Genomic DNA, 461,373 nt, shown 5'->3' on the forward strand with positions numbered 1-461,373 from the left:
TCCGAGAAGCTCCGCAAGGAGATGGGCGACGCGGCAGTGCGGGCCACCAAGGCCGCCAACTACGAAGGAGCTGGCACCATCGAATTCCTAGTCGACGACAAGGGCGGTTACTACTTCCTCGAGATGAATACCCGCATCCAGGTGGAGCACCCGGTCACCGAGGAAGTAACCGGTATCGACTTGATAAAGCAGCAGCTGCTGGTCGCCCAGGGCGAAAAGCTTTCCTTCAAGCAAGAGGATATCGTCATCAGCAAACACGCCATCGAGTGTCGCATCAACGCGGAAGACCCGGCCCGAGGCTTCATGCCAAGTCCCGGTTGCATTGATCTCTACTACGCGCCTGGCGGACACGGAGTCCGCGTGGACTCGCATGCCTACGGAGGCTACATCATCCCTCCGTACTACGACAGCATGATCGGCAAGCTCATCACATATGGCGCGAACCGTGAAGTCGCGATCCAACGCATGTACCGAGCGCTCAACGAATACCTCATCCGCGGCATCAAAACCACGATACCTTTGCAAAAAGCCATCATCAGCGATCCCGATTTCAGAGCCGGAAAAGCCACCACCAAGTTCATGGAGGACTTCATGGCCCGCAATCCCAAGTTCGATTAAGCTGCCTCAGCTAGCCAGACACCAAGGCTGGCATTTACAAATCACCGCCAAAAGCCTAGGAACAATAGCAGGCAAGTCGCTACAAAACGCAGCATACCGCTGAGAAACAAATCACACTCTAACACCTCAAACCATGGACCAACAAGAACCCAGCATCGAGATCGGAGAAGATCAGGATGGAACACTCGGCCAAATCAAGGTCAACCACACCGTGGTCGCTACCATCGTCAAGATGGCGGCTACTAGCGTGAAAGGCGTCGTCGGCGTCGGCGGCAGCTTCATCGAAAACGTGTCAGCCCTCTTTTCGAGCAAGGACTACGACAAGGGCGTTCGCGTTTCCGAGGACGAAGGCGGAAATTACCTCATCGAGCTTCGCGTCCACATGGAATACGGAGTTGCCCTCGCTCAGACCGCAGAAAACCTCCAGCTCACCGTCGGCAAGCAAGTCACCAACATGACTGGCAAGACAGTGGCAGCCGTAGACGTTATCATCGAAGGCGTGAAAATGCCCGAGGAAGTTGCGGCATCTCGCAAAGCAGCCGAGGAAGAATCGAAAAACTCCCTCGCTGACTAGCGCGCCCAAAGTCCACTCCTCTCCAAAGCGTGGAAACCTTCCAAGAACTGATGACCCAACTGACGCCGCTCCAAATTGGAGTGGCCGCGGTTGCCTTTATCTTTCTCCTGATCGGACTGCGCTTGGTTTTCAAAAAGCCGCCTGCCCACCTCACCGCGTTCAGTGGCGATGCGGGCAGCGTTCTCGTATCACGCAAAGCGCTTCAGGAGCTCATCCGCTCCGCATGCCTACTCGACGAATGGGTTGAGGCAGCACGGCCCACCATTCGCCTGCGCAACAACAAAGTCACCGCCCGCGTCGAGCTTCGCCTCGCCCGGCCCGAGGACCTGAAAGCCATTTGCGAACGCGTCCAGGAGCATATCACCGCCCTGCTGCAAAAGTCGCTCAGCTTCGAGCAAATCGGGGAGATCGAAATTGTCGTGAAGAGCTTCGGGAAAGAAGCGGCCGAAACCGAACGCCTCCCGCAAAAGAGCCTTCCGCCAGCCGCCCAAAACGTATCCCCAGAGGTCGAAGAACGCGATTCCCCGGCGAAAGAGGCGAGCCCAGGGAAAAAGGACTAACGGAGCCGATAGGCGCTCACCCGCTCCGCCACAGGCCCGAGCAACTCCCAGCGATCGGCGTACCGCCTCAGGATCGAATCCTCTCGCTTAACTTCGAAGTCGTGCAGCACCGCTACAACTGGCACCCCCTCTACAAGAGCGGCATCGCGTAGGAGCTCCCAGTCAGCATCCCAATCGGCGAGGTCCCAGCGGAAAACGGGAAATTCGGTGTAATAATAAAAAGCGCCGCTCGACTGCATGCACACTACGATAGTATCCGCTGCGAGGTTTTCGACAGCCCACTGGCACTCGATCTCGTAGCGTCGCTCGAACGCCTGCTCCCCAAACACGTTGAGCTTGTCCACCCAATAACAACCCACAGCAACCGAAGCCCCCGCTAAGCCCAAAGCCAGCCACGCTTCCCCTCGAGACGACTTCGCCGCACGAGTCGCTACGCCTTCCAGCCAATTCGCCGACAACAAGGCAAGTCCCGGGAAGGCAAGCAAAACGAAGCGCAGGAACCACCAAGTTTGGCTGGTAAAAACGTAAAAGGCGTAGAACCCAAAAAACGGAAGGATCCAAGCCCACAGGAAAAGAACCTTCGGACACCTAAGATTCAAGGAGCCCAGAAACGCAGCCGGCAGCACGAGGCCAAACATGGCGAACAACATCGTCTCGCCATAGTGAAATACCGTTGGAACCAAGTAATCCCAAGAAAAGAAGGCCCAAAGATCCCCATAGCCGCTGCCGAACGCATCGCCATAGAAAGTCCAGTTTCCCCAAAGAAAAGCGACAAAAGCTGGCATTCCTCCAAGAGTCCCCCAGGCCCACCGACGCCAGCCGGCCTTGGCTTGCAGCAAAGCGACCACCAAGGGCACGAAGAGCAGGACGCTCGACGGGCGGGTCAGCACGGCCCATCCGACCAGAAAACCGCAAACACAAGCCCAGCCGCTGGAACGCTTCGCCTGCAATGCCAGCAGCAACACCCAAATCGCCTGGCAACTCGCCAAGGCGTCCGACATCGGAATCAGGGAGCTCCACAGAAAAAGAGGGGAACTCGCGAAAATAGCCACTGCGTAAAACCGCCAAGGCGGAGCCAATCCCAACTCCTTCCCCAATAGCCAAAGGCCCAAGCAAGCCAACAAGGCCACAAGAGCGTAAACCATGCGCATCCCAAACTCCGATTCGCACACACCACCAACCGACAGCAGCAGCGGCAGCCCCATCGGGTAGGTCGGCGATAAGCGACCATCGCTTTCTCGAAAGGTAAAGCCAAGCGGCTGGAAATACCCCTTGGGCAAGGCCCTAAACGCATCCCCCTCAGGCAACCTTAGATTTTCCGTCACGGATCCCTCACTCAACAACCGAGCGAAGTTCATATATCCGCTGGCATCTGCACCGCCCGCGACCGGGACCATCTTCCAGAATATCAAAACCGCCAAAAGAGCCGACAGCAGGACGGAGGCCCCAAACCAATTCCTTTCACGGGAACTCGCTCCTTGCGAACCGATCGCCAGCTGCCTACTTCGAACTTCCGCAATTCGAGATTTTGACAATTCAAACACGGACTGATCCCTTAGCCGCGAAACCCTTGCGAGAAAAGCAGAATGATCTGCTTCCAGCGCTGCTCATGAACCTTTCCCTTCACCAATCAACTTTCTACGGGATCCTAGACACTGGATACGTCAGCCCAGAGAACTGGGTCGCCAAGTACGAAGCCCTCGTATCTGGCGGCGCTAGCATCGTACAAATCCGTGCTAAGGACTCCAACCAGTCCGAACGCTATCAGCTTACTGAACAAATCGTTCGGTACCGAGCTCAAAGCGCCGCGCCCCAGCCACACCTTGTCATCAACGATGACTTGGAACTTGCCCTAGAGCACCCTGACCTCGGGCTTCACGTCGGCCAGGAAGACCTTCCAGCCGTCGAGGCGAGAAAGCGACTCGGCCCCAATCGCCTGCTTGGGCTCTCGACCCATTCCCCCGAACAAGCCCGCGCTGCCATGGCACTACCCGCTGGGACCCTCAACTACTTTGCCGTCGGTCCCGTGTTCGCCACCCAAACCAAACCCACATACACCCCGGTGGGCCTGGAACTGGTCGAATACGTGGCCAAACAAAGGCCGGAGCTGCCGTTCTTCTGCATTGGCGGCATCAATCGACGCAATATCGAACAAGTAATCGCAGCAGGCGCCTCCCGCATCGTTACCGTTTCGGACGTCCTTTGCTCAGCCGACACCGCTGCAGCAGTGCGAGAAAGCATCTCGATTGCCCGGAAGTAGAGCGAGAAACCCTCAGGAAACACCCTCAGCCCAGTGTTTTTGATTGCATCAAATTGCATCTAAACAACACTTAAGCAGCTCCTTATCCTATGGAGTGATCCAAGCTCCTGCAAGCGCCAAACGCACGACCCTGAACCATATGGCCAAACTTAACCAAAAGTACATCGCCGATAAGCTAAACCTTTCCCGCACCACCGTCTCGCGTTGCTTCACCAATCACCCAAAAATCAACCCGGAGACAAGAGCTAAGGTTTTCAGGCTAGCCGCCGAAATGGGGTACTCCTACTCCGCCCAGCGGGGAGGCAACAACATCAAGCTGCAGGGCCGCAAGAAGCTCGCCGTCATCGTGGGCATCAGCGAGGATCAACGCTCGAAGAACGACACCAAGACTGCAGAGGAACTCCTCACCGGAATCACGGAAAAAGCAGCGATCGAGAAACTCGAAGTGGAAGTGTTCTACGTCGATCCCAAAGAATTCCTCCCCCAATCCCGGGCACGCCAAATCATCAGGGGCATCAGCTGTCTCGATTGGAAAGGCACCATCATCATCTACCCCCTCAAAGAGGAAGCGGTAGGAAACATAATGGCCAAGTTCCCCACCGTCTCCGTTCTCGAGGACTACGACGACTGCGACGTCGACTGCATCCACCCGGACCAGATACGCGGCATTTCGCGAGTCATGCAACACCTCGTCCAGCTAGGTCACAAGCGCATCGGCTTCCTCAGCTGGAAATACGCCGTCAACACCCCTTGGGTGGAACGTCGCCTCGGCGCCTACGTGGAGAACCTTTACCGCTTCGGCCTGGAGCTCGATCCAGACATCATTCTCAACCTGCGCCCAGAGGAACAACTCCCCCTCGACGAGCTTGATCGCCTCGCAGCCGAATACACACGCAGCAAAGGCGTCACCGCCTGGGTCTGCGCCGCAGACCACCAAGCCTACCACCTCATGGATTCCTTCGAGAAACTCGGAGTCGCCGTACCGGAGCAATGCTCCATCACCGGATTCGACGGCCTGACTCCCCCCGACGGAAAAAAGCAGCTTACCTCCGTGCGCATCCCCTTCCGTGACATTGGAATCTCCGCCGTAAGCTCGCTAATTCGCAAAATCGATCACCCCAACACCAGCCGCAGAAACGTGCAGGTATCCGGGGAATTCGTTCTCGGCCAGACCTCAGCTCCTCCCCCCCTCTAGAGGCGGAGCATCCAGGCTCCAATTTCGCCTCCCCCCTCCTGTTACTGGAAAGAAGGCATCGACTTGCGTCCGCCCCGAACCCCGCGCCCGCTTCACGAAAAAAGGACTCCCGCTTCAAGCAGGCCGTCCTCTCGTTTAGGTAGTCATCCAGTGGGCGCAGCGCTAGCGGCTGTCGACCCTGAAGGGAATATTGGCGGTAGCGACCCAGCGATCGCCGTAGCGGAGCTCCACAAACAAGCGATAGTTGCCTAAAACCAAGGGAGCAGAAAAACATACGCGACCTTCTCCTAGCGGCTCGAAACGCGTATCCAATACCTCCGACATCTCCTCCCTGTCGCCTCCGACTTTCTTGTCCTCGCTTTCGCGAGCAACCGACCAGATCGCATCAGCGAGCGAATCCTTCCCCCGAGAGGCCTCGCATGCAGCCTCTACCCAGTCTCCGGGTTTCAAAGTCACATCCGCTGAAGCATCTTTCGAGTCGAGCAACAGTCGGGATATCTGCGGGCAAGCGCCCTCTTCACCCTTCACTGACCAAAGGGATGAAATCGCATCCACCGATTCCGTGGCCCGGCCATGCTTGTCGAAAAGGCCATACCATGTCGGCGTCCTTTCTTGCTTGTTTCCCCAAAGAAAAACGTAGCTTCCCAAGCACTGCCCATGCGAACCATCTAGCTTTTGATAACGACGCCGCACCTGGGCAGCCTTTTCCGTAGAAGACGGTTCGATCTCCGCTCCCCAGGACGTTTGACGCACTTCCCAATGCCCGTTGGCGCCCCACTCCGTTACCAGGTACGGACGAGTCCAACCGATGCGGTCCAACTTGCACTGAACCAACTCCAAATCACCGTAGGAATTGAAGCTCACAAAATCGATCGATGGACAATAGGCCTCGATGCACTGAAGCGCCGCTTCGTCCACTGACGCCAGAACAGTCATCACAGGGTGCAGCGAATCCTCCTGCTTGATGAAGGCAGCGACCGCTTCCACTGCCTTCCAGACCTCCGGATCCAACTCCGTTACTCCCAGCTCCAATTCGTTGCCCACTCCCCAAACGAGCAAGGATGGCTCCGCGGCCAAAGCGCGCACCTGTTCCTTCAACGCCTCGAACTGAGACTCGCGCAAAGGCGCATCCGAGTAGTCGAAGCCCTGCCGCGGCGGCACCATCCAAAGCCCCGCGCACAGCGATAGTCCGTAACGACGCACCTCCGGCAACGCTTTTTCCGTTTGGTCCATACCCCAGGTACGAAGCGAGTTTCCTCCCGCATCCGCCAGCTCCCTTATATGCTCGTATCCAGCGGCACCCTTAACGAAAAAAGGTTTCCCGTCTCTAAAAAGTGAATACCCGTTTTCCGTGCCACGTACCTCCACGCGAACCGGACGATTGTTTTCAATCAATGACATTTCAAATCCCTTCCTATTCGACAGCGCCTCTACGAGCGCCAAGCTCCCTCTCGATTTGCGTCAAAGTCGCCGTCCTCAGAGGGTAAAATACCAACGCAACGATCGCCGCAGCAGCTAAGCCCGCGGGAAAGAGCGAAAACAAAACGCGAATGCCCATCATCGCAGCTGGCCCTTGCTCCACGCCGGCTTCAAAGCCGACTAGCCCAAGATACCAGCCTGCCATAGCTCCTCCGATAGCCAGTCCCATCTTTTGGGCGAACAGAGCTGCGGAGAAAACCAAACCAGTCGACCTGCGCCCCCAACGCCACTCCCCATAGTCCGCAACGTCAGCGTACATCGACCAAACTAGCGGCACGGTCGGTCCCGCGAGGAAGCCGCCCATCACGCTAAGGCCAAGCATCAGCCAAAACTGATCAGGCGGAGTGACGAAGAACAGCGCCATGGAAGCTGCATTGGCCAGAGAGAACCAGATCATTATCGAACGCTTCTCGAAGCGAGCCGCCAAAGGCTTAGACAACCACACGCCCGCAATCAACCCAAGCATACCGGAGGTCATTACTATACTGGTCTGGTCGAATATGAGAAACATCGGCGCATCCGATGCTCCCACGTAGTACTTGAAGTAGTACACTGTTGCCGCCCCGCGGGCCGCCACGTTCGCCAAAGTGAATACAGCGACGAAAAACAGGATCAACCAAGGCCGGTTCTTGACCAATGCGCGCAAGTCTTCTCCAAGGTTATTTTTCTGGCTAGCCGGAGGCTGTACCCGCTCCCTCGTTCCCTTGAAGGTGATGAAGAACATCACCACGGAAACCGCGGCGAAGATCGCCATCGTCACTTGAAATCCAAACGCCTCGTTGTCCTCTCCCCCTATCGCATAAACCAAAGGGCGTACGAACATCGAGATGAGAAGACCACCCGCAAAGGCTCCAAAAAAGCGATAGCTGGAGACCAGTGTCCGTTCCGTAGAGGATGGCGATATTACGCCAAGCAAAGCCGAGTACGGGATATTGATAGCCGTGTAGGCCAGCATCATCGCGATGTAGGTGGCATACGCATAGGCGAGCTTTCCCTGTTCGCTGATATCGGGCACCACAAACATCAAGTATCCAATCATCCCATACGGAATGGCCATCCACAACAGGTACGGCCGAAACTTCCCCCAACGGCTGTTGGTGCGATCCGAGATGACGCCCATAATCGGATCGCTGAACATGTCGACCACCCGAGCCGCCAAAAATATACTCCCCGCCGCTGCGGGACCAATACCGAAAACGTCGGTGTAGTAGTACAGCAAGAACAGGTTAAAGGTCTGAAAGAAGAAGTTCGACGCGGTATCTCCCAAGCCGTAACTCAGCTTTTCAGAAACGCTAAGTCGTTCGCCATCTTTCGAGCCGGAATTTAGTAGTTCCGATTTCGATACACCTTTTGTGGCAGTCGTCATATGAAGGAAAAAACGGGAGCAGCGAGCAGAGCTGGCTACTACTACAAGGACGTAATTCAACAGAACGAGACCACTTCAGGCCTCGTAGGAAACAGTTTTCAAAAAAAAGAGCGGCGCCGGATCGCAGTTGACTACGCCAGCGCCGCCCACACTACCATTCGTTTAAAGGTCCATGCCAAACTGGAGGCGGTACTCGGTCGGCTTAGCGTAGATGTATCCGTAGGCAGCTTGATCGTTCATTACGTTGTAAACGTTGAGCTGCACATGAGCATTACGCTCGCCTAGCTTGAAGTCGTACTTCGCCATGGCATCGATGTTGATGCGAGTATCTGTTTCCAATACTACGCGTTGTCCGTTGGTGTCGGTCACGAGCTGCCCCGAACCATCAGTGATTCCAGAGAAGTACTCGCGCTCGCTCTCGTACTGGAAGCCGAGGCCGAAGGAGAAGCCAGCAAGGGCGCCATCGTCGATACGGAAGTTACTCCAACCACTAAGCGAGTGACGTGGCGTGTCGTCCTGCTTTTCGCCCGCTCCATAACCGCGGCCCTGCCAAGTCGAAGTATCGCTTGGATCGAGGAACTGGTCGTCGAGCGAGTATCCAGAAAGTCCCCACGCTCCATCGGGGAAGTACCATACAGCCCACTTATCCACGCCACCGGCTCCCCAAGGATACTCGGGGAAGGCGCCAGCGTTCACCACGGAGCGCTTGGTCTGGGCGTAATTCAGCACGAACTGCATGTTATCGTTCGGCGCGTAGTTGAACTGAGCTTCCCAACCCGAGGACTCTTGGTCGCCGCTGAGGTAGGCATCGTAGCCACCGGCTTCGGCAGACGCGAAGTCGAGAGTCGCGTTGTTCGTGTTGTCATCCTGGATGTACAACCAACCTGGCCAACCTGGGTTCGTGGTCTTGGAGGCGTTGAAGACTGTGTCCATGTAGGCCACCCCTTCCGGTGCAGTCGCATTGAGGTACCATGCGCCGTCAAGCTGGTAAGCTGCTCCCGCGTCGACCGCCGCATCCCACTGTGGCTTGGCAACCGTGAAGGAACCATTGCGCCATTCCGCTTCCACGGTCGGATTGAAGTCTGAAACGTTATAGATGATATCCGCGTCTGGATCGAAGCGACCCTTCGCTGGCGAAGGTGCCCACCAGTAAAAGATCGGCGTACCCGTTTGCTTGATACGGTACGCACTGATGGTACCGCTGAGCTTGCCGTCCAACATGTCGAACTTGACGCCTGCTTCCTCGCTTTCCGCCGTTACAGCATCCATAGCGTTGCCGTAGACGTCGCGGTTACCGTCGAAGTTTGGCATGATGCCTTCTGCCTTGAGGGCATAAACTGAAAGGTTCTTGGTCAACTTGTAAGTGATGCCTGCCTGAGACGTATCCTTCTCCTTGGCGCCTGGATCGTTGCGAGTGACGGTGTCCTGACGGAAGTCTTCAACGCGGCCTCGGAAGTCGTTTCGGTCGCGACGTATGCCTGCCACTGCCGTCAAACGCTCGTTAAGCCAGCTGCCTTGGTAGACAAGGTAGGTACCTTGGTTCCAAGAGAGGTCGTTGACCTGCGCGGCCCTCTCCATTCCAGGAGCTGCCGTACCGTCGCCGTTAACGCCAAAGCGCATGTAGGAAGAATCGGTCGGGTCCCAGTAGAAGTATTGATTCTGGATGGTACCGCGAGTGGAGACCGACTTCTCGGAACTCTCTTCGGAGCGACCGAGCAAGAAGCTGTTCTGCAGTCCGAACAGCTCGCTGTTCTGGAACAGGTCAAAGTTGTAGTTCACTTCCGCGCGGATCTGATCGCGATCGATGACTTCGTTCTTGTCCGACCAGGAGCCTTGGAAGATCGCATCGGTCACTTCGCCAAATATGAACTCCGCATCCCCGTTTTCCACGCTCGCGGGAATCACCGTTATGGTGCTGCGCAGGTTTTCTGGACCTACGTTGTTGGTGATACCACCCGAGACGTCGCGGGAGTCAAACTCGACCTTGGAAGTGTTGTATCCAAGAAGCACATTCAAGTTGTCCGTGAAGCTGTGCGTCGCCTGCAGACGGATGTTGTGGGACTCGGTATTGAGGAAGGTGTCTGGACCGCTCCATCGCATGGTGCGAATTTCCTTGTCGGGGAACTGCAAGAAGCCCGCTCGTTCGAGGCGGTCTTGCTGGTTCGCCACATTCTCGCTGGAAAGGTCGCCACGGGCGCGGACGCTCTGGAAACCGACCGCGTTCTTGTCCTCCTTGCCATATTCCATGTCGATGGTGACTTCCGTCTTGTCCGTCGGGCGGAAAGTGAAGATCGGCGAAATGAACTGGCGGTTGTTTTCAGCGAGCTCGGTGTAGCTGCCGTTTTGCTCGTGCACTGCCGTGACGTAATAACCGAAGTTGATTTCGTTGTCCAAAGTGTTACCGGCCTCGTAAACGGCGCGATAGTGCTTCTGGTTACCGACACTGAGCGTGATGTGCTGCATTTCGTCAGCAGTTGGAAGCTTCGGCAGGTAATTGACGATGCCTCCGAAGTTACCGATCCCGTAGAGCAACGCCGCTGGACCGCGTATAACTTCCACACGGCCGATATTGGCAGCATCGGTAGCGAATTGGCGGCGATAACCGTCCCGTAGCGTCGCGTCGGTGATGAAGCCGCGCACCTTGTAAGAGGTTTGCGTCTTGTTGCTGGTCGCGCCCTCCGGGTTGTGGACGCCGCCGATCGTGCCAAAGCTGTTTCCCTTGCCGGCGTCATTCTGAGAGGACATGATCATCCCCGCGCTGTAGGCCAAGGACTGGCGCAAGTCGGTCGACCCGGTGTCCTTGATAAACGCGTCGGTGATCACCTCGATCGGCATTGGAATGTCCTTGATGGCGGCATTCAAGCGCGTACCGGAAATGGTGTTGGTGGCGCGGTAGCCACTGTCCTCAGAAGCGTCGACCTGAAAAGGCGACAGCTCGAAAACTTCCTCTTCTTCAGCGGAATCCGTTTGGGCGTTCAATGACGCCGCTAAGCCAATCGTGACGAAGCCGAAACGCTTCCACGAAGACCATAGCTTAGATTTATGACTCATTCGTTCGATATCCATTAGTCTAGTCTGGTTTGGGGTGGTAGGTAAAGTTCGGAGCCTAGTGAGAATTCCTCAATCGCTCCACTGTCGGGTCAAAAAAAGGGCAGGAATCCATCGTGCACGTCGGCCGGACAATCGCAGCGGGGTAAAAGCCCTTGGGGGTTATAAGGTGCACTTCAGTACAATTTGTTGCGTTCGTCAATTTATTATTTGCATTATTTTGCACCTTAAAAAATCTTCAAGCTAGCCCCCATGAAATTGTCAAAACAGCTCCTTCGCGCGCTCGCCCCCTGCGGGGCAGCTCTCTTAAGCCTCAGTTTCCCCTCTTCCGCCAGAGCCTCGGAGGGATGGCAACTCGTCTGGTCTGACGAATTCGAAGGCGACGGTTCGCCCAATCTTCAATGGTGGGACTTCGAGGAAGGCTACTTGCGCAACAACGAGCTACAGTACTATACGAAAAAGCGGCTCGAAAATTGCCGCAAGGAGAACGGCATGCTCGTAATCGAAGCCCGCCGCGACCATTTCGATGGGCACGCCGTCACTTCCGCCAGCCTCACCAGCCGACGCTCGGCCAGCTGGACCTACGGACGGTTCGAGGTACGGGCCCAACTGGCAGCCGGTCGCGGCACTTGGCCCGCCATTTGGATGCTCGGCGACAATATCGGCGAAGTCGGTTGGCCGCACTGCGGCGAAATCGATATCATGGAATTCGTAGGCTACGACCCGGACACCGTTCACGGCACCGTTCACACGACTGCCTACAACCACATTCAGAACACAGCTCGCGGCGGATCCACCGTTCGCGACGACCTCACCCAATCCATGCACGTATACGCCGTGGAGTGGGAACCTCATGAAATCCGCTTCTACGTCGACGACGAACTCTACTACACTTTTGAAAACGACCAGCTCGGCAACGATTCCACCTGGCCCTTTCACCGTCCCCAGCACCTGAAGCTAAATCTCGCGATTGGCGGCGACTGGGGCGGCTCGCAAGGCGTCGACCCAGCGATCTACCCCACTCAATTCCTCATCGACTACGTTCGCGTTTACCAACGCCATGAACAAGGTCCCTACACTCTAAAGATCGACAGCACAGGGCCAGGAACGGTCCGCATCGAGCCCGAGAAGGAATCATACGCGCCTGGCGAGACCGTCACCCTGATCGCAGATCCCGACATCGGCATGCGACTCGGCAAATGGAAAAACGTCCAAGTCGACCGTTCATTGAAAACCGAGCTACGGCTCGATCGATCCCTCGAGATTCATGCCGACTTCCTTGATCCCAGCTCCATGCTCCAAAACACAGATTTCAGCAACGGCACGAGCAATTGGTATAGCTATGTAGACGCAAACGCTGCAGCTGACATAGCCGTCAACGCAGAAAAACAAGCAACCGTCACCGTCAGCAACGCTGGATCGGCGGCCTGGCACGTCCAGCTGGGCCAGGGAGGCTTCGCCCTCGAAAACGGCCATCGGTACCGCCTCACTTTTCAGGCAAAATCGGTCAGCGGCTCCCCCAAGCTCGTCGCCGCCATCGCTCAAAACGCTTCTCCCTACGCAACGTATCAATCCTCCTCCATCGACCTTTCCCCCACGCTTCAAGAGCACGCCTTCTCCTTCACCCACACCCAAAGCAGCGAGTCCAACGCTCGCGTAGAATTCCGGCTTGGCAGCAGCGCGGGCCAAGTCGCGATCAACCAGGTTCGTCTCGTCAACCTAGACGAATCTCCCCTCACAGCCTACGAGCAGTGGAAGCAGCAACACGGCATCCGCCCCCTCGCCGACGATCGAGATCCCGACCAGGACCTTCGCCCCAATTTGCTGGAGTATCTCCTAAACACCTCCCCTCACTCCCCTAACCCATTCCAACCGGTAGCGCTCGTATCCAAAATTAACGGACAGTTGATTCTCGCCCCAAACTTTGACGCCAACTCCAAAGACGAATCCATCTCGGTCGCATTGCAACGGAGCGCCAACCTCGTCGACTGGGAAGACGGTGCCTCCTCGACGCTCCCCTTCAGTCGCTTGAAAATTATGGCTCCCCCGCCAATCCAAGACTGAAAGTTTGCGCCACCCGCGAAACGAAAGCGCCGTTCACGGAGCGCAAGTTACGTTTTCCCGAAGGCTTTGTTAAGTATGGGTGAAGGCAATCCCCGCTAGTTGACCAGCGATTCGATTCGGGCAAAGACTCGAACTATCGTATCAGCAATTCCGATACGTGTCATCACGAACAGAGACGCGTTCCTCGGCTTTGCTGCACGCTAATAGTCAAACTAGAAAACGCATGAAACCTGCATCCTACCTGCCAAAGCTTTCAGTGGCTCTGATCGCCGCTGGATCCGGCTCCCTCTTCGCCCAAAGCGTTGACGAGCCGACGACCGATAGAGTCTACGACCTCGAAGGCTTTACCGTAACCCCGCTCGAGCAATTCGCCAACCAAGCGATCTACGGTGAAACTCCGATATCCTTCTCGGAGGTCGGAAAAGAGGATCTAGACAAATACCTAGCGTCCCAGGACATCCCAATGGCGCTCAATTTCACGCCTTCCGTCTACGCAACTAACCAAGGTGGCGGAGCCGGCGATGCCCGTATCAACATCCGCGGCTTCGACCAGCGCAACGTCGCTGTCATGATCAACGGCGTTCCCGTCAACGACATGGAAAACGGCTGGGTCTACTGGTCCAACTGGGACGGCGTCGGCGACATCGCCTCCTCGGTGCAAGTCCAGCGCGGCATTTCCAATCTAGACCTCGCCGTGCCTTCCATCGGCGGTACGCTGAACATCATGACCAGCCCTGCCGGCCAAAACCGAGGCGGCATGCTGAAACAAGAGTTCGGATCAGACGGATTCTCCAAGACCACCCTCATCGGACACACCGGGCTCATCAACGACAAGTTTGCCGCCTCCGCCGCCATCGCTCGCAAAATGGGTGGCAGCTACATCGACGGAGTCTGGACCGACGCATGGAGCTGGTACATGGGAGCATCGCTACAATTAAACGATGCCAACACCATCGAGTTCTATGGGTTCGGCGCCCCTCAGAAACACGGGCAGAATCTCTACCAACGCAACATCGCCACCTATAGCGAAAGCACCGCTCGCAGCTTCGCGAACTTCGACGAGGAAGCCATCGACACCTTCTACGAGCGCGGCTTCGCCTACAACGAGACTTGGAACTACGTAGACGCGTCCTACACGGCCCCGCAAGCCGACCACCACGGCATCGGCCCTCGCCGCTTCGAAGGTTACATCAACGAACGCGAGAACTTCTACGACAAGCCGCAAGTCAGCGCCAACTGGTACTTCCGTCCAGAAGACAGCCAGTGGTCTTGGGACAACGTGCTCTACTACTCCGGCGGCGAAGGCGGCGGCACCGGCACCTACGGATCCGTTTCGCGAGTGTCCGACTTTGGTGGATACTTCCACCGCAACCGCGACTGGGACGCGGAGATCGCCCAGAACCAAGCCAACCTCGACAGCGCCGGACGCGCTGAATCGACCGGCATCCTGCGCAACTCTCGCAATAACCAGTACACCATTGGCTTGATTTCCAAGGCAACCTACGAAGCCTCTGAAAACTGGACCACGTCCTTCGGCCTCGACTGGCGCACCGCCGAAATCCAGCACTTCCGCGAAGTGCGCGACCTGCTTGGCGGCGACTACTACCTAGAGAACGAGCAGCAGAAAACGCTCGGCGGCATCATCGACTACAACAACACCAACACGGTCGACTGGCTCGGCGGATACTGGCAAGCCGCTTACGAAAAAGACGATTTCTCCGGCTTCGGCATGATCGGGCTATCACAGATCTCCTACAGCTTCCAGGACGACTACAACTGGGTGAACGGAGCGCCTCTCATAGTCGATTCCGACACCTTCGACGGGATGCAGCTCAAGCTCGGCGGACGCTACAACCTAAACGAATCCACAAGCGTGTACGCAAATTTAGGATACGTTGAAAAGGTACCAATTTTCGACAACGTCATCGACGACGGCTCAGGCGAAAAGTACCTCAACCCTCCTGACGAAATATTCGTCAACTACGAGATCGGCGTCAACTACACCGGGGCCGAAGGCAAGCTAACGCTCGGAGCCAACTACTATCGCACCAACTGGGACGACCGCGCCTTCTCGCGTCGTCTCGAACTTCGCCAAGGCGAGCAAATCGTATTCGACGAGTACGTGAACATCAGCGGCGTCAACCAGCGCCACCAAGGGCTCGAGTTCGAGGGCAGCTACCGTTTCAATAACCAGTTCAGCCTCAACGCCGCCGTTTCGCTCAATGACTGGGAATACACCAACGACGTAACCGCTCGCGTCCCCGGCCTCGACTCGGACTTGCAACAACTCATCCCTAGCCAGTTCGACCTCTACATCGCCAAGCTGAAGGTGGGCGACGCGCCGCAGACGCAGTTCTCCAGCAGCCTCACTTACACACCGCAAAGCGGCATGTACTTCACGGGCGCGATGCGATACAACGCTGACAACTACTCCAGCTTCGACCCGCTCAGCCGTACCAACGAAGACGACCGCATTCAAAGCTGGAAAGCGCCAGACTTCACAGTGTTCGACTTCCATGCCGGCTGGAAACTCCCCACCGATACCGACATCGAATACGAAATCTTCGCAAGCATCCTCAACGTCTTTGACGAAGAGTACATCCAAGACGCAACCGACTCCGACAGCTTCAGCGGATACCACACCGACTACTACGGCGACGAAGACCTAGGGATCGTAGGAAGCGGAGACTACCGCGACCTGCACGACGCCGACAGCGCCGCCGTCCACTTCGGAGCGCCTCGCCGCTTCAACGCCGGCATCAAGATGAGCTTCTAGGACACCGAAAACTCACCGTTCTGAGTTCAACCCAAAACAAGAGGCTACGCCGAAACGGCGTAGCCTCTCTTGCATTGGAGGCGACTATTCGCCCCCTCGTTTGGGGTTGGTTTAGCTCAATACAGCGAATGGCAACATTTCTGGCTCAACCAGCCATTCGAAATCATCGTAAGCCATCCGTATCAATTCCGTGTGCGTGCCCGCAGAAAAGAAGATATAGTCATCTTCCGCCAACTCCGGAGCAACGTAGACCTTCAGTCCGTAGAGATTTCCAAAAGGCGGGATCGCGCCTAAGTCACAACCGGGAAACCGATCCACGAAGTCTTCTTCATGGGCTAAGCTCACCCTTTTGGAACCAACGATTTCAGCCAAAAAGCCCAGATCGATTTGCTCCGATGCCGGCAGGACCGCCATCACCAGCTCATCGTCCAGCTTGACTACAACAGTCTTCGCCAAATCCCACCCAGAGACGTGGGCTCGCGCCGCCACCTCTTGGGCAGTGTACGCAGGCGAATGACTGATTCTCTGGTACTTGATCCGATGCAGATCCAAGTACTCGGTTATTCGAGCGATAGGCATAACGCTCACCTCCTATAGTTTCTAGTTCAAGGCCCTCGCCTCCAGCGAATGGCCGGCGACAAGAACCACGCCCTTAAGAGCGCACGTGCGGGGTATCTGTTGTCCGATTGTTGCTTGGAAAACGTCGGCGTCTCGACCGGGGGCCAGACCGTCGGCGGCAATGTATCCACTCTAGGAGTTCAAACGCAAAAGTCGAGCCCGCACAATTTGCAGCCTCCGATGAATTCCATAAGGCGCACAACCATAGTAGCTTCGCTACTGCAAAAAGCTTCAGGGTGTATCGAGCCCGCCCCCACCAACCGCTGCACGGAAGCTGAAGCTCAAGCTAGAGGCCCTCTTCGAGAGGCTTTTCCCTTAGGCAAAAGGCGAGTTCGAATACCGCTCCACTATAATCCGTATCCACATACCTGAGACTGCCCCCGATGTGTCTCGCCAGTTGAGAACTTATCGCCAAACCGATTCCCGCGCCCCCACTCTTTCCGCTGTTCATGGGCGCGAAGAGACGATCTCGCAAGCTAGGCTGAACTCCCTTCCCGGAGTCGCTTACGATCAGGCTGGCACTCTCTCCGTCGCTCGCCAATTCCACGAGCACCCAGCCTCCATCGGGCGTCGCTTCCAACGCGTTTTTCACCAGATTCGAAACCACGAGGCTTACGATGCTGCTGACCGAATTATCCATAGCCAAATCGCCCGGGCCCGTTACGGTAAAAGCGATCGATCTCGCCGCAGCCTTGGCCGCGAATCGCGATTCCAAGGCATCGAACAGGTCGCTAGCATGCGTTTCGTAGGACAAACCGCTGCTGGCGTCCTGCAGCACGGCAACGACTTCCTCGACCATGCGCTGCATCCGTTCCGCTGCCTCGCTCGCTCCCCTCCACTCCTCTTCGTCCAGCGTGGTATCGCCCGCCCTGCGAGCGCTCACCACCTGTCGCAAGCCAGCCAACGGGTTCTTGATCCCGTGAATCAAATGGGCCGTAACCGACCCCACTGCCGACGTACGAGCGAGCATCGCCAGCTCCGCGTTTGCCCGCTTCAAGCGAGCGGCATGCCGCAGCACACGAGCATTCGCCTCGCTCAACCTTCGCCAAGCCAGCCAAAACAACACGAAGATGGCCAGACCGCCCAGGCCCACGGCCACCGCAGCCTGACGCATCAGGCGTTGGTCCAGCACCGCGAACTGTCGTGCCAGCGAACTTCCATCCATCAAGTAGCGCGCCGTGCCCAAGGATACCGCTCCATCGGAACTGCGTAGCGGAAGATAGATGTCGGATACCGCCACCAAACGGTCCGCCGCAAAATCTACGTCAACAAAGTCCGACAACCAAACGTCCGGAGAAAATTGGGAACTCAATTCCCCCTCGGCGAGCTCCGCCAAAACCTGTTCAGGAAGGTTACGCTCAATCAAAGAGCCAGAGGAACTCTGCGAAAGCTCGCCATTCGCATCAAACAGCTGCACCGCAAAAACGCCCTCCACGGAAGCCGTTTCCAGCAAGGCTCCCCACAGTTCGATTTCCCCAATCGCCTCAAACTCGAAAACCAAGTTCGCGTCCCTTTCGACTTGGGCAATTTCGTTGCGTACCAACAAATTCAATACATGCGAGTCAACGTCCCGCAGCTGGGATCGAATATCGTCCCTCACCGAAAAGGTAACCAAAGTTACCACCGTCGCAAACACGATGAGGAGCCCGAACAAGACACCAAGACCCAAAGTCATGGGGCGTCCAGATTCACCTAAGCTCTCGTCGTCGTTCCTGCGCATTACCTAGCTAAGTCCAACGGCATCAGCCGTTAAAATCAAGACTCCGCATTGCCCCGTCCCGAGCAGGCATGAGCCCCCTCGACTCAAGCCCAAAGCAAGGACGCGGCCGAACCCACTCCGACCGCGCCCACTCCTATGTGTGACGGCTTCTGATTGAAGCAAAACGTACCCCATTAATTCCTCGATCGACGCGGCTCCGGCTGCCCGGCCCGCATGTCCTCCATGACCTGACGTCGGCGCTGCTTGATCTCGTCGTGCAACTGTCTCAACTCTTCCAGCAACGCTTGACGGTAGGCCTCACGCTCTTCGGCGCTGAGGTTCTGCATTTCCTCGCGGGCCTGGCGCTGTCGAGCTCTCACTTGATCCCGCAGAGACGCCATGTCGCTCCTGAGATCGTCGAGCTCCAACGGCAATTCGTCGCGAGAAGCCATGCGATCGTCGCGACCTTCCCGCATCAAATCCCTTACCTGCTTCGCGAGTCGCTTCTGCTTGGCAATCACGTCCGCGTTGGCGCGATTAAACTGCTCGCGAGCGGCTTTCAACTCCTCTCGCGTTGGATTCTGCCCCAGAGCCGCGCGGGCTTCCTTCCAAGCGGCTCCCAGAGCGACCTGAGACTGCGTGTACTCGGCGTAGATGGCCCGCGCCTGTTCTCCCCAGACCGCGTCTTCGATCGCGCCTCGCACCCCCGAGCGAAGGTCGCGAATCAAGGCAGAACGCAATTCCCGCGAGGCTCTGATTTCTTCAGCGTATTCCTTTTGGAATGCCTCTCGGGCCACTCGAATCTCTTCTGCCGTGGCATCATCTCCCGGCCGGTAATGCTCGATCCAAGCGTTTCGAACCGCCGCCTGAGAGCGACGCAAAGCCAGCACTCGCTCACGAATCGATTCAGGAGCTTCGTCCGGATTCTTGAGCCACTGCGCGATCAGGTGTTCGTCCCGCTGAAAACGGTGCTTGGGCATTTCTCGCTCTTCTCCTCCGCTCGTTTGCGCCTGCGAGACTGCAACGAGCGAAAGCAAAGCGGCGCCGAGCAAAGCTAATATTTTTCCACCACGTTTCATTACCTTTATTCCTAACAAAGTCACCGATGCGACCGAGCTCAAGTCTGCATAGCATGCGCCAAAGCGACCTTGTCTCCTTTTGCCTTTGCCTATCTGTGACTTACGAACTCCCTCGGCGCGAAGTGAAGCCCCTTGCCCCTGGCTACTGGGAAATAGCTCCCAGCGTAAAAGCAAGCCCGAGCGCTTCCGACGGGTAATAATCACCGACAAAGCATACCATCAACAGCCGGCAAATCCCTACTCACAGGGGACCTAGAGGCTGCTACATGGGAATTCCCTCGACTCGACCAATCGCCCGTAGGCGATCAGGCCTAGCTCCCTTACAGAGTTTAAATTTAAATTACTCAGTCACGGTCGCGGGGGTTGAGACGGCTAAAAATTCACCGATTGCCGGATTCGGTCCCGCCTGCGTCGCTAGCGCCAACTCTCGATCGCAGGTGGAACCGCAACAAAAAGACCTAACCACCAACTTACACCGCGAACCCTTATGAGAGTTACCCGACTTTTTAGTAGCCGCATCATTCGTTCCGCCTGCACGTCATTGCTATTCGGATACATATCCAGCCAATCATTCGCCCAAGAGAAGGGGGTGCTGCGCGAAGTTTGGGCTAACCTCGAAGGCTCAGGAATCGAACACCTCATCAACTCGCCCAACTATCCGCAGGCTCCTACCCTGCGAGACATTCAAGCCAGCTTTTCCGCTCCAGCGAACTTCGGCTCCCACTACGGGACTCGCATGAGGGCTTACCTCACCCCAGTCGCAACAGGTGAATACACATTTTGGATACAGGGCGACGACAATTGCGTCCTGTACTTTGGCAACGACGGCTCTGCAAGCTCAGCTCGGCTCATCGCCTCCGTCCCCGGCTATACGAATTCTAGCGAGTGGGAGAAGTACCCCGAACAACGATCTGCATCGATCACGCTGGTTGCTGGCCAAAGCTACTACTTGGAGGCCCTTCACAAGGAAGGCGGAGGCAGCGATTTCGTTAACGTTTACTGGGATCTTGCCGGCAGCTTCGATCGAAGCCCCATTCCTACGGAACGTCTCACGCCATTTGAAAACGCGCCCGCCTACGATCCGGAAATCGATCTCTACGTGGAGGCGGGAGCTCAACAAGACATCTTCCTTCCCGCCAATTCCTACCAGCTTTCCGCCAGCGTCTTCGCAAGGAACGTATCCAACGAAACCCTCGCGATCGCGTGGAACCAAACCTCGGGAAGCGCTGCCCAAATAACGGGAGCCGACACGCTCACGCCAAACGTCGTCGCTTCGTCTGCAGGAGATCGCACGTTCCAAGTATCCATTTCCACACCATCCGAGACAAAAACCGACGAAGTAACAGTCAGGACTCACCGCCCCTTAGTCGAAGGAACGGGACGCTTTATCCAAGAGCTCTGGCTGGGCGTGGATGGCTCTACGATCGAAGGCCTTCTCGCCCATCCGGACTTTCCAAGCAGACCTCACACTCTTCGCGAAACAAACAAGCTAGAGGGACCCCGCAATTGGGCAGATAGGTACGGAGCGCGTACCCGCGGAACCATTACACCTCCTGCCACTGGCCACTACACGTTCTACGTCATGGGAGACGACGACACTGCCCTGTTTCTCAGTAGCGACGAATCTCCCGAGAACAAGGATCTCATCGCCTTCACTCCAGAAAACACCGGAGAGAAAGACTGGACAAAATTTCCCGAGCAAATCTCCGAACCCGTTTTCCTGGAAAAAGGCAAAAACTACTACCTCGAACTGCTCTTCGCGGCCCGCTACGGCAGCGACTTCCACGGCGCTGCATGGAGCATAGAGGGAGGACCGATAAAAACCATCGGCGGCGAATTTTTCGTCGCTCAAACTCCCGCCAACCATGCGCCTGATTTCGACACGTTCTCCACTTTCGCCGTGGAAGCAGGTCCAAATCGTACTCTCTACAGTCCCGACAATACGACCGCCCTCTCCGGCAAAACCTTGAAGATCCAAGAATCCTACACAGTAGAGTCCGTCGCTTGGACCCAGATTTCAGGTCCAGCGACCGCAACGATTTCATCCGCAACTGAACTTTCCACTCCAGTCACGCTTCCCCAAGAAGGCGAGTACCTGTTCGATCTATCCGTTATAGCTAACGGTATTGAAGCATCGGATACAGTTGAGGTAACTAGAAACCCTCGCCTCAGTTCAGACACTGGCGGATTTACACGAGAAGTTTGGCTTGGCATCAAGGGCGAGTCCGTCGAGGACCTGAGTTCCCTGCCCGACTTCCCCGAAAACCCACACATCGTCGACCAGCTCAGCTCCCTTTCCGGCCCCGAAAACTGGGACTACAACTACGGCTCCCGCGCCTCGGGTTACTTGATCCCCACTCGCACCGGACCGCACACTTTCTATATCACAGCAGATGATGCCGCCGTTTTGAATCTGTCCAGCGACAGCTCTCCAGCTGGACTCCAAGAGATCGCACGATCCGGAAGACGCTCCAAAGGCGACTTCCGCGATCCCGAGCAAATTTCCGCTCCGATCGAACTCGTCGCCGGAACCCGATACTTCATGGAAGTGCTGCACAAGCAGTACTACGGGAACGATCATTTCCAAGTGTCATGGAGTTTTGGTGACGAACGTTCTCCAGTCCCAATCGGTGGCGGCAATTTGGAACCCAGCAATCCTGACGCGATCCCGCTCGACTCCAACCTGCCAGAGTACGCATTTGCCGGCCCGGACCGCCACTACTACGCTCCCACCCGAGCCTTCGACCTGACGGGAGAAATTCTCGAAGTCGGACAGGAAGACAACTTTCGTAAAGTCGCTTGGTCCCACCTGGGCAAAGCGGAAGGTGTTCGTATAGATGATCCATTTTCGCTCTCTGCAAGAGCATCCGTCCCGGGCGAAGGAACTTACACCTTCCGACTGAGCTTGGAAAGCTCAGGCAAGAGTCACTACGATGACGTATCCATTCGCATACTACCTCCGCTATCCCCTGATACTGGCGGAGCGAATCGCGCGGTCTGGCTAAACGTGGAGGGTTCGCCCATCGAAAGCTTGCTCTCGATCGACCCGCTTCTCCGCTCTCCCACTTTCGACGACCTAATCCCAAGCCTGGAGACTCCGAGCAATTGGACCGACAACTACGGAACGCACATCATCGGGTACGTCCATCCACCCGCCACAGGGAACTTTCAGTTCTGGCTCGCTGGCAATGATGCAGCTGAACTCTATCTGTCACCGGACGAAGCTCCAGAGAACAGCGTTCTCATCGCGTCCATGGAACGCGCAGTGGGACCGCGCGATTGGGATCGCTACCAAGGCCAGCAATCGGCTGCAGTTCCATTGCAGGCGGGCAAACGATACTTCCTCGAAATCTTGCACAAGGAAGGCAGCCGATCGGACAACCTAGCTGTCGCTTGGAGCGGCCCCGGACTGAATCCCCGCGAAGTGATTTCTGCCGGATACCTTTCGCCGGTCTATCCCGCGCCGAGCGCTCCTCAAGAAATTCTCGTCTTGGCCGGAGCTGACCAAAATATTCGGTGGCCGCTCGATACCGTAGATCTCTTTGCTCGCGTGTACGACCAACAGGACGGCCCGGAGAGCCTTGAATACCAATGGTCCGCCTCGCACCCTGACGTATCCTTCAATCGCCCGGCGGCGGTCTCCACGCAAGCAAGCCTTCCCGGCCCTGGAACCTACCCAATAAGCCTCACCGCATCCGACGGCGAACACTTCGCGACTGATACTTTGACAGTTATCGTAGCTCCCGCTTTCAGCGATTCAGTGGGATCCATCACCCGCGAGGTATGGCTAGATCTTCCTGGCTACCGCTTGGAAGACCTCTTGAATAACGAACGCTTCCCCAGAAGCCCTGACATTGTGGATACGATCGACTCCTTCGATCTTCCCCGTCACTGGGCGGACTACTACGGTACCCGCGTTCGCGGCTACCTGATTCCTCCAACAACTGGAGACTACCAATTCTACATTTCCGCAGATGACTACGCTCGAGTATCCATAAACACAGACAGCCAGTCTTTTGAAGGCCTAAAAGAAATCATCGATAGCCAAGGCTACTCTGAGTACCTCCGCTGGGATCGCCGCGAGGACCAATCATCAGCAATGATTCGACTAAATGCCGGGCATGCTTACCCGATCGAATTGCTACACCGCGAGAAAAACGGGGGAGATCACGCCGTACTTGCTTGGAGAAAGCCGGGCTCTAGCGAAATTGAAGTAATCTCCGGCCACTACCTAGCTCCTGCAGTGGAAGCGGAGCCCGCTTCTAAAAACCTCATCGTTTTCGCCCCAGAAGACATCATCCAACGCTGGCCTCAAAATACATTCGACCTGAGCGGTCGGGCCATCGATCTGGCCTACGGTCCAGAGTCGCTCAAAACCCGCTGGGTGCAGACCTCAGGCCCAGGACAACTCACCCTGAGCTCAACGATCGACCTCGAAACCAACGCCCACGTGTCGGAGCCGGGTGAATACACTCTTCGCCTCTACGCCTCGGACGGTAGCGAGGAAGTCTACGACGAGATGAAAGTCGTCGTCGAGGAGGCCCTGTCATCGTCCACAGGAGCGGCCACCCGATCGAAGTTTCTCGAGATATCTGGCGATCGGGTCGTCAATCTCGTCGCCAACCAAAAGTTCCCGAACGCTCCAGACAGCCAAGTACCCCTTTCGCGATTGGACACCCAAAGCAACAGCGATGGAGACCAGTATGGAACCTTGGTAACAGGATTCATACACCCGCCCGAAAGCGGCAAATACCGTTTCAGCGTCACAGGAGACGATTGGGTAGAGTTGTGGCTCAGCGTAGACTCGAGCCCCGATAATAAAGCGCTCATCTGCTTCACCCCAGCCGCAACGAATCAAAACGAATGGGACAAGTATCCAGAATACCAGACATCGGTTGAGATAGAGCTTCGAGCAGGACAGAAATATTACCTCGAGATCCGCCACAAGGAACACTCATGGCGCGACCACTTCGCAGTCGCATGGCTCCGTCCAGATGCGAGTGAAATGTCCATCATTCAAGGAGCGTACCTGTCGCCCCTTGATAAGGACTCCGTAATCGACACTCCAGAGATCAAAGTTCTAGGTACGCCTAGCGTCACTCTCGAGGTAGGAGAGACCTTCGTTGATCCTGGATTCATAGCCACCAACAGCGCTGGCCAAAACATTGACGACCAAGTTGTAGTGACCAACCACGTCAACACTGAGGTAGCAGGCACCTATTCGGTACGCTACCAAGTAGTCAACCCGAGCACTGGCTTCGCCGAAACTGTAGTACGGACCGTAAACGTCGTACCTGCCCAAAGTCATCCAGCCAACTACCCGGACCCCTCGTGTCGTCCGCCCTTGATGGTTGAATGGGAGGAGCCAGTGCCCGGACAAATCTCCGCCTCTGAAGCGTCACGCTTCCTCGCCCAAGCAACCTTCGGCCCCACCAAACAGGATATCGTACGCGTACAAGAAATTGGATACGAAGCATGGATCGACGAGCAAATGGCTTTGCCGCCGACCCTCCACATGGAGCAGATGCTGGCATTGCGCCCGGCACTCGATGAACTGGACTTTCGCGCCTACTCCGACGAGCGTCTCGTCACTTGGTGGACCACTGCCATCACCGCACCCGACCAACTCCGACAACGAGTGGCCTTCGCTCTTAGCGAAATCCTTGTCCTGTCCGACAAAAACACCTTCGGACGACTCGGCCTGGCAACTGCCAACTACTACGATATTCTCGTCCGAAACGGCCTAGGCAGCTACGAGCAGATCCTGCAAGAGGTCACAGTCAATCCCCTGATGGGCGAATATCTCACCCTATTGCGTAGCGACAAGGCGTCTCCAGACGAAAACTACGCACGCGAAATCATGCAACTGTTCTCTATCGGCCTCATTATGCTGAATCCCGATGGTACGCCCCTCTGCGACGTCAATGGACACGAAATTCCAACTTACGACAACGAGCTAATCATAGAACTGGCGCGAGCTTTCACAGGGTGGACCTATGCCGGCTCCGAGAATTTCAACTACACGCCTTACGGAGGTACCGACTACTTCTCGCCAATGGTTCCCTTCGACGAACACCATGACTTTGGAAAGAAGACGCTCACAGGAGGCTACACGCTTCCGCAAGGCCTCTCCCCCACCGAAGACCTGAAACGCTCCGTCAAGCATTTCGCTGACCATCCAAACGTCGGCCCCTTCATCGGGTATCGATTGATACAACGTCTCACGACTTCGAATCCAAGTCCCGGATACATCTACCGCGTCGCTAAAACATACGACAACGACGGCAACGGGGTCCGGGGCAACCTCGCCGCTGTCGTGAAGGCTATCCTTCTGGACCCCGAGGCCCGCGATCCGGAAACATACGGTCGCGGTCGGTTCGGAAAACTTCGCGAACCCATCCTACGGCTCACTCACCTGCTGCGCAGCTTCGAGGCCGAGTCCTCAAGCAACCCACCCGTTTTTGGACGCTATCCCGTCAGCAACACGACCGACGCATTCGCCCAATCCCCCCTGCAAGCTCCAAGCGTATTCAACTTTTTCTTACCAAACTATGCTCCTCCTGGACCATTGATGGACCGCGGTCTCGTGGCGCCAGAATTCGAGACGACCACCGAGATCACGACTGTGGACACCGCTAATTTCTTGCACGAAACCATCGGCTCAGACGTGCCGATCTGGTGGCGCTACTCCACCTCGATCCGACCAAACCTGTCAGAACTCAACCGTATCGCAGCCGACTCGAACGCTATTCTGGACGAACTAAACGTACTGCTCATGTCCGGCGGCCTCTCAACGGAAACCCGAAACATAGTGAAGCGGGTGCTAGACGAAATCGACCAGCCGGAGGAGCGAGCGCGCACAGCACTAAAGCTCCTCATCACCAGTCCCGAGTTCTCCATCCAAAAATAGGACCGCACACGGCTAGGAATCAGCCGCCTTACTCATAATCCAACTTCAGAGCAATCTCCATGAATTCAGATATCGATCTCAAAACTGTCAATCGCCGCAGCTTCCTTCGCCTCTCCGCCTGCGCAGCGGTCGGTACGTCCAGCTTGTTTTCAACCCTCTTCAATCTTCGCCAACTCAACGCGGCTGCAGCCAACACCACCTCTGGCAGCGACGACGACTACAAGGCGATCGTTTGCATTTTTCTCTACGGCGGGAACGATTCAAACAACCTCCTAATCCCCAGCGACGCAGCCACATACGCCACCTACGCCGCAGGACGCGAGCAGCTCGCTATCCCTCGCGACCAGCTCCTCGCTCTCAATTCCCTCAACTCGGACGGACGCTCCTTCGGTATCCATCCCTCAATGACAGGCTGTCATGAGTTGTTCAACAGCGGCGACCTAGCCCTCGTCGCCAACGTCGGTACTCTCCTCGCTCCCGCAACCCTCTCCGACTACCGGAATCGTACCGCAGCGATTCCCGACCACCTTTTCTCCCACAGCGACCAGCAAGTTCTCTGGCAAACTTCCGTCAACGAGAACGCTTCCGTAGATCCCACTGGTTGGGGCGGACGCATTGCCGACTTGATCCACTCCACCCACAACAACTCCAGCATCTCGATGCTCGTTTCCCTTTCCGGATCGAATTTCTTCCAGGTCGGACGTACCCTCCTTCCCTTTCGTACCAACTCAAACGGTTCATCCACCTACGACATCCTCAACGGCTGGGACAGTCACGCCACCACTCGGGCCGAAGGATTCCGGCAATTGCTAGACAAGGACTACGCCAACCTCATGGAGCAAGCGTTCGCCGATATCTCCAATTCCGCGATCAAGAATGCGGATACCTTCAACGCCGCCATCGCTGCGGCCGACGAATTCGAAATGCTCCCGGACACTAGCCTTGGACGCCAGCTCCGCATGGTCGCCAAGATGATCCAGTCACGCCAAGAGCTCGGGCAGCGGCGACAGGTGTTCTTCGTAGCCACCGGCGGATTCGATACCCACGGCCCGCAGCTTGACTCCCACGCCGGTCTTCTGGGCGGCCTCGACGCCGCGATCAAAGGCTTCCACGAAGCCCTCGGTTCCATCCAGGCCCAAGACTGCGTCACTTCCTTTACCGCCTCCGACTTCGGTCGCACCTTCGACACCAACGGGCGTGGCTCGGACCACGGCTGGGGCGGGCACCACATCGTGATGGGAGGAGCCGTCAACGGACAGCGAATCTACGGCGATTTCCCGGACATCAATTTCGGAAGCGCTCACGACACCGGCCGAGGACGTTGGCTGCCCACGACCTCCGTCGACCAATACGGAGCCACCTTGGCTCGCTGGTTCGGCATCCCAGATTCCGAACTCCCAACTGTTTTCCCCAACATCTCAAACTTCGCCACCTCGAACCTAGGCTTTATGAGCTAAAGAGAACGCAGGAGCACGCTTGCCACGAAAACTCTAAGATGCATCCAAAATTCAACTACGCCATCATCGGAAGCAGCCTCCTCGCTTTCGGCATCTACCTCGGGACAAAATTAAGTCACCGGCCCGAAGAAATAGAACCGTTCTCCAAAAATCCCTCAAAGAGCGCCCAAGAGATCGAGCGCATTCGATCCATCCCCAAGCCCCAAGCTCCGGATCCTTCCGTTCCCGTTCAAACCAAGCCCCCTGCCGTTCGAATCAACGCATTGGCTCAACTGAACGACCCGAGTCACGAGCCGCAGACGGACATCCGCATCATCGAACACCTTTTCGGCCAAGTGCGCACCGTCTTTCACGAGCTCCCCAGCGGCGACCATCAGGAGATCGTAGCGTTCCTAAGAGGGAAAAATCCCCGAGCGATCGAATACCTGCCAGCTGACGATCCCAACCTAAACGACGAGGGAGAAATCGTGGACCGCTGGGGAACGCCCTTCTTCTTTCACGCCCTGAGCCGGCACCGCATCGAAGTGCGCTCCGCAGGCCCCGACCAAATCCACTGGAGCGGCGACGATATCGTATCCGAATCCCAAGACGCACCAGCGACCTAAGCCGCTCCCGGAGATCACTTACCCTTTTTCGTCTTCCTATAGCGGATGTAATCTCTAGCGACGCCAATGCGGCGGGCTGCCTTGGATACGTTTCCCCCGCACTCGTCGATGGCGAGGTCGATCAATCGATCGATTGCCGCTTCCAAAGAGAAGCCTTGCTCCGGCAGAGACCAGGCCGGATTGAGCCAATCTCCCGCAGCGCCAAGCGGCACATTCGGACTTTCCGCAGTTTCGACAGCGTTAGGCATCCCCAGAAATTCCAAGCTCTCCGCATCTCCAAGCACTAAGGCTCGTTCGATTTCGTGCTCGAGCTCACGCACGTTGCCAGGCCATTCGTAATTGCAAATCCACCTGCGGCAGCGTTCCGAAAAAGCCGCCTTCTTGTATCCATATTTGCGCGCAAGCCCCTTCAAGAGGTGCTCCGCCATACGCAGAGCATCCTCTCCTCGCTCCCGGAGCGGAGGGATCGTGAAGCTCAACAAATTCAGCCGGTGGTAAAGGTCCTCGCGAAACTCGCCTCGGGCAGACAGGTCTTTTAACGACCGATTCGAGGCCGCGATCAAACGCAGGTTGATGTCGACTTGCTTGCTGCTGCCCACCCTGCGGATCCGGCCTTCTTCGATGGCGGTCAGCACCTTGGCCTGCAGGCTCGGACTCAAACTCGCGATCTCGTCGAGAAAAAGCGTTCCCCCATCCGCTGCTTCGAACAAGCCAATGCGGGCCTGCTTCGCGTCCGTGAACGCTCCCTTTTCATGACCAAACAACTCCGACTCTGCCAACTGCTCCGGCAAGGCCGCGCAATTCACAACCACCAGCTCCTTGTCGCTGCGCGAACCATTCGCATGCAACCAACGCGCTACGCTCGACTTTCCAGTCCCCGTTTCGCCTTCAATCAATACCGGCGGAAGCTTGTCGCTCAACCTCCGGTCCGCTTCGATCACCTTGCTCAATTGCCCGCGAAAGACTTCCAAGGAATCGCCAAAAAACAAGCCCTCGTCCGCAGTCTCCCCGCGACCGCTTTGGTTGCGATGGCGCTTCAAGCGAGACTCGCGCCGCCCGCTTTGGGCTCTCCCCAAAACCAGCGGGATCTCCTGCGGATCAAAGGGCTTCGCCAAATAGTCGCTGGCCCCGCGACGGATAGCATCTACGGCGGCCGCCACGCCGCCATCAGCCGTCATGATGACGATCGGGATCTCACCCTGATCTTGAGCCACCTCTATCAAGTCCAAACCCAAACCATCCGGCAAATTCACGTCCGCCAAGACATAGTCCAAAGGCAGGTTCTCCAGCGCATTGCGTCCCTCCGCCAAGGTTCCCACCGCAGTACAGGCCGCGCCCTGACTCTCCAAGTAGGCCGCCAAGCGCTTTCTCAGCAAAACTTCATCTTCAACAATCAAGATTTCACGTCCACCCAGCAATGCGCTCATGTATCCAACAAGTCCCGACTTGCCCAAAGAATCAAGCCCAACCTCACGATCGCATTTCACGCTTTCCTAGCGAGACGATTCGCTGCAATCTTCCGGTATGGATATGCAATTCCTCCTCGCCTCGTTCGCCAACTTACTCCTGAGCGTTACCTACACCATAATCTCCCTCTTCTGCGGCGTATACGCGATCAAGATGATCGACCGATTCCTCCTCAAGAAGATCGATATCGAGGAAGAGCTCGGCAAGAACAACATCTCCGTCGCCATTTTCGCCGCCAGCCTCCTCCTTTTCGTCGCCATTATCATTTCCTTCGGCCTGCGAGCCTAGTGAAGCGGACCTCCCCAAAGTTCCTTTGGATATTCCTAACCGTCATTCTCTGGACGGTCGCCACGCTCACCCAAGAGCGGCTGAGCGAACGAGGGTACCAACCACCGCCCGAGCCATTTCGTATCATAGAACCGGATACAATACCGCCGGACGAATTAGAGCTTAGTCTAGCAGCCTACGACTCCGGGGAGATTGAGGACCGTCCATTCCTATTGCCCGCAGACGCCCTCGCCGTCTCCCTCTCTTCCCGCACCCGCATCCGCGAACGCCAAATCAAGAACCGCCCCGCCGACTCGGCGGAGATCAAACACGATAAAGGCTACCTCTTCGTCGATTCGAACAAGCAAACCTTTGCCGCCTCCAAGCTCGGTCTCGACTTCAAGCATCACTTCAAGAACAGCTTCCTCGTCGGGTACAAGCCTTTCGACGTAAGCGAAATCTGGATGCCGCATGAAGTCCTAACCATGCGCCTCAAGTATCAGCTGGATAAGGACAACTTCGCCGGATTCCAGGAGATTTGGCTCAACTCCTACGAAGCTTTCAAGCGCGGTCGCGGAGATTGCGAGGACCATGCCATCGCCCTCGCCGACTGGCTCATAGAAATGGGCGAAGACGCCCGCGTCGTGACCGGCACCCACAACGGCGGCGGACATGCTTGGGTCGTCGTCTTGCGTGAGGCGGGAACCTTCCTGCTGGAATCCACCAGCAAGAAACGGCGACGCCTCTTCAGCTCCTACCCTCTAGCCAAGCTCGCCACCGGCTACGCTCCAGAAGCCATGTTCAATCGTGAGTACTACTGGATAAACAAAGAGCCTGACGAAACAAGCAGCTACACAGGCAAGCATTGGTTCAAGAACGGCCGGATAACCCGTTAGCCATAAAATTTTGCCGCTCCCTCTGGCCAAACCGCCTGAATGCTGATTGAACTTAGCTTTCCCCCAAAAAAATCCCCCCAAAAAAACTATGATGCTACGCATGAAGCGCCTCCTGCTCCTCGTCCTGGCAACGTTCGCATGCCGAGCCTTCGCCGACGACCGCCCCAACATCGTCTGGATCTCCGCCGAGGACCACGGTCCGCACCTCGGCTGTTATGGCGACAGCTATGCAACGACTCCTCATCTGGACGCCTTTGCCGCAAACAGCCTTATCTACACCAAAGCGAGTTCCAACGCCCCCGTTTGCGCGCCCGCCCGCACCACCATCATTTCGGGCATTTATCCACCGAGCCTCGGGGCCCACAACATGCGCAGCCGCGTCCCCTCGCCCAGCTACCTGAAGTTCTTTCCGGTCTACCTGCGCGACGCCGGCTACTACACCACCAACCAGAGCAAAGAGGACTACAACCTCGAAACCGACGACAAAGGCTGGCACGAATCCTCCCGAACGGCCCACTGGAAAAATCGCCCCGATCCACAGCAACCCTTTTTCGCAGTCTTCAACTTCACCGGCACCCACGAGAGCCAGATCCGCAACGACAACGAATCCCCGCATCACGATCCCGCTCTCGCCCCCATTCCTCCATATCACCCCGACACTCCCGAAACACGCAAGGACTGGGCCCAGTACTACGATCGCTTGAGCAAACTCGACGCCTACTTCCAAAAACGTCTCGACGAAATCGAAGCCGCAGGACTGGCCGACGACACCATCGTGATATTCTGGTCCGACCACGGGTCCGGAATGCCGCGCGGCAAACGCTACCCTGGCTGGTCCGGACTCAATGTCGCCATGATCGCCCACGTACCAGAGAAATACCAACACCTCGCCCCCAGTGACTATATGCCCGGCGGAAAAAGCGATCGTCTCGTCAGCTTCGTGGACCTCGCACCCACGACCCTTGCCCTCGCCGGCATAAAAATTCCCGACTACTATCACGGCCAAGCCTTCCTCGGCCCAAACCTCGCCCCCGCTCCCCGATACTCCTTCGGCTTCAAAGGCCGCATGGACGAGCGCATCGACGAATGCCGCACCGTTACCGACGGACGCTACGTCTACATCCGCAACTACTATCCGCACCTGCCACACGGCCAATACCTTTGGTACCAGCAGCAAACGCCTACTACCAGCAAGTGGTATCAACTTTTCAAGGACGGCAAGCTAAACGCCGTGCAATCCGCCTTCTGGCAAGCCCATCCCGCCGAAGAGCTCTTCGACCTCGCCAACGACCCGCATGAAACCGTTAATCTGGCCAAGAACCCAGCCCACCAGCAGACGCTCACGAAACTGAGAGCCGAAATGGCCGCCCATCAAAACCGCACCCGCGACCTCTCCTTCATTCCTGAACCCATGCTTCGCAAACCCACCCTCGCCGGAGTTTCGCCTGCTGAATTTTTCAGCAACTACTTCGAGCCCAATTCCAACCGTTTGGAGCTAGGCAACGACTCCGTATCCAAATACTGGAGATTCGCGAACCTCCTCTCCGCAGCGCCAGAGGCAGTGAAAGCCGCCCTTCCGGAAGCGATCGACGCGACCAACGACGACGAAGCCTGCGTAGCAGTCGTCGCTTCCGAACTGGTCGCACTCCACGCCCGCGATGCGGAGATTCGCAAGCAAGCCCTCGAAACGCTCGTCTCCTACGCCCGCTACCCCGAAAACGAGCTCATCCTCAGCCTGCAGGCCGGCGTCGCCCTCGACCACGCCCACCAAGCCGGAATCGAGCTACCGGAGTCCGCCAAACAACTCGTGGCCGACCACGAGAGCATTCCCGGCTGGGCGAAGTCCTATCGCCCCCGTTTGCTGGAGCGCTTTCAGGAGTAGTACGTCGCGCACCCAACTCGCATAAAATTTGGTAGGGTCGGCGCTTGCGCCGCACCGCAGTGCAAGATCTCGACGACGCGGCAGCCCTACAGACGTTTCACCTAGGCCAAGAGCGTTACGCTAGACCATTCGCCAAGTTCGTGGATTTGGATGTCCTTCCAGCCGCGCAGGGGAGCGAAGGCTGCCTTCACCTTTTCCGCTTCGTGCGTCAGAATTCCGCTGAGGATCAGCGTTCCCCCGTCCGCCACCACCGGAGCGATGGTTTCGCAAAACTCGATCAACACGACCGCCAAGATATTGGCTAAAACCAGATCATAAGGCTGCTTGGAAAAGCCGCTCAACAGATCGTCCACCGAAAAGGGAAGGTCCGGCGTCTCGTTGAGCTCGCCATTTTCGATGGCGATTCGTACCGCATCCGGATCATTGTCGAATCCCGTGACGTCACCAAAGCCAAGACGCTTGGCCGAGATGGCGAGGATTCCCGAGCCACAACCGGCGTCGACCACTTTCAAGCTGCTGATCTTGTCTGTACCAATGCGTTCTCTCGCCTCGATCAAACGCTCCACGCAGAGACGAGTCGTGCCGTGATTGCCAGTGCCGAATGCCATACCCGGGTCCAGCCAAACTGCCTCGTGACCGTCTGGTAGCTCGTATTCACCTTTCAACCACACCGGCACCCAATGCAGCGGCCCGATAGACCATGGCTTGAAGTGTTCCTTGTAGCTGTCCTTCCAGTCTGAATCCTGGATCTCACGTACCTTGGCATCGCCTGATACGTTGGCGATGCCGGAGAGTTCCGTCCAGGCGGCGATGGCTTCCTGTTCCGTATCGTAGATGCCTTGCACGCGGTAACCCTTGGCCTCGAAATCCTCGAAGAGGTTCCAGCGGGTCGCGTCCTCGACTTCGAAAACGGCTTCTTCTAAAACAGCAAACTCCTCTTGGGAGACGAATACAGTAATTTCGTACATGGCTAAAAATGGAATTGTTACTGAGCCTTGGGGCCGCGCTTGAATACGCTAGCTCCGATGATGCCGCCCAGAGCTCCTTGGATGAGGGAAAGAGCGGAACCTGCAGCCAACATGACCCCTACGACGAGCGGACGTACCTGCTCCAAGGTTAAGTTTTCCGCAAATTCTGCCGCCTCGGGCTGTCCGTCTTCATAGAACTTGCGCAAGATCTCTTCGCGAGCCGTTTCGAAATCTGCCTCGGTGAATCCATTGAAGAACACGATCGCGAACACGCCGAAGGCCACCAACATTCCCAAGAAGGACGATACCGCGCCCAGCTTCGCTCCAGTCCCAGCAGAAATGGTGATACTGTGCCGCTTGGCAAAACTTCCGGCCGCCGCGAAACCGCCGATGATGTAGTGGATGCAGAGAAAGATGTAGCTGTAGCCGACAAACCCAAGCACCGCCACGATGGCCGCCGCGATCAGGATCGACTTCTTCTTGGAGCAGGTGTCGAGGTCGACGATCTCGCCCTCTTCGTGTTCGTTCATGTCACTCATGATTCAGGCAGCATTGTCGCCTCGCTTCCAAGGTGGCGAGGCAAAATTCCTAGGCGTGGCCGGTAAAAACCTCCTCGACCTCCGGCTGCCGACCGCCCGTCAGGTCCAGTCGCTTGCCAACATCCGGAAGCTGCCCCCGGAACCACGTTCGCTGCTTCTTGGCAAGGCGACGCGTGTTAGTCGCAATCTTTTCGGCCAAGGTGGCCAGATCGTATTCGCCTCGCAGATACGAGATAGTTTCGCGGTAGCCAATCGCATTACAGGCGCTCGGATTGCGCTCGATCCCCTCTCGCAATAGCGACTCGACCTCCGAGACCAGCCCCGCTTCGAGCATCAAATCGACGCGCTGGGCGATACGCCGGTTCAGCTCCTCCTTGTCTCGTTCGAGAATGCAAAGCGACTTGGGAGCTTCCACCAGGGCATTGGTCTGGCGGGCGAAGTCAGCCTTAAGTTCCTGCAAGGTTCGCCCCGATTCGATACAGCGCTCCAAGGCCTTGGCAACGCGACGGGGATTGTCCACGTCCAATCCATCCAATCCCTGAGGATTGCGCTGCCTCAACGCTTCGACTGCAGACGACAGACCTCCCTCCATCAGTTCCGCCGCCAGAGCTGCGGTTTCTGGCGAAACGCTTACCGCATCCACTACAGGATGGAAGAACGCTTTCAGGTAGAATCCGCTTCCCCCCGTAACCAACACCTTTTTATTGCGGGCTTGGATGCGACGTATCGTCGCGATCGCCATTTCCACATATCGGCCAATATCCATCTGCTGCGACGGCTCCAGGAAGTCGATGAGATGATGCGGCACGCGAGCCATTTCCGCCGCGCTCGGCTTGGCCGTCCCCACGTCCATTCCGCGGTAGAAAAGCAGCGAATCGCAGTTCACGATCTCGGCGCCATTCTCTTCCGCCCAACGTAGTGCGAGCTCCGTCTTCCCCACTGCGGTACAGCCGGTCAGACAATAAATCCGCTGCAATGGCCCCGATTCGACCTCGTTGTTCTGTTTGTTCCCCTGCATTTGTGACTCTTGAGCTACCAAGCAGTTACGAGCGCGTTACATGTCGACGTAGCGAAAACAATTGACTCGCGCCACCCTGATCGAGCGTCATTAACCATAGAGCGTAACCGTACCGAACCTCCTCGGTCAGCTCGCAACTCATGAAGAAGCCTCCGCTCAGATTCAAGACGATCTTCATCTCGGACGTCCATCTCGGCACCTTGAACTGCAAAGCGAAGGAGTGCCTGCACTTCCTGAAAAACACCCGCTGCGACCGACTCGTCCTCAACGGCGACATCATCGACGGCTGGCAACTCGGTCGTGGCAGCAAGTGGGGCAAGATGGACACTAAATTTGTCCGCTACGTCCTAAAGCGAGTGGAAAAGCATCAGCAGGAGGTCATCTACCTGAGAGGCAACCACGACGACATCCTCAGCCGCTTCCTCCCCATGGAGTTCTCGACCGTCAAGATCGTGGAGGACTACATTCACGAGAATCCCAACGGCCGCTACCTTGTCCTGCACGGGGACGTCTTCGACACCATCACCAAGAATTTCACCTTCCTCGCCCACCTCGGCGACTGGGGCTACAAAATGCTGATGAGCCTCAACCGCTGGTACAACAAGTACCGTTCCTGGCGGGGCAAGGAGTACTACTCCCTCTCCAAGGCTATCAAAGCGAAGGTCAAGAAAGCGGTCAGCTTCATCTCCGACTTCGAGGAAAAGCTGGCCAAGCTTGCCGCCTCCCGCGGCTGTAGCGGAGTGATCTGCGGGCATATCCACACCCCGGCCGACAAGCACTTCGAAAACCTGCACTACTTGAATTCCGGCGATTGGGTCGAGTCACTTTCCGCCATCGTCGAACACCAGGACGGCCGTTTCGAGCTGGTCCACTTCAAGGACTTCGTGCTGGAGTACCCAATGAAGGAAGAGGGAACCCTAGCAGAGGCGGAGGAAGAGCTGGAGTCCGCGCTGTCGCCGAAACTCTTCGCAGAGGGGTTTTAGGGCGAAAACGCCGCGACACGAAAGTTTCGTAAGAAATTTGTGACTTTAGAGGTCATGGCATAGTCTAATGCCTCGATTCCAGCTAGCTAAATGGCTCACTACCAACAAAAAAAGTTGGATAGCCGTTTGCGTTAGCATATTTCTTACATTTCCTCTCACCTCCAACCACATCTAGCATATATGGCACAAGAAAATACCGAAGCAGCCACTAGCGCCGCTAAATCAGCAGAGTCTTCAAACGAAGGCCTCATGGCCTTCTTCACCGAAGAGCGAGTAAACAGCATCGTGGAATGGGCCGCCGCAAACGGACTCAAGATCCTCGCGGCTATCCTCATCTTCGTCATCGGCAAGTGGGTCGTCGGCAAGATCCGCAACGGCGTGAAAAAAACCATGGAAAAGAAGCAGGTCGATCCCGCTCTCGTTTCCTTCGGAACCAGCATCCTCTACTACATGCTGATGATCGCTGTGATCCTCGCAGCTATCCAGCAAGTGGGCTTCCAGACCACTTCCCTAGTGGCCATTCTTGGTGCTGCAGGCTTGGCGGTGGGCCTGGCATTGCAGGGCTCCCTCTCCAACTTCGCATCCGGAGTCCTCATCATCATGTTCCGCCCCTTCCGCATCGGCGACGTTATCGATGCAGGAGGACACATCGGCAAGGTGGTGGAAATCGGCGTGCTCGTCACCATCATGCACAGCCCGGACAACAAGAAGATCATCGTACCGAACTCTTCCATCATGTCCGGCAGCATCACCAATATCACCGCTAACGACACCCGTCGCGTCGACATGTCAGTGGGAGTTAGCTACTCGGACGATTTGGATAAGGTGACCAACATCATCAACGACGTGCTCAACGCCGACGAACGCGTGCTCAAGGATCCAGCGCCTCAGGTGGTGGTATCGGCCCTGGCCGACAGCAGCGTCAACTTCCACGTCCGTCCCTGGACCAAGAAGGAAGACTACTGGAACGTTTTCTTCGATTTCCAGAAGACCATCAAACAACGTCTCGACAGCGAAGGCGTCAGCATCCCGTTCCCACAGCGCGACGTTTGGATGCGCAAAGCCGACTAAAAGTCCGCTCGAAAGCCTTTCAAGAACGAGCCGCAGACCTCCGGGTTGCGGCTTTTTTGCGACCGCATTCCTGTTGGGAAAGACCTTTTGATTCGATTTTCAACTCCCCAAACCACGGCACAAGGCAGCCGCCCGAAAAGAGCTCCACTTTCGCAGACCTCGAGCAAACAAAAGGCCACCACTCCCAAACGGAAGGGTGGCCCGAAAAGCTGAAAGGCTGCCATTCAACGCATGCTCACAGGCACGTCCAAAACTTCGCGCAGCACAATTGCTGTCTTAAGCGAATCGCGATCGCTCAAGCTTTTCTTCAGACGCTGACGTATTTGCCCTTCGGATACGGAGGAAACGCTCAAGGGGACCAACGGCTTCCCTTTAGCCATAGATCCGGCTTTTTCCTTCGCCATGCGATGGGCCTTCTTCGCCTCCTCAAGCTTCGCCTCGATCTCGCGGCGACGCTCTTCGAAAGGATCGACGCGGCCATGCGAAACCTCTGCCACCTCCTCTACAACCGGTTCAGGCTTTCGAGGCGGCCTCGCTGGACGTCGAACGATTTCCTCTTCCTCGGGCTCTTCCGCTGGCGGCTGAGGTTCGTCAAAGATCAAAGTTCCCGGACGCTGCCCGGTAGGTTCTGCGCTTTCACGTTGGCGCTCGAGAATCTTGCGGCGTATCTCCTCTTGTATCTTACGAGCTCGCTCAGCTGCAGCCGGATCATTCTCTTCCTCCTCCTCCGGTCCCTTCCCCTTGAGGGAAGAGATCATGTAGAGCAGGAAGATTACGACCGGGGCAAACTTCCCGAGATTGTCAAAAAGCCAGTCCATGGCAGACTAACGGGCTTCCTTCTCGCTGTCTCCCTTTCCGGAAATCGAATCGCGCATGTTAGTGTCGGACTCTACATTCTTCATTTTGTAGTAATCCATGATCCCGAGGTTGCCATTGCGGAAGGCTTCCGCCATCGCCAGAGGCACTTGGGCTTCTGCCTCGACAACCTTAGCTCGCATTTCCTGCACCTTGGCCTGCATTTCCTGCTCGAGGGCAACCGCCGCCGCGCGACGAATTTCCGCCTGCGCTTGAGCCATATTCTTGTTGGCTTCCGCCTGAGCTTCCTGGAGCAAGGCACCCACGTTTTGCCCCACATCGACATCGGCGATGTCGATCGAAAGAATTTCAAAGGCGGTGCCCACATCCAAGCCGCGCTGCAGCACGACCTTGGAAATGCTGTCCGGGCTTTCCAAAACCTTCTTGTAGCTGTCGGCCGAACCGATAGTCGTGACAATACCTTCACCCACACGAGCGATGATGGTCTCTTCCTTGGCCCCCCCTACGAAGCGGTCCAAATTGGTACGCACGGTCACTCGAGCTTTTGCTTTCACTTGTATCCCATCTTTGGCGACGCCATCGATCGACTTCTTGGGACCGTCTTGGCTGGGACAATCGATCACCTTCGGGTCAACCGAAGTGCGAACCGCCTCGACCACCGACTTGCCCGATCCCTTGGTGGCAAGGTCGATGGCGCACGCCTGCACCCACTCCAACTTGATGCCCGCCTTTTTGGCTGCGATGATAGCCTGCACCGTAGGAATCAAGTTACCGCCTGCCAAGTAGTGAGCTTCCAAAGGCCCTTCCTGCAAATCGATCCCAGCTTTGATCGCTGTGATCTTGGCATCGACCACCGTGCTGTAAGGCACGCTACGCAAGCGCATGGCGACCAAGGTGGTGAAGCCCACGCCCGCTCCAGAGAGGATCGCCTTGAGCCAAGTTTGGAAGAAGGACAGCAGGTAAAGAAAAATTACCAGTCCGATGATGCCCGCGACGACGAGGGCAATTGTGATCATTGTGCTATTCATTATACTTTGGATACAGTTACTTTAAATTGATCGAAAGAGTCGACTCTCACCAACTCTCCCTTGTCCAGAAATCCGCTACGCGAGTACGCCTCGAACTTGCGCCCTTCGACGATAACGTAACCCGTTGGCGAAAGCGCCGTAGCCGTGGTGCCCTGCTTTCCCACCCAATCGCTTTCGCAAACGTCCGACTGGCTTTTGCCGGTCACCTGGTCTTGCAAGAAAAACTTCTTTCCCGCAGCAGTCTTGGGCAGAACCTTGAACTCGAACCAGAGGCACGCCACCACCCCAACCAGGCCCACGCCAAATACAATAATAGCCCCTTCCATGGAATAGCTCTCGTAGGCGAATCCTACAGCCGCCAACAAGCTGATGCCGCCAAAGATTCCCACGATACCGCCGGGAATGAAAATTTCCAAGGCGATGAGGGCGAAACCCAAAATCAAAAGTCCGATGATTACGCTCATGAGTCGGCGATCTCCACAATGTATCCAAAATCCGACTTCGACACAACCCGCACCTGCGTACCCCTGTCGGCGGACCCGAAATTGAGCTTGGCGTCGTAACGCCGTCCGTCGATTTCGATTTCGCCGCTTGGCATGAGGTCCGACACGGCAACTGCCACGGCCCCGACAAGGCTCGATTCCGCCGAGGAAGCGCTTACTCCCTCCACGTCACCACCGAGTCCCGCGACCGACTCCTTCAACACCAAGCGGTCCCAGAGAAAGGTTTTCGGCAAAAAGCGAGCAAGGACCAAGACCCCGACCACTCCCATAAGAACGCCTCCCACCAAGTTCTGGACTGGCTTCTCGAACATCTCCCAACTCCAAGTGAAATCCGGAGTTTCCGAGGGCCAAATGTCGGCCATGGCCCAGACCAAACTGACTAGCATCATGATGAATCCGGGAATTGCGAAGAACAGGGTTCCGGGAGCCACGAAAACTTCCAGGAAGAGCAGTGCGACACCTATGATAAATAACAGCAGCGGCTCATGCCCAGACAGACCCGCCACATTGTGGCCAAAGATCGCGATCAAGAAAAAGACTACTCCGACGATGCCAAACACCCCGAAGCCCGGCGTTTGGAATTCCACGTAAACGCTGATCACCGCAACCGCTAGGAGAAACGGCGCCAAGCCAACGATGAATTCCGCCAAACTCAAGGACCAGGTCGCCTCGAATCGAGTGATCACTGGATCCGTATCCACTGCCAAGCTACTAATCAACTTGTCGAGATCGTCAACGATGCCCGATCCAAGCAAGGGCATCGGCGGATCCCCGTACACCTCGTGAGCCCGCTTAGCAGTCAGGTTCAGCAGCTCGCCTTTGGGAGAAATGACCTCTTCACCGATCTTGAACTCGAACTCTGGATCCATCATCGCTCGGATCACCTCGCTGCGGAAGGCGTACTGGTCCGTATAAGCTTCCATCTTCGCGTTCAGATAGGACATCAGTTTTCGTTTCATCGACTCGTTGATGTCCTCTCCCTGCCCCGTAACTGGCTCCGCGCTGCCGATGACCGCCTTGGAGGTGAAGTAAATCTCGTTCGTCACCGCTGCGATAATCGCTCCCGCCGAAATAGCTTCGTCGTTCACATAGGTGATCGTTTTACCGGGAAAACGGTCGAGAACCTCCATGATCTCCAAAGTAGAATCGAGACGCCCTCCCGGAGTGTTCATATCCAGCACCACGGTGCCGTAGCCTTCCGCAATCGCTGTCTTCACGCTCCCGCGAATGGCATACAAGGTCGTCGGCCCGATCGGCCCCTCGACTGGAACCACATAAAATTTGGCCGACTCCTCTCCCCCATCCTTCGCCGGGGCATTGGCAGACTCGACAGCCTCCGGTTCCTCGACTGCCACTTGAGCCGAGACGATCGAATTCGTGATTGATGCCCACAAACCGAGGCAAATCAGGGTACAGCAACGAATTATCATGGGTAGGGAAATAGTGTCGCCTAGAAATACGAAATGCAAGACCCAGCCGTTGCAGTTCTCTTTCCTAAACTTTTGATTTCCAAAATACAGCAAAACGCACTTTGATTCCACAGCACTAACATGGAGGAAATAGAGTACCTAGGAGAAACGATCTATCGCTGGGCTGTCGGAGCCTCGACCTACCTGGCCGCTCCCCGAAGAGGAGCTCGCCTGATGAATTGGAACCTCAGTTACGCCGACGGTACCTTCCGCGACATCATTCACTGGCCAGACATCGACTCCATCGACAAACTGGTAAAAGCGCGCGGCGGCAACCCCATCCTCTTCCCCTTTTCGGCCCGAACCTATTCAAAAGGTGAAATCCAGAAGTGGGTAGCTCCATCCGGCAAGACGCTGCCGATGCCCATGCATGGTTTCGCCCGCCAAAACGCCTTCGAAATCACTCGCGTCGACAAGACCGGATTCGCCGCAAAACTCGTACAGGACAAGGTAGCGAAAGAGGCCTACCCGTTCGACTACGACTTCGAGGTCATCTACCGCTTCCAGGAAAAAGAATTCAGCGTGGAGCTCCGCCTTTCCAACCATGGCAAAGAAAGCATTCCTTGGTCCGCTGGGCACCATTTTTACTTCACAATACCCTGGCTCGACGGCACGACACGCGACGACTACAGCTTGCGCATACCAGCCAAAAAAGCAGTTCGCCACGCCCCCAACGGCAGCCTCGATCCCGTGAAAGGCCACAAGAAAACGGAATCGATCGCAAATCCATCGATCGTGGACCGTATCCATTACCAGCTTACAGACTCGCTTGTGGAATGCATCTGCAAGCAGGACGACTCGCGCCTCAAAATCGAGATCGGAACGCAAGCGACTCCAAATCCAGGATACGCGCTGGTGACTTGGACCGAATCCGACAAGTCCCCCTTCTTCTGCATCGAACCCTGGATGGGACCCCCCAACGCTCCAGAAAACGAAATCGGCCTTCACCAAGTCGGCCCAGGCGAGACGCAAGCCTTCTCGGTGACGGTGTCGGTAGAGTGAGGTAGCGTCCGCTGTCCCAGCGGGCATTCCTATGCCATCGACCCACTGGGACAGTGGGCCCTACCTCTCAAAAACACAAAAAACCGCCCTGCTCGCACAGGACGGTTTTCTAAATTACAGCTAAAATCGGATTCGCTTAGGCGTAGATCTCGCCCTCGGCAAAGAAGCGCTTGAGCTCCGCAGCAGCGGTCTCAGGGCCGTCGGATGCGTGAACGACGTTGCGCATCATATCGGTGCCGAAGTCTCCACGGATCGTACCAGCTGGAGCCTTGGTCGAATCCGTTGGGCCAAGCAGCTCGCGCACCCGTGCGATCACGTTCTCGCCCTGCAAAGCGACGAAGATCACGGGACGGGAGCTCATGAAAGCTTCGATTTCCGGGAAGAAGGGCTTGTCCGCCACATGGGCGTAGTGCTCGCGCAAGATCTCAGAGCCAAGCTTGGACATCTTGCTCGCTACGATCGCAAAACCTTCTTTTTCGAAACGGGAGAGCACTTGGCCAGCGAGGCCCTTTTCCATGCAGTCCGGCTTCAGGATGATGAATGTTTTTTCCATTTTGTATTCAGTTAAAGGGAGGAGGGAAACGTATCTAAGGCTCCACTACACGGAGCGGAAGATAAGGGAGGCGTTTTGCCCGCCGAAGCCCAAGCTGTTGCTCATGGTGATGCTTAGCTTCGCTTCGCGAGCTTCGTTCGGCACGTAGTCGAGATCGCAATCCGGATCCGGCGTCTGCAAGTTCATAGTCGGAGCGACCTTGCCCTCTTGCAGCATCTTCGCGCAAGCCACGGACTCGATTCCCCCTGCCGCGCCGAGCAGGTGCCCAGTCATGGACTTGGTGGAGCTGATCATAAGCTTGTCCGCATGAGCGCCGAAAAGACCGCGAACCGCCGCCGTTTCGAACTTGTCGTTGTAAGGAGTCGAGGTGCCGTGAGCGTTGATGTACTCGACTTGCTCCGCGTTGAGGTTGGCGGACTTGAGAGCCCGCTTCATGGCCGAAATGAGGCCCTTTCCTTCCGGATGCGGGGCAGTGATGTGGTTAGCGTCACAAGATGCACCGTAGCCGGCAACCTCGCATATGATATTCGCGCCCCGCTTCTTGGCGTGCTCCAGAGATTCGATAACGATGATTCCAGCGCCCTCGCCCATTACGAATCCATCACGTCCAGAATCGAACGGACGGCTGGCATGCTCTGGGTCGTCGTTATTGGTCGACATGGCCTTCATCGAGCAGAAGCCCGCGAAGGATAGCGGAGTGATCGTCGCCTCGCTTCCGCCACAGATCATAACGTCCGCTTCGCCAAGTCGGATGGTCTTGAGAGCCTCGCCGATGGCGTGGGCTCCGGTGGCGCAAGCGCTGACGATGGAGAAGTTAGGTCCCATGGCTCCGTACTCGATAGCGAGCACGCCAGATGCCATGTTGGAAATAAGGGCGGGGATCAGGAAAGGCGAAACCTTGCGCGGTCCGCTCTCGAGGAGCTTTTTCGCGTTTTGCTCCATAGTATCCATTCCTCCGATACCGGAACCGACGAATACACCGATACGCTCGGGGTCCTCCTTGTCGAACTCGAGTCCCGATTGGGCGACCGCTTCTTTCGCCGCCGCGAAGGCGAACTGCACGAAGCGGTCGTTGCGACGCGCTTCCTTGGGATCCATAGCGGCAGCGGGATCGAAGTCGCGCACTTGCCCGCCGATCTTGCAGGTAAACTTCTCCGTGTCGAAGGCGTCGACGCGGCTGATACCGTTCTTGCCCGCGATCAGGCCATTGAAGAAGCTATCGACATCCAAGCCGATAGGGGTGATGGCGCCCAGGCCAGTCACTACCACTCTTTGATTATCCGGCAATTCGCTCATAGAATGCTGTGGTTTTTGTACGAAAAAGTCGCTTGAAGCAAAGACTTCCAAGCGACCCTTGTCGAAAATTGAATTTTAAGCTCGGTCGCTTACGCGCCAGCCTTGCCGTTGATGTAGCTGATTACATCGCCAACAGTCTGCAGCTTTTCAGCGTCGGACTCAGGAATCTCACCGTCGATCTCGTCCTTGAACTCTTCTTCGAAGGCCATGATCAGCTCGACTGTATCGAGAGAGTCAGCGCCCAAGTCGTCGAGGAAAGATGCACCCGGAGTGATCTGCTCTTCATTCACGTTGAGCTGGTTTACGATGATCTCGGAGACCCGTTGTTCGATTGTTTTTTCGTCAGCCATTTTCGGTCAAAAAATAAGTTATAAAATCCACGAGGGATCACATCGCCATGCCGCCGTCAACGGTAAAAACTTGGCCCGTGATATAATTAGCTTCTTCCGACGCTAAGTACGTGACCATGTTGGCGATATCCGACGCTTCCCCCATGCGCTTGAGAGGAATTTGAGGGAGGATCATGTCCAAGGCGGAGTCCGCCAGCTTGGAAGTCATGTCCGTCTTGATGAAGCCGGGAGCCACCGCGTTCACCGTGATGCTGCGGGACGCCAGCTCGCGCGCAAGGCTCTTGGTGAAACCGATCATGCCCGCCTTGGCAGCGGAATAGTTGGTTTGCCCCGCGTTGCCCATGATTCCGGAAACGGAGGTGATGTTGATCACGCGACCGAAACGCTTGCGCGTCATCGGGCGAGCGAGGCCCTTAACCCAGTAGAAAACACTGTTCAGATTGGTGGAAACCACGTCTTCCCAGTCTTCTTCGCTCATGCGGAAAAGCAGGTTGTCGCGGGTGATGCCCGCGTTGTTCACGAGGATGTCGATGTTGCCGTACTCCTCGAGCAATTCCTCGCAGGCCTTGGCCACCGCAACCTTGTCGCCCACGTCTACAGCCTTCGCGACCGCCTTGCCTCCGGCCGCATTGATCGCTTCCGCAGCAGCTCCGCAGGAGGACTCGGATTGGGAAACGCAAATCACTGTTACGCCCTCTTTCGCAAGGGATTCGGCGATCGCGCGACCGATACCGCGGCCAGCTCCGGTTACGAGGGCAACTTTGTTGTCAAAAGTGAGGTTCATAGAATGGGAAAGGTTGCGGTTTTCGAGCTCGACCGCCACGGTCTGGCTACCAAAGGACAAAAAGCACTACGCCTCGCCGGGCACTTGGCAACGATAGTTTTAGGTAAAGCAATTCTCCCGCATAAGAAACATTGCCACGGCGGGTTTCCCCTGCACGATCTGCCGTTTTTTCCGATGGACTCGCCACAACCGATACGAACGCAAAAATTCCTCGCCGACGCCGGCCTTTGCTCGCGGCGCGTAGCCGAGGAGTACATCAAGAACGGGGAAGTCACCATCAACGGCAAAACCGCTGAACTCGGCTCCAAGGTCATGCCCGGCTCGGACGACGTCCGACTCAATGGACGCCGCGTCAAGGCGAGCCAAAGCAAGAAGCAGCTGGTCATCGCTCTCAACAAGCCCAAGGGCTTCATCTGCAGCAACGACGATCCTCACAACGAACGCACCGTATTCGACTTGCTGCCAAAAGAATTTGCCGGAGAACGCCTCTTTTGCGCCGGCCGACTCGACAAGGATTCCGAGGGGTTGCTCATACTCACCAACGACGGCGACCTCGCCAACCGCCTCATGCATCCCTCGAACTTGATCACGAAGCGCTACCACGTTTCGCTGAAGCAAGCCTACCCTCGAGCCAAGCTGTTCCGCCTGATGCGGGGTGTAACCGTGGAAGGCGAGAAACTAAAGGTCGAAAAAGCGGTCTTTGCGGGAGATAAGAACAAAGACGAATCAACGGAGCTGGATCTCGCCATGCACCACGGAAAGAAGCGGGAAATTCGCCGCCTCTTCCAAGCGCTGCATTTTGACGTGAAAAAGTTAAAGCGGTATCAGATCGGCCGATACAGCATCAAAGGAATGCCCAAAGGCGCCGGCATCGCTCTGACCTCCCGCGAGATCAGCCTGCTCTTCAAGGCCGACACCGACTTGTAAACCTTTCAATCCCAGTTAACGACCATGAAGCTAATAATCGCATCCCTGGCCCTTGCCCTCGCCTCTATCGCTTCCGCCGCAGACGGCATCCCCGTCTACCTCGATCCCGCGGAAGACTCGCTGCAGGTTGGCGAACTCGAAGCGATCTCCCTCGCCGTCCCCGCCAACTGGCCCCGCGACGTCGCCGCGATCGAAGGCTGGCAACCCATCTACTACCGCGACGTCTTCGAGGTCTACCTCGACAACAACGACATCGCCAAGGACTTGTCCGCAAAACCCGGAAGGCCCTACTTGACCGCTCCGTCCAACGAAGCGCCTACCCTCGCCATCGCCACCGACAAGGACAAGATGGACATCATCAGCGTCGACACCTGGTTCTGCAAAGTGCAGCTCGAAACCATCATCGTAGGCTACATCCCGAGCTCCTCCATCGAGGCGAGCGACATCGTCAACAGCTTGGCCTCCGCCCCCGCTCCCCAAATGTCCGACCTTCCCGAGGCGGCAGCGGTAACCGAATTGGTGGGACGCTTCGAAAAAACCGGCATGATCGGCAAGAACCGCACCGGAGTCGCCTACAAGCTTACCGGCTTGGACGGCAAGACGCTCGCATTCGTGGACACCTCGGAAGTCCCCGAGCGGATACACGTCGAGGACTTCATCAAGCGAGAAGTGCGCGTATCCGGAATCTTGAAACAAACGGAGGAAACCGAAGACGTTATCCTGACTGCCAAATCCATAAAGAATGCGTTCTGATACGCCTTCCCATGTCGCCCTCAATCGTCCTCCTGCAACAAAACTCCTCTTCATGAAACTCATAGACGGAAAAAAGATCTCCCAAGATATCGTATCCGAATTGACCGACTCGGTCGCGAAAATCGAGGGCGCCAAGCCCTGTATCGCCTTCATTCGCGTCGGCGAAGACCCCGCCTCCGTTTCTTACGTTCGCCAAAAGAACCGCACCGCCGAGGCGATTGGCATCAAGCCTCTCCTCTTCGAGCTTCCCGAAACCATCACCCAAGAGGAGCTTTTCGCCAAGGTCGACGAGCTCAACGCGGACAGCTCCGTGCACGGCATCTTGATCCAGTCCCCGCTTCCCAAGGGACTCGACGAGCAAGCAGCCTTCAACCGTATCGATCCCAACAAGGACGTAGACGGCTTCCATGTGCAAAACGCCGGCCGCGTAGTCCAAGAGGATCCTGCCGGTTTCGCCTCCTGTACGCCTGCAGGGATCATCGAGATCTGCCAGCGCGAGGGCATTTCACTCGAGGGCAAGCACGTCGTGGTCATCGGCCGCAGTTTGATCGTGGGCAAGACCTTCGCCCTGCTCGCCATGCAAAAAGGTCCCCACGCCAATGCCACGGTGACCGTTTGCCACTCCCGCACCAAAAACCTCCCCGAGGTGGTGCGTGCCGGAGACGTCGTCGTCGCCGCCATCGGCCGTCCCAACTTCGTCACCGCCGACATGGTGAAGGAGGGGGCAGTCGTGATCGACGTAGGCATCAACCGAGTGGAGGACCCTTCCAAGAAGTCTGGATACAGGCTGGTTGGCGACGTCGATTTCGCAGCCGTCGAACCCAAGGCTTCCCGCATCACTCCCGTGCCAGGAGGCGTAGGTCCCATGACAGTGGCGATGCTGATGAAAAACACTTTCAAAGCCCACCAACTTCAGTCAGGTTCATAGCAATCCATCTCTTAAACGCCTTACCGCTTCCTGAATGAGCGAACTTTCTCCTACTCAAGACCTTCCTAAAACCAAGAGCACAGTCCTCGTAGTCGACGACGAGCCCATCAACATCCAATTGCTGCAACGCAAACTGGAGTGGGACGGAATCACGGTGCTCACTGCGACAAATGGGGAGGCCTGCTTGGAGGTCGCAAAGGAGGAAAGGCCCGATCTCATCCTTCTCGATGTCATGATGCCGGGCATGGATGGATTCGCAGTCTGCGCTAAGCTGCGCGAAGACAAGCGTACCAAGGCCATCCCCGTCATTTTCGTAACCGCCCACAATTCCAAAAAGGGCAAGCTCGAGGGACTGGAAGCAGGAGCTGTCGACTACATCACCAAGCCCATCGACTTGGACGAGACGATCGCCCGTGTTCGCACGCAGTTGAGCTATCTCGCGATCAACAAGGCAAACGTGGAGCTGACGCGTCGTCTCGGCGAATCCCGTCGCTCCGCCGCCATCGGCGCCCTCACCCAAGGTATCGCCCACAACTTGAATAACTTGCTCGGCGTGGTAATGGGCTACCTCGAGCTAGCGAAGGTCAACTACAAGGACCCGGACAAGGTCCTCAAGAATATCGCTCGCGTCGAATCCGCCTCCAACCGCATCGTCGGTATCATCAAGCAGCTCAGCACCGTCGCCTTCACTACGCGGCTTCCCTTGCACGAGATGGGACTCGAGCGCCTCATATCCGGCAGCCTCCGTCGCGCCCAGGAAGACAGCAACCGCGATTACGACGTCGAAGTGCAAAACCAAGTAGGCGAGGTCTTCATCAAGACCAATATCGAAGCCTTCGAAGACGCCCTGTCGAAACTCGTCATCAACGCTTGGGAAAGCTACGGCCCGGACTTCACCGGCGAGCGCCCTATCAACTTAGTCGTCACCCAAGACGAACAAGAAATCGAATTCTCCATCATCGACCAAGGAAGAGGCATCGACCCAGAGGTCGAGGAGAACATGTTCGAGCCTTTCATCAGCACCAAGAACACAGTGGGTGTAGGCATGGGCCTCACCGTGGCCCGCCACGCAATCCGTACCCTCGGCGGCGAGATTAGCATCTTGCCAAACGACGACGGACAAGGCGTAACTGCAAAGTTCACCCACCCTATAAACCGAGAAGAGAGCTAGCCCTATCGTTTGGCCAGCTCCCTTCCCTGACCTCCCAAGGAGGACCCAACTATGAAAATCGGATTCATCGGAGCCGGCAACATGGGCCGTGCCATCGCTAACGGATTGGTCGCAAAGGGAGTCTGCAAAGCAGACGCCCTCCAGTGCATCAGCGCCTCAGGAAAAGGCTCTGCCATCATGGCCGAGCAAACCGGAGCGCGGATTGCCGCCAGCAAGAAGGAGCTTATCGAGCAGTCAGACGTCGTCGTGCTCGCATTCAAGCCCCAGCATCTGGAGACCATTACCGACGAGGAAGCAAAAGCCGCCACCGGGAAGCTTGTGGTATCCGTCCTGGCAGGACGCACGCTCGCCTCCATGAAGGCTGTTTTCCCAGAGGCCTCCAACCTCGTGCGCGTCATGCCAAATACGCCGTCCCAGATCGGCAAGGGCGTATCGACCTATTGCTTCGAGCAAACGCCCAGCGATTCACAGCAAGCGGAGGTCAACGAACTTCTCGCATCTCTCGGGACTGCCTATGAAGTAGCCGAAGACCAATTACACGTCGCGACCGTTATCAACGGCTGCGGCCCAGCTTTCTACTTCCGCATCGGCCAACTCATCAGTGAAGCGGCTGACGCTCGCGGGCTCGACAAAGACCTTGCCCTCAAGCTAGCCGCCGAAACCGGAATCGGCTCCCTCGAGCTTATGAAAGCCAGCAAACGCGACCCCAAGGACCTGATCGACGAAGTGGTTTCGCCAAATGGCGTCACCCACGCCTTGCTCACCAGCTTGGACCGCCAAGGATTTCCCAAGATCATCGACCAATCGATGCAAGATGCGGTGGACCGCTCCATCGAACTCTCCCAGAGCAAGTAAACGAATAGTGCAAACGCTTCGGCAGTCTCGCAAAACGAGCGCGGCTGCCAGCAAAGAAAAAGGCCGCCCATGCTTCATGGACGGCCTTAAAAGTTTCTAAGCTGCGATCGTTTAGAAGTACTCAGCCAGCTCGGCGGCTGTCCATGCGCCCCTCGAACCGATATCAGCACGGATCGTAGCGACCTGCTCTTCGGTGACTTCGCCCGCGCCATTGTCCCAAGATCCGCGGATATGAGAGATGACGGCTGCGATTTCAGCATCGTTGAGCACTGCCCCAAACGCTGGCATCGCCCCGTTGTAGGTGTTGCCCTTGACTTGGATCTCTCCGCCTAGGCCATGGAGCAAAACCTTGATCGAGATCTCCGGAGCTCCGGTAACCCACTCCGAGCCGGCAAGCGGCGGGAAAGCTCCTGGCAAGCCTTGGCCCTGACCTTGGTGGCACGCCACGCATTGCTGGGCGTAAATCTTGGAACCGTCGTAGACGATCGGACCTTCTGGCTCCTTGGGGCGGTTTTTGTAAGCCTCCATCGCGGCGATGTGCTGGCGATCTGCAAGTACGCTCGTTGAGTCGTACTCCGCGAAGTAGCGGCGTTGATAGAACCAAGCGAAAACGAAAACGATGATCAGGGCAGCGGCTGTAAAAAAGGCAACCGGCGACCCTTCGATTCGCTTGCGACGAAGCTGGGCATGCACCCGCAAAACGCTCTCGTCGCTCGCCTTGCTAGCGTCGACTCCTGGCAAATGTGGTTGTTCTTGATCGTCTTGCATCACTTGTAGGCGAGCTTTTCAGGCGTGGGCGCCTCTTCAATTTCGTAGGCTTGGCTGAGCGCAAGCATGTAGGCCACCAGCGCGTCGGCATCGGCCGAGGGCACGATTTCGTAACCTTCCTCCACGCGGAACCCTTCTGGAAGATCGAGAGCTCGGTTGGAAGCTTCTCCAACTATCTTTCGCTTCTCGAAGAGGAACGCGAAAGGCGGCATGTTGCTTCCTGGAGATGTGATTTCCGGATTGTAGAAATGAAGGTAGTGCCAACCTGCCTCCGTGCGACGGGTTCCGACGTTTGCGAGGTCAGGGCCAACGCGATTGTAGCCAGTGAATACGGGGCTTTGGTCGATGTAGTCGAGAGGCATGGATTGGCGATCGCCCCAACCTCTTTCGATGTCCGTACCCGTTACTGCGATTGTTTGCTGTGTATGACAGTTCACGCATCCCTGTTCTTGGTAGACCTCGCGTCCGCGCAAAGCCAACCCCTCGACCAAAGTAGGCACGCGATCCGCGCCCTTGCCGATTGGAGATAGATTGCCGCCCTCTTGAATAGGCTTAACCAGCGTCACCGCCCAAGAGAGCGAGACAATGATCAGCACACCAATGAAAATGAAAGGACCTCTGTTCATGAGTGAGTGTACTCGAGTTCAGGAGCTGGCTCGATCAAGTCAGCTGATTGCTCCTTTTCAGTACGAGGAGAGAGAAGTATCCAAACGAAAGATACAGCGTAAGCGAAGTTGCCAATGGCAAACATCACTGAACCGATCGTCGTGAGGAAGAGGTAAGTGTCGGTGCTCTTGAGAATTGCGATCGTATCCGCGTCGCTTCCGTTGAGCAGCGCTCCATGGGCCCAACCTCCGTAAACGAGGCTGACCGTAACCAGGAAGATACCGAGGCCCTGAACCCAAAATTGAAGGTCCGCCAAAGACGGGTTCGGCAGTTCCTTGTTCAGAAGGCGCGGGAGTATGTAGTAAACCATACCCGTGAAGGCCATGCCCGCAAAACCAACCAAGAACAAGTAGCGAACCCCATCGTTGTATTGGCTGAACTGCGTCATTTCCTGAACTTCACGCAAAGCTCCCAAGATAGTGAGAACCGTTGCGACGATGAAGGCCACGACCGCGTAGAAAACGTAACGTACCGAAAGCGTGTCCCATATTTTCGAGAAACTGGAGAACAAGCTCGAGAGGAACTGCATGGTGAAGACCGAGAGCGGAAGGAACAACCCGAAGCTTGCCACCACCCCAACGGAGGCAATCCACGCTGGGAACGGTCCGTTCACCAGAGAAGCAAGACCTGCGGCACTGGAAAACAGAATCCAGCTCCAAAATGCGATACCCGACTGACGATAGCCTACGATGTGCTGACCGAGAGCCTTCGGGATGAGGTAATAGATCGTCGCGAAGGCGAAAGGCGCGACAACCAAACCGAGGAGGTTGCCACCGAACCAAGCAGCAATGACGCTTTGGAAAACGCCTTGGGCAGGCATGCAAAAGATCATCACCTGGGCGACGGTGTAAATCCAAACGAAGCAGAACACCCCCGCCAAGGCATACCATTGGGAAGCGAAGGATGAACGGTAGGCGCGAGCCTTGAACGCCAACAAAATCCAAATGCCTAGTCCGATGAATGCAGCGAAAAGAAACGGCGCCGCGTAAGTCGGAAATTCCAGCATGCGGTAAGGATTTTGGTCTCCCTTGAAAATTCCGAATAGGCCGATGATAACCGCGAGGTTCCAAGCGCCCGTCGAGATGGCCAGCACCGCGCTGTTGCCGCTGGGACGGCCGCCCAAACGAGCGATGATCCATGCGACGCAAGCGAGGCCTGCGTTGAAAAGCCACCCATATACCAAGGCGTTCCAAAACGCGGGGTAAGCCTTGCCGTAGGTCAGCCAGCCGTATTCCGCCAAGTAAGTCGGAGAGTGCAGCTTGACCGAGACGATCAGTCCGAGCAAGGACGCGACGAGCAGCCAGAAAACTGAGCCCTTGATCAATCCCAGCACCGCGAAGCGCATGGAGGAGTCGATCGTCTGTTCCCTTTCGCGCTGCGATCCATCGCCTTCCAGACTTGGAAAGATCGATGAAAAGAGGTTGCAGATCAAATTCATAGCTAAGTTCGGGATTGCGAAAACACCCTCTTGCGAGCGTCGCCTACTTGGCGTTTTCGGCGATCACGAGTTCCTTTGCTCGTTCGATGGAGAGGCGAACCTTCCCGCTTGTCGGGTCGGTTACCTTTGTCGTTGAAAGAAGGGACTCAGCCGCTCCGTTGTGCTCTGCGAGCGTGGTGTCTGGCACGGTGAACTTCGAAACTTCCGGCGTCTCGGTCGAGTCGACATAAACCTTGCTGGTGAGGAACCAGAAAAGCAGGAACAAGCCGATGATGGCGACGACGACCGGGAACGAGCTACGCGATGGTGTGTGCGCTTGAGCAGTCATTTGCAAAAAACTAGTGGTTGTGGTTCAGGCACTCCCCAATGCGAGGGTCGCGGATTGGGATGATCTTAACCTTGTGGAAGCTGGTCCAGAAAGCCCAAAGCAGGACCCCGGCACCTCCCAGCAGAGCAGCCGCCAACCACAGGAGTCCCAGTGGATGGTGGATGAAGTCTACCGGATGGTGATGATCCTTGAGAGCTGGGAGAACGTTGAAGATAACGTCGAAAAGCTGCATGAAGAGAATCCAGCACGCCATGAATACCATCGCCGGAAATTTCGTCTTCAGCGGGAATTGCAGCATGAACAGGAACGGGAAGAGGAAATGACCGAAGATCAGGAACATGGATACGCCGTACCACATGCCCTCCTCGCGGAAGTTGTACCAAAACGTTTCTTCCGGAATGTTACCGTTCCAGATCAGGAAGTACTGGGAGAAACTGATGTAAGCCCAGAAAACGGTGAACGCGAAGCAGAGAGTGCTCAAGTCGTGCAAGTGCTTCGTGTTAAAGATCCCCTTGAGGGGGCCCTTCGCGACGAGGAAAGCAGCGACCAAGACAAGCACCGCGAGGGCTGCTCGCATGGAATTGGCGAAGAACCAAACGCCGAACATGGTGGAGAACCAGTGGTATTCAAGCGACATGATCCAGTCGAAACCGGCCATCGACCACGTCAGAGCGACCACGACCAAACCTCCCGCTGCATGCTTACGGCTGGAGAAGGTGTGCTCTGCAGAGCCGTCGCTGTCCTGGGAGAAGGAATTGCGACGGAAGGTGCGGGCGAAGTAGATCCAGGCGCCAAAGGAAATGATGGTACGCGCCCAGAAGCCAAACGGCCCGAACTCGTTCAACCACCAGGTCTTCTTCTGGTAGAGCACATCCTCGGCAACCTTGTGGCCGTGAACGACAGCGTCCTCGTTCATCCAGATCCAGATGGTGCCCTGGTCCTTGAGGTAGGTGATTGCGAAGAGCGGGATGAAGAGCACCGCCATCCAAGGAAGGGCGGCGAGGAAGTTCTCAGCCTGGCGACGGATCACCGTAGACCAGTAGGCGTCGAAAATATGGTGAATCATCACCAAGAAAAGCATTCCGATGGTGATCGACGTCGTGAAGATCATACCGATCAGGTAGCAGAAGGAGGCCATCCGCGTGTCGACAAACATGCCGATCAGCGAGACGATCAGGCCCACGGCCCCGATCATTAGCCACTTAGTTGGGTTCGGAAGCGAAGCGTCGCGTTCTGCACTCATAGTCCTAGTTCCTCCTTGCTAGCAGGAGTTAAATCTTTGGCGGAGCCGTTCGCGGCGCGCTGCAGGGCGCGGACGTAGAGAACGACGTTCCAACGGTCTTCGACCGAAAGCTTTTCCTTGTATCCGTACATGCGACCGCTGCGGCTTCCATGACCGATGTAATGGAAGATCTCGCCGTCGGCCATGTCCGTGTAGGGAGCGGCCGTCAAATTCGCGATCGCCGTCATGCCGAAAGCCGCCGTGCGGCCATTGCCGTCACCTGCAGCCCCATGACAAGGGGTGCAGTAGATTTGGTAGCGTTCCTCGCCGCGCTCCATGGCGGCTTGGTTCACCTCGATCGGAAAACCATTGCCGTAAGCCTCACCCTTTTTGCCAGTCGCCTTGTAGGCATCTGGCTCGAAAGTGCCGCGAGCAACCGTACCAGGAACCGGCAAACGGTCAGTACGGCCATCCGCGAAGAAAGCGCTTTCCGCCTGCGGATGGTACTTCGGCATGTGATCCATGTCGTCGAAGATCTCGAGCGGACGCTTTGTTGTCGTTGTGCCTCGGAAACCGAGCACGCTAATCGCCGCGATCACGACGAATGCAAATATCAGGTATACGTAGCGCATCTCGTTATTTCTCCATGTCGGATACTTCGACCGGATGCAGACCTTCGATGAAGGTGCGCGTCTTGGCGTCGTCGAACTGTGGATCTTCGGACTCGATGTAGAGGAAGAACTTGTCGTCGGACATTTCCGCCACCTTGTCGGCCTTGAGCGCCGAATGGTAATGCATCGGCAGCTTGTTGAGGATGAACATGCCAATGATCGAAGCAAAGGCTGAGAAGAGAATGGTAAGCTCGTAGGACACCGGGAAGGCGAAGAACGGGCTGAAGAGCGGCTTGCCGCCGATCAAGATCTTGTAGTCAAACGCGTTGGTATAGAAGATCATGCTCATACCGGTGATGAAACCGGTGGTGCCGCCCACGATCGTAAAGCGTGGTACCCATGAGCGCTTGAGGCCCATGGCTCCATCCATGCCGTGGATCGGGAACGGAGTGATCACGTCCCAACGCTTGAAGCCTGCGTCCCTCACCTTTTCCGCTGCATGCATGATGTCAGCCGGGGTGTCGAACTTAGCGAGTATTCCAAATTTGTCCGCCATTTTTAGAGGAGTCGACGTTTAGAGATTAGTGGTGGTGGGGATCAGCCTGTGGAGTGACTGCCTTGATTTCCGCCATGGCCATGAGCGGCACGAAGCGAAGGAAGAGCAGGAACAGCACAGAGAAGAGGCCGAAGGTTCCAAGGTAAGTGAAGATGTCCACGACCGTCGGGCTGTAGTAGCCCCAGCTGGAAGGCAGGAAGTCGCGGGACAAGGAAGTCACGGTGATAACGAAACGCTCGAACCACATCCCGACGTTGACGAAAAGGGAGATAACCCAAACCAGCGTCGTGTTCTCGCGGATGCTTTTGAACCAGAAAAACTGTGGAGAGATAACGTTACAGGAAATCATGATCCAGTACGCCCAAGCGTAGTTGCCGAAAGCACGGTTCACGAAAGCGAAGATTTCGAACTCATTCGCGCCGTAAGCAGCAATGAAGAACTCCATTCCGTAGGCGTAACCAACCATCGTACCCGTGGCCAAGATGATCTTGGTCATACAGTCGATGTGGTACTGGGTGATGAGGTCCTGCAGGCCGTAGATGGCACGCAGCGGCAACATCAAGGTGATCACCATGCCGAAGCCCGAGAAGATCGCGCCCGCAACGAAGTACGGCGGGAAGATGGTGGTATGCCAGCCAGGAACCAAGGAGATCGCGAAGTCGAAGGATACGATGGTGTGAACCGAGAGTACCAGCGGAGTAGAGAGACCGGCCAGGATGAGGTAGAGCATTTCGTAGTTGCTCCAGTGGCGGTTGGATCCACGCCAGCCCATGGCTACGATGCCGTAGGCGATCTTGCGGAACTTGGTCTTGGCCCGGTCGCGGACAGTCGCGAAGTCAGGGATCAAGCCGATGTACCAGAAGAGCACAGAAACCGTACCGTAAGTGGATACCGCGAATACGTCCCACAAGAGCGCCGAACGGAAGTTTGGCCAGATGGCGTTCGCGTTCGGGAATGGGAAGAGGTAGCCAGGATAGAGGGCGAACCAAACACGACCCACGTGGAAGACAGGGAACAAGCCCGCGCAAACCACAGCGAAGATCGTCATCGCTTCCGCAGCGCGGTTGATCGAGGTACGCCACTTCTGCCTGAGCAGACAGAGGATCGCCGAGATCAGCGTACCCGCGTGGCCGATACCGATCCAGAATACGAAGTTGACGATCGCCCAACCCCAGTTGACTGGATTGGCCAGACCCCAAACACCGACACCGGTCACTGTAAGATACGCCAAACCGATAAAGGTGAAGCTCGCTGTGGCGCAAGCGATGATGAAGCACACCCACCACCAGGTAGGCGTCTTCTCTTCGATGATACCGCAAATCTTCTCGGTGATCCAATTGAAGGAACGGTTATTATCCACGCACGCGGGGCGCGGGATATCGACCGGATTCACCTCGTCGAGAATCGCAGGTCTCACTTCATGAGAATGTGAGCTAGACATTAGTGGTGTCCTCCTTCGCTGTCAGAATGGGAGTCATGGGAATCGTGTGAAACACTCGCCTTCGGCGCCTTCGCCTTGTACTCCTTCTTGGAGAGAGGCATGTCGTGGTAATCCGGCATCTCTGGATTCGGATTGCGGATGCGAGCCATGAACGTGGTGCGTGGTCGCGTGTTCAAGTAACCGAGGAGCGAATACGTACGCTCGTTTTCGCGCAGTTGCGAAACGCGGCTGTTCGCGTCCTTCAAGTCACCAAATACGATGGCATCAGTCGGACAAGCTTGCTCGCAGGCAACCTTGATGGCACCGTCGCGAACGCGGACGTCATCGCTGTCGCCAGCCTTGGCCTGTTGGGCGATCTTAGCTTGGTTGATACGCTGTACGCAGAAAGTACACTTTTCCATCACGCCGCGCATGCGCACGGATACGTCTGGATTCTGCGCCATCTGCACAAGCTCGGGCATTCCCTTAGGAGCGAGCGGCCCCAGGTAAAGCTTGTCCAGCTCGCGCTGCTGGTAATCGAAGAAGTTGAAGCGGCGAACCTTGTAAGGACAGTTGTTCGCGCAGTAGCGGGTACCGATACAGCGGTTGTACGCCATGGCGTTGAGACCTTCTTCGTCGTGAACCGTCGCATTAACTGGGCAAACCGTCTCACAAGGAGCAGTCTCACACTGCATACAGGCGATTGGCTGGAGAGAAACCTGCGGATCCTCTGGGATCTCGGTATTGTCCTTGGCTCCAGAGGAGAAGTAACGGTCGAGGCGGATCCAGTGCATTTCGCGTCCGCGACGCACTTGGTCGCGACCTACGATAGGAATGTTGTTTTCGCTCTGACACGCAATTACGCAGGAGTTACAGCCTGTGCACACGTTCAGATCGATGCTCATCCCCCACTGGTGAATACCGGTGAGATCTGGATGCTCGTACATCGAACCACCGCGAGGAGTGTCGGTGATCTTCTCCTGCGTCGACATATCCTCCGCCCCTGCGTAAATCGCTGGAGAATGGGATTCCATGCCCATCTTGGATACGAAGTTCTTGTCCGCTGCGTAGTCGTCGAGATTGGACTCGCGAACGATCGCGCGGCCTTCCATCGACCAGTGCTCCTGCGTTTCCGCGAGCTGGTACTCTGCACCGGTAAGAGCGAGCGTGGCGTTGGAAACGAAAGCGGCAGCGGAACGGATGGCGTAAGCGCTGAACCCGGAGCCTGTTCCCACGCGGCCGGTCTTTGTACGGCCGTATCCAAGCGGCAATACAACGGTGTAGTTGTCGAGGCCTGGCTGAATGTGAATGGCTCCCGTGATCTCGCGGCCGTCGACCGAGATGGTGGCGACCGAAGCGAACTGGCGACCGTCGCGAACCTTGTTCGGATTCTTGCGAGCGACCTGATTCATGGAATCCGGGGCGATGATGTCGAGATCCTTGGCCAACTTCGGGCTAACGATGATAGCGTTGTCCCAAGTAAGCTTGGTCATGGGGTCTGGACATTCCTGCAACCAACCATTGTTGGCGAAACGACCGTCGTCCACCGAAGCGTCGTTGAGGAAACGGACTTCGAGGCTGTTCTTGTCCTTGGGAGCCTCAGGAGCCGTGAAGCCCTTGAGCAGGTCGGCGAGCTCCAGTCCTGAAACGTTACTGTTAGCAGTTTTGTAACCGCCAGACTTGAACCCTTCATTGAGGAAGGCTTCGAATGCACGCTTGCCAGGGGTCCCGTTAGCGGACTGGAAGGTAGCGTAAACGAGACTGTAGCCGTCGGCATTCGCCTCGCCTACGAGGCGAGCCAGTACTTCGATTTCGGATACACCATCGAAGAGCGGAAGAATCATCGGCTGCTGAGCCACCACGTCGCCGCCGTATGTGCGACCATCGCCCCAAGCTTCTAGGAAATGAGCTTGAGTGATGTGGTAAGTGGACGCTTCGGACGTTTCGTCGGCATAGTAACCGAGGCGAACGACCTCCTCTACCTTGCCCAACAACCCGGCGAAATCGATACCGGCTGGAGCATTGTAGACAGGGTTGCCACCGAGGATAACGAGCGAGTTGACAGAACCGGCTTCGATGCTGGAAGCGAGATCCTGAATGGTAGCGGTCTTGCCGTTATCGACGGAGACCAAAGAAACGGTCTTCTTCAGGTTGCCGAGCTTCTCATTGACCAAAAGTCCCAGAGCGTGAGCTTCCGGAGAGAGGTGCTGCCCAACGAAGACGAGGCTTTCGCCCTTGTGGTTCTTGAGGTCTGCCGCGCACTTGACCGCCCATTCCTTGGTCCCAGCCTCGAGCTTGTCTGCGAGCGGAGAGAGAACGGACTTGAGAGCGTTGCCCTCGACGCCGAGGTCGAGTTCAAGAGCGATCGCCGCAAGGAAAGAAACCATCTGGCTCGACGCAAGTCGCTTGCGGTGGTCGGCCATGGCGCCGGTGAGCGAGAAGTTGCTCTCCACCGAGTAAAGACGATTCATCTCGTCCTTGCTGGAGCGAACGCGACGTCCGTCGGCGAACTGCTTGGAGAACTGCACCGCCCCCTGCTCTTCGTCTAGGAAGTCGGCGTCAACCGCGAGGATGCGGGAAGCCTTGGACAGGTCATACTTTGGCTGAAGAGAGGCGTTGCCGGTGACCTTGGCGGCCGCGATGCCCGCGTTGGTCGCGTCGATCGCGTCGTATTCAGCCCAAGTCGCTTGCGGGAAGGCCTTGAGGAAGGCTTGCTTCAGGCGAAGGCGGGTGGGAGAGGAAGAGCTTTCAGCGAGAACCGCGACACCCTTGCCGTTGGACGATGCGTACTTCTTGTTGAGGGAAGCGAGCAAGTCATTGACGTCCGCGTTGCTGATTTTGGCAGAACCCTTGGTGTGGGCCGTGGCGCGATCAGGATCGTAGAGATCGAGGATGGCTGCTTGAGCCTTGCGAGTCGTGCCTCCCTTGTAGCCGGGATGGTCGTCGTTGCCTTCAACCTTAGTCGGACGGCCGGTGTGCGTCTCGATGAGAAGCGGAAGCGTTTCGCCACGCAGCGGGAAACCGGTCGCATAGTAGAGAGCCTGACCAGGAATCTGGTGCTCGGGCATCTTCGAATGCGGGAGGATGTGCGACTCAGGGCGGCGACAGCCGGCAAAGCCGAGACCGCCGATTGCGAAGGACGCCGCCATGATCTTGAAGAAGTGGCGACGGTCCACCTCGTTCATTTCCGAGGCTTCGGGACCGAACTCGCGCTCGACTTGAGCGAGGAATTCGGGAGATTGCGACAGGTCGTCGAGGCTGCGCCAGTAGCGCGGGCCAGACAATTCCGCTGTTTCAGGATGTGTATAAGGTGCGCGTTTCATCGATGGCAGCCTGTGCAGCTTTGAGGAGGAGTGATGTTGCGTTCTTCAACAAACTTGAGGCCGTCCTTGATCTGGCCCTGCTTGCCGCCGGGATGTACCCAGTCGAGGTTGAATACTTCGTCGACCGGACGGAGGACTTCTTCCGGATTGCGGTGGCAGTCGAGACACCAGCCCATGCTCATTGGCTCGGCATGCGAAACGACTTCCATCTCGTTGACCTGCCCATGACATTCCACGCAGGAAACGCCGCGCGTCACGTGAGCTTGGTGGCTGAAGTAGACATAATCGGGAACCTGATGAACCCGCTTCCAAGCTACCGGCTCGCCCGTGGCATAGCTTTCCCGGATCGGGGCGAGCAACTCGCTGTCCGTCTTGATCATGCTGTGACACTTCATGCAAGTGTCCGCAGCAGGGATGTTGGCAACGTCGGACTTGTCGACCCCATCGTGACAGTAACGGCAGTCGAGACCGAGCTCGCCTACGTGGAAACTGTGGTCGTAAGGGACCGGCTGAGTTGGCTCGTAGCCGACCCGAACGTATTTCGGCGTCACATAATAGGTGATGCCGGCGAGGAGCGTAGTCACGAAGACGAAGACGAAAACAACGATCTTCAGTGGCAACGCGTTCGACCACTTTGGAAACACTTTAGACATAGCGGTAAAAGGTTAGCCGTTCCTGTCAGGGAAGGAGCAGTTAGGCGAATCGCGAATCCTCTCGATTCACCGATCGAGGATCCTGACGCAGCTTGATGGCAGAGGCATTCGAAGGATTACCCTTCTCCTTGCTACGAGCTAGCAGCTTAGGCAATGCGACGACGCCAGCCACGACGGCAGCGATCGCAAGTAGAAACGATTTGCGGGAATTTTCGGAACTCACTGAGCAGAAGGTTAGGCTTTAGAGGAAACGGCAGTGAAAGAGCCGCGAATTGAAAGGCAAATAAAATGTTGGCGACGTTAGAGGCGGTGCAAGGGGTTATTAGCTGACGTATAGGTTATTAATCGTACTTCTAATAGCCATGAGCCCCACACATGCAAATCAATCGACGAAAAGCCCGTCCTCCATGCGCAAAATGCGGTCGCAGCGGGCGGCAAGCTCCGGATTGTGGGTCACGATAAGCACCGCCTGCTGATACTCCCTGGCCAGACGGGTCAACAGATCGAAGACCATCATCGAATTTTTCAGGTCCAAGTTGCCCGTCGGCTCGTCGGCGAGCAACACACTGGGCCGATTTGCAAGCGCCCGGGCAATAGCTACCCGCTGCTGCTCGCCTCCCGAAAGCTGCGACGGACGACGCTGCGTTTTACCCCCCAAGCCGACCTGTTCGAGCAGGCTTCTGGCCTGCGCCCGCATGTCGTCTTCGTTCAGGCGGGCGAGCTTGCGCATCGGCATCATCACGTTTTCCAGCGCGGAAAACTCGGGCAAGAGAAAGTGAAACTGGAAAACGAAGCCAATATGCTCGCAACGGAGTCGGGTATGCGCCCCGTCCCGATCAAGGGGAACATTCTCCCCACAAACTGAAATCTGTCCCTGGTCCTGGCGGTCCAGCAAACCAAGCAGGTATAAGAGAGTGCTCTTGCCGCATCCCGAAGGTCCCACCACCGCAGCGATCTCGCCTCGACGCAGCTCCAAGTCGACCCCCCTCAAGACGTGAACCCGCGTTTCCCCTTCCCCAAGATGCTTGTGCAAGCCCTGGCAGGACATCGCCACTTGGGCATCGATCACACTGGCGCTCATGAAGCAGTCCCCCGAATGACGTCGCCAGGCACCAGTCGGGCCGCTCGCCGCGCCGGAGCCAAACTAGCAAAGAGCACGATGACCACCGCGGTCAACGCAGCCCAGAAATAATGCATCCCCGACCATTCCACCACATAGCTGTCGGTCGAGAAGATCCCCCGTACCCTCAGCGGCAAATGGGACACCCCAAAAGTTACGCCTGCCCCTAGCGCAAAGCCGAGCAGGACCCCAAAAAACAAAACGATGCCTCCCTGCCACAGGAAGATGGCCGAGATGTCGGTGCGGCTGTAGCCCATGGATCGCAAGATCGCGATTTCCCGCGTCTTTTCCATCACGATCATCACCAGAGTGTTAAACATTCCGAGGCCGGAGATGAGAATGATGGTCGACACCGTAATCACTGCCGAGACCTGCAAGGCCTTGAAAACGTCGAGCCACACCTTTTCGCGGTCCTGCCACGGAGCCGCGGAATGCTGGACCAAGCTCTCAATCACCATCGCGTCGTATTCAGCGCGATCCCGATCGAAAACGCTGACCTGGATAAATGACACGCCGTGCGGTCGACGCAACAAGGAGCGGGCTTGATCCAGATGCATGAACACCCGCACCCGGTCGATGTCGGAGACACCGGTCTCGTACACCCCACTCACCCGGTAGCGACTCTGCTCTCCACGGGACTCTATTATAATAGAGTCTCCTACTCTCGCCTGCAGACGATCCGACAACTTGCGTCCGATCAAGATTCCCGTCGGCGAACTGCGAAAGCTCTCGATGTCGCCAAAAACAATCTGATCCTCCAAGTCGGATACTGCCAGATGGTCGTTCAGCTCGATCCCGTAGACTTGGGCCGACTCCATGCGCAACGGACTTTGCACTTCGACGCGGCCCTTCAAGACCGAAGAGGTGGCCGCGACGTTCGGAATCGTGCGCAGCGCGTCGACTATCTTTTCCGGATACTCGACGCCCTCGACGTAGCGACGGTTTCCGCGATCCGCCACGAAAAACTTCGAGTCCGCCCGATTGCTGGAGGCCGCCTCCATCTGAGCCAGCGTCGCCTGAAACTTGTCCTCCACGCGGATAGCCCCGTCCGTGCCCAAAATCGTGCGAATGAAAAACTCCTCGAAACCGCTCAGCTGAGCCTGCGTCACAATGAAGAAGCCAACCCCGAAAGCGATGCCGCAAAGGCTCATCAGCATAGAACGCTTCTTGGCCAACAGAAAACGGGTCGCGATTTGAATATTGGGACTCATCTGGGAAAAAGCCCAGCAAGGCGACTTTATCCCCTGCCTTCAACTACAACTTTGAGCCGAAAAACGCTTTGGCAAAAAGCTACCCCGACAAGCTTCCACTCAATTGGAAAACCGCCGAAATGATGCCCAAAGCCACCAGCCCCACGAAGAGAAAGACAAAGATCAAAACGCCGATCGAAACCACGCCAATAAATGACTTTACCGCCTGGTCCACCCGCTCGCCATACTGACGCGAGAGCTGCTTGAGCCCCGGGACCACATTGCCGGTGTTCTCCCCCACCGTGAATATATCCAGAGCCATGCCGTCAAGATAGCCTGTCCCCTTGAAAGCGCCGGAGAGCGACGAACCTTCGGTTACCTTGCCACGAGCCTCCACGAACCGCTTTCTCATGGCGTGGTTCGTGAGCGAGCGCTCCGACATCTGCAGCGACTGCACCATAGTGATTCCGTTTTCCAACAAGAGCGAGAGCACCTGCACCATGCGCAATATTTGCACATCCCTCAAGAAACGTCCAAGCACCGGCAACCCGAGAATAAACTCGTCGAAACGCAGCCTTCCCGCCTTGGTCTTTCGCCAAGACAATACAGCCGCTACGCCGAATATCACGGCAATCACCACCAGCCACCCATAGCCGAGAGCAAAGTCCGCCATCCCGATGAGCACCTTGGTCGACAAGGGCAAATCGCCGCCCAGCGAAGCCAGCAAGCCCTCGATTTGCGGGAGCAGAACGAACAGGAACAACAGCACCAAGCCGCAGGCCACACACATCAGGAGCGAGGGATAAGCCATCGCCGCGCTCAACTTGCTCTTTATCGCCTTGGTCTCTTCCAGGTTCGCTACGAGGCGCCCAAGCACGTTATTGAGATTGCCCGTCGCCTCACCCGCTTCGATCAAGCTCACCATGCTGTCGTCGAAAACTTCAGGCTGCTTACGGCAGGCCTCCGACAAGGAGCGGCCTTGCCTCACGTCATCCCACAGCACCGTAGCCAAACGCTTCTGCGACGCGTCATTCAAGCGAGCACTCATCAACTGCAAGGCATCGCCCGCCTGCACGCCGCACGCCAGCAGCTCCTTCAACGCCGACAAGAACGGCAGCGTCACCTTATTGTCCAACCTGCCCGAAGCTCCTGAACGCGTCAGGGAAGCCCAGCTGAACCCCTCTCCTTTTCGAGACTTTCCAGCCTTTCCCCCGCTCTCGGTTACCGAGATGGGGCGAAGCTGCTGAGCGCTCAACTTCCGAACCGCGACTTTGCGCGATACAGCCTCAATCTCGCCTCTCGTCGAGGCGCCCGAAGCATCCCTAGCACTGTATTTGAAAATCGGCACGCGACTAAATTAAAAGATCACTCCCCTTCCTTGACGGAAATCGTACGAACCACCTCTTCGAGGGTCGTCAACTTGCGCTCCACCAGATTCCAGCCTGACTTCCCGAGCGAAACCATACCTGCCTGCAGACCTAAATGCCGAATGACAGGGGCCGCCTCCCGACGCACGATCGGGTCGTGCATCTTTTCCGTCACCCGTAAAATTTCATAAATGCCGATGCGTCCCTTGTATCCAATTCCTCGACACGTTTCGCAACCAACGCTTCCAGGGAGCTCCAAAACTCCATCTCCGAGCGAGGGATCCAAGTCCAGGACTCGCAACGCATCTTCGATTTCCTGCGGCTCCGCTGCTCGCATTCCCAAGCAGCTTGGACATGCCCGACGCAACAAGCGTTGAGCGATCACCATCTCCACGCTGGATGCGATCAAGAAGGGCTCCACTCCCATATCGATCAAACGCGTGATCGCGCCCGCCGAGTCGTTGGTGTGCAAGGTCGAAAAGACCAAGTGCCCCGTGAGCGAAGCCTGCACCGCGATGTCCGCCGTTTCGCGATCTCGGATCTCCCCGACCATAATGACGTTCGGGTCCTGACGCAAAACGTGACGCAAGGCTTCCGCGAAGCCAAAGCCGATATCCGGCTTCACCTGTATCTGGTTCACGCCCGCCACTTCGTATTCGATCGGATCCTCTACCGTAATGATGCGGCGATCGTCCGAGTTGATGGAACGAATGAAAGCATTGAGCGAGGTCGACTTGCCGGAACCCGTTGGCCCCGTCACCAGAATGATTCCATGCGGCAAATTCAAAACCCGATTCACCACCGCCGTATCGCGATCCGACATGCCTAATTGAGCGAGGCTCAGCGGCTTGTCCTTCTTGTTTAAGAGGCGTAAACTGATGCTCTCGCCATACATCACCGGCATAGTTGAGAGACGAATATCCAGCGTGGTAGAGCCGATTCTGTGATTGATGCGCCCATCCTGCGGCAACCGACGCTCCGATATGTTGAGCTTGGCCATGATCTTGAGACGCGACACGATAGCATCCTGAAAGCGTCTCAAGTTTTCGGGTACAGGAACCGGCACCAGCAATCCATCGATACGGTAGCGAATCCGCAAATGATCCTCCATCGGCTCGAAATGGATATCCGTCGCTCCGCCAGAAATCGCTTGATTGAAGACTTCGTTCACGAAACGGATGATCGCGGCATCTTCGTCCTCCTCTTCTTCGACCTTCTCGATGGCCATTTCCGCTTCGAGATCGAAGGAATCGTCCAAGCTTTCCGCGCCCACACCCAAATTCTGTGTAATGAAATTCGCGATACGCTCCGGGTGCGAGATTACCCAAACGGGGCGCTCTCCACAAGCTGCATAAACCCAATCATCCATTTCCGCAGTAACCGGCCAACTCGTGGCCAGCGTAAAAGGAGGTTCCTCATCATCCTCGTCCTCAGGACCAATCGGTACGCAATGAAACTCGTGCAAAATGCGCAACGGAACCTTTTGCAAAGCCTGTAAGTCGAATCGACTGGCGTCCACTTGATCGAAGCCGCAGTACGCCGCCATTTCGGAAACCAACTCATTCAGGCTACGGCCAGCGTACCGGGCAATCCGCTCCAAACGCTCCCCTCGCCTCGCTTCCGCGATATCGAGAAGCTGCTCTTCCGTCAGCTCAAACTTGTTTTCAAATCCCGTATCAGCTATCTGCATACTCGATCACGCTCGAAGCTTAATTAGTTCGATTCTCCAATTGCTTGCGTCGTTCCGCTCGGCGACGCCGGATCTCTTCCGCCACTCGCTGGATGCGAGCGCGAGCCTCCTCATCCGACTCTACATTAGCCGCGGGAGAGGGTCGTGAGACATTACCCGTCACCGCAGGCGGCGAAGGGGTTGCCCGCGGAGCGGCGATTTTAAGCGGCTCGATCTTCACCTTGTTGAGCGAGAGCTTCTTGGTGACGCCCCCCTGAGCAATCACCACCGTCTCGTTTTCTTCGTCGAAGCGCTGAAAGCTGACTCCATATTCGCCCAACTGACCTTGTCGCACCCAAAAGCTCTTGTTCTGTTTTGCATCGAACAAACTGATGCGAACTTTTCCGTTCATCACCATCAGCCCATTGAACTGGAACTGGTCCAAGGAGCTCGGCGCAGCATCTTCTACGATCGGACCGTTGATAGCTGGTCGGGCCGGGGCGCCAAACGGATTAACCTCAGCCGCCCCTTCATCAGCAACCTGGCCCACCAAAGCGGTGGCCCCAGCTAACATCACGACGAGTATCAATTTCCCGATCATAACGAATCCCTTTCCTTAGTCTCCTTTCGGAGATGCTGTTCGCGACCCATTGGGCTCTGAGCGCGGTTGCGTGACATCGATATTGCCTGTATCCAAAAAGTCCTGGATCGCCCGAGCTCCCTCCAACTCGCGAAGTTTCTTCATCGCGTCCGTATTCACGTCGTCCGTAGTGCGGATCACCTGCGGCCTTAGAAAAACCATTAGCTCGCTCTTGGTGCTTTCTTTGGTCTTGGTACGAAACAACTTTCCAAGAACGGGAATGTCACCGAGTAAATTCGAGCGCGTACGGTCCGTGTCCAACTTGTTCTTTTGCAGGCCTCCAAGCACAACCATTTCGCCATTGGACACGCTCACGTAGGAAGTGGCTTGACGCTTACTGATGATCGGTTGCTCGTTACCGCCAATCGTTACGTTACCGGAGATATCGTCGATGGTTTGATCGATTTCGAGCTGGATTACATCGTTCGGCCCAATCAACGGCGTCACCACCATTTCAATACCAATGTTTTGATACTGTACCGATTGCCTGAAGGTGTCGGAGATCGAAGAGTTCTGCGAGCTCGTGATAATCGGGTACGAAACGGCCTCGATAATCTTGGCTTCCTTGTTGTGAGTCGTGACCAAGGTCGGAACCGAGAGCAACTGCACGTCAGAGTTGGTGCGGGCTTGGTTGAGGATCGTACTCAAAGTTAGATTCGAAACAACGCCGTCGTCGTAATTGAAGGTACCGCTCATTCCGAGTCCAAGAATGTTAATACCTGGCACCTCTACGTTCCCCGAGCCGTCCGCTTGCTCTTCGTAATTGACAGTGAAGGCATCCATTCCTCGGTTGAGGCCGCGCGACTCGTTTAAGTTCACCTCCGCGATGATGACTTCGATACGTACTTGCGGCAGCAATACGTCAATCTTACCCACCAAGGCACTCATGAGCTCCAAGTCGCTGCGCGTGCCGGAGATGACGAGCGCGTTGCTTCGCTCGTCCGCCAAGATTGTCATGAAGGTACTGAACTGGCTGTCGCGATCCTCGCTAGAATTAGCGCCGCCGGAGTTGTTTGCGTTATTGCGGGCGGCATTCAGCGCTTCCGCATTGCTTGGGGCATTATTGGAAAACGTTGGGTTGCCAGCCGCGGTCCTACGATTGTTTCGCGTATTCGAATTGGCATTACTGTTCGTGCGGTCGTTGCTGTCACTGTTGGTCTTGCCGGAAACGAACTGACTCAAGAGAGAAGCAACTTCTGTCGCATCCGCGTGCTTGAGCGGAATCACCTCCATACGAGTCGATGGGTCGGCCTTGATGTCTAGCTTTTGGATGATGTCCTCAAAGAACTTCAAGTTGCTCGGGGCCGTCATGATGATGATCTGGTTCGTGCGGTCGTCCGCAGAAATTGCCGTGTTGGAACCGAAGAGGATCTGGCTGATCGAGCCCCCCTCGCCAGCAACGAGAGCTGAGGCTCCGTCTCCTTCTGGATTGTCGCGGCGGCGAGCGCTGTTGGGACGACCCGAATTGCTCCCGGTCTCGTCACCAAAACGGCTGCGGGCATCCTCGATCATCTGCTGCACCTGTTGGGCTACCTCGCTGGCCTGGGCGAATTGCAGCGTGTAGAACGCTGGCTCAATGTTCAGACGGGAAGGCTTATCAACTTCACTCACCACGTATTCCAGACGTTGCAGGTTGCTGATCGTGTCCGTCACGATCACCGCATTGGAATTTTGGAAAGGGATGATCGAACTGAATCCGGGACTGAGGAACTGCTGGATCTGCTGCTGAAAAGTTTGCGAATCCAAATGTTGGAGACGGAAGAGCTTGCTCACGACCTTACCGCTGGCAGGACGCTCCGCCAAGCTTTCCACCACCAGCTCGGGAGCCTGCGTGCGAATCTCGCTAAGGGGCACGACCTTCAAAAAGCGCTCCCCCAATGGAGAGATGCCGATTCCGTTCAGGCTCAGCAAACTCTCCAAGGCGAGAGTCAGCTCACCCACCGTGATCTCTCCGCCACTGTCGAACGTGATCTTAGGAGTTGGCAAGGCTTGCGGACGAAGGATAGCGCGGCCCGTCATCTCCGAGAGAATCTCGAGCGTGCCCTCCAGCTCCTGGTCTACCACCTTGTAGCTGGCCACTTTTTCGTCCGGGTTCGGAATGACCCTCGCTAAACTTTCGTCCTGCCCGCGCAGCTGAACCGCTGAGCCTATGGCGCAGGCGATCGCCAAGATCGCAGTCGTTGTCTTGTTCACCCAAATTCTCATTTCGTATATTCGATAGACTTAAAAACGTAGCGCACGTTTACTGGAGGCGATTCCACGTCTTGGTCCGGAGCTTGAATGATGACTTTTTCCAGACTGAGGTAGGGCATCTCTGCCTTGATCGCTTTTGTGAAGTTCTTGATTTTCGCATAGCTCGCCTTCTGCACGACGAGCTGAAAGGTGTGAAAATTCATTTCGGCGCCGATTTCCGTGCGCGGCGGAGGAAAATCGAAACTGGAAAATCCCGCCCGGCGCACTAAAGCGTCGATTTGCCCGCTCACCTCTTCGCGGTTCGGCAAGGCCTCCAAATCGATGGCTGCCTTTTGCGTTTCGTAAAACTCACGGTGCCGCGCTTCCTCGGTCAACCAGTTCTGCTGTCCGCTTTCGACTACGCCCGCGTCCCAGTGCCTTTCCTTGAGCAACGACTGGCGATCAAGCTGCCAAGATCCCCAAACCAAAACCAAGGCGAAAGCGAACAACAAGGCCAAGACCTTCTCCCGCATCGTCATCCTGAAAAAGGCCCGACGCGTCTTTATCAGAAAAGCGGATACACGCACTGAAATGCTTGCTTCCTTGGCCACCATTACTGAGTCCCTCCCGCAAGCTGGTAAAAGGCTCCGAACTTGAAGCGAATGGTGGCGGTGAAGGTTGAGCCAGTCGGCTTGTTCACCTGCTTGGAAAGCTCGACCGAGGAAATCTTGTCGAAACGGTCCAGACGCTTCTTGAACTCCGTCACCTGAGTCTGGTTGTTGGCCCGCGCGTCGATCACGAGCACGTCCGGACCTTCCGTTTCAAACTTGCGATAGATGATATCCGGATGCTGCTGCATGGGCAAAAGAGCCTCGATCATTTCGAATGGCTGCAAGTCCGATTCCAAGAAACCGCGCAGCGTGTTGCTGGTCGACTGCAAGCCTTGGATTTCTTCGACCAAAGGAGTCCGCTCGGCGATTTTTGAATTGCGGTACGAGAGGTACGCGGAACTCGCCCCCCAGTAAACCTCTCCCAGCAAGATGAGCGCAACCAAGGCAGCAAGGGCCCCAAGGCCTTTCCACAGAATGGCGTTCTGCCGCTCTTCCTTTTGGGCGAGCTCGATTTGCTCCGGATCGCGCAAGTCCGCCTTCCAAAGTTGCGAGCGACTGAAATCTGCCCGAGCCACCGGCGATTCGCTGGAGTCCACCGCTCCGAACCAAGCCGTCTGACCGATCCACTTTGCTTCCGTATTCGCGTACCAAATACGAAGTCTCGAGATGCCGAGACGGCTTTTGGCGATCGATTCGAAGCGGTTGAGCTGGCTCTTGAGGGAAGGAACCTCTTCCCCCTCCTCAGCGTCCAACTGTCTCGCCTCAGCGTAAAAAGACGCCGGGAGCTCGGAACTGTCGTCGAAGGAGAACGCCGCAAAAGACTTTTCCGTTACGAGAACCAGACCCTCCTCGCTCCGGGCGGCAGCGTGCAGGGCCAGCAAAAAATCCGGCAGCACCGCGTCTCCCCGCTTCCAGGCGGCTTGGTCCACCTTTTCGAAGCGCCGCTTGTAGGCTGCAAAGACGAAGGCGAAACGCCCCGCCTTGTCCAAACGATAGCCATAGTGCAGGTGGTCCAGAGGAAACGGAGACAAGGCTTCCAGCTCTAGGAGCGCAAAGCCTTCCTCCTCGCCCTTGTCCAAATCCGAGGGGATCTCGATACGGCGACAGAAGAACCAGTGAGCGGGCGCCATAAAGGCGTCTAGCTCATATGCTTGGGCTTGAGGTTTGAACTTTGAGGGGAAAGACACCACTGGCGAAAATCTCTAGGCAAATGTTATATGGGTCGAGCATTAATAGAGCCCGGCTGTTCCCTTAGATCGAGGAAAAGAAAAGGATAGCGAAGGTTCCCTCCGCTTTGTTGCAAAGCTGGCGCTTCCGCGTCGACACTCAGGGTACCGATCAAGGTGTAGCTGTAGCCACCCTCGCTTACCGTAACCTTCAAGGTGAGCACCGAAATCTGGTGCCCGAGCGGAGCCCCCTCCGGAATGTCCACCAATACGGCCGCCACATCGTCCGCGGTTGCAAAATAGTTGTCGTCGCTGGTGCCCAGCAGCCCATCGAAGCCTTTGAGAAACTCGTCGATCGCCTGCTTGTCGAACTCGTCCAGATCCGCGATCGCCCGCAGCGCCAGAGAGGACGCGGCATTCACGTTGAGCGAATTCACTTCGTAGACGCTGACCGCTTGCTCGAGCTGGGCGAAAACCGGTAAGGGCAAGCCGTTCTCGTCGAAGAAAAGCTCCTGAAACCCGAACAGGTAACGTAGCTCGTCGAGCGACTTGAGAACTTGGTTCGCTGGGCGAACATCCAACTCCAAAGTGCTGTACTCCCTAGACTCCGCGCCTTCGATACGGGTCTCGTCATCCGCATCGATCCAATCCAAAAGCACGTCGCTGAGCCGCGAGGAGATATCCAGCTCGAAACCGAGTTCGTCGAAGAGCAGTACCAAGGAGTCACGGTCCAAGGTATTGATGTTTACCTTGCCACTCTCGTCGATGAACTCGAACCGCACATCCAATCCTTCGCGCGGCGCAATCCCCGCGTAGTCCAGGGGGTTGCCCCAACCTTGGGAGGGAGCGTAAAGCGCGTTGTCAATCGCCTTCACGTCCGCCAGCACCGCCACGGCCACCTCCATCATCGACCACGCTTCCTTGCGCAGCTCAGCCCGCTTCACGTAGTAGCCCTCCCCCTTGATTTCCACATGAGCCTTTTCGATGAAAAGCGTCAGGGCAAAGGAGACGACCACGATCAGCACGAGCACCAGCAAAAGGACAGATCCCCTGCAGCGGTTGGAAACGGCGGCTCTCATAAGATCGGCGTCCCCTCCAAGACTTTGGGCAAGATCAGCTGCCGCGCAATCTCCTCGCCCTTGAAGCGGAACTTCAAAACGATCCTTTCCGGCATCAGATAGCTGTCGTCCGCCTCCTGCAGCGGCGAAGTTTCAACCTCCCATTCCGGATTCTCCTCCTCGTAGTTGATATAGTGATACTCGATCTCCTTAACGAACGGGGAGATCAAGGTACGCCGCGGCGGATCTTCGTCGAAGGCTTCCTCCAACCGCGAGCGCCAAAGCAAAAACAGGCCTTCGTCCTCGTCGAATTCCAAGGAACACACCACGTGCGGCAATGGATGCTCCGGCCAAATCAAGGCTCCCGGGCTCTCCTTCAGCTCGAAGCTGAGGAAAGACTCGCGCGTCGTTTCGTCTCCCTCCCAATTGAACCAGAAGAGCGACTCGTTAGCGTCAGCGGAAGCGTCGTAGCGCTGGCTCGCCTTCTGAAAACTGCTCTCGATGAAGCGTGACACCCCGCGAGCATGCTTCTCGAACAGTCGCTCGTTCGAGCCGACGCCCCAGAGCTCCGCCATGCTGAACAGAAAGCTGGTCATCGAAATCACCACCATGGCGCCCAACGCCACCGCAAGCAGCACCTCCAGCAAGGTGAAGCCAGACTGTCTCGCCCTTCGCTTCATTGCCTGATGTTCAGCTGCCGATCCAGCAGCCGCTCCTTCGTTTCCGCACGCAACTCGTCCCGTTCGGTCGGCTCCGACCAACTGGGGCGCGTCAGGTAAAACTGCTCCGTCGCCTCGGTCGCCCCCTTCTCCTTGTCGTCCGGATCCAGCTCCACCGAGAGCGTTACCAAGAACAGGTCCGCCACTTGGGTGGGTTCGTACTCCACCCGCCAGCGAGCCAGGCCATGTTCGCCCGTCACGACCTCGCCGCCCTCCTCCAGTTCCTCCACGTCCGCGATCAAAAGCGCCTGACGCCGGATCGCTGCCATATCCTGCTCCAGCCCTTGGTTCAGGCGCGTGCCCTCGATCGCCATCAGAGTGTTGAGGTAGGTCATGGAGAAAAAGGTCACCGCCATGAAAAAAAGGGCCAAGGCCACCAGAACCTCCAACAAAGTGAAGCCACCTGAGCCAGGGCGGCTCTTACCAAGGCGCATTCTAGATCCCCGCTGCATTTTCATTCGGGTTCACCAGCTGCACTCCCGTCCACGGGTCCATCTGAAAACGCGTCTCGAAATCCGCGATCCTCATCGACACTTCGTAAGGGGAGCAGGTCCCGTCGGGAAAAAAGCCGACCTTAACGATTTCCCGCTTCTGCACCAATTGCCCCGCGATCAAAACGTAGCTGTTCTCAGGAGCGATCTCCTCGAACAGTACCTCTATCTCCAGCTCCACCGGAGACTCGATCTCCACCGGAAAAGCTTCCGTAGCTCCCCCCGAGACGACGAGAAACTGTCGCCCCTCCGGATCCCACTCCAAGTAGTGGGCCTGCTGCTTGAAGACCGCGTTGGTGCGAGCGGACTCCACTGCCCGCCAATACTCTCGTTCCAAGGTCTCCATCTCCCCGTCCTTCATGAGCGAGTCGATATTGAGCACGAAGACTGTGGAAAACAGGCCGATGAGAGCCAGCACCAGCAGCAGCTCGAACAAAGTGAAGCCTCTGCGGCTGACTCCTGAAAATCGCGTCATGCAAGCCTTCTCGGCAAGGCCTCCTCCAACGGGGGCCTACTGCTTCCAGTTACCAATGTCGTCGCCCGACTCCACGCCATCTTCGCCCAGCGAGTAGAGATCGTAGCTGCCTTGGTTTTTGGTCCCCGGGTACTGGTACTTGAAATCGCGTTGCCAAGCGTCGACCAAGGCTTCCTCGTCCTTCACATAGGGCCCGCGCCAGCGCCCACGGTCGTTGCCCGGCTTCGTCCAGAGCGCCTGCAAGCCCTGCTCCGTGGTCGGGTAGCTGCCGGTGTCGGTCATGTACTTGAAAAGCGGCACGCTCAAGGAATCCTTGATCTTCATCTTGGTCATCTTGACCTTCTGGTCTCCGAAGATACCGCCCGCATTGACAACCACGACCGATACCAGAAGTCCGATCAATCCCAGAACCAACAAGATTTCCATCAAGGTGAAACCGGACTTCTTACGGCGAGAGCTATTTCTACTTTTCATACAACAAATATAGATTCTAGGGGGTTGGGATTGTCTCGGAACGTTCCAAACGGAAGCGAATCCCGTGTAAAGTGTTAACAGACCGACCGCTTTGCAACAATGTTGCGCGCCACTCGAGAACACGCCACTTTCTCACACATCCTTTAAGAACTCAGACAAACAACCTTATTCCAGAAAAGCGCCAGCGCCTACTCCCATGAGCGACGAAAATCCACTCCCCCACGATCCTCTCTCCCTTGTCGAAACCCGCATCCTCGGCTGCCTCATCGAGAAAGAGGCCACCACGCCCGACATCTATCCCCTTACTCTCAATAGCCTCGTCAACGCCTGCAACCAGAAGAGCAACCGCGCTCCCGTGCTCGAGCTCGACGACGAAGCCGTCTCCGCCGGCCTGGAGTCCCTCCGCCACAAGCGACTCGCCCTGCTCGTCACCCAGACCGCCTCCCGCGTCGCCAAGTTCAAGCACAGCCTAGACAACCACTACCCCTTGCCCAATCCCCAGGCAGCCATCCTCGCAGAGCTGCTCCTGCGCGGCCCGCAAACCGCCGGCGAGCTTCGCACCCGTTGCGAGCGCATGAGCCACTTCGAAGACCTGGATGCCATGCGCGACGAGATCGAGCAACTCATGGCTCGAGCGACACCATTGGTGGTGGAGCTCCCTCGCCAACCCGGCAAAAAGGACGCCCGCTACGCCCAGCTCCTTTCCGGCCCCATCGACCTTGAAGCCCTCGCCACTCCAGCGACCTCGTCCAGCGCACCCGTCAAGGTCGACGTCTCCATGACCCTTCCAGCGGAGGCCGAGGCTCGCATCGCCGCCCTTGAAACAACCGTCGCCGAGCAAGCGTCCGCCATCGCAGCCCTCCGCGAAGAGCTCGCCGCCTTCCGTTCCCAGTTCGAGTAGCCGGCAACTTCCCCGTTTCCCTCGACTCGCTCCCGCTCCTCTAAGAGCGCCTAGCTGCCGGACCCTAGGCAAAAACGGTCCGCTTTGCGGAAAAAGCGGAACCTTTCTGCCGATTTCCCACAGGGACATTTTTTCCGTTCGCAGTATTTCCGTTGCTATTCAGCGACTTACATAAGTTGGCACGGCCGTAGCTAAGTTTGGCGCCGTAATCCTTATGATCGCATCGATGAAAGTGACAGAAAGAGCGCAGGAGCGCTGGGACGCCATAGTGACGCGTTTCCGCCACGCCTGTATCCTCCACCGTGACGGCAAGGAGTGGGAATCGCGTCGCATCATCAAAGAGGAGCTCCCTCCCCTCATCAAGCAGTGGATGCAGATGCTGCCCTCCGGCCTCAAAGAGGACGCCAAGGCCGACCTGCGGGACATGTTCACCCGCGAACAAAGCATCGTCGACCAAGGCCAGAAACTGCAAAGACTTTTCAAGGAAACCCTCGTCAAGCGCATCATCCCGCAGGTCGAGGAACGCATCGCTGCCAAGTACCGCTCCCTCTACGTCACCAAGATGGAGCAGCAAAAGGCCAAGCGGCAAGAAGAGCTCTCCGGCTCCTGGGTACGCCCCAGCTACAGCGACGCGAAAAAGCCCACCACCTTCGGCTTCCAGAACGGCGACCGCCGCGTGAAGCTCGGAGACGTCAGCGAAATGATCGACGCCCTGCAAGGCGCCGACAACGAAATCCTCGCCGACTCTATCCTCTCACTCGACGACATCGTGCAAGAAATGAACAACGCCCAGATCGATCCTATTCTCAAAGGCTAGTTCCTGCCGCGAGGTCCCCTGCATCAACAACACGAAATCTAACCGACCACAAAAATGAGTATCACAACATCCAAAACCGCACCCAAGAAGACCAAAGCGAAGGAGACCGAACAGGAACTCCTTCTTGTCGGGCTCGACCTCGGCACCAATACCACCTGCGTTCAAGTAGCCAAGCCCACCACCGGAAAAGTCGTAGCCTCCGAGCTCATCCCTTCCATCGTCGGCTACACCACCGAAGGCATTCTCCCAGGCATCATCCCTGGCGACGCGACCGCCCTCTACGGACAGCTCGCGCTCAAGTACAAGCTTCACCTCAACCTCATCCAGCCCCTGCGCGACGGCATCATCGCCGACATGGACGCAGCCCGCGACTTCCTCGTACACCTTAAGGAAACCGCCGGAATCTCCCCCGACGCAGAAGTCCGCGCCGTGATCGGCATGCCGGCAAACGCCGATTCAGAGGCGCTTGAAAACACACGCCTCGCCGTCACCGGCATCTTCGACAAGGTCATCCTCATCCCCGAGCCCTTCCTCGCCGCTCTTGGCAGCCGCGACGATTCCCAGCTCGTGAAGGCCGACTACGTCGACCCCGTCTGCAACTCTCTCTTCGTGGACATCGGCGCCGGCTCCACCGACGTCTGCCTCATCCAAGGCTACTATCCGTCCGCAGAGGACCAAATCTCCTTCGCCTTCGCAGGCGACGCCGTCGACGAAGCCATCCAAGCATCGCTTCTCAACAAGTATCCAGACAGCCAGATCTCCATAGCCAAGTGCCGCGAGATCAAGGAAAAGCACTCTTTCGTACAGGGAGCCACCCAGCACGCGACCCACCCCGTCATGATCAGCGGCAAGATCAAGCAGCTCGAAGTGTCCGACGCCGTCGGCACAGCCTGCGACACCTTGCTCAAGAAGATTTACGATGCGGTCCGCAACCTCATCATCAAGGCCGATCCCGACAGCATCCCCGACCTCCTGCAAAACATCATCATCACCGGTGGCGGCAGCATGATCAAGGGACTCGACGCAGCCCTCCAGAAACTTCTCACCGAGGAAGGCTTCGAAGGTTGCAAGGTCACCAGCGTAGGCGAGGACTACAAGGTCCGCGTCGCGACCGGCGCCATCACTGCGGCCTTCCAGGCCAAGGAACGCCAGTGGCAAACACTGCTCCGCTGAGACACTTTTTAGGTAGTAAGAAGAAAAGGTAGCAATACCGCCCCTCACATTTTGTGGTGCAGGAATAGGATGGCGGGCTCTGGGAAACTGGGGCCCGCCTTTTTTCGCGTCCGCGGCTCCCTTCTCGCTTTCAAAAAACAGAGGCTAGGCCATGAGAAATAGCCCCTACTTCAATGCCGGCCGCCCTTTACCAAGAAATTTACGACCGCTTCGCTCCGCTGAGGAATCCCCCTTAAACTCCCGTAATTAGACGGGCTATCCACTATCAGGCTCAGCCGGGACTCCGCAAAATCCCATCCCCGTAGAGCCATAGACTCCAAGGATCCTGCGCATTGGCGCTTAAGAAAAAGTTCCTCAGTCCGTAACACAAAGGAGCAAAAGGAAAACTCTCATAATGAAAAGCGTCGTAATAATTGAAGATCAAACCGCAATCCGAGAAATGGTCTCTGAGTTCATCTCCATGCTTCCGGGCTACGAGATAGTGGGCTCTTTCGGGACCGGAGAAGAAGGATTGCAAGGGTGTATTAAGCTAAAGCCCGAGACCGTTATCCTCGACGTCGGCCTTCCTGAGCTCAGCGGAACAGAAGTTCTGCGTGGCCTGACCCTGCATGTCCCCGGTGTTAAAGTCCTCGTATTCTCCGGAAGAGCGAGTTCCGCGAACATCCGCGAACTGCTGTCGGCCGGAGCCCAAGGATACGTCGACAAGATGGACGGATTCGACGAGTTCAAGAAGGCTCTCGATATCATCTCCGGCGGAGGCACTTTCATCGGTCCGAAGATGGCCAGCGTCATGCGCTCGCTCATCCTCAACCCCGATGCCGCCTCCAGCGAAATCCCCCTTTCCGATCGCGAAAAGCAAATCTTGCAGCTCGTGGCCGAGTCGTTCTCCACCAAGGAGATCGCATCCCGCTTGAACATCTCCGTTCGCACCGTGGACAACCACCGCACGAACATCATGCGCAAGCTCAACCTGCACGACGTAGCCGCCCTCACCCGCTACGCCATCAAGCACGAGCTCATCTCGCTCACTTGACCGCAGGCCGAACACAAAAACCTATTCCACTCAAAGCACCGCCGACGCGGTAGGCCATGACGGCCACCTGTCGATGGACTTTTTCAACAGCCGCGACCGGGTCCCTATCCCCGATCGCGGCGCTGAGCTAAAAGGACTTAGCTCATTTTCCCACCAAGCACTACCCACGGACGGACAGAATGCTTCGCGAAAGCAACAGCAACCCAACTCAGCGCCAAGCCGGACCACGTCAGCCAGACTCATCCCGCATTGCAGGCCACAGCTCACTTTCTGAGGATCGACCATCCGAACAAAGACGGGATGCCCCTACCCTCGATTGGAATTTCTTCGCAAGGCTCAGCACCCCGGGCGAAAACGCCGCCTACTCGCTGCACAACGGCCATCTTGCCTTCGTCGACTGCGACTTGAACGCCGACCGCGTTTGGGGCCTCGCCCCCGGTCAAGCCAAGGCCACCACCCTCGCATTGCTCGTCGCGGACGTAGCCGCCCTCAAGGACTGGCTCTTCAACCTCGACCCCGCCACCTCCTCTCACGAGTTTCGCACGACCCTCGCCGCTCCCGGCTCAACCGGACACAGCCTGGCCCTGAAAGCCTTCCCCCTCTTCATCTCCCCGGATCCCGAAAAGACCCGCATCGCCATCAAGGCAGTGCAAACCAACCAGTCCCCCGACAGCGCCAAAGCCTTTCCCGTCAACCTGAACTTGTCCTCGACACACGACTTCGACGGACAATTCAAGACCGCCTCCCTCTCCTGGGCAGACCTGTTAGGGACCGATATCGAGCAGGTTCGGGAACTCAACCTCAAGCACATCGTCGTTCCCTCCGACGCCCAACGACTCTCCGACTACCTCGCCGAAGCAAAGGAATGCGATTCTGTCCGTTCCTGCATCGTCCGCCTGCAAGCCGGTCCCGGTCGCGTCAAATCCGTCCTCCTTTCCGCTCGCCGCAACGCACAGCACAGCAAGCTGCTCATCGAAGCAAAGAACATGACCGTGGAGGGAAACAACCCGGCCATGGACCTGCTCAAAACCTCCGTCGAACTCGTGAAGGAATCCGTCCTCCTTCTCATGCGCGCCGGCCCAAGCTTCCGCATCTGTTACGCTAACCGAGCTTTCGAGCACATGACCGGCTACCGCTACTCCCGCGTCGCCGGCTCCTCCCTCGCCTGCCTGCACGGCCCCAAGACCAACGCCCGGGCTATCCTCGACATCGAGGAAAGCCTCCAAGACCAAAGCGAGCACAACGGAAACATCCTCCTGTATCGAAAAAGTGGAGACGCCTTTTGGGCAAACGCCTACCTCACTCCTCTCCGCGACGAATCCGGCATCGCCAACTACTTTGCCGTGATCCTCGAGGATGCCACCGAAGTGCGGAACGTCTCCGACGAGCTGGCCAAGAAAAACGTCGAGCTCAAAACGGCCCTCGCCGACCTGAAGGAAACGCAGAAAAACCTCATCCAACAGGAAAGCCTCAGAGCCCTCGGCCAAATGGCCTCGGGCATCGCCCACGACTTCAACAACCTGCTCGCCCCCATCCTCGGCTTCTCCGAGCTACTGCTCACCGTCCCCAAGACCATGCAGGACAAGGGCAAGCTCACCTCCTATCTCAAAAAGATCCAAGTCGCCGCCCAAGACGGAGCCGCCGTGGTCAGCCGCTTGCGCGAATTCTACCGCTCCCAAAACAGCCCCGAGGAATTCATCCAAATCCTGCCCGACGAATTGCTATGGCAGGTCAAGGAGCTCACTCGCCACCGCTGGAAAAACCAAGCGGAAGCCAAGGGTATCAATATCGACTTTCAAATGAGCATGTCCTCCGGCCGCCCCATCATGGGCAACGAACCGGAGCTTCGCCAGGTCTTCACCAACCTCATCATCAACGCCGTAGACGCCATGACCCACGACGGAGGCATCACCGTCAGCGTTTCCGACGCCGCCGAGAAAGTCCGCATCGTCATCGAGGACAGCGGCTGCGGCATGAACGAGGAAACCCGCCAAAAGTGCCTCGAGCCATTCTACACCACGAAAGGCAAACTCGGCACCGGCCTAGGACTCTCCATCGTTTTCGGGGTCGTGCAACGCCACCACGGCACCTTCAACATTGAATCCGAAGAAGGCGTCGGAACGAAAATAATCATGGAATTTCCCGCCGTAAAACGGGAGATCCGCGAAGAGCTCGACCTGCGCGAGAATACTGAAATGAAATCCCTCCGCATCATGCTCGTGGACGACGAGGAAGTCCTGCTCGAAGTCATCTCCGAACTTCTCGCAAGCGGAGGTCACACCGTCGACGTCTATGGCGACCCCAACAGCGCCATCAAAGCTTTCGAGCACAAGGAGTACGACCTGGTAATCACCGACAGGGCCATGCCCCTCATGAGCGGAGACCAGCTCGCCGCCGCCATCAAGCACGCCGCTCCGCAGACTCCCATCTACATGATCACCGGCTTCGGCGACATGATCAAAGACACTGGCGAAAAGCCCGAGTACATCGACGAAGTGCTGGCCAAGCCCGTCCCCCTCGACGTGCTCAACCGCAAGCTCGCCGAGATCGCCTCCCGGAAATAGGCCCCTCCCGCGAAGCCCAAACAGTCTAAAAAGAGACTGTTCCCCACTCGCGATCCCCTCCAGATCCGCAAGACTTGCAGCGCCGCATGCGCTAGAATTCCGCCTTTGCACCTCCTCACGAGCGAGGGCGCCTCACCGAAATTCTACCGCATGAAACACGCGACCCTACCCCTGCTTCTCGCATTAACCTGCTTCGGGCAAACCCACGCCCAAGACATCAGCCACCGCAAGGCTGAGCTGACCGTACAGATACAGTCTCCGTCAGGCGCGCCGCTGGAGGGCGCGACCGTCGAGATCGAGATGCTCAACCATGCGTTCCGCTTCGGCTGCGCCGTCGAGCACCACATCATCAACCCAAGCTCCAATAGCTACGACGCCTTCACGGTCGAGGCGCTGCAAAAGTACTTCAATTCCACCACCTACGGAAACATCATGAAGTGGACCTACTACGAGGCCCGCAGCGAGGAGCAAAACCAAGCCATCGCCGCGCTCCCCCAGTCCTTCAAGGCCTTCGATGGTCCAGACTCTTTGAGGCTCCGCGGACACGTCACCGTCTGGGGATCGAGCTACCAAGTCCCAACCCGAGTCAGAAACTCGAACGACGGGACCTACATCCAACAACAAATCCTCGACCACGTCCAAGCCTACCACAGCACCTTCAAAGATTCCGGCATCGACTCCTACGATCTGTACAACGAGCACTTCGCGGTCCCAGAGCTCTTGGTCGACAAAATCGCCGACCCTAGCGACATGTCAGCCCAGGCGACAATCGTCGCAAGCTGGTTCAACAAGGCCAAGGAAACCGATCCCAACGCCGTCCTCTACATCAACGACTTCAATATCCTCAACGACTGGAACGGCAACGACAGCCGCGTTCACGCCTACAAAGCGTTCGTCGACGCGGTGCGCGACGCCGGAGGCCAAATCGACGGCATCGGCCTGCAAGCCCACATGGACCGGCCCACGACCAGCAAAGCCGACGTCACCCGTCGCCTCGACATCCTCGCCGCCCCCATGCCCCCAACCGCGAACTACCCCGACGGACTGCCTGGACTGCGTCTCGAGATAACCGAGCTCGACATGTCCATCCGCAACCGGTTTTTCAACAACACTTGGGGCTGGCCAAACCCCACCACGGAAGACGAAGTCGCGGTCACTCGCGCCGTTCTCGAGGGAGCCTTCGAACACCCATCGGTAGACGGCATCACCATCTGGGGACTCGACGACTTTTCGCACTGGCGGGGAAACGCGATCCTTTACGACAACCTCCAAGACGAAGAATCCGGCACTAGCCGCACCAAGGCAGATCCCGTCCTCAAGGAGACTGGCCAGCTTTGGATCGATAAAGTCAAAGGCGAGTGGTGGGAAGACCACAGCGGAACCTCGTCCCCAAACGGCGAATACGTAGCCAATACCTTCAAAGGGACCCACCGCGTCACCGTCACCTTCAACGGCGAGAGCAAACAGCAAATCGTTTCCCTCTCCAGCCCTGAAGACATCACTTTCAACTTCGCCGCCACTGCCGACGACGCCACGAGCTACGAGCAATGGGCAGGCTTCATCGACTGGCAAGGAGCCGACTCCGCCCGCGACGCAGACCCCGACGGCGACGGAAACTCGAATCTCAAGGAGTACTTTTTCGGACAAGACCCTCTCGTGCTGCAAACGACAGATCCCCGCTCCTACCTCTCTTCGGACCAGTCCAACGGGCAATCACTCGACTTCTTCGCAAGAGCGGCGATCCAAAGCATAGGCGTGGAAGTCCTCTACTCCACCGACCTTGCGTCATGGACTCGGATACAAGACCTAGCATGGTTCGGCGATCCTCCCGAGCTGGAGACGGTTACCATAGGCGGCACCACCGTCTACAGGCTCAACATAGGGAAGAACACAGGTTTCTTCAGACTCGAGTTTTCCGAAAAGTAAGGAGGCCAACGATTGTCAAAGGCGGCGTTCCCCTCCTCCAACGCGGCGACGGCCTACAAGAAGTAACCTTGTTGCTTTTCGCTGATCGGAAGGCCGGCCTTGTCCATGACCTTCAACCAGTCCTCCCACGCGCTGCGCTTGTCCCGTTTCGTGTCGTTGCGAAGCAAATACGAGGGATGGTAAGTCGGCATCACCGGCACACCTTCGAAGCTCTGCCACTGCCCCTTCAGCTCGCGCAAGGAACGAAACGAGTTAGCTCCCAGCAGCCCCTTGGCCGCCGTCGCCCCTAGAGCCACGATCAGCTTCGGTTTGACGACTTCCAGCTGGGCCTTCAGGTAAGGCAGGCAAAAGTTCATTTCCTCGACCGTCGGCGGACGGTTCCCGGTCGGAGTGGGCATCTCTGGGCGCCAGTTCATGATGTTGCCGATATACACCTCCTCGCGCTTGAGCCCCATGGCCGCGATCATCTTGTCGAGGAGTTGGCCCGCCTTGCCCACAAAGGGCTCGCCCTGGATTTCCTCGTCCGCCCCCGGGGCCTCGCCACAGAAGAAGATCTCCGCGTCTAGGTTCCCGACGCCAAAAACAACCTTCTTCCCAGGCTTCACACGCTGGTTGCACGTCGGGCAATTCAGTACCTTGTCGCGCAAAAACTCCCAGCGCTCCCGCTTATCGCCATTGGGCAAAAGGATACGCGGCGGACGCGGCAGCTTCGCCCCGTAGGTTTGCTTGGCAGCCGCCTTCTTCGTTTCCGACTTGGTTTCGAGCAGCACTTTGTCGAAGTCCTTCACGCTGGCAGAGCGGACCCGGTCCGGAATGGAATCCAAGACCGCAGCTCGCGTGTTCGCGTCAACCGAAGCCACCTTGGAGAATTTCTTGAGCGACTGTATCGCTGCTTCGGACACGCTGACTCGCGTCACGCCCGCTTTGCGCAGGCGCTTCAATTCATCTACCAATGCTTCGACTTCCGCTTTCATCCGTCTCTCTGCGACACGATCTTTTCCGTGTACTTGGCAATCAAATCAAATTCCAGGTTCACCGCGTCTCCCTCAGCTCTTTCGCCAATAGTGGTCACCTCCAAGGTGTGCGGAATCAGCCAAATCGTCACCACCCGGCCTTCTACCTTGGCCACGGTCAAAGACATGCCATCGATCGCGATGCAGCCCTTGTAAACGAGGTACTTCTCGAATCCAGCCGGCGCCTCTATCTCTAGAATGACATCCTTGCCCTCCGGACGAAGCGTCTTGATTACGCCCGTTCCATCCACATGGCCCGTCACGAAATGACCGCCTACCCGGCCGTCAAAACGCAGACTGCGCTCCAAATTCACGGACGAGCCTACCGCGATGTCGCGCAGGTTCGTCAAACGACGCGTCTCTTCTAGCACATCGAAGCTCAAAACGCCCTCGCCAATTTCCACCACCGTGAGACAACACCCGTTCACCGCAATGCTGTCGCCAAGCGAAACACCTGAGGCAACCACCTCGACCGCAATGCGATAACGCCATGAGCCCGCTTGCTCCTCGCAAGCCAAAACCTTGCCCTTTTCCTCTACGATTCCGGTAAACATAAAAACCTCGCCACCATGCCAATCCCTACTGCTCTGTCCAAGCTCAATCAGAGCAAATCGTCTCCCTGTTCCCTAAGGCCAAATATAAACCTAAATAAGTTTACATCTCAACTATAAACCTTTTTAGGTTTACTTTTCTTAAATAAACCTTTTTAGGTTTATCCATGATTTCCGTCCTTACAGGCGACATCGTCGGATCCCGCGAGCTTTCTTCCGAAAAGCGGACCGATCTAGACGGCAAGCTGAAAGGAGCGGCCCAGCACTCAGGTCTCGGCGACAGCCTCGAGGTATTTAGGGGAGACAGCTGGCAATGCCTCTGCACGCCGCACCACTCCGCCATCGAGCGAGCCCTCCACTTCCGAGCCTTCCTTTTGGGCAAATACGAGATCGACACCCGAATCAGCATCGGGATCGGAGCCGTAGAGAGCCTGCACCGAGAAAAGGTCTCCCTCTCCCAGGGCGAAGCCTTCGAGCTATCCGGCCTCGGCTTGTCCAGCCTCCCCGATCACCGCCGCCTAGAAATCAGCCTCAGCGAGACGCTCGAGCCCTCCAGTCTCCCCTTCCTGAACGCAGCTTGCGCTTTGCTCGACGGAATCACCAGCGAATGGACCGCTCGCCAATCGCTCGCCGTGGCCCTCGCCTTAACGGACGACAACCAATACGAGCTGGCCAAGCGCTTCGATCCCCCCATTTCCGCCCAAGCCTTCGGCAAGCACCTTGCCAAGGCTCAATGGAAACTTTTAAAACATGCCCTCGAATCCATCCAACGCGGCCTTAGCCTGATCCTTCCACCCGAATCCGAAAAGTGAGCTTCCAGCCGCTTTTCAATCTCCGCCCTACTCATGCCCTCCTTCGACCTCGCCCTCTTCGTCCCCCTGCTCGCCGCCCACCTGATCTCCGACTTCGCCCTGCAGACCAACTCCATGGTCCGCAGCAAAGACCGCCCGCTCCCTTTTCTGCTCCACATTCTCATCACCGGCGCCTGTGCCTACCTGCTGCTCGGCGACTTCTCCGAATGGCGCATTCCACTGCTCGTGGTCGCCACCCACGGACTTATCGACCTCGTAAAGATACGTCTCACCGGTCGACTCATCGACGACTTGCCAGCCTTCATCGCCGACCAAAGCGCCCACCTCGCCGTCATCTTCGCCATCAGCGCCATCGACTGGTCCCGCATCGGACTCTTCGAACCTTGGTGGCTGGAGCAAAACCCGGTCTCCTACCTGCAAACGCTGGCCGTCCTTTCCGGACTTATCGCCAATACGCTCGCAGCCGGACACTTCATCGCCAAAGCCCTGCCAAGAATGCTCTCAACCGATCCGCAGCAACTCCACCAGGACAGCGGGCTCAACGGAGCAGGTCGCTACATTGGCCACCTTGAGCGCATCCTCCTCCTTATCTTCGTCTACAGCGGCCAACTCTCAGCCGCGGGACTGCTCATCGCAGCGAAATCCGTTCTCCGCTTCCAAAAGGCCAACGAAAGCCGCCGCGAAACCGAATACATCCTCGTTGGCACCCTGCTCAGCTTTACCGTCGGAATCGTGCTCGCCTTCGCCACCAAGCAACTGATGCAGTGAGGTCGCATCCCTAGGCGGGACGGCCACTTTGCGGGCGTCATTCTCCGCATCGCCCTAGCGTTCCAGAAACAAGCGGAACAACGCCTGGGTGCCCTCATCTCCCGAGCCAGACGCGACCAACTGCTCGTACAAGCGCTTCGCCATCGCCAAGCCCGGCAATTCGAGCTGCATCTCTTCCGCCGACTCGAGAGCGATTTTCATGTCCTTGACGAAATGCTTCACGTAAAACCCGGGGGCATAGTCGCCCTTCAGTGCGCGCGGAACGAGATTGCTCATGCTCCAACTGCCCGCCGCGCCCGCCGCGATGCTTTGCAAAACCGTTTCCGCGTCGAGCCCGGCCTTCTGGGCATAGGCCAGCGACTCGCCGATAGCCACCATTCCACCCGCGATCGCAATCTGGTTGCACATCTTCGTATGCTGCCCCGCGCCTGCCTCGCCTTGGTAAACGATATTCTTGCCCATCGCCTCCAACAGCGGCAAAGCCCGCTCGAAATCGACGCGAGCGCCGCCCACCATGATAGACAGACGCGCTTCGCGAGCTCCTAAATCTCCGCCCGACACCGGCGCATCCAAAACGCCAATACCACGACGCGATGCCACTTCTTCAATGCTTCGGGCAAGCGAGGGACTTGAGGTTGTCATGTCAATCGCCAGCCCTCCTGGACGCAATGCAGATAGGATACCACGCTCGCCAAGGTAAACCGATTCCACATCGCTCGGATAACCAAGGATCGTAACTACCACGTCCGCCTCCTCAGCCGCCTCGTAGGGAGAATCCTTCCAAACGGCCCCCGCTTCCACCAGCCCATCCGCCTTGGAGCGTGTTCGGTTGTATACACTAACTGGATACCCTTTATCGAGCAAATGCCCAGCCATGCTCGCTCCCATCACTCCCGTACCGATAAACGCGATCTTTTGCATACACCTAGCTCTAGTAGCTCTGTCGATATCCGCAAGAACAGGATTCGCAACGTCGCGCCGCGCTTGAGCCGGCGTCCGCAATGCAAGATCCATCCTCTTCGGGCTAGCGAAAACTTTCGCAAATCCAAGCAACAAAAAAGCCGGCTCCCTCTCAGGAACCGGCTCTCAAAATGGTATCTAAACAGTAACTACAACTTAGACGGTGCCGAAGATGGTCTTGCCTTCGGAAAGAAGGTCAGCCGCTGCTTCCTGCAAACGCTTCGCCATGCTGGCTTCTGCCTTCTTGAGGTAACCGCGCGGGTCGTAGGTCTTCTTGTTGCCCACTTCGCCGTCGATCTTGAGCACGCCTTCGATGTTCTGGCAGATGTGAGTGACGACTGGACGGGTGAACGCGTACTGAGTGTCAGTGTCGATGTTCATCTTGACCACACCGTAGTCGAGCGTCTCGCGGATGTCGGAAAGCTCGGAACCGGAACCGCCGTGGAAGACGAGATCCATCTCGGCGCCCGCGCCGTGCTTGTCCATGACCGCCTTCTGACCGTCGCGGAGGATGGTTGGCTTGAGCTTGACGGAGCCTGGCTTGTAAGCGCCGTGCACGTTACCGAAAGTCGCAGCGAAGAGGAAGCGGCCGATTGGCTGCAGGGCTTCGTAAACTTCGAGCATGTCCTCCGGAGTCGTGTAAAGCTTTTCAGCTGGGAGGCCGGAAGTGTCGTGACCGTCTTCTTCGCCACCAACGCAACCTGCTTCCACTTCGAGGATGATGCCCAGATCGGCGCACTCCTTGAGGAGCTCCTTGGAAATCTTGAGGTTTTCGTCGAGAGGAACAACGGAACCGTCGAACATGTGGGATTGGAACAATGGTCCCTTGCCTTCCGCAACGCGCTTGCGGGATGCCTCGAGAAGCGGCTTGAGGAAGCTGTCAACCTTCTCTGGGTGACAGTGGTCCGTGTGGAGAGCTACGAGTACGTCGTACTTTTCAGCGAGCAAGTGCGTTGCTTCCGCCAAAACGATCGCGCCGAAGGCTGCATCCGCTACGTTGAGCCCGGATGCGAACTGACCGCCGCCGGTAGAGACCTGGATGATACCGTCTGTCTTCGAGTCAGCGAAAGCCTTGAGGGCTGCGTTGATCGTCGTAAGGGACGTGATATTAACGGCTGGGTATGCGTAGCCTCCCTTTTGGGCGGCATCCAACATCGCTTCGTACTGTTTAGGTGTTGCGACTGGCATTGATTCTCTAGATTAGATGTTCTAATTTAATTTCCTCCCTATCAGTAGAGAGGCTGATCACTCTACTAAGAAAATGTTCTCCTTCAACCAAAATCGCCCGCCAGTCGCGCATTGGTCCGGATATACGCTGAAACTCGCCCATCCAACAGGTATTGGGGCGAAAAACGCGGCGCATTTTACAAAATTCCTGCCGCGAACTGTAGAACTTGCCATCGATTTCCAGCCATTGTAGTCACAGGAGAATTGCCCGTCGCCCTCGCAACCCAAGCGCCCTCCAGAATCATATGTCCACCTGCCGCCTCATTTACCGAAGCACCGCCCGAGAAGAAACGCTCACCAACGACGCCCTCGCCCGGCTCCAGTACACCAGCATCTCCAACAACAACAGCCTCGGGATCACTGGCATACTCGTGCTCTCGGGCGACCAGTTTCTTCAGGTCCTCGAGGGCGATAGCGAACGCGTCAACGAACTCTACCACAAGATCGCCCAAGACCCGCGCCACCACAAGGTGCGCCTCATTTCCTTCGAGAGCATCAACGAACGCTACTTCAGCGACTGGGGCATGCGGCTGATCGACCTCTACGACCTCCCCATGCAGCCCCGAAAGTTTCTCATGCAAAAGTACCAAAGCGTGGAGGACACCATCTGCATCCCGACCCAGCTCAACCTCGTCTACGCCCTCCTGCTCGACGCTAAACTGTTCTGCCTCTCGGAGCCTTGGGACAATTCTCCGGTCGACGTCTGAGAAAACGGCCTCGCTCGGCTCAATCCTGCCGGTAGCAGAAGTCGTATTCGGAATTCCAATCCGGGCGCCCCTCCACCCTCAGGATCAGCTTGAAGGTCTGCTCATGCATTTCCGGAACCACAAACCGGAGCACCGGCCCCACTCGATTTTCTCCATCTTCGAGGGCGTCGAAATACCAGCCAAGCACGAAACTCTCGTCGTCTCCAAACCTTAGATACGCTTCGACCCGATCCCCCTTCACTGCATTCGGCCCGTCGTGCAGCATCCAGAGCTCCGCTTCGAACAATTCGCCTGCCTTCCAAGAAAAGCGCTTCACTCGCGCCGAGGCCAATGTAGGACGACAGCTCTGTCGCACCGCACGCAGCGCCGGCTTGGCTTCGCAAGGCCAGGAGACCAAGCTGTTGTTCGCCGCCGCCGGCCACGGCTCGTTGAAGCACCAATTGATCGCCATCGAACAATAAGGCTTCTGCCGACGAGCTTCCTCGTAAATGCCCTTCAAGCCCTCGGCCTGCAAAAGCTGTCCCCATTCCACCAGCTCCTCGATCGACTCGGGACGCCCGAAATAGTGCTCCACCGTCGGCATGCAGAGCCATGATTCCTTATCCATCTCCCAAGCCCGAAAGCCATGACGCAACTCCCAAACGCCCCCCGGCTTCGGCGGGAAAAGGTCGCTCTCCGGAATCAAGTTGCGCAGTTTTTCCGCGGACGCGGGAGCTGGGATCCCAAACTCCACATAGGCCGAATTCCGAGCGTTCTGAAAAACCTCGTAGCACTCCTTCCCCCGCGAATCCCTGAACAAGTACCCGCCGTGCCCCGCTCCCATAATCGGCGAGGTCGGAAGAAACGGCGTGTCCGGATCCAACTCCAAGCAAACCTTGTTCAGCAGCCGAATGGCCTTCGATTGGTCGGTCATGCCAGACCAAGAATTATACAATTCGTTGCCGCCGCACCATATCATAACGGAAGGATGCGGCTTCAACTGCTTGACGATCGCGGTCGCCTCCTGCCCTAGCGTATCCAAAAACTCGGGACTCTCAGCATACTTGTTGCAGGCTAAAGGAAAGTCCTGCCAAACCATTAGTCCCAATCGATCGCAAAGCTCGAAAAACGAAGGCTTTCCGATCGCCGCTCCGCCCCAACAGCGCAGCAGGTTGAAATGGCAGCTAGCCGCCTTTTCCAACAAGGGCCGGTAGGCGTCCTCACCCGCGACCCCCGGAAACACATCGGGAGCCACCCAGTTCGATCCCTTGACGAAAATGCGACGTCCATTCACCTCCAAGGCCATAGGAGCAACGCTGCGGGTCTTTGGCATTTCCGGCGTCTCGTCCCATGCCCCTTCGTTCATCACCAGCTTGGAAGTACGAAAGCCAATGGCTTCGGATCGAGAGTCGAGCATGAGCCCCTCATCGTCATGCAAGGAGACCGACAATCGATAAAGCGACTGTTCCCCGTATCCACGAGGCCACCACAACTCCGGCTCATGCACTTCGCAAAACCCGTCGACCAAGGACTGGCCTTGCAAGTTAATGGCTTCTCCATCGACGACTTCCCCGTCCGGACCGACCAAGCTCCACTCGAAGACGCCCACGGACGCTTGGCTCAGCTCGATAGAGAGATCCAGCTTCACCAAGGCAAGGTCCTCCTCCACCACGTAATCGAAATACAGCTCGCGAATGTGAGTCGGCTTCCTCAACTCTAGGTAAGTCAAACGCCAAATCCCGGAAGGAACCAAGCGCGGGTGGAAGTCCCAACCATAGCTCACAGCCGGCTTGACGGAACTACTCGCTTCCACTCGCCCCTCTCCTAAGCCGGAGTCCGGTATCGGAAATATAACTACTTCAATCTTTTCTCCGGGCTGGGCGATCTCCGTGAGGTCTATTTCAACCGGACTGAACATCCCCTCCTGAGCAAACAGGGTACGCTCCCCCACGCGAACGAGGAAGCGATAGTCGATCCCTCCTGAGACGAAAAACAGACGCTCTCCTTCTAAGCCCTCCAGGCGAGGCAAGGCGGCCTCGTACACCCAATAAACCTTCTCCATCCAAGCATAGCGCCCGAAGTCGCCGTCCTGCCAAAAATGCGGCCAACCCTCCGCCCTCGCCCAATCCAACTGCACCGCTCCCGGCACCGAGGCCGAAACCATTTTCTCCGGGCGGATGCTCGGATCGGAAGTGTATCCGACTTTCCAATCTAGGTTGTAGCGATTTTGGGGCATAGCGGGAAAACGGCAGATAAGCCAGCGTCCTCACCCCTAGGTTCCAAAATCAGTTCTCGCAACCTTTTGCTGAAAAAGAGAAAAACTCTCGAAGACCTAGGATAGCCATGAGCCAAACCGATCCCTCCCATCCCAAGTTCCAGTCCATAGCGAGGGCGTCCATCCTCGCCAGTATCGAAAATAAACATACCCAGTACGTTTCCATGGCGGATCGACGGGCCCAAGGGCTCCTTACCATGGCAGCCGTGCTCGCGCCTGTCGCCATCTCCCGCATCAACGACGCAGCGTTTTTCCCTTCGGTCGCCGTTTTCCTCGTCGGAGCGGCCACCACGATCATCGCCGCCACCCTCTGCCTTTTCCCCAAACGATTCCGCCGTATCCAGCCCAACGACCGCTTTCCCCTACACTTCTCGTACATCAGCCGCCAAAAGAGGGACGACTACCTCGCCCAGATGAGCGACATCATCGACGATACGACACAACTATCCAAGGAAGTCGCCAAAGACCTCTACCACCTCAGCCACGACGTGCTGATTCCCAAATTTCGATGGCTCAGAATTGCCTACGCCTCCTTTGTCGGTAGCTTGTGCCTGTCCCTCATCCTCTTGGTCTACAACGTCCTTCGAACCTCCAACTAACCGCCCGATCCCCGCCCCGCCCCATGTCCACCAAGCTTGCCATCAACCTCCACAAGCTCGCCCGCTTCACCAACACCATCATCCCCATCGCCGCCCTTATGCTCTTCCTCGCGGGCTGGCAAATCTCCTTCTACTTCCATTTCCTGACGGTTCCGCTGCTCGGATTGACCCTCGTCAACCTCTACTACCTCTTCGTCCAGCGAAACCACTCCTTGCTGCGAAACTTCGGCATACTCGGCCAAGGCCGCTACATGCTGGAAAGCCTGGGGCCGGAGCTGCGCCAGTACCTCTATTCGAGCGACACCGAGGAACGCCCCTTCAACCGCACCGAACGAGCCGAGGTCTACCGCAAGGCCAACAACATCGACTCCGCATCTTCCTTCGGTTCGCAAAACGACTTCGACGCAAGGGAGATCAAGCTGCGCCATTCGCTCTTTCCCATCTCCAAGGAAGGCTTGCTCCCCTATCGACTGACCTTCGGCGAAGAGAGGGGTATCCAAAACACCTATACGCTCACCGTTCCTTTCATCGTTAGCGGCATGAGCTACGGAGCGCTGGGCCAACGCGCGGTACGCTCCCTCGCTCGCGGCATCGCCCAAACGGGCGGCCTCATGAATACCGGCGAAGGCGGCTACCCAAAGTACCACCTCATGGAAAACTGCGATCTCGCCTTCCAGATCGGCACCGCCAAGTTCGGGGTAAGGCACGAGGACGGAACCCTCCACGAGCAAAAGCTCGCTGAGCTCTCCGCTCTCGAACAGATCAAGCTTATCGAGCTGAAGCTCAGCCAGGGGGCCAAACCTGGAAAAGGGGGAATGCTGCCGAAGGAGAAGATCACCGCAGAGATATCCGAACTGCGCGGAGTCCCCATGGGCAAAGACGTCGTTTCCCCCACCCATCACCCCGAATGCGAGGACTACCACAGCGCCGTCGCCTTCATTCGGCGCATACAAGACGTTTCGCAGCTGCCCGTCGGCATCAAGCTCTGCATCGGCGATCCCCACCAATTCGCCGAGCTCGTAGCTGAAATGAAACGCCAAGACAGCTTCCCCGACTGGATCACCATCGACGGCGCCGAGGGCGGCACCGGCGCCGCCCCCAAGGCCTTCATCGACCGCGTCGGCATGCCCCTCTTCCCCGCCCTCAAGTCTGCCCAGGACATCCTCGTAACCGCAGGCGTTAGGCAACGCCTCAAGCTCGTCGCCTCCGGCAAACTCATCAATCCAGGTTCTCAGATCATAGCCTTCTGCCTAGGAGCCGACGCCATCGCCACCGCCCGCGGCTTCATGTTGTCCATCGGCTGCATCCAAGCCATGCAATGCGGGAGCAACACCTGCCCCGTCGGCATCACCACCCACAATCCGCGCCTGGAGCGCGGAATAGATATCGCCGACAAAGCTCTAAGAGTTGCCAACTATATACACAGCTTGGAACACGACCTCGAGGAACTGCTCTGCGCCACCGGAGTTCGCTGCGTTCGCGAGCTCTCATTCGACAATCTCTACGTTCCCATCGAATCCAGCCTCTACCCGTTCGCCCGCCACCCATAAATCCTACCTGCCATGACCTCTCCAAAGCTCAAATTGACCTCCTGGGCCGCCCAAATCGTCGCCGCCGTGATTATGGGACAAACGCTTTACTTCAAGTTCACCGCCCATCCCGACTCCGTCCAGCTCTTCAGCGAACTCGGCATGGAGCCTCAAGGGCGCCTGATCATCGGAGCCCTCGAACTGGTCGCCTGCATCCTGCTTCTCATTCCCTCGAGCATCGTCTACGGAGCCTTGCTTGGCTCCTGCCTGATGGCCGGCGCCATCATCGGGCACATGACCGAGCTCGGCTGGGAAGGTCCCCGACTCCAACTCGGGGCGCTCGCCATCGTCGTGCTGGTTTGCTGCATCTCCACCCTGCTTATCCGCCACCGCGAGCTCCCGCTTCTCAAGGCCATCCAAACCGAGAAGCCCACCAAGCGTCCTCGCCCGAAGAAGTAGCTCGCCTTCAATTCTCCAGCACCTTCCGTACAAAGCTCGTAAAAAGCGAATCCCGCCCCTTGCCGCAGGGCAAAATCCGCGGTTAAGTGCGCCCATCCAATTTCTTGACGATGAGCCACTCACTCATGCTTCCCCAAGCAGTGCTCGCGTTGGCGGGACTCTATGGCGCGACCTGGTTTTTCCTGAAAGCGAAAAAAGGCCAGCAAACGCCCAAGCTCGTCCTCGCCGGCGCTACCAATCTACTCGTCGCGGCTTACCTGCTCTGCGACATAGGCATGCTGCAGGCCGACAGCGCCACTCAACTAGTCGCCTTCGAAAAAGCGTCCACCAGCCTCACGATCGCGATATTCGCGCTCGTTCCGTGGATTACCGCAGCCTGCAGACAAAGCAGCTCGCTCGTTTTCCTGTCCGGACACACCGCCCTCGCAACCTCCCTTTCCATAGCCAACTTGCTGTCCCCCGTGTCTCTCCGCTTCGAGTCCCTGCAATTTTCCTCGCTCTCCCCAGCAACCGTGCAGTCAAGACCCTCGCTCTGGGAAATGCCCTTCCTGCTGCTCGCTCTTCTCGCAGCCACCGCGCTCCTAGGACACGCCATGCGCGGTTCCGCCGCAGGCCGCTCCAAACTCCCCAAGCTGCTCGCCTTGACAGCATTCGCCACTGTCGCCTCGCCTATCGTCGAATCCCAGCAAGGCAACGGGAGCCATCCCGCCGGAAACTTAGTCTGGATCGCTCTCTCACTGGTCGCAATTTCCGCCTGCGCCCTGCAGCAGGCCTCGCTGCCACCCGTAGCGAAAAAAGGCCACCCTTCGTCGCCCCCAAAAACCGACCCCAGCGGGCCCAGCCAGAGTGACAACGACGATTTCGCGCCCTGCCTCCAAAAACACGCGCTGCTGTTGGGCTTGAATTCCAACGACGAGGACCTCGCCTCCAAGCTCCTCGCCAATTGCGGCTACCAAGTGATGAGAGAGAGCAAATCCTCAAAAATCCCCTTAGACTACCTGAGCCGGGCCAACACCCACACGACGGTGCTGTTCGAGCGGGACGCCGAGGACTCTCCCCCTCCAGCCATCCTCGAGCTTGCCCGAGCCTCCTTGCCGCAACTCGACGTCGTAGCCCTGACCTACTTTCCCAAATCCCCCAGAATCCTCCGCGAAATCAGAAACGGTACCTATCACCACGCAATCGGAACTCCGCTAAAAGCCGCGGAACTTTTCCAAGCGACCCGAAGTCAGACCTTAGACAGTTCTCTCTGGATCCAACCGCATCACACCAAATTATCCTAGCCACACAAGAGGCTAATACCTAGGAGCTTTAGCTCATTCTGAAAAAAACTTCAAAAAAGTTGAATGCTTCCCTAAAACGTGCGTCTACCCACAGCGATGCCTGATAGCAGAGGTAAATATACTCTAGAAGAGCTCATGAGAGCCAAACGCAAGGAGCAGCCAGGGCCCGAGTTCTGGGTTCGCTTCGATCGCGAATTCAAGCAGAAGCAAAAGCTTCTCATCCAGCGGCAACTCGTCAGCGAGACGGGGCTGAAATCCCTTTTCTCGACGCGCATCTACAAGGTCGGCGCATTTACTGCCACCTTTGGCGTCGCAGCAGTTGCGGTCTACCTCGGCTTCCAAGCCCCCGTCAACGAAACGACAGTCGCCCAATCGCAAGCTCCCGCGGCTCAACCCGCTCCAAGCTTCGCCGTGGCCACAAATGCGGAGCCGGCCCGTGCCGAGACTCCCGCCAAAACGAGCGGCGGCCTGCAGGAGTTCGCGACCTTGGCCCAGCCTAGCGCCCCGCGCGTCGTCATACAATCTCCCGCCACCAGCATCGCCAAGAAGCCTTCCCCTTCGCAAATCAACGTGCTGAAGACGCTTGCTTCCTTGGAGGACACGATCCGGGCCAAGCGCGCGAGCGACCCAGCCCCCACCCCTTCCTACCAATTCGTCAGCTCGAACGGGCTCTTCGAAACAGAACTCTCCGAGCTGGAAGAAGCTTCCGTCGACGGAGTTTGGGATTTCGAAGACGCCTACCTTCTCGGCAAGTATGCCGATCCGCTGACCGGAACCTTGAACACGAACCGTTCGCTCTCCATCGACGAGATTCAGCACGTCAGCTTTTCGCAACTCGACGAGGCGCTCTCCAGCCAAGGCAGCCGCCGCAGTCGCTCGATCGACGCGCTCACCGTAAAGTTCTAGCGTACCGATCCACCCTTTCACAAAAAAAGCCGCAGCTTGAAAGCTGCGGCTTTTTTGTGGGCTAACCAACTGCCATTCGAAACTGATCAGATTTCAAATGGCAGGCAATAGCACCCTTGAACGCGAACCATCGCCTTAACTTTTTTCAGCTTCGATTTTGTTTTATTTCTAGCGTTTATGGTGCTTGTAGCGTTTACTCACTAAAAAAAATCGAGAAAGGAGGCGATTAATAAACCATGATAACTTCACAACCAAACAGACTCGACCCTTCCACAATTGATCGGGAAGAGCTCGACAAGGTCTTCGCAGCGTTCTCCCAGCCAGGGCATGTTGCGTTCGTAGACAAAGAGGGAAACAGGACTGAAATCCCCGAACCAATCTACCATCACCTCATGCGAATCGCTCGCATGATGCAACAAGGACAAGCAATCGTGATGCTTCCAGAGAATGAGACCTTCACAACAAAAGCGGCTGCGAACTACCTTGGAATGTCTCGCCAGTTTCTCGTGAACCTGCTCGAAAATGGAGACCTCCCGTTCCACAAAGTTGGCTCCCATCGACGAGTTACCTTTAAAGACCTACTCGCCTATGAAAAGGAGCGAGATTCCAAACGACGTGGTAGGCTCGATGCTCTATCCGAAAAAATCGACGAAGCAGGCCTATACGACGCAAGCTACCGAGGCGACCAATGAAAGCAGATTTCAAGGTCACAATCGATGCCTGCGTGTTGGCGAACTACGCCGTTTGCGACCTGCTGCTTCGCCTCGCAGAAAGGCCGAGACAGTACCTGCCTGTATGGTCGGACAAAATCCTCGATGAAGTCTACCGCACCCAGATCAAAAAGCTGAATTGGCCAAAGCACTTGGCCGAACATTTTAGATCTGAGGTCACCGGTACCTTTCCAGAGGCATCTATATCCGATTTCGAACATATCATCCCTTCATTGAACAACCACGAAAAGGATCGGCATGTCCTTGCAGCTGCGATTCATTCAGACAGCTCGCTTATTCTGACGTTCAACCTCAGAGACTTCCCCAAAGACGCCTTGGAACCATGGAAGGTTGAAGTGTCTCATCCCCAGGATTACCTCATTGTACTTCACGAGATGGAACCTGTCCAAATGGCGAGCAGAATAGCAGCCATCGCAGCTCAGAGGAAAATGGATCAACTCGATCTCCTTCTGTTGCTCGGGAAGTCACTGCCCAACTTCGCCAGTCGCTTGATCGACGACCTAGGATTAGGCTAGAGATCTGTACAAAAAAGCTCCCACGAGGGGAGCCATCTTTCGCCAACTACTAGAAGTCTTGTACCAGACCCTTAGTAGTGGCAGCCCGGCAGGGATTCGAACCCCGACTGACTGGACCAAAACCAGCTGTGCTACCGTTACACCACCAGGCTAACCTTTGAAGGAGCGATAAGTTGGTAATAACCTTACCGTTCGTCAAGCGCCTAAATGACGATATTTTCGGAAGTCCGCTTCGCGCCAATTGACGCATAAGCAAAGCCTAGCATTGACGAGTCCAACTCACTTTGGCTTAACGAGTTTTTAATGTCATCAGCGTCTAATTCGGCCGAAAAACCTAAATACAAACGCGTCGTCCTCAAACTAAGTGGAGAGGTCTTACGCTGTTCCGAGACGGGAGATCCCATCGCATGGAACACACTACGCAAAATCTGCCAGCAGATTAAGGACATACGGGAGCTTGGGGTCCAAGTTTGTATCGTGATCGGGGGAGGCAATATCTTCCGCGGCTTGTCCGGCTCGACCGATCAAGGCGTAGACCGAACCACCGGCGACTACATGGGGATGCTCTCCACCGTCATCAACGGTCTCGCGTTCATGGAATGCCTCGAGAAGATGGGTGTGCAAACCCGAGTGCAAACCTCGATCCCCATGAACCAGGTCGCAGAGCCCTTCATCCTTCGCCGCGCAATCCGGCACTTAGAGAAAGGACGCGTCGTGATCTTCGTCGCGGGAACCGGCAACCCATACTTCTCCACCGATACCACAGCCGCCCTGCGAGCCAGCGAAATCGAGGCCGAGGTGATAATGAAAGCCACCAAGGTCGACGGCATCTACGACAAGGATCCGATGAAGCACGACGACGCCGTTCGCTACGACTCCCTTTCCTACATAGACGCGCTCCAGCAACGCCTCAACATTCTCGACTCCACCGCATTCTCGCTTTGCATGGACAACGAGGTCCCCATCCTGGTTTTCAGCTTAAACGACTCCGACTCGATCCGTCGCGCCATCATCGGCGAAAACGTCGGCACTCTAGTTTCCTAACTTTCACCCCTTTCCGCAAATGGACGAAGAAACAGTATTCCTGACAATGGACGAAAAGGCCGAAAAGGCCGTCGAACATACCGCAAACGAATTCGCTGCCGTTAATACCGGCAAAGCAAACCCCGGCATGGTCGAGGGAATTCAGGTCGAAGCCTACGGCAGCCAAATGGCCCTCAAGGAAATGGCCGCCATCACTACTCCCGACGCTCGTACCATCGCGGTGCAACCATGGGACAAGTCGACCCTCAAGGCCATCGAGAAAGCGATCCTCGCGTCCAACATCGGCATCACGCCCGCAATAATGGGCGACGTTATCCGTCTCCCCCTCCCCGAGCTCACCGGCGACCGCCGTCAAGAGCTTGTGAAGCTGGTGAGCAAGCAAGCAGAAGACGGACGCGTTGCGGTTCGCAACGCTCGCCGCGACGCCATGGACGCCCTCAAGAAACTCCAGAAAGCGGGCGAAATCACCGAGGACGAGCTCAAGACTGACGAGAAGGAAATCCAAGAGACCACCGACAACTCGATCAAGAAGATCAACGACCTCCTCGCCGCCAAGGAAAAGGAACTTACCACCGTTTAAGCAGCAAAGCGGCTTCCCTCAATAGTCTGTAGCCATTTAGTCCGTAGCCCCGACGGCTATAGACTAAACCGCTACAGACTATTTTGCATCCACATGAAACGCGTCGTCATAAAACTAGGCACCGGAATCCTGACCCACGGTATCGGGAAGGTGGATACCGTTCGGGTAAACGCAATCTGTAGCCAGGTCGCTGAGCTCAGAAAACGCGGGATCGAAACTCTGATCGTTAGCTCCGGAGCCGTTGGCATGGGCATGGGGGCCCTCTCCCTCCAAGAACGCCCCAAGACGCTCGCCAAACAGCAAGCGTGCGCCGCGATCGGCCAGAGTCGCCTCATCCAATGCTGGCAAGACGGGCTCCAGCCTCATGGCCTCATCGCCGGGCAGATCCTGCTCACCCACGAAGGCCTGCGTATACGCAACCGCTACGTCAACGCCAAGGCAACCATCGAGCAACTGCTCAACTACGGCGTCGTCCCTATCATCAACGAAAACGATTCCGTATCCGCGATCGAGATACGGTTTGGCAACAACGACCTGCTGGGAGCCATGGTCGCGAGCCTCAGCGATGCCGACCAGTACCAAATCCTATCAACCGCTCCAGGGCTGATCGACATGGATGGCGACGGGCAGATCATACCCGTCGTCGAGAAGATCACTCCCGAGATCGAATCGCTCGCCAAAGGCACCAGCTCCCCCACCGCCGTCGGCGGCATGGTTTCAAAACTCGAAGCCGCCAAGCTATCCACCGAATCTGGCTGCGAAACCTTTATCGCGGACGGTTCGGCCGAAAACATCATAATCCGCATCATCGACGGAGAAGTCGTGGGCACCCGCTTCAAGGCCTCACCGCAACCCATGGGCTCAAAAAAACGCTGGCTCGCCTATTTTCAACGCGCCAGCGGCTCTATCACGATCGACGACGGAGCGAGCGACGCGATCGTTCGCCGCGGCCGTAGCCTCCTTCCCGCTGGCGTCACCCGATTCGACGGCCACTTCAAGCCCGGCGACGTCGTCGATATCCTCAACTCGAAAGGTGAAGCCGTCGCCCGCGGCGAAATAGCCTACTCCGGCGCCGAGATCGCAAACATCGCCGGCAAGCACGTAGAGGAACTGCAAGACCTGTACCCGGACCGCACTCGCCTGGAGGTCGTGCATCGCGACGCCCTCGTGCTGCTCTGAGCCTTGGGAGCTCGCTCGTCGCGAGATTCGCTCACCCGCAGATCGCCTTCCAATGGGCAACTTCACCCTTCACACTTGTCGATTCACCACTCTTACTGCCCACGAATGGACTTCGATCTCAGCCCGACGCCAAACCCTTTCGAAATTCCCGAGATAGACTTTCGGGCGCAGCTCAACGACGAGCAGTATGCCGCCGTCACCGCCCAACCAGGCCCACTCCTTATCCTAGCCGGAGCCGGTTCCGGCAAAACACGTACCCTCACCTATCGCGTCGCCTACCTCCTCAGCAAAGGCGTCCGAGCGGGCGAAATCCTCTTGCTGACCTTCACCAACAAGGCAGCCAAAGAGATGCTCGACCGAGTGGAAGAGCTTACCGGCGTAGAAGGACGCAGCTTTTGGGGCGGCACTTTCCACAGCATCGGACATCGGCTCCTACGCATGCATGGCGAAGCCATCGGCGTCCCCAAGAACTTCACGATCCTCGACGCCGGCGAAGCCGAAACCGTCCTCAAGCATGCGGTCGAATCCGTTGAGTCCTCCTTCTTCAAGAACAAGACTCACCCCAAACCCGGTCCGCTCTCGTCCATCATCAGCATGGCCCGCAACACCTGCGAGTCCATCGAGCGGACCATCATCGATTTCTTTCCCCAACACCACGACTTCATCGAGCGCATCGAAGGCTTCGCCGAGGCTTACGCAAAAAAGAAGAAGGAGCAAAACGTGGTCGACTACGACGACCTGCTCGTCTTCTGGCTCAAACTCCTCGAAGAAGCGCCAGAAGTCGCCGAATACTACCAAAAGCGTTTTCAGCACTGCCTCGTCGACGAGTACCAAGACACCAACGTCCTGCAAGCCGCCATCATCGACAAAATGGCTCCCCACCATCGCATCATGGCAGTCGGCGACGACGCCCAGTGCATCTACTCCTGGAGAGGAGCCAACTTCGACAACATCCTTACCTTCCCTGACCGCCACCCGGGAACTGAAATCCTGCGAATCGAAACCAACTACCGCAGTACGCCCGAGATCCTCACCATGGCCAACGCCATCATCTCAAACCGTACGACCGCTGGCTTCGACAAGGAACTCCGCGCCCACAAGCCATCCGCTCAGCGGCCCTACGTGGTGCAAGCGATGGATACCCGGGAACAGGCCCAATTCGTCATCACCCGGATCCGAGGCCTCATCGACGAAGGACAGGATCCGCGCGAGATCGCCGTCCTTTATCGCTCCCACTTCGTCGCCCTCGACATGCAGATGGAGCTGTCCCGCGCCGGCGTCCCCTACCAAATCACCAGCGGCGTTCGCTTCTTCGAGCAAGCTCACATCAAGGACCTCGTCGCCCACCTGCGCCTTGTCTACAATCCCGCGGACGTAACCGCATTCCTGCGACTTTTTCTGCTCCTCCCCAAAGTCGGCGAAAAGACTGCCCAGAAGCTCTACGACCACACCTTGGCAATCGCCAAGAAACACGAGCTCGACTTCATCGACGCGCTCCGCCACGAGGCGACGGTCAAGAAGGCTCCCGCCGCCTCGCGAGCCGATTGGGAAGCCGTTGCCCTCACGCTGCGCGACATGAAGCAAATAGCCGACACGGGCACCCCCGACGAAGTCGTGCAAATCGCTATCGACGGTTGGTACTCGTCCTACCTGCAAGGCGCCTACGCCAACTACAGCAATCGCTTGGAAGACCTGAACTCCCTTGTCGGCTTCGCAGCTCGCTTCGAGGAAATGCAGGAACTTATCGCTCAGATCACGCTCCTAAACTCCGAGACCTCTGGCCGCATGGAAGAGTCCGACGAGGCAATCCGCCTCACCACCGTCCACCAAGCCAAAGGCCTCGAGTTCAACGTCGTTTTCGTCATCGGCGCCGCAGACGGATTCTTTCCGACTCGCCGTTCCATCGACGTGGGCGACACCGAGGAAGAGCGCCGCCTCTTCTACGTCGCCGTCACCCGAGCTCGGGACGAACTCTATGTCCTGTATCCAAAAATGAATACTAAAGGCGGGCCAAGCATGTTCCTGAACCCCAGCCGCTTTCTACAAGAAATCTCCACCGACCTTTTCGAACCCATCCGCATCCGCCGCAACTACGGCTGGTAGGAGCGACCTCGGTCGCGATCACACAACCACGCTTTCCCAATGAGACACCTCATAACCGTTTTCACCCTGCTCGCGCTTGCCGCCACAGCCCGAGCCGAACTCACAGTCGTTTCCGCCGAGCACCGAGACGCCGACTCCTTCAAGCGCGTCAGCGAATACCTGACCGGCAAGCACAGCGACGGTCGCTACGCCGTCTTTCGCAGCGACGACAACAGCCGCGATGGTTTCTACATCTCGCTTCTCGCCGATGATAGAACTACCCTTGCTCGAGCGGAAAAACTACGCGTTCAGTTCGTCCGCAAGGGTACGCAAGAGATCGACAGCTTCCAACTGCCTGCCAAGGACCTCAAAAAGAAGCGCATCCTCGTCGGCTTTACCGGCAGCGAATGGGAAGAATCCAGCAACCATCCCGTCGCCTGGAAAATCGAGCTGCTGGACGCATCAGGCATACCGCTCGAAACTGCTCAAAGCTTTCTCTGGTCCGAATAACCCAACTACCTTGCGAAAAGCGGACCCCTTGCCGCGATTGAGCACATGCCGACCTGGACTCCTTGGAAGACTATCCCACTGGCAACGCCCTTCACCGAGCAAACGCTTGCGGAAACCCTGAATGGCGGCCAAGCCTTCCGGTGGAACTACCTCGAGACCAAATCGTGCTGGCAAGGAATCTGGGGACAACACGTAGCACGTATCCGTTTTTCGGATAAAGGTGGGATCGAAGTGTCCACTCCCTCCAGCCACCCCGAGACGGAACCCTCTCTTGCATCCTACCTGCGCGCTGACTTTGACTGGGCAGCCGCCATGGACAAGCTTCCTTGGCGAAGCGATTCCCACCTCCAAAAGGCACTCCAAGCCTATCCTGGTCTCCGCATCCTCAAGCAACCCTTCCCCGAGGCCGTCCTCTGTTTCCTCTGTTCGGCCACCAAGCAGATTCCGCAGATCAAAGTCATGTGCGAACGCATGGCAGAAAACCTAGGAACTGAGATCCTACCCGGGATCCATGCTCTCCCGACCTGGGAACAGCTCGCCGCCGCGAGCGAAGAGCAGCTTCGATCGCTCGGCCTCGGCTTTCGGGCCAAGAACATCAAAAAGACTGCCGACTTGCTCGCCTCCCACCCCGAGCTTCTTTCCCAGATAGAAGCCTCGCCCTATTCCGAGGCCAAGCCCATGCTCGTTTCCCTTCCCGGAGTGGGGGAGAAGATTGCAGACTGCGCCTTGCTCTTCGGAGCCGCCAAGCTCGAAGCCTTCCCCGTCGACACCTGGATCATCAAAGTCCTCGAGAAACGATATGCTCTTTTCGGATGGTCGCCTTCCCAGCTTTCCCAGTTCGGTCGCGTCCACTACGGTCCCTTAGCGGGCTTCGCCCAGCAATTCATCTTTTCCTACGAACGCCAACATCCTGCATGAATCGAATCTTCGCCTGTTTCTTCCTTTTCTCGACGACAATTCTCCCAGCGGAGGAGGCGAACATCGAAATCGACCAACACGCCCGAGAGCTTGTCGAAGCAAGCGGCTACCGCGGGTGCATTTTGGTATTCGACCCGGAGAACAGCTCCTATCGAGCCAGCCACCCAGAGATAGCGAGAGAAGGCTTCATCCCGGCCTCGACTTTCAAAATCCTCAGCACCCAGGCCGCCCTGCAGTCCGGTATCGTCTCAAGCCCTGCAAGCACCCTCAAGTGGGACGGGGTAACGCGCAGTCGCGCCGAAACTAACCGCGACCTAGACTTCACCACAGCGTTCCGCATTTCCTCCGTTCCGCACTACCAAGCGATCGTGAGAGAGATTGGAGCACAGAAGATGCAAGCGTTCATCGATTCCATTCCCTACGGAAACAGAAACATAGACGGTGGGGTAGACAGCTTTTGGCTAACGGGAGGACTTCGTATTTCGCCCCTCGAACAAATCGACTTTCTCCGTCGACTTCACCGCGACGAGCTTCCCTTCGATCCGCGCGTGATGGATAGCGTCAGGACCATGATGCTCAATCCTTCCGAAAGCTCCATCGCTTACTCCGCCAAAACGGGCTGGGCCGTCCTACCCGAAAACCGCAACATCGGCTGGTGGGTCGGCTGGGCCCAACAAGACGAGCGTATCCTCTTTTTCGCTACCGTCCTCGATTCCCATACACCAAGAGACGACTTCGGTAAGCAGCGAATCGAGCTGACGAAAGAGATAGTCAACAGCCGCTTTGGCCAGAACTAGTCATGAAACATAAATCTGATCTAAAGGCGACCCTGCAACGAATCGATGGCAGGCCGTATCCAGCCTACAAAGACATTCGCGGACAATACGACTACGAGTTCTTTACGCTCAGCATAGACAAAGTCCAAGGAGACCCTTTCGCCTCTCCATCTCGCTTGTCCGTCACCCTTCCCCATGTGGAGTCAGAGCTGCCTCATCAGCTTTTTTCCAATACTTCACGCCGTACCGGAACTGAGAACTTCCTCGCTCTCTCGTTCGCAAAAGCTTGCAATCAAGCTTCCAGCCGCAGCGGCTCCGGAAAGTCAGGCCTCATCGCAATCGACATTCCTGGCCAGGAAATGCTGCAACGCACCTGTTTGGAAATCGGACCGGACACCACGATCGCTCGTTTCTCGGTAGGCCTGCCGGCCAACGGCCGCCGCATTCGCGGTCGTTCCGCTATCGAACTGCTAATCGATCAACTACCTGAAATCGTCGAAGACGCGCTCTGTTACGATCAAATCGACAAAGATGCCATCCGCTCGTTCGCAGACACTGCAGAGGACGCCGCTACGCTACGAGCCACTCTCTCGGAAAACAAGCTGATCGGATTCGTGGCAGATGGATCCATTCTGCCGCGTGCTTCTGGCATCGACGAACGCCCGATGCGGGAGGCAGTACCTTTTCGCTCCCCTCCTTCGCTGCGAAAGACTTTTGAGCTGCCCCACGCTGGAAAGGTATCCGGTATGGCAATACCGGAGGGCGTAACCCTCATTGTGGGAGGTGGTTATCATGGAAAATCGACCTTGCTCTCGGCTCTCGAACGCGGAGTCTACAACCACCGCCCTCAGGACGGTCGAGAGCTTGTCGTTACACGTTCAGATGCGACCAAAGTCAGAGCCGAAGATGGCCGTTCCGTGGCCAAGGTCGACCTAACCCCATTCATTGGCCAGCTACCGGGAGGCAAGGACTCTTCCTCCTTTTCCACCGAAAACGCATCCGGATCCTCCTCTCAAGCTGCAGCCATAATCGAGGCCTTAGAAACCGGAGCCAAAGCCCTCCTTATCGACGAGGACATATCGGCGACCAACCTTCTCATCCGCGACAGCCGCATGCAGCAGCTCATCGCGAAAGACAAGGAGCCCATCACCCCATTCGTTCAACGCGTTCGTTCCTTGCATCGGGATTGCGGTGTATCCACTGTCATCGTACTCGGAGGCTCGGGAGACTACTTTGAACCCGCCGATCATGTTATCGCACTCGACAACTACCTTCCCCAAGACCTGACCAAAGAGGCGAAGGCCCTTTGCTCCGAAGCGTTCCAGCAAGAGGCTCTCGTCCCCAGCCTCGTCGCAACAAACCCATCGCAATCGAAACGATTCGCAGACCCCGTATCCATAAACCCTTACATATCTGGCAGAGGTCGCCCCGGACGTAGCCGCGTAAAAACCCGCGACGGGCGGGCCCTCACCTTCGGAGAGGACGAAATCGATCTATCCCTAATTCCCCAGATCGTCGACAGCTCGCAAGCCAGAGCGATTGGAGCCGCCCTGCTCTACGCCGCCGAAAATCGTTTGTTCGCGGAGCTAAGCCTCCCCGCAGCCCTCGAGCAGGTCCTTGCCTTCGCTGATAAGGGTCGCCTTTCCACGATCGGCAAGGGCGACCTAGCAGAAATTCGCCTCCAGGAGTTAGCTGCAGCGCTCAATCGACTCCGCTCCCTAGAAATCCTGTAACTCACATGTCCACAACCTGCCTCGTCGTTTTGACCGATAGCTTATACCTAAACGGCACGATCCGCACCCTAAGGTCTTGGCAGGCCCACAACCCAAACTTTCCTGTTATCGCGCTCAGTCGCGACCCAATCGCCCTGCAATCAAACGAGCTTGCTTCGCTATGCCAGGAGCGAGTCTTGATCGACGCCCAAGATTATTCCGACATTTCCCCATACAAGAAGAGCCGTTCCAAACGGCACGCCCAAACCTTCTTCAAGTTCGAGGCCTTTCGGGACTTCGGCTACGAACGGAATATATTTCTCGACAGCGACGTGCTCTCCCTGCGTGAAGCCCCCGCCCTCTACGCGAACAACCCGTCCTATTTGCTGGCAGCCCGCGACACCGGCTTCCGGAAAACGCGCGGCTACAAAGGCCACCCCAATGAGATAAACAGCGGCGTGCTCTCCATTGGAAGGAGCCTTCTCGGACAAACGACAGTCGAACAACTGAAGGCTATCGCCCGCGAAAATCCAGGACGAAGCGGATACAATTCCGGAGACCAAGGCATCCTAAATAAGTGGATACACAGCTACGGAATCCCCTTGGAAGCCCTTCCACCGGAGTACAATTTGATAAAGAAGGACTATACGGATACCAGCGGCCTGGAGAGCTGCCGCCTTCTCCACTACTGCGATCGCAAGCCCTGGTTTCCCTACGCCGGAGAACGAGGCGAACTCGAAGCGCTCTGGCACAATTTCACAGACGAGCAAAGGTGAGCATCGCGCATTGAGTCTTGCGGCCCTCCCCCGCTGCACTATCCTCCAGGACGAACCTCAACCAGAGCAAAGTGTCAGCAAGCGAAGACCCAAAGGACTTTCTAGAACCACCGAATGCCAAAGGGCGAAGACGGGTAACGAAAACGATTCGAAAGCCGTCCATCCCCATTAGCGAATCGCTTCGCTACTATTTGACGAGCTTCAATCGAGAGCACTCGCTCCCCGTCAAATACAACCAATTGGAACGCTTCCAGATGGGAGCTCCCCTCTATGACTCGAAAGGTGAGGACACGCTTTGGGAAACGCTCATCTACGAGCCTTTCATCATGAGGAAACTCAACGAGGGCCTCAAACGCGTTTACGCCATCCTGAAAGCGGGAGGCGACGAGTCGGTCATGGAACACCTGTACGTCGACCGTATCGACTACTGCGTTTTCGGCAACTCGAAGCCTTTCCGCATCCGAATCGTCAACTCACGCAACGACAATCAAGACTACTTCTACGTCAAAAAGGCAGACGCCTCCCGCGCCTACGGACTCGAACTCGAGCACCTTCTCTCGCCCAACCGAATGTTCTTCCTCACCGACGGCGACACTTTGGTAGAAGAGCACGTCGTCGGCCTTCCAGGCGACATCTTCATCGACGACTGGATGGAAAGCCCTCGCCTCAAAGCGATTCGCATCGCCAAGGAACTCATCAAGTTCAACGAACGCTGCTTCGTACGCCTTTTAGGAGACATGCGGCCCTACAATTTCGTAGTCGGCATCACTCCCGACTTCGAAGAGACTCAGATCCGTATCCGCTCCATGGATTTCGACCAGCAGACCTACGACGGACGCAAGAACTTCTACCTTCCTCAGTTCTTCAAGGAAAACAATCCGCTCGTCGAATTCTGTACCAGCCACATCGATACAAAGACTGCTAAGCAGTATCAGCGCGAGGAACACGCTCTGATCTCTCGACGCATGGACGCGATCAAACTGCGGCTACGCGCCCTGCTCGACAGCATGTCCGACGACAAGCTCGCCCCCAAGGAAAACGTCTACCAGCTGCGCGAGGAGCTTGCCGACCACTACAAGAGCAACACCTTTCTCGGTTGCGAATCAATGGGGTCGCTCGTTCGCCAAAGCCTCGACCTCATGAGAGAGAGAGCGACTCGGTAATTTGGCCCATGGCCATCGATAGCCACATCCACCTTTATCCTCCGAGCGTCTCTGCCGATCCTCTTGCATGGGCGGTCACTCAAAATGAACCCTACTGGCTCTCTTGCGTAAAGCCTTCGCATGGGAAAAGCCTACAGGCTTGGAAATCTCCCAGCGAGCTGCTCCAAGACATGGATGACGCAGGAGTCGAGAAAGTGGTCATTCTTTCTTGGTATTGGGAAAACCACGACAGCTGCCTGCATACCCTGAATTGGCAAACCGAATGGCTCGCAAAGTCTCCCCATCGCTTCATCTGCTTCGCCCCCTTTAACGCCAAAGGAGGGAACGCTGCCCTCGAGCTGCTGAAGAACGCTTTCCAGCGCGGCTGCAAGGGAATCGGAGAACTCAATCCACCCGCTCAAGGGTACGCCTACGAGGATCCGGTGCTCGCCCAAGCGCTCGAGCTCGCTGCCGCATACCGGGCTCCCGTAAACTTTCACGTCACCGACCCCACGACACACGACTACCCTGGCAAGATCGACACTCCCTACGCGTCACTCTTAAACCTAGCCAACGAGCACCCCAACACCTCCTTCATCTTTTCTCATCTCGGAGGCTGTGAACCCTTGCGAAACCGAGAACCGCCCCCGAACAACGTCGTATTCGATACGTCGGCTTGCCCCTTGCTCTACAAAACTCCGGTGTATCGGGAATTCTGCGACAAGGTGGGAGTGGACAAAATCCTCTTCGGTTCGGACTACCCTCTACGCGTCTTTCCCAAAGACAAACGTTCACCGAACTTTATCCTGCCTCTCGCTGAACTGCAAAATGGCGACCTGAGTCCCGCCGAAATCGAGGCCATCACCCTTCAAAACGCAAAACGGCTCTTCCACTTATCATGACACTCGAAGAACAATTCGAAACCTTCCTCGCCAAGGACCCGCAAGTCCCAGAGAGCGCCTACGTAGCAAACGAGGCGACTGTCATCGGCGACGTTCGACTCGGCGAAAACGCTAGCGTCTGGCCGGCTTGCGTTCTGCGGGGCGACATCAACTACATCGAAGTCGGCGACCGTTCGAACGTGCAAGACGGCACCATCGTGCACCTCGCCGACGACTACCCGGTCAAGATAGGCCAAGACGTGACCATCGGACACGGAGCAATCATTCATGCCTGCACCATCGAGGACGAATGCTTGATCGGCATGGGAGCGACCGTGCTCGACGGCTCGGTCATCGGGCGAAACTCTATCGTCGGAGCCGGTGCCCTCGTCACGCCCCGCACCATCATTCCTCCCGGAAGCATGGTCATGGGCGCTCCCGCAAGAGTAAAGCGAGCCCTCACCGATGAGGAACAAGCGAATATCAAAAACTGGGCTGCCAAGTACGTAAAAGTCTCCGCCGCTCACAAAGCTCGCTACCAGTAGCGAGCCAAGTCGCTAGCCAACTGGTAGCTCTACCGTGAATACACTTCCCTTGCCTTTTTCGCTACGCAGGGAAACGTTTCCGCCTACTCCGTCGACAAGACGTTTAACGATGGCAAGCCCTAGCCCTGTACCCCCAAACTCTCGCGTCGTGCTGTCGTCTTCTTGCACGAAATCTTCGAACACCGCTTTCTGGCGCGACTTGTCGATCCCAACGCCTGTATCCGTTACGACCATACGAAGAAACTCCGACTTGCGGTCTCCCCCTTGCACGCACTCCAGCTCGAGTCGCACTTCACCCTCCTTAGTGAACTTGACCGCATTGCTCATCAAGTTCCACAAGACCTGACGCAGCACCAAAGGATCCACGACCAAAGTGCTGCATTCCGGAGGAATCTCCGTCCAGTTCAAGGCAATGCCTTTCCGCTCCGCCTCCACTTTCAGCAATCCGTGAACCGGTTCGAACACCTCTTGCAAGACGACTTGCTCCGGCCGAGCTACGAAAGTCCCATGCTCCAGCTTGCTCAAGTTTAGGATATCGGACAGCAATCCGTTCAACGCCTCGGCCGAACTGATGATCGTGGATGTCAAATCTCTCTGCTCTTCGTCTAGCTCCTCCATTTCCAGCAAGTGCGCCACTCCCACAATGCCGTTTAAAGGCGTACGAATCTCGTGGCTCATCGTCGCAAGGAAGCGTGACTTCGCCCGACTCACGCTCGCCTCCACCTCTCGGCTCTTGTGCAAACGGAGCACGTAGATATTGAGCAAGACCGAAATCAAAACCACGAGACAGCCCGCGAAGATGACGAAAAAGTCGATCAAGGAAGCGTTCGGCCCCTCCGTCACCCAGCCTTGCTTGGGGCGCACTCCAATTTGCCAGCTTCCCGAAAACAGCTGAACTGGAATTAGAAGCGAATGCCCGGAAAACAGCTCCGGGTCCCCAAAGAACACGTCCCCTTCAGCCCCCTTCCCATCCTTTCCCCTCAAGGCCATTTCGATTGAGAGCTGCTCGTCCAACAAACCTGAATCCTTCAAGAGCTGGTTCAAATAGATCGGTGTCGAAACGATTCCCCAAAAACCAGATTCGTCGTAAACCGGGAAGCGACCGATGACCGCAACCCCTCCTTGAACGAGATTCAACGGCCCCGCGATCACGGGCTGCCCGCTGTCCCTGACAGCCAGCGCTGCCAACTTTTGCGTCGGGTGCTTCATGTAGTCGAGGCCTAGGGCAGCCTCGTTGCCTTTCATCGGGTAGACGTAACGGATCACCAAGTCGGGCGCTGCGGCGATATTCACCAAGCCTGGCTTCGCTTCAAAGATCGTGGAGGCGAAGCGAGAGAATTCCTCCTGCGACAAATCGGGATTCACCGAAATGTAAGCGCCTAAGCTGGTAATCAGGTAAAACGAGGACAAGGTCTCCGCCTCCAGGCGATAGCGAATGGCATTCGCCTCCAGCAATACTGCCTCCTCCTGCAACTTCACCGCTTTCTCTAGGTCAGCCGACCGAAGGATGCCCCGCAAAGTGTTGGCCGCGAAGATCACGATTACAGCCAATACGAGCACCGCCCCCCACTGCACGAAGCTGCGGGTCAGGAGTTTCGACTTCGACTGACTTGGATTGTAGTCCATGGCATTGGTTTTCAGCAAGAAGCGGGCCTTAGCCGCGTTATTGCTGAGCTAGAACTCGACGTCAGCAGGAGATACTAAAACGAAAAAAACGCCAAACCCTCGCGGAGGATCTGGCGTTTCGAAATAAGTGTTAATAAACGGCCCGAAGCGTCTTAGGCGCGGCCTTGGTAGCTCTTGTCTTCGGGGCGGATCTTGATGATCTCGCCTTCCTTGATGAAGATCGGCGTGCGCACCTCGATGCCAGTCTCCAGCACCACCGTCTTTTGCACGTTTCCAGACGTGTCGCCACGGACCGCTTCGGGAGCCTCGATCACCTTCATCTCGATGGATGAAGGAAGCTCAACGCCTAGCGGGCTGCCGTCTACGAAGAAAATCTGGTAGCTCTTTCCTTCGATCAGGAAGTCTTTCGCATCTCCCACAACCTCCTCGGAAATCTCGATGGTCTCGTAAGTGTCGAGGTCCATGAAGGCGTACATGTCGCCGTTCGGGTAGGAGTATTCCAAGTCTTTGATTTCCTTGTGCAGTACCTCGTAGGAGTCGCCCACGTTGGTGCGGTTATGGATGACCTTGCCCGTCTTGAGGTTCTTGAGCTGCATCTGGCAGAGAGCTGACATGTTAGGCGGAGCAACGATTTTACATTCGATCACCAAGCAGGGTTGCTTCTCGTATTCGATGACGTTGCCGCGGGAGATTTTGTTTACCTTCGTAGCCATAAGGAGCCGAAATTGGAGAGTGAATGATGAAAAGTGAAGAGTGAAATACGTCCCTACCAGACGATCGACCAAATCGCCTTTAAGTAGCGGCTTTCAGGGCAATTCGACATCACCGGATGGTCGCTGCCTGCCCCAGTTCGGTCCAAGATCTGCAGACGCCGGCCCGCCCGGTGGGCCGAGCGAATCGCCATATTCTCGAATTCCTCCGCCGACAGTTGCCCGGAGCAAGAGTACGTCGCCATCACTCCGCCAGGTTTCACCAGCGTACAGGCAAGCTGGTTCAAATCCTCGTACTTCTTCATCCCCTCCGCTTGCTGGTCCTTGCTGAAGATAAGCTTCGGCGGGTCAAGGTTCACCAAGTCCCACTGCCGTCCGTTGCGCTGCATCTGCCGCATGAAGGAAAATGCGTCACAGTGCGTCCAGCTTACGCGGGCTTGCCCGTTGAGGTTGGCATTGCGTTTGGCTTGAGCGATCGCCTTCTCGTCGAGGTCGACCGCAGTCACTTCCGAAGCTTCTCCAGAAACGGCTGCATTCAGCGCAAAACCTCCCGTGTAGCAACAAACGTCGAGAACGTCTTTCCCTTTGGCGAATTCGCCAAATCGTTTTCGGTTGTCACGTTGGTCGCAGAAAAAACCAGTCTTGTGCCCGTCCCGAAAATCCGCCTCGTAACGGATCCCGTGCTCCTCGAACTTGGCGAATCGGATATCGTCCGATAGACTCTGGTCGATACGGATTCCCTCCAAATCAGCGATCTTGGGATCGACCTCCACGATCGCCTCCGTGGCATCAAGCTTCTCCTTCAAGTATGGGATCCACTCAGCCAATCTCTGATAGACGCCGTAGGAATGTACTTGCAGGCTCAATACAACGCCCAACTTGTCTACCACCAACCCGCTCAAGCCATCGCCGTCAGAATGTATAACGCGGTAAGCGTCCGTCACCGCATCCAGGCCCATCGTTTCACGTCGCGCCGCAATCGCACGATCGATCAACTGCAAAAAGTCAGCTTCGCCAAAGGCCTCTTCCCCATGGCGATACATCCGCAAGGGCACCCGAGCCTTACCATTGTACAAACCTGAGCCGAATATCTCTCCCTTGCGGTCATAAACGGTGACGATGTCTCCTGCCTGGGCGTCGGCAGACACCTTTCCCAACATCGACTTGTAGATGGTCGGGTGGAAGGTGAAGGTCTTGATCTCGACCCAAGGCGCGCGCCGCCCAGCAGTCGAAGCCTTCGCCCCGTCTCCTCCCTTTCGCTTCCAAACGTTTTCGTTTTTCATACTCAAAATATCACAACTCGCTTCTTTCGGTTCAGACCTCTCTTAGTCCCCCTTCGTTTCCTGTAGGAATTGCTGGCGAGTGATGTCATGCAAAGTCACGACTCCCACAACACGTCCCTCGTCCAAGCGACTTACAACCGGCAGCGCGATCCACTCCGTATTCACAAACTGCTTCGCAGCCTCCCGTATCCTCGTGTCTGGATACACCTTCGGGAAAGTGTCGGAAATAAAGATGTCCCGTACCTGCTTTTTCGGCGATTGAGCGCTCACGATCTTAACCCCCTTGCGGTGCACCAATCCGACGTAGTGCATCTCGTCGTCCACAACTGGATACACTTTGAAGCCCTCGCCCTTGATTTTCTTCCATGCATCGGCCAAGGACATGTCAGCTCGCAGAGTATGGACCGTATTGGTCATGATCGAACCTACCGGCATGTTCTGCCAACCTTGGCTCGGCCGCAAAATCGGAAATTTGCGCAAGTTGATTCCATCCTGGATCAGGAGAGCTTCATAAATCGGGACGTGGCGCAGCTTGGTAGCGATCGCGTAAGACGTCAGGTTCGCTAGCATAATCGGCAGGATCAGGTTGTAGTCGCGCGTCAGCTCGAAGATGATAAGGATCGAAGTGACGGGAGCCCGGATAACTCCTGCGAACAGCGCCCCCATTCCCACCAAGGCGAGCACGTGCGGCAACAGTCCCGTCTCCGTCGTAAACGTTTCGGAGATTACCCCGATCGCTCCGCCTAGCATGGCGCCAATGAAAAGCGTGGGCGCGAAAATCCCGCCAGATCCCCCGCTTGAGTAGGAAAAGATTGTCGCCGCAAATTTTCCCAGGAACAAAGCCAGCAAGACACCTAGTCCCAAACTCCCAGCCAAGGCCGAGGAAAGATCGAGGTATCCGATTCCGAAAACCCCCATGTGCCCAAGGTTCGAATACACCAAAGCTCCCACGCAGCCCGTAAGCAAGCCTCCCAAGCCCGGCATCATCCAGCTGTAGCGTCCTCGTACCAGCTTCACGCGTTCCCGCGCCCGCAACAAGCACTCAACGAAGGCATGCGACACGAAGCCGGCCAATACCCCTAGCACCAGACTCATCACCAAGCTCATGCCAGAAAGGTGGTCGGGATGCAGAGGGACTTGAAACATGGCGTCCGTCCCCAGCAAGGAACGCTCTATCACCGCCGCGATCACCGCGACCATGACGATTCCCGCGAAGGCCTTGTGCTTCATGTCGCCCATGATCTCCTCGATCGCAAAGACGATCGCCGCCAGCGGCGTGTTGAAAGCCGCCGCGATCCCTCCCGCGCAACCCAGCGGAATCAAAGCCATGATCTGGCGAGGAGCCAAGCCGAACCAGCGCCCCACCCACGAGGCGATCGCCGCCGAGAGGTGAACGGTCGGCCCTTCGCGTCCTAGGCTCGCGCCCGTGCCGATCGAAGCGGTCCCCAGCAAAAACTTGCCCACGGCAGCCCGAAAGCGAATGCGGCCAAACTTCAGGAAATAGGCAGCCTTAACTTGCGGAATTCCGCTCCCTGCCGCCTCCGGCGCCCAATGCTTGATCAGGAAACCCACCACCAAGCCGCCCAGAGCCGGCAGCAAAATTAAGGCCGCCACCCCCATCCAGCCCGGAATCTGGCTCACCCGATAGATCCAATTCTCCTCCGCCCAGTGAATCGACTGGTGAAAGGCCACAGCGCTCAAGCCGCTGAGAACCCCGATCAATATCGCCAAAACGTTGAAACGGCTCCTTTGGCTCAAGGCTAGCCGTTCCATCAAATCCGCGATCCAGCGACGGGATACACGATAAAAAGATCTATCGCTACGTGACATGCAGGGCGCAAAGAAACCATACCCACGGCTCAAAACAATCCTTTAGTCGCCAAATCCCCAAGTAGCGCAGCTCAGCTGTCCCGCGGCCAGCAATCGAATTCCACCCTCGCCCCGATTCCCCGCCCGGCGCCTGCCCACATCTTCTGTTGCAAAAATCGCAAGCCCCCTCAAATAATCGCTTCCAATCGAAAGCATCGCGCTGCAAAAGGAACCACTTACCCAAGCGCCAATCCTACATATAGTTATGAAGCAAATAAAACGGATCGCACTTGCCTGCCTAGGCTTCGTCCTCCTCGCGGCCACCGTCAACGCCGCGCCCAAGCGCGAGAAGCTGGTAGATCGCATCGTCGCCGGCGAGTACGTGCTCGAGGAAATCATGGCGGATCCCGCTACCGCCATTCCCGCCGACATCCTGCAAGACGCCCAAGGAATCATCTTCACCCTCAACTACCGAGGCGGCATCATGCTCGGAGGCCACGCGGGCAACGGCATCCTCATCGCCAAGAATCCGCTCAATCAAGAGTGGGGCGTTCCCGCCTTCGTAAAAACGGGCGGAGCCAACATCGGCCTCCAGCTCGGCGTCAAGGAATTCGACGCGGTCTACGTGATCATGGATCTCGACACCATGCGAAAAGCCTACTCGGGCCGCTTCGATTTCGGCGCGGACGCCGCAGCCGTCGCTGGTCCGCTCGAAAGCTCGCGCGAAGCCCGCCAAAGCCAGGATTACAAGAACGCAAAGATACTCGTCTACTCCAACAAGAAGGGCCTCTTCGCAGGCGTAGCAGTGAAGGCCGGCTGGGTTTCCCCCGACAACCGCGCCACCCAAACGTTCTACAACACCGACTACAACATGCCGGAAATCGTGATGAGCGACTGGTTCGACCTTCCCGTCGAAGCCAACGCCCTGCTCCAGCGCCTCAACTACTACACCGGCGGCGGACGCTAAAACGAAGAGCCAAGCATCAGCTTTCCCAGCCCATCCCTCACCGGATGGGCTTTTTGCTGAACGACATTAAGGCGCCAACACCTGTGCTTTCAAAGCATGGCGTGAGAACCGTGCCGACGAGCGCCCAGCTGACAAAACAAGGCCAAGTCTGATTACTTCAGGAATCGACGCGCCACGCCAGCAAGGCCAAGCAAACCGAGTCCAAGAAGAGCAAGAGTAGACCCAGAGTCAGGAACTGCGACATCAATGCTTGCGAGGTAGAAATCTTCGCTCGGGCCTCCGGTAGGGTCGGAGATCCCGCCCGAATGCGCGAAAGTAAAAACGGTACCCGTCAGCAGCCCCAGCGGGTGAACAGTGCCCACCCCTTTGGGAAGGCCATACGAAACGCCATTCAGAAGGAAAGTCCCCCCATCGACCCAATTTAGAATGCCATGCTTGTCTGAGCGGAGTTCTATTTTGGACAGGGTTACCACTTGATCGAAAGTGAGGATCAACGTCTCGCCCACATCAATATTGTCGTCAGAGAGGACAATTGGATTAATGGATTTATACACGCCCAGACCCGCGCCTTTCACGTCTGTCCAACCAGCTTCGCTGTCCTGGATAGCGAACGCTGCATTGCCCCCAAACATCGCCGAAGCAGTAACGGACAAACCGTCTTTGACGTAGGTCAACGTTGGATTCCCCACCCTATCATTACTGTTGGAAAAACCGTCGACCGGCAGGAAATCGCCTGCCCCATTCGGCTTATCGAGTTTGTAAAAATCGAAACGAATAGCACTAACCGATGAAACAGCGCCTAATGCGGCGACTGTGAGCAGAACTAAATGTAATGTTTTCATTTTAAGAAGAACAGAGTTGAGCTTCTAAAAAATGGGGCTCCGACGCCCTTGATCCTTAAAGTCAGCCAATTTTACCCGCACATCTACGGCTTTCCGTTAAGTGCTTAGGTTCTTCATTCTTGGACCTAAAAGATTTCCTCGCCCCCGATGAATCCAACGCAGGTCTCGTAAGCGCACCTTGGAATGAACCACGCAATAGCCGAAATCTCGCTACCAAGCAGCAACTTCGTAAAATGCAAATACGCCCCCCGATAGAATTGTCTGAAGCTTACAACGGCATTGATAATACCGCAACTAGTTCCGAACGAATCTTACCAAGCCCAGCACTAAGCAAAGGGCCACCCCCGGCCAGATCACGAAAGCGGGACTGTGCAGCAACAAGCCCTGCCCCGTGCGCAGCAGCGTCCCCAGCTCCGCCCAATTCGGGTCCCCCGCCAAGCCTAGAAAGGTCAAGGCGCTGAGCTCCAGCAGGGCGAAAGCAAATACCAACTTCCAAAGCCCCAGCAACTGCGGCCAGAGGTTCGGCCAAATCGTGAAGCGAAACCGGTGCCAAACAGAACCGCCGATCGCCCGGCTGGCTTCCACGTAGGCCGTCCCGTTGAGTTCGCCCCAGAGCACCCGCAATTGGCGAAAAGCGAACGGCACTCCCGCAGCCCCAATCGCAATGGTCAGGGCAAGCGGACCTCGCTCCATGAACGTCACCACCAGCAAGCCGATGAAAATAGCGGGCATGGCGATACCAAACGACACGAAGGCTCGCACCAGCTTTCCCACGATCCGGCCGCCTGTCCGTTCCGCGGCCAATAGGATGGCCGACGCCACCAGAGCTGCCACGCTTCCCAGCAAGGCGAACAAGATGGAGTTTCCGGCTCCTCGCCAAATGCGGCTGAAATAATCCTGCCCCAAGCGATCCACTCCCAGCCAGTGACTCGCGCTCGAACCGCTGATTCGCAAGTCGAAGAAGGCCTGTTCATAAGGATCGAAAGGAGTCCACAGGATGCCCGCCGCAAGCGTTCCCAGGACAGCCAAAATCAAAAGGTTGATCCAACGCCCCTCGCTCACCCCCGAACCTCCTTCCGGGGATTCAGCTTGAAAACGATCATGTCCGAGACGAAGGCCACAAAGATCACCAGAAGCACGAGGAAGGTCAGCAGGTTTTGAGCTACGAAGACATCTCGCTCCAATATGGCCGTCACCAGATACCGCCCGATTCCCGGCCAGGAAAACACCGTCTCGGTTAGAAAGGCCCCGCCCAGCAAAGCCCCAAACGAGGTGCCGATCACCGTAACGGTCGGCCCCGCCGACATCCGCAAAAGGTGCCTCCAAAGGATCCGCATCGGTCCGTATCCACGCGAACGCAGAGCCACGATGAAAGCCTGCAGTTCCGGTTCCTGCAGGCGAGCGTAGGTCACCGAGGAGACCCCCGCGGCCGGAAAGACCGATAAGCATAAAGCAGGTAGAACGATATGAGAAAACGCTCCTCCCAAAGCTTGCAAGTTCCCCGCGATCGCCGAATCCAAAATCAGGAAGCCCGTCACGCTATCTGGAGGAATGGCTGCCATGTCGAAGCGCCCTCCCATCGGAAACCAACCCAGCCACAACGATCCCACCACCAGAAGCAAGATACCGATCCAGAAAATCGGAACCACCAGACCGATCGCCCCGACCCAGCCGGCAAGCCGAGCCACCCATGGATGCGTCCCTAAAGCCCCCACCAAGGCCACGCTCAACCCAACCCCTACGCCGACGACCAAGGCGCACAAGCTCAGCTCCAAGGTGGCTGGCATAAAAGCTCGAAAGTCTTCCGTAGTGGCCCTTCCACTACTCAAGCTGCTTCCCCACTCACCCCCCAGGAACTGCTTCTGCGAGATGAAATAGCGTTCCACAAAAGGACGATCCAAGCCCAATCGCTCTCGCTCGAGAGCAACCCGCTCCGCGTCGACCGTCTTGCCGAATCGCAAGGCAACCGGATCGCCCGGAATCGCGTCGATCGCCGCAAAAATCGCCAAACTCGCAAAGAAATAGAGCGCGAAAAAAAAGGGGATTTTCCTGAGCAAAGCCAGTGACACGCCTGAAACTACAACCGCCTTGACCCAACGATGCGACTCGAAAACTGGCAAGCTCCCTACTGCGACTTCACCTGCACCTCGCTCAACCGCAAGTCGCCGATCTTCTGCAGCTTGAATCCCTCGAACCGGGAGCTGAGCACCACGATATTGTCGCCGTGACAAAGCGGCAGGATCGGCAAATCCCGTTTCCAGAGAGCCAATGCCGCTTCGTAGAGGCGGGCACGTTCCGCCGTGTCCGTCGTCTTGCGAGCGGTCAGCAGCAGTTCGTCCATATCCTCATTTCTATAAAAGCTGTAGTTGGTCGCGGTCCCCTTCTCCGCCGCCCAACTCCCGAAAAACACGCTGAGAAAATTGTCCGTGTCGCCGTTGTCTCCAACCCAGCCGATCAATGCCGTCTCGAAGTCTCCATTTCGCAAGCGGTCCAGCTGCGTCTTGAAGTCGAGCGACACCACTTTCGCCGGGACGCCGATCGCCTCGATCTGCCCTTTCATGAAGGTCGCTGCCATTACGGGATCAGGCAAATAAGGACGCGGAGCATTCATGACCAAGATCTCCAAAGGCTTCTCTTTGAATCGAGCCGCATACGGAGCGGCCAACTTGCGTGCCCTTTCGAGGTCATGCAATCGAGCGTCCTCAATTTCCGGATACCCCAAGAAGCCCTTCGGAAGCGGATAAACAGCCGGCCTTCCCGCGCCTTCCAGCGCCACCGTGGCAAACGCCTCCCTGTCCACTCCCAATGAGATCGCCCGACGCAATTCGATGTCGGCGAGCCGTTCGTTTTCGAGGTTGAACGCCATGTAGCCGACGTTCAGACCCGCGTCTTCGTAAACAGTCAGTTCCGGATCGTTCCTCAAGGCTGCAACTTCAGTCGGCTGCAAGCCATCCATGCCATGAATCGCTCCCGACTTCAATTGCAGCAGACGAGTCGTGTTGTCGGGCACCACCTTCAAAACCAGACGTTCAAATGCCGGAGACTCTCCCCAATAGTCAGGATTCCGTTCCAGGATGATCGCTTCATTGCGGCGCCATTCCTTGAATCGGTAAGGTCCAGTCCCCACTGGATTGCGTTGTATTTCGCTTCCATACGTATCCAAGGACCTAGGACTGATCAACCATGCTGGGAACACCGCGAGCGAACGAAGCATCGCCGCATTGGGCTGGGCTAGCCGAATCTCCAAGGTCATTGGCCCAACCGCCTCCACAGCCTCCACATCTTGGTACAAATAGCTCCAATAGGAAAATGCTGCGTCCGCGAGATGGGCCGGGTGCGTCTCATCCAGCTGCCTCTGGAACGAAAAGGCAGCCGCCTCCGCATCCAACTCCGTGCCATCATGGAAGCGGACTCCCTCTCGAATTTCGAAACGATAAGTCAAGCCGTCGGGAGAAATTGAATACGACTTGGCCAGCCAGGGCTCTATCTCCAAGGTTCCACTCTTGAAACGTACCAGACCTTCGCAAATCTGCGTGAGCGTGTTGACGGATTCGCCGTCGTCGATATCCGCTGGGTCCAGCTTCTGGGCATCGCTGCCGCGGGCGAAGATGAAAACTTTCGGAGTCTCTCCTTCCGGCTGCTCCGACCTCGAGCCACAGCCCAGGTGGAAAAGCGACGACAAGGAAAGGCACAGCACAAGCAGTCTCTTTATCATTGCTATCATCCAAGCAACTCAACTGCTCAAAGCAACCACCGAAGGTCTTGCGACCTACCTGCCCTTCGACAAAGTGTCGCAAGAGTCCAAGCCCATCCTACGAGACCCGCCATGAAACTACCGCTCATCACCGTCAACGCCTTCGCCACCCAAGCCTTTTCAGGCAATCCCGCAGCCGTTACCCTGCTTGACGCATGGCTCGAAGACTCCCTGATGCAGGCCATCGCCGCCCAAAACAACATCGCGGAAACTGCATTTTTGCTCAAGTCCGGCCCAGCGAGCTACCACATACGTTGGTTTACCCCCGCCGTCGAAGTTCCCCTCTGCGGACACGCCACCCTCGCCAGCGCTTTCGCCCTGAGAGAATGCTTCGGAGAAAAGGCAGAGAGCATCACCTTCCAGTCGCTTAGCGGACCGCTCTCAGTTACCTGCAAGGGGGAAACCTACACTTTGGACTTTCCTTCGCAGCCCCCATCAGCAGCTCCGACGCCCGACTGGTTCATCAACGCTTTCGGTGCGAACCCCATCGAATTTCACCAGTCCGCCTACTCCCTCGCCATCTTTCCCTCGCAAGAGATCGTAGCCGCCCTCGATCCTGACTTCCCTTTGCTAGCCAAGACCAAGGGATCCAACGTCATCGTCTCCGCTCCGGGGAATGAACACGATTTCGTCTCCCGGTTCTTTGCCCCCGCCGACGGCATCGACGAGGATCCCGTCACGGGGTCCGCCCATTGCATCCTGACCCCCTACTGGGCAAAACGCCTGAAAAAGTCGAAACTGACGGCTCGACAAATTAGTCCGCGCGGTGGCGAACTTCTCTGCGATCTGGTAGGCGACCGGGTACGAATCACCGGCAAAGCTCTGCTCTACAGCGAAGCGACAATTTACGTATAACCGATAAACAAAAACGCCAGGCCCAAGGGCCTGGCGTTTGCTTGAAATAGGGGCCTTTCGCGAATGGCCGCGACTTTATTGATGCAAGCTTGGATCCGCGCCAATGCAGCCGACCAGGTTTTCCCGGTAAGCGGGTGAACGGAAGGTCTCCAGACGACGGGCGATCGCAGACTGGATTTTCTCCGCCTTGATCCGCTCCGCCATACCGACGTTTCTTTCCGAGCTGAGATAGCTCTCGAGATAAGCCGCGTGGCGTTCCCAAAGGGCGATGTCCACCTTTTGCTTGGTGTCGAGACGCTCCTTGTACCAGTCGCTCTCAATCAACGCATCGTAGGTGAAGAGCTTGCGGAACGCTTCGTCTTGGTACCCCATGCCCTCGTACTCGCCGTAGGCCATGATGTGCAAGAGCGCCTTGAGCGGAGGACACGCTGCGTCGATAGAACCGTCAGCGAAGTAATTGAGAGCCACGCTGCGCTGCGTCTCTACAATATTCTTGATACCATCCACATAGGAATCCATCGACCGCAGCTCGGGCTTCAAAACAAACTCCGGGAATACCGAGCGCGGATTGGAGAACACGCGACCACCGATCGACTGTACGAAGTCGCTGGTGATGCGATAGCCCAAGCGGCTCGCCTCAATCTTCTCGCCTTCATGCTCGAAATCTTCGCAGGCCTCCAGGAAGCCCTTCTTGATCAAGTAGCTCGACTTGCGCTCTTCGGGGCGCATGCGGCTCCAGAGCTCCGGCACCAATAGGCTGATGTCGTGGTCCACCCGGAAGTTCGGGCCTACGCAACCCGCCGAGGAGATGAAACACTCATATCCCGTTACGATGAAGGACACCAAGGCATTGTTGAGATCCACGATCGGCAGGAGCGCGTTGAAAGGCCCCTTCGTGAGGGCGCCTTCCGAACCAGCTCCCGTCGTCGAAGGGGACTTGCCAGTGAGGCTGGCCACGAAGTCCATGAACGCTTCAGGAAGCTCCTGGAAGTGAACAGGGCCAAACGGAGCCAAGGCACGGATCCCTTCCGAAGGAGGATTGTTGCGGCGGCCCGGCAATACGCAATTGACCGGGAAGTGGACTGTTTCCGTTTGCTCGAGACGACGATACAAACGCGCTCCGACCTCCGCAACGTACACGCTTTGCTCGTCCTCAAGATCGAGACGATTCTGCAAGTAACGCGGATTCTTGGTGAACACACCATCCACCAAACGCGGATGAGACGAATCGATCGCGTAATCAGGACTGTCCCCCTTGTTGAAATCGGACAGCACCTTCTGCATCGGCTCGGTGAACTGTCCGAAACGAATGGCGTCCTTCGCAAGCTCGCGAGTGGTAGCGCGATCCAGCGGCTCGTAGTTCGAGAAGAACATATTGTCCCGAGAGAAATCCTTCTCCGTGGTCTTGTCGTAGCCACGGTGAATCGCTTCGTCTGGACGTTGGAATAGGCGGTACTCGCAGTTCACGATGAACTTCAAGGAGGAGTAGCCGACAGCCCCCTTATCCAATCCCTTTAGATGCGTGGCCGGTACCACGACAGAGGAGGAAATGTCGTCTTCCGTTTGGATCTTGGACGCTGGGTAAAAATCCTTGCGCAGGCTAAATACCCGCCAAGAACCATCTTCTTCGAAGCCGACGCGCAAGTATTGGGAAATCAACTTCTGGTCGCGATACTTAAGCTCGTTGCCGGGAGCTCCGTTCACGACGTCGACACTGAAGCGATCGCGCCAGCCCGCACCCCAGTCTTCTTTGTAGAAGCGCTTGACCACGAGCACGATGTCGATGACGTAGCCCGGAATCTCCTTCAACCATGCGTTGTATTCATCTGTGAATACAGAGGAAGGAGACAGGAGCTGGATCACCGATCCCAAGGAACGCTTCATGCTCAGTAGAGGGCGATCGTCCGACTTGTCAGGACTCTTGAAACGCTTGCTGTAGTCTTTGCTCACGATCGCTTCGACCTGGTCGAAATCCTTCTTGAGGTCAGCGGTGAATACAGGCCCCGCTACAATCGCGTCCGTGAGGAGCTTGGAAATCTCCGACTTGCCGCCGCCCGATACCGTACAGGGCTTGTGGCAGTAAGTGCCAACCGCGCTGGTACCAAGCAAACGCCAGCGGCGACCTGCCATCGGTTGCTTCATCTGCACCTTGTAGCCGCCTGGCAAGATGTAAGTGCAGTCCGGCTGCAACTGTAGCTGGCGAGCCTCTCCGCCAACTTCCCAACTGATGCGTTGGTCCTGCAAACGGAAAACGGCGCGCTGCGGTATGTAATAGATATTAGGATACTTCTTATCGATCGCGTAACCTTCAGGCTTCACGTCGATCTTATCCCCCAAACGTGCAACCACTTCGTCAAAGGTGTGCTCCTCGTAATTCTTAGACTTCTGCAGCTGGAACTCCTCGCCCAAGTCGTAGCTGGCAAAGGCGAGCGCCCCGCCGGCGTGCTCCTCCTCAACGTTGCCGAGGAGGTTGGAAGCGTAAGAGATCTGAGTCTTTACCTCCTTCTTGCAGTAGCCAAAGTAGTTGTCCGCGATGAGCGTCACCACGACACCGCGACTGTCGCGCGAGGTGATCTTGAAAGCGCCTCCGTCGTTGTAGAGTTCGTCTTCCGACTCGTAGCACATGCCGTCGCGCTTTTGGCGTTCCGTAGCTCCGGAAACGTGCGGCAACCCGAGGTCCTTCTTCTTGCAGCGAATCAGATGAGGAGCCAAGATGACGCAGCCCGTGTGACCGGACCAATGCTTTACGTCCAAGCCTGAATCGTTTTCCGCGAGGAATGGGTCCCCCGCATTCCCGAAGATCGATTCCACGAAATCGAGGTTGCTCGTCATGTTGCCGGGCGCGAAGAAACGAACTTCCATCCGCTTTTCCTCGGTGACACCGGGAACCTCCGGCTGAACGATGGGGCGCAACATGATGGAAACGAAGGTCCGCGCCTTCTCTTCCTGATTCGCGGTGAAGGGAAGCTCGAGCAAACTATCCGGCGGCTGAAGCGCGACTTCGAGCAACTTGGCGAAAGTCTTGAGCGGAACTTGCTTCTTGTCGAATGGCACCGGCAGGCCTCCTTCGGAAACGTGGAAGACGCCCTTCGTAGTGCGACGGTCACTACGAGGATTGTGGCAAACGCCCTGCTTGACGCGGAAGCTGCTTATAATGTCAGACTCGAACTTGTCAGAATCCGGCGGGATAGACAAGGCTCGCGCCATTCCATGGCGCTCCAGGACGAGGTTGTTCGAAGGCAGCCAGACTCGGTCTTCCAGTCCGAGCGGCTCAAAAAGGGACTCCAAGTAATCTTGGACACGCTGATCGACAGGGCAGAGATGATCCTTCAGCAAGCGATTCTTCTCTTCTACGCTCTTCAACAATGACTCTCCAAGCTTCAGCAGGGGGAAATCCTCAGCATTGCCGAAGATCGGTAAACCACGAGAACGTAGCTTCAAGTTCAAGTACTCAACTTGATTCTTGGCGTCGAAGACGTTTTCGCAGGTGGTCGGATCGAATCCGATTTGTGTTTTTAGGTCGGTACTATGCGTATCCATTTTTGTTTCTCTTTCGGGTTAGCCAGCAAATTTTAGACGGCTGGCAATTTCGTATTCGATATCAAATTCTAACTTGCAATACTGGGCATCGCCGGAACGGCCGCCAACAGCTTCTTCGTGTATTCAGATTGTGGATTATTGTAAATGCTTTCGGACGTTCCTTGCTCAACTATCTTTCCATTTTGCATGACCACCACTTCATGGCTCATGTGCTCTACCACCGCGAGATCATGGGCGATAAAAAGGTAGGTGATCGCGAATTCGTCTTGCAGGTCTTGCAGCAAGTTTACGATCTGCGCTTGCACGCTCACGTCCAAGGCGCTCACGCATTCGTCGCAGATGATGAACTCCGGACGGCTGCTCAACGCTCGCGCGATGCAAATCCGCTGGCGTTGGCCTCCACTGAATTGATGCGGATAGCGCCGCATGGCGTCGGAAGGAAGTCCCACCTTCTCCAGCAACTCCACAACGCGAGCCTCTCGATCGGAGCGACTCAGTTGCGACTCATGCACGATAAGAGGTTCCGCGATAATGGCCCCTACCGTCAGCCGAGGATTCAAGGATGCGTACGGATCCTGAAAGATCGTTTGGATGCGTTTTCTGAACGGAAGGAAAGCAGACTCCGAAAGCGGAGCAATATCAACGCCGTCGTATTCGATTTTTCCCGACTCGGATGGGATCAATTTCAGGATCGCCTTCCCTATCGTGCTCTTTCCGCTGCCACTCTCTCCAACGAGTCCTACCGTTTGCCCTCTGCGAACAGAAAAACTAGCGTTCGAAACCGCGCGAAACGAATCCGCTTTTCCAAAGAGTCCACCTGAGGAAGTCTGATAACTAACGTTTAAGTCCCTTACCCTTAAGAGAGGATGGCCATCGCTTGGGTCAGACATGGGATGCCTCCTTTTCCGCGATCGCAGCGTAGTCTACTACCGGTAAGCGCCCTTGACGAACGCCCAGTCGCGGAATGCAGCGAATCAAGGCCTTGGTGTATTCATGTTTCGGCGACGCAAGCACTTGCGTGGTCTCGCCTTGTTCCACGATTTTGCCTTGGTACATGACCGCAACCTCATCCGCGAAACCATCTACAATTCCGAAATTGTGCGTGATGAGTATGATCGCCATGTCCTCCTTGTCTCGAAGCTCGCGGAGCAAATCCATGATCTGAGCTTCGATTGTGACATCCAAGGCGGTAGTGGGTTCGTCCGCAACAAGAATGTCCGGCTGACAAGCCAGCGCCATGGCGATGACAACACGCTGCTTCATGCCACCGCTCATCTGGTGGGGATAATTGCCATACCGCGAACTGGCATCGCGAATACCCACCTTCTCCAGAAGCCCGATACTCTCTTGCTTGAAATCCTGCACGTCGCTCCGGTGGAATTTGAGAGCTTCCTCTATCTGCGCTCCCACTGTGAAATAAGGATTCAAAGAGGTGGACGGCTCCTGGAAGACGTAAGCGATTCGCTTGCCACGTACCGAACGCAAGCGCCTCTCCGACATTTCCAATAGATTCTCTCCATCCAGCAAGGCTTCCCCGGCAACCTCGCATTTGGGAGGAGGTGGTAGCAAGCGAGATAGCGACATCGAAGTAACGCTCTTGCCGCTGCCACTTTCTCCGACGATGGCTAGGGTTTTACCTCGATCTAGGGAAAACGAAATTCCCTTCACCGCTTCGATATTCGAGTGGCGGCTGTTGAAACGGATTTTCAGATCTCGTACCTCAAGCAGCATGATCGCCGCCCATCCTGCAAAGCCCACCGCAGACAACAAGTGGAAAAGGTCGGAAATCCATACTTTTTTGTATTTAATATCTTGAATAGGGATAACGCCCTAGCAGCGAGAAGCCTCTGAGTCTGAAGAACCCTAGCGCAAAGCTCTCGAGCTTTCCGGAAAAATGAATCCCGCGCCCTTCCCTGGCCCCGACCACAGAGGCTGGCGCTTACAAATGAGCGCCTAGCCTGTGGACGTAGCCACGCCCCACAAAAAACGCCGCAGATCGATCTCTCTGCAAATCAATGCCTTAGCTCCAAGAGACAACACCTTCCTTGAGAACTCCCAAACGCTGGCGCGACTGAAGCTAACGCCAAATCTACAAACCGATATTCTAATTCTAATAAACACGGTCGACCGAAGCTTCCCCGACCTCGCCGCAAAGCGGAGTCCGGCTCGGTCTCAAGCCGGGACGTTTTCCTTGTTGCTCTCCTCCGAGAAATCGAAACATGAGCAATCCACATAAAATCCTCCTCTTCAGCGTGACGTTAATCGCCGCGTTGCTCTCAAACCGGGCCGCCTTGATCGCCGGTCCCGCCGATTCCCACGCCAGCCAAGGCATCGGGATCGAGATGACACAAGCTCCTGAGATGCCGGAGTTCCTCTTGAAAGCTGGAGTCACAAGCGCCTTGGCGACCCTTGTTATCAGCGTTGACGAGAACGGCTCCCTCGACGACTGGCTCCTCGTCGAAGCAAGCGACCAATCGCTCGACAAAGCCGTGGCCGAGGTGATCGAGACTTGGACTTTCCGCCCTGCCCGCCGAAACGGACAAGCCATCGCGGCTCGCCAAACGTTTCCTCTCCAGCTTGATGCGGCGGCTCCAACTCAACGGTATTCCCGCGTCACGAAAAGCGATACCCTTGCCTATCGCTATTTCGATCCAGCCGATCGCAGCGAGATCAAACACAAGTATACACAGCGTATCCAATTAGTGGATCCGCCCAACCTGGACCAGCTCCCTACCTTGATCGAATACGTCAAGCCCAGCGTCGCTCCCGAAGTCTACGCAGCCAACAAAGGAGCAAGCCTGCGCTTCACTTTCTATTTGGATGGAGAAGGTCGCGTGAGAATGCCGAGCTTGTCCCATATTGACGGCCCCGCATCTCCTGCCGCCATCTTCGCGGTCCAAACCGCCCTCGAGCAATGGAAGTTCGAGCCCGTGACGCAAGGCGGCAAGCCAGTCCTCACCCTGCTCGCTCAGACCATCCATTTCAGTCACCTATACGATTAGAAGCAGCCCAATCCCTCTTTGCCTGACATCCTAAACCAAGCAGCCCTCCGTGGTCCCGGCCCGCGGAGGGTTCTTCGTTTTGCTGCACGCGAGCAGGCGACACCTCATGCGCTAGCTTGTCCTGCCAAGCGACGTCGGCTGCCTGACAAAACGTTCTCCACCTCACCTCTGATGGGGAGAGACGGGATCGCGCCTCTGCCCGTAACCGTTATGGAAGCGGCAGCGCAGGCGAAACGACATGCCTCTTCCAGCTTTGCAACATCTTCAAATAGCGTCCCCAGTTCCACAAATCGCTGCAAGAAGGCTGCAATAAAACTATCTCCAGCCCCGGTCGCATCCACGCACTCGACCCTGAAAGCGGGGACCTGAAAACGAACCAAGCCGTTCATACAAAGGCAACCGTCAGCATCCAGACTTACGAGCACCAGCTTCGGTCCTAATTCCTTCAAACGCTTCGCCGCGGAAGCGAGATCGTCCAAGCCCGTCAGCATGCGTGCCTCCTCTTGGCTCACCTTGAGGATATCGACAGAAGGTAAAAGCGACTCTACGCAGCGAATCGCCTCGCTTTCGTCAATCCAAACACTCGCCCGGTAGTTCACGTCCAAGGAAACCAAGCCGCCATGGCTCTTCACCCGGCGAACCGCCTCCAAGCTTGCCGAACGGGATGGCTCGGAGCTGAAGCTAAAAGTGCCAATATGCAGTACCGAGCAAGCATCCAATGTCCCCTCGTCCAATCGAGAATCACTTAGCATCGTATCCGCACCTGGACTACGTATAAAGGAAAAATCCCGTTCCCCCTTTTCGTCCACCGAAACGAATGCTTGAGTCGTGGAGCTCGCAGCCGTTCGCTGCACTCCTCTAACATCCACGCCCTCTCGCTTCAGCGCTTCGAAGAGAAAATCGCCCCAAACGTCCTGTCCGAGACACGAGATCAAACTCGCCTGTCCTCCCAAGCGGCCGATCCCCACCGCCACGTTCGCCGGAGCTCCTCCCGCGCAAGGCTTGAACGCCTCTGCGTCAATCAATCGACGATGATTACTGATCGATACGAAATCGACCAACGCTTCGCCCAAGCAACAAATACTTCCATTCATAACTTATCTGCTTTTTGGATACATTATTCCCTATTCCAAGGATCTAAGCCTCGTAGTTTCGAGTTCGCCGTTCAGCGAGTTCCCCTTCAATCTTCGCGAGCGTATCACGGTCGATCTTGTAGAAGATCATCAGCAAGCCACCCGACAGGAAGAACAAGGCGGGCAAAGCGTTCGACATGAGCCGAATCCCCAATACCGCCGATTCCGTTTGCTCCTGGTTCGCGACAAAACCGAACCAAGCGAGAATGAACCCGGGCAAGGCGCCGCCGACTGCTGAACCAAACTTCAAGGAAAACATGGAAGCCGACACCGTCAGCCCCGCGCAATTTTTCCCCGTCTTCCACTCGCCGTACTCAGCGCAATCGGTGTACATCGCAAACAGCAAGGTAATAACCACCCCAAAGGTGAATATACCCAAGCTGTGCAAAACCACCGTCGTGACGTAAGCGGCAGGCGGAACAAAGTAGCACGCCACCAGCAAAACGGAGTGCAGCAGGTTCGCCCAGATCATCAACACGCGCTTATCCCCCATCTTCACCAGGCTGGGCGTGACCAAAGCCCCCAGCAACTGGCCGACCAGACCGCAGGAAACGATAAAAGAGGTGCGATCCATCCAAAGGAAAAAGGTCCCCTCGTCCTGTCCCAAATAATACTTGGTGTAAAAGGCCAAAGAAGCGAAGCGGGCCACTAGACCAACCACGATCAAGATACCAGAAAACATCAGTACGATCCAGGATCCGTTCTTCAGCAAGGCCACCGTATCTTCCTTCACGCTCGACTTGTGAGCCTTGGGCTGGATCCGCTCCCGCGTCGTGGCAAAAGTGATCCAAAATATCAATACAGACAAAACCGCAAACAAAACGATCGTCAGCCTAAATCCTAGCAGCTCGTCCTCTCCTCCAAAGAAATTGACCAAGGGCTTCGCCATCGCCCCCACCGAAAGCGTTCCCAAGGAAGCGAAAATGAAGCGGAATTGCGTCGCCTTGGTCCGTTCCTCGGCAACCGGAGAGATTACCGCCAGCAAGGCGGAATACGGCACATTGATCGCCGTATAAGCCAGCATCACTAGAGTGTAGGAAACGTAAGCGAAAGCTAGCTTGCCGAAGTCCGAGAGCTCAGGCCCCAGGAACAACAAGTATCCGAGAAGAGCATACGGGATAGCCATCCAAAGCAAGTAAGGCCGATACTTGCCCCAGCGGCTCTGGGTACGGTCCGCGATCAAGCCCATAGCAGGATCGCTGATGGCGTCCACTATCTTGGTGACCAGCAACATTGTCGCCGCAGCGGCGGGCGAAATGCCCCACACGTCCGTGTAGTAGTACAGCAGGAACAGGCCGAAGAACCCCATGTAGAAGTTCGAGGCCATGTCGCCTAGGCCGTAGCCGATTTTTTCCTTGAACGACAAGCGCTCGGTTGCGGGGTTTTGCTTCATAGCAATGGGGTTAGAAAGCGGGAGTTGGGAAAATTGAGATACAGAAGGGATAATTAAAAAAGCTTGCTAAGCAAAGTCGCGAGCCGGAAAGCCGCTACCCGAATCCTAGCCCGGGCAGCGGCCAATCTCCTTGTTCTTAGCCTATTGGATCATACGAACTAAAAATCGTAGCGGAAGGTCAGGCTGGAGGTCGTTCCCGCAATCCCGCGGGCCCGAATGATTCCGCTGTCTGGAATGGCCCCTTCCTCCGATTCGCTCAGTCCGAATTCGTCGAAGGCATTATTCACAGTCAACAGCACGCTGAAGGTGTCGCTGAAACGGTAGCTCCCGAAAAGGTTCACGTACTCGTAGCCTGGCATGACCATCACGTTGTCATCCTGAGCGTAGGAGTCGGTCGTTCCGATCACGCTGCCTCCGATCGACCACTTCTCAGTGTTGTAGCTCGGGCTGATCTGGTACATGAGGTCCGCTTGGCGACGGGGAGTGTTGCCAACAACTCCGGGATTCAGGGCATCCGAAGTGATCTCGGCGTCCGTCCAAGTCATGCCGACCTTCAAGTCGAAGTTGCCCCTGCGGTAGCTGCTTTCGAGCTCCAAGCCTTTCGCTTCGTACACACGGTCCAAGAAGACTTGAGTGGTAGCTTCGTAGTTCTGCTCCTCCGTCTCGGCGAAGAACGCGGTGGCGAAGACTCCAAGTACGCCGCCTGCAAAGTCGTCGTTAGCGTACTTGATACCCGCTTCGAACTGCTCGACGATGTCTACCGCTGCGTCATCGTCGCGGAGGGATCCGTTGGCCAAGATGTTCGGCCCAAAGAGCAGTCGGTCCGCATTGGCGCGTCCTCCCCGGCTGAAGCGGGCGAAGGCTGCATAGTCTTCCGTGAAAGCGTAGTTACCGCCCACGGACAACGAGTAGTAGTCCCAATCGTAGTCAACTGGGCTGCGGTTAGCAGTATCGACCACCTCCACGCTTTGCTCGGGAATCGAGATGCTGCCGTCCTGGTTCAAATCCATGTTCGTCTCGTAACGAGTCCCGGCGTAGGAACCGGTCGCATCGCCGAAGTCGAAGCGCACGCTCGCGTCCATGTTAAACTTCCCCTTCTCCATCGCCAAGGCGAGGTAAGGGGCGTTGATGCTGTACTCGGTATCGTAATTGCGGTGCAGACCACCCCAAAACGGAGTTCCATACGCGGTCAGGCCACGATCGGAGTAAGAAGTCCCGCTGGCGTCGAACACGTCCACCAACTGGGCATCAGTCCCCTTCACCTCAAGCAGATAGGAATTCCAGAGCCAGTCCATGTTGATGTTTTGTGTCGAGTGATAGAAGCCGAGCGTCAGGTCGTAAGTAGTCGACTCCTCACCTCCGAAATGGCGAGTCAGCTTCAAGTCGTTCACTAGATTGTTGAAATCGTTAAGCTCCGTATCGAACATATGGACACGCATGAGCAATCCGTTTCCGTTCAGAGTCGCTGGATTGATCTCAGAGCCCGCGTTCGTTCCAGTGGCATAGCGCAGCGTGGCTCCTGCCCCTGCGATCGAATCCGCAATCTCCTGAGCGGGGGCGACCTGAGCAGGGAACGGCGCCACAAATCGGCCGCTATTGTCGGAGTAGCGGAAGCGGTCAACCAGCTTCCAGTCGCTGTTCAAGTCAAAGGAAAACTCAGCTCCCAACGCAGTCGACAGCGAGCGCAAGCCTTCCTGCGGATCGCTCACCCGGCGGTTCCCTTGTCCGTCGGTCCCGATGTTTTCGATGAAAGCGGGAGTGTGCGGGGTGTCGGTGAGCGGATCGAAGCTCGGCAAGGCGCCAAGGCTCGGGTTCGCATTCGTGCCTGACACCATCACCGGCATCGGCATGTAAGTAACCGCCCGGTCATCCAAGTGCTTGAAGTAGAAACGCGCATAGCCCTTGTCCGTAAACTTGGTGAAGTTTGCCTTGATCTGGCCACCCTCGTTTCCGTCGTATCCAGCATCTCGGACACCTTCCCCTACTCGATAGTATCCACCGACATGATACTGCATGTCATCTCCCAAGGGCTTTCCGTAGTTGAAATCCAAGCGCAGCGAATCGTAGTCAAGACCCGTGGTTAAACCAACGCTGCCTCCTTCAATGCCCCCGGTGCGGCTGATGAAGTTGACGATGCCTCCTGGCGAGTTGCTGGCAAAGGTAGAAGCGGAACCGCCTCGGATCGCTTCCACGCGTTCCGTGGTGTAGTCTGGACGAAGAAAACCGTCTGCGGTGCCGAAGGCGATATCGCCAAACTCAAGGATGGGAAGTCCGTCCTCTTGTAGCTGGAGGAACTTCGCTCCACCCGCCGCAACCGGCAAACCGCGCACTGCGATATTCGCATTGCCGTCGCCTGAAGTCGCTTCGGAACGGATACCGGGGATGCTGCGGAAAATCTCCGCAGTGGAACGGGGAGCGGAAGGAGCGAGCTCGCCCGCGTCGACCGTGCTGATCGCCACGCTGGACTTCACTTTCGTCGTTTCGGCGGCCACACCAGTGACCACAACGCCTTCGAGGAGAAATACTTCCGCATCGGCAAATTCATCGTCCTCGTCGGCGGCGAAACCGCTAGAGGCGAGAACGCCGCAAGCGAGCAAGGAGTTAAACAGTGGGCAGATACGCGATGCGCCACGCGCACGTCCCTGCCGGTTCGAGGTAGTTAGATTAGGTTTCATTTCACTAAACGGGGTTGAGTCTTTTTGGGTAAATCGCTTTTCCAGGCTACCTACGGCAGCTGCAGCGAAGAGCGTCAAAACGCGCTCTCGGGTATGCTTCATAACTTCCCACCAAATGCCTCTTTCCGCAACCGGACAGGACAGGACAAATCTACGAAGAACGGGAGAAACATGCGAATTTTCTGCAAAAGCAAAGACATTACCTCCCTCGCTCGAACGAAGGCCCTCAGCTTACTTCCAATTTCCAACAAGCGACGGACGCAGCACTATATAAAATGCCACTCACACAGCTCTGCAGGCGGTACGTATGCTCAGGCGGATACAAAGACGCCGTTACCCAGCGGCCTTTTCTCCTCCCTAGGCAGCGCTCGCCTTGCCTACTTCAGGTTGCCTCGGATCGGCCGATTTTCCTCGTCGAATCCATAGTGGTACTCCTCGTGCTCGCCTCGAACCAACTTGGGTTCCGATTCAGGACGCCCACTTTCGTTGACCAGTGTCTGCCGGTAATCCTTTGGCGTCATGTCGTAGTGCTGTCGAAATACGCGACTGAAGTAATTCGGATCGCGAAAGCCGCATGCCAAGGCGATTTCCTTTACGCTGAGCGTGGTGTCGCGCAGGGCGAAGAGCGCATTGTCCAAGCGAATACGCATGATGTAGTGGGTTACTTTCTCTCCCAATTCGTCGTGGAAAAGCTTGGACAAGTAGTTCGAGCTGCAGCCCAAGGAATCCGAGAGCCATTGCACCGAGAGTTCCGGATCCTGCAGGTGGTTGCGTATCAGCCATTGACAGCGGTACACCCGTTGAGATTCCACGCTGGCCGCCCCATCCTCCGTGGCGATCATGTTCAGCAAAAGCGAAAAGACCCCCATCATCACCCCATGCAACCCTGCCTTCGAGTCAGGCAGCGTGCTGTGCCGCAAGCCCACGCACAGGTTCAGCATCGAGACCAGGTCCGAAAAGTAGGGCGTCTGGTAAAAGAAGATATCCGTGGCCCGCGGCGTCATGCTCTCGTCCGCCCGCGCCAAATGCACCGTCACCGTCTTGCTGTAAAAGCACACCACTACGTTCTCGAAAGGCGTATCCAGATTTTCCACCGTCTCGTGATGCGGCACGCCCATCGGCATGATGCAAATCTCCGAATCACGCACCAGCAATTCCTCTTCCGGACAACGAAACAAAGTCGCTCCGCCAGTCTGCACGAATAGCTCCGGCTTGAAATGGTAGGCCATGTCCTTTTGCCGCTCATACAAGCGCTTGGCTTGCGGGACCTTGATGGTAGCCATGCCTCGCTTCAAGGCCTCTTGGCGACCGCGAAAGGTTTCGCGGAAAATTTCAATCAACTTGGCGCTTTGGGATGCGGGCCGTTCTGGGTAGTGGAGCACTGTCGAGTGGGGTCTATGCTAGGATTCTTGGTTTTATCTAGGTCAAGAACCTTTCCCAAGCAAGCCCCCTGACCCATCTTTGAACCCAAGGTCGAAAAAACGCCCCGCTCGCCCGACGTTCCAACAGAAGGAAAATTCCAGCGAGCTCCACCCAACTGTTCACCCCTTTGCATCGATATGAAAAACGGCATTCAGCTCATCACCTACGCCAACTCCCTCGGCGGAGACCTTTCCCAACTCGACCGCTTCCTCAGCACCCACGGCCAGGAAACCCTATCTGGAGTTCACATCCTCCCCTTCTTCCCCTCCAGCGCCGACCGTGGCTTCGCTCCCATCTCCTACGAAGAAGTGGATCCCGTCTTCGGCAGCTGGAAAGACGTCGAATCGATCGCCCAGAAAGCAGATCTCGCCGTCGACTTCATGGCCAACCACCTCAGCCAGCAATCCCCCCAGTTTCAGGACTTCCTGCAAAACAAGGACCAGTCCGAGTGGAAAGACTTCTTCCTGCGCTACAAGAACCTCTGGCCCAACGGGGAAGCCCCCGCCGAAGACCTCTCCAAGATCTACACCCGCAAGCCGCGCCCGCCCTACTTCGAAGCCACCTTCGCCGACGGCAGCACCGAAAAGATCTGGTGCACCTTTGACTACGAGCAAATCGACCTCGACCTCCGCCAAAAGGTAACCAAGGACTTCTTCCGCCAAACCATCGGCGGCCTCGTGCAGCGCGGAGCCAAGATCATCCGCCTCGACGCCTTCGCCTACACCACCAAGCGCCCCGGCACCAATTGCTTCTTCCTCGAGCCCGACGTCTGGGAAGTCCTCGAATTCTGCGACCAAATCGCCTCCGAAGGCGGAGCCATCCTGCTGCCCGAAATCCACGAGCACTACAGCATCCAGCTCAAGCTAGCCGAAAAAGGCTACTGGGTCTACGACTTCGCCCTGCCCATGCTCGTGCTGCACACCCTCTACAGCGGAAGCTCCAAGCGGCTGAAAGACTGGTTCGAGATCTGCCCACGCAATCAATTCACCACCCTCGACACCCACGACGGCATCGGCGTGGTCGACGTCGCCGACCTGCTCTCGCCCGAGGAAATCGAAGCCACCAAGGACGCCCTCTTCAAGCAAGGCGCCAACGTCAAGGCCATCTACAACTCCGCCTCCTTCGGCAACCTCGACATCTACCAGCTCAACTGCACCTACTACTCCGCCCTCGGCAACGACGACGCCCGCTACCTCATAGCCCGCCTCCTGCAGTTTTTCGCTCCCGGCATCCCCCAAGTCTACTACGTCGGCATGCTCGCCGGCAAAAACGACATCAAGCTGGTGGAATCCACCCGCAACGGCCGCGACATCAACCGCCACGACTACACCTACGAGGAAATCGAAGCCGAAACCCAACGCCCCGTGGTGCAGCAACTCTTCCAGCTCATGAAGCTGCGCAACAACCACCCCGCCTTCGAGGCCGAGCTCTGCATCCTCCCCAGCGAAGACCACCAGCTACGCCTCCGCTACGCCAAAGGCCAGCACTACTGCGAAGCCAACATCGACCTCCAAGCCTTGCAAGCCACCGTCAAAGCCTCCCACCAAGACGGTTCCGAAGGCTTTGACGAGATCCCCATCGGTCACCCCATCTCCGCCAACTCGAAAGCCTAACTCAAAACAGGAAGCCAAGGCCCAGAGGCCCATCGAGGCCAACGGGAAAGACACCAAGTCGTAGACCTAAGCCTCGTTCCCGAGGAGCGACTTTAGGTGCACCCTAGCATGGCTAGGGAGAGAGCTTCCCCTTCATAATCCTGACAGCCTAGGGTCGTTAGGCGTAGGAGAATGGCGTCGCTGCCGAGAGAAGTCGCAGTCTGGCAAGACCCGCCTCTGCGCGAAACGAACAAAACAGACAGCCCGTAGCATGTGGGGCATTAACGAGTTTACGAAGGAAGGACTGGCAGAACGGGTAAGATTTTTTTCAAAAATCTTCGCCTTTAACAGCCCACAAGAAACCCGAAATGCACCTGAAAGCTACCATAACGTTACTCTCCGCGCTCGCGGTCGACCAAAGTTCAATCAAAGCGGATACTCCACCTCCCCTTGAAACTGACATCGTCATCTACGGAGCGACTTCCGCAGGAATCGCTGCCGGCATCCAAGCCAAAAGAATGGGCCACTCAGTTGTCGTTCTTGAACCCTACGAACACGTGGGAGGACTGACAACTGGGGGACTAGGCCAGACCGACATAGGCAACAAACAAGTCATCGGAGGCATCGCCCGGGAGTTTTATAGGGGAATTCGCGACTACTACCGCGAGCCGGAGGCCTGGGTTTGGCAAAAGCCTGAAGAGTATCGCGATGGGGGACAGACGCGTACTGAAAAACACGAGGACACCATGTGGACCTTCGAACCCAGCGCTGCACAAAGCGTCATGGACCAGATGATACAAGATGCCGACTTGGAGGTTCTCACAAACCACCGTCTTCACCGAAACGGTGGCGGCGTGACCAAGGTTGGTGCCGAAATACGATCCATCAAAATGGAGAACGGACAGGTGGTTCGCGGCCAGATCTTCATCGACGCCACCTACGAGGGCGACCTTTTGGCTGAAGCTGGCGTGAGCTACACCGTTGGTCGCGAATCGAATGCTCAATACGGTGAAACGCTCAACGGAGTCGTCGCCGATCGCATCTCCCCGACCTTGAAGTACAAGATCTCGAAGAACGCTGCCAACCACCAGATCGCTGACGGCGTCTCCGCTTACATCGTACCTGACGACCCCAGCAGCGGGACGCTTCCCTTTATCCGTAACGCTGGCCCCGGCATCGAAGGCAGCGGAGACAAGATGGTACAAGCTTATTGCTTCCGAGCTACCCTTACCAGCCATCCAGAAAACAGAATCCCCTTCGAAAAACCCGAGAATTACAACGAACTGGACTACGAGTTGCTCTTTCGTCACCTCGAGAATGGTGCCAAATTCCTCTGGATCAACGCAGCGATGCCCAACTGGAAAACGGATACCAACAACGGGGGCGGATTCTCGGGCGACTTCATTGGCATGAACCATGACTACCCAGAAGCGAGCTACGGCGAAAGAGAACGCATCGTAAAAGCACATCGAGACTACCAACTGGGCCTCTACTGGACCTTGGCCTACCACCCTCGTACTCCAGCTTGGGCTCGGGAATACGTATCCAAATGGGGATTGCCAAAAGATGAATACCCAGAAAACGGAAACTGGTCGCCTCAACTCTACGTGCGCGAGGCTCGCCGCATGGTGGGGCAAATCGTAATGACGCAGCATCACTGTGAGGGTCTTGAGACCGTCTCCGATTCAGTCGGCATGGCTGCCTACGGAATGGATTCGCATCACGTACAACGCTACGTGGACGCCAACGGACACGCTCGCAACGAGGGCAATATGCAAGCCGACGCTCCCGCCCCATACCCGATCAGCTACCGCTCCCTGCTCCCTAAAGCCGAAGAGGCAAACAACTTAATCGTACCTGTTTGTCTGTCCTCTACCCACGTAGCATTTGGCTCCATCCGAATGGAACCCGTATTCATGATCCTCGGACAATCCGCTGCTACAGCAGCTGCTCAAGCTCTAGAGCAAGACCAATCACTTTCCGAGCTTGATATCGAACGATTACAAAAACGATTGCTGCAAGATCAACAGATCCTTGAGAATTAACTGAATTAACAAACGAAAAAAAAGGGGGACGATAGATATCGTCCCCCCTTTTTTTCTAAAAACGACAAGGGACTGCAAATAAACAGCTCCCTTTCATATTCGCAGCCTAGGCGATCTTACGTCTGAAAGCTGCCATCCCAATCAAGATCATTGGTAACGCCGCATAGACAGACGAATCAGGAACTGCGTTAACCGTTACTTCAAAATTTGATTCGATATCAAAGAACTCTGAGGTATCTGAATCGAAATCATATAGCTCAAGTCCTTGACCTATCGCTGCGGGGCCCACAACCGCTACCGATTCGGTCCCCGCGCTTAGAGCCGTGAAGCTCAAAGTCGCGAGCAGGATGTCTGTTCCACCAAAAAGCGGATCAAACGGGTCACCCAGAGCTCCCACTTCGGACGGCCCGAAAGAGAACTTTGAGAGCGGCAACGGCACGCTCCAATCATTAAGCTGAATGATGCCGTTGGCCGGCAAAAAGCCTAGCGGATCAAGATCGAATGCGAAGGTTGCCACTTCCAAAACCGAGTCGAAGGTTGCCACAAAGGCGACGTCGAAACTCTCTCCGACTCGAATCGAAGAATCCAAGACTTCGAAGTTATAGGAGACTGCCTTGCTCGAGGAAGCGCAAGCCAGAGCAGCGACACCTACCATTACGAGCGATCCCATTCTGGTTATATCTTTAATATTCATTTTCTTTACATTGTTGTGTTTCTTACTGGGGCAGATTGCTGCCTCACATACTTCTCCGAGCAATTCTATACCATATCGAATAATCCGAGCGAGTTATCGTTCCATCGTTGTCGTAATCCATGGATTCGATAAATCTTGGGCTTCCGATGGTGGTGCCAACGGCGCCCCTCGCCAATACGGCATCCTGCGAGTCTATGACACCGTCGCCTGACAAATCCCCAGGTACCGCTTCGATTTCCTCTGCAAGCAAGAGTCCAGTTCCGAAGTAGGATGGGTCTGACCAAGACTGATTCACATCGGTCCACCATGCAATCTTGCCCTCGCTGGCCTCCGTATCCGGAATGTCATTATCGGCAATCATCAGATCAAATCCGATGTAGTCGCCTGCGCTTGGGTTAACTCCATAGTTACTCCAAGGAACAAAGAACTCCACGTTGTATCCACCTTCTACTTCTACACCTGCTGCCAAGACTCCCTCAAGCGTAGGATTGCCGGCACTCGCGCCCACACCAGTCACGATGTTATAAACATACTGACCATCGTTTTGGTAGCTGGAGGTCTTTGCATTATCGGGATCTAAGTAGAACTCAACTGAATCAAAGTCGTGAGCGCTCTTCGTCGTCCCTTCAGTATGATAGACAAGAATGTCGTCCTGAACCTCGACGTAAAAATAGAGACCTGCAGCATCCCACAGAACGCGGTAGCTTCCATCAAGATCAGCAGCGCCATCCACAGTTCCACGGTTGACGCGAGAGATGGGGTATTCATTCGCGTCAGACCAGGCGGAGTCCATCAAACCGTCGACCGCAATACTCTCCGCAGCGAACTTGATTTCCGCCTTGTTCGACAACGCGGTCACGCTGAGTGTAGCGATATCACTGATAACCGGTCCCAGAGAATTGGATACGACAACATAGTACTCATCTCCGTCGTTCTCGATGGAGAGGTTGCTTAACTGCAAAGCAGGACTTTCCGCACCTGAAACCACCTCGCCATTGCGATACCACGTATAGGTGAATGGCGCCTTTCCGATAGCTACCACTTCGAACGAAGCGCCCGCACCTTCTCCTACAATGGCATCATCAGGTTGGCTGACGATGATTGGCGCCTCGGCTTCCGGCAATGAAGCGTTCAACAGCCACCAGTCCTTTAATGCTCGGTACTTGAAGGCGAGCAGCTCCGACTGACCCACGTACTCCTTGGAGCCCCAGGCCATGCCGCGACCGTAGCCACCGTGATGCACGAAGTGAGTGAACTCCTGATAGAATGGAGCCAACGCGTCGAGATACGCCATGTAGGCATTGTACATGAGCGGATTACGGCTCGCCGCCTCACCTGCGGTGGTTATGTGCTGACCTCCTTCGTAAGTGATCATCGGAATATCCTCCGCAGACCAAACTTCATAGTGATCGCGAGCGGTCGCCTTGACGCCTTCCAAACGGGCGTAGAAGTCAGCCAACATCGCTTCGTCGTCCCCACTCGAAGTGAAGTTGAAATACGGAGCCAAGGCATAGCCATCGATCTCCCGACCGTTCGGATTAATCAACGGATCGCTTAAGGCATCGCGGTGCACCCTTGAAAGGTCCGGGAAGTTGGACCAGCCAGAAAGCACTTTGTAAACACGATGGCTTTCCTCGCCGAAGCTTGCATCGAAGATCTCGTGCAGCTCTAGCGAACGCATCACATAGAAGCGGAAGCGTGCGTACTCGTTGTCTCCGAACCATCCGTAGCGCGGGAAGTCACCTTGCTCCAAACCAAGGGCATAGCCTTGCTCCTGAGTATAGATTTCCGAGCCGAAACCAGCCCAAGCCTCGTTCGAGTACTCGACCATCACCTGAAGATTCGGATCTAGATTGTCCCTGATGAGATTGGCCAGCTGGGCAACGTAGTCGTTGCTCGCAGCGTGCGGCACATTGATCCACATATCGACTTCAAGCAAGTTGCAGAGCTTGATCATCCATTCGAAGGCGACGCCTTGCAGGACACGGACATTTTCCTTCGTAAAGTTTTGGATCACTCGCTGTTCCAAATCGTCGGGCTGTCTGCGGTCTTCCCAGTTCACGATCCAATTATTATTGGTGGGATTCAGGTCCATAAAGCGAATCACCTCATAGTGAGCGATTTCGTCGAGGAAAACGGGATTGAACGGATTGCTGGTCTCGTAGTTTGCCCATTCGTCGGCGAAGTTAACCCCAGACTTCCAAACTCCGTTCAAATCACTTCCCACACCAATTCCCAATACCATCGGATCCAGGGCCTGAGCGCGCTCCGAGGTAGTGACGCTAAAGGCAGCGCTTGGTACAGACTCGTTCCCATACACATCCAATGCGGAGATCGTAACGTCGTAGGTAGTATTTGGGGACAATCCGAGTAAACGCAGTTCTGGCTCAGTGGTGGCATTCCAGAATTCGCCTTCAACGAATACACGGTAGCTGCTAACGCCTACCCCGGCGTCAACGGAAGGCTCCCAGGTGAGGCTGGCTTCAATGTCTTGAACCTCTACCGCAGCCAATTCTTCGGGAACGGACGGCGGCGATTGATCGACCGTATCCGGTATAGTAAAGCCAAAATCGAAATCGCCAGACCTCACGCTACCCCAACTATCCGGATAGTCAGTACCAGTGAGTTCCGTTGCCTCATAAAGCTCTGTCCACGTTTCTCCGTCGTTGGAAGCTTCGCAACGGAAAGCCGCGACCCGCGACCAGCTAGGCGAAGCGATACGAACCCCGGTCGGGATCACCGCTGTATCCTTGAAGTCGAGGGTCACCTCGTTTCCAGACTCCACGTACCAATGGGAGTTTGTATCACCGTCGAACATCTTCCACGGACCGTCGAACGCGTAGACATTGCCCGTGCTTGTGGATATCTCCACAGAATCGTCGCCAACGGAACTTGTGATCAAGGAAAATGGCATTTCCTTGTCTCCAAACAGCCAACGAAGCTCGCGCAGCTGCATCGGGTTGGGGTCCGAGCTGCTCGCATCGACCCAAAAACGGAGGTAGCGATAGCTCTGTGCAATTTCCCCGGCCGCTTCGGACGTCATGAACACGAGGGCCGAGCTTTCATCAGATTCGTTGCCTTCAACATCGACCGCTGAAACGCTTACTGAGTATTCTGTTTCTGGAGACAGTCCTGATAGCGTCGCTTCTGGGCTATTGACCATTTCTAGATACTCACCGTCAAGGTACACGCGATAGTGTGCAACGCCTGAACCTGCATCCGTAGATGGATCCCAAACGATCGTTGCTTCGTCCCCTGATACCTCCGTCGCAGATAGGTTTTCAGGAACACTCGGTGCTACCGTATCCAGATCGTCCGGTAGCGTTACGCCAAAATCGAACTCCCCGTACTTGATTCCATCCGCAGAGATCGGAAAATCGTCGCTGGTGAGGCCACTCGTTTCATAGAGCAGCGTCCAGGTTTCTCCGTCGACAGACCCCTCGCAATGGAAGGCGGTCGCACGCGACCAACCCGGCGATCCGATTCGAATGCCCGTCGGGTAAACAGGAGCATTCTTGAAGCGCAAGGTGAACTCATTGCCACTTCGATAGTAGTTCGAAGTGCTACCATCTTCGTCTAGGGCAGCCATGAGCAAGCTCAAGCTGTTTCCCGTCGTGGTCAGAACCTCGACATTGGGATCCCCCGTCAGACTAGAGAGAGCATTTGCGGGAAGCAAGTTGTCACCCGACAACCACTTCAGCTCGCGCAAATGCATAGCCCCATCGTCGCCTGAAGTGCCGTCTAGCCAGAAGCGTAGATAGTTGTAGGCCTTCGCCTGATTGGAATTCGCTTCGACCAGACTTCCAAACACCGCGATGTCATCTCCGTCATTGAAGCCAATCCCCTTGCTTGTATAGGCAACTCCATCGTAGCCGAATATTCTGAAGGTGACTGTACCCTCCACAGACTGCAGGGCAGCTTCAGTCGTAGTGGAAACTGAGAAAGGATTTCCTAGCATTCCTCCCAGAGTTTGCGGAGTCACACCGGAATTTCCTCCCAGCGAAATTCCTGCTGTTTCGAAGCCATCAAGGCTATACTGGATCTCAATCGAAAAATTCTCTGGATCAGTGCCGTTATTTTGAGCGTAAGCTGAGTAGAATACTTGATCGATCTTCAACGCGTATCCGTTCTCTGGCGACACTGAGAACTCGTAGTACTCTCCGTTCGCGATAGCTACCTCCAAAGTCGGATCATCGAATCGAGTACCGGTCGTGTTGAAACCGCCCGTCTCGCCACCGTATGTATTACCTCCACTCGCTCCCGGACCGCGGGTGAGATAGCTCACAGTTACGTTGAGATTCTCCGTGGTAGCTGCAGCGCTGGCCTCGCCACCACTATACCCCACAAAGTCAAACGCTGCAATCACAGCCGAATCGCCAGGAACGGCGGGTGTTTCGATTGCGACTGGACCCGCGAAGGAGGATGCATCCGATCCTGCTACTGCACGAACGCGAACCGCGTACTCAGTACTGGCAGAGAGGCCAGTGATTAATATTTCGCTGGAGTCTGCGGCCAAAGTTTCGACCTGCGGATAGGTGGCTCCGCCATCCGTAGATACTTGAACTTCGTAAGCCGTCTCGCCGTCAGCATTATCCTGCCAAGTTGCAGCGATCCGATCAAAAGCAGGTGCGGAAATTGCTAGATCGCTGGGAGCCGCCAAAGTGACACCTCCACCGCCAGACCCTCCAGCTGAGCGAACCGTTCCAAAGACAAACAAATCTTCGCCCGCGTCGAAACCAATACCCTTGGCCGTGTAGCCAGCACCCTTGTACCCGTAGAGTCGGAAGGTTACCGTCTCAGATACCCCTTGCAAGGCCGCTTCGCTCTCGGTCGAGAGGGTAAACGGATTGCCGAGCATACCTCCGATCGTTTGAGCGGTCACGCCGTTATTACCGCCCAGCGACACGCCGTCGGTCGCGAAACCATCAAGACTGTACTGAACTTCTATGGAGAAATTCTCAGGACTCGTCCCATTGTTTTGGGCGTAGGCCGAATAGAACACTTCCTCTATATCGAACACGTATCCACTATCTGGTGTAACCGAAAACTCGAAGTAATCATCGATCGCAATCGCCCCTGCTATATCCGCAGCATCGAATCGAGGGCCAGAGGTATTGAAGCCTCCAAGCTCTCCCTGATAGGTCGAACCACTGCCGGCCGTACCCGCACCGCGAACCAAATCGCTCACTTCAGAATTATCAGCGATCGTTGACGCGCTCGCTGTGGCCTCATTTCCCGAATAGGTAGCGAAATCGAATCCTGCTATCACCTCAGGCACCGCAGGGTTCAACTCCGTGATCGTACCACGAATCGCCAAGTCATCTCCAGCGTCAAAACCGATCCCCTTGGAAGTGTAGCCTGCTCCCTTGTATCCATAGATTCGGAACGTCACTGGGGCCGTCAATCCCTGCAGAGCAGCTTCCCCTGCCGTTTGTAGTGAAAAGGGATTTCCGAGCAGCCCTCCAATAGTCTGAGCAACCACACCCGAATTACCGCCTAGCGAAGTGCCAGCCGTGGCGAACCCGTCGAGGCTGTACTCTACCTCAATCGAAAAGTCGCCTGGGTTTGTACCATTAGCCTGGGCAAAAGCTGAGTAGAAAAACTCTTCAATATCCAACGTGTATCCGTCTAATGGCGACACCGTAAACTCAAAGTAATTGTCGGCAGAAATCGCTTCCTGCAAGGTCGCCTTAGTGAAGCTCGTTGCGGCGGTATTAAATCCTCCCAATTCGTTTCCGTAATTGGTTCTCCCAGCAGCACCAGCTCCGCGTGTCAGATCCGTAACAGTAGCGCCGCTGTTAACCGTCGTCGCCGTCGCTGTATCTTCAGTGCCTGCGTAGGTCGCAAAATCAAACCCAGCAATTACGTCGAGCTCAGGAAGTGGAGGTAGCGTGGTCGTTCCGGCTGCGCCTGAAAATCCGGATACAAAGCTACCGTTCACCGCGCGGACACGGTAGTAGTAGATCGTCTCTGGCGTCAGTCCGGTATGCGAATAGCTCGTCACGTTCGGTCCAACGTCGATGCTCTGCAAATAGTTCTGTCCGCCATCACCGGAAATTTGGATTTCGTACCCGGTTTCGTTGTCCGCATTGTCCGTCCATGATAGGTCAATTACCGTCGCAGAAACAGCGTTGACTGCGAGATCGGTGGGAGATGCCGGGATGTCAGGGTTTTCGTCAATGACCACGGAGAATGTCGCCCTTGCTTCGTCCCCTGCTCCAGAATTGGTGTCGGAATCCGTCACCACGACTTCGAAACTGTAGTTACCAGCCACTTGAGGAGTTCCGGAGAAGAGGCCGTTATTGAAGCTTAAGCCTGAAGGCAGATCACCGGGATTGGTGACACTCCAATTCAACGCTCCATTTCCACCTGTCACTATAAAGTTGTCTTGGTAAGGGCTTCCCTCCTGACCATCTGCTAGTGTAGTGGAAGTTTGGAACACAGGAGCCGAATCATTAAAGGCGAGAATCTCAAACGGGAATAGAGCTTCATCATATTCGCCTCCTTCATCCGTCGCGCGAATCGTCGGAGAATAGACTCCTTCCGATCCTGGAGCAGGCGTACCTGAAATCAACCCAGTCACGGCATTAAGCGTGAGGCCGTCTGGCAGACTGCCACTTTCCACAGTCCAATCGATCGGAGGTACACCGCCAAAGGTCTGCAGCTGGGACGCGTATTCAGTATTCACTGCCCCATCGGGGATGCTTGCGGAGATAAGCTGGATACTAACGTCCCCTGCTATCTCAAGCAGAGCTTGGTACTTGGGAGCGGTCGGATCCGCCACGTCTTCAGTAGCCCCCCATGACCCATGACGGCTGGCGCCACCAGCGACGACGAAGTAAGCGAACTCTTTTCCTCCGAGCTCAAACCAGTTGTCGATCATATCGCGCTTCACCGCGTCTTTCATGCCCGGCAAGCGGTTCATCAGGATACGGTTTTGCACATTGGTCGTCGAACCACCGCCCGTATCCGGTCCGCCCTCGTAAACCATGGGAGCAACGCCCCAATCATTGAGGCACTTGTCGATAAACGTCGAACGCATTCCCGCAGCGCTGGAATCGCTGTTGCCGACCAACACTGCCAAAAGTTCCTCCGGCGTAGCCGTATCGGAGGCACCGCTGTCGTTCATGTAGGGAGCGATCGCAAAGGCATAAAAATAGTCGCTAACGGGACCGTAGGTTGCCTCCATCCAGTTAACGGCTGATTGCCATTGGTTCGGCAAATCGAAATTAATAGCACTCGCCCAGTGAGCATGAATCGGGCGTACCTTGTCCAACAAGACGTCCGTACCATACTTTTCAGACAATACCTCGGAGAATATTTGCCCAAAATCGTAAGCCCGCTTGATATGGCGACGACGCGCCATGTGCTCTTCATTGGTCGTTCCCCAATCAAAACCATTATTAGCCGCTTCGACCGCAGCGAGTTTGTTATATACGTATTGGCTGAAGCCAAAGTTCCAAACCTCGTTCGAATGCTCGAGGTAAACGTTGAGGCTTGGGTCTAGCGGTTCTGTCGTCTGCACACCTTGAGCTAGCATAGCCTCGCTAAACGGCCCGCTAACGTCTGCATCCCCCATATCCACGCCGTATGCGACCAAGATCGCCAACTTCTTCACGTAGTCGAGTTCTGCATGCACGGGGATATTCAACCAAAGGTCCGCCCCTACTTCGTTAGCGATTTCGATATCATACTCCCAGGCGACTACCGGCTGCTTGAGACCACGGTTCTCAAGCACTTGCGAAGGGCTATCCTTCGTTACGCGATCTTGCCACAAGGTAACGTTATTTGGATACGGATCACCCTGAAACGGATTCGAATTATTCGTGTGCTGCACATCCATAAAACGAAGAGCAGCAAATGGTTTCAAAGCATTGAGAAACTCATCGGTAAAGGTTTGATCCGGGCGATCATGGTAGCCAGGACGAATTACCTTCAAGTCTGTTATCCCGGCACCGGATGAGCTCTCTGGATTAACCGTATTCGTAAACTGAATCGCAGCTAGACCGGAGTTGTCATTCGGGTCGTTTGCAATCACTTCACCCTGGCTAAATATATACAAATCCAGAGTCGTGGTGTTGCTCTCTGCGTCATAGGTTTGATTCGTAATTGAAAAGTACGAATCGCCCGCAAACGAAGAAACGGTCGCATCACCCTTAAATGAAACCTTATAAATTCCGCTCACGTCTATCTGCTTCCGTTCGGGATCGTCGTATGGCGGATTGAACCACCCGCCCCAGAGACGCCAATCGAATAGGATCATGCGAAAATCGGTCGTCGGCCAGCCACGTTCATCGCGCATTGTGTCCCAATCGAGCGGGTCTCCGTTCGGCTGAGCCCAGCGATTCGACGTTTTTACGACATCGACGAATGCCCTCATTGGACCGCTGCCGATCCCGCCGATATTCGCTGTTGTCAGTTCGGGATAAGTATCCTCTTGAGCAAATATTACACTCGGAATCAAGCTTCCAAGCATCATAAAGATTATTGAAAAAATCAGGCCTCTCCCCTTGGGGTGTAGACATGCGGGTGCGCTCGTAGACATAGCTTTTCTCATAGCAATTTCAGATAGAGGGGCCTAGAGACGGCGGAACAATTCTCCACTCGCCACTTAATCAGGGTTCTATAAATACTTGCTAAAAGTGATTAGCCAAAGCGGGCGAACACACTATTTGTTATAGCATAAATCCGTTTATAACTTTAATTATATACCCAGTGAAAAGCTTGGAAATTTTTGCCCTAGCAAAATAGTCCAGATACGACTAGGGCAAAGCTCGAATCTCAACAAAAACTCAAGGCAAAGTCCGCCTCACGCGAACTCCATCGGGCGCTTCAATCTCGACCTTGAGACTGCGATCAGCTTCACGAGTCCACGCTACTATGATAAGTCCCAGGCGATGTGGCAAAGAACCCTCAGCCTGATCAATTCCCTCGATTCGTTGCGGATCAAGAATCCAATGATCTGGATCACCCGCAAACTCCTGCCTTAAACCGAGCACCCACTTGGTGTACCAAACTGCTGGATACCCGCTCCATCCGTGACAGCGACTCCCCATTCCATCCTTAAATCGATAGAAACATTCCGGAAGGGTTCCAAATCCATCCTCAACCAGTGGCCCCCAATGCTGTCGGATTAAACTAAGGGCACGCTCACCATAGCCGCGCTCGGCCATCTCTGAAAGCAGATAACGGAAAAAGTACAACTCGATGTGCCCAGCAAATCTGCCCTCATTCAGCCCTAGCTCCAAGTTCCCCTCCAGAAATTCGAAAAGGTAACCTTGAACGCTCTCAACCTGACTTGCCGATCCTATCTTCAAGGACCATGCCAGCAGATTCGCATGGGCTGCAGGACTGTTCGAAAAGGTACTCTTTTTTTCGATACAAGCCGCAAAACGTCCTTCCGCGGCAATCCAAAGGGCGTCTGCAAACGCTTCCCTCACCTTCAAAGCCTCACCCTGAAAAGCTTCCGCTTCGTCGGTGCGACCGAGCTCGAGAGCTAGAGCAGCCGACTTTTCGAGGGCGAGAATCCGTAATGCGTTCAAAACCGCATTCGCATCTCCCTGCCGATCTTCGAGTCGCACCCCCCAATCTATAAACAGCTTCATTCCCTCGGCTCCCCAAAGTCCCGTAGAACCTGGCTGCCAAACCGAGCTGTCCCACAAACGCTGCAAGTTCGGCCACAGTTCCTCAACGATAGATTTATCGCCTGACATGGCCCAATGTTCCCAAAGGCCGAGCACCCAGATTAGCGAAAAGTCTTCGTGAGGCGTTCGATGATGGGCTGGCGCTACGCACGTAAACTGACCGTTCTCCAATTGCGATTGAGCAAAGAGCTGCAGGCAACGACGGGCGATGCGCAGGTCCGCGTCGATGAGACCTTGCAGTAGCTGATTGACCGTGAAGTCGCCGATGTAAGCTCCCCTCTCTCGCCATGGAGAATCTGAATACACGTCTTCCGCGCTACCAATTACCGTTGCTAGCGACGCTTTCCATATCGCCTCGTCAACCGCACTACCATCGGCAAAAGTACCCTTAGCGGCTTTGAGAGTCCGCGTCTCTACGACGTTAAGCGAATTCAATGTAGGTTTTTTCCCTGCACCAGCAGATGGATACATCACCACTTGCAGAAAATGCCCGCCCCGAGGATTAAGACCGGTAATTTTCTGCAAACCGCCTCGCAACACATAGCGATCGACGGTATGGACAAAGGGGTTCGTACGATAGAGATCAATCATACCGTTGGGCTGCTGCCATTCGTCGTAGCCCACGTCGATTATCTGCCCCGGCTCGGCGTCCACTTCGAGCTCCACATGGCTAAGGACCTCCCTTCCAAAATCGAAGACCCAAACCGTTCCCCCATCCATTTTTGAATCGCCCCCAAACTCAAACTTGAGTTTTTGCCACGCCATAAGGCGGGCCGGAGTGAGTTTCCACGGGTCTCCGTCAGCGGTCATCCAATCCGCGTTCTCCACCGGCTGCCCCGCCACGATCCACTCCTTTTGCGATTGCTCATCCAGCAAAGGCGATACGCGTAGTCGATCTTGACAATCCGCGGTCGGAAATGCGGAAGCCCGCAATCCTCGCGGCAAGCGAAACATACAGTCCCAATAAACCGTATTGGGCAGATACTTCACAAACCCGCAAATACAGTTCCACCCCCTCTTGAGAGACACAGCGCTGACCATACGGAGTCCCGAACTCTCTTCGGTGTCACTTCCAAAAACGTCACCACTAATCCAATACACTCCCCAGTGGTGCCAGAGATCGATGGTTTGCGACCGATCCGACTCTACCCAAAACTGAATCGCCAAACACTTGTCTCCTTCGATGATCCGCGGAGGACCAAGATACGTATCAGGAAAATGGATCCCAAAGATTTCGCCTATGTCCGCTAGCGATTCCTGCAAAACAAGCGAATGCGGCTCCGCTCTCTCGAACGAGGGCCCAGGCACATTCCTCGGAGCAGGCTCGCCCCAAGCCACCTCTGCTTCTGGGAGCAAACGCGCCGGCTCCCATCCATCGCCCAGGATTCCTGGCAGGTACCAGGCGTCCTCCGTGCAACGCGTGTCGCGAACCTCGACCGCATTGAGGGCGAAGGTGTAGAGAGCGGTGTCCTTCGCCCACCCGTCGAGGGCCCTCACTTTCCAGGAGCCCGGAGTGCTGAAGTCGATACTGCCACGCCCTCCCCATGCGATGAATCCATCGCGACCTTCAGGCATCGTTTGGAACGAAGAACAGCCGTAATGATGAACCTCTACCGCGATACAGTTCGGGCCAGAACCAAGAAACGGAGCCAAGTCTATGCTATCGAACAGGGGCGCCGATTGCACGAAGCGAGCGGGACCCGAGGACACAAAAGCCCCATTCACCCAAAGCCGGTAGCGAGTCTCCGCGAACAGGTGCAAACAAAGCTCTCCATCTTGCGAGCCATCGTATCCATCTAAATCTAAACGATAGAGCAGCACCTGGCTGCGGTGGGCTTCATCGACGGGCAAACCAACAAATCTGGCTCGTGGCGAAAACATTCTGAACTAGCTGCTTGGGATAAGAGGGGGAACGAGCACTCCAAGTTTGGGCGACTCATACGTGAGACGAACAAAACGGTATAAGTGCGTCACTTACATCCCCTATCAAACCGTTAACCCTGACTACCCTAATCCGAGATTTGTCCTTAACGAATTAACCTCGAAACGTCGTGACAGCCGCCTTCCCTTCGCGAGCTTACGTATTCTTTCAGCCAATCTCCTATTCCCATTTTTTCACGGCCAACTCCTGAAGATGACTCCCGCCTCGCTATCGCCAGAACAACTCGATGCCATCCTTGATCTGCAAGGACACGAACCTTGCCCCGGCGTGGAGATCGAATTCAAACGCATATTAGGAGATCTCCCTGATGGCCACTCAGTTTACGCTACAATCTACCGACCGAGCCAACCCTCAAGCCAGCCCGCACCCGGACTACTCGCCTTCCACGGAGGAGGATTTATCGTTGGCAACCCAAACGGCTGCGGCGAAATCGCAAAGATGCTAGCGCTTTCGCTAGGCATCACCACTGTATCCGCTTCCTACCGACTGGCAAGCGACGGCGAGCCAAGCTACCCAGGTATCTTCGAAGAAGCCTCGATATCTTGGCGTTGGATTTTGGATCACGCGGTCGAGCTCAATATCGACCCTTCACGGATAGCCGTAGCGGGGGAATCCGCCGGCGTCCTGCAAGCCGCCCATCTCGCAGTAGAAAGTCCCTTGCTCTCCCTCGACCCTCAGACTCCCAGGCCCGCTGCCCTCATCTCGCTTTGGGGATGCTTCGACTACGTGGTGCGCTGGTTCGACCGAGGCCAGTCCCCCGGTGCCGAAGCCGAACTGCTGGGCACCACTTACTTGCAAAACCCGCGGCTCTACCACATCGTGAGTCCCGTCAATTACGCCACAGCACCCCTCCCTCCCGCATTCCTAGTTTATGGAAGCCAAGACCGCGTCGTTCACCTGCGGCAAGGCGAGATCGCCCATGCCGCATGGCAAGCCGCCGGAGCTCGTAGCGAACTTAAAATCTTGGACAACATCGGGCACGACACGATCGGCGACACCCGAAAACCCCGTGAACAAGCCTTGCATGCAGCCGTCAAATTCCTCGCCGCCCACCTCTAGGTGGCGTCCTGCGAACTGACGATCTACTTTGTATCCAACCTTCTATGACACTCCCAACCTGATCCATGACGCCCCCTCCCCTATTCACCCGCGAGCCCGCCAACCCTATCGTCACTCCGGGCGGCCCTTCCTGGCGAAGGGCGGTCAGCTTCAACCCCGCCGTCTTTCACGACGGCCAGCAGTATTGGATGCTTGAACGCTGCGCCGGCAGTCTCCGCCCCTTCATCTGTCACCTCGGACTCCTAAGGAGCGGCGACGGCGTGAACTGGGAGCTCGCTTGCGACGAACCTGTATTCACCCCTGCCATGTGCGGCAGCCCCATCGGCAGCGTGCAAGATCCCCGCGTGACAAGACTGGAGGGGCGCTGGTGGCTCACGTTCGCCTACCGCCCCTACGCTTGGTCATCGCATCCCACAGGCGTCGGAGTACCTGAATCGCACGAGACCGACTTCCCAAACTTGCCACCCCTGCCGGACGCCGACGCGGCTGGCTCATCCAATGTCGCGAACGGTCGCTCGGACAACCTTACTCGATCCGGCCTCGCCGTATCCGACGATGGGCAAAACTGGAGCTTCCACTCCTGGATCACCCCTGCGGATATCGACGACCGTAATGTCATACTCTTCCCAGAAAAGATCGACGGACGCTACGCCGTGCTTCGCCGTCCCTTGGAAGCCACGAGCTCCTCTATTTGGCTAAGCTACTCGGATGATCTCGAAACCTGGACTGCCCCCGAACTCCTCGCCAAGGCTGCGTATCCATGGGAGAACAACCGCATCGGCGGTTCTTGCCCGCCTATCTGTACCGACGCCGGTTGGCTACTCTTCTATCACGGAGTGGAAACCACCGATCCATCCGTCAAGGCCGTCACTTATCGCATGGGCGCCATGCTTCTCGACTTAGCAGATCCCCAAAAAATCATCGCTCGCTGCCCGCTGCCGCTTTTCGAACCAGAAGCCTACTACGAACGCGTTGGCCTCTACATTCCCAATGTCGTCTTCCCCACCAGTTGCCTGGTGGAAGGCGACACGCTGCTGCTCTACTACGGAGCCTGTGACACCTCCATTGGCCTCGCCCGAGCCAGCCTCAGCGAGCTTCTATCTTTGCTACTCCGCCACCCGTTCTAGGACTCCCCGTAGTTAACGGATTCATGAGACCGTCCGCGTATCGCGCTCGCCTTGAATTCTTCATGATCCCTATAAACTAACTCTCCCGCCCCGCTCCATGATCATTACCCGAAAGAAAAAGGTCCCCGTTCACTGGCTCTTCTACGCCCAGTTGCCGCTCCTTCTCACGATATACGGCGAATCCGTTATTCACGCGCCCTTCCTCCTGCTCATGAAGAAATTCATGGACAACCCCGCGGCCATCATGGGGCTGATCAGTATGGAGATCTATATCAACCTGTTTGGAGCTCCTTTCATTTCGTGGCTGAGCGACCGCGTATGGACTCGCTGGGGACGCCGCAAATTCTTCGTCGTAATCGCTGACACGGGACGCGCCCTCTGCCTGCTCGCCATGCCCTTCGCGCCAAACGTCATAGTCCTGATCATCCTGCGTTGGGCGTTCAGTCTCGCCGGCAGCTTTGGCAGCATGACTCAAGCCTTGATCTACGAAGTCGTTCCACCTCCCCAACGCGGGCGGCTTTCCGGCTTCTTCCAAGCCTCCGTCCAATTTGGCAACATCATCTTTTTCTTCCTGCTGCTCGGTCGATTCGACGACTATTATTTCATGGGGCCGTTTCGCTATGTGACCGAACTCAGCGGCGGCGCCATCATGTTTTGGCTTTGCGCCTTCGTCCTGCTCGGCATCTCCGCTTTCGAAGCATTGGGCTTTCGCGAAATTAAGCCACCCGATGGCGGCAGCATAAACGACGGTAGAAAGCCCGGACAATCGATCTTCATCCACTTCTTCAAATCGTTCTACCAGGACGTATTCGCAAAAGACCTACTACCGATCTATCTCTTTGTATTCGTCACGATCATGTTCGCGGTAAACTTGGGGATTTTCCAGCCACTGCTCTACACCGAGCAATGGGGCTACTCGCTGCAGGACATGGGTAACACGATGGCAGTAGGAGCCATCTTCTCCATTACCTTCGCCCTCATAGCAGGTTGGTTCGCAGACCGCTATGGAAAGATCCAAACCTTCGTTCTCGCATCGGCAGGGTCGCTGATCATGAACATCTTCTATACAGTATGGGTAGCCTTCCAGCCAGACAACCGGCCCACACTAATCCAAATCATAGTCATCGGAAACATCACCCAAGCCTTCATGATGGTGAAATCAGTCGTCACTTACCCGCTGATGATGGAGTACGTGAAACGAAGCCGTATGGGCTCGGCAAGCGCAGGCATCTACCTCTTCCAAAACCTGTTTCGCAGCCTCGTTCTTCTGTTTGTGGGCGTCTGGCTGGTCTGGTGGTCGGTCTGGTTCTTCCCGCAAGCCGGCTACCAAACCGCGACCACTTTCCCCGACGAAATTGACGCGGATCAACTACGCTCAAAGATCGAATCGACCGGACTCGACCCCGACGACTACCTGCTGCGCCCAATTCATCAATACGGAGTCGACAAGGAAACGTCCATGCGTTGGTGGATACATCGCAACGATGAAGAAACGGCAGATATCTTAGCTGAGCTAAAAGATCTCAAGAACGAGCTATCCAGCCTCGAAGCAGAAGTCACTTCGCCCTTCTTAACGGAGCCAGAACGCGACGCTATCAGCGAGAAAATCGACACCGCGAAATCGCGCACCACTGAAATCAACGAAACACTTGAGCGCGGCAAATCCGAGCTACACCAAAAGCTTTACGCGGTGCTTGGCGAGACGCTCTTTGAACCAGGCGCCCAATTGAGCGACGCTCAATTCGAGGACGACACCTTGTTTCTCGCCCTAACGACGATTGAGGAACTCCCTCAGGAACAAGTCGAGTTGTTCGAGCAAAACCTCAACGGTCCGCAATACCAAGTCACTGCTAGCAAGAATGACCTATCCAGCTCTCGTTGGCGATCGGAGGTACGCGTCGAAGTCGTGGACGGAGAAACGCCGGGCTTGCAAGTTTTTGCGAAGTTCGATCCGAACTTCACCGGCATCTACCGGATTTTGAATACAGGAGATAATCTGATCCCAGCCTCCTTTGAGCTAGCAAATTCGATCAACAGCATCTTCCAAAGCGGGCTCGGCCGTGGTAACCAGCAATTCACGATCACTTCGGTTGAAAAAGAAACACGCGATGGTCAAGCAACGCTCAGCTTCGAGCTAAGCATCTCACAAAACGCTCTCACCTCGGACGCTTCCCTCTTGGCAGAAGCTCTTACCCAAGAACAAGCGATCGCAGACGCCAGCAGTCAGCAAATCGTGGACAACCGATACCGCTTCGAACTCCAACTCGCTAGCGAGGCAATGACAGCCAAAAATGCCGACTGGCTATCCCGCTCTCGAGCAGACGAAATCCGAAGCCGACTCGATTCCCTGATGCAGGGCGAGGCGTTCGCCCAAGGCTTAGCCACTGAAACCTACCTCCGCTTGGCAGACGTGCTCGCCTCGCAACCCTTCTACGTAAGCATCCCCGAAAACACGCCTCGTAGCAGACATACGGAGCGGGAGTATGAATACTTCTTTTCCAGCAAAACGCTGGAAATCGCGAGCGATCTGATAGGTTTCGCTATCATCTTCTTCATAATCTACATCGAGAAAAAAGGTGTCATTCGCCGCTACGGAGCAGAGGAGGATCTAAAACGATGAGCCCAGAAGAATTATACAAAGACGAAGCTAATATCGCGAAAGCGAGTGACGGACGTTGGTATTACACGCCCGACAAGTTCGCAGCCAAGCTTGCGTTCCTAATCGGAAGCCTAGCGATCACTGCTTTAGGCGTCATCCTCATTTGGGATCCCGCGGTCAGGTATCTATTCGGCGAACAGGAAATGGCTCGCATCACCCGCATCGAGAGAAACGATCCGGACACGGAGCCTCAACTGATCCGCTATCGCAAAGAGATCCCAGAAGGCGACTACTTTACGCGCTTCACTTACATCGCCACTGTCGACCAAGAAGATGGAAGCTCAAGGGACTTCACCCTCGCGATTGGTAGCCGCAGAAACGCGTTCGTGAACGTGAACGATGACGTCGAGATCATCTACTTCGCTGAAGACAGTCACGCGTATCAACTTTATGAACACCGCACCTGGTCCTTCGGAATCGGCTTCTTATTTGTCGGAGGCCTCCTTACATCCTGTGCGGTGCCAACTCTTTTGGCGGTCGGCAAACCAATCCTCATCGACGAGGAAGCCGCCGAAGACTTATCCGAGGATCCAACGCACGCTTAAAGCAGGAAGGCCAGTCGCCATAGACCGGCCTTCCCGCATAAGCTACCAAACCAAATTCTTTCGGATGTATTCAAAACTTTGGGATAGCGAATCGAAGGGATCCCCAGGACAAGTGTCCTGCTCCACAATGTAGTGCTCGCATCCCGCTGCTTCCGCTTCCCTGACAATTTCCACGAAATCCATATTTCCATTGCCGATCTCCGCATAGTCAGCGTCCAGAGAATCAGACTTGAGGCGATAGTCCTTCATGTGCAAAAGCGGTGATCGACCCTTCAGGCCACGCAACCAACCAGCTGGCGAACCGCCGCCCCTCTGCACCCAAAAAGTGTCAATCTCAGCCTGAAGGCAGCGGGCATCCGTCTCCTCGTAGATTCGCTCTAGGATGACCTTACCTCGGCTGTGCTGGAACTCGTGATGATGGTTGTGGTAGCACAATACCAAGCCCGCATCCGCCATCTTTCGACCGGCGTCGTTTAGTCCTTTGATCAGTGCATCCACTTCCTCGTCGTTAGAAAAGTCTACCCCCGCAGGGTAAGGATAAGCCGTGTAGCGTACGCCTAGTTTTTGCAGGCGGGCAATCACCTTATCAGTTTCGTTGAGGATCTGTTCCCCAGACTCGTGCGTAGCGCAAATCGTCAAACCCCGCTCGCCCAAGACTTCCACAAGCTCCTGCTCAGAAAACAAGTCTGCCGACAGTCCGCTGACCTGCACCGACTTGTATCCCATTTTCGATACTTTTTCGAATGTCGCCAAGGCGTCCTCGCGGGTTTTCACAAAATCCCTTAACGTATAAAGGATCACTCCAAACTGTTCTATTTTCGGCATTATCTATTCCTATTTATCTTTTCACCTTGCTTAGAAGGACTTCGCAAATTCGTCGCTATCTACCGACCCTCGCACTTCCACTCGAGCTTTGGGCTTCGAGGCAGCAATACGAGATTTGAGAAGAGCTTCATAACGCGAGCTATCCATCGGCAAGCTCACCTCTCCCCCTTCCGCAGCTGAAAGCAGCATCGCATTAGCAAGCTCGACCGAGTTCATCCCCTCCGCTGCAGGAGCTATCAAGAGCTCACCATCGAGTATCGCCTTGGCGAAGTTTTTCAGCACTCCAAGATGCTGTTCTCCTGTATTGGGGAAAGGGATCTCAACCTTCCAGGTGTCTGGCTTGCCGAACAGGTTTTTCGTTGTTTTCAGAAACTCGCGGTTCTCGACTTCGTTGCGCAGCCATTCGACTTTTCCATTTTCCAAGATGACCCGTCCTCTGGCGCAAGCGACCTCTAGGCGATTCGTTCCCGGAGCCTCGCCGGTCGTAGTGATCAGCACGCCCCGCTTACCATCCGCATATTTCATAACCGCAGTAACGCTATCCTCGACTTCGATGTCATGGAAACGACCGATCTGGCAATCCGCCCAAATCGTTTCTGGCATACCAAAGAGCCACTGCCAAAGGTCGAGCTGATGCGGACATTGGTTCATCAAAACGCCCCCACCTTCACCCGACCATGTGGCCCGCCAGCCGCCCGAGGCATAGTAGGCGTCGGGTCGATACCAGTCCGTGATGGTCCATTGCACTCTTTCGATTTCACCCAGCTCGCCGCTCTCGATCAAATGCTTCAACTTGAGGTAAGCCGGATCTGTGCGTTGGTTAAACATAGCCGCAAAGACGACGTCCTTACCCTTGCTCGCCTCGATCAAACGTTCGCAATCTGCTTTGTGAACTGATATCGGCTTCTCCACCAACAAGTGCAAACCTGCATCCAAAGTTTCGATACCGTATGTCGTATGGCTGTAATGAGGCGTACAAACAATCACAGCCTCCACCTCTCCAGACTTTATCAAATAGCTTCCAGACTCGAAGAAACGGATATCAGGGAAAGCTTTGGAAACGTCACTTCGCTCGTCCGCAATAGCTGCTAACTCCAAGCCCGGCACCTTCCCTTCCTTGATCATTCGTGCATGAGCGCTCCCCATGTTTCCTAATCCGATGATACCGACGCGAACTGATTTATCCATGTCGCAATAATAGCAAAACGACCCCTTCTTTGGAATGGACTCAAAGGAGCTTCTTTTGCACTTTCCTGTCATCTCATGAAACAAGAAACATTCAGAGGTTTAAAACTTTCCCTCTGCGACCGCTTGATTCTCCACAACAATCCACCGGGCTGGAACTGGCGTTCCAATATTCCGGATTACTACAATCTTTGGATTGCACTCTCAGGACCGGGAAAAATGTGGATCAACGACGAACTCATCCCCTTCTCGGCAGGTACAGCCATTCTGCTGTATCCGAACGATAGCGTTTATGCGGAACGGCTCGACTCGGCGGGAATGCGAAACATTGGCTTGCACTTTAGGTGCATCAACGAGCCTACCAACAAAAGAGGACTTGAGGCATTCAAACTCCGTCCCATCCAACTGAGAAGATTAAGCCTGATTCACGAAATGGCACGTTACCTCTCTGAAGTTCCCCTATCGCAACAGGAAGAGGCGAACGATTGGGCGACTAAGATATTTCATGTGTTCGCCCGTGATTGGCTGCTCGGTCCGGAGGACCCTCGCGACCAGATTATTCGAGCCCAAGTTGAGCGAATTAAAGAACGGCCCTATCAATCTTTTCCCACCGAGGAGCTCGCCAAGGAAGCTGGCTTATCGCTCTCGCAATACCGTCGACGTTTCGCGAAACTGACTCAAACCCAACCGAGAACTTTTTCGATCTTGCAACGTCTCGAAACAGCCAAACGCTTACTTCTCGAGAGTACTCTCAATATCGACCAGATCGCTCAAGCCCTCGGCTTCAACGACACTCCTTTTTTCTCCCGTCAATTTAGGAAGAAGACCGGAATGAGTCCTTCCGAATTCAGAGCTCAAAATCGCGAGGACTCCGTTTAACGAATTAATTGCAAGGCAGCTTCCCAAGCCGCCTTGCAGCAAACAAAAGCTCCAGCCCATAGATATGACTGATACAATCAAGCTAACCATCTGGAACGAATTTCGACACGAGAAGAGCAACCCAGCTGTGCAAAAGATCTATCCAAAAGGGATCCATTCGACCCTAGCCGAGTCCCTCGAGAAAGATGCCAAGATCGAGGTGAGCACCGCCACCCTAGACGAAGATCAGCACGGACTAAACGAGGAAGTGTTGAACAATACCGATGTATTGATCTGGTGGGGACACTGCGCCCACGGCGAGGTTTCCGACGAGATCGTCGAGAAAGTTCAGCAAAGAGTACTCTCGGGCATGGGCCTGATCGTCCTGCACTCCGGCCATTACTCGAAGATCTTCAAGCGCCTCATGGGCTCCAACTGCTCGCTTCGCTGGCGGGAAGCAGCAGAAAAAGAACGACTCTGGAATATCGCACCCGGACACCCCATCACCCAAGGGATTGGAGAATACGTCGAGCTTCTCAACGAGGAAATGTACGGCGAACGATTCGACATTCCAGAACCGGATCAGCTGATTTTCATCTCTTGGTTCGAAGGAGGAGAAGTCTTTCGCAGCGGAGCGACCTGGACTCGCGGCAATGGAAAAGTCTTTTACTTTCGCCCCGGTCACGAGACGTATCCAACCTACCACAACAAAGACGTTCAACAAGTGATCCGCAACGCGGTTCACTGGGCAAAGCCAATGGTAAACATCCCCACCAATCTCGCTCCCAACACCGAACCGCTCGAGTCCCTTTCCGAGAAAAGTGCCACATTTGGCGAAGCTGGCATCAAAGGCCAGTAGTCACAGGCTCGAAAGATGAAGCAACTTAAGTGCGCCGTCGTCGGCCTCGGCATGGGCAGGCACCACGTGAAAGCCTTCCACGAACACCCGGATTCCACTGTGGTCGCCCTTGTGGACCTCGACGAAAAACGGCTGAAGGATATCGGAGACCAGCACCAGATTCCTAATCGTTACCAATCGGTTGACGAACTATTCGCCAACGAGCAGCTGGACATCGTCAGCATCGCCACGCCAAACAGCCTGCACAAGCCCGTAGCCCTGCAAGCCTTCCAGCACGGAGCCCACGTCTTCTGCGAAAAGCCGGTCGCGCTCAACGCTCGGGAAGCGGAAGAGATGATCGCGGCATCCCAAAACGCCGACCGCCGGCTGATGATCAATTTTTCCTTTCGCTTCACACCGACCTCCTGGGCCCTCAAACGACAAGTTGACTCGGGAGCGATCGGCGACGTTTACGCAGGCCGAACCCGCTGGCTGCGCCGCGACGGGATGCCGGGCTTCGGCGGCTGGTTCGGCAAGAAGAGCTTAGCCGGCGGCGGGCCGTTGATCGATCTCGGCGTGCACCGACTCGACCTCGCTCTCTGGCTCATGGGATATCCAAAACCTAAATACGTATTGGCCACGACCGCCAATACGCTTGGTAAACAGAAAGCCGACGCAGCCGGAAAGGAATTCGACGTCGAAGATTTCGCTTCCGCCCAGATCACATTCGAAAAGGGCGTTAGCCTGCAAGTCGAGGCCTCGTGGATGGGACACATCAAGGAGGAAACCATGGAGACATCGCTGCTTGGCACGAGAGGCGGCTTGTCGCAAAACAACATCGATGGCAGCTACGACTTCCGAAGCTTCCTCTACACCGAATCGCAAGGCAGCAAACTCGATATCGAAATCAAAGGCGGCACCCAAGGCCCCCCTAGCGGCATGTACCACTTCGTCGATTGCATAAGCGCAGGACGTCCACACACCGCCACCGCCGAGGAGGGCCTACTCGTCATGAAAATCCTCGATGCCATCTACCTCAGCGCCGCATCGGGCCAGCCGGTCAGCCTCGCCTAGCTCCTTGATATGACAGCGGAAATCCAGCTTCTCGTTCGAGCCGACGACATTGGATCCAGCCACGCCGCGAACCTCGCCTGCGTCAAAGCCTTGCGCGACGGCATTGCCCGATCGGTCGAAATAATGGCCCCTTGCTCCTGGTTTCCCGAAGCAGTCTCCCTGCTTAAAGACCTTCCTGCCGGCCGCGATGTCGGCGTACACCTTACCCTTACGTCCGAATGGCCGAACGTGAAGTGGCGTCCACTTACGCACTGCCCAAGCTTAACCGACGAGCTAGGCTACTTCCTCCCCAGAATCTGGCCGCGCTTCGATGGCGATCTCTGCCTACGCAACAGGCCTTGGAAACGCGACGAAGTCGAAGCGGAATTTCGCGCTCAGATCGAACTCTGCCAAGCCCAACTCCCCGAGCTCAACCATCTCAGCTACCACATGGGCTGCAACGACGCAGATCCTCGAATCGGGACCCTCTGCCGCGAACTTGCCGTCGAGTACGAACTAGCGGCTGATCCCTTCGCCGCCGGATTTAAAAGCATTCCACTCGCGCCAAAATCCGAAATCGCCAATACGACGGAACGCCTCCACCAGGCCCTTTCCTGTCTCCAGCCTGGCAAGTGGATTTTGATCGACCATCCCTCTCTCGACAATGAGGAGATGCAAGGTATCTGTAATGTAAACGGCCGAAAAATAGCGCGAGAGCGACAACACTTTACTGATGCTTGCTGCAGTCCTTCTTTGCTAGAGCTCATTCGCCACCGAAACATCCAACTGGTCAGCTACGCCGCGAGGGGCTAGCCACGAATACAAGCAGTACCACCGACTGTATCCGTAAGAACAGTACCCGCCATGCCAGAGACGTCCCAAGCTAAGTCCGACAATTGGTGGCTGATCAAACGCCTTCTTAGGCTGATCTGGCGCTACCGCGGCAATAGCCTGAAGGTCATCAGCCTGCAAGGCGCCCTGCTCTGCCTGGGACTTGCGGGGCTCACCCTTACCGGACTTGGCATCGACTACATCCACTACTCCATCAGCGAATCGGGTATCACCGAGCAAAGCGTCGCCTATCCTGCCGGCAAGTTCGGGTTCACCGTACCCCGCCATTGGAAACCTATGGTCGCCATCGCAACCATCGCGGCAGCCATCCTCGCTTTCGCGATCCTACGTGGTCTCCTAAACTACGCCTACACGATTTCCCTCAACCAACTAGTACAAGGCAAACTTGTGGTCGACCTGAGAGGAGAAGTCTATGAACGCCTGCAACGCTTGAGCTTTCGCTTCTTCGACGCCAATACCACGGGATCCATCATCACTCGAGTCACTAGCGACGTACAATCCGTGCGTTTGTTCATGGATCAGGTCGTTATCCAGGTATTCATAATGAGCGTTTCCCTGACCATCTACACTCTCTACATGGTCAGCCTCAGTCCCAGCCTCACCCTAGCCTGCCTCGCCACCACTCCTATCCTTTGGCTGTTCACCACTGTATTCTCGCGACGGATACAACCTCTCTACGGTAAGAACCAAAAACTCGTCGACCGCCTTGTCCAGAGGTTCGCCGAAAACCTTCAAGGCATGCAGGTCATCAAAGCCTTCAACTTCGGAAACGACCAAAGGGCCGCCTTCGAAAAGGCCAACGAGAACGTATTCCAGCAGCAACGCAGCATCTTTTGGCGGGTGAGCCTTTTCTCCCCGACCGTCGGTTTCCTGACACGCGTCAACATCGCCGTGCTGCTCGGCTTCGGCGGTTGGCAGGTGATCAATGGACAACTGGCACTTGGATCCGGACTGGTCGTCTTCGCCGGCCTGCTCGAGCAGTTCTCCAACCAAGTCAATCAAGTCGCCAACGTCGCCAACAGCATGCAGCAGTCGCTTATCGGCGCCCGACGGGTCTTCGAAATTCTCGATGCACCCATCGAAGTCAAAGACGTTCCCCACCCGATTCATCGCCCAGCGATCAGTGGAAAGGTCTCCCTGCGAAACGTCAGCTTCGCCTACAACGGGACTCAGTCCGTAGTGGACGAAATAGACCTCGAGGTGCCGCCCGGCCAATGCGTCGCCATCCTCGGCGCTACTGGTTCCGGAAAATCTGCGCTCATGAGCCTGATCCCGCGCTTCTTCGACCCGCAGAGCGGACAGGTGATGATCGACGACATAGACGTGCGCCAACTCAAGCTCGAAGACCTCCGGCGCAGCATCGGCATCGTCTTCCAGGAGAGCTTCCTCTTTTCAAACACCGTCGCCGCCAATATCGCCTTCGGCCACCCCGAAGCAACTCGGGAACAAATCGAAAAAGCGGCCCGAATAGCCGCCGCCCACGACTTCATAAGCGCCCTCCCGCACGGCTACGAAACCATTCTCGGCGAAAACGGAAACACCTTGTCCGGCGGCCAAAAACAACGTCTCGCCATCGCCCGCGCGATCTTGCTCGAGCCACCAATCCTCCTTCTCGACGATCCTACCGCCGCCATCGACAGTGAAACGGAACAGGAAATTTTCACTGCCCTAGATCAAGCCATCGCAGGGCGAACCACCTTTCTCGTCGCCCACCGCCTCAACACCCTGAAAAGGGCCGACACCATAATCGTCATGGAGCGGGGGCGCATCGCCCAACGCGGCAGCCACCAAGAGCTCCTCCAACAAAGAGGCCCCTATCGTCGAGTCGCTCACCTGCAATTGGCAGACACGGGGGACTTGGAGAGTTTTTACAGAAAAGGAGACTTCGAATGAACGATCTAAAATCGCCTCGCGGCATCGACCGAACCCCACGAGAAATCGGCCTGCTGCAACGCCAACGAGACTCCGAGGAGGAAGCATTCACCCGTCCGCTGGAGTGGAGCTTGATCACCCGACTCATCAGCTACACCAAGCCCATCGCTTTCAAGCGAAACCTCCTCATAGCGCTCACCCTCGTCCGCGCTATCCAGCTCCCGCTTCTTGCTTGGATGGTCGGCAGCATCATCGCCGGTCCGATCGCCCAATTCGATACAGATCTCCTATTTTGGTCCGTCGCAGGCTACCTGCTCCTCGCTTTCAGCACCGATTTCCTCTTCCACTTCCGCCAGCGATTCGCCCAGGAAATCGGAGAAACCGTAGTGAAAACCTTGCGCAGCGAAATCTTCGAAGCCGTCCAGCGACAGCCGATGGCATTCTTTCAGCGCGTAAAGCTGGGGTCTATCATTGGTCGCATGACCTCGGACGTCCAGACCCTGCGTACTGCTATCCAAGACGTCTTCTTCGTTTCCATTGTACAAGTGGGAATTCTCGTTTTCGCCGCAAGCCTCATGGCGTATACCGATCTCGTCATGTTCGCCATCGTGGCCGCCCTCGCTCCGATCCTATGGGCAATCAATCGCCACTTCCGCTCGCGCCTCAGCCAATCGTCGCGACAAACGCAAGAGAGCTTCAGCCGGGTTACCGCAAACCTCGCCGAATCCGTCAACGGCATCCGCATCACCCAAGGCTTCGCTCGCGAATCACGCAACGCGGATCTTTTCCGCGCCCTCATCGTGGACCATGCTCGCTTCAATATGATGCTAGCCCGCACCTCCGCGCTGCTCATCCCTTTACTCGAGCTCAACAGCCAGTTCTTCATCGCCCTGCTGCTCTTCGTAGGCGGGTGGAGGACCCTCGACGGAGCCATGGAAATAGCAGACCTCATCCGTTTCTTCTTCCTCGCTAACCTCTGCTTCGGCCCCATCCAAACACTCGGCTCCCAATTCAACCAAGCCCTCATCGCCATGGCCGGAGCAGAACGCGTTTTCAAGCTGATCGACCAGGAGCCCGACTGGACCGACGCCCCTTCCGCCCAAGCCCTTCCTGCCAAAGACGCCTCCGGCATCGAAGTCGAATTTCGCGATGTCACCTTCTCCTACGTCGCCGGCAAACCCGTTCTCCACGACATCAACTTCAAGGCGGAAGCCGGGCAAAGCATCGCCCTCGTCGGGCACACCGGAAGCGGCAAGAGCTCCATCCTCAACCTTGTATCTAAATTTTACCTACCGGATAAGGGGCAAATCAAGCTGGACGGCCAAGACCTCCTAAACCTCACCTCCGATTCCATCCACGACCAGATGGGAATCGTGACTCAACAAAACTTTCTTTTCAGCGGCACCGTGCTCGACAATATCCGCATGCCCCGTCCCGAGGCGAGTGAAGCAGAGGTCCAAAAGATCCTTCTCGAACTGGACTGCGACGACCTCGTCGAAGACCTCTCCCATGGCCTCCACACCGACGTAGGCGAACGCGGAGCCTCGCTCTCGCTGGGCCAGCGACAACTCGTCTGCTTCGCCCGAGCCATGCTGGCAAACCCTCGCCTGCTTATTCTCGACGAAGCGACCAGCGCCATCGACTCCCTCACCGAAGCAAAGCTGCAAACCGCCCTCGAACGCCTCCTGCTCGGTCGCACCAGCTTCATCGTCGCCCACCGCTTAAGCACCATACGCAAGGCTGATTTGGTTCTCGTGCTCGACAAAGGACGCATCGTCGAACGCGGCACCCACGACAAACTGCTGCAAGCTGGAGGACCATACGCGACCCTCTGTCAAAATTTCTCAAGCTAGAGCTAGGAGCTCTGCAGCAGAGATTTCCTTCACTGAACGAAGCTTCTCGCCACTGCGCTCAACACTGTCCCAAGACGTCAGAAAATAAATCAGCCAGTCGTCTTCAAAGCCGACTAACCCTCAAACGACTTCAACAACGACTGCAAATTACTCAGGCTACGCTCCACGCTCTCCCAAGGAGAAAGATCCGCAGGGCGATCCTGCTCCACCACCAGCCATTCAACGCCAACCTTCACCGCAAACCGAGCCATCTCCGAGCAGGGCACAATCCCGTCTCCAACCTCTATAAACCGAGCTTTATCCCTTTCTCCACACGCCTCCTCGCAACCAGATTCTAGGCCCTGCAGATCCTTCATGTGCAACACCGCGATTCGGTCCGAGAAAAGTTCAGCGTAGGCCAACGGATCGACTCCAGCAAAAGTGGCCCACGCAATATCAAGATGCAAACGGAGCAATTGAGGATCGGTCTGCCGCATGAGCGCCTCTAAATAGCGCTCTCGCGAATCCGGTATCCTTGCGAACTCGTGGTCATGGTTGTGGTAGGTCAAAACGAGGCCCAACTCCCGACAACGCCTCCCCATCTTGTTGTAGAGCTCCGCGTCAGCGGCGATTTGTTCCGCCGACTCCGTAGGGCCCCAAGCGATACAAAGATGACGAGCGTCCATCTCGCTCGCTTGGCGAATCAAATCGTCTCCAAAATCAAGATACGAGTACTTCGTACAATGAGCGGCAACGAGCTCGATATCGATCCCTGACAGGCGCTCGGCAAACGCCTTGGGCGAAAGTCCGAGCCGCTCAAACACTCTGGCGTCCACTTCAACCCCAGCAAACCCGAGATTCGAGATACGACCGAGCGTAGCCCAAAAGTCCGCCTCTAGATCGTCCTTAACGATCCCAATCAACCCAATATTCGGTCTGTCCAAAATAGCTCCTTTCTACGTTCCGAGTATGGACTTCAGTTCGCTATCCTGCAAAGGCCGAAACGGTTCCGCTCGACTTTCAATCGTCATACTCACCCCTGATTTCGAGGACTCATATACAGCAAGCATCGCCTCCAGAACGTGGTACATCAAGGCTCCGCTTGCCCGAGGCGACCTTCCGTCCTTCAAGGCCAAGGCCATTTCGGCAACGCCGAGCCCCCGCCCCTTCGAAATGTATCCGTCGTTTGATGACGGATTAATAGATCGTTTCTCTTGATTTGTCTCTACCGATACCTTCTCGCCGTACATGTTCGCATCACTCAACTTCATCCGGCCCGTCCTCCCGAAGACTTCAACGCTCGGAAAGTAGTTGTGCACATCTTCCGTAGCGATCACCGTGGCAACCACACCGCTTTCAAACGACAGGCTCGCTACCGCCGTACTTGCTCTATCCAGAGAAAAACGCTCACCGGACTGGCCATCGACCTTTTCAGGAAAGCGAACGTCTGCGATGCCCGATACACGTTTTACCGAGCCAAAGAGCATTATCATCGCGGTGATATAATACGGGCCAAGGTCGAGCAATGACCCGGAAAAAACCTTGTGGTAACGCATCGAGTCGAAAGTTCCGACCGTGATCAATGCGTGCGCAACTACCGGGAAACCAATAGCACCCTCTTGAACAAGCTTCGAGCATGAGTGGAACGAACCACCGAGAAAGGTATCTGCTGCCCCGCCGATTTGTACGTTATTACGTTCAGCCGTATCCAAAAGTTCGCGACCTTCTTCAAGGGTTAGGCAAAGCGGCTTTTCAGTGAACAAATGCTTGCCTGCCTGCAATACTTGCAAGCTTGTTTTAAAATGCGCCGGCGCCGGAGTTAGATTGACTACAAGATCGATTCCCGCATCGGACAGCATTTCCTCCGCAGTCACCACATTGTCCACTCGAAACTCCTCTGCCCGCTTGCGAGCCAAATCGAGATCGAGATCCGCGCATGCGGCGATTTCCACCAAGGCGGAAAGATCACCGGTCAGATTTTTGAGATAAGCCGGAGCGATCGCTCCGCAACCTAGTATTCCGACTCGTAGTCGTTGGGTCATAGGAAAAATGGGTGTCAATGTTGAGCAGGCAAAAGACCGAAAAGCTCGAATGCCCTCGATTTTGCATTTGGTAAATCCGTTGAAAGCTTTTGACGCCCCCCGAAACTCAACTCTCGATGGGCAGCACAACGCCCACCCCCAACTTACGTTTCATGAACACCGTCCTTTCCGTTGCCATGCTCATCACTGGATTCTCGAACGCCCTTCACTGGGAAAACATCGCCCACGACGGCAATCAACACTGGATCCTCACCCATCCGATTCACGAGCAAAGAGACTTCGACCTCGGCGCCCTGGACTTTCCGAATGCAAAGCAATTCTACCTTGCGAAGCGTAGTGGCGTGTTCTGGATGATACCGACCTGGAGCGACGACCTCGATTCCCACGGAGATACCAACCCCGGAGAGGACCTCGGTTTTATCATGGCCCAACAAACCGACGGAAGCTGCGTCCTCCTCCTACCACTACCGACGCCCAACCAAAGAGGCCGGCTCTACTTCGACAACGGACTTCGCGCAGGACTGCGTTCCGATCAAACAACCAGCGCGGAAGCAGCTCCCGCCTTCATTCTCTCCCATGGGAAAGACCCTGTGGAGCTGATCGCCTCCTCAATCAAAGTCGCACGCCAGCACCTCAACACTTTCAAACTCCGCGAAGAAAAAGAAGACCCCACCTTTATCGATTCGCTCGGATGGTGCACCTGGGACGCCTTCTATCGAGAGGTGACCGCGGAGAAGATCGAAACCGGCTTCGTCCAGTTTAAAAAAGACGGCCACACCCCTGGCTTCCTCATCATAGACGACGGCTGGCAAGACGTATCCGCAAACTGGGGATTGCGATCTTTCGCCACGAATACCGAGCGTTTTCCCGACGGACTGGGCGAACTGACTAAAACGCTAAGAGACCGTCATCAGCTGCGGTGGATCGGAGTCTGGCATACCTTGCAAGGATACTGGGGAGGAATCGACCCAGAAGGTCCCCTCGCCGATCGTTACGAGCTTGAGACGACCCGTGGAAAGATGGAGGTCTTTGCAGGGTGGCCCGACCAATACTCCATCGAAAAGCGGGTCCACGTAGCTCACGAGAGCGTCGACGCATTCTTCCACGACTACTACCAGAAACTCTCAGAGCAAGGCATCAACCTAGTAAAGGTCGACAACCAAGCCCAACTCGAGCTGTTCAGCCGCCGAGAAGACTTGCCCGAGAACGGCATTCGTGACTCCTACCAAAATGGCCTGCAATCCGCCGCCATAGAAAAGCTGAGCGGAAACCTCCTGCACTGCATGAGCCAAAGCAGCGAGGTCTACTTTCAACTCCTATCAGGCAACCTCGTACGCAACTCCGGTGACTTTTATCCAAAGAAAGACGAGGCCGCCCAGATCCACCATATCGTGCAAAACGTGTTCAACGCTGCCTTCACAAGCAACTTCTGTGTACCGGATTGGGACATGTTCCAAACCTACCACCGAAACGCCAAAATGCACGCCATCGGCCGCGTCATTTCAGGAGGTCCCGTCTACATCAGCGATAAGCCAGAACTGACAGACCACACCTTACTCGACAAACTCGTCGTCGGTGAAAACCGGATACTTCGCTTTTCCCAGGCCGGAAAACCGCTCGCCCGCCAGTTCTTCCAAGACCCACAGAGTAGCCCAGAGCTGCTTGCAGTTGTTAATCAACATCAAGGCGGATTTGGTGCGGTAGCCTTTTTCAATTGCGACACTGAAAACGAACAATCTGGACGTGTCTCCCTGCAAGAACTGACAAAGGATATTGATTCAGAGTATTCAATATATGACTACCAAAATCATTCCATCCGTCGCTTAAGCACGGGGGAAGAGCTGAGCTGTAACCTTTCACCCGCGAATGCCGGACTCTTTGCCTACGCGCCCGTACTTGGCGGAACTGCCTGTTTCGGAATTAACGGAAAACTCAACGGTATCGCGGCGGTCGATTCGGCGACTCAGACCAGCGATAACACCGTAGTCTATCAGCTGACTGGATCTGGAGAGATCCTCTTCAGTTCAACTAGGATGCCTAAATCAGTCACCGTGAATGGAGCCAAGGCCGAGGCCACAAGTGCTTTAGACAACAACGGCTTTACCGTATCCGTAGATTCATTCGGACCGATCGAAATCGTTATCGAAATGGGTGAGTGATACCCACAGAGAACCGTCCCTAGACCGCCCTCTGAGAGGCAGTAAGACAACCTCTCGCAGGGGCCGTTTCGGCACCCTGGCTTTGGCTAAGCAAAACCTTGGATCGATCCCAGGAAATCGTAATCCCTGCTGGAGCACTAACGACTGCTTCGATCAGGCCCTCTTCGTTTCGCTTCCAATCCACTTCGATGAGCTGCTTGGTACCAGGAATTGGATACGCACCCTTGGCCCAATCGAGCTCTGACTGGATATCGATTTTAACGTGGCTAAAGTCAGGGGCTGCCGGAAAGCTCACACCCAAGGCATTCTTCGAAAGAAAACACAACGGGTTGGCAGACCAAGCATGGCAATGACTCGCAGTCGTGCGAAAAAACTCAAAGGTCGTCACTGCTCCACTCGCCAGCATCCAGCCCCAACCTTCGCGCATGAGAGACTCAGCCAACTTCGTGAGACCGAGCTCATACAGGCCTTGAAAGATGAAGAAAGAATACGCGGGGCTAAAGTAAGCTCCTGCATCCGGAGAGTATCCATTCAGAAAAACATTCTTAAACTCAGTCTCAAGCCACCTTCGAATCGAGCGTTTCTGCAAAGGGGTCGCAACCTCTGCAAGAACTGCGAGGATACTCGCATGGAAGGATTGGGTGCGACCTTCAATATTGTCGTTAAAACAACCTTTCTGCTCGTTCCAGAGCAGCTTCCTGGCGTTTTCAGCGATCATAGCACGCCGCGTTTCAAATGCTTCAGCCTGTACGGATTCTCCAAGTAAGCGGGCTATTTTAGCCGCGCTACCGAGCATCTGTAGATAAGGGAAAGTCAAATTCGCATTCGGTCCCGTCTTATCCATCAACGCATCCGAGACACCGTTGTCCCCGTGCAGACCTCCGTAATGTGCCTTGATTCCCTTCAACTTAGGCCAGTCAGCATCCAGCAATCCGTCCTCACGCTCGTCAGAAAGATTGTTGAACCAGTCGATGCTACCAAGCATGGCAGGCCAGTCCGTTCGTAATCTATCGACATCTCCTGTATTCAGATAGTACTGCCAATAGCCCTCGATCGCTTCTATGGCAAAGTCGGAAATCGTGTAGTCGCCCTTGTTGGGATAGACCGCTCTAAACTTCCCGGTTTCATCAGGGGACTGACCGAACAATTCCATACATCGCCCCATTAACATCGTGTCTCCGTAGGCGGCTAAGGTATTGTGGTATTGAATGATTGTATCGCGGAGGTACATACCGCGCTCTCGACCCGAACAGTCGACGAACACATCCTCCATGTTCGCATGCTGAGTGCGCTCGCACATCACCCACACTTCGTTTAACAGCGAATCCGAACACTCGAAACGCCCCAACTTGTCGACTGGGTAACGGCAGGACAGGAAAACCAACGAGTCTAACCTGACATCCGCAGCTGCTCCCCTGACCGTGATCCTCATGTAACGAGTCCCTCTCGGCTGACTCGTCATGTATTCAACCTTGTCCTCGGCTGCGAGGATACGATCGCCCGCTTGGTAAACAATAGTATGCTCAAGGTGGCTGCTATCCGCGCTCAAGTGCTCGCCATAAGCGAGGTCGACTGTCGCTCCCGCAACACCAGACAGAGCGACTCGTGGCAAGACAAGTTGCATGCAATCAAACTCTAGGAACAGAGAGAACCCCACAGGGTAGTCTGATATTTTGAATACATGAGATTCGAGTTCGTCGGCACCTACTTCTTCAAAAGGCGGAGCATACAAGTCCCACATGGAGCGCCGGGCAGGATTTGAATCCATCTCCTCTGCATAAACTTCTATCCAGCCGCCATCTACATCGAAGCTATCATCCCAGGGAATTGGGACCTTGCCCTCAAAAGGTTCATCCCTGAAAGTGGATCCCAGAATCGGGGTACGCAACCAAGCCAAATCATCGTCGTATTTCCTATTTGGAGACAGCTTCAGATCTGCGGAGCGAGGTAGAGCCATCATGAAGCTATGACAGTCATCGATAAAGGTTTCGACGGCGAAGAATGAGTTCCAACCTTCTTTTAGACTCAAGCAAACGTTCTTTCGCAGTCCATCAACTCCGATCCCGATATCGCAAAGTTCTCCGTTCAAATAGTAGCTCCCCCAAAAAAGCCCTGCTACCACATTTTGATTCTTGGACGAGTGTATCCACGTCGCCACTCCAAGAGCCATATTATCTCTTCCCTCGAAGATGTGCTCTTCCCCGTGAAAATGGGGGCCGGCCACCGAAAACCCGTGCACGATTTCTTGATCAGACAAAGGATTCACAGGACGCGAAACTCGGAAAGGAACCTCTCCGAGATCCATAAACGGAATAGTGCGCTGTTTCAACGGACCCCATCCATCCTGCTTTTGCAGCTCCATTACTGGGCTCCAATCGCTGTCGTCAAAGTTTGGAGTTTCCCAGCCCGACAAGGCTTGGCTCTGATCAAAAATATCGATCGCATCGAGGGCAAAGCTCATCTTCAAAGCTTCAGCGTAAAACGCATCACACTTACGAACCTTCCACGACGAGTCCTGAGACGTGGAAAAGTCTACCGCTTCTCCGTTTCCATCGCTAAGCTGACCCCATGCGATAAAACCACCTCGTACGGAGTTATCTTTGAAGGTTTTGCACCCGAAAGACTTGACCAAAACGGCAACGACGTTTCGTCCCTTTTTGAGTTTCGATGCGATATCCACCTCGTCGAAGAGAGGGTGGCGTATATCGAAGCGGGCCGGTCCGAACTGAACAAACTCGCCATTGACGAAAAGCTGGTAGGCGGTGTCCGCAAAGAGACAGAGCCCAAAATGGGATGGTACCTCGGAAAGTTCAAAGCACCTCCGAAAATGGGCGAAACGATTTCTCCCCTCTCCGTGGGAGTTGTACCAAACAAATTTCGATGGAGGGGGTTTAATCATGCAAAAATGGGTAGTAAAACGAGGGTTTTCGCGTGCTCGTTCGCACGTCCGCCGTCGAAACAGCTTCTCTAAAAAAAGACGATGCCCACTCGATTCAACCGAACGAAAACTTAAAAAATTAATTCGTTTACTTCCGAAATCGCTTGGTAAAAAAGCGAATCCCTTCATCCTCACTTACATACCCTGAGCCCTCGAAAAATTGGAGGCTCCTTATCGATTTAAGTCCATGGAAAGACCCTCTCAGAAGCTGATCGCCAAAACTCTCGGGATTTCGACCGCAGCCGTGTCACTCGCCCTCAGAGACACGGGAACTATCTCCAAAGAGCTTTCCGAAAAAGTGAAGGAAACAGCCCGCGCCTTGGGCTATCGCCCTAATCCGATGCTCTCATCGCTCGCTTCCAAGCGTTTCCGAGAATCGGATACGCCGCTGAGCATCCCTCTCGTACTCCTCGACTTCGTGGAAAAAGATTCATCGTATCGAAGGGAACTGAAAACGAGAGCCGAAGAGCTCGGCTACACCCTAAGTCCGATCGAGGCAAAGAGCCTCGAGAAGTACGCCAACCCATCGCTCACACTCTATAATAGGGGTGTTCAAGGCATAATCCTGTTGGGCCCCATACCGCAAGGCTCCTTCCGCGAGGATTTTAACTGGGACGACTTCTCCGTTGTTCAATGCGGACGCTTCCTCGAGCCACTACCATTCGATACGGTTAGGCCCAACATTTTCCAGGCGATGAAGCTCATCTTCACAAAAGTCTTGGAGCGTGGATACCGGCGTATCGGTTTCGCCCTCGGGCGACATGATCCGCTGTTAGAGGATGATGAATCACGTATCTCCGCAGCTCTCGGCTTACGAGAAGTTTACTGCGAAGCCAAAGACCACATTCCACCCTATTTCGGATCCTTCACCGACACCAATGCACTCGTCAAATGGGCAAAGGACAACAAACCCGACTGCATCATCGGCTTTCACATCGGCCAATGCGCAACCCTTGTGGAAGCAGGTATAAAGGTACCCGAAGATACCGCCTTCGCCTGCTTGCACCTTAACGGAGCCCCTTACTTAGGAGACGCCCGAAACCTTAGAATTGCTGGCATGGAGCAGCAGCTCCAAGAAATAGCTTACCAAAGCGTAAACTTGATGGACCAGAGCATTCGCCACCACGTCCGCGGAAAACCAGCTCTTCCCCGCCAAGTACTCGTTCCCTCTTATTGGGTCGACGGCGACTCGCTGCCAGATCGGTCCTAGTATCCATTTTCTAACGACCCTCTCAATGGGGGTCTAAAGCGACTCATTCGACCTCAACCCTGCGACGCACGAAGGCAGTATCGACGTCGTGGCTTAGCTGAACGACCAGGTTGCGTGTTTCGACTGAGCCATCCGCCTCTAAGTCTACTCGATCATCAGAGGACTCTTCAGTCACCGCGACACGCGTCCAAACTTTAAGGTTTTCAGAGTATTCAAAACTGTCGTCCACACCGACCATGACCGCATTGCGGCGGAAAGATATGGTCAAAGCTCGTTCGCCATCTATCTCCTTCAATAAAGCGTCGCTCCAACTTGTTCGGTCATGTCGCAACGGATCCCCCGCACTCGCAAACTCCATCAGATTCGGAGCTCCATCGCCATCCGGATCCGCCGACACCAAAGCATCAGCAGATTCCGTCTCCCAAGGAAACCGAGACTTCCAAAGCTCATAGCTCAACCCACTCGCGCCTTCTAGAACAACATACAGCGTGCCCTCCGGAAAATCGAATGATACGACACCCTCTTCAACTTGCAGAGACACTTCCGCGATCGGCATCCCATTCGCATCCAAAGCGTGAGCAGATTGTATCCCAAGATTCTTAATCCGAACCTTCAGACCCGCCGTCTCCAATCTCCAAGGAGCTTCGCCGTAGCTTAAGATTTTTCGTGCCTGTACTAGTTCGCCGGATACCTCTACCGTCGCCTCTTCATCCTCCCAGCCTGTGGGACGAGCTCGCGTGCCAACCTGTACAAGTAATTTTCCCGAGGCAACAATCGGATAACCATCCAGACTCACTACGGTAGCGGAAACGGATGGTCCCGTACTCTCAAAAGTAACCGAACTCAATTCTTGGACTGTAGGCCGGTACGAGATCATCGATTGCACCTGAGGTGCATCGAGTCTGAACAAATTCTCGTCCGTATCCAAAATGATCTGACCAGTTTCGCTCGTCACTCTTTCACCGGCTTCAGTTCGCTCAATGTAAGAGTCCAAATCTTCCATAACCACATTTTCGCTCTCACTCCCTCCAAAAGCTATCGTCACAGGGCCGACCAAGAATGCGAGCGGGTCGACGCCACCCGCCATTGTTGAATCGGGAGCTTGATCGCCACTATCGCGATTTGGGTCGAAACTGGCGCTCTCTGCGATGATAGGCGACTTCCTTTGCCAAAGCGCACCAAGTGAACGCTGCTCCTGCACTACCGGCTTCCCTCGTCGAATATAGCCTTTGCGAAACGCTAGAGCCGCCGCGGGCCACTGCCCTGCCATGTCTGGGGTTTGGCACAACCATTTACCCTGAGATGCATTGTAGCCATTCGCGGAGCGGGGCGGAGTAAAGCCCTCCGTTTGGGCCACAAACCAAAAGTAAGCGTCAAATCCTGTGAGTGAGGAATAGGCGGACAACAGCATGGAACTCTCGAAACCCGTATCTGTCGGCATAACCCAAGTGCTCTCCGTCACCATCATGGGCTTGCCCTCCACTTGCTTAACACTGATGGGAAACGACCTCGCTGCGTCCTTTAGCATAGAGGGGTTCGTATAAAAATCTCCGTTTTCGATCGCCCAGCCGTTGTTGTCGCCCTTGTGCAAGCCGCCAAAGTAACGGTTCACAGCGATCACATCGCCACTGGTCTGGCTATAACGCTCGCTATCTTCCATCAAAATAACATCAGCTGTCTTCCAATTCCCTGGGTTGACCAAGACAGGACAATTCAAGTCCTCCTTTACGAAGCGTGCGATCTCCGCGTTGAAATCATACATCGTCTCAACCCAGAACTGCATTTGGTCGTCCAGGCGCGCAGTCGTACCGTGAGCCGCTTTTCCATCTCCAGTGAGATCCCAAATATTGACTATCCCTAGAACGCCATTTCCGATGTCGTCATTTCCTGAATACGCCGTTCCCCACGCATCAAAAGCCGCATCAATGGACTGATATTTGTCCAAAGCCCAAGCGTGAAACAGTTCGCCCAGTCTCCTTTTAGGCCCGGCTCTCAGGTTATTTATAGTCCAAAAGAGCAAGCTGTCCTCGTTCTGAATTTGAAACATGGCAAGGGCGGGTTCCTCAGCCAAGGTTTTGCCATCCAAATGTTCGCTGGGGGTAGTGAATAGCTTACGAAGCCATTCCTTGTACGCCTCTTGAATCTTTGTATCGAAAAAGAGGAGACCGTGATGCCCACCCTCCCAATCAGTACCCCATCGGCTATCATCACTCTCCATCGTGTTCGCCCAATAGGGAGAGACAATGGTGTAGACGCCGGCCTGCTTCATGGAACCAACCGAGCGAAAAATCCAATCCAGCTCGCTTTCGTTCGCGTCGTTTAGCTCTTGGCTGTCAGCGTGAGGATTGATGTGGCTGTGCAAGCGGATTAGGTTGACTCCGCGCTTGGCTAGCCAACGGGCATGACGATCTAAATCGGGAGCATTCTCCCATCCGGGTCGTGGGCGAGGCTGATAGGGGATGTTTCGCGCGACGGCAGTATTGACCGCCCAAAAGCGAAGCGGCTCGCCATCTCCTCTAACAAAATCCCCCTTTTCGTCAGTGCCCACCCAACCATTTTGTCCCGCTAAATCCTCGTTGAGATAGCGCAGGTCGAAAAGTGCAGATGGATCGAAATCGTCCGGCTCCGGATCGAAGGCCCATGTGTCTTGAGAAAAAGCTGAGCTTACAAGTTGAGAAGCCACAAGACCTGCAGCCAACAGTTTCCATCTAGTAATTTTTGTATTCAATTTTTATCTACGTTCGTATTTTAGTCTGCATCTCGAACCAAGGCACGCAGGAAACGCCGTCCTTCCGGCAACACTCCTGTTTTGGCTGAGATAGAAATTCGTACTAGCTGATCTCCTATCTTTTCACGCTCCAGAATGCACTCATCTAGGCCTAGCACAGTCCAGTCCACGAGGTCTTGGGAAACACACAGCCGCAGCTCAGGCTCCAGCAACGCGTCGCTCATTAGAAAGGAAAGCCCCTCCACCTTGCCATCGGTTGTCCTGAGCACCTTCACATCGTTCGCGCCTGAGGAGGTCGCCAAAGGATCTGCTCCAAAATAGAGGGCCGCAGCCGACTCGATCGGATCATCCAACAGGTCAGCTGTATCCACAGGACCATTCGGTTCTCCCACCCTGGCATTAGCCCAAAGTTCTGCGGCTTCACTCCAATCAACAGTGGCCGCCGTCCCGTCGAAATATCCTTTTGCTTTTGCGTAAGCGGACTTCCCAATATTCGAGCCCATCACTCGTCCACGCAAGTCATCCGGCCAGACGTGAATGCCTCCGTAAAGTCGCGAGATACCCGCTTCATCAGCAGCATCGAAGTAAGTCGCCCACGTTAAAGTGACGTCTTCAGTCGGACCGCGCTCAAACTCCAAAAACTCGTTCGCTCCAGCAGTAAACGAACTGATCCCTCCCGGGAAGTAAGCGGACCCCGTTATCGCCGTAATCACTTCCGCCGCTGCTCGACTGAAAGTGCTATGCCCAGAAGTGTAGGCCCCAAAAGGAGGCGTCACAAAAGTATCTCTCTGATAAGGCATCCACTCCACTGCAAGTATCCAACCGACTCCACCATAGTCCAAATTAGAATTATCGGGAATACCTTTCCAGCTGCGTATTGCGATTTCTCCTACATAATCTGCGAGATGTGAATGCCGCTGACCAGGAGCTGAGGTCTCATCAGTTATGACTTCCACCAAGTTCTCCTTTAGAGGCAATCCTTCCGGCGAATAAGAGGGACCATCGGGGTCCGAACTTTGCCCTCGGCCACCCATGTACCGAATCATGGTGATAGGCCTCACATAATTGTATTTCCGCTTTGCATCCCAACAAGCGATCGCGGCATCAGACACGGCTGCATCCAAGGCAAAGTACAATTTCACATCCCATTCCAGCTCATCCACGATCTCGCCTTCCCCTTCGAAGCGCCGCTCGAAAAGCGGGTGGTCCGTTACGTGATTCGCGACCGAATTCCAATGCCCGGGGGGCGTTTCTGAATCCGGGCCATCCGCCCAAAACTCCGCCAAGATGCGACCGTAGTCCGCCCGAAGCACCAGGTTCGGTTCGTATGCCTCGCCAGTTTCGGGATTGATTGCGTAACCTATTCCATCGTTGGTTCCGAGCGTGTTGTTGTGTCGCGCTCCTGGCGAAACATCGATTTCCACGGCATCAGACGGATCCAGCCAGCTGCTAAACTCTATCAACTCGAGAGCTGCATCTTTGTAATCCTGATCTCCTTCGCCTCCCAAGTACGGCGGTGGCCCCGGGTCGCTATAAACATCTTGGTGCGTTGGGCGCTCGAGAGCAAAAGGCCGCACTTCTCCCCAATTTGCCCCAAGAAATTCCTGTGTTGATTTTCCCACTACAATTCCATTTTGCAGGATGAGGTAGTCGAAGGACAGCGGCTGCCACTGGTTGGGATCTTTAACCTCAGTTCCTGGCAAAGTGAAAATGAGCGGGTCATTCACCGGCTCGTATCCAGTTTGGTCGACGTAGCTGTAAAGCTCATTACCTCCATCCGTCCAAGTGTAGGCAAGCAAACGCGCCGCAATTCGATTTCCCACCGCTGCCGGCGAATCCCCAACTACACTTTTGTCATCAGGATCATACCCGAGTAATGCCATGCGGTCCCGTAAAGCTGGCAAAGTGACTTCCGCGCTCGGAGAGAGGCGGAAGCGGCTGCGCAAAAGGCGATACGCAGCGTAGCTGATCGCTTCGGACCGTGCCTGCAGGATATCGGCTGGTACGGGAGGAGATTCCACTGACAGGTATGGTACAGAAATTCCCTCGAAATCGTAAGCAACCCAAGCATCCCACATCACGCAGGCCAAACCAAAAAGGTTGCGCGAATGAACAGTGGGAGCCGGGTAATCGAGCCGAATCGCATTCAGCAGCTCCTCCATCCATTGACGCGCGACTGACTTGTCCAAGTGCAGCGAATACACACCCACTCGAGCATGCTCGCTGTAAGCCACGCCTGCTGCGTTCGTCGCTGTGGCGTAATATTTTCCAGCATCTCCATGCTGGACGTCTTCTAGCAAAAGAGTTTCCCCGACTGCTCCGAGCAATGGCTGGCCATTGCGGTACCAGCGGACCAAAGGCAATGGATCACCTTCCACTTCCACTTCGAGGAGCAAGTCGTCGCCCGGACGAAGGCTTTGCTTTTCCGGTTCGCGGGTAAAACGAGGCGGAGTAAAGTCGGAGCTACCTCCCTGGCTCTCGACGACATTGAAAATACGTCTGGTCGGTATGTCGTAGTATTCTTCCTCAACTCCACTTGGCCAACGTATCCGAATTTCTGCGACGGAATCTAGACCCGATCCGAGACCGAAGTGCAGCAGTGGCTGCTTTTGAGCTAAATAAGTATTGCCGGGGTTGAATTCCTGGGTCTGAAACGGACCGTTGGCAGTCGAGCGAACGCTGACCAAAGTTCCAAATGCGGCACGGTTAGAGTCAGTGCCTTGCAAGGCGACATCAAGCCAAGCGTTTTCTGCCGTACGATCATTACGCAGTAGTACAGGAGACGAGTTCTGGTGCATGACCAAGATGTCTAAGTCGCCGTCGTTGTCGTAGTCGAAAGTGACCAGTCCGGCCCCGTCAGCCACATGATTCACCATTTCCGAATCGGACACCTTGGAGAATCGGTTGCCGCCTTCGTTTCGCCAGAGGATCATGGGAGCCAAAACCTCCTCGCCTTGTCCGTCCAAATCGTTCCCATTGGTCATCACCACATCTAGGTCGCCGTCGTTGTCGTAATCGAAAAGATCACACCCCCAGCCCCAGCCACCCGTGGCAATGCCCGATTCCTCAGACACGCTTTTGAAAACGCGATTACCCTGATTTAGGTAAAGCTGATTGCCTCGGTATCCTGGGGCATCGGTGAAACGGATGGAAGTCACAAACCAATCGAGCAGACCGTCGCCGTTCAGATCGGCGATTGCCGTACCCATTCCGTTCTCCTCTTTGCTTACGTCCGCAACGCTCGTACCATCCGAGAAAGTGCCGTCGGCGTTGTTCCAAAAGAGCCGGCTGCGTTCGAAGTCCGCCACGATGGGCAGGTCCGGCCAGCCATCGCCATCTAGGTCGCTGATCTGAGGAGAATAGACCGTGAGCCGCGGTGGTGGTAAGGAAACGCCGGAGGCGATCGTAACGTTGTCGAAATAGCCGGGTTGGGCCGCTCCACGATTGAGGAAGACGGCAAAGTGTTCGCCTACAGTTTGCTCGGTCACACCAGCGCCCCACTCCCCGACCACTAGGTCCAGAAACCCGTCGCGATTGAGGTCGCCCGCGGCGACTCCGACGCCCATGTGTACGGTAGCGGAAGGCATCGCCACTCCTCTAGAACTAGCTGCCTCAATAAATCTCCCGTTTCCTTCATTGATGTAGAAGCGATGTTCCTTCTCATCTGCTGTCGCGACAAAGAGATCCTGATCCCCGTCGTTGTCGAAATCCGCCCATAGCGGGGCATTGCCTCCATCGGCGGTATAAAGGCCGAGTGGATTGTCAATGCGCTCAAAGGCCCCACCAGTATTGCGCATGAGCACATCCGGCAGGCGGAAGCGCACTACGTAGACATCGAGCCAGCCATCGCCATCGAAGTCGATAACCGCAGGGGCACCGCCTCGCACGACGAAGGCCAAATCTTCGGTAAGTTCGTCTGCAGCAAGCTGCTCCAAAGAGGCGAACGGCGTGTTCGCAGTGACATCGGTGAAGGCGGCATCCGCGAGTGGCCACGGCAAAGTCACGACGGCGGCGACTCCAAAGAGCCCCCAAAGTGATCGCAAGTAGTGGACCGGACGGGTCATGAGCACGACATGAAAGGAGATAGCTGTATTTACCGCGGAACTGAGCTTGGGAATACTGCAACTCAGTGGTCCAGAACCGATGCAAGCTCGCTGAAATGTATTAGAAACGCCAAAACGACGCTCAGGCATATCGTTGCCTAAGCGCCGTCGAGAATTTCGAGATCAATTGGCTAGGCTGAAGTCAAATCCCAGCGGATCAGGATCCGAGGAACGAACTAGAATTCGAAGGTGTTCGAAATCTTCCAGCTCATCCCTTGGCGGATGCGCCATCGGTTCGGATTGCCAAATGGATCGGTGGAGAGGGCCACCAATTCGTCATCGCCACCGACGTTGTAGAGATTCAATTGGATCCTCCAATCGATCTTTTCGTTCAGCTTCTTGCGATAGCTGCCCCACAAGTCGAAGGTCTCGTAACCGTCATCCATCACTGGGGAGGTGATATCAGGAACCTCAGCGTTATCTTCGGACGGTAGGTAATCTATCGCCGCACTATCTTCCCACTTGAGAGCTCCTCCAATACCAAACCCCTTAAGGCGACCATCGCGGAAATTGTAGTTGGTGATCAAGTTGGCACGCCATTCACGCACTTCCGGCTGCAGCTGGCCGTTGAGGGCCAAAAGCTTCAAATAGTCTCCTCGGAAAGTCGGGTAGCGATTGATTCGGACACCCGGGCTGGCAGACCAGAAGATCGGCATTTCACCAGCGGGAGTGTTCATGATCTTGTCGTCAACGAACGCGGAGAGAGCAAGAAATGACTCACCAGGAACCTTGTCGCGAGTCGCTTTGGTCTGGGATGCGTTGAGAGCGATTCGCCAATTCTTATTCGGGTTCGCTGTGAATTCGAACTCCTTGCCTTCGGAAACAGCATCTTCCGTGAAACGGTGCCCGCTAGGACGGGTGACCCGTATGCCAACCTGTGGGTCTCTCCAATCTCCATTGGAAACCCACGCATCCTCGAAGAGAGGAAACTCGGTTGATAAATCCTCCACAAACTGTTCCCAGGCAGGAATGATCGTGTTCCTAAGGTAGTCGGGATCCGGATGGACGTCAGTATTCCAAGCCCCTGAATTGAAGCGAGCCAATGATTCCGTCGGAGCGTAGAGGGACTGCTGCAGTGCCCACATGGCACCGATGTCACCGGTCGTATTCTGATTGCTGACGACTGTTTTGTACTCGGTCGCTCGCAATGAGTACTTACCATCCTTTGTCTCGAGGAGAACGCTGTATTCCTCGGTGTTTCCTGCTGGTGGCGGCAACGGACGCTCAAAAGCATCCAACCGCCCAGCAGCAGGCTGGAAGTTCTCTCCTTCGTTGTAGTACATGCTGAACTTGAAGGGAAGATAGTCGGGATCGCCCAGCAGGCGGTTTAGGTGCACGGAGACGCTCCAGTTGGTGGTGTCCGTATCCAAATCGTAGGTCGATGCATCCGGATTGTTCAGATTGAAAACAGATGGACTCACATCATCACGGTTCGGCTGCTGATCGGGGACGTCAGCGGCTGGCGCATCCAGCAAGGTGCTGGTCGATTTGTCCGTACGGTAACCGTAGAGGCCAATCACTGAATCGTTGAAGAACTTGCCCTGCCAGACGAAGACCTCGGACTTCACTCCGAAATCCGACATTCTCGCATTGCTGGTAAGGTAGTCGCGGTCTGGGCCCGGTCCGATCATGTTGCCGTCGCTGTCCACCAAAGAAATCAAATTTACAGTCTTGTCGGTCCAACCCACGTAATTGGCCGGATTTTGCCTTTGCTGCGGGAGAGTGCCATCGTCATTGCGATTACGTGGCTCATTCCACTCGCTGAGGGGGTCGACTCCCGTGGCCGCCCACGTGCTATCGAACATCCGCACCGTGATTGGTCCACTGCTCGGAAGAACATACTCGTCTACACCGCTGAGGTTAATGCCGGCAGCCGAGCTTCGGCCGCGCAGGTCGTCGCTGAGGTAGTAACGGAAGCTAGGGTCACCCAAGGAGCCATAGCGATCGTGATCTGCGGCCGAGATCTGGGCCAAGTTCAGGCTTCTGCTCTCCCGGTAGTTCGACTCGTCCGCATACAGTCCAGTGAAAGTGTGACTCCCAAGAATGCGGGCGAAAATATTGTCGTTCTTGTCCTCAAAGTCGTAGTTTGCGAAGACTTGGCCGCGGAACGCGTTGCGATTGGAATCGTTCACGTTGTTTCCAGTGGAGTGTAGTACTTCCTGGACGTATGCGCGTCCGATGTTTGGATTTACCGTCTCCGGATCGTTCGGATCGACAGGGCTGCCCCACTCCAACTGCTCGTTTATGTCGATCCCAATACGGCTTTCCCAACCGAAAATCCCATATTGTCCACGCGAGAGCTTTTGATCGAAAAAGGAGAGGTTGTAGCCGAGCTTGCCGTCTAGGAAAGTGTGGGAAACAGATGCTTCCACCACATCCCAATCGGTCATCTCGCGCTTGTTCGGTCCATCGAGCAACTTGTTGTAGAAATCGAAGATGGTTGGATCAGAGATCGCTTGATTTTCCCAGAAGCCTCCTGACGCGCCGTATTGGCCCGTGTAGTTAGCCCAATTCGAGGTGGAATCGATTCCCTTTCGGCGGGAGTTGTCTCCCCAAATTTCGGCGGTCACCCCAGTGGGGAGGGGACCGTGGCCCACGATGTTGCCAGCGGAGTCATAGGCTCCATACTTGTTGCCGATGGTCCCAGTGTTGACGGCCGGACCCGCCAACGAGTTGAACTGGAACTGCGGGCCGTTCATAAACTGGCCGACTGCCGCACCCGAGAAGGTATTGCCATCGCTCAGACCGTCGAAAAACGGGTCTTCGGTGAAATGGTTAACAGTGCGTTTACCAATGCCGCCTGGATAGCCAGGATAAGTTTCCGCGGTATAGACTGTATTATTATCTTCGGACGTACGCGAAGCAGGAGTCCAGAACGGAGTAATTAAGTCAGCTGGCGTCAAAATACGTGGCCGATTCGAAGTGATCGAGCCATTCTCGAAGCTAAGGTTAACATCGAACGAAGTGCCGTCGCCATTGAAAGCCTTCGGAGCGTACTTCGTCGCGATGAACATACGGTTATCCTCTTCGTAAGCTGGCTTCTGCTGGAACTTCCTATCCTCACGAAGGGCAGCTACGTAGAAGGCGAGTTCGTTCTCGATCAACACCTTGTTGTAGTCTACCGAGGCTCGGATACTTCCAAAGTCGTCGAGAGAAAGACCAACTGAACCTTCGTTTCCAGAAATACTTGCTGAGGTGGTGGTCGCATTCACAACTCCAGATGGACTGCCTAACCCGAAGAGAATTGAGTTAGGACCACGCAGCAAATCTACACGCTTCACAGTATAGCCGTCCCATGGCACGTCGGTCGAAAAGTAATTGCGGGTGTTGTCTGCGCTGTTGAGGCCGCGAACACGGGTATTTCCATTCGGATTACCAAATAGATCTTGTTCACGAGCCACGCTGCCACCCGACACACCGCCCGAGTAATTGCCACGGGCTCCTCCAACCTCGGTGTTCGTTGCGTAAGCGAGTACCGTCTCGTTATCCGTTCCGCCGACGTCTTGAAGGAACTCTTCGGTTAAAACCGAGATGGACGACCCGATATCCGAAAGGTCGGTACGGAAACGTGTACCAGCCAGCGTGCTTGTGGCACGATAGCCTTGATCTGAATCACCTTCGACAGTGAACGGAGAGAGCTCGTAAAGCTCCTCCTCCTCGTCAGACTCCTGGGCAGACGAAGAACCGCTTACCAAGATAGAGGCGGCAAGCAAGGCGGCGGAAAAAGGGCCAACTTTGCTGGGATAGTTTTTGTGAGTTAGCATGATAGTTCGATTTAAGTAACAAGCTGACCTTAGACCCAAAGTTCACATGAATACAGAGCGAGAAAGCCATTGAGCAGCTTTCCACTTCGCTCACTAAATATGACAATGAACCATCAGCATCGAGATGCTGAGATCTTTGGGGTACGGACAACTTAATTAGGGTTGGGTAGTGTAAAACAGAGACAGAAAACAAGCACTTCTGGCACCTCTGGATTAAGTCTATGACCAGCAAGAGAAAGCCCCTGCCGATGGGTCGAGTTTGTACGCTTTCTGACCAAAGCGCGAAAGCGAGTCCTGCATAAATCCGTTTACTAAAATATAGTAAATTTAACGAGCAGCATTTCCTCGGCCTCCGTCTCTCAGATCCCTAAAAAACGAGGGGAATATTCGCCGACTTCCTTCACCGCTCAGGATCATGCGAAAACGCCAAGAACACGCGCCCCACCCGCAGGCATCATCCGGCAACGCTTACAACGAAGTATCCTATAATCGAATACACAAGCACCGATTGCGGCGGGTCAACGTCAGTTGCCCCTGCCCCAGCTTGGCAAGACGTCGAGTCGCAAATCGAAGACGTAAGGGCCTAGCAACCAAACCAAGACGATTACGATAGGCACTAGGCTTACGTTCAGCAAAAAGCCGGACTTCGCCATTTGCGGCAAAGTCAGGGAGCCGCTACCGAAGACGATAGCGTTTGGCGGCGTACCGACGGGCATCATATAGGAGCAATTCGCGGCCAGGGCTGTTGGAACCAGAAACAAGAGCGGGTTCTGCCCGAGACTGATCGCCACCGCTCCCACGATCGGCAGAAAGGTGGCCGCCGTTGCCGTATTGCTCGTGAGCTCTGTAAGCATCAAAATCCCGAAGCAAATGACTGCCATGGTCAACAGTAGCGGCCACTCGTCGAGCGACTGGCATAGCGTACCCAAATATTCTGACAAGCCATGAGACTGTATCATGCTCGCCAAACTAAGCCCGCCTCCGAAAAGCAAAAGCACGTCCCAAGGCAATGCCTTGGTCGCCGCCCAATCCATAACGAACTCGCCTTTCCGAACGTCGATCGGCAACAGAAACAACGCGATCGCTCCCATGATCGCAATCGTCGTGTCCGACAGCATCGGCACCAAGTCGGAAAGCACGGGGCGAGAAATCCACGAAAGCGCCGTTGAAACGAACACTAACGCCACCCAACGCTCCCCTTTCGAAAAAGGCCCCATGCGCGAACGCTCCGCCAACAGCAACTCTTCCATCCCCTCGACCGGCTTGTCAGGCAGGCGAAAGACAACCCGGGTCAGCACGAGGTAAACGATCGGCAGTGCGACCAAGGCCATCGGCACGCCCACCATCATCCATTGGCCAAACCCTATCTCGTATCCATAAACTCGATTCAAGTAACCAGCTAACAACGCATTCGGAGGGGTCCCAATCAAAGTCGCCATACCGCCCGTAGTCGCGCCGTAAGCGACCGCTAGCATTAAGGCCGGACCAAAGTCCCTTCCCGGCCCCTTCCCAACCGGCCCGTCCTTGGCCAAAGCAACCACGGAGCTCGCGATCGGCAGCATCATGAGCGCTGTGGCCGTATTGCTCACCCACATACTCACCAACGCCCCAGCAAGAAGAAATCCCGCCACGATCCGGTTCGGCCGCGTTCCCAAAGCACCCACCAGTCCGATCGCAACCCGCCGATGCAGCCCCCACTTCTGCATCGCCAGATGCAATTACGAATCCACCAAGAAAAAGGAAAACCAAAGGGTTCGCGTAAGGAGCCGCCACCTCCTTGATCGGGCCGAGGCGGAGCATGGGAAACAGAGCCAGCGGCACCAAAGCCGTGACCGGGATCGGCACCGACTCGCAGATCCACCAGATGGCCATCAAGGCAGCCGCTCCCGCGGTCCGCCAACCCTCGACCGAAAGCCCACTGGGTGGCTCGACGAGCAAGGTCAACAAAAGGGCACCCGGCCCCAACAGCCAACCCGACCACTGCCTGGCGCCATAGCTTCCAGGCTTTTCCAGGGCATCCTGCAAGCCCGACAATCTCGCGCTCATACGCCTGAGTAGGAACCTAAAGCGTCGTGCGCCACCGCTTCCGATCTATACGCCATCTCACTGAGCCTCGAACTTGCTCTCGGCAGGAACGATCTTCAAGCTCACTGCCGCAGCCCACAAGTGGTAGCCGACGTTGTTTAGATGCAGGCCGTCATCCAAAAAGATGCCTGCGCGCGGCTTACCCGAATCGTCCAAAAGAAATTCGGCCACATCAATGAACGTAAGCTTCGGATCCTTTTTGCAGGCAGTTTCAATCAAGTGGTTTGTCACCGCAATCTCACCCCGTAGATTCCAACGCACGAGGCTCGGCTTGACCCCGATGACATAGATACGAATTTCCGGATCCAGCTCCTCGACCCGCTTGCGAAATTCCATGAAGTCCCCAAATACGGCCTCTGGCGACATGCCGCTTCCCACGTCATTGTCGCCCTCGTACACGAGGATCGCCCGCGGTTTGTAGACTGCCACCAACTCATCGAAAAAATGAAGCACGTCGCTAAACTTGCTCCCGCCAAATCCCCGAGCGACCACCGTCAGCGGAGCCAAATCCCGCTCGATGCGATTCCCCCACATGCGCATGGAAGAGCTCCCCACGCACAAAACCGCTCCTTCAGGAATATTGTTCTCAACACGATCCGCTTCGAACGCGTCGATATCCTTCTGGAAGCGACGCTCTTCCTCCTGAGCAATAACCGATCCTATTCCTACGACCAAGGTGAAGATTGAACAAAGCAACATTCGAGAAAGGCGACTCGGCATGGCACGAGAGTCGGATAGGATTGGGCGATCAGTTGCGATCGATGGGCGATAGGATGACACACGCATTCTTTTTGGAGCGATTGGTAAGGCGTAATGAAAAAGGTTCAGGGCACCCCAAGCTGGTATTGGGAATACGAGCACCGAGTAAAAACACGACCCCGTAAAGCTCCATCAGCTTCAGGCAATCTGACTCAAGCGCCCATGCGAGCCCTCAGTAAACGGACTAAATCATAAAGCCGTTTAGGAAAGCCGCTCCAGCCCAAGCGGTTCGGCTCCGATTGATCCATGCCGCGGCACCGAACAAGCGACAAGGCGAGTCGTCCCTCCTTCACGCCAACTTCAGGAGGACCGGTTCCACCCGGTCCGTCCAGCAGGATCCCAATTCCCACAGCAACGATCGTTACACTCCTAGACACTGAACAAGCGAGGTGTCGCCCTCTACCCTCGAAATCGAGGTGAGTCCCCAAAGCCTTCCCTACTCGATTCGGGCCGAAACGTAATGTTCCGCCATGAAGGCCACGAGGTCTTCGCCCACCAAGCGATAGGTTTCGCCCAAATCATGACCCAGCCCCGGAAAGACTTGGGCCCGCACCTTGATATCCCTCTTGTGCAAATGGAGGAGGAAGGGCGGAAGACCAGCAAAGAAACGCTCACTATCCCCCATGGTCACATACAAAGGCATTGCTCCACCGCTCAGCCGGGTGCGATTGGCCTCCGCCCAATAAAGGGCGTCCTCACCATCGTCCAAATCCGCGCCCGACAAATGGCTTGGCCATTGCAATGCGGCGGAACAGCTGACAATCGCGCAAAAGAGATCCGGATACTTGAAACCTAAGCGAATCGCCCCCTCTCCTCCCATCGAAAATCCAGCAACCGCCCTGCCTTCACCCCTGGCGATCGTTCGATAGCGTTCGTCGATGGCTGGAATCAACTCTCGGATAATCCAAGTCTCCGCTTTTACGTTCTCATCCGGCCAGTCCCGATACTGGCTAAACTGGCCTGAGTTCGGCACGACGTAAATGACCTCGCCGATCTCGCCTGCATCCACCAGCCGTTTCGCCACCATTGCGAGCCCGATATCGTTCTCTTTTCCGTAGGCCCCGTGCAGCCAAAAGACCACCGGGTAACGCATATTCGGCGAAGCGGCGTAAGACGGCGGCAAGTAAATGCTGTACCCCATCTTCCGCTGCATAGATTCGCTCCAAACCACCCCGTGCTTCACACCAACGATCTCAGACGGATCGTTCCAAATCCACGTCGAGGGATCGCTAGGCACCGGCTTCGCATCGCCACTCCCCAACGCCACTAGAGCCGCCAAAAGACCCAACGTTCGTTTTACATAAGTCTTGCACATCCTCGCGAAACCACCGACAGGACGCCCCTGTTCATATTCTATTTTTCGTAAACCCGATAACTTGCCGCAAAAAGCTCCGCAAAGTGAATACACTCCAGGATCCTAGACAGGATCATAATTCCCTAGGGCGCAGTGCAATCTGCATAAGCAAATACCAATACGAGTGAATCCCGCAGCCTACACTGCCGCCTACACATAGTTTGCATGGACAACGAGTCCGGATACACCTGACTCTTTTCGATTTGAATGTAATTGAAGCTGCGAAAACGCTCCCTCCCTCCGTGATTCAATTGGACGTAAACGCGTAAGAGGCTCGCGAGGGGGCAGGTATCCATGATCGAGCTTAAAACACTCGCTCCACCCCGACATTATCAAAATTGGCACCCTTGAAAGGGGGAAGAATCCACCAAGAATTCGCCTTACAGTCCCTCGGAGCGCTCGCACCCCCTTCCACGGAAGCTTTGGAAAACACGGACAGAAACCGGACAGAAACCATTTTCCTTGAAATCCGCACCGCGGCGAAAGACGCGTAAGTAATTGACTGACAGTGGTGCCCAGGGTGGGACTCGAACCCACACGTCCTTGCGGACAGCGGATTTTAAGTCCGCTGCGTCTACCGATTCCGCCACCAGGGCATTGGTGTGAAAGTCGGGAATGCAGCAGACTTGCGGGCGGAAAACAAGCCTGCGATTACGAATATGGCACTTGCCTAGCTAACAAAGTGCGAACTTGCCTCCTCGCTGATCTCGCGCGAGGATTCAAGACCGTCCAACCGCCTTCGCAACATGCCTGAAATCCAAGAGAGCTGCACCCAGTATCGCACGAGCTCCCCCGCAGACCAGCAGGTCGCGCGGTTCCGCGGCAGCCTCGACTGGATCCTAGCACATCCGAAATGGGAAGACGCACTGGTTTGCTCGCTTCTCATGCTCGGGTTCAAAGGGAAAAGGCAAGGCATCAAGCAACACTCCGCGCTTCGGTCGCTCCCGCTCGAGCAAAAACAGGAGCTCGTGCGCCACGCCTTGGCTCAAGGCCTGCCCATTCCAAGCTTTGCCGAAGCGAAGCGGCTTGCCCAGCTGTGGGGAGTCACCTCCTACCGGGCTCGCAGCGATTTCGGAAGACCCAGCCAATGCGAATGGGAGACCCTCAGCCAACGGCTGCTGATTCGGATTTCAGCTCGCTACGAGCTATACAAGTCCGCCCAAAGCGAGCTCTTCGCCGCTTACCACGGCTTGGCAGTCGCCGGGGCTGTCGAGAGCTGCAGCGCGCCATCGCAACGGGAGGATGCCTGCCAAGAAGCGCGCCTGGCTCTGCTGGAGGCGATCGACCACATCGATCCCAGCCAGAATTTCGAGGCATATGCCCGCCGCTGGATAAAACGTCGCGTCCTGAATTTCGTCATGACGGAACGACTCCCCGTAAAAGCTCCTATTAACGTGATATCTAAAAGCTTCCGCGGCGTGGCGGGAGCGAATCCGCTCCTGCTGAAAGCCATTCGGGAAGGAACCCTCCAGCTAGACCAGCCCGACTGCCCTGAAATCTCCAGCGACCCCAATCTGACGAGCGAGCCCGCAAACTCTCCCCAACGCACCGCCATGCAAGTGGAAGAACTCGCTTGCCTGCGCCAAGCCCTCTCGCAACTGACGGAGAAACAGCGCGAGGTCATCAGCTGCCGCTTCGGACTCGGCGAGCACGGGGAAAGCCTTTCGCTCTCCCAAGTCGCCGATCGAGTCGGGATATCTAGGCAGCAGATTTTTCAGAGAGAAAAGCGAGCCCTGCAAAGCCTGAAAACCGCGCTCGTCGGTCTGCAGCGAGAACGCCAGTTTCAAGTTCCTGCTGCCAGCGGATATTGACAGCTCACCGGTTTCGGGAAGAGCTAGCTTCCGTGAGTGAACGAATTGGAATCATCGGCGGCAGCTTCGACCCGATACACAACGGGCATCTGATCATCGCCCTCGACGCCTCGGAGCAATTCGAGTTGGACAAAATTCTATTCGTGCCAGCCTTCCAAGCTCCACTGAAGAGCAAAGCCCCGTCCAGCTCACCCGCCCAACGGATGGCCATGACCCAACTCGCGACCGCGGGAGAACCTCGCTTCGAATGTTCCGACGTGGACTTTCGCTCCGAATCGACCAGCTACTCCGTGCGCACGGCCCGTACCCTTGGCGCAGAACATCCAGACGCAGAACTGTTTTGGATCCTCGGAGCAGACCAGATCGCCCAACTCCATCACTGGAGGAACATCGACGAACTCGCAGCCCTCGTCAGTTTCATCGCCTTCGAGCGCCCCGGCTCGGAGTGCCTCCTCCACCCGGAGCTGCCCGAGCATATTCGCATTCTCCGCGGAAAATCGCGGCCGCTGGAGATCAGTTCGACAGAAATCCGCGAACGCCTTAAATCGGGCCGCTCCGCCAAGTACTTCTTGCCAGAGAAAGTCTTTGATTACATCAAGGCCGAAAACCTCTATAGATAGAGGACAAAGCAACATGAGCACCGAATCGAAAGTAGAACTGAAAGGCGAAGAGCTGCTAACCCTTTGCTGCCAAACTTTGGCCAACGCCAAGGCAGAAAACATCGTAGCCCTCGACGTACGCGAGACTTCCTCGATCACGAACTATCTGGTGCTCGCTTCCGGCTTGGCCGAACCTCACCTCAAGGCCCTTCGCCGCGAGCTCGACAAGGCCCTCAAGGACCACAAGGTCAAGATCCTCGGCGTCGACGAGGGCGATTTCAGCGGCTGGGCAGTCGTGGATGCCTTCGATATCATGGTTCACCTTTTTTCGGAAGAAACCCGCGAGACCTACAAGCTGGAAGCGCTCTGGAAGGACGCGATTCCTGTCGACGTCGAAAAGCTCCTCGAGGGCAAATAAGCGGAGCCCAAGCTCCCACAGGGGAAGTTCCTCTCGCTAAGGACGCCAGAAAGAAGCGCCCCCTCTTACGACTTAGAAGGCGTAACCAAGCGAACTGATGAATCGACGGTCTTCGCGACGGTCTTCGGCCAGCGAGTTGTCAAAACCCAGCTCGTAACGCAAGGAGAGCTTTACCGACTTCGATACAGCAGAGGTGACCGCAGTGGAAAAATTGATTTCGTAGCCATCGGTATCCTCGAGGGGCATGGCGAAGTTGAAGTCCTGGCGAACGCGAATCTTTTCCGACATGCGGTAATCCCAATCTTGGAACACGCTCACGAGATAGTCCACTTCCGCTTCCTTCTCCGGAAACGTACGCCACCGTCCGCTTGCCCCCAATCCTGCAGAAAGGGTGGAGTCCTTCTGGTCGAGAAAACGGGTACCCAAGCCAATCTTCTGCTCTAGGTTGGAGTCGATCAGCTTGATTTCGTCACTGTAGTAGTCCGATTCGGACTCGTAGAACACGCCTGGGCCGATATCTTTCCGCCAACGATAGTTGGAACTCAGGCGATCGCGAGTCTTGGAACCGTTTGCCTCACCGTAAGCGTATTCAGCCTTTATCTTGATCCGGCTCGACTCGAACTTCCTGTCCATGTCCAAGCGGTAGTTCTGCGTCGACTGGTCCTTACGCCCCGAACTGGAATTCAAGCCGATCTGCAGGCTCTTGTCCCACTCGGGCAAGATCCCGAGGTCGCCCTCGAGGTTGCCCAAGGCTGCGAAAAACCGGTCCACCACGCTCCGCTTCTGTTCAGGCTCCTCTTCCTCTTCGCTGGCAGCGGCGACTGCCTTCGGAGGAGCAGGGACGTCCTTTACCACTCGAGGCTTTTCAGGAACCGGAGCGATCTTGGTTTCCGCGATCGCCTCTTCCGCCTGCTCCTCAGCCTCCTCCTCGGCTTTTCCCTTTCCCACCACTTCGGCCACCCGGCTTCGCGGCAGCGAAATTTCGCCAAGGTAATCGACTGACAGCCTTATCTCCTCGTCGCTCTCGCTCAGCAGGTTGCCGGAAAGGCTGTCGCCATTGTCCAAAACGACCTGCACCTCCCGCGAATCCGCCCGGCTCAGGGCAGCAGCAAGGAGACTCAAGAAGACTGTTAGGAAAAACTTACTCATATGGACTAGGTTACCAGCTCTATTCGGAGCGTGAGATACACGAAAACTCAATCGGTTAATGCTAAAAAAAACGTAAACGAAGCAAAGGTTCCCAAATTTCTCCGTAAAGCAGATCATAGGGTTAAAGAGCCCTTTCTGACCTGCCGTATTCCTAAGTGTTCGTATCCAAATTCATCAACCGAACATTCAAACTTAGGAAAATATCATTATGCATAAGAACACATCCAAAAAAGGTTTCACACTCGTAGAAATTATGATCGTGGTTGTCATCATCGGCCTCTTGGCTGCGATGGCTATCCCTGCGTTCCAGAAGGTTCGCCAAGACTCCCGTGAGTCTGCCGTTACTAACGATGCTCGCCAGCTCGCCTCCGCAGCTCAGCAGTACATGCTCGAAAACAACGCAACTACGGTAGCGGTTACCTACAACTCCACCACTGGTACGATCGCAGCCCCGCTCGACGTGTACGTTCGTAAGATCGGCACTGGCTACGCTCTCTCCTCCAGCCTCGGCATCGACTCCACCTTCACCATCGGTCACCCTCAGATGGACACCGACGGAAACGGCTCGACCGTTCTTACCTTCACTGCTGAAGGTCAAGTCGAGTAATCGCGAGTCCGATACACTAAAAACTTTCAAGGCTACGCCCGCAGACGGCGTAGCCTTTTTGTTGCAACCCCTCGCCTTTTCCGTCGAATAGCAGGTCATTGCGGCGAGTAAGCTCCTCGTGAATCCCGAGGATTTGCATATCCACAACCCACTATGTCCCAGTATTTACGCCTCGGTTCCTTCCTAGTAGTCAGCGTCGTGTCCCTCCTTTTCGGGTTCGTATTGCTCGACCCACTACAGATGGAAAACGCATTTGTCCTAAGTGGCTATGCGAACATGGTGATCCTGAGCGGGTTGCTGGTCGCCGCCTTCTTCCCCAGCCTTTCCCTGAACGCGCTGCGAAAACGCCTAAACCGATCCACCCTGATCCTGCTGACAGTGTGTCTGGCCGCAGCCTTATTCATGTTCACGCGCGAGGGAGGTGGGTTTAAAATCACCTTCGACGAGTACGTCATTACCAACGTATCCAAAAACCTAAACCAACAACACATTCCTTTCACTCGGATTTCCGTGACGGAGAACGTCGCCGGCATTGAATCGATAGATAAGCGGCCCCTCGCCTTTCCATTCGTGCTTTCACTTGTGCACGGGGCCCTAGGATACAGCTACAAAAACGTCTTTTTCCTCAATTTCTTCGTCACCGCTGCCCTGCTCTTCCTTGTCGCCAAGATCGCCGAACGACTCTTGGACAGGAAAGCTAGCTACTTGGCGATCCTTCTCGCCTGCGCATCCCCCTTGCTTACCCAGAATTCCAGCGGAGGCGGATTCGAGCTTTTCAACGCCCTATGGCTTTTCCTGGTAGCATGGCTATCCATGAATTACTGGGAAGCGCCCAGTCATCGACGAATGTTTCAGCTCGTCGTGTCCGCCGCATTCGCATCGCACATACGCTACGAATCTGCTCTTATCGTGATTCCGGTCGCTGGAATTCTTCTGGCAAAGTGGATTCAGCAGCGAAAAGTTGAGCTCCCTTGGCTGACCTTGGCAATACCGCCCCTCTTCATGACGCTCGCTTGGCAACAGCTCGCGATTGCTTCCAATCCCGGAAAATTCCAGTACGAGACCGAAGGCAGCGGCAACTTCAGCCTAAGCTACTTGATGCCCAACCTCGAAAAAGCCTTCGAATATTTCTTCATCCCCAGCGCCGTCTACCCGAGTTCCCCTTGGGTCAGTTTCCTTGGCTTTGCCACGCTGCTGAGCATCCTCGCATTTTCCCTAACCCGAGGCAAAACGCTCTATGGAGGCCGACCTGAGCGCGGAGTCATGCTCTGCTACGCTGCTTACATCACAGCGCTTCTGCTCCTGATCCTTTGCTTCTTCATGGGAGACCTCGCTCAACCGATCAGCTCGCGCCTCGCCCTGCCTTTCGTCGTTCTATTGACCCTCCTGGGTGGCATCGGTCTTTCTGTCCTCTACTCCCACAATCACTTCGGCAAAACATGCGTTTGCGGGCTCACCGCGCTCAGCATGCTATTCGCGACCAAAGTGTACTCAAACCCCGAATACACCACCGCTAACCGTATCAACAAAAAGATCGACTGGGTCCGCTCCTTCGCCGAGGAACTGCCACAGGGCAACTACCTCTTCGTCACCTCCATGCCCCACGCCATGGAGGTATTCGGATACAACAGCATCTACACGTTTAGAGCGAGACAACGACTCGCAACGCTGAAGGTTCACATGGACCTAAAAACCTACAACGAAATCTACTTCGTCCAGAACCTGAGCTTCAAAACCGAAGATGAGATCGTAAAGCTGAAGCCTCTCCCGAACAATACGCTCGGTCCCGCAGTGAGTCTCGAACAGGTGCAAGAGGTGTCCCTTATCCCCTTCAACCTGACCCGCATCAGCCGCATAACGGACATCGACATCGAGAAGGACTTTATGCCCACTGAACCGGAACCATACGAGCCAGGCGAAACCGTGCAGTTCCGCTACGTATCCGACAAAGATTTCGAGAGCTGGCGCAAGAGTCTCCCTTAGGCCTAGGCATCGATAAAGAGTTAGGCGCAAATTAGTTGGCGTTGTTCGCCGCGGTCACGACAAGCGCGAAACGCAAGGAGCCTTGGCGGGACCGGTTCCACCCGGACCGCATTGCAGGAGGGGATCGCCCAAATCAACGAAGCTCGACCGGCCTTGGGCGCTTCCGCCTCTTCAGTTAGGCCAAGCCTTGCGCCCTACCATCAAGAGATTCTTGCCCAACGGCATCGGAACGAACTTCTCGATCATGCGCGTCACTGGTACGCCCACACGGTCATACAAACCGACACTTCCCTTAGAAAGCTTGGCGCGGAACACCTTCATGCAGAGGAACCATGGAAGAACGCCTAACACGTCGGCGTACTTCACCGTCTCGACAGCAAATCCCGTCTTCAGGAGCAACTCAGCTCCACTCGCCTTCTCGTAGCGACGATAATGCCCTAAGCTGCGGTCAAAGTCGCTGTACAGCCACTGCAGGGCCGGTACGTAAATGAGAACGCAGCCCCCAGGCTTGAGCATGCGGTAAACCGCTTTCAACTCCGCTTCGTCATCCGCGACATGCTCCATCACGTTATTGTAGACCACAGCGTCGAACTTGGCTTCAAACTCGCCTGCAAGGTCCGTAACGTAGCCGTTAACCGCTTCCAATCGAGACTCTTGTTCGTAGCGCTTGGAAAGGAGCCCGTGCATGCGGGAGCAAGGCTCGAAGGCATGGATCGACTCCACATCAGCATTCAGAAGATATTTCGAAAAGTTGCCGCTCCCGGCCCCCACGTCAGCGATCTTGCCTCTGAGATAGGGAGAAAACTCCTCAACAATCCACTTAGGATAGTTCTCCGCTACCCCCATCGCCTCAAGGTCCGCTCCTTCATACTCGAAGGAACCGAAACGGGAGTCTGCTGAAAATCCTAAGGGAGGGTCGGCTAGTTCTGGCGTATTCATTTATGGAAAGCGGAGCTACGTTCGAAAATCGAAGAGCTACTTTCCTAAATCGCCTGAACAGTCCCACTCTTAAGCCCTCGAGGAAGGTTTTATGGAGCCGTCCCCTCCTCTAGACTCGAGCCAAGAACACCACCGACTCGCTATCCGCCTCGGGGGGCTCGAATTCGAAATCCCCATAGACTGACACGTCGGAAAACCCCGCTTCGGCGAGCCGCATCATCATCTCGTGCGGCAAATGCCAGCGAATGCTCATCTCCTTATCCTCTGCCTCCAACAGCCTTCCCTTCTCATCTAGCCGCTCGATTCGATTCTTCAGATCGAGACGCTGCTGCAGCGGGTCGATCTCCCAACCTTGATAGGCTACCAGCAACTCACGAGCTTCCTCCAGCTTCACTCTCTTTCGCTCCTCCAGAGGACTCCGTTTCCGACCATCCCATATCATCTCCCACGGCATGTGAGTCGGAAGGATCAGCTGCCCCTCTTCCTTCAGATGCCTGCGACAACATGCCAGGCAGGCATCAAGCTCTTCGTCGCCCAAAAGCATCTGAATGCTAAAGCCCGGCACCAATATCGAGCCGAAGCGCCCCTGCCCTAAATCGAAGTCCCGCATGTCGCCCTCTACCAAAGTTACCCTTTCCCGAACACCGGAATCGCAATCCTCCAAGCGCTGGGCGCACACCTCCAACATCGCCGGAGACCCGTCGAGTCCCACCACTTCCTTTCCCGCCTTCGCCAAGGGCAATAAAATGCGACCCGTCCCGCACCCCAAATCCAGAACAGGTCCCTCGACCGCGTCCACAAACCACTGGAAGAAAGCGAGATCCTCGAAATCGCTCAGCTCGTCCAAGCAGTCGTAGCGCTCAGCCTCCATCCCGCGGTAGTTGTACATTTTCGCCATCGCGACACCCTGCCTCCCCGCCCCAAGTCCGCCAACCCTAATCCGAATGGGTAGTAGCGCCGCAAGGGGGAAGCCCCTCGATAAGCACATCCCTTCACCGTGGCAAAGAAGCGGACGGATCTCTCAAGCCACTGCCTGCCAGGCCGTTGCCACTGCGGGCTCTCGCGGCAAAACCACAGCCCTCCTCAACTCTAGCCACAACAAGCAAACGACACTATGACCACGCGGATCCTCATTATCGACGAAGACCCTCACGCTCTCCAAAGCTATCGCGAAGCGCTCGCGCCCAAGGCGGGACAATGGCAAATCGAATACGCTGCCAGCAGCGAAGAGGCCCTCAAATCCGCCCACTCGCAAAAGCCGAACATCGTCATTGCCTCGCTCTCCATCGCGGACGGACACGGAGCCGAGCTGCTGGCCCAGTTCGAAAAGGTGGCTCCCGACGCCCAACGTTTCATCACCGCGACCCAGTCCGAAAAGCCAAAACTCGAAGAAACGTTCGGCTCTTCTTTCCAATACCTTCCCAGCCCCTGCCCAGCTCCCCGCCTCATCACCGAGATCCAACGCTGCTTCGCCATCGACAACTGGCTCGGCAACCCCCGCGTAAAGCAGCTCGTCGCCAAGATGGGCGAATTCCCCAGCCTGCCTCCCATCTACCTGAAGGTAGTGAACGCCCTCAATTCGCGCCACGCCGACACTAGCACCATCGCCCAAGCCATTTCCGGCGACCTCGCGATCTCCGCCAAGGTCCTGCAAACCGTAAATTCCTCCTTCTACGGGTTCGACGAGAAGATCGCCAACATCTCCGAGGCCATAAACATCCTTGGCACCGACTGCGTAAAAAATCTGGTCCTCGCCATTCAGGTCTTCAACAGCATCGGCCATTCGAAGGAACACAAGGCCATCACCGACGAACTCTGGCATCACAGCATGTCCGTCGCAGTGGCCGCCCGCCGCCTCGCCGCCTACGAAACCAAGAACGACAAGATCGCAGAGGAGGCCTACACCGCCGGTCTGATGCACGACATCGGCAAGCTCATCCTTCTCAACGCCGACCCCGCAGGCACAGCCGAGGCTCGCAAGCTCGCCAGCGAAAAGTCCATCCCGCTCGCCGAAGCGGAAGACCAGGTCATAGGCTGCAACCACGCCGAGACAGGAGCCTACGTGCTCGCCCGCTGGGGCATGCCAGCGAATTTGACCGAGGCCGTTGCCCTCCACCACGAACCCGTCAACTCCTTCGGAAAGTCGTTCTCTGCCCTAGCCGCTGTGCACGTCGCAAATGCCATTGTGCATCATCGCCAAAAGCCCGACCACCCGAGCGCAACCCTCAGCGAGGCCTTTCTCGTGGAAATCGGCAAGTCCGACTCTTGGGAGACATGGCTCGCTGTCACCTCCGGCAAAACGCCCCCTGCCGCGCAAAAAGGCGGGCTCGCGCTCAAAAAGCCCGACTCCGCCACGGCGCCGTCAAGCCCGTCTGAACCACAGCAGGCAAGCTCCGGCGCTCCCGCAGCTTCCTCCTCGAAATCACATACCGCTAACTCCAGCGATACGCCTCAGGCCCAAGACAGCAGCGCCCCATTGGAGAGCCGGAAAAGCAAGGTTCCCCTCATCGCTATCGCTGCCTGCGCCCTATTTTCCGCAGCCGGTATCTACACTTTGAATACTATCGACACTGTAGATTCCGCTACGGAACCGGAGCTGGCCAACGAAGAGACCGGCGCAACAACTTCCCTCGTTTCCAACATGGAGAGAGCCAAGGAACTTTCAGGGCTCGCCCAAACCGAGGAAGCCTTGCAAGAGATCTTCGACGCGGAAACAGAGGAAGTCGCACCTATCGCAGCAGAGGAAACTCCCGTTCCCGAGGAGACATCGGAAATCGCCTCCCGCGAGGCCCAAGAAGCCCCCCAGCCATCGCTGGCCCCCGAGCAGCTCCCCAAACCGCAGCTTCCAGACGTCAAGGACAGCTTCCCCAACATCGAACTCGCCGGTATCTTCTACAATGCCGAGCGCCCTCTCGCCAGCGTGAACGGCAAAATCCGTCGCGTAGGCGACTCCGTCAGCGGTGCCCAAATCGTCCGCATCGACAAGCACCAAGTCGTTCTCAAATACGAAAACACCTTGCGAGCCTTCAAGCTCAACTAGACTCAAGGAGGGACGGCCGCTCCGCCTGGCGTCTTCCCTCGAGTCTGTTTCCAAAAAAGTCCCGAGCCTCCCCAGAGGCTCGGGACTTTTCCTGTGAAATGCAGTCTCGACTCGTCCTTCTAAAACGCGCTCGAGTCGACGCTCTCGATCCACTCCACGTAACTGGAAGCGTTGCCGTCGTCGATAAATTCAGTGGTCCCTTCCACCGTTCCCTCCTCCGAGTAGAACACTAAGAAAGGGATACCCGTGATTCCAAAACGCTCGCGAATCCCCTCCTCGTCTTCCGCCTTGCGCGGGATCAAAATCTTCGCGCCGAGGATTCCTTCGCTCTCCAAATACTTCTCCAAGGCATCGCTCTCCTTCAGGACTTCATCCAAGGCGTTGCACCACTTGCACCAGTCGCCATTACCCTTGAAAATCATCAGGAGACGCTTCCCTTCAGCCGCACGTTTCGCCAAAGCCTCTTCAATATCGGAGATCCAATTCATAAGCCGCCCATCCAAAGCGCCGCGAGAAAACAATCAATCCCCGATTCCCAAGATTTCACTCAAGCTCCGCCCCTGAGCGCTACACTCGCCACTTGGCGAGAAACACCGAAGCCGCCGCCGCCGCGTTGAGCGACTCGCCCCGGCCGAAACGCGGAGCGAACAGCTTTCCATCAGCCGCCGCCGATACCTCCGCCGAAACGCCGCGGGCCTCGTTGCCAACCACGATCGCGCAACGATCCGGAAACGCAAAATCCGAGAGCGAAACCGCAGTCTCATCCAACTCTGTCGTGAAAACCTGGATACCCCTTTTCCTCAGGACAGAGACCGCCTCCACCAAGTCCACTCCGACAGCCACCGGCAAGTGAAACAAGCCACCCATCGTCGAGCGAACCGTCTTGCCGTTCTCCAACTCCGCGCAGCCCCTTCCCAAGACAACCCCGTCCATCCCGAACCAGTCGCAACTCCGCACAATGGCGCCGCAATTCCCGGGATCCCCCAAAGCGTCCAAAACCACCAAGCGGGCCGGGCCGCTCTGCGGCAACTCCGCCAGCAACTCCGCAAAACCGCATCCCACCCGGTCCACCAAAGCGAGTACACCCTGCGAAGCCTTGGTATCGGAGAGCTGGGCAAGCTGGCTCGCCATGCCCTCGTAGGCCTCCTCCGCCTCTTCCAGAGCCGTCCCCAAGACCGCGTCCTCCGAAGCCTCGCGCCTCGCCTCCGGATCGAAGATCACCGCATGCAGTCGACAGCCCGCCTTCATCGCTTCGTCTAGCAAATGCCAACCTTCCACGAAAAAACGACCTTCCTGTTCACGCGTTTTCTTCTGCAAGAACTTCCGGAAAAATGAGAGTTTCGTCTTGGATAAAGCCATTGGCATCCTCGCAGTAAGAGCGACAATCCCAGATATCAGAAGCAGAAAAACCAAGCAACAGCGACCTTGCTCGCGAACCCTCGGCCCTTTTCACAATCCCACTTTACCATAAGCCCCCGGAGACAGATTATCCACATCGACATGGACTGCTTCTACGCAGCCATCGAGGTCCGCGACCGCCCCGAACTGCGCCGCGAGCCCGTCGCCGTGGGCGGACACAGCAACCGGCGTGGAGTGCTCACAACCTGCAACTACGAAGCCCGCGCCTTCGGCTGCCACTCCGCCATGCCCACCTTCCAAGCCCTCCAGCGCTGCCCCCACCTCGTGGTCCTGCCCGTGCGCTTCGACGTCTACCGCAACGAGAGCCGACGCATCCGACGAATCTTCCGCGACTACACCGAGCTCATAGAGCCCCTCTCCCTCGACGAGGCCTACCTCGACGTTTCCCACCACACCCGTCCCGCGGCCTCCATCGCCCAAGAGATCCGAAGCCGCATCCGCCAGACCACAGGGCTCAACGCCTCCGCTGGCATCGCTCCCAACAAGATGCTCGCCAAGATCGCCAGCGACTGGCGCAAGCCAAACGGCCAGTACGAAGTAAAGTCCTCAGATATAGGATCTTTCATGCAAAGTCTTCCCGTATCCAAGATCTGGGGAGTCGGGAAAAAAGCAGTCGCGCGGCTCGCTGAACACGATCTTCACACTTGCGGAGACCTGCAAAAGCAGAGCCGCCTCGAACTCCAGCAACTGTTCGGGAAATTCGGATCCGAACTCTACGAACTCTGTCGTGGCATCGATCACCGAGAAGTAGTCTCCAATCGAATACGCAAGTCGATGAGCTGCGAACGCACCTATTCAAAAGACCTCGACTCCCTCGAAGACAGACAGCAGCACGCAGCCGACATTTTCCAAGAACTCTCCCACGACCTAGCCCGCTTCAAGAGCGACCGCCCCATCTCCAAGCTCTTCGTCAAATGCAAGTATTCCGACTTTACCCGTAGCTCCATCGAGCGCAGCGGCCTTCCCTTCCAGCTCTCCAGCTTCCAGGACCTTCTCGACGAATCCTATGAGCGCCGCTCAGACCCCATCCGCCTGCTCGGCCTCGGCGTACGCTTTCTCGACCCCGAAGCACAGATGCGCGCCACCCAACAACTCGAATTCGACTTGGGGTAGGAGCGACCTCGGTCGCGATTCCAAATTGCCAAACGCCCTAGCCCAAAAAATCGCTTCCAATTCCCCCTTCACTCTTCACCATTCAACATTCCATGTCCTCCCTCACCGGAAAACGAATCACTCTCATCATCACTGGCAGCATCGCCGCCTACAAGGCGCTCGAGCTTATCCGTTTGCTCACCAAAGCCGGAGCCAGCGTAGAAGGCGTACTCACCGAAGGAGGAGCCGCCTTCATCACTCCCCTTTCCGTCGAAGCCCTCACCGGCAAGAAAGCCCATACCGCCATGTGGGACGAGCGCTCCTACGAGATGAACCACATCGAGCTCTCCCGCAGAGCCGACCTCATCGTAATTGCGCCCGCCACCGCCGGGATCATCGCCAAGATGGCCAACGGCATAGGAGACGACCTCGCCTCCTCCGTATTGCTCGCGAAAAACAAGCCGGTCCTGCTGGCTCCCAGCATGAATACCGAAATGTGGGAAAACGCCGCATTCCGACGCAACCTTGCCCAAGTTCAAGCCGACGGAGCCACCCTCGTGTCGCCACAAACCGACACCTTGGCCTGCGGCGAGACTGGCATCGGAAAGATGTCCGAGCCGGACACCATTCTTGCCGCCATCGAAACGCACTTCCGAGCAGCTCAAACACTCAGCGGCAAAACCGCCATCGTCACCACCGGCGGCACGATCGAACGTATCGACTCCGTTCGCTACATCAGCAACTTCTCCTCCGGAAAACAGGGCAACGCCATCGCCCTATCGCTCGCCCAATCCGGGGCCCAAGTTTCGCTCGTAAGCGGAAACACCAAAGATCCAGCCCCCAAGCATCCGAATATAAAAATCGTCCCTGTCGAATCCGCCGAGGAGATGAAAGAAGCCGTCGAGGCCAACCTCCCTGCTGACTTCTTTATCGGCTGCGCGGCCGTTTGCGATTTCCGCGTATCCAATAAATCTGACAAGAAGATAAAGAAAGAGGGCGGATTGGATCTGCGATTCGAAGAAAACCCCGATATAGCCAGAAGCGTCGGGACACTTCCCTCCGGCAAGCGACCAAAACTAGTTGTTGGCTTCGCTGCAGAAACCGAGGAATTGATCCCCTACGCAAAGAAGAAGCTGAAAAGCAAAGGCTGCGATCTGATCGTGGCAAACGACGTCAGCCAAGGAGCCGTTTTCGGCCAAGACCAAAACACGGTCCACTTCGTAACCAAAGATTCAGTACAAAAGCTCGAGACCCTCCCCAAACCCAAGGTAGCCAAGGCCATCGTCGACTGGATCAGAGAGCGAGCCTAGCACCAGAGGAGCAGCTGTTCCACCCGACCTAACTAGGTGGGACGGCCGCTCCGCGGGCGTATAACACAGCCTATACCCATACACCTCCGTCCCACACCCAAGGCCAATCCTCCGGGGTATCGCACAGTCCCAACACAACCGGATTCCTACGTATATAGTGGGCCTTTTCATCCAAGCTATCGTCATTACGAATCCGGTGATCAAAATATCCCTCTTGCCACTGAATGGAACTATGAGTGACATGGAAATGTTTCCATGCTCCCACAACTTTGCTCGTTTCCTTACTTGGATTGAATGAAATCAGGGCATGCAGGTGATCCGGCATCAGGAGCAACAGGCGACAGTTCCATACCAATCGCCTTTGGTAAAAGGCAACAGAATCAAAAATCGCTTTCCCAAGAGCCTCATTCACCAGAGAGCGAGCCCACCTTTTGTCAGTTCGTATCCGGATGTGAAAAACAGCTCCTTGACTCACCCAAGAGGGAACTACATGCGAAGGGCGTCGCAAGCGGGATTCCATGGAATAACTCCACAACGCGATCTGCTTCGCGTCAACGAACAATAGCACCCGCGGAGCGGCTGCTCCACCCAATCGTTCAAGGTGGGACGGCCGCTCCGCGGGCGTCTGTAACACCTACAAAAAGTCAGCGATATCCGGAAGCTCCCTCGCTCGCTTGCCGCCGGATGCCGTCTTCAAGAAGGGATCTTTGGATACATCACCCGCTATATCTTCCTCCCACTCATCCTCTTCGTCATCGTCTTCGAAGATTTCAGGCTTGTCGAATATGCGGCTGATGCGACGGGGTTGCGTATCCAAGACGAGGGAAGGATTCCCGACACGCCCTTTTTTGACGTATTCCCAAAGGCAGGGGAAACACTCCTCTTCATAGTGGTCGAGAAAGACTTTCATCTCCTTATTGCCAACGGTTTCGCGTCGCGCTAGCAGCACGACATCCGAAAAATGGATACAGCATTCGAACCAAGGAAACGCCTCTTTGTTTCCAATCGCGAGTTCGCTGTGCAACACGGTGATCACCCGTCCCAGCTCGCAACCGCTTTCAGGAAGCCAAGCGTGGAAGGCTTCCACGAAATCCGCAGGATCGGTCACCCCGTCCGCCACTAGAAAAACGAGATCCGTCCCCTCTTCCACGGTGCAACCGAGCTGCCCGTTTTCATAGACATAGGGAGCACTCGCCGCTTCGCGATGCTTCACCAGAAAGTCCGACGACGCAGCCTCCGCATCCTGGGAGCTGTGAAACAAGACCGACTTTTCTCCCTCTAACGAGCCGAACTCGACCAAGTCAGCGACAACGCGAAACTGGTCAGAACCTCTGCAACCGAGTACGAGATATACGATAGGCTTTGCCATGGCAGAGCGGTTGTTAGTCTTCGAAGGAGAACAATCGGTTCTGGGCGTGCTGGCGCATCATGTGGTCTACGATTACCAGATTCGCCATCGCTTCCACGATTGGAATAGCGCGTGGCACGACACACGGGTCGTGGCGACCGCGCCCCATCAAGGTCGTCTCTTCGCCTTGCAAGTCGACTGTGGCCTGCTCCTGCAAGATCGTAGCAGTAGGCTTGAAGGCGATGCGGAAGACGACGTCTTCCCCGTTGGTGATGCCTCCCTGAACGCCACCGGAAAGATTCGTCTTGGTGCGAACCTGGCCGTCACGGTTTTCGAAAAGGTCGTTGTGCTCGGATCCTTTCAGCAAAGTGCCTTCAAATCCGCTGCCCACCTCGAAGCCTTTCGTGGCAGGAAGCGAGAGCATGGCTTTAGCAAGATCGGCTTCGAAACGGTCGAAAACCGGCTCCCCCAATCCCACTGGTAGATTGCGTATCCGACATTCAACGACGCCTCCCACGGAATCTCCCTTGGAACGAGCTTCCTTGATACGCTCGACCATGCTTTCCGCAGTTGCCGCATCCGGGCAACGAACGATGTTCGCCTCGATCGCTGCCTCTGAAATCTCAACGCCCTCGGGCATGCTGATGTCGTGGATCCGCGACACGTAGGCCAAGGTCTCAACCTGGGAGGTCAGCTTCAAAATTTTCTTTGCGATAGCGCCGGCAGCCACGCGTCCGATCGTCTCGCGGGCCGAGGACCGCCCCCCGCCTTCAGGGTTTCGGTGACCGTATTTTGTCTGGTAGGTGTAGTCCGCGTGCGAGGGGCGAAATTTCTCCTTCATCTCGGAGTAGGCGCCTGGGCGGGCATCCTTGTTGAAGACGAGCATGGAAATGGGGGTTCCCGTCGTCTTGCCTTCGTAGACACCCGAAAGGATTTGCACCTGGTCGGCCTCCTTGCGCGGAGTCGTAATCTCGCTCTGTCCAGGACGGCGGCGGTCGAGCTCGGGCTGGATGTCAGCTTCGCTGAGCGGCAGGTTCGGAGGGCACCCGTCGATCACAACGCCGACGCCGCCCCCGTGGCTCTCGCCCCAGGTACTGATCGTGAATAGCTTGCCGAAAGTGTTAGGCATGGGCGGGACTGTACGAAGGTGCCCCTACGAATCAAGCCGCGATACGCCGCAATTATCGGGCGGGAAACGCTCACGGATCAAGTTGAGCCCAAGCCTGAAAACGGCCATTGGCGCGGCAAATGCGAAAAGCGGAGCCACAATATTCAAATCAACCGCTCATCGCAGCCTCAGGGCCAAGGCAGGATCGCAGGGCATTGCAAAACGCACGACAAAGCCATCGACCACCTCCGCAAGCTGCACGAAACAGAACCGCAAAACCAAACTCGCTATGCTCCAGATGTCATTCGCCTTTCTCGTGGTAGCTCTCCTCGCCGCCTTACTCGGCTTTTCCGGTATCGCGGGCACGGCCGCTGGCTTCGCTAAGATTCTGTTCGGAGTCTTTCTAGTGCTCTTCCTTATCTCACTGGTAGTCAGAACCTTGAACCGGACCTAGCTCCATTCTCCGCTCAACCGTCGCCCTCGCGACCTTCACTCACATCCCACGAAGATGAACGACGAAGCCGCGTCCTTTGAAGACGCCTACCACATCCTTATCGAGAAGCTGGTCCGCTGGTACGAGCTGCTAGTGAGCCACCTTCCGAACGCGGTCGCCGCCCTCGCCATTTTCGGGGTTTTCTTCCTCATGGCTTCCATCGCCCGCCGCGTGGGCGAGCGCCTGTTCGCTCGGGCCTTCGACACGGGAGCCATCGCACAGCTTGTCTCGACCATCTTGAAGATCGCCATCCTTCTGCTTGGCCTCTTCATCGGACTCGGGGTGCTTGGCCTGCAAAAAACAGTGCTTAGCCTCCTCGCCGGCGCGGGGATCGTCGGCATCGCCCTCGGTTTCGCGTTTCAGGACCTCGCGGAAAACCTGATCGCCGGCATCACCATGGGAATCCGAAAACCCTTCAAGACAGGGGACCTGATCGAGACGCACGGAGAGCTTGGCCACGTGCAAAGCCTCAACCTGCGCAACTCGATTCTCATCAACTTCAGCGGTCAGCGAATCATCATTCCCAACAAGGAGGTTTTCCAAAACAAGCTCGTCAACTACTCCCAAACCGGAGAGCGACGCGTAGAAATCTCCGTCGGAATCTCCTTCGACTCCGACATCGAAAACGCCGCCAAGGTCGCCAAAGAAGCCATCGAGGCCGACTGCGGCGACTGGCTCCACCCAGATAAGGAAGTCGAAGCCTACGCTCTCAGCTTTGACGCCTCCAGCATCGGACTGAAGGTTCGCTACTGGATCAAGTATCCGGGCGAAAAGACCTACTACGCGGCCATCCACGACGGAGTCGCGTCCATCAGGGAAGCGTTCCGCGAACATGAAATCGAGATCCCCTTTCCCGTCCGCACGCTGCAAACCAGCGAAAGACTCGCCCTGGAGATTCAGGAGAAGGAGTACGCCCATTCCTGAACAAAGCAAAATTTCGTCACAACAACATCCAACCAAAAATACTATGAAAAATAAGATCAAAACACTACTCGCCGCTCTCTTCGCCTCCGCTTCGCTCCTAGCCTTCGCCGGCTGCAGCAGCGACAGCGACGTCGGAGACAGCCTGGAAGAAGCCGCAGACGAGGCGAAGGACGCCACCAAGGATGCAGCCGAAGAAGTGAAGGAAGCCGGCGAAGAGATAGCCGACGGCGTGAAGGACGCCACCAACTAACTCGAAATTCCATAACGAAACACAAAAAGGCAGCGACCTCGGTCGCTGCCTTTTCCATATCCAAAATCCTATTACATGTAGGAAGGTCGGCCGCTTCGCCGACGCCATTTGCTACCTGTCTAAACTTGGTAATCCAGAGGTTCTTCGCTCATGGACTCGCCGCTTTCGATTTGCTGGTTCATCCCCAGAGCCGGCGAGCTCTCTCCGCAGGTGCCAACCGTCTTCGCCGGAACGCCCACCACCGTGCAGTGCGGCTTCACCGAACGCAGCACAACGCTGCCAGCGCCGATCTTGGCCCCCTCGCCGATCGTTATGTTGCCCAGCACCTTGGCACCGGCCGCTATCAGCACTCCGTTGCCCACCTTCGGGTGACGATCTCCCCGCTCCTTGCCGGTACCCCCCAGGGTAACGTTGTGCAGCAAGGAAACGTTGTCTCCCACCACCGCCGTTTCCCCAATGACGACCCCAGTCGCATGGTCGATCAAGATCCCCTTGCCGATCGTAGCGGCGGGGTGGATATCCACTCCGAACGTACGCGAAATCAACGACTGGAGATAAAGCGCCAAAGGACGGCGATCATCGTACCAGAGGTGGTTTGCGAACCGGTACGCCGAAAGGGCGCTGAAGCCCTTGAAAAACAAAAAAGGAGAAAGGTACCCGTTGGCTGCCGGGTCGCGATCCCGGACCGCTTGCAAATCGATGCGGATCGCCTCCCGCAACTTCTCGTCTTCCTCGAAAATTTCTAGGAACAGGTCGCGCAGGGTGATGCTCGGCAAAATCTCGTCCTTCAACTTGGAAGCCAAGGTGTAGCTCAAAGCCGATTCCAAGGACTTCTGTCCGAGGATGGTTTCCTGGAGATAGGCCACCAGCAAGCGTTCCGAGTCCGCCGCCGCTTCCGCCTCCTCGCGCAGAGATTTCCAGATTGCTTCAAGTTGTTCTGTCATAGGGCCCTTTTCCAGTTGGAACGCGGACAGTAGGAGTCGGACTGCGCCGCGCCAAACGAAATCTCCGAGCCAATTTCCCTGCGATTCCCCGAAGTTTAAAAACTTGTCGCATATTTCTGTGACAATTAGCCGACCGCATAGCGTCCATACTCGCGTCCTGCAAAGCTAGGAAACATTAATCTATTACTGGACTTTTACGCCTTTGCCCATTGTTTCACATCAAACTTCACGAAACCAACTAGAATCATGATAAGACTATCATCTCTCAGCCTCGCCGCGGCACTACTTGTGAGCTTCGCGTCAGCAGACACCATCGTCACAAAAGACGGATCGACCATCAACGGTAAGGTCCTCGGCATCGACGGAGGCAAGATCTCGCTCAAGACCGACTTCGCTGGAAAAATCACCATCGACCAAAAGTTGGTCGAATCCATCAGCACCGACGAAGACGTCGCCCTTTCCCTGGAAGACGGCACCGTCGTGCAAGGTCCTGTTAGCGGTCAAGGCGGTTCGCTCGTCGTGAAAGGCGCCAACGGTACCGTCACCAGCACCGTCGCCTCCATCGACGAAACCTGGATGCCTGGCCAAAAGAGCCCCAGCCAAATCGCAGCCGAACGCAAGTGGGCCTACGAGGCCGCCTTCGACCTCACCGGCAAGAGCGGCAACAAGGACTCGACCGGCATGGGCACTCAGTTCCGCGCCACCTTGGCTGGAGAGCAAGATACCCTCGCCTTCTTCGCCCGCGCCAACTTCCAGGAAGTAGACGGAGACAAGAGCGCTGACGAAGCCCGCGGCGGCGTCGACTACGCCAACAACTTCGGCAAGAACTACAACTGGTACGTCCGTACCGAGTTCGGCTACGACGCCATCAAGGACATCGACCAGTTCTTCACCGTCGCAGCCGGTTTCGGCTACGGCTTCTTCAATACCGACACCCGCAAGCTCAACGTCCGCGCCGGTCTCGGTTACCTCTCCGAAAACTACGGCGTCAAGCCAGACCTCAGCGCTGCGAGCTTCGACCTCGGACTCACTCACAGAGAAAAGCTGAAGTGGGGTACATGGACCAACCGCGCCACTTACACTCCGACCCTCGAAGACTTCGGCAACTTCCGCCTCGTGTACGACACGAGCCTTGAGCTTCCGCTCAAGTCCGAGGGATGGAGCGTGCGTACCGGTCTCAACTTCGACTACAACAGCGAAGTCATCGGCACCGAGAAGGAACTCGATACCACCTACTACATTCGCATGGTCTTGAAGTGGCTCTAAGCTCTTCCACCAGAAACAAATTTCAATCCGAAGCCGCGTTCCCTCAGGGACGCGGCTTTTTCTTTTGCCCAAGGTGGAACAGCCGCTCCGCGGGTGTCCCTCAGGCTCCAGCGCTTCACTCTGCCGTCCCTGAAACGCCTCGTCTCCGCAGGCGTGAACACCTCAAATTCCAGCCTCCCAAGCTCCACTTTCCAGCCCCAAAAAGAGAGCCATCGCCTCGACCTCAGCTTCCGCCAAACTTCGAAACGCTTTCCCGCGAGGACGCTTGCCCACGTATCCAAAATCTACTTTCAAGCGCCCACTTTCCACCTTGGCATTCGCCCAACCAATCACTCGGTCCACCCAGAGCAACGGCATCGCATAGTAGCCACGCTCCCGCTTAGCGGCAGGCACATAAGCTTCAAAGCGATAGCTCCAACCCCAAAGCTGCTCGAAGCGTTCCCGATTCCGCACCAAAGGGTCGAAAGGCGCCAAGATTCGCACTCGCTCCGGCACCTCCTCGTTCTGCCATTCCTCGCGTATCCAAACATAGGGAACCCCTTCGACCTCAAGAGCGTGAAGCGCCCCCTCCTCCAGCAAGCGGTTCACTAAATCCAAGCGTTCTTTCCGCGTATCCAAAAGTTGCCGATGGTAGCCCAACTCTTGGAGAAGGAAACGCGCCGATGTGGGTCCAAAAACATGCGCCGTCGTCAAGAGGAGATTTCGATATCGCTCGACCGGAGAAAGCGGAGCGTCTACTCCCTTGGGTGGCACTTGGTAAACGCGCACTCCATTATCCCGACGACACACCCTCAAAAATCCGTCGTCGTGCAAGTCTTCAAGAATGCGCTTGGTCGCCTTTGAACGACCACCCCAATAATTCCGCACCGACTCCTTTCCGAACCGCTCGTCCAAATCCCGAGGGTGAACGTCGCCGCGTTCAGCGACCGCAGCCAATACTTCGCGTTCACGTTCTCCCAGCTCCGCAGTCGATCGCCTGCTCGCGCTTCGCCAAACATCCGGGCGCATGAACCCATAAGCAAAAAGGTATCCTTCCTCCGCCTCCATCTTGGGAAACTGACGCTCAAACTCACCCGCCGCATACCCCGCAACCCGCTGCCGCAAGATCAAGTCCTGAGCTCTGGCTGGACAGCGAATGGGATCCGCCTGCACAAACGCCAGCTCCGCCAAAGCTGTATCCAGATCCGGATACATCGAAAAAGAGCCAGCAACCACACGTCGCCTGAATTCCGCGAGCCCCAGTTTTTCAACGTAGGGCGGCGCTTTGACTCGCGAACGCGCTGCAAGATCCCCGCGACCCTTCGTCACAACAAACTACCAAGCTGGTAGACCAACACCGCGGCGACCCATGCCAAAGTCGTCATGAAAACGAAAGAGAACACGCCATACTTCCAGCTCGTCTCTTGCGAAATGATAGCGACGGTAGCGCCGCACTGCTGGCAGAGCGCGAAGAACACCATGATAGCCGAAACCACAGGGATCGTAAAGATCGGCTGCCCTGCCCTCTCGCCCTCCTGCCACTTCTGGTTCGCCATTACGTCACGCAGGTCGCCGCTCTCCTCGTCGACATCGCCGCCTAGGCTGTAGATGATTCCCAAGGTCGAAATAATGACCTCACGCGCCGGGAAGCTGGCAATCACCCCAACCGTGATCTTCCAGTCGAAGCCAGCCCAAGCGAAAACGGGCTGTACCGTTTTCCCTATCCTTCCCAAGTAACTCTGCTCGATGTAGGCGGAATCAATCTTACGTTCGAGGGCGGCCGCAGATTCTTCGTCCGCCTCGAGCAAGGCCTCCACTTCAGCCGTAGTCATTCCCTTCTCCGCCGCCGCGTTGGCGACGTATTCAAGCCTTACTTGCTCTGCAAGCTCCTCGCTGCGCGGGAAGTACAGCAAGGCCCAGATGACGATGGTGATTGCAAAGATGACGGTGCCCGCGTTCTTGACGAACTCCTTCCCCTGGGTGTACATGCGCATCAAAACGTCGCGAACCTTCGGCACTTGGTAAGACGGCATTTCGAGAACAAAAGGCTGAGGCGGAATCTTGAGGATGTATTTGTTCGCAACATACACGAACGGCATGGCTACCAAGAGCCCGACAAAGTGCATGGCAAACAAGCTGGCACCAGCGACGGCCGCTCCGTAGCGCGGTTCGATAAAAGCTCCGATCATCAGCACGTAAACCGGCAAACGAGCCGAGCAGCTCATGAACGGCGCGAGCAAGATCGTGATGACCCGGGCCTTGGGATCCTGAATGGTGCGCGTCGCCATCACGCCTGGAATGGCGCAAGCATAGCTGGAGAGCAGCGGCACGAAACTTTTGCCAGACAGGCCGCACCAACTGAAAAGCTTGTCCATCAGAAAAGCCGCTCGAGCCATGTATCCAGTATCTTCCAACAAGGTTATGAAGAAGAAAAGGATCAGGATTTGCGGGAGAAAGATGACAACCGCTCCCACGCCTTCCACGATACCATCCGTGGCCAAGCTCTGCAGCATGGGCCATTGGGTAAGAAAGCTTCCCACTTGATCCTGCACCAGCCCCTTCCCCGCGTCGATCAAGTCCATAAACGGCCCTGCCCAACTGTAGACCGATTGGAAGACCACGTACATCAATCCAAGAAAAGCGAGCAAGCCCCAGACCTTGTGCGTCAGGATAGAGTCGATCGACTCGCTTCCGCTCCCCGTCCGGGTCGTATCCAATTCGATGCAAGGGGCGATTCTCTCCTTAATCTGCCGGTACAGCAAAACCGTTTCCGCATTGCCCGGATTCAAGCCTCCTTTGAAAAGCTTCTGCCGCCCCGCCTCGATCGCATTCCCAGCTTCTTCCGAGCTGGCGCCCTGCCGCACGAAAAAACTGCGATCCTCGTCGAAGACGCTACGGTGCAAGACCGCTCGCGTCGCCTTGGGCTGCACCGATTCCGGCAAAGCGGAGCGGGCTGCCTCCAAGGCAGCCTCCACCGACTTGGGCCACTCGGCCTCGACCATGTGCGGCTTCGAGACCAACGCCCCCGCCACGACTTCCTTGAGCTCGGTGATGCCCTCGGCTCGAGCAGCGGAAATAGGCACTACCGGGACGCCCAATGCCTGGCCCAGGGCCTTCATGTCGATGCGGATGTTTCGCTTGCGAGCCGAATCCCAATGATTGACCGCGACCACCATGGGGATACCCAATTGGGCAGTCTGGTAGGCGAGAAACAAATTCCGTTGCAGGTTGGTGGCATCGGCGATGAAGAGCACCAGGTCCGGACGTTCCACCGTCTCCATCTCCCCCAACAAAGCATCTACAACCACCCGTTCGTCCGGCGAGTCCGCCGCCAGGCTGTAGGTCCCCGGCAGGTCTATGATTTCGGCAATGTTCTTGCCGTACACCATGCGACCCACCTTGCGCTGGACCGTCACGCCCGGATAGTTGCCCACCTTCTGGCGCAGCCCCGTGAGGCAATTGAAAAGAGTGCTCTTGCCCGTGTTTGGGTTTCCTAGAAGAGCAATTCGTACCATTCCGCCCTCGGACGGGATTTTTTCATCTGCCACAATCTGAATGCGTCGAAACTCGAAGCTAAATCGCCTGCACCGTGATCTGGGCCGCGTCCACCCGACGCAAGCTGAGATGGCGCCCATCCACTTCCAATGCGATAGGATCGCCCAGAGGAGCCGCCTTCACGAATCTCACCGTCGTCCCCGGCATCAGTCCCAGCTCCATCAAGCGCCTCGCCGCAGCGAAACGCGGCATGTAGCAACTAATGCGAGCGGACTGTCCCTGAGTAAGATCGTTAAGCGTTTTCAATTTTTGTGCTCCCCTGAAAGATTTGATGCTTGTTGAGAACGAGTTTCAGTATAGATTAGCGGAAGTCAACTTGGATTTTGCAGGCATATGAACATCACAGCTGAAACCCTTGTCGTGGCCGCCATCGTGCTGCTCGCCGGAACCTATCTGGTCCGGCGCTACCTCCGCAACCGACGGGCAAAGGCCGAAAGCCCTTGCGGCGGCGGCACCTGCGGTTGCTCCGCAGCTAAGCCCCCAGCCCGCTCCCGCTGAAGGTCCTGCGGGCAGCCGCTAGCAGCTAAGACGCGAAACGCTAAGGCGTACCGGCGAGACGCCCCAGGAACGCATTTCGGATCCCGCTAAAAAGCGCTTGCGCGCCGCCACCAATTCATATTTCGTTTCGCCCTTCTCAACACCTGCCCAGGTGGTGGAATTGGTAGACACGCATGATTCAGGTTCATGTGCCGCGAGGCGTGGAGGTTCGAGTCCTCTTCTGGGCACCAAAAAATAGGCCGCGTTTAGCGGCCTTTTTTTTGTGTACAGAAACTGAGGACGAGAACCTCCACGAGGTTCGACGCAGCGAAGCGGAGGTGGGCAATGCGAAGCATTGGGGCAAAGCCCTGAGCAGAGCGAATCAATCCTCTTCTGGGCACCAGTCTTCGTTCGGAGCGAAGCGCAGATCGAAGACTGTCGCGGCGTAGCTCTCAGGCGAAGCCGGACCCCGATCCCCAACCACTCCCCAGCTCCGAACTACGCCTCGGCAAGCCAAATGGAATTCCACTACGTTTACATCCTGGAGAGTTTGTCCAAGCCCGAAACCTACTACGTCGGACTAACCTAAAATCTCAAAGTCCGCCTCTCAAAACACAACCGCGGCGAAGTCAGCCACACCGCGACGAATACAGCTTGGAAAATCAAAAACGCATTCGCTTTCGAGAATCGCGAGAAAGCTGCAGCGTTCGAACGCTACCTGAAAACCCATTCGGGTAGGGCTTTCGCCAAAAAACACTTTTAACGAAAAAAGGCCGCCTCACGCGGCCTTTCTCTCACTCAAGCTCGAACCGCTATCTCAGCCGCAGGATCGTCAACGAGTTCGCCGGGAAAGATCGATCGAAGCGGCTCCCCACACTGCCACTCTCCTCCTCGGGAACCGCGACCGGAGCTTCCCCGTCCCGATTGACCGCGCTCGCAACCTCGTGGGCAAAGATGATAGCTCGCATTCGGAACTGCCTCTGTGCAGCCGAGCTCAAGTCAATCGTCGCTGAGATAGCCTCCGACTCGCCGTTGACCACTTTCACGATAGTGTCGGCCGACTCGGAATCGTGAACCACGGAGGCCGCCAGCTTTTTGCCTTCAGCCAATCCGGATACACGAAACGGCAAAGCGAAATCTCCGGCGTTAACGCTGAACAAGCGCTGCACCTCGTAGTTTAAAGACGGATACACCTCCGTCGCGTCAAAGTAAATCAGGTCCGGGCGCCACTGCGTATGTCCACGACGCGAGAGAAGCGGTGCGTACGAGGCGAAGCGTACGATGTCCGCATTACGCTCGAAGCTCACCAAGCCCGCCGCCTCGGCGATCGCGGAACGCATCGTGTTGGCACGGTCTGGTTCGTGGGCTGCGTACTCGCCGATGTAAACTTCCGCGCTCTCCCGGTCGTAAGCATCGTATCGCTGTTGGTTTTCCCAGAACCAATTCGGCTCCACGTAGTAATGCTCGTCGATGATGTCCAAATCGAGTTCCCGCGAAAATTCCCAACCGTTGTCGTAGTCCTCCCCGCTCGCGAAAGGTCCCACCGTTCCGACGACCACGATTTCAGGATGACGTTTCGCGATCGCATCTCGAATCATCTTGAAGCGTACCTTGAAGATCGAGGTGATTGCGTCCTCGTTCCCCACTCCCAGATACTTCAGTCCAAAGGGTTCCGGATGTCCGGCCGCTGCTCGCACCGCACCCCATTCTGAATCAGCGGGACCATTCGCCCACTCGATCAAATCCAAGACGTCATCGATGTAATCGGGCATTTCGTCCAGCGGCAGCCCCTCCTGCCCACGGTTCGGGCTGTCGCCGGCGTGCTGGCAGCACACCCCAGCCGAGACCACGGGAATCGGGATCGCGCCCATGTCCTCGCAAAACTGGAAGTACTCGAAGTAGCCTAACCCAAGCGTCTGGTGGTAGCCCCAGGAATTGCGGAAGGCTTTGCGCTGCTCCACCGGCCCCACGCTGTCCTTCCAGTCATAGTACTGATGGATTCCCTGCCCATGCACCAGACACCCTCCCGGGAAACGCATAAACTTGGGCTCCAGGTCGGCGATCGACTGGGCCAAGTCCTTGCGCAAGCCATTCTTGCGACCCGAGAAGGTGTCATGGGGAAACAACGACACCATATCGATGGCGACCCCTCCCGCCTTCTGGGCAAGCAAAACGAAACGCGCCTTGTCGGTCGACTTGATCGGCACCAAGGTCGCGCTGTGTTGAGTCCATTCTCGCCCCGCGATTAAAAACTCCGCCTCCGCGATCACTTCGCCCGCTTCGTTTTCGAGGCGCGCCAGCATCGGCATCGGCTGCTCTTCCTCTTCCTGAGCACCACCCCACTTCCTTCCCATGTAGGCCTGGTAAGCCCAAAACGAAGCTTCATAGGCCTCGCCCGCCTCGACCGGAATCTGGTCAAATCCCTCGTTCGCAATCCCCACACCCACACCAGCCGCCTCGACATTGAGCAGCAGATAGTGCGGATTGTTAACGTGCACCGGGCGGGCGTTGCCGAGCCCCAATCGTCCTTTGCCGCCCTCGGATTCGACCAGGTCCCAAAAGGAGAACGGCCCCCAGCTCGCTTGCTCGGTCGCGCTGTATTCAAAAGATCGATTCTGGATCAGCTCCGCATAGAGCCCGCCATCCGCCGCATAGTTGAGGTCCTCATAGAAAATCCCCACCAAGTCCGTGCTAATCGCTTTCTTCTCCGCTTTGAGATCAACCTTAAGTTCGACAGCGGCAGCTGCTATTTGCGAGGAAGTCAAAAGAGCGGCGGCCAAGGACGGCCGAAAAAGCGAACGAATCCGAGAAAAGAAACGGGGGCGGAGGGCGGGGTAAGTCATAGGAAGCTTCTCTCAGTTGGGGTTAACAATCGAAATGATAGACTCCTATTAAACAGAAGGTAGCGTGCACGCTTCGAGCCCTATCTCCTTCTGACCGTGCGAGTCCACTCCACCTATAGAGCGTCGGGCATCGCCTCGTCGGAAGGTTCCCGCCTCGCGCGCGGAGACCGGTCTAGCGCATCACCGAGCCAACGAAATGCTTGGGCGAAACGCCGAAGGTCTTCTTGAACACCCTCGAGAAGTGCGCCGGATCGTGAAAGCCGATCGCCCAGCCGACCTCTTTCACGGAGAGCGACTCGTGCATCAACAAGCGGGCGGCTTCGTTCATCTTTGTCCGGGTCAAGTACGCATATGGACCTTCGTGGTCGAAACGCTGGAAAAGGCGCGAGATATAGGCTTGGTCGTAGCCTACGCGAGAAGCCAATTCCGCCACCGTATCCACTTCCCGAAAATTCGACTGGATCTCCGAGCGGCACTTCAGATAACTGCTGTAAGAATTCGAGAGCCGATTCCGATTCAGCTCCCCTTCGTCGCTGGCATGCAACAGGAGCCCCTCCGCCGTGAGCTCGCAAAACTGGATCGCCTGCGCTCCTCCATCCTTCGCCCGGGCCACAATCTGACGAAAGTTGTGCTCCATCCAGCTCGTTCCCGCATACTGGATAGGCTGCCCTTCCGCCATCGCAGTTCGCGAAAAAAGCGCTTCCACCCGCGAACCGTAAAGGTCGATGAAGCCCTTGACCAAAGGAGCGTCCCCCAAGGACTCGATGAGCAAGCTCTCGTTCGGCCGGTATCCAAAAAGCGTGCCACGCCTCGCCACAAACTCCCTGCCAGCCACCACCACGCGAGCCGAGCCAGAAATAACGTACTCGATTCCGATAAATCGAAACTCGCTTCGGCTCAGACGATAGCTCGAGGCGCACCGCTCCACCCCTCCGCAGGCCAGCGAAAACCCAGCCTGCTTGGAGTCGCTTACGTTGAGGAAAAAATAGTCCCCGTCCTCAACCTGCTCCGAGATGAAGCTCGGCAACTCCCCTTGAGCAACGCCACTGCCGGAGCCTCCCTCCAGCCCGAGCTTCGATACAGTCTTCGGCTTCATTGAGAAAACAAAACCACCCCTATCCCTTCGGTCAAATATATCCAAGCATCCAAGCAAATCCCACGACTAAGCCGCAAGCTGCCACCGCGAGCGTGACGAAGCCCTACCACTTCGGATCACGCTCGCCCACCGCCCATAGCATTCCCCCGAAAATGTGCTGCTGGAAATCGTGATCCGCGTAGCTCTCCTCTATGTGCCCGAGAGCCGAGTAGAAAACGCGCCCGCCAAAAGCCTCGTGGTACCAAGCGATCGGATGCGATTCGCCCATCACGTGCTTCTCTTGCGGATAGTAGCTTTTCTCGTCCACCTCCAGGAGCACGTTCAAGTTCTCCGGAAAGGGAGTGGCAAAAGTATACCACTCGTCCGTCCAAATCCACTTCTGGTCAAGGTGCAGGCAAGCTGGAAACTCCCTATCCACCACCTCGATCAATCCAGTCTGCCGCGGCGGGTGCGACAAGAAAACTCTCCCAACGAGCTCTTCCCACCACATCCAACGCTTCTCCTCCTTGGCCGTGGCCGAAGCGGAATGGATCCCCACGATTCCGCCCCCTGATGCGACGTACTTCTGAAACTCCACACGCTTCTCCTCGCTCAACTCGCAGGGGTTGGCGCTCACGAAGACGATCACGTCAAAATCGGCGAAGGTCTGCTTTCCAAACTCTGCATCCCGCTCCACCCAGGTCAGATCGAAAAAATGCTTCTTGGACAAGAACTCGAACGCCTCCCGCACTGCCGGCACGTTGCGATGATGGTACTGGTCGTAGGCGTCGGAAAAAACCAAGGCCGAGAACTGCTTGGCGTGTAACACCGATGCGGATACAGAAAGCGAAAAGGCAACAAAAACAATCGAGGCAAACTTCATAGTCGTTCGGGGCAAGCAGGTCCGATCAGGCGTCACGTTTCGAGCTCGAAACGGATCAAAAGCGTCCAGACAGCGATGATCGATAAGACTGACTTCCTCCGACGGGAGGTCCATCCCATAATTCCTAATGTCCGAACAGTTCCAACCACTCAGCAACAAGCCCGCCCAGCATAGAACGCGTATCCAAGATTCAATATCAATATCGTTCCTAAAGGGCTCTTGCAGAGCCAGCAGCTCCTCTGCCCCCATCAATGACGGGGCGAAGCGAGACCTGCCAAGCGCCACGCCCGGCCCCGGTACCACTTAGGTCGACGGAAAGGCCACCCGCGGCGGGGTCGGTCTCCCTGATCAAGAAACCCGAGCGGCTCGGTTCGAGAAAAAGCCATAAGCCGCGATCGCGACGAAACAGAGCAAGGGCAGAGCGAAGGACGCTCGCACGCCCATCAATCCCAGCACTTGCTCTTGGTCGATAATCATCGCCTGCAGCGGCGGCATCAGACAACCGCCCCCGATCGCGAGGATAAGTCCCGCGGACGCTAGCTTCGCGTCGTCTCCCAAGCCATCCAAGGCCAAGCCATAGATCGTGGGAAACATCAGCGACATACAGGCGGAGACTCCCACCAAGCACCAGAGCCCAACCATGCCGGGCAAGAAGATAACGCCCAAGGTCAAAGCGCCTCCGCCGACCGCCAAGAAACAAAGCAACTGCCCCGGACGGAAATACTTCAGGACAAAGGTACAGATGAAACGGCTGGATACGAAAATCACCATCGCGACGATGTTATAGCCTTGGGCATCGGCTTTGCTCATTCCCAGCGTCGCTCCCGCGTATTGTATGATGAAGGTCCAACACATGATTTGGGCTCCTACGTAAAAGGCTTGGGCCACTACGCCCCAAACGTAAACAGGCCGCTTCATCAAACGGCCGAACGTCCCACCCAAGTCCAAGGGCTGGCGGCCAGGACTCGTCGTGTGGGGAAACTTCGTAAAGGCGAATACCAGAAACACCACCGCAACCACGATTCCCAGAACGATGTAAGGCCCCGTAATCACCGCCAAGTCGCTCTTCGCAATCGCATCAAACTGAGCAACATCCGTATCCACCAAAGCGCGACGCTCTTCCTCGGATGCCGTATCTAGCCGGGCCAAAATGAATTCCTTGGCCACGAACATGCCGGCGATGGATCCCATGGGATTGAACGCCTGAGCCAAATTCAAACGTCTCGTGGCGGTCGCTTCCGTCCCCATCGAAAGCACGTACGGATTCGCTGTCGTTTCCAAGAACGACAAGCCACAGGTCATAATGAAGTAGGCCAAAAGAAAGGGAGCGAACTGCTGCATGCCGCTGGCCGGCACGAAAAGGAAGCACCCCGAAACATACAGAGCCAAGCCCATCAGGATGCCCGACTTGTAGCTGAAACGCTTGATGAAGATGGCCGCCGGGATCGCCATGAAACAATAGCCACCATAGAAAGCCGATTGGACCAGCGAACTTTCCGTATTGCTCAGCAGCAGCACGTTCTTGAAGGCCGCTACCATGGGATTAGTGATATCGTTCGCAAATCCCCAGAGCGCAAAAAGGCTCGTCACGAGGATGAAGGGATAAAGGTAACGGGGCTGGATCACGCGATCCGACAGAGACGACGCGCCAAGTTCAGGGGAATCTTGTTTCATAGGGGCAGGGTTTCAAGGCAGTGCCAGACGATGCGGCAACAGTGTTTCTCAAGCGAGAGTGACAGACTAGATCAAGCAGTCGAGGGAGGTCTATCTCCCATTTGCATAAAAAGCTCCCGGGACCGTTCATCCCGGAAGCCAGCGTATTCGTTATAAAGAGGAAGGGCTCCTAACGGTAAAGCGGTCCATACGTTTGGCAGGCCCGAAAGTCCGCGCTCTCCAAGCCCGCAGTGCCGAAGGCCTTCCAGGAACTCGGACGGAATATCCGTTCCTCGGATACATTATGCATGTAAACCGGAATTCGCAGCATGGAGGCCAATGTGATATAGAGATGGCCCACATGTCCGCAGGTCAACACGCAGTGGTTGGCGCCCCAGCTGTTCATCACTTCATAGGCGCTGCGAAACGCCCCTTCACCCGTCAGGGTCGGCGCAAACCAAGTGGTCGGCCAAGTCGGATTGGTGCGATCGTCCAAGGCATCGTGAATCGTTTCGGGCAACTCGATGGAGTAACCTTCCGCAATCTGCAAGGCCGGTCCCAGACCATCGACCAAATTCAGACGAATCATGGTGGACGCCATGCCGCCGCGCGTCTTGAAGCGAGTGCTCCAACCACCACCCGGAAAGTACTCCGTCACAGAAGGATGCCAAGTCGTCGCCTGCAAGCAGGCATCCACTTCGCTGTCCTCAATTTCCCAATACGGCTTCATCGTCGGATTCCCATCCGAATCGCCTTGCTGCCCCGTACCGTCTAGGGCGGCCGGACCGGAATTGATGAGATGCAGGATTCCGTCTCCTACCAATTCATGCGAAAACCTCTCTCCGCTGGCCTGAGCGATCGCGTCCATGCTCCAGTAGGTCCGCAAGTCCGCGAAGACTTGGGCCGAGTTAGTCAAGAGATGTCCCAGCAGCATGCCCGCACCGTTCATGGCGTCGTTTTCCGTGGCGACGATGTAGGGAGGACGCTTGCCGTTCCAGTCGAAGGACGTGTTGAGGATCGCTTCCAAAAAGTCGCCATTAGGAAAGTGATCCGTCCACTGGCGTTGACCTTGGAATCCTGCCGCGATCGCGCTGTGCCCATGGGCCTGCTCGCCCAATCCCATCTCCGCCAGCTTGGGGTTGCCGACCATCAGGTCGCGAGCGATCAGTGCCATCTTTATGGATACATCCCATTCGCTGTCGAGCGACTCGCGCGAACGCTTGGTTTCATCCGAGTTATAATCCTTCCCCTCCGGGCAGTTCTCGGCGACCCAAGCCTTGGCCTTCTTGAATTCCTCTTGGTCGAACTGGTCCTTCTGCAGTCGCCCCACAAATTCTGTCAGGTCGATCGCCTCCACTCGCATGCCGAAGTACTTTTCCCACATGGAGCTGTCCACCATGGAGCCCGCGATCCCCATCGAAGTCCCTCCCATAGAGAGATACGAGCGGCCCTTCATCAAACCTACTGCCAGTCCGCAACGAGCGAAGTTGAGCAACTTTTCGGCCACGTCAGCTGGGATCTCCTTGGTCCCCGCCGGTTGCACGTCTTTTCCGTAAATGCCAAAGGCCGGCAGCCCCTTCTGCGTATGAGCCGCCAAGACGGCTGCCAGATAGACCGCTCCGGGACGTTCCGTGCCGTTGAATCCCCAAATCGCTTTTACGGTGTGTGGATCCATGTCCATCGTCTCCGAGCCATAGCACCAGCACGGCGTCACCGTGATGGTAACCGCAACGCCTTCCTTGCGAAACTTCTCAGCCGCCGCGGATGCTTCCGCAACGCCACCGATACAAGTGTCTGCCACCACGCACTCCACTGGCTTGCCGTTCGGGTAGCGAAGCACCTTAGTCAGGAGTTCGACCACCGAACGAGCTTGCTCCATGGTTTGCTCCTCCAGCGACTCGCGTACACCGCCAAGGCGCCCGTCAATCGTCGGCCGAATTCCAATTCTAGGTAGCTCGCCCTTCCAGGGGCTGAGCGCAGCATTTGCTTCAGTCATAGGTCAATATCAACAAGGTTATAGGTCAGTTCCCGCTTCGCCTTCGGGCAAAATGCGCTTACGTATCCAAGCTTGCATACAAATTGCGATGGCAACGGTCGGGGTGTCTAAATTCAAAATGGGAATACAAACGAGGCCCAGGAGGGCTACGTGACCGAGCACTATCTCATATCGCCGCAGCGCTGGGAATAGCTATAACTTGCACACCAAACAATTTTTGATCTTAGTTTCGGAATGCCCACCCCTCAGTTTCCCCTCGGCAAAGTAGAAATAGCCCCCCATGTGCACAACGCACGCTACGTCTGCCCCACAAATGCGAGACAAAGCGCTGCATTTCAGTTCATTGCAGGCTACGAGGAGTGTGACGGCCGCTATCGGATCGCCCGTCACTCCTATCCATACTTGATACTTGAAATGGTGGTTGGTGGAGAAGGATCCTTGAGAATCGATGGAGCCACCCACGCTGTGGAAGCCGGCTTCTGCTTCTGCGGGGGACCGGACATTCCCTACGAATTTTCATCCAGCTCGCGAAATCCCCTCCGCAAGTACTTCCTCGTTTTCGGTAGCCTGCAGTCAGGGAATCTGGCCCCGCAACGGCGCCTCTACCCAGGGTTCACCACCCCTCACGCCCCAGCCGACGAACTGAGAAAATGGGGCGAACTCATTCTCGCAGAGGGCGCTTCCCAGTCTCCCGACGCCCTGGAAAACGTGTCTGCCCTCGCCAGCGTACTGGTCCGAAAAATCGCCCCAGACGCCAGCGGCAGGGGAGCCGAGCATAGCACCGACGCCCTCGTGGTTCGGGCCCTCCGGGAGATCGAGCGCAATTTCAAGAGCCTCACTTCGCTGGAAAGCCTCGCCACTAGCCTATCGGTGAGCAGCGAGCACCTTTGCCGCGTCTTCAAGGCCAACCGCAAGGCAAGCCCCTACCGCATCCTCATGCGGCGCAAGATGGAACACGCCTACGCGCAATTGAAGATGACCCAAACGCCCATCCAAGAGATCGCTCACTCCTTGGGCTTCAGCGACAGCTTCCACTTCTCACGAGCCTTCAAAAAACGCTACGGAATTCCGCCCTCCCGCACCCGCTAGGGTCCGAGCCGAGCACTCCCGTTACAATCCACTCAGCGGCTTCCGCTTTCCGAGCCCCGCTTCATTGGTGTAGCGGGCCCGGGCTTCCTCCAGGAAGGCGACCATCTGCTCTCGCTTCGAATCGAGGGCCGGATCGCTGATCAGGTTCCGCCACTCTCCGGGGTCCGATTCCAAGTGGTACAGCTCCTCGAACATTAGGTTTTCCAATGTCGGCTCCGCGTAAGTCGCGACGTATTTCCAATCCTTGGTGCGCACCGATATGAGCGGCATGGTCCCGTGCTGGGGATGCGGAGCTTCGTAATAGATATACTCGCGCCAGTCCTCTACCGATTCCCCTTTGAGGAGAGGAACCAAGCTTCTGCCGTGCAATTTGTCGTCCTCTGGCAAGCCCGCCAACTCGAGCACGGTCGGCATGATATCAAGATTGAGGGCCAAGGCTTCGCTGACACCGGCTTCCACCCCTGGACCGCTCACGATAAGGGGTACGCGAATCGACTCCTCGTAGGGAAGCACCTTGCTCGTCAGACCATGCTCTGCATTGAACCAGCCGTTGTCGCCCATGAGGATAATGTAGGTCTCGTCTTCGAGCTGCTCGCGTCGCAAGTAGTCCAGCAGCTCGCCCACTGCCGCGTCCATATCGGTAACCGAAGCGTAGTAGCCCTGGATATGGTCGAGGACATTGTTCAAGTCAGCGTATCCATATTCAAGCGCCCGCTGCCGTGGACGGTTACGTTTCAGGTAAGGCGGCTTCCCAGGCAATTCCCCTTCCCAAGTACTGGGATAAGGCAACTTGGATTTTGGATACAATTCGAGGGAAGACTCGCGGGCTGGCCAAGCGAAACTGTTGTCCATGTGCGGGGCAAAGGAGTTGTAGCATACGAAAAACGGCTTGTTCCGCTTTCTCACGGTATCCAAATAGAGCATCGTTTCCCGCGTGGTTGCATCGTCTACAAACCCTTCTAACACAAGTTCCTCGCCCTGCCGCATGAAGGTAACATCCCAGTACGGCACCAAGCCGTAGAAGTAAGACGAATACGCGAACCCGAGCCTTTCCGGCGTGCTGGAGAGATGCCATTTTCCAAACAGGGAGGTCTCGTATCCTGATTCCGCAAGTCGTTCGGCAAGCGTATCGTCTTCCACAATCAACGCGGATTCCATGTCCATGACCCCATTGGTACTGCCATAGTAGCCCGTCAGCAGCGAGGCCCGGCTCGGAGCGCAAATCGAAAGACTCACGAAGGAATTTGGAAAATAGCGGCCGCTTTCCGACAAACGATCGATATTCGGAGTTTGGATACTGCTGGCACGGGAAGCTCCTACCGCATCCCAACGATGGTCATCCGTGTAGATGATCACGAAGTTCGGACGACTTTCCGCCACGACCCGAGTCGCAGGATAGAGCGCTAGGAATACCAAAAGGGCTTTCAAAAGGCGGGGAATTCGGGAGCAATCTAGTTTTTTCATAACGGGCATTAAAGACGGGCCATATTAAGGTTCTATCGAGTGACTTACAGGGAAAGACTATTTAAACAACGCACCCGACTGGGTGACTCAAAATGCGAGGGTCGCGGAAACGGAGCTGCCGGCGTCGTGCGGACCGTGCGGCAAATTGACCTTAGCCGAACGACGCTCGCCGTCCGAGATTCTCTCGATGCTTAGGTTTATCTCTCCGCTTTCCCGAGTTGGGCTGGCGACCGTGAGCGTAAACTCTCCGGCAGCTCCTTCCAAAACCAGCAGCGCGCCGCGACGGTCCGACTCCAACGCAAAGCCGTTTCCCAGCTCAACTCGCCCCTCTTCATAAAACACCAGACCAGCAATCCCCGCGGCCTCGTCCAGCACTGCTTGCTGCTGAGCCGAATTCGCCAGAACCGTGAACTTTGCATGACGGGCAAAGTCCGGAGCCGACTCGATCAGTCCCTCGTCCACAACCGCATAGGCATAAGCCCCCTTTCCGGCCGGAGCATGCTCCACTGCGATCGTGAATACGTCCTCGCTCAAAGGAGCGTCCGATTCCCTCCGACTCAGCTCCCGCCAACTGCCATGTTGCGTCTCCGCTCTCAGCAAAACGGACTGAACTCCCGGGAAATAATAGAGCAAGCCATGGTGGCTCGCCCAAGAATCGCCACCCGAAAGCCGCAACTCCCCTCGCTCCATTCGATCCGGCTGACCTCCTTCTCCGCTAAGCGTGACGTCCTGCTTCAACAGCGTCTGGTTAACGGTGGTCCGCAGCGGCCTTCCCCTAGCCGACTCAATTTGCGCCCCCAAGCAAACCAGCCCCCAATCAAAGGCGAAATAAGCCTTTTTCGCCCTAACGTCGTCCTTCTCGTAATCGTATCCAACACAGCCATACCAGCCATCGCTCACTCCTCCCGCAAAGTCAGTAGTACCCTTCGATCCAGACGTTCCCGATCCCACACGCGGTATCGGGCCCTCGCCCAGAGGTGTGGTTGTACCCGGAATCCCCCGCCAATCCCATACCGGCAAGATCCCCTCATACTCGTTTCCGCTCCTGAGAAAGAGGGTCGCCCCGTCTGGCAAATAGTAGCTCTTAAGCCCTTCCCCGTTGAGGTATTCCGTGCCGGACATGCGACGGGAGTAAACATTTACGGACGCATAAAACTCGGGCCGGCGATGTACCATGAATTCGGAGCGATGGAAATAGCGGTTCCCCGCAAGCACGTCCTGGCCACCACCGCTCGCGGAAGCGACCAGAGCCTGCAGCTCTTCCCGTCGCTCCGCCCCTGCCTCCAGCAACGTAGCTGCCACGCGGGCCAAGTAACGTCCACTGCTTTCGGGACGAGCCACGTTGCGCCCCAGTGCCGCGTAGTCGGCGAATTGCCCCCGAGCCATCCAGCGATTTCCCTCGAGCAACATATTCTCCAACAAGTCCCGGGTCTTTCCAGCCATCTCAAACTGGCCCCCTTGCGACCAATAAAAGCACTGGGTCGCATCGATTAAAAACTCGGCTCCGTATCCGTGCGAGTACAACAAGGCCCCGTGCTGGTGAAAGCTGTAGTCCGCCTGCAAGCCCTCGCCCGCAGAGATGCGAACCTCGTCCTCGATGCGTTCAAAAGCTCGATCCACCAAAGCTGGCTTCCCCTCGAGCACGCCCCGCATGACCGTGACCTTGTTTATCCAAACCAAATTCTGCCCGGTCATCGGACGCTTCGCCCGCTTCATAATTTCGACGATCCGCTTCACCCTTGCGTGCGAAAGCTGATCATCGAGCAAAGCGATTCGTCCCATCTGCAATGGCACTCCGATTTCGTTTCTCCACCAATTCGTGAATATGAAGTCGTGATCGAACCAGTAGTCTAAACCTCGATACAGAGCCTCTCTTGCATCCTCCCCCAATCCTGCGAATCGAATCCCTACCGCAATCGCCAAGAGACGGTTCATGTGTTCCCAGCCTCCCGCCATATCGGGAAGACCAGAATCGTAATAACGGATGTCCTTCCAAGATCCATCGGCCTGCTGCGAACGAAGGTATCCCGCCAAATCCGCCGGATCCACCTCCTCTCGCTGAGCCGCCACAATCCGCTGGCGAACCCTTGCGAGGTCTCGCCTTGCAGCTTCGCTCAGCTCTCCCGAGTCCAAAGGATCCGCCTGATGCTCTTCGAAACGAAGCTGCTGCAAGGCTTGATGGTCTTGCATCCGTTTGAGCTCCTGCGGGGAGACTTTTCCTACGGCATTCCCCAAAAGCAGATCGCCCCAATGGATCGGCATTGGATTGGGCCCGGGCTCCTGTTTCAATTCAAGCTTCATACCGAGGTCACCGCCGAGCTCGATTGGCAGATCGCTCAAGTCGTCAAGGTCGACCGCAATGTCGAGCAGCCACTCTTCGCCCGCTTTCCTGCCTCGCCCGCTGATCACCTCGCTGGGTACCAGCGTCTCGCCTCCCGCCCTCACCAGGGAGGAAGAAACGGTTACCTCCTCGCTCGGCAGGGATAGCGAAAAATTGTAGTCATCTTCCTGATACGAGAAATCGCTGTCATTCTCGATATCCAAGCAGAAGTGAAAGTACTTCCCGGCTTCCATCGCTTCCGGGCTCAGTTTTATGCCGATCCGCAGCTCACGCTCGAACCAGCCAAATTTAAACCAATAATCAACCGGCTCCCCCGAAACCTTTACCCAAGCAAGCTCGCCCATAGCCTCCTGCGGGTCGCCCTCCAAGTGATGAGCGACATAGAGAGGCCGCGCCTCGGCGAGGCAATCCGCAACAAAGGCTAAAGCAACGAGGGCTAGGCAGGGAAGCAATCTCATCGCTGCAACTCCTCGGGCGCCGGGAATTCGCGCATCGGGCTGTACCGCAAATAGGAATCGAAAACCTCCTTGTCCGCTCCGACGACACGCGGGTCATTCGTTTCTCGCAGCTCTGCGAACAAGGCCTTCTTCAGTTTCGCCTCCAATCCGGCATAATCGCTGGTCCCAGCCAAATTAGAGAGGCAATAGGGATCCGCGCTCACGTCGTAGAGCTCGAATTCAGGTCGCTTTCCTACTGCATGCCAAAAGTAAGCTCCGTCCTCCTCGTCATCGTAGTTTTCGACCAAATACGACTTGCTCGGGCTTGCATCGATATCGGTGAATGCCCACTCGCTGACATGCTTGCCAGCAGCGTCCAGTCCATAAAGCGGCAATAGCGAATTCGCTTGTTCCGGATCGATACGCTGCGGAGCGCCCGCTGGCCAACGCTCCGGCTTGGCATTCCAGATCAGCAAGTGTTTCTCGCTGCGAATCGCCCGCTGAGGATAGCCCCAATTCTTGTAGCGCGACGACGAGTGCCGCTCACGCCCAGAGAAGGCGTATTCGTTTTCCAATACACCGCTTCCGCTCTTGTTCGATCTCAATGCCTCGGCAAAACTATGCCCCGTCATCGGGAGCATCTCTAAAGGTTGCGTTCCGGTCAGTTCCAGAATCGTCGGAGCAAAATCGACAAAGCTCGCCGGATCGTCGATGATCCGCCCGCCGGGAAACGCTTTCGGATAGCGGATCGCCAGCGGCACCCTAATACCGTAGTCGAAGCCGTTCGCCTTGGCTCTGGGAAAAGGCATGCCGTTGTCGGAGGTTACGATGACGATGGTGCGATCCAACTCCCCCGCTTCCTCCAAGTAACGCAGCATTCGCATGAGGTGTTGGTCAAACCACTCGATCTCTATCGCGTAGTCGAGCAGGTCGCCCCGGATGACCTCGTTGTCAGGCAAGAAGTCCGGTACGTCCACGTCGGCCAACTTCTTTCCCAAGCGGCGCCAAGCGCCCTCCTCGTAGCGGCGGTGCGGTTCGCTGCCCCCGTACCAAAAGAAGAAGGGAACTCCAGAGGGCCGCTTGCTCATGAACGATTCGAAGTTGGCAAAATAGTCGGTTGGGCTGAGCCGTGTCGTCCGGCGCGTGTCCTCCCTCCCCTCATCGTCAAAGCGGATTTCGCTCAACTCCGGTCCAGCGGCATCCTCTTCGCGCCAAAGGTCGTCGCTTGCACCGCGAGCGTACTGGAAGGGCCCCACCCCCTTTCCGGTCCGGCCCACGAAATAGCCATTGCGGCGAATCTCATCTACGAAGGGAACGTACTGCTTCAACCACGCTGACGCGTGCTGGCCAGACTGCTCGTTCTGCCAGTGGTGGCGACCTGTCACGAGGGCGCTTCGGGACGGAGCGCAGCCTGGCGATCCAGCGATGCAATGCGAAAAGTAGACTCCCTCTTCTGCGATTCGGTCAAAAGCAGGCGTATTCACAAATCGGCTACCAGCAAAACTGGTGTGGGCGTACGACTGGTCGTCGCTGATCGCGAAGAGAATATTGGGTCTCAACGCATCACCGCCGGAGGAGCCGCTGCTCGCGTATGCGAGCGCTTGAGCAAACAATAGAACGAGGAGCAGCAGATTCGGTCCGCATTTCCTCAGCAGAGAGTTGCCGGAAACGATAGGTTCAAAGCGATGGGGTCTGGTTCGGGTCATGATATCGATGGGGTATGCGAGCGGGAAACCGCGCTGGGCTCAGCGATTCAGCTTCCCGCAGGTCTCGGGAAAAGTAAACGCCGTCCCGGGCGGGGGCCAGAGCGGAAACGGCAAATCCCTGTCCACACTGCTGCATTGACCCTGAACCAAAGCTTGGACGCAACGGACCCAATTTATTTACCGTAAACACGTTTGAATCTCCAGCCATTACACCCCTTCTTTCTCCCCTTCCTCGTGGCTAGCGGAGACTACGCACCGTCGGTCCGGCCCGCCAGCTTCCCTCTATCTTAACCGTTTGGGGAGCGGAGGGCAGTCCGAGCATGCGACTGTGCAGCTGACCGACGAGTAGTTCGACGGCGGCGCTGCCGAGAAGATCGAAGTGAGTCCTCATCCCGGCAACCGCGGCCTTTTCGTCAAGCAGTTCAAGCTGGGCAAATCCCGCTTCTCGCGGTATCTCCACCCCCATTCGTCCCAAGGCCTCCAGAGCCGCGGGACGATTCGAGACCACCACCTCCGGCCGGTGGGCCTGATACCAGGAAGCGAAGGTGTCGTCCTCCCAACGCTTGTATTCAAATATCGGCACCTGACATTCCGGCAGGGTTTCCGACAAATGGCAAAGCGCAGCTGCCTTGTGTCGCCGGGCGTGCATCTTCTGTACTTCCTCGTTGAATACGAAACCGATTTTCCGGTAGCCTAGGTCCTTCAACTCCTGCAAGAGGGTGAGGGCATTGTTGTAATGATATTCCATCACTCGATTGAGCCTCGGCACAACGATGGTATCCCCCAGGGCCACAAGGGAAAACGCGGAACAGTCGAAGTCGAGGCAGGTGTCGGCCTTGCCCGAAGAGGATAAGATGATCCCCTCGATTCCACGCGACTTGAGGATGCCCGCGAGTCGCGTGGGACTGGTGCGCGGCTGGTGATACCAAAAGAGCTCCACCTTGTAGCCGAGCTCCTCCGCTCGCGCTGCAGCCGACCTGAGGAAGGCGGCCAGCGGAGCTTCCCGTTCCACGAATTCGCGATCTTCGCTGGTGTTGATCAAGGCTAGGGTATTCTGAAACACACGCGTGCCCTTGCGCCCGGCAAGGTAGGACATCATGCGAGACACCGCCGGATCGGGAACGTAGCCCATCTCCTCCGCGATCGCGAGAATCCGCCGACGCTTCTCCTCCGAAACGTTCGGAGCGCCGCGCAAGGCGTAGGAAACCGCCATCGGGGTAACGCCCGCTCGTTCAGCTATGTCCTTCAACCGTATCCGTTTCTCTCCCACCCTCCCTTTCCAACAGGTCGAAGGACCCAACTCAATCATTTACGGTAAACAAGCGGGAATCCTTGCTGGCAGGGGCCTCAATTGGCGACAAGCTAAGCCTAGGCAACAGCCCCGCGCCGCCCCTGCTCTACCCTTTTTCAATCGAGACACTCCATGGATAGCTCCCCCTTCACCGCAATTGACTGGACCCTGCTGATCGCATTCCTGCTCGGAACCACCTGGTTCGGCCATGCCCTGCGCGGCAAGGGGCAGGACGTGGAGTCCTTCTTCGCCGGCGGACGCGATTTGCCTTGGTGGGCCGTCTCCGGATCTCTCATCGCGACCAGCACCAGCGCCCTGACCTTCGTAGCAGTCCCCTCCGTGGTCTTCAAGCCGGGCGGCGACCTGACATTTTTCCAGATCTCGATCGGTTTCATCCTGGGCAACATCCTACTCGCCCACACCCTCCTCAAAGCGATCTACAACGCCAAGTACTACAGCCCCTACGACTTCGTGGAGGATCGGCTCGGCCGCAAGGTCGCCAACTACACCCGACTGCTTTTCACTATAGGTGCAGTTCTCTCCCAAAGCGTCCGCCTCCTCTCGACCGCTCTAATCCTAAGTGTCGTAACTGGACTTTCACTACAGCAATCCATCCTCGTCATCGGCCTATTCGCCGTGATCTGGACCTGGATGGGCGGCATCACCACCGTCATCTGGACCGACTTTCTGCAGCTGATGATCTTCGTCTGCGGCAGCCTCTTCATCCTCGCCAACCTGCTGTTCGCGCTGCCGGGAGGACTGACCCAGATCCTCGAAATCGCCGACGACAAGGGAAAACTCGTCATCCTCAACCTGACCGCCAACCCGACCGTAACCTACACGCTTTGGGTCGGCATCTTCGGTACCACCATCTTCGAGTTCGCCCAAAAGAGCGTCGACCAAGTCGTCACCCAGCGCCTCTACTGCTGCCGCAACCTGCGCGACGCCCAGAAAGCGCTCTACGGTGCCTGCTTCGCGAATGTCACCGTCTGGATCATGCTGGCCGTCGGAATCGGCCTAGTCGCCTTCTTCGAAGTCAATCCACTGCCCACCGACGCAGCCGCCCAGATCGCCTCCGAACCGGATCGCATCGTCCCTTACTACATCATCAACCACCTGCCGGTCGGCGTTTCAGGCCTGCTGGTAGCGTCCCTCTTCGCAGCCGGCATCTCCACGCTCGACTCCGCCCTCTCCGCCCTTTCCCAAACGACCACAACCAATCTGCTACGCACCTACATCTTTCGCGACCGCCCAGATCGCTTCTACCTGAAACTCTCCAAAGGCTGCGTCCTTTTCTGGGGCATCGCCCTCAGCGCCATCGCCTTGCTTTTCAACTCGACCAAGGAACTCGGCCTGCTCGATATGGGCCTCTCAGTGCCGGGCTACGTCTACGGCTCCATCCTAGGCATCGCCCTGCTCGCATGGATGCGGGTAGGCGACCTGCGGGCAATCCTTGTCGGCAGCATCGCGGCGACCGTATCGATTCTTCTATTACAGGAATATGGGGTCAGCTTCTTCTGGTGGTATCCGGTCGGCGCGGCGGTACTGATCGCTTTCGCCTTGGCCACCCTGCGACTAATTCCGAGTAAGAGCGTTCCGAAGGCATAACCTCGTAACCAACTTTTAATGACATCTACAAAAAACCTTCCTGAATCCTACGATGTAATCGTCGCCGGTGGCGGACCCTCCGGTTCGATGGCCGCCCTCGCCGCAGCACGCGAAGGCTGCCGCGTCCTGCTTGTCGAACAATTCGGCTTCCTGGGCGGCAGCCTCACTGCCATGGGAGTGGGTCCCATGATGACCTTCCACAACAATTCCGGGGAACAGGTCATTCAGGGCTACCCTCAAGAATTGATCGACCGTCTCATGGCTAAAGGCGGCAGCCCTGGACATGTCGAAGACATCATCACCTACGTCTCTACCGTCACTCCCTTCGACAGCGAAATGCTCAAGATCGAGCTGGAAGAAATGCTGACCGAAGCCGGAGTCGATATCCTTTACCACACCATGCTGCTCGATGCCGAAGTCGATTCGGGCAAGCTGAAAGCGATCACCATCGCTAACAAGGCGGGTGTTTCTCGCATCGAAGGAAAAGTCTTCATCGACTCCACGGGCGACGCGGACCTGGCTTCGCGAGCGGGCGTGCCCTTCGAGTTCGGTCGCGATGCCGACAGCCTGACCCAGCCCATGACCATGAATCTCAAGCTGGGCAACGTGGATCGCGACAAGCTGATCGACTACGTGAAGAACAACGTGGACGATTGCGAATTCGACTACGGGGCGGAGCTCGGCCTCAAGAGACTGGAAACCGCCCCTCGCCTCTCACTCAAGACTTTCATCAAAGCCCTCGAGCAGGCCCGCAAAAGCGGAGAGATCACCTTCAACCGCGAATTCATCCTCCTTTTCGAAACCAGCGAAAAAGGGACTTTCATCATCAACGTATCCAGAATTCAAGGACTGAATGCGACCAACCCGCTAGACCTCAGCAAAGCGGAAATGATCGGCCGCAAACAGTGCTTGGAGATCTTCAATTTCCTGAAAAAGCATGGGGCGGGCTTCGAGAACGCCATCCGCCTCGACTCTTCCAGCAAAGTGGGCGTGCGCGAGTCGAAGCGCGTCGTCGGCCGCTACACGCTAACCGCCGAAGACTTGCTGAGCGCCCGTGAATTCGAGGACACCATCGCCCTCGGCGGCTACCCAATCGACATTCACTCGCCCGACGAAAACGGCACCAATACTCAATTCTTCAAGCCCGGCACGACCTACTGCATCCCGCTGCGCTCGCTGCAGACCAATGAGGTTTCAAACCTGCTGGTCAATGGCCGTTGCCTCAGCGCCAGCCACGAAGCCTTCGCCGCCATCCGCACCACACCGACCATGATGGCGATCGGTCAGGGAGCCGGCACGGCCGCAGCTTTAATGAAAGACTCAAGCGGTCAGGCTCTTGATCTGGGGCAGTTGCGAAACGCCCTAGAGAAAAACGGAGCCTTGCTGGTTCCGCCCCCTGCTCCTGCCGAAGCGTAACCCCGCCATTGCCCCCAATTACCACCCGTCATGCGATTCTCACTACTTGCCCTAGCCCTCAGCCTCCCTTGCTCGGACGCCCTCGCGGAGTTGCGTCTGCCTGCTCTGGTAAGCGACGGGATGGTGTTGCAACAGGAGTCCGACGCGCGGATTTGGGGCTGGGCAAACGCAGGCGAAACGGTGGAAGTCAGCGCCTCCTGGGGTGAGTCGGCCGTGCCACTTTCCGCAACCGCGAACAGCGACGGTCGCTGGAGCATCGAACTCGACACGCCTACCGCCAGCGGTCCTCACACCGTCACGATCTCGACTACCGAGGAATCAATCTCTGTATCCAATATCCTGATCGGCGAAGTCTGGCTCTGCTCCGGGCAGTCCAACATGGCGATGCCGGTGGAGGGATTTAAGAGCCAGCCAGTGGAAGGCAGCCAGGAAGCGATTATCAATAGCCGCGACGATTCGCTCCGCCTCTTCCCCATGAAAGTGCAACTCGCCGCAGAACCGGCCGAGGACGTGACGGGAACCTGGCAAAGCGCGACGCCTGAAAGCGTGAGCCGCTTCAGCGCTGTGGGCTACTTCTTCGGCGAGAAACTTCGCGGCACGCTCGATGTACCCGTCGGACTGATACTCGCTGCCCGTTCCAGTTCCGCAATAGAGTCCTGGCTGCCGAGCGCGGCCATCAAGGAGTTCCCCCCCGAAGACCTGATCGAACAGGACCCAAAAATTCCGCACCGGGCCCACTCCTCGCTCTACAACGGTATGATCGCGCCAATTAGCGACTACGCCATCCGCGGCGTGCTTTGGTACCAAGGCGAAGGCAATCGCCACCACCCGCTTCCCTACGCCAAACTGCTGCCCAGCTTGATTGAAAACTGGCGCCAGTCCTTCCAAAGCCCGGAGCTACCCTTCTACTTCGCCCAAATCGCTCCCAACGTGGAACGCTTCAACGAGCTCACCGAGCAACAGGACCGTGCCGCCTTCCTGCGCGAAACGCAGTTCCAAACCGCCAAGAACCTTCCCCACACCGGAATGGTCGTCACGCTCGACATCGGCTCGCCCCATACCATCCATCCTCCCAAGAAACGGGAAGTCGCAGACCGCTTCGCCTACTTCGCTTTGCGCGAACTTTATGGATACACGTCCATCGGAGCGAGTGGCCCTGTCTTTGAACGCGTCACTTTCGAGGATGACACCGCGATCCTCCATTTCACCGGAATGGCCAAAGGCTTCCTCAACTACGAGGTGCCTCTCGAGCAGTTCACGATCGCGGGCTCAGATCGCGTTTTTCATCCGGCCACTGCGGTATGCAAGCGCGATGGCACGGTTCACGTATCCAGCGATCAGGTACAAGATCCCGTAGCCGTCCGCTACGCTTGGAAAAACTGGACCGAAGCCAGCCTATTCGATTCCGCAGGCCTGCCGGCCTCGTCTTTCAGGACCGACCAATGGTCCTGGTAACTATTAAGGAACCAAAAACACAAACCAACCCCGCCAGTCAACGCGGGGGCTAAAACACCAAATCACCCTATGAAAAAAATACCCCTCTTAATATTGGGAGCTCCCCTATTCGCGACGCTTCCAACCTATGCCCAGTCTGACGACGAGGACGACACCTTCGAACTCTCTCCTTTCGTCGTGTCTGCCAACGAGGATACTGGATACATGGCTACCAGTACTCTCGCCGGCTCACGTCTGCGTTCCTCCCTGCAGGACGTAAGCGCGTCCATCTCGGTGGTAACCGAGGAGTTCATGGACGACACTGGATCCACCGACGCCAAGAGCCTACTCGTCTACACCGTCGGGACGGAAATCGGAGGCTCAGGCGGCAACTTCTCCGCTACCGGCGCTTCGAGCGGATTTGCCGACGAGCGAACCAGTCGAGCCAGCGCCACCGGCCGCAACCGCGTGCGCGGCCTCGCTTCCGCGGACCTGACCCGAAACTACTTCGCCACTGACATTCCCTTCGACTCCTACAATACCAGCCGCGTCGAGGTGAATCGCGGCGCGAACTCCATCCTCTTCGGCCTGGGAAGCCCCGCAGGTATCATCAACAATTCTACGGAAACCGCGCTCTACGAGGACAGCACCACCGTCGAGGCTAAAGTCGGATCCTACGGCTCCATTCGAGGCGTGCTCGACATCAACCGCGTGGTGATCGAAGACCAGTTGGCCATCCGCATCATCGGCCTGGAAGACCGCCAAAAGTTCCAGCAAAAGCCAGCTTTCGAGAACGACTCCCGCCTATTCGTTTCCCTCGACAGCAAGCCCTTCGCCAACTCAGACGGAGCCCTTGCGAAGCTGTCCTTACGCGGCAACTACGAGAAGGGCGAGATCGAGGCCAACCGCCCCCGCATCACGCCACCCTCGGACAACATCACGTCTTGGTTCGATCCGTGGGATCCGGCCTCCGAACCGAAGTTCACCTTCGATCCGGGCAACACCCCCTACGGCAACCGAAATCGCTCCGAGGCCGAGCCGATGGGAGGCGCCCTGCGCAACCCAGTGGTCATCTACCCGGACGAAACGTCACCCATTCCCGCTGACCCAGCAGCTACCGCCGGCCAAAACATCATCGGACGCCAGTTCGTGCTCTCCAACTGGACCTTCCCCAGCGGCACCCGCACCACCGCCGTACACACCGGCATCACACGGGTAAGCAACGCTCTCCGTCAAGCCGGCGACCCGGATTGGGGCTTCTACCAGCAGCCCAGCCTGACCGACACCAGCATCTTCGACTTCCGCAACAACCTCATCGACGGTCCCAACAAGTACGAGGACTCCGAGTTCGAAGCGTGGAACCTCACCCTCGAGCAGCTCTTCCTCGACAACAAGGCGGGCATCGAGCTCACCTTCGACCAGCAGGAGATGAGCAACGCAAACGGCTCGCTGCTAGGCGACGAGCGTAACGCCACCATCGCAATCGACAACGCTCTGACCATGATCGACGGCACGCCCAATGCCAACTTCGGCCGTCCCTACGTCGTCAATGTACCCAAAATGTACTACGACGAAGCGGAACGCAGCGCCTGGCGGGCCACCGCATTCTACGATCTGGACCTGCGCGAGAAAACCAACAACGACCTGCTTGGCCGTCTGCTCGGCCGTCACGTCCTCACCGGGGTGCTCAGCGAGCAGACCCGCGAAGCTCAGTCTCGCTACGGAGCCACCACCTACGCCGGTTCAGAGTTCACGCACGGAGCCAGCTCCAGCATCAGCAATGGCCAAGGCCCCCGCTTCGGAGCGATCCACTATCTGGGCGGCAGCCTAGCCGACATGGATTCCCCAGCCGGCGCCAACATCCCGCGCCTCTACACCGAACGCAGCCTATCGGCCTTTAACCTGACCGGCAACGACGCCGTCTTTTTCCTCAAGGAACAAGGCGCCAGCGCTGAGGCGGAAGTCATCCCGCTGAACGTTTTCAACAACGACCGCCAGCTGACCATCGCTCCGGAAGACGCCGACTTCGGCCGCTCGGAAGTCGAATCGATCGCCCTCGTCTCCCAAAGCTACTTCTGGGACGACCTGCTGGTGGCCACCCTCGGCTGGAGAGAAGACGAGCTGACCACATACGACGCCGGTCCAGCCCCGCTGCACCCGCAAGGTTCGCGCATCGTCGATCCGGACGTCTACACCCTGCCAACAGAATCGACCTTCAATGACAAGAGCGACACCTTCTCCTGGGGCGTGGCCTTCCACCTCCCGGACAGCGTAACCGAGAAGGTAAGCTGGATCGATCGCATCAGCCTGTACTACAACGATTCGTCCAACTTCCAGCCGACCACCTCCCGCTTCAACGTCTATGGTGAGCGCATCTCCTCCCCACAGGGCAAGAACACGGACAAGAGCATCGGTCTCTCGATGTTCGAAAACAAGCTCCACATCCGGGCCACATGGTACGAGACCGATCAGGTCAACGTGAGCGAAGGCACCATCTCCACCCAGATCCGCGAGATCGTGAACCGCCAGTACGTGCGCCTCATCGAGACCACTCGCTTCGGCCTCAATCCAGATCCGAACGGCGACGGCATCCCCTTCGAGTCGGGCTACATCGCGCCGCCGCAGTTCTTGTTGGACACCTTCAACGTGATTCGCCTCCCAGACGGCACCGCGACCTTCAGCGACCCGGGCAACGTCGTCGGCGTCACCGAGTCTAGCTCCTCCGGCTTCGAGCTCGAGACGGTCTACAACCCGAACCAACGCCTGAGCCTCGTCCTCAACGTCGCCAAACAGGAAGCCATCCGCGACAACAGCGGCGCCGCCCTGCGCAAGTTCTTCTTCGAAGACGCAGTCGGATCCAACGGCGAAAGCCTCTACGACAACTGGACCGGTCCTGTCGGCCAGGGACTCGTCATCACACAAGGCGGAGTCACCCTCGCCCAGCAAGCAGAGTCTATCGCCAACGAGATTCGCTCAGTGGTCGCCCAAGACGGAGCGATCCGCCAGGAGCTGCGCGAGTGGCGGGCCAATGCGGTGGCCAACTACCGTCTCAACGACACGTGGAACGTCGGCGGAGCCTACCGCTGGCAGTCCGAGTCAGCGATCGGCTACCCGATCACCGAAGCTCCCAACGGCGATCGCATTATCGACGTTGCCAACCCGTTCTTCGGACCGAACGAGTCAAACCTCGACGTCTGGGTTGGTTACCAACGCCCGATCATGAACGACAAGGTCAACTGGAAGATCCAGTTCAACATCCGCAATCTGCTGGACGAGGACGACCTCGTACCGACCATTGCCCAACCGGATGGAACCCACGCCATCTATCGCATTCCTGAAGAGCGTCGCTGGGAACTCTCCTCCAGCTTTACCTTCTAAACGAAGCTAAGCCTGGAAGGCCGCTTCACAAGCGAGGCCCTTAAAAATCAACGCCACTTGCGCTCGAAAGCGCAAGTGGCGTTTTTGTATCCGAACGAAGAGAGATTTCTAGAGCGTTTTCCGTTTATCCTGTCGCACTACTCATCACCACAAGTTCCTGTGGAAGCGTGCTTGTCACGCGATTTACCGCGTCAAATCATACGAAAAACGCTCTAGGCTATTCGGGGCAATCCACAGCCTGAGCGTTGCGCACTTCATTCGCCTCTCGGGCGGACTCGTATTTGATGCCAGACATCCGTACATCAGCGACGGGCAAACGTTCGTCGCCAAGGATCCGATACACGTATCCCACCTCTCCGACCCGAATATTCTCAACCCGCACAGACTCGATGCGAGTCATACGCTTTTCATAGGTAGGCACCAGATCGCGCCACTGGAAGAGCACATCCGTATCGATTCCTAGGATACCCTTTCTAAGATCTCCAGCTTCGATATCCCGCATCCACACGTTGCGCACCCACCCGCCACGACGCTCGTTGGTCTTGATATAAAGGAGATGCCCGACCTCGCCGATCGACTTGTCGAGACGGCAATTCTCCACCAGCACATTCTCCACTCCCGCCGACAGCTCCGTGCCCACCGCCAAGAGCTGATGGGCATTCTTCACCTCGCAATTGCGGATCACCACATTGCGAGTCGGCACCCCGATCCGCCAAGCGTCCCGATTTCGCCCTGACTTGATGGCAATCGCGTCATCACCCTGGTCGAACACGCAATCCTCGATCAATAGGTTCTGGCACATCTCCGGATCAACGCCGTCGTTGTTGTGCCCGTGGGCTTTCACGGAAACCCTGCGGATCACCACGTCTTCGCAAAGAAACGGATGCAGCACCCAAAACGGGCTGTTCACGATGGATACGCCTTCGATCAGTACATGCCGACAGCGGTTAAACTGCACGAACTGCGGACGGAGATTGGCATCGCCCTCCGTCATGTCGCGCATATCAAGCGGCCAGTCTTTCGAGCCCATCTCGTAAAGCCGCTTCAAGCCCTCCATGTGAGCTGGCGGCCGGGCGAACCACTCTTCCCAAACCTCCATCTCCGCCACCAGAGTCCCCTCGCCACTGATCGCAACGTTCTCGCACTCGTATCCATAAATCAACGGCGCATAGTTGAGACACTCGAAACCTTCCCAGCTCGAAGAAACCGCCGGCAGGTAGTCCTCTGGGGCTCCCGAAAACGAAAGCCGTGCCCCACGCTCCAGGTGCAAATTGACGTTGCTCTTGAATCGAATGCCCGAGCAAAGCCATTTGCCCTCGGGAACGACCACCACGCCACCTCCAGCGGCACTGGCGTTCGCAATGGCAAGCGCCAAAGCGTGTGTCGTTGCGGCACGATCCTCCGGCAAAGCGCCAAATTCCACGATCGATCGCCTCGGGCACTTCTTGAAATCCGCAATCCGGATACACGGCATTTCAAAAGGAGCCTCCACCTCTACCCTCTCGTAACCAAGACTATTCTCTTTTTCGTTCAGCATATTAAATTGTGGAAAGTGGCTTCGTGCCACGATTTTTCGTATCCTTGTATCTACAAAAAAGTGGCCACGCCGTCTTTCGGCGCAGCCACTGATGAATCAATTGCCTAAATTCTTAGGACCCTAGAAGATGAACGAGTTAGTGAGCGACCAAGTGAGGCCGTCTGTTGGACGCCACTTGTAGTCTTGCCACTCGAATGTCGATGGGTCCGTACCAATGCTGCGCTTTTCGATGACGTAAGGATCGTCGTCGTCGAAGACGTTCTTCACGTTGAACTGTACGCGCCAATCAACTTTGTCGTTGATCGGACGTCCGTAAGTCGCGAAGAAGTCGACGGTGGTACGCTCTTCTCCCTTGGCAGCACGGGAGACGTCGAAGTTGCCATCAGCATCCTCGAAGTAACCGATGATGGGAGCGCTTGCCCAGCTGAAGCTGGAGCCGACAGATGCGCCCTTCAAGGCAGAGTCGCCCTGGAAGCTGTACTTAACCACACCGTTCATACGATACTCGGAGGACGGGAAGTTCTGGTTGCCCTGCAAGGCAACAATCTTTGCAGCCTCGTAGTCAGCTGTGTTCAGGTAGCTTCCCAAAGTCGTCGAACCGCTTTCAGTCGTCAGGTTCGCGTAGTCTGGATTTGCATACACGGAGCGACGTCCTGCGAAGTAGTCTAGCATGTCTGTACCTGCTTCGTTGATAATCGTCTCGTTTTGGCGACCGGAAAGGCGGAAAGTCCAACCATTGCCGAAGCGACCATTAACGATGAGTTCGACACCTTCCGCCACCTCGTCGGAGCGAGAGTGAGAGCCTCCCCCTTCGAGCAGGTCTTCGGTCGAGCCAGTCACATCTGGATTGCTGTAGAGGATCGTTTCGATCGCCTTCAGGTCCTGAATGAAGGCAGAGAACTGACGCGTCTGTTGTGCCACTGTCTCGTATGCATTGAGCGAGATATTCAAGCGATCTTCCCAAAGGTTGAAGCGCACTCCGTACTCATCAGTTACCCCGTCGGTCGCGCCGAGAAGCTCACCGTAGATGTCTTCACTCTCCGAAGGCAAACCAATGCTATTGGCCTTGCTGTAGGAGAAGCTGATCCAATCGGTAGCGTGGAAGACGACGCCATGGTTGCGAGAGATACCAGAGTTGAAACCGGTGCTCTGCTCTGGAAGCGCGGCATTGCGGAAAGAGATGTCACCAGCGGGCGTTCCTTCTACATAACCGAACTCAGGAACAACGATGGTGTAGGGATTGCTACGATCTCCCGTCACTGCCTGGGCCAGCCACTCTTCACGGGACTCGTCACGATAGCCGATAGAGGTTACGATGCGATCGTTCCAGAAACGGCTCTGCAAGACGTACAGCTTTGTATCCAACTTGTAAGTCTGGTTCTTGTTGGCCCATCCGTCAGTCTTGGTCCACTCGAAAGTGTAACCGTCGATGTTCATCGTCTCCTTATCCCAGTAGCTGTCTCTCCAATCCGAGGAGTAGTACTCGCCAGCGCTCGGGTCGAAGTATTCCTTGAAGAGCGGACGCAAGCTGCTAGCTGCGAAGTTCGAAGTCGTGATCGGACCATCAGGAGTGCCGGTGGTCACCATACGCCATTGGTCCCAAACTTCGTTCTTTTCATTTTCTTCGACCATCGCCGCCAAACGGTGCGTGCCGAAAATGTCACTACGCTCACCGAAGTCGAAGTCATAGGATAGCGACAGACGATAGTCTTCGATATCCCAGTAGCGACGCAGTTGCATTGGACGCGAAGTCGCAGTGTAGTACTCGCCGAAGTGCTCACCGGCTTCCGGCTCGATGCGGAGAGCGGTGTTTACGGAGTGAGTTGAGAGCTTTTGCTGCTCAGCCTTACCGTAAGAGAAGTCCAAATACAGATCCTCAGTCAGCTTCTGCTGAAGATTAAACTCCGTCACATTGAAGCGAGTATCGGACAGCGTATTCGTACCTGCAGGCTGGTAGTTAAGTGGGTAACCAGCATCGATCAGGTTCTGCGGATTGTCGACAGACAGACCGTTTTCCGTGGCTCGCTCGGCCAGCAGCCAGCGAGAACGAGTGGCCGACTCGCGGTCACTCACGATGTAGGCAGTACCGATGATTCTCAAATCGTAGTCCCGTCGATCAACCGCTGTATCCGAACCTGCAAGCAAAATTGCGTTGCCTTGCGATATACCATTCGGGTTACGGGGATCGTCTTCTGCAATATAGAAGTCGACGACCTCTGGACTTCCCGCATCGAGGAAAGTAGAGTATTGGTCAGCGCTGAACACCTTCCTTGGATACGCACGGTCTACATTATTATACTCGTGGCTCAAAGTGAGCGTGGTCTTTTCCGTCGGCTTCCAACGCAAGGAAGCATGCAAGGCATCCGACACCGTGTAGCCTGGCTTGTGGAAGTACTCCCAATCCTGGCTCAATGCGTTTACGCGAAGGGCAAGCTTGTCTTCGATGAGAACCTTGTTGATGTCAGCGGTCGCGCGCTGTCCACCTTCGCTGCCGATTTTATAAGAAACCTTATTTTCGTCCGTGAAGAAAGGTACTTTGGTGGAGTAGTTGTAGGATCCACCTGGATCGCCGAGACCGAAGAGAACCGCGTTCGGACCCTTGGAAAAGTCTACGCTCTGTGCGTTGTAGGCTTCTACCGAAGTCTCCAAGTTCATGAAGTTGCGAGTCGCCGTGCCTACCTTGAATCCGCGGATCGTCAGGTAGTTGAAATTCCATGCTTCGCGCTCTTCACCGTTACCGTTCGCGAAACCAACTTCCGCCGGCTCCACATTGTTGGCGATGGCTGCCATGTCCTGCACGTCGGTAATCGCCAAGTCCTCCATGAGATCCTTAGTGATAACATCGACCGAGTTGGCGATGTCCTTCATGCCGGTAGACGTACGACCACCCAGCAAAGAGCTGGTGGCACGGTAACCTTGTTCTTCGCCGGCTGAAACTTCGAAAGGACTGAGCTCAAAGACCTCGTCGTCCATTTCTTCCATGGATTGAGCAAGTCCACCGCTTGCGCCCACCATGGCCAGGCAAGCCGCAACGCCAAAGGTCGGCCGCCAATTCGGTTTTGTATCTATTTTTCTCATAGGGATAGAAGGGTATTCAGTTTTGTAGGTTTGAAAGGGGGCTCCCCCATTAGATTTTGAGCCACCTTGGTATGATCGACTACTAAGCAAGAGACGGTTCCAACCAGCAACCGCCCTAGCTATGACTAAACAACCATCGTAAACATATTCATAAACAGCTTGGCCGCTTTGATAAAGCCGGCCAAGCGGAGTTCCCAAACCCTATTACTGAGACGTCTCCCAGAGCTTCTTCCAAGCTTCGAAATCCGCTAGCTCGACTTCCCCGGTCCAGCCGAAGCCACTGCGAAAACGAAACTCTCCGTTCTCGTCCGTCTTGCCGACTATTAGCTCTTGTCCCGCGTCCGCCGAGGCAAACGCGGTGAAACTCTCTTTGTCCACGAGCTGTACCGCCGTGCCAAGCGCCCCCCCATGGAACGCATCCCAAATACCGACAGACGCATTTTCCTCATCCGTCCAAATCTCCGGCTTTTCCGACTGGGCAACCAAACCGACCGCCACCGGCAAGTCCTTTACGAGGTTCCAGGTTCCCGTATAATAGAACCGCGAAACCGCTTCGTAGTAACGATCGCCCAAGTGCAACGTGATCGTCTTCTTTTCCGTAACCTTACCGTACTCGGTTTCCGGATACTCGTACTCAACCGTGATAGATGCCGTATCCCTCGCGCTCCAATTGACGAAGCCCCGATCGTAGACGTTGGCTTGCAACAGCGATCCGTTCACCCAGAGCCCGGTGCCGCCCGCGCCGACCGTGGGGCCGACCTTGTATCCATCGAATCCCTCTCCCGTATCCTGATGATAGCTCTTTCCATGCTTGAGATCGCCTTCGTACCACTTGTTGATAATCGGGTAGTCCACCTTCTTCGTCCAAGCATCCACACCGCTCCGCTCCTGGGAATCGCGCAAGGCAGGCCCATAGACGCGGAAAGCGACCACGTCGTTCTCAAACGCAATATCGTCCTTGCGCTCGGGCACCAAGCGGGCAAACCCACGTGGCTTGCCTTCATCCTTGGCGAGCAGCGCCTCCGCCTTGCCCAGTAGTTCTCCGCTCAAGGCTTGCTCGGACTCGCCGAGCACGCGCAGGTATTCAGCCCCGGCCAACAAAACCGCGCCCACGCCATAGTCTTCCGTTTCCTTAGCCGTCAGAGTATCGGGAGCGGAACCGATCCGTTGCACGTATCCCACGCGACCGCTTTCCTCCACGCGAGTGAGCAAGCCCTCCCAAGCTGCCTCCAAGCGAGGCAAGTAGGTCTCGCGATCAAGATATCCGTTGTTGATGCCCCAAGCCAAACCGAAGGCAAAAAAGCCGGAGCCGCTGGTTTCGCCCACTGCGATCTGCTCGGGATCACGCAAGGACGGACGCCAGAGTCCGTCCTCTTGCTGCGCCTGCAAAACGCCTTCGGTCATTTCCACAAAGAGCTCTTCCAAGAACGTTCGGTAAGCGTAGGACTCAGGCAAATACTCCAGAGTCAGAGCCAAGCCGCCGTAAACCCAACCGTTGCCCCGACTCCAAAAAATCTTCTTCCCATTTTCCGTGCGACGATCGAGGAAACGCGTGTCGCGGAAAAAGAGTTTCTCCTCTTCGTCGTACAATTCCTCGTAGGTGAAAGTGAACTCTCGCTCCAAAAACTCGAGGTAGCGCTCGTCGCCTGTCGCCGCATGCAAGCGGGCCAGCGTCGGCGGGGCCATGTAGAGGGCGTCGCACCATGTCCAGCGATCACTGACGTCGACATCTGGATACTTCTTCTTGTCGCGGTAGTCGAGTTCCTCCAAGCGAGGTTCCGCAAAGATCTCCTCAAAGCGTTCCACGAACGGATTCAATCGCTCCTTGCGTTCAGAATCCATAAAATAGATATCCAGCCATGCGTGCCCCACTGCGTGGTCATCGGCATGGTAGCGACGCGGGCCCGGCAACCAAACCGATTGCTCTCCGAGTTCCACGACAGTCGCCAAATAGCGCTCGTCGCCCGTCGCATGAGCCGCTCGCAAAAGCCCATCGTAGAGCGGAGCGATCACCCAGTGACGCGTGTCCCGCCCGCTCGGATTGTCCAGTATCCAATCCGCCACGCGACGCACTTCCGCCTCCACAGCTGCCGCCTCATTCTCTTCCGAGCTGGGGCTGCACCCCACTGCAAACAGTGCCGCGACTGCCATAGCCGCCGCTCCTCCAATCGAACGCTTCGCTAGTTTCTCTATCTTCATAATCTTAAACTTTTCTCTTTTCTTACTCTTCGACTTTAATTCTCAAACTCGCGGAATCGCCTCCTCGCATCGACGAGCGAGGCAAATGAAAGACCGCCTCAGCCTGCCTTCCTTCGGCATCTCCAAGGCTCACCACAAGCTCTCCACCGCGTCGCGAAGGATCCGCAGCGGTCAGCACAAACTCGCCTTCGCCATCCTGCGAGACAAGCAGCACGCAGCGCTCGCTCGCCGCAACCCAAGCACCGTCAGCCAGCTCGCAACGCCCCGCTTGGTGAAAAACGAACTGGCGATGCCGGCCTTCCGTATCGGCGACCGCTTGCACTTGCTTCGTATTAGCCAGAACGCGATAGGGAACCGTTTCCACCAACTGCTCTCCCTGCTCTCTCTTCGCCGCGCTAAGCACCGCGTATTCATAATTCCCTGACTGTGGCTTCACCCCATGGGCAAGCGTAAGCGAAAAGACATTACCCTCGACTTCCATTGGGCTTCCGGTCTGACGCAGCTCTCGCCACGATCCTTTTTGAACTTGGCTCCCCGCAGAGAAACGCTGCCCCTCCGGCAAATAATACAGGGCTCCGTCATGCCATACGCCCAGCGGCTCCGACGCCTTGCCCAGCTCGCGTATCCCCTCCAGAACTTCCACTCGAGACGCGCCTTTCCGCAAAAGATAAGCGCTTCCCTCCGCGAAGCGCTGCTCCACGGACGTTTGCAGCGGCTCTTCGCGGTCCGACTCGATTCCCGCGCCGAGCATCACCATGCCCCAGTCGAAAGCGAAATAGCTTTTCAAAGCCTTCACCCCTTCGCGCTGGTAGTCGTACACCGCCGCTCCTCGCCAACCGTCACTAGCGCCACCCACGAAGTCCGTATTCCCTTTGGTCCGTACCACCCTGTGATTGAGTTCCGGTATTGGCTCCTCCGATACAACTCCGGTTACGCCGGGTATACGTCTCCAATCCCAAATGGCTTGAATGTTCTTATACTCCTCGCCGTCCTGTACGAAAAATGTGGAACCATCGGGAAGGTAATAGCTTTTCAGCCCTTGACGGTTTATTGACTCCGTTCCTGTCAGGAATTTCGAATACGCCTTTACCGATGCATAAAACGCTTTCCGCCGATGTACCATAAATTCGGAGCGATAAAAGTAGCGGTTGCCCTCCAAAAGATCAGGCCCCTTTCCTTGCGTAGAAGCAATAAGTCGCTCCAGCTCCCGCTCGCGTCCATCTTCCATCTCCAGCCAAAGCTGGGCCACCGGCGCCAAATAGCCGGAGTCCTTGTCCTCCACCGAAACCATGCGCCCGAGCGCTCCGAAGTCGGCAAAGGTGCCTCGCACCATCCAGCGGTTGCCATCCAAGAGCATTCCGAGAACCAACTCCCGCTTCTCCTCCGAGAACTGGAAGCGACCGCCATGTGCCATGTACATCACCTCCGTCAGATCGGCCACGAATTTGGCTCCGTAACCGTGCGAGTAAAGCTGAGCTCCGTGCTGGTGAAAACTGAAGTCCGCCTGCAAGCCTTCCCCTTCCTCCACTTGCACCGTTTCCGCAATCCGCTGGATCGCTCTCTCCACCAAGGCCGGATTCTCCTCTAACAAGCCGCGGATCATGGTGATCTTGTTGATCCAGATCAGGTTCTGCCCCGTCATGGGACGCTTGGCTCGCCGCATGACATTCAGAACCGATTCCCGGCGTTCACCTTCAAGATCGTCTCTCAGATAGAGCCCAATACGAGCGAACTCCAAAGGATAGCCAATTTCATTGTAGTACCAATTCCGATGCCAAAGATCCTCCGCTATGGTGTAGTCTATACCTCGATACACAGCCTTGAGAATCTTTCTTCGCTTGCCCGCGGACAGACCCATTTTCTCGCGTGCGTAAGCTAGCTTCCGTAAGCGATAGAGATGATACATGCGACTGGTTGCGCTCACCGAGTCGGTATGGCCGTACTCGAACTCTGGCCACCGTCCGTCAGGCAACTGCCTCGCAATCCATTCGTCGATTTCTGACTCGCTGACCTCTTCCTCCTGCAATTCGATGAAGCGGTTCGCCAATCGCTGCAAGTCCTGCCGCGTCTTCTCGTCGATACGCTCCGGCTTGGCTGGATCGGCTTGGTGATTCCGATAACGCTCCGCCATCTCCGCTTGCTGGTCGAGTACTCGGCGCCTGGCTTCAGAGCTGAGCTGGCCGTCCTCTCCCACCATCGCCAAATCACCCCAAAGAATCGGCATCAAGAACGGTCCCGGACCCGAGTCCGCCAGGCGTCGCTCGATGCGAAATCCGATAGACTGCCCATTTCTCAAGCGCCCTCCTCCAAGCTGCTCGAGCGACACGGACAGCTCCCATTGGTAGCTCGTAGCGGTCCGCTTGCCCGCCACATCAATCACCTCTATCGTTTCAACCGATGCCGCTCCAGTTCGTATCAATGAAACAGATACTTGTTCGTCTTCATCCGGAGCCCCTACCAAAAAGTGGAAGTCGTCAGCCTCGTAGCTAAAGTCGCTGTCGTTGCCCAGGTCGATGCCGAAATTGAAAAAGTCATTGGCATGGGCCTGCCAAAAATCGACGCCGCCCTCCGCTCGGGCCCTCAGGTAAAGCTCCGCCCCTTGCCAGGCAGCTTGGAAGTGAAAACCGCCTTCTTCCGTCGGCGATCCTGCAAGCTGTTCCCAATCGGAAAAGTCTCCATCGATCGCGATGGCACTCTCCGCAGCCACCCACAACTCCCTCGTATTCTCAGCTGCTGCAAGCGTTCCCGCCAAAGCCGAGCCGACCGCGACAAGCATCCCTCTTTGCAAAATCCCCATATCCCTATCGCTCTATCGGAAAGTATCCCGGCAAGGGCTTTCCCGACTCGATGGCGCCCATGTCCGGGCCATTCCCAAAGTAATCGTCGTTAAAGTTCGGCAGCCGAGCTCCTGCATCGTAGCCGGGGCTTTCTTCCGCCAGCGGCATTGCCCAGATGGCTCCTTCACGTAATGACGCGGCAAATACAGGAACTCCATGGATCCCCTCGCTCTCGCTCGACGGATGGGCCTGTACCCGCCCGTTGTAGAGGTCGTAGTTGAAGTCGTTCAACTCGGTGGATTGCCCGTCGTAAACTGCGTGGCCATTGTCGTGCCGCAACCACAAGATGTTGTTCCGGCTCTGAACGTTGACCTGCACCTTTCGCTGCGTGCTGAACTTCAAACCGGCCTGAGCCCCGGAAGTCTCGTCCGTTCCCTCCCACGGTGCGGGCTGCAAAATCGTGTTATGAAAAACGTAGATTCGGCCCTTGGTGTAAGCCTCGCTCCTCGGCTCCCCTCCGAGCTTGAGGAAAAACTGCCCGCGATAGGCATCGGGGCCCTTGCGCGAACGCAGGTAGATGTTGCGAAAAACATAGCAGGGTCCCACCGAGGTGCCAGCCGTCGCAATCGCTCCGAAGGTGCTGTCGATCACGTTGCCCCAAACCCGCACGTTCTGGTTCGCGCCCTCGATCTCCAGCCCATCGTCCCAACAGTGGGAAATCCAATTCCCGTAAATATCGGAATCACGCACCGGAAACCCTCCGTATCCAAAATTATGCCACTCGCCCATGGCATCGTTGAACATATGCTCCCAATCGGAGTAGATGCGATTGTGACGCACCACGATTTCGCCTTCCGCATTGATAAACGAGATGCCTTGCGGGCCGATCGGGTGGCGGCTACCGTTGCGGCTCTCGCGCGCCTGCGTCCAGGAGTTCGAGTTGGCCCGCGGGTGATGCATTGAGTTGTTCTGGATCACGATTCGCTTCAGGGTCTTTTCTTCTCCCTCCGCCGTTTCATGAAAGACAGCCGAGTCGAAGTTGCGTCCCCAACCGTCGTCCAAGTCCTGTCCCCAACCTGAAATATCGCAGTCCTCGATCACCACGTCCTGGACCTTGCCCAACTCGATGCCATGCTGCGACGCGTTCACGAGCGTAAGCCCGCGAATGATCACGAAATCCGCTTCTACCAAAACGTTCACCCGGTCGCTGTTGCGACCATCGACGACCGTTCCCTTCTCGCCTGCTTGATACAGCACGTATCCATCCTTCGGATTTCCACCTTCGCTGATCGCAATCGTCTCTTCAATACGCTCCGGCAAGGTAACGACTCGAGCGATCTTGAAGTCGGAACTTCTGGTTTCCACCGTCACCGTTTGGCTCGCAAGCCCTCCCGCCAAACTCAGCTCGACCTCGTAGCGAACGCCTTCCCGCAAGCCGACAATGCTGCCGCGATACTCGTTGCTAAACTGCGGAGCTTCTTCGTGCGCATAATCGTCAAACCACAGCGGCAGAGCCTCTTTCCATTCGCCTTCGCCTTGCGCGCGATAGCGTACCGAGCACTCGATCTCGCTCGCCCCCTGTTCGGGAGCCCAACGTAAACCGATGCATTCGAAGGTCGCCACGGCCTGCACGGCAGAAGTCCTCGCGCAGGAGCTGCTACCAAAACAAGCAGCGGCGAGACATAGGATAAGGGCATAAAGTCTCATAATAAAAACCTCCATTTAGCAACGCTTCGCATTCGCAAACAATCCCTCCTTGAATGACTAAACAGAACCGGCCTTCCCTGCCAATTTCGCGATCATGGCCGCCAAGCGTTGCGCTTCCTCCCAATCGCCGCTCGCGCTCGCCTTCGCCCGCGCCTGCCGCAAGCAGCCAATTCCCTCTTCGATGCGACCGAGCTGCAACAGAGCAGCTCCTTCCATCTTGTACACGTGAAGGCTCTCGCTCAGATGCGCTCTGGCGTCGCTGGCCAGTTGACTCAACTCCAGCCACTCCCCGTTTCCTGCCAAACGAGAGGCCACCTGCCGAAACAATGGCTCGCTCGCGGCATCGCTCTCATAGGCCGACCGCAACGCCGACAGCCACGCCTCCCGCTCTTCCGATTCCTCGAACTCGAGGGCCCGGGCCAACCAGTATTGAGATTTCAAGCGCCGCAGCGACCCCTCCTGCGGCATCCGGGCAGCCAGCAGCTGCAAACTTCGCTCCGCAGCCAGCCAAGCCCTCTCCGCAATCGCCGTCGCCAGCAGCTTCGCATAGAGCGCCGCCGCCATCGGCCGCATTTGCAGGGCCGACTCGTAATGCCGCAAAGCCAGCTCAGCTCGCCCTTCTTCTCGGGCCAAGTCCCCGCTCGCTTCCAATAAATCCGAATCGTAGCGAAAATCTGCCAAGCCGCGATCCAAGGCGTCTCGCGTCGCCTCCAAGTCTCCCAACTCCCGCCAGCACCGCGCTTCGAGCAACGCCGTTCGAGCGGTAAGCAATCCCGCCCCTCTCGCCGCGTCACAAATCTCCAAGGCACCTTGCCTGTCACCGTCCCGATAGCGTTCGTCGGCGAAAATAAAGTACGCCTGTCCCGTGGCATCCGGACTGGAAACGGCCCGCTGCAAAGCCGCGAAAGCCTCCCTTCGGCGATCCGAGGCGAACTCTAGCTTCGCCAATCCCAGCCACAGGTCACCGCTTTTCGGATACAGTTTCAATCCCCGCTCAAAAACAGCCCTCGCCTCCTCGAACCGCAAAGCCGTGAAAAGCTCGTCCGCATCGCAAGCCAGTCGGTATTCGCCAAATCGATACTCTTGCAAGGCCTCCAACCATGGATCCCGGTCCGCGGTATGACGCGGATTGGCTTGCCCGATCTCTAAAAAACGTTCCGCTAGGGCTTGCTCTCCGTCCGCTGCGTAAATATTCGCCAAGAGCAAAGCCGCGTCCCCGCACTCCGGCTCTCGGCGCAGGCACTCCCGCAAGCGCCGCTTCGCAGCCTCCATGTCTCCGCCCCGCATCGCCCTTTTGGCCAAGGCAATCGAGGCCCCCGCAAAGCTCGCCTCTCGCGACAAGCATGCCTCGTACAACGCTTCCGCATCGCCACCGTTCGCCGCCCGCAGATCCGCCAAACGTAGGAGCCCCATCGGAGTCTCTACTCCCTCCTCCCGCAGCCGCTGTAAAATATCCTCCGCTTCCGCGAAATTTCCCCGAGCCTCTTCTACGACAGACAAGAGGTAGCGAGCCCGTGCCCCCAACTGGCCGCCTGCCGCGCCTGCGACCTGCCGATAGCAAGTCGCCGCCTCCTCCAGAAAAGCGTTGGCCTGATAGAATTGCCCCAGCCGAAAAACCTCCTCCAGCGAATCGAGCCCCGCCTCCCGCAGCTCCCTGTAGGCCTTCGCAAACGCAGCGTCCTCCAGCAGCTCGGCTTCACCCATTTCGGGAGCCACCCATTCCGCCGCATCCCCCCGAGCCGCGGCCTGACCCATGCCCGCCGCTAGCAGCCAAATTCCCAGCCGCAAGGAGGGACGGCTTCTCCGAAGACGTCCAAGTCCCCTTCCGAGGAAGCTATCCAACAACTCCCGCTTCAGGTACGCCCTCAGCCTTCCTTCAATAAGGAAGGAAGCGAAAAAACGCAGTCGGGATAACACGAAACTCATCTAAATCGGGGGTGAATGGGACGCAAAACCGACTCTCTCACCTTTACACCGCACAGGCCTAGCGGAAAATCCGTCTCCCACGCTGATTCGCCATGACTAAATATTCATCGCTTTAAAAATCTCCGTAGTCCCAGCAGGCTGGCCGCACTCCTACGCACCCCGCGATGCCCCGAATACCAAGCAAACTTCGACCTATTCCCTTCCTTGCCGCGGCTCTGGCATCCCAGCTGACACTTCCTGCCGCCCCATCCGCCGACAGCCCAACGCCCACCCGCACCTACACCCCACAGCCCATCGGCGAGCTAGCCCAAAGCGAGGCCTGGATCACCGACCTCTGCATTGCCGACCTCGACGGGGACGGCCATCTCGACGTCATTTTCGCCGACGGCCGCCTGCACCGCATCTCCGCCCTCTTTGGCGACGGCGCCCTCGGCTTCACCGAGCGCTCCCTCAACGAGCAAACCGCCGGCCCCGCCCACGTGGAAGCCAGCGACTTCGACCAAGACGGCGACCTCGACATCCTTGTCGCCTGCATGGGCGTCATCTTTCCCAGCAATCAAAAAATCGGCTCCATCGAAATTCTCGAGCAGACCGACCCGCTCGTCTTCGAGCGACGCGTCATCGGCAGCCAGCTCGCCCGCGTCACCGATCTGCAAGCGGGAGACCTCGACGGCGACGGTGACCTCGACCTCGCCGTAGGGCAATTTGGATACGAGCAAGGCGAAGTGCGTTGGTTGGAAAACAAGGGCAACTGGCAATTCGCCAGCCACCCGCTGCTCGCGCTGCCCGGAGCCATCCACACCCCCATCGCCGACCTCGACGGCGACGGCCATCTCGACATCGTCGCCCTTATTTCCCAACAGTGGGAAGAAGTCCACTTCTTCAAGGGCAACGGAAAAGGCGACTTCCGAAACCAAGTCATCTTCGCCTCCAGCAACCAAGACTTCGGCAGCAGTGGACTCTCCCTCGCTGACATCGACGCCGACGGCGATCTCGACGTTCTCTACACCAACGGCGACGGCTTCGACTACGCCCGCCCCGGCCCCCGCCCGCACCACGGCCTGCAAATCCTCTTCAACGAAAGCGGCCGCTTCCGCACCCGACGCATCGCCGACTTCCCCGGCGCTTTCAGCCCGCATGCCGCCGACCTCAACGACGACGGACGCCTCGACATTCTCCTTACCAGTTGCTTCAACCATTGGGAAAACAAGCCCACCTCGCTCGCCGCCTACTTCGCCCAGCCGGACGGCAGCTACCAGCTTCATCCCCTCGCTCGGGAGCCCACCCACCTCGTCGTAGTCGATTCCGCCGACTTTGACCATGACGGCACCCTCGAGCTCGTCACCGGCGCCTTCCAAGCCTACCCACCCTTCGAGAATCTCAGCCGCATCACCCTTTGGACCCGCGATGACCACAACAAGATCAACTCAAATTCCCCCTGAGAACTTCGATCTGATTTCTTAAACAAGCTGTAGGGCTGGCGCTCGTCATGGATCTTGAGCGAAGCCGAAAGGCGCCACGCCGCGTCCGTTCGATCCTAATTCTGCAGTGCTGCGATGAACGCCGCCCCTTCAACTTTAACCGACCCAATCATCAAATAAAGTAGAGTTAACCAACTGCACAAATATGAAACACGCCCTGAACACACTCCTCTTCGCGTGCCTGAGCCTTGCATTCATTGCCAAAGCCCAAGCCGAGAACCCAACCTTCCTGCAAATTCCCGAGCTGACGGTCGCTCCCGACCGAGCCGACTGGACCTACGCCGTAGGCGACCCCATCTCATTCACCGTCTCCCTCAACGCCCACGGCAACCCGCTCAACGACGTCGAGCTCAGCTACCGCGTCGGACCAGAGTTCTACGAGGGCAACAGCCAAACCGCCACCTTGAGCGACGGGCGCTTCACTTTCCAAGCCGATCCCCTCGACCAGCCTGGCTTCCTCCGCTGCATCGCCACCGTGACGATCGACGGAAAAAGCTACTCCGCCAAGGCCACCGCGGCTTTCAGTCCCGAGAAGATCCGTCCCACTCAAACCGAACCCGCCGACTTCGATTCCTTCTGGAACGGTCAACTAGAGTCCCTCAAAAAGATAGACCTGCGCCCCCTCAAAACCCCGTATTCGGAACTCAATACACCGGGAGCAAACGTCTACAAGGTCCGCTACCAATCATGGGGTAAGCTCAACGGTGAAGCTCCTTTCTACGGCGTGCTCACCGAACCGAACAAGGAAGGAAAATTCCCCGCCGTGCTGCAAGTCCCAGGAGCCGGCGTACGCTCCTACTCGGGAAATGTCGAACTCGCCGAAGCCGGCTTCATCGCCTTCCAAATCGGCATCCACAGCATCCCCATCGACCTTGAAGGTGACGTGTATCCCAATCTCAGATACGCTGGTCTGCACAACTACTGGGCCTACAATCTCAACGACCGCGAGGAGTACTACTTCCGCCGCGTTTTCCTCGGCTGCGTCAAGGCCCTCGACGTGCTTACCTCGCATCCGAATTGGGACGGCGAAACCCTCATCGTCTACGGCGGTAGCCAAGGCGGATTCCTCAGTATCGTAACTGCTGCTCTCGACAAGCGGGTCACCGGACTCGTCGCCAACTACCCGGCCTACTGCGACGTCACTGGCACCCTGCACGACCGTGCCGGAGGCTGGCCCAAGATGTTCAACTACGAGCGCTACCGCCACGAGGACATGATCGCCACCACCGCCTACTACGACGGCGTAAATTTCGCCAAACGCCTCACCGTGCCCGGCAGCTTCGCCTTCGGCTACAACGACACCGTCTGCCCACCCACCAGCATGTATTCAGCTTACAACGTCATCACCGCGCCCAAGGACCTCACCATCCAAGTCGACATGGGCCACGGCCCCTCCGACGCATTCCGCGATGAGACATTCCAGCGCATCCTGCGGATCGCCGGACAAAAGTAGCGGCTCGTAGGAAGCGGCCTTGCGCCGCCCCCTGTCAATCGCGACAGAAGATCGCTTCCCACGGATACCTATTTCCGCAGCGGCAGTGGCTTGCCTGCATCCCAGCGAACGCCGACTTCGCTGAACAGGGCGCCGCGCTCAAAGGCATTGACCGCAGCCTCTTCCAAGCCTTTCACAACTCGAAAGCGCCCCTCAGCGGTCTCAATCTCTTCGATAAACTCTTCGGCTACCGTTTGCGTTTCCACCTCGCGGTACAGCGTTTCCACCACTTCCGTGTGCGGAATGGCTTGCTCGGGCTCGCAGAGGTCGGCAGCCGTTCCCTCTATCCGACAAACGATCGCCTCGATCATAGCGCGAACCTCTTCCTCGTCGCCGCTCAGAGCGACCGTTCGCTCCGCTTCGCCATCGACGCGGTAGTAGGCTGCTTCGTCCTTGATCCACTCGATCTCGCCCTTGCTCCCCACAATGCGGATCGTCGGGTTTACCGTCTGCCGGCACGCATGCGAGGCGACAAAGGTCACCGGTACGCCTTCCTTGGTGGTTCCGCGCAAACAGGCTGTATCGAAATTTTCAATATCGTTGGCCCGGAAGGTCTCGGCGCGCAGGGTTTCGGCGATGGAGGCGACTTCATTCAAATCCGCCCCCGCCCAATAGAGCATCAAATGCAAGAAATGGGCGGCCGCATTGCTCACTGGAGAATCGAGCACAAGCGAGTCGCCCGCCCGAAGGCGTCCTGCCCAAGCGTTGCGGGAGAAATAGTCCAAGCCGCGAGGCCAGAGCGTAATACCGCGAATCTCCCGCAACTCGCCCAAGACGCCTGATAGAAGGTCTCGCTTGATGCGGCGAGTCGCCGGGCAATGCATCTTCTGGAAGCCGACCGCAACGAAACGCCCCCGTTTCTCCGCCCGCTCAGCGATCCTTCGGCAAGCGCTTAGCTCCGGAGCAAGCGGCTTCTCGATCAAAACGTTCGCGCCTGCGTCCAAAGCGTCCAGCGTCATATCCTCGTGCAAAAAGATCGGAGTCGGAATCATGCACAGGTCCAGACGCCCGTTCCACGCCGCCAGCATCTCCTTGTAATCCCGAAACAGCTGGCAACCGCCCGCCTCCAGCTTTGCGCAAAGTTCAGCCTCCTCCTCTTGGTTGATTACCGTAGCCGCTACCAGCTCGAGCCTTCCCTTCGCCACCATGTGGTCGATCATTCTCAAGTGCACGCGACCGTAACTCGAGACGCCGATCAAAGCTGCTTTTATCATGTAACTAGGACTCTTGTTGGTAGTTAAAGAAATTCGGGGTACCCTTGGCGAGGGCACGGAGCCAAGCGCGAGCGGCCTGTACCGGGTGAGAATCGCACGCAAAGCGACGACCGCTAACCAAAAGCCCATTTTGCCCCCCTTACTTCAACGCTCCCCCTGTGACTAAATAACCATAAAGCCAACGCTTGCTCCGCCAACCAGCCTCCCCAAGCTCGTACATCACCCTCCCGAAGGGACTTCGCCGCTCGCTGCCCCTTTGACCCCGACGCCCACTCGCGCATACTAGAACAAACGCCCAACCTCTCCAACAGCCATCACTCCCCCCTTCGCTTCGTCTCCCTTCCGTGCAAAATCTCCCCCCAATCGATCGATGAACCAGAACTTCCGCGTCACCCAAGCCGATATCGCCCGCAAAGTCGGCTGCAGCCAAGTCACCGTTTCCAGAGCCTTGAACGACGACCACCGCGTGGCCGAGGACCTGAAAAACACCATCAAGCAGACGGCTGACCAGTTGGGCTACCGCCCCGACCCCATGCTCCGCGCCTTGGTCACTTCCCGACGTTACCTCAACGCCAAAAGCGCCAACGCCAGCATCGCCTTCGTCTACGTCGGCAACAAGCCCGACCCCAACACCCCCTTCAGCAACTTCGAGTACTACAAGGGCGTGAAGGACAAGTCCGAGGCCCTCGGCTTCAATCTCGAAGCCCTCAAGTTCGACTCTGGCGAGATCTCCTCCGAACGCTTTGCCAGCATCCTGCGCCATCGCGGCGTCAAGGGCGTCGTCTTCGCCCTAGCCAGCGGACACTGGATATTCACCCAACCCATCTTCGAACTGCCCGAATTCGCCTACGTATCACTCGGCTACAATTTCGCCCACACGCCGGTCAACTGCATCATGCCGGACAACTACCACTCCATCACTGTCGCCTTCCGTACCGCCCTCGATCGCGGCCACAAGCGAATCGGCCTCGCCGTCTCCAAAACGCAAAACGAACGCATCGACTACGCCTTCACCGACAGCTTCCGCCGTATCGCTTTGGAAAACGGAATCGATCCGGACGCAATGATCCACCTCTTCCGCCACGAAACCGAAGAAGAGCGTGCCTGTATCGACGAGAAAATGACCGCATGGATGCAGCAAGCCCAACCCGACGTCGTTATCGGCGAACTCGGAACCCGCCCGCACCTGCAAAAGATACTGGATCGCGAAGGCAAGACCATCGGCAAAGACCTCCCCTTCATCTGCCTCGACATCCGGGCCCGCCTCAACGGCGACGACAGCGGACTCATCGGCAACCGCGAACTCATGGGCCAACGGGCCGTGGAGAACATCGCTTCCCAAATCACACGCAACCACGCCGGCCTCCCCCGCACCTACGAACGCCTGCTCGTGCAGTCCACCTGGCACGACGGAGAAACCTTCTAGTTGTAGGAAGCGACCTCGTGTCGCGATTGCAGAGAGGCTGATCGCGACGCATGCTCGCTCCCCCAAAACAATTGCGGCCTAGAATTCTCCGGAGAACTTAGCTTACGGTAAACGAGAGCCGACGCCTCGATGCTTATGCATAATTAAGCATCCTTCCAACCGTTGCGAAACACCGCCCTTCCCGACTGTGCTGGGATCCTCCCAAAACCATGAAGCCAGAAAACCCCGAGACACCCAGCGCCAACGCACCCGCGTCCTCAAGCGACGCCCAAACGCCCGCCAACGAGGGCGAGTACCGCACCTCCCTCAAGGAAAAGCTCTCCTACGCCATCGGGACCATCCCCTTCATGCTCGGCTCCAGCGGGGTCATGCAAATCGCCAACCCGCTCTACAACCTAACCCTCGGTCTCAGCCCCTCCTTCGTCGGAACCGTCATGGCCATCGTACGCCTATGGGACGGCTTCACCGACCCCCTCATGGGCTCCCTCAGCGACAACACCCGCACCCGCTGGGGACGCCGCCGCCCCTTCATCGCCCTCGGAGCCATCCTCTGCGCCATCACCTTTCCCGTGATGTGGCTCGTACCCGTCGACTGGGGACAAACCGCCACCTTCATCTACTTCCTCGTCACCTGCCTGATGTTCTTCACCGCGTTCACGGTCTACGGCGTACCGTACTTGACGCTCGGATACGAACTCAGCTCCGACACCAACGAGCGCCTGCGGATCCAAACCTACCGGGCCATGTGTACGAAGATCATAAACTTCATCGCCCCCTGGATCTTCGTCATCGCCCAACTCGACTTCTTCGAAAGCACCATCTCCGGCTTCCGCGCTGTAGGCCTCATCATCGGCGGACTCTTCATCCTACTCGCCATCCCCGCCGTGTTCAACACTCGCGAACGCTTCGAGAAACGAGCCGCCAAACAGCAAAAGGTAAAGCTCGTCAAAGCAGTCAAACTTACGCTCGTCAACCGCCCTTTCCGCTGCCTCGTCTCCATCGTGGTCGGCATGCTCATAGGCACCAGCATGGTCAACATTCTGGGCATCTACGTGAACAGCTACTACGTCTTCCCCGGAGACACCGAACAGGGCGCCAAGTACCACGCCCTCGCCATGACCCTCTACGGCGTGGCCGGCCTCGTCGCCGTTCCCATCGTCAGCAAGATCGCCAACCGCGTGGGCAAGCTCAAGGTCCTGCAATGGTGCCTCTTCATCGGTATCATCGCCTCCGCCTCCAAGTTCTTCAGCTACACGCCCCACGCCCCTTGGCTGCAATTCGTGACCATGCTGGCCCTCTCGCCCGCATTCTCCGGCTTCTGGGTCCTGATCGATCCCATGAAGGCCGACACCGCCGACTACGACGAGCTCAGCACCGGCATGCGCCGCGAAGGCATGTACGCAGCCGTGGCCAACTGGATCGAAAAGGTCGCCCTCACCGGCACCCTGCTCGTCTCCAACTCCATGCTCGATATCACCGGTTTCGACGTCTCCAAAGGCGCCGACCAAGGCGACGGAGCCATCCTCTCCATCCGCCTCTGCTACTCGCTCATTCCCGCCGCCCTGCTCACAGTCGCCTACATCATTGCCCGCAAGTATCCACTTACCGACGACGGCGTCATAAAGCTCAAGAGCGACCTGGAAGACCGCCGCGGCAAAGTCGTCTAAGCGAAGAGTGGGAAGCGTGCTCTCGGCGAGGCGTAGCTCGATTGCCGAGCAAAGACTGTTGTCACGCGATTTCCAGCAACGCAATCGCGACACAAGGTCGCTTCCCACAAAGAGCACCTAACAAGCTGGCACCAACCAGGCCAAGCCAAGCACCTCTGCACAGAGCTAGCCTAAACAAGGAGCAAGACAGGACCTCACTGCAGTACCAGCCACTCCCTCAAATCCAACCGTATCCAACATCTGTGACGATCCGCGGCATTTGTGGTTGTCTAAAGGCACACCCAATTATCCCATCCCCATTCCTGCTCATTGCTTCGCCATCTCCGCGTCGCTCCGTCGTGGGCAAAAGAACACAAGCCACCTATTCGGGCCTAACGCTTCGCCTCCCCTTTCACCCAAGCACGAAAAAGCCCACGCTCCCCCGAGCGTGGGCTTACTCATCTAACTTAGAACTACACTACAAACAAATGAAGAAACGCTAGGCCTTAACCGACACCACGCTTTCCTCGAAGTATTCCATCGCCATCAGCTCTTCCTCGATACTTGCGATCTGCGTACGAATCAGTTCCGGGCTATAAAGCGATTTCAGCTCCACGAGACCAACCGTTACGATAACATTCTCGAGAACCGTGTTCGCCTCCTTGAGATCGGCGATCGACTCCTTCACGTTAAAGCGGCCAGGGGTTGTCGGAAGCGGCGGCCAGCGGCTATCGGAAACCCACGCGTTCGTCAGCAAACGGCGAGCCTCTTGCAAGTCGTCACGCATGGTGCCGAAGTCCGTGCCCAAGCGCTGGCTCACGCGGCGCAAGCCGTCATGGATGTCGCGGCAAACCGGATCCATGATTCGGGAATAAACCGTATTGGCCCAAGCCTTGGCAGTTCCCCCGTGCCAGGCGATCCCGTTGTCGACCTTGTACACTTGGTCAGACTTGATGATCTCTTGACTGGACTCGATGACCTCCGCGGGTGTTCCCAGCTCGTATCCAAGGTCCAGTGACACATCGAGAAGCTCCTTGAATCGGTCCACGCTCTCGGGCATCGGCTCGAAGAAGCGGGCTTCATTGAACTGCTTGACGTAAAAGTAAGCGCTGGTGCCGATGTATTCAGCATCCTCCGCGTAGGGCATGATAAAGCTGCCGGTCTCTTCGACACGTTGGGACCAACGCTCGAGGCTTTCGCGAATTTCCTCTAGCTGAACTGGCGTCTCGCGATTGCCTTCCGTCGCTCCCATCAGGTACCAAAGCATTGGATTCGCCATCATGTCGGAACGGAAGATCAAGCGCAGTCCATTGGAAAGCTCCGTGGGGTTCGTCAACAGTCGCAGGAAGTCTGGCTTGTCCTTGATGTAGTCTTCGATGCGGAAGAGCTTGTTCTTGTTGCTGTGGCTGCGCACGTCGTAGCTCAGGCCCGTCGCCTCGCGGATCTCGTCGAAGGACAAGAAAAGGCTGTCCGCGTCGCCAATCAAATTCTTGAACCCCGCCTCGCGGTAGATCGACGGCAGGTACTCCGCCCAACTGCACTCGGGATTCCAACCCGTTTCCGGACGCACTCCCACATAGCGCTCCCAGGAATCCAGGCCATCGAGCAAGCTATGGAAACCGATCTCCGGATCGATATTGGACAGCATGATATGGGTGTGCGGCGAAGCGACACCCTCGATACGGCCTTCTTTTACAAGGGCCTTCAGCTTGTCGAGAGACTTTGGATACTGTTCGGCCATGATCTCGAGCGTCTTTCCGCTCGCCTCGAATCCTATCCGATAGCGGTCGTCGGATGCCACGAGATCGAACAGCGGTTCGTACGACTGCTGAGCGACCCAACCACGCTTCTCGGGGTCGAGCTGGGAATATTGCAAGTTGCCGTGAGGCAAAAAGAGGATCTTACGTTTTTTCATAGGTTAAAATAGAGATTGGGGAGGCTAGCACTCTCGCTCGAATGCGGACTCGACGAAAGCCAAGCGACTATGACTAACTATTCACCCCCGTAGACTTAGTCACAGGTCCATGCCTCTCGCGCCATCAAGCTAAAGCCACGTGCCTCAAGTGCCTCGATCCGAGCGAATAAGCAGCTTATTTATACATGAAGAGCGGGGTTGGCAGCCCCTATCACCGTAGGCAACACAAAGGGGTTCGACCGTGCCACATCTGGCTGTACCGAAAGTGTTTCGCTAGATGAAACGGTCACGCTACCTCGCAATGCGTCCTTTTCGGGCGCCCTAGCAAACCTACCTGTGCTGCAAGCACCCAACCCCCTGACACCCAAAACTATGAAAAGGTCGTCCCCGACGTTTCTACTAAAACTGCTGGCTGCGCTGTCGTTGCTGGCACTCCCGGCGCTTTTGCACGCCGTCGACTACTATGTCACTCCCTCCGGCGCCGGAACCCAAGACGGTTCCGACTGGGCCAATGCCTACGATCAAAACCAAATCGACTCCCTGGTCGATTCCACCCTTCCCGGAGACCGAGTGCTCCTCGGCAGCGGCACCTACACTATCCCCTCTTTAAGCATCAACTCTAGCGGAACCGCCGGCAGCCCGAAAGGACTGATCGGGGTCGATACCGGAGGCGGGCTTCCGCTCTTCCAGGGAACCTTCGACGTCAACAACAACGCAAGCTCCCACTTTATAAGGATCCCCGGCGCCGCACACTACTGGGAGATCAAGAACCTGCGTTTCAAGGACCAGCCCTTCGTCATCACTTTGACTCGTAATGGAACTACCGATACGCTGCGCACAAATCTCGTTTTCGAAAACCTCCACTTCGACACAATCGAGGACGCCATCCGGCTCTACAACGCTAGCGACATCCTCGTCAAGGATTGCACCGTAATCCGCCACACCAAGAAAGCTTTCCGTATCGGCGACCACTCCAGCTTCGTCACCTTCGATTCCTGCTTCACCGACTGTAACGGCGGCGACCTATCCTTCCCTTCTCGCTCCATTCCCAACGGATTCGCGGCAGACGACACAGACGGCGAGCCCATCATCCACGACATCACTTTCCGCGACTGCGTCGCCATCAACAACGGATACAGCCAATCCAGCGGTAGCTACTGGAACGGTGACGGCTTCAGCACCGAACGCGGAGCCTACAACATTTTCTACATCCGCTGTAAAGCTTACGGCAACAACGACGCCGGCTTCGACAACAAGGCATCCTATATCACTTACCAAGACTGCGTATCCGCTGGCAACTCGCGCGGCTACCGCCACTGGGCCGACAACGGACAAATGTTCAACTGCGTGGCATCTTTCAACAGTAAGAAAGGTGGTACCGGCTCTTCCTACGGCCTCTGGGTGAGCGGCAACGGAGGAGAAATCACCGTCGACTTCTCCACCATGCACGGAGCCGGTCACGGCGTCACAGTGGAAAACGGTGGCACCGCTACAATCTCCGATTCGATCCTCTCTACCACCAGTTCAAGCTCGGTCTTCGCATCTTCCATCGCCAACTTGATCGACACCGCCACCTACCGCCCGGGCGAAGGAACCGATCCTCAATACATTGCCGCCGACCCCGCATGGCAGGGCGTCCCTCTCGACGCCATGGACAGCCTAACTTACGGCTTGACCAAGGGCTACAGCAGCGAACGAGTGGACGAAACGCCCAACGTCGCTCCTACCCTATCCATCACCTCTTCAAGCACAGGGGGAGTCTCACCGACCACAATCGACTTCACCTCGACTGCAGCCGACTCGGATGGAAACATCATAAGCACCCTTTGGGACTTCGGCGACGGAAACGTGACGAACGAGCCGAACCCCTCGCACACCTACAACGTACCCGGAAGCTACGAGGCCGAATGCACCGTTACCGACAACCGTGGAGCAAAGGCCTCGCAAAGTATCAACATTGTCATTACGTTTCCCACCACACCGGTAGCTTCTCGTATCGAATCTGGCGGTACTGACGACTTCACCGATTCCAACGGAAACGTCTGGGCAGCCGACCACAGCAGCGACACCGGCGGCGGACTCGCCGATCGCGGCGCCATCGAAATCGCCGGCACCGTCGACGACCGCATCTACCAAACCGAGCGCTGGGGCATCTCCGACTACCGCATCATCCTGGCCAACGGCCTCTACGAAGTGAAACTCCACTTCGCCGAAACCTACTCCGGCATCACCGCATCTGGCCAACGCGTATTCACTGTCTCCGGTGAAGACAGCTACCCCGCTGGATGGGTCGACATCGACGTCTTTGCCGAAGCGGGCGGATCCAACGCTGCCCTCGTCAAAACCGGCTTCGTCGAAGTTGAAGACAATATCCTCGATCTCGTCTTCACTGCTTCCGCCGACAATCCTATGATCAGCGGCATCGAAATTTTGCCAGCCACTTCCGGCGATCTTCCGCCCGAACCATCGTCCAACTTCTACGCATCCAACATCCAGACCGAGGGCTTCACCGTCTCATGGGACGCGGCCACGGACGAAACAGGAGTAGCAAGCTACGACGTGTACTTAAACGGTCAATACGAAGGTACCACCAGCGCCACCTCCTACACCTTCACCGGCTTGGCCCCCTATACCTCCTACTTCGTCAGCCTCCGCGCTCGCGACGTAAGCGGAAACCTCTCCGCCCTCAGCGAGGAAGCTATCGTTAAAACGCTCGACGACGGTACAGTCGGCAACGAAATCATCCTCGACAACGACGCCCCGCTCGGCGTGAGCTTCGTAGGAGAATGGCCCACCAGCAGCGCCACTTCCGGGTATTGGGGTGACAACTACCAGCACAACAACGATTCCGACCAAGGCAACAAGTCCGTCACCTATACGCCAGACCTGCCAGCCGCTCGGACCTACGATATCTACCTTCGCTGGACCAGCGCCAGCAATCGAGCCAGCAACCTACCGATCGACATTGTTCACGCCAACGGCACCGACACCCTCAGCGTCAACCAACGCAGCGACGGCGGCCAATGGAACCTGCTCGGCACCTACGAGCTCGCAGCTGGCAGCGCCAACAGCGTAACGCTCCGCACCGACAGCGTAAACGGATACGTTATCGCCGACGCCGTGCGCTTCCTCGCCAACGACGGTCCCGCACCCGACACGGAAGCCCCCAGCACACCTGCCAATCTCCAAAGCAACGCCATCGGTGAAAATAGTTTCTCCTTCTCTTGGGACGCTTCCACCGACAATGAAGGGGTCACAGGCTACGAAGTCTACCTCAATGGCTCACTCTACAACACAGCCACCGAGACTTCACAGACAATCACCGGACTCTCTCCAGAAACCGCCTACGACGTGCACGTGATCGCTTTCGATGCGGCAGGCAATAGCTCCGCAGCAAGCGATACCCTCACCGTTACGACTCTCACGGAGACCACCGGAGGCGGAGGCGGAACCTCAAGCGACGGCATCATCAGCTTCAACGTCACCAACCCAGGCCTCGAGCTCGCGGCTACGGACAGTCTCGGCGCCGTAGCGGCAACCAACTGGCACAACTCCACCGTGAACAACGAGTCCTTCACCGACGTTAGCGATAGCGAGGGCATCGCCACCACGCTCGACTTCCGTTTCTCGAACACGCCGTTCTTTTACCCGAACGACACTCCGGAGTACCCAGCCCCGCTCGCCGACGATGCATCTATGATGCGTACCCAGCGAGCCAACAGCAGTTCAACCAGAACCGCCGCCTACGCAGAACAAATCCCCTACGATAACTTCGACGTCTACATCTACTGGGGCGGTATTCGCTCTGCCGATACTCCTCCCGAGACGATGATGGTCGAGTACCAAGTCTTCGACGGCTCCAACTGGGTGACTCAAGAAACCAAATACATTCGCGACGACGATCGCATGTGGGACGGAAGCTACAACGAATCCTCCGCTCTTACGGCAGCCGACGCCACCGACGGAAACGAATACGTCGTCTTCCGCGGACGCTCGGATGTGGAATTCAAGATCCTCACGACCTCGGGGCGCCGCGTCGGCATGAGCGGCCTGCAGATCGTCTCTCGCGACATCACTCCACCAAGCGTACCCACGAACCTGCAAAGCAGCAACATCGTGACAGATAGCTTCACGCTCTCTTGGGATGCCTCGACCGACAATGTAGCCGTCACCGCCTACGAAGTCTATCTCGACGGCACCCTCTACGGAACAGTCACCGACACGACCGCAGATATCACTGGCTTGTCGCCAGAATCCACCTACAGCGTTACGGTCCTCGCCCTCGACGAAGCAGGCAACGCCTCGCTTGAGAGCGATGTTCTCTCCGTCACCACTGCCTCCGCCGGAGGAGGAACGTCGAGCAACGGGATCGTAAGCTTCAACGTCACCAACCCCGGGCTCGAGCTCGCGGCAACGGACAGTCTCGGAGCCGTACCGGCAAGCAACTGGCACAACTCCACCGCGAACAACGAGTCCTTCACCGACGCGACCGATAGCGAGGGAGTCGCCACCACACTAGATCTCCGTTTCTCGAATACTCCCTTCTTCTACCCGAACGACACGCCAGAGTACCCTGCTCCGCTCGCCGATGACGCATCCATGATGCGTACCCAGCGAGCCAACAGCAGCTCCAGCAAGGTCGCCGTTTACGCAGAGGAAGTCCCCTACAACACCTACGACGTCTACATCTACTGGGGCGGGGTCCGGACTTCCGATTCCACGCCAAAGACCATGAGCGTCGAATTCCAGCAATGGGACGGTTCCGCCTGGGTAACGCAGGAAACGAAGTACATCCGCGACGACGATCGGGCTTGGGACGGCACCTACGACGAGTCCACCGCCCTCACCGCCGCGGACGCCGTTGACGGAAACGAGTACATTGTCTTCCGCTCCCGTTCGGACCTTGAGTTCAAGATCCTCGCCGACGCTGGCCGCCGCATCGGAATTAGCGGCATCCAAATCGTATCTCGCGATACGAACGGCAACTCCAACGGCTCAGGGGGAACCGGAGAGCCTGCCGGCTCCAGTCCGGAAATTACCAGCGATTCAACAACGGCTGGCACCTATGGCGACACCTTCAGCTACAGCATCCTCGCTTCGGATACGCCAAGCAGCTACGCCGCTACAGGCCTGCCAGCAGACTTGACGATCGACACTGCCACCGGAGAGATCACCGGTACGCTCATCGAAACAGGAAGCTTCAGCATCGAACTGACCGCGACCAACCAGTACGGCAGCGGTTCCGCTACGCTCGTTCTCGACGTTGCTCCCGCGAGCCAAGCGATCACCCTCGAAGCTATCGCCAACAAAACATTCGGCGACGCGGCCTTCCCTGTGAACGCGACCGCAAGCTCCGGCCTGCCAGTCGCCCTTGCGGTGATCAGCGGTCCCGCCGAAATCTCTGGCAACACCGTCACCCTCACCGGAGCCGGCACCGTAACCGTGGAGGCCACCCAATCCGGCAACGCCAACTACACTGCAGCCCCCGCCCAGCAAGCAAGCTTCGAGGTCGCTCGCGCAACAGCCAACATCAGCCTCGACGGCCTCTGGCAAGTCTACGACGGAGCCCCCGCGGACCTATCAGCTGCAGCGGATCCCGACTCGCTAGAGGTAAGCCTGCTCTTCGACGGATCCCCAGTCGCTCCCACGTATCCAGGATCCTACGACGTCACCGCCATTATCGACGATGCGAACTACCAAGGCGAGACCAATGGCACGCTCACCATCGTCGCAACCGCGCTCGTCCGCTACGCCCCCACTCTCAACGGCGGGGTTATCGGTTCCGTACAGGTGGCTGAGGCTGGATCCTTCAAACTAAATGGAGGGACCTCCCTCTCTGGGGACTTACTCCTTCCCGGTACTCCCCAAATTCGAGTGAACGGGCAACCGAGATTCTCCGGTGAAGTCACGGCCGACGGGGACGCCTCTCCGGAGGGCTACCGAATAACCCTAAATGGAGGTGCCTCGCTCCGCAACATCGTACGCAGAGTAAACGCTCCAGCATTCCCAGAGGCAGTATCAGAAGCCACTCCATCCGGAATCCGAAGCCTAAGCCTCAATCTTCCCACCGATAGCATAGGAGATCCAACGACGCTTCTAGACCTGACGCTTAACAGCGAAGCCGGAGCTCATGCCTTGCCCGCTGGCACTTACGGCAAACTGACCGCCAACGGTAGCAGCGGCTTTATCCTGGGAACTGCCGGAGCCACCGAGCCTGAAGTGTACAACCTGCAAGGCATCACCTTGAACGGCGCTGCAACCAGTATCCAAATATTGGGGCCAGTCGTAATCAACATCGCAGGCGAGGTCGTTCTCAATGACGCGACCATCGGCGACGAAACGACTCCCGAGTCCCTCTGGCTCCGTTTCGCCGACGGTGACCTAACCCTCAACGGCTCCGCAAGCTTGCACGGCTTCGTGGAAGCTCCCCACAGCAAGATCACCCTCAACGGCTCCTCTACGCTGCAAGGCTGCATCGCTAGCGAACAGCTCGTCATCAACGGAAACGCCCTGCTCAGCTGGGACGACGCTCCGTAAGAAAATCCAAGCACGGCGAACGTGGACTCTCGATCGTTCGCCGTATTTTCCAACTAACTTTGGCGTGGCTCGCACTTTCGAGCCACGCCTTTTCTCTTTGCAATACCAACCATACGACAATGCCAACTCTTAGCCGCTGTCTCACGTCAGCCATCCTTGTATCCGCAGCATACCTACAAGCTGAAACACCTCCCGACCTTTCAACCGATTTCGAGGAATGGCAGCTCGCCGAAAAGGGAATAATCGAAAGCATGCCGGACGACTATCAGCTCGTCGGACGACTCACTCCCCGCGACGCCACGCAAATAAGCAGTTCCCTGCTCGGCATCGGTGGCGAAACAATGGACCGCGACTTCACTCGCTTCGAAGCCTGGTCCCCCTACCTCGAGCCCCTCGGAGCCAAACGCATTCGCTTGCAAAGCGGCTGGGCCAAAACCGAAACCCAAAAGGGCAAATACGACTTCGCTTGGCTCGACCGCATCGTCAACGGCTGCCTCGCAGCCGGAGTCCAACCCTGGCTGAGCCTCAGCTACGGAAACCCCATTTACGAAGGCGCCGGCGGCACCGGCCTCGGTGGCGGACTACCTCATTCTGCGGAAGCCTTGCAAGCCTGGGAAAACTACGTTCGCGCCTCCATCCAACACTTCGGCGACCGCGTCGAAACCTACGAAATCTGGAACGAGGCCGACCTGAAGCACAACCAGAGCCAAGCCGGCGCCTACCCACGCCTCTACGAACGCACCGCCCGAATCATCCGCGAGGAACAACCCGACGCGACCATCCTTGCCCTCGCCCTCGCCTACGTACACGCCCGCCCCGATTCCGGACTCGTCGACTTCGTTGAAACACTCGCTGCCCACGACACGCTTCACCTCGTCGACGGCATCACGGTGCACGGTTATCCCGCCAACCCCGACCACGGCTTCGAGCGCCACGCCGAGGTCCAAGCCTACCTTTCCCAACACCTTCCCCACGCCGTCATCTGGCAAGGCGAAACCGGAGCCCCCTCCGAACGCGCCCCAAAGTTCGCCCTCAAAAATCTCGATTGGACCGAACTCAGCCAGGCCAAGTGGGACCTCCGCCGCGCCCTTGCCCATTGGTCCCGCGAGATTCCCTTCTCCCTCTTTTCCATCTCCGAAATGAACTACGATCAGCAGCACTTCGACATTTTGAATACAAAAGGAAAACTCAAAATCCGCCCGAACGACCTCTCCATCGAACGACCCAAAATCTCCTACTTCTCCTACCGCAACGCCTGCAGCCTATTCGCCGACCAGCGCGTCCCCCAAAAACGCGACACCGCCATCGCCAACCACAGCAGCCTCTACAGCTTCAAAATCCACGACCGAGCAAACGGCAAGCAAGGCTTCGTCTTCTGGGACGCCGCCAGCCAACCCGGCGACCGCTTCGAGGCCCAACGCACCGATATCGTCGCCACCGACCTAAGCCTGCAAAACCCCGTCCTGCTTGACCTCCTAAGCGGACTCGTCTGGTCCCTCCCTGAGGCAACGCTCGCCCAGTTTGGTCCCAGCCTCAGCCTCTACGACATGCCCGTCTGGGACAGCCCCCGCGTCATCGCCGACGCCCAACTCTTCGACTGGACCCCACTAAACCAACCGTAGGGCGCGGGCTTTACTGCCCGTCCCGCACTGCCCAACATCCCCCTCTCAGACCCTTTGACTATTTATAAACAGCGCCCACGCTTCTTCCCGCCACCCAGCGGTGTCTACACTTTACGCCCTCATGCAATCGCGTCCTCCCAACATCCTGTACCTGCACTGCCACGACGCTGGCCGCTATATCCAGCCCTACGGCTACCCCGTAGTGACGCCAAACCTACAGCGACTCGCCGAGGAAGGCATCCTCTACCGCAACGCCCACTGCGCCAACCCGACCTGCTCGCCCAGCCGCGCCTGCCTGCTCACCGGACAATACGCCCACAACAACGGCATGCTCGGCCTCGCCCATCGCGGCTTCCGGCTCAACGACTACCAGCACCACCTGGCCAACCAACTGCGAGCCGCCGGCTACACTTCCGCCCTCGCCGGCACCCAGCACATCGCCGCCGCTCCCCTTTCCCGCATCGAAGACATCGGCTACGACCAGATCCTCACTACCGAGGAAGACTTCGAGACACCCACCGCCGCCGCCGAAAACTACTTCGCCAAGCCTCCGGAAAAACCTTTCTTCCTCTCCCTCGGCTACTTCGCGCCGCATCGCACCGACGACGGGGCCTTCCCTCGCCAAGTCGATCCGCCCAACCCCGATTACCTGCGCCCCCCCGCTCCCATTCCAGACAGCCCGGAAACGCGAGCCGACTTCGCCAACTACGCCGCCAGTATCCAAAGCTTGGATATCAGCATCGGACGCGTCCTCGACGCCCTCGACCGCAGCGGTCTAGCGGACAACACGCTCGTCATCGCCACCACCGACCACGGTATCGCCTTCCCCGCCATGAAGTGCAACCTCACCGACCACGGCACCGGCGTCATGCTCATCCTGCGCGGCCCCGGAGGCTTCAGAGGCGGACAAGTCGTGGAATCGCTCGTCTCCCAAATCGACCTCGCCCCCACCGTGCTCGAATTGGCAGGCCTCCCCCTTCCCGAGCGCCTGCAAGGCCAGAGTCTCCTACCGAACGCCGAAGGCAAGGTAACCCAACGCGACTGCGTCTTCGCCGAGATCAACTACCACGCCACCGAGGAACCCTCCCGCTCCGTCCGCACCCAGCGCTGGAAATACATCCGCCGCTTCAAGGACTACGGCTACCAGCCGCTGCCCAACTGCGACGACGGCCCCAGCAAGGATTATTGGATACAAAACGGTTGGCTCGAGAACGGCTACGAGCAAGAGCTGCTCTTCGACCTCACCTTTGACCCCAACGAGTCTCGCAACCTCGCCCCATCGCCCGCCCACGCGGAAGCCCTCCACGAAATGCGGGCCCGTCTCGACCAGTGGATGCGCGAAACGGACGACCCCCTCCTCAAAGGCCCTCTGCCCCGCAACGAGCACACCGTCATCACCGCCCCCACCGAACGCTCCCCCAAAGGCAAGCGACTCGGCTGAAGCTCTCCACTAGGGCGAAGCCTAGCCCTTTTGCATCGACTTTCTCGGCAAGCGTGAAAATCTGCCTCCCCCGCGTGGGAAACCCGTCGGCTCGCCGACGCAGCTTCCCCACGCCCTAACTGCATATTTCACAACGAGAAAGAACCATGCCACAGTACCGATCAAAGACCTCCACCGCAGGCCGCAATATGGCGGGCGCTCGTGCCTTGTGGCGAGCGACCGGCATGAAGGACGAGGACTTCCGCAAGCCGATCATCGCCATCGCCAACTCCTTCACCCAATTCGTGCCCGGACACGTGCACCTCAAGGACCTCGGCCAACTGGTCGCTCGCGAAATCGAAAAGTCCGGCGGCGTGGCCAAGGAATTCAACACCATCGCCGTCGACGACGGCATCGCCATGGGACACGACGGCATGCTCTACAGCCTCCCCTCCCGCGACATCATCGCCGACTCCGTCGAGTACATGGTCAACGCCCACTGCGCCGACGCCCTCGTCTGCATTTCCAATTGCGACAAGATCACTCCCGGCATGCTCATGGCGGCCCTCCGCCTCAACATCCCCGTTGTCTTCGTCTCCGGCGGCCCCATGGAAGCAGGCAAGACCAAGCTCATCGACCACGGACTCGACCTCGTTGACGCCATGGTCATGGCAGCCGACGACAGCGTGGACGACGCCACCGTCGCCGAAGTCGAACGCAACGCGTGCCCGACCTGCGGCTCCTGCTCCGGCATGTTCACGGCCAACTCCATGAACTGCCTCACCGAAGCCCTCGGCCTTTCCCTGCCCGGCAACGGCACCGTACTCGCCACCCACGAGGACCGCAAGGAGCTCTTCCTGCAAGCCGGCCGCACCATCGTGGAAATCACCAAACGCTACTACGAGCAAGACGACGACAGCGTCCTGCCCCTCAGCATCGCCAGCTTCAAGGCCTTCGAAAACGCCATGACGCTCGACATCGCCATGGGCGGTTCCACCAACACCATTCTTCACCTCCTGGCCGCCGCCCAGGAAGGCAAGGTCGACTTCACCATGGAAGACATCGACCGCCTCTCCCGCAAGGTTCCGCAGCTCTGCAAAGTCGCGCCCAATACCCAGAAGTACCACATGGAAGACGTGCACCGGGCCGGCGGCATCATGAGCATCCTCGCCGAGCTCAACCGCGGCGGCCTGCTCCACAACGACATCCCCACCGTACACAGCAAGACCATGCAGGAAGCGCTGGACAAGTGGGATATCGCCACCAGCAACGACGAAGCGGTGCACACCTTCTACAAAGCTGGCCCGGGCGGCATCCCCACCCAAGTCGCCTTCAGCCAGGGAGCCCGCTGGCCAAGCCTCGACATCGACCGCGAAGACGGTTGTATCCGCAGCGTGGAACATGCGTTCACCGTCGAAGGCGGCCTCGCCGTCCTCACTGGCAACATCGCTCCGCAAGGCTGTGTCGTCAAAACCTCAGGCGTCGACGAAAGCATTTGGGTCTTCGAAGGTCCTGCTCACGTCGTAGAGAGCCAAGAAGAAGCCGTATCCAATGTTCTGGGTGGCAAGGTCAAAGCCGGCGACGTCGTCATCGTCCGCTACGAAGGCCCACGCGGCGGCCCCGGCATGCAGGAGATGCTCTACCCGACCAGCTACATCAAGTCCAAGGGACTGGGCAAGGTCTGCGCCCTCGCCACAGACGGACGCTTCTCCGGCGGTACCTCCGGCCTCTCCATCGGTCACGTTTCTCCCGAAGCGGCAGCCGGCGGCCCCATCGGCCTCATCGAAAACGGCGACATCATCCGCATCGACATTCCCAACCGCAGCATCGACGTAAAGCTCAGCGACGAAGAGCTCGCCGCCCGTAGGGAAAAGATGGATGCGCTGGGCGACGCCGCCTGGAAGCCCAAGGAGCCGCGCCCCCGCAAGGTCAGCGCCGCCCTCAAGGCCTACGCCCTGCTCGCCACCAGCGCCGACCAAGGAGCAGTCCGCGACCTCTCCAAGCTCGGCTAACAAGCAAACACAGCTTTCAAAAACCCAAAAGACCATTGCCCAACGGCAATGGTCTTTTTGTTTTCCGTAGCGCTGAGCTTTAGCCAGCGTCAACTTTGCAAGATCAATCCATAGAAAAACGCTGGCTAAAGCTCAGACCTACCTCCCTACACCAGCGCTCGATACCGGAAATCGCTCAATCGCACCGTCCCCGTACCCAAAGAACAAATACCGATCCGCAAACTCAAGAATCCGCCAAACACGTTGTGGTGCATGCCCGAAACTTCCATACGCGTCGGATGCAGCCTCCATGTTTTCCCGCCATCGATCGAGTAATGGTAGGTGATCACGTTTCGATCGTTCGTTAGCCGCGCCCGGACCTTGCGCCCTCCAGCGGCGCGCTCGCCCAGTCGTGGGATTCGGCGTACTGGTAGGTCCTCACCTTTTCCCCTGTGAATCCAAGTCCCACGTAAGCCTTCGGGTTGTAGAACAAGAAAATCCCGCCCTCCGCGTCGCCTTCCATCTCCAGGCTGAGCTCCACCTCGTACGCCTGATCGACCACGATGCAGGTCAAGGGCGAGCTGTTCGCCGGAGAGCTGCCCGAGCCTGCCAACTCCAAGAACGCCTTTCCATAGCGCACCCGTTCCATCTCCTTGGGCCCCGGGTTGTCGAAGGACCACTGCACGCCAAACTTGTTGCTTGTGAAATCGTCGGACAACGGAAATCCATGCGGCACCGCTTCTCCGCCCCTAGGCATCGGCAAAGGCTTTCTCAGCTCTCCGCCTTTGGCCACAAACCAGCCGTCGTCCGTCCACTCGATCGGTTCCAGCAAGGTCTGCCGCCCGAGCGTGCGGAACCCGTTTTCGTAACCATGGTAAATCATCCGCCAGTCTCCGCTGGGGCCTTCCACCAGCGTGGCATGCCCTTTCGCCCACCACGTGGCCGGGGTCGATGCAACCGTCGATCTTTAGATCGATCGGGTCACTCCAGGGTCCCTCGATATTGTCCGCCCAGATCACGTAGGTGCCGAACGGCTTGCCCGGAGCAAAAGCCGGAATGTAGACATAGTAGCGGTCCCCGTGCTTGCAGAGGTCGAGCGCCCATACGGTGCCGATGCTCTTGCGCAAGGCCGGCCCCACCGGTCTCCAGTTCACCAAATCCCGCGAGTGCCAAATCACGATGCCGGGATAGGAATTGAAGGACGAAAAGGTCATGTAGTAGTCCTCTCCATCCTTCAGCACCGTCGGGTCCGGGTGGTCTCCCGACAGGATGGGATTCAAGAAAGTCCCGTTGCCCAAATCCGCCTTGCGCTGTCCCTCGATCCCTCGCGCCCAAGGCGAAGCAGCACGGGCCGGCCCCTGTCCTCCCTGGGCCAAGCTGCTAGCCATCGGAGCGAGCATCGCGCCGGCGAGGCAGCCTTTGATTAGATTGCGGCGAGACTGGCTTGTGGGACCATCGGATTCTGAACAAGGACGGGGCAACTGTGAATCATCCAAAAGTAATCGAGAACCTACCCTAAAATCGAAAAGCGTCACTGGCAATCCGCTCAGCCAAGTGGGTGAAAGCTTTTATTCCAAATAAGAACCGCGAAGCGTAGTATTCTCCCATTTTCCGATGCCTGAAAATAGTAATTGCAGGCCAACTACAGGCGACAAGCCGTAAGATTACGACATCAGGAGGCTGCAGCCGCGACTCTCCATACGTATCGATCAATTATCCGAATGGGTTCCACGATCGCCTCCGCCCCCGCCCACTGCAGTGGTCGCACTCCACCGGCAATGCACGCCCCGACGGAAACAGGCATTCGGGAAAACGGAAAGCCGAATCCGACGCCCGAACATAGCTCGCCCCAATGCTTTACTGTCAACAATTCAACCCGGCGCCATCTGCGAATTGCCGTTGAGTTCTCTCGCAAGAGCGCTTCTTTGTCTAACGCGACGGATAACTCCGTCTTATACAACGCCTAACCCCTACCTTGGAACCTCCCCCTTCCGCTCGTGAAAAAAATACTTGTTGCTAATCGTAGCGAGATTGCCGTGCGCATCTTCCGCTCCGCCACCGAACTTGGACTCCGTACCGTAGCCATCTACTCCCATGACGACCGCTTCGGCGTACACCGCTTCAAGGCGGACGAGGCTTACCTCGTGGGAGAGGGCAAAGGCCCCGTCGCCGCTTACCTCGACATCGACTCCATTATCAAGGTCGCCAAGGAAGCGGGAGCCGACGCCATCCACCCCGGATACGGTTTCCTCTCCGAAAACCCAACTTTCGCTCGGGCCTGCCGCGACGCTGGCATCACCTTCATCGGCCCCGACGCCGAGCTCATCGACAAGATGGGCGATAAGGTCGCCGCCCGCGCCGCTGCGGAGGCCGCTAAGGTCCCCACCCTGCCCGGCACCCAAGACGCCATCTCCAATCCCAAGGAAGCCGCCCGCCTCGCCAAGAAGATCGGCTTCCCTCTCATCATAAAAGCTGCCTTCGGCGGCGGCGGCCGCGGCATGCGCGTCGTCAAGAAGGAGAAAGACCTCCTGCCCTTGCTCGAAGAAGCCCAGAACGAAGCCCAGATCGCCTTCGGCAACAACGCCGTCTTCCTCGAGCGCTACATCGAACGCGCCAAGCACATCGAAGTGCAAGTGCTCGGCGACCGCCACGGCAACGTAGTCCACCTCTACGAACGCGATTGTTCCGTGCAACGCCGCCATCAAAAGGTGGTTGAGATCGCCCCCTCCATCGGCCTCGACCCAAAGATGCGCCAAGCTCTCTGCGACGCCGCCGTACGCCTTGCCACCGAGATCGGCTACCAAAACGCGGGCACCGTGGAGTACCTCTACGATTGCGATACTGACGACTGGTTCTTCATCGAGATGAACCCGCGTATCCAAGTTGAACATACGGTCACCGAAATCGTCACCAGTGTCGATATCGTGCGCTCCCAAATCCTCGTCGCCCAAGGCAAGAAACTGCACGGGCCGGAGATCCACATTCCCGAGCAAGACAAGATTCCTTGCCACGGCTTCGCCATCCAAAGCCGCATCACCACCGAGGACCCAGCAAACGGCTTTACTCCTGACTATGGGCGTATCGTCAACTACCGTTCCGCGGCCGGCTTCGGCGTGCGTCTCGACGGCGCCATGGGCGACACCGGAGCCGTCATCACGCCTTTCTTCGACTCGCTCCTCGTCAAAGTGACCGCCTTCGCGTCCACCTTCGAGAACGCGATCGCCCGTATGGACCGGGCCCTGCGCGAATTCCGTATCCGCGGAGTAAAGACGAACATTCCGTTTATCGAGAACGTCATCCACCACCAGCAGTTCAAGTCGGGGCAAGCCACCACGACCATGATCGACACCTCGCCCGAGCTGTTCGAGTTCAAGCCGCGCAAGGACCGGGCCACCAAGCTGCTCAACTTCCTGGGCGACACCATCGTCAACGGAAACGAACAGGTCAAAGGTCGCCCCGTTCCCGCGATGCAGCTGCCCTTGCTCCGTCCCGCTTACGATCCCAGCAAGCCCAAGCCGAAAGGCACTCGCGACCGCTTGCTGGAGCTCGGAGCCGACGGATTCTCCCAATGGCTGCTCAAGCAAAAGCGACTCATGGTCACGGATACCACTTTCCGCGACGCCCATCAGTCGCTCTTCGCCGCCCGCATGCGCACCGCCGACATGCTCAACTGCGCCGATGCGGTTTCGCAAAACCTCTCCAACCTCTTCTCCTTGGAAATGTGGGGCGGCGCCACCTACGACACCTCCATGCGCTTCCTCAAGGAGTGCCCCTACGAGCGCCTCCGCGCCTTCCGAGAAAAGACGCCTAACATCCTTTTCCAGATGCTTCTGCGCGGAGCCAACGCCGTCGGGTATTCAAATTACCCTGACAACGTCGTCAGCTCCTTCGTCAAGCACGCCGCCGAGGCAGGCATGGACGTATTTCGCGTCTTCGACTCGCTCAACTACCTGCCCAACCTCAAGGTTGCCATGCAGGCGGTGCGCAAGACCCACGCGCTCTGCGAGGGCACCCTTTGCTACACCGGCGACATCGACGACCCCAAGCGCGACAAGTATTCACTCAAATACTACGTCGAGCTCGCCAAGGAACTCGAGAAAATGGGAGCTCATATGCTCGCGATCAAGGACATGGCTGGGCTCTGCAAGCCCTTCGCCATTCCCAAACTGGTCAAGGCCCTCAAGCAGGAAGTCGGCATCCCTATCCACTTCCACACGCACGATTCCTCAGGCATCGCCTCCGCCTCCGTCATCAAGGCCGCCGAAGCAGGCGTGGACGTAGTCGACCTCGCCGTCTCTTCCATGTCGGGGCTCACCTCCCAACCCAACCTCAACTCTATCGTGGCCGCCCTTGCAGGCCACCCACGTGACACCAAGCTGGACCAAAGCGTGCTCAACGAGCTTTCCCTCTATTGGGAAGCCGTTCGCCAGTACTACGAACCCTTCGACACCGGTCCTAAGTTCGGTTCCGCCGAAGTCTACGAACACGAGATGCCGGGCGGACAATACACCAACCTACGCGAGCAAGCCTTCTCGCTGGGCCTCGGCAAACGCTGGCCGGAAGTCGTACACGCCTACGAGGAAGTCAACCAACTCCTAGGAGACATCGTGAAAGTGACGCCGTCCAGCAAGTGCGTGGGCGACCTCGCCATCTTCCTCGTCACCCGCGGCATCAAGGTTTCCGACGTGGTTAACCTCGAGCCCGGCTCCAGCTTCCCCGCCTCTATCGTCGACATGCTTTCCGGCGGACTGGGCCAACCGAAAGGCGGCTGGCCCAAGGCGGTACAAAAAGTGGTGCTCGGCGACGTCAAGCCACGCAAGGGGCGACCCGGAAGCTACGCGAAGAAGATCGACCTCACCCAGGAACAAGCCGCTCTCGGCAAAAAGCTCGGACGGAAGGCGACAGAGGACGACCTCTTCCGCCACCTCATGTATCCCGACGTCTTCGCGCAATTCTGCGAATTCGAAAAGAGCTACGGCGACGTATCCGTCCTGCCTACCCCCGCCTACTTCTACGGCCTCAAACCAAACGAGGAAATCGAAGTCGAAATCGAGAAAGGCAAGGTCCTCTACATAAAGTTGATCAACGTGGGCGACGCCAACGACGAAGGCTACCGTCACATTACCTTCGAGCTCAACGGCCGGGCCCGCGACATCTCTGTACTGGACAAGTCGATACAGTCTACCGCTCAACCCAAAGAACAGGCCGACCCCAACAACGAGAAACAAGTGGGCGCCCCGATTCCGGGAATGATCTGCAACATCTCGACCAGCGTCGGCACTAAGGTGAAGAAGGGAGACAAGCTCCTCGCCATCGAAGCCATGAAGATGCAAACCACCGTCTACGCTCCCGCGAACGGCACCGTGGATCGCATCACAGTGGACGTCGGCGAAAGCATCGAGGCGAAGGACTTGCTCGTCGTCCTCCGCTAACAATGGCCGCCAAGCTCTGAGCTCTCATTCTGCTGAGCCCGTGACTCATAGCGGGCTCAGCAAGGCATCGGAAAACGAATCGTATGATATCTTCTTTCCGTTGGCGCGAATCTGCCCATCCATCACCGGAAAGACCAAGCGCCCTACCGAGAAATATTCCATGAAGAGCAGTTTCTCGGGGCGCATTTTGCTGGACCTAAGACGCTCGACCATCGCGTCGATCGCTGCGTCGTGCTCCACCAAAACCTCCCCGTCCGGCAAAGCCTTTTTGGGGCTGTAACGCTTGCGAAATCGGACCGGTTCCTCGCTCTCCCAATCGAGCTCGACTACCGTGGCGAATCGCGAACGGCGAAACAGCGTCTTCATGTCCATCACCGTACTAGCTCTCGCAACCAGTGACTGGTCCCGCAAGTGAGACTCGTAGGAATCATGGTTGTAGACCCTTAAGTTGTAGGCATTCCCCAAGGCCTTGAGGTCAGGATCGCTACCGCTTCGCTCCACATCGCTCACCTCGATCCATATCCGCGGGATGTCGACAAGCGAGCCGACGATCACGCAGAGAAAAGGCTTTTCGTAGCGGACATCCTTTACCCCTTCTAACGCGCGCAGTCGCGGGAAGTCCTCCGCCTTTCCAATGGGGCAGAAAATCGTTAAAAGAAGCAGGAAGACAAGAGCGGGGCGGAACATAACCTGAAATCAAAATGCGAACGAGTTCTAGAGGCGAACACTCTTTTTCTCACACAATTGACAAGCGCTCTTGCCCCTCCCGTTCTGGCTAGGTTTCCTGACCCACTCTGCCGCGACGTCGCTCCAGCTCCCTGCGAACTTCCAACGCTCGAGCCTCTGTAAGACGATAGCTGGCCATGATCCAAATCGCGATCCCCGAGGTAAGCATCGGTACCAGAATATCGAATACACGCAGCAGAAACAAGGTCCGCTCCGCCTGCCCGCCCCCCAGCTCCGCGTCGAAGCCAGTCACGTTCAACAGGAAGCCCGAAAGGGCCAAAGCCAAAGCCATGCCGAGCTTGACCACCCACCAGAAGATGGAGCCAAACATCCCCTCTCTCCTCTCCCCAGTCTCCAGCTCGTCCAAATCGCAAACGTCCGCTACCATAGACCCCATCAAGGTAAACAAGGCGCCTAGGCCAAATGCGATCAAGGGAGCAGGCAGGAGCAACAACTGAGGCTGCTGCGGATCGTAGCAAAACCACTTCAGGCCGTAGCCGACGATCGAAATCCCCGTCGCGACAAAAAAAGTACGCCGCTTGCCCAGCCTCGCCGAAACCCAAGTCACGAGGAGGATGACGCAGAAAGTGCTCACCGACGATACGGTGCCGAACCAGCCGATGTAGCGCGCGCCGCCATCCTGATCCCCTCCGAAAACGTAGTAAATGATCACGAAGGACGAAAAGGAGGACACCAGCATGAAGCCGTTGAAGACCAGGAACGTCGCCCCACACAATTTAAGGAACGGGAGAAAACGAATCGTCGCCCAGAACCCTTTGGCGAAACCGACCGCGTTGCGCTTCAAGCCTTCGAGGAAAGAAGAAGCCCCTTCGTATCCAGCCTCTGGCGACAAGTCGCTCTCCGAGAACCGTTCCCGACAAAAAACAGCTGGAACGATTCCGACCAAGGCAACGAATATGCCGATCGCGATCGCCAATCCACGAGCTCCCGCCACCGAATCCTCGAACAAAGCGTCGTTTTCCATGATCGCGTAAAACCAGGGGACTGCCACCCAAGCGAATTGCCCGATGAAATTCGCCACCCCCATCAGCCGCGTCCGCTCGTTGTAGTCAGGCGTCAGCTCGTAGCCCATCGCCACCCAAGGGGTGGCAAACACCGTGTAAGCAAGATAGAACACGATCGACCCCAGCAAGAAATACCAAAAATAGAAGCTATCGCTGTATCCAGCCGGCAATTGCCAAAGAAAGGCGAAAACCACTCCCGCAACCAGTGCTCCCACAAAGATGTAGGGCCGACGGCGGCCCCATCTCGATCGCGTGTGATCCGAAACATATCCCATCATCGGATCCGTCAACGCGTCCGTAAGTCGCGGTATCGCCATCAACAATCCAACCACCGCCGGATTCAGCTTCAGCCCCGTCACCAGCACGATCGACATCATCCCGATCGCCGCTCCCAGCAAGTTGTTGGCTAGAGCGCCCGCCCCGTAAGCGAGCTTGCGCGGGAACGGAATACGCTCTTGGGAAGCAGTTGAATACTCGGGCATGGGGTGGATAGCAAAAAGCGGAAGGCGCGAAAGTCCAACGAAAGCTCAACTTGGCAAGAACCTCGTTTCGGGACGACGTGACAGGTCGCCACCTCACTGCTACCTGCCAAAAGGCCGCGGAAAAGACAAGCCGCGATACCAGTTCAAGCGATCGTTCGCAAGCTTCAGCTCATTCTTTCTGCACCGCTCGTTTGGGCTCCCTGTCGATTGTATAGAGCCCCCAGTGCTTCTCGGCCCCCAACGGATCGGCATTGCCCTTCCAATCTTCGTCGAAGGCTTCGAACCAAAAGATCGTGATATTGTTGGCCCTGCCAAACTCCATCAATTCTCGATAGTGGCGGGCTTGCGATTCCTCGCTTGCCCGATCGCCGAACTCAGACGCCACGCTAGCCCAGCCAGCTTCCGACACCACTATCGGCATATCCGGCAAAACCGCCCGAATTTCCTGCAAGTTCTCGATCGTGTAAGGCAGCGCTTCATCTATCGTCTTTTCCTCCCAAGCTGGGTAAGTATGCACGGCCAGAAAATCGAGATGGTCCGCCAATTCCGCTCCATACTGGGAAAAAACCTTGTAATTGTCAGCTGTTGTAACCGGCTGCTGGATACGGCTTCGAACGGATTTCAGGTGGCGGATCATCGACTCGAGAGAGACAAGATGGTCATTCCAAGTGACCAACGACTCGTTTCCCACGTTCACAGCGACAACGATATCTGAATACTCGTTCGCCAAGCGTACACCGGCTTCAATTTCCCGCAAATTTTTGGCAGCCTTTCGCTCTAGTTCCGCTTCCGGCACCGGTTCCAAAACCCACGCGCAGCCTTCGTGATTACTCAATTCTCCATCCAGCCAGATTCCCAACATGACTTTGAGAGGAATACCGTGCTCACGGATGATACGCAGCACATCCTCCGAATTCCGCTGGCTGTCATAAAGCCGGATCAGCTCAAACCCTTCTTCGAAAGCGATAATCTTCAGGTCCTCCAAAATCTGCTCATCGGTCGGAAGCACCGCTCCCTCCCCTCGATCCGGATGCTGGCCGTGGCGAAATCCCGAATAGGCGACGCCCCGTTGCATGCCTGCCAGCAAAGATTCCTGCGGCTGCCGCAAATCCTCGCCAGACACGTGTCCGCCACAGGCGAGTGACAGGACCGATAGAACAAATGTGATCGCTCGGGGTAAGTGATTCATACTGCAGTGCATGAATCATTAAGATGCACTTTAATGCAATGCTTTATTTGTTTCGCGACGGTTTTTCCGCGATTCCGGGCCATCAGCACCCGAGACCGCTCTTGACCCTTACAACGGGCCACAAATAGTCCCTCCAAAAGAGAAATGCGACTTCCCCAGCACACAAAGCTCCTTTTCATCGGCGACTCGATCACCGACGCCGGACGCGACCCCTCCGGCGAGCCCACGCCTTGGACCAACGACATCGGTCTCGGCCGCGGCTACGTGAATCTCGTCAACGCCCTGCTGCATATAAGCACTCCCGAATCCAAAATCCGGATACTCAACCAAGGGATCAGCGGCAATACCATCCGAGACCTATCCCAACGATGGCAGGAGGACGTCTTGGACCATAAGCCCGATTGGCTCTCGATCAAAATCGGCATCAACGACGTCTGGAGACAATTCGACCAACCTCACCGCAAGGAGACCCATGTCAGTCCGGAGGAATTCGCGGCGACCTACCGCCAACTCCTCGACCAAACCCGCCCCCAACTGCAGGGGCTGGTGCTTATCTCCCCGTACTTCATCGAACCCAATCGTGACGATCCCATGCGAGCGCTCATGGATCGCTACGGAGCCATCGCCCATAAAATCGCTCAGGAGTACGACGCGGTCTTCGTGGACGCCCAGGCCGCCATGGACCGCCTCACCCAACACACCCACCCCGCCGAAATCGCATGGGACCGCATCCACCCCTCGTCCGTGGGGCACATGGCCATCGCCCAAGCCTTCGTCGATGCCATCTCATAATTCGGCTTACCCTAATTCCTATGAAAATCGAACACTTCGCAATCAACGTCAGCGACCCCAACGCCTTCGCTGACTGGTACGTCAAAAACTGCGGCATGAGCGTCGCCCGTAAATTGGAGAAAGCTCCCTTCACCCACTTCCTCGCCGACTCCAGCGGATCCGTCATGGTTGAGGTCTACAACAATCCCGTCGACCAGGTTCCAGACTACGCCAGCATGAATCCGCTCATCCTGCACCTCGCCTTCGTCTCTAAGGATCCGGATGCTGACCGCTCCCGCCTCGAAGCAGCAGGAGCCAGCTTCGTGGTCGACGAGACCACGCCTTTGGGCGACCGCTTGGTCATGCTGCGCGACCCCTGGGGCTTCGCCATCCAACTCTGCCAGCGCGGCACCCCGATGCTCTAGCGCGTCAAGGCATCCAAGATCGTGTCTGGCCGATTGGTGGTAATCGAATCAACCCCGCGGCCGACAAGGGCCAAGGCGAACTCAGGATCGTCGACGGTCCAGACATGATAGCCCCAGCCTTTCTCCTTGAAGCGGGCCACGAATGACGAATCGACCACTTCGTTGGCTCGCGTGCTGATGCCGTCGGCCTTACTTTTCCGCAAGACGCGCATCAGCTTTCCCGTGTGCGGCCGCAATCGCCCCTTTTCGTCCTGCTTGACGGAGACGAGCCAGTTCGCCCGATAACGAGGCGCCTCCCGCTTCAATCGGCGAACCACCTTTTCGTTGAAGGAGATGAAAGTCAGCTGTTCATCCTTCAACTCCGAGGCCTCGACCTGCTTCAACAGTTCAGGAACGATCTCCGGCCCGCACTTGATCTCCACGAACATGGTCTTGCCCTCTGGGACCGTCCCCAAGACCTCACGCAAAGTCGGAATCGCAGTTCCCACCCACTGTTCGCCAACCCAACGCCCAAAGTCATAAGCGCGCAATTCCTCTAGCGTCAGATCCTCAACTCTCTTGTCTACCCCCGTGTATTTCTGGATCGAGAAGTCGTGCACGCAGACAATCTCACCATCAGCTGTGAGGTGAAAATCGCCTTCGATCGCGTCGGCATCGAGCTCCCAAGCAAGTTCGAACGCGGGCAGCGTATTTTCGGGGGCGTAAGCCGATGCCCCACGATGCGCGATCACAAAGCTTTCGCGGGCGCTCGCGTTCGCCGCGAACAGCAGTAACAAAAAAATTCCATATTTCATAAGCAAAAAGTGTTTAGGCCCTCGCCATAGGCATCTCGCCTCAGGAGCAGGAACCACAATGCCGGTCCCCCGCCTCGACCGGCGCTCTCCAATCGGGGACGATATGGTGCAGTTCCATCCTGCTTTCCGAACCGGGCAGTTTTTCCAATCTTAGAAGCTGTATCGCCCTTTCAATGACAAGGCGGTCTCCGCAACAGAAACCCACGATTTCATCGCATTGCGATTCGTCGTCCGATTTCAAAGTTAAAAAGCTGCTTCGGTCGGCGACTCGTCCCTCCAGCGTCTGGAAAACGCTGTAACTGTCGCTCACTATAGACTCAGGCTCGTATTCGTCATACCAAGACAAGAGCACATTATCATCCGTCCCTAAGTTACCCGAGAAAACAGGCAACACTTGATACTTGAACGAGAAAAGCTCCTCGAAACGATCCTTCAGAATTCGAGATTCCCGATTTTCGGAAGCAGTAAGCACCAGCCCTATCTTGCGTATGCCGCGTCGTTGAAAGTGGTCCACTCCCAGTCCGAGCATGCGCCTCCAGTCCAAGTCGACCGAGCAAACAGATTGCTCAAGGATAGAGCAACAGTTGACGATCTGGAAACGCTTGAGCAAGAGCGGATCCAAGCGATCACCCTCCAGCAAGCCAAGGGATAGGATCTTCTCGGCCCCTCTGAACTCGAGGCTACGGCGCAACGATTCCGCGCTCACGAAATCAGACGCGTAGACAATGTCGGCATCGTATCCATACTTCTCGCACAACTGACGACTCAATGCGACGAGACGCAGTACCCGCTTTGTTCGCCGCCACAAAAGAAGCGTTAGGACTTCGCGACTTCGTCCACCTCCACTTCGCCACCGTTGGGCCGCCAAGCGGGAAATGGTCGGGTCCGGGCGGTAGCCGAGCGCCTCTGCTGCCTTCAACACTTTGGCACGAGTGGCGTGGCCCACGTGCGAGCAATCCCTCAGAGCCCGCGAAACGGTTGACTTGTTGACTCCCGCTAGCTGAGCCACATCTGCCAATGTCACGATTCTCCGATTCGTCTTTTCCATTTACGCTTCAGCGTCGAAACTGAAGGAGCCCTTCCGGCATATCCAGAAGAAGAAGAGCCCGTAAACAGAACGTAACAGGGCCATCGGTAGGCCCTGCTACGCCGCTTAAAATCTTCCCCTAGAACTGGGGCGATGCTCCTAGCCAGGTCAAAGCTTTGCCCTAAAAATACGGGGCAAGCGAAGCGAGGTCGCTGCTCACTCCCGTTCGACGCGATAAAAACTGCCTGCGCCGGGAACCGCGTCGTCCCGATTCCAGCTTGGCTTCCAGAAAATTCTGGCAACCGCGTCTTTCTCCAAGTCCTTGTCGTTCAATGTAACATTCAAACGGATACCGTCCCAATCGCCGCCTCCCTGCTCGTCCAGATAAGCGAAGGGCACCGAGATTTCGAGCGCATACCCGAGAGCGGTCTTGCGAGCGACGTAAGTCGATCCCTCCGGATAGGATCCAGCTCCTCGAGCGCGGGTGTCACCGTTCGGACCGGGCGCGATATTGAAAAAGAGAGGACGGCGATCCGCCTTGTTGGAGCCACGCACCCGTTGCGGTCTGGCGTCGATCAGAACTCCTACACTGTCCTGCGCCCAAAGGGCGTCTTCCTCGGACAGGGCAAGGCTGTCGTCGAAAACCTTTACCGCCACGAGCAAGTTCTCCCCGTCCTCAGCGACGTCGAATTCGAAACGGCTGTCTTTCTCGCCCTCCCATCGACGATGGTAGTGCCAGTCCGCGACCTCGGGGGATCGATAGGACAAGGATCCCCACTCCTTCAGATCTCCATCCACGAGAAAGTCTGCTTCGGTTCTGATCGGAAGTTCGCGCACCACGGACAGCGATTCCGAATCCTCGAACCGGATTGCCTCCCCATCGCGATCAAAGGCAAGTTTCCACTGCATCTCCGCAGCGATTCCCTCGCTGAAATCGTCGCTGGCGTTGGCGACGTCGAAATCAAGCGTCAACACCTCGTTGGGCGGCAATCTCCAGCTGCCCGAGCGTTTCCCCTTGATGACGACGTTTTCCAGTTGCTTGAACTGCATCTCGAAGTCTACCGGATAATCGGAATCGTTGGTAAACCTGAATGCCAGCTGACCGCGATCGAAACGTCCTTCTCGAAACAGGATCGGCTGCAGGGCGAGCGATCCGTCATCGATCAACGCGCTTTGCACCTGGCGAACCTCTTCATCCCTCACGTTCTCGTCCCAGATTCCTTCAAGAATGAGGTTGGCGAGAATCGGCCCCTCGTCCGTCATCGTCACCCAAACGACATGGTCGAATTCGCCGAATCGCGGACCGCGCAAACCGCTATTCCCCCCGGTAGTCGCCAAGGTGAAGAATTCCTTCCCCTTGCGGCTATGCTTGACGTAACGATGATGATGCCCCGCGAAGACAGTGAAATCCCGCCCCTGCAAGGCCTCCTCGATTTGCGGCCACTTCCCCGTCGGGTCATTGCGATCCCAAAGCGGCGTGTGGATAAATACCATGGTCCAGCGCGGGTCGGGATGCTTCTCGATTTCCGCCACGGCCCAATCCACTTGCTCCTGCGTCATCGCATGCGGGCGCGCTTCGTCATTGGAATTCAAGACCAGGCAAAACACGTCGTGATAAACGAACGAGTAGTAGCTGGCTCCGTAACGCTCCTTCCACACCTCGGCCATCACTGGATTCGTGTAGTCGTGATTCCCCGCCACGTAGAAGAACGGCATCTCCAGCTTCTCCACGAAGCCCTCAAATTCGTCCCATTCATATTCCAGCTGCTTGCGGTCCGTCGTGTAGCCTTGGATGAGGTCACCCACCGACATTACGAATTCAGGCTGCAGCCAATTCAACTTGCAGAAGGCGTCCTCCAGCACTCCCTCCCGACCTCCCGTCGTGTTGTCGGTAATAATGGCAAACTGGAAATTGCTGGGATCATTGTTTAGATCCAAGCCGGTCCAAGGATTTACCGTATCCGATTCTTGGATAACTACACGGGGCAAGTCCTTCACGTTGCTCGCGGAAGAATGGTCGTGACCCGAATGAGCGCTAACGCTGCTCGCCATGGAGAAAGCTCCTATAGCGAAGGCGAAAATTGGTTTCGATAACTTCATTATTCTCGTAATTGATATTCTTATACAAGGCAACCGGCGGATATCCCCGCCGGTTGCCCCCTTTTTAATTCATCCAGCGAAAGGCTTAGTTCGCCGATTCCGGATCGCTCTCCAAGAACTGGTTAAGATCGAAGAGTTCGAGCAATACGCTGCCGCCAGCATCTCCCTCGGCTTCGGCTGTGAACGCGCCCTCTGCCGCATCGACGAAAAGCGCCGCATCCAAACTGCCTGCTGAGAGAGCACCACTGCCAACCATGGCAGAATACGCAGCAGCATCGCCGCTTTGCCAATCGTCGTTGCGAGCGATCTCCTTGTCAGACTCGTCGTAAACGACGAGCTGCGGATCAGCGGCGACCGGATTGACGCGCCAAGCCGCGAGGCCTGGACCAATCGCCCTCACAAGGGAGCGGCTGCGGTTTCCGTCTGCAGCTACGAATCCGAGCTTAGCGGTTTCTCCATTCGGACCGATACGGGTCAAGCTGGATACGTTCGCAAGCGCTGCAAGCTGGTCCGCCGACGCGGAGAGATAGACTTCGCCGACAACCTGACCAGCGCCCGATTGGGAAGCGACGACCGCCGTGTAAACGCCGGGCTCTAGGGTGACGATCAACGCTGCGTCCAATCCTGACTCAGCGTTCACCTCAGCACCAAAAGCCTCAATCGCCTGAGCCGAATCGAGATCCCAATTGTCGTTCGACCCGACGCTCTCGTAGGTTCCGTACTCAGTCTGTCGATACAGGTCAATCTTCGCATCGCGTTCGCTGGAAGCCCTCAGCAGCGTCGTTACGCCCTGCTCGCCGAGCAACTCGAAACCGAGTACGAGCGAGCTGGCTATCGACTCCGATACATAGCCCTCCGCCGCAGCATAGACGAGACGCGTTGGCAATGGAGCCCCTACCTCGCTCGGCGTGCTTTGAGCCTGAGCTTCGCTGGCCTTGGCCGCTTCCGTGACAGCTTCCGTGGGCAGTTCCGCATCCCCGTTGCCCGCATAGGCTTCGCCCAAGAAGGTCAATCCCGGAGAGTAAACGATGAACTCCCCTTGAGTCGCCTCGAGGTGCAAGGTAAGCTCACCGCTCAATTCAGGAGCGCGGGTGATCGCCATTGCCTGGTTCGCGATGTCGGACTCGTACACGGCTACCGCCACTTGGAAGCCTTCGGCGTTAAGAAGCTCAATCGTCGTGTCCTGATTTCTCTGGATAGACAATCCGTTGGCTCGGTTCGAACCATCAGGATTCAAGGCGCCTTGGATGACAGCGTTTCCAAACGCAGTTTCCCGAGCTGCCAAGGTTTCTTCGGTCACACGTCCGAAAACAACCAAAGCGCCTTGGTCGTTTAGATGAGTGTCGGCCGGGAAGGTATGAACGATTTCCGGAGCAGAGGCTCCACCGGTTTCAGACACGCGGATCTGCCACCCCGACATGTCCGTTACGAACCCGGACAGGTTTACGAATTCGATGAACTTGTCTCCAACGGCCTCTTCCAGAACTCCATTGCGGTTAATGTCCGCTCCGGTTCCCAAGATCATAGGCATAACCTCGCTGATAACGATATTGTACGGATTCGGCTCGATATCCTCTACCTTCAAAATCGCCAGCGCGGGCAAGATGTCGGGACCGGACCGGACCACGATCCGCACGTCTCTGGTTCCATCCAGCAGTTCGTCGTCGTATCCACTTATTGGAAACGTGACTTGAGTTTGCCCTTCGGGAATCGTAACCGTCGTGGACTCGAGCGTGATTTCGTCAGGCTCGATCGCCCCTTCGCTGTCGAGCGTGTAACCGTTGCTTTCGATCGTCACCTCCAGGCCACCGGCAGGAGCTGGCGACTCAAGCCCGACCGTCGCGATCGTAGCGGCCCCTGATTCGTCTTCCCGAATCGAGCTTTTGCTCAAGGAGAGAGACAGCACGTTCTCAGGAGTGAAGTATGGTTGGCCATTCGGCAAAGTACCTGGCGAATAAAGCGAGCCGCCAGAGCCGTTGATCTGAGAGTGGATCGTGAAGTCCGCACCCGCAACGCCTTGGCTACGGTGGATGGAGCCTCCGTTTGGCTCCACCGGATAGATGTCGCCGTCGATCAGAAGATCTACCGTTTCGACCAAGCCACCCAGTCGAGCCACCAAGCTCGCGATTTCAGGACGGTTCGAGTTGAAGGCCAAAAGTCCAGATGACGACTTCTGGATGGTCGCCCCGCCGAATACACCAGTTGGATTTCCTCCGCCGAATACCACGATCGCTCGGCCTGCCCCGATGACGGAGCCTTCTTCAAATTCGTGGCGAATGCCCAAATCGTCCGAAATCGTCCAACCGCTGATGTCGACCGGGAAATCCTCGAAGTTCACGATTTCCACGAAATCGTCCGCGCTTCCATTGCGAATTCCGTCGCCGTTCGAATCTCCAATCAAGTCGAGTTCCGTAACGCCGGGATTCACGTTCAGCAGTTCCATCATGACGACGCGTGGTTGAGGCGTCGAATTCTCCACCCGAAAGCGAAGGCGCTCCGTAGAATAGCCCTCCGCCTCGAAATCGATCTCGATCACCTTGACGCCGGTGAACTGTCCATCTTGGCGGATCTCGAAGGGGACCTCCAATCGTGTCTGCCCCGCGGGCACTTGCAGCGTTGCAGGCAGGTTTACGGTGTTGAGGGCAATGTCCGTCAAGCCGAGAGCGACGTCCAATCCTCCAACAGGCGCGGGAGTGGACAAATCGATCACCAAGCTCGTGCCCAAGGCCGCGTCAGCTGGCTCCTGGAAGACCTCTTGCTCCAGGTTCAATCCGAAGAAGGACACCGCATCGTCACCCGTTACCCGAACGTTATCGAGGTAGTAGTCTTCGGCCGAGGCGTTGGAGTTGAAGGTGACCCGCAGGTCCAAGCTCGATCCCGACATGTTGATCGGCCAATCGAAGTCCACGAACTCGGGTACCAGTCGTGGGCTGTCGACCCCCGTCAAGGTAGAGGCGCCGCCCACGAAGTAGCGAGCCGGCGCGTTCGTTCCACGGCTGCGGAAACCGCCGATGTTTATCCACTCGCCCGAATCAACGCGCACTTCGATCAAGAGCGTGTTGTTCGGCTCGAACCCTTCGCCGCCTTCGGCGACCGCCATGGTAAGCTGCAAATTCCCCAAGCCGGAGATATCGATTCCACTCCAAGTCAGGCGTCCTTCCTGGGCCAACAGGTCTTCCGTGCTGGAGGTGAAATTGGTCGCGTTATCGATGTCGCGAGCTCCAAACAACCAGTCGCCGTCGATGGTACCCCCGGCCGCCACCGTTCCGTTGGAAAATTCCTGACGGCGAGCAAAGAAGTCCGCCTCCCCGTCGTCGGCACCGTTCTCCACTAGGTAACGAGTGCCCGCTCCATCTGTTTCAAAACTTTCCTGCAAGGCCGACACGGTAGCGCCGCACGCCGCACTCGCGGCAGCGAGAATCGCCGCGCCCATGAAACAGCGGCGAAAATATGAAGATTGTATTCTATTTTTCATGACAAATATTTTCAAAACTCAGGTTAGTAGTTCAGCTTGAGGCCAAGCGTATAGATCGGGTTCGAGTAGCGAACCGAGGTGGCCCGCGTCTCGTCGCCTTGGTACTGAACAAGCGGCTCGTTGGTCAGGTTGGTCCCCTCGAAGAAGAGGTTCAGCCCATCCCGCAGCTTGTAGCGGGCGATCAAGTCAACCCGCTCGCTCTCGCCCACGTAGGTGTCCAGGGCATTGGCCGGCTCATCGAGCAGGGCAAGCTCGTCGATCACTCCCCCGCCGCGAACGCTGTTCAGGTAAGCTCCACGCAAGTTGTAACTGGCGCGAACGAACAGGCGGTCGTCTTCGTAGGAGAGCGAGAAGTTGGCAGTCTCGTCAGGCTGGCGGAACAGGGGAACCTCTTCCCCCAATCGTTCGTAAGTCACAAGCTCGACGCTGGAATCGAAGGTAGCGTAGTTCGCGTCGATCGCCATCTTCTCGAAGAAGCCCGGAAGCATGTTCAAGCTGCGGTTGAAGGAAAACTCGATTCCACTCAACTCCCCTTCGCCTCCGTTCACGCGGCGCGTGAAGGTGTAGGGAGAAACGTTGCGGCCGGTGCTGTTGTAGATTTCCGCGTAGTAGGCAGTCTCCTCGTTCGGCCCCACATCGTCGCGGCGCTCAACGTAGATCGGACCGTCCAGCTCTTTCTCGAAGATACCGATCGATGCCGTTCCCAAGGGCTCAAAGTAGTACTCGACCGAAAGGTCGTAGTTGCGCGATTCCCAGGGACGCAGCTCGAAATTCGGCAGCTCCATCACGTTCGTAAAGAGCGCCCCGCTGATCCCTGGAACCTCGCGGGGGACAAGGTCCGTAAACGTAGGCCGGGAAATCGTCTCCGTTACCGACGCCCTGAGCACTAAGGAATCGTTGACATCGTAGCGGGCGTGCACAGCTGGCAGCCAGTAATCGTATTCCCGCTCGGTCCGGACCAAGCTCGAGTAGACGCCCTCGTCGAGGAAGCGCCAGTAGGCGGGGGAGATGAATTGCCCATCGCCGGTACGCGTCGTAATGGACAAGTTCTCGAAGCTGTTCTCCGTGTTTTCATAGCGAACTCCAGCGATCACCTGCAAGTTTCCGCGCCGAGCGGTTTGCATGAAGTATCCGCCCAGAATGTCTTCGGTGGCGACGTAGTCAGTGGTCACAGACGCGGTGAAGTTCGCGTTGATCTCACTTGGGAGCTGTCCAAATTCCGCTCCGTAGGAGCTGGGGTCCCTCAGGAAGGCGAGCGTGCTGTCTACGTTAAAAGTAGGACCATAGAGAAAGTCCGACCCGAAGTTTTCCACGAAACTGTCGCTGTCTCCTCCATAGAATACGTCGTCCGAGAGACGTATCCGGTTCAGTGGATACAAGGTGTCGTCGAAGGCGCCTAGCGGACTGCTGTAGTTGTTGTTGTTAACCTTGAACGTCTTGTCTCGGAAATCGAAAGAACCTCCGACTTCCGTTTCCATCCGGAACCCGAACAAGTCGTAGTTTTTGGTCGCTTTCAGCTCAAATCCGTCGCGCTTGTCCTCGCTGTCCGCTAGGTTGTGGTAAGGACCCGCAGCAGTGTCTTCCGAAATTTGGAAAAGCGTGGGATCGTAAAACGCCCCCACGGAAAGCGATTCGATGATCGGCCGGTTTGGGTCGCCACCAGAAAGGGATTCGACCTGCACCCCCGAGCCCGCCAGAACCATTCCCCGCGAAACTCGATTCTGCTCCGCGTCCGATTGGTAGTACTTCCACTCCAAATCGACATCGTCAAAGAAGCGATGGTCCCCACCGAACTGGAAGGTGAAGATCTTGTCTTCCGTAATGATGTTTCGAAACTCGTTCGAAACGGTGCCGCCCCAGCGCGAGTAAGTGTACTGCTTCAAATCCGCATCATAGACCAAGTCGCCGAGCTGTATCGCTTCCGCATAAGTCAACGAACCTTGCGTGGGGTCGATGGTGTTGATTCTGTCGATGTTGAAGGGATCGCTCAGGTCCAAGCCCAACTGCCCGGCAATTTCGGGAGTCAATCGACGGGCTCCCGCATAGGTGTTGCTGTCTCCGGTGCGGGCTCCTCGTCCCGACTCGCGATTCGTTTCCTCGTCGTCAAACTCGTTATGGGAAAACGAGAGAAACACTTCTTGATCCTCGGCCAGCTCCAGCTCCAAGCGACCGCTGAAGCCCTTACGTTCGCGTACAATCTTGAAGTCGCGAAAGTTCGTCTCGTTCAGCACGTATCCAAGAATCGGATCGCCCTGCAAAAGAGGCGCCGGCGACGGGTCCCAACCCGCGGTCAAAGTTTCAGTCGCTCGCTGGTCTTCAGACATGTTAACCGAAAACTGCACCCCTAAGCGCTTGTTTCCGAGAAAGGACAACTCCTTGTCAGTCAGTACGTCGCCAAAAGTCAGGTTGAGACGATGGCTTGAATCGTCAGCGAGATCGTACTGGGTAAACGCCGCCTCCACTGAGCCAAACATCCTGCCGCGGTCCAAGGCGCTACGCGTAATCAGGTTAACCGTACCACCGATAACGCCGCCCTTCTGATTGGGTAGCCAGGTTTTGGATACCTCCAATCTTTCAAGTTGGTCAACCGTCACGATATTCAATCCGGTTTGGCGACCGTTTTCCTCGGGCGTAGCGACCTCGATGCCATCCAGCATGATGTTACTGAGCTGAGGATCAGCCCCTCGGATAATCACGAACTTACCTTCCCCCTGGCTGTCCTGCACCGTGACCCCCGGAACTCGCTGCAGAGCTTCCGCGGCATTCCTGTCCACAAATTGGCCGAGAGCGTCCGACGATACCGCGTTCACCAGATTCTGAGCGGACTTCTGGATATTTTGCGCCTTCGCTTCTCCAATCAGCGAACCTTTGACCGTAAAGCCCTCAAGCTCCACCACGTCGGTGCTTAAGATAAAGTTCGCCGTGGCTACGTCCGCTGCCGAATCCACCGAGACGCTCAACGCCTGCACCGGATACCCCTGGGCCTTCATTACCAGCGTGTAGTTTCCTTCGGCAATATCGTTAAGGACATAGCGCCCACCGCGTTCGGTGTAGACGGACGCGCCTGTCTCCTGCACGACCACGCTCGCTCCTTCGATAAAAAGGGATTGATCGTCATCCCGCACGTGACCTTCAATCGTCGCTGCATGGACCTGTCCCCCGAGTAGGGAGAGCATCCCGGCTCCTGCAAACGACGCGAATAGATTCTGTAAGTTCATAGTTGTTTAGGCTCCTTCTCAAAAAAATTGAAGGCCGCAAAGTTCGCGATCCGGTCGGATCTGACGAGAGGCGATGTCCACAACACGTTGCAGTAACGAACTTGTCACAAAAGGCGCAAACCTGTATCCTTCTAACAACTACATTATCGTTGAAATCAGATCCAGACGCCAAAAGCCTGCAAGGTTCATGCGTATCGATTTTCTAACTTCACTGAGAGGACTCACCGTCATAGCGGCTGTCATTTTTCAAAGCGCCCTATTCGCCGCATCAAACAATGAGCACTGGTACCGGCTCCCTTCTTCAGCCGAGCTTCCCCTCTCAGCAGGAAACCTATCCCCGGAGGCATCTGGATACTCGCTTTCAGGATTAAGTGCTTTCAAGACCTCGGAGAGTAACCTCGTCGAAACGCAAAGCTACGGACGCGTCGATCCATCCGGTTCTCTGCAGTGGGCCTTTTCCACCGAGGATGCCACCTTTCAGCTCCACTCCGACCCTTCCAGCCAAGATCACGCCTTCGCATACCGAATCGGCGAGGCCTACCTGGACGTCCTCCGCATCAACGGAAACAATCGCTCAAAAACCTTTTCCTTCCGCTATCCCCTCGCGCCCTCGAACATCGGCTCCGATCTGAGCTTCCTAGCAAACTCGCGCATCGGCTTCCTACAAAACGTGGGGACGTCCCAGCGGCTCGCCGTTTTTGACGCGAACGGGTCCCCAGTCTTCGAAAACAGTTATTCCTCGGCCGGCTTCATGCCAACTAGCCCAACCGAAGATGTCACCCAATCGACTAGGATTCACCGAATCAGCGGAAGTCCAGAAATCTACCTGACAGTCCTCAAATCGATACGCAACCAAAGCAAGTCCACCTTCAACAACACCTTCTTCGTTCTCCGCATCAACGCCAACGGGCAACTGCAATGGTCGAGATCCTTTGCGATCGAAACCGTTAGCCGCACTAGCGACCAGGCAGGCGTCGTCGACGGCAAGCTCCTCATCGCGCTTCCGGATACCACCGTGGGAATCCCCGGACAGCCTTTCAGCAGCGTTCCCTCCACCCATCTGGCGCTCGTCGACAGCAACGGCGCCCTAAACTTCGCCAGAACTCTGGAGAATTTCACCTATAACGGCACCTCCGCGCTGACGGACGAGAACGCCTACTACATCGCCGGCTCAACCCCCAATCCAAACACCCTCTTCGCTACCAATCCTGCTTTGCTCAGCATATCGTCCACGAGCGGAACCATCGAATTCCAAACAAGCTTCGCTTCAGATAAAACCGCGACCCTCCAGCTGGCAGGAATAGCAGGGGCCAATATCTTCGCCTCAATTCCCCAAGACTCCCAGAATCTGTTGCTGAGTCTCAACAAGCGCCTGCAAGTCATCGCCTCAAAGCGATCATCAAATACGAACCTGCGGGTCGATTCCCAATCGACTCCCTACTTCAGTTCCTACCTGCCCTCCAAAGCCGCAATAGGATTTCTCGAGACTGATTCCGAACTCACTGTCTCGCTCGATAGCTCGATCAAACTGGTCGAGGAGCAACAGACGGTCGTCGCCCCCCAAGTATCCGCCCCCACCCTTGACTTGAATCTGCTCGGTCTGAGCGTAAGCACTTCCCCCGCGAGCAACGACAAAAGCTCCATCGACATCGACTACGAATTCGTCAGCATCGAGCGCTACAAGGCTTCCTCGCAAAAGATAGCGGACCCGATTCCCGCAAGCCTGTCCGTCAAGAGTAGCGGTATTGCAACCCTGTCTTTCGATTCCGAATACGGATGGGATTACCAGCTCCAAAAAAGCCATCCCACAACAGGCGAGTTCAGCACCATCGACTCCCTCTCCGGAACCGGCCAAACCACAAGCTTCAGTTTGACAGTGTCTCACGGCAGTGCTGCCCTCTTCCGCATCGTAAAAGTCACGGCGGCGACACAAGAGTGAGGGCTCCGTCTAAAATGCGACCAAACAGGGCGCGCGCCCCAGCATGAACGGGTTGCGCCAAGCGGAAGTCCCTGCCACAGTCTAGCTTTACTCGTGAAGGTCGCCCTTTTGGCGACCCACCTCAATTTGACCGACCAGTCCATGCCCCTGAGAACCCTCACGCTTATATCCCTTCTGGCAGCTTCACTTTGCCCGAGTTTGCCCGCAGACGTCACCCTTCCCAGCATCGTCAGCGACGGCATGATTTTGCAACGGGACAGCGACCTGACCGTCTGGGGTTGGGCAGATCCCGACGAAAAGGTCAGCGTCCACTTCCTCGGCAAATCGCTATCCACCACCGCCGACGCAGCGGGCAATTGGCAGGTATCGCTTCCGCCCTCCCCTGCCGGCGGTCCTCATCAGATGCGAATTGCGGGCAAAAACGAGATCACCCTGCGAAACATCCTCATGGGAGACGTCTGGCTCTGCTCCGGCCAGTCGAACATGACCCATGCCTTCGACCGCTGGCAGGAAGAGTACGCCGCCGAAATCGCCGCGTCCAAAAACGCCCAAATCCGCCAATTTCGCGTACCCACAAATCCGATACTCACCGGACCGCAAAAAGACTTCCCAGGCCTCAGCTGGCAAGAGGCCGATCCTCAGTCCCTGCTCGAGTTCACCGTCGTCGGCTACTTCCACGCAAAGAAACTCTTCGACAAGTACCAAGTGCCTCAGGGCATTATCATGTCTTGCGTCGGCGGCACCCGCATCGAAGCCTGGACCAGCGAAGCAGGATTCAAAAACTTTCCTGACATTCTGGATACAATCGAACGCAACAAAGACACCGAATACGTCAACCGCATCAACGCGGAAGCCAAAGCCGACCGCGAATCCGATACGCCGCCTCCTAGCGAGGATCGCGGCCTCGCCAGCGCTCCCAAGTGGTACGACCCCGCCCACCAGCCCCTCAATTGGAAATCCATCAACATTCCCGGCTACTGGGAAGACCAAGGCCTACGCAATCTCGACGGCGTCGTCTGGTACCGACGCGAGATCGAAATCCCCGCCGCCCTCGCCGGACAGGAAATAAAGGTCAAGCTCGGCCGCATCCGCAACGCCGACGAACTCTACGTGAACGGACAAAAAGTAGGGAACACCACCTATGAGTACCCACAACGTCGATACACGATCCCCACAGACCTGACCAAGCCCGGCAAGAACCTCTTCGTTATCCGCGTGACCAACTACGCCGGCAGCGGCGGCTTCATCCACGACAAGCCCTACCAACTCGAAGTCGCCGGCCAGACCATCGACCTCAAGGGCACCTGGCACTACAAGGTAGGCGAAGTCTACCGCCCAACTCGCTCCTACAAGCAAGGGATCTCCGCCCAATCACAGCCCAGCGGCTTGTACAACGGCATGATCGCGCCCTTCACCCGCTACGGCCTACGCGGGATGCTCTGGTACCAAGGCGAAAGCAACGCCGGCAACCCAGCGAGCTACCGGGAGTTCCTACCAAACCTCATCGCCGATTGGCGCCAGCAATGGAACGCCCCCAACGCCACATTCCTCATCGCCCAATTGCCAAACTTCATGGACATCGACTTCCTACCGCCGTCCCATAGCAACTGGGCAGAGATGCGCGAAGTCCAACTTCAGACCGCTCTCGAGACACCCAATACCGGTCTCGGTATCGCCATCGATCTGGGCGAATGGAACGACATCCACCCCGGCAACAAGAAGCAGGTCGGCGAACGTCTCGCCCTGCAAGCCATGCAGCACGCCTACGGCGAAACCGACCTCGTCACCTCCGGGCCCCTTTTCCGCTCCCAGGAAATCGTCGACGATACGATCGTGCTCCACTTCGACCATACCGGCAGCGGCCTCGTATCCAGCAACGGCGAACAACTCGCCCACTTCGCCATAGCGGGGGAGGACAAAAAATTCGTCTGGGGCGACGCCGTCATCAAAGGCGACGCCGTCGTTGTATCCAGCGACGAAGTCCCGGCGCCCCGCTATGTCCGCTACGCTTGGGCCGACAACCCCGACTTCGCCAACCTCGGCAACGCCGAAGGCCTCCCCGCAAGCCCCTTCCGCACCGATCGGTAAAACGCGAAAGCCAGCTTTCTGGCCGCGCCCCATCAGCCGCACCAGCACTTCAGCAATACCACTTAATAAATCTTGCGTGTGCCTCCCTGCGAAGCAAACTCACGGCCGCACCTCCGACGCTGGAGGCAATCAATCCAAATTCGGAACCCTAAACGCTCTCTCTCGCAAGGCACTCAACGCAACCCGATTCCGGAACAAGCTAGGCTGCTCTTGTGAATCCCTCGATCAATCCATGAACTTAAGATCCTTCTCGATCCTCACCTCACTCGCAGCAATCGTCTTCCTATCGGGTTGCGCAACCCCGAGCCGCGTAAGCCAAATGACTATTCTGGCAACCGATGCGATCGGCTACACCGGCGAAACGCCCCTAAAGGAAAACGTCTCCGTGGACGAGTCGACTGGAGGACACAATACCAATCCGCTCTGGACCTCCCAAGTGAGCAGCGACGACTTCAAGCAAGCGCTGGAGGACTCGCTCGCTTCCGCGCAACTGCTACATCCACAAAAAAGCGGCAAGTACCGCCTCTCCCTCGAGCTCCAAAAGCTGAAGCAACCCTTCGTCGGTATCAACATGACGGTTACAGCTAGCGTGAACTACAAGCTAACGCATTCCGAGACCAACCAAGTCCTCTTCGAGGAAACGATTGAGACGCCCTTCACCGCAACCGTATCCGATGCCTTCATTGGCGTCGAAAGACTGAAAATCGCCAACGAAGGAGCCGTGAGGGAAAACATCAAGATGCTCATCGGCAAGCTCTACGAACTGGAGGTTTCAGAGTCCCAAGTTACGGTAGAGTAAGTCCCCGCCTCGCCTTGCACACGCTCCCTCGCCTTCAGGAGCGCGCGCCCAGCAACCTCAAGGCGACTTCGTCCTACCAATCCGCGGTTGAAATCCGTCAGCGCTGTTCCATGCTGCCGGACTTTCACCGCCTATGAAGTTTCTCCACACCGCTGACTGGCACCTCGGCCGCATCTTCCACCAACTCCATCTCACCGAGGAACAATCGTTCGTTCTCGATCAGATAGTGGAGATCGCCGCCAAAGAGGAGGTGGACGCAGTGGTGGTCGCCGGAGATCTATACGACCGTGCGGTGCCTCCACCGGAAGCAGTCGCTCTGCTAGATCGCACCTGGCAACGAATCATCGAAGAACTCAGCGTACCCATAATCACCATACCGGGTAACCACGACAGCGCCACACGTATCGGTTACGGCTCCCACCTCCTGGAAAAGGCTGGACTGCACATCGTAGCAAACTTCGATCGAGCCCTCCGCCCCATCCCCGTCGGCGGCGTCGACTTTTTTGCCCTCCCTTTCGCCGAACCGGCCGAAGTACGAGCGTGGTCGGGCGATCCTAAAGTGCGAGATCATGACACAGCCATGATTCGCTGCATCGAGCGCATGCGAGAAAACTTCACTCCCGATCGCCCGAGGGTACTTGTCGCCCACGCCTTCGTAGCAGGGGCCCGCACCGAGTCCGATTCCGAGCGCCCGCTTTCCGTGGGTGGAGCGGGCACCGTACCAGTGGATACCTTTGACGACTTCCATTACACGGCTCTCGGCCATCTTCACGCCGCCCAAAGCGTTTCCGACCGCTGCCTCTATTCTGGATCCCCCATGAAATACTCTTTCTCGGAAGCGAAACACCAAAAGTCAGTTACTATCGTAGAGGTCGAAGATTCGGGTTCCGTATCGACATTCCAGATACCGATCGCCGCCCGACGCGATGTGCGAAATGTAGAGGGCAAACTAGCTGAGCTGGTGGCCGCCGCTCCTGTCGACCCCAAGCGGGACGACTACCTGAGAGTTGTCCTGACCGACGAAGGGGCGCTCTTGAACGCGATCGGGCGTCTACGCGAGGTTTACCCAAATGTGCTGCAACTGGAGCGACGTTTCCTGACCTCCGGTTCAAACAAACAAGCCTCCCAAGTCGCCCAGCGCCAGCAAGCCACCGAGACTGAACTCTTCGCCAGCTTTTTCGGCGAAGTTCTGGAGAGCGATCCCAGCCTCGCTGAGACAAGCCTTTTCCAAGAGACGCTGGAGGAACTTCGCCGCTTTGAATCCGAAAAAGAGGCGGCTTCCCAATGAGACCGCTACGCCTCACCCTCGAAGCATTTGGCCCCTACGCCCAAGGCCAAACCCTCGACTTCACGGAACTCGGGCAGCACGAGTTCTTCCTCATCCATGGCACCACCGGTTCGGGCAAGACAACCTTGCTCGACGCCATCACTTACGCGCTCTACGGGGAAACCTCCGGAGCCGGCCGTACCGCCGCCCAAATGCGTAGCCAACAAGCAAGCCCCGAGTCTGACACGCGGGTCCGCTTCGATTTCCGCATCGGATCTGCTTGCTACCGCGTAGAGCGCCTACCCGAGCAAGAGGTCGCCAAAAAGCGAGGCACCGGCACCACCAAGCGTCCTGCCGAAGCTAGGCTGTGGCGTTCCCAAATTACGGATACAGATGCCGGACCAAGCGAGGACGGATGGACTCCCATCGCCACCAAGGCTGGACAAGTCAACAGCGAGGTATCTCGCCTGCTCGGCTTCTCCGCAGAGCAATTCCGCCAAGTCATCCTCATCCCTCAAGGCCGCTTTCGCGAGGTGCTGGAAGCCGACTCCAAGAAGCGCGAGGAGATTCTCGAAACCTTATTCGGAACAGGCCTCTACTCCCAACTCGCCGAACGCCTAAAAAGTAAGGCCAGGGGGATCGAGGAAGCAGCAAAAGAAGGAGAGCGCAAAAAGGAAGCGCTGCTGCAGGCCCAGCAGGTCGAGTCGACCGAGGCGCTGCACGAAAGGCGTGAGGACTTAAACAAACGATGCTCCGACCTAGCCTCAGCCCTCAAGCCCCTCCAAGAGCAAAGGGATAAGGCTGCTGAAGGACTTGCAACAGCGAGACGCTTGAACGAACAGTTCCAAGAAGCGGATGCGGCAAGCAAAGAACTCAAATCGCTTGTCGCTCGAAAGAACGAGATCGATCAGTCTAGGCAGCAACTCACCTCCGCACGAAAAGCGTCTTCAATTCGTTCTGAAAGGGAAATTTGGATACGTTCTCAAAAGCAGGTTTCGGATATAAAATCTGATCTAGCGAGGGAGCAGAAACGAGTTCCTGAACTGGAGAAATCCCTAAACCAGGCTAAGGCGCAACGGGAAGAACAAGACCAACGTGCCAAGCGAAAGGAAACGCTGCAACGCGAGCAGTCGCAACTCCAACCGCTCGTTGCAAAACTTGCCACCTGGACAAAAACGAAAAGCGAGCTCGAAGCAAAATCCAAGGAACTGAGAGAGCAAACCTCCGAAGCGGAACGACTCAAAAACGCAGCAAACGAGAGTTCAAAACAGTTACCTGAGGTTGAAAAACACCGCGACGAAGCCATGCAGGCAAAAGCGGCCCTACCTGCACTTGAGGCAACCCAGAAGACCGTCCAAGAGCAGCTTGAAACCCTAGGGAGGAAAAAGACGCTCGAAAAGCAGCTGCAACCCAAGCAAACCGATCTCGCCAAGAAGGAAGCAACTGGCCGACAGCTCGCTGAGGAGCTAAAAGCGAAACAAAAGAGACTGCAAGAGGAGCAGGCCCTCTGGGACTCGGGGCAAGCCGCCCTACTTGCCAGTCAACTTACTGAGGACACTCCGTGCCCGGTCTGCGGCTCTCTCCACCACCCCGCTCCTCACCAAAGCCTGAAGGACACGCTTCCTTCGCAAGAAAAGCTCAAGGCCGCTCGCGAGGCTGTCGCAAACATCGAGAAGAAACTCGAAACCGCTCGCGAAGAGTGGCAGGCCGCCAAAGCGGAGGTCGTAGAGCTCAACTCCCAACTCAAAGCCCTGGACAAAGTCGAAACCACAACGGAAGCTCTCGCGAAACAAGCCAGTACGCTTGCCGAGAAAATCGAAGCAACCAGGAAGCTCGTCGCCGCCTATCCAGAAACCGCACTCGAAAAAGCCAAGAGGCGAAACGAAGAAACACGAAAGGCTTTCGAAACAGCAGACGCTAAACGCATAGCCACCCAGAACCAGCTGACCCAAATTCAGACATCTCTCGAGCACCTCGCCCGCGACATTCCAGATGCCTTGCGAGCACCGCAAGCCCTTCCCAATCGACTCGATCAGCTCGAAAAAGAAATCGAAAAGATCGACCACGAGATGAAGCGTATCGAAGCATCGTATCAGAAATCCCTGACAGACTACCAAAACGCGCAAACTCGCATCGAGTCGCTCAACAAACAACTCCTTCAATCCGAGAAGAACCTGCAAGAATCCACCCAAACATGGCAGTCCGCGCTTCAACGAGAGGCTTTCCGAGACGACTCAGCCTGGCAAGCGGCCCAACTCCCGCCCGAGGAACTGCAAAGCCTCCTGACACAAATCGAAGCGTACGATAAGCAGCTAGCCGCCGCCACCGACCGGCACGAGCGAGCGCGCGAGACGCTCGCCAAATCGAAAGCCGACAAACCACCCGAGCTCGAGACCTACGCCACCAAAGCCCGCGCAGCAGACGAGGCACTCCAAGAGAAGCGAGACGAGCGAACCGGAATCGCCAAGGAACTGGAGGGCGTCGAAACCGCCCTGAGAAATTTAGCGAAGCTCGAGAAGGAGTTCGGGGTCCTGCAACAAACCTACGCCGTCGCCGGTCGGGTTGCCGACGCCGTCAACGGCAAGAATCCGCTCGGCATGACCCTGCAACGCTTCGTGCTCACCGCCTTCCTCGACGACACCCTCATCGCCGCCACCGCCCGCCTCGAACGCATGAGCCGGGGGCGTTACCGCCTCGAGCGACGTCGCGAACGCGACGACATGCGGCGCGCCTCCGGACTGGACCTAGACGTCTTCGACGAATTCACCGGCCAAGCTCGCAGCGTCAATACGCTCTCCGGCGGCGAGTCCTTCCTCGCCTCCCTCTCGCTCGCCCTTGGCCTGGCGGACGTGGTGCAAAGCTACGCCGGCGGCATTCGCATGGAAGCGCTTTTCATCGACGAAGGATTTGGCACGCTCGACCAAGAAGCCCTCGACGAAGCCCTAAAAGCCCTCATGGACCTGCGCGAAAAAGGCCGCCTCGTAGGAATCATTTCTCATGTTCCCGAGCTGAAAGAGCGTATCGACGTCCGCCTCGAGGTAACCGCAACAAGAGAAGGTTCCCGGGCAAAGTTCCATATAGTCGGCGAATAGAGCGAGGCGCACCCAGCGAACAAAAAGCGCTCCCCCCTTAACAAGGAGAGCGCCAAACTCAGATATGAAACAAACGACTAAAATGTGCCTTTGACTCCGAGCTTCCAAATGGTACCGGTTTTAAGGATACGCACAAAATTAGATTCGTGCCCGCGGTAGGTGTATTGCGAATCTTCGTTGGTCAAATTGCGGGCATCGAGGAAGAGGCGAAGCTTGTCGGACAACTTGTAGTCTAGGTTCAAGTCGAAGAACATGCGTTCCTTCTGGAACTCGTCGGGCTGAGCCGAATCGGACCAAACACCAGTTGACTCGTTGTAGGATGAAGAAGTGCCCGTGAGGATGGTTCCGATGTAGTTCATATTCAAACGAGCGCTGAAACGATCGATACTAGCGTTCACTCCAGCATTCGCCGTACGCTTCGGGGAACCACGGAAGAATCGATCGTCCTCGTAGTCGAGCATCGTGTAGTTGCCAAACACTCCAAGTCCCGTCAAAGGTTTCGGCAAGTTCTTGAATTGCTTGGAGAAGTCAATTTCAAGACCGCTGAGATCTACATCACGCGTTGCGTTTGTGCGAGTGAGCAGCGTGTATCCAGCGAAAGAGGAGTCTCCACCATATCCATCCGGACCGAGTACCGTTTCGCCACCTGTAATCTGGCGATCCGACCAAATACGATGAAACGCCGAAACCGACAGCAAGCCCACCGGCTCGAAGTACTTTTCCAAAGTGAAGTAATAGGTTTTGGCATTCTCCTCGCTTAGGTTCGGGTTATTCGCGCTCATCTCGCGATCAGTTTCATTTATACTGGAGATTCCTGGAACCAAGTTGGCAATGTCAGCACGCGTGATCGACTCGTGGTACGAAAAACGACCGACGAGATCGTAAGCAAACTCGTAGTTGGCGTGTAGATACGGCAACAAGACTTCAGTCCAATCGCCTTCTGCGGTAACGGGGCGACCGTTCACCGAATCCCACCCGGTGCCCTGAGGCTTGGAGCGTTCGTATCTTAAACCGGGAGCAATGTCTAACTTCCCGATCTTGATCTGGTCGGTCACGTAGGCCGACATGATCTCCTCTTCGAAGTACCAATTGTTGCGGCGACGCTGATCACCGTTGCGATCTGTGTTCTCTACAAACTCGCCGGGATTCTCGAGATAATAATCCCAAATTTTCCACGGGCTGTACGGCCGAATTCCGTTGAGGTTGCTCCCGCTGTCGTAGTCCATCACGAAATTGCTGTCCACGAAGTCGCCGGGATTTGGATCGTCATCAGTCCCCAGTACTCCATCCGGTCCCGTAAACGTAGTCCACATCGAACCATAACGGTGCACTTCCAGGTCTCGAGTGTTGAACATAACACCAAACTTCAGGAGGTGAGTCTGGTCCTTCTGCTTCAGGTCTCGGGTGAAGTCCACACGAAGCGTCGTTTGCTCGTCTCGAGAATTTCTCTCGTACCACTTCATCGCATTATCCACAAAGCTGTAATTGCTCGGGTTTCTCCAATCAGGCCCGGACAGCTGGGTGAACTGCAAATCCGTAGATCCTTCAGATGGGCGTGTCCAATTCCAGGATACATCACTGATATCAGCCCGATAATCGGCGAAGTGGTTATTTTCCAGGTTCTCGTACCAATTTCGAGCGACACCACGGTTTAAACGAGTGGAAATAGTCAAGTCACCCATTTGATAATCGCTTCCCATCGTGTAGATAGTAGTATCTCCGAGCTTCTCCATGAACTGGTTAGATTCATTGGACACCGTACCGCTCGCCACGGTCTGGTTGGTCTTAGAAACTTCCTTAGTCAGGTCCAAGCTACTTGGACGCAGGCTCATGGTTCTATTGTAGAACTTTGCTTTGTAGGTACTATGGTCCACACGAGCAAAGAGCTTGAGATTGTCATTCGCCAAGAAATCCACCCGAGCGAAGTAGTTTTCGCGGGTAGTCGGCTTGGGGCCATCCTGAAACCACATCCACCAGTAAGTCGGCACTTCCGTGTCGTTGTTGTCAGGATTATCATCGTAGCCGTTGTGCCACAGCCATGTGTGCTTCTGAGCTGCGATCGTCTCGTGGTGCGACAAGCCAAAGATAACGCCTACCTTCCCTTCATTGAAGACATTCGAGTACTTGAAGGTATAATTCGGATACAGTTTTCTGCCTTCCTGGTCATCCCACCCGGGTGACTTGTGAAGTCCCGCATAGTAAGAATTCGTCGCCAAACCGAAAGAATAGTCGATGTTCTGACCATCGTGATCGAGGGCGCTTTCCGTCACCAAGTCCACGGTTCCGGACAAGGCCGAAGGTTGGTCCGGAGTTGGGGTTTTCGTCAATTGGACTAGTTCGACGCTGTCCATAGACAACTGCTCGAACTCAAAAGTTCTCCCCGTACCGATGTTGGAAGACCCTGCGCTAGGAACGAAGAGCCCTTCCAGCAGCACGTTACCGTACTGAGGTGCCAATCCGCTGATACGCACTGAACGGGCATCCGCTTCTACGTAATCTAGAGATACGCCAGGCATCAGCTTAAGAAATTCGCCCGCGTTTCCTTCTGAAACGTTTCCAAGCGAGTCAGCAGCAACGACCTTTACAGGATTTATGGCGACCTTCTGCTCATTAACCGCGCGCGAAGCTGCGTTATAAGACTCAGCCTGAACTTCAAAGGCACCCAAGGTATATACATTACCTTCGTCCATGAAGGAGCTACGTAGCTTGATCGTAGGGCGAACAGTCCCGTCTTCCGGTACGGTAACGGTCTGTTCGATAGTGTCGTAACCACTAAAACTCACGCGTAAGGTCACTTCGCCCGCGGATACATCCGGAAAATAAAAGCTCCCCCCTTGTTCGGTCAGCACGCGGTTGCTAGATCCGGCTATCGTTACCTGGGCGTTTCGCAGGTTATTGCCTAAATCAGAGTCAACGACTCGCCCTCGAATCTCGCCTGCCCAGGATTGCGTGGCAACGCTCAGCGCTAAAACGGGAAGAGCTAGGCCCAAGAGCCCCCTCCCCAATGAGTTGCATCGTATCTTATTTGTTTTTTTCATATTTAGCTTTGGAGTTTTGACAAAAAGTCTTCCTGCATTCGTTTTACGGATACATTCCATATTGACCTGAAACGCCGCTTCCCAATCGCAGGCACGCAAGCTCCGCCAAACGGCTCTCAAGCCGTTCAAATAATGGAGCACGAAGGCCTCATAAAGACCCTCTCAGCATATGGGTTTCTCAGAAACGAACCGCTGGCAAACAAGGCTCAGCCGGACCGTCTTCGATAAAGTGTCGTCTCAATCATTGTGGGGTAATTCAGAAGCATTATATAATTCTCCCATGCAAGAAACGGGAAACAGGTGCATTCAACGCCAAGACACCTATCACCATATTTCTGTCTAAAAGAATTTCGTTCTTTTTCTAAAAGACTGCCCAATGAAACATACTAGCCCCTACTGCATTGGGTTACAGTTGGCTGCAGACCGCAGTGCAATTCCGTTTCACAGCACGACAAGGTCTGGCCCTCGGTCCAGACCCACAAAAAATCGATTTATTGGACAGGATCTGAGAGGATCCTGAAGCGATTCACTCGTACGAGCAGCAGCACTAAAAAGAAAGAGTAGTCGTAAAGTAGAACTGTCGTGGATCGATGATGCGGAATGCAGACTCTTCACCATCAGGATTAACAGCAATCGCCTCCAAGCCTCCGCTTTCAAAAGCGTCTCGAATGTTAAGCTGAAACTTGAGCTCTAACTTGTCCTTAAATGCCGGCATCGTGTAGCTGGCCCAAAAATCGACGTGAAAGTCTTCACTGTTGTACACTGGCTTGTCCGCATCCAGCTTGCGTACAATCCCATCTTCATCAGGTAAACCAGCGAGATAGCCGATGATCGCTGAATCCTCCCACCGTACACTGCCCCCTATTCCGAGGCCCTTCAGGGCGCCGTCCGTAATGAGATAATTTGAGATAGCATTCCAACGCCACTCCCGCTGCCCTGAGGTTTTCTTTCCCGACAAGGTTTGCTGCAGCCCCATGTTCGCATCGATATTTATTTCGAACCACTTTTCAGGTGTATTCAAAGTTCCATGCAAAACGTTGCGCTTGGCTCCAATGTCGAAAGGGGCCTTATCGTTGTCGTAGTCCCAAAAACGCTGAAACCCTTCCGGCAAAGCCTCTGAATACGCCGCTTGCCAGACGGGAAGACGCACCGCTTTCCACGCCGTGTACTCAGGGGCAATCTCACTAAAAACAGTCTTTTGTTGGGCTAGGTTAAATTTGAAGTTCCAGTTCCTCGACGGATTGAAGACCATCTGAAATTCGATTCCTTCCCCCTTTAAGGTACTGGTTCCGAGGACTGAATTATTGTAGGTGGCGAAGTTCTCCGGAAATTGCGTAATTTCCGCGACTCGGGCTTCGGCTGCTGCCCCTGTCAAGCCTTCGGCGCTTGCAGCATATCTGGCCCAATCACCAAAGAAATCCTCATCGAAGTAACCCATCCGCCAAATAGAAGTTCCGGTGCCACCCACCCGAGAATTCAACTGAGCTACATCGAAGAAATTCAATTTCGCATAAAGTTTCCCGTCAAACAGATGAAGGCCCATCCCCCAATCTCTACCTTCGCCGGTGGGCAATGGCAACGGCTCACCTGTTCCAATATCATAGACGACTCCTGCTGGCGTGAAATTGTCAGATTCGTTGTAGTGGAAATTCAACCACTCCATCGGCTTCAGGACAATGCCAGCAGTGCTGGTCATTCCTGAAACCCGTTGCCAATCCTCAAACTCTTTCGCTACGTCCGATGGATCAGCGATGCCCGTCTCCGGATCGATCTCCGGATTGAGACCTTGACGCCCCAGGTTACGATCCTCCCGCAAGCCAAGAGTCGTCACGACCTTCTCCTTTAAGAAGCTGCTCTGCAGCACAAAGGCTAGCGAATCCGTCTCCTGTTGCTCGCCTGAAGAAACGATATGCAGCGTACGCCCCAGGTCGACCGTTTCTTCCTCCCAGGCAAACGAATCCAAACTCGCATCAGACGCTACCACGCTCGTTGGATACCCCACGGACATTGTCACCGATTCCGCTCCGTTGAAGACATACCCGGGATCGTTAACCACGAGGCCATCTTGGCCGCCGAGATAAATCCTTTTGTATACCGCCCCGCCAACACCGCCAATCCGCCGCCTTTGGTTCACCCAAGCATTATCGGAAAGCACAACCTGCCTCCACCGATAAAACGCGCTGTCATATTCTCGCGAACTCACCAAGGCCATCGCCCGATGCCTTCCGAGCGACCGCATCCAGCCATCGCTATTATCGAAATCCAGTTCATAGGCTAGAGTCGCGCGAAAACTGGAATTGTTCTCAAACTGATCAAAATCGTCTGGCTCCCTGATCTCAATAAAAGGGCGTCCAAAATACGGATTGGGACTGCCATCTAGCAGATGCGTATTCGGATCGATCTCGATGGTAGCCCCAGTCTGCTGGCCAATGAAGTAACTGTTTTCCGCCTCGTAACTCTCATCTATGTATCCTATATTAAGATACAGGTTCGAGAGAATTCTCTGATCCCACTCAAACGTTTCGATTTTGGCGGCGGAGCTCCCAACGTTACTGGACAAGATATTCAGATGTTCCCAGTCGTACGAATCGGAGTCGGAGACCCCTGGGTAAATAAAAAGCGGATCCAGATTCTCGCCGTTAGTCTTCATCATGCGATAAACGGTTCCGCCCGCAACAAGCCCCGGAGCATTGCCCAAACTCCTCTGGGTCCCACCGAGAAACTCGCCCTGATCGAAATGAAACACCGGTCCAAACGCTCGGGCGGCCAAGCCAGAAGGCAGGTCGCTGTCGGAATCTACGGGACCAAAGACCTGGCCATTTAAGGCATACCTTCTAGTCGATGGATTCCATGTAGGGCTCCCAGCAGCTTTCCAGGGGGTGATCAGATCTCGAGGAGTCACATTGTTGGGGCGACGATTTTTGTTTTCGTAGTTTTCAAAGGTCCCTCTAAACGTTGTGTTATCCGAAGGCTTGTAGGTGAGAGCCAAATACTGCCGCTTGGTTTCATCATAGGAGGGTTTTCGGCGGAACCCCTTCTCCTCTCTTAGCACCGAGACGTTCACCGCAAGCACATCTTCAACCAATGTTCTATTGAAGCTTCCACTCGCGCGAAAATCGTCCCAACTGCCCCACCGTACCTTAACCTCTCCGGACTCTGCTCCAACCACCGCCTTTTCCAAACTTTGGTTTACGATTCCCGCGGCGCTTCCAAGTCCAAACAAGATCGAATTCGGCCCCCTATTGATCTCGACCGAGCGAGTATTATAAGTGTCAAACGGAATACGGGCAATACTCGGGAAATAATCCCTCGCCGTATCCGCTGGAGCAATACCGCGAACCCGGTTCACAGTGGAAGGACCATTGGCAACCAATCCATTGCTCCAACCTGCAGGATTGTCGCGAACGGCTCCATCCTTATCGATTTCGTAGGAAGTGTAGTTGCCCAAGCCTTCAGTGTTAGCCTCGTAAAGAAAGACATCGTTGATGTCGACCGCAGCCGTATCTTCCAGTTGTCGGCTCGTGACAACCGTAATGGAAGAAGCAAGGTCTGAAATGTTACTATTCAAACGACTCCCCGCCAAAGTGTTTTCCGCGTAGTAGCCAATGTCGTTATCGGAACTCGACACCTCGAAAGGAGAAAGTTCGTAGATGTCGGCATCCTCGATACGACTCGCCGACGAGGCAGGAGTCCGCGCATCGGGGACCGCAATCGCCAACACTCCCCTTAAAAACCGATTGAGCTTCCGCCTGTCCCCCGGTTCTTCATTCTGCGGTTTCGATTCCGTCGCGATACCAGCCCCTCCAGGTTCGGAAGTAGCTCCGTCGCCGCCCCTCTTTAAGATGCCAAAAGCTCTACCGTCACTGACGGAGACCGCCGTGAGAGGCGTGCCATCCAACATTTTCGCAAGGGCTTGAGCGACTTGGAAGCGCCCTCGTATCGGGTTTGTAACCACTTCCGAAGAAGACCCAACAGAAATCAAGATCTCTACATTGGCTTGAAGGGCCGCAACTTTAAGCGTTTCGCCCGCTGGACCTGCTTCTACATCAAAGAAGAACTCGTTTGAATTAGCCCGCAGAATACAAGTCCACGTAAGCGCAAGCGTTACGCAGATCAACCAAGCGTTGCGATGGCAACGATAGAAAATCATGCAGACAAAAACGAGGTAATTGGGACGAAGGCATACTAGTCAGTATTTACACCTTCTTAGACACACGATGCAGTTATATTAACTAAAAATAAAGTTAGAGACAGGCAATATATCGCTCCTTTCACTTTTCTTTATGGAGAATGATCTTCGAACCATCCACACGCTCCACTCGTACGTTATTAGTCAAAGCAAGGAGCTCCACAAACTCACCCAGGCGGTTCGGGCGAAACGCAGCGGTTATGGGCAAAGCGTTAAGTTCCGCGTCGGCGATGACCAGCTGCGTGTGATTGCGACGATTGAATTCGAGGATCACTTCAGAAAGCGGTGCATTCGTGAAGTCTAAGGTTTCGTTTTTCCAAGCCAAACGACTTTCGATCACCTCGGGAGTCACTAACTCGACCACGGGGAGCGCCAAAGCAGCGTTGAGGTTTACCACGGTTCGTTGTCCTGCGATCAACTTCTGCACGAGCGGCTCCAACTCTTCGACGACACTGTCGCGCGTGGTCGCGATGGAAGGATTCATGAGGACCTTTCCTTCAGTCACCAAAACCTCTACCTCGTCGGGATTCAAAGACACATTGAACGCAGTGCCAACCGCCTGAACCACGGTGCCTCGAGCCCGAACGACAAAAGGCCTATCGGGATCTTTGGATACCGTGAAATAGGCTTCGCCAGAGAGAAGGTCGATCAAGCGCTTGTCCTGAGAAAAACGAACCGAAACCTGCGCCCCTCGGTTGAGCTCCACCACCGAGCCATCTTGCAAGACATGGTGCTCGTAGAAACGCGCCGACTCGCCCGAGGCAAGCAAAGTGACAGACGCCCCCTCCTCTTTCCCCAGAAGTATCCACAGCGCCAATCCCAAGACCAACAAAGCAGCCAAGCTAGAGTAGCGTTTCACCCACCCAATCCATGAGTGGCCGGCGGAAACAGCCAGCAAGTCGGGGTTGGGCTCCACACTGTGCTCAGGCCTCCACTCCGCGAGTAGATCCATAGAACGCCAGACCCGTTCCCGCGTCGCGTAAGACTCGGAGTGCTCAGGATCTTTGGCCAACCAATCGAAAAAAGCATCCTGCTCCTCCGCGGTAAGACCTCGATCATGCCTTGCCAGCCAATCAGAAGCTTCTCTGCTTATACGCTCTTCCCGCGAAGAATCACTTGGTTCCATATGCTCGCTCATGACTCACCGGTCTCACAAAATCGTCCCACAAACTCAGCGCACTTGTTAACGCCAATTGATATCTGGGCGTTCACCGTACTAGAGGAAATATTCAGCTTTTTGGCAATTTCCCGCTGCGGCATCCCATAGACCTTGCGCAGAGTAAATATCTGGCGGCACCGGTCTGGCAGGGATTGGATCGCCTTGGTTAAAATTTCCAGCTCCTGATTCCGAGCCACCGTCTCGTGGACCCCCTCGCTTTCGTCCAAATAGTCCACGTCATCGGAAACGAACTCGAGATTCTCTCCACGAACCTTGGCATGGCGCACTGCGTTGAGCGCCAGGTTCCGGGCCGTGGCAAAAAGAAAAGCTTTCGGCGCATGCACTGGCTTCTCGGAATGCGCTCGCATAACCTTGAGGTAAGACTCCTGGACCACGTCGTCCACGTCGATGCCAGAGGAGAACCTGCTCTTCAGCCAAGCTCGCAACATGCCTTCGTGCGGCAGCAAGCGTTCTTTGAACCAACGACTCTCGTCTTTTTCGTCTCGGGGCATCAAGGGGTAGCTTTTCGTTTACGGAATTACGAGGCAGAGACACGTGAGCGGAGCTAATTAACTAAGAGAAAAGCCGATTTAGCTTCAAGTCGGTCACCACGCCTCAAGCCACCAGAGTGCCTCTCGCAGCGAACCTCGCCAAAACCGCATCCATCGGACAGTAAGACGCCGTGACTGAAAGTGCCCCGGAGGCACCGTGTTCCTTGGCCAAGCCGACATGCGGGCAAAGCGAAGCATCAATACCAATCGATGGCAGGGTCGAGCGGGAAACAGGCAAGCTGACCCGCCCAGCAAATCGAAACACCTCCCCGAATCCATCCACTAGGGCCACCGGGAATCGAACCCAGATCTAAGGTTTAGGAAACCCTTGTTCTATCCGTTGAACTATGACCCCAGGAATGCCAGCCGTCAAAATGGCTGGAGAGGCAAATTTCTGCAGGAAGCCCCTCTCGCTGTAAAGAAATAGCTGCCTAGAAATTCTCGCTTTCCGTTGTTGACAAGGGGTACCGAAGGCCTAGTTTCCGCCGTTCCTTATGAGCACAGAGAAAAAATCACAAAGCCTCACGCCACAAGAGCTGGACCACAACCATGCTCACATCCTTGCACGCTACGTAACAGAAACTGGCAAGATCATCCCAGGCAAGATGAACCGCATCAACTCGAAGCAGCAGCGTAAGATCACCAAGGCAATCAAGCGCGCTCGCAACTTGCGCTTGATGAAGTAGTCGACGCCTCGAGCGTTTATACTGCCACACACACGCGGGACCTGGTTGGCCCGCTCGCTCCACACGCACATGGCGAACATACTCCAACCTACCGAGGAAAACTTACGCGATCTGCGTAAGTTTTTGCTTTTTGGGGGACTGGTCGGCGTCCCCACCGAGACTGTCTACGGACTGGCCGCCAACGCCTTTGACGCTCAAGCCTGCGCCAAGATCTTCGAAGCGAAGCAACGTCCGGCCAACGACCCCTTGATCTGCCACATCTCCGGCGTCGAGGCGCTCGAACAAATTTGCTACGCCAACCCGCTGGCAATCCGCCTTGCGGAACGCTTCTGGCCCGGCCCCCTCACCTTCGTCCTGCCCAAGAAGGACAAGATACCCGGCATCGTCACAGCAGGACTTGACTCAGTGGGCGTGCGCTGCTCCGCCCACCCGGAATTCCAGAGACTAGTCGCCCAGTGCGACTTTCCTCTCGCCGCCCCCAGCGCCAACCCCTTCGCCTACATCAGCCCCACCACCGCCCAGCACGTGGAAGCAGGTCTCGGCTCGAAAATCCAATTCATCCTCGACGGCGGCCCCTGCGCCTTCGGCGTGGAGTCGACCATCCTCGACCTGCGCGACGAGTCCCAGCCGCGCATCCTGCGCTACGGAGCCCTGCCCGCCGAGGAAATCGAGGCGGAGCTGGGCCGCTCCATCGAAAAGCCGGCCGCCACTTCCGCCGACGAATCCGTGCAGCACCTCGCCCCCGGCTCCCTGCCCAAGCACTACAGCCCCCGCACGCCGCTCGACCTGCGAGGCGGAATCGCAACGAGCGAGCTTGAAACGCTGCCACCCAAAACCGCCGCACTGCTGCTGGCCAAGCCGCAGCAAGATCGCGGCAAAAACGTGCATTGGCTCTCCGAAGACGGAAAACTCTCCGAAATCGCGGCCAACCTCTTCGCCAAGCTGCGAGAGCTCGACGAAGCCGGCTACTCGCGAATCATCGCCGAAGAAGCCCCCGAACTGGGACTCGGACTGGCCATCAACGACCGCCTGCGCCGCGCTTCGTTTCGGTAGGAAAGAGGTAGGAGCGAGCTTGCTCGCGATCATCCAAGAGGCCACGCCAGATTGAACTGGCGCAATTTCAAATCGTGCCACAAGGGCACTTCCCACGCAGGATTTGGAACTACTTCTCCAGCTCCACGTTCCAGTAGGCGATATCGAGGAAGTGCTTCCAGGCCTCCTGCTTCTTTCCGCGGGCCACGAGATTGATGACCGGGCGCCACTTGGGAGCGGACGGCTTGCGGATCAGGCGCATCTTCGCCTCGTGCGGCAAACGGTTGGCCTTCCGCGAATTACAGTCGATGCAGGAGCAAACGATATTCTGCCAGGTCGTCTTGCCGCCGTAGTGACGCGGGATCACATGATCCAGATTCAGGTCCTCCGACGGCAGCTTCTTCGAGCAGTACTGGCAAGTGTACTTGTCGCGCTCGAAAACATTGTGACGCGTGAGCTTCACTTCCTTGCGCGGCATGCGATCGAAGACCGAAAGCAGGATCACTCGAGGGACGCGGATCGGATACTTCACGGTATGCACGAGCTCCAGCTCGCCTGCAGGTGGATTGTGCCGAGAAAAATCGACCCAATCCATCATGTTGAAGACTTCAAAACTTTCGTCTTCCGCATGGACAATCTGAGCGTGTCCGCTCGCGAGGAGCGAAAAGGCACGCTTGGCGGCGATTACATTCACCGCCTGCCATAACCGGTTCAATACCAAGACCGGCTCCATAAGGGCAGCTTCCATGGAGAAGTACTTTCTACCCACTAGGGTGAAACTGTCAAGGTACGATGAAACGCTCCGGCAGGATGTCACCGGAGCGTCACGTATTCAAAAAACGGATCGCGCGTAGCGCGAAGCCTTAGCCAGCGTCCACGAACGGATCCGCGCTACGGTCCCCCTACTCGCCGTCGAACACGCGAACCTGAGCGAAGAACTGCTTCTGGTTCGCGATGAAGGCATGATGAGTGGGGTGATCCTGATAGATATCGTGGTCTGCCACGTTCTCGACGATCACCGTCAGCATGTAGTCCCAATCCGTCTGCACCACCGGGCGCTTAGCCGTGTCGGCAACCTTGCCGATGTAGCAAGCCTTCGCCACGTCAATGGTAGCGAGGGAATTCAAATCCTTCTCAAATGCAGCGACCTGTTCGTCGCTCATGCCGGGAGTGAGGTTAAAGAGAACTGTGTGAACGAGCATAATAAAATGGGTTACGTGAACGACTATTGTTCGCCAATGCTGGTGAATCGGTCAAGCGCCGCCTCGATCCGGGCTTGGTTTTCCTGGTAGAACTGAAAGGATCCCGCTTCTCGGTTAACCGCAATTACGCCGATGATCATGCGCAGCGAGTCCGCCGTCTCAAAGAGCGCAGCATCCGCCCCCTCGCCCTCAAGACGCTGCTCCAACCAAGCCAAGTTTTCCCTCATGTCCCGCTCCATGCCCTCCTCCGCGGAAGCAAACTCGCTGAGAAAGGTGAGCTTCAAATTCACCGCGATCACATCTCGGCCCAGCAGCCCCGCATCGCTCCATACCCGACTTTGAGCAGCAACTACCGACGGATCCTCTTCGTAGGCAATTTCAGACCAGATAGCCGGATGCTTTCGGGCAGCCTGCTCCAGCAAAGGCAAAGCGTCCTCGAAATAAGCGAGTTCGTCCTCAGTTAACGGATACGCGAGCACATCATACATGTTACCGCCCTGGGCGGCATCCAACCATTTGGCTCCAGAAACCTGGCTCTCCGGCTCTGGTTCGGGTTGCGACGAGCAGGCTCCAATAAGGAGAGAAGCGAGAACGAAAACAGGAAGTAGCAATTTATTCATATTGGAGGCTCCTATCCTGTCCGCCGGGACAGAGGACGCTACCCTAATCTAGAAGAATCGCAGAGCTGGCGCCGCATTGCAGAAGCAAAAACAAGGCAGATCGAGCGGCGGCCGTACCTACTGCCCAAATAAAAGCCGCAGCCCTTTCGAGCTACGGCTTTGAAAGCTTTTTTCGGCAGGGCTAGAGCTACTTCTTGAGTTGAACCTTACCGGTCCCCTTGGTCGCTTGGCCAATCTTCACGGCCTTGCAACCGTTGGCATGACAGAACTCGAGAATCGCATCCGCCTGCTTGCCATCGACCATAAGCGTCATGCCGATACCCATGTTGAACACTTCGTACATCTCGTCGAAGTCGATACCGCCTTTTTCTTCGATAAGCTTGAAGATAGGCAGCGGCTCCCAAGTGGACGTTTCGATTTCCACGTCAACCTTCTCGGGCAGAATACGAGGAATGTTTCCGGTGAAGCCTCCGCCCGTGATGTGAGCGATGCCGAAGACTGCGTTGCCCTTGCGGACCTTGGAAGAGGTGCCTTGGTTAAACTTCGCAAGCAATGGCTGCAGCAACGGCGCATAGTTAGTATGCGGAGCCATCAAGGCCTTTTCGATACTTTGACGCGTGCCAGGCACCTTATCTTTCAAAGTCAGCTTGGCCTTGTCGAAGATCACCTTGCGAGCGAGCGTGTACCCGTTGGTGTGCAATCCGCTGGAAGGCAGGCCGATGACCACGTCGCCGGGACGAATGGTAGAGCCGGAGAGCATCTTCTTCTTTTCGGCAATGCCCACGATCACTCCGGCGATATCGTATTCTCCCTTTGAATACATATCCGGCAACTGAGCGGTTTCACCGCCAATTAACGCGCAGTTTGCTCCTGCGCACGCTTCGGAAATACCAGCGAGGATTTGCTTGAAAACCTTTGGTTCGAGCTTCCCGAGACCGAGGTAGTCGAGGAAGAAAAGCGGCTCCGCTCCGATGACTGAAATGTCGTCGATGCAGTGATTCACGATGTCGAGACCAACACTCTTATGCTTGCCTGACTCAAAGGCGATCTTGAGCTTCGTACCCACTCCGTCGATACTGCTAACGAGGACCGGCTCCTTGTACTTGGATTTGGAGAGGTCGAACAACCCACCGAAGCCACCTACCGCCCCGAGAACTTCCGGACGGGACGCGCTTTTGAGCGATTGCTTGAGGCCGCCCTTCATGCGGTCGGCCAAATCGATGTTAACGCCTACTTCAGCGTACGCTTTTGTTTTTTTCTTAGCAGCCATCTTTGAGTGAGGGATTAGAGACAGAGTTTGTTAGAGCGGGTCTAGTAGGCACGCCCCTTGGCCTTTTCGTAGTAGTTGATGAAAGCGCGGTTCACGACTTGGAAACCGCCAAGGGTCGGGTAGTTGCCCGTGAAGTACCAGTCGCCATCGTGACCATCGAGGGCCTTGTGAAGATTTTCGACCGTTTGATAAATAACCTGCAATTCCCCCTTCCAGTCAGTATCGTATGGATACACGAGCTGAGCAATCTTGGCGGAAATCTCGTCGTCGGAGAAAGGCTTGTAGATCTCCTGCACGTAATTGACCGTGCTGGGAGCTTCCCCGTTTTCCGCGTCGAGACACTTGCGGTAGACTTCGGAAATGACATCCTTCTTGCCGCGTTCCTTGAGCAATTCGATGGCTGCCTCGAAGGCGATGAACTTGCCTAGCTCCGACATGTCGATGCCGTAGCAATCCGGGTAGCGGATTTGCGGAGCGGTGGAGGCGATGATGATCTTCTTCGGCTCCAAGCTACTGAGAATCTTGAGAACCGACTTACGCAAAGTCGTGCCGCGAACGATAGAGTCGTCGACGCAGACCAGATTGTCGTTGGGAGTGACGATTCCGTAGGTCACGTCGTAAACGTGAGATGCCATTTCGTTGCGCGAATCCTCGGAGGAAATGAAGGTTCGCAGCTTCTGGTCCTTGTGGGCGATTTTCTCGCCACGCGGCCAGTTGCGCATCACCAGATCATCCAACTTATCAGCGTCGAGCTCGCCCTTTTCGGCCGCCTCCAAGATCTGGGCCTTCACCTCGCGGCGACGGATGAGACGCAGCTCCTCAAGCACGCCAAAGTAGGCAACTTCAGAAGTGTTAGGCACGAAACTGATGACGGTATTCTCCAAGTCACGGTCGATGCCGTCCATGATCTGCTCGCAAAGTCCTCCGCCAAGCGCCTTACGCTCCTTGTAGATGTCGGCGTCGTTGCCGCGGGAGAAATAGATGCGCTCGAAAGAACATTGCTTGGGCTCGGGATCCGGCTCCCTGAAAACTTCGCGGGTTACCTCACCTGCCTTGTTGATGACGATGATGTTGCCCGGCGGCACCTCGTGGATGTCTTCCAACTTCTTGTCGAAAATAGTCATGAGCGGTGCCCGCTCGGATGCCGCCGCAAAGACCTCGTCGTCCTCGAAATAGTGGGCCGGACGTATGCCCAGCGGATCGCGCAGGATGAAGCTGTCGCCATTTCCAATGCCACCGATCAAAGCGTAGCCACCGTCCCAAGATTCGGCCGACTTCCGGAAAATCTTGGGGATGTCGATGCCAGTAAGGATCTTTTCGGCGATTTCGTCGTTGGTATGCCCTTCGTCCCGCAGGTAGCGGTAGAGGTTGTCATGCGCCTCGTCGAGATGGAAGCCCACTTTCTCCAGCAAGGCCTGAGTATCGGTGGCGAAAATGGGATGCTGACCGATAGCGATGAGGCTGTCGTTGAGCTCCTTCGTGTTGGTCATGTTGAAGTTGCCCGCCAGGATAAGGTTCTTGGTTGGCCAACTGCTGCGACGGAAGAAGGGATGGCAAACGCTGAGCGAATAGCCGCCGGAAGTGCCGTAACGGAGGTGCCCCATGTAGAGTTCCGCCGCGAAGTCGAAATTCTTCTTGATGGAGGGAACGTAGTCCGGAAGGACCTCCCCATTGCGAATCAGCTTTTGGTAGCCCTTAAGCGTGCCCTTGAAGATGCGGTCCAAGGCGTTCGACTTGACGCTACGTTCGCGAAACATGTAAGGCTCGCCCGCCGGCATATCGAACTTTACCGCTGCAACCCCTGCCCCATCTTGGCCCCGGTTGCGCTGCTTCTCCATGAGAAGGAAGAGCTTATAGAATCCCCAGAGCGGGGTGCCATACTTTTCCTGATAGTACTCAAGCGGCTTCTTGAGACGCACTTGGGCGATACCGCACTCGTGTTTAATCGGGTCGCTCATCGATTAGGCAAAGGGTTTTAGGTCAGTCCAGTCGGGAGACTGGAAGAAATCCGGAACGGTCTTCGTCGGCATGGCAAAGATGAATTTGTCTGGGAGCGTGTGATGTTTTCTGTCGACGTGGTTGTCAGTCCTTCGGACCGAGGCTTGATTGAAAAGCCACCACCTACGGCGATATTTCTAACCCTTGCAACAAATCATTGCTTCTTTTCGCCAGAGATTGTCGTTTCAGCGATAACCCTAGTCCGAAACACTCCCGTGACCGCGAGTTTGCACCATTGACACAGGAGGAATAATCCCAGCTATGGCCCGGCCAGAACCAATCCCCAGCATCCCCAGCCTCCCCGCTCCCGAAGCAGGTATGAATTGGCGTTCGCTCAATCGCTTTCGGGGCGACGAACGCAGCGCCGCCTTCTACCTGACCTGCCTCAAGTACGCGCAACACCTTTGGCTGCAGCGCCTTCCAGCTCGCGCGATCCTCTGCCTAGACCGTGCATGGGGAGCCGACCTGAAAGGAAGCGAACCGATCCTCGCAGACTGGCCCTTACCATACGAGGCCCTCGTCTTTCTCCTGCAACACGCTCCCGAGGGAGCCTTTCTGGGCAATCCACGCGTTCACTTCCAGCACTACGCCGACCGTCTGGGCGAACCGCGGCGCGAGCAACGCAAGTGGCGATCTTGGGCCTGCTGGGCACTGACGCGAGCCGCGAGGCCCGAGCTTCCAGGCGATTCCAAACATTCGGTGGAAGAGCCCAACATCCGACGGATCGATCAAGAGCTTCGCCTGCACGGGCATCCAGGCGAAGTCGATCTCTGGAGGGCCGCCTTCCCCCTATAACAAAGCGATTTCGCAGGTCACATCTCCCGGAGCGATCCATTGAAGCGCCTCGCCAAACGTTCCAAGCCTTCCCTCTCGACCTCACCGAGCTCGAAGCCCACTACGTGAAGCCGCGGCTTCACCCCCCTTTGCATCACCTGCCGATCAGCGAAGTCCATCAACTCCGCAAAACTGATCTTGGGATAGGAGTAGCCTCCCCCTGGTTTCGCTGTCCGGCGATTCAAGGACCCATCCGTCACCAGAAAAATCAAATCAGGCTGCAACGCCATGGCGGCCGCCACGGCTGCCTCGTGGCCCACCAGGGAGCCAGGCAAGACCTTGGGATTTCCTTTCAATTCGGACCTCACCCACTCTGCAGCAGCCACCTTGTTCTTCACCAAGGCCGGCGCCATAAATTCAGAGAACGATTTCGTGCCTTGGCTGAATTGGACGATTCCAAAAAGCGTTCCCGATCCCAGTCCTTCCACCAATGCGATCGCCTCTTGCTGCAAGCGCTCGATACTCACGCCTCGAGCCGATGCCTTGCGTACGACCGAGGCAGATGTATTCACCACGATCACAATCCGCCGACCGCTATCCCTCACTCCGAAAAATTCCGCCGCCGACTCCTTGCCCGCCAGGGAACTCGCCAGATCCATCAGACCAGAACCCGACAGAGAGGCGTGCGCGTCCGCCAGCATAGAATCCTCCACACTGTTCAAATCCAAGGCATCCTGCGGCAATGCCGGCATCGAGGGCAGCTCGTTCTGAAACGCTTGCTCCACCGCCAATCGCTGAAAGCTACGCGGCTTCGAAATACGTCGGCTCATCTCCCGCACCCGATCGAGACGCTTCTCCTCCGGCCTCGCCACGCTGACCACTCGCTCGCCAGAAAACGCGGGCGGCTCCACCAAGGCATCTTCCCGCACCATTATGAATACAGACACCAAGACGACCGCAACCTGCACCGCCAAGGCGATGAACAAGGTACTGCGGCTGCGCGACCGTGGATTCAATGGGGCAGCAGAACGGGTGGGTAACAAAACGGAACGAGACTGAGTCCAGGCCACCAACCTCGCAACTTCAAAAATGGCATCCGCTCCCCTGCCAATCGGCCAAGGTAGGGCTGTCTGGCCCAGACAGCCGCAGCGCCTAAATCATGCAACGCAGCGGACGGGGCCCGTCCGCCCTACCCGGACCTGCAGTCAATTGCCCCCATCACGCGAATTTCTCGTTTGCGGGAAGCGGCCTTGTGCCGCGACTAGACAGCGCACTCACAATGAGTATCACCTCCCACAGTGGATCCCTCTGCTGGCGATCTTAAGCGCATCACCAGGCGAGCTACCCTCCCAAAGCCGCGCCTGTCTCCGAGCGTTCGCAGTTCGCCATCCCGTCCACAAAACCTGAATACACGATTTCACCACCGCGGCTTCCGCCACCGGGCCCGAGATCGATCGCCCAATCGGCAAGCTTGATGAAGTCCAGCTGATGCTCGATCACCACCACCGTGTTCCCCTGGTCACGCAATCGAAAAAGCAAATCGCTCAATCGCTGAATGTCCGCCCAATGCAGGCCGGTGGTCGGCTCGTCGAGAATGTATAGGTTTTTACCGCTGTTACGCTTGGAGAGTTCTAGCGAAAGCTTCAATCGTTGAGCCTCGCCACCGCTCAAGGTATTCGCCGCCTGACCTAGCTTGAGGTAGCCTAGCCCCACCTGCTCCAGCGTATTCAACTTCTCGATAATGCGAGGCACGTTCTTGAACTTCTCGCAAGCCTCGTCGACGGAAAGGTCCAGCGCTTCCGCTATGTTAATTCCCCCGTAACGAGCCTCCAAGGTTTCACGATTATAGCGCTGGCCGTTGCAGCTGGGACACTCGACGTATGCGTCGCTCATGAAAAGCATGTCCAGCTTGATCGCTCCTTGCCCTTGGCAACGTTCGCAACGGCCTCCTCGTGCGTTGAAGCTAAAGCGACCGGCCTTGTATCCACGGGTCCGCGACAACGGAACCTTCGTATACAAATCTCGCAATGCATCGAAAAGCTTCGTGTAAGTCGCAGGATTGGAACGCGGACTTTGGCCGATAGGCTCTTGGCTGACCCGCACAACTCGCTCGAAATGCTCCAAGCCGTCGATGCCCTTGTGTCCCCCCGGGATATCCTTGGACCGGTTCAACTTGCGAGCTGCGGCCTTCGCCAGAATCTGATTCACCAAGGTCGACTTTCCCGACCCTGAAACGCCTGTCACGCAAGTGAGCAAACCCACCGGAATTTCCGCAGTCACCCCCTTTAAGTTATGGTGCGAAGCCTCCTTTATCACAATCCAACGATCGTTCGGCTTCAAACGCTCCGCGGAGCGCGTCAACGACTGCTCGCCCGACAAGTACGCTCCTGTCGAGCGACCGGAGTCTCCGGTCGGCTTGCAGTCTTGCGGCGCCCCTTCGTAAAGCACCTCTCCTCCATACAGGCCAGCCCCCGGACCAATTTCGATCAGATGGTCCGCCGCACGCATCATTTCCTCGTCGTGCTCGACTACCACCACAGAGTTCCCCACGTCCCGCAATTCCTTGAGCGTCTCTACCAGCTTCTTGTTGTCCTTGGCATGCAAACCGATACTCGGCTCATCCAAAACGTAGATAACCCCCATCAAGCTCATGCCGAGCTGCGTGGCCAACCGCACGCGCTGAGACTCTCCACCGGAGAGCGTTCCGTATCCACGATTCAACGTCAGGTAATCGAGCCCGACTTCCTTAAGGAAACGCAGTCGAAACTCAATGCCTTCGATTACCTCCCCATAGGTCGAAACATCACTCCCCGCCCGGTCTAGGCCAGAGACAAAGTCATAGGCCTTCTCGATATCCATGGCCAAAAACTCCGGCATGCTCACGCCGTCCACGAATACGTTGGCGCTGCGCGGGCTGAACCGATGCCCCCCGCAACACGGACAATCTTGCTCAGTCTGGTAGGTCATCAACCGCGCCCGATACCCGTCGCTCTTGGTCTCGCGAGCCGCTTTCGTGAGGAGCGGAACGATCCCCTCGAAGGGCGCAGGCGGCACCTTCGTCTTGCGGCGCGTCAGCTTGAACGAGAACTCCCGATCCGGCACGCCATGCAGCAACTGCTGCTGCGTTTGTTCGGGCAAATCCTTCCACGGCACCGTCGGATCGAAGGGCAACTGCTCCGCCAACTGCCGCAACAAGGCGTTGTGCCGAATGATCAATTGCTTACCGCCAATTCGCAGCGGCTTCAACGCCCCGCCTTTTACGCTCTTGCTGGGATCTGGAACGATCAGTTCGTCAAGGAAACGTCGCGTTTCACCCAAGCCACCGCACTCCGGGCATGATCCCTCTGCTGTATTGAAAGAAAAATGACGCGGCGTCACCGGCTCGTAGACTGTGCCGCATTCGCCGCAAGAAAAGTTGCGACTTAAAGAAAGCTCGTCCCAATCCCCGTCACGACTTTCCTGATACAGAACGAGAGCCCGATCCTTTCCCTCGCTGAAAGCGAGCTCCAGCGAGTCCGCCAAACGGCTTCGCTGATCAGGGCCAATCACCAAGCGGTCCACCACGATGTCCATCTGCACCGCGCTACGCCCCTTGGCCGCCGCATCCGGGCTGTCCACATCCACGATCTCGCCATCGATGCGCACCCGCTGAAAGCCCTTCTGTCGCAAGCGAGGCAACTCCTCGCGCAACACCGCAGGCTTGGCATTCATGTAGGGAGCCAGGATCATCGCCCGAGCGCGATCCGGGAGCCTCAAAGCCTGGTCCACCGCACCGTCCAAGGTCTGCCGTTGAATGATTCCGCCGTCCTTGGGACAACGCTGTTCCCCGCGAATCACCCACAAGAGCCGGGCGTAGTCCGCAATCTCCGTGACGGTGGCCACCGTGCTGCGAGGCGAGGCGTTCGAGGCGCGTTGCTCGATCGCCAGCACCGGCGAGAGCCCGTGGATAAAATCTACGTCCGGACGTTTCAGCTGGTCCATCGCCTGGCGAGCTTGCGTGGAAAGCGACTCCACATACTTGCGATGTCCCTCCGCATACAAGGTATCGAAAGCCAAAGACGACTTTCCCGAACCGGACACGCCTGTGATGACCACCAGCTTGTTGCGGGGAATCTTAAGCTCGATGTTTTTGAGGTTATGCTCCCGCGCCCCCTTGATGTGTATGTATTCGCTCTGACTCAAACCGGCGAAAGTGAAAGGGACCCAACGAAAATAGCAATCCCAGTTGTAGGAGCGAGCTTGCTCGCAAATCCACGTCCAATCGCGAGCAAGCTCGCTCCTACCTTTTGAACTTCAACTATAAATCGAACTCCGCGATTCCCGGCATGGCAGCGCTGCGGGAGGCGTATTCGCTGGCGAGCTTCGCTGCCTCAAGCAGGGCGTAGTTGGATTTGTTATACAGGCAATCGATCAAGGTCGCGAAAACGATGTCGCCACAACCGACCGGCGAGACACATTTCACCTTTCGCGGTTCGAAGCTCACCGCCTCGCCCTCCCCGTCCAAAACCCAAATCGCTTCCGCGCCGTTGGTAACAACCCAACGGTCGCAGGAAAACCGTAAGCGGGCCTTCCGCAACAATTCCGGCGTTTCCTGCTTTCGTTCCTCACCCTCGAACAGCAACTCCAGTTCGTCGCGGTTGAACTTAACCAAATCCGGCTTCTGGCGGGCGAACCAAGGCAAACTTGGGCCGTAGTTGTCCACGACAAAAGTCACTTCCTCCCCTCGCTTTTCCACCCAATTTCGCAAGCAGTCCCAAATCGGATCCTCCCAGCCCTGCACCGAGCCGCAAACGGCGAAAACGAAAGGCCCTTCAATCGCGTCCAATTCCGCCACCGCCTCCCGAATCGCGTCTTCCGAGACCACCGAGTCCACCCCCAAAAACGTCGTCTCGTCCTGGCCGCCGGAGCGGACTACGCTGCCGGAACGCGTCACGCAACCTTCGTGGAAGGCCAAAGTCTCGATCCCTTGCTCCGCCAGCCAACGCTCGCAGGCCGGCCCGAAGTCGCCACCTGGAAAACAGAGCGCTTGGTTGTCCGCCCCCAGCTTGTTGAGCATCTTGCTGACGTTGATTCCCTTGCCTCCCACTTGGAACGACTCGGCCTTCGCTCGCTGTGTCTTCCCTTCGTTCCAGCGGGAAAATTCATAGGTTGTTTCGGCCAACAAGTTAGCGGTGAAAGTCACGGTTTTGAGCATGGGCGGAAGCTTGAGCGCTCCCCAAGGGCCAAGCAACGATTGCCTTTGCCCACCGCTCACATTTTTCTGGCAGCCCAATGAGCCGCGTCCTACGCCCCGAAACCTTCAACTCGCGCCAAACCGTGCGCCTCGCCCGCGAACTTTTGGGCAAGACCCTCGCGGTGGAGCAAGAAAACGGGAAAGTGTCTCGCGTTAGGATCACCGAGACGGAAGCATACGACGGACCGGACGACTTGGCTTGCCACGCCAGCAAGGGACGCACCGCCCGCACTGAAGTGATGTTCGGCCCGGCCGGGCGTTGGTACGTCTACCTCATCTACGGCATGCATGAGATGCTGAATCTCGTGACCGGCCCGCAAGACTATCCGGCGGCCATTCTGATACGAGCCGTGGAGGGAATTTCCGGCCCGGGGCGCTTGACCAAACGCCTCGGCGTGGACCGCCGCTTCAACACTCTCCCCGCTGTCCCGGAGAACGCCCTTTGGCTGGAATCCGGCCCCAGCCTCCCGGACGCGCACGTGGAGGCGACGCCGAGAGTCGGAGTGGGCTACGCCGGTCCCGATTGGTCACAGCGGCCGTATCGATTCGTAGTTAAAAAGTGAGGACAAAGGCCCTAGCGAGCGTACTTGATGCCGCAGCCATAAGGTTTGGCCTTGGTCTTTTCCACCGGCTTGCCGGCCAATACGGCGTCCAAAGCCGCGACAACGTAATTCTCGGCTCGCTCGATATCGCTCACACGCCCCGATGGAATGCTGTCAATGGCACCGTCGTAAACTAGCGTTCCCTCGGCGTTGATAACGTACATGTGAGGAGTGACCTTGGCGCCGTAAAGACGCCCCACCTCCCCGGACTCGTCGATCAACACGGCCGACGACTTGACGCCTTTTTCAGCGATGGCCGCTTGCCACTCCGAGGCGGTCATGTGCCCTTGGGTGCCGGGAGCGGAGGAGCAGATCGAAAGCCAAACCACTTCCTTGCCCTTAGCCATGTCCTGCAGGGACTGCATGTTGCCGGAACCGTAATGCTTCTTGACGAAGGGGCAGCCGTAGTTGGTCCATTCGAGCACAACCACTTTGCCCGCGTAGTCGGACAGCGACCGCGTCTGACCGTTAATGTCTACAAGAGAAAACTGAGGAGCTGCCTCCCCGATGTTGGCCGCGGTGGTCGCAGCAATGAAAACGCAAGCAGCCAGAGCTGCGCCGAGATTTCTAAGTTTCGCAATCATGGTATCTGTCAGGGCTAGGTTGAACAAGGAGAGCGCGTCGCAAAGGCGCGACGACCCGTCTCACGAAAAACGGGCCACCATTCGCTTAGATTTCGTCGAGCGATTCCAAAAAAGCATCTGGGCTCAGGACTTGGGGTAAGACCTTCGGTTCAGACCCTGGCTTCCCGTCGTACAACAAGTAGAGCGGCACGCTGGAGCGACCGTACTTAGCCAAGGCTTCGGTGATCACTGCGTCCTTCTTGGTCCAATCTCCCTGAACCAGCTGGACGCCTCGCTTCTCGATCTCCTCCAACACCTTGTCCGAACCGAAGAGGCGCACCTCGTTCGCCTTGCAAGTCAGGCACCAGTCAGCGGTAAAATCGACGAAGACCGGCTTGCCCGACGCGCTCAATTCTTCCACCAGAGCGGGCGAATACGCCTGCCAGGCAATCTTCTCCTCGCTGGCATCCATGTGCTTGGGCATCATCATCCAGATGCCGCCTGCAACCGTTAAGAGAGCAAGGCCCGAGGCCAACCGTCGGGTCGCCTTCTTGCGGGCCGGCGTGGACCAGCGTCCGTAGATCCAAGCCCCTATCGAGACGACCAGAAGCCCCCCTAGAACAAAGAGCAAGCCGTCGTTGCCCATGTGGGCCCCCAGCAACCAAATCAGCCAAATGCATGTCGCGAACATGGGAAAGGACATCACTTGCTTGAACGTCTCCATCCAAGCTCCCGGACGAGGCAACTTGTTGATCAATGCCGGATTCGCCGACAAGACCAGATAGGGGGTCGCCATTCCCAGTGCCAGAAATGTGAATACAGTGAGGGACTGAAAGGCGGAAAGCGTCAACGCATAGCCGAGAGCTTGCCCCATGAAAGGTCCGGTACAGGGAGTCGCAACCGCTGTTGCGATCACTCCCGAGAAAAACGACCCTCCAAAACCTTCGCCCTTAACCTTGCCCTGCAAGCTAATCGCCGAAGTCCCCATCTCGAAAACGCCCGCCATGCTCAGGCCGAAGAGGAACATAACCACCAGCATCACGACCACGAACTCCGGTTGCTGCAACTGGAAGCCCCAGCCTAAACTTTCGCCTGCCGATCGAAGGGCAATCAAAGTTCCCGCGAGAACCCAGAAGGAAACCAGCACCCCCACTGTGAACGCGAGTCCGTGCTGCAGAACCTTGCCCTTGTCTTCGCCGGACTGCTGCACGAATCCCAGAACCTTTATCGAGAGCACCGGAAAAACGCAGGGCATCAGGTTAAGGATCATACCACCCAGGAAGGCGTACAGCAAAGCTTGGCCAAACCCGATCTCGAACCCGGCCCCCTCGCTCAACTTCGCGGGCGTAGCTCCCAAAGCCGCAAGGTCGCTTTGAACCGAAAACCGAACCGCCTGCACGCCACCCGCCGAATCGAATCCATTTTTCGAATACAACAGTCCTGTGTATCCAGATTCCACCTGTTCGAAGTAATCTGCCTTCGGAACCGCCACGCGCAGCAGATTGCCCACCAAGTCGAAGCTTTGGGCCTTGGCCGAATTCGAAACCGACTCCTGCTCGACGTAAAAGTAAGGCTCTTCGAGCTCCGCCCCCTGCAAGCCGTCCCACTGCAGGTTGAAGACCAGCGTGTCGCCCAAGTCCTCAACCGCGACTTTTCCGCCCTCGGCCTCCACCGGCAAGGCCTCCCGCGTCTGGGCGATTTCGTCCGCGTACTCCGCCGGAGCCAGCGTCTCTCCCGAATCCGTCACCGGCAACTCGATAGCCAAATTGGCATTCCCCGGGATGCAGGCTTCCTCGCAAACCAGCCAGTTAGCAGCCGCGTTGATCCGGACCTCCCGGCCCGCTTGCAAGGACTCCGGAGCCTTGGCCTTGGCGATTAGAAAGATCTCGCCTTCGTAGCCGTACGACACCAACGGCTCGAAAGGAATGCGTTCCGGCACCGGAAACTCCAACGGCCCCACCTCGAAGCCTTCCGGCAATTCCCATTCCACTTCCGGCCTAAAGCCAACGTCGCCAGGATTGATCCAATAGACGTGCCAGTGCGGGTCCATCTTCAGGCGCAAAGCCAGCTGGAACTCCTGTCCTGGGCGGATCGCCGCCACGTCTGCGACGAGTTCAGCTTCGACCTCGCCAGTGTCGACCGGTCCCACGCTGTAGGAGAGTTGAGCATTCAGGGTCGCGCTCAGTAAAAAGGCGCAGGCCAGTAAGAGCTTTACTCGAAAAAATAGGTTCATAGTCACAATATACTGAGCGATAAAGATTTAAGAATATTCCAACAATCCGAAAAACAATGCTCCTCAAAACGACCAAACAGGAACGACGCGTACTCTGCATTATCGCAGCGCTGATCCTGATCGGGATTGCCGGCGCTATCCTTCTGTAGCGCTTCAAACAGCTAGAACGCCCTGTCCACTACCCCGATTGCGTAACAAGTAGGCCTCACGCAGGCCTAGCCTTCATCCCTCTTCCCTGAAAAACAATCTGGCCTTGCCCACCAAACTCCGGCAAACACAGCCCTTTTCCCTCGAGCGGAACCGCGTAACCCAATTCACTTCTTCCATGATTGTACAACCGAGAATCAAAGGCTTCATCTGCATCACAGCCCACCCGACCGGCTGCGCCGCTAACGTCAAAGAGCAAATCGACTACGTCAAAAGCCAGCCCGCCGTCGAGAACGGCCCCAAGAACGTGCTGGTGGTCGGCGCCTCCCAAGGCTACGGCCTCGCCTCCCGCATCTCCGCCGCCTTCGGTTCCGGCGCCAACACCCTCGGCGTCTTCTTCGAGCGCCCCTCCGAGCGCGGCCGCTGCGCCTCCGCCGGTTGGTACAACTCCGTCGCCTTCGAGAAGGAAGCCAAAGCAGCCGGCCTCTACGCCAAGTCCCTCAACGGCGACGCCTTCTCCGACGAGCTCAAGGCCCAAGCCATCGAGCGCATCAAGGAAGACATGGGCGGCAAGATCGACCTGCTCGTCTACTCCATCGGCGCCCCTCGCCGTACCGACCCCAAGACCGGCGAGGTCTACAAGTCAGCCATCAAGCCCATCGGCAAGCCCTTCTCCAACAAGTACCTCGATACCGACAAGAAGACCATCCAAGTCGCCACCCTCGAACCCGGCACCGAAGAGGAAATCCAAGGCACCGTGAAGGTAATGGGCGGCGAAGACTGGGAGCTCTGGATCGACGCCCTCACCGAAGCCGGCGTACTTGCCGAGGGCTTCAAGACAGTCGCCTACGACTACATCGGACCCAAATTCACCTGGCCGATCTACAAGGACGGCGCCCTCGGGCAAGCCAAGCTCGACGTGCGCCGCGCCAAGGCTGCCATCAACGAGAAGGTAGCCTCCATCGGCGGCAAAGCCTACGTCTCGGTCAACAAGGCCCTCGTCACCCAATCCTCCTCCGCCATCCCCGGCGTCAACCTCTACATTACGGCCCTCTACAAGGTCATGAAGGAAAAGGGCAACCACGAGGGCTGCATCGAGCAAATGTACCGCCTCTTCTCCGACCGCCTCTACAACGGCGGCGAGGTTCCCACCGACGATCTCGATCTCATCCGCCTCGACGATTGGGAAATGCAGCCAGAGATCCAAGACGAGATCGCGGAAAACTGGCCCAAGATCGAAACCGATACCATCGACCAGTACACCGATTTCGAAGGCTACCAGGACGAGTTCCTCAAGCTCTTCGGCTTCGGAGTCAAGGGCGTCGACTACGACGCCGACGTCGAAATCGACATCAACTTCGAATAGGCAACCCGTAGGAGCGACCTTGGTCGCGATTTTCAAGCAAGGCGAGTCACCCGACTCGCCTTTTTCACACCCATTCAAATCCATCCGCGTCTATCCGCGTCCATCCGTGGTTTCAAGCCATGCACCCATGAAAGCCGTCATCCAACGCGTCACTCGGGCCTCCGTCACCATCGGCGGAAAACTGCACTCGTCCATCGGTCCCGGTTCCCTCGTCCTTCTCGGTATCCACAAGGACGATACCGCTGAGGACGTCGAATGGATCGCACGCAAGATCGCCAACCTACGCATCTTCGAGGACCCCGAAGGCCGCATGAACCAATCCCTCGCCGACATCGACGGCGAGCTGCTCGTCATCAGCCAATTCACCCTCATCGCCTCCAACAAGAAAGGCAACCGCCCCAGCTTCAACGACGCCGCTCCGCCCGAGAAAGGAAAGGCCGACTACGAAGCCGTTTGCCAAGCCCTGAATCAAATCACCGGCAAAAACGTACAAACAGGAGTCTTCGCCGCCGACATGAAAGTAGACCTCCTCAACGACGGCCCCGTCACCATCCTCTTCGACACCCGAAACAAAGAATAATCTCCGTGGGAAGCGGCCTTGCGCCGCGATAACCAACGAACCGCACTCTTTATGAAACTCCGACTCCCTACCGAAAAACTCGCCGACGTCTACCACCTCGCCCGCTTCATCGACAAAGTCCGCCTGCAACAGGCCGAGAAGCTGCCCGAGGACTACCAATCTTCCTACTGCAATCCAGCGGGACTCGACGGGCTCTTCTTCAAGGCTTTCCAGATGGAAGCCAAAACACTTGTGCAAAAGATCGCTTCCTCCCGGGACGATCAGGAAATCGCGGAATGGTTCAGGTCCCAAACCTCCTCGGAGCAACGCGAAAAATGGAATGCATTCGCCGTCGACCTCGGACGACCGGGCACCGCCCTCGGCGAACGTTTCAAGCAAGTCCGAGCCGTCAAGTATCCAGATCTGCCCGACGACTGGGAAGGCACCGTTTTCGAAGCCATCGCCCACGACGAAAGGGCCTAGACAGGAGGGGCGACTGCCACGTCGCCCGAGCTGCAGGATCAAACCGTAGCGCTATCCTCTGTGAGGCTCCGCACTGCTTGGTAGGGTCGGCGCTTGCGCCGCACCGCAGTGCAAGGGAATGAGGATCCCGTAGCGGCACGTCGCAAGCGACGGCCCTACCAGACTAGTAAAAACTACCCGTGAAACAAGGCCTCCGCGAGCGCGGTTTCCGGATCCAGCAGACGCACGCCCGTGGTGAGCGACTGCTTCCCATTTCCAAGGTCACCTTCCACGTGAGCCTCGCTTTTCGCTAGGTCGATCGTAAAGGTTACGTAGTTGTCGTTGGAATACACGAAGCTCATTATCGGCATCGCATCGTCGTCGCCTGCTTCCTGCTGCTCGAAGCGTAAAGCCTTCTTGGCCTCCTCGGGAGACGGGTAGCACTTGGTCAAGGCACTCGCCACCCAGCTCATCAAAGCGCGGCCTTCGCACTTGAAGCTCGGGCTGGAGCTCAAGCTCACCTCCGCCAGTCCGTCAACGATAGCTTCCTTCGGGAAGGCGCTGAGGAACTGACCCACGCTCTGACGAATCGGCAGCAGACGCGAATACGCCAAGTCATGCACTTTTTCCGGCTGAGGAACATCCACTTGATCAATGAGGAAACACTCCCGCGATGAATCGAAAATGACGCGCTCTGCCTGCTTGAAGAAAAACTTGTAGTCCGACAGCAACTCTGCCGAGCCGAAACGCGTCGGCCAATAATAAGTCGGCAAATCCGCCTCCAGGAAAACCGAAGTTTGGTTTTCCAAGTACTGGCGATCGCTGAGCGTGTATCCAAGAATCAGTACCTCGCAGCAGCTCATGCCGCCTGCTCCTTCTCCAAAAACGCACTCGGAGAATATCTTGCATCCCATGTCCTTCTCCGACTCCCAGGAGTCAGGCTGCGGACAAAGCACGATCATGCGGCATGGATACTTGTGCGAAAAGCTGATCACGGTCTGGAAAAGCTCCTTCGCCTCATCGAGGCTCGCTTCGAAACCGATGTGCACGATCAGGTTCATGCGCGAGGCGCGATACTCGTTGTCCTTGCGCTTGCCGGACTCGTCCACCGGCGACCACATCGCGGTGAGCTCCTTGAGAGCGCTACCGAGAGGCACGCTCAAGCCTGGCAGCGCCTCGTAAACTGTACTCGTTTTGCTCATAGCTCGTACGGTAATTCGCGTATCCAGAGATTAAGGACGACGCCACTCATGGTTCTTTTCCCAGAGCATGCGGTCCGCAGCGTTCGGTCCCCAGGAACCGGAAGCGTAGGTCTCCATTCCGCGCTGTCCTTCGGCTTTCCAGAATTCGTGCAAGGGAGTGATCAGGTTCCACGAGGCTTCCGTTTCGTCGCCGCGGATAAAGAGCGTTCCGTCCCCGATCATCGCGTCGAGCACCAGGCGCTCGTATGCTTCCGGAGTGTTCGAACCGAAGGTCGTGGAATAGCGGAAGTGCATCTTGACCGGCTGGGTGCGCGTCTGCAGGCCGGGAATCTTTCCATTCAGCAAAATGGTCGAACCTTCGTCCGGCTGGATCTGGAAAACGAGAGAGTTGTTAGCCAGATTTATCATCTCGTTCTCGCTGAAGAGCGAGGACGGCGGGCGCTTGAACTGGATCGCGATTTCCGTGACGCGGCGCGCCATGCGCTTGCCGGAACGGAGGTAGAACGGTACGCCTTCCCAACGCCAATTGTTGATCGCGAGCTTCAGCGCCGCATACGTTTCCGTCTCGGACTGTGGCGAAACGCCTTCTTCGTCGCGGTAGCCCTTCACCTTTTGTCCGTCGATGAGGCCTTCGGCATATTGAGCGCGGACCACTTCCGGATTTTCGTATCCAAGTTTCAATGGCTTGATTGCCTTGAGCAGCTTCACCTTCTCGTCGCGAATCGCCTCCGCGTCGAGCGAAGCCGGAGCCTCCATCGCCATGAGCGCCAAGAGCTGCATGGTATGGTTCTGGATCATGTCGCGGGTGGCCCCGCTCTGCTCGTAGTAGCCGCCACGCGTTCCCACTCCGAGGCTTTCCGCCACCGTGATCTGCACGTTGTCCACGTAGTTGCGATTCCAGAGCGGCTCGAAAATGGTGTTCGCAAAACGCTGCACGAGCAAGTCCTGCACCGTCTCTTTGCCCAAGTAGTGGTCGATACGATACACTTGGCGCTCTTGGAAGACGCCTTGGATGGCTCGGTTGAGGGCTTGGGCCGACTCCAGATCCTTGCCGAAGGGCTTTTCGATCACCACCTTGGTGTGCTTGTCCGAATCCTGGTACTTGGTCGCCAAACCAACTTCCCCTAGGTTCTTGACGATCGGGTCGAAGACCGACGGCGGCGTGGACACGTAAAATACGCTTTGCATCTCGCGCCCGGCATCCTTCTCGATGGAGCTGATCTTGTCGTTGAGCTTCTGGAAGCCCTCCAGCTCGTCGTAGCCGCCGGAGCAGTAATAGGTATTTTTCTCGATCCGATTCCAAATCTCCTTGTTGAGCGGACGGCGGGAGAACTTGGAAATCGATTCCGCCGCGATCTCGCGGAACTCGGCGTCCGGAATCGGCTTCCGCCCGAATCCGATCAGGTAAAAGTCAGCCGGCAACAGGTTGTCCACGGCAAGGTTGTAGATCGCTGGCACGAGCTTGCGGGCGCAGAGGTCTCCCGACGCTCCGAAGATCGTGATGATCGTGGGCTGCACCCCACGGTGCTTGCTGAGACCTTGAAGGAATGGGTGTCTTTTATCCTGTGACATGATACGTGTAAGCCGTTGGTAGGAAACGAAGAAATTGACGGCCTCCAGACCTATGTAAAGGGCGGAACCGGACTAATTTGGTCAACGAACGGCGACCTATGAATCCTGCTGGACCAATACTGAAACGGATTTTATGGAAAGCCCCTACTCGTGGGGCAAAAGGTCTCAGCGCCCGCGATTGGCCGCTTTTGAGAAAAGCGGCACGTCCGCGAAGTGACGGGCTTGAGTGACCGTGCCTTCCTCGTGCTCGACTTCCACCACGTCGAAACGCAGGGTCAGCGGCTTGGGCTTCATGATGCTGAAGTAGGAGCGGCACACTCGCTTCAAGGCCTCCCGCTTCCGTCGGTTGATCGAGTCGTAGCCGCTCACCAGCGCCCCGGCCGCGCGAGTGCGAACCTCCACGAAAATCACCGTCTTGCCTTGCAGGCAAATGAGGTCGATCTCGTCGCGACCGCTGCGAAAGTTCCGAGCCAGAACTTGGTAGCCCTTCTTCTTCAGCAGCTTCTCCGCCTCACGCTCACCGCGGCGCCCGATGGCCGCGGACTCCGGCTCGTCGCGGCCGAACATGCGTTTGAGGAAAGAAAACATGCCACGTTACAAGCGAGTTACAGGAAGCGGTCAAGGGGGGAAAGCAATGGCGGGCGATCGCCAGCAGGAGAGACTTGCCTACAGGAACTACTTAAGCTCAGATTTGCCGGTAACCACGAATTCCAACCCTTTTGATTAAAGCAAGAATCGCTCCCCTCCTGGCCGGTCTGGCCTTGGGTCAAATCGCCTCAGCGGACCCCATCCGCCCGTCCATTGTCGGAGGCGATGACGTAGCCGCGGGAGACTTTCCTTGGATGGCAGCCTTCTTGCGACCTGATCCCGACGCCAGCGCCGACGAACGGCAATTTTGCGGCGGAGCCCTCATCGCCCCAAACTGGATTATCACCGCAGCCCACTGCGTGGAGGACCAAACGAGGGATTTCGAAATCATGGTGGGCAACATCGACCTCGATGAGCACTACGTTCCCATCTTTCCCGTTTCCATCCATACCCATCCTTCCTTCCTGGGGAGGCGGCTCTCGCGCGGAGCGGATCTAGCCCTCATACAAATCGACCCACCGCTGGAGGACTACCCCACCGTATCCATTAACCGGGCCCTGAACCGTCTCGTTCCCGGACGTAAAGTCACAGCCCTGGGCTGGGGACTTACCGACTACGAGACCAACGACGACAGCCCTATCCTGAAAAAGGTTGAGCTTAATCTGCGAGAGATCGACGAATACGAGGACAACCACCCCGCCTACGACTACTTCTTGTCCACGGAAAGCAACGTCATCGACAAGGGCATCTACTCCGGTGACAGCGGTGGGCCGCTCCTGCTGCGGGACGAAGACGGCCATAGCTGGAGCATCGCAGGAGTCACCAGCAACTCGGTTCGCAATCTCGAGCACAACCTCAACGTCCCCTTCTTCACGAGCATCGCCGCAGAGAAAGACTGGATCGACACTGTTTTGTCTTCAACGGACACCGTCGCGGAAGCGCTTCCAAACCACCGCAGGGTCAAGCTCTTCACCGACGCAGAGGGCCGCACCTACGCAGGCTACAAGTTTTGGCCCTTCGCCGGACAGAGGACCGAGACCCTCCGGATCCACTGGCGGAATCCGCTTTCCCACTACTACAAAGAATATCCCTATATCGAAGAGGGTAACTTCTACGACGACACGGATGGCTCCTTCTACTTCATCGACTCCGACTACCAAATAGCGCCCCAGACTGCATCCACCCAAGCATCCCTCGCGACTCTTTCGATCGAGAATACGCCAAACTTCAAGAACCCCCTCTTCGACGTACGGCCATTCGAAACGGTCTTTTTCAAGGAAAACGCGTACGGGACCGGCATCAGATTTACGGGCCTAGAGGAAGACAAAGACTACCGGGTGCCCAATAGCTACGGAGCTGCGATCATGCATCAAAATGCGAACAGCGGCAAGATCGAGAGCCGAAGCTATACCAGGTTCCAATCGTCACCAGATTACAACTACTGGATGGTTGATACGGTTGGTCACCGGGGCCAATCAGTCACCATCCTACCTGTAGCTGACGAATCATTCCCATTCTCCGAGGACAAGAGCTTCGAGCTGAGCAACAGCGACACTCCCTATGTTCGCGAGCAGACCTACATCAAGCTCTTGAGGCTCGACTCCGGATACCTATCGGGAGAGGCAAAGATCACAGTGCTTCCGGAATTCGACGCCGAACTCATAGTGTTCAATACTCATGACGGCTCAACCTTCGCCTACGCGGACCAAGGAGCCGAAAACGAGGTCGACGAATTGATATTGGACGGGTCTAGCCTGAGCGGGAAAATGATCGGCGTCTACAACTTCGACAAAGGAGTGACAGGGCGTTTCGAAATCAAAGTGGAATCGTACAGCTCCGAGAACCTTGGTTTCGACAACGAGCAGACTCGGGCCATCACCCGCTCGGATCGCCAGTTCACCTCATCAAATGGTGACCAAATCAACTACGAACGCCTCTCCATCCGAAACAACAGGAACTACCGCTCTTTCACTTTCAAAGTACGAGGACGCTTCTTCAGGCCGGGGGTGGCTATCTTCGACGGCGAGGGCGAAATACTGGAGTTCCTCACCAATCGTCAGAGCTACGAAATTACAGTGCCCGTTTCCATCGGGGAGAACATCACCATCGACGTGATAAACTACGAAAAGACCGAGGTCGAAAACTACGAAATATCGGTCTCCGGATCAAGCTCCCACCCCTAGAATCGCCTGAGCGAATCCAGCTAGCGAATACAAATCCTTAAGCCGAAACCGCGGCCGGCTTATCAAGGTCGAGCTTCACCATGTCGGGGTCCTCGTGCTCGCTGTGGAACTTCATGCTCACCACCTTGGATACGCCCTTCTCTTCCATGGTCACGCCGTAGATGGCCTGAGCCGCCGCGATGGTGCGCTTGTTGTGGGTGATGATGATGAACTGTGACTGCTTCGTGAACTGCTTGAGCAAGGTCGTGAAACGGCCGATGTTCGATTCGTCGAGAGGAGCGTCGAGCTCGTCGAGCAAACAGAAGGGGGACGGCTTCACCATGTAGATCGCGAAGAGCAAACCGACCGCCGTCATGGTCTTCTGACCACCGGACAGCAGGCTGACGCCCTTGAGCTTAGTGCCTGGCGGTTGGGCGACGATTTCGATCCCGCTCTCCAAAACGTCATCCGTTTCGATGAGCTGCAAGTCGGCCTTGCCGCCGTGGAAAAGCGTGGAGAACGTGTGCTTAAAGTTCTCCCGGATCTTCACGAAAGTATCCGTAAATTGCTCACGCGACTTGGTGTTGATCTCGTCGATAGCCTCCTCGAGCTTTTCCTTGGAGGAAACGAGGTCGTCGTATTGCCCCTTCAGGAATCCATGACGCTCGCGCAACTCGCCGTATTCAGCGATCGCGTCCGTATTAACGGTCCCCATGCTCTGGATACGTTTACGTAGATTTTCGACCTCCCGCTTTACAGCGTTCCAGTTCGTCTTCTCCAGCTCTTCGCGCTCCTCTTCCGTAGGAGCCCGCTGCTTGGAGAGAGGCTCTACGGCTTCCGGCTCCTCTTCGTCGGACGCTTCTTCCGCCGCTTCCGGCTCCTCGGATTCAGCATCATCCTGAGCTTCCGATTCGTTTGCCTCCGCACTTTCAGCTTCGGTTTCCGCTTCCGCATCGGGATCCGGGAGAGCTACAACGGACGGAGTGTCCTCCTCCTCGTCTTCATCATCCAGCACGGGCAAGTCTTCCACCGGCTGGCGAGCCTTCCAAAGCTGCCACTTCCAATCCGTCTTGGTCAGGTCCTGTCCGTATTCCCGAGTAATTTCTTCTTGAATGAACTCCAGGCGCGAACGCTTTTCGGCGATCTGCACCTGCTGGCTACCGAGGCTGTTGCGAAGCTCGTCCACACGGAGACGCAATCCGTTTTGATCCTTCTCCAGCACGCCAATTTTCTCCTCGATCGCCACCAGCGACTCGCGGGTGGTATTCACCAAAATCTTGGCTTCCTCGAGTTCCGCATCCACAGAACCACTACGCTCTTCCGCTTGGGCTATTTCGCTCTTAAGCGATTCGGATTGCTCCTCCCAATTCTCGATGTCACGCGTCTTGGTTTCGATCAAGCGAGTCAGTTCGTTGCGACGCTGCTCCATCTCCACCATGCCGCGAGTGATCACGTCGAGTTTGGCCTTCTTCTCCTGCAGATCGTACTTCGCTTGGCTCAAGCTCTCGCGCTTTTCGTCCCGCTCGGCTCGAATATCGCCGATGCCCTCTTCGGTCTCTTCCAATTGGCGGCGGCTGCTCTCGAGCCGTTCCAACTCCTTGGCTAAAGTGGCCTTTGCAGCTTCCAGACGTTCGGTGGAAGCGGCTTGCACTTCCTCTAAGCCGATGCGCTCCCGCTCCAAGCGTTCCGCGCGCATTTTCTGCTCCTGCACCAGCTTCTGGGCGTTGCGCTCTTCCGCTTGCAAGGAAGACAACTCGTGGTTCGTTTCCGCGATCTCGTGACGTTTGCTCTCAACCGCTTCTTCCGCGGCTTCGAGTTCCTTGTTCACTTTATCCGCTTCAGCGCGAGCCGCTTCAAGAGCTTCTTGCTCTTCGACGAGTTCCTTCTGCGTCTGCTTGAGCTCTACTTCCCGCTGCAAGATACTGCTGTTCTTGACCTTGCCCTTGAAGCCACCGGTGACAAGGCCCCGGGCGTCCAAGGTCTCGCCTTTTTTGGATACGATTTGCAAGAAACGAAAAGCGCTCTGCCCTTCTCGCCACTTCAAGAAAGCTCCCATGTCTTCCACGATGTAGCTGGAGGCTAGCACCGCACGCAGGGAGTCATGACTTGCATCATCCTTGAGGGATACGAAATCCGTAGCCGGCTTGATCCAATCCGGCAAGTCGCTCGCCGGGGCGTCGGCAATCGCCGCGCTATTTTGCAACTGGATGCACGCCCGGCCAATCTTCCCGTCCTCGAGCTGCTGAAAAATCTCGATAGCAGTGTCAGCGTCGTCGACCGCAACCGCTTCCATCGCGGCCCCGAGCAAAGCCTCGACCGCAGGGCCGTATCCATCCTTCACTGACAGATCGCTTGTGAGTGGAGCAAAGGACTTTCCTTCCAAGGAACCTCGGAGCTTGCCCTTGAGCAGAGCCTTGGCGCCCTCTCCGTAGCCTTCCAGCTTTTCCTGAAGCTGCTGCAGCAGCTTCACCCGAGCAGACTTCTGGGCAACGTTGCGATCGATTTCCTGGATACGGATTTGAGCCGCCTTGAAAGCGTCGCGTTTTTCGGAAACCCCATCACGGGCCGCTTCCAAATCGACTTGTAATTGCTCCTGCATGCTGCGGGTCGCGAGCAAGCGCTCTTGAAACTCGCTAAGGGCCTGGCTGGCTTCGGCTTGCCCTTCGCTTTGCTCCGCCAACTCCTCTTCAAGGCGCATCAGGCGATTTCGGCTCGTGCCCGCCTCCACTTCGATCGCGGACAGCGCTTCACGACAGCGGGAGCTCGCTCGCTCCGCGTCTTGAGCTGCTACACGTAGCTGCTGTATTTGCGTTTCCGATACGCGGAGCCGTTCCTCGATTTCCTCAAGATCTCGATTACGCTCCTGGAAGATTTCGTCGGAGTTTCCGAGCACGTCCAGATGCATCTGCTTGTCGGAGTTGTGCTCGTCGACCTTGCTGGCGATCTCGCCGAGCTGGGCCTGGAAGGAGGCGATCTCCTGATTTGCCTGTTCCATGCGTTCGGCGAGAGAGGCGATCTTGATCTGAGCCATGTCGGCCGCGTTGCTGGCCTGCTCCTTCATGCTGCGCAGGTCGAAAACGGACTGCTGGGAATCTTGCACCTTTTGGATGAGCGTCTGCCGCTCTTCCTTGTAAACGATGAGGCTGCCTTCCTTGTTCTCCAAGTCCTTGGCCAGACCATCGAGCTCAGTCTGCAGCTCGGTGGAGGACTGGTCCACCGTGTCGAGCGAGGCGCTCATGGTCTGGTACTGGTAGGCGCTGTAGCCGATGTCGAGGTGCCGCAGCTTGTGGCTGATCTTCTTGTAGCGGATCGCCTTGGTGGCTTGACGTTTGAGGCTGCCGATCTGGCGGCTGATTTCGGAAACGACGTCCGTCACGCGAGCGAGGTTGGCCTCGACGTGGGCAAGCTTGTTGAGGGTCTCCTTGCGCTGGGCCTTGTAGCGGGAGATTCCGGCCGCTTCCTCGAACACCGCGCGACGCTCTTCCGGCTTGGAGGAGAGGATCTGGTCGATCTGGCCCTGGGCCATGATCGAGTAAGACGTCCGGCCGATACCGGTGTCCATGAAAAGACGCTGGATGTCCTTCAGGCGACAGGCCTTGCCGTTGATGTAATAGTTGCTGCCGCCGTCGCGATGCACCTTGCGGGCAATTTCGACTTCGTTGAAGTCGCTGCCGAGCTCGTTTTCGCAATCGGTAAGGGTGATCGACACTTCGCAGATGTTCAGCGGCTTGCGCTTGTCAGACCCCTCGAAAATGACGTCCTGCATCTTGCCGCCGCGCAAGGCCTTGGCGCTCTGCTCTCCCAATACCCAACGAATGGAGTCGGCAATGTTGCTCTTGCCGCAGCCATTGGGCCCAACAACCGCGGTGACGCCTCTGTTGAATTTCAGATGGGTGTGGTCGGCAAAGCTTTTGAAGCCGTTAACTTTGAGGGCACTGAGATACATAAAAGCCGGAAATTCAAAGGCGACCCCACCGGCTGACAACTCCAAACCCCGAATGTGAATAAGTCGAAGAACAAGAAGTGAACAACTTTGGGAATAAGTGGAGCCCCCTGCTGGCCTCGCATCCCGCAGCGGCGAACCCTCTAATAGTAGTAGGGATCGTAACCTCCCTCCAAAGCGCCCAGGAAGGCCAGGCATCCTACGAGGAGGAACCAGAGAGCGAAAGAGGCGCAACTCACCCAAACCCAGCGCTTGCCCGCCTTTTTCTTAGACCCTTCGGACTGGACCATGAAATAGATGCCCGCGATCAAGCCCACCAAGGGCATGAAAAGGGCCAGCAACACCATGACCAAGTTGAGTTGGGCGCTCACCCCCTCGTCCTTGGGCCGGGGAGACGCCGGGCGTTGGGGAGCGGGCCGCGCGTTTTGCGAGGCCGGAGGAACCGCAGCTTTGGAGGGTGTCGCCACCGCCTGTCGCGGAGCCGCTTGCACGCCTTGGGAGTCGCAGTGCTTCACAAAGGTATCGACCGAGACGTGCCCGGCAATCATGGCATTCATCAGCTCGATGGTGGCTCTCTCGTCTGGGCTCAGCTGCTCGCTTGGCTTCTCGATCAGGAGATTTGCCCGGTTGTGTGCGCGAGCCGGTATGGAATTCTCCTTCTCGAAATTGTAGAGACGTTCGCGGGCCTCCTGGATGCGCTTTCGCTCCGCTTCCGCCTTTTCCTCCGCTTCCCGGGCGAGTCCGGCGATGCGCTCCGGATTGATGGTGAGCACAATATCTTCCGACATGTCCGCCTTGAACACCGGCGTCTGCTCAGCTCCGCCGAGCTTCCGGGCGCTTTCCGGAACCTTGCGCTTCAGGTAGTCGAACACCTCGGTCATGGTGATCCGGCCATCGCCATCCGCATCCGCTTCGCCACGCAAGGCTTCCAGCAAGTGATGCGTGAAAATGCCGTGCCCCAGCGACTTGTCCTCCCATGATAGTTGATTCGGAGCCGCGGCAGCGATAACGGTGCTGCCCGCTCCTTCGGCGAGGGAGCTGTACATGTCCTTGCTGTAACCCACGCTCATCTTGCGGCTCCCCGCGGTAGCCACTCCGCCGGAATGGCACGCGTCCATCAATATTACGCTGCGCTTGCAACGCACCGTACGCACCAATCCCTGAAACTCCTCCTTGGAGAGGGCGGACGCGTAGAGGTTCGCGGAACTCGTGTCGTAGGGCAGCAGGTAGTTGGCGATCGCGTCTTGCGACTGCTGCGTGCGGTCCGGCTCCACGTCTCCGTGGCCGGCGTAAAAGATGATAGCGGTCGAATCTGCTCCCGCATTGCGCGAAAGCCAGCCGCTGATCGAGTCCTTGATGGCGAACAGAGTCGCCTCCTCGTCGACCAACAAGCGCACATTTTCCTTGGGAATACCGCAAATCGACTCGTCCGTCAGCAAATCGGCGAAGGCTCGCGCATCCGCATTGGTGAAGTTCAAAGGCGTGATGGCTTCGTCGCGATAACGACCGATCCCGATGACAAGGGCGTATGCATTCTGTCGTGACATATTCGATACAGCTTAAATTTTCTTTACCTCAAACTGGGTCGATGCCGCTGCCCAATCTCGGTCTTGGCGCTTTTCTACGCTGGCAGCGACTACACGCATCGCTCGCGGCGTAGCGGAGGACGGCACGGAATGGAAGAACTCCCCATCCGGGTCGAATTGAGTTTCCAACAGGGGCTTCGGATCCAGAGTCGCAATCGCCTTCAGTCGATCCACCCCTACCGGTTCCTCCAACACGATATTGAAGCCATAGCCATCCGATGGAATTTCGTGCGTAATTCCACCTTGGATACGGTTGTTCTGATTGTGTCGATTCGGAAAGAGGATGGTCAGCTCCCCATCGCTCGCCAGATTCAGCAGTGTCAGGTAACAGTCCCGACTGGCCCGCACGCAAACCCGCACCTGATCCCCAATCCGATAAACATGCTCAGGCTTGGAAGGATCCACATGCTTCATCCAAACCTGAAGCTCCAGCTCCTCTCCCTTTGAGTCGGGGACTGCGTCCAGAGAGCGAGCGACCGGTCCCTGGTCTTTCTCCACGAAAGAATAAACGATAGCTCCTACGAAAAAGACGATAAGAATTGCTCCGATCGGCAGGGCCGCGTCCACGCCAGCGGTCTGTATCACCGTTACAATGACAAGGGCGATAGCGATACAGAAGAGCAGGAACTGACTGCGGATCTTCTTCGCGATCAGCTGCAGCGTGCTATCGCTGGAGGCAGCACCAGAATCGGAGGACATGACGAGGAGTGGTTACAAGGAAGAGAAGGACCCCACCACTCTAGGGCAAGCGCTCCAGCCCGCAAGTTTCAAGCCGCCCGAAACAGCTAGGGCTTACACTGAAACGCCCCGCCTAAATGCCCTCAAAAAGACGAGCTAGCTCGTCACTACCCGGCTTGGAAGCATCGCGGCATCTTCCATACCGTGGATGATCTTCTTGTCCGGCGGGCAAAAAGTCGCCAAGGCGCCAGCGAGCTTCACCGTTTCGCCATCCATGAAGTAGTAGGGATTCAATCGCAGGCGACCACTCGCCTCGTAGGCAGTCCCGTCCTCCGCGTAGAGCGGATGCTTGAGCTGGACCGACTTGCTGAACTCCTGCAAGACATGCGGATGCGTCGCAGCCATATCGACCGCTTCCTGCAACGCCTCCTTCCAATCCTCCTTGGATACGTCATTGCCGATCACCACGCTGCGCGAGCCCCACGCCGTCTCGTGGAAACCTGAAATCTTGAGAACGAGGTTTCGCTCCTTCTGGCTCGCCTCCGCCAAATCCATCCACGAATGCAAGGGCTTGCCTTGAGCAACAGGCCCGTCGATCACCGCTCCAGGCGGCAAGGGAGCTGGATCCACGATCCAAGACATCGGTATCAATTGCTTCAATACCTTCAGAGATTTCTTTCCGATGTTCTCCTTCCAGAAATCTCGGAGCAAATGATGATGAAAGAGCGCCATGCCCATCTTTTCCTCGAGAAAAGGCTTAGCGGGCGGCGTCATGGCGACTTCTCCATTCTCGACCGCTTCGAGGATAAACTCCGCCTCAGGCAGATTCGGCAAGTCAAACAGTTCAAAAAAGCGGTACACGACGTCGATCTTCTCCGGAGAGCCGTCCATATCAAAGTACACGGCGCCTCCGAGAGGAAAGACCTGCTGTACCCACAAGCTGTATACACGATAGCCGCGACGTTGCAGTCGCTCCGCCAGCCAGTCCATTTCCGGCTTATAGGTGCCCGCCTCCTCGCTCACCGCCAGCACGATGACCGGATGATCCTCGTCCGGAGCCAGAGCGGCAATCGAACGGTAGAACGCCTCTTCCATCGCCCCACCCGCTCCCAGGATGCCATCGGCCCCGGAAGCTTCGTATAAGCTATTCAAATACGCCGTCAGCCCGATACCACCTGGAACCGAGTCGAGCTCGGAAAGCGAGAAGCCTTCCCGCGTCACCAGCAAGTCCGGACGGATCACTGGAGGCAGCGCTCCTTTGTTGGCCACGCTACGACAAGCCTCCACCAGGCTCTTGGCCTTGCCTCGATCCAAGTACTCCGCCACCCAAGGGGCATACAGCTCCCTGTTGCGAAGCAACTTTTTGCCCTCGTAAGAGCGACGATAGAGCAGCTCCAATGCTTGGTAGAACTCAAGGCTCGCCTGCCCGATCTCCTCGAGCTTCGCCACGATCTCGGGCGTCAATCGCCAAGGTTCCGGCGACATGCGCCAGGACTTCCCCTCGAAGAGCTCCTGTTCCGAAAATGCTGACTGTAGTGCGGCGAGTTCCATTGCTTGTAGCGATTTCCTATACGAACGAGGTCCCACTCTGATTGTTTAAGAGGGGAAAGCGCCCAACCAAGCTCGGCCCGAACTCATCCGTATCCGAAAGCCCATTCAATCCTCGATTTGAATCTCCTTGTTGCGGGAGCGAGGCGAGCCTGCCCGTAGCCAACCCGAAACGAAACGGTCGATATCGCCATCCATCACCGCTTGGATATTTCCAGTCTCCACGCCCGTGCGGAGGTCCTTCACCATCTGGTACGGCTGGAATACGTAGCTGCGGATCTGGTTGCCCCAGCCGATTTCACCCTTTTCACCGTACATCTTTTCCATAGCGCTGCGCTTCTCGTCCTCCTGTCGTTCGTAGAGGCGAGCTTTCAACATCTTCATGGCGGTGGAGCGGTTCTTGTGCTGCGAACGGTCGTTTTGGCACTGCACCACGATGCCGGTCGGCAAGTGGGTAAGGCGAATGGCAGAGTCCGTCTTGTTGACGTGCTGGCCCCCCTTGCCGCTGGCTCGGTAAGTGTCCTCGCGGATGTCCTTGGCCTCGACCTCTATCTCGATGTCGTCCTCGATTTCGGCCACCACGTCCACCGCGCAAAAGGAGGTGTGGCGCCGCTTTTGCGAATCGAAGGGGCTGATACGCACAAGTCGGTGCACCCCGCGTTCCGCGTTGGCATAGCCAAAAGCGTTTTCGCCCACGATCCGCAGGGTAACCTTGTCCAAGCCTGCCTCTTCGCCCGGCAACATGTCGATGACCTCGACCTTGAAGCCCCGGCGCTCCGCCCAGCGTGTGTACATGCGGTAGAGCAAGTCCGCCCAATCGCAACTCTCCGTACCGCCCGCTCCCGCATTGATGCTGAGCAATGCGTTGCAGCGGTCGTGCGGCTTGTTGAGGTAGCACTGGATCTCCAGCTCGTCGAGCTCTTCCTTGAGGGCTTCGGCCGCCTTGTGCAGTTCCTCCGCCTCGTCCGAAAGCTCGTCCACGCCCTCTTCCTCGAGCAACTCTTCCATGGCCCGAGCGTCTTCCAGCTTGGACATGAATTCGCTCATCCCATTGACCACGCCCTTCGCCAAGTTGGCTTGGGCAATCACCTTTTGAGCCGCCTTCTGGTCGTTCCAGAACGACTCCGCGCTCATCTGCTCCTCGAGCTCCTTGATTTCGATCTTCTTCTTATCGACGTCAAAGATACCTCCAGAGGTATCCGGCTCTCTTTTCAATCTGGTCGTGAAGGTCCTTGGTCTCGGGCTTGATCATAAGGCCGGAACATTACCCATCCCCCATTTCCCAAATCAAGCACCAACAATCCCAATCTGGAGGGACCGCATCCCCCCGTCCGCCTCAATCTCCTCCCCCGCCACGTGCCCCACCCATGACATTTTCCTGACAATTCTTTTGCTACCCCCTGACAAAACCAAAGCGCGAACCTGCTTATATAGGCGGCAGTCCGAATTCCGTCTCCGGCGGCAATTCCTCCGAAAAAACCAAAACCAAAGCTCTCGCATGAAAAATCGACACCTACTCGCCTTCCTGCTCGGACTCGCTCCGATCCTGGCCCATCTTCTCACACCCTCCGCCACTGCGGCCACCCCTAGCGACCCCACCGTCACTCTCACCGCCGAGCTCGACTACGCCCAGCTGTCAGCCGAGGGCAACGACACCGCCATCCTCAAGGTCAGCCTCCTGCCAGCCCACCTCCGCTACAACAACGATCGCCCGCCCCTCAATCTCGCCATCGTGCTGGATCGTTCCGGCTCCATGGGCGGCGAGAAGATCGAGATGGCGAAACGGGCCGTGCGCCGCGCCTTCCAGACCCTTCAACCCAACGACTACGTATCCATCGTGGCATACAACAACACCGCTAGGACGCTGCTTCCTCTCACTCAAGTCCGCCATATCCACAACCCGCGAGCCTACATCGATCGCCTGCACGCCGACGGCGGCACCGCCATCTACGCCGGCGTGAACCTCGGAGCCGCCCAACTGCGACCCGCCCTCGACGACAGCTCCGGCATCAATCGCATCTTGCTCCTCTCCGATGGGCTCGCCAACGAAGGCCCCTCCGACGTAAGGGATTTCCAACTACTCGGCAAGTCCCTCTCTCGCGAAGGCATCACCGTATCAACCATCGGTCTCGGCCTCGGATACAACGAAGACCTCATGGCCGGCCTCTCCGCAGCAGGACAAGGAAACGTCTACTTCGTAGAAACCGCCAACGACCTGCCACGCATCTTCGACTCCGAGCTCGGCGACGCCTCCAGCATCGTGGCCCAAAACGCCGTCATCGAAATCGAGTGCCTCCATGGCTTCGAGCCAATCCGCATCATCGGCCGCGACGGTCAAGTGCGAGGCAACCGCGTCACGCTAGACATCAAGCATCTCTACGCCGGCCAGGAAAAGTTCGCCCTCATCGAAGTCCGCAATCCAGGCGGAGCCGCCCACAGCACCCAGGACATCGCCACCATCACCACCCGCTACCAGGACATAGACTCCGACAAGACCTACGCCGTCAACAAAACCGCTACCACCACCTTCGCCCCCAATCGCGAACAGAAGGAAAAGTCCGTCAACATCGAGGTGCAGCGCCAAGTGGTCTATAACTTCATCGCCGAAGCGCAGGACGAAGCCGTCGCCCTCGCCGACCAGGGTAAACTCCCCGCCGCCACCGCAGCTCTCAGCGAGCTCGACGACTGGATCGCCACCCACAATACCGTCTGGCAAGACGCCGAAATCGAGCGCAAACGCAGCGAACTCGAGTCCACCACCAGCACGCTCGAGAAACAAGGCCTCGACAACAAGTCCCGCAAGGAGATGAGATCCTCCTCCTACCAAACCCGCTCCCAACAAAAGTCGTACTAAACCTGGAGGGACGAGTTCCACCTCGTCCGCAACCTCCAGATCCAACAAAACGAAGTAGGGCGAGCGCCATGCAGCATTGCAGGATCTAGGAAATGCGCTCCAAAACAGCGAGCGACAGCCCAACGCTCCCTCCCACAAAAAACGCTCTTCACACAGAGTGCCTCTCCCGCCAGCCTTGCACCATGCCGAAGAAGCCCCGCGTCGTCCTACCCTTGCTCCTGCTGGCGAGCACCACGCTCGCCATCGGAGCAATCGTCTACGGACTGCTCTGGCGCGAAGCCAATCGCTTGCATGAGGCCAATCTCCTAGCCGCCAACAACCAAGCCGCTACCGTCGTCGAAAACGTGGCCCTGACCGTGGGAGAAATAAAGACCGCCGTCATGGAGTCCCTGCTCTCCTTCGAGGGCCCGAACTTCTCTCCCCAGCTCTCCGCTTGGCAGCAGCGCGATCCCTTCGTGACCTTTGCCTTCTCCTGGAGTAACGCCAACCCCGAAAACGTAAGCCTCCTTCCTCAGGACAAACAGCTCGAACCTCACTTCGGCAGCCTCATCCGTCCCGAAGCCAAAAGCTGGATTTGGGAGGCCCCTGTTCCCAGCAGATTCGCCGACGCAGAAACAGCCAGCGATGAAGCCGACGACCCATTGGCCCCAGCGCCAAGCTCCTATAATTTCTCCTCCAACAGCACCCTGCGCCAAGAAATCCGTTCCCAATCCCAGCGAACCGCCCAAGTCGCCAAAAGCTCATTTGGCAAAGCGAAAGAAGTTTGGATATCCGACTCCACGCAATGGATACACAGCAGCAAGGACGGCGAAAGCTACTGGATCGGCATCGCGAGCTGGAACAAGCAGCAAGCAATCACCGGCGCCGCCATCCGAATGGGAGACCTCGCATCCGTCCTGCAAAGGTCCTTTCCTAACGAGCTCGCCCCCAACATCGAAAGCTTCGTTCTCCGCGATCCGTCCGGCAAGACGGTTGCCTCCACCCCCAACCGCAAGTCCTCCTACCTAAGATCTGAATACATCGGACGCGGTTCTAGCAACGCGTTCTCCCTAGGCTCCGAGCTCCCCGGTTGGACGCTCCACCTCTACACCCAGCTCGACGGCAGCCTAACCAGAGTGATCACCAGCGCCGCAGGCATCGGCACCAGCGCCATCTTGCTTACTCTCGCATGCACCGGCCTTTGGCTCGTCTGGCAATCTCGGGCCAGCCAACTCGACGCAGCCCGCAAGGTGTCCTTCGTATCCAACGTTTCCCACGAGCTCAAGACTCCCTTAACCACCATACGCATGTACTCCGAGCTCCTCCAGAGCGGACGCGTCAAGGAAGACGAGAAACGTATCAGATACCTCGATACAATATCCGGGGAGAGCCAGCGCCTTACACGTCTCGTCAACAACGTGCTCGACTTCTCACGTCTCGATCGGAGAAAAGCCAAGCTCAACCTCGCCGCCCAAGCCATCGACCCCGTGCTTCAATCCTACCTTGACCTCCGCCAAGGCGACCTTTCCCGAGCAGGCTTCGCCCTCGAAACCGAATTGCAGCTCGGAGAGACGCCGCTCGTGTTCGATCGCGACGCCCTCTGCCAAATCGTGGGCAACCTCGTCGATAACTCGCTAAAGTACGCCAAGCAAGGAGCTTGGATCCGCATTCGCTCGCATCGAAACGCGAGCCACGCCTTCATCGAATTTTCAGACCAAGGCCCCGGACTGCCAAAGCACCTGCGAAAGAAAACCTTCCAAGCCTTCAAGCGCGGCGACGACTCCCTTACCGCGGAGAGCTCCGGCTTCGGTCTCGGCCTCAGCATCGCCCAAACCTTGGCCAATGAAATGGGCGCCAAACTCACATACCAACACCCAAAGACGAATCGCCTTCACCCCACCTTCGTCTTGGAGTTCCCTATCTCAGATTTCGAAAAATGAGCCAAAAACGAATCTTAGTCGCAGAGGACGATCCGCATATCCGTACCGGACTCGTGGATACACTCGAGAGCGAAGGCTATAAAGTCACGAGCGCTCACGACGGCAAGCAAGCCAGCAGCCTCCTCTCACAAGAGACATTCGACCTCGCCCTGCTTGACATCATGATGCCCGGCAAAGACGGCTACGCCCTCTGCCAAGAAGTTCGCGCCAAGTCCCCGCAAACCGCCATCGTTCTGCTCACTGCCAAAAGCCAAGAGATCGACAAAGTGCTCGGACTCAAGCTCGGGGCCGACGACTACATCACCAAACCCTTTGGCGTACAGGAACTGCTCGCCCGCCTCGAAGCCATTTTTCGACGCCTCGCAGCGCGCATCCCCGCCGATGACAAGACCTCCCTTCCAACTCAGCTAACCATCGGCCAAGCCGCCGCAAACCGTTCGACCTATAAACTTGAATACGAAGGCCGCGAAGCGCCCCTCACCGAGCGAGAGCTCAAGCTGCTCGAGCAATTCTACCTCCACCCCGGCGAAGTCCTCAACCGTAACACCCTACTCGATCGCGTATGGGGAATTGAATACTACGGCACTACCCGCACCCTCGACCAACACATTGCCCAGCTGCGGAAAAAGTTCGCCAAACTCGGCGCCGACGATCCCATCGAAACCGTGCACGGAGTCGGCTACCGCTCCAAGCGCTAGCCAACCTTCACTCTTCATCCTCGTAAAATGCTCATCCTCATAGCCGCCCAGTCCCTCGACGGTTTCATCGCTCGCCCTGATCGGGCTGGCACCGACTTCTGCAGCGAAGCGGATGCGAGCTTCCTGCGCGACACGCTCAAAAAATTCGATTCGCTCATCATGGGTCGCAAGACTTTCGAGACCCTTCGCGAACGCATCCTGAATTCGGATACTAAACGCTACCTTCGCAAAATCATAACGCGATCTCCCGCCGCCTACGCGGCCGACACCCGGCCGGACTTGGTCGAGTTCACCGACCAGCCCCCGATCGAAACGCTCTCAGAACTCGCTGGCCGCGGACGCAAAAAAACCGCCCTACTCGGCGGCGGCGAGATCTATACCCAATACCTGGAGGCCGGCGTGGTCGACGAGCTTTGGATCACCATCGAGCCCCTGCTTTTCGGAGGCGGTACCCCACTTCTCGGCAAAGCAAACGAGCGCCCTCTCAAGCTCCTCTCCCACCATCGGCTAAGCGACGAGACCCTGCTGCTTAAATACAAGCCCCTGTAGTCCACGGCGCTCGTTGTAAACCTTGAGCCAAGCCGAAAGGCGCCGTCCCGCGTCAATCGGATCAAAGAAAGTAACGGATTGTCTCGTCAGCAAGTTCCTCGAAACGCCGGGGCCTCGGAGATCCGATTTTCCGCGGACCTACTCGTCCATGTTATGCGTGTGAAACTCGTCGGAAAACATGCGCAGCAAGCTATCGAGCTCCTCGGTGATCTTCTCTGGACGATTCGCGACGCCCATCATTTTGCGCTCCCAAGTCGCCAGCGACATGGAAACCGTACGGTCCTTGGGACGTTCCAGCTGAGCCATCTCGCGCAACTCCAGCTTCACCATGTACAAATGGCTCGGCCCCTGCACATGGGCCACGTCGATCGCAACTTCCAGATAGGGCTGCCCCGGCATCACGTCCAACTCCATGGAGGAGAGCAGCCGCACGTCGAAATCCTCCAAAGACTTGAGGGCCTGCTTCTCAACGTCGTCGTAAGTCAGCTCAAAAACGTCCGACTGGATGTTCAGCTGGCGAATCTCCAATCCCACTCCCTGAAGGTTCGTGAGAACGCTGTCCATGTAGTCAGACGCTGCGCAAAAAAACGGGCTCGCTACGGCCACTGCCAAGATTTGGAAAATTCTCATAACACGTACCTTAATCGACGAGACAGCACGCTAGCTGAAATTCTCCCCAGCGCAGCAAAAAACAACACAAACCCTCGGGTATTCCCTAGGGCGCAATCAAGCGCCATCCTTGCATTCAGGCCATCGGATACGGCTTTACCCGCACCTTCGGCGGCAAATTCGCTTCCAATCCAGCCACCTTCCCCTTCTCTCACAGTTCGCATCCATGCAAATCGACGCCCGCAACCGCCAAGCTACCCTCAGCGTAGGAGAATTCTCCGCTTTCACGCCCTACGCGACTCCGGGCTTCGGCGGCGTTTCGGCCGCCTGGCGAGCCCAGCTCGGAACTGAATGGCATCAACGTATCCAAAGAGAATCCGCTGACGCCGGCGAAGGGATGCAAGACGAAGTCTCCCTTTCCGGAGCCCTCGCTTGGAGAAACTGGACCCTGCACCTCAGCGGCCGCATCGACCAGTTCAAGGCCTCCCCGACCGCGCCGCACCTTCGCGAAATCAAGACCCTTTCCGAGCCCGTTCCCCTCGACCGCGAGGCCATCCTCGAACGCTACCCCGCCTACCCGCTCCAGCTCCTCACCTACCGAGAGCTTCTCATCCAAGCAGGTAGGAGCGACCTGGGTCGCGACCCCGCTGCCGAGACTTTCCGACTTGAGCTCCTCTTCGTAGAAATCGGATCCGGCCTCACCCAATCCCTCGTTCTCGACAAAACCTACGACGGGCTCTTCGTCGACCATCTCGACACCCTTGTCGACTACCTCGAGGCCAAACAAGAACGTCTCGCCCGACTCCGCTCCCTCTCAGTGCGCCCCGCCTACGACACTCCACGTCCCGGCCAAGAGCACATCCAAACAGAGCTGGCCGAGGCCTTTTCCCAATCCCAGATCACTTTGCTGGAAGCTCCCACCGGTTACGGAAAAACGGGGGTTGCCTGGGAATACGCCGCTCGCCGCCTCGCCGCCGGCCAATGCGATCGCGTGCTCTACCTCACCTCCAAAAGCACCGGCCAAACCGAGGCCCTCACCCGCCTCAAAGCCCTTCTTTCCAAAGCCACCCTTTCAAAAAGCCCGGAAAGCGACTCCCGCAGTTCCGCCTCCCCCCCGGCCACTTTCTGGCACATTCGCAACAAGCAGGAACACTGCATCCACCACGAATTCCGCTGCTCCCGGCAAACCTGCCCCTACCTCGCCGAGCTGCACGAAAAATGGAAGCGCTCAGGCCTGCAGCGCCTCTACCTGCTCTCCCAAGACGAGCTCGACCTCGAGACCCTGCGGGCCGAAGGACGCGTCACCGGCATCTGCCCCTACGAGATCATGAGAGCCGGCCTCGGCCAGCGCGACATCTGGGTCGGCGACTACAATTACCTTTTCTCGCCCTCCTCCGCCCGTTTGCTCGCCGACCAAGCCGACTTCGACCCCGCCCGCACCTTCCTGATTGTCGACGAAGCCCACAACCTGCCGTCCCGAGTCGCCTCCGCCTACACCCACGAGTTCTCCGTCCACCCCGTCTACGCCGCCCTCGACGACCTCAACGCCAACAAGGCTCCCGCCGCCCTGCGCAACCACTTCAAAATCCTCGCCAACCTGCTCACCGCTGGAGGGAACAGCCCGACCCGGTCCGCAACAAGCGATTCAGAAGTCGATCCGGCCACCGAAGCCGATTTCCGCCACTCCATCGGCAAGGTCAGCGAATTGCTCAACAGCGAACCGCTTGCCTACGAGGAGTTGCAACCCGATACCCTCGAACTGCTTTTCCAAATCAGCTCCGCCCACGCCGGCCAGCTGCGAGGCGAACTCAAGCATCAACTTTGGTCACCCCATCCCGGGACCTTCCGCCTCGAGTGCATCGACGCCTCCAAGCTCATCCAGTCCCAGCTTTCCCAATACAACGGAGCCCTCTTCCTTTCCGCCACCCTCACCCCCCTAGAGTCCTACCTCGACGAAATCGGCCTAGAGCCGGGAGGTGGGACGGCCGCTCCGCGGGCGTCAACTCACCCCCAAATCAGCCACCTCACTCCGCCCGCTCCCTGGCGCAGCGAAGCCTACGACGTCGCCATCGACCTCCGCGTCGACACCCGCTTCAAATCGCGCCGTAACCACTTGCCCACTACCGCTGCTACAATCGCCCAAGCCGCAGAGTTCGCCGGCCCCACTATCGCCTTCTTCCCCAGCTACGCTTACGCCAAACAAGCTTACGAGCACCTGCAACTGAAGCACTCCGAGCTACGCGTCGCCCTGCAACCGAGAGCAGGCGGTAGCCTCGCCGACCGCAATGCGTACCTAGAGGAGACACTCGCCTTCCACGACGTGCTCATCCTCATCCTCGGCTCCTCCTACGCCGAAGGGGTCGACACCCTTGGCGGAAAAGCCGGAACTGCCATCGTAGTAAGCCCTGCCTTGCCCGAGATGAACTTCATCCAAGAAGCGAAACGCGAGCACCACGACAACCTGGGCCACAGCGGTTTCGAACGAGCCTACCTGCACCCCGGTATCCAAAAAGTGAATCAAGCCCTCGGCCGCCTCGTCCGCTCGCCCGAGCACAAGGTCAAAGCCCTCCTCCATTGCCAACGCTTCGCCGATCCCAAAACCAAGAGATTACTCGATCCCCTGTACCAGTCGAAAAGCTACATCCACGAAGAGAGCGACTTGAGGGAGTGGCTAAACAAGTAGGGCTGGCGCTCGCGCCACGCCGCGAAGCCTGAATCGGCACGTTGCGGCGCGGAGCAAGCGCCGACCCTACGATCCTTACAGACCTCGCTCTTCCACTTCCTCCTCGTCCCAGCCGAAATGGTGGCCGAGCTCGTGCAGGTAAGTCTTGCGGATTTCGTCCTCGTAATCGAGGCCCTCGTCTTCGCAATACCAGGCGATGGCGCCCATGTAGATAGCGATTACTCCGCTTTCATCCACGCTCCCGGAGTCGTCGCCGTAAGCGATGTATTCGCCTAACATATACATCGCTTCCGGATCGATATGCGGGGCGTTCGGATGGTAGCGCTTGAAGAGGCAAGGAACCTTCTCTGCCGCGGGACGGATTTCGTCCGGCAGCTCCGACATACACTCCGTCACCACGTCACGGGCGACGCGCTCTAGTTCTGGCCAATCGTATCGAGGAAGTTTCATGGAAAGGAAAGCAGGTAGGAGCGAGTTTACTCGCGATTCAATCGCTTTTTTCGCGACCAAGGTCGCTCCTACGAAACCAAAGCCTTAGTCCACGAAAATATCGCTGATCTGAACCTGGCGCAGCTCGCCATGCTGCTTGAGCGCTTCCATGTCGATGGCCGTCGAAGGGCCGAGAATGGAAATCATCTTGGGCTGCCCCTGAATCTCAGCATCGTAGAACTCGAAGAGGTCCTCCAATTCGCCCGCCATGATTCGTTCGTAGCGCGTTTCACGCGGGTCACCTTCGAGCCCCACCCGCTCCCAAGCCTTGACGGCGCCGAGAACGTCGCGGAAGCCGATCTTGGAAACGCGGAACTGGTTATCGAGCGACTCCTTCACCACACCAAAGCGGTCCTCGGATCGTGGCATATTATTCCAAAGATCGAGGTAGGCAGCCAGCGAATCGACCGTCTTGTCAGCCTGAGTACCGATAAAGCCCATCACCAGATTTTCTCCACCCTCGAAGCTGGAAACCAAGAAATGAGCCCAAACGGAGTAAGCCAAGGCCCGCGCTTCGCGCATTTCCTGGAAGACGATTCCGCCCATTCCGCCATAGAAATACTCGTTGAAGGTCTCGATCATGGGTCGCTCCGACTCGTCGTAAATGCCACCCGGAAACTCGATGCGAATCTGCGACTGGGCCGTCTCCCAGTCGACGTAAACGATCTCGTTCGACTTCGGCTCATGAAGCTTCGGCAAGACCGGAGCCGGGGCCGGCTTCAGGGCTCGCTTGGTCTTGGAAAGCTTCTTCAACTTTTTGGCAACGTCCTTGATCGGCATCTTTCCGACGTACAAATAATCGTGTTGGTATCCAGAAAGTAGATGCAACTGACTCATCAAATCTTCCACGCTTAGGGCCTTGATTTCCGTGGAGGAGAGCCCTGTCAAAAAGGGCGATTCTTCGCCGTAGCGCGTGTAGTTGCGCAACGCGTTGAAGATCATGCTCGGCTCCTTCATGGCATCTTGCTTCTGCTTCAGCTGGATTGCGACCAACTCTTTCAAAACATCTGCATTCCCTTGGGAATCCAGTAGCACTTCCTGGAACAGCGAAAGCGACTCGTCGAAATTTTGCTCCAAACCGCTCACGCTCAAAGTCGTGTTGTGGTCGCCAACCGAGAAACCGAAGTCCGCCCCTAAGGCATACCACGCTTTTTTAAGTTCCGGCGGGGAGAGCCTCGACGTACCGGACTTGTCCAACAAGGCGGCCGTCATTGGCAGCTCACGCATTTCTCGACTGCCCAGTTCGTAGACCTTGGACAATGCAAACAGATCGTTGGCTGGGTTCTCAACGTAGAAGAGACGCACTCCGTTGCCCAGCTTCATCACCTGATAGTCGTCGCCCTTCTTCAGAAACTCCGGCTCGATCGGGTCCGACTCCATTGCAAGCAACTCAGCCGCGAATTCCGAGCGCTTGCTGCGGTCGATGTCGATGGGATCGAATTCTGGCTTCGGCACCGTCGGCGGCGTGTAGTCTCCATCTTTTCGATACGCGGCTACATAGGGCTTGGAGAAATACTTGTTGGCCACGCGAACCAGGTCTTCCTTCGTCAACGCCGCCATGCGGTCGATCTCGTTGACCACATCCGCCCACTCTTTCTTCTCGCCGAAGGCGGTGCTGATGAGCCTCAACCTTCCCGCGTTAGTCTCCATGGCCAGCTTTTCGTTCTTCTCGAAATCCGTCACGATGGCCGAAAGGATCCATTCCTCGAATTCCCCATTCTTGAGGATTTCCAGCTGCTCCAGCAAAAGCGCTTCCACTTCCTCCAAGCTCTGCCCTTCCTTGGGAGCGCCGTAGAGGAACTGGCTGCCTGCGTCGTTGCGAATGTAAGGGAACGAGCCCGCTTGAGCCACGCGTTGCTGCTGGTTGAGGTTCAAATTGATCAAGCCCGCGTTCGCGTTGTCCAAGATCATATCGACCAGCTTAAGGGCCGGCTCGTCTTCATGGCCGGTGGGAGCTGTGTCGAATCCGATGATCACATTCTCCTGCCCGGGATAGGTAACGGTGACGGTCTTCTTTTCGGTGATGGGGGCAGGCATCGGACGGGTAAACTCTGGGATGTCTCCAGATTTCCACGACGAGAAATACTTATCGACTACCTCAATCGCCTCTTCCGCTTGGAAATCGCCGGAAAGCGCCACTGCCATGTTGTTGGCCACGTAGTGAGCATTGAAAAACTCATGGATCTTCTTGAGCGACGGCTTCTTGAGGTGCTCAACAGAGCCGAGAGCGGTTTGCGAACCGTAGGGATGTTCGCCATAGAGCAGCGAAAAGAGAGCTTCCTGGATCAAACGGTCCTTATTGTCCATGGAACGGTTCTTTTCCTCGTAAACGATTTCGAGCTCCGGCTGGAAGAGGCGGAAGACCGGATCCTTGAAACGATTCGACTCGAGCTTCGCCCATTGCTCGAGGCGGTTGGACGGCAATTCTTCGAGGTAGACTGTGCGGTCGGGAGCGGTGTAGGCGTTAATGCCCTGCCCGCCCAAGCTGGAGATCAACGTATCGAACTCGCTGGGGATCGCGTACTGGGCAGCCAGCTGCGACTCCTTGTTGATTTCCTGGTAAATGCGAGCCCTCTCTTCCGGGTCTTCTTCATGGAAGTGCTCCTCGTACAGCTCGGTGATACGTTCGATGTGCGGCTTCTCCTTCTCCCAGTCCGAGGTGCCGTATTCGGTGTTGCCCTTGAAAAGCAAATGTTCGAGGTAGTGGGCCAAGCCTGTCGCGTCCGCCGGATCGTCCTTGGAGCCCGCTCGCACCGTGATTTCGGAGCGGAAGGTCGGAGTTTCGTGATTCTCGGTCAGGTAAACCGTTAGCCCATTGTCCAACTCGTAGATGTGAACCTGCATGAGGTCGTCTTCGAGCGGCGCCTGCACCAGCTTGTAGCCGGCATGCAAGGAAAAGAGGGGAAGGAAGAGAAGAAGGGATAGGTAGGCGCTAAGGTGCTTTGATTTCATTCCTCGTTGGGTTGGCGTTTCAGTTTTTAAAATTAGCCTTTTCGGATTGAGAGTCGACTGTCCTCACTGCCAGGGACAGGTACGGCTGCGAGCAGTTTCTGAGAATACTCACTTTGCGGGTTGCCGATCACGTCTTTGGTCAATCCGTATTCGACGATCTTGCCACGACGCATGACAGCAGTTCGTTCCGCGATACGCTTTACCACGCTGAGATCATGCGAGATAAAGAGGTATGACAAGTTATGGCGTTCCTGAAGCTCCATCAACAGGTCAATGACCTGCGCCTGGATCGTTACGTCCAGAGCGCTGACTGCCTCATCCAGGATGATCAGCTGCGGGCGCAAAGACATGGCTCGAGCGATACAGATCCGTTGTCGCTGCCCTCCGCTGAACTCATGTGGATAGCGATAGATTTGGTCCGCGGAAAGTCCGACTTCTTCCATCAGGCGCACTGCGACATCCGCCTTCGACTTCCCCTCCAGCAATCGATGCTCCTCCATCCCCTCCGTTAGGATATCCAAAATCGTCATACGCGGATTCAAGGAGGAGAAAGGATCTTGAAACACGATCTGCATATCGCGGCGCAGGGTCTTGAGCTCCGCCATCTTCATGCCCACCAATTGCTGCCCTCGAAACGTCACCTTGCCGGAGAGAGCCTTTTCCAGCCCTAGGATCGTTCGCCCCAAAGTGCTTTTGCCGCTGCCCGATTCTCCTACCACAGCGAGAGTCTCCCCTTCCATGATCTCTAGGCTAACGTCATCGACCGCCTTGATGTGCCCCACCGTCCTAGAAAAGATCCCTTTCTTGATAGGGAACCAAGTCTTCAGATTTTCTACAGTCAAAATCGGTAGACTCAGGCCTTCACGGGCGATTGGCTCATCGGTAAGCCGCGGAACAGAGGAAAGCAACTTACGCGTGTATCCTTCTTTTGGCGACGCAAAAAGGTCTCTCAGCTTCCCTTCTTCGACCTTGCGAGATCTCTCCATGACCATCACCCGGTCACAGAGCTGCCAGATTACCCCCATGTCGTGAGTAATAAAGATGATCGAGCTGTCTTCGCTTTTGACCTGTAAAATCAATTCGAAGATTTGGCGCTGAGTCGTCACGTCAAGGGCCGTCGTCGGCTCGTCGGCGATGATGATCTTGGGATCCAGCATGAGGACGGAGGCAATCATCACGCGTTGCCTCATGCCCCCCGAAAACTCGAACGGGTAGGCTCCCATTCGCTCCTCTGGAGATGGAATTCCAACCTTTGCTAGCCACTCAATCGCTCTCTCTCGAGCTTCCTTCTTCGTGATGTCGAAATGCAGTTGCAGGGTCTCGACGAATTGATCCCCTATCGTCATCAAGGGCGAGAGAGCCGTCATCGGTTCCTGGAAAATGATGCCAATCTCCCGACCACGAATCTTGATTAGCTCGCTTATCGGCATCGACATCAAGTCACGTCCGTCGTAAACGGCAGAACCTCTGACTATTTTACCGACTGGAGCAGGGACCAAGCGCAGCAAGCTGAGGCCCGTAACCGATTTTCCACTACCAGACTCCCCAACAATCCCAAGTATCTCGTTCTTGTGCAGATCGAACGAGAGATCGTCGACAGCTCTCACCGTCGATTCATCTGTCTGGAATTCGATGGTCAAGTTTCTGACCGCGAGCATGACTTCTTGGCTAGCACTCATGACTCGTAATGCGTGTTGGCTCTTGGGTCGAAGGCGGAGCGAACGCCTTCTCCAATGAAGACACCCAGCAAACCGACTAGGAACAATGCAAGGAAAGGAAATAGCACAAGCCACCAAGCGTAGCTAAACTCTTGGGCTTGCGCGAACATCTCTCCCCAACTCGGCGTCGGAGCCGGCAAACCGAACCCCAAGTAATCCAAGGCGGAAAGGGCTCCGATCGCTGACACCAAGGAGAAGGGGAAAAAGGTAATCACGGGAACCATCGAATTCGGCAAAATGTGCCGCAGAATAATCTTTCTCGAGGGGAGTCCTAAACAAGTCGCTGCTTCGACGAAGGGTTGTTTGCGGAGCTTCAGGAATTCGCCGCGGATGTAGTAGGATATTCCGATCCAGCTGAAGAGGGCATAAACGACCAGCAGGAGCCCAAAGCTCTGCCCAAACACAGAGCCGAGTAAAATCATAACGTAAAGGAACGGCAGCGCCTCCCATATCTCGATCGAACGCTGGCCAAGCAAATCGACCTTGCCGCCATAGTATCCTTGAACGGCTCCCGCGGCGATCCCGAGGAGCATCGAAGCCGCCACCAGCAAAATACCAAAATTCATGGAGATGCGCATCGCATGTATCAAACGAGAGAATACATCCCTTCCAGAGCTATCGAGACCCATCCAATGATTCTCGGTCGGGCGAAACGGGAAGAAGACATCCTCCTTTTCGAAATCGACCTCGTAGCTCTTCCCTTCGATATCCAGCGATATCGGTTGAATGCGACGCGTCATCCGCTCGTTGGCCTTCTCCTCGATAAGGTTGCGCGTCTCGTCATTCAGTTTGCTCCATAGCGTACTCGATCTCTCGATACGCCCCTCACCCTCGTGATCGACGTAACGCAGCACCTCTCGCTTCGACACGTTCACTTCCTCTCTCAAAGTTACCCTGACCGTTCGCGGGGGTCGCGAGCGCGGTTCGTAGGGCGAAAGCGCAAGCTCAACTACAATGCCGGATGCGAGCTCAACCTTCTCGCTAAATGCCGGTAGAACACTTTCGTTGGCAAGCCGCCCTTTGACAGCAGACTCGAACCCGGGCGAGACCGCGAACTGCTCGCTCGCTTCGACGCCGCGCAAATCTCGATCGGACTCCACCCCAAACATGGCAGCGCTGGCGACCGACCTCCGAATCGATAGCGACTCATCCAGTTCTAGGTTTCCGACTAACTGCTGGCGGCGGATCACGATGTCCACCGTTTCATCCACATCGATTTGGGCTGCAGTGATGCTCTCGTTCGGGCCGTAAGGGTACGGGGCGAAGACCATGAAATTTCCACTTCCCTCCGCAAAGCGTTCCGACGCGTTTATCGCCTTGTAGTCCGGACGCGTGACCAAGCCGCTATCGGTAAACACGTCATCAGGATAATAGAAGAAAAGCGGCAGGTAAGACTCCCCTTCGTAGCGAACGTACAAGGGCTTTTCGTTGAACAGAACATCGGCCAGCAAGCTGAAAGCATACAGGCCGATCAAAAGCCAAAATGAGCAATAGGAACGCTTCAAAGCCTTGAACCGTTTCCATCGCTTCTGCGTGATCGGATTGAATTTCGGTCGCCTGATCTTCATCCCTTGTTGAAGCTGATACGCGGATCAATCAGCACGTAGCAGAAGTCTGACAGCACACGCCCCAGCAGGGCTACGATAGACGTCAAGGCCAATGTCCCCATGAAGACCATGTAGTCTCGGCCAACGATCGCCTCCAAACTCAAGAGCCCCATGCCCGGGATGTTGAATACACGCTCGATCAAGACCGAGCCCGCAAACATGATCGAAAGCACCCCTCCAAAACCGGTTGCGATCGGGATCAAAGCGTTGCGAAGGGCATGTTTCCAAACCGCGCGTTTCATGCTACCGCCTTTCGCGACGACGGTACGGACGTAGTCCTGGCTGATCTGCTCGAGCAAGGAGTTTTTCATGAGCAGAGTGAGCACCGCAAAGTTTCCGATCACATAGCACATAACGGGGAGAAACATGTGCATGAACTGGTCTTTCACCTTCTCCCAAAAACTCATTTCCTCGAAGAACTCGGAGCGAAAGCCTCCGATGGGAAAGATATCGAAGAAATGCTCCGAAGTACCGCTGAAAACGGTTTTCAACAACATGCCGAATGCGAATGCCGGAATCGCGTATCCCGTGAAAACCGCCACGCTGCTAGCGAGGTCAAAAGCCGAACCATTGCGGAGGGCCTTGGCAATCCCCAACGGTATGCATATCAGGTAAGTCAATACAAAGCCAGCGATTCCAAAAGTCAGAGAAACCGGAAAACGCTCTGATATGAGCTGCCAAACGGTCTTGTTCGAATACTTGTACGAGTCCACCGTCATACCCATCTTGTTGACGACCAGCCAATCGTAGTAGCGAATGAGAAAGGGCTTATCGAAACCGAAGTGAGCTCGAATCGCTTCGCGTTGCTCCTCCGAGATGCTTTCGCTCCGCGTGGCCACTCCGGATCCATCGAAACCGCGCATCTGCATCATTGCCTGTTCAACCGGTCCCCCGGGAACGAATTGAGTGAGCAAATACGTCAGGAAGGTGATACCGATAAAAGTCGGAAAGATCAGCAGAATACGCCGAAGAAAATAGGCAGCTCTATCGCTCATGTAATGGGTCAGCTCGAAGGGAAGCGTCCCCTATCCGTCGAACTCTTCGTCGAAGGAGATATCGTACGGCAGAGGAGCAAGGGCCTTGCCCTCCTCCATCGCCTGCTCGAGATCCGCCTTCGCGTCAGGATCAATCCACCAGTAGTTCCAAGCTGAACGCTCGTTTTCAAACTTAGACAGGACAGTGTAAGGCGTGCCGAACTTGTTCCAGTAGAGCATGCGAGTGTAGTCGATATGCCACAACAAAATGTATGGGACCTCCTGATAAACAAGCTGGTCGATCTCGCGCAGGATGTCGTTTCGCTCGGCAATGTCGTAAATGCTCCGCTGCTTCTCAATCAGGGCATCGACCTTCTCGGACTTGAATCCAGTGATGTTCTGTCCCGCCGGGCGATCCGCTTCCTTGGAGTACCACATCGATTCGGGATCCTTGAACAAGCTGGCGCCCCAAGCCGCCCAAGTCATGTCGTAGTTGAATTCGTCCATGTCCTTCATCCACGCAGCCCAATCTTTTCTGACGATCTCCAGATCGATCCCCAAGTCAGCGAGGTCCTCCTTGTACACGACGAGGAACTTGTCCGAGCTCGCCGAACGGGTGAGGAAACGGATCAAAAACTGCTTTCCATCCTTTTCCAGCTTGCCGGTCTGGGGATTCGCTTTCCAGCCCGCTTCCGCCAAGAGGGCTCTCGCCTTCTCCTTGTTGTATTCGTAAAGTGGATTCGGATTTGGATGTTCCTCGTCCCAAAGGTCGGAGGAGAACGAGTTGGAAAGCGTATACTGCTTGAACATCAACTCGTTGTTCATTCGCTCTCGATTGAGCAGGTGAGCCAACGCAAGGCGCACTCGACGATCGCTGAACAGATCGCGACGCGTATTCATGGCAAATCCCTGCCAGCTCGGGGGCTCGTGGTTCGTGATCGCCTGTTTCACGATCCAGTTCTTGTCGAAGGCCTCCCCTTCGGTGTTGTTCACCCAGATGTGAGAGGTGTAGACCGCATGGATGTCGAACTCCCCTTTCTTGAAAGCTTCATAGGCCATCTCGCGCTCGGGATAGAAGCGGAACTCCAGAGTTTGGAAATTCCCAACCCCCTGGAAGCGCTTGGCGTCCTTGAGCCACCAGTCAGCCCTGCGTTCAATGGTAGCGGAGACTCCCTCCTTGACCGTTCCGAAACGGTAGAGGCCGGATACGACAGGAAACTCGAAGTTCGACTTGTTGAAGTCTTTTCCTTCGTAGAAGTGCTTGGGCAATATTTGCAGAGTGGCAATCGTGAGGACATTCCTCCAGTGCGCGACCTTGGCTGTGAATCGGATAGTGAGGTCGTCAACGACCTCCGGGGCTTCGAACTCCTGCAACCCCACCTTGTGCGGGCCGGTGAGGTTTTCCGGCTTCATGATCGTCTCGTAGGTGAAGGCTACGTCCTGGGCCGTGATTGGCTTTCCGTCGCTCCATCTTGCCCGATCATCGATCTTGACCAAAAAACTCAGCTTGTCGTCCGAGACCGTGATGCTTTCGGCGATCAGAGGTTCGAAGGAGGCATCCACAGGATGAATACCCATCAGCGTGTCGAACATCATTCCGTAAATCGTCGCGTTGTAGGCAGTCGTATCCAAATAGTAATTGAACGACTTAGGATACTGGGCGGCGTAAATCCTTACCTTACCGCCGACGAGAGCGTCGGGACTGGCAATCGGATTGTAGTCGTCTTCCCAATCCTCACTTGGAATCACTTGCTCCGCTCGCAGCGACAAACAGCCGAGAAAGAGGGTCGCGCAGGACATGAAGCGGCACAGGAACGAGAAGGTGCGATTTCTTAGGGACATAATTTCTTACCTTGGTTGGAACGAATAGAACGACGGAAACTGTCTAAACCTAACCGGGAAACGAGTCAGACGAAAATCCAAATTCGCAAGCACTAGGAAAAGAGGCTAAACTCGACATGTCCAGACGCTTAGGCACAAAATCTGTTCCATGTACGACCGTTCCGCTGCCTACTACGACTTGATCTATCGGGACCTGAAAGACTATCGGGACGAGGCGGCCAAAATCGACGCGTTGCTGCAGCGCCTCTCCCCAATCCCGCATCGCTTGCTGGACGCGGGTTGCGGCACGGGCGAACACGCAAGGCGGCTCTGCCGCGACCATGGCTATGCCGTCGACGGGCTCGACATCGAGCCGGAATTCGCGTCCATCGCCCAAACCAAGAACCCGAGCGGCTCTTTCCGCGTCGGCGACATGCGGGACTTCGACTTGAAACGCTCCTACGACGCGATCCTCTGCCTCTTCAGCTCCATCGGCTACACGGAGACTTTGCAAGGATTGGCCAACGCCTTCACCTGCTTCGCTCGACACCTGCCTCCCGGAGGCTGGCTCGTCTGCGAACCCTGGATCACCCCTGACGCCTGGAGGGACGGACAAGTAGACTCCGTCACAGCCCTCGACCCTAAATCCGGAGAGACCATCACCCGCACCCGCATGGGGGAAACGGACGGTCTCGTTTCGGTGCTGAAAATCGACTACGACATCGAAGACGACGCCTCCTTTCGCCAATTCAGCGAGATTCATCGACTCGGCCTCTTTACCAGAGAGCAAATGCGCAGCGCCCTCGAGGCCGCAGGCTTCCAGGTTACCTGGCTACCAATGGGCTTGCAGTCGGATTCGCTGATCGTCGCCCAAAAGATGGGCTGAGAGTTGGCTCCCGCACCACGGACTGGATGGAACCGGTCCCTCCCAAACAACGGTCAGGCCTGACGCCTTTCGAGAAATCGCGAGCAAGCTCGCTCCTACCCGACAAAAATAAAGCCCGGCCCCCGAAGAGGCCGGACTTCTCCCAAACAACATAAAGAAATTCGTCGGACGCAGCTCAAGCCCGCGGGAGGCTAGGCAATATCCTTTGGATAGATTCAACCAATAGCCATATCGGGGATTGGAGCAAACGGTTTTGATTTCGGCTTGTAAAAAATTTGATATTTCACAATTTATTTACGCTTTTTAAGCCTCCCTTAAGGGTTAATTTTTTATCGATTAAAAGGTACCCCTATCAGGTTTAGCCGTCGGGTTCGACGGGGCCGTTGCAAAGCCCTATTTTTCCGCCGAAAACGGCAGCGAACCGCCTTCGATATGCACCGTGCGGGTGGGAAACGCGATGGAGGAACCGCGGGCGGCCACCGCCTTCATGATCTTGAGATTGATGCGCTGACGAATGTCCATGTGGGCCAGCCAAGCGGTGGTGGAGGTGAAGTAGTAGACGAGTATCTGCAAAGCGCTGTCCCCAAAGTCCGTGAAGTTAACCAAAATGAAATCCTGGTTCACGCCCTCGTCCTCGTGCAGCAGCTTTCGTATGTCCTCCACCAAGCCTTCCATGTTCTCCGGAGAAGTGCTATAGGTCACTCCCACGTACTGCTTCACGCGACGCTTGGGCATGCGGCTCCAGTTCTCGATGATCTCGTTGGCCAGAACCTTGTTGGGAATCGTCATCAGCGACTTCGACCAAGTGCGGACCTTGGTCGAGCGCAGGCCAATCTCCTCCACGTCGCCGTCGACTTGGCTGCCTACCTGGATCCAGTCCCCTACCTTAAAGGGACGATCCGCCACGATGCTCACCGAACCGAAAAAGTTGGCCAACGACTCCTGAGCCGCCAGAGCGAGGGCCAGGCCACCGATCCCCATGCCCGCCAACAGAGACCCGACCGAGTAGCCTAGGTTTTGCACCACCAGCACCACCGCTACCACGATGAGAAAAATGCGGGCCGTCTTCTTGATCAGCGGGATGAAGTGGTAGACGCCCATGTCCTTCTCCTTGGCCACGTCCACCATGACCTCCGCCATGACGTCGACCGCACGCAGCAGCCCCCAGAACAGCACCGTCATGGTCGATGCCTGGAAGATGCGCAGGATCACGATGTCCATCCCCGGCGACAGGCTCAGCACCGATATGGAAAGGAAGAAACCGATCACATAGGTCATGGCGCCTATCGGGCCGGTCATGGCAGGGATCAACTTGTCGTCGAAGGTCCAAGCCGTCTTTTCGGCAGCCCTGTGAAACCAGCGCGTGTAGATGCCGACAACGATTTTGCGAATGATGAAGGTCGCCAGCAACAAGACGAAAAACACCGCGAAGCGGGCGCCCGAGTTCCCGCCAAAGTCGAGATCCGTCAACTGGCTCAGCTCGTCGATGACTTGGTCTCGGGCCGTCGAGAACTCGCTCGCGCCCGGAACCGCTTCGGCCTCGGGCTCCGGCTCGGCCTCCCCAGCAGATTGCCCCCAGGCGAAAGGGGCAAAACAAAAGGCGAGAGACAAAAACGTCGAAGCTGCGAATTTCCGGATCATTTGCACCAAGCACAAATAGCCCCCCACTCCGGAGACAAGCACGAAAAAGCCGGCCCCGCATAAGCGAGACCGGCTTCCCTCCTTAGTCCATTTGCCTCTTGCGAAACGCTAGCTGATAGCGATCCGCCGAGGCTTCTTTTCCTCTGCTTTTGCAAATGTAAGCTTCAACACGCCGTCTTGCAGCTCCGCGGAGATCTTCTCCGGGTCGATTTCATCGCTCAGCTCAAGCCGCAGCTTGTAGTTCAAGCCATCCTCCACCACTCCAGCCAACGGGCTCCAGTTTTCCCTGTCCGACCAGCTACGCGCTGCCGACAGCTCCAATACTCCGTCCGCAACCGAAAGCTCGACCGCGCCTTTTTGCACGCCCGGCAAATCCACCTCGGCCACATAGCTCGTATCCAATTGTCGGACACGGTACTGAGGGCGAGCGTAACGGATCTGTTGTCCCTGCTTCGCTTCGCAAGACTGGGTCTCGCATTCCGGTTGCTGAGTTTTGGTGATGTTGAGTGAAGTCATTTTAAATCCTAGCTAAATTGATCGTATTGTTTCCTTGGTTACGTTTTCTCAGCCGACGGAGATCTGGCGCGGCTGGACCTTTTCGCTCTTCGGAAGCGTCAAGCTAAGCACCCCGCTTTCGAAGCCAGCTGAGATCTTGCCGGCCTGTACGCCTTCGGGAACGCGGAATGCCTTCGAGTAGGTAAGCTCCTTCGCTTCCTCCCCCTCGCCTTCCGCCTCGAACTTGCGCACCGCAGTCACGGTGACCACTCCGTCTTCCAGCTCGATCTTCAGGTCCTCCTTCTTCACGCCCGGCAGGTCAACCCGTACCAAGTAAGCGTCCGCTTTCTCGTACCAGCGAAGCTTGGCGTCTGCAGCGCGGTCGCGGGGCGATCCGCCCTCTTGGACATCGAAGAATCCGGGCAATCCGGCGAACAGCGTATCGAGCTGCTTTTCAAGGTCCCCCAAGCCAAGCGGCCAAGTGAGAGCGTTAGGACGAATGCGGTTTGTTCTAAGGTATGTCATTGTTTTTTCCTCCTTGTTAAATTCAGGTGAGTTAAGAATGTGCCGCCTATTCTGCACATCTGATACCAAACCGCCAATAACCATAATATCATTATCAATCAACGCTTTACATAATCTGACCCGAAACCTAAGCGTCATCTTGTCACACCTAATCAACCCTTGAGGTGGGACAACAGCGTCCCCGTCTCGCTTGTGCGGGTGAGTTTAGAAGTATGGCCCATGGCATGGAGGGACGACTTCCACGTCGTCCGCAGTGGTTTTGATCCCGCATCGCGTGCAACGTGGAAATCGTCCCTCCAAACAAGTCCTGCCTTGACCCAGAAATTATCAGAAGGTCAGGCGACACTTTAAATCTCCCCCGCACTTGCTGCGACAAGACTTTCCCATTTACAAGCCCACGCCAATCCTCCTCTTTGGCTCACAACTATGAGCAGCGAGCCATCCATCTTCGACACCGTCTACGACCGCACCGAAACCGACAGCCAGAAATGGCAGAAGTACGAAGGCAAGGACATCCTGCCCATGTGGGTAGCCGACATGGACTTCCACGCCCCCGAGGTCGTGCTCGACGCCCTGCACGAGCGCATCGACCACGGGATCTTCGGCTACGCTCGCCCGGAGCCCTCTTGCACGGAAGCGACCGTTGAGATGCTCGAGCGCGAATACGGCTGGAAGATCGACCCCAGCTGGCTGGTTTGGCTGCCCGGTCTCGTGGTCGGAATTAACGTCGCCAGCCGGGCTTTCTGCGAGGAGCAGCACAGCGTGCTGACCACTACCCCCATCTACCCGCCCTTCATCTTCGGGCCGAAGTTCCAGAAGCGCCCTGTCGTGAAAGCCCAAATGGCCCTCGACGGCGACCGCTACGTCATGGACTGGGACGCCCTGGAAGCGGCCGTCACGCCCGATACCAAGCTCTTCCTCTTCTGCAACCCGCACAACCCTTGCGCCCGCGTCTTCGAACGCGAGGAGCTGCTCAAGGTCATCGACTTCTGCGAGCGTCACGATCTGATCTGCTGCTCCGACGAGATCCACTGCGAGCTGGTGCTCGACGGCCGCAAGCACATCCCGCTGGCCTCCGTATCGGAAAAGGCCAAGGAACGCGTCTTCACCTTTATCGCCCCCAGCAAAACCTACAACCTCGCCGGGCTCGGCTGCTCCATCGCCATCATCCCTGACGAAAAACTGCGGGCCCAATTCGTGACCGCCACCCGCGGCATCATGGCAGAGGTCAACAACCTCGGCTACACCGCCTGCGAAGCCGCCTATCGCTACGCCCAGGACTGGCGCGACGAGCTGCAACGCTACCTCGCCGGCAACCGCGATTTCATCCACGACTTCGTCAAACGCGAGATTCCGGAAATCGGACTCTACCAACACGAGGCGACCTACCTCAGCTGGATGGACATTTCCAAGCTCGAGCTGAAGGACCCGGTCGGCCACTTCGAGAACCATGGCATCGGCCTGAGCGACGGCGTTCCCTTCGACAGCAAGCAACACGTACGACTCAACTTCGGATGTCCGCGCTCCACTCTCGAGGAAGGCCTACGTCGCCTAAAGGCCGGCGTGGACGCCCTGCGCTAGCCGCCTATTTCCTGTATCCTCAGAATCGATACTGGATATTCAATTCGTAGGATCGAGGCGCGTCCAAGGAGACTTGGTTCGGATAATTGATGTCGCTCCAGCGGGCGTAGATCTCGTCCGTGAGGTTTCGCACGTGGAAAGACACCCGATAGTTGCTTCCGATCGAGTACGAGGCGAAGAGCTTGACAGTCGTATACTCGCTGAGCGTCACCGTATTCGCAGCGTCCGCAAAACGATCAGCGGCATAAGAAATCCCTCCGCCTAACTCCAAGGGAATGCCAGCCACTCCGTCATAGCTGGCCCACAGGCTTCCCAGCAACTCAGGGGCGTTTGTCGAACGCTTGCCGTTCACGTCCACGCCAAAGATCGGATCGACATAGTCGCCGAACTCCGAACGCGTGTAGGAAAGGTCGCCTCCGATCGTAAAGTGGTCGCTCAATTGAGCCCACGTCGCCAGCTCCACCCCACGGGACCAGCGTTCGTTCAATCCGATCGCCGCCTCAGGTCCGATTTGGCCGCCCACCGTCTTCTCGATATCGAAGTAGGCAAAGGTCAATTCGGTGCGGTCCCCATTGAACAAGGCTTTGAAGCCCAACTCCCACTGCTCGAGGTCGGAGGGAGAAAAGCTGTCCGCGTCGTAGAAGAAGCTGAGGTCGTCTCGCACCGGGTCGTGACGAAAAGCGTAGTGGCCGTAACCGCTAAAACGCTCGCTCAGTCGATAGGCGAAACCTGCCCGATAGCTGCTCTGGTCGAAGCTCCGATCGAGAAAAGCCCGCTCGCGCGGAGCTCCCGAGAACTCGAAACGGCGGTTGGCAAAATCGAGACGTTCCTGCCGCCAGGCCAAATCGATCGAAAGCGCATCCGAAAGATCGATCCTGTCGCTGAGCACGAGGGCCAGCATTTCAATGTCATGCGAGTCCATCCGCTGCGGCACGGAACCAAAGTCACCTCCCATCGGAGCGAGCAGATCCACTCGGTCCACGTATCCAAACGGCCCGTCGATATCGAATCCGACCCAGCGATCGAAATCGCTGCTGCTGTAATCTATCTTCAAGGCCAAAGCGTTTTCCAAATCGCCGACGTAGCCACGGTGCGAGAACTGATACTGAGCGCCCCGAATTCCCCTGTCGTGATCCACCGCAAGCCGATCTCGTTCGACCAAGGCCGCTTCCGGGTCGTAGCTGTAGAACTCCGCATTTCGCCACCTCCGATCCGCTCCGAAACGATAGATCGAAAACGTCATCGCCGTCGCGGAGCCTAACGACCAATTCGCGTCCAGTTTCGTCCAAAGGCTTTCGGAGGAAATCTCCCGATCGTCCACGTTGTAGTTGTTGAAACGAGTGGCGAGGTCCACCACGCGCTCGCCCTCAAGCTCTCCGATGCCCGCAAACGGTTCGAGCGCATCCTCGCGCGGGACCAGCGGCGTTCCCCAGTAGGCGGGCAAGGAGTCATCCAAGTACTTGACCGAAAGCAACAGCTCGAGCGCCACAGCAGGCTTCCACAGCACGCTGCCGTTGAGGCTTAGGGAGTGAGAATCCGTGTCGTCGACCCAACCATCCGAAGCGTTGCGGCTCACATCGATCCGGTAAGCGGCCTTGTCGGCTAGCGGCGCGTTGTATCCTAAGTTCAACGACGACGAATCAAAGCTTCCGTAGGAAACGATTGCCTGACCAAAGGGACGCGAATTGATTTTGGGTCGCTTGCTCACGATGTTCACAGTGCCAGCCGCCGCTCCTTCGCCATGCTGCAATTGAACCGGCCCCTTTACGATCTCCAAACGCTCCAGGTTGTTGGTGGACATCGGCCTCATGTCCAAAATGGAGCTGCCGATCGATACCCCGTCGTAGAGCACCGCAACGCTTCCTCGAGAAAAGCCGCGCATGCTGAAGCTGTAGGGCTCGCCTGGCGACTCGCCCGAAAGCACACCCACCATGCTGGAAACCGTTTCCGCCACGTCCTTTAAGCCTCGCATTTCGATCGTTTCGCGACCGATTACCTCCACCGAGTAAGGCGTCTCGAAGATAGACCGCTCGTGAGGGTTTTCGGCTAGGGACACCCCCTCTAGATCCAGCCCTCGAACCGCTGAATTCGAGACGCTTAGCTGCAGTAGCTCCTCCAAGGAAAGATCCTGAAGATCCAGCGACTCCTCTCCTTCCTCCTTCGACGCTCCGTCAGAAGCGCTACCGAGACAGCAAAGTGCAGCGAAGCAGGCCAGCGAACGAAACAGGCTCCAACTGGCGCCTGGTCGCTGAAAGCAATTTGTGATAGGAACAGACATCTTAGCTGGCCTCTTAAACGTTTTGAGCGCGAACTCAACACGAGTGTGCCCCAACAATCCCCCAAAATGACCGCTTCGCAAGCTCGCGGTCCCGGGATCACTCAGCCTTCCCTCACGGCCGGGAGCGGACTCCGTCAAACCGGTCTGCCTGCGAACCGCTCGATCTCCCGCTGCAAGACGTTGATTTCTACCGGCTTGATCAAGAGCCCGTCCATTTCTTGCGCCACCCGGCGCTCCAGTTGCGGAGTCGAAAGGTTCGAGGTCAGCGCGACAATCGGGGTGGAGCGCCCCAGCGACAGCTGCCGCTCGCGAATCGCCCGGGCCGTCTCCCAACCATCGAGCTCGGGCATCTGCAGATCCATGAAAATCACGTCGAAGCGAGTCTCCGCCACAGCATTGATCGCGCTCGCTCCATCTCCCACGCAGGTCACCTCATGCTTCATTTTTCTCAAGGCGGCCTCGATTGTTTGGAGGTTCAGGGAATTGTCGTCGACTACCAAGATTTTACGGGCCAGCGACATTTCTTCGGAAACACTTGCTTCGGGTACGGGTTCGGATGCGGTCCCTTCATTTTTAACTCTCAGCAACGGTAAGAAAACACTGAATACAGACCCGCGCCCCTCGATGCTTTCAACATGAACCTCGCCTCCCAAGAGATTTGCCAAGTGACGAGAAATCGTCAACCCAACACCTGCACCACCATAAAAACGCGTCTTCGACGTATCCACTTGATCGAAGGCTTCGAAGATCTCGGCCAACTTAGCTTCTGGAATACCGATACCGGTATCCGAAACGTCAAAGAGCAAGCACTCGCCTCCGTCAGTCTGTACCACATCGATGGATACACGGACACGCCCTTTAGCGGTAAACTTGACCGCGTTTCCTACGAGGTTGAAAAGAATCTGTCGCAATCGGGCAATGTCGCTACGAATTGACTTCGGACAACGAGGACTGAGGTAGGTCTCGAAGGTGATTCCCTTCTGGGCGGCGATTACCTTGAAGAGAGAAGTCGAGGTCCGCAGGACATCCTCCAACTCCAAGTTTTCGAGCTCCACGCTCAGACGCCCAGATTCCATTTTGGAAAGCTCGAGGATGTCATTCACCAAAGTCAGCATCGCCTCCCCCGAACGCAGTACAATATCCAGCAGTTCCTCCCGTTCTTCTTGCGAGGCGCTCATCTGAGCCAATTGGGTCATGCCCATGATACCATTCAGCGGGGTGCGAAACTCGTGACTCATGTTCGCCAGAAACTCGTTCTTCGCCTTGTTAGCAGCGAAGGCCTTTTCGCGAGACCTGCGCAGCACGAAAGCCATCACCGCCAGAATCAAAATGAAGGCGAGCAGGACGAAAGCGGCGACCGTAAGCGTGGTCGCCTTCCTTTCCAGATCATCCAACCAAAAGAAGGAACTGATCTCGTTCTCCGGATCGAGGTAGTAGCGGAAGTAAACGGTTTGCACGTACCCTTCGCTCACGAGCTTGCCTATTTCATCGCGCATCCGATCCGCAGCCTCAACCGCGCGAGCGTTGCTCCGATCCGCAGCTATACCGCAGGACAGCTTCGCGTCGGGAAATACGTAAAAGTAGATCGGCACTTCCGGATACCGATCAACCGCCGCCTTGAACATCAGCGAATTCGCCTTCGTGCTCCACAAAAAGGCTCCCTCATTTTCCCCTCTCAAAACCGATTCGATAGCGTCGACATGATTCGGCAAGGGAACGGGAATGGCTCGCGGCAGCAACTCGGGCACCAAGGTGTAGCTCGGCTCCCGGTCGTAGTAGGCGATCCGTCGGTTCGCCGTTTCCTTGGGATCGCGGATCGGATTCTCTGCTCTCGAGAGAATACCGATCGAATTCTGGTAAATCGGCTTGCTTATATGAAACCGCTGACGACGTTCAGGAAGATCGGTGACGATCGGCCACAAGTCGACTTCACCCTCGGCAAAATGATGATCCGGCGACTCCGGCGAGAACACCCACTCCAACTCGATATCGAGCCGCCGCGCCGCAGTCCGCACAAGGTCTATGGCAATTCCGCCCACGCTGCCGTCCTCGCCAACGATCTGGTACGGCGGCGAGCTTTGATAGCCGATTCGCAAGGCCGTAGCCTCCTCGCTGGCGCGGCAAAATAGTGCGTGACCAGCTAGCAACAGGACCGAGAAAACGACGCGATAAATCCTCGCGAAGCCGAAAGTGCGGAAATGGGAACAGATTTCGATCACGAACCGTTGGGGTAGAACTTCAAGGATCAAACCTTGGTCGCAGCACAGCTATTTTCAAAGCCCTTTTCGAAAATAATGGTCGGACATAAGACGGAAACGAGAATGCAATCAGCACTGCTTAGGGGAAAAATCGAAAAGCCAATCGCTAGAAAGCCGGCGTTCTGGAGCTACTGGGCGACAAGAACTCGCCTATCGCTCATGTAAAGCGAAAGCGCATCGCATAAACTGGCCAACAAGAGAATGGCTTCCTGGAAACGTAGGCGCTGAGCCTCCTCTTCCATCTGCCCGACTTCGCGATACTCGAGGAACCCCTTCGAGAGACGTATCGCCCCACAACGCTTCTGCTGGGACAGGTACTTGAAACGTTTTGCCACTGACGCATCATTGCAAACACGTCCGAGGTCTTCAGAGGCGGAAACACGAACCTCGTCTACCTGCCAAGAAAATCCCAAACCATCGAACGCATCAAACCTAGCCTCCCCATCCGTACCCTCAAATTCGATACAGAATTCCAAATCTTCCGTAAAGAGGGCTTCGAAGACCAACGACGTCCATTCCTGTCGCAGCTTACCTCGTTGCACAAAGTGACTGTATAAGGATAGCGGATACCCTCGACTCTCCCCATGCAGCGAAAACCGTTCGCCAATTCCCTTGCCCCAACGACTTTGCGAAACCCGCCGCGTCAAGCCAAAGCGCTTTTCCAACACATCGTACTGCCCAAGCATGCGTTCCTGGCGTCGCCCCAGAAAACGGGGCAGCAAGATGAGCGAGACGGCTGCCACAAGGCCTGCAATTAGTATAAGCATCTAATAGTTCTCGAAAGCCTCGGGACCTCCGCTTCTTTCGGATAGCGAATCTCGCCAAGGATCCAACCGACGGCATTCCCTCGCGTCTCAGCGACAGTTTGCCACGAACATACGGCTGTTGGTGCCTCCTGCCCCGACGCGCACCGCGAAGGACGTGTAGCACTTCGGGCAGCGGCCAACGTAAGCTCCACCGTCGTCGTTTAGATAGAGCCGTCCGTAGCAGTTGCAGCTCGCAAAGCGAACCCCGAGGAACTTCTTGTGCTTTTGTGTCGTTTTGAAGGATGGTTGCATTGTTAAGTTCTTCCTTATTGAATCGCGTATTCGTACTGGCTGGAGAGCACCTGCATCGCCCCAATAACGGTAGACCAGGAGTAGTCTTCGCGCGAATACGGTTCGTAGCACTCTACAACTCCCGTCTCACCATCCCGTTGCCAAAGCATGAGGTAGTAATCCAAGCCTGCTCGGCCGTCGCTGTAGTTGTCGCATGACTTCAGCGTATCTGGAAGCAGGTAGTCGAGAGCTGGATGATCAGCAGCCACCTGAGCCTGCAAGGCATCCAATTCCGGCTTGCTCGCGCCTTCCTTGCCAAAGGTTTCCACCACTTCCCAAACCGCGCTTTTGTAGGCGGCAACGGTCAGGATGGGCTGAACTTTGTCCAAAACGAGCGAATACACCTTTTCTGGACCGACAGCGGGCACATGTATGAGCGCGATGTAGTCTCGAGTGAAGCGATTCGCCGCGTTGCGGGGCACAAAGGTGAGAAGTGTCTGAAGGTACTGGTCGACTGCAGATATCATAATGCTGTGGGGATTTAAGCTACGAGTTTCGGTCGACGTTTTAGTTCAACAGACGAAGAACGGTTTCAGGGAGCGAGTTTGCTTGCGTCAGCATGGAAGTGCCGGACTGAACCAAGATTTGGTACTTGGCCAAACGGGTAGACTCTTCCGCGACATCCACGTCTCGAATACGGGAGTTCGCAGACTCAAGGTTTTGGCTTTGCGTTACCAGCTGCGTATCCACGAACTCGAGACGAGACTGCAAGGAACCGATTTCCGATCGGTTCTCAGCGATCTCCTGAATCGTGGCTGTCAGGTGGGCGATGGTCGAGGAACCGGCGACAGACAATCCGTTTCCGTCTGTAAGCAACTGGGCGAAGTAGGAAGCGCTGTCCTTGAGGTTCATCTCCGGAATGTTCATGAACTGGTCGCCAGTGGCGCCCACCACCGTCGGCAGATCGCCGCGATCGCCAAAGAGACTGATGCCGTTGAAAGTGCCGATGGGCTCGCCATCGATAGTCCAGTCTGGTTCGTTAGCCCCAACAACGCTACGAAGCTGGTCCTTGAGCTGCTCAAACTCTTGCTTGTAGAGCGCTTTGTCGCTGTCGTTCTTGGTAACGTCTCGAGTCATCATCGAGAGCTCACTCATACGGTTCAAGGTCTGCATCATCCCCTGCAGAAAGCCATCGGTGGTATGCAGCATGGACATGGCGTTTTGCGTGTTTGTCCTTGCCGCCAAGACTCGCGCGTTTTGCGCTTCGAGCTTTTCGGATACCGCTAGTCCGGCAGCATCGTCGGACGGGTTGATGATTTTGGATCCAGAGCTGAGACGAGCTAGGCTCTTGCTGAGCATTGCAGAACTTCTTTGAAGACTGCTAGCTGCCTCAACTGCATTCGAGTTAGTATTGATAACCATATTACGACCTCTTCCATTAGGTTAGTTGGGTTGACTGAGTGTAGCGGAACGTCTCGCGAACGCATCATGCGTCCTGGTTGTGCGAGAGGCCTGCCGTTTGTTTTGATTGCTTCTTCGAAGCGAGGCTCTTGGCCAGACCGGAAAGCTTTGGCTTGGCAGGCGTTTCGCCCGCTGCCGCAGCGACCGTCTTGGCGATCGCTTCCTGGTTGGCCTTTTGCATCTCTTCGAAAAGCTCCTTGCGAACGATCGGTACGGAACGCGGGGCGTCTATGCCGATCTTCACGGTATCCCCGTCGATGCGGGTAATCTTGATTTCGATGTTCTCGGCGATAACGATCGCCTCGTTCACTTTGCGGGAAAGTATTAGCATGTCGGTCCTTCCTTGGGTGCTGCAGTTTCGGTTAGGATGCCAAGGCGCTCTCTGACAGCAGCGGATGGCGGGCAGAGAACTTCGTGTAGTTGGCGGCGATCAACTGCTTCCCTTGAAGGGTCCGGCGATTGAGCACGATGGGCCCAACGAGATTTACGGTAGCTGACTCGATGTTGTCATCCTTGAGAGTGACAATGTTCAGTATGAGCGCGTCTTCGGCACAGTGGATGTCCAGCTTGTCCGCGTCGTCATCTGCGATCTCGACATCGTAGTCGCTGAGGATCTGGGCGGGTTCGATGACCACGAAGGCGAGCTCGTGCTGGTCGACCGCACGTATCCACATAAAGGGCTCTTCTTCTTCGTTGATCAGGAGTTCGAAACGCTTGGCATCTTCTAGGCCGATCAAACCGCCAGGGAGGTCGAACTCCATGGGTTTGGTCCAAACCTGTTTTTCCGTCTGTGATTCGGGTGCGACTTTCATGATTCTTGTGGTATCGGTGAGGGTTAGGCGCCTTGGCTATCAGAGATAGTCGAGCAGCGATCTGTTGAGTACCTGGCCCGCGCTCTTGAGCGAGGCTTGGTAGGCGTTCTGCACTTGGGTCAGCCTAACCACAGTTTGTGCAATGTCCACGTCCGCCTCGGCAGAGATGTTCTCCTCGAGGTCCGTGTAGCGTTGTTGGTTGAGAGTGAGATCGAATTCGATGCGCATCTGCACGGAGCCTTGGCGACTGAGGGCGAAGATCAGATCGTCTTCCGACGATTCGAGATTCTTGCGCATCGCCGGCGTCACCGCATCGACCGCACCCGTCTCGAGGGCGTCGCGCAGCTCGATCATCTTGCCGATGAATTCGGAGAATTGCTCGTTGGTGGCTCCATCGGTGTAAGGACGAATCTTACCTGTTTCGGAAAGGTGGAACTCCGCGCCTTCGGCTGCGCCTTCATAGGATACCGCAGTGATCTTGCCATCGACTACAGTGGAGGCGAAAGGCTCGGATCCGGTGTTGATTCCACCGAAGATGTACTCGCCATTAAACTTCGCGTTGGCGCTCTGCATGGCGTGCTCGATGAGTTCGTCCACTTCCTCGGCGTAGGCTTTCATCCCATCCGGCCCCTTCAAGCCGTCCGCCAAGGTAGCCAGCTCGGTGATGCGGTCGGAAATTTGGATGAAGTTCTGCAGCTGGGAAATGGTGGTATTGTTGATGTTTTGAGCGCGAGCTGCGTTCTTGGAGAACTGTGTGATGCGCCCCTTTTCCTCCTGCATGTCCAGGATACGGTTAGCGGAAGCCGAGTCTTCCGAAACCTTAGAGATGCGCTGTCCAGTCGACACCTGCTCGTTGAGCATGTTCATGTCCTTGGTCGTGCGCTGCAGGTGACCGAGAAGGGTGTCGGGATAGGTGTTAGAGGTGACTCTCATCTTTGTGGGAAAACTGAGATTACTGCGTATTCAAAATTTGGTTTAAACGAGCCGGTTCACGATAACGTCGAGCATCTCGTCAATGGCCCGGATCAGCTTGCCTGTCGCTTCGAACGCTCGCTGGTACTTCATCATATCCGTCATTTCCTCGTCGAGGGAAACGCCTGAAACAGCGTCTTGCTGCTGCTTGAGCATCTCGAAGACAATGGTCTCGTCCTCGAGCCGCGCATCGACCTTGGCCACGCCTTCACCGAGGTCTGTGACGATGGAGCGATAGAAGGTTGCGAAATCCCGGTTGCCCAATCCGGCGAGCCGGTCGTCGTCGAGCTCGGCAATAGCGAGCGTGAGAGAGTTGTCGCCGAGATTCTGGTCAGCGTGGTTGGTGGTGCGGAGCGTGCCGGAGTTAAGGTCGGCCGCCAACTTGATACCTGCAGCCGTGAATTCGGCTGCGTCTCCGGTGTCCGCAAAAAAGTTGGTATTGCTGACCGCGGTGCCTTCGTTGTAGAGGCCGTTGATCTGAGTGACCAATTCCTTAGCCAGGCCGTCAAGGCCGCGGCGATACTCTGCGATCACTCCATCGCGAGCTGTAAGGGCGCCTTCGACGCTGCCGCTCTTGATATCGATCTGTACTTGGTTGTCACCTACAACGAATTTGTAGTTGGGATTCGACGCGGTAGAATCGATGAAAGCGATGCTCTGGAAACGGCCGCGCTCCACCAAATCGAGCTGAGGAGAGTCTCCCCCAACCGTAGGAACGTACACGCGAACCTGCCCCGAGCTGTCTGGAATTTCTTCCACCTTGACCTGCATGATCTCGGAAAGGTCTTCCAGAACTCCCTGGCGCTGGTCGCGCAAGCTGAGGGCCTGCCCTGCCCGATTGGACTCGGCGCGAGCGATCTCGGAATTGAGGCGGGCGATTTCCTCGATCATCTGGTTAGCTGATCCGAGATCCGTGCGAACTTGCAAACCGATGTCTTCGTGCAAGTCGCTGAAGCGTTCCGCAGTAACGTTGAGCTTTTCGGTCAGGATATCTGCCTTCTGCAGCAGCGACTCCTTTTCCGCGTCCGAACCAGGATTGGCGGAAAGGGAGTGGAATGCGTTGAAGAAATTGTTGAGCGTCTCGGCGATACCGCCACTGCCGCCACCGTTAGCAGTGGCGCCGTCGATGAAAGGGGAATCCCCCGAGCGGGTGATCTCTTGGCCCAGGCTGGACTCCGCCTTGGCGAGAGCCGACTGCTGAGCGGTCAGCGAAGCGTTGAGGCTCGTTTCGCGGAGGACTTCGCGGTCGAGCACGGCGTCGCGCATGTGCTCGAAGCCCTGCACCTCGACTCCTAGGCCGCGTGGACCGCCAACCGTTTGCACAAAACCATCTTCCCCGATCACCACGCGCTGGCGAGCGTAGTCTGGGTTGTTGACGTTCGCCATATTGTTGCCAGCAGTGGTGACGCCGAACCGGTGAGCGGTGAGCGCTTTGCTAGCGTTGGCGAGTTCGCCTATGATGTTTCCGGCCATGTGGTGTGGGTATCCAGATTTTGGTTTCGAGTCGCTGAAACAGTCTTACACGAAAGCTTGGTAGCGAGTCGGCAGCTTGGTCTTCACTCCGACCCGTCCTTTCTTGGTGTAGGTACGGTTGTAGTTTTCCGGCTGCAGCTTCTGCATGGTCTCATGGTTGATCTCCATGGTACGGGAGAGCAGCATGAAGTTCTGGCGAGCCTTCTGACGGGTGCGGCGGATCATGTGGTTGATCTCGTCCACCAGCGCCTGCAGCATCGGTTGCATGAAATCGGGAAAGTGGACGATCAGCTTGGAAAGCGGTTCTTCCTCGTCCGCCCCGCATCCGCGAGCCATGTCGCGCACGACCGCCTCGCGCTGCTCGCGGAGGCCGCCCATCTCGGACATGTAGCTTTCGATCTCGGAATTCGTCTTGAGCACGAGCTCTGGGTCGCGGCTGAAGATTTCATCTTGCTGGCGTTCCAGTAGGTTGTACAAGCCGCCGTATTCCTGCACCTCGTTGCGGAGCAGCTCTACCAGTGGGTTCCAGTCCTTTTCTTCAAAGTTGTTACTCATGGGAATTCGTTCCCTTTCCATCGTTCAATTCTTGAGGAAACAGTTGAGCCTGCAGAACCGAAGAGAATCCGAGAGATCCGCTCTTGGTGATGCTAGAGGCCAAGGAGTCCTTGATTAAGTGTTCGTACATGGGGGTCGATCCTGATCCAAAGTATCCATTTTCTGGATCCATTGGCTTAAGAGCTTCGTCGAGAAATTGACGTAAAAGTATCCCTTCGAACTCGCCGCCGAGCTGTTGCATCTGCTCCGCTCGCGAAGTATCCCCGGTGAGCATCTGCTCTTTCCAGGAACTGCCAGTGAGGCCTGACATCGCTGTACTTGTTACGTCCATATTCGTTTGTTTCGTTTATTTAAAAGGTTTGGCGTGAAGGGGCTTACTTGATGATCAGCTCCGCTTGCAGCGCTCCCGCGCTTTTCATGGCTTGCAGGATAGACATCATTTCCCGGGTCGAGACTCCCATCGCGTTCAAGGCGTTCGTCACCTGCTGGATGGTCGGATAGTCGGGAATCATGTGGAAGGCGCCCAACTCTTCGGTCACCTCGACCTCGGTGCCTTCCGCTACAGCGGTCTGGCCGGCCTGGGCGAAGGGGCCTGGCTGGGAGATGTTTTGCGATCGAGCAATCGTGAGGCTCAGGGAACCGTGGCTGACTGCGACAGTGGAAACGCGTACCCCAGCAGTCGCTACGATGGTACCGGTGCGTTCGTTAATGATAATGCGGGCGGGAGTGTCGGGCTCGATCGAGATGCCACCAATCGATGAAATGAAGTCGACTTCGCGGCCCAAGTACATTTCCGGAATCGTCACCTGAACAGCTGCCGCATCCACCGCGATGGTACTGGACGGGAAGATGACGTTGATGCCTTCCGCCAACTTGGAAGCCGTGTTGTAGTCTGGATTGCGCAGCAAGAGCTTCACGCGTCCACCCTTGCCGATCTCCATTTCGATCTCGCGCTCCACGATAGCGCCATTGGCGATTTGGCCGACTGTTGGATGGTTCTTTTGCACGGTCGCGCCCCCTGCTCCACCGTTTCCACCCAAGTAACCGCCGACTGCGATCTGGCCTTGGGCAACTGCGTACACCGTATCGTCCGCACCGAGCAGCGGTGTCTGCAAGAGAACCCCGCCTTGCAAGCTTTCCGCGTCGCCGATGGAGGAAACAGTCACATCAATACGAGTACCCTCGCGAGCGAAAGGAGGAATATCGGCCGTGATCATGACCGCTGCCACGTTCTCCGACTTCAGCTCTTCCGCGTCTACCGTGAGACCGAAGCGACGCAAGGAATTGGCCACTGCATTGATCGTCATGGGCGAGTCGCTGTCGCCGTCGCCCGCGAGACCGATGACCAAGCCGTATCCAACCAGCTGGTTGTCTCGTCCGCCGTCAACGGTAACGAGATCCTTGACCCGAGCAGCCTGTACCGAAACTGCGGATACAGCGAGAAATAGAAGTGTGCGTGCTAGGAATTTCACGGTGCGAATGAGAGTAGGAATGGAGTAGGGATTTGGGTGAGGCTAACGAACGTTAGCTACGTTGATCAGCTTATGCACCCATCCCTTGGTTTGGGCGTCCTTGAGGTCTCCCTCGTTGAAGAGCTCGACGTTTGCGTTGAGCACGTGGGTGGAAAGTACAGTGTTGTTGGCGAGGACGTCGTCTCCCCGAACAACTCCGCGAACTACGAGGTATTGCGCTTCACCCGAGGCCTTGACCTTGCGGGCGCCTTCGACAACCAAGTTTCCGTTGGGCTGAACGTCCACAATGATGACCGCGATCTTGGATTGAAGGAGATTCGATTCAGTAACGGATCCACCACCTGTGTAGGAGTCCAGCGAGCCGGGGAGGCTTACTGAAGGTAGCGTCTTTCCTGTTGTGTCGATCAAGCCAGGGATAACGACGTTTCCGAGGGCCTGACTCAGCGATCCATTCGCAGATGAAGTCTTGGAGGAGCTGCGATTTACAACCGTCTCTTCGTCGACTTGGATCATGAGAATATCTCCTACGCCTGCCGCCGTGCGATCCGCGAACATGCCACGCTCGCTGTTGCGAGGAGATTCCCAAAGGGATTTTCCGAACGCAGAAGCGACTAGGAGTAGAGCAGCTGTAGTGAATAGTTGTATACGCATTTTTGTATCAGAAAAAGTTTACTAGAAGATAACCTCGACACGGCTCTCGCCGATGACGCGGGCGGAGAATTCCTTGGACGAATCGATGTTCCGCAGAACAATCAGGTCGCCATCGCTGCCATCTTCGCGAGCGACCGCACGCATCGTAATGGCTAGCAATCCGGTGACCGCAGAGACCTCGACAACGTCACCCTTGCGAACAAGAGCTCGCTCGGCCAAGTCGCTCCATACAAGGGCTTTGCCTGGTCGAATATCCCGTGCGTACTCGTGACGCAGGAGACTTTCTAATTGGGCTGGAACCGCGTTGGGCTCCGCCAGCAAATCGACGGCGCGGCTTTCGAAGTCCGAAGGGGAGGCCAGCTCGCCACGTCGTAGCTGCGCTCGCGGATACCATACTTCGCTGAACAGGTGCGCTCGAAATGGAACCGTCCACTCGCCGAGCACACCTTTTTCGTTTTCCACTTGGAAACGCAGCAGCAGGTTGCCGCGGGAAAGGCTCGTGGGGGCGTTGTTGAGCTGCACGAGGAAAGGCTGAGAGTATCCCGAAAGATCGGGCAAGTCACGCAAGGCAACCAATGTAAGGTCTCCTGCAATACGCAGGTGAGAGGCCAATTCGTTGGTGATCGCTTGCTGCACGTCGGAAGCGAGAATCGCATCGGCACGATAAGCTTCTTCTTCCGCTGGAGGCGCGCTTTCGAGAAGGCTTTGCATGGTGGACACCGAGCGCAAGGACTTCACCGGCTGAACCGATTGTATCTTTCTGTTGGATACCGAGGCGACTTCCGCCACCGGCAAGGGTGCGAGAATTTCGTCGAGGGAAGCCCGGAGCGCGGAAGCGAAGATGAAGATCGCGATACCGAGTCCGAAAGTGAGGCGTAGGAACAGGGAGATTTTCATGACTAGCGCTTGAGCTGGCTGACTTGCTGCATCATGGAGTCCGAGGTCTGGATGGACTTGGAGTTGATTTCGTAGGCCCGCTGGGCGAGGATCATGTTCACCATCTCTTCAACGATGTTCACGTTCGAGGTTTCCAGATAGCCTTGCTGGAGCGTACCCGTTCCGTTTTCGCCGGGAGCGCCTACCGTTGGAGTGCCGCTAGCTTCCGTTTCGCGGAAAAGATTTCCGCCTAGGCCAAGCAAGCCGGCAGGATTGGCGAAGCGAGTGAGATTGATCTCGCCAGTTCCAAGGATGTCCCCGTTGTCGGATGTGAAGGTCACTCCGCCTGTCGAGTTGATGGAAACGTTATTGAAGCCGGCGGGAGGGGTCGGGAATCCGATAACCGCCATGCCTTGGGAGTTGGTGACCTGCCCGTCGGGCCCCAGCTTGAAGGCTCCATCGCGAGAGTACAGCGTCTCCCCGTCTGGCCCGGTGACCTGGAAGAATCCATCGCCCACGATCGCCACGTCCATGTCCTCGCCGGTCTGCGAAACTTGGCCTTGCGTAAAAACCTTGGAGGTAGAGACCACTTGGGTTCCGGTACCGACTTGGATGCCGGTGGGAACGATGCTGCCGCCTGCGTCGGCGCCAACCGACTTCGGCACTTGGTAGAACATGTCCTGAAACTCGACCTTGCTCTTCTTGAAGCCGGTCGTGCTCACATTCGCTATGTTATTGGAGATGACATTGAGGTTGGTTTGCTGGGCCTCCATGCCGCTCGCTGCGGAGTATAGTGAAATGCTCATGTTCTTGTTTGCTTAGTGTTGGTTTGAAATTAGCTGGTTGGATTAGTGTCCGCCGAGAGATTGGATGGCCTTGCCGAGCACTTCGTCGTGCTGCTGGATCACCTTCTGGTTCACTTGGAAAGCGCGGGAGACGTTGATGAGGTTGATCATCTCGGTGGTGGCGGAGACGTTGCTCTGCTCGAGCGCTCCATGGCGGATGAGGGGTTCGTCGATGTCGCGGTTGTAGCCCGCGTCGTTGGGCCCGATAACGAAACCACCGTGGGAACGGATCATCTGGTCGGGATATTGAATGTCGCGAACGCTCAACTTGGCGAGCGGGGCGCCGCCTTGGCTTATGGTTCCATCGTTGGCCGCCGAAAATTCACCCAAGCCACGGCGCAGCTTGATCGTGTTGCGGGTGTCGTCCATCACGTGGAAGCCCTGCTTGCTGACCAGCTCCCCATCGTCGTTCAACTTGAATTGTCCGTCCCGGGTGTAGACAAGCTGCCCGTCGGGAGCCCTCAGCTCGAAGAACCCCTTGCCTTCAAGAGCGAAGTCGAAATCCGCGTTGGTGGTCACGATCGAGCCTGTGGAAAAATCTACCGCGCCCACTCCCTTGGTCTGGATGGTCGCGTGCTGCAGGATGTTGCCGAAGTCGTTCTTGAGGCCGACCTTGCCCGCTTCCACGCCCTCGAAGGAGAGAACCGCCTTCTTGTAGCCGGGGGTCGACGACTGAGAAATATTCTGGGCAATCGAATTGTTCCAGCTCTCAAGGCCCGTCATGGCCGCTGCGTTTTGGTAGACTCCGTTCAACATTTGGGTGCAACTAAGCAACCCATATGCCAACATCACAAAACGCTACCGTACAACAACTTGCACAACTAACAAACGCTAGGGGAAATTTTTACCCCTCCCCATGGGGAAGTATCTGCAGCGACTACTCGTCGTACTGGCAGTCGATCTCGGTCACTTGTCCGCAATTGCAGGTGACGACGATCTTGGTCACGCGACCGTCTTCGGTAACGTAAGCGACCTTGCTGCCGCCGTCTCCGCAAACCTCGTTTTCCTCGCGACTCTCCGGTTCCGGAGCTGCGAGCTGCCCGAAGCTCTGGGGAGCCGCGGGTAGTTTCATGGAGTCCTTGGACTTTTTATTCCCTCCAAGTTGTTCTCTGCCTGAAAGATAGCTATCCATTTCTAGTCTGGAAACGACGGGGGAGCCCCCTGTGCCTCACGCTCGTCGAGAATGTTGTAGAGCTCCGACAAGACAAGGCTTATCGAGACGCGATCGTTGGACTCCGCGGTTGGATGCATGAAGGGAAGCGGCTCTCGCGTTCCGTGAGCCGTAACCGACTCGAACTGTCCGGCCCTGACTCCGTAGCGCTCCAACAAGCGACGCGTGGAATTGGCCCGATCGCTCGAGAGTTCCCAAGCGGTGTAGTCCCAGCCGTCACCCTCGAAGCCTTCGGAAACGTAGCCGTCTACTCTCACCATGAAGCTGTGCCGTTGCACCAGCCAAGCGAGCGTCTCAATCACGAAGGAGCCCCAAGGCGTGTAGTCGGCGGTATTTTCGACGAAGAATGGATGGGCGTCTCGGTCGTAGAGCGTCACTCGCAGGCCGTCGCTGGTGACATCCAAGTCGACCGGCTTCTGGTCCGGATTCGCGCTCTCGATGTTGAGCAGGCGCATGAACTCCTGGGCCATGTCGTAGAGTACCTTGAAGTCGGAAATCTCCGCCTTGCCCTTGGCCTGCCCTTCCCGATTGGAGACCTGGCCTTCGCTCTTGCTCTCGATCACGCCCATGGAGTTGTCCATGGGAGTATTGTAGGGATCCTGAAAATACTTGGCGAGGTCGCGCTTGAGGTTCTCGTCCTGGGAAGTCAGCCAGAGAACCATGAAAAGCGCCATCATCGCGGTCACGAAGTCCGCGTAGGCAACCTTCCAAGCGCCGCCGTGGTGTGTTCCCATCTGCTTCATAGCCTCAGCGTTTAGCCTCCGGTGGAGGACTTTAGGATGTTCTCCAGATCGTCAGCGCTGGGCACCATGCTGGCCTCGAGGCTGCGGCGGGCGAGCTCGACCGCCATGATGGGAGCAAGGCCGCGAGCAAAGGCGCCGATGGAGCGGGACATACAGATATAGTAGGTCTCCTCCGCCTCGTTGCCGAACTCGATCACGTTGCAAAGCGGATTGATGAAACCGTAGGCCACGAAGATACCGAGGAAGGTACCGGACAGGGCCGCGGAGATCTTGCCGCCGATCACCATTACGCCTTGGTCCAAGACGCTCATGGTCAAAATAATACCCATAACCGCCGCCACGATGCCGATACCGGGGAGCGAGTCTCCGAGGAGGTGCAGCACGTTGATGGGGCCGTGGGCTGCGTGCTTCTTGGCGTCGATCTCAGCCTTGAGCAGGGGCTCGAGCTGGTCGGGCTTGATCTTGCCGTCGATGATAGGACGGAGAGCGGAGCAGAGGAACGTCACCTTTTCCTTGTCCGCGAGAAAGCTGGGATAGTTGGAGAAGATCGAGCTCGATTCGGGGGAGCTGACGTGTTCGTCGAGGGCGAGCAGACCATTGCGACGGCCGAGCATGAAGAGCTCGTACATCACCTTCATGAGGTCGAGGTAATCATCCTTGTTGGGACCGGACCCCTTCAAGGCGCCGATGATGGCCTTGATGGTGTGGACCAGTACGTCCTTGGGAGCGCAAATGGTCGCCACCCCGGCCGTGATGCCGAAGATCGCAAGGAATTCCGGCGGGTGCCAGAGCAACACGAGGCTACCTCCAGACCAGAGGAATGCTCCGACTGTCGCGCCTAGTACGATTAATGCTCCGATGATTACAAACATGACTTGTGGACTCTCCTATCGGTTGCCCGGCGGAGAACTTTACTCACGCAGTGAACAAAACTACTTATGCATCACAGTCGTGATGTAGCTTCTCAAACTGATGATCGCCTGGGAGTGGATCTGGCAGATGCGAGACTCCGTCAGCCCGAAGACTTCCGCGATTTCCGCGAGGCGCATGTCCTGGAAATAGTACATGGCTAGCACCTTGCGCGGCGTTTCGGGGAGCTGGTTGATCCGCTCCGCAACGAGACGCGTGACTTCGTCCTTTTCCATCTTGGAGGTGACGGGCACGACATTGTCGTCGGGGATCACTTCGTAGAGGTCCGCTCCCTCGCCGTCGTCGCCGCCGGCGGCCGCGTTGTCGAGAGGCAAAAAGCTGACCGGGCGGGTTTCCGCCATCAACTGGTCGTATTCCTTGCGGCTGATGCCGAGCTCGGCACGGATTTCCTCTTCCGTCGCGGGACGTCCGAGGCGCTGCTCCACTTCTTCGATCGTGGCGCGCAGCTTCTTGAAATTGGTTCTGGCGTTGCGAGGCATCCAGTCCATGCGACGGAGCTCGTCGAGGATGGAACCGCGAATACGCATCGCCGCATAGGAGCCGAAGGACTTCTTCTGGGCGGGGTCGTACTTCTTGAGGGCCGCGATCAAGCCCGTGATGCCCACGCTGTGCAGGTCTTGCTCGTCGATGTGGGGTGGCAGGTTGATCTTGATACGAGCTACGATGGAGCGCACCAGCGGCATGTACGTCTCGAATAGCTCGGCATTCTGGACAGGAGGTTTCGAGGAATCCCCCACGCCATAGGCCTTTGCCGCCTGCGCCTTCCTCCCCTTTGAACTGTCTTTCCTCTCCTTCACGTTAATGTCATTCATAGTTGGTTGAGTAGTTATACGGGTTTTGAACCGCGCTCTTTAGCGTCTCGCTGTTTTCTTTCATCAGCCTCCGCCATCGCAGCGACGGCGGCTTGACGCTTCTCCATGAGCATTTGCCGGACATTCTTTATCCAAATTTGACCGACCCACAGGAACAGCAGGCCGCACAGGAAGCTGCCGACGCTTGCTTGGCCGAGGGCGCTGAGCGGGTCCTTCCCCACTCCGAGGGCGACGAGGAAGATCGAAACGAAGCCGAGCATTCCTCCCATAAGCATAGTGTACATCATGAGCTATACCTCTCCTCTCCAGATTGCGTGGCGCCTACTGGCTTGCCCCGCTTGGCGGCGGCGGCGAGTTGGCGGCCGTTCGGGAAGGAACGTTCCAACAAGTAGCTGTAGGTTTCCATGGTGTATTCCCCAGCCGGATTCGGGCCTTCGCTGAAAAAGAGCGGCTCCATCCGACGATTTAACAAAAACTTCCAAAGCTTCCCCGCCCGGCGGGTCTCCTCCAAGTGGGTAAAAATTACTTTCGTGGCTCCGATCGACTCGCCGGTGGCCAGCATGTCGGCGATCAGCTCCGCCTCGTAGGCCGCGTTGACCACCACGATGCGCTCGTCGATGCCCAAGGAGTCCAAGGTCTCGCGGCAGGCCTGCACGGACTTCCCGTCCGACAAGGAATAGCCGGGCATGTCCACCAGCAAGGGACGGCTCTGGTCCGTCTCGCCCACCTCCTCCGCAGAGCGGGCCAGTCCGACTCCCATGATTTCGCAAAAGACCTCCAAGCTGTCGCTCGGATTTGGCAGCTCCGAATCGACCTTCAATACGGTAGGGGCCAAGCCGTTTACGAACACGTCCGCCGAGAGCATCTTGCAGAGGGCGGAAGTCTTGCCCACTCCGCTACAGCCGATGAATGCCCGGCGGGGGCCGAGTTCAGGCTTGGACGTATGGGGAAAACGACTACGCAACCAATCGCAAATCTTGGCGTAGAGATCCATGGTCGGCAACGAGCCGATGTCGCGGAAATCCACTTCCGAACGGATGCGCTCGATGAGAGAGCGGTCGAAGCCTACGGACTCGAGCATGGAGATGGCCCGCTGCACCGCTTCCAACGTTCCTCGCTTGACCGGGTTCGCGGCGGAACCGAGGGGCGCTTCCTGTTCTTCCGAATCGACGGCAGGGACCTTCGTCTTGGCAGGAGCGTCGTCCTCGAACTGGGAAAAGTAGCTCCCCGCGTCGTCATCCTCGGAATTGCTTTTTGAATACAGATCCCCGATAGGAGTCTTGTTCAGAGGGGCTTGCTTCTGTTCGCTGGCGGAGGCCGCGGCCTTGGGAGACGGCGTATCCTCTTTTTGAATATTCGGCTTGGGGGTCGCCGCAGCCGCTTGCGCGGGAGGGTTCGCCGCAGGCGCCTTGGCCTTCGATTGCGGCCCCGGGCCCAGAATCTCCACGATCACTTCCAAACGCGGCTTGCTCACCAAACGCTTGAGCCCCCCCGCTTCCACTTGCTTGACGGAGAGGACGCGAGCTTGCTCGCCATACTTTTCGCGTATGACGTTTACCGCCTCGCTCGCGGTGTTCACGAGAAGCTTGATCTGGGTGCCTGCAGGGGTGGAGTCTTGGCTCATGGAAATAGGTTACCTAACTATGGGCGTTTATCAATTAGGCTGGAAGCTCGCAGCCATCGGGCCGTTGGCAGCTGCTTCGGTGGCGCCGTTCGCCTGAGCCCTCGCCTGCATGTCCTGCTGAGCAAAATCCGGGAACAGTATGATGGCGTGGTTCATAATCTCGGTGCTCGACGGAAGCTCCTGGTAACTCAGGATGTTGAGCTTGGGCAGCGAAGGTTCGAAGAATCTCTTGAAGGGCAAGCGTATTTCAGCCGCCGTTACCAGAATAGGTAGCAGACCGTTTTCGATCTGGTCATTAGCCTTTATGGCCAGCTCTCGCAGTAGGTACTGCGCGAGCTTGGGATCTAGGGAAAGCGTGTAGTCGGTATTTGTGCGTTGCACCTTAGAGGCCAGTACCTGCTCGAGGCGCGGATCCATGGTGATCGCCTTCAATACGCCCTTCTCCGACTCATACTCGGCCACGAAGAATTCTCCAGTGCGACGGCGAACGTACTCGGACAGATCGTCTGGATTCTTGGAAATGGGAGCGAAATCCCCTATTCCTTCGAGGATCAAAGTTAGGTTCCGAATGGCCACGCCTTCCTTGAGTAGATTTTGGAAAACGCGATGTATCGTTCCGATGGATACGAGATCCGGCATAAGCTCCTGTACGAGCGCCGGATGAGTCTCCTCGACATGGTCCACCAACTTTTGGGTATCCTGACGGCTGAGCAAATGGTGGGCGTTGTTCTTGAGGCATTCGGAAAGATGCGTGATGAGCACGGATGCCGCATCCACTACGGAGAAGCCGTTGATCTCGGCGCTCTTCTTTTCGTCCTCGTCGACCCAAACCGCCTCGATGCCGAACACCGGTTCCTTGGTCGGAATGCCTGCCAACTCCACGTCGCTGCCGGTCACGTTCATAGCCATCCAGCGGTTTGGCATCACCTCGCCTCGAGCCACTTCCTTGTCGTGCAAGAGGAAACGGTACTCCTGCCCTTCCAGCTCCATGTTGTCGCGCACTGCGATCGGCGGCACCACGATGCCAAGCTCGCGAGCCAAGGTTTTGCGAACTCCCGTCACGCGCTCCAAAAGGTCGCCGCCTTGGGCCTTGTCGGCGAGGGAGAGAAGATTAAATCCAATTTCTAGGGCAAACACATCTACTTCGATTAACTTTTCAAACTCGGCTGGCAGGTGCTTGGAAGCGTTGGGATCCACCGCTTCCCCACCCTGGCCACCGCCGCCTTGGCGAGCCTGAGCCTTTTCTTCGACTTCCTTCCGCTTCTCCTCTTCCTTCTTCTTGCCTTGGACGCGGTTCAGGGCTACTGCCCCAGCTCCGACACCCGCCGCCATGATGAAGAAAGGAATAAACGGCATTCCCGGTATGATTCCGAACAGTCCCAACATGCCTGCTAGCACGCCGAGGGCCTTCGGATAAGCGGCCACCTGACCGCCGATTTGCGAACCAAGGTCTTCGTCTTCACCCGAGTTGCGAGTGACCAAAAGACCGGCCGCGAGAGAGATGACTAGAGCTGGAATCTGCGAAACCAATCCGTCACCAATCGAGAGAAGCGTGAAGCGTTGCAGCGCTTCCTGAAAGCTCATGTCCTGCTGCCACATGCCGATGGCGATACCGCCCAGCACGTTGATAGCTGTGATCAGAATACCTGCGGTCGCGTCACCGCGAACGAACTTGCTGGCACCGTCCATGGAACCGTAGAAGTCCGCCTCCTTCTGCACCTTCTCGCGGCGCTTGGTGGCCTTGACCTCGTCGATGATGCCCGCGTTGAGCTCCGCGTCGATCGCCATCTGCTTACCTGGCATCGCGTCCAAGGTGAAGCGGGCCGCAACTTCCGCGATACGCCCCGCGCCCTTGGTGATAACGATGAAGTTGATCGCGACCAGGATGAGGAAGATAACCGTTCCCACGAGATAGTTGTTTCTCACTACAAAGGAACCGAAAGAGTCGATCACGCTACCGGCATAGCCATCGAGGAGAATCAAGCGAGTCGAGGCCACGTTCAGCCCCAATCGGAACAAAGTTACGCCCAGCAGCACCGTGGGGAAGCCCGAGAACTCGGAAGGTTCCTTCACGTAGACGATGATGAGCAAGATCAGCAAGGACGCTCCCACGCTGGCCGCCAGCAAGACGTCCAGCATCATGGGCGGAAGCGGCAATACCAGCAAGAGGACCGTGCCGAACAAACAGGCCACCAGAGCGGTGTCGCCACGCTTGAGGAAGTCGAGGAGCTTTGCGGGAGAAAAGGACTGTGCTGCGGAATCGCTCATTATTTGGTCTTCTTGAGGGCGGCGCGACGGGCCTTGAGCTTGTGGAAGTAGTAGCGGTGCGTCTTGTAGACGAAGGCGAGAATTTCAGCCACCGACTGAAACATCTCCATCGGGATCGGAGAGCCGACCTGGGAAACCTTGTAGAGCATGCGGGCGACCATCTTGTTTTCCACCACGGGTACGCCATGCTCGGCCGCAACGGCCTTGATGCGCTGGGCAAAGGCGTTTTCGCCCTTGGCCAAAACCATCGGAGCGGAATCGATGCCTCGCTCGTACTTCAAAGCGACCGCATAGTGTGTCGGATTTGTCACTACGACATCCGCCGTGGCCACGTCGTCGAGCATCTGCCCCTGCATCAGGCGCATCGCCATCTGCATGCGAGCCTTGCGCACCTCCGGGCTCATGTCCTGGTCCTTGCGCTCCTGCTTGACCTCTTCCTTGGTCATCTTGAGCCCGTCCATCGTCTTCTTGTGCTGCCAGAGGTAGGATATGATGGCGATGATGCCGACTGCCACCGTCAAGCGAATGAAGACGTAGACCAAGGTATCAGTGATGAAGAGGCCGACGTGCTTGATGTCGATTTCAGCGTAGAAGATCGGGTCCTTGATGATCTTGCGCATCGCTACCCACAGGATCAGTCCCATGGCCGCCATCTTCAACAGGTCGATCCCGAAGCGTACCAGCACGTCCTTGGACATGATGTTCTTGGCGCCGTTGATGGGGTTGAGCTTGTTGAACTTGATGCCCAAGGCCTTGGGAGTCAGGCGGAACTTGGTTTGCAAGCCTCCTGCTATGATACCAGCCACCATGGCGGTGACCAGGAAGGGAGCCGACATCTTGCCCAGCATTACGATGATCTCGTTGAAAAAGTAGCTGATGTTGTCGACCGAGAGATCAACAGAGGAAAGGTTTCCGAACAAGGTGGACGAGACATCGAACACTTGAGTGACCAAGGAACGCCCCATGAACATCACCACCAACAAGCCCGCTAACAAGGTGAAGGTAACGCCCACCTCCTGAGCTTGCGGCATGTTACCCTCGCTGCGCGCTTCGTTCAGCTTCTTGTCTGTGGGCTTCTCTGTCTTTGAATCCTTATCCGTATCAGCCATCTGGTTACGCCTCCGGTCTAAATAGGATGAAGCGGAGCATCATCTCTGGAGTTTCGGATATGTAGTTGACCGCGTAGTGAGCGATCAGGCCTACGGTGAGAGCCAGCACCGTAGTGCCGAGGAAGATGCGAGCAGAGAAGCTCAGGATGAAGACGTTCAACTTTGGAACGACCTTTCCAAGAACGGCGAACACCAGGTTCACCAAAAAGTTTACCGCGATGATGGGAGCTCCCATCAAGATGCCGATTTTGAAGATGTCCGCGGTAGCAAGAATAATGTAGTCTCCCGCGAAAGAATTGAGTCCGAAGAAGCCCAGCGGGGCGACCTCGAAGCTCCGCATGAAAGCGAGGAGGATGTCGTACTCGCTACCCGAGAGCAATATCGCCAAGCCTAGAAAATAGATGATCGTTCCCAACGGATTGCCTTGGGAGGACGCATCCGGATCGAAGGCCTGCCCCGGCTGGAGGCCGATTTCCACCGTGATGACGTGGGACGCGAAATCGAGCACGAAGAAGATCATGCGAATGCCGATCCCCATGAGCGCTCCCACCACCAGCTCCTTGGCGAACCAAAGCGCTAAACTCCACACTTCCGTCGGCATGGCAATGTCCACATCGACCATCGGCAAAGCCATGACGGCAAACGCAGCCGCCAGCGTCACCTTGCCTACGATGGGAATCGACTTGTGTGAGAAGACAGGCGCAGCCATGAAGAGCCCGAGCACCCGCGTCAGGATCAACAAAAAGATAGCGATGTCTTCGATTGTCATCATCTAGTGAATACGTTTCCAGATTGGCCTGTTGCTCAGAAAGGAACCTCCGGAATCTTTTGGTAGATCTCGATGGTGAAGCCCATCAGCGTTTTAAGCAGCCAAGAGGAGCCAATGATCAGAATTCCTCCAACCGCGAAGAGCTTAGGAGCGAAAGACAGGGTCTGTTCCTGAATACTGGTGACGGACTGGATAAGGCTAATCACCAAGCCCACGACGATCGTCGTGATAAGGATCGGGCTAACCAGCATGAGCGCGTTGGTCACGGCCTGACGGAACAGTTCGATTGCGGTTTCGAGGTTCATATATTGAAGCTTTGTACCAGAGATTTAATTACGAGCGTCCAGCCATCGACGAGGACGAAGAGGAGCAGCTTGAAAGGGAGAGAAATGACCACAGGCGGCATCATCATCATACCCATGGCCATCAGCGTTGTGCCGACGAGGAAGTCGACCATGATGAAGGGCAGGAAGATCAGGAAGCCCATCTTGAAAGCCGTACGGATTTCGCTCATTACGAACGCGGGAACCACCACGCGCATCGGCAGCTCGGACGCAGGCGTCGGGCCGTAGTCGGCAAGGTCCAAGAAAAACTCGATATCGGTCACTTGCGTCTGGTTCAGCATGAAGTCGCGCAATGGCCCGGAGCCCGCTTCGAATGCCTCCATGGTCGTAATCTCCTTCGCCATGAGCGGCTGCAGCGCATTGTCGTTCACGTTGCTGAGAACCGGCTGCATGATAAAGAAAGTGATGATCAGGGAAAGGCCCACGATGATCTGGTTGGATGGCGCTTGGTGAACGCCAATGGCGGTGCGCACGAACCCGAGCACGATAATGATACGCGTAAAGCTGGTCATGAGCACGATCATGGAAGGGCCCAAGGTCAGCAAAGTCATGAGCAGGAGCACCTGAATCGCCGCTCCCACATCTTGCGTGCCGCCGTCACCTCCCATGTTGACGCTCAACTGCACCCCCGTTCCTCCGATGCTTCCCGCATCTTGGGCATCCTGCGCAGAGACGCCGTTCGCAAAAACGAAGGCGACCAACAGTATCCAAAAGATGGATAGACGAAGCTTCACGCCTGCCCTCCTAACTTCGCATCGACCTCAGGTGCTTCCACCTCTGGAAACTCGCCTGCGCTGTTCTGCAGCGTGGTGAGGTAATCAATTTTGCCTGGCCCGACCCCTATCAAAATCTTTTGGCTGCCGTACTCCACGACAGAGAGAAACTGGCGGTTCCCCAGCATGCGAGTTTCGGCGATCTTCAGCTTTCCCTCCGACTTGGAGAAGTTCTTGCGGATGATGCCGCTGCGGAAAAGGAACCACACGACCACCGCGAGGGCACCAATGATGACCGCGTAGCCGAGCAAGGTGATGAGAGCGCCGGAGGAAGCGGAATCGCCGGAAAACAGTCCCTGCATGGCCTGCGACGACTGTTCGTTGCCTGCGTCTCCCTCAGGACGGGGACCGCCGATCACCTGGTCTCCGTCGATAGCGGCGGAGACAAGCTGGCAAAGCGTGAGCGCCGCTGTGGTGGAGAACGCGGCAAAGGTGGTGCGGAAGGACATAGGAAATAGGTGGTTGGTGCGACCGTGTCTAAGCAACGCAGGTGCCAACCGCTCCACACCGAACATAAACCATTAGAAACCAAAGAGATAAAAACCAAAAAAAGATTTAAGTTCTCCCGAAAGATGTCGTCTAGGCAGTTTTTTCCTAGCCCGAAAAACGGGTACTACGTGGAGTCCCGAGCGCGTTGTTTGCCCCCCTCGTAGCGCAGCAAACGTAGGGCTGCGCGCTCGCGCCACGCCGCACTGCAAACAGTTGAACGAGCGAGACGCGGCGTGCCGCAAGCGGCAGCCCCACGACGGTAAAACCCATTCGCAGCGCGACAGCGCCAAACACAAAGAAGCCGCGCCCTTCTTCACAAGGGAGCGGCTTCTTAAACATATCAGTTATACAATCAAAAATCGGGGCGTTCCGGGTGGAGTCCCGCGGAGCGGATTTCTTGCAGGATCCGCTAAAAAGTGGCGTTCGCCTTAGCCGTTGGCCATTTCGGTGATCTTGATGCCGAAGTTGTCTTCCACCACGACCACTTCGCCGTAAGCGATCAACTTGTCGTTGATGTAGAGCCCGACGGGGTCCTTGGCCTCTTGGTTGAGCTGGATGACCGACCCCGGCACTAGCTCCATGACTTCGCGCATCGGCATGCGGCAAGATCCGAGCTGGACCGTGAGCTTGACGCGCACGTCCATCAGGAGGCCTAGGTCTTTGGTTTCTTCGAGCATGTTCATTCTTCGGGTAATTCCTCTTCTACTTTTTTGTTAAGCTTCACGCCGACTCGGTTGTTCTCCAAGCCGATCTCTCCGGTAAATTTGATGGTGTTGGAAAGCCGCACCCGCGTGTTCTTCAGCACGCTCTTGGGGAAGCGAATGACGTCGCCGGGGCGCAGGTTGAGCACTTCCTTGGTGGTGAGACTGTCGCCGTCCCACTCGGCTTGCACGGGGATGTCGATCTGGTTGAAGCTCGCTTGCCAGGCGCTTTCCGACTGGGCGAGGTCCAGCCCGAGGTCCTTTTCCTTGGCCTCGTGCATGCGCTTGATGATGGGCTCCAAAGTGTAATACGGCAGGCCGATCTGGATGGTCTCGGAGCAGTCCCCTACTCCCGCCTCCATGGAAAGCACCAGCATGATAGCGTCCGCCGGAGAGGTCTCCAGGAAGCGACCGTTGCTTTCGTGGCCGATGATGGTGGTGTCGAGCTCCTGCTCGGACTTCCACTGGCGGCACCATTCCTCAAGCACGATGCTGACCACGTCGTCCACGAGGTTCGTCTCGATCTCGGTGAGGTAGCGCTCGCCTTGCACGGAGTGGCCCTTGCCCCCGAGCATGCGGTCCACCATGGTGAGGGCCAGGCGCGGGTTGATGTCGATGACCCCTACTCCGAAAAGCTGCTCGATCTTGAAGAGCACCACGTGGGCTGGATTGGGAATGGTTTCGGTAAACTTGCTGTAGGTCAGCGTCGAGAGACGCGACATCTTGAGCGAGTACTCGAGACGCAGGAAAATCGAGAGTCGGGCCGCCAGGTAGCGGATGAACTCTTCGTGGCGAATACGAACGCGGCGCAGCTCCACTTCCGTGAGGAAGATCGGGTTGCGAAAGTCGTAAGGCTCGATGCGCGTCCCCTTCGGGGTCTTAACCTTATTGCCTTCGGGATCGTAGATGATCTCCTCCGGCTCCTCCATCGCCTCTTGAATAAGAGCGTCGATGTCGGTTTGGTTCAGCAGTTCGCCTTCGTTCTGGTCGTCGTCAGCCATTTTCAGTCTCGATCTCGGGCAGGACTATTGGGTTACGAAAGAGTCGAAGTAGATCTCCTCTACGAGCGGCTTGCCAAGGTGGTGGTTGAAGCCTTCGCGCAGCTGGTTGCGCACGATGTTCTTGATCTCGCGCTTCTCCAGGTCGGCCAAAGTCAGCCCGCCGAGCACGCTGTCCGCATGGTCGCGAAGACGCACCTTCTTAGCCTCGATCAGGGCATTGAAGTCAGGGTGCTTGCCGTAGACGGTAAAAACTGCCTGCACGAAACGCGTCTGGCTGGTGCCGAGAACGTTGGCGATGACGGGCTCGAACGAGTATGCGATCTGTTCCGCCGACTCCTGGTAGCTGATGTTGAGGTCTTCCGCCGTAATGGGCGCAGCCTCGCCCTGCTCGGGCAGCTCGGCCTTGATCATTGGGATGATCATGAACTTGAACATCGCGAAGGAGATTATCGGCATGAGCACGATAACGAGGAGGGCGGGAATCATCCCGCTACCTCCTCCACCTTTCGCGGACTGTTGTGGGGCTTCTGAAGCTTGTTCTTCTGCCATGTTATTCAGTCTTCGAGGGTTATTACTACTATTTTAGGTTAGGTTACCTAGTTGTTGGTTATCGCTTCAGGTTTACGACTTCCTGAAGAATGTCATCGGATACCGTAATGATACGGGATCCTGCCTGGAAACCACGCTGGGTGGTGATCATGTTGGCAAATTCGTTGGTGAGATCCACGTTGGAGAGCTCGAGAGCGCCCTGCTTGATGACGCCGAGGCCGTTGGTGCCAGCCACTTGCAATCCGTCAGGGTTTCCGTTCTGAGCTTCCTTCACGCCCGCCGCTCCGAAGCTGGAGTAGAGGTTCTGGCCTTCGCGAATGAGGGCTGTCTTGTCGTTGAAGTCTACGAGCTGGATTTGGCCACGCTTGAAGCTGTCACCATTGTTGAGGAAGTAGACGATCGAGCCTTGGTCATCGATGGAAAAACGGCTGAGTTCGGGCGTCTTTTCGGCGCGGACCGAGCTCATGAGCGTTTGAGCTTCCGTCAAGCCGGCCGGGAACGTCTCCATAATGGCGGAAACGGTGTCCTGCTCCTTGATGGTCGCGTCCCAAGTCAAATCGCCGTTGTCGATCATGAGGCGCTGCACCGCCTGTCCGTCGATCTTGATAGGGCCGTCGAACATGTTGGAAAGCGTCGCTGGGCTGCTCGGATTTGCGGTGTCCCACGCGGAGATTGCAGCCTGGCCGACAGCGGTACCGTTTCTTAGATCAGCCGCGGTCGCGAGCGTAGCAGGAGCTGGCGTGGTGTTGTTGTAAGCGTCGAGAACTTCCTGCCCCTTGGTGCTGATACCGTAGAGAGTCGGGTTGTTCTGGATGAGGGTCTCGTTCTGAGCGCTCAGATCCGCCCCGAACATCTTGTAGAAAAAGTCGCTACTGACCGCTTGCTCGATTTCAGCGTCCGTCACGACACCGGTGAGGTTGCCTTCGTTACTGACGTTGCGCAGGGTCTTGAGGTTGGTGACGGCATCTTCCATGAAAGCATGCCAACCGGTTACGCCCTCGATCGAGGTAGCTTCCCCGCCGGCATTCAATCCAAAGGTGAAGGCGCCCACGCGGTGGGGAGTCCCTACAGCGTCGCCACCGTAGTTAACGGCCGACATGTCAAAAACTCCGGTGGTCCCGTTAGGCGTAGGCATGCTTCCCCAAACCACATTGCCGCTGGCGTCCTCGCCGAGGAGATCGTTGGTGTACATCACCGAGTTGCGGTTCAAAGTGCCGTTCAAGTGCTGTGCGTTGACCACTTCGGCCGAGCCCTTGTCGTAGTCGAGGCGGATGTCCCCGTAGTTCGCTGGGCTGATCGTACCAGTCTGCGTGTCTTCGTTCGGCACGAAGCTCCAGTTTCCGTCTTCGCCGATATCGACTTCAAATCCCAAAGAGCCTCCGGTCAAACCTTGTACGCGCATGCCACCGCTGGTGACGAGGAAGCCTCGGTCGTCGATACGGAAGTCGCCGCCACGAGTGGCGAACTGCGAGGTCTCATTCTTCGGGTCCTGCACGAGGAAGAAACCTTCTCCTGAAATAGCGAGGTCCGTCAGCTGGTTGGTGGAGGAGAGCCCGCCTTGGTGGAACTGGCCCACGATGCCTTCCACCTGCACGCCCAAGCCGACCTGGGAAGCCTGCACGTTAGAGCGGTCTCCGCTCGATGGCGATGGCGCGGATTGCTTGAGAACTTGGTTAAACGTCTCCGAGTACTTGATACGCGAAGACTTGAACGAGACGGTGTTAACATTCGCGATGTTGTTACCGATGACCTCCATCCCTTTCGAGAAACTGTTGAGGGCGCTGATTCCGCTGCTGAGTGCTCCAAATGCCATGATTAATTAGTGAGTGTTAAAGTGTTACTGGTTGGAAAAGTGATTTGAGAGAAAGTATTGATTAACCGGATACTCCACGATCGGGAGCATCGACTCCGTCCGCATTGCTGCTGCCCGACTTAGATTGCCCGGTCCCGACGAAGGGATCGGTGATGGTCTTGGCGGCCTGGGTGATGGCGTTGGCAATCGTTTCCGAGAGGTCGTTGGAAACTTGCTTGGAGGAACTGACCGTTGCCCCTTCACCTGATCCCGGCGCCACTCGGTAGATGTTATCTACGCTACGGCCGTTGGTGTTGCTGCCATCGAGAAATACGATGGTCTCGCCGTTCTGGCGTTCAACGGAAGTGACGACCCCTTCTTCCCCCGTCGAGAGACTCACCGTCTTGCCGATGTAGCCGTGGGCCGAAGCGAATTGCTGAGTGTCGCTAAGCTTGTCGAAAGCCTTGGTCATTTCAGATGTCATCTCGAGCTGGCTGAAGCTCGCCATCTGGGCGATGAAAGCGGTGTCTTCCATCGGCTCGAGCGGGTCTTGCGATGCGAGCTGGGTCGTGAGCAACTTGAAGAATTCGTCCTGGCCGAGGGCCTTCTGCTCAACACGCTCCTGTCCCGATCCCCCGGAGCGCGTTGTCGATACTCCGTCAAGGGTCTGTGTTGTACTGCCTACTGCGTCTACTGGCATGGGGGTGTGTTCAATATGGAGGTTCTAGTTGTTCGCGTACATTTTTGACTACCCCTCTCTAAGCAACGGCGATGCCAACTCTCGCACAAACCACACAAACCACTGTCAGTAAACGACTTAAAATATAAATTTTATTCTCCCCGTCGCTCGTTTCCTCCTCCGGCAAGAACTGCCCATCCCTCGGGAAAAGCGTGCCGCTAAAACGCAGAAACGGGGACCCCAAATGGGATCCCCGTTCCAGTCTCGAACAATGTACGCGTGTTCGAAAAGTTAGCGTCGAAATCTGTTTCTAAGCGTAGGCCTTCAGCTCCTTGTCGGAAACGACCTGCTGGCGCGGCTCGCTTCCTTGGCCGCGAGCTTCCCCTTGATCAGCGGAGCCATCGGCGAATCCCCTTGGGTTGGAAGCTTGCTTGGCGCCGCGACCGCGGCCGTCGCCCATTCTTCCCTCAGCTTGGCGATCCTGCTTGGAAGCGAAGTCGCTGTGGTTTTCGAATGAGGAGGAAGAATCCTTGCCCATCTCGGAATTTTGGAAATGCGGCGTGGAGAGCTTAACGCCCTTCTGGTTCCAATCGTTGGCCAACTCGCCCCAGTTCGCCTTGATCGCCGCTTCGAGTCCGACCACGTCGGTCTGCATGGATGTCGCAACCTTTCCGCCCTCCATCGAGATGCTCAGCTTGAGGCTGCCTCCCCCTTCGAAAGTGAGCTTCAGGTTCATCGCACCCGACTTGTCGGTAACCAGACGATCGATGCTCTTGGTCAAAGTCGCCACCACTTCCTTCACTTCCGCAGCCGTCTTGCTCACGTAGGATGTTTGACGGGCCTTGCTGGCGGCTTCGGTACGGCGATTGGCCGCCGCTTCTACCTTCGCGTCAAAAGACTGTCCTCCATCGAGCGGCTTGTCGCTGCTCTTGGAAGCGGAAGCTTGTTTCAGCGAGGCTGCAAAATCTTGCTTGGCGGCGGGATCGCCATCCGAGTTTTGCGAACTACCCTGCTGGGCGCCCTGAGCGTTCAAGCTGTTAGCCATGGTCTGGGCTCCGCCTGACACGCCACCAACTGCCGTTGTCGCAGGTGAATTCGTAGGGGCGGCGGCACTGCGAGCTTGCCCGCTAGCGGGCTGAGCACGGGTTGCAGCGGCGGCAACTGACTCGCGAGCGAATTGGTTCGCAGTCACTTTGGCGGAAGTTGTCGCCTGGCCCGTTCTGCCATCCACCACCACGCCCTCTTGAGCGTTGGACTTGCCTTGAGACGAGGCTTCAACTGCAGCCTTGCTGTTGCCAGCCCCACGCTGTTGGGCGCTCGCCAAGCCGTCTCGTTTGCTCATGTCAGCGTTGGAAAATTCCTTGGTTTCGGCCTTTGCGATTTCGCCCAGTCGGGGAGTCGCAGCCACTTCGCTGGCGGGAGCTTTGCTCGCCGCCTCAAGCGGAACGGCTACTCCCTGAGGAGCGGATTGGCTCGACCCGGCAGGCGACTGGGCTGCAGGAGCGCTTGGCTTGGCGGCAGCTGTCTTGGCAAACGCCTCGCTCACCGCTTCCTTGGCCTTCGCCACGTCAAATCCCAATCCTTCCTTCGCCGCAGGCGTGTCCTTGCTCAGACCAAGCGTTTCCTTGGCAGGAACGTGAGTTTCCGAAACAGGCTTGTTCGCTGGAGCCTCAGGCTTGCTGGATCCTACCGAACTCATCTCGGGCTTGGAGGTTTTATCGGCTGCAGGAGTCGCAACCGCTTCGCCTTCCGGTTTCGCTACCGCGAGCGGCTTGGCGGAGGGCACCGGAGTCGCAGGCGCTTCCGCTTTGGCTTCAGCAGGCTTGCTCGCTGCTGGATTCGTCGTCACTGCGGCCTGAGCTTGAGTAGCAGCTTGTGATGGTAGTTGCGTCTTACCGCCTTCCGTAGGAACTTGAGTATTCGGATTTCCATTACCCGATTTCGGTTGAGCAACTGCCGAAGGAACTGCGGCCTGCTGAGGAGCTTGGGCCTTTTCAACAGGCCCCGAAGGATTCGCAGGAGACTGGGTCGTCGCCGGGACTGCTGCAGACTGGGCAACTGTTGCCTGGGCTTCCTGCTGGAGTCCTGGAGCCTGGGCTGGCTGAGCCGCGGCGCCCTGCACAGGCGGGGGCGATACCAGAGCTTGGGCAGGAGTTGACTTCGGAGCGGGCTTGCTGGGCACAGCCTCCATCCGCTTTTCCTTTCCGGTCGACTCGTCCTCGGCGAGGTCTTCCGAAACCGCCTTCCCTTGAGAGGAGGATTCAGAGCTCGGTGCAGGCCCCTTCTCCGCTGCGGGTCGTTCGCTCTGGGAGAACTCGTTTCCTCCCTTCGCCTTGGGCGTATCAAAGCTGGAACCGGCTTGGAATTCGTTCACGCTCGCTTCGGGCGCGGCGCGTGAGGTGGCTACGCTGCCGAAAGTGTTTCCGCCGAAGGCAGCGCCTCCGAAGCTGCCGAAACGGCGGCCGGAAAAGCTCGGGGTGGACTGCACGCCCAATTCGCTGCCGACATTGCGGCCTGTGTTGGAATCTTGGCTTTCTTCCTTTTCTCCCTTTTCTTCAAGAGCTGCGGATCCGGACTTGTCGGAACCAAAAAGCTTCTGGGCGCCGTTGATGGCTTTTTCCCAAAGACTGTTGAGGGGGCGATCCTTGCCTCCGGTAGAGCTTCCTTGCATTGACGTCCAAGACCCAAAGCTGGCGGACGACGATTCGACTTCACGTACCGCTGGCTTGGATACGCTGGTAGGCTCTATTGGCATAATTAATTTTGGGCTAAGTTGTCCTTTGTATTGTCCGAAAAGAGTCGGAGCATATCGGAAATCTTGGCCGCCCGGCGCACCTGTTCCGCTATACCGCCATTCGCAGTCGCCATCTCTTGGAGAACAGCGCCCACAGTGTCGGATTTCATGAAAAACAGGATCTTCACGACTGTGGAGTCGTCGAGGTCCCGGAAAATGTTAACCGTCGCATCGGGAGTGAGCGTGGCATAGACCTTGGCCAGGCGCTTGAGGTTCTCCACTTCGTCGGACTCGAGCTTAACAACGCCTTCCAAGAGATGCTCTCGCATCCGCTCGACCTGGGTTTTGATTTCCTCAATCTCTGCACGATCCGCTCCGAGACGGGCTTCATAAGCGTTCAACTCTTCCTCACGCGCATCCAACATCATGATACGTTCGTGCAGCTCGCGTTCGAGCTGGGTGATGTACTCCGACGCGAATCCCCACTCGAAGGGTTTCGGCTCCTCGCGCTTAATCACCACAGCCGACGCTTCCGGCTCGGGAAAAAGTTCCGACCAATACATCTTCAAAGCGACAAACTGCGTCCCGACCATGAGGACGAGAGCGATCAATGCGATGACCAGGGGTTTAGATAGCATTTGCATAACGACTAGCGAGCGCTCCTCCGCGCGTTGTAGATGTCTTCAATTTCGTTCGCTTCCTGCTTCAGCGCTTCAGCGGTGTACTCTTGAAAGCGTTTTTCCTTGAGGTTCGTGACGACCTTGCGATTGCGGGACGCTTCCTGCAGGGCTTGCATCGCCTTGGCTCGGCGTTCTTGAGCCTTTTTCATAAGCTCGCGGGCTTCTTCCGTCTGGCGTTTCAGTTCCGCCACCTGATTGGCCAAGCCCATCCGATCCATGGGAGAAAAGCGTCGTCCGCTCTCGCCATCCCACGATGCGTAGGTGCCTGACACGGAATCCTCCAACTGGGCGATGTGCTGGTTGATGCGCTCGACTTGGGCATTCACCTCGGACAAGGCCATGCGAGCGTTCTGCTCGTCGCGCTCCCGCAGGACCAGCAAGGGATCTAGAATAAAAGTAAACTTCTTCATCGGATCAGAGCAGCAAGTTTCTGGTAGCTTTCATTCCGAGGAACGCTCTCGGTGTAGCCTTGTTTCAGATAGTTCATCACGCGCTCGTTGGCGATGATAGCAGCGTCGATCCGCTGGTTCGCTCCACGCACGTAAGCGCCCAGATTGACGATGTCCTCATTCTTTCGATACAAGGCAAGGTAGTCGCGAGCGAGACCCGCCGTCGCGAGCTCCTCCTCGCTGGAAATGTCATTACGCAAGCGGCTTATGCTCTCCAGCACGTCAATCGCTGGAAAATGGTTAGCCGTAGCCAGCTGACGAGAAAGCACGATGTGCCCGTCGAGAATACCGCGAACCGCGTCCGCGATGGGCTCGTTCAAGTCGTCCCCTTCTACCAGCACGGTATAGAACGCGGTGATGGACCCCTTGTCCGAATTGCCCGTACGCTCCAACAAGCGCGGCAGCGTCGAAAACACCGACGGGGTATAACCGCGGCTGGCAGGCGGTTCGCCCACAGCCAAGCCCACCTCGCGCTGAGCCATGGCGTAACGCGTGACGGAATCCATCAGGAATAGGACTTTTTTGCCGGCATCCCGGAAATTCTCGGCAATGCTGGTCGCCATGTTGGCGGCTCGCAAACGCATCGGAGCCGACTGGTCGGAAGTAGCCACCACCACCACCGTACGAGCCATGCCCTCAGGACCGAGGTCCTTCTCGATGAACTCGCGCAACTCGCGACCACGCTCACCGACCAGAGCGATTACGTTGACGTCTGCCTTGGAACCGCGGGCAAGCATGCCGAGCAAAGTCGATTTACCCACACCCGATCCGGCAAAAACTCCCATACGCTGCCCTTCCCCCACCGGAGAAAAGAGATCGATGGCCTTCACGCCGGTATTGAAGGGCTCCGAAATACGTTGACGCAAAAGCGGGTTCGGCACCTTGCCGGTCGACGCGCTCGGCTTCTGGTAGTGCATGGGGCCGATCCCATCGATGGGTCGACCGAGGCCATCGACCACGCGACCGAGTACCTCGTTGCCCGCAGGCACCTTGTTGAAACCGCTGCTCAACTTCACGTCGCAGCCGGGATGCACGCCCGCTACGTCGCCAAGCGGCATGAGCAAAATCCGTTGTTCGCGGAAGCCAACAACTTCCGCGTAAACCTTCACCGCAGTGCCTGGGGACGTGATCTCGCAAACCTCGCCCAAGCTCGCTTGAGGCCCTTCTGACTCCACAATCAAACCGGTTACTTGGGCAACCTTACCCAAGTGGCTAAGCGTATCCAAGGCGCCAACACGCGCTCCGATATCGGAAGCCCAATCTGGAAGCAAACGGTTCATGAGGGACGCAAGCTCTCCCCTAGCTTGTGAAGCTTGTTCGCGATCGTTCCGTCGATCTTGCCAAAACGGCTGGAAAGGATGCAGTCGCCGCGACGCAACATGTCGTCGGCCACGAACTCAAGGCCCGGATGCTTCGCTTTCAAATTCGAATCGAGCTCGGTCAGCAAAGCGATATCGGCGGAATGCAGGCGCACTTCCATGCGCTCGTCCTCCAGCCCTGCTTCCTTCACCACGCCTTCGACAACGGCTTCGATCGCCTCTGCAGGCATTTCGAAACCGCCGAGCGTTTGCTTAACGCACTCGTAGGTCAGCGTCATGAGCGCTTCGCGAGCTTCGCCTACGATCGTGGTAAACTTGTTTTCCAACTCCGAGAAAGTCCCTTCTCGCAAAGCGTTGATCTCGGAACGAAAATCGAGGATCTGTTGGTTGTACTGGGAGCTCGCGTCTTCGTATCCAGTCTTGTAGGACGCGTCCACTTCTTGCTTGTGGGCAAGACTGTCCACGCGCGGTTGACCGTCGTAAGCGACTGCCAACGACACCAGCTTGTCCTCCAGAACGAGGCGGTGCTTCTTAGACTGTTTGGCCGCCACCATCGAGTGAGATCTCCTCTTGTTCTTCCAGTCTGCGTACCACTTGGATAACGCGTTCCTGGGCTGCTTCCACTTCGGTCAGCTTGACCGGCCCCATCATTTCGAGCTCTTCCTTCAACGTTTCCGCCGCCCGCTTGGATACCGCGTCCATGACGGCCTCCTTGAGCGAATCGGTCGCCGACTTGAGGGCGATAATGAGGTCGCCCGAATCCACCTCGCGCATGATGCGCTGCAGATCTGGGAGCTCGAGACGGGAAAGGTCTTCGAAGCTGAACATCTTCTTGCGAATCTCCGCCCCGAGGGCTGGGTTGCGCTCTTCGATGTTGGTGAGGATCGACTTGCTGTCCTCCTTTTCCAGAGTGTTGAGCAAGTCTGCCACCATGCGAATGCCGCCGCTCTTGTTGAGCGTGGTCTTCTGCTTCGTATCCAAATTCTTAGAGAGCGCATTAGCGACCTTGTTGATCAGCTCCAGCGAAGTCGGCTCCATGATACCGAGGCGTTCGATAACTTCCTCGCGCACCTCGTGGTTGAACATGCCGAGGATCGGGCCAGCCTTGTCGCGCTCGAGATATGAGAGCACGAAAGCGATGGTCTGAGCCTGTTCGGTCTTGATCATGTTGAAGATCTGACGCGGCTCCATCTGCTCGATTTCCTTGATGACCTCGGCAGAGTTGCTCGTCGGCGCGATGCGTTCCAAGATGCTGGTCGCCTTGAAGTCGCCCTTGGCGATCTCCAATGCGCGACGGGTGTAGAGCGGACCGCCTAACAAGGATCCGTAGCTGGAAAGGATGAAACTGGAGAACTCTTCCACCGCAGCTTTCTGCAGGTCGGTCTCGATGGCGGAGATGTTGGTCATCTCCTTACAGATGATCTCGATGGATTCGTCGTCGAATTCCTTGAGAACGTGGGCCGCGGCTTCAGGACCGATCACCACCAAGAAGGTGGCGAGGCGCTGCACGCGAGAAAGGCTTTTGTAATCGGCAGGCATAGGAACTACTTCTTATTGACTTCCTCTCCAATCCATTCGCGCAGCGAGACGCCTATGTTGGCGGGCTTTTGGCGAATGAGTTCGTTAAGCATTTCGGGAGTGACCTGGCTGGTGTCTTCCATCTTGCGGGTCTCTAGCATCTGCTCTGGCTGGAGCACCTCGATGGAGATCTTCTCAGGCTTGTAGCGCTTGAGCATCTGCATGAAGAAGATGATCACGCCGAGGCCGAGCACCGCGCCGACCGCGTTTTTTCCGATCTCGATGTAGCGCTGGAAGTTCGCCTCCTCCTTGAGCAGGTCGCCATGGTCTTCAAAAGGATCCGCCGCAAAGGCCATTTCCTTAACGGTCACGAAGTCGGCCGCTTGCTGGCCCGGGGCGAGTTGGATGCCGAGGGCAGTCAAAACGATGTCCTCCAGCTCCTGCAGCTCTTCGGTCGTGCGGTTGGCGAGTTCCATGTTCCCGCCTACGTTCTTCATTTGCTTGGCCACTACCAGCGATGCGGTGAGGCGCTTGATCGCCCCTGGATTCTGCACGCTGCTAACCACCCGCTCGTTGATCTCGAAATTTTCCGTGCGGGTCTTGTTCTTGTCCTCACGCTCCTTGATGGTGGAGAAAGAACCGCCCGCTGCCGACCCCGCGCCAGGAGTATTGGCCGAGATTCCAGCGGCCGTGGAAGAGGCATCGCCAGTGGTCTCGCGCTCGATCTGCGAGTCGTCGTCGGTAATAGTGGAGCGCGCCACTTGGCTTTCTGGATCGTAGATCTTTTCGGTGGTCTGAACCGACGAGGTGTCGATATCCACTGCTACGCGAACTTCTGATTGATTGGGGCCGAGAACGCGGTCGAGCATGGACTGTACCTTGTTGGTGAAGTAGCTTTCCATCGACTTGCGGTACTTCATGACGTCGCTGGTCATTCCGCCGCCCAGTCCGTCGCTGCGTAGTTCCTCGCTCAATACAGTTCCCATGCTGTCAACGACTACCACGTCGTTGACGTTGAGACGCTGGATGGCGTTGGCCACCAAGTGGCGGATGGAATTGACGGTGCTGGAAGTCAGTCCGCCGCCGTCGACAAAGACCGATGCGGTGGGGCGGTCTTGGCCTTCGCTGCGAGAGAGCAGACGATTTTCGGGCATGACCACCATGACGCGAGCGGACTCGATCCCGTCAAACTGCGAGATGGTGCGGGAGAGTTCGCCCTGAACCGCACGCAAGAAATTCGTGCGTTGCACGAAATCGCTGATGCCGAAGCTGCCTTCGTCGAAGAGCTCGAAGCCTGGGCCGCTGCCACCCGCTGGGATGCCTTCCGTAGCGAGCTCCATGCGCAGGCGATGCACCTGAGAAGCTTCCACGTAGATGGAGTTTCCGCCAGAACCGGTCTCGAACTTGATTCCCTTCTGCTCCAGCTTGGCCACGATCTTACCCGCTTCTTCTGGAGAAAGCTTTCCGTAGAGCAGCTGCAGATCCGGCTGAGCCGCCCAGATCATCATGCCAATCATGGCGAGGAGAACGAGGCCGGAAGCGAGGATGAGCGAGATGCGTTGGTTTGCTCCCAACGACTGCCAGATTTCTTTAAATTGATTAGCCATAGTAGTTATTTCCTATCGTATCAGTGGCTTAACTACACTGGCATCTTCATCAGTTCCTGATAGGACTGAACGAGCTTGTTGCGAATTTCGACCATCATGTTGAAGGCGACTCCTGCCTCCTGGCTGGCGATCATCGCCTGGTGAACGTTGTCTGCCTCCCCGAGCAAAACCTTGTTGGACTCGGCAGCGGCGACCTTGTGCTTGGCGTCGACTTCATGGATGAACTTGCCGATCACTCCGTCGAAGGCCTTGGCTTCGGAAGCTCTATTGAGCGAGTCGGTCGGGTTCTGGAACTCGACGCTTTGAAGCTTCTTTTGGTGCTCGAGCTGGTTGGTCTTGAAGAGCTGCTGCGCTGCGAGATTGGATACAGAGTCTATCATGGGGAAGTGGCGCTAACGGTGTAGGAAAGTGGTATTCAAGAGTTGGGCCGGCGATTAGTGCTTACCGATCTTCAAGGCTTGCTGAGCCATTTGCTTGGAGGTGCGGACGACTTGCAGGTTCGCTTCGTAAGAGCGGGAGGCGGAAATGAGGTCCACCATCTCATGGGTGAGGTTGACGTTGGGCAGTCGAACCATGCCCTTCTCGTCAGCATCGGGATGCCCTGGGTTGAAGACCAGCGGCCCCGCTGTCTCGTCCGTCACGATGTTGCGAACGTTCACGCCTTGGGCGGTTTGCATCTGGCCGTTCTGGTCGCGGCCAAGCTCGAGGAGCTTCGCCTCGAACTGGACGGTCTGGCGCTGGTAAGGCTTGCCGTCCGGACCCCGCGTGGTGTGGGCGTTGGCGATGTTCTGCCCGATGATGTCCATGCGGAGCTTCTCTGCCTGCAGTGCAGAGGAGGTGGAGTCGATGCCTGGCATTAAGTTCATAGCGGGTGTCTATCTAATAGAGGTGATCCTTTAAACGCGGCCGGAAATGGCAGTCTTCAGGCGGTTGAGCGAAGTAGAGGTGTAGTTCGCCAAAAATTCGTACTGGATCGCGTTCTTCTGCATCGCGAGCATCTCCTGGTCGATCTGGACGTTGTTCCCGTCCGCTCGTTGGTTGGGAGATTCGAGATCGCGTACGGTCCGGAATTCGAGGTTGCGGATCTCGTTGACGTCGTTGGTGGCAGCAGCGCGCTTCAGCTGGGCGTCGAAGCTCGTCTCGATGTCCATGCGCTTGTAGCCAGGGGTCTCCACATTCGCCAAGTTCGAGGCGATCGCGTTCTGCTTGGCGTGGGACACGTCCAACAGCTTTTTGGCCAAGACGTAATTTTCGCGCTGCATGAGATCATCTATCATGCCTCGCACTAAGCAAAGCCTATGCCCGCAAGCTCAACAATGCCTTTTAACTACTACCCATCAATGACTTAAAAATCTAAAAAAGTTCTAAAGCTGAACAAAAAATCGTCGACGGAAGAATTTGCCTAGGCCTCAAATTCCGCCTTTGAGTAATGCTCGATAGCAAAGCTCGGACCGGATTCCGGGAAGACTTCCGTGCGGCCAGCGACCCGATTAGCGGTCCAAACATAGGGGCACTGCTTGGCAAAAGGCGGCACGCTCGGCATCGACAATTCTTGCTGGGCTGGACCCGATTCACCGCCTCGAAGGCATCCGGAAAGGTCCATTCCGTCCACGCCCAATTCACCCTTTCCAACCGCAAGGCCCAGAAGGGTCGGCCCTAGATCGGTCAAACTGACCAGCAGGTCGTCATTCACGCCCCGCAGGCCAACTCCAGCCAGAAGCAATGGCACCCGCACCGCTTCCTCGTGCGGCCAGCCTTTGCGGAATTTTCCGTCGACCCCATGCATGTCGCCATGGACCGAGGAAAACGCGAACAAGCCACCTGTGGGATTCCAAGCCTCCCATAAGCGCCCTATCGCGCGATCCGTGGCCTCGACGTGGGCGTAGTAGCCGGCAAGCTCGCGACGGGCGATGGATCTTTCCTCCCCATTCCGAGTCGTCCCTTTGAGGAGTCGAATGCTCTCCGGATCTTTGGCCTGAATTCTCGAAGCCTCCGCAGCGTAGGGCGGATGCGGCGCATCCAAACTCAAAACAGCGAAAAGCGGCCGCGAGGAAGTTCGCCGTTCGCGAAACCGCAAAAATCGCTCCACCAGAACATCGCTTTGATAGCCTTGAAATCGAGTCGGCTGCGGCAGCTCGCTGCCATGCAACAAGGGATCGTTGAGCAAGAATCCCGATTCGAATCCCTCCCAGTGCCCGAATCCGCCGCGACGCCGCTCCGGCACCACCACCCGCGCGTGCTCCTCCCCGACCACCGGCGCCTTGGGATCCCGCTCGAAAAGCTGCCATTTCCCAAAGAATGCCGTGTCGTAACCGGAATCCGCGAAAGCGTGAGCCAGCGTTCGCGAGTCCGCGGGCAAGGTATCGTAGTAGTCCCGCAACCCGTTGCCAGGACTTCGCGTGCCCGTAAGAAAAGCCGCACGGGCGAAGACCCCAAAGGGATGCGGCGTCACTGCCTGTCTCAACCAGAGCGATCCATCGGCAATCCGGTCCAAACAAGGCGTGCGGGCGTTCGGGTCCCCCGCGAAACCGAAAGCCGATGCCCGCCACTGGGTGGTCAATACGACCAGCACATCGGGGAGCTTCGATAAGGCATCCGTTTTCACAAAGGGCATGGACACCTTCCTGATCCGCCCTTCTCCATTTGCCAAACGCAAAAGCGAAAAAGCCAATTTCGCGCGGCAAGCCGGAACGACCTCGCCTGCCCCCGGCAAATCCCTTTCATCAACCGGCATCCATGCTGGCACGACTCAAATGGCTCACTTTCCTTTCGCTCGACGCACCCCTCGTCGCCACGACTTGGCAAGCCCTCTTCGCTAAGGAACATGCCGTAAACCTGCGTTGGTACCACTCCCTCATCGTATTCCTGTCAGTTTGGCTTGGATACGCTGCCGATCGCTGGTGCGACAACCTCAAGGGCGGACGCCCCGCTAGCGAGCAACACCAGTTCTACGCCAAACACAGGACTTCGGTGCTTGCCATCTGGCTTCTCGCGCTCGCGGTCGCGGTCACCCTCGCCTTCAACTACCTGAGCAAATCAGAATTGGCTCACGGCTTCGCCTTGATGGGGCTCGCCCTCGCCTACACTTTGTTCGCCCAAAAAGGGAGACGCATCAGATACTACGCTTTCCTAAAATCCGTCTTCACCGCCCTGCTCGTTCTCGCCAGCTCCCTGCTCTTCCTCCCAATCGAGTCCAGTCCCTACCTTTCGGCAATCTGCGTTTGGATGCTTTTCGCCAGCAACTGCTTGTTTATCCGATCCTGGACTCACGAGGGGGAAGAAAAGTCCGCCTTGCAGGCCACTGGACTGGCAGCGGCAGTGATCCTCGTTTCGGTATCCGCCCTTTGGGCACGCGATTCGCAGACGGCCATCGCGACCTTGATTGCCCAGTGCGCCATCCTTGCCCTGCATATCGCACGCGGGCGAATCGGATCAATGACACTACGTACCGCAGCGGACATCTGCCTGCTGAGCCCTTGGATCATCCTGCTTTTCCCATGAGAGGATTCGATCGACTCGCCAAGGCCTACCAGCCTCTGGAGCGTCTCAGCTTCGCCAACCGCCTGCAAACGCTGCGCTGCTTTTGCATTCCCTACCTGACGGGTTGCAGAAATGGACTGCTCATCGGCAACGGAGACGGACGTTTTTCAGCGAAACTCCTGCAGGCCAACTCGAGCATCCGAGTCGACAGCATCGACATCAGCCGCCGCATGCTGGAGGTCGCCCAAGCAAATGCGTCAGGCCACTCGGACCGGCTCAATCCTGTCCATGGTGACGCCCTGAAATACACGTATCCGGAAACAGCCTACGACTTCATTGGCCTCCACTTTTGCCTAGACTGCTTTTCCCAAAAGCAAATCGACAGTTTGCTTCCAAAACTAACTGCCTGCCTGCGTCCCGGAGGTGTCATCGCCTACAGCGACTTCCAAGCAAGCAGCTTTTGGCAACGCGCCGTGGTGCGAAGCCTGTACCTATGCTTTCGCGCGGCCACCGGATTGGAAGTCCAGAGGCTCCCCAACGCGGAATGGCCCGGCGCCTTGCGACAAGTCGCTGAGGCGGAGGTGCTGGCAGGACTCGCGTTCAGCCGCGTGCTGCGCAAGTCGTAGAGCAGTCGCTAGCGGAAAGCCCTACCACGAGCGAATTTACTGCAAGGCGTTGGGAAAGCCGTTCAAGGTGCCGTTTAGCAAACGCAGCGTCTTCTGCAGTTCGCCTGTATCGAGCCTGCCGCTGAGATCCAAGGTGGAGACGGGGACGAAGTTGTTGACCAAGGCACAGTAGCGACGGTTTACCATCACCCCCAGCAGCTCACCGGTTTTCGACAAAACCAAGTCCCCAGTCGATGGAGAGAATTCGCCGAAGATCTTGCTGAAGATCTTGTTCTGCATCTTCACGAAACCAGGCGTGTCCGCATCCAGCTTAAACTCCACCTCGCCATAGTAGTCGCCTTGCCGGTTCACGAGTACCGCCTCAGCAAACTTGAACGGCTCGATCGCCGTCAAGTAGGGTTTGCCTCCAAGGTTCTTCGCTTGCTCTGCAGTGAGCGGCACCACCGCGATGCGGGGATCGAGCATGAGAAACTGCATGCGGTCCACAGCCAATTTTTCGCCCTTCCGAGAGAGCGAAAGCTCCATCTGGCGAACCGTGTCGGGAACCGTGCGGAGACCGAAAGGAAGACTGTCGAGATGGGCGATCGCAAAGACGTTTTTCCCATCGCTCACGAGAACGGTCATAGTCGTCTCCTTCGTATTCACGAAGCGGTTACGCATGAGTTCTATCGCAGCGAAGTCCGCTCTAATTTGGTTATTCTTAAAGTCGGCGAAGAGCTGGTTGGCGTTGATCTCGAAGCTGGAACGCAATTCCTGGCGCAGGTCTTGCGAGCTGGCCGCAAGCTCACTCACACCCTGGGCCAGCACCGTGGACTGTTCTTGCAGACGCAAGCGCTCTTCCCTTTCGGCGACCACTTCGCCCTTCAAGGTACTCACCGAATTTTGCAAAAAGGAGTTTTCCTGCTCCTTCATCCGCACCTGCACATCAAGCTCCTGCACCTTTTGCTGGGTGGCGGCGAGGGCTCGATCCTTCTCCGCCAAGGCAGCTTCCTTGGCTGCGATATCGGAAAGCTTTTTCTCGAGCTCTTCCTGAAGCAAGCGCGACTGGGCCTGGTTTTCCAAGGCTTGCTTCTGCGTCTCCGCCAGCTGCTGGCTAACGCTGCTGTACTCGTTGCGGACAGCCGTGACTTGGCTTTCCAGCTCCTGCGTTTCGCGTTGCAGCCTCTCTCGAGCGGCAGCGAGCTCCCGTTCCCGCTTCTCCGCCTCGGTCAGCGTGCTCTCCAGATTTTGGATACGTTGCTGGCGCTGGGCGAGCTCTTCCTCCCGTTTGGCCAGTTCAGCAGCTTTCGCCTCCAGGTCTTCGTTCAGCTCGTTTCGCTCGGCCTGCTCTTCCTCGAGGGAATACTTAAGCGTGTCGAGGAGGTCCTGCTCCATCATCGCCATTGCCGAAACGTTTACGTCCTGCGACTCCGAGCTCGGAGCATCAGAGGGAGGCGGAGCCTCTTCTTCCGTCTTCCACATCGAAAGAATAGTGAGCAACAAGAAGTCGCAGAGTATGAGTAGTAAGGTCTTGTTCATCGCGTTCGCGGTTGGGCGCGTTTACGACTTTTCCGACAGGCTGACGATCTGCCGCTCGCCAGCCATGATGAGCTTGGTCTTGTACGGGCGCACGAGGCGGATCTTCACGATCGCCACGCAAAGGATGCCGAAGAGGTTGGACGAGTACGCCGCCAGCAGGTTGTGGTCGACGAGGTTGATAACCTGCATGACCAACGCAATACACGTCCCGGCAATGCCCACGTAGAGACCGCTGTCGAAAAGGTTTTCCTCGTTCTCCATGAGCTTGAGCTTCACGAGCGGGTCGAGCTCGCGCTTTTCGATCTCTCGCACCTTAAGCATACAGATGAGAAAGACCAATGCCTGAAGCAGGAAGAAGAAGGCGATGGTGAGTAGGGTTGCTGGTTGCATAGATGTTGTGGACGTTGTTTCGACAATTTGAATTTCGCCATCGACCTGAGTCAGGACCGGCATGACAAAGCTGAAGTCGTAGCCGTCGAAGGCTCCAGAAGCGGAAAGGTAAGGTTCGCTCAAGACCGCGAAAATCAGCACGGAAGCGGTCGCTCCGAAAAAGCGCTGGGTAAAAGCCAAGACCGGAGAAATCGTTTCCCGGTAAAAGCGGCCAAACATGCTCACCCCCCAGAGGGCCAGGAACGAGCCGACAAAGAACGAGCTGTACTTGATCGCCAAAGAAAGGCGAGGGTTCTTGAGGCTGAAGGGCGACATGGCCACCTGCAGCTTGGAAACCAAGGAGCCGGAATCCTCCAAAGCCTCGTCCTCGATGGGAAGCTGCTCCCGCAAAGCGAGCAAGTATCCATCAATGCCGGTGGCCAAGGCCGACTCCAGGCGTTCGAAGCCGAGATCTCCAAATGCTTCCAGATAGGAAAACAAGTCGCTCGCGTCCCGAGCGTTCAGCCCCATGGCAAAAACGAGGGGTTGTTGCTCGCTTTTACGGTGAAGCAGGAAACGCATTCGCTTCAAGTGGTCCGCCGATTCTAGCTTGGCGAAGACTTCCTTGAGCTGCCCCCAATCGAAAACCCGCATCAAGGAGAGCGTGTCGAGATAGAAGTCCTCCAGCGTACCGATACTGCCGGTTGCCTTCGCATCCAAGATAAGCCCCCGCAGCTCGCCGCGCAGCGTGTCGCTGAAATGGTCGCCTTGGGCGAGAAGCCCGAGTCCGAGCAAGGTCACCTCCAGAGGCCGCCCGGAGGTGCTGGAAACAGGAAAGAGGCGGCGGTAGGTCGTGAACTCGCCGGTCGCCAGCAAGTCCTGCACAAGCGGATTGCGAGAGTTTTCCAGCAAACCTGAAACCGCAGCGCGGCAAGGCTTGCCAAGCAAGATCCCCAACGCTCCGGGCTCCGAGGAATAGGCGTCCAAGGGAACGTCCTTCAAGGCCGCGTCCAAAAAAGGATCCCAGGCGCCCCAACGGGCAAGCTGAGGATTCGCCTCCAGTTCCCTGCTCACCTGGGACAGCAGCAAGGAAGCCTTGGCTTCCTCTAGCTCCCGCGCAGCCTCCGCCATCAAGCGTGCCGCCCCGAAATTTCCGTCGAGCAAAAGCGCTCTTCCTTTGTCCGAAACGCTGGCTCCCGATTGCCCCGCCTCGCGTACAACCTGGAAGGGCACCGACTTGAAGCGCGAGGGCACCACCCAGCCAAAACCAATGATCAACGCCCCCAGCAGCAGCAAAAAGCTGCCAACAAGGGCATGAGAACGAAAGGGTTTTGCGGAATTTGGCATCGGTTACAGGGCGCGAAGAAAGAAATTGATCTAGATTTGGGCTAAGTGTTGGTTAGGTCAAAAACGAAGACCTATGCTACTACAAATAGTTCAATACGGAGAAAAAGTGCTGCACCAAGCCGGCGAACCAATCACGGAGTTCGACGAAGAACTGCGCACCCTCTTCCAGGATATGGTGGACACGATGTACGAAGCAGAGGGAATCGGTCTCGCCGCTCAACAAGTCGGACTGGCCAAGCAATTCTGCGTCGTCGACCTCACCGGTTGCGATCCGGATTTCGAATACACGCTGGACGGGGCAAAGCCGCCCCTCGACCTCTTCATGCCGATGGGCATGTGCAACCCGAAGGTAGAAGTCCTGAAATCCGAGCCTCTTGTCTACGAGGAAGGCTGCCTATCCTTTCCCAACATCCGCGGAGACGTGGAACGCATCGAGAGCATTCGCTGCGAATACCAGGACATCGACGGCAATCCTCACGTCATCGAAGCGGACGGCTTGCTCGGACGCTGCATCCAGCACGAGGTCGACCACCTCAACGGCATCCTCTTCACCGACCGCATGAAGAAAAAGGTCCTCAAGAAGATCCAACTGCCCGTTAACGCCCTCAAAGCAAAAACGCTCCAGCGACTCAAACGTCGCGGAGCGTAGAAAATTGAAACAGGTGGCGCGGCTTCTCCGAAGCCGCACGAAAGCCGCCGCCCCAGCCATAATCGGCATCTTCCGAAAATGGCTGCTTCGAGACAGCTCCGCGCGACGTATCAGCCTACAACAAGTCCGCCGCCAATTCCGCCAGCAAGGAGCGCTCGCCCTTCGTCAACTGCACGTGAGCTGCGATGGCCTGCCCTTTCATTCGGTTGGAACAGTAGACCAGCCCATTGCTTCGCGAATCGACGTAGGGATTGTCGATCTGAGCCGGATCGCCGATAAGCACGATCTTAGAACCTTCCGAAATGCGGGTGATCACCGTCTTTACCTCATGCGGGGTAAGCTGCTGGGCCTCGTCCAAAATGAAGAAGCGATTGGAAATGGAACGCCCGCGGATGAAACAAAGCGCCTCGATTTCGACCAGTCCGCTGTCCAAAAGCTTCTCGTAAGGCTTCTGAGGACCCTTGCCCGGAACCGATGGCTCCTTGTCCTTCATCTTGTTGCGCTGCCGCTTGTTCTCGAATTGCGGCTCCTTCGGCTCCTTGCTCGGAATGAGAACTTCCAAGGCATCGTAGTACGGCTGCAGCCAAGGGTTCATCTTCTCCTCCAGCGTGCCGGGAAGAAAACCGATCTCCTTGCCGACCCCGATCACTGGACGGGAAATGGAAACTCCGTCGTATTTACAATCTGAGGACGAAACCGTTTGCTGGATGGCGCAAACGGTCGAGAGCAAAGTCTTTCCTGTACCCGCTTTTCCATAACAGGTGATCAGCGAAATCGTATCGTCCAAGAGAGCGTCCATGAAAAAGCGCTGCTCCAAGTTTCGAGGGCGAATCGGCACCCCGCCCGGAGCCTTGACATACTCCGGCAGGATCAACTTGCGCAACACTCCGTCGCCGTAGTGACGAGCCGGAATGGTTTTACCTTCTTCCGAAACGAGAAGCAGGTATTCGTTAACGAAGAGTTGCCCTTCTTCATAGTCCTCCAGAGCAAATTCCCCCTCCGAAGCGAAGCGCTGTAGTTCATATTTCGATACTTCTACTTTCTTGTAAGATCGAAACTCCGGCTCTTCCGGCGCCTTGTCGTTGAGGTAATCCTGCGACTCCAGACCGACTGCCCTTGCCTTGAGCTGCACGTTGATGTCCTTGGAAACCAAGATCGTGGGCGGCGGCAAGTTCTCTTGCACGAAAAGGGCAGCGGCAATGATACGGTTGTCTTTCTTGTCGAAGTCCAGCAATGACTTGAATTGCTTGAAACGCTCTGGGACCTGCTTGCCTGAGTCGTGTATGTATTTATTAATTACAACCGACAAAGTCCCGCCCGTATCTAAGGTGACGCCTTCAGCCATCGACCGGGAATCCGGCAGCAGCTCCCTCAGCATCCGATGGACTCGGCGGGCATTCCTGCCCCGCTCAGAGCTTTGCTCCATCTTGATAGAATCCAATTCTTCCAATACTTCTATCGGAATAACGAGATTATTGTCGTCGAATTTGAAGATGCAGTGTGGATCATGAATCAGAACGTTTGTATCCAAAACATACGTCTTTACTCGATTCACGGCTGACTTGCGTGACTTCAATTTGGAAGAACCGGCAGGTGATCCCATGTAACGACAAACCTAATACACATCATCGAATTGTCCACTAAGAAATTCGTTACATTCGTTTTTCAATTGGGCGGACCGTGTCACGCGGACGCACAAAACTCCTTGCTGGCAAAGGGCCGACAAGGAGCTCGTCCATGACTGTTTCCAGTCGTTAAAGCAATTCGCATGCCGACGACCGGCAAGCGATAGACTCTGCTCGATATTGCCGCTAGGCGATCCTCCTAGTGGAGACCGTTCGCAACGTAGGAAGCGTAGTCGACGCCTCCACCGGCGAAGGCATGGCCTTGGATGTCGATGAGCACCACTTGCTCGCGCGGTTCACCTGCCTCCGTGCTGACCACCACAAACTCGTGGAAGCCGGCGCGCAAAGGCACTCCCTCCAAGCTCGCCTCCTTCGCGTTGAAAACCAATCCCCGCGGCAAGGAACTGACCTCGCCGTCCGCGTTTTTTCCCACCACGCACTTCTCCACTGCCTGTCCGCTCGCCGCGGGGAGTTCGTAGCGGAAGCGCTCGCCCACTCGGGCAAACACCATGACACAACTGCTGTCCCCGGAATCGCTTTCGCTCAAGGCAACCGCGGAGCTCGACTCCCCCTGCCCGGTTGCCTGAGCGAAGTTTACAAGAGAGCCGGCGGCCAAGAGGACCGCGACAGAAAGGGAGGAGCGATTTTTGGAGAACAATTTCATCTACGTGACGGGTCAGAGGTTTTCTTTGCGGTGCGATCTTCCGTGCGGCGAAGCTCGACCTGCGAACGAGTTGCCCTTTTCATCGGCCTTTCCCCAGCAGCTTCAGCAGCGCCGAAACGAAACAGCGCCATTCCTCGATTTTCTGGAAATACGTGGTCTTCAGACCCTAGACGGATCCTGAGCCCTCGCCCTTTCGCCCTTATTTTCCACTACCCAGCAGGCCCGATTCCACACCCTTCCTGGCCCTCGAAGCCGTAGTCTTCCAGCATCGCTTCGATGATCTCGGGCAGGGACTGACGATTTTCGGAACTTCCGCCAAACTCCGCGCTGCACTGCACGTAACCCACGACGGAACTCGCGCTCGACACCCTTCCGTTGGCCGCTAAGTGGGATTGCACGCATTCGAAAGCCGCCAACCAAGAGGCTAGGTCGAAAGAGGATTCGTCGACTAGAGCTCGAAGCCGCTGCAAAAATCCGTCGAGGCCGCCGTCCTCTCTCGAAGTGCCCCGCGCGCAAGCGTCCAAGGTACGGGCGTTCTTGAAAGCGGAGAGCAATTGCAGCAAGGTCCCCTCGGAAGCGCCCGCTGCGAGAGCCTCGGCCACCGCGCGTTCCCAGACGATTTTCTGCGACTGGACAGCGCCACACTTTTCCGCAACCGCGGCCCGCAAGGTGGGAGAGATCTCGATCTGACTCATGGAATCCCAACATCTGGGAAGGCCCTCCGCAAAGGCGAGCATCAAAAACCTTGCGGCTGTCCGCTGCAGCGACTTGCCCTAGAGGTTTCTGGTGAGGCGGAACGAAAGGTCGCGCGAGTCCCCTTCCAAGCGGAAACCGTCCGCCCGCAACCTCATGCGCGAAACGTTGTGGGAATCGAAGAACGGGGTTGCCGCTGTCTCAGAGGTCGGCGCGTCGATAGCGACCGTTTTTAGGCTGAGATAACCTTGCTCGCGCCCGCTCATGCTCTTTTCGAATTCGAGCGAGCCTACGAAGTGCTTGGAGAGCACTTGCTTTTCCCCCGTCAATTTGACGACCCCTTTTACGAAACTTCCATCTTCGCGCACCTCGGTGATCACGAGCTGAACGTCGCGCGAAGACGCCGCGTCCTCGCCCACGATGGCCAGCCCGTTGAATAACGCGCCTTCGGCCAGGGCCATTTTTACGCGGTCTCGCTGCCGCTCGTTCTCTCGCTTGAGGGCAAGCACGCTTTCCTCTTCTCGAGACTTGAGGCGGTCGATTCGAGCTACGTAGTTCTGGGCCGCCGCAGCGTAGTCCTCATAGACCTTGGCAAACTCGAGGGAGTGGATGTCGTAGGCGTTTTCGCCAAACGCGTGCTTGGGCTCACCTTCAGGCCACTCGAGGTCGCCCTTGTAGCCACTGACTTTGATGCGGGACAATTCCCAGTCCGCCTCCTTGCTTGCGCGGCTCAGTCCGTAGGTCACCCGCAGAGGCAGCACCTCTTCCTTCTTCGCTGAAATCTCGTACAAGCGATCCCAAGGCCGTTCCGGAAAGTTGCCGATCTCCTCGGGATAGCGGTCGCGAGCGTAGCCCAAGGTTTCGAGCAATACGCTTTCGTCGTACCCCTTTTCCTGCTCCAGTCGCGATTCCAGTACCGGACGATAAAGGTTTTCTCGCAACCGAGCTCCCACGACCGCGTGCAAGCGAATCTCGTTTTCCGACAAGCGACGGACCTCGCTGTCTACCCATTGCATCCGGTATAGTCCCTTCTCGTCGAACTTGCTCAGGGCGTGCGTGCCGATCTCTTGAATTTCCTGCAGGAGAGCCGAACCATCGATATCGCGGCCTTCGTAGTACTCGACTATCTGCTGCTTCCAGATCGCCAAAACGCTCGCGAGGCCAACCAGCACCAAGCCCGCTGCAACTGCCATGGAATGAGTCAACCGCCAAAGCAAACTTGGCTTGGGCATCTCTAAGACTGTTGCAGCGACTTCCTTTTCGGCAGGCTCGCCTTCGGTCGTTTCCTCTCCGCTGATCGCGTCCTCGCTGTCCAGGCCCTCGCCCTCCTCGTCGATGTCCAGTTCAGCAAAACCTTCGGTAAAGTCATCGAGGGAGATTTCGTTGGCGAACGGGTCTTCGATCACCTCGTCGTCAGCCGAGTCGTCTGCCTCTGGCTCCGCTTCCAACACCTCTTCGGGTACCGGAGCCTGCAGATCCTCATCAGGCGGTTCCTCGTCTAGAATTTCAACCGGAGCGGGCGGCGGTGGCGGCAGATCTCCTCCTCGGTCGGCAACATTTCCCGGAGCGGGAACGTCTTCCTCGTCGTCATCGTCGATAACTGCGACCGCTTCCCCGTCCGCAGTCATAAGAGACTCCGGATCGGGCAAAGCCACGACCTCTTCATCTTCGTCGTCCGCTCCATCGGACAATTCCGATTTGGCCGCCTCCTCAGCCATCGCGTCCGCGATGACTTGGTCGGGTGAAGGAAGGGCGACGACTTCTTCGTCGTCCTCTTCTTCAATTGCGTCCAGCAGGTCGCTGGCATCTTCGGCTGGCTTCTTGGAATCGCCATTGAGCAGGTTACCAGCTCGCATCAGAAGCTCCTCGGCAGACGGCGCCGCCTTGACGGGCTTTTCGTCATCCGCCGACTGCTCTTCCGCTGCATGAGCCTCTTCCTCGTCGTCGCCAACTTCTACAAGGCCCGGAACTTCCGGAACTGGAAGCTCCACGATCTCCTCGTCGTCATCGTCGAGAACATCCAAGCTCGGCGCCGCTTCCTCGGATTCAACCAAATCCTCTGAGCCCGGGTCGGCTTCGCCAGCCGACTCGATCAAACTGCTTATATCTTCTTCCTCGAGATCCTCGTCTACTTCGACGAGTCCTGGCGCTTCGGCAGCGGCAGCCACTTCCTCTGTATCTTCCGGAGCGGCGTCGCTGGTGTCATCTCCCATCAGATCCTCTGGCGATGGAAGCTCCACGAGCTCATCTTCCTCTTCCGGCAGCGATTCACTCTCGGCAGCCGCTTCAACCGAGCCCTCCTGATCTTCATCTTCTTCGACAACCGAAGCGATGAGGTCGGAAATATCTTCTTCCTCTAAGTCTTCATCCAAGGTCTCAACCTCTGGGGCGACAGCTTTCTCAACGAGGCCCTCTTCCGTTTGGGCCGGTTCGTCTTCGAGGGCCTGAGAGGCCTCGTCTACGGCTTCCTCTTCCAACTGCCTGTCTTCCGAAACCTCTTCCTCGTCGATAGCATCCAAAAGCGCCGAGAGGTCTTCCTCCTCTTCGATCTCTTCTGGCAAAGCGGCCGTTTCCGCCAAGGGTTCCGCATCCTCTTCTGGCGCAGTTTCCTCCTCCGACTCCGGCTCCTCTAAAGCGCTGGCCAATTCGGGTTCTTCCGCTTCGACCTCAGAGGCTTCCGCACTGGCCTCTGGCAATTCCGTCGGCTCCAAGCTTTCTCGAGATTCTGCCAACGAATCGTCGGCCGTTTCCGTCTCAAGCGATTCTGCAACGGGCTCTTCCAACTCCGATTCGGACGGCTCCGGTTCCGACTCGAGTTCCTCCGCTGCAGGATCAGCTCCTAGGTCGTTCGCGTCAAAAAGCACGTGCTCGTGTCCCTCCACGCCGGAGGGTCCCTCTTCTAGCCCCAAATCTTCAAGAACTTCGGCCTCCTCAGGCAAGGAATCCGCAGTCGCCTCGACTGGAGGCGTTTCCGTCTCGAGCGCTTCGCCACGAGGCTCCTCCGAAGGCGACTCCGGATTCACAATCGGGGCGGCATCGGGAGCAGCAGCAACAGGAGGAGTTGGCGGGCTCTTGGCTACCTCTTTGGGAGCTTCTGCAGTCACAGGCGAAGCGGGAGCGGGAGCATTGGGAGAAACGCTCTGGGACTCCTTCGCAGGGGAAGGGTCAGCCGGGATTTCAAAATCTGGGGGAACGCGAGTGGGGCGCTCAGGCGCTTTTTCGGTTGGGGCAGTCGCGACGCTCGCAGCCGGCTCAGCCGCTGTCGGCTTCACTTCTTGCGGGGCGGGCGACTCGTCGATTTCAGCAACCTGCGGAGCCGGTTCCTCGGAGCGGGACGGCTCCGGATCGTCGGGAATTTCGTAATCGACTGAAGGACTTGGAAAAGCTGGGGACTCGTCGAAAGCTTCTTCCTCTTCCGCGTTTGGATCGACCGAATTGCGGAGCGAGTCATCCGGGTCATCCATTTTGAAGAGGCCATCGGATCCGGAGGAGACCTGACTCTGTCCTTCCTCATCGAGGTCTACGAAACCACCCGCCTCATAGTCCTCCACTTCCTCCATTAGGTCATCGATCACGTCATCGAGCCCCATGCCTCCCAGTTCGGAGTCGATTTCTGCAAATACGTCAGCCCCTAAGTCATCATCGCCAAGGACGCGACTCGGCTTCGGCTCCGGCTTCTTCTCAATCTTCTCAACTGGTCGCACCTTTGCAGCGGCAGCGGATTCTGCGGTCTGAGACGTGGAAGCGCTGCCAGTTTCCTGCGAGGGAATCGGCCCATCCGCACTCGGCAAGTCATCGATTTCAAAGACGTCCAACTCGCGATCCGACTCGTCGAAATCTGCTCTAGGATCAGAGTTAACCGTTTGGTCTTCAGAAACTTGATTCTTCTCAACAGAAGAAGGAGCTGCTTCCCCCTTGGACGCACCAGTCCCTTCCTTGGAAGCAGCGCTTTCTTCGCGCTCCACTTCCAAGTCCGATATGTCGAACTCGAAGTCTGGAGAATCCGATTGAGTCATTTAATTTTTTCCCGGAAAAAGCGGTCAGAAAAGAAGTGGGGACCGCATAATCCCTTATCGGCGGCAAACCGACCTTGTTTAAGGCCAATCTCTCGTGCCTCGACTGGAAACATCCCTTCTTCCCCCTCCACATGAGCGACTTACAGATCCAGGATCTTCAGATAAAACAAACCTTCCTCGAACGGCACGTCGAAGAGCAAGACCGCGTCATCTACGCGATGCAGTCCGAGCTGGCAAAGCTGCGCAAAGAGATCGAGACCCTTAAGGAGCAAGCCTCCGCAAACTCCGACGACAGCGACATGCCCGCCAACGAAAAGCCCCCGCACTACTAGACCCGCAGCCAAATCGCACGCCCTTCACGATGGAAGTCTCCTTCGTCGTTTCCGCACCTTCCGCCAAATCGGACTTGGCTGACTTTCTGTCCTCACTCACTTCTTCCCTTCCTCCGCTGAAGCACGAGATTATACTCTCGGCTCCCGCTGCGGAGGCCAAACAGCTGCTCGAGCTGAAAACCATTCCCTGTCTCCAGCTTGTCGACAGCGGAGCCGAAACAAGCACGGCCGCCCTGAGCAACCGCGGCGCCTTGCAAGCGAGAGGAGCGACGCTCGTCTTCGTAGATTCGCAAACGCGATTCTCGAAGGGCTGGCTCCAACCCCTCCTCGGCGCTCTCGAAGCCGATCCCGAACTCGGCGTCCTTGGATCTCGAAGCCGCAGCCTGCCGGGGGAAACGGAACTGAACACTGGCTTCGCCCCTAGCCTTTCCAGCCAACTCCATCCTAGGCCAGCGAGAGCATCCTCTCGCAAACCCCTGCAACATTTCCCCCTCGTCGACTCACCATGCCTCGCGATTCCGCGGGCGATCTGGCAAGAGCTTGGCAGCTTCGACGAAGCCTACACGCAAGGCCACGAGGCCTTCGACCTCTGCCTCCGCCTGCTTGATGCAGGCAAGCGAAACGGGGTCGCAACCCGCAGCATCGTTCAATCGACCCGTCCGAAAGTCTCCGATTCGCGCTCCGTCGAGCAGGCGCTCGACCGACGCTACTTCCAACGTCGCTGGAAAGCAGCCCTGCAAAGCCTCGCAGCCAAGGAATGGCCGCGCCACTATTTGCTTGGCCTCTTCTCCCAGCGAAGCACCTTCGACTCGAAACTGGCCGTGGAAGCCCTTCTCCGCTGGTCTCGCATCCTTACCAATGAAGCGCCCTCTGCCAAGCGCGCAGCCCAGTCCATTTGCTTCGCCAACGAAATCCGTTGGGCAAAAACCATCGACAACCACATGCCCTCCACCCTCCGCAGAGAGCTTTGCAAGAAACACGGCAATTGGCTCACTGAACGAATCTCCTCGTCCGGCCTCTTCCAATCGCAAGGAAAACGCAGCGGAGTATGGATCAAGGAAGAGGCCAAGCTCTCACTGCCACGCGGACTCGCCGCCGCCCAGCTCACTCTAAGCGGCGAGATCCACCCCGCCGCCGACCGCGAAAGCCGAGGCGAACTGGGCTTGCGAATCCGTATCAACGGAAGCGAGGCTCAAACCTTTTTCCCGCTGACGGAAGGTCCTTTCTCGCTCCGGCTCGATGCTCCCGCCTTCGATCCCGCCCAGCCAAGCCTCATCGAGCTGCAGCTCATGGGAGCCGGCCGAGCCAACGCATACGCCTACCTCGGACGCAAGCTTGAGCACGTCGCCCTCGTACCTCCCGCCTGGCGGAAGCGCCTGCAAGCCTACCGGCCCCAAAAACTCAACCAGCGGCTCTGCATTCACGGACTCCATCTGGACGAAGAGCAACTGCTCGACTTCGCCTCCAATCCGAGTTCTCCGCAATGCTTCGATTTCATCCGCAACAATAGCGACTTGGGCATCAACCTCGTGGGCTGGCACACTGCAGAACTCGGGGTCGGCGAATCCGCCCGCGTCGCGGCCAAAGCCTTGCAAGCCAGCCAGATCGCCCACGCCTTGGTCCCACTCAAAGCAACCTGCCTCGCCCGCAAGGGCGACCAGTCTCTCGCTCCCCTCCTGCAGGACGACAACCCCTACCCCATCAACATTTTCCACATCGACGCGCCCCAGTCCAAGGACATCGATCCCAGCCACGGCAAAGCCTTCCGACAGGGAAAATACAACATCGCCTACTGGGCATGGGAGCTGCCGGAATTTCCCGACGCGTGGATCGAGAACTTCCAATACTTCGACGAGATCTGGACCCCCTCGAACTTCGTCCGCGATGCGATCTCCGCCAAGTCCCCACTCCCCGTAGTGACCATTCCCCACTGCATCGACTTTGAAATTCCCGAAGGCGACCAACGATCCCGCTTCGGCCTTCCCGTCGACAAGTACCTCTTCTGCTTCGCCTACGACCTCAACAGCTACCAAAGCCGAAAAAACCCGCAGGCCATCATCGACGCCTATCGCTCCGCCTTCCTTTCCAGCGACCGGAAAAACGACGTCGGGCTCGTCATCAAAACCCAATCCCGCGAACGCAACCCAGAGGAGTTCGCCAAGCTTCGCGACGCCATCGAAGGACTGCCCGATTGCCACCTCATCGACCAGACCCTTCCTCGAGAAGCCGTCTACGGCTTGATGCAAGCCTGCGACAGCTACGTTTCCTTACACCGTTCCGAGGGCTTCGGCCTGACCGTGGCCGAAAGCATGTTTCTAGGAAAGCCGGTGATTTCCACCAACTGGTCCGCCACCAGCGAGTTCCTAGACGCCCAAAACGGTTGCCCGGTCGACTACCAACTCGTCGAATTGCAGGAGACCTTCGGTCCCTACGCCAAAGGCCAACACTGGGCCGAGGCCTCCGTCGAACACGCCGCCAACTACATGCGGCGATTGGTCAACGACTCCGGCTACGCGCAATCCATCGGCCAAGCTGCTGCCCGCAGCATCCGCGCACGCTTCAGCCCGACACGCGTGGCCAAACTCTACGAAGCCCGCCTCAAAGCCATGTGCACCTGGTAGACGCTCTCTGCTAAATGTAGAGCAAGCCGTACTTCGTGATGACGTACAGCGCCCGAAAGCCATCGATAGGGCCAATCTTCTTGCCCTCGTCAAACTCGCGACGGTTGTAGGCGATGGGAATCTCTTCCACTCGCAGGCCATGGTCGGCAGCCTTCGCGGTGATCTCCGGCTCGATCCCGAAACGGTTCTCCTCCATCTCGATGCTCTTCATGAAAGAGAGCGGAAGCAGCTTGTAGCAGGTCTCCATGTCCGTCAGGCGGAAGCCCGTGAACAAATTCGAAAATTCAGTCAGCCCACGGTTCACCGCCCGGTGCCAGAGCGGACAAATTTCCTTCGTCTTCGGATGCAGGAATCGAGAGCCATAAACCGCATCCGCCTTGCCCGACTGAACGATTTCCAGCATCGCGCCCAACTCGCCCGGATCGTACTCGAGGTCCGCATCCTGGAAGACCACGAACTCGCCCGTAGCCACCCCGATGCCAGAGCGCAGCGCGGCACCCTTTCCCTGATTGACCTCGTGCAGCACAATCTTGTCGATCAATCCAGAAAGCTCCTCCTGCAACACCGTCCGAGTCCCGTCGCTCGAGCAATCGTCCACCACGATCAACTCAGCGCCCGCCGGCCCCCTTTCACGAACGGAACGCACAACGTCGGAAACCGTTGAGAATTCGTTGTATACGGGAATGATAATCGAGAGCGCAGCAGACATTGGGCAAAAGCGAAAGCCGACTATGGAGGGGATACTTTACCGATTGTCCAACTGTTTCAGCCCCGGCGCGCGCGATTGACACCCAGCAAACAAACGGGCTTCTGCCAACCGTTCCAGCAACGCAACGCCCTTCGCGCCAGCCACAGCCGACTTTTTGCTTGTGCACACTGAGGCTTCTCCCTCAATCCCAAGAACTCCATGGCCATCATCGACTCCTACCGCAAAAGCGCCTTCCTGCAAAACGAATCAGGACATCACTTGGACGCGTGGAGAAACCCCAGCTATTGGAAATCGGTCCAATCGCAAAGCGGAGCCAACAGGCCACCCAAAGGCTGGAGCCACTTCGTCTTGGAGCCGCCGGAGCGAGCCCTCGACTATCTCGATTGGCTCAACCATCGCCACCCCAACAAGCCCTACCTCGTTCGAAGACTGCTCCACCCCACTTGGCTGCTGGCTAGTATCCTGGAAGCCGTCGCCTCGCAACAAATCACCCGCATCCTCAACTACAACCAAGTCCAAAGCGTCGACATCTCGGCCTACGCGAAACAGGCAATGGCCTGGAAACGCGACCTGGAATTCCTGCTCGAGAGGAGCGCTTGGAGCCTTTCCCTGATGCGAGCCATGCGCCTCAACAGCGAATGGCTGCGGGCCCGAGAAAAGCTGATCCAGCAGACCATCGAAGCCAAGGCCCGGGAAGCCGGCTCGGTACCGGAACCAGTGGAAGTCAGAGCTCGCCCCTGGGATCGTCCCGGCGTCGGCACCTGGAACGCCCGCAAAACCCTCCGCAAGCTGCTGGACCTGCACGAAAAAGCGGACAACGAGCTGTCGATCGCTCTGACCGACTTCGGCTCCCAATCCGCTCCCATAAAAATTCCCCTCGCCAAACGCCCGCTCCCGAACGCCGATCCACGCATCGACAAGGGACACTACCTCTTCGCCGAAGCCAACCAAGCCATCGCCTACCTGAAGTGGCTGAACCACCGCCACCCGAAGTGGCCCTACCTGCTCCGAAGACTATTCCTTCCCATCCTCGAGCTGACCCGCATGGTGGAGGCCATCGCAAACCACCAGCTCACGCAGCTGGAACAAGTTCCCGCCCTCTCATCCAAGGTCGGCAAAAGCTACACCGCTAAAGCCCAAACCTGGAAAAATTCCATCCAAGACTGCACCCGCAAACCCGCTGCCTCGATTCCCCTGATGCGAGCCATACGCCTCAACTGCGAATGGCTCAAATGTCGACAAGAGCAGATCGACGCATCCGCGAGCGGCGCCGCGCGAGAAGCAGGACCTGTCGAAGTCAGAGCCGTCCCCTGGAAACGGACTGACGGAAAACCGAAGGCAAACGACGCCGTTTTTCGAGAACTGCTTGCCCTGCAGCTCAGCGTTGACAAGCAACTCCAGTCCCTTTCGGCACAAACCCACCCATGAGAATCGCGGTCGTCAACACTCAGGTCCCCTTCACCCATGGCGGAGCGGAGCAGCACGCAAAGAACCTGCTCTCCGCCCTGCAAAGGCATGGGCACGAAGCGGAGCTCGTTAGCATCCCCTTCAATTGGCGAGATCCCTGGAGCGCGCTCGACCACCTCATGGCGACCCGACTGCTCGACCTAGAGGAGGTCAACGGCAAGACGATCGATCAAGTCATCGGACTTCGCTTCCCAGCCTATCACCTGCGCCATCCCCGCAAGGTGCTCTGGATCATACATCAGTACCGTTCCGCCTACGACTTTTGGGACCACCCCCAAGCGGACCTCCCCTTGCAAGAAGGCGGCAAAGCAGTGCGCGACAGCATACGCTTCCTCGAACGCCGGCTGTTCAACGAATGCGCAAACATCTTCGCCAACTCCAAAAACGTATCCAATAGGTTGAGACGCTTCTGCGGCCACGAAGCCCCCGCGCTCTACCATCCGCCCGGCCTCGCCGACCTCCTTTCCCCACAGGAAGCGGAGCCCTATTTTCTCTGCCCCGGGCGAATCGAAACGATGAAGCGACAAGACTTCGTGCTCGAAAGCCTCGCCCTCACCAAGCAATCCGTACGTATCCGTTTTGCGGGCACGAATACCGATCCCAAATTCCAGGAAAAGCTCGATCGACTCGTCGCCCAGCACGGACTCAAGGACCGCGTGAGCTGGGAGGGCTTCGTGAGCGACCAAGAACTCGCCACCCTCTACGGAAAAGCCCAGGCCATCGTCTACGCCCCGATCGACGAGGACTACGGATACGTGTCCCTCGAAGCAGCCCTGTCGCACAAGCCGGTCGTCACCACCCAAGCCTCAGGCGGGGTGCTCGAGTTCGTCAACCAAGACACCGGTTGGGTCGCCTCCGACACGCCGGAAGCCTTCGCCCACTACCTCGACGAGGCCTGGGCCGAAACGAAAAAGTGCCGCGAAAAAGGAGGCGACGCCTTCAGCTCCTACCAGACCAAAAACATCAGTTGGGACCATGTCGTCCAAACGCTGACCCAAGCCTGATGCGCATCCACTGGTTTTCCCCGCTTTCCCCAGAAAGGACCGACATCGGCCATTTCACCCTGCGCGTCTGCGAGGAATTGGCCAAACACTGCGACCTCACCCTCTGGACCCACCCCCAACACTTCTCCGGTCCACAGCAACCTTCATGGCGCAAACGCTACAAGGCATTTCCTTACTCGGAATTCGAGCAACAACTTGAGGCCCTCAACAGAGCCGACGCTATTTTCTACAACATCGGCAACAACGCGGCCTTTCACCGCGAGATCCTCGACGCCATGCGACGCGTCCCCGGAGTCGCCATCATGCACGACCGTTGCCTTTTCGAATGTATCTCCAGCGTATACCGAGAAAAGCCTCATGGGGAACGCCTGTTTTCACAACTCATGGAGGTCACCTACGGACCGGAGGCTAAGAGCGATAACGCAGCTTGGCTCAAGGGCGACCGCTCGTTGGACCAGCTCGCCACCCAGTATCCATTCGATGAACACGCTGCGCTCGGAGCCTGGGGAACCATCCACCATTCCGACCCCGTGGACGACCAGCCCCCAAGCGCTCCCGCTCCTCATTCCTGGACCCTCTCGCTTCCCTATCCCGCGGAACCGCTCCTGAACGCTCCCAAACTCCGCGAGCGCGACGGATGCCTTCATTGCCTGCTCTTCGGCTACCTCGGCGGCCCCAACCGGCGGCTCGCGGAGACCTTGCAAGCCCTGAAAGCCTACCCGCAAAAAGACCGCATCCGGCTTCACCTCGCAGGCGAGGTGCACGAAAACTTCAAGATCGACAGCCTTCTCGCCAAGCTGGGACTCAGCGAGCAGGTGACGCGCGAAGGCTTCCTGCCCGAAAACGAATTGGACCAGCTGCTCAGCGGATCCGACTTGGTAATCAACCTGCGCTTCCCCACTCGCGGGGAAGCTTCAGGCTCGCTGCTACGCGCCTGGAACCAAGCAGCACCCTCCGCAGTGACAAACCGGGGAGCCTATGCTCAATTGCCAGACGACGTCGTTTGGAAAGTCGATCCCGAACAAGAGGCCAGCCAGCTCATGGGAATTTGGGATTCACTCCTCCTCGATCCCCAAGCGGCCGTTGAAAAAGGCCAAGCCGGCCGCCGGCTTCTCCAACGAAAGCACAGCGTGGAGTCCTATGTCGCATCGCTCCTGGAAATCGCCGCCACTCCCGGCATCGAGAGAGGACCGACAATCCTTCCCCTGCTCGAACAACGCTACGCCCTCTTTGCCCAACAGCTCTTTCAACTCTCCCCCGAGGACGTGGTCCCCGTCCTCAGCTCCCTCGACCGCGAGCTAGAAACCTGGTTTCGCTGACCCCTTGGAACCCTGCTTTTCCGGAGGCAAGACAAACGGTTTTGCGCGCTTCAGAAGCCGCTCGCGAAACCGAGCCAAAGTCACCTGAGCAGCCGCCTTGGCCCAACGCGCCGCGACCGGATGCTGCTCGAGCTCCCGCAGCCACAGGTAGCGAACTTGGTCGATCAAAGCCATCTCCTGCACCGGATAGCGCCACTTTTCCCAAAACAGACGCTCGTTGCGCTCGCTCGTTTCAGAGGAGTCGCGAGAAGCGCTCACCGCGTGTTCGATCACGCTCCGATTCGCCACTACCGCCACCCGTCCCGCCTGCAAGGATTGCAGGCAAAAATCGATGTCTTCCATTCCGTTCAGATACCGTTCGTCAAAGCCGCCAAACTCGCTGAAGTGCGACCTCTCCATCAACCAACAGGCCGCCGTGGCCGCCGACCAGGCCGTGAAAGCGCCGCAGGCAGGCAATTCAGCTTCGTCTTGGAAAGCGTGATGCGGGGCCGCGTACAAATTGATGTAAATCCCCCCATGATCGATACGCTTGTCGTCCATACGCCGCTGCACGTTGCCCACGACCCCCGCCCGCCTGCGATGCCCCATCCAAGGATGCGTTCTCCTCGAAGCGCTCACCATCGGCTCCAACCACCCAGGACTCAGCAATATATCGTTGTTGAGAAAAACGAGGTAGTCGCCCGTGGCTTGCCGACACGCTAGGTTGTTGCTTTTCGCAAAGCCGAGATTCCGGTCATTGAGCAATACCTTGACCTTTGTCCGGCCTTCCAGCGACTTCAAATAAGCCCTTGTGCCATCGCTACTTCCGTCGTCGACGAGGATCAGCTCGTAGTCCACGCCCACCAGCGTAGATTCGAGGCTTTCCAGATACTTTTTCGTATAGTCCAGCCCATTGAACAAAGCCGTCACGACCGAGAACCGCATGGCGACGAAAGCAATCGCAAGCCCCCTTGCATGTCAACCGCCACCAAGCCCTTCATAATTTGGAACCCCATACCAAAGAAAACTGGATCTTCTCCAGCGAATCCCAAATGTCTCCCACCTGAAATCGAGAACCCTTTATCACCGCAGACACCTTGAACATCCTCTTCATCAACTACGGCGACCTAAGGTCAAATAGCATGGAGCATATCTGTCCCTATGCGAATGAACTGAGCAAAAGCGGACATTCCTGCAGCATAGCGGTCGAAAAAATAGAAACCCGAGATCTCGAGCCCTCAGGTGAAGCCCTCTATTCCCTCTATAACCACCTGGAACTTGCCGCCGGACATTCCCTTTTTCCAAACGGAAAACCTGCAGACCTCATACACGCCTGGACGCCGCGGGAGAACGTTCGAAAACTAACCCTTGAATACCAAAAGCGTCACCCCAAAACCAAGCTCATCGTTCATCTCGAGGACAACGAAGAGTCCATTCTGGAAAGCTACTACCTCTCCAATATCGAAGAACTGCGCCAAAAAGCCCTCGAGCAAAGGCAAGCCGACTGGCACCCTCGACTCTCCCACCCCATCGAATTCCGCCGCCTCCTCGCGAAGGCTGACGCCGTGACACTCATTACGCCGAGCCTGCAGAAACTGCTACCCATCTGCAAGGAGACCCTCGTGATCAATCCCATCATCGAAGCGGAAGACTCGCCCCAGCAGATCAGCGACTCGGAGCTAAGACAAAAATACGGGCTGCCAGATGACACGATCATAACCGTTTTTCCAGGAGGAATAACTTCGAACAACCGAGAAGATATCCGCAATCTCTACCTCGCGATACACGCGCTACAGAGAGATGGGATCCGTATCAAACTCGTAAAGACAGGACCTAGCTGCGACCTCTTCGAACGAAGCTTTCGCTTCGACATCAAGCAAGTCGCCATCGACCTAGGGTACATCAGCGAGAGAGACCTCAAAGGACTCATAGGACTCTCCAACCTGCTCGTGCAGCCGGGGCAAGACAATGCCTTCAATCGCGACCGGTTTCCCTGCAAGATTCCCGTGTATCTCTCCTCCCACCGCCCCTGCATTATCCCTTCCTTCTACCAACCCTACCACTTGCCCGAAGATCAAATCTGCCTCAGCCTCACAACCAGTAGCCCTGAGGAAATCGCGGAGAAAATCAAACAACTGATCGACGCACCAGAGATCGGCGCCAAGCTCGCGAAAAACGCCCACACCTACGCACTCCAAGCCTATGCTCCCAGACGTAATCGCGAGCGACTAGAAAGGTTCTATAGCCAAGTGATCTCTTCATCAGTGATCACAGACACGGAACCGCCAAAACTTCCTGAGGAGCTACACGCCGAGATCGCTGAGCTTAAGCGCGAAATCGCAGAGCAAGCCGCTGAATCCTCCTCAGCCCTAAAGCAAAAAGAACAGGAGCTTTGCGCGCACAAGGAGTTGTACAATAAGCTGCAGCAAGAGCTCGACCAATGGGTAGAACGCGACCAGCGAAGGCGTAGTACCTTTTCTTGGCAAGTAACAGCCCCCCTCCGCGCGCTTCGCCGCGCCACAATCGATCACCTCAAAAAAAAGCCAAAGCCCGAGCAGCCAACTGCCTCCACCCCAGAGCCACCTCCCGCCCTCGAACCGGTAGCGCTGGAACCCATACAAAGCGAACCGATCGATGCTCAATCGACACCCGACTCCGACGCTCCCCCCGAAGGTCACCGATGCTACATCAAGAACTACCATAAATTCGTCGAACGTGAGGAATGGATACGCTCGATCTACCTCGACAAATACCAACATCCCCCGCAAGGCCCCAACTGCCCCAAAATATCGATTCTGCTCCCGGTCTACAACGTGGAAGAAATATGGCTTAGAAAATGCATGGATTCAGTGATAGCGCAGTGCTACCAGAACTGGGAGCTTTGCATCGCAGACGATGCCTCAACCGAGCTTCACATCGGCCCGACTCTCTACCAATACTCCCAGTCCGACCCACGAATCCGCGTCACAACCCGTAGCGTCAACGGACACATCTCCGCAGCCAGCAACTCCGCCTTCGAGCTTGCCAGCGGAGACTATATCGCGCTGCTCGACCACGACGACGAACTACCGCCACACGCTCTGGCGAAGGTCGTCGATGCCATCAACCAAAACCCGCAAGCAAAGCTCATCTACAGCGACGAAGACAAGATCGACCAACTCGGGATTCGCCACGACCCACACCTCAAGAGCGACTGGAACTACGATCTCCTACTCAGTTGCAACACCATAAGCCATCTAGGCGTGTATCGAAGAGATGTCTACGAGCAAGCCGGCGGATTCCGGGTAGGCTTCGAAGGAGCCCAAGACTGGGACCTTGCACTGCGCACCATCGAGAACTGTGACGACGACGAAATCGTCCACATCCCCGAAATCCTCTACCACTGGCGCACCATCGAGAGCTCGACCGCGAACCACCATTCCGCAAAAAACTACGCCCACGAAGCCCAACGCCGCTCCATATCCGATCACCTCCAACGCCAAAGGAAAACGGCCGAGCTCATCAGCATCGACGGCATCCACTGGCGCGTGCGTTATCCTCTCCCCCCCGAACCGCCCAAGGTCTCCATCGTCATCCCCACCAAAGACTGGCCCGATCTCATTTCGCAATGCGTCGACAGCATACTCGAAAATACCACTTATCCCAATTACGAAGTGCTCGTAGTCGATAACCAGACAAAAGATCCGACCGCCCTCAAATACCTTAAAAGCGTCCAAAAAGATCCCAGAGTAAAAGTCCTACGCTTCGATAGGAGCTTCAACTATTCTGCCATCAACAACTACGCCGTCAGCCAAAGCGACGCCGAGGTCATCTGCCTACTTAACAACGACACCGAGGTCATCACCCCCGACTGGCTCGAAGAGCTCGTCAGCCACGCGATCCGCCCAGAGATTGGCGTAGTAGGAGCCAAACTCCTCTATCCGGATGACCACATCCAACACGCAGGCATCGTCTTGGGAATCGACGGCGTCGCGAAACACGCATTTCGATTCTTACATAAAGACGATTTTGGACACGTGCATCGTGCCAACCTCATATCCCAGTGGTCAGCAGTGACTGGAGCCTGCCTAGCCTTCCGGCGGTGCCTCTGGACGAGGCTCCACGGACTGGACGAAGAGAACCTCTCGATAGCGTATAACGACGTAGACTTTTGCCTTCGGTGTAGAGAAGCAGGCTTCAAGACGATCCTCACTCCCTACGCCCTGCTCTACCACAAAGAATCCACCACAAGAGGTTGGGACCAAACACCCGCACAACTAGCGCTTCACCACACCGAAGCAGCCTACATGTACAAACGCTGGCCCAAAGAAATCCAGCAAGACCCCTACTACAACCCCAATTTCGCAAAAACAAAAAACGACTTCGAATACGTTACGTAGTTAACGCAGCGTCTCGGTCCACTTTCCAAGACACTCCGTACGAGCAAACAATCAATCAATGGGCGGCATTGAGAACAGTATTCTCACACCCCACGCTACACTTGGTCCAGCTCAACCCCGGTCCAATATTACCTATTGGAAAAATCGCTATTCGTCATTCAGAACGGTTATCCCGTCCGGGACGTGAATATCGCTGACGACCGTACCGTCTTCCGCTCTATGATGACTCACGAGGATGACCCCAAAGGGCGTGGGCACCTTCCCCTTGACCCATGACAAACCGCCAAGATTCGGCTCGATTCGAACCTCCTCGAATCCAGGCGAAGCCGCTCGGACACCTAAAACATGCTCGCTCAACCAGGCGGTCGGCCCGCTTGCCCACCCGTGACATAAACTATTGCGGTGGCCTTTGTAGCTATGGTCTCCATAGGTCGCGTGAACATCGACTGTGCCCTCAGCGACAAGCTCATCGATCCGCGATGCGTTTTCCATCCAATTCAAATCGAAATCCTCCCAGAAGGTCGTAGCTCCCAAATCCAGCATCCCCCCCCAGAACTGCCTGATAAATTCAATCCCTGTATTGAACTCCCTCGCTTGCGCCAACGCTTCCAGAACGTAGTAGCCCCCGAATGTGGAAAACCCGTGTGGCCCTCCTTCCTTCAATGTTTCATTGGCCACTTCCTTCGCATCTTTCAGACCCGCTAGGCTTGACAAGGCAGCTGGCACTTTCCTGCCGCTCTGGGAGAAACCCGCACTCTTAAGCTTCTGGGCGGTGGCTAAGCATCTGGAGGCCATCTCCTGGTTGCCCAATTCTGCCATCAGACGCTCGCCACACGACATGGCCAACGTCATCAGTGACTGCAATCCCTCGTGGACCGCGACTGGATTCTCGGATGTTGGCCAGTCAACAAAACGAACCCCATCGAGTATCTCACCTCCCTCTTCATCCACCAGTAGCGTAAGCCTTCCGAGCAGATCCTCAAGGTAGACCTTTTGGGACCGCAAGTATTCATCGTCTCCAGTGCGAAACCATAAATCATGCTGAATTATGATCCACCAGAGCGAATAGGAGCTGATGGTGTTCATCCACTCGCTCGCTGGAGTCACATCGCGAACTAAATCCAAGCTATCCGTAATAACTTCCTGCGGACCGAAGACCGCCAGGATCGTCATGATCTCTGGATGCATGTCGCCCACCCAAACTAGGCGATCTCGCTTTATACCATCCCAGAGAAACTCCTGCATATTGAGATGCACTGTTCTAGCCCCGGTCCTCCAGATTTCATCAAGGCGGTCGTCACTCGAATCAAACGCCCCAAGGTACTCGAGATCCCGCAGCTGCAATGTCGCTCGAACTTCCTCAAGATGCAGGTCTAGCTCAGGATCATGATTGTCGATCCTCAAGAAACGAAACCCACCGGGCCCCACCATAGTCTTCCCGAACCACGCCAATTCGACGACTTGATCCCTCACCGCGCAATCGTTGCTCGCATTCGACGCGCCACCTACGTCCGACATCGCTTCAGACACTGACTCGCCAAAGCGTATGCGTGCTTTTCGGAGATGGTCCTTTTCAGGCATGACGAGAGTGGATACTTCGACATACCCGTTCAATTCTTGGCCGAAATCGACCAGCAACGAGCCCCCTGGTTTCAATACAGTCGGCGAGCTAACAGCCCCTAAGAGTAATTGACCATTTTTTTCCTCTAACAAGCGATCTGCATGCTCAACCCCTCCCTCGCTCTCCCAGACGATCCGAGTAGGATAAACTACGAAGCTGGAAATGGGAGACTTCTTCGGTATCCAAGCTTGGGCTTCGACCGAACCAGCCTCAGAAGCTGCATCGCCTTGCTCCCTGCCTTGGGATAAAAAAGGCAGCAACGCTAGCGACAACAAAGCGAATAGAAATAGATGCTTCATCTAATGGACATGAGAGGACGATCACAGATGCTTTACGCAGGTAATTGAGCAAAATACCCAACGAGGCCAAAAACCAAACGCAAAGAAAGAATGCTCACACTAACAAAAAAGTGCAGCGGGCAAGGTGGAAAAACAACCGGTTGAGGCTTGAAATGACAATAGGGAAATACGACAACAGCCGCCTTGGTTGGCTGGAACAAAGCAGCTCGCCTGCTAGGTGAAAAGGCGAATGCCAATTCGTAAATTTCATCGTTTATCCAACACAGAAACCAATTCGATCCCTGCATACAGTGATAGTGACAATCTACCTATTATCCGCCCTCGCCTTGTTCGTGCCCAATGGTGAGGGAGCAGCAGTGTACGCCTCGCCATCAGGTAGCGAACATGCGTCAGGCACTCAGAGTGACCCCTACTCCCTAAGCCACGCGCTGAACCTCGCTACAAACGAGGAGGTCACCGAGCTAATTCTGCTAGATGGCGAATACGAGCTCGAGGATACGCTGATACTTTCATCCGACCACTCAAGACGTGCCACCCTGACCGTACGCGCACAAACCCCCGGAAAAGCAACACTAAGCGGATCCATAAAACTTCAAAGCAGCGTTCCCTCCGCTGGCAAAATTCAAAGGTATGCTAAACCAGACGACCCAAGGCTCCACGCTTCACGCGACCTGTTCATCGGCAACCAACGAGCAACCCGCGCAAGATCTATCACCTACGAAGCGTGGGACGACAAATTCTCCGCAATTCCCGGACTCACCAAACTTACTCGCGACTCCATCAGCTCAGAGATTCACATCGAACCTGGTACCCTGATACATGATCACACAAGAACACTACCACCTTTTACCCAGTGGGAAAACCCAGAGGACATCGAGTTCGTATTCCGCTGCGCATGGTGGGAAAAGAGATGCGGAGTCGATTCAGTCGGCGAAAACTGGCTTACTTTTAAAGAACCAGGTTGGAGTACCCTTAATACCCTATGGGGTAGCGAGACTTCGAGCCGACTCAACGCCCTGATGCCAAAATCGACTGTAATCGAAGGAGCTATCGAACTCCTCGACAGCCCAGGCGAGTGGCACAACGGCAATGAGTTCCTATCACTCATTCCGTTGGACGAAGCCAAGCCAAACGAACAAGAAATAAGGCTCGCACGACTACAAACACTATTGCGCATCGAAAATGCTGCGAGGGTGAGGTTCGAAGGAATCACCTTTGCCCATACCACATGGCTCGCTCCAATAAAAACAAAGGGATTCAACGAAGGGCAGGCAAACTTCGAACAGATCGGGCAAATTGGACGTCCAAGCGAAGCAATCGGTCTCTACCAGGCTAAAAACGTTACCTTTGAAGGCTGTACGTTCAAAAACCTAGGAGGATGGGGACTCGGAATATTCCAATCCTCCCGAAATATCACAGTGAACAACTGCCAGTTCATTGACATTGCTGGCAACGGGATCGTAGTCGGATCAGTCAGCGACGAGGAAGCATTGGGCACGCTCGAACCGGTAAGAGACGTGACTATTTCCGATTCCTTGGTTCACAAACCCGCTTCCGTCTATCATGGCGGCGTCGGAATTTTCGTCGGCCATGCATCTCGAGTAAGCATTCTGAGAAACGAAGTTTGCCACGCACCTTACACCGGAATTTCGATAGGATGGGGCTGGAACACCTTCGATTCAACTGAAATAGAAACTCACGGAAACCGAGTGATAGGCAACCACGTCCATCACTATTTATATCAAATGTATGATGGAGGAGGCATTTATACGTTAGGACCTCAATCAAACAGTGCACGCGGTATCAATGGCGGTCTTGTAATCGAGCGCAACATTGTCCACAACCAAGGCGGCATTGGAAACATTCTATACAGTGACGGAGGCAGCCGCTGGATTAGAATACAACACAACACTACTTCCAATAACCTCAAAGAGCTCGAGGATTATTACGAACAAAAGGCAATGTATGTCCCAGACTGGGGAGGTTGCGGCCCCTACGGCGACCTTGTTTTCTCTCACAACACACTAGGCAACGTCGCCATGCGTTCGCCCAACTTTAGATGCGCACCTGCGGACCCAGAGCCATGGAGCGAGAGTTTCGAACTCCCCCCCAACACGCTTTACGAAGAGAACAAATTCGAAGCATACCAAAATGTCAAAGAGCAAGCCGACGCATCTCTCAAACATAGAAATTCGTATTTAAAACCCGCACATCTCAACGCAATCAAGAGTTTCACAACACAGGCCAGCGACGTAGAGTTTACACTTTTCACTGATTCCCAGGTCGAAATAACGACCGAGGCAATCGCGACTCCAATATCATTGATATCCCTCGCCACAGGCGAACTTGCACACATCCACCAGACCGAGAAATCAGCCGTTTTCCTAAGGGAAGGCTCCTACAAGTTCGGTCAAACAATCCAAGGAGGATTCCTCAAGCAACCGCAAAGTGCGACAACAGTATCGACCCAACACGGAAATATAACCAGCATCCAAGCCACCGGCGGTAAAATCGAAATAGATACAGGCAAAGCGCTTAAGCGGTCCTACCTCGCCTACAGCGTAGGTACACATCCTGAAGAACTTTTCCTAAGATCTGGATCCCTCTCCCAAATCAAAAAGAGCGGACCTTGGACCGACCAGCCCTTCCATTGGCAAGCTCTCAGAGCGTTTATCGATATAAACGCAGAATTACCCTCAGTCGAGACAAGAGCGATCCTTTACGAACTACCACAAGGAACTTTTACAATCGATGCAGCGGGAGAATCTTCAAAGACAACCCTCGCTGTAAGTGTGCAGACAACTGGGTTCCACTAGAAAATGAACACATCACTGAAAAGTAGACTCAATACGATAAATTCACTTATCGCCCCAGAAGCCAGCCCAACTATAAAACCGACATACATCGACTGTAGTGCAGAAGTATCGCCACATTTCAAGCATGACTCAAGCGTCGAAACGACTTCGGGCCACCAATATCCACCTGAGCTCGTAGGGCTTATCGAGCAAAACGATGGATGGACTCTAGACTGCGGATCGGGATCTCGCGACCGAACATTCGACAACGTCGTAAACTTTGAAATACAACCATATAATGGAGTTGATGTCGTCGGAACGGCTGAGCAACTACCCTTCAAGGACGGCACATTCGATCTAGTCATATCTTTAGCCGTTCTAGAACACGTCAAAGACCCGAAGAAGGTTGCGCTCGAGATGCAGAGAGTCCTCAAGCCCGGCGGTCTGCTTTGGATCGATACCGCCTTTCTGCAGCCTTACCACGGGTTTCCAGCACACTACTACAACATGACACAACAGGGCTTGGAGCTCCTTCTCGAGAAAAACATGAAAGTCATCAAAAATGCAGTCCCTCGTTACGGCACTCCTATTTGGTCAATAACTTGGATCATCTCGCGCTATGCTGCAAGCCTCCCAAACGAACTAAGGGAAAAGTTTCTAGCACTTCCACTTTCTGAATTACTGCAGTCACCCGAGTATCTCTGCGAAGAAGAGTGGTCCAAGGAACTGCCGGAAGAAGCCAGAAAAGAATTGGCCGCTACCGTCTCAGTGCTCGCTCGGAAACAACTATAAACACCAACAGTCAAATGAATTTCGAAGGATATGTAGACCATACAGAAAACGGTGAAATATTCGGTTGGGTAAGAAACAGGGATGAGCCACAACAAAGGGTCGCCGTTACTATTAGACTTTCCAACGGTTGGAGCAAAACGCTTTTAGCCGACCAACCACGCGAGGATCTTAGAGCCTCATCAATCGGTGACGGCAGATATGGTTTCAAAACCTCAGTCCCCTTCAAGATCGCGCATGAGGGACATATAACTGTCTCCGTGTCAGTCAAAAGATCAGACTACATTCTCGAAAACAGCGGGCGCCAGCTACTGATAGAACATCCTATACAACTTATTGCGGGAGACATTAGCAACAACTGTAATTTACGCTGTCCATTCTGCATTACCGATTACTCTTTGACAAAGGGCCTTCGAAACATGCCGGCAGAGGTCTTCGAGAAAGCAATCCCACTCCTTCCACTTGTACCGGATGGCATGTTCTGGCTTTCGTGTATGCACGAGGCCACCGTGCACCCGCAAATAATTGATTTTATCCAAAGCGTACCGTCCCACCTGAGAAAAAAGCTCAGTTTCACTACCAACTTATGCAAGAACCTCACCGATGATACCCTAAGGGCCTTGGCCAACTCGAATATACACAGCATCAGGATTTCGATCGACTCAATTGATCCTGAGAGATTCGCGGAACTAAGAAAAGGGGGACGCCTTGAAAAGTTTTTGGCGAACCTAACCCGCTTGTCTCATTTCATGAAATCCAGTCAAACGGCTCCAAAAATTCGGTATATTACGATGGCGTTCGCAAGCAACGTTCACGAAATTCTCCCAGTGATCATGAAGTGCAAGGAAATCCTCCCAGCGTATGCACACGAGGTTCGTTTTATCTTCTACCAACCTCACATCGCAAAATGGGGCCAAAAGAACATTTTGCCATTAGACCAGTGGAACGAAATGAAACAGGAAGTGGAGTCCCACGCCGGCTCAGAGCATGTCGAGTTCTATGACCCGTTTCCCGATACCCACTCGTCGTTTGAGAAAGCAATTGGAATCGACACCTACAAACCCTCGCCCGCAGTGTTCGGCGGCACTTGCAACCCGAAACAATACACTCCAGCCGACCCTCTAGTGAACAATAGAACAAAAATCCCTAACGAGCCACTTACGTTCAGGCTAAGATGGGATGGTTTGCTGAGCCACGAAAAAATGCCCGAAAGCGACTTCCTAGAATATATACAAAACCTGACACCTAAGTATTTCGTTGATATGCGTATAGCGTCCCAACCCGAGGAACTCGATGGGTGGCAAAAAGGCATCTATGAGTAGAACCGAGAGAATCCTCAGCCTAATCGACCCTCATGGATACGGACTAGAAATCGGACCGAGCCATTCGCCCATCGCACCCAAAAGCGAAGGGTTCAATGTTGAAACCATCGATCACGACACCCGCGAAGGCTTGATACGAAAGTACCGCGACCACCCAGTAGACATAAACAAGATAGAAGAGGTCGATTACGTATGGAGGGGAGAACGCTACCCAGACCTGATCGGCTCACACGAAAAATACGATTGGATCATTGCATCACATGTGATTGAACACACGCCGGACCTCATAGCATTCCTAAGGGACTGTGAAGCGGTGCTAAAACCTTCGGGAACATTAGCCCTAGCAGTTCCTGACAAACGTTATTGCTTCGATCAATTCCGTCCCATTTCAGGCCTTGCTAGCGTCGTAGACGCCCACTTTGCAAAGCGCACAACCCACAGCCCTGGTTCGATGGCAGAGTTCTACCTCAATGCGACGTCCAAAGGCGGAAAGATTGGATGGGACAAAAACGAGGTAGGGAAAATTGAATTTATCCACACCCCCGAGATTGCTGCCCAGAAAATGCGAGAAGCAGCGACCCAAAACACATACAATGACATCCATTCTTGGTGCTTCACCTACAGCTCCTTCCGTCTGATGGTACATGATCTGTTCTCTTTGGATCTTATCCAATTGAGTGAAACAGAATCCTACGACACTACAGGATGCGAATTCTTCATTGGGCTGAGCAAAAACGGTATTGGCTTGCGCCTTTCAAGAGAGGAACTCTTGCACCTAACAGTCCAACACGACTGAACTTTCAGCTTACACAAAAAAGCCCCGAATATGATATTCGGGGCTACGAATAAATTTGGTTAAAGAGAGAGAGGATCCAATTCGACCTCTTGGATTTCTATAAAACCAAGGCCAGATTCTCTCGCCCCACCGGTCATTCCGACCATTTCGACAGTGTAGGTACCAGGATCCAGAGTTACCAACATCACAGAATCCTTAGGATGAGCGTCGAACTTGGTATTTCCTGTAGCAACCAAGGCTGCCCTGATCTTGTCTACATCCGTCTCAACCGTGACCTCGGAGGCAGTGGATGGGGTAGCAGTAGCCCAATCGTCATTTTCCGCGATTACGTCCAAAGTCCCCCCCAACCTCAACTTGAGAATCGGATTGGTGATAGCCAAACCTTCAACGAGAGGTTCATCTGTCTCAAGGTGAGGCCCCTTTCCAAGAATCAGCACTTGCTTGCGCACGCCCGGGCGACCTTCAATATCCAAACCACCGATCATTCCAAAAAAAGTGGAGTCGGAGACATGTCCACGAGCAGCCAACTTGGAAATTCGAATGTTGTCTTGTGTTCCATCGATATCTTCGGCGTCGTAGATCGAAACTACGACTTCTCCATCGACTGGCACTCCAGCGTAGTTAGACTTCGGATCGCCAACCTCCGGCACTTCGTACGGTGACACAATAAAGGAATACCCTTTGTCTCCAGCTATAGCCCCGTCCTTTAGAATGGCGGCGTCTCTGTTGTCTGCCGAAGCATCAAAAACATTACCTCTACCAGATGCACTTAAACTATCCATCTCTGTGGCGACGGCACTTTCGTTGCGCAACCAATCATCATTGAAGTCGGTGAATGCTCCAGCAAACTGGTCGTAAAGGTCCATCGTAGGATCGAGAAGAAAGGCACCATCAAAATTACCATCCGGGTTGTTGGTATCGTTACCGCTAGCTTGCATGTGGAGTTTCTTGGTGGTCGCGGAACTAGCATCGCCACCTGTGAGAATAACCCCTCCATAAGCGTGCCTGGCAAGGTCGGCTACCTCGACGTTCGAGCGGATCGCAACCCCCCTAAACTGAGCTCGCTCCGAGAACAATTTTTCATCGGAAACGCTAGGAAAGGCACTGAGGCCGTTCTCCGCAACGACCCTGTACTCATAAGTGAGACCTGCACCCAAATTTGCATCTACGTACGAGCTAACACCACCACCAACGGCTGCGATGGTATTCCAATTGTCCGTACCCGCTATACGTCGCTCGATTGAGTAACCCTGAGCTGAACTGGCAAGATCCCACGTCACCGTGTTCGAGGTTGCAGTCGTCTTAGAGGGAGACGCCATGACATCCGTCAGATCAGCCAGCGCGACCCCCTCCTCCAACGAGGCTCCAGCAACATACTCGCTGGCAAAAGTCGAAGTGCTTAGAACTGAGCCGTCCGCAAAAAACTGCAGGCTGTAAAGATGTTCATCGTCAGCAGGCATCACCCATGGATCTCCTGTTGATTCGTTTGTCGGGTCCGCAAAAACCCCAAATTTCACACCAGCCCCTGGCTCCGAGGCAGTTTTATCCAAGGTTGGATACCAAAACAAAGCCAAAGCATCGCCCTCGGACCAACCACCGGCATCGTAGTCGGCGATGACTTTGGAGGCCAAAAATTCTCCGTCCAAGCCACCCCCTTCGGAAAAGTTCCAACGGGCGACTTCAACATCTCCAGCGCCTGGCAGGAAATCAGTAGCATTGGGCAATGCGAATCCGTCATCATCCGTGTCAGCCGCCAAAATCACAAGACCATTGTTGATCGCGACACCACTGCTGTCCCGCAAGGTTCCGGCGGCTATGTTAAAAGAAATACTACTGTACCCGACACTGGCCAAAGCCAACGACCCGAGACCGATACCTAATTTTGTTACGTTGCGCATGATTGTAATCCCCTGGGTTTAGCTTTGAGAAGGAAGGCTCCAAGTGTTGGTCCAGTAGACAACCTCGTCTTGCGCAGTTGCTACTTTTCGGACGACCACTGCAGACGCCGCTGGGATGAGAGAATCGTCCAACACATCTCCCGTTGTAACGACTGTGTCATTTTCAACTTTTCGCCAACCGTCGGAGTAAAGGCAGTAAATAGCACTGGCAGCTGGGTTTTTGCCGCCGTCGGCAGGATAGATACGAACCGTGTCTTTCACTGCGTTCGCATCAGTTGTCACAGTCACCACGGTATCCAAGCCCATGTCACCGATAGAAATCGCCAATGGCCGTGGTACGCCCACCAAGTTGTCCGTCGTTCCCGCGCTTTTGGACGAGATCGGAATCTGAACGTGCGAGACCATGACCTCTCCGAAAAGGAAAAACGAAGCGTCCACATTCGTATTGTTCCTGACCACGAACCCTTCACCGACGGGGAGGACAGCGTTATCGTGAGACTCCCAAAGAGGAGCGCCAACCTTTCGCCAACCCGGCTCACTCACAATCTCATCGCTCTCGTTCTTGGCAATGTCGCCGTAGTAGTAGATGTCCTTCGGAGCAAAGCCTTTCACACCCGCAGAATTATCGTTAGAAAACAAAATCAAATCGGGGTTTCCAGGATTCGCTTCGACCTTGCCGCCTAGCCCGTTTGGAAACATATCCCCGAGGGTAAGGGCCGGAATAATTGACGCCACTTGCTCATCGGCAGCCGCCAACTCCGAGCCAGGATCGCTCACAGTCAACTCCGTAGCGGAGTTAGCAGTAATCTCAAACATCCGCCCAGCAAGAGTACCTTCCTCAACGAGAAGGTGATGCCCCCCGGCAAAGGCGTCCGCGTCGAAAGATGCTCCCGAAAAAGTGACGCTTCCCGCCGCTGCCGCGGAAATTTCGCTTCGGAACACAGCCGAATTGCTGAAGCTCGGAGTGACGTAGAGGTCGCTCTCTCCGGGAGCCGTCAGGGAAACCGCACCGATGATGCTCGAGTAGACTTCCTGAGCCGAACTCGACGTCACAGCGAGGCAACAAACTGATCCAACGGCCAGAAGGGACCGGGCTAAATTCTTCTTTTTCATCATATTTGGAGTAATCGAGATAGAGCTTGGGTAAGCGAGGCGCCAAATGCGCAAAGTGAACCGAGATACTGAAAATCGTACGCTACAAGTTAGCAAGCGGATTCTAAGTACTATCGCCAATCATCCAACGCTTCGCCGACATGTATAATACGTCTGTTTCGGAACAGATCCAAATTCTTTTAGCCCTTCGGCCAAATTAAGTCAAAAAACCCACTCCCTTCCGGTCATTGCACCTACGGGATGAAAGGGAAGCTACTCACCACTCAATTCCTCAATTCATCAACCACTGGGATACATCGTTCTCAACACCGACTCTATTTCGATTTCCCAATTCAAGAGATCTTTTCGGTATTCGCCAGTTTTCCTAGCAATCAAAGCAACTCCTTGGTTGGCGGAATACAAGTAGCTTTCTCGGGTGGGCAAATCGTCAACCAAAGAAAACAAAGCACACGGCAAGCCTTCCTCGACCGCCACCAACTCGAACCCGGTAAACGAGTTAAACAGTCCCTCAAAACCGCGTTTCGGGAAGCGCCAGAAATCCCAAGGAACCTCATGCTCCGGCCAGACCGGGTGCGTCGAAAGGTAAAGAAAACCTCCCTCCTTCATAACATGATTTAGCTCCAAAACAACTTTCCATGGAAACAGCAGGTGCTCGAATACCGACATGGAATAGACAAAATCGAATTGAGCCTTGGTAAAAGATCGAGAGAGTGTGTGAGCATCCGCTACAACATCTACCCCTTCACCCTCCAATATGTCGATTCCTGTGTAATCGCAGTCCTCGGGAAACCAACCCTTCACGCTATTTCCGGATACATTCCTAGAGCCTAACTCTAAAACAGAGGGCCTTTCGACACCCTCAACAATAGAAATGAAGTCCCGAAAGACCCGGTGGAAGGGGTCCTCGCTGCCCTTTCTGCGCAATGGCAGCAGCAACATGTCGATTCCTCGCAAGTAGGCCTTCTTAAGTGCATCCTTCATACGCCTCGCTGCCGCCGTGTTGCCAAGCCATCCGCAATCGTCGCCGCCGCTAGCGGCCGCAGCATTGCTTGAACTTCTTCCCGCTTCCGCATGGACAGGGCTCGTTGCGGCCCACCTTGGGCAGGCTCTTCTTGATCGTCACCTTGGGCAGCTGTACCTGGCTTCCTTGAGCCGGCCTTCCTCCGGGACGCGCCGCAACCGCTCCGGAAGTCTCCGCCCCGCCGCCTTGGGCAACCGCCTGACGGGCGAGCATGTTCTTCACGTTTTCGATGGCGACCAGGTTGGTCGCGGTACGGAACAAGCGCGTGCACACCTGAGCCCTCACGTTGCTCATCAATTCCTCGAAGTAGGTGTAAGCTTCGTTCTTGTACTCGTTGAGCGGATCCTTCTGGCCGTAGCTGCGTAGCCCCACGTTGCGACGCAAGTCTTCCATTTCGGTCAAGTGCTCCTGCCAACGGCCGTCGATGGAACTGAGCAGCACGTAGCGCTCGAGATGCTCCAGAGCAGCTTCGTTTTCCGCCGTCTTCTTGATGCGGTACGCATCGCGAATGGCATCGAGCACATGCTTGAGCTGAGCTTCTGCAGACTTTCCTCCGAGAGCCTCCTCGGAAAGGCCGATCGGAAAGTGCGAGTTGGCCCAAGTGACGAACCCAGCAAGGTCACGCTCAGCGTCCGCTAGACGATCCGCCACTTCCTCTTCCACCAACTCCATCACCGTATCGAACGGAGTATCGCTTTGCAGGGCATCATTGCGCAGCGAGTAGATAATTTCGCGCTGCTTGTTCAGCACGTCGTCGTACTGCAGCAAGCGTTTGCGGACGGAGTAGTTACTCCCCTCAACTTTCTTCTGAGCGGTCTCGATAGAGCGGTTCAGCAGCGAGTGCTCGAGCGGTTCCCCCTCCTCCATGGACCCGTGCAGAATCTTCGCCATGAAGCCGGAATTGGCGAATAGACGCATCAAATCGTCTTCGAGGGAAATGTAGAACTTGGAACGGCCTGGGTCTCCTTGGCGCGAGCAACGGCCACGCAGCTGGCGGTCGATACGTCGCGACTCGTGGCGTTCCGTGCCGATGACCAGCAATCCACCCGCTTCCTTGACGCCTTCGCCCAACTTGATGTCGGTGCCGCGGCCCGCCATGTTGGTTGCGATGGTTACAGCCCCTTTGATGCCGGCGCGAGCGACGATTTCCGCTTCCTGCTGGTGGAACTTAGCATTGAGAACGTTGTGCGGGATGTTTTTGCGGCGGAGCATGCGCCCCACGAGCTCGGACGCTTCTACGGAGACGGTGCCCACCAGCACCGGCTGTCCCTTCTTGTGGGCCGCCTCGACCTCGTCCACCACCGCATTGTACTTCTCGCGACGGGATTTGTAGATGACGTCGTTGTCATCGATGCGAATACAGGGCCTATTGGTCGGAATCACCGCGACACCTAGGTTGTAGATGTCGTGAAATTCGGTCGCTTCCGTTTCGGCCGTGCCGGTCATGCCGGCAAGCTTCTCGTACAAGCGGAAGTAGTTTTGAACCGTAACTGTGGCGAACGTACGTGTTTCCCGCTCGATGGTTACGTTTTCCTTCGCCTCAACCGCCTGATGCAAGCCATCGCCCCAACGGCGCCCCGCCATGACGCGGCCCGTGTTTTCGTCAACGATCACCACCTTGCCTTCCTGGACCACGTACTCGACGTCCTTCTCGTAAAGGGCGTAGGCGCGAAGCAGCTGGCTGATCGCGTGAATATCCTCTCCCACAACCTCGAGCGCTTCTTGCTCCTTGAGCTTGATCGCGTCCTTTTCTTCGGAGCTGAGCGAGGCATCCTTGTCTAGTTCGCTGAAACGAGTTGCCAAATCAGGCAAAACGAAAGCGTCGGGATTGTCCGGGCGAAGCGTCTTGCGACCTTTCTCCGTCAAGTCCGCCTGGCGCTGCTTTTCGTCGATCACGAAGTACAACTCTTCCTTCAAGTCGAAGAGCTTGTCCTTGTTCATGTCGCTGTGCATCTCCAGGTCCGTCTTGTCGAGCAGCTTACGATACTCGCCGGTCTCCAGCAGACGTAGCAGCTGCTTGTTCTTGGGCATGCCAAGCTTCACCTGCAACATCTTGAGCCCAAGGTCCCAAGTGTCCCGCTCCTCCTTGCCCAACTCTTCCTTCACTTCAGCGATCAAGGAATTGCATAGCTTGTTTTGGGCATTCACTAGGCTTTCGATCGCCCCCTTGAGCTTGGTGTAAGGCTGCTCGCGCTGGATCGGAGCGGGTCCGGAAATGATTAGCGGGGTACGCGCCTCATCGACCAAGATCGAGTCCACTTCGTCGATGATCACGAAGAAGTGATCACGCTGCACCTGCTCCTCCTTGCTGTGAGCCATGCCGTTGTCGCGCAAGTAGTCAAAACCGAACTCCGACGCGGTACCGTAGGTCACGTCGCACCCGTACATCTCTCGCTTCACTGGCGGAGGCTGCTGATTCTTGATGCAACCCACCGTGAGACCGAGGTACTTGAAGAGGTGCCCCATCCACTCCGAGTCACGCTGAGCCAAATACTCGTTGACCGTGACGAGTTGCACGTTTCGGCTAGCGAGAGCGTTCAAGTAGATAGGCAGCGTAGAGACCAGCGTCTTACCTTCACCGGTCGCCATCTCCGCGATACGCCCCTGGTGCAATGCCATCCCGCCAATCAGCTGCACGTCGTAATGAACCATGTCCCAGTGCTGCTCGCGGCCGCACACCATGGCCGAGGTGCCCACCAAGCGCCGGGCCGCATTCTTTACAGTGGCGAAAGCCTCCGGCAACAAGTCGTCCAAGCTCTCTCCGTTGGCGAAACGCTCGCGAAACTGCGCGGTGTGAGCCTTCAGCTCCTCATCGGAAAGGGATTGGTACGAGGCTTCTAGCTCGTTGATTTTGGCGACGGCAGGCTCGCAGGACTTGAGCCACTTCTTGTTGGAGCGGCCCGCGAATTTCTTGAAAAATGACGATAGCATTGGAGCTTGGGTAAAATAGAGAGTGATCCGGCTAAAGAACTCAGGACAGCCTTGCAACGAAAAGGTGCGAATCTCTGGCTATGAATCGCTTCGCAGGGCTGCCAACGCTTGATCACGCTTTCTCGAGCGCCAACCAAATCGCTGGCCCGTGCGGGTGGGTAGGCTCTTCGCGTTCACCAACTTTCTTGAAACCAAAATACTCAAAGGCTGCAAGCAAGTCAGGTTTCTCCATCCAATTGCTCGACTCACTGCCACCTCCGCAAAATCCCTTCCAATCGAGCGCGTCACCGTATCCGTGGGCGTGCAATCGATGGGAAAACCCCGAGTGAGTCGCATCCCAGCATCCCGCAAAGTATTTTTTCGTCCTCGGGTCCGCACCGACCAGCTCCTCATCGTAAAAGTGCGTCCAGACAAAGAGCTTTTCGACGCGACGCGACAAGAGCTCTATCAACTCCACCGGATTCTTCATATGGTAGAGCACTCCGCTGGCGACACACAGATCGAATACGGTATCATTCTCTTTCAGATAAGATACGAAATTCCCCAGCAAGAACCTAGAGCGGCACAAGCCGAGGAGCTCCTTTACTATCAAACACCGCTGGAAAGCCGCGGCATTGCCTTCAATACTCGTTACGTGAGCCGCACCTGCCCGCTCTAACATGGAGGTGTGCGCCGCCTCCAAAGGGCCGAGTTCTAAAACGGTTTTGCCCTCCACGCCTCCCAGGAGCTGGAGGGCCCAATCAATTCGAACATCCTCATGCAGGCCGGCGACGCCGCCGCTTTCCACTCCCAGATGCGGGGGCATGCGCGAGGACCATTGCCCTTCAAAAAGATCAATCAGGTTTTGGTTGGAAGGACTCTTCTCAAAAAAATTGCGACCGCTCATCAGCCTCGGGATTCAGGATTAGGTCATCGAAGAACTGCGAGGTCACGCCTCCATGTCCTTCCTGAAATAGGCGATAGTTTCCTTCAAGCCTTCCTCCAGAGGCACGCTCGGCTCCCAGGCCAGGTGCTTCTTCGCCAGGGAAATATCGGGCTGGCGCTGCTTGGGATCGTCCGCAGGCAGGTCCAAGTGGACGAGCTTCGATTTGGAACCCACCAATCGCAGCACCGTCTCCGCTAGCTCGATCATCGTGAACTCCCCCGGATTCCCCAAGTTAACGGGCCCCGTCACGGCATCTTGGTTCATCAAACGCACGAAGCCCTCGATCAAATCGCTGTAGAAGCAAAAGGAACGCGTCTGCGAACCGTCGCCGTAGATCGTAATGTCTTCGCCTCGCAAGGCCTGCACGATAAAGTTGGAAACCACCCGTCCGTCGCTAGCCAACATGCGAGGACCGTAGGTATTGAAGATGCGAGCGATGCGGATATCGACTCCGTTCTGACGGTGGTAATCGAAGAACAAGGTCTCCGCGCAACGCTTGCCCTCATCGTAGCAGGACCGAATTCCGATCGGGTTCACGTTCCCCCAGTAAGACTCCTGCTGGGGATGCTGGTGCGGGTCTCCATACACCTCGGAGGTGGAGGCTTGAAAAACCCGCGCCTTCAATCGCTTTGCCAGGCCAAGGCAATTGATGGCCCCCATGACAGATGTCTTGATCGTCTTGATCGCATTGTACTGGTAATGCGGCGGCGATGCCGGACAAGCGAGATTGTAGATCTGGTCCACCTCAAACTTGAAAGGGTCGATCACGTCATGGCGCACGAACTCGAAATACGGGTTGGACAGAAGGTGCACGATATTCGCCTTCCTCCCGGTGAAGAGGTTGTCCAAACAGACGACCTCGTGCCCCTCGCCGAGCAAACGCTCGCAAAGGTGGCTGCCTAAAAATCCGGCTCCTCCGGTGACTAGTACTCTCATGTTCGTGATTGGCTAATACGGTCTGGGAAAACGAAAGCACCGCGCTCCGCACATCCTGTCAAACCACGAGAAGCTCAGTTGCGTTCCCCTTCCTCGGATTGCTCCTCCTCGCCTTTCCTGAAGAAACTGTAGTTCGCCAAGAAGGAGACCCCCATCAAGGTCCCCAGTTGGCGCAGGGGACGCATCGCTCCGATCGCCTGCGTGAGCGTGGCAGCTTTCGGCTCCGCTATTCCCAACAACAGAATCCCGGTCGAGATCACGACCGAGTGATGAACGAGGGAAATGACATGAAAGGCCCCAACCTGGTCTTGGAAGCGAGCCTGCACCCAGGAGAAGAGCAATCCGCCCAAGATCGGCGCCACCGCGGCCGACAGGGAACTCGCCGCCAAGTTGAAACTGATCGCGGCCGTCTTCGCTTCGGCCGGAATCAACTTCAATATCATGCTGAAAGAGCCAAACAAGAATCCGGAGCCAGCGACCCCTCCGATACCCCAAATGAGATAGAGAATGCCCACCTCGTCCGGTCTTGCGAACTGGTGCAGGTAGCCCGTCCCCATCCAAACCGACAAAGCAACCATCAAGCTGATACGGCATCCATACTTGTCGCATACGCGCCCCCAAAACGGCATCATCAAAGCTCCCGTGGTAGTCGCCAGCATTGCCAAGCGAGCCACCTCCTCCACGCTCATTCCCAATACCTTGTAATAGAACACGGGAAAAAACGGCCCCATTACATTTGCCGCAAAGCCAAAGGTCGCTCCAAACACCACGAAGCGAATCAAAGCGGTGTTCTTCAAGATCGACGAAAACTGATCCAATAGCTTCGAGCTACGCTCGTCCGCGACACGTTTGGTAGGCAGTATCCGAAGCTGCAATACAATCGACACAGCACGCATGGCAACCGACACGAAGATGATCATCTGAAAACCAAAGATAGCGTTCTCTTTCCAGTATCCAAGAAACCACGACGAACTCACCAAAAAGGCGACCGTACTGATCTGCAACAGCCGATTTCGGCGGCCCAAATACTTGCCCCGCCCTTTGGTCGGAAGCCATTCCTGCACCCACGAGGTCCAACTCACGTTCACCAAAGCAAACGCCAAAGCCCCCACCGCAAACAAGCCTACAATCAACAAAGGCGAGTGCCACTCGCCTCCCATAGCGATTCGCGGCAACGCATAGCCCACAGCCACCCAGCAGCACAAGTGGATCCATGAAAAAACCAAGCAGATCACCTTTTGAGAAAACCGACGCGTCAGCCACGGCAAGGCAAAGAGCTGCACGACGTTGGCCCAAGCGGGCAAGGAAGCGATCACCCCGTACACCGACTCCTTCAGTCCGATCGCCCCCGTCATCATGCTCGCGAGCAAAAAGTTGCCCGGCATGGCGAAAAACACCAAGGGCATAGCCAGCAAGCCCTCGACTACCGAAAGCCGCATGTTGACCCTCAGCTTCGAGTCCATCCTATCTGATGCGATACTCATGTCACCAATTTCCCACTACGCACAAACCAAACAGCTATCCCTCACCCTTCTCGCCCGCTTCGTAGCGTTCGATCCAACTCGCGCTCCAACGAGAAAAGTCACCCGCTTCGATGCGGGCGCGAGCCTGCTCCATCAGGTTCAAGTAGAAATGCAAGTTGTGCAGGGTCAAAAGCGTGCAGCTCAACATCTCCTTCGCCATGGTGAGATGGCGCAGGTAAGCCCGCGTAAAGTTCCGGCAGGTGTAGTTTTCCATGCCCACCACCAGCGGCTTGAGATCCGTGGCGAAACGCGAGTTGCGAATGTTCTTCATTCCATCAGGCGTGAAAAACGCGCCATTGCGAGCGACCCGACTCGGCAACACGCAGTCAAACATGTCCACTCCGGCCGCGATCATCTTCAACATCTGCGGAGGCGTGCCCAATCCCATGGTATAACGCGGCTTGTCTTCCGGCAAGAAGGGAGCCGTCGCCCGCACCTGCTTGAGCATTTCCGGCTCCGGCTCGCCCACGCTTACACCGCCAATCGCGTAGCCAGGAAAATCGAGCTCCGCCAACTCTTCCGCCGAACGACGCCGCAAGTCCTCGAATTCCGATCCTTGAGCGATCGCAAAAACATGATGCCCCGATCCCAAGAATCCGTTGTCCGTCGCGATCTCCTTGCAAGCCTTCGCCCAACGCGTGGTGCGCTCCACCGCCTTCACGCAATCGTCCTTCTTGCATGGATACGGCGGACACTCGTCGATCACCATAGCGATATCGGACCCCAGGTTCGCCTGGATCGTCATCACTTCCCTCGGCCCCAAGAATACCTTCGATCCATCCAAGTGCGACTGGAAGGCGACCCCCTCCTCCGTCAGCTTGCTCAACTTCGCCAAGCTGAAGGCCTGAAAGCCGCCGCTGTCCGTCAAGATCGGCCCGTCCCAGCTCATAAACTTATGCAAGCCGCCCGCATCGCGAATCAGCTCGGAACCAGGACGCAGGTTCAAGTGATAAGTGTTCCCAAGAATAATCTGAGCCCCCACATCCTCCTTGATCTGGCGAGGGGTCAAACCCTTCACCGTCGCCTGCGTGCCCACCGGCATGAAAATCGGCGTCTCGATCGCGCCGTGCAAGGTCTTCAGACGGCCGCGGCGGGCCCCCGTTTCGGCATCCTTTTTGATCAGCTGGAAATGTTCGCTCATAAATAGAGCCCAAAACCTAGCTCCCCCACCTCCCCGAACAACCCAAATTTTCACTCGTCGCCCAATACCGTAAAACCAAGGCCCGAGCCGACGGCAGGCGACTTATTCACACGCCCCCCGCCAAGCTTGACCCACCTCCCGCCGCCCTATTTAAACCAGCCCTAAAACTGCCCAAAATGCTGCTTGTCATCGACAACTACGATTCCTTCACCTTCAACCTCGTCCAGTACTTCGGTACGCTCGGCGTCGAGCAGCGCGTCTTCCGCAACGACCAAATCACCGTCGAAGAAGCCCTAGCCCTCCAACCCGAGCGGGTTCTCATCTCGCCCGGCCCCTGTTCCCCGTCGGAAGCCGGCGTATCCATCGCCATGATCGAGGCCTTCGCCGGCAAGGTGCCCCTCTTCGGCGTGTGCCTCGGGCACCAGTCCATCGGACAGCACTTCGGAGGAAAAGTCGTCCGGGCCGACCGCCTCATGCACGGCAAGACCTCCCCCATCAGCCACAACGGCAAAGACCTCTTCAAAGGCCTCCCCCAAGGCCTGCAGGCCACCCGCTACCACTCCCTAATCGTCGAGCGAGAAAGCTTCCCAGCTTGCCTCGAGATCACCGCCGAGACCGCCGAAGGCGAAATCATGGGACTGCGACACCGCGAGCTCCCCATCTGGGGCGTTCAATTCCACCCCGAATCCATCGCCACACAAAACGGGATGGAAATCCTCAAGAACTTCCTCACACTCTGATCTACCATGAGATGCCCCAAGTGCGGATCTGAGCTGGACAAAGTCATCGACTCCCGCGCCTCCAAGGACGGCTCCACCATCCGCCGGAGACGCGAATGCCTCGACTGTTCTCACCGCTTCTCAACCACCGAGCAAATCCTCCGCGAAAACCTCTACGTCACCAAGCGAGACGGACGACGCGAAGACTTCGACAAGGCCAAGATCATCTACTCCCTCCGCCGCGCCTGCCAAAAACGCCCCGTCGCCGCCGAGCAGATCAACATGCTCGTGGAAGACATGATCGACTCCCTCGAGTCCGAGTTCGGCATGGAATTCCCCTCCTCCGCCATAGGCGAAAAAGTCCTCTCCAATCTCAAAGCCATCGACCCCATCGCCTACATCCGCTTCGCCTCCGTCTACAAAGACTTCAAAAACCTCGACGAATTCCTCGACGAAATCGGAGACCTCAACACCCCAAAAATCCTGTAGGAGCGAGCTTGCTCGCGAATCTTCCACCCCAGATCCCATCCACCTTGAAACACGGCGCCCACAAAGACTTTTCCAAGCTCCAGATCATCTGCGCCCTCTTCGCCGACGACATCGGCGACGACCTCTACTTCGCCCGCCAAATCAAGGAATCCATCGAAGCGACCCTCACCAAGGAAAACCGCGACCACCCCGCCGCCTTCCTCGCCGCCGCCCAAACGCTTGCCGAGCAAACTGCCCGCCACCCCGAACGAGCCATCGTCGACCTCGTCCCCGCCCCCGAAGCCCAAGGCTTCTCCGAGCTCGCCCTGCGCGCCCGCCTCCTCGAAGCCATCAAACGCACTTGCCGCTTCGAAAAGCCCCTTCTCGTCCTCACCGGACTCAAAGAAGCCATCTGCCCCGCCGGCAAACGCTGGACCGCCCGCCGCGCCGCAGAATACCAAAACGCCATCGCCTACGCCCGCGACTTCTGCCAATCCCGTACCCGCCCCTCCAGCCACCTCAACCTCATCATCTACTAGGCAGGGCGGCCTGGCCCAGACCGCCGCCACAACCCGATCCAACCCCGCCACAACCAACCTAAAAAATCCCTGTTCATCCACGTCCATCCGTGGCTCCAAACAAAACAATGTCCGAAAAGACCATCTTCCAAAAAATAATCGACCGCGAAATCCCCGCCACCATCGAGCACGAAGACGAGCAATGCATCGTCATCCACGACATCTCGCCCCAAGCCCCCACCCACCTCCTGCTCATCCCCAAGAAACGCATCGTCCGCATCGGAGAAGCCACCCCCGAAGACACCCAACTCCTCGGCCACCTCATGGCCCAAATCCCCCTGCTCGCCCAAAAACTCGGCTGGAGCGACGGATTCCGCACCGTCATCAACAACGGTCCCTACGGCGGCGAAGCCGTCCCCCACCTCCACATCCACCTGCTCGCCGGACGCCAAATGGCCTGGCCCCCCGGCTGATCCATGCAGGTACCGAGCACAGCGACACTCGAGGAGTTCAGCGACGAGACACGAGCTCGCTCGCGATTCCCTCTTCAAGCTCGGCCCTCCCGCCGAGCTTTTCCATCTGCCAAATCCAACATCAGCCTGCCCCCTTCAACCTTTCCCTTCCCATGCCCAGCATCGCAATCATCGGTCCCGGCGCCATCGGCGGCACCCTCGCTTCCCTCCTCCTCGAAAACTCGGACAACAAAGTCTCAATTTGCGCCCGCACCCCCTTCGAGCAGCTCCAAGTCACCGCCGCCGGTCAAACAACCACCCGAGACGTCACCGTCCACACCGACTCCACCGCGACGTCCCCTGTGGATTGGATCCTCCTCGCGACCAAAACCTACCAAGTTCCCCAAGCCGCCAACTGGTTCCCCTGCTTGTCCGGTCCCCACACACGCATAGCCGTTGTGCAAAACGGCGTCGAACACCTCGCCAACCTCACCCCCTACTTTCCCTCCGAACGCATCGTCCCCGTCATCATCGATTGTCCCGCCGAACGCAGAAGCCACGGCCAAATCGTGCGCCACGGCGACGTCCGTATCGACATTCCCGATACCGAAAACGCTGTCGCCTTCGCCAAACTCTTCACCGACCCCGCCGTAAAGGCAAACCTCACCACCGACTGGACCTCCGCGGCCTGGCGAAAGCTCTGCATCAACGCCGCCGGAGCCATTTCCGCCCTCGTCAACCAACCCGCCAACGTCGCCGCCACTCCCCAAGCCGCAGCCATCATGGAAGCCCTCATTCGCGAAACCATCGCCGTCGGCCGCGCCGAGGGAGCCACCCTCGACGAATCCATCATCCCCACCATCATAGCCAACGCCGCAGCCGCCCCCGCCGGCTCCATGAACTCACTCCACGCCGACCTCGTCGCCCGACGCCCCATGGAGTGGGACTCCCGCAACGGAGTCATCGCCCGCCTCGGCCAAATCCACGGCATTCCCACCCCCTACAACCAAATGGCCGCCCAAATCCTCTCCCTCCTCGAATCAAATCCGTAGGAGCGACCTTGGTCGCGATTACACAAACCGGTAGCGTCCGCTGTCGCAGCGGACACCCCACAACCGCGCTTGACTCTCGAACCCTAAATTCCATACCAAACTGTCTTTATTTCAAGTTCCGAAGCGAAAGACAGCCATGAGCGCCACCACCACACCCTCCGCGACCACCACCGCCTATCCCGCTGGCGTCGCCTCTCCTCACGTCGAAATCCTCGCTCCCGCCGGCTGCTACCCATCCCTGCAAGCCGCCATCGACTCCGGGGCCGACTCCGTCTACTTCGGCCTCGCCCAGCTCAACATGCGGGCCCGTTCCCGCCGCTCTTTCCACCTCAAGGACCTCGAGGAAATCATGATCCGCTGCCATGCTGCCGGCATTCGCGGCTACCTCACCCTCAATACCCTCCTCTACGACCACGATCTCAAGCTCTGCTACGCCCTGCTCGAAGAAGCCGCCCGCCAGAATGTCGACGCCGTCATCGCCTCCGACATGGCCTGCATCCTCAAAGCCCGCGAACTCGGCCTCGAAGTCCACCTCTCCACCCAACTCTCCGTCTCCAACTACCAGTCCTTCAAGTTCTACGCCCAATTCTGCGACCGCATCGTGCTCGCCCGAGAGCTCAATCTATCCATGATCCGCAAGATCCGTCAGCAAATCCTCGCCGAGGATCTTCGCGGACCTTCCGGGCGCCCCGTCGAAATCGAAGCCTTCGCCCACGGAGCCCTCTGCATCGCCGTCTCCGGACGCTGCGGCATGTCCCTCTACACCGACAACGCATCCGCCAACCGCGGCGCTTGCACCCAAAACTGCCGCAAGGAATACAAAGTGATCGACCAAGAATCCGGCAAGGAACTCCTCGTCGACAACCACTACGTCATGTCGCCCAACGACATCTGCACCATCGACTTCCTCGACCAAGTTCTCGAAGCCGGCGTGCACACCCTCAAGCTCGAGGGCCGCGGCCGCTCCCCCGAGTACGTCTCCACTGTAACCGCCGCCTACCGACGCGGAGTCGACGCCATCCAGTCAGACACCTTCGACCAACCCCTCGTCGCCGAACTCAACGACGACCTCAAAAAAGTCTATCACCGCGGCCATTCCTCCGGCTACTACCTCGGCCGGGAGCAAGGCTGGTCCATGGCCCACGGTACCAAAGCCACCCGCCAAAAAATCCAAGCGGGCCGCGTCACTCACTACTACAGCAAGCTCGGCGTCGCCGAAATCACCGCCAGCGGCCCCATTGCCTCCGGTCAAGAATATCTAATAATTGGAGACACCACCGGCGTCGTAAAAGGCACCCTCGAAACCCTTCGTCTCGACGATTCAACTACAGCAAAACAAGTAAGCAACGGCCAAGTCTTCTCCATCCAAGTCGACGCCAAAGTCCGTCAAAACGACAAATTCTTTTTGCATCTGCCAGCCTAGATAGGAGCGACCTTGGTCGCGAACACACAAAGAGATCAAAGCTCTTTCCCTCCATGCTCACCATCAAACACAAGCGACTCGAATGCATCGGCTGCGCCTTCTGCGCCGAAGTCGCCCCCAACTATTGGCACATGGACGAAGAAGGCCTCGCCCAGCTGCACCAAGTTTTGGATACAGACGAGCCCTTCGAGATCGGCCAAGGCTTCGAGGAAGACCGCGAGTCCCTAAAAGAAGCCGCCTTCCACTGCCCCGTCTCCATCATCAAGCTCGAAGGTTAGCGGCGACCTCGGTCGCGAAAAACGCAACAGGTCGCATCCGCAGTCCCAGCGGGCACCCATTGCTGGAGATGTGAGATGCGGCCTTGTGCCACCATCTCTCTTACACCATAATTGCTTCTCGCTTCCAATTAATGCTAAGCCGCTTCAACACGCTAATCTTCTTCTCCACGCTCGCCTACCTCTCCATGCAAGCCTCCCCCACGTCCCCAGCTCCCCAACTTCCCCTCATCGTCGCCCACCGAGGAGCCTCCGCCGACGCCCCCGAAAACACATTGCCCGCTTTCAGGCTCGCATGGAAGCAAGGAGCCGACGCCATCGAAGGAGACTTCCACCTGACGCGCGACAAGCGTATCATTTGCATCCATAATTCAACTACAGGAAAATACGCCAACAAAAGCCTCACCGTCCGCAAAACCAAACTTGCCGACCTGCAAGCCCTCGTTCCCGCCCCCCATCAATTCCCCACCCTTGCCGAGGTCATCGCCACCGTACCACCGGACAAGAAACTCTACATCGAAATCAAAAGCAGTCGGCAAATCGTCCGCCCCCTCCTCAAAGAGATCGACGCCTCCGGCATCTCCCCTCAGCAAGTCGTCGTCATCGCCTTCAGCGGACGCGTCATCAAGAAGCTGAAGAGCCAGCGTCCCTCCCTCAAGGCCGTCCTGCTCGCCACCCCCCGCTACCGATCCAAAGCCCGCACCCTCGAGCCGGCGCCAGAGCAGCTCCTCGAAGCCATCAAGCGTACCGGCGCCGACGGGGTCAGCCTCTACGCCCACCCCGACATCGATGCGGCCTACACCCAGCCCTTCCTTGACGCCGGACTCGAACTCCACGTCTGGACCGTCGACGCTCCCGAAACCGCCAAAAAATGGACCGACCTCGGAGCCCTCTCCCTCACCACAAACAAACCCGCCACGCTCCGCCAATCTCTCGGACTATAATTACCTCCTCCCCTCGCCCCTCCCCAAAGTCCACCCTTGTCATCAATCCGCTTCGCCGCCATTAGGGACGCCGACAATCTTCAATTATCATGAGCGAAGCGAAAAAACCTGTACTCCTCGTCATCCGTGACGGATGGGGAGCCAACCACAACGCGGACCAAAACGCATACAACGCGGTCAAGCTCGCGGACACCCCCGTCTCCGACATGCTCTCCGCCAAGTGGCCGCGCACCGAACTCGCCGCCTGCGGCCTCGACGTCGGCGTGCCCGACGGCATCATGGGCAACTCCGAAGTCGGCCACCAGAACATCGGAGCCGGACGCATCGTCGACCAGGAGATCGTTCGCATCACCAAAGCCTTCAAGGACGGCGCCGTCACCGGCAACAAGGCCCTCGAGGGCGCCTTCGCCAAGGCCAAGTCCGGCGGCAAGCTCCACTACATGGGCATCGCCTCCGACGCCGGCGTGCACGGCTTGCTCGAACACCTCTACGGTCTCGTGGAAGAAGCCAAGAAGGCGGGCGTCGAACAAGTATACGTCCACCTCTTCATGGACGGTCGCGACACCCCGCCCTCTTCTGGCAAAGGCTTCGCCGAGCAGTGCGAAGCGAAGCTCGCCGAGATCGGCCTCGGAAAAATAGCCTCCGTTTGCGGACGCTTCTGGTGCATGGACCGCGACGAGCGCTGGGACCGCGTGGGACGCGCCTACAACATGCTCACCGGCAAGGAAGGCGACAAAGCCAAGTCCGCCCCCGCCGCCATCCAGAACTACTACGACAACCCCACATCCGACTCGAACATCGGCGACGAGTTCGTCCCCCCAACTTGGATCGTCGACGAAAACGACCAGCCGATTGCCACCATCGGCAACGGCGACGCGGTCGTCTTCTACAACTACCGCGGCGATCGTCCCCGCGAGTTGGCCAAGGCTTTCATCCAGGACGACTTCGACGGTTTCGACCGCGGCGAAAAACTGGATCTCTTCTTCGTGGCCATGACCGAATGGCAAAAGGGCCTCTGCGAAAACGTGGTTTTCTATAAGCCCGAGAAGATGAAGAACGTGCTCGGCGCCTACCTCGCCGACAAGGGCCTCACCCAGTTCCGCTCCGCCGAAACCGAGAAGTTCCCGCACGTCACCTTCTTCTTCAACGACTACCGCGAAGAGCCTTTCCCCGGCGAAGACCGCGGCATGGCCAAGTCTCCCAAGGTCGCGACCTACGACCTGCAGCCAGAGATGTCCGCCGACGAAGTCACCCAGCTCGTCAAGGACGCCATCCTCTCCTGCAAGTACGACTTCGTCCTCGTCAACTACGCCAACCCCGACATGGTCGGCCACACCGGCAACCTCGAAGCCGTCAAGAAGGCTTGCGCCAAGGTCGACGAAGGCATCGGCATCCTGCTCGAGGCCATCGACAAGACCGGCGGCAAGGCCCTCGTCACCGCCGACCACGGCAACGCCGACCAGCTTTGGGATCCCACCGTCGACGGCCCGCACACCGCCCACACTCTCAACAAGGTGGAAGCAGTGGTCTACGGAGCAGGCCTCGAAGGCAAGGAGCTCGTCAACGACGGCGACCGTCGCCTCGCCGACATCGCTCCCACCATCCTCGCCATGATGGGCCTCGAAAAGCCCGCCGAGATGACCGGCATCAACCTCATCAAAGACTAGCGAAATGGTGGCGCGTCTTCTCCGAGGACGCTCTTTAAACCATCAACCTTCCCCAGCGGCGCGGAGCACTCAACTCCCGCCGCTTTTTATTTCTGAACGCAGGGCTGCCGCTTGCGGCACGCCGCGTTGCCCGAATCGCTCCCTAATCCTCCACCGCGGCGTGGCGCGAGCGACAGCCCTGCGGCACTAAACGAGCGTCGAAACCATCCTCTCTCACGAACCGACAAGAGCCAGGTCGGCATGCGTCTCCAATTTCCAACTACAGGGCTGTCAGCTGGTAGCCGCCTCGCGAATCGAATCTCACTTTGAGCAACAAGTCCTTACGGGCGTAAAATCCGTTTTCGCTTCCCGGGTTGAAACGGGACTGCTTCACCAAGTCGAGAGCCAGTTTCGCTGTCGATGGGTTCACTTCCGATAGCAGCGTGTGGTCCACGCTGAAACCACTGTCGTTGACGCCTACTGCGACTAGCACCTCCTCATCCGAAACCATCCTTGCCACGGAGGCTGGCAGCGGTTTCTTGGGCGCGGCCACCAACTCGGGTTCGCGGCTTCCGGAATTTCGCAACGGCAAGGGGCGCTGGCTTTTTTTGCCGAGGACCATCGAAGTCGGAGCAGAGTAAATCTCGTTTCCTCCCGAGAAAAAGTGGTAGTGGTAAATCCCGCGGTTCAGGTCCGTGAACGCGAGCTCCGGAGCGATCCGAACCTGCTGCGTTTTGCCCGCCTGCAAATCGTCGATTTCAAAAGGCAGCAAAAACTCCCGCCCGTCCTGGGCGAAGAGCTGCAGAACCACGAAGCAATCCGTATAGTCGCGGCTCGGCTTCACCTTTGCGTTGAATTCAAAGGTCATCTTGAGCTTCCCGTCTATGATGCGACCAATCGGACGGTTCAGCTCCAAAAACCCGTCGGCGTAACTCGTGGCTTCCTCGAAAAAGTAGGAGCCCGCGGCCACCCGCTCCACGCCCATCCCCAAGTCGACCACGCTCAGCGAGTCGTCAAGGGCAAGCACCTCCAGCTTCGACTGCAAGTCGAAGGGATGGGGGATCATCAGGCGATGTTGGGAAAGTAGAGAGGAAGCGAACGCGGCAGCGAATGCGAGCGACGCAGACAAACGGAAAAGACGACGAAACGACGCCTCATTGGGGTACGAGAGCATGTAAACAATCTCCTGGTTATTGGGGTTTCGGAGAGAGTTTGATAAGTTGTGCGAGTAAGGAAGCGCCCTTTGTCAAATTCATCAAGCGCGGAAATCAAATCGAGCCGCAACCTTGGGGGGAACATTTGCCATCAAAGGCGTGAGGCGGCTCTTATATCGCGGACGACGTTGAAGTCGTCCCTCCTGGAGGGACCGGTTCCACCCGGTCCGCTCTGCAGGATCTCACCTTCTTCGTAACACACAAAAAGGCGGAGAAGCCTGGAGGCCTCTCCGCCTCTATTAGGAGGGCGGGAAAATTCTTTTGCCGACGCTTACTTCTTGGCGACCAAGCCTCCGAGCAAGCTCAGGAACTCGTCCATCTGCGGTTTCGTTCCGATACTCACGCGCGACCAATCAGCGTACTGGCTTTCCGGAGCGCCCGAAACGCGGGAACCGCTGATCAAGATACCGTTCTCGGCCATGGTGTCTCGCAGCACTTGCTGGTCGATGCCGGAGTTGAAGTAGACAAAGGCGCCGTCTGGCTTGGCATACTTGATGCCCAGCTTGTCGAAGGAATCCGTGACGTACTTGCGAACCGTTTGGTAGTTCTTCACGTTCGTCGCGAGGTGCTCCTTGTCCTTGATCGCTTCCGAGGCAGCGATAGCCGCCAAGTAGCTGGGAGCTCCCATGTGGTACACGCTGATCTTCTCGAGGATGTCGGGATGGGCCACCGCATAACCGATGCGGAAGCCAGCCAAACCATAGCTTTTGGAGAAGGTGCGCGTGACGATGACGTTCTTCTTGAGCTTAGCCAACGGAGCGCAGGTCGCGAGAGCGAAGTTCGTGTCCGCAAGCTCGAGGTACGCCTCGTCCACGAAGACAAGAATATCGTTGGGAATGCTCATTACGAACTGCTTCAGCTCCCCCGAGTCGGCGAGCACGCCGGTCGGATTGTTCGGATTGCAGATGTAGACGATCTTGGTGTTCTCGTCGATCTCGGCCTTCAAGGCTGCAAAGTCGTAGCCCATGTCCTCGCTGAGCGGCGCGTACTTCACGTCTCCGCCGCGGGCCTCGAACTTGCGCACCAACTGCGTGTAACCCATCGCCGTAGTCACCACATTGGCTCCCGGCTCCGCGTAGGCCAAGGCCGTCATCATGAGGAGCGGACCCGAACCGGCAGTCGTGAGGATGTAATCGGTCGTCACTCCCTCCTTCTTGGCGCAAAGCGCTTCGAGCTCGTTTACGTCGTTGCGGTTGTAGTAGCTGCCGCTTTCGAGGGCCTTCATCATCGCCATCTTGGCGTTGGGAGTGTAGCCGAAGGCATTTTCGTTACTGCTGAGACGCACAGGGCTGTTCTCAAGCGTCGGAGCAGGCTGGCCTACAAGCGAGCTTGTAAGCAGCGATCCGGCAATAGCAACCGGCATAACCCAGCTGCGGAATCGTCTTTCGACGGGATTAGACATCTTTTTCATAGTGTGGTGGTGGTAGTAAACTCGAGTCGCCAAAAGCTTTGCCAACCGAGATCCGTACCCGTGAATTAACTACATTCTCAGGGCTGCTTGTTCGATACGCAGCAGGTAGTCAGCAACGTAGTCCTTGGGATCGATTTGCTGAGCTTCGCGAAGGTATTTGGCAGCTGCAGCATAGTCGCGTTTGCCGACGTTCAACTGGGCGAGAGCGATATAAGCTTGGTGAGAGTATCCATCGATCTTGGACGCGTTTTCCGCATAGTATTCGGCTTTAGCCAAATCGCCGCGCTTCTTCTCCAACTCGCTGAGGGAGAGCAACGCTCCTCCATTGAGAGGATCCTTCTTTACCAGATCTGCCAAGAACCCGGCAGCTCCATCCGTATCGTCTTCCTGCATTGCGAGGCGAGCCTTCACGTTGAGCACGCTCATCTCTTGAGACTCGCTCAAGCTGGAGGACATGATGGTTTCCAGCTTGGAGAGCAAGGTCTTGGCGCTCCCTAGCTGATCCATGTAGATCAGGGAATTAACCACTTCTATAATACGAGCGGGACGCGCCCCACCCAGCGACATCGCTTCGATGTAACTCTCTACGGCGGGCTCGACCAAACCTTCGTTGACCAGCAAGTCTCCCAACAGCGCGAGGGATGCTCCGTCCGCCTTGCCGAGGTCTTTGACGACCGTGAGGTTGGCAGCGGCCTTGGCGCGCTCGTCGAGAGCGAGGAACTGATTTGCCTGCAGCTTCCACCAGTCGGCCTTGTTGGGTTCGTCCTTGATAAATTCGTACAAGAGGCCAATCGCCTCCTGGGACCGATCCAAGGCAATCAAGCATTGCAACTGCCCCAGCTTCCAGTCCTTGCTGTCCGGAGCGAGC

Annotated in this window: 347 protein-coding genes, 4 tRNA genes and 4 pseudogenes (2 of these 355 cut by a window edge); 140 read left to right on the forward strand and 215 right to left on the reverse strand. The window is 56.6% G+C overall.

Translation table 11 applies throughout. The features are described 5' to 3' along the window. The 3 genes from accC to IEN85_RS02680 all read left to right on the forward strand — a co-directional run. A protein-coding gene (accC, locus tag IEN85_RS02670) for an acetyl-CoA carboxylase biotin carboxylase subunit (RefSeq protein WP_191615524.1) crosses the window boundary here: on the forward strand, positions 1–618 show its 3' end. It extends 738 nt beyond the left edge of the window; the window shows 618 of its 1,356 coding nt (coding positions 739–1,356); its start codon lies beyond the left edge, outside the window; the stop codon is at positions 616–618. A gap of 133 nt (positions 619–751) precedes the next feature. Next, entirely contained in the window at positions 752–1,192 is a 441-nt protein-coding gene (locus IEN85_RS02675; RefSeq protein ID WP_191615525.1) for an Asp23/Gls24 family envelope stress response protein, read from the forward strand. Positions 1,193–1,221: 29 nt separating this feature from the next. Continuing rightward, a complete protein-coding gene (locus IEN85_RS02680; RefSeq protein WP_191615526.1) occupies positions 1,222–1,752 on the forward strand; it encodes an Asp23/Gls24 family envelope stress response protein in 531 nt (176 codons plus the stop codon). On the opposite strand, the gene IEN85_RS02685 is transcribed toward IEN85_RS02680, so the two are convergent. Then, on the reverse strand, positions 1,749–3,110 hold the full coding sequence (locus IEN85_RS02685; RefSeq protein ID WP_191615527.1) for a glycosyltransferase family 39 protein: 1,362 nt from the start codon (positions 3,108–3,110) through the stop codon (positions 1,749–1,751). The genes IEN85_RS02680 and IEN85_RS02685 overlap by 4 nt on opposite strands. 251 nt (positions 3,111–3,361) lie before the next feature. Between IEN85_RS02685 and thiE the strand changes: the two genes are divergently transcribed. Further along, on the forward strand, positions 3,362–4,012 hold the full coding sequence (gene thiE / locus IEN85_RS02690; RefSeq protein ID WP_191615528.1) for a thiamine phosphate synthase: 651 nt from the start codon (positions 3,362–3,364) through the stop codon (positions 4,010–4,012). A gap of 139 nt (positions 4,013–4,151) precedes the next feature. Next, positions 4,152–5,207, forward strand: a complete 1,056-nt coding sequence (locus IEN85_RS02695) for a LacI family DNA-binding transcriptional regulator (RefSeq protein ID WP_191615529.1) — start codon at positions 4,152–4,154, stop codon at positions 5,205–5,207. A gap of 162 nt (positions 5,208–5,369) precedes the next feature. Here the strand turns inward: IEN85_RS02695 and IEN85_RS02700 are convergent, their stop codons facing one another. The 3 genes from IEN85_RS02700 to IEN85_RS02710 form a co-directional block, all read right to left on the reverse strand. Then, positions 5,370–6,608, reverse strand: a complete 1,239-nt coding sequence (locus tag IEN85_RS02700; RefSeq protein WP_191615530.1) for a glycoside hydrolase 5 family protein — start codon at positions 6,606–6,608, stop codon at positions 5,370–5,372. 13 nt (positions 6,609–6,621) lie between these two features. Beyond that, complete coding sequence (locus tag IEN85_RS02705) at positions 6,622–8,052, reverse strand: MFS transporter (RefSeq protein ID WP_191615531.1); 1,431 nt, start codon at positions 8,050–8,052, stop codon at positions 6,622–6,624. Between the two features lie 162 nt (positions 8,053–8,214). Further along, complete coding sequence (locus IEN85_RS02710) at positions 8,215–11,103, reverse strand: TonB-dependent siderophore receptor (protein WP_191615532.1); 2,889 nt, start codon at positions 11,101–11,103, stop codon at positions 8,215–8,217. 249 nt (positions 11,104–11,352) lie between these two features. Between IEN85_RS02710 and IEN85_RS02715 the strand changes: the two genes are divergently transcribed. After that, positions 11,353–13,164, forward strand: a complete 1,812-nt coding sequence (locus tag IEN85_RS02715; protein WP_191615533.1) for a family 16 glycosylhydrolase — start codon at positions 11,353–11,355, stop codon at positions 13,162–13,164. Positions 13,165–13,387: 223 nt separating this feature from the next. After that, positions 13,388–15,940: a TonB-dependent receptor gene (locus tag IEN85_RS02720; protein WP_191615534.1), complete on the forward strand. Its 2,553-nt coding sequence runs from the start codon at positions 13,388–13,390 to the stop codon at positions 15,938–15,940. 111 nt (positions 15,941–16,051) lie between these two features. Here the strand turns inward: IEN85_RS02720 and IEN85_RS02725 are convergent, their stop codons facing one another. The 3 genes from IEN85_RS02725 to IEN85_RS02735 form a co-directional block, all read right to left on the reverse strand. Beyond that, positions 16,052–16,519: an aminoacyl-tRNA deacylase gene (locus tag IEN85_RS02725; RefSeq protein WP_191615535.1), complete on the reverse strand. Its 468-nt coding sequence runs from the start codon at positions 16,517–16,519 to the stop codon at positions 16,052–16,054. A gap of 325 nt (positions 16,520–16,844) precedes the next feature. Then, entirely contained in the window at positions 16,845–18,278 is a 1,434-nt protein-coding gene (locus tag IEN85_RS02730) for a sensor histidine kinase (RefSeq protein ID WP_191615536.1), read from the reverse strand. A gap of 173 nt (positions 18,279–18,451) precedes the next feature. Then, a complete protein-coding gene (locus tag IEN85_RS02735; RefSeq protein ID WP_191615537.1) occupies positions 18,452–19,237 on the reverse strand; it encodes a hypothetical protein in 786 nt (261 codons plus the stop codon). 586 nt (positions 19,238–19,823) lie between these two features. On the opposite strand from IEN85_RS02735, the gene IEN85_RS02740 reads away from it, so the two are divergent. Genes IEN85_RS02740 through IEN85_RS02750 form a run of 3 tightly spaced genes read left to right on the forward strand, consistent with a single transcriptional unit; the run spans position 19,824 to position 28,308 of the window. Beyond that, complete coding sequence (locus IEN85_RS02740; protein WP_191615538.1) at positions 19,824–26,246, forward strand: DUF1800 family protein; 6,423 nt, start codon at positions 19,824–19,826, stop codon at positions 26,244–26,246. A 59-nt stretch (positions 26,247–26,305) separates the two neighbouring features. Next, entirely contained in the window at positions 26,306–27,703 is a 1,398-nt protein-coding gene (locus tag IEN85_RS02745; RefSeq protein WP_191615539.1) for a DUF1501 domain-containing protein, read from the forward strand. Between the two features lie 38 nt (positions 27,704–27,741). Then, positions 27,742–28,308 (forward strand): hypothetical protein, encoded by a 567-nt coding sequence (locus IEN85_RS02750; protein ID WP_191615540.1) that lies wholly within the window; start codon positions 27,742–27,744, stop codon positions 28,306–28,308. Between the two features lie 14 nt (positions 28,309–28,322). On the opposite strand, the gene IEN85_RS02755 is transcribed toward IEN85_RS02750, so the two are convergent. Beyond that, positions 28,323–29,795, reverse strand: coding sequence for a sigma-54-dependent transcriptional regulator (locus IEN85_RS02755; protein WP_191615541.1), 1,473 nt, complete (start codon positions 29,793–29,795; stop codon positions 28,323–28,325). Between the two features lie 37 nt (positions 29,796–29,832). Between IEN85_RS02755 and IEN85_RS02760 the strand changes: the two genes are divergently transcribed. From IEN85_RS02760 to IEN85_RS02770, 3 genes are all read left to right on the forward strand, one after another. Continuing rightward, the gene (locus IEN85_RS02760; RefSeq protein ID WP_191615542.1) at positions 29,833–30,063 is read left to right on the forward strand and encodes a DUF350 domain-containing protein; all 231 of its coding nucleotides are present in this window, start codon (positions 29,833–29,835) and stop codon (positions 30,061–30,063) included. Continuing rightward, positions 30,063–30,938 (forward strand): transglutaminase-like domain-containing protein, encoded by an 876-nt coding sequence (locus IEN85_RS02765; protein ID WP_191615543.1) that lies wholly within the window; start codon positions 30,063–30,065, stop codon positions 30,936–30,938. Before IEN85_RS02760 ends, IEN85_RS02765 begins: the two co-directional genes overlap by 1 nt. Positions 30,939–31,038: 100 nt before the next feature. Continuing rightward, entirely contained in the window at positions 31,039–32,820 is a 1,782-nt protein-coding gene (locus IEN85_RS02770; protein ID WP_191615544.1) for a sulfatase family protein, read from the forward strand. 101 nt (positions 32,821–32,921) lie between these two features. Here the strand turns inward: IEN85_RS02770 and IEN85_RS02775 are convergent, their stop codons facing one another. The 3 genes from IEN85_RS02775 to miaA are packed head-to-tail and all read right to left on the reverse strand — an operon-like array spanning position 32,922 to position 35,345. After that, positions 32,922–33,788, reverse strand: a complete 867-nt coding sequence (locus IEN85_RS02775) for a 50S ribosomal protein L11 methyltransferase (protein ID WP_191615545.1) — start codon at positions 33,786–33,788, stop codon at positions 32,922–32,924. Between the two features lie 17 nt (positions 33,789–33,805). Beyond that, on the reverse strand, positions 33,806–34,327 hold the full coding sequence (locus IEN85_RS02780; protein ID WP_224772421.1) for a hypothetical protein: 522 nt from the start codon (positions 34,325–34,327) through the stop codon (positions 33,806–33,808). A gap of 49 nt (positions 34,328–34,376) precedes the next feature. After that, positions 34,377–35,345 (reverse strand): tRNA (adenosine(37)-N6)-dimethylallyltransferase MiaA, encoded by a 969-nt coding sequence (miaA, locus tag IEN85_RS02785; protein ID WP_191615547.1) that lies wholly within the window; start codon positions 35,343–35,345, stop codon positions 34,377–34,379. A 140-nt stretch (positions 35,346–35,485) separates the two neighbouring features. On the opposite strand from miaA, the gene IEN85_RS02790 reads away from it, so the two are divergent. Further along, complete coding sequence (locus tag IEN85_RS02790) at positions 35,486–36,328, forward strand: UDP-2,3-diacylglucosamine diphosphatase (RefSeq protein ID WP_224772422.1); 843 nt, start codon at positions 35,486–35,488, stop codon at positions 36,326–36,328. 180 nt (positions 36,329–36,508) lie between these two features. Further along, positions 36,509–37,399, forward strand: a complete 891-nt coding sequence (locus IEN85_RS02795; RefSeq protein WP_191615548.1) for a mechanosensitive ion channel family protein — start codon at positions 36,509–36,511, stop codon at positions 37,397–37,399. Between the two features lie 224 nt (positions 37,400–37,623). On the opposite strand, the gene IEN85_RS02800 is transcribed toward IEN85_RS02795, so the two are convergent. Genes IEN85_RS02800 through IEN85_RS02815 form a run of 4 tightly spaced genes read right to left on the reverse strand, consistent with a single transcriptional unit; the run spans position 37,624 to position 41,176 of the window. After that, positions 37,624–38,217, reverse strand: a complete 594-nt coding sequence (locus tag IEN85_RS02800; RefSeq protein ID WP_191615549.1) for a hypothetical protein — start codon at positions 38,215–38,217, stop codon at positions 37,624–37,626. 6 nt (positions 38,218–38,223) lie between these two features. Continuing rightward, on the reverse strand, positions 38,224–39,243 hold the full coding sequence (gene floA / locus IEN85_RS02805) for a flotillin-like protein FloA (protein ID WP_224772423.1): 1,020 nt from the start codon (positions 39,241–39,243) through the stop codon (positions 38,224–38,226). Beyond that, positions 39,243–39,731 carry an NfeD family protein gene (locus IEN85_RS02810; RefSeq protein ID WP_484555976.1) on the reverse strand — a complete coding sequence of 163 codons (489 nt, stop codon included), beginning with the start codon at positions 39,729–39,731 and terminating at the stop codon, positions 39,243–39,245. The genes floA and IEN85_RS02810 overlap by 1 nt, the downstream gene beginning before the upstream one ends. Beyond that, positions 39,704–41,176, reverse strand: coding sequence for an NfeD family protein (locus tag IEN85_RS02815; RefSeq protein ID WP_191615551.1), 1,473 nt, complete (start codon positions 41,174–41,176; stop codon positions 39,704–39,706). Before IEN85_RS02815 ends, IEN85_RS02810 begins: the two co-directional genes overlap by 28 nt. 120 nt (positions 41,177–41,296) lie before the next feature. Here IEN85_RS02815 and IEN85_RS02820 point away from each other — a divergent pair, with 120 nt between their 5' ends. Further along, positions 41,297–42,217, forward strand: a complete 921-nt coding sequence (locus IEN85_RS02820; protein ID WP_191615552.1) for an aldose epimerase family protein — start codon at positions 41,297–41,299, stop codon at positions 42,215–42,217. 136 nt (positions 42,218–42,353) lie between these two features. On the opposite strand, the gene ndk is transcribed toward IEN85_RS02820, so the two are convergent. From ndk to fabG, 4 genes are all read right to left on the reverse strand, one after another. Beyond that, complete coding sequence (gene ndk, locus IEN85_RS02825; RefSeq protein WP_191615553.1) at positions 42,354–42,770, reverse strand: nucleoside-diphosphate kinase; 417 nt, start codon at positions 42,768–42,770, stop codon at positions 42,354–42,356. 45 nt (positions 42,771–42,815) lie between these two features. Further along, positions 42,816–44,066, reverse strand: coding sequence for a beta-ketoacyl-ACP synthase II (gene fabF, locus IEN85_RS02830; protein ID WP_191615554.1), 1,251 nt, complete (start codon positions 44,064–44,066; stop codon positions 42,816–42,818). 89 nt (positions 44,067–44,155) lie between these two features. After that, positions 44,156–44,416, reverse strand: a complete 261-nt coding sequence (gene acpP, locus IEN85_RS02835) for an acyl carrier protein (RefSeq protein WP_191615555.1) — start codon at positions 44,414–44,416, stop codon at positions 44,156–44,158. A gap of 37 nt (positions 44,417–44,453) precedes the next feature. Continuing rightward, a complete protein-coding gene (gene fabG, locus IEN85_RS02840; protein ID WP_191615556.1) occupies positions 44,454–45,200 on the reverse strand; it encodes a 3-oxoacyl-[acyl-carrier-protein] reductase in 747 nt (248 codons plus the stop codon). Between the two features lie 174 nt (positions 45,201–45,374). On the opposite strand from fabG, the gene IEN85_RS02845 reads away from it, so the two are divergent. From IEN85_RS02845 to proC, 5 genes are read left to right on the forward strand one after another with little or no spacing between them, the layout of a single operon-like run. Beyond that, the gene (locus tag IEN85_RS02845) at positions 45,375–46,127 is read left to right on the forward strand and encodes a pseudouridine synthase (RefSeq protein ID WP_191615557.1); all 753 of its coding nucleotides are present in this window, start codon (positions 45,375–45,377) and stop codon (positions 46,125–46,127) included. A 24-nt stretch (positions 46,128–46,151) separates the two neighbouring features. Next, positions 46,152–46,880: a hypothetical protein gene (locus IEN85_RS02850; RefSeq protein ID WP_191615558.1), complete on the forward strand. Its 729-nt coding sequence runs from the start codon at positions 46,152–46,154 to the stop codon at positions 46,878–46,880. A 52-nt stretch (positions 46,881–46,932) separates the two neighbouring features. Then, positions 46,933–47,808 carry a bifunctional methylenetetrahydrofolate dehydrogenase/methenyltetrahydrofolate cyclohydrolase FolD gene (gene folD, locus IEN85_RS02855; RefSeq protein WP_191615559.1) on the forward strand — a complete coding sequence of 292 codons (876 nt, stop codon included), beginning with the start codon at positions 46,933–46,935 and terminating at the stop codon, positions 47,806–47,808. 34 nt (positions 47,809–47,842) lie between these two features. After that, positions 47,843–48,979 (forward strand): hybrid sensor histidine kinase/response regulator, encoded by a 1,137-nt coding sequence (locus IEN85_RS02860; protein WP_191615560.1) that lies wholly within the window; start codon positions 47,843–47,845, stop codon positions 48,977–48,979. A gap of 51 nt (positions 48,980–49,030) precedes the next feature. Next, positions 49,031–49,834 (forward strand): pyrroline-5-carboxylate reductase, encoded by an 804-nt coding sequence (gene proC / locus IEN85_RS02865; protein ID WP_191615561.1) that lies wholly within the window; start codon positions 49,031–49,033, stop codon positions 49,832–49,834. 111 nt (positions 49,835–49,945) lie between these two features. Here the strand turns inward: proC and IEN85_RS24735 are convergent, their stop codons facing one another. From IEN85_RS24735 to gspG, 23 genes are all read right to left on the reverse strand, one after another. Then, on the reverse strand, positions 49,946–50,602 hold the full coding sequence (locus IEN85_RS24735; protein WP_309026279.1) for a c-type cytochrome: 657 nt from the start codon (positions 50,600–50,602) through the stop codon (positions 49,946–49,948). Further along, positions 50,602–51,228: a cbb3-type cytochrome c oxidase subunit II gene (locus IEN85_RS02875; RefSeq protein ID WP_191615562.1), complete on the reverse strand. Its 627-nt coding sequence runs from the start codon at positions 51,226–51,228 to the stop codon at positions 50,602–50,604. The genes IEN85_RS24735 and IEN85_RS02875 overlap by 1 nt, the downstream gene beginning before the upstream one ends. Beyond that, complete coding sequence (locus tag IEN85_RS02880) at positions 51,225–52,706, reverse strand: cbb3-type cytochrome c oxidase subunit I (RefSeq protein ID WP_191615563.1); 1,482 nt, start codon at positions 52,704–52,706, stop codon at positions 51,225–51,227. Before IEN85_RS02880 ends, IEN85_RS02875 begins: the two co-directional genes overlap by 4 nt. Before the next feature lie 43 nt (positions 52,707–52,749). After that, on the reverse strand, positions 52,750–53,034 hold the full coding sequence (locus IEN85_RS02885) for a hypothetical protein (RefSeq protein WP_191615564.1): 285 nt from the start codon (positions 53,032–53,034) through the stop codon (positions 52,750–52,752). Positions 53,035–53,044: 10 nt separating this feature from the next. Further along, positions 53,045–54,277 (reverse strand): hypothetical protein, encoded by a 1,233-nt coding sequence (locus tag IEN85_RS02890; protein WP_191615565.1) that lies wholly within the window; start codon positions 54,275–54,277, stop codon positions 53,045–53,047. Beyond that, positions 54,274–54,888 (reverse strand): c-type cytochrome, encoded by a 615-nt coding sequence (locus tag IEN85_RS02895; RefSeq protein ID WP_191615566.1) that lies wholly within the window; start codon positions 54,886–54,888, stop codon positions 54,274–54,276. Before IEN85_RS02895 ends, IEN85_RS02890 begins: the two co-directional genes overlap by 4 nt. Before the next feature lie 4 nt (positions 54,889–54,892). Continuing rightward, positions 54,893–55,423 carry a DUF3341 domain-containing protein gene (locus IEN85_RS02900; RefSeq protein WP_191615567.1) on the reverse strand — a complete coding sequence of 177 codons (531 nt, stop codon included), beginning with the start codon at positions 55,421–55,423 and terminating at the stop codon, positions 54,893–54,895. Between the two features lie 25 nt (positions 55,424–55,448). Beyond that, complete coding sequence (gene nrfD, locus IEN85_RS02905; protein ID WP_191615568.1) at positions 55,449–56,864, reverse strand: NrfD/PsrC family molybdoenzyme membrane anchor subunit; 1,416 nt, start codon at positions 56,862–56,864, stop codon at positions 55,449–55,451. Further along, complete coding sequence (locus IEN85_RS02910) at positions 56,864–60,166, reverse strand: TAT-variant-translocated molybdopterin oxidoreductase (protein WP_191615569.1); 3,303 nt, start codon at positions 60,164–60,166, stop codon at positions 56,864–56,866. Before IEN85_RS02910 ends, nrfD begins: the two co-directional genes overlap by 1 nt. Next, the gene (locus IEN85_RS02915) at positions 60,163–60,819 is read right to left on the reverse strand and encodes a cytochrome c3 family protein (protein WP_191615570.1); all 657 of its coding nucleotides are present in this window, start codon (positions 60,817–60,819) and stop codon (positions 60,163–60,165) included. The genes IEN85_RS02910 and IEN85_RS02915 overlap by 4 nt, the downstream gene beginning before the upstream one ends. A 382-nt stretch (positions 60,820–61,201) precedes the next feature. Next, entirely contained in the window at positions 61,202–61,888 is a 687-nt protein-coding gene (locus tag IEN85_RS02920; RefSeq protein ID WP_318186573.1) for an ABC transporter ATP-binding protein, read from the reverse strand. 8 nt (positions 61,889–61,896) lie between these two features. Beyond that, positions 61,897–63,150: an ABC transporter permease gene (locus IEN85_RS02925; protein WP_224772424.1), complete on the reverse strand. Its 1,254-nt coding sequence runs from the start codon at positions 63,148–63,150 to the stop codon at positions 61,897–61,899. Positions 63,151–63,229: 79 nt separating this feature from the next. Then, entirely contained in the window at positions 63,230–64,477 is a 1,248-nt protein-coding gene (locus IEN85_RS02930) for a type II secretion system F family protein (protein WP_191615572.1), read from the reverse strand. Between the two features lie 17 nt (positions 64,478–64,494). Next, complete coding sequence (locus IEN85_RS02935; RefSeq protein WP_191615573.1) at positions 64,495–66,186, reverse strand: GspE/PulE family protein; 1,692 nt, start codon at positions 66,184–66,186, stop codon at positions 64,495–64,497. Positions 66,187–66,205: 19 nt separating this feature from the next. Next, a complete protein-coding gene (locus tag IEN85_RS02940; protein ID WP_191615574.1) occupies positions 66,206–66,766 on the reverse strand; it encodes a hypothetical protein in 561 nt (186 codons plus the stop codon). 15 nt (positions 66,767–66,781) lie between these two features. Next, positions 66,782–69,010, reverse strand: a complete 2,229-nt coding sequence (locus tag IEN85_RS02945) for a secretin N-terminal domain-containing protein (RefSeq protein WP_191615575.1) — start codon at positions 69,008–69,010, stop codon at positions 66,782–66,784. Continuing rightward, the gene (locus IEN85_RS02950) at positions 69,007–69,591 is read right to left on the reverse strand and encodes a hypothetical protein (protein WP_191615576.1); all 585 of its coding nucleotides are present in this window, start codon (positions 69,589–69,591) and stop codon (positions 69,007–69,009) included. The genes IEN85_RS02945 and IEN85_RS02950 overlap by 4 nt, the downstream gene beginning before the upstream one ends. Next, positions 69,591–70,775 (reverse strand): hypothetical protein, encoded by a 1,185-nt coding sequence (locus tag IEN85_RS02955; protein WP_191615577.1) that lies wholly within the window; start codon positions 70,773–70,775, stop codon positions 69,591–69,593. Before IEN85_RS02955 ends, IEN85_RS02950 begins: the two co-directional genes overlap by 1 nt. Before the next feature lie 26 nt (positions 70,776–70,801). After that, a complete protein-coding gene (locus IEN85_RS02960; RefSeq protein WP_191615578.1) occupies positions 70,802–71,833 on the reverse strand; it encodes a type II secretion system minor pseudopilin in 1,032 nt (343 codons plus the stop codon). Then, the gene (locus tag IEN85_RS02965) at positions 71,830–72,492 is read right to left on the reverse strand and encodes a prepilin-type N-terminal cleavage/methylation domain-containing protein (RefSeq protein WP_191615579.1); all 663 of its coding nucleotides are present in this window, start codon (positions 72,490–72,492) and stop codon (positions 71,830–71,832) included. The genes IEN85_RS02960 and IEN85_RS02965 overlap by 4 nt, the downstream gene beginning before the upstream one ends. Then, positions 72,489–72,965, reverse strand: coding sequence for a prepilin-type N-terminal cleavage/methylation domain-containing protein (locus IEN85_RS02970; protein WP_191615580.1), 477 nt, complete (start codon positions 72,963–72,965; stop codon positions 72,489–72,491). The genes IEN85_RS02965 and IEN85_RS02970 overlap by 4 nt, the downstream gene beginning before the upstream one ends. Position 72,966: 1 nt before the next feature. Beyond that, positions 72,967–73,497 carry a prepilin-type N-terminal cleavage/methylation domain-containing protein gene (locus IEN85_RS02975; RefSeq protein ID WP_191615581.1) on the reverse strand — a complete coding sequence of 177 codons (531 nt, stop codon included), beginning with the start codon at positions 73,495–73,497 and terminating at the stop codon, positions 72,967–72,969. Positions 73,498–73,533: 36 nt separating this feature from the next. Beyond that, positions 73,534–73,971: a type II secretion system major pseudopilin GspG gene (gspG, locus tag IEN85_RS02980; protein WP_191615582.1), complete on the reverse strand. Its 438-nt coding sequence runs from the start codon at positions 73,969–73,971 to the stop codon at positions 73,534–73,536. Between the two features lie 196 nt (positions 73,972–74,167). Between gspG and IEN85_RS02985 the strand changes: the two genes are divergently transcribed. From IEN85_RS02985 to IEN85_RS03010, 6 genes are all read left to right on the forward strand, one after another. Next, a complete protein-coding gene (locus IEN85_RS02985; RefSeq protein WP_191615583.1) occupies positions 74,168–74,872 on the forward strand; it encodes a YceH family protein in 705 nt (234 codons plus the stop codon). 226 nt (positions 74,873–75,098) lie between these two features. Continuing rightward, positions 75,099–75,689, forward strand: a complete 591-nt coding sequence (locus tag IEN85_RS02990; RefSeq protein ID WP_191615584.1) for a hypothetical protein — start codon at positions 75,099–75,101, stop codon at positions 75,687–75,689. A 54-nt stretch (positions 75,690–75,743) separates the two neighbouring features. Next, positions 75,744–76,862 (forward strand): BeeR family actin-like protein, encoded by a 1,119-nt coding sequence (gene beeR / locus IEN85_RS02995; protein ID WP_191615585.1) that lies wholly within the window; start codon positions 75,744–75,746, stop codon positions 76,860–76,862. Between the two features lie 394 nt (positions 76,863–77,256). Beyond that, the gene (locus tag IEN85_RS03000) at positions 77,257–77,895 is read left to right on the forward strand and encodes a LuxR C-terminal-related transcriptional regulator (RefSeq protein ID WP_191615586.1); all 639 of its coding nucleotides are present in this window, start codon (positions 77,257–77,259) and stop codon (positions 77,893–77,895) included. A 179-nt stretch (positions 77,896–78,074) separates the two neighbouring features. Continuing rightward, entirely contained in the window at positions 78,075–80,459 is a 2,385-nt protein-coding gene (locus tag IEN85_RS03005) for a hybrid sensor histidine kinase/response regulator (protein WP_191615587.1), read from the forward strand. Positions 80,460–80,609: 150 nt separating this feature from the next. Further along, positions 80,610–82,385, forward strand: a complete 1,776-nt coding sequence (locus IEN85_RS03010) for an endo-1,4-beta-xylanase (RefSeq protein ID WP_191615588.1) — start codon at positions 80,610–80,612, stop codon at positions 82,383–82,385. Positions 82,386–82,438: 53 nt separating this feature from the next. Here the strand turns inward: IEN85_RS03010 and IEN85_RS03015 are convergent, their stop codons facing one another. Continuing rightward, complete coding sequence (locus tag IEN85_RS03015; RefSeq protein WP_191615589.1) at positions 82,439–83,359, reverse strand: uracil-DNA glycosylase; 921 nt, start codon at positions 83,357–83,359, stop codon at positions 82,439–82,441. Beyond that, on the reverse strand, positions 83,356–83,952 hold the full coding sequence (locus IEN85_RS03020) for a riboflavin synthase (protein ID WP_191615590.1): 597 nt from the start codon (positions 83,950–83,952) through the stop codon (positions 83,356–83,358). Before IEN85_RS03020 ends, IEN85_RS03015 begins: the two co-directional genes overlap by 4 nt. Before the next feature lie 164 nt (positions 83,953–84,116). Here IEN85_RS03020 and IEN85_RS03025 point away from each other — a divergent pair, with 164 nt between their 5' ends. Beyond that, positions 84,117–84,761, forward strand: coding sequence for a hypothetical protein (locus IEN85_RS03025; protein WP_191615591.1), 645 nt, complete (start codon positions 84,117–84,119; stop codon positions 84,759–84,761). Between the two features lie 33 nt (positions 84,762–84,794). After that, positions 84,795–85,529: a DUF3307 domain-containing protein gene (locus tag IEN85_RS03030; protein WP_191615592.1), complete on the forward strand. Its 735-nt coding sequence runs from the start codon at positions 84,795–84,797 to the stop codon at positions 85,527–85,529. Between the two features lie 54 nt (positions 85,530–85,583). Here IEN85_RS03030 and IEN85_RS03035 read toward each other — a convergent pair whose 3' ends face one another. Together IEN85_RS03035 and fbaA are read right to left on the reverse strand one after the other, a co-directional pair. After that, the gene (locus IEN85_RS03035) at positions 85,584–86,450 is read right to left on the reverse strand and encodes an NAD(P)-dependent oxidoreductase (RefSeq protein WP_191615593.1); all 867 of its coding nucleotides are present in this window, start codon (positions 86,448–86,450) and stop codon (positions 85,584–85,586) included. Positions 86,451–86,645: 195 nt separating this feature from the next. Further along, the gene (gene fbaA / locus IEN85_RS03040) at positions 86,646–87,677 is read right to left on the reverse strand and encodes a class II fructose-bisphosphate aldolase (protein WP_191615594.1); all 1,032 of its coding nucleotides are present in this window, start codon (positions 87,675–87,677) and stop codon (positions 86,646–86,648) included. 73 nt (positions 87,678–87,750) lie between these two features. On the opposite strand from fbaA, the gene IEN85_RS03045 reads away from it, so the two are divergent. Continuing rightward, complete coding sequence (locus IEN85_RS03045; protein ID WP_191615595.1) at positions 87,751–87,909, forward strand: hypothetical protein; 159 nt, start codon at positions 87,751–87,753, stop codon at positions 87,907–87,909. A gap of 52 nt (positions 87,910–87,961) precedes the next feature. Next, positions 87,962–88,423 carry a BLUF domain-containing protein gene (locus tag IEN85_RS03050; protein WP_191615596.1) on the forward strand — a complete coding sequence of 154 codons (462 nt, stop codon included), beginning with the start codon at positions 87,962–87,964 and terminating at the stop codon, positions 88,421–88,423. Positions 88,424–88,442: 19 nt separating this feature from the next. Here IEN85_RS03050 and IEN85_RS03055 read toward each other — a convergent pair whose 3' ends face one another. Then, complete coding sequence (locus IEN85_RS03055) at positions 88,443–90,638, reverse strand: glycoside hydrolase family 2 protein (RefSeq protein ID WP_191615597.1); 2,196 nt, start codon at positions 90,636–90,638, stop codon at positions 88,443–88,445. A 107-nt stretch (positions 90,639–90,745) separates the two neighbouring features. On the opposite strand from IEN85_RS03055, the gene IEN85_RS03060 reads away from it, so the two are divergent. The 7 genes from IEN85_RS03060 to IEN85_RS03090 all read left to right on the forward strand — a co-directional run bounded on the left by IEN85_RS03060 (position 90,746) and on the right by IEN85_RS03090 (position 96,699). After that, a complete protein-coding gene (locus tag IEN85_RS03060) occupies positions 90,746–91,276 on the forward strand; it encodes a Pycsar system effector family protein (RefSeq protein ID WP_191615598.1) in 531 nt (176 codons plus the stop codon). Positions 91,277–91,299: 23 nt separating this feature from the next. Beyond that, positions 91,300–92,826: an FMN-binding glutamate synthase family protein gene (locus tag IEN85_RS03065; protein ID WP_191615599.1), complete on the forward strand. Its 1,527-nt coding sequence runs from the start codon at positions 91,300–91,302 to the stop codon at positions 92,824–92,826. Positions 92,827–92,838: 12 nt separating this feature from the next. Then, complete coding sequence (locus IEN85_RS03070) at positions 92,839–93,264, forward strand: DoxX family protein (RefSeq protein WP_191615600.1); 426 nt, start codon at positions 92,839–92,841, stop codon at positions 93,262–93,264. A 110-nt stretch (positions 93,265–93,374) separates the two neighbouring features. Beyond that, complete coding sequence (locus tag IEN85_RS03075) at positions 93,375–94,547, forward strand: hypothetical protein (RefSeq protein ID WP_191615601.1); 1,173 nt, start codon at positions 93,375–93,377, stop codon at positions 94,545–94,547. A 96-nt stretch (positions 94,548–94,643) separates the two neighbouring features. Continuing rightward, entirely contained in the window at positions 94,644–95,453 is an 810-nt protein-coding gene (locus IEN85_RS03080) for a hypothetical protein (RefSeq protein WP_191615602.1), read from the forward strand. Between the two features lie 236 nt (positions 95,454–95,689). Beyond that, positions 95,690–96,145 (forward strand): helix-turn-helix domain-containing protein, encoded by a 456-nt coding sequence (locus IEN85_RS24310; RefSeq protein ID WP_224772425.1) that lies wholly within the window; start codon positions 95,690–95,692, stop codon positions 96,143–96,145. Next, on the forward strand, positions 96,142–96,699 hold the full coding sequence (locus IEN85_RS03090; protein ID WP_191615603.1) for a PIN domain-containing protein: 558 nt from the start codon (positions 96,142–96,144) through the stop codon (positions 96,697–96,699). Before IEN85_RS24310 ends, IEN85_RS03090 begins: the two co-directional genes overlap by 4 nt. 78 nt (positions 96,700–96,777) lie before the next feature. Here the strand turns inward: IEN85_RS03090 and IEN85_RS03095 are convergent. Further along, positions 96,778–96,851, reverse strand: a tRNA-Gln gene (locus IEN85_RS03095). Between the two features lie 151 nt (positions 96,852–97,002). Between IEN85_RS03095 and pyrH the strand changes: the two genes are divergently transcribed. The 12 genes from pyrH to IEN85_RS03155 all read left to right on the forward strand — a co-directional run bounded on the left by pyrH (position 97,003) and on the right by IEN85_RS03155 (position 108,844). After that, positions 97,003–97,743, forward strand: a complete 741-nt coding sequence (pyrH, locus tag IEN85_RS03100; RefSeq protein ID WP_191615604.1) for a UMP kinase — start codon at positions 97,003–97,005, stop codon at positions 97,741–97,743. Positions 97,744–97,762: 19 nt separating this feature from the next. Next, on the forward strand, positions 97,763–98,323 hold the full coding sequence (gene frr / locus IEN85_RS03105) for a ribosome recycling factor (protein WP_191615605.1): 561 nt from the start codon (positions 97,763–97,765) through the stop codon (positions 98,321–98,323). 93 nt (positions 98,324–98,416) lie between these two features. Next, the gene (gene proB, locus IEN85_RS03110) at positions 98,417–99,502 is read left to right on the forward strand and encodes a glutamate 5-kinase (RefSeq protein ID WP_191615606.1); all 1,086 of its coding nucleotides are present in this window, start codon (positions 98,417–98,419) and stop codon (positions 99,500–99,502) included. Between the two features lie 105 nt (positions 99,503–99,607). Further along, positions 99,608–101,605, forward strand: a complete 1,998-nt coding sequence (locus IEN85_RS03115; RefSeq protein ID WP_191615607.1) for an ATP-dependent helicase — start codon at positions 99,608–99,610, stop codon at positions 101,603–101,605. Positions 101,606–101,644: 39 nt separating this feature from the next. Next, complete coding sequence (locus IEN85_RS03120; RefSeq protein WP_191615608.1) at positions 101,645–102,094, forward strand: hypothetical protein; 450 nt, start codon at positions 101,645–101,647, stop codon at positions 102,092–102,094. Between the two features lie 45 nt (positions 102,095–102,139). Continuing rightward, positions 102,140–103,012, forward strand: a complete 873-nt coding sequence (locus tag IEN85_RS03125) for a DNA glycosylase (RefSeq protein ID WP_191615609.1) — start codon at positions 102,140–102,142, stop codon at positions 103,010–103,012. Continuing rightward, on the forward strand, positions 103,009–103,809 hold the full coding sequence (locus IEN85_RS03130; protein ID WP_191615610.1) for a penicillin-binding transpeptidase domain-containing protein: 801 nt from the start codon (positions 103,009–103,011) through the stop codon (positions 103,807–103,809). Before IEN85_RS03125 ends, IEN85_RS03130 begins: the two co-directional genes overlap by 4 nt. 2 nt (positions 103,810–103,811) lie before the next feature. Continuing rightward, positions 103,812–105,521 (forward strand): ABC-ATPase domain-containing protein, encoded by a 1,710-nt coding sequence (locus IEN85_RS03135; protein ID WP_191615611.1) that lies wholly within the window; start codon positions 103,812–103,814, stop codon positions 105,519–105,521. Positions 105,522–105,526: 5 nt separating this feature from the next. Beyond that, entirely contained in the window at positions 105,527–106,276 is a 750-nt protein-coding gene (locus IEN85_RS03140) for a glycosyltransferase (protein WP_191615612.1), read from the forward strand. A gap of 161 nt (positions 106,277–106,437) precedes the next feature. Further along, entirely contained in the window at positions 106,438–107,439 is a 1,002-nt protein-coding gene (locus tag IEN85_RS03145) for a hypothetical protein (RefSeq protein WP_191616172.1), read from the forward strand. 8 nt (positions 107,440–107,447) lie between these two features. Next, entirely contained in the window at positions 107,448–108,320 is an 873-nt protein-coding gene (locus tag IEN85_RS03150; protein WP_191615613.1) for an amidohydrolase family protein, read from the forward strand. Continuing rightward, positions 108,317–108,844 (forward strand): gamma carbonic anhydrase family protein, encoded by a 528-nt coding sequence (locus IEN85_RS03155; RefSeq protein WP_191615614.1) that lies wholly within the window; start codon positions 108,317–108,319, stop codon positions 108,842–108,844. The genes IEN85_RS03150 and IEN85_RS03155 overlap by 4 nt, the downstream gene beginning before the upstream one ends. A gap of 12 nt (positions 108,845–108,856) precedes the next feature. On the opposite strand, the gene IEN85_RS03160 is transcribed toward IEN85_RS03155, so the two are convergent. From IEN85_RS03160 to IEN85_RS03175, 4 genes are all read right to left on the reverse strand, one after another. Beyond that, positions 108,857–110,470 (reverse strand): sensor histidine kinase, encoded by a 1,614-nt coding sequence (locus IEN85_RS03160; protein ID WP_191615615.1) that lies wholly within the window; start codon positions 110,468–110,470, stop codon positions 108,857–108,859. 152 nt (positions 110,471–110,622) lie between these two features. After that, the gene (gene efp / locus IEN85_RS03165; protein WP_191615616.1) at positions 110,623–111,183 is read right to left on the reverse strand and encodes an elongation factor P; all 561 of its coding nucleotides are present in this window, start codon (positions 111,181–111,183) and stop codon (positions 110,623–110,625) included. A 53-nt stretch (positions 111,184–111,236) separates the two neighbouring features. After that, complete coding sequence (locus tag IEN85_RS03170) at positions 111,237–112,463, reverse strand: class I SAM-dependent rRNA methyltransferase (RefSeq protein ID WP_191615617.1); 1,227 nt, start codon at positions 112,461–112,463, stop codon at positions 111,237–111,239. 42 nt (positions 112,464–112,505) lie between these two features. Next, entirely contained in the window at positions 112,506–114,293 is a 1,788-nt protein-coding gene (locus IEN85_RS03175; protein ID WP_191615618.1) for a chloride channel protein, read from the reverse strand. Between the two features lie 244 nt (positions 114,294–114,537). Between IEN85_RS03175 and IEN85_RS03180 the strand changes: the two genes are divergently transcribed. Then, complete coding sequence (locus IEN85_RS03180) at positions 114,538–115,239, forward strand: lipid-binding SYLF domain-containing protein (protein WP_191615619.1); 702 nt, start codon at positions 114,538–114,540, stop codon at positions 115,237–115,239. 152 nt (positions 115,240–115,391) lie between these two features. On the opposite strand, the gene IEN85_RS03185 is transcribed toward IEN85_RS03180, so the two are convergent. The 4 genes from IEN85_RS03185 to IEN85_RS03200 form a co-directional block, all read right to left on the reverse strand. Next, on the reverse strand, positions 115,392–116,081 hold the full coding sequence (locus IEN85_RS03185; protein WP_191615620.1) for a VPDSG-CTERM sorting domain-containing protein: 690 nt from the start codon (positions 116,079–116,081) through the stop codon (positions 115,392–115,394). Between the two features lie 294 nt (positions 116,082–116,375). After that, the gene (locus IEN85_RS03190) at positions 116,376–117,110 is read right to left on the reverse strand and encodes an ABC transporter permease (protein ID WP_191615621.1); all 735 of its coding nucleotides are present in this window, start codon (positions 117,108–117,110) and stop codon (positions 116,376–116,378) included. A gap of 29 nt (positions 117,111–117,139) precedes the next feature. Continuing rightward, positions 117,140–118,138, reverse strand: coding sequence for an ABC transporter permease (locus IEN85_RS03195; protein WP_191615622.1), 999 nt, complete (start codon positions 118,136–118,138; stop codon positions 117,140–117,142). Between the two features lie 68 nt (positions 118,139–118,206). Then, entirely contained in the window at positions 118,207–119,796 is a 1,590-nt protein-coding gene (locus IEN85_RS03200; RefSeq protein WP_191615623.1) for an ABC transporter substrate-binding protein, read from the reverse strand. A 111-nt stretch (positions 119,797–119,907) separates the two neighbouring features. On the opposite strand from IEN85_RS03200, the gene IEN85_RS03205 reads away from it, so the two are divergent. After that, positions 119,908–120,690 carry a PhzF family phenazine biosynthesis protein gene (locus tag IEN85_RS03205; RefSeq protein WP_191615624.1) on the forward strand — a complete coding sequence of 261 codons (783 nt, stop codon included), beginning with the start codon at positions 119,908–119,910 and terminating at the stop codon, positions 120,688–120,690. 75 nt (positions 120,691–120,765) lie between these two features. Here IEN85_RS03205 and IEN85_RS03210 read toward each other — a convergent pair whose 3' ends face one another. From IEN85_RS03210 to IEN85_RS03220, 3 genes are all read right to left on the reverse strand, one after another. Continuing rightward, complete coding sequence (locus IEN85_RS03210; protein ID WP_191615625.1) at positions 120,766–124,230, reverse strand: PPi-type phosphoenolpyruvate carboxykinase family protein; 3,465 nt, start codon at positions 124,228–124,230, stop codon at positions 120,766–120,768. Positions 124,231–124,298: 68 nt separating this feature from the next. Then, entirely contained in the window at positions 124,299–125,120 is an 822-nt protein-coding gene (locus tag IEN85_RS03215; RefSeq protein WP_191615626.1) for an ATP-binding cassette domain-containing protein, read from the reverse strand. Further along, a complete protein-coding gene (locus IEN85_RS03220; protein WP_191616173.1) occupies positions 125,113–125,961 on the reverse strand; it encodes an ATP-binding cassette domain-containing protein in 849 nt (282 codons plus the stop codon). Before IEN85_RS03220 ends, IEN85_RS03215 begins: the two co-directional genes overlap by 8 nt. Before the next feature lie 488 nt (positions 125,962–126,449). Here IEN85_RS03220 and IEN85_RS03225 point away from each other — a divergent pair, with 488 nt between their 5' ends. Then, positions 126,450–127,232: an energy transducer TonB gene (locus IEN85_RS03225; protein WP_191615627.1), complete on the forward strand. Its 783-nt coding sequence runs from the start codon at positions 126,450–126,452 to the stop codon at positions 127,230–127,232. Positions 127,233–127,336: 104 nt separating this feature from the next. Here IEN85_RS03225 and IEN85_RS03230 read toward each other — a convergent pair whose 3' ends face one another. The 4 genes from IEN85_RS03230 to IEN85_RS24740 form a co-directional block, all read right to left on the reverse strand. Then, positions 127,337–128,326: a carbohydrate kinase family protein gene (locus tag IEN85_RS03230; protein WP_191615628.1), complete on the reverse strand. Its 990-nt coding sequence runs from the start codon at positions 128,324–128,326 to the stop codon at positions 127,337–127,339. 43 nt (positions 128,327–128,369) lie between these two features. Further along, positions 128,370–129,758: an MFS transporter gene (locus tag IEN85_RS03235; RefSeq protein WP_191615629.1), complete on the reverse strand. Its 1,389-nt coding sequence runs from the start codon at positions 129,756–129,758 to the stop codon at positions 128,370–128,372. Between the two features lie 158 nt (positions 129,759–129,916). Further along, positions 129,917–132,433 (reverse strand): TonB-dependent siderophore receptor, encoded by a 2,517-nt coding sequence (locus IEN85_RS03240; protein ID WP_191615630.1) that lies wholly within the window; start codon positions 132,431–132,433, stop codon positions 129,917–129,919. Between the two features lie 377 nt (positions 132,434–132,810). Next, entirely contained in the window at positions 132,811–133,815 is a 1,005-nt protein-coding gene (locus tag IEN85_RS24740; RefSeq protein WP_191615631.1) for a helix-turn-helix transcriptional regulator, read from the reverse strand. A 171-nt stretch (positions 133,816–133,986) separates the two neighbouring features. Here IEN85_RS24740 and gtfA point away from each other — a divergent pair, with 171 nt between their 5' ends. Next, positions 133,987–135,468 (forward strand): sucrose phosphorylase, encoded by a 1,482-nt coding sequence (gene gtfA / locus IEN85_RS03250; protein ID WP_191616174.1) that lies wholly within the window; start codon positions 133,987–133,989, stop codon positions 135,466–135,468. A 347-nt stretch (positions 135,469–135,815) separates the two neighbouring features. Next, positions 135,816–137,492 carry an FAD-dependent oxidoreductase gene (locus IEN85_RS03255; protein ID WP_191615632.1) on the forward strand — a complete coding sequence of 559 codons (1,677 nt, stop codon included), beginning with the start codon at positions 135,816–135,818 and terminating at the stop codon, positions 137,490–137,492. Positions 137,493–137,598: 106 nt separating this feature from the next. Here the strand turns inward: IEN85_RS03255 and IEN85_RS03260 are convergent, their stop codons facing one another. The 3 genes from IEN85_RS03260 to IEN85_RS03270 all read right to left on the reverse strand — a co-directional run bounded on the left by IEN85_RS03260 (position 137,599) and on the right by IEN85_RS03270 (position 149,711). Further along, positions 137,599–138,186 carry a hypothetical protein gene (locus tag IEN85_RS03260; protein WP_191615633.1) on the reverse strand — a complete coding sequence of 196 codons (588 nt, stop codon included), beginning with the start codon at positions 138,184–138,186 and terminating at the stop codon, positions 137,599–137,601. Positions 138,187–138,229: 43 nt separating this feature from the next. Beyond that, on the reverse strand, positions 138,230–146,488 hold the full coding sequence (locus tag IEN85_RS03265) for a fibronectin type III domain-containing protein (RefSeq protein ID WP_191615634.1): 8,259 nt from the start codon (positions 146,486–146,488) through the stop codon (positions 138,230–138,232). A 490-nt stretch (positions 146,489–146,978) separates the two neighbouring features. Then, complete coding sequence (locus IEN85_RS03270) at positions 146,979–149,711, reverse strand: alpha-L-rhamnosidase-related protein (RefSeq protein ID WP_191615635.1); 2,733 nt, start codon at positions 149,709–149,711, stop codon at positions 146,979–146,981. Between the two features lie 253 nt (positions 149,712–149,964). Here IEN85_RS03270 and IEN85_RS03275 point away from each other — a divergent pair, with 253 nt between their 5' ends. From IEN85_RS03275 to IEN85_RS03290, 4 genes are all read left to right on the forward strand, one after another. Beyond that, positions 149,965–150,831: an alpha/beta hydrolase gene (locus IEN85_RS03275; protein WP_191615636.1), complete on the forward strand. Its 867-nt coding sequence runs from the start codon at positions 149,965–149,967 to the stop codon at positions 150,829–150,831. Between the two features lie 65 nt (positions 150,832–150,896). Then, positions 150,897–151,958, forward strand: a complete 1,062-nt coding sequence (locus IEN85_RS03280) for a glycoside hydrolase family 130 protein (protein ID WP_191615637.1) — start codon at positions 150,897–150,899, stop codon at positions 151,956–151,958. A gap of 97 nt (positions 151,959–152,055) precedes the next feature. Further along, positions 152,056–154,578 carry an MFS transporter gene (locus IEN85_RS03285; protein WP_191615638.1) on the forward strand — a complete coding sequence of 841 codons (2,523 nt, stop codon included), beginning with the start codon at positions 152,056–152,058 and terminating at the stop codon, positions 154,576–154,578. Next, positions 154,575–155,162 carry a hypothetical protein gene (locus IEN85_RS03290; protein ID WP_191615639.1) on the forward strand — a complete coding sequence of 196 codons (588 nt, stop codon included), beginning with the start codon at positions 154,575–154,577 and terminating at the stop codon, positions 155,160–155,162. The genes IEN85_RS03285 and IEN85_RS03290 overlap by 4 nt, the downstream gene beginning before the upstream one ends. Positions 155,163–155,204: 42 nt before the next feature. On the opposite strand, the gene IEN85_RS03295 is transcribed toward IEN85_RS03290, so the two are convergent. Further along, positions 155,205–155,987 (reverse strand): sugar phosphate isomerase/epimerase family protein, encoded by a 783-nt coding sequence (locus IEN85_RS03295; protein WP_191615640.1) that lies wholly within the window; start codon positions 155,985–155,987, stop codon positions 155,205–155,207. Positions 155,988–156,017: 30 nt separating this feature from the next. Then, positions 156,018–157,175 (reverse strand): Gfo/Idh/MocA family protein, encoded by a 1,158-nt coding sequence (locus IEN85_RS03300; RefSeq protein ID WP_191615641.1) that lies wholly within the window; start codon positions 157,173–157,175, stop codon positions 156,018–156,020. Between the two features lie 75 nt (positions 157,176–157,250). Here IEN85_RS03300 and IEN85_RS03305 point away from each other — a divergent pair, with 75 nt between their 5' ends. From IEN85_RS03305 to IEN85_RS03330, 6 genes are all read left to right on the forward strand, one after another. Further along, a complete protein-coding gene (locus IEN85_RS03305; RefSeq protein ID WP_191615642.1) occupies positions 157,251–158,051 on the forward strand; it encodes a helix-turn-helix domain-containing protein in 801 nt (266 codons plus the stop codon). 64 nt (positions 158,052–158,115) lie between these two features. Beyond that, positions 158,116–158,889: a ThuA domain-containing protein gene (locus tag IEN85_RS03310; RefSeq protein WP_191615643.1), complete on the forward strand. Its 774-nt coding sequence runs from the start codon at positions 158,116–158,118 to the stop codon at positions 158,887–158,889. 15 nt (positions 158,890–158,904) lie between these two features. Continuing rightward, on the forward strand, positions 158,905–159,942 hold the full coding sequence (locus tag IEN85_RS03315) for a Gfo/Idh/MocA family protein (RefSeq protein ID WP_191615644.1): 1,038 nt from the start codon (positions 158,905–158,907) through the stop codon (positions 159,940–159,942). 9 nt (positions 159,943–159,951) lie between these two features. Next, complete coding sequence (locus IEN85_RS03320; protein ID WP_191615645.1) at positions 159,952–160,734, forward strand: ChbG/HpnK family deacetylase; 783 nt, start codon at positions 159,952–159,954, stop codon at positions 160,732–160,734. A 51-nt stretch (positions 160,735–160,785) separates the two neighbouring features. After that, positions 160,786–162,666, forward strand: a complete 1,881-nt coding sequence (locus tag IEN85_RS03325; RefSeq protein WP_191615646.1) for an ABC transporter ATP-binding protein — start codon at positions 160,786–160,788, stop codon at positions 162,664–162,666. Continuing rightward, positions 162,663–164,498, forward strand: a complete 1,836-nt coding sequence (locus tag IEN85_RS03330) for an ABC transporter ATP-binding protein (RefSeq protein WP_191615647.1) — start codon at positions 162,663–162,665, stop codon at positions 164,496–164,498. Before IEN85_RS03325 ends, IEN85_RS03330 begins: the two co-directional genes overlap by 4 nt. Before the next feature lie 113 nt (positions 164,499–164,611). Here IEN85_RS03330 and IEN85_RS03335 read toward each other — a convergent pair whose 3' ends face one another. Both IEN85_RS03335 and IEN85_RS03340 read right to left on the reverse strand, forming a co-directional pair. Beyond that, positions 164,612–165,421, reverse strand: coding sequence for a sugar phosphate isomerase/epimerase family protein (locus IEN85_RS03335; protein ID WP_191615648.1), 810 nt, complete (start codon positions 165,419–165,421; stop codon positions 164,612–164,614). A 12-nt stretch (positions 165,422–165,433) separates the two neighbouring features. Then, positions 165,434–166,519, reverse strand: a complete 1,086-nt coding sequence (locus IEN85_RS03340) for a Gfo/Idh/MocA family protein (RefSeq protein WP_191615649.1) — start codon at positions 166,517–166,519, stop codon at positions 165,434–165,436. 152 nt (positions 166,520–166,671) lie between these two features. Here IEN85_RS03340 and IEN85_RS03345 point away from each other — a divergent pair, with 152 nt between their 5' ends. After that, positions 166,672–168,678 carry a Sip1-related alpha-galactosidase gene (locus tag IEN85_RS03345; protein WP_191615650.1) on the forward strand — a complete coding sequence of 669 codons (2,007 nt, stop codon included), beginning with the start codon at positions 166,672–166,674 and terminating at the stop codon, positions 168,676–168,678. 19 nt (positions 168,679–168,697) lie between these two features. Here IEN85_RS03345 and IEN85_RS03350 read toward each other — a convergent pair whose 3' ends face one another. Beyond that, positions 168,698–171,745, reverse strand: coding sequence for an alpha-L-rhamnosidase-related protein (locus tag IEN85_RS03350; RefSeq protein ID WP_191615651.1), 3,048 nt, complete (start codon positions 171,743–171,745; stop codon positions 168,698–168,700). Positions 171,746–171,803: 58 nt separating this feature from the next. Here IEN85_RS03350 and IEN85_RS03355 point away from each other — a divergent pair, with 58 nt between their 5' ends. Next, on the forward strand, positions 171,804–172,826 hold the full coding sequence (locus tag IEN85_RS03355; RefSeq protein WP_191615652.1) for a LacI family DNA-binding transcriptional regulator: 1,023 nt from the start codon (positions 171,804–171,806) through the stop codon (positions 172,824–172,826). Between the two features lie 43 nt (positions 172,827–172,869). On the opposite strand, the gene IEN85_RS03360 is transcribed toward IEN85_RS03355, so the two are convergent. The 8 genes and pseudogenes from IEN85_RS03360 to IEN85_RS03390 form a co-directional block, all read right to left on the reverse strand. Further along, positions 172,870–175,554: an alpha-amylase family protein gene (locus IEN85_RS03360; RefSeq protein WP_191615653.1), complete on the reverse strand. Its 2,685-nt coding sequence runs from the start codon at positions 175,552–175,554 to the stop codon at positions 172,870–172,872. A 20-nt stretch (positions 175,555–175,574) separates the two neighbouring features. Beyond that, positions 175,575–179,618: an FG-GAP-like repeat-containing protein gene (locus IEN85_RS03365; RefSeq protein ID WP_191615654.1), complete on the reverse strand. Its 4,044-nt coding sequence runs from the start codon at positions 179,616–179,618 to the stop codon at positions 175,575–175,577. A 215-nt stretch (positions 179,619–179,833) separates the two neighbouring features. Next, complete coding sequence (locus IEN85_RS03370) at positions 179,834–183,421, reverse strand: TonB-dependent receptor plug domain-containing protein (protein WP_191615655.1); 3,588 nt, start codon at positions 183,419–183,421, stop codon at positions 179,834–179,836. A gap of 524 nt (positions 183,422–183,945) precedes the next feature. Continuing rightward, complete coding sequence (locus IEN85_RS03375; protein WP_263597509.1) at positions 183,946–185,127, reverse strand: SLC13 family permease; 1,182 nt, start codon at positions 185,125–185,127, stop codon at positions 183,946–183,948. Positions 185,128–185,185: 58 nt separating this feature from the next. Beyond that, positions 185,186–185,467, reverse strand: a pseudogene (locus IEN85_RS24860) (anion permease); the annotation flags it as partial. 57 nt (positions 185,468–185,524) lie between these two features. Continuing rightward, the gene (locus IEN85_RS03380; RefSeq protein ID WP_191615656.1) at positions 185,525–186,205 is read right to left on the reverse strand and encodes a GDSL-type esterase/lipase family protein; all 681 of its coding nucleotides are present in this window, start codon (positions 186,203–186,205) and stop codon (positions 185,525–185,527) included. A 496-nt stretch (positions 186,206–186,701) separates the two neighbouring features. After that, the gene (locus tag IEN85_RS03385) at positions 186,702–187,502 is read right to left on the reverse strand and encodes an alpha/beta hydrolase (RefSeq protein WP_191615657.1); all 801 of its coding nucleotides are present in this window, start codon (positions 187,500–187,502) and stop codon (positions 186,702–186,704) included. A 626-nt stretch (positions 187,503–188,128) separates the two neighbouring features. Next, positions 188,129–188,215: transfer RNA gene (locus IEN85_RS03390), tRNA-Leu, on the reverse strand. Between the two features lie 150 nt (positions 188,216–188,365). On the opposite strand from IEN85_RS03390, the gene IEN85_RS03395 reads away from it, so the two are divergent. The 3 genes from IEN85_RS03395 to rsfS are packed head-to-tail and all read left to right on the forward strand — an operon-like array spanning position 188,366 to position 190,447. Next, complete coding sequence (locus IEN85_RS03395; RefSeq protein WP_191615658.1) at positions 188,366–189,430, forward strand: sigma-70 family RNA polymerase sigma factor; 1,065 nt, start codon at positions 188,366–188,368, stop codon at positions 189,428–189,430. A gap of 32 nt (positions 189,431–189,462) precedes the next feature. Further along, complete coding sequence (gene nadD, locus IEN85_RS03400; protein ID WP_191615659.1) at positions 189,463–190,050, forward strand: nicotinate-nucleotide adenylyltransferase; 588 nt, start codon at positions 189,463–189,465, stop codon at positions 190,048–190,050. 13 nt (positions 190,051–190,063) lie between these two features. Continuing rightward, a complete protein-coding gene (gene rsfS, locus IEN85_RS03405; protein ID WP_191615660.1) occupies positions 190,064–190,447 on the forward strand; it encodes a ribosome silencing factor in 384 nt (127 codons plus the stop codon). A 72-nt stretch (positions 190,448–190,519) separates the two neighbouring features. On the opposite strand, the gene IEN85_RS03410 is transcribed toward rsfS, so the two are convergent. Next, positions 190,520–191,596, reverse strand: a complete 1,077-nt coding sequence (locus IEN85_RS03410) for a DUF481 domain-containing protein (RefSeq protein WP_191615661.1) — start codon at positions 191,594–191,596, stop codon at positions 190,520–190,522. A 208-nt stretch (positions 191,597–191,804) separates the two neighbouring features. Between IEN85_RS03410 and IEN85_RS24745 the strand changes: the two genes are divergently transcribed. After that, on the forward strand, positions 191,805–192,203 hold the full coding sequence (locus IEN85_RS24745) for a prepilin-type N-terminal cleavage/methylation domain-containing protein (RefSeq protein ID WP_191615662.1): 399 nt from the start codon (positions 191,805–191,807) through the stop codon (positions 192,201–192,203). A gap of 153 nt (positions 192,204–192,356) precedes the next feature. Beyond that, entirely contained in the window at positions 192,357–194,186 is a 1,830-nt protein-coding gene (locus IEN85_RS03420; RefSeq protein WP_191615663.1) for a glycosyltransferase family 39 protein, read from the forward strand. Positions 194,187–194,357: 171 nt separating this feature from the next. Here IEN85_RS03420 and IEN85_RS03425 read toward each other — a convergent pair whose 3' ends face one another. Both IEN85_RS03425 and IEN85_RS03430 read right to left on the reverse strand, forming a co-directional pair. Continuing rightward, a complete protein-coding gene (locus IEN85_RS03425; protein WP_191615664.1) occupies positions 194,358–195,125 on the reverse strand; it encodes a class I SAM-dependent methyltransferase in 768 nt (255 codons plus the stop codon). 109 nt (positions 195,126–195,234) lie between these two features. Further along, a complete protein-coding gene (locus IEN85_RS03430) occupies positions 195,235–196,023 on the reverse strand; it encodes a class I SAM-dependent methyltransferase (RefSeq protein ID WP_224772430.1) in 789 nt (262 codons plus the stop codon). Positions 196,024–196,239: 216 nt separating this feature from the next. Between IEN85_RS03430 and IEN85_RS03435 the strand changes: the two genes are divergently transcribed. Continuing rightward, positions 196,240–198,165 (forward strand): HDOD domain-containing protein, encoded by a 1,926-nt coding sequence (locus tag IEN85_RS03435; protein ID WP_191615666.1) that lies wholly within the window; start codon positions 196,240–196,242, stop codon positions 198,163–198,165. A gap of 119 nt (positions 198,166–198,284) precedes the next feature. On the opposite strand, the gene IEN85_RS03440 is transcribed toward IEN85_RS03435, so the two are convergent. Both IEN85_RS03440 and IEN85_RS03445 read right to left on the reverse strand, forming a co-directional pair. Further along, positions 198,285–198,653 (reverse strand): thioredoxin family protein, encoded by a 369-nt coding sequence (locus tag IEN85_RS03440; RefSeq protein WP_191615667.1) that lies wholly within the window; start codon positions 198,651–198,653, stop codon positions 198,285–198,287. 79 nt (positions 198,654–198,732) lie between these two features. Further along, the gene (locus IEN85_RS03445; protein ID WP_191615668.1) at positions 198,733–199,524 is read right to left on the reverse strand and encodes a TrmH family RNA methyltransferase; all 792 of its coding nucleotides are present in this window, start codon (positions 199,522–199,524) and stop codon (positions 198,733–198,735) included. 66 nt (positions 199,525–199,590) lie between these two features. Here IEN85_RS03445 and dinB point away from each other — a divergent pair, with 66 nt between their 5' ends. Both dinB and coaBC read left to right on the forward strand, forming a co-directional pair. Then, positions 199,591–200,697 (forward strand): DNA polymerase IV, encoded by a 1,107-nt coding sequence (gene dinB, locus IEN85_RS03450; RefSeq protein ID WP_224772431.1) that lies wholly within the window; start codon positions 199,591–199,593, stop codon positions 200,695–200,697. A gap of 92 nt (positions 200,698–200,789) precedes the next feature. Then, complete coding sequence (coaBC, locus tag IEN85_RS03455; RefSeq protein ID WP_191615669.1) at positions 200,790–201,986, forward strand: bifunctional phosphopantothenoylcysteine decarboxylase/phosphopantothenate--cysteine ligase CoaBC; 1,197 nt, start codon at positions 200,790–200,792, stop codon at positions 201,984–201,986. Between the two features lie 634 nt (positions 201,987–202,620). On the opposite strand, the gene IEN85_RS03465 is transcribed toward coaBC, so the two are convergent. Together IEN85_RS03465 and aroC are read right to left on the reverse strand one after the other, a co-directional pair. Further along, on the reverse strand, positions 202,621–203,355 hold the full coding sequence (locus IEN85_RS03465; RefSeq protein ID WP_191615671.1) for a hypothetical protein: 735 nt from the start codon (positions 203,353–203,355) through the stop codon (positions 202,621–202,623). Between the two features lie 13 nt (positions 203,356–203,368). Continuing rightward, the gene (aroC, locus tag IEN85_RS03470; RefSeq protein ID WP_191615672.1) at positions 203,369–204,463 is read right to left on the reverse strand and encodes a chorismate synthase; all 1,095 of its coding nucleotides are present in this window, start codon (positions 204,461–204,463) and stop codon (positions 203,369–203,371) included. Between the two features lie 268 nt (positions 204,464–204,731). Between aroC and IEN85_RS03475 the strand changes: the two genes are divergently transcribed. From IEN85_RS03475 to IEN85_RS03485, 3 genes are read left to right on the forward strand one after another with little or no spacing between them, the layout of a single operon-like run. Beyond that, positions 204,732–204,896, forward strand: a complete 165-nt coding sequence (locus IEN85_RS03475) for a DUF1328 domain-containing protein (RefSeq protein ID WP_191615673.1) — start codon at positions 204,732–204,734, stop codon at positions 204,894–204,896. Between the two features lie 54 nt (positions 204,897–204,950). Beyond that, positions 204,951–205,859 (forward strand): mechanosensitive ion channel family protein, encoded by a 909-nt coding sequence (locus IEN85_RS03480; RefSeq protein ID WP_191615674.1) that lies wholly within the window; start codon positions 204,951–204,953, stop codon positions 205,857–205,859. 43 nt (positions 205,860–205,902) lie between these two features. Next, positions 205,903–206,109, forward strand: a complete 207-nt coding sequence (locus tag IEN85_RS03485; protein ID WP_191615675.1) for a type II toxin-antitoxin system HicB family antitoxin — start codon at positions 205,903–205,905, stop codon at positions 206,107–206,109. 119 nt (positions 206,110–206,228) lie between these two features. Here IEN85_RS03485 and cysE read toward each other — a convergent pair whose 3' ends face one another. Beyond that, a complete protein-coding gene (gene cysE, locus IEN85_RS03490; RefSeq protein WP_191615676.1) occupies positions 206,229–207,053 on the reverse strand; it encodes a serine O-acetyltransferase in 825 nt (274 codons plus the stop codon). Between the two features lie 246 nt (positions 207,054–207,299). Between cysE and IEN85_RS03495 the strand changes: the two genes are divergently transcribed. Beyond that, entirely contained in the window at positions 207,300–208,319 is a 1,020-nt protein-coding gene (locus IEN85_RS03495; protein WP_191615677.1) for a DUF481 domain-containing protein, read from the forward strand. Between the two features lie 162 nt (positions 208,320–208,481). Here IEN85_RS03495 and IEN85_RS03500 read toward each other — a convergent pair whose 3' ends face one another. From IEN85_RS03500 to IEN85_RS03510, 3 genes are all read right to left on the reverse strand, one after another. Then, on the reverse strand, positions 208,482–209,513 hold the full coding sequence (locus tag IEN85_RS03500) for a DNA glycosylase AlkZ-like family protein (RefSeq protein WP_191615678.1): 1,032 nt from the start codon (positions 209,511–209,513) through the stop codon (positions 208,482–208,484). A gap of 110 nt (positions 209,514–209,623) precedes the next feature. Then, positions 209,624–211,846 (reverse strand): ferrous iron transport protein B, encoded by a 2,223-nt coding sequence (gene feoB / locus IEN85_RS03505; protein ID WP_191615679.1) that lies wholly within the window; start codon positions 211,844–211,846, stop codon positions 209,624–209,626. A 25-nt stretch (positions 211,847–211,871) separates the two neighbouring features. Next, entirely contained in the window at positions 211,872–212,099 is a 228-nt protein-coding gene (locus IEN85_RS03510) for a FeoA family protein (protein WP_191615680.1), read from the reverse strand. 87 nt (positions 212,100–212,186) lie between these two features. On the opposite strand from IEN85_RS03510, the gene IEN85_RS03515 reads away from it, so the two are divergent. From IEN85_RS03515 to IEN85_RS24865, 3 genes and pseudogenes are all read left to right on the forward strand, one after another. Further along, positions 212,187–212,351 (forward strand): FeoB-associated Cys-rich membrane protein, encoded by a 165-nt coding sequence (locus IEN85_RS03515; protein WP_191615681.1) that lies wholly within the window; start codon positions 212,187–212,189, stop codon positions 212,349–212,351. Positions 212,352–212,496: 145 nt separating this feature from the next. Then, a tRNA-Leu gene (locus IEN85_RS03520) sits at positions 212,497–212,581 on the forward strand. 350 nt (positions 212,582–212,931) lie between these two features. Next, a pseudogene (locus tag IEN85_RS24865) lies at positions 212,932–213,093 on the forward strand (GIY-YIG nuclease family protein); the annotation flags it as partial. Between the two features lie 49 nt (positions 213,094–213,142). On the opposite strand, the gene IEN85_RS03525 reads toward IEN85_RS24865, so the two are convergent. The 5 genes from IEN85_RS03525 to IEN85_RS03545 form a co-directional block, all read right to left on the reverse strand. After that, on the reverse strand, positions 213,143–215,173 hold the full coding sequence (locus tag IEN85_RS03525) for an alpha-L-arabinofuranosidase C-terminal domain-containing protein (RefSeq protein WP_191615682.1): 2,031 nt from the start codon (positions 215,171–215,173) through the stop codon (positions 213,143–213,145). A 172-nt stretch (positions 215,174–215,345) separates the two neighbouring features. Beyond that, a complete protein-coding gene (locus IEN85_RS03530) occupies positions 215,346–216,269 on the reverse strand; it encodes an AraC family transcriptional regulator (protein WP_191615683.1) in 924 nt (307 codons plus the stop codon). A gap of 103 nt (positions 216,270–216,372) precedes the next feature. Then, positions 216,373–217,131, reverse strand: coding sequence for a ThuA domain-containing protein (locus IEN85_RS03535; protein WP_191615684.1), 759 nt, complete (start codon positions 217,129–217,131; stop codon positions 216,373–216,375). 348 nt (positions 217,132–217,479) lie between these two features. Next, positions 217,480–218,805 (reverse strand): L-fucose:H+ symporter permease, encoded by a 1,326-nt coding sequence (fucP, locus tag IEN85_RS03540; protein WP_191615685.1) that lies wholly within the window; start codon positions 218,803–218,805, stop codon positions 217,480–217,482. Between the two features lie 169 nt (positions 218,806–218,974). Beyond that, positions 218,975–220,780: an L-fucose isomerase gene (locus IEN85_RS03545; protein ID WP_191615686.1), complete on the reverse strand. Its 1,806-nt coding sequence runs from the start codon at positions 220,778–220,780 to the stop codon at positions 218,975–218,977. Between the two features lie 234 nt (positions 220,781–221,014). On the opposite strand from IEN85_RS03545, the gene IEN85_RS03550 reads away from it, so the two are divergent. Continuing rightward, the gene (locus tag IEN85_RS03550) at positions 221,015–221,869 is read left to right on the forward strand and encodes a helix-turn-helix transcriptional regulator (protein WP_191615687.1); all 855 of its coding nucleotides are present in this window, start codon (positions 221,015–221,017) and stop codon (positions 221,867–221,869) included. Positions 221,870–221,890: 21 nt separating this feature from the next. Here the strand turns inward: IEN85_RS03550 and IEN85_RS03555 are convergent, their stop codons facing one another. From IEN85_RS03555 to IEN85_RS03570, 4 genes are all read right to left on the reverse strand, one after another. After that, positions 221,891–223,333: a sulfatase-like hydrolase/transferase gene (locus IEN85_RS03555; protein ID WP_224772432.1), complete on the reverse strand. Its 1,443-nt coding sequence runs from the start codon at positions 223,331–223,333 to the stop codon at positions 221,891–221,893. A gap of 87 nt (positions 223,334–223,420) precedes the next feature. After that, positions 223,421–226,132, reverse strand: a complete 2,712-nt coding sequence (locus tag IEN85_RS03560) for a polysaccharide lyase family 8 super-sandwich domain-containing protein (RefSeq protein ID WP_191615689.1) — start codon at positions 226,130–226,132, stop codon at positions 223,421–223,423. After that, positions 226,129–227,817: a sulfatase family protein gene (locus tag IEN85_RS03565; protein ID WP_191615690.1), complete on the reverse strand. Its 1,689-nt coding sequence runs from the start codon at positions 227,815–227,817 to the stop codon at positions 226,129–226,131. Before IEN85_RS03565 ends, IEN85_RS03560 begins: the two co-directional genes overlap by 4 nt. A 238-nt stretch (positions 227,818–228,055) precedes the next feature. After that, complete coding sequence (locus IEN85_RS03570) at positions 228,056–229,066, reverse strand: LacI family DNA-binding transcriptional regulator (RefSeq protein ID WP_191615691.1); 1,011 nt, start codon at positions 229,064–229,066, stop codon at positions 228,056–228,058. A gap of 174 nt (positions 229,067–229,240) precedes the next feature. On the opposite strand from IEN85_RS03570, the gene IEN85_RS03575 reads away from it, so the two are divergent. The 4 genes from IEN85_RS03575 (at position 229,241) to IEN85_RS03590 (ending at position 236,944) form a co-directional block, all read left to right on the forward strand. After that, positions 229,241–230,716, forward strand: coding sequence for a sodium:solute symporter family transporter (locus IEN85_RS03575; RefSeq protein WP_191615692.1), 1,476 nt, complete (start codon positions 229,241–229,243; stop codon positions 230,714–230,716). An 18-nt stretch (positions 230,717–230,734) separates the two neighbouring features. Further along, positions 230,735–232,132: an FAD-dependent oxidoreductase gene (locus tag IEN85_RS03580; protein ID WP_191615693.1), complete on the forward strand. Its 1,398-nt coding sequence runs from the start codon at positions 230,735–230,737 to the stop codon at positions 232,130–232,132. A 30-nt stretch (positions 232,133–232,162) separates the two neighbouring features. Further along, a complete protein-coding gene (locus IEN85_RS03585) occupies positions 232,163–233,587 on the forward strand; it encodes a sialate O-acetylesterase (RefSeq protein ID WP_191615694.1) in 1,425 nt (474 codons plus the stop codon). A gap of 69 nt (positions 233,588–233,656) precedes the next feature. Next, positions 233,657–236,944, forward strand: a complete 3,288-nt coding sequence (locus IEN85_RS03590) for a TonB-dependent receptor plug domain-containing protein (RefSeq protein WP_191615695.1) — start codon at positions 233,657–233,659, stop codon at positions 236,942–236,944. Positions 236,945–237,161: 217 nt separating this feature from the next. Here the strand turns inward: IEN85_RS03590 and IEN85_RS03595 are convergent, their stop codons facing one another. The 6 genes from IEN85_RS03595 to IEN85_RS03620 all read right to left on the reverse strand — a co-directional run bounded on the left by IEN85_RS03595 (position 237,162) and on the right by IEN85_RS03620 (position 250,168). Beyond that, a complete protein-coding gene (locus IEN85_RS03595; RefSeq protein ID WP_191615696.1) occupies positions 237,162–238,481 on the reverse strand; it encodes a glycoside hydrolase family 28 protein in 1,320 nt (439 codons plus the stop codon). Between the two features lie 120 nt (positions 238,482–238,601). Next, the gene (locus IEN85_RS03600; RefSeq protein ID WP_191615697.1) at positions 238,602–241,559 is read right to left on the reverse strand and encodes a TonB-dependent siderophore receptor; all 2,958 of its coding nucleotides are present in this window, start codon (positions 241,557–241,559) and stop codon (positions 238,602–238,604) included. A 204-nt stretch (positions 241,560–241,763) separates the two neighbouring features. Further along, positions 241,764–243,758 (reverse strand): glycoside hydrolase family 88 protein, encoded by a 1,995-nt coding sequence (locus IEN85_RS03605; protein WP_191615698.1) that lies wholly within the window; start codon positions 243,756–243,758, stop codon positions 241,764–241,766. A 22-nt stretch (positions 243,759–243,780) separates the two neighbouring features. Next, positions 243,781–246,555 carry a polysaccharide lyase family 8 super-sandwich domain-containing protein gene (locus IEN85_RS03610; RefSeq protein WP_191615699.1) on the reverse strand — a complete coding sequence of 925 codons (2,775 nt, stop codon included), beginning with the start codon at positions 246,553–246,555 and terminating at the stop codon, positions 243,781–243,783. A 4-nt stretch (positions 246,556–246,559) separates the two neighbouring features. Further along, positions 246,560–248,167: a right-handed parallel beta-helix repeat-containing protein gene (locus tag IEN85_RS03615; RefSeq protein WP_191615700.1), complete on the reverse strand. Its 1,608-nt coding sequence runs from the start codon at positions 248,165–248,167 to the stop codon at positions 246,560–246,562. 132 nt (positions 248,168–248,299) lie between these two features. Then, positions 248,300–250,168 (reverse strand): tetratricopeptide repeat protein, encoded by a 1,869-nt coding sequence (locus IEN85_RS03620; RefSeq protein WP_191615701.1) that lies wholly within the window; start codon positions 250,166–250,168, stop codon positions 248,300–248,302. Between the two features lie 164 nt (positions 250,169–250,332). Here IEN85_RS03620 and IEN85_RS03625 point away from each other — a divergent pair, with 164 nt between their 5' ends. Both IEN85_RS03625 and IEN85_RS03630 read left to right on the forward strand, forming a co-directional pair. Then, positions 250,333–251,610, forward strand: a complete 1,278-nt coding sequence (locus IEN85_RS03625) for an FG-GAP repeat domain-containing protein (protein WP_191615702.1) — start codon at positions 250,333–250,335, stop codon at positions 251,608–251,610. Positions 251,611–251,794: 184 nt separating this feature from the next. After that, on the forward strand, positions 251,795–253,102 hold the full coding sequence (locus IEN85_RS03630) for an acetylxylan esterase (protein ID WP_191615703.1): 1,308 nt from the start codon (positions 251,795–251,797) through the stop codon (positions 253,100–253,102). A gap of 68 nt (positions 253,103–253,170) precedes the next feature. On the opposite strand, the gene IEN85_RS03635 is transcribed toward IEN85_RS03630, so the two are convergent. Beyond that, entirely contained in the window at positions 253,171–254,355 is a 1,185-nt protein-coding gene (locus tag IEN85_RS03635) for a Gfo/Idh/MocA family protein (RefSeq protein ID WP_191615704.1), read from the reverse strand. 370 nt (positions 254,356–254,725) lie between these two features. Between IEN85_RS03635 and IEN85_RS03640 the strand changes: the two genes are divergently transcribed. Further along, positions 254,726–255,781, forward strand: a complete 1,056-nt coding sequence (locus IEN85_RS03640) for a LacI family DNA-binding transcriptional regulator (RefSeq protein ID WP_191615705.1) — start codon at positions 254,726–254,728, stop codon at positions 255,779–255,781. 209 nt (positions 255,782–255,990) lie between these two features. After that, entirely contained in the window at positions 255,991–257,448 is a 1,458-nt protein-coding gene (locus tag IEN85_RS03645; RefSeq protein ID WP_191615706.1) for an MFS transporter, read from the forward strand. Between the two features lie 478 nt (positions 257,449–257,926). Here IEN85_RS03645 and IEN85_RS03650 read toward each other — a convergent pair whose 3' ends face one another. After that, positions 257,927–259,342 carry a polysaccharide deacetylase family protein gene (locus tag IEN85_RS03650; protein WP_191615707.1) on the reverse strand — a complete coding sequence of 472 codons (1,416 nt, stop codon included), beginning with the start codon at positions 259,340–259,342 and terminating at the stop codon, positions 257,927–257,929. A 372-nt stretch (positions 259,343–259,714) separates the two neighbouring features. Here IEN85_RS03650 and IEN85_RS03655 point away from each other — a divergent pair, with 372 nt between their 5' ends. From IEN85_RS03655 to ilvD, 4 genes are all read left to right on the forward strand, one after another. Continuing rightward, positions 259,715–265,879, forward strand: a complete 6,165-nt coding sequence (locus tag IEN85_RS03655) for a golvesin C-terminal-like domain-containing protein (RefSeq protein WP_191615708.1) — start codon at positions 259,715–259,717, stop codon at positions 265,877–265,879. A gap of 119 nt (positions 265,880–265,998) precedes the next feature. Next, positions 265,999–267,501 carry a hypothetical protein gene (locus tag IEN85_RS03660; protein ID WP_191615709.1) on the forward strand — a complete coding sequence of 501 codons (1,503 nt, stop codon included), beginning with the start codon at positions 265,999–266,001 and terminating at the stop codon, positions 267,499–267,501. A gap of 100 nt (positions 267,502–267,601) precedes the next feature. Next, complete coding sequence (locus tag IEN85_RS03665; RefSeq protein ID WP_318186575.1) at positions 267,602–268,942, forward strand: sulfatase family protein; 1,341 nt, start codon at positions 267,602–267,604, stop codon at positions 268,940–268,942. 146 nt (positions 268,943–269,088) lie between these two features. After that, the gene (gene ilvD / locus IEN85_RS03670; RefSeq protein WP_191615710.1) at positions 269,089–270,933 is read left to right on the forward strand and encodes a dihydroxy-acid dehydratase; all 1,845 of its coding nucleotides are present in this window, start codon (positions 269,089–269,091) and stop codon (positions 270,931–270,933) included. A gap of 146 nt (positions 270,934–271,079) precedes the next feature. On the opposite strand, the pseudogene IEN85_RS24935 reads toward ilvD, so the two are convergent. Further along, positions 271,080–272,312 (reverse strand): annotated as a pseudogene (locus tag IEN85_RS24935) (family 43 glycosylhydrolase). Between the two features lie 597 nt (positions 272,313–272,909). Between IEN85_RS24935 and IEN85_RS03680 the strand changes: the two are divergent. Continuing rightward, positions 272,910–276,344, forward strand: coding sequence for a pyruvate carboxylase (locus IEN85_RS03680; protein WP_191615711.1), 3,435 nt, complete (start codon positions 272,910–272,912; stop codon positions 276,342–276,344). Between the two features lie 45 nt (positions 276,345–276,389). Here IEN85_RS03680 and IEN85_RS03685 read toward each other — a convergent pair whose 3' ends face one another. The 3 genes from IEN85_RS03685 to IEN85_RS03695 all read right to left on the reverse strand — a co-directional run bounded on the left by IEN85_RS03685 (position 276,390) and on the right by IEN85_RS03695 (position 279,766). Continuing rightward, on the reverse strand, positions 276,390–277,031 hold the full coding sequence (locus IEN85_RS03685; protein WP_191615712.1) for a hypothetical protein: 642 nt from the start codon (positions 277,029–277,031) through the stop codon (positions 276,390–276,392). Positions 277,032–277,119: 88 nt separating this feature from the next. Continuing rightward, the gene (locus IEN85_RS03690; protein WP_191615713.1) at positions 277,120–278,577 is read right to left on the reverse strand and encodes an MFS transporter; all 1,458 of its coding nucleotides are present in this window, start codon (positions 278,575–278,577) and stop codon (positions 277,120–277,122) included. Positions 278,578–278,746: 169 nt separating this feature from the next. After that, positions 278,747–279,766: a glycosyl hydrolase family 17 protein gene (locus tag IEN85_RS03695; protein ID WP_191615714.1), complete on the reverse strand. Its 1,020-nt coding sequence runs from the start codon at positions 279,764–279,766 to the stop codon at positions 278,747–278,749. Between the two features lie 144 nt (positions 279,767–279,910). Between IEN85_RS03695 and IEN85_RS03700 the strand changes: the two genes are divergently transcribed. Next, positions 279,911–280,558, forward strand: a complete 648-nt coding sequence (locus IEN85_RS03700; RefSeq protein WP_191615715.1) for an SGNH/GDSL hydrolase family protein — start codon at positions 279,911–279,913, stop codon at positions 280,556–280,558. Between the two features lie 20 nt (positions 280,559–280,578). Next, positions 280,579–280,962, forward strand: coding sequence for a VOC family protein (locus IEN85_RS03705; RefSeq protein ID WP_191615716.1), 384 nt, complete (start codon positions 280,579–280,581; stop codon positions 280,960–280,962). On the opposite strand, the gene IEN85_RS03710 is transcribed toward IEN85_RS03705, so the two are convergent. From IEN85_RS03710 to IEN85_RS03730, 5 genes are all read right to left on the reverse strand, one after another. After that, entirely contained in the window at positions 280,959–281,756 is a 798-nt protein-coding gene (locus IEN85_RS03710; protein WP_191615717.1) for a glycerophosphodiester phosphodiesterase, read from the reverse strand. The two genes, IEN85_RS03705 and IEN85_RS03710, sit on opposite strands and share 4 nt — an antisense overlap. A 40-nt stretch (positions 281,757–281,796) precedes the next feature. Then, complete coding sequence (locus IEN85_RS03715) at positions 281,797–282,804, reverse strand: LacI family DNA-binding transcriptional regulator (RefSeq protein WP_191615718.1); 1,008 nt, start codon at positions 282,802–282,804, stop codon at positions 281,797–281,799. A 195-nt stretch (positions 282,805–282,999) separates the two neighbouring features. Continuing rightward, complete coding sequence (locus IEN85_RS03720) at positions 283,000–284,835, reverse strand: metallophosphoesterase (RefSeq protein WP_191615719.1); 1,836 nt, start codon at positions 284,833–284,835, stop codon at positions 283,000–283,002. A gap of 133 nt (positions 284,836–284,968) precedes the next feature. Then, positions 284,969–288,358, reverse strand: coding sequence for a lamin tail domain-containing protein (locus IEN85_RS03725; RefSeq protein ID WP_191615720.1), 3,390 nt, complete (start codon positions 288,356–288,358; stop codon positions 284,969–284,971). Between the two features lie 23 nt (positions 288,359–288,381). Beyond that, positions 288,382–291,576 carry a TonB-dependent receptor gene (locus IEN85_RS03730; RefSeq protein ID WP_191615721.1) on the reverse strand — a complete coding sequence of 1,065 codons (3,195 nt, stop codon included), beginning with the start codon at positions 291,574–291,576 and terminating at the stop codon, positions 288,382–288,384. Positions 291,577–291,763: 187 nt separating this feature from the next. On the opposite strand from IEN85_RS03730, the gene IEN85_RS03735 reads away from it, so the two are divergent. From IEN85_RS03735 to IEN85_RS03755, 5 genes are all read left to right on the forward strand, one after another. After that, on the forward strand, positions 291,764–293,515 hold the full coding sequence (locus IEN85_RS03735) for a hypothetical protein (RefSeq protein ID WP_191615722.1): 1,752 nt from the start codon (positions 291,764–291,766) through the stop codon (positions 293,513–293,515). Positions 293,516–293,608: 93 nt separating this feature from the next. Continuing rightward, a complete protein-coding gene (locus IEN85_RS03740; protein ID WP_318186576.1) occupies positions 293,609–295,603 on the forward strand; it encodes a sialate O-acetylesterase in 1,995 nt (664 codons plus the stop codon). 232 nt (positions 295,604–295,835) lie between these two features. Further along, positions 295,836–296,402, forward strand: coding sequence for a hypothetical protein (locus IEN85_RS03745; protein WP_224772436.1), 567 nt, complete (start codon positions 295,836–295,838; stop codon positions 296,400–296,402). A 133-nt stretch (positions 296,403–296,535) separates the two neighbouring features. Continuing rightward, the gene (locus IEN85_RS03750) at positions 296,536–297,690 is read left to right on the forward strand and encodes an exonuclease SbcCD subunit D (protein ID WP_191615724.1); all 1,155 of its coding nucleotides are present in this window, start codon (positions 296,536–296,538) and stop codon (positions 297,688–297,690) included. Beyond that, positions 297,687–300,761 (forward strand): SbcC/MukB-like Walker B domain-containing protein, encoded by a 3,075-nt coding sequence (locus IEN85_RS03755; protein ID WP_191615725.1) that lies wholly within the window; start codon positions 297,687–297,689, stop codon positions 300,759–300,761. The genes IEN85_RS03750 and IEN85_RS03755 overlap by 4 nt, the downstream gene beginning before the upstream one ends. A gap of 77 nt (positions 300,762–300,838) precedes the next feature. Here IEN85_RS03755 and IEN85_RS03760 read toward each other — a convergent pair whose 3' ends face one another. The 6 genes and pseudogenes from IEN85_RS03760 to IEN85_RS03780 form a co-directional block, all read right to left on the reverse strand. Beyond that, complete coding sequence (locus IEN85_RS03760; RefSeq protein WP_318186582.1) at positions 300,839–303,859, reverse strand: TonB-dependent receptor; 3,021 nt, start codon at positions 303,857–303,859, stop codon at positions 300,839–300,841. Between the two features lie 487 nt (positions 303,860–304,346). Further along, positions 304,347–307,949, reverse strand: coding sequence for a TonB-dependent receptor (locus tag IEN85_RS03765; RefSeq protein ID WP_191615727.1), 3,603 nt, complete (start codon positions 307,947–307,949; stop codon positions 304,347–304,349). Positions 307,950–308,070: 121 nt separating this feature from the next. After that, complete coding sequence (locus tag IEN85_RS03770) at positions 308,071–308,940, reverse strand: FecR family protein (RefSeq protein WP_224772466.1); 870 nt, start codon at positions 308,938–308,940, stop codon at positions 308,071–308,073. 33 nt (positions 308,941–308,973) lie between these two features. Further along, positions 308,974–309,126, reverse strand: a pseudogene (locus tag IEN85_RS24940) (FecR/PupR family sigma factor regulator); the annotation flags it as partial. Continuing rightward, complete coding sequence (locus IEN85_RS03775) at positions 309,123–309,659, reverse strand: RNA polymerase sigma factor (protein WP_191615729.1); 537 nt, start codon at positions 309,657–309,659, stop codon at positions 309,123–309,125. The gene IEN85_RS03775 and the pseudogene IEN85_RS24940, both read right to left, overlap by 4 nt. 322 nt (positions 309,660–309,981) lie before the next feature. Then, positions 309,982–310,053, reverse strand: a tRNA-Arg gene (locus IEN85_RS03780). A 139-nt stretch (positions 310,054–310,192) separates the two neighbouring features. On the opposite strand from IEN85_RS03780, the gene rpsR reads away from it, so the two are divergent. Together rpsR and IEN85_RS03790 are read left to right on the forward strand one after the other, a co-directional pair. Beyond that, positions 310,193–310,384, forward strand: coding sequence for a 30S ribosomal protein S18 (gene rpsR, locus IEN85_RS03785; protein ID WP_191615730.1), 192 nt, complete (start codon positions 310,193–310,195; stop codon positions 310,382–310,384). Between the two features lie 69 nt (positions 310,385–310,453). Beyond that, entirely contained in the window at positions 310,454–311,437 is a 984-nt protein-coding gene (locus IEN85_RS03790) for an L-threonylcarbamoyladenylate synthase (protein ID WP_191615731.1), read from the forward strand. Between the two features lie 109 nt (positions 311,438–311,546). Here IEN85_RS03790 and IEN85_RS03795 read toward each other — a convergent pair whose 3' ends face one another. From IEN85_RS03795 to IEN85_RS03815, 5 genes are all read right to left on the reverse strand, one after another. After that, on the reverse strand, positions 311,547–312,164 hold the full coding sequence (locus tag IEN85_RS03795) for an HNH endonuclease (RefSeq protein WP_191615732.1): 618 nt from the start codon (positions 312,162–312,164) through the stop codon (positions 311,547–311,549). 154 nt (positions 312,165–312,318) lie between these two features. After that, positions 312,319–312,618, reverse strand: coding sequence for a Dabb family protein (locus IEN85_RS03800; protein WP_191615733.1), 300 nt, complete (start codon positions 312,616–312,618; stop codon positions 312,319–312,321). Between the two features lie 23 nt (positions 312,619–312,641). Beyond that, positions 312,642–313,238 carry a hypothetical protein gene (locus IEN85_RS03805; protein WP_191615734.1) on the reverse strand — a complete coding sequence of 199 codons (597 nt, stop codon included), beginning with the start codon at positions 313,236–313,238 and terminating at the stop codon, positions 312,642–312,644. Between the two features lie 187 nt (positions 313,239–313,425). Further along, positions 313,426–314,508, reverse strand: coding sequence for a phosphoribosylformylglycinamidine cyclo-ligase (gene purM / locus IEN85_RS03810; RefSeq protein ID WP_191615735.1), 1,083 nt, complete (start codon positions 314,506–314,508; stop codon positions 313,426–313,428). 41 nt (positions 314,509–314,549) lie between these two features. Further along, entirely contained in the window at positions 314,550–316,466 is a 1,917-nt protein-coding gene (locus IEN85_RS03815) for an amidophosphoribosyltransferase (RefSeq protein ID WP_191615736.1), read from the reverse strand. A 301-nt stretch (positions 316,467–316,767) separates the two neighbouring features. On the opposite strand from IEN85_RS03815, the gene IEN85_RS03820 reads away from it, so the two are divergent. Next, a complete protein-coding gene (locus tag IEN85_RS03820) occupies positions 316,768–317,301 on the forward strand; it encodes a hypothetical protein (protein ID WP_224772437.1) in 534 nt (177 codons plus the stop codon). 17 nt (positions 317,302–317,318) lie between these two features. Here the strand turns inward: IEN85_RS03820 and IEN85_RS03825 are convergent, their stop codons facing one another. The 3 genes from IEN85_RS03825 to IEN85_RS03835 form a co-directional block, all read right to left on the reverse strand. Continuing rightward, positions 317,319–318,296 (reverse strand): vWA domain-containing protein, encoded by a 978-nt coding sequence (locus tag IEN85_RS03825; protein WP_191615737.1) that lies wholly within the window; start codon positions 318,294–318,296, stop codon positions 317,319–317,321. A 325-nt stretch (positions 318,297–318,621) separates the two neighbouring features. Continuing rightward, a complete protein-coding gene (gene uvrA / locus IEN85_RS03830; protein ID WP_191615738.1) occupies positions 318,622–321,462 on the reverse strand; it encodes an excinuclease ABC subunit UvrA in 2,841 nt (946 codons plus the stop codon). A 115-nt stretch (positions 321,463–321,577) separates the two neighbouring features. Beyond that, entirely contained in the window at positions 321,578–322,474 is an 897-nt protein-coding gene (locus IEN85_RS03835) for a PfkB family carbohydrate kinase (protein ID WP_191615739.1), read from the reverse strand. Positions 322,475–322,551: 77 nt separating this feature from the next. Between IEN85_RS03835 and IEN85_RS03840 the strand changes: the two genes are divergently transcribed. Then, positions 322,552–323,076 (forward strand): DNA-3-methyladenine glycosylase, encoded by a 525-nt coding sequence (locus IEN85_RS03840; protein WP_191615740.1) that lies wholly within the window; start codon positions 322,552–322,554, stop codon positions 323,074–323,076. A gap of 11 nt (positions 323,077–323,087) precedes the next feature. Here the strand turns inward: IEN85_RS03840 and IEN85_RS03845 are convergent, their stop codons facing one another. Together IEN85_RS03845 and IEN85_RS03850 are read right to left on the reverse strand one after the other, a co-directional pair. After that, on the reverse strand, positions 323,088–323,699 hold the full coding sequence (locus tag IEN85_RS03845) for a thioredoxin family protein (RefSeq protein ID WP_191615741.1): 612 nt from the start codon (positions 323,697–323,699) through the stop codon (positions 323,088–323,090). An 85-nt stretch (positions 323,700–323,784) separates the two neighbouring features. After that, on the reverse strand, positions 323,785–325,911 hold the full coding sequence (locus tag IEN85_RS03850) for a protein-disulfide reductase DsbD family protein (protein ID WP_191615742.1): 2,127 nt from the start codon (positions 325,909–325,911) through the stop codon (positions 323,785–323,787). Positions 325,912–326,236: 325 nt separating this feature from the next. Here IEN85_RS03850 and fabV point away from each other — a divergent pair, with 325 nt between their 5' ends. The 3 genes from fabV (at position 326,237) to IEN85_RS03865 (ending at position 328,466) form a co-directional block, all read left to right on the forward strand. Beyond that, positions 326,237–327,424 carry an enoyl-ACP reductase FabV gene (gene fabV, locus IEN85_RS03855; RefSeq protein WP_191615743.1) on the forward strand — a complete coding sequence of 396 codons (1,188 nt, stop codon included), beginning with the start codon at positions 326,237–326,239 and terminating at the stop codon, positions 327,422–327,424. A 127-nt stretch (positions 327,425–327,551) separates the two neighbouring features. Continuing rightward, entirely contained in the window at positions 327,552–328,004 is a 453-nt protein-coding gene (gene dtd, locus IEN85_RS03860) for a D-aminoacyl-tRNA deacylase (protein WP_191615744.1), read from the forward strand. Between the two features lie 51 nt (positions 328,005–328,055). After that, positions 328,056–328,466 (forward strand): DUF5069 domain-containing protein, encoded by a 411-nt coding sequence (locus tag IEN85_RS03865; protein WP_191615745.1) that lies wholly within the window; start codon positions 328,056–328,058, stop codon positions 328,464–328,466. 173 nt (positions 328,467–328,639) lie between these two features. On the opposite strand, the gene IEN85_RS03870 is transcribed toward IEN85_RS03865, so the two are convergent. The 3 genes from IEN85_RS03870 to IEN85_RS03880 all read right to left on the reverse strand — a co-directional run bounded on the left by IEN85_RS03870 (position 328,640) and on the right by IEN85_RS03880 (position 331,807). Then, positions 328,640–329,647, reverse strand: coding sequence for a glucose-6-phosphate dehydrogenase assembly protein OpcA (locus IEN85_RS03870; RefSeq protein ID WP_191615746.1), 1,008 nt, complete (start codon positions 329,645–329,647; stop codon positions 328,640–328,642). A 30-nt stretch (positions 329,648–329,677) separates the two neighbouring features. Further along, positions 329,678–331,219 carry a glucose-6-phosphate dehydrogenase gene (gene zwf, locus IEN85_RS03875; protein ID WP_191615747.1) on the reverse strand — a complete coding sequence of 514 codons (1,542 nt, stop codon included), beginning with the start codon at positions 331,217–331,219 and terminating at the stop codon, positions 329,678–329,680. Positions 331,220–331,384: 165 nt separating this feature from the next. Beyond that, positions 331,385–331,807, reverse strand: coding sequence for a YraN family protein (locus tag IEN85_RS03880; protein ID WP_191615748.1), 423 nt, complete (start codon positions 331,805–331,807; stop codon positions 331,385–331,387). Between the two features lie 131 nt (positions 331,808–331,938). Here IEN85_RS03880 and IEN85_RS03885 point away from each other — a divergent pair, with 131 nt between their 5' ends. Further along, the gene (locus IEN85_RS03885; protein ID WP_191615749.1) at positions 331,939–333,990 is read left to right on the forward strand and encodes a S1 family peptidase; all 2,052 of its coding nucleotides are present in this window, start codon (positions 331,939–331,941) and stop codon (positions 333,988–333,990) included. A 37-nt stretch (positions 333,991–334,027) separates the two neighbouring features. Here IEN85_RS03885 and smc read toward each other — a convergent pair whose 3' ends face one another. From smc to prfB, 5 genes are all read right to left on the reverse strand, one after another. Beyond that, positions 334,028–337,915, reverse strand: coding sequence for a chromosome segregation protein SMC (gene smc, locus IEN85_RS03890; protein ID WP_191615750.1), 3,888 nt, complete (start codon positions 337,913–337,915; stop codon positions 334,028–334,030). A 140-nt stretch (positions 337,916–338,055) separates the two neighbouring features. Further along, on the reverse strand, positions 338,056–339,459 hold the full coding sequence (locus tag IEN85_RS03895; RefSeq protein ID WP_191615751.1) for a caspase family protein: 1,404 nt from the start codon (positions 339,457–339,459) through the stop codon (positions 338,056–338,058). A 12-nt stretch (positions 339,460–339,471) separates the two neighbouring features. Continuing rightward, positions 339,472–340,197: a DUF4384 domain-containing protein gene (locus IEN85_RS03900; protein WP_191615752.1), complete on the reverse strand. Its 726-nt coding sequence runs from the start codon at positions 340,195–340,197 to the stop codon at positions 339,472–339,474. 135 nt (positions 340,198–340,332) lie between these two features. Next, positions 340,333–341,727 (reverse strand): hypothetical protein, encoded by a 1,395-nt coding sequence (locus tag IEN85_RS03905; RefSeq protein WP_191615753.1) that lies wholly within the window; start codon positions 341,725–341,727, stop codon positions 340,333–340,335. A gap of 105 nt (positions 341,728–341,832) precedes the next feature. Next, a protein-coding gene (gene prfB / locus IEN85_RS03910; RefSeq protein WP_191615754.1) for a peptide chain release factor 2 occupies positions 341,833–342,976 on the reverse strand; the annotation gives its coding sequence in 2 pieces (ribosomal slippage) (positions 341,833–342,903 and positions 342,905–342,976; 1,143 coding nt in all). Between the two features lie 246 nt (positions 342,977–343,222). Between prfB and IEN85_RS03915 the strand changes: the two genes are divergently transcribed. The 4 genes from IEN85_RS03915 (at position 343,223) to IEN85_RS03930 (ending at position 347,744) form a co-directional block, all read left to right on the forward strand. Further along, complete coding sequence (locus IEN85_RS03915; RefSeq protein WP_191615755.1) at positions 343,223–344,578, forward strand: vWA domain-containing protein; 1,356 nt, start codon at positions 343,223–343,225, stop codon at positions 344,576–344,578. Positions 344,579–344,760: 182 nt separating this feature from the next. Beyond that, positions 344,761–346,497 carry a sensor histidine kinase gene (locus IEN85_RS03920; RefSeq protein WP_191615756.1) on the forward strand — a complete coding sequence of 579 codons (1,737 nt, stop codon included), beginning with the start codon at positions 344,761–344,763 and terminating at the stop codon, positions 346,495–346,497. Beyond that, positions 346,494–347,195 (forward strand): response regulator transcription factor, encoded by a 702-nt coding sequence (locus tag IEN85_RS03925; RefSeq protein ID WP_191615757.1) that lies wholly within the window; start codon positions 346,494–346,496, stop codon positions 347,193–347,195. The genes IEN85_RS03920 and IEN85_RS03925 overlap by 4 nt, the downstream gene beginning before the upstream one ends. Positions 347,196–347,222: 27 nt before the next feature. Beyond that, on the forward strand, positions 347,223–347,744 hold the full coding sequence (locus IEN85_RS03930) for a dihydrofolate reductase family protein (RefSeq protein ID WP_191615758.1): 522 nt from the start codon (positions 347,223–347,225) through the stop codon (positions 347,742–347,744). 138 nt (positions 347,745–347,882) lie between these two features. Here IEN85_RS03930 and IEN85_RS03935 read toward each other — a convergent pair whose 3' ends face one another. Continuing rightward, positions 347,883–348,374: a hypothetical protein gene (locus IEN85_RS03935; protein WP_191615759.1), complete on the reverse strand. Its 492-nt coding sequence runs from the start codon at positions 348,372–348,374 to the stop codon at positions 347,883–347,885. Positions 348,375–348,579: 205 nt separating this feature from the next. Here IEN85_RS03935 and IEN85_RS03940 point away from each other — a divergent pair, with 205 nt between their 5' ends. Continuing rightward, positions 348,580–351,036, forward strand: coding sequence for an ATP-dependent DNA helicase (locus tag IEN85_RS03940; RefSeq protein ID WP_191615760.1), 2,457 nt, complete (start codon positions 348,580–348,582; stop codon positions 351,034–351,036). A 75-nt stretch (positions 351,037–351,111) separates the two neighbouring features. Here IEN85_RS03940 and IEN85_RS03945 read toward each other — a convergent pair whose 3' ends face one another. From IEN85_RS03945 to IEN85_RS03970, 6 genes are all read right to left on the reverse strand, one after another. Continuing rightward, complete coding sequence (locus IEN85_RS03945; protein WP_191615761.1) at positions 351,112–351,486, reverse strand: metallopeptidase family protein; 375 nt, start codon at positions 351,484–351,486, stop codon at positions 351,112–351,114. 84 nt (positions 351,487–351,570) lie between these two features. Beyond that, entirely contained in the window at positions 351,571–354,477 is a 2,907-nt protein-coding gene (locus IEN85_RS03950) for a M16 family metallopeptidase (protein ID WP_191615762.1), read from the reverse strand. 32 nt (positions 354,478–354,509) lie between these two features. Beyond that, positions 354,510–356,156 carry an ABC transporter ATP-binding protein gene (locus IEN85_RS03955; RefSeq protein ID WP_224772438.1) on the reverse strand — a complete coding sequence of 549 codons (1,647 nt, stop codon included), beginning with the start codon at positions 356,154–356,156 and terminating at the stop codon, positions 354,510–354,512. Further along, entirely contained in the window at positions 356,153–357,763 is a 1,611-nt protein-coding gene (locus IEN85_RS24350; protein WP_224772439.1) for an ABC transporter permease subunit, read from the reverse strand. Before IEN85_RS24350 ends, IEN85_RS03955 begins: the two co-directional genes overlap by 4 nt. Next, positions 357,760–358,797, reverse strand: a complete 1,038-nt coding sequence (locus IEN85_RS03965; protein ID WP_191615763.1) for an ABC transporter permease subunit — start codon at positions 358,795–358,797, stop codon at positions 357,760–357,762. Before IEN85_RS03965 ends, IEN85_RS24350 begins: the two co-directional genes overlap by 4 nt. A 30-nt stretch (positions 358,798–358,827) precedes the next feature. Beyond that, entirely contained in the window at positions 358,828–360,618 is a 1,791-nt protein-coding gene (locus tag IEN85_RS03970; protein ID WP_191615764.1) for an extracellular solute-binding protein, read from the reverse strand. Between the two features lie 148 nt (positions 360,619–360,766). Here IEN85_RS03970 and IEN85_RS03975 point away from each other — a divergent pair, with 148 nt between their 5' ends. Beyond that, a complete protein-coding gene (locus tag IEN85_RS03975) occupies positions 360,767–361,483 on the forward strand; it encodes a class I SAM-dependent DNA methyltransferase (RefSeq protein ID WP_191615765.1) in 717 nt (238 codons plus the stop codon). A gap of 393 nt (positions 361,484–361,876) precedes the next feature. Here the strand turns inward: IEN85_RS03975 and IEN85_RS03980 are convergent, their stop codons facing one another. From IEN85_RS03980 to IEN85_RS03990, 3 genes are all read right to left on the reverse strand, one after another. Beyond that, the gene (locus IEN85_RS03980) at positions 361,877–363,124 is read right to left on the reverse strand and encodes a mechanosensitive ion channel family protein (protein WP_191615766.1); all 1,248 of its coding nucleotides are present in this window, start codon (positions 363,122–363,124) and stop codon (positions 361,877–361,879) included. A gap of 108 nt (positions 363,125–363,232) precedes the next feature. Continuing rightward, positions 363,233–363,640 (reverse strand): Hsp20/alpha crystallin family protein, encoded by a 408-nt coding sequence (locus tag IEN85_RS03985; protein ID WP_191615767.1) that lies wholly within the window; start codon positions 363,638–363,640, stop codon positions 363,233–363,235. A 48-nt stretch (positions 363,641–363,688) separates the two neighbouring features. Beyond that, complete coding sequence (locus IEN85_RS03990) at positions 363,689–364,144, reverse strand: Hsp20/alpha crystallin family protein (protein WP_191615768.1); 456 nt, start codon at positions 364,142–364,144, stop codon at positions 363,689–363,691. 426 nt (positions 364,145–364,570) lie between these two features. Here IEN85_RS03990 and IEN85_RS03995 point away from each other — a divergent pair, with 426 nt between their 5' ends. Continuing rightward, positions 364,571–365,725: a MalY/PatB family protein gene (locus IEN85_RS03995; protein WP_191615769.1), complete on the forward strand. Its 1,155-nt coding sequence runs from the start codon at positions 364,571–364,573 to the stop codon at positions 365,723–365,725. A 19-nt stretch (positions 365,726–365,744) separates the two neighbouring features. Here IEN85_RS03995 and IEN85_RS04000 read toward each other — a convergent pair whose 3' ends face one another. From IEN85_RS04000 to IEN85_RS04220, 45 genes are all read right to left on the reverse strand, one after another. Then, entirely contained in the window at positions 365,745–368,003 is a 2,259-nt protein-coding gene (locus tag IEN85_RS04000) for a TonB-dependent receptor (protein ID WP_191615770.1), read from the reverse strand. Positions 368,004–368,137: 134 nt separating this feature from the next. Continuing rightward, on the reverse strand, positions 368,138–370,222 hold the full coding sequence (locus tag IEN85_RS04005) for a hybrid sensor histidine kinase/response regulator (protein WP_191615771.1): 2,085 nt from the start codon (positions 370,220–370,222) through the stop codon (positions 368,138–368,140). A 167-nt stretch (positions 370,223–370,389) separates the two neighbouring features. Then, entirely contained in the window at positions 370,390–371,028 is a 639-nt protein-coding gene (locus IEN85_RS04010; RefSeq protein ID WP_191615772.1) for a hypothetical protein, read from the reverse strand. An 87-nt stretch (positions 371,029–371,115) separates the two neighbouring features. After that, positions 371,116–371,319, reverse strand: coding sequence for a hypothetical protein (locus IEN85_RS04015; protein WP_191615773.1), 204 nt, complete (start codon positions 371,317–371,319; stop codon positions 371,116–371,118). Between the two features lie 14 nt (positions 371,320–371,333). Beyond that, a complete protein-coding gene (locus tag IEN85_RS04020) occupies positions 371,334–371,825 on the reverse strand; it encodes a hypothetical protein (protein ID WP_191615774.1) in 492 nt (163 codons plus the stop codon). Positions 371,826–371,865: 40 nt separating this feature from the next. Continuing rightward, positions 371,866–372,720, reverse strand: a complete 855-nt coding sequence (locus IEN85_RS04025) for a flagellin (RefSeq protein ID WP_191615775.1) — start codon at positions 372,718–372,720, stop codon at positions 371,866–371,868. Between the two features lie 64 nt (positions 372,721–372,784). Then, on the reverse strand, positions 372,785–373,090 hold the full coding sequence (gene csrA, locus IEN85_RS04030) for a carbon storage regulator CsrA (RefSeq protein WP_191615776.1): 306 nt from the start codon (positions 373,088–373,090) through the stop codon (positions 372,785–372,787). A 31-nt stretch (positions 373,091–373,121) separates the two neighbouring features. Next, positions 373,122–373,571 (reverse strand): flagellar assembly protein FliW, encoded by a 450-nt coding sequence (gene fliW / locus IEN85_RS04035; protein WP_191615777.1) that lies wholly within the window; start codon positions 373,569–373,571, stop codon positions 373,122–373,124. A gap of 39 nt (positions 373,572–373,610) precedes the next feature. Beyond that, complete coding sequence (locus IEN85_RS04040; protein WP_191615778.1) at positions 373,611–374,504, reverse strand: flagellin N-terminal helical domain-containing protein; 894 nt, start codon at positions 374,502–374,504, stop codon at positions 373,611–373,613. Positions 374,505–374,546: 42 nt separating this feature from the next. Continuing rightward, positions 374,547–376,016 (reverse strand): flagellar hook-associated protein FlgK, encoded by a 1,470-nt coding sequence (gene flgK / locus IEN85_RS04045; RefSeq protein ID WP_191615779.1) that lies wholly within the window; start codon positions 376,014–376,016, stop codon positions 374,547–374,549. Between the two features lie 45 nt (positions 376,017–376,061). Then, complete coding sequence (locus IEN85_RS04050; RefSeq protein WP_191615780.1) at positions 376,062–376,571, reverse strand: flagellar protein FlgN; 510 nt, start codon at positions 376,569–376,571, stop codon at positions 376,062–376,064. Then, positions 376,564–376,902, reverse strand: coding sequence for a hypothetical protein (locus tag IEN85_RS04055; protein WP_224772440.1), 339 nt, complete (start codon positions 376,900–376,902; stop codon positions 376,564–376,566). Before IEN85_RS04055 ends, IEN85_RS04050 begins: the two co-directional genes overlap by 8 nt. Positions 376,903–376,945: 43 nt before the next feature. After that, positions 376,946–378,043 carry a flagellar basal body P-ring protein FlgI gene (locus IEN85_RS04060; RefSeq protein WP_191615782.1) on the reverse strand — a complete coding sequence of 366 codons (1,098 nt, stop codon included), beginning with the start codon at positions 378,041–378,043 and terminating at the stop codon, positions 376,946–376,948. A gap of 42 nt (positions 378,044–378,085) precedes the next feature. Continuing rightward, positions 378,086–378,694 carry a flagellar basal body L-ring protein FlgH gene (locus IEN85_RS04065; protein ID WP_191615783.1) on the reverse strand — a complete coding sequence of 203 codons (609 nt, stop codon included), beginning with the start codon at positions 378,692–378,694 and terminating at the stop codon, positions 378,086–378,088. A 21-nt stretch (positions 378,695–378,715) separates the two neighbouring features. After that, entirely contained in the window at positions 378,716–379,591 is an 876-nt protein-coding gene (flgA, locus tag IEN85_RS04070) for a flagellar basal body P-ring formation chaperone FlgA (protein ID WP_191615784.1), read from the reverse strand. A 2-nt stretch (positions 379,592–379,593) separates the two neighbouring features. After that, positions 379,594–380,376, reverse strand: coding sequence for a flagellar basal-body rod protein FlgG (flgG, locus tag IEN85_RS04075; RefSeq protein WP_191615785.1), 783 nt, complete (start codon positions 380,374–380,376; stop codon positions 379,594–379,596). Between the two features lie 42 nt (positions 380,377–380,418). Further along, positions 380,419–381,171 (reverse strand): flagellar hook-basal body protein, encoded by a 753-nt coding sequence (locus IEN85_RS04080; protein ID WP_191615786.1) that lies wholly within the window; start codon positions 381,169–381,171, stop codon positions 380,419–380,421. A gap of 121 nt (positions 381,172–381,292) precedes the next feature. Continuing rightward, a complete protein-coding gene (locus IEN85_RS04085; RefSeq protein WP_191615787.1) occupies positions 381,293–381,487 on the reverse strand; it encodes a hypothetical protein in 195 nt (64 codons plus the stop codon). A 62-nt stretch (positions 381,488–381,549) separates the two neighbouring features. Beyond that, on the reverse strand, positions 381,550–382,329 hold the full coding sequence (locus tag IEN85_RS04090) for an OmpA/MotB family protein (RefSeq protein ID WP_191615788.1): 780 nt from the start codon (positions 382,327–382,329) through the stop codon (positions 381,550–381,552). Positions 382,330–382,340: 11 nt separating this feature from the next. Next, positions 382,341–383,201, reverse strand: coding sequence for a motility-associated protein (locus IEN85_RS04095; RefSeq protein WP_191615789.1), 861 nt, complete (start codon positions 383,199–383,201; stop codon positions 382,341–382,343). A gap of 60 nt (positions 383,202–383,261) precedes the next feature. Further along, positions 383,262–384,071, reverse strand: a complete 810-nt coding sequence (locus IEN85_RS04100) for a FliA/WhiG family RNA polymerase sigma factor (RefSeq protein WP_191615790.1) — start codon at positions 384,069–384,071, stop codon at positions 383,262–383,264. A 14-nt stretch (positions 384,072–384,085) separates the two neighbouring features. Beyond that, a complete protein-coding gene (locus IEN85_RS04105; protein WP_191615791.1) occupies positions 384,086–384,358 on the reverse strand; it encodes a hypothetical protein in 273 nt (90 codons plus the stop codon). After that, positions 384,355–385,695 carry a hypothetical protein gene (locus tag IEN85_RS04110; protein WP_191615792.1) on the reverse strand — a complete coding sequence of 447 codons (1,341 nt, stop codon included), beginning with the start codon at positions 385,693–385,695 and terminating at the stop codon, positions 384,355–384,357. The genes IEN85_RS04105 and IEN85_RS04110 overlap by 4 nt, the downstream gene beginning before the upstream one ends. A 30-nt stretch (positions 385,696–385,725) precedes the next feature. Next, positions 385,726–387,963: a flagellar biosynthesis protein FlhA gene (flhA, locus tag IEN85_RS04115; RefSeq protein ID WP_191615793.1), complete on the reverse strand. Its 2,238-nt coding sequence runs from the start codon at positions 387,961–387,963 to the stop codon at positions 385,726–385,728. Beyond that, positions 387,963–389,072: an EscU/YscU/HrcU family type III secretion system export apparatus switch protein gene (locus IEN85_RS04120; RefSeq protein WP_191615794.1), complete on the reverse strand. Its 1,110-nt coding sequence runs from the start codon at positions 389,070–389,072 to the stop codon at positions 387,963–387,965. Before IEN85_RS04120 ends, flhA begins: the two co-directional genes overlap by 1 nt. A gap of 4 nt (positions 389,073–389,076) precedes the next feature. Beyond that, positions 389,077–389,844, reverse strand: coding sequence for a flagellar biosynthetic protein FliR (locus IEN85_RS04125; RefSeq protein ID WP_191615795.1), 768 nt, complete (start codon positions 389,842–389,844; stop codon positions 389,077–389,079). A 32-nt stretch (positions 389,845–389,876) separates the two neighbouring features. Then, positions 389,877–390,146 (reverse strand): flagellar biosynthesis protein FliQ, encoded by a 270-nt coding sequence (gene fliQ, locus IEN85_RS04130; protein WP_191615796.1) that lies wholly within the window; start codon positions 390,144–390,146, stop codon positions 389,877–389,879. Further along, on the reverse strand, positions 390,143–390,919 hold the full coding sequence (gene fliP, locus IEN85_RS04135; RefSeq protein ID WP_191615797.1) for a flagellar type III secretion system pore protein FliP: 777 nt from the start codon (positions 390,917–390,919) through the stop codon (positions 390,143–390,145). Before fliP ends, fliQ begins: the two co-directional genes overlap by 4 nt. Then, complete coding sequence (locus tag IEN85_RS04140; protein ID WP_191615798.1) at positions 390,916–391,407, reverse strand: flagellar biosynthetic protein FliO; 492 nt, start codon at positions 391,405–391,407, stop codon at positions 390,916–390,918. Before IEN85_RS04140 ends, fliP begins: the two co-directional genes overlap by 4 nt. A gap of 468 nt (positions 391,408–391,875) precedes the next feature. Then, positions 391,876–392,124, reverse strand: coding sequence for a flagellar motor switch protein FliN (gene fliN, locus IEN85_RS04145; RefSeq protein WP_008102439.1), 249 nt, complete (start codon positions 392,122–392,124; stop codon positions 391,876–391,878). Positions 392,125–392,126: 2 nt separating this feature from the next. After that, positions 392,127–393,149 (reverse strand): flagellar motor switch protein FliM, encoded by a 1,023-nt coding sequence (locus tag IEN85_RS04150; RefSeq protein ID WP_191615799.1) that lies wholly within the window; start codon positions 393,147–393,149, stop codon positions 392,127–392,129. 24 nt (positions 393,150–393,173) lie between these two features. Then, positions 393,174–393,698 carry a flagellar basal body-associated FliL family protein gene (locus tag IEN85_RS04155; RefSeq protein ID WP_191615800.1) on the reverse strand — a complete coding sequence of 175 codons (525 nt, stop codon included), beginning with the start codon at positions 393,696–393,698 and terminating at the stop codon, positions 393,174–393,176. 58 nt (positions 393,699–393,756) lie between these two features. Beyond that, positions 393,757–395,511, reverse strand: a complete 1,755-nt coding sequence (locus tag IEN85_RS04160) for a flagellar hook-basal body complex protein (RefSeq protein WP_191615801.1) — start codon at positions 395,509–395,511, stop codon at positions 393,757–393,759. A gap of 61 nt (positions 395,512–395,572) precedes the next feature. Beyond that, positions 395,573–396,190, reverse strand: coding sequence for a flagellar hook capping FlgD N-terminal domain-containing protein (locus IEN85_RS04165; protein WP_191615802.1), 618 nt, complete (start codon positions 396,188–396,190; stop codon positions 395,573–395,575). A 289-nt stretch (positions 396,191–396,479) separates the two neighbouring features. Further along, a complete protein-coding gene (locus IEN85_RS04170) occupies positions 396,480–398,924 on the reverse strand; it encodes a hypothetical protein (protein ID WP_191615803.1) in 2,445 nt (814 codons plus the stop codon). A gap of 2 nt (positions 398,925–398,926) precedes the next feature. Next, positions 398,927–399,541 carry a MotE family protein gene (locus IEN85_RS04175; protein WP_191615804.1) on the reverse strand — a complete coding sequence of 205 codons (615 nt, stop codon included), beginning with the start codon at positions 399,539–399,541 and terminating at the stop codon, positions 398,927–398,929. 11 nt (positions 399,542–399,552) lie between these two features. Next, positions 399,553–399,993, reverse strand: coding sequence for a flagellar export protein FliJ (gene fliJ, locus IEN85_RS04180; protein ID WP_191615805.1), 441 nt, complete (start codon positions 399,991–399,993; stop codon positions 399,553–399,555). Then, complete coding sequence (locus tag IEN85_RS04185; RefSeq protein ID WP_191615806.1) at positions 399,990–401,312, reverse strand: FliI/YscN family ATPase; 1,323 nt, start codon at positions 401,310–401,312, stop codon at positions 399,990–399,992. Before IEN85_RS04185 ends, fliJ begins: the two co-directional genes overlap by 4 nt. Further along, the gene (locus IEN85_RS04190; RefSeq protein WP_191615807.1) at positions 401,309–401,905 is read right to left on the reverse strand and encodes a FliH/SctL family protein; all 597 of its coding nucleotides are present in this window, start codon (positions 401,903–401,905) and stop codon (positions 401,309–401,311) included. The genes IEN85_RS04185 and IEN85_RS04190 overlap by 4 nt, the downstream gene beginning before the upstream one ends. Beyond that, the gene (gene fliG / locus IEN85_RS04195) at positions 401,883–402,890 is read right to left on the reverse strand and encodes a flagellar motor switch protein FliG (RefSeq protein WP_191615808.1); all 1,008 of its coding nucleotides are present in this window, start codon (positions 402,888–402,890) and stop codon (positions 401,883–401,885) included. Before fliG ends, IEN85_RS04190 begins: the two co-directional genes overlap by 23 nt. Before the next feature lie 5 nt (positions 402,891–402,895). Further along, positions 402,896–404,476, reverse strand: a complete 1,581-nt coding sequence (gene fliF, locus IEN85_RS04200) for a flagellar basal-body MS-ring/collar protein FliF (RefSeq protein ID WP_191615809.1) — start codon at positions 404,474–404,476, stop codon at positions 402,896–402,898. A 32-nt stretch (positions 404,477–404,508) separates the two neighbouring features. After that, positions 404,509–404,856: a flagellar hook-basal body complex protein FliE gene (fliE, locus tag IEN85_RS04205; RefSeq protein ID WP_191615810.1), complete on the reverse strand. Its 348-nt coding sequence runs from the start codon at positions 404,854–404,856 to the stop codon at positions 404,509–404,511. Positions 404,857–404,910: 54 nt separating this feature from the next. After that, positions 404,911–405,342, reverse strand: coding sequence for a flagellar basal body rod protein FlgC (flgC, locus tag IEN85_RS04210; RefSeq protein ID WP_191615811.1), 432 nt, complete (start codon positions 405,340–405,342; stop codon positions 404,911–404,913). Positions 405,343–405,372: 30 nt separating this feature from the next. After that, complete coding sequence (gene flgB / locus IEN85_RS04215; RefSeq protein WP_191615812.1) at positions 405,373–405,753, reverse strand: flagellar basal body rod protein FlgB; 381 nt, start codon at positions 405,751–405,753, stop codon at positions 405,373–405,375. Between the two features lie 125 nt (positions 405,754–405,878). Beyond that, positions 405,879–407,090, reverse strand: coding sequence for a sulfatase-like hydrolase/transferase (locus tag IEN85_RS04220; RefSeq protein WP_191615813.1), 1,212 nt, complete (start codon positions 407,088–407,090; stop codon positions 405,879–405,881). 122 nt (positions 407,091–407,212) lie between these two features. Between IEN85_RS04220 and IEN85_RS04225 the strand changes: the two genes are divergently transcribed. Both IEN85_RS04225 and IEN85_RS04230 read left to right on the forward strand, forming a co-directional pair. Continuing rightward, positions 407,213–407,977 (forward strand): hypothetical protein, encoded by a 765-nt coding sequence (locus tag IEN85_RS04225; RefSeq protein WP_191615814.1) that lies wholly within the window; start codon positions 407,213–407,215, stop codon positions 407,975–407,977. After that, positions 407,974–408,582 carry a class I SAM-dependent methyltransferase gene (locus tag IEN85_RS04230; RefSeq protein WP_191615815.1) on the forward strand — a complete coding sequence of 203 codons (609 nt, stop codon included), beginning with the start codon at positions 407,974–407,976 and terminating at the stop codon, positions 408,580–408,582. The genes IEN85_RS04225 and IEN85_RS04230 overlap by 4 nt, the downstream gene beginning before the upstream one ends. 36 nt (positions 408,583–408,618) lie before the next feature. Here the strand turns inward: IEN85_RS04230 and IEN85_RS04235 are convergent, their stop codons facing one another. Then, positions 408,619–410,100: a coiled-coil domain-containing protein gene (locus IEN85_RS04235; protein WP_191615816.1), complete on the reverse strand. Its 1,482-nt coding sequence runs from the start codon at positions 410,098–410,100 to the stop codon at positions 408,619–408,621. Between the two features lie 21 nt (positions 410,101–410,121). Beyond that, positions 410,122–411,816: a hypothetical protein gene (locus IEN85_RS04240; protein WP_191615817.1), complete on the reverse strand. Its 1,695-nt coding sequence runs from the start codon at positions 411,814–411,816 to the stop codon at positions 410,122–410,124. A gap of 73 nt (positions 411,817–411,889) precedes the next feature. Between IEN85_RS04240 and def the strand changes: the two genes are divergently transcribed. Continuing rightward, positions 411,890–412,465: a peptide deformylase gene (gene def / locus IEN85_RS04245; protein ID WP_191615818.1), complete on the forward strand. Its 576-nt coding sequence runs from the start codon at positions 411,890–411,892 to the stop codon at positions 412,463–412,465. Between the two features lie 115 nt (positions 412,466–412,580). Here def and IEN85_RS04250 read toward each other — a convergent pair whose 3' ends face one another. The 4 genes from IEN85_RS04250 to IEN85_RS04265 form a co-directional block, all read right to left on the reverse strand. Further along, a complete protein-coding gene (locus IEN85_RS04250) occupies positions 412,581–414,020 on the reverse strand; it encodes a PhoH family protein (RefSeq protein ID WP_309026538.1) in 1,440 nt (479 codons plus the stop codon). A gap of 269 nt (positions 414,021–414,289) precedes the next feature. After that, positions 414,290–414,754, reverse strand: coding sequence for a cadherin repeat domain-containing protein (locus IEN85_RS04255; RefSeq protein WP_191615820.1), 465 nt, complete (start codon positions 414,752–414,754; stop codon positions 414,290–414,292). Positions 414,755–414,963: 209 nt separating this feature from the next. Continuing rightward, complete coding sequence (locus IEN85_RS04260; protein ID WP_191615821.1) at positions 414,964–415,449, reverse strand: hypothetical protein; 486 nt, start codon at positions 415,447–415,449, stop codon at positions 414,964–414,966. A gap of 78 nt (positions 415,450–415,527) precedes the next feature. After that, a complete protein-coding gene (locus IEN85_RS04265; RefSeq protein ID WP_191615822.1) occupies positions 415,528–419,463 on the reverse strand; it encodes a hypothetical protein in 3,936 nt (1,311 codons plus the stop codon). A gap of 131 nt (positions 419,464–419,594) precedes the next feature. On the opposite strand from IEN85_RS04265, the gene IEN85_RS04270 reads away from it, so the two are divergent. Together IEN85_RS04270 and IEN85_RS04275 are read left to right on the forward strand one after the other, a co-directional pair. Beyond that, positions 419,595–419,795: a SlyX family protein gene (locus IEN85_RS04270; protein WP_191615823.1), complete on the forward strand. Its 201-nt coding sequence runs from the start codon at positions 419,595–419,597 to the stop codon at positions 419,793–419,795. Positions 419,796–419,824: 29 nt separating this feature from the next. Next, entirely contained in the window at positions 419,825–422,416 is a 2,592-nt protein-coding gene (locus tag IEN85_RS04275) for a glycosyltransferase (protein ID WP_191615824.1), read from the forward strand. A gap of 10 nt (positions 422,417–422,426) precedes the next feature. Here the strand turns inward: IEN85_RS04275 and IEN85_RS04280 are convergent, their stop codons facing one another. Next, positions 422,427–423,125 carry a glycosyltransferase family 2 protein gene (locus IEN85_RS04280; protein ID WP_191615825.1) on the reverse strand — a complete coding sequence of 233 codons (699 nt, stop codon included), beginning with the start codon at positions 423,123–423,125 and terminating at the stop codon, positions 422,427–422,429. Positions 423,126–423,323: 198 nt separating this feature from the next. Between IEN85_RS04280 and IEN85_RS04285 the strand changes: the two genes are divergently transcribed. The 3 genes from IEN85_RS04285 to IEN85_RS04295 are packed head-to-tail and all read left to right on the forward strand — an operon-like array spanning position 423,324 to position 426,915. After that, complete coding sequence (locus IEN85_RS04285) at positions 423,324–424,553, forward strand: hypothetical protein (protein WP_191615826.1); 1,230 nt, start codon at positions 423,324–423,326, stop codon at positions 424,551–424,553. Next, complete coding sequence (locus IEN85_RS04290; RefSeq protein ID WP_191615827.1) at positions 424,550–425,596, forward strand: glycosyltransferase family 4 protein; 1,047 nt, start codon at positions 424,550–424,552, stop codon at positions 425,594–425,596. Before IEN85_RS04285 ends, IEN85_RS04290 begins: the two co-directional genes overlap by 4 nt. Then, a complete protein-coding gene (locus IEN85_RS04295) occupies positions 425,596–426,915 on the forward strand; it encodes a glycosyltransferase (RefSeq protein WP_191615828.1) in 1,320 nt (439 codons plus the stop codon). The genes IEN85_RS04290 and IEN85_RS04295 overlap by 1 nt, the downstream gene beginning before the upstream one ends. On the opposite strand, the gene IEN85_RS04300 is transcribed toward IEN85_RS04295, so the two are convergent. Further along, on the reverse strand, positions 426,895–427,839 hold the full coding sequence (locus IEN85_RS04300; protein ID WP_191615829.1) for a glycosyltransferase family 2 protein: 945 nt from the start codon (positions 427,837–427,839) through the stop codon (positions 426,895–426,897). The two genes, IEN85_RS04295 and IEN85_RS04300, sit on opposite strands and share 21 nt — an antisense overlap. A 152-nt stretch (positions 427,840–427,991) precedes the next feature. Between IEN85_RS04300 and IEN85_RS04305 the strand changes: the two genes are divergently transcribed. Further along, positions 427,992–431,273 carry a glycosyltransferase gene (locus IEN85_RS04305; RefSeq protein WP_191615830.1) on the forward strand — a complete coding sequence of 1,094 codons (3,282 nt, stop codon included), beginning with the start codon at positions 427,992–427,994 and terminating at the stop codon, positions 431,271–431,273. Positions 431,274–431,420: 147 nt separating this feature from the next. Here the strand turns inward: IEN85_RS04305 and IEN85_RS04310 are convergent, their stop codons facing one another. Further along, positions 431,421–432,854 (reverse strand): alpha-L-rhamnosidase-related protein, encoded by a 1,434-nt coding sequence (locus tag IEN85_RS04310; RefSeq protein ID WP_425503163.1) that lies wholly within the window; start codon positions 432,852–432,854, stop codon positions 431,421–431,423. 629 nt (positions 432,855–433,483) lie between these two features. Between IEN85_RS04310 and IEN85_RS04315 the strand changes: the two genes are divergently transcribed. From IEN85_RS04315 to IEN85_RS04330, 4 genes are read left to right on the forward strand one after another with little or no spacing between them, the layout of a single operon-like run. Beyond that, positions 433,484–436,009 (forward strand): right-handed parallel beta-helix repeat-containing protein, encoded by a 2,526-nt coding sequence (locus tag IEN85_RS04315; RefSeq protein ID WP_191615831.1) that lies wholly within the window; start codon positions 433,484–433,486, stop codon positions 436,007–436,009. Between the two features lie 3 nt (positions 436,010–436,012). Further along, positions 436,013–436,780 (forward strand): class I SAM-dependent methyltransferase, encoded by a 768-nt coding sequence (locus IEN85_RS04320; protein WP_191615832.1) that lies wholly within the window; start codon positions 436,013–436,015, stop codon positions 436,778–436,780. A gap of 14 nt (positions 436,781–436,794) precedes the next feature. Next, positions 436,795–438,099 carry a radical SAM protein gene (locus IEN85_RS04325; RefSeq protein ID WP_191615833.1) on the forward strand — a complete coding sequence of 435 codons (1,305 nt, stop codon included), beginning with the start codon at positions 436,795–436,797 and terminating at the stop codon, positions 438,097–438,099. Continuing rightward, positions 438,071–438,895, forward strand: coding sequence for a class I SAM-dependent methyltransferase (locus tag IEN85_RS04330; protein ID WP_191615834.1), 825 nt, complete (start codon positions 438,071–438,073; stop codon positions 438,893–438,895). The genes IEN85_RS04325 and IEN85_RS04330 overlap by 29 nt, the downstream gene beginning before the upstream one ends. Positions 438,896–438,954: 59 nt before the next feature. On the opposite strand, the gene IEN85_RS04335 is transcribed toward IEN85_RS04330, so the two are convergent. The 8 genes from IEN85_RS04335 to tgt form a co-directional block, all read right to left on the reverse strand. Next, positions 438,955–440,793, reverse strand: coding sequence for a fibronectin type III domain-containing protein (locus IEN85_RS04335; protein ID WP_191615835.1), 1,839 nt, complete (start codon positions 440,791–440,793; stop codon positions 438,955–438,957). Positions 440,794–440,811: 18 nt separating this feature from the next. Next, complete coding sequence (locus IEN85_RS04340) at positions 440,812–441,846, reverse strand: TIGR02597 family protein (protein WP_191615836.1); 1,035 nt, start codon at positions 441,844–441,846, stop codon at positions 440,812–440,814. A gap of 339 nt (positions 441,847–442,185) precedes the next feature. Next, a complete protein-coding gene (locus IEN85_RS04345; protein ID WP_191615837.1) occupies positions 442,186–442,887 on the reverse strand; it encodes a class I SAM-dependent methyltransferase in 702 nt (233 codons plus the stop codon). A gap of 49 nt (positions 442,888–442,936) precedes the next feature. Beyond that, positions 442,937–445,858: a preprotein translocase subunit SecA gene (secA, locus tag IEN85_RS04350; RefSeq protein WP_191615838.1), complete on the reverse strand. Its 2,922-nt coding sequence runs from the start codon at positions 445,856–445,858 to the stop codon at positions 442,937–442,939. Positions 445,859–445,970: 112 nt separating this feature from the next. Next, positions 445,971–446,663: a class I SAM-dependent methyltransferase gene (locus IEN85_RS04355; RefSeq protein WP_191615839.1), complete on the reverse strand. Its 693-nt coding sequence runs from the start codon at positions 446,661–446,663 to the stop codon at positions 445,971–445,973. A 123-nt stretch (positions 446,664–446,786) separates the two neighbouring features. Next, positions 446,787–447,719, reverse strand: a complete 933-nt coding sequence (locus IEN85_RS04360; protein ID WP_191615840.1) for a UDP-glucuronic acid decarboxylase family protein — start codon at positions 447,717–447,719, stop codon at positions 446,787–446,789. Between the two features lie 74 nt (positions 447,720–447,793). Continuing rightward, complete coding sequence (locus IEN85_RS04365; protein WP_191615841.1) at positions 447,794–449,203, reverse strand: MFS transporter; 1,410 nt, start codon at positions 449,201–449,203, stop codon at positions 447,794–447,796. A 34-nt stretch (positions 449,204–449,237) separates the two neighbouring features. Next, positions 449,238–450,383, reverse strand: a complete 1,146-nt coding sequence (tgt, locus tag IEN85_RS04370; RefSeq protein WP_191615842.1) for a tRNA guanosine(34) transglycosylase Tgt — start codon at positions 450,381–450,383, stop codon at positions 449,238–449,240. A 176-nt stretch (positions 450,384–450,559) separates the two neighbouring features. On the opposite strand from tgt, the gene IEN85_RS04375 reads away from it, so the two are divergent. The 9 genes from IEN85_RS04375 to gpmI all read left to right on the forward strand — a co-directional run bounded on the left by IEN85_RS04375 (position 450,560) and on the right by gpmI (position 457,901). After that, positions 450,560–451,123, forward strand: coding sequence for an anthranilate synthase component II (locus IEN85_RS04375; RefSeq protein WP_191615843.1), 564 nt, complete (start codon positions 450,560–450,562; stop codon positions 451,121–451,123). 6 nt (positions 451,124–451,129) lie between these two features. Next, entirely contained in the window at positions 451,130–451,591 is a 462-nt protein-coding gene (nrdR, locus tag IEN85_RS04380; RefSeq protein ID WP_191615844.1) for a transcriptional regulator NrdR, read from the forward strand. Between the two features lie 44 nt (positions 451,592–451,635). Further along, positions 451,636–452,109 (forward strand): hypothetical protein, encoded by a 474-nt coding sequence (locus tag IEN85_RS04385; protein ID WP_191615845.1) that lies wholly within the window; start codon positions 451,636–451,638, stop codon positions 452,107–452,109. Between the two features lie 107 nt (positions 452,110–452,216). Continuing rightward, positions 452,217–452,561, forward strand: a complete 345-nt coding sequence (locus tag IEN85_RS04390; protein ID WP_191615846.1) for a histidine triad nucleotide-binding protein — start codon at positions 452,217–452,219, stop codon at positions 452,559–452,561. 152 nt (positions 452,562–452,713) lie between these two features. Beyond that, entirely contained in the window at positions 452,714–453,592 is an 879-nt protein-coding gene (locus IEN85_RS04395) for a 2-dehydropantoate 2-reductase (protein ID WP_191615847.1), read from the forward strand. 136 nt (positions 453,593–453,728) lie between these two features. Then, a complete protein-coding gene (locus IEN85_RS04400) occupies positions 453,729–455,015 on the forward strand; it encodes a peptidase U32 family protein (RefSeq protein ID WP_191615848.1) in 1,287 nt (428 codons plus the stop codon). A gap of 53 nt (positions 455,016–455,068) precedes the next feature. Continuing rightward, complete coding sequence (locus IEN85_RS04405) at positions 455,069–455,293, forward strand: ferredoxin (protein ID WP_191615849.1); 225 nt, start codon at positions 455,069–455,071, stop codon at positions 455,291–455,293. 131 nt (positions 455,294–455,424) lie between these two features. Further along, positions 455,425–456,234: a glycerophosphodiester phosphodiesterase family protein gene (locus IEN85_RS04410; protein ID WP_191615850.1), complete on the forward strand. Its 810-nt coding sequence runs from the start codon at positions 455,425–455,427 to the stop codon at positions 456,232–456,234. 89 nt (positions 456,235–456,323) lie between these two features. Next, positions 456,324–457,901: a 2,3-bisphosphoglycerate-independent phosphoglycerate mutase gene (gene gpmI, locus IEN85_RS04415; RefSeq protein WP_191615851.1), complete on the forward strand. Its 1,578-nt coding sequence runs from the start codon at positions 456,324–456,326 to the stop codon at positions 457,899–457,901. Positions 457,902–458,160: 259 nt separating this feature from the next. Here the strand turns inward: gpmI and IEN85_RS04420 are convergent, their stop codons facing one another. The 3 genes from IEN85_RS04420 to IEN85_RS04430 form a co-directional block, all read right to left on the reverse strand. Next, a complete protein-coding gene (locus tag IEN85_RS04420; protein WP_191615852.1) occupies positions 458,161–458,946 on the reverse strand; it encodes a hypothetical protein in 786 nt (261 codons plus the stop codon). A gap of 419 nt (positions 458,947–459,365) precedes the next feature. Continuing rightward, positions 459,366–460,505, reverse strand: coding sequence for a pyridoxal phosphate-dependent aminotransferase (locus IEN85_RS04425; protein WP_191615853.1), 1,140 nt, complete (start codon positions 460,503–460,505; stop codon positions 459,366–459,368). A gap of 69 nt (positions 460,506–460,574) precedes the next feature. After that, positions 460,575–461,373, reverse strand: partial view of a tetratricopeptide repeat protein gene (locus IEN85_RS04430; protein ID WP_191615854.1) — the 3' portion only. Its footprint extends 563 nt past the window's final position; only the last 799 of its 1,362 coding nucleotides appear in the window; the start codon falls outside the window, past its right edge; its stop codon occupies positions 460,575–460,577.

It is taken from the genome of Pelagicoccus enzymogenes (assembly GCF_014803405.1).
Taxonomy (GTDB): domain Bacteria; phylum Verrucomicrobiota; class Verrucomicrobiia; order Opitutales; family Opitutaceae; genus Pelagicoccus; species Pelagicoccus enzymogenes.

What these genes read in the sequence shown, in the direction of transcription:
- IEN85_RS02965 (WP_191615579.1), bottom strand. Translation starts at nt 72,492, where the DNA reads ATGAAGCGAAGGGCGAGACAGTCTGGCTTCACCTTGCTGGAGGTGCTG.
- IEN85_RS03140 (WP_191615612.1), top strand. Translation starts at nt 105,527, where the DNA reads ATGTCCACAACCTGCCTCGTCGTTTTGACCGATAGCTTATACCTAAAC.
- IEN85_RS03200 (WP_191615623.1), bottom strand. Translation starts at nt 119,796, where the DNA reads ATGATAAAGAGACTGCTTGTGCTGTGCCTTTCCTTGTCGTCGCTTTTC.
- IEN85_RS03425 (WP_191615664.1), bottom strand. Translation starts at nt 195,125, where the DNA reads ATGAATACGCCAGAACTAGCCGACCCTCCCTTAGGATTTTCAGCAGAC.
- fbaA (WP_191615594.1), bottom strand. Translation starts at nt 87,677, where the DNA reads ATGCCAGTCGCAACACCTAAACAGTACGAAGCGATGTTGGATGCCGCC.
- IEN85_RS03755 (WP_191615725.1), top strand. Translation starts at nt 297,687, where the DNA reads ATGAGACCGCTACGCCTCACCCTCGAAGCATTTGGCCCCTACGCCCAA.
- aroC (WP_191615672.1), bottom strand. Translation starts at nt 204,463, where the DNA reads ATGCCTAACACTTTCGGCAAGCTATTCACGATCAGTACCTGGGGCGAG.
- proB (WP_191615606.1), top strand. Translation starts at nt 98,417, where the DNA reads ATGAAACGCGTCGTCATAAAACTAGGCACCGGAATCCTGACCCACGGT.
- IEN85_RS03530 (WP_191615683.1), bottom strand. Translation starts at nt 216,269, where the DNA reads ATGAAGCCGAAGACTGTATCGAAGCTCGGGCTGGAGGGAGGCTCCGGC.
- IEN85_RS04055 (WP_224772440.1), bottom strand. Translation starts at nt 376,902, where the DNA reads ATGGACGTAACAAGTACAGCGATGTCAGGCCTCACTGGCAGTTCCTGG.
- IEN85_RS04095 (WP_191615789.1), bottom strand. Translation starts at nt 383,201, where the DNA reads ATGTTTGTAATCATCGGAGCATTAATCGTACTAGGCGCGACAGTCGGA.
- IEN85_RS03695 (WP_191615714.1), bottom strand. Translation starts at nt 279,766, where the DNA reads ATGAATCACTTACCCCGAGCGATCACATTTGTTCTATCGGTCCTGTCA.
- IEN85_RS03445 (WP_191615668.1), bottom strand. Translation starts at nt 199,524, where the DNA reads ATGGCTTTATCCAAGACGAAACTCTCATTTTTCCGGAAGTTCTTGCAG.
- fliF (WP_191615809.1), bottom strand. Translation starts at nt 404,476, where the DNA reads ATGGCTAATCAATTTAAAGAAATCTGGCAGTCGTTGGGAGCAAACCAA.
- IEN85_RS03015 (WP_191615589.1), bottom strand. Translation starts at nt 83,359, where the DNA reads ATGAAAGCGGAAGTCGAAGCATTGGTAGATGAATTGAAGCGCCTGCGC.
- IEN85_RS03920 (WP_191615756.1), top strand. Translation starts at nt 344,761, where the DNA reads ATGCCGAAGAAGCCCCGCGTCGTCCTACCCTTGCTCCTGCTGGCGAGC.
- IEN85_RS04170 (WP_191615803.1), bottom strand. Translation starts at nt 398,924, where the DNA reads ATGCCAATAGAGCCTACCAGCGTATCCAAGCCAGCGGTACGTGAAGTC.
- IEN85_RS04100 (WP_191615790.1), bottom strand. Translation starts at nt 384,071, where the DNA reads ATGAATGACATTAACGTGAAGGAGAGGAAAGACAGTTCAAAGGGGAGG.
- IEN85_RS04405 (WP_191615849.1), top strand. Translation starts at nt 455,069, where the DNA reads ATGCTCACCATCAAACACAAGCGACTCGAATGCATCGGCTGCGCCTTC.
- IEN85_RS03710 (WP_191615717.1), bottom strand. Translation starts at nt 281,756, where the DNA reads ATGAAATATGGAATTTTTTTGTTACTGCTGTTCGCGGCGAACGCGAGC.
- IEN85_RS03955 (WP_224772438.1), bottom strand. Translation starts at nt 356,156, where the DNA reads ATGAGTGCTAGCCAAGAAGTCATGCTCGCGGTCAGAAACTTGACCATC.
- IEN85_RS03370 (WP_191615655.1), bottom strand. Translation starts at nt 183,421, where the DNA reads ATGCTAACTCACAAAAACTATCCCAGCAAAGTTGGCCCTTTTTCCGCC.
- IEN85_RS04260 (WP_191615821.1), bottom strand. Translation starts at nt 415,449, where the DNA reads ATGAGTCAGATCGAGATCTCTCCCACCTTGCGGGCCGCGGTTGCGGAA.
- IEN85_RS04355 (WP_191615839.1), bottom strand. Translation starts at nt 446,663, where the DNA reads ATGCCCCCGCATCTGGGAGTGGAAAGCGGCGGCGTCGCCGGCCTGCAT.
- IEN85_RS03515 (WP_191615681.1), top strand. Translation starts at nt 212,187, where the DNA reads ATGAACATCACAGCTGAAACCCTTGTCGTGGCCGCCATCGTGCTGCTC.
- folD (WP_191615559.1), top strand. Translation starts at nt 46,933, where the DNA reads ATGAAACTCATAGACGGAAAAAAGATCTCCCAAGATATCGTATCCGAA.
- cysE (WP_191615676.1), bottom strand. Translation starts at nt 207,053, where the DNA reads ATGACAGAACAACTTGAAGCAATCTGGAAATCTCTGCGCGAGGAGGCG.
- IEN85_RS03135 (WP_191615611.1), top strand. Translation starts at nt 103,812, where the DNA reads ATGAAACATAAATCTGATCTAAAGGCGACCCTGCAACGAATCGATGGC.
- IEN85_RS02845 (WP_191615557.1), top strand. Translation starts at nt 45,375, where the DNA reads ATGGACTCGCCACAACCGATACGAACGCAAAAATTCCTCGCCGACGCC.
- IEN85_RS03945 (WP_191615761.1), bottom strand. Translation starts at nt 351,486, where the DNA reads ATGAAACTTCCTCGATACGATTGGCCAGAACTAGAGCGCGTCGCCCGT.
- fliQ (WP_191615796.1), bottom strand. Translation starts at nt 390,146, where the DNA reads ATGAACCTCGAAACCGCAATCGAACTGTTCCGTCAGGCCGTGACCAAC.
- IEN85_RS04025 (WP_191615775.1), bottom strand. Translation starts at nt 372,720, where the DNA reads ATGGTTATCAATACTAACTCGAATGCAGTTGAGGCAGCTAGCAGTCTT.
- IEN85_RS03240 (WP_191615630.1), bottom strand. Translation starts at nt 132,433, where the DNA reads ATGAAACCTAATCTAACTACCTCGAACCGGCAGGGACGTGCGCGTGGC.
- IEN85_RS03000 (WP_191615586.1), top strand. Translation starts at nt 77,257, where the DNA reads ATGAAAAGCGTCGTAATAATTGAAGATCAAACCGCAATCCGAGAAATG.
- IEN85_RS04275 (WP_191615824.1), top strand. Translation starts at nt 419,825, where the DNA reads ATGGAAGTCTCCTTCGTCGTTTCCGCACCTTCCGCCAAATCGGACTTG.
- IEN85_RS04345 (WP_191615837.1), bottom strand. Translation starts at nt 442,887, where the DNA reads ATGAAGGATGCACTTAAGAAGGCCTACTTGCGAGGAATCGACATGTTG.
- IEN85_RS02685 (WP_191615527.1), bottom strand. Translation starts at nt 3,110, where the DNA reads ATGAACTTCGCTCGGTTGTTGAGTGAGGGATCCGTGACGGAAAATCTA.
- IEN85_RS03735 (WP_191615722.1), top strand. Translation starts at nt 291,764, where the DNA reads ATGCGTATCGATTTTCTAACTTCACTGAGAGGACTCACCGTCATAGCG.
- IEN85_RS03270 (WP_191615635.1), bottom strand. Translation starts at nt 149,711, where the DNA reads ATGTTTTCGCCACGAGCCAGATTTGTTGGTTTGCCCGTCGATGAAGCC.
- IEN85_RS03790 (WP_191615731.1), top strand. Translation starts at nt 310,454, where the DNA reads ATGGCGAACATACTCCAACCTACCGAGGAAAACTTACGCGATCTGCGT.
- IEN85_RS03430 (WP_224772430.1), bottom strand. Translation starts at nt 196,023, where the DNA reads ATGGCGAAAATGTACAACTACCGCGGGATGGAGGCTGAGCGCTACGAC.
- flgB (WP_191615812.1), bottom strand. Translation starts at nt 405,753, where the DNA reads ATGATAGATGATCTCATGCAGCGCGAAAATTACGTCTTGGCCAAAAAG.
- flgC (WP_191615811.1), bottom strand. Translation starts at nt 405,342, where the DNA reads ATGAACTTAATGCCAGGCATCGACTCCACCTCCTCTGCACTGCAGGCA.
- miaA (WP_191615547.1), bottom strand. Translation starts at nt 35,345, where the DNA reads ATGCAGGGGAACAAACAGAACAACGAGGTCGAATCGGGGCCATTGCAG.
- IEN85_RS03340 (WP_191615649.1), bottom strand. Translation starts at nt 166,519, where the DNA reads ATGACCCAACGACTACGAGTCGGAATACTAGGTTGCGGAGCGATCGCT.
- IEN85_RS03760 (WP_318186582.1), bottom strand. Translation starts at nt 303,859, where the DNA reads ATGGAATGTATCCGTAAAACGAATGCAGGAAGACTTTTTGTCAAAACT.
- IEN85_RS03080 (WP_191615602.1), top strand. Translation starts at nt 94,644, where the DNA reads ATGCCTGATAGCAGAGGTAAATATACTCTAGAAGAGCTCATGAGAGCC.
- IEN85_RS02700 (WP_191615530.1), bottom strand. Translation starts at nt 6,608, where the DNA reads ATGTCATTGATTGAAAACAATCGTCCGGTTCGCGTGGAGGTACGTGGC.
- efp (WP_191615616.1), bottom strand. Translation starts at nt 111,183, where the DNA reads ATGGCTACGAAGGTAAACAAAATCTCCCGCGGCAACGTCATCGAATAC.
- IEN85_RS03585 (WP_191615694.1), top strand. Translation starts at nt 232,163, where the DNA reads ATGCGATTCTCACTACTTGCCCTAGCCCTCAGCCTCCCTTGCTCGGAC.
- IEN85_RS02925 (WP_224772424.1), bottom strand. Translation starts at nt 63,150, where the DNA reads ATGAGTCCCAATATTCAAATCGCGACCCGTTTTCTGTTGGCCAAGAAG.
- IEN85_RS03985 (WP_191615767.1), bottom strand. Translation starts at nt 363,640, where the DNA reads ATGACTTCACTCAACATCACCAAAACTCAGCAACCGGAATGCGAGACC.
- IEN85_RS04065 (WP_191615783.1), bottom strand. Translation starts at nt 378,694, where the DNA reads ATGCGTATACAACTATTCACTACAGCTGCTCTACTCCTAGTCGCTTCT.
- IEN85_RS02760 (WP_191615542.1), top strand. Translation starts at nt 29,833, where the DNA reads ATGGATATGCAATTCCTCCTCGCCTCGTTCGCCAACTTACTCCTGAGC.
- IEN85_RS03375 (WP_263597509.1), bottom strand. Translation starts at nt 185,127, where the DNA reads ATGCAGAAGTGGGGGCTGCATCGGCGGGTTGCGATCGGACTGGTGGGT.
- IEN85_RS03610 (WP_191615699.1), bottom strand. Translation starts at nt 246,555, where the DNA reads ATGGGGATTTTGCAAAGAGGGATGCTTGTCGCGGTCGGCTCGGCTTTG.
- IEN85_RS03120 (WP_191615608.1), top strand. Translation starts at nt 101,645, where the DNA reads ATGAGACACCTCATAACCGTTTTCACCCTGCTCGCGCTTGCCGCCACA.
- IEN85_RS03355 (WP_191615652.1), top strand. Translation starts at nt 171,804, where the DNA reads ATGGAAAGACCCTCTCAGAAGCTGATCGCCAAAACTCTCGGGATTTCG.
- IEN85_RS03300 (WP_191615641.1), bottom strand. Translation starts at nt 157,175, where the DNA reads ATGGATAAATCAGTTCGCGTCGGTATCATCGGATTAGGAAACATGGGG.
- IEN85_RS03160 (WP_191615615.1), bottom strand. Translation starts at nt 110,470, where the DNA reads ATGGACTACAATCCAAGTCAGTCGAAGTCGAAACTCCTGACCCGCAGC.
- IEN85_RS04270 (WP_191615823.1), top strand. Translation starts at nt 419,595, where the DNA reads ATGAGCGACTTACAGATCCAGGATCTTCAGATAAAACAAACCTTCCTC.
- IEN85_RS04335 (WP_191615835.1), bottom strand. Translation starts at nt 440,793, where the DNA reads ATGCGCAACGTAACAAAATTAGGTATCGGTCTCGGGTCGTTGGCTTTG.
- IEN85_RS03965 (WP_191615763.1), bottom strand. Translation starts at nt 358,797, where the DNA reads ATGAGCGATAGAGCTGCCTATTTTCTTCGGCGTATTCTGCTGATCTTT.
- IEN85_RS02985 (WP_191615583.1), top strand. Translation starts at nt 74,168, where the DNA reads ATGAGCGACGAAAATCCACTCCCCCACGATCCTCTCTCCCTTGTCGAA.
- IEN85_RS04255 (WP_191615820.1), bottom strand. Translation starts at nt 414,754, where the DNA reads ATGAAATTGTTCTCCAAAAATCGCTCCTCCCTTTCTGTCGCGGTCCTC.
- IEN85_RS03045 (WP_191615595.1), top strand. Translation starts at nt 87,751, where the DNA reads ATGTTCTCCTTCAACCAAAATCGCCCGCCAGTCGCGCATTGGTCCGGA.
- IEN85_RS04105 (WP_191615791.1), bottom strand. Translation starts at nt 384,358, where the DNA reads ATGATGTACACTATGCTTATGGGAGGAATGCTCGGCTTCGTTTCGATC.
- ilvD (WP_191615710.1), top strand. Translation starts at nt 269,089, where the DNA reads ATGCCACAGTACCGATCAAAGACCTCCACCGCAGGCCGCAATATGGCG.
- IEN85_RS03090 (WP_191615603.1), top strand. Translation starts at nt 96,142, where the DNA reads ATGAAAGCAGATTTCAAGGTCACAATCGATGCCTGCGTGTTGGCGAAC.
- IEN85_RS03480 (WP_191615674.1), top strand. Translation starts at nt 204,951, where the DNA reads ATGAACGACGAAGCCGCGTCCTTTGAAGACGCCTACCACATCCTTATC.
- IEN85_RS02895 (WP_191615566.1), bottom strand. Translation starts at nt 54,888, where the DNA reads ATGCGCTACGTATACCTGATATTTGCATTCGTCGTGATCGCGGCGATT.
- IEN85_RS04285 (WP_191615826.1), top strand. Translation starts at nt 423,324, where the DNA reads ATGGCCATCATCGACTCCTACCGCAAAAGCGCCTTCCTGCAAAACGAA.
- fliN (WP_008102439.1), bottom strand. Translation starts at nt 392,124, where the DNA reads ATGCTCGAAGAAACCAAAGACCTAGGCCTCCTGATGGACGTGCGCGTC.
- IEN85_RS02975 (WP_191615581.1), bottom strand. Translation starts at nt 73,497, where the DNA reads ATGACGCGATTTTCAGGAGTCAGCCGCAGAGGCTTCACTTTGTTCGAG.
- IEN85_RS03010 (WP_191615588.1), top strand. Translation starts at nt 80,610, where the DNA reads ATGAAACACGCGACCCTACCCCTGCTTCTCGCATTAACCTGCTTCGGG.
- IEN85_RS03500 (WP_191615678.1), bottom strand. Translation starts at nt 209,513, where the DNA reads ATGTATCCGGATCTGGATACAGCTTTGGCGGAGCTGGCGTTTGTGCAG.
- fliE (WP_191615810.1), bottom strand. Translation starts at nt 404,856, where the DNA reads ATGATAGACTCTGTATCCAATCTCGCAGCGCAGCAGCTCTTCAAGACC.
- IEN85_RS04300 (WP_191615829.1), bottom strand. Translation starts at nt 427,839, where the DNA reads ATGCGGTTCTCGGTCGTGACGGCTTTGTTCAATGGGCTGGACTATACG.
- IEN85_RS02710 (WP_191615532.1), bottom strand. Translation starts at nt 11,103, where the DNA reads ATGAGTCATAAATCTAAGCTATGGTCTTCGTGGAAGCGTTTCGGCTTC.
- IEN85_RS04085 (WP_191615787.1), bottom strand. Translation starts at nt 381,487, where the DNA reads ATGAAACTACCCGCGGCTCCCCAGAGCTTCGGGCAGCTCGCAGCTCCG.
- IEN85_RS03020 (WP_191615590.1), bottom strand. Translation starts at nt 83,952, where the DNA reads ATGTTTACCGGAATCGTAGAGGAAAAGGGCAAGGTTTTGGCTTGCGAG.
- IEN85_RS03640 (WP_191615705.1), top strand. Translation starts at nt 254,726, where the DNA reads ATGAACCAGAACTTCCGCGTCACCCAAGCCGATATCGCCCGCAAAGTC.
- IEN85_RS03845 (WP_191615741.1), bottom strand. Translation starts at nt 323,699, where the DNA reads ATGATTGCGAAACTTAGAAATCTCGGCGCAGCTCTGGCTGCTTGCGTT.
- IEN85_RS03465 (WP_191615671.1), bottom strand. Translation starts at nt 203,355, where the DNA reads ATGGCAAAGCCTATCGTATATCTCGTACTCGGTTGCAGAGGTTCTGAC.
- IEN85_RS03030 (WP_191615592.1), top strand. Translation starts at nt 84,795, where the DNA reads ATGCCCTCCTTCGACCTCGCCCTCTTCGTCCCCCTGCTCGCCGCCCAC.
- IEN85_RS04400 (WP_191615848.1), top strand. Translation starts at nt 453,729, where the DNA reads ATGAGCGCCACCACCACACCCTCCGCGACCACCACCGCCTATCCCGCT.
- IEN85_RS04290 (WP_191615827.1), top strand. Translation starts at nt 424,550, where the DNA reads ATGAGAATCGCGGTCGTCAACACTCAGGTCCCCTTCACCCATGGCGGA.
- frr (WP_191615605.1), top strand. Translation starts at nt 97,763, where the DNA reads ATGGACGAAGAAACAGTATTCCTGACAATGGACGAAAAGGCCGAAAAG.
- IEN85_RS03265 (WP_191615634.1), bottom strand. Translation starts at nt 146,488, where the DNA reads ATGCGCGATGAACGTGGCTGGCCGACGACCGATTTTCGCATGATCCTA.
- IEN85_RS03315 (WP_191615644.1), top strand. Translation starts at nt 158,905, where the DNA reads ATGAAGCAACTTAAGTGCGCCGTCGTCGGCCTCGGCATGGGCAGGCAC.
- IEN85_RS03185 (WP_191615620.1), bottom strand. Translation starts at nt 116,081, where the DNA reads ATGAAAACATTACATTTAGTTCTGCTCACAGTCGCCGCATTAGGCGCT.
- IEN85_RS04320 (WP_191615832.1), top strand. Translation starts at nt 436,013, where the DNA reads ATGAACACATCACTGAAAAGTAGACTCAATACGATAAATTCACTTATC.
- IEN85_RS03580 (WP_191615693.1), top strand. Translation starts at nt 230,735, where the DNA reads ATGACATCTACAAAAAACCTTCCTGAATCCTACGATGTAATCGTCGCC.
- IEN85_RS02945 (WP_191615575.1), bottom strand. Translation starts at nt 69,010, where the DNA reads ATGAGAATTTGGGTGAACAAGACAACGACTGCGATCTTGGCGATCGCC.
- IEN85_RS03625 (WP_191615702.1), top strand. Translation starts at nt 250,333, where the DNA reads ATGCCCCGAATACCAAGCAAACTTCGACCTATTCCCTTCCTTGCCGCG.
- IEN85_RS03940 (WP_191615760.1), top strand. Translation starts at nt 348,580, where the DNA reads ATGCAAATCGACGCCCGCAACCGCCAAGCTACCCTCAGCGTAGGAGAA.
- dtd (WP_191615744.1), top strand. Translation starts at nt 327,552, where the DNA reads ATGAAAGCCGTCATCCAACGCGTCACTCGGGCCTCCGTCACCATCGGC.
- IEN85_RS03630 (WP_191615703.1), top strand. Translation starts at nt 251,795, where the DNA reads ATGAAACACGCCCTGAACACACTCCTCTTCGCGTGCCTGAGCCTTGCA.
- IEN85_RS03005 (WP_191615587.1), top strand. Translation starts at nt 78,075, where the DNA reads ATGCTTCGCGAAAGCAACAGCAACCCAACTCAGCGCCAAGCCGGACCA.
- IEN85_RS02900 (WP_191615567.1), bottom strand. Translation starts at nt 55,423, where the DNA reads ATGGCGGACAAATTTGGAATACTCGCTAAGTTCGACACCCCGGCTGAC.
- IEN85_RS03905 (WP_191615753.1), bottom strand. Translation starts at nt 341,727, where the DNA reads ATGGAACTCGCCGCACTACAGTCAGCATTTTCGGAACAGGAGCTCTTC.
- IEN85_RS02890 (WP_191615565.1), bottom strand. Translation starts at nt 54,277, where the DNA reads ATGAGTGCAGAACGCGACGCTTCGCTTCCGAACCCAACTAAGTGGCTA.
- IEN85_RS04190 (WP_191615807.1), bottom strand. Translation starts at nt 401,905, where the DNA reads ATGGTGGCGGCCAAACAGTCTAAGAAGCACCGCCTCGTTCTGGAGGAC.
- IEN85_RS02800 (WP_191615549.1), bottom strand. Translation starts at nt 38,217, where the DNA reads ATGGACTGGCTTTTTGACAATCTCGGGAAGTTTGCCCCGGTCGTAATC.
- IEN85_RS04390 (WP_191615846.1), top strand. Translation starts at nt 452,217, where the DNA reads ATGTCCGAAAAGACCATCTTCCAAAAAATAATCGACCGCGAAATCCCC.
- IEN85_RS03130 (WP_191615610.1), top strand. Translation starts at nt 103,009, where the DNA reads ATGAATCGAATCTTCGCCTGTTTCTTCCTTTTCTCGACGACAATTCTC.
- def (WP_191615818.1), top strand. Translation starts at nt 411,890, where the DNA reads ATGCTACTACAAATAGTTCAATACGGAGAAAAAGTGCTGCACCAAGCC.
- IEN85_RS04050 (WP_191615780.1), bottom strand. Translation starts at nt 376,571, where the DNA reads ATGAGTAACAACTTTGAAGAAAAGGACTGGAACCCACTGGTAGAGCTG.
- IEN85_RS03285 (WP_191615638.1), top strand. Translation starts at nt 152,056, where the DNA reads ATGATCATTACCCGAAAGAAAAAGGTCCCCGTTCACTGGCTCTTCTAC.
- IEN85_RS02850 (WP_191615558.1), top strand. Translation starts at nt 46,152, where the DNA reads ATGAAGCTAATAATCGCATCCCTGGCCCTTGCCCTCGCCTCTATCGCT.
- rsfS (WP_191615660.1), top strand. Translation starts at nt 190,064, where the DNA reads ATGAGCACCGAATCGAAAGTAGAACTGAAAGGCGAAGAGCTGCTAACC.
- IEN85_RS03175 (WP_191615618.1), bottom strand. Translation starts at nt 114,293, where the DNA reads ATGTCACGTAGCGATAGATCTTTTTATCGTGTATCCCGTCGCTGGATC.
- thiE (WP_191615528.1), top strand. Translation starts at nt 3,362, where the DNA reads ATGAACCTTTCCCTTCACCAATCAACTTTCTACGGGATCCTAGACACT.
- IEN85_RS03310 (WP_191615643.1), top strand. Translation starts at nt 158,116, where the DNA reads ATGACTGATACAATCAAGCTAACCATCTGGAACGAATTTCGACACGAG.
- gpmI (WP_191615851.1), top strand. Translation starts at nt 456,324, where the DNA reads ATGAGCGAAGCGAAAAAACCTGTACTCCTCGTCATCCGTGACGGATGG.
- IEN85_RS03900 (WP_191615752.1), bottom strand. Translation starts at nt 340,197, where the DNA reads ATGTCCTCCGATTCTGGTGCTGCCTCCAGCGATAGCACGCTGCAGCTG.
- IEN85_RS03555 (WP_224772432.1), bottom strand. Translation starts at nt 223,333, where the DNA reads ATGAAAAAACTAGATTGCTCCCGAATTCCCCGCCTTTTGAAAGCCCTT.
- IEN85_RS02880 (WP_191615563.1), bottom strand. Translation starts at nt 52,706, where the DNA reads ATGAATTTGATCTGCAACCTCTTTTCATCGATCTTTCCAAGTCTGGAA.
- IEN85_RS03980 (WP_191615766.1), bottom strand. Translation starts at nt 363,124, where the DNA reads ATGATCCGGAAATTCGCAGCTTCGACGTTTTTGTCTCTCGCCTTTTGT.
- IEN85_RS03225 (WP_191615627.1), top strand. Translation starts at nt 126,450, where the DNA reads ATGAGCAATCCACATAAAATCCTCCTCTTCAGCGTGACGTTAATCGCC.
- IEN85_RS04175 (WP_191615804.1), bottom strand. Translation starts at nt 399,541, where the DNA reads ATGCTATCTAAACCCCTGGTCATCGCATTGATCGCTCTCGTCCTCATG.
- IEN85_RS03990 (WP_191615768.1), bottom strand. Translation starts at nt 364,144, where the DNA reads ATGACATACCTTAGAACAAACCGCATTCGTCCTAACGCTCTCACTTGG.
- IEN85_RS03125 (WP_191615609.1), top strand. Translation starts at nt 102,140, where the DNA reads ATGCCGACCTGGACTCCTTGGAAGACTATCCCACTGGCAACGCCCTTC.
- IEN85_RS03635 (WP_191615704.1), bottom strand. Translation starts at nt 254,355, where the DNA reads ATGATAAAAGCAGCTTTGATCGGCGTCTCGAGTTACGGTCGCGTGCAC.
- IEN85_RS03850 (WP_191615742.1), bottom strand. Translation starts at nt 325,911, where the DNA reads ATGAACCTATTTTTTCGAGTAAAGCTCTTACTGGCCTGCGCCTTTTTA.
- IEN85_RS03700 (WP_191615715.1), top strand. Translation starts at nt 279,911, where the DNA reads ATGCGACTTCCCCAGCACACAAAGCTCCTTTTCATCGGCGACTCGATC.
- IEN85_RS03930 (WP_191615758.1), top strand. Translation starts at nt 347,223, where the DNA reads ATGCTCATCCTCATAGCCGCCCAGTCCCTCGACGGTTTCATCGCTCGC.
- IEN85_RS03215 (WP_191615626.1), bottom strand. Translation starts at nt 125,120, where the DNA reads ATGTCTGACCCAAGCGATGGCCATCCTCTCTTAAGGGTAAGGGACTTA.
- IEN85_RS03545 (WP_191615686.1), bottom strand. Translation starts at nt 220,780, where the DNA reads ATGACTGAAGCAAATGCTGCGCTCAGCCCCTGGAAGGGCGAGCTACCT.
- IEN85_RS03365 (WP_191615654.1), bottom strand. Translation starts at nt 179,618, where the DNA reads ATGACCCGTCCGGTCCACTACTTGCGATCACTTTGGGGGCTCTTTGGA.
- zwf (WP_191615747.1), bottom strand. Translation starts at nt 331,219, where the DNA reads ATGTCACAGGATAAAAGACACCCATTCCTTCAAGGTCTCAGCAAGCAC.
- IEN85_RS04120 (WP_191615794.1), bottom strand. Translation starts at nt 389,072, where the DNA reads ATGGCTGATACGGATAAGGATTCAAAGACAGAGAAGCCCACAGACAAG.
- IEN85_RS03025 (WP_191615591.1), top strand. Translation starts at nt 84,117, where the DNA reads ATGATTTCCGTCCTTACAGGCGACATCGTCGGATCCCGCGAGCTTTCT.
- IEN85_RS03330 (WP_191615647.1), top strand. Translation starts at nt 162,663, where the DNA reads ATGAACGATCTAAAATCGCCTCGCGGCATCGACCGAACCCCACGAGAA.
- acpP (WP_191615555.1), bottom strand. Translation starts at nt 44,416, where the DNA reads ATGGCTGACGAAAAAACAATCGAACAACGGGTCTCCGAGATCATCGTA.
- IEN85_RS03575 (WP_191615692.1), top strand. Translation starts at nt 229,241, where the DNA reads ATGGATAGCTCCCCCTTCACCGCAATTGACTGGACCCTGCTGATCGCA.
- IEN85_RS04040 (WP_191615778.1), bottom strand. Translation starts at nt 374,504, where the DNA reads ATGAGAGTCACCTCTAACACCTATCCCGACACCCTTCTCGGTCACCTG.
- IEN85_RS03305 (WP_191615642.1), top strand. Translation starts at nt 157,251, where the DNA reads ATGAAACAAGAAACATTCAGAGGTTTAAAACTTTCCCTCTGCGACCGC.
- IEN85_RS03590 (WP_191615695.1), top strand. Translation starts at nt 233,657, where the DNA reads ATGAAAAAAATACCCCTCTTAATATTGGGAGCTCCCCTATTCGCGACG.
- IEN85_RS02720 (WP_191615534.1), top strand. Translation starts at nt 13,388, where the DNA reads ATGAAACCTGCATCCTACCTGCCAAAGCTTTCAGTGGCTCTGATCGCC.
- IEN85_RS03235 (WP_191615629.1), bottom strand. Translation starts at nt 129,758, where the DNA reads ATGAAGCAAAACCCCGCAACCGAGCGCTTGTCGTTCAAGGAAAAAATC.
- IEN85_RS04360 (WP_191615840.1), bottom strand. Translation starts at nt 447,719, where the DNA reads ATGAGAGTACTAGTCACCGGAGGAGCCGGATTTTTAGGCAGCCACCTT.
- IEN85_RS04240 (WP_191615817.1), bottom strand. Translation starts at nt 411,816, where the DNA reads ATGCCAAATTCCGCAAAACCCTTTCGTTCTCATGCCCTTGTTGGCAGC.
- IEN85_RS02875 (WP_191615562.1), bottom strand. Translation starts at nt 51,228, where the DNA reads ATGAACAGAGGTCCTTTCATTTTCATTGGTGTGCTGATCATTGTCTCG.
- IEN85_RS03205 (WP_191615624.1), top strand. Translation starts at nt 119,908, where the DNA reads ATGAAACTACCGCTCATCACCGTCAACGCCTTCGCCACCCAAGCCTTT.
- flgA (WP_191615784.1), bottom strand. Translation starts at nt 379,591, where the DNA reads ATGAAAATCTCCCTGTTCCTACGCCTCACTTTCGGACTCGGTATCGCG.
- IEN85_RS03720 (WP_191615719.1), bottom strand. Translation starts at nt 284,835, where the DNA reads ATGGCGAGCAGCGTTAGCGCTCATTCGGGTCACGACCATTCTTCCGCG.
- IEN85_RS02910 (WP_191615569.1), bottom strand. Translation starts at nt 60,166, where the DNA reads ATGAAACGCGCACCTTATACACATCCTGAAACAGCGGAATTGTCTGGC.
- IEN85_RS02795 (WP_191615548.1), top strand. Translation starts at nt 36,509, where the DNA reads ATGGCACAAGAAAATACCGAAGCAGCCACTAGCGCCGCTAAATCAGCA.
- IEN85_RS03595 (WP_191615696.1), bottom strand. Translation starts at nt 238,481, where the DNA reads ATGCTGAACGAAAAAGAGAATAGTCTTGGTTACGAGAGGGTAGAGGTG.
- IEN85_RS04295 (WP_191615828.1), top strand. Translation starts at nt 425,596, where the DNA reads ATGCGCATCCACTGGTTTTCCCCGCTTTCCCCAGAAAGGACCGACATC.
- IEN85_RS04140 (WP_191615798.1), bottom strand. Translation starts at nt 391,407, where the DNA reads ATGTCCTTCCGCACCACCTTTGCCGCGTTCTCCACCACAGCGGCGCTC.
- IEN85_RS02960 (WP_191615578.1), bottom strand. Translation starts at nt 71,833, where the DNA reads ATGAGAGCCGCCGTTTCCAACCGCTGCAGGGGATCTGTCCTTTTGCTG.
- ndk (WP_191615553.1), bottom strand. Translation starts at nt 42,770, where the DNA reads ATGGAAAAAACATTCATCATCCTGAAGCCGGACTGCATGGAAAAGGGC.
- IEN85_RS03150 (WP_191615613.1), top strand. Translation starts at nt 107,448, where the DNA reads ATGGCCATCGATAGCCACATCCACCTTTATCCTCCGAGCGTCTCTGCC.
- IEN85_RS03060 (WP_191615598.1), top strand. Translation starts at nt 90,746, where the DNA reads ATGAGCCAAACCGATCCCTCCCATCCCAAGTTCCAGTCCATAGCGAGG.
- IEN85_RS03290 (WP_191615639.1), top strand. Translation starts at nt 154,575, where the DNA reads ATGAGCCCAGAAGAATTATACAAAGACGAAGCTAATATCGCGAAAGCG.
- IEN85_RS03995 (WP_191615769.1), top strand. Translation starts at nt 364,571, where the DNA reads ATGAGCAGCGAGCCATCCATCTTCGACACCGTCTACGACCGCACCGAA.
- IEN85_RS03950 (WP_191615762.1), bottom strand. Translation starts at nt 354,477, where the DNA reads ATGAAATCAAAGCACCTTAGCGCCTACCTATCCCTTCTTCTCTTCCTT.
- IEN85_RS03115 (WP_191615607.1), top strand. Translation starts at nt 99,608, where the DNA reads ATGGACTTCGATCTCAGCCCGACGCCAAACCCTTTCGAAATTCCCGAG.
- IEN85_RS24310 (WP_224772425.1), top strand. Translation starts at nt 95,690, where the DNA reads ATGATAACTTCACAACCAAACAGACTCGACCCTTCCACAATTGATCGG.
- fucP (WP_191615685.1), bottom strand. Translation starts at nt 218,805, where the DNA reads ATGAAACAAGATTCCCCTGAACTTGGCGCGTCGTCTCTGTCGGATCGC.
- IEN85_RS02935 (WP_191615573.1), bottom strand. Translation starts at nt 66,186, where the DNA reads ATGCAGATAGCTGATACGGGATTTGAAAACAAGTTTGAGCTGACGGAA.
- fliW (WP_191615777.1), bottom strand. Translation starts at nt 373,571, where the DNA reads ATGAAAGTCGCACCCGAATCACAGACGGAAAAACAGGTTTGGACCAAA.
- IEN85_RS24735 (WP_309026279.1), bottom strand. Translation starts at nt 50,602, where the DNA reads ATGCAAGACGATCAAGAACAACCACATTTGCCAGGAGTCGACGCTAGC.
- IEN85_RS02815 (WP_191615551.1), bottom strand. Translation starts at nt 41,176, where the DNA reads ATGATAATTCGTTGCTGTACCCTGATTTGCCTCGGTTTGTGGGCATCA.
- IEN85_RS04015 (WP_191615773.1), bottom strand. Translation starts at nt 371,319, where the DNA reads ATGCAACCATCCTTCAAAACGACACAAAAGCACAAGAAGTTCCTCGGG.
- IEN85_RS03685 (WP_191615712.1), bottom strand. Translation starts at nt 277,031, where the DNA reads ATGTTCCGCCCCGCTCTTGTCTTCCTGCTTCTTTTAACGATTTTCTGC.
- IEN85_RS04325 (WP_191615833.1), top strand. Translation starts at nt 436,795, where the DNA reads ATGAATTTCGAAGGATATGTAGACCATACAGAAAACGGTGAAATATTC.
- IEN85_RS03925 (WP_191615757.1), top strand. Translation starts at nt 346,494, where the DNA reads ATGAGCCAAAAACGAATCTTAGTCGCAGAGGACGATCCGCATATCCGT.
- IEN85_RS03440 (WP_191615667.1), bottom strand. Translation starts at nt 198,653, where the DNA reads ATGAATTGGATCTCCGATATTGAAGAGGCTTTGGCGAAACGTGCGGCT.
- IEN85_RS03320 (WP_191615645.1), top strand. Translation starts at nt 159,952, where the DNA reads ATGACAGCGGAAATCCAGCTTCTCGTTCGAGCCGACGACATTGGATCC.
- IEN85_RS03705 (WP_191615716.1), top strand. Translation starts at nt 280,579, where the DNA reads ATGAAAATCGAACACTTCGCAATCAACGTCAGCGACCCCAACGCCTTC.
- gspG (WP_191615582.1), bottom strand. Translation starts at nt 73,971, where the DNA reads ATGAAAAGTAGAAATAGCTCTCGCCGTAAGAAGTCCGGTTTCACCTTG.
- IEN85_RS03870 (WP_191615746.1), bottom strand. Translation starts at nt 329,647, where the DNA reads ATGAGCAAAACGAGTACAGTTTACGAGGCGCTGCCAGGCTTGAGCGTG.
- IEN85_RS03050 (WP_191615596.1), top strand. Translation starts at nt 87,962, where the DNA reads ATGTCCACCTGCCGCCTCATTTACCGAAGCACCGCCCGAGAAGAAACG.
- IEN85_RS04090 (WP_191615788.1), bottom strand. Translation starts at nt 382,329, where the DNA reads ATGAAGCAGATGGGAACACACCACGGCGGCGCTTGGAAGGTTGCCTAC.
- IEN85_RS03815 (WP_191615736.1), bottom strand. Translation starts at nt 316,466, where the DNA reads ATGAGCGACCCGATTAAACACGAGTGCGGTATCGCCCAAGTGCGTCTC.
- IEN85_RS03715 (WP_191615718.1), bottom strand. Translation starts at nt 282,804, where the DNA reads ATGGAAAAGACGAATCGGAGAATCGTGACATTGGCAGATGTGGCTCAG.
- flgK (WP_191615779.1), bottom strand. Translation starts at nt 376,016, where the DNA reads ATGGCCGGAAACATCATAGGCGAACTCGCCAACGCTAGCAAAGCGCTC.
- IEN85_RS03035 (WP_191615593.1), bottom strand. Translation starts at nt 86,450, where the DNA reads ATGCAAAAGATCGCGTTTATCGGTACGGGAGTGATGGGAGCGAGCATG.
- IEN85_RS03565 (WP_191615690.1), bottom strand. Translation starts at nt 227,817, where the DNA reads ATGACCCGAACCAGACCCCATCGCTTTGAACCTATCGTTTCCGGCAAC.
- IEN85_RS03970 (WP_191615764.1), bottom strand. Translation starts at nt 360,618, where the DNA reads ATGTCCCTAAGAAATCGCACCTTCTCGTTCCTGTGCCGCTTCATGTCC.
- IEN85_RS04230 (WP_191615815.1), top strand. Translation starts at nt 407,974, where the DNA reads ATGAGAGGATTCGATCGACTCGCCAAGGCCTACCAGCCTCTGGAGCGT.
- proC (WP_191615561.1), top strand. Translation starts at nt 49,031, where the DNA reads ATGAAAATCGGATTCATCGGAGCCGGCAACATGGGCCGTGCCATCGCT.
- IEN85_RS04235 (WP_191615816.1), bottom strand. Translation starts at nt 410,100, where the DNA reads ATGAACAAGACCTTACTACTCATACTCTGCGACTTCTTGTTGCTCACT.
- IEN85_RS02735 (WP_191615537.1), bottom strand. Translation starts at nt 19,237, where the DNA reads ATGCCCAAGCACCGTTTTCAGCGGGACGAACACCTGATCGCGCAGTGG.
- IEN85_RS04000 (WP_191615770.1), bottom strand. Translation starts at nt 368,003, where the DNA reads ATGTCTGTTCCTATCACAAATTGCTTTCAGCGACCAGGCGCCAGTTGG.
- IEN85_RS02705 (WP_191615531.1), bottom strand. Translation starts at nt 8,052, where the DNA reads ATGACGACTGCCACAAAAGGTGTATCGAAATCGGAACTACTAAATTCC.
- IEN85_RS03210 (WP_191615625.1), bottom strand. Translation starts at nt 124,230, where the DNA reads ATGGATACGCATAGTACCGACCTAAAAACACAAATCGGATTCGATCCG.
- IEN85_RS02990 (WP_191615584.1), top strand. Translation starts at nt 75,099, where the DNA reads ATGAAAGTGACAGAAAGAGCGCAGGAGCGCTGGGACGCCATAGTGACG.
- IEN85_RS03645 (WP_191615706.1), top strand. Translation starts at nt 255,991, where the DNA reads ATGAAGCCAGAAAACCCCGAGACACCCAGCGCCAACGCACCCGCGTCC.
- fabF (WP_191615554.1), bottom strand. Translation starts at nt 44,066, where the DNA reads ATGAGCGAATTGCCGGATAATCAAAGAGTGGTAGTGACTGGCCTGGGC.
- IEN85_RS03345 (WP_191615650.1), top strand. Translation starts at nt 166,672, where the DNA reads ATGAACACCGTCCTTTCCGTTGCCATGCTCATCACTGGATTCTCGAAC.
- IEN85_RS03380 (WP_191615656.1), bottom strand. Translation starts at nt 186,205, where the DNA reads ATGTTGCTTTGTTCAATCTTCACCTTGGTCGTAGGAATAGGATCGGTT.
- IEN85_RS04310 (WP_425503163.1), bottom strand. Translation starts at nt 432,854, where the DNA reads ATGCCTGAAAAGGACCATCTCCGAAAAGCACGCATACGCTTTGGCGAG.
- IEN85_RS04185 (WP_191615806.1), bottom strand. Translation starts at nt 401,312, where the DNA reads ATGAACCGTTTGCTTCCAGATTGGGCTTCCGATATCGGAGCGCGTGTT.
- IEN85_RS02775 (WP_191615545.1), bottom strand. Translation starts at nt 33,788, where the DNA reads ATGTACGAAATTACTGTATTCGTCTCCCAAGAGGAGTTTGCTGTTTTA.
- IEN85_RS03475 (WP_191615673.1), top strand. Translation starts at nt 204,732, where the DNA reads ATGCTCCAGATGTCATTCGCCTTTCTCGTGGTAGCTCTCCTCGCCGCC.
- IEN85_RS03750 (WP_191615724.1), top strand. Translation starts at nt 296,536, where the DNA reads ATGAAGTTTCTCCACACCGCTGACTGGCACCTCGGCCGCATCTTCCAC.
- IEN85_RS03295 (WP_191615640.1), bottom strand. Translation starts at nt 155,987, where the DNA reads ATGCCGAAAATAGAACAGTTTGGAGTGATCCTTTATACGTTAAGGGAT.
- IEN85_RS03220 (WP_191616173.1), bottom strand. Translation starts at nt 125,961, where the DNA reads ATGCTGCTTGAGGTACGAGATCTGAAAATCCGTTTCAACAGCCGCCAC.
- IEN85_RS03485 (WP_191615675.1), top strand. Translation starts at nt 205,903, where the DNA reads ATGAAAAATAAGATCAAAACACTACTCGCCGCTCTCTTCGCCTCCGCT.
- IEN85_RS03280 (WP_191615637.1), top strand. Translation starts at nt 150,897, where the DNA reads ATGACGCCCCCTCCCCTATTCACCCGCGAGCCCGCCAACCCTATCGTC.
- IEN85_RS04080 (WP_191615786.1), bottom strand. Translation starts at nt 381,171, where the DNA reads ATGTTGAACGGAGTCTACCAAAACGCAGCGGCCATGACGGGCCTTGAG.
- IEN85_RS04165 (WP_191615802.1), bottom strand. Translation starts at nt 396,190, where the DNA reads ATGCCAGTAGACGCAGTAGGCAGTACAACACAGACCCTTGACGGAGTA.
- pyrH (WP_191615604.1), top strand. Translation starts at nt 97,003, where the DNA reads ATGTCATCAGCGTCTAATTCGGCCGAAAAACCTAAATACAAACGCGTC.
- IEN85_RS03255 (WP_191615632.1), top strand. Translation starts at nt 135,816, where the DNA reads ATGCACCTGAAAGCTACCATAACGTTACTCTCCGCGCTCGCGGTCGAC.
- IEN85_RS03070 (WP_191615600.1), top strand. Translation starts at nt 92,839, where the DNA reads ATGACCTCTCCAAAGCTCAAATTGACCTCCTGGGCCGCCCAAATCGTC.
- IEN85_RS03730 (WP_191615721.1), bottom strand. Translation starts at nt 291,576, where the DNA reads ATGAACTTACAGAATCTATTCGCGTCGTTTGCAGGAGCCGGGATGCTC.
- IEN85_RS04125 (WP_191615795.1), bottom strand. Translation starts at nt 389,844, where the DNA reads ATGATGACAATCGAAGACATCGCTATCTTTTTGTTGATCCTGACGCGG.
- IEN85_RS03975 (WP_191615765.1), top strand. Translation starts at nt 360,767, where the DNA reads ATGTACGACCGTTCCGCTGCCTACTACGACTTGATCTATCGGGACCTG.
- IEN85_RS03535 (WP_191615684.1), bottom strand. Translation starts at nt 217,131, where the DNA reads ATGAAGTTTGCCTCGATTGTTTTTGTTGCCTTTTCGCTTTCTGTATCC.
- IEN85_RS03770 (WP_224772466.1), bottom strand. Translation starts at nt 308,940, where the DNA reads ATGGATCTACTCGCGGAGTGGAGGCCTGAGCACAGTGTGGAGCCCAAC.
- IEN85_RS03840 (WP_191615740.1), top strand. Translation starts at nt 322,552, where the DNA reads ATGAGCCGCGTCCTACGCCCCGAAACCTTCAACTCGCGCCAAACCGTG.
- IEN85_RS03170 (WP_191615617.1), bottom strand. Translation starts at nt 112,463, where the DNA reads ATGAAAAACGAAAACGTTTGGAAGCGAAAGGGAGGAGACGGGGCGAAG.
- IEN85_RS04160 (WP_191615801.1), bottom strand. Translation starts at nt 395,511, where the DNA reads ATGGCATTTGGAGCACTCAGCAGCGGAATCAGCGCCCTCAACAGTTTC.
- IEN85_RS03525 (WP_191615682.1), bottom strand. Translation starts at nt 215,173, where the DNA reads ATGACTTACCCCGCCCTCCGCCCCCGTTTCTTTTCTCGGATTCGTTCG.
- IEN85_RS02750 (WP_191615540.1), top strand. Translation starts at nt 27,742, where the DNA reads ATGCATCCAAAATTCAACTACGCCATCATCGGAAGCAGCCTCCTCGCT.
- IEN85_RS02770 (WP_191615544.1), top strand. Translation starts at nt 31,039, where the DNA reads ATGAAGCGCCTCCTGCTCCTCGTCCTGGCAACGTTCGCATGCCGAGCC.
- IEN85_RS03075 (WP_191615601.1), top strand. Translation starts at nt 93,375, where the DNA reads ATGAGCCACTCACTCATGCTTCCCCAAGCAGTGCTCGCGTTGGCGGGA.
- IEN85_RS04020 (WP_191615774.1), bottom strand. Translation starts at nt 371,825, where the DNA reads ATGATATCTGCAGTCGACCAGTACCTTCAGACACTTCTCACCTTTGTG.
- IEN85_RS03795 (WP_191615732.1), bottom strand. Translation starts at nt 312,164, where the DNA reads ATGGAAGCTGCCCTTATGGAGCCGGTCTTGGTATTGAACCGGTTATGG.
- nrfD (WP_191615568.1), bottom strand. Translation starts at nt 56,864, where the DNA reads ATGTCTAGCTCACATTCTCATGAAGTGAGACCTGCGATTCTCGACGAG.
- IEN85_RS02695 (WP_191615529.1), top strand. Translation starts at nt 4,152, where the DNA reads ATGGCCAAACTTAACCAAAAGTACATCGCCGATAAGCTAAACCTTTCC.
- IEN85_RS03865 (WP_191615745.1), top strand. Translation starts at nt 328,056, where the DNA reads ATGAAACTCCGACTCCCTACCGAAAAACTCGCCGACGTCTACCACCTC.
- IEN85_RS04330 (WP_191615834.1), top strand. Translation starts at nt 438,071, where the DNA reads ATGGGTGGCAAAAAGGCATCTATGAGTAGAACCGAGAGAATCCTCAGC.
- IEN85_RS24350 (WP_224772439.1), bottom strand. Translation starts at nt 357,763, where the DNA reads ATGAAGATCAGGCGACCGAAATTCAATCCGATCACGCAGAAGCGATGG.
- IEN85_RS03055 (WP_191615597.1), bottom strand. Translation starts at nt 90,638, where the DNA reads ATGCCCCAAAATCGCTACAACCTAGATTGGAAAGTCGGATACACTTCC.
- IEN85_RS03550 (WP_191615687.1), top strand. Translation starts at nt 221,015, where the DNA reads ATGCCCACCCCTCAGTTTCCCCTCGGCAAAGTAGAAATAGCCCCCCAT.
- fabV (WP_191615743.1), top strand. Translation starts at nt 326,237, where the DNA reads ATGATTGTACAACCGAGAATCAAAGGCTTCATCTGCATCACAGCCCAC.
- purM (WP_191615735.1), bottom strand. Translation starts at nt 314,508, where the DNA reads ATGGCTGCTAAGAAAAAAACAAAAGCGTACGCTGAAGTAGGCGTTAAC.
- IEN85_RS03775 (WP_191615729.1), bottom strand. Translation starts at nt 309,659, where the DNA reads ATGCCCCGAGACGAAAAAGACGAGAGTCGTTGGTTCAAAGAACGCTTG.
- IEN85_RS03620 (WP_191615701.1), bottom strand. Translation starts at nt 250,168, where the DNA reads ATGAGTTTCGTGTTATCCCGACTGCGTTTTTTCGCTTCCTTCCTTATT.
- IEN85_RS04155 (WP_191615800.1), bottom strand. Translation starts at nt 393,698, where the DNA reads ATGGCAGAAGAACAAGCTTCAGAAGCCCCACAACAGTCCGCGAAAGGT.
- IEN85_RS03935 (WP_191615759.1), bottom strand. Translation starts at nt 348,374, where the DNA reads ATGAGAATTTTCCAAATCTTGGCAGTGGCCGTAGCGAGCCCGTTTTTT.
- IEN85_RS03410 (WP_191615661.1), bottom strand. Translation starts at nt 191,596, where the DNA reads ATGAGTAAGTTTTTCCTAACAGTCTTCTTGAGTCTCCTTGCTGCTGCC.
- IEN85_RS03650 (WP_191615707.1), bottom strand. Translation starts at nt 259,342, where the DNA reads ATGAAAAAACGTAAGATCCTCTTTTTGCCTCACGGCAACTTGCAATAT.
- IEN85_RS04365 (WP_191615841.1), bottom strand. Translation starts at nt 449,203, where the DNA reads ATGAGTATCGCATCAGATAGGATGGACTCGAAGCTGAGGGTCAACATG.
- IEN85_RS04225 (WP_191615814.1), top strand. Translation starts at nt 407,213, where the DNA reads ATGCTGGCACGACTCAAATGGCTCACTTTCCTTTCGCTCGACGCACCC.
- IEN85_RS04425 (WP_191615853.1), bottom strand. Translation starts at nt 460,505, where the DNA reads ATGAAAAAGATGTCTAATCCCGTCGAAAGACGATTCCGCAGCTGGGTT.
- IEN85_RS02725 (WP_191615535.1), bottom strand. Translation starts at nt 16,519, where the DNA reads ATGCCTATCGCTCGAATAACCGAGTACTTGGATCTGCATCGGATCAAG.
- IEN85_RS03560 (WP_191615689.1), bottom strand. Translation starts at nt 226,132, where the DNA reads ATGAGATTGCTTCCCTGCCTAGCCCTCGTTGCTTTAGCCTTTGTTGCG.
- IEN85_RS03895 (WP_191615751.1), bottom strand. Translation starts at nt 339,459, where the DNA reads ATGTCACGACAGAATGCATACGCCCTTGTCATCGGGATCGGTCGTTAT.
- IEN85_RS02715 (WP_191615533.1), top strand. Translation starts at nt 11,353, where the DNA reads ATGAAATTGTCAAAACAGCTCCTTCGCGCGCTCGCCCCCTGCGGGGCA.
- IEN85_RS02730 (WP_191615536.1), bottom strand. Translation starts at nt 18,278, where the DNA reads ATGCGCAGGAACGACGACGAGAGCTTAGGTGAATCTGGACGCCCCATG.
- IEN85_RS02675 (WP_191615525.1), top strand. Translation starts at nt 752, where the DNA reads ATGGACCAACAAGAACCCAGCATCGAGATCGGAGAAGATCAGGATGGA.
- IEN85_RS03325 (WP_191615646.1), top strand. Translation starts at nt 160,786, where the DNA reads ATGCCAGAGACGTCCCAAGCTAAGTCCGACAATTGGTGGCTGATCAAA.
- coaBC (WP_191615669.1), top strand. Translation starts at nt 200,790, where the DNA reads ATGTCCTCCCTCACCGGAAAACGAATCACTCTCATCATCACTGGCAGC.
- IEN85_RS02820 (WP_191615552.1), top strand. Translation starts at nt 41,297, where the DNA reads ATGGAGGAAATAGAGTACCTAGGAGAAACGATCTATCGCTGGGCTGTC.
- nrdR (WP_191615844.1), top strand. Translation starts at nt 451,130, where the DNA reads ATGAGATGCCCCAAGTGCGGATCTGAGCTGGACAAAGTCATCGACTCC.
- fabG (WP_191615556.1), bottom strand. Translation starts at nt 45,200, where the DNA reads ATGAACCTCACTTTTGACAACAAAGTTGCCCTCGTAACCGGAGCTGGC.
- IEN85_RS03690 (WP_191615713.1), bottom strand. Translation starts at nt 278,577, where the DNA reads ATGCCCGAGTATTCAACTGCTTCCCAAGAGCGTATTCCGTTCCCGCGC.
- IEN85_RS03835 (WP_191615739.1), bottom strand. Translation starts at nt 322,474, where the DNA reads ATGCTCAAAACCGTGACTTTCACCGCTAACTTGTTGGCCGAAACAACC.
- IEN85_RS04420 (WP_191615852.1), bottom strand. Translation starts at nt 458,946, where the DNA reads ATGATCCCCCATCCCTTCGACTTGCAGTCGAAGCTGGAGGTGCTTGCC.
- IEN85_RS03915 (WP_191615755.1), top strand. Translation starts at nt 343,223, where the DNA reads ATGAAAAATCGACACCTACTCGCCTTCCTGCTCGGACTCGCTCCGATC.
- IEN85_RS03260 (WP_191615633.1), bottom strand. Translation starts at nt 138,186, where the DNA reads ATGAATATTAAAGATATAACCAGAATGGGATCGCTCGTAATGGTAGGT.
- IEN85_RS02915 (WP_191615570.1), bottom strand. Translation starts at nt 60,819, where the DNA reads ATGTCTAAAGTGTTTCCAAAGTGGTCGAACGCGTTGCCACTGAAGATC.
- secA (WP_191615838.1), bottom strand. Translation starts at nt 445,858, where the DNA reads ATGCTATCGTCATTTTTCAAGAAATTCGCGGGCCGCTCCAACAAGAAG.
- IEN85_RS02790 (WP_224772422.1), top strand. Translation starts at nt 35,486, where the DNA reads ATGAAGAAGCCTCCGCTCAGATTCAAGACGATCTTCATCTCGGACGTC.
- IEN85_RS02745 (WP_191615539.1), top strand. Translation starts at nt 26,306, where the DNA reads ATGAATTCAGATATCGATCTCAAAACTGTCAATCGCCGCAGCTTCCTT.
- IEN85_RS03880 (WP_191615748.1), bottom strand. Translation starts at nt 331,807, where the DNA reads ATGTTTTCTTTCCTCAAACGCATGTTCGGCCGCGACGAGCCGGAGTCC.
- csrA (WP_191615776.1), bottom strand. Translation starts at nt 373,090, where the DNA reads ATGCTAATACTTTCCCGCAAAGTGAACGAGGCGATCGTTATCGCCGAG.
- IEN85_RS04220 (WP_191615813.1), bottom strand. Translation starts at nt 407,090, where the DNA reads ATGCCCTTTGTGAAAACGGATGCCTTATCGAAGCTCCCCGATGTGCTG.
- IEN85_RS03800 (WP_191615733.1), bottom strand. Translation starts at nt 312,618, where the DNA reads ATGCTCGTTCACACAGTTCTCTTTAACCTCACTCCCGGCATGAGCGAC.
- IEN85_RS04150 (WP_191615799.1), bottom strand. Translation starts at nt 393,149, where the DNA reads ATGGCTGACGACGACCAGAACGAAGGCGAACTGCTGAACCAAACCGAC.
- IEN85_RS03435 (WP_191615666.1), top strand. Translation starts at nt 196,240, where the DNA reads ATGACCACGCGGATCCTCATTATCGACGAAGACCCTCACGCTCTCCAA.
- flhA (WP_191615793.1), bottom strand. Translation starts at nt 387,963, where the DNA reads ATGAGCGATTCCGCAGCACAGTCCTTTTCTCCCGCAAAGCTCCTCGAC.
- smc (WP_191615750.1), bottom strand. Translation starts at nt 337,915, where the DNA reads ATGTATCTCAGTGCCCTCAAAGTTAACGGCTTCAAAAGCTTTGCCGAC.
- IEN85_RS03495 (WP_191615677.1), top strand. Translation starts at nt 207,300, where the DNA reads ATGATAAGACTATCATCTCTCAGCCTCGCCGCGGCACTACTTGTGAGC.
- IEN85_RS03600 (WP_191615697.1), bottom strand. Translation starts at nt 241,559, where the DNA reads ATGAGAAAAATAGATACAAAACCGAATTGGCGGCCGACCTTTGGCGTT.
- floA (WP_224772423.1), bottom strand. Translation starts at nt 39,243, where the DNA reads ATGAATAGCACAATGATCACAATTGCCCTCGTCGTCGCGGGCATCATC.
- IEN85_RS02780 (WP_224772421.1), bottom strand. Translation starts at nt 34,327, where the DNA reads ATGAGTGACATGAACGAACACGAAGAGGGCGAGATCGTCGACCTCGAC.
- tgt (WP_191615842.1), bottom strand. Translation starts at nt 450,383, where the DNA reads ATGAGCGAACATTTCCAGCTGATCAAAAAGGATGCCGAAACGGGGGCC.
- IEN85_RS03605 (WP_191615698.1), bottom strand. Translation starts at nt 243,758, where the DNA reads ATGAAGATAGAGAAACTAGCGAAGCGTTCGATTGGAGGAGCGGCGGCT.
- IEN85_RS03660 (WP_191615709.1), top strand. Translation starts at nt 265,999, where the DNA reads ATGCCAACTCTTAGCCGCTGTCTCACGTCAGCCATCCTTGTATCCGCA.
- IEN85_RS04410 (WP_191615850.1), top strand. Translation starts at nt 455,425, where the DNA reads ATGCTAAGCCGCTTCAACACGCTAATCTTCTTCTCCACGCTCGCCTAC.
- IEN85_RS03725 (WP_191615720.1), bottom strand. Translation starts at nt 288,358, where the DNA reads ATGAAAAATAGAATACAATCTTCATATTTTCGCCGCTGTTTCATGGGC.
- IEN85_RS03350 (WP_191615651.1), bottom strand. Translation starts at nt 171,745, where the DNA reads ATGAAGGGATTCGCTTTTTTACCAAGCGATTTCGGAAGTAAACGAATT.
- IEN85_RS03420 (WP_191615663.1), top strand. Translation starts at nt 192,357, where the DNA reads ATGTCCCAGTATTTACGCCTCGGTTCCTTCCTAGTAGTCAGCGTCGTG.
- IEN85_RS03820 (WP_224772437.1), top strand. Translation starts at nt 316,768, where the DNA reads ATGGCCCGGCCAGAACCAATCCCCAGCATCCCCAGCCTCCCCGCTCCC.
- beeR (WP_191615585.1), top strand. Translation starts at nt 75,744, where the DNA reads ATGAGTATCACAACATCCAAAACCGCACCCAAGAAGACCAAAGCGAAG.
- IEN85_RS04375 (WP_191615843.1), top strand. Translation starts at nt 450,560, where the DNA reads ATGCTGCTTGTCATCGACAACTACGATTCCTTCACCTTCAACCTCGTC.
- IEN85_RS03655 (WP_191615708.1), top strand. Translation starts at nt 259,715, where the DNA reads ATGAAAAGGTCGTCCCCGACGTTTCTACTAAAACTGCTGGCTGCGCTG.
- IEN85_RS02950 (WP_191615576.1), bottom strand. Translation starts at nt 69,591, where the DNA reads ATGGTGGCCAAGGAAGCAAGCATTTCAGTGCGTGTATCCGCTTTTCTG.
- IEN85_RS02860 (WP_191615560.1), top strand. Translation starts at nt 47,843, where the DNA reads ATGAGCGAACTTTCTCCTACTCAAGACCTTCCTAAAACCAAGAGCACA.
- IEN85_RS02970 (WP_191615580.1), bottom strand. Translation starts at nt 72,965, where the DNA reads ATGCGCCTTGGTAAGAGCCGCCCTGGCTCAGGTGGCTTCACTTTGTTG.
- IEN85_RS24745 (WP_191615662.1), top strand. Translation starts at nt 191,805, where the DNA reads ATGCATAAGAACACATCCAAAAAAGGTTTCACACTCGTAGAAATTATG.
- IEN85_RS03230 (WP_191615628.1), bottom strand. Translation starts at nt 128,326, where the DNA reads ATGAATGGAAGTATTTGTTGCTTGGGCGAAGCGTTGGTCGATTTCGTA.
- IEN85_RS03155 (WP_191615614.1), top strand. Translation starts at nt 108,317, where the DNA reads ATGACACTCGAAGAACAATTCGAAACCTTCCTCGCCAAGGACCCGCAA.
- IEN85_RS03745 (WP_224772436.1), top strand. Translation starts at nt 295,836, where the DNA reads ATGAACTTAAGATCCTTCTCGATCCTCACCTCACTCGCAGCAATCGTC.
- IEN85_RS02885 (WP_191615564.1), bottom strand. Translation starts at nt 53,034, where the DNA reads ATGACTGCTCAAGCGCACACACCATCGCGTAGCTCGTTCCCGGTCGTC.
- IEN85_RS04265 (WP_191615822.1), bottom strand. Translation starts at nt 419,463, where the DNA reads ATGACTCAATCGGATTCTCCAGACTTCGAGTTCGACATATCGGACTTG.
- IEN85_RS04110 (WP_191615792.1), bottom strand. Translation starts at nt 385,695, where the DNA reads ATGAGCCAAGACTCCACCCCTGCAGGCACCCAGATCAAGCTTCTCGTG.
- IEN85_RS03765 (WP_191615727.1), bottom strand. Translation starts at nt 307,949, where the DNA reads ATGATTTTCTATCGTTGCCATCGCAACGCTTGGTTGATCTGCGTAACG.
- IEN85_RS03065 (WP_191615599.1), top strand. Translation starts at nt 91,300, where the DNA reads ATGTCCACCAAGCTTGCCATCAACCTCCACAAGCTCGCCCGCTTCACC.
- flgG (WP_191615785.1), bottom strand. Translation starts at nt 380,376, where the DNA reads ATGAGCATTTCACTATACTCCGCAGCGAGCGGCATGGAGGCCCAGCAA.
- IEN85_RS02740 (WP_191615538.1), top strand. Translation starts at nt 19,824, where the DNA reads ATGAGAGTTACCCGACTTTTTAGTAGCCGCATCATTCGTTCCGCCTGC.
- rpsR (WP_191615730.1), top strand. Translation starts at nt 310,193, where the DNA reads ATGAGCACAGAGAAAAAATCACAAAGCCTCACGCCACAAGAGCTGGAC.
- fliG (WP_191615808.1), bottom strand. Translation starts at nt 402,890, where the DNA reads ATGCCTGCCGATTACAAAAGCCTTTCTCGCGTGCAGCGCCTCGCCACC.
- IEN85_RS04010 (WP_191615772.1), bottom strand. Translation starts at nt 371,028, where the DNA reads ATGCTTATACTAATTGCAGGCCTTGTGGCAGCCGTCTCGCTCATCTTG.
- IEN85_RS03805 (WP_191615734.1), bottom strand. Translation starts at nt 313,238, where the DNA reads ATGAATAAATTGCTACTTCCTGTTTTCGTTCTCGCTTCTCTCCTTATT.
- IEN85_RS04395 (WP_191615847.1), top strand. Translation starts at nt 452,714, where the DNA reads ATGCCCAGCATCGCAATCATCGGTCCCGGCGCCATCGGCGGCACCCTC.
- fliJ (WP_191615805.1), bottom strand. Translation starts at nt 399,993, where the DNA reads ATGAAGAAGTTTACTTTTATTCTAGATCCCTTGCTGGTCCTGCGGGAG.
- IEN85_RS04280 (WP_191615825.1), bottom strand. Translation starts at nt 423,125, where the DNA reads ATGTCTGCTGCGCTCTCGATTATCATTCCCGTATACAACGAATTCTCA.
- IEN85_RS03180 (WP_191615619.1), top strand. Translation starts at nt 114,538, where the DNA reads ATGAAGCAAATAAAACGGATCGCACTTGCCTGCCTAGGCTTCGTCCTC.
- IEN85_RS03395 (WP_191615658.1), top strand. Translation starts at nt 188,366, where the DNA reads ATGCCTGAAATCCAAGAGAGCTGCACCCAGTATCGCACGAGCTCCCCC.
- IEN85_RS02940 (WP_191615574.1), bottom strand. Translation starts at nt 66,766, where the DNA reads ATGATCGGGAAATTGATACTCGTCGTGATGTTAGCTGGGGCCACCGCT.
- IEN85_RS03275 (WP_191615636.1), top strand. Translation starts at nt 149,965, where the DNA reads ATGACTCCCGCCTCGCTATCGCCAGAACAACTCGATGCCATCCTTGAT.